Raw genomic sequence first — 461373 nt, forward strand, 5'->3', positions numbered from 1 at the left:
TCTGTCCCGTTGCGAAGAGTGAGGGCAGATTGTCCGGCTATTCCAGGCATTGCAGCGGGCATCTGCGGGTACGATAACGTATTTCCAGCCACTCAGAGCGAACCATGAAAAGAGTCATTGTAGCCGGCACAATCCTGCTGCTCGCGGGGTGTAGTATTAACCGCCAGGCTGAAGTCAGTAGCCTCGACGCGCCGAACGGCATCGTCCGCCTCGACTACGGCCAGGCAGTGCTGCAAAATGCGTATTCCGATGAGTATGTGAATAACAGCACGGCGGCAAAAGCGTGTCAGAGCATGGGGTATGCCACCGCCTCAGCCTATGGTCAGCCCATTAAAACCTGCACTCTGACGAGCGGCTCTTTGTGCCTGAACGAGAGCGTGACTATCCAGTATAAATGTATGGGATACGCCGTTAATCCTAAGTCAAATAATCCGTGGTATTAATCGAAACTGCCAGCAGGTGCTGGCAGTTTATTTCATTACGAACAAAAACAATTCTCATTAATAAATTATAAAAACCGCCAATGCGTTTTATTCCCATTCGTATTTTAAATAAAAAATAAAAATTTTACGTTTTGCAAATAATTAAATAACAAATTATAGTGTCGCTCATTGTGAACCAGAAATAATAATCCGGAGCGTCACCATGCTGAAAACTGAAATGATCGACAAGCTCAACGCGCAAATGAACCTTGAGCTTTTTTCATCCCTGCTCTACCAGCAGATGAGCGCCTGGTGCAGCTACCACAGTTTCGAGGGCGCTGCCGCGTTTCTGCGTCGTCACGCTCAGGAAGAGATGACCCACATGCAGCGTCTGTTTGATTATCTGACAGATACGGGCAGCCTGCCGCGCATTGAAACCGTGACATCACCCTTTGCTGAGTATAATTCTCTCGATGAACTGTTCCGCGCCACCTACGAGCACGAGCAGCTGATCACGCAGAAAATTAACGAACTGGTTCATGCGGCGATGACCAGCCAGGATTATCCAACCTTTAATTTCCTGCAGTGGTACGTCGCTGAGCAACACGAAGAAGAGAAGCTGTTTAAATCCGTGCTGGATAAATTATCTCTGGTAGGGAAATCCGGCGAAGGTCTTTACTTTATTGATAAAGAACTTTCCACTCTTGATACGCAGAATTAATATCAATGCGGTGCTGGTTTCCGGCACCGCGTTAATTTACCTTCCCTCCCCCGCCTGAAACACGCCTTTTATTCCCTGTTCGCTTTGTTTACGTCACGCCTGAGCGTCGCCACGCGTCACAGGAGTAGCAGCAGCGCAATACGTAAACCTTTCATTACACACCTTGTAACGGTGGTTTGACGAATTACCCCTTTTGCCTTACTCTGCGCCGCAGATTTATTCGCGATTAAGCATCGTTGTAGAGGAAAGCGTGAAAAACAGAACTCTGGGAAGTATTTTTATTGTCGCCGGAACGACAATTGGCGCAGGAATGCTGGCAATGCCCCTGGCAGCCGCGGGCGTGGGATTTGGCATGACCCTGCTGCTGCTGGGCACGCTCTGGGCGCTGATGTGTTATACCGCCCTGCTGCTGCTTGAGGTTTACCAGCACGTCCCCGCCGACACCGGTCTGGGTTCGCTTGCGGCGCGCTATCTCGGACGCTACGGCCAGTGGATAACCGGCTTTAGCATGATGTTCCTGATGTATGCCCTGACCGCCGCCTATATCAGCGGCGCCGGGGAGCTCATCGCCTCCAGCGTCAACGACTGGTCTGGCTCTGACATTACCCCAGCGACGGGGGCTATCTTCTTTGCGCTCATCGGCGGCGGCGTGGTCTGCGTGGGGACATCGCTGGTCGATCTGTTTAACCGTTTTCTGTTCAGCGCCAAAATTCTCTTCCTGATTGTCATGCTGGTGCTGCTGGCGCCGCACGTGCACAAGGTCAACCTGCTGACGCTGCCGCTGGAAAAAGGGCTGGCGCTTTCCGCGATCCCGGTCATTTTCACCTCGTTTGGCTTCCACGGCAGCGTGCCGAGCATCGTCAGCTATATGAACGGCGATATCCGCAAGCTGCGCCGCGTCTTTGTTATCGGCAGCGCAATCCCGCTGATCGCCTATATTTTCTGGCAGCTGGTGACGCTGGGCAGCATTGACTCTTCAACCTTTATTGGGCTGATGGCGCAACACGCTGGCCTGAACGGTTTTCTGCTGGCGCTGCGCGAGGTCGTCACCTCCCCGCACGTGGAGCTGGCGGTGCACCTGTTTGCTGACCTGGCGCTGGCAACCTCGTTCCTGGGGGTCGCGCTCGGCCTGTTTGATTATCTGGCTGACCTGTTCCAGCGTCGCAATACCGCGGCCGGACGGTTGCAGACGGGCGCAATCACCTTCCTGCCGCCGCTGGCGTTCGCGCTGTTTTACCCACGCGGGTTTGTGATGGCGCTGGGGTACGCTGGGGTGGCGCTCTCTATTCTGGCCCTGCTGCTCCCTTCCCTGCTGGCGTGGAAAAGCCGCCAGCAGCATCCTCAGCAGGGATATCGCGTGGCGGGCGGAAAACCGCTGCTGTGCATTGTATTTGGCTGCGGGGTGGTGATTATTCTGGTGCAGATGTTGATTGCGGCCGGAATGCTGCCGGAAGTGGGTTAAATAAAAAAGGGGCTATCATCAGCCCCTTTTTTTTCAGTGCAAATAGCAGCTCTTAAACTTCTTCCCGCTGCCGCAAGGACACGGATCGTTACGCCCGACCTTCGTGCCGTTCACCGTCGGCTTCTTCACTTCCGGCTGCTGCGGGTTGTTAACCCAGTATTGATATAAACGCAGTGCCGCAGGCTGGATGCTCTCGATGCTGGCGATATACTCCTCTTCGGACAGTTCATCCAGCTTTTCGCTGTTCTCTTCCGTCCCGTGCAGGGCAATCACGTCAAGATCGGCCTTCAGGGCTTCCGGCAAGGCTGACCAGTCCGTCAGCGCCACACCGCGCATGTAGCCATAACACCACTCTTCCACCACGGTATAGCTCTCACCGTCAACGTCGTTATAACCGAACATCGGTTCAAACTGATCCGGGTACTCGCTCAGGCGCTCGGCAATATCGTTCATATGCTTAAAGCAGAGATCGATAAAACGGTTCATCTCGCGATCGTTTTTCCAGCGCGGAATGTACTTCTCGCCGCCCCACACCGCCACCAGCCAGGCATCTGGCTCAACGACAACAGGACCGGAAAGCACTGCGGTAAGCATGCCGTCCAGTTCGGACACGTCAATCACGGACGCGTCATCATGACCGTAAGACATTAACGTCTCTTCAAGCCACGCCATTTCGCTTTCATTCAATGGGCCTTCAGTCATCGCTGATACTCCTGCAAAAAAGGAAACGATCCTAACACATATCTCACGCCTCTCCGGGCTGAAGTTTAGGTCTTTATTGCTGCAAAAACGTGCAAATCGTGACCTTTGCACAACTTATGGGCTTTATTGTTAACGATATGTGATCTCCGCTGTAATTTCTTCTCCTCCCGTAAGGCGGCATAACGCGGCGCTCTATACTCAAACATGTCGCATGCTCGTCAATGGGTTAACCATTCTGGCAACGTTTTTGCTTAACGTTCTTCGCGCGCCCCTGCGCAGGGAAATCTCGCCGTAATATGCAGGATGCCGTCTGTATCTTGTTCGTTTAGTGCATTTTGTTCTTGCTCGTGTTTCGGATTGGCTGCGCCGTCGGGCGTTCGGGTTTACGCCGTGGTGCAAAAACCTCTTTGCTAAGGAACATAATAATGTCGCTGAAATTTATCAGAACTCCTCTTTCTCTTGTGTTGGCCAGTTGCCTGGTGACGGCGTTTTCCGCCCGGGCAGATATTGTGATTGGCGTGGCCGGGCCGTTCACGGGTCCGAATGCCACCTATGGCGATCAGTACTGGCACGGCGCAACGCAGGCCGCTGAAGACATTAATGCCGCAGGCGGCATTAACGGCGAGAAGATCAAACTGGTTCAGGGGGATGATGCCTGTGAGCCCAAGCAGGCCGTGGCCGTCGCCAACCGTTTAGTTGACCAGGATAAAGTCAACGCCGTGGTCGGCCATTTCTGCTCCTCTTCCACAATGCCCGCCTCCGAGGTGTATAGCGACGCAGGCATTATTGCGATTACACCCGGCTCAACTAACCCGCTGATCACCGAACGCGGCATGAGCGATATTTTCCGCATGTGCGGACGCGACGATCAGCAGGGTCAGGTTGCCAGCGACTTCATCATCGACAAGCTGAAAGCCAGGCGCGTGGTGATTATTCACGATAAAGACACCTACGGTCAGGGTCTGGCTGACGCCACCAAAGCGGCGCTGGCGAAACGCGGGGTTCAGGATGTGATGTATGAGGGGTTATCTCGCGGTGAAAAAGACTTTAACGCGCTGGTGACGAAGATCGGCGCGCAAAAACCGGACGTCGTGTTCTTCGGTGGCTGTCACCCGGAAGCCGGTCCGCTGGTTCGCCAGATGCGCGAACAGGGCGTGCAGGCGAAATTCTTCTCCGGCGACTGTATTGTCAACGAAGAGATGGTGACCGCCGCGGGGGGCCCGCAATACACGAACGGCATTTACATGACCTTCGGTAAAGATCCGCGCCTTATCCCGGACGGTAAAGCGGTTATCGAGAAATTCCGCGCCGGTAAATTCGAACCGGAAGGTTACACCCTTTACTCCTATGCCTCAGTACAGGCCATTGCCGCGGCCTTCAAGGCCACCGGTGGCAAGGACTCCGCCAAAGCCAGCGAATGGCTGAAAGCCAATTCCGTCGACACGGTAATGGGCAAAAAAGCCTGGGACAGCAAAGGCGATCTGAAAGTGTCTGACTACGTGGTTTACCAGTGGGACGACAAAGGCAAATATAAGGAAGTGCAGTAACGGGACGGAGTCACGCTCAACGTCGACGGGCCTGCCCGTCGGCGCGTAATAAACATCAGGCTGCGCGGCTCGCGCAGCCTATAAAACGAGCGCGCTAAGATGAGTACATTCTTCCTGCAACAGTTAATTAATGGCTTAACGCTGGGCTCCGTCTACGGCCTGATCGCCATCGGCTACACCATGGTGTACGGCATTATCGGCATGATCAATTTCGCCCACGGCGAAGTGTATATGATTTCCGCCTATCTCTGCGCCATCGGCCTGGCGCTGCTCTCTTTCTTCGGTCTGCAGTCTTTTCCGCTGCTGATCCTCGGCACGCTGGCGTTCACCATCGTGGTAACCGGGGTGTACGGCTGGACCATCGAGCGTATCGCCTACAAACCGCTGCGCAACTCCACGCGCCTGGCACCGCTGATCTCCGCCATCGGCATGTCGCTTATCCTGCAAAACTACGCGCAGCTGAGCCAGGGCCCGCGCCAGCAAGGGGTTCCGACCATGCTGGACGGCGTGATTCGCCTGCATCTGGGCGACGGGTTCGTGCAGATAACCTACACCAAAGTGTTTATCCTGGTTGCCTCGTTTGCCGGCATGCTGGTACTCACCTGGATAATCAACCGTACCCGGCTGGGGCGGATGTGCCGCGCGGTTCAGCAGGATCGTAAGATGGCCGCCATTCTGGGGATTAACACCGACCGGATTATTTCTCTGGTCTTTGTCATCGGTGCGGCGATGGCGGGCCTGGCGGGGGTGCTGATCACCATGAACTACGGCACCTTTGATTTCTACGTCGGGTTCGTGATCGGCATTAAAGCCTTTACTGCAGCGGTACTCGGCGGCATCGGCTCCCTCCCCGGCGCCATGCTCGGTGGCCTCATCCTTGGCGTGGCGGAAGCACAGTTCTCGGGCATGGTGAACTCGGACTATAAGGATGTCTTTTCGTTCGGCCTGCTGGTCATGATCCTTATTTTCCGTCCCCAGGGCCTGCTTGGGCGCCCGATTGTAGCCAAAGTGTGAGGGAGAGAATGATGACATCACACGGTTTTTCACTTAAACGCTGCATGCTGGACGCGATTTTTTCCGGGCTGATTGCGCTGATAATCTTCGGCCCAATAGCGGGCGTGGTGCTGGACGGGTACAGCTTTAACTTTGCCGGACAGCGGCTGGCCTGGATGGTTGGCATCGTCATGCTCGGGCGTTTTCTGTTGAGCGTCTTTTTAGGTACCGCCGCGGGCGCGCGTTTCCAGGCACGCTTCGAGGCCGATAGCGCGGGCGTATATGTCCGGCCATCGGAATACAAAAGCCGCATGCGCTGGATTATTCCGCTGGTGATTGCTCTTGCGGTTTGCTTTCCGTTTGTCGCCACTAAATATGTGCTGACCGTCGCCATTCTCGGGCTGATCTACGTGCTTCTCGGCCTGGGGCTGAATATCGTCGTGGGTCTTGCCGGTCTGCTGGACCTGGGATATGTCGCATTCTACGCGATCGGGGCGTACGGCCTGGCGCTGGGATACCAGTATCTCGGCTTAGGCTTCTGGAGCATGCTGCCGCTGGCGGCAATTATGGCCGCCGCCGCAGGCGCCCTGCTCGGTTTCCCGGTACTGCGCATGCACGGTGACTATCTGGCCATCGTCACCCTCGGGTTCGGGGAGATCATTCGCCTGATACTGAACAACTGGCTGACCTTCACCGGCGGACCCAACGGCGTGTCGGCCCCTCCCCCCACCCTCTTCGGTCTGGAATTTGGTCGGCGCGCGAAAGAAGGAGGGGTGCCCTTCCACGAATTTTTCCACCTGACCTACAACCCGAACATGAAGTTTATTTTTATCTACACGGTGCTGTTCCTGGTGGTGATGCTGGTGCTCTATATCAAGCACCGCCTGACGCGAATGCCGATTGGACGGGCGTGGGAAGCACTGCGTGAAGACGAAATTGCCTGCCGCTCATTGGGGCTGAATCATGTTCTGGTTAAGCTTTCGGCCTTTACGCTGGGCGCATCGACCGCGGGGATTGCCGGCGTATTCTTCGCCACCTATCAGGGGTTCGTGAACCCGACCTCCTTCACCTTCTTTGAGTCGGCACTGATCCTCGCTATTGTGGTGCTGGGCGGTATGGGCTCTACGCCTGGCGTGGTGCTGGCCGCCTTTGTGCTCACGGTAACGCCGGAACTGCTGCGCAGTTTTGCCGAGTACCGCGTCCTGCTGTTTGGCATGCTGATGGTGGTGATGATGATCTGGCGTCCACGCGGTTTGATCCGCATTAACCGCAGCGGGTTCGCCGTGCGTAAGGGCGTCGCGCCATGAACGAAACGATATTACGCGTTGAACATCTGATGATGCACTTCGGCGGAATTAAGGCGCTAAACGACGTCAACCTGGACGTGCAGCGTGGATCAATTACCGCCCTGATTGGGCCAAACGGGGCGGGAAAAACAACCGTGTTTAACTGCCTGACGGGCTTCTACAGGGCTTCCGGCGGCAACATTTTATTTAATACCCGCACTAAAACGACCAACGTTATTCAGGTCCTCGGACAAAAATTCCAGCCGGGCGACTGGATTAACCCCGCGCAGTTCGGGCAGCGTCTGTTCTACAAAATGTTTGGCGGAACGCATCTGGTCAACCGCGCCGGGCTGGCGCGCACGTTTCAGAATATCCGTCTTTTTCGCGAGATGTCGGTCGTGGAAAACCTGCTGGTTGCGCAGCATATGCGGGTGAACCGCAATTTGCTCGCCGGGATCTTAAATACGCCGTCCTACCGGCGGGCGGAAAGCGACGCCCTGGACAGAGCCTTCTACTGGCTGGAAGTGGTGGATCTGGTGGAGTGCGCCAATCGCCTGGCGGGAGAGATGTCGTACGGCCAGCAGCGGCGTCTGGAAATTGCACGGGCAATGTGCACAGGGCCGGAAATGATCTGTCTGGATGAACCCGCCGCAGGGCTGAACCCGGTTGAAACGCATAAGCTGAGCGGCATTATTCGCTTTCTGCGGGATCATCATGACATCACGGTATTGCTGATTGAGCATGATATGGGGATGGTGATGGAAATTTCGGACGACGTTATCGTGCTCGACCACGGCGATGTGATTGCCAGAGGAAAACCCGAGCAGATCCAGCATGATGAAAAGGTCATTGCCGCCTACCTGGGTACGGACGAAAGCGAGGTCACCCTATGAGCGAACCGCTGCTGGCATTTCGCGAGGTGGATGTGTTTTACGGCGTCATTCAGGCGCTGAAGCAGGTTTCCCTCGAGGTCAATAAAGGGGAAACCGTGGCGCTGATTGGCGCAAACGGCGCGGGTAAATCGACACTGCTGATGTCCATCTTTGGCCAGCCCCGTATCCGCAACGGGCAGATCCTTTTCGGTGGTGAAGATATCAGCCATCAATCCACCCACTACGTCGCGTCCGGCGGCATTGCGCAGGCGCCGGAAGGCAGACGAATCTTCCCGGATATGACCGTTGAAGAGAACCTGCTGATGGGGACCATCCCCATCGGCAGCCAGTTTGCCGCTGAGGATATGCAAACCATGTTCGACCTTTTCCCCCGCCTCAAGGAGCGACGCAAGCAGCGCGCGATGACCATGTCAGGCGGGGAACAGCAGATGCTGGCGATCGCCCGGGCGCTGATGAGCCGTCCGAAGCTGCTGCTGCTGGATGAACCAAGCCTGGGCTTAGCACCGATAGTGGTGAAGCAGATCTTCCAGACCCTTCGCGAGCTTGCCCGTAACGGCATGACCATCTTTCTGGTAGAGCAGAATGCGCATCACGCGTTGAAACTTTCCGACCGCGGGTATGTGATGGTTAACGGGCAGATCCGGTTGAGCGGCAGCGGCGAGGAGCTGCTGGGAAATCAGGAGGTCAGGAAGGCTTATCTGGGCGGGGTGTGAGGCGGATATTCAGGTACAAAAAAACCACCTTTCGGTGGTTTCACGACACTGCTTATTGCTTTGATTATTCTTTGTTTTCCCATGGTAGCCGGAGTGGGACTTGAACCCACACAGCGCGAACGCCGAGGGATTTTAAATCCCTTGTGTCTACCGATTCCACCATCCGGCCAGGGAAGAAAGTGGAGGCGCGTTCCGGAGTCGAACCGGACTAGACGGATTTGCAATCCGCTACATAACCGCTTTGCTAACGCGCCGTAAAACTTTTCTAACTGACACCCGCAACTGCGCATGTCTTTAATCTGGAGCGGGAAACGAGACTCGAACTCGCGACCCCGACCTTGGCAAGGTCGTGCTCTACCAACTGAGCTATTCCCGCATGCTATCAAGTAACTCTCTAACCACTTGATTTCATTATCGTCCGACTTGCTGTGCCGCCGTTCGATGCGTTGCATTCTACTGATATGACGTTATGAGTCAACGTTATTTTTTGCATCCCCGGATCGTTTGCTGAAATTTACGGCGAAACGATCACTGATCAAGCAAATCCCCGCGTGCAGCGTTCAAATATTGCAGCATGGACCACAGAGTCAGTACTGCCGCTACCCACAGGAGACCAATCCCCGCCCACTCGACCCAGGCGTTCGGACGCCAGAGCATCCAGACCAGCGCCGCCATCTGCGCCGTCGTTTTCACTTTACCAATCCAGGAAACCGCTACGCTGCTGCGTTTGCCCAGTTCAGCCATCCACTCGCGCAGTGCAGAGATAATGATCTCACGGCCGATCATGGTAGCCGCAGGCAGCGTTACCCACCAGGTGTGATAGTGCTCGGCCACCAGAACCATGGCGATAGCGACCATCACTTTATCCGCCACCGGATCGAGGAAGGCGCCAAAACGGGTGCTTTGATTCCAGCGGCGCGCCAGATATCCATCAAACCAGTCGGTGACTGCCGCGATCAGAAAGAGCAATGCGCAGGCGAAAGGTGCCCAAACGACCGGCAGATAAAACGCCAGTACAAAGAACGGGATGAGTACAACACGAAAGAGAGTGAGCAACGTAGGGATATTATATTGCATAGTGACGGTAACTATTTGTTGTCAGTAAAATTTAGCTCTATGTTGCTACAGAGCCCTCAATGTTTCAACGAGTAGTAGATCTTTTCTGCCAGCCCTTGCGAAATACCCGGCACTTTTGCAATTTCCTCCATGCTGGCGTTGAGTAACCCTTGCAATCCGCCCATATATTTCAGCAGCATCTGGCGACGCTTTGGCCCCACGCCTTCAATGGTCTCCAGCGAACTGGTGTTTTTCACCTTCGCCCGTTTTTTGCGGTGACCGCTGATGGCATGGTCGTGTGATTCATCGCGAATATGCTGAATGACGTGCAGCGCCGGAGAATCCGGCGGCAGGCTGAATCCCTCACCTTCCGGCTCGAAGAACAATGTCTCCAGGCCGGCCTTACGATCGGCCCCTTTTGCGACACCCAGCAGCAGCGGATGGTTTTTATCCCAGCTGACATCAAGCGATTCAAATACCGCTTTCGCCTGGCCTAGCTGCCCTTTCCCACCGTCAATCAGGATCACATCCGGGATTTTGCTCTCTTCTATGGCTTTACCATAGCGACGACGAAGCACCTGATTCATGGCCGCATAGTCATCACCCGGCGTGATCCCGGTGATGTTATAGCGGCGATACTCGGCGCGTAGCGGGCCGTTAGCATCAAACACCACGCAGGACGCTACCGTCTGTTCCCCCATCGTATGACTGATGTCGAAACATTCCATTCGCTTCACTTCCGGCAACTTTAACAGCGTCGCCAGCGCCGTTAAACGCTGGTTAACCGTCGACTGCTGCGACAGCTTAGTGGTGAGTGCCGTCGCCGCGTTGGTTCGCGCCAGCTTCAGATAACGCGCGCGATCGCCGCGTGGTTTGGTTTGAACATTGACCCGACGCCCCGCCAGTTCAGAGAGCGAATCGGCAAGCAGGGTTTTATCGTCAAGATTAAAATCGAGCAGGATCTCAGAAGGGAGCGTACGCATCTGGCTCCCCTGTAGATAGAACTGGCCGACAAAGGTTTCCACCACTTCACCCAGTTCGGTACCGCCGGGCACTTTCGGGAAATAGCTGCGGCTGCCGAGCACTTTGCCCTGGCGAATAAACAGCACGTGCACGCAGGCCATTCCGGCGTCAAAGGCTACGCCGATGACGTCGAGATCGTCACCGGTGTTCGAGACAAACTGTTTCTCAGTGACTCTGCGCACCGCCTGGATTTGGTCGCGGATACGCGCGGCCTCTTCGAACTCGAGTGCGGCGCTAGCTTTTTCCATCCGCGCGATCAGCTGCGTTAAGACCTGATCGTCTTTTCCGGCCAGGAACAGGCGCACATAGTCCACCTGCTGAGCATACTCTTCTTCACTTACCAGCCCCGCCACGCAGGGCCCCAGGCAGCGCCCAATCTGGTACTGCAGGCACGGGCGCGAGCGGTTACGGTAAACGCTGTTTTCACACTGGCGGATCGGGAAGATTTTTTGCAGCAGCGCCAGCGTTTCACGCACGGCATAACCATTAGGGAATGGCCCGAAGTATTCGCCCTTAGCGTGTTTTGCACCGCGGTGCATGGCCAGGCGCGGATGGGTGTCGCCGCTCAGAAAAATAAACGGGTAGGATTTATCATCACGCAGCAGGACGTTATAGCGTGGCTGGTAGAGCTTAATATAGTTGTGCTCAAGCAGCAGCGCTTCTGTCTCGGTGTGCGTGACGGTGACATCAATATTCTGAATGAGTGAGACCAGCGCTTCGGTCTTCCGTGAGGCCAGGTTGCTGCGAAAATAGCTGGAGAGACGTTTTTTAAGATCTTTTGCCTTCCCCACATAGATAACCGTACCGCCAGCGTCATACATGCGATAGACGCCAGGCTGGCTGGTTACGGTTTTCAGAAATGCTTTTGAATCGAACACATCACTCACTGACTTAACAACGTCTCCGCATTACACAAACCATGCCGGATGGCCAGATGTGTCAGTTCAACGTCACCATGAATGTTCAGTTTACTGAACATCCGGTAACGGTAGCTGTTCACCGTTTTCGGGCTGAGATTCAACTGTTCCGAGATCTCATTCACCTTCTGACCTTTGGTGATCATCAGCATAATCTGCAATTCACGCTCGGACAAACTGGCAAAGGGTGATTCGGTTTTCTCGGGCTCGATCTGACTCAGCGCCATCTGCTGAGCGATATCGGAAGCAATGTAGCGCTGTCCGGCAAACACAGAACGGATTGCATTGACGACTTCCTGCGGCGCGGCCCCTTTACTCAGGTACCCCGCTGCGCCCGCCTGCATCACTTTCGCGGGCAGTGGGTTTTCGGTATGCACGGTCAGCATGATGACTTTTGTATCGACAAAGGTACGCGCAATTTTGCGTGTTGCTTCAAGACCGCCGATACCGGGCATATTCATATCCATCAGTACCACATCGGCCGAGTTTGTGCGGCACCATTTTACCGCATCTTCGCCACAGCAGGCCTCACCGGCAACTTTAATACCTTTAATATCTTCAAGAATGCGTCGTATCCCTGCGCGCACCAGTTCGTGGTCATCAACAAGAAGGACGTTGATCAAAGGAAATGTCTCCAGAATAGGGATAACGCTACTGAGTGATAATTTGGTTTATATTAACGGTTTTTATCACAAGATTAAAACGTTAAAAAATCGGCTATTCGATTTCCCTCTCGTTTTTGGAAATTAGGCTGTACAGTCCATGGAAAGAGAGACCGTGCATTTAGGGCTTTTGCAGCTTTTTTTAAGCATCTGTATTCAAAAAGTTACAAAAAACTTGCAGGCTTTCCCTGCAAAAAAACAGTTCTCAAATTTTTGTAACAATAATTAACGGCAAGCGAACCAGGGGTAAACAATTAATTGCCATAAACAGCGGCTCAGTTTACCGGCTCGCTTTGTTTACGCAATTAAACACCCGCGTAAAAGTACAAAAAACAACCACTGCATTTTTTGCGTCAGCTTGTGGTATACTCCGCCGCCTTGACTTTCGTCGTCGCGTTTTAGCGCCGTTAAATAATGAGGAAAATAAATGAGCACATCTGAATTTGCCACTGCGGAGAATAACCAGGAACTGGCACAGGAAGTCAACTGCCTGAAAGCGCTGCTGACGCTGATGCTGCAGGCGATGGGCCAGGCTGATGCCGGTCGTGTGATCATTAAAATGGAAAAACAAATCGCGGAGATGGAAGACCAGGCTGAATCAGCAGTATTTGCGAACACTGTTAAGCAAATCAAACAAGCCTACCGCCAGTAACAAAAAACGGCTGAATGCAGGGCATTCAGCCGTTATCTCGTCTGTCACGCAGAACGTCTTATCTACTCAAATCAGCCCCGTAGCCGCCGCGTAGCATGCGATCTGCGTTTTATTTGGCGCATTGAATTTTTTCTGCATATTTTTTTGATGGAAGTTAACGGTATTCTCGGAGATAGAGAGAATGATCGCTATTTCCGCTGAGGTCTTCCCTTCCGCAGTCCATTTCAGAATTTCACGCTCGCGCTTGCTAAATTTCATTTCGGGCGGCATGACCATCTCATCGTCAAAACGCATCAGAGAGGTTAAGGCCATTTGCACCAGCATTTGCAATCGCAGCTCTATTTCCTCATGGGCTAATGCCCCCTCCCGTACACTAGTGCGAGAAACTGACAGGAAGCCGAGCGCATGATTAGGCAGCATCAGGCACTGCGTTATTCCCGCGCGTAAACCGTGGTCCTGCGCGCTGTGCCATAATTCCTGCGCCTCAGCGAATAATGCGTCTGTCCAGGGGAGATGCCCCTGAATGAAATTCTCCGGTTTTAAAACCGGATCGATCGCGAAATAGTTCGCGGATTGATATTGCGCCATCCACAGCTTTGGGTAAGTGGTATGCAGTGAGATTTTAGGGCGCGTAAATGGCACGGGATGGCGCACGCAGAGCGCGTAATAATCGAATTCCAGCGCCTGAGTTTGTTGCTCCAGCTCATGATATACCTCTGCAGCACAGGTCAATTCCTGAAAGCGGAGGGAGCAATCCCGTCGCCAGGTGAAAAAGTCTAAATCCTTCATACTTACTAAATGAAGCCTCTGAACAGATAATCATTATTATGGTGAATATAAGCTAACACATAAAACTTTTTTCTAACCGCAAAATATCTGTAATAGCACAATTAACTTTACTATCGATAAGGTTTGTCCGAGCCGGATGGAATAAAAAAAAGCCCCCCGCACAAAGGGTGAATAATTTGCTCCAGGATTTATTCCTGGAGCAAAAGAGTGCAAAAATGTTACTGCATAAGGAATTTTTCAAGGAACTGACGGGTTCGCGGCTGTTGAGGGTTGGCGAATAGGCTTTTCGCTGGCCCCTGCTCCACAATCCGTCCCTGATCCATGAAGATAGCTCTGTCAGCAACATCGCGCGCAAAGCTCATTTCATGAGTCACGATCACCATCGTACGTTTCTCTTGTGCCAGCTGGCGAATGGTGCTCAGCACCTCGCCCACCAGTTCCGGATCGAGCGCAGAGGTCGGTTCATCAAAAAGGATCACGTCCGGGCGCATCGCCAGCGCACGTGCTATCGCCACGCGCTGCTGTTGCCCGCCAGACAGGCGACGCGGATAGCTGGTCTCTTTTCCCGCCAGACCGACTTTAGCAAGCAGTTCGCGAGCCCGCGCCGTCGCTTCCTCTTTCGGCTCACCTTTAACGATAACCGGCCCTTCGATAATGTTCTCCAGCACCGTACGGTGCGGGAAAAGATTGAAGTTCTGGAAAACAAAGCCGACATGCTGGCGCAGGCGGCGAATTAACCCTTTCTGCTGGCTTATGGATTTACCGGTATCAATCGTGATCTCCCCTACCCGAATGGTGCCGCCTTCCGGCTGTTCAAGCAGGTTAATGCTGCGCAGCAGCGTCGTCTTTCCCGAACCGCTCGGTCCGATAATCGCCACCACTTCGCCTTGCTCGACTTCCAGATCGATCCCGTGGAGCACCGTTTGACCGTGGAATTTTTTCACCAGGTTTTTGACGTCGATTGCACTCATTTTGGATCACGCTCCTGGCGGTTAAGCTGGTTTTCGAAATAGTTTTGCAGAGCAGACAGCACCGTCGCCATCACCCAGTAAATCAGCGATGCGGCGAGATACATGGTAAAGACTTCGAGCGTGCGGGAGGTGATAAGCTGTGCCTGGCGGAAAAGCTCCGGAACCTGAATCGTTGCCGCCAGAGAGGTATCTTTCACCAGGCTGATGAAGCTGTTGCTAAGCGGTGGTAGCGCAACGCGTGCCGCCTGCGGCAGAATGGCCCGGCGCAATGTTTGCCATGGCGTCATCCCGATGCTGGCCGCCGCCTCCCACTGGCCTTTATCAATGGAGGAGATGGCCGCACGCAGGGTTTCTGAAGTGTACGCCGCGGTATTGAGCGACAGGCCAATCATCGCGGCCGGGATCGGATCCAGCTCGATACCAAACTGCGGTAAGCCGTAGTAGATCATAAAGAGCTGAGCGATAAGCGGCGTACCGCGAAACACGGAGATATAAAAGCGCGCCAGCCAACGCACCGGTAAAACCGGTGACATGCGCATTAAGGCCAGCACAAAGCCCAGCACCAGCCCAAAGAACATCCCGCCAATACTGAGCTGTAACGTAAATACCGCACCTTTCAGCAGATACGGCAGAGAATCAATAACCAGTTGAATACTTTCTTGCATTATTATTTTTCGACCTGATTTTTAGACATGAGGATGGTAGGCAAACAGCGCAGGCGCTCCGCCGGTATGGACAAATAAAATCGGCCCTTCATCCTTAAAGCGTTTTTGCGCAATGCCGTCGATCAGTCCGGCCATCGCTTTGCCGGTATAGACCGGATCGAGCAGTATGCCCTCGAGGCGCGCCAGTAGTTTCACCGCTTCCATTCCCTCTTCGTTCGGCGTGCCGTAACCCGGCGCAAAATAGTCATCCCAGAGCAGAATATCGGCCTTTGCCTTTAGCTCAAGCTGCGCGGCTACCGCCTGCTGTAAAGTGACCACTTTCGGCTTCTGATCCGCGACGCTGCGGGAGACCGTCACGCCAATCAGCTCGACGTCCGGCAGCAGTTGCTCCAGCCCCACCGCCAGCCCTGCATGCGTGCCCGCACTGCCGGACGCGACAACCACGGAAGAGAGACTCACCGCGCCCTCGCACTGCTGTGCGATTTCCAGCGCACTTTCCACATACCCCAGCGCGCCAAGCGCACTCGAACCACCAACGGGGATAACGTAGGGGCGGAACCCCTGCGCTTCCAGACGCGTCGCCAGCTCATCAAGCTGGGCGGTCGGGTCGGTCAGCGCGTCAACCATCTCAACCTGCACGTTGAACAGATCCAGCAGCAGGCGGTTACCGTTGGTCAGATAATTTTCAGCCCGCGTGCCAATCGGGTTTTCCAGCAATGCCACGCAGTGGAGCCCGAGTTTCGCCGCCACTGCCGCCGTCTGACGAACGTGGTTGGACTGGATAGCCCCGGCAGTAATGAGCGTATCCGCGCCTTCGCGCAGTGCGTCAGCCGCCAGAAACTCCAGCTTGCGCAGCTTGTTGCCCCCCATCGCCATCGGCGTCACGTCATCACGCTTAATAAAAATATCGCGCCCTAAATAATCAGAAAATCGCGGCAGGTACTCCAGCGGCGTCGGCGCGCCGATAAACTCCAGGCGGGGAAAGCGCGTTAAATTCTGTAGTGACATGGGTTCTCCGGTAACTCTGACAAAATGTGATATTTTTCATTATGCACGCAGACGCGAAAGAAATAAAAAAGGCGCTTTTAAAAGCGCCTTTTTTTACGGCAGAAACTTATTTTGTGACGTCTGCTCCGAACCACTTCTCGGAGAGCGCTTTCAGGCTGCCGTCTTTTTGCATGTCAGCAATCGCGGAATCAATCGCTTTTACCAGGTCTTCGTTGCCCTTACGAACGGCCACGCCGGATTCCTGACGAGAGAACGCATCACCCGCTACGGCCAGGGTATTGTTGGTTTTCTTAACCAGATCCAGCGCTGCCAGGCGGTCGACCAGAATGGCGTCGATACGGCCCACGCGCAGATCCTGGTATTTCGTCGGGTCATCATCATAGGTGCGGATATCAACGCCCTGCACGTTCTGGCGCAGCCACTCTTCGTAGTTGGTACCCAGACCGACACCGACTTTTTTACCTTTCAGATCCGCGGCAGTTTTAATTCCGTCTTCATTGCCTTTCTTCACCAGCGCCTGAATACCGGACACGGTGTACGGCGTAGAGAAGTCATATTTCTTCTTACGCTCGTCAGAAATGGTCACCTGATTGATCACCACATCAATACGTTTGGAATCCAGCGACGCCAGCATACCGTCCCATTTGGTCGGTTTCAGTGACGCTTTCACGCCGAGGTGCTTCGCCAGCTCTTCAGCAAACTCCACTTCAAAACCGGTCAGCTTACCGTCATCGCCCTGGAAGCTGAACGGAGGATAGGTTCCTTCCAGCCCGACCAGCAGCGTACCGCGCTCTTTTACTTTATTCAGCAGGTTTTCTGCGGCGAACGTTTTCACGCTCATGCCCGCAACCAGCGCAACGGCCATAACACCCATCAGCGCCTGACGACCCAGAAGTGCAAATTTCATAAATACCCCGATATAGTGGAATTTTTACGTAGTGTAGAGAAATCGCCTGCAACGTCAAAGGCGACTGCGCTACATCTTATTCTTTTTTAATATATATCAGAAGTTGTTCCGGCGTGGGCTTTCTGCTTTATGGCACCCGGCATTTGTACCTTGTATTGCGCATACTTGCGCAGCGCAATTCGGTAGTTGTTGGTGCTGGTCGCAGGCAGCCACGGCTCCAGATTTTCATCCAGATAACCGGTTTTCAGCAGATCGCGAGAAATATTGTTTACGGTCAGATGCTGCCCAAGTCGACGCAGGCGAACGACATATTCGCGAACGGTGCCGTGGCTCATCTCCGTTTGTTCAAACAGGAACTGCTTGAAGCCGATAATATCGAAGAAGTCGCTTTGCTCTTTGCAGTGGAGATCGCCACAGAAACGGCAAAGCGCTACCCACTCTTTTTGCTCTTCGAGCCATGCTGCTTCGTCCATCAATGTGTCGAGGCGCGAAATCGCAATTTTATTGACGATTTCGCCGCGACGAACCAGCGTGATACGATCGAGTAACTTGTTACAGTGGGCGCAATGCGTCTGACTGTGTTTAAAGTCTTTCAGGTAGCGGCTTAAAGGCCGTCTTTTAGATTGCTGCACCGTCATGATAACTCCTGGTTGTCAATACGTTGTGCGGCATTTCCCAGGTGAATCAATCACCTATAACTTACCCAGCTTGGTTCGTAAGCGTTTAATGGCCTGGCTGTGCAGCTGGCTCACCCGCGACTCTCCCACCTCCAGAACAGCGCCAATCTCTTTAAGGTTTAGCTCTTCCTGGTAATAAAGGGTCAACACCAGCTGTTCGCGTTCTGGTAAAGCTTCAATCGCTTCCATTACGCGCTGGCGTAAATTCCCTTCCATTAAATGGTGTAACGGGTTTTCCTGCTGGTGCTCATCCGTCACCAGCTCGATGCTATCGCCATGCTCTTCGCGCCACTCGTCGTAAGAGAAGAGTTGGCTATTATTGGTATCGAGCAACATCTGACGATACTCTTCAACAGCAATGCCAAGACGTTCCGCCACTTCGGTTTCCGTTGCGTTACGTCCCAGTTCCTGTTCCAGCTGCCCCATCGCATGCGCCACTTCGCGCGCGTTGCGGCGAACACTGCGCGGCACCCAGTCACGGCTGCGCAGCTCGTCCAGCATCGCACCACGAATACGCTGAACTGCGTAAGTCGTAAATGCCGTTCCTTGCAGAGCGTCGTATCGGTCAACTGCATTCAATAACCCGATACCGCCCGCCTGTAGCAGATCGTCGAGTTCCACGCTCGCCGGCAAGCGCACCTGGAGGCGCAATGCTTCGTGACGCACCAGCGGGACATAACGCTGCCACAGCGAGTGTTTATCCATTACACCTTCAGCGGTATAGAGTGAATTCACGATAAACAGCCCTGCGTTAGTTGAGTTATCGGCATGATTATCCGATTCTGCAGGGCGTTCAATTGGATGAATAGTGGGTAAAATGAGGGGTTATTTGGGGGTTACGGATGCATTTCGACATAACATGCATCCTTCAGTAAGAATAAAGTCAGCCTTTTTTGCACAGCAAAAATATGCTTGAACATAAATCCGGGTATTGATGGCCTAACTCGTAGCATCCCTCAAGATATTGCTTAGAGATGATATCGGTCTGTAAAAGTTTGTCCCACTGGAAATTAGCGAGCGCCTTGAAGAAAATACCCGTTCGATAAACAACATTTAGGCCGGCAAGACGGGCCTCACTCTCAAGCGTATCCAGGGAATAAGTGCAGCGATGACCGTGGAGATATTCAGCCTCCGTCACCGCACTATTATGCGAGATTAACCCCATTTTAACGGCAATCTGCCGGGAGGCCGCATGTGCATTAGGACAGACCAGAAAGAGATATCCGTCATCCGTTAGCCATTCATCATTAATGCGTTTTAAGAGTTTAACGGGATCGTCGATATGTTCCAGCACGTGCGTAAGGACAATATTGTCATAGCGTTCCGGCAGTACAACATCCTCAAAGCGGGAATGAACAAACGATATATGTTTACCCAGACGCTCGCTAGCGATAGCCATCGCCTCTGCCGAGGCTTCCACGCAGGTGATGGCATCGAATTTTTCAGCAAGGCGTGCCGTAAAATCACCTTTAAAACTCCCAAGCTCAAGTAAATTACCCGGTTTAAAGAAAGGAGTGAACGCACGAATCATAAAAGGATGCATCACATCAAAATCGAAATTATAGGCATACTGATGATCGGATGTATCTTTGATTTCCTGATTATAATCACGAAGAGTCATGTTGTTTTCTCACTATGCAAGGTCATGGTTTTCTTTGAACCGTTTGAAACGCCGAAGGTAAACCCATGCTTTAGATATAAACGTTGCGCCGACGCATTATTCTCATCGACTTCAAGATTAATTTCAGCCACACCCAGGCGCTGTAAATGTTCAATGCATTGAATCAATAGCTGGCTGCCAAGGCCGCATTGCTGCGCGTCAGGCAAAACGGAAACATTGGTAATAAATCCCAGTTGACGCTGCGCGTTATAATAAGCTGCAACCAGCCCTGTGAGCGTGTTGTTATGCCAGGCTTCTACTCGCCATGCGCGATCCACTATTTTTTGGGCATAGTCCTCTAACGCAATGACGGCGGTAATTGAGGCAATAAAAAACGGGTCACATTGTTTAAAATGGACGACGATCTCCTCCGGAGTAGCGCGATTACGACAAAACGCCCAGCGATTCATATCACCAGTTCCGCAAGGCCAAAGCCGGCTTTGCCAAATGCATTACCGTTATAGAGCAAATAGACTTTATCATCGCAGCGGAAAAGATGTGGATAGCACTGCATTTCGCTGTCCCAGTCATCCCCGGACACCAGCGAGGCCATCTGGCTGTCGTCACGATGCCAGTGCTGTAAATCATCAGACCAGGCATAGCCCAGACGATAACCGCGCCCCTGCCCGGTGCGGAAATCGAAACACTCCCGGAAGCAAAAGACCATATGATACCGACCATTTATTTCAATCACCGTCGGCAGCGCCTGGCATTCGTCATCTCCCAGAACAGAAGGGATAATTTGCCTGCTGTCACGCTGCCAGTTTATGCCATCGTTTGATACCGCATGGGCAATTTTATAGATGCGATCCGGTACCGAATCGGGCGTGCGCTTTTTCCAGCCCGTGCCAAAGATGTACCACATATGGAAACTTTCACGGGTATAGATAACAAACGCGTCCCCCACCAGATGCGGCTCGTGCAGCGAGGGCCCCATTACAGGGCCAGTGCCGACGCGAGTGAAGTGTTCGCCATTGTCCGTGCTGACCGCAAGACCTATTGCCGTATCAACCGAGACCGAAACGCGACGATTCCAGCCCGTTGTCCAGGCCAGGATTTTACCTTCGTGACGCAGGACGTTGCAGGGGAAAATACCGTGTTCATCGAATGTGCCCAGCTCAGCAGGCGCGATCACCGGCTCGGGGCTGACCCGAAGCACTGCCTGCAGAGATTTATCCATATCCACATAGCAGACCCGGCTTATAAACTTTGCTGAATTTTCCTCCCGCTCGCGCGTGGAAAAATAAATGCGAACAAAATCATCAAAAACCAGCGCCTGCGGAGACTGGGCAAAACCGACCCCTTTAACCAGAGGAGGAAACTGTGACGGCGAATAGATAAGCCCATGCTTATGCCAGTTCAGGGTTAACATAATTTGCCCTCAAGTTCTGCCAGTCCAAAGCCGTAGCGCCCTACCTGATCCCCCAGATAAGCCATATAAATCTTGCCATCCAGTTCGAAGACGTGCGGGTAGCTGATCATTTCTGCATCCCATCCGGAAGCAGAAACATCAATACCTGCTTTGCTATCATCCCGATGCCACGCGATCATATCCAGGCTCCATGCGTAGCCAATGCGGTAACCGTTCTGTTTTCCGCGGTAATGGGTGCTGTAGCGGTAGCAAAAAAACATGTGGTATTTGCCGTTGGCGTAAAAGACATCCGGACTGGCCTGCGCCTCGTCCTCTTCTATACGGCTGGGGATCAGATCTTTATTCAGCTTCGTCCAGTTGATGCCATCCTCAGATGTCGCCATGCGAATCTTGTAGACCGGTTCAGCGCGGCCATCCACCCACTTCCATTTGCGCCCGGCAATATAAAAAAGCTGCCATTGGTTATTGAATCTGCGAATTTTAGGCCCACTCATCACGAACGGTTCATCCGGAGAATAACCAATTGCCGGCCCAGGCCCCGCTTTAACGAAGGTCTCCCCCTGGTCATGGCTTACCGCCATGCCTATTGCCACGTTGAAGGGCACGGACTCACATCGCGTCCAGCCTGCATACCAGGCCTTTACCACATCGTTATCGCGCATCACGGAGACGGGATAGGTACCAAACTCGTCAAATTCTCCGTATCCGCCCAGCGGGAGAATAGGTTCGCGGGCAAAGCCTAATACGTTGAAGAGGTCATCACGGGCCAAATCTACCCAGGCGGAGTAGCTGACATATTTCCCCTGTTCATCGGCAGGCGGGCGGCAGGAGAAATAGACGCGCACGAAATCATCAAAGATCAGCGTCGCGGGGGCCTGCGCAAACTCTTTAAGCCATGGGAGATGGGTCACCTCCTGCGGGGTAAAGACCTTCCCCAATTTTTTCCATGTAAACATATTAAATTAACTCATAACCACGTTGCAGGCGACGAACTACCTCATCGCGAGGGTTAAACATCATGACGTCAATAATCGACAGCCAGGGGATAAACTCTGCGTCAGAATGCGGGTAGTGCCACGGCTGCGGCTGTATAAATTGCAGTTCAAGCCCGCGTTCGTCGAAGTCCTGCCGGGAATAGAGCGCCATACCTCCCGGGGGATTAATATACGTACGGGCGTTCATCGCCTGACAAATATCAATGACGCGATCCTGGGACTTTAAGGCGTGATTCGCCGGTAACGAAGACGAAACAATCAGCTCGCAGGATAAGCCGAAATAATCCCTCAGCCCGGTCAGCCCATGCCACAGATAATTAAAAAGGTTATCGTCCGGATTCTGAATAATGTCCTCAACTACCGGCATTACCGCGGAAAACCAGGGCGCGTGGCGGTACGCACCAACAATCTGATTGCACAGCTTATTGCGGTCAAACGCAGCCGAGAGCTGCCGCTCTCTGATATCCAGAAAGTCTGAGTCTTTTTTTAACGGCAGCGAAATTAACAACTCCGCGCCGCGAGCCTGGATACGGTTACGGTTAATCCACCCTTTTTTCGTGTACTTAATGTTGTCATACACCACGAAAGCATCCACTGCCGCCATCAGCTGGAAATAGCCACAATACGGGAAAAAATAGGGCTGCATGATCGCGAGCTTCATCGGTTTCCCTTCCTATCCATTGACGACCAGCGCAGGCTCTGCTGCACGGGAGGCATCTATAAACAAGTCCTGGATAATCTCAATGATGCGACGCTGATCGGCCACCAGCAGGCCTGGATAGATTGGCAGGCAGAGCACCGCATGAGAAATTTCGTCCGCAACCGGGAGATTCTGCACATTAGCCGTCGGGAAGTGGCGATACATCGGGAATGCGCTGATCAGCGGATAGAAATAGCGCCGGGCATAGATATTATGCTTGCGCAGCTCCGTATAGATGGCATCCCGGCTTACCGCGGAATCTGCGCGAATAAGCACCGGGAAATAGGAGTAATTCCATTCAATATTACCGGCAGGCTTAATGTACTCCAGCGCAGGGAGCGTGGAATCGAGCAGCTCAACGTAACGTTGATAGATAATTGCGCGTTCCTGCAGCGCGCTATCAATATACTTCAACTGCAAAAGCCCCATCGCCGCCTGCACTTCATTCATTTTGGCGTTAATACCCGGCGCCATCACAATGGTTTCATCGGCAAAACCAAAGTTTTTAAGGTAATCGATACGCTGTTTGGTTTTGGCGTCATGGCAAATAATGGCTCCCCCTTCGAAGGTATTAAACACCTTCGTTGCGTGGAAGCTCAGCACGGATAAATCGCCATAATTAAGGATGCTGGCGTTATCTTGCTTGACCCCGAAACAGTGGGCCGCATCGTAGATCACCTTCAGGCCATAGGTATCGGCAATTTTCTGGATGCGCTCCATGTCGCAAGGAATGCCATAGCAGTGGACCGGCATGATGGCTGTCGTTTTTGGGGTAATCAGCTCTTCAATGCGGTCCGGATCGATATTAAAGGTAACGGGGTCAATATCGGCAAAGACCGGCGTTAAATCATTCCACAGCAGGCTGTGAGAGGTGGCGACAAAGGAGTACGGCGTGGTGATCACTTCGCCGGTAATACGCAATGTCTGAAGCGCCGTCAGCAGTGCAAGCGTGCCGTTGGAGAACAGGCAGACATACTTCACGCCCAGATACGCCGCCAGCGCCTCTTCCAGCTGCTGGTGGAATTGCCCGCTGTTAGTCAAAATTTTACTTTCCCACAAGGTCTCCAGATAAGGGATAAACTCCTCAAGTGGCGGAAGAAGTGGACTGGTAACGTAGACATTTTTCATAAGTTAATCCTCAGTACCTGATACCCGGAAACTGCGAGGTGCCTCATCAGAACACCATTTTCGCCAGGCCTCACGAAGGGCCTGCTGGAAAGGAATCGCCACGTTGCTCTGGCCCTGCGGTGGGATTGTGCTCCGCATCTTCTGGCGCAGGGCGTTGAGGGTTTCCAGGCGGGTTTGCCAGCTAACGGCTTTGTCGAAATAGTCCTGCTGACTTTCCGCCACAAATTCATCCAGCCCGTAGATATGCATGATCTCCAGCCCCTGCCGCGCGGGATAGGTTGCCCCTGCCAGGGTAAGCGTCGGGACACCCATCCATATGCCATGGCTGGTGGTGGTTCCCCCGTTGTACGGGAAGGAATCAAGCAATATGTCTACCTCATGATGCATATGAAGATAGGACTCCAGCCCCGTCGTTTTACGGAAGATAAGCTGCTCATCCGATACGCCCAGCGCATTTAGCTTTTTGCGGTAGCGGGCGATCATCGCATCGTCATCCATAAAGCCAATCAGCAAACGTGACGTGGCGTTATGCAGCAGAATGCGCGCCCACAGCGCAAAGACCTGGTCATTCAATTTCTTAGGGCGGTTGAAGCTACCGTAGGTAAACCAGCCGTTCGTCAGGGCTGGCAAGGCATTGACGTCAGGGCTGCAGGCATCCGGCTCGAAGAAGTTATCGAGTGGAATCGCGATCAGCTTTTCAGTGAACTGAGCGTCTATCGCTGCATTCCTGACAAACCCGGTACTGATAATGCGGTAATCCATCTGCCGCATCCCGGTCGTGCCCGGATAGCCGAGCCAGGTGATTTGCACCGGCGCAGGCTTAAAGGCAAACGCGGGTAAACGCGTCCCGGTGGTGTGGCCTGAGAGGTCAAAAAGAATATCGATACCGTCGCTGTGGATCTGTTTTGCCAGCTCAACGTTATTGAGATGGGTAACGGATAACCACTTCGTGGAGGTGCTACGGAAGTGCTCCGTAACGGCATCATCTTTGTCCAGCGTGCTATATCCGTAGAGGGAAAACTGCTTCCGATCCATGCCGTCCCAGAACGGGCGCAGGAAGCGGCTTACGGGATGGTTACGGAAATCTCCGGAGACAAAGCCTACGCGCAGCGGCCGCTCGGGATCCTTGCTACCCTGCCACGTCAGCGACAGGTCGAATTTTTTCGCCCACGCGGCCACCAGTTCGCCATAGGCAAGATGGCGTTCGAAGAGCACGTCCGGGGAGATAGAAAAGTCGTGGGTAAGAACAAACAGCAGGCTGGTGAAGCAGTCAAAATCACCCGGCGCAAACTCGAGCGATTTCTCGAGGAAATAGCGTGCTTCCGTCAGTTTCTGATTATCACTGAGAATAATGCCCATCATCGCAAGATGAAGCGGATTCGTGGCGTTATAGCGCAAAGACTCCCTTGCGCAGCGTTCAGCCATGGCCATATTGCGACGCGTGTGATAAACCACCGCCAGCGTATTCCAGAATGACGCATTATGTTTATTTAGCCGCAGCAGCGCCTGCAGGATCCGGGCGGCATAATGCAGCTCGCCTTTTTTCTGCAACACGGTTGCCAGATCAAACCAGATATCCTGTCCGGCAGAGTAGCGGCTCATGAGCTGACAGAGTGACGATAGCGCCTCATCCCAGTCGCCCATCAGCAGGCTGGCGCGGGAAGCGCAGCGAAGCATGTGCAGATTATGGGGATCGTTCTCAATCTGTCCCGTTATGTAATCGCGCGCGTCTTTCGCCAGACCAGCGGCAATCAGGGCGTTTACGTTTTGGTAGATGAGATCGATGGCAGGATCCTGTTCAGCCCTCTCCTCTACCATTATCTGCCCGTCCGCCAGTAAACCGCCCTGTTGCGACCCGACGTTAAGCAGTAATAGCGTCTCAATGCTGCGTTTGAGGTAGTCGACATCCCCCAGACGCAGAAAACGCTGCTGTGCTTTGCGCCACGCTTGAGGGGCACCCTTCAACAGCCCTTTCGCTTTCAGTGCAGAAAAACGCTCGCTGCATCTGGCCTGATTCACATCCATGCCCGCAACCGCGAACTCTCGCTCGTCATCACTGAGGGTCACACGCTCCCCCCAGAGATTAAGCGTGACGTCTGCGCCTTGCCCCGCCGGAAGGGGTGCAATTAACGTGAGTTCACCCTCAGGCTGAACATTGTACGGCCCAGGTGAACCCGCCCAGTGCAGCCCCGGAATTTGGTTGAGAAACAGATCTTTCAGAGACTCAAGCACCTGCTGGGCGACATTTTCCTCTTTTTCGGGAAGGCGAGCGTTGAACACCAGCTGATCAAACGACAGGCTCAGCGGCCATGCGCCGCCAAGGAGATCGAGAATGTGCAGCGTCGTGTTATTTTGCGTCGAGAAAAACTTCCCTTCCGCATTGGTGTGAGCATTGACGACCTCGCCGCGATCGTTACGGCAGCGCCTGAAATCCCCAGCCCAGTGCAGCGTGTTTAACCGGGTAAAATCTAGCGCCGCCGCGTTAGCGACATCATCACGGGAAAGGAGGCTGACGCGTTCGCGACGGTTGACGGCAAAATCAAGGTATTGCTGAGCGGCTGTCGACGCCTGCCCCGATGACACCAGCGTATGCAGCTGATGAATGTGCTCGCTAACGCTCTCCCCGCTTTCGTACTGAGGAACTGCGTCCCCCACGTAGCGCAACCCGTATGAGGTGAGACTCTCGTTAAATTGATTGAACTGAGCGTAGGTCAGCGTGGCGCGTGCCATAGCGTCGAGAAGGACGGCGTCTTCAGCGCGTTCCATCGTGAGCACATGTTGTTTGATTTCGCCTTCCGGCTGGGTCAATGCCAGATAGCTGAGCATGCCCCGAGCGAACGCAACCTTCTCTTCAGGCCGATCCGCCAGACGCGCATGGAAAGCCAACGCATCCTGAACATATTCTGCCGCAGATTCTGGGGGGGTAAAGACCTGATGGAAGGCAATGATCCCCTGTGCTGAAAGGTGCCGACGACACCACTTCAGCAACGCGTCTCGCTCTGCCATGCCAGCAGGAATAAAGCTCCCGCGAATCAGAATGTAATCGAACTCTCCCGGTGACACGTTCAGCACGTCGTTAAGCCCTGCCGCAACCAGTTCGATCTGGGTGATACCCAGACGCTGCGCCTGTCGTTGCCCCTCGGCAATAGCGTTTTCGCTGAGTTCGATACCAATCCCGACACAGCCTGGCCATGCCAGAGCGGTGGATAATAACGCATCACCATGCCCACAGCCTAAATCAAGGACGCGCGCACTCGCGGGCGCCCCGGCATGGAACTGATACAGGGCAGCTGCAGCCTGTAAACCCGATAGCGTAAATCGATTATCTGGATACAACATTCAGGGAGAGTTCCGTGAGTTCAGGGGTTAACAAAAATAGGTTTGTTGCATAGCGGCTTTATAGTTCTGATACGCTTCGCCACCTGATTTTTGCGTGGTCACTGTCCAGCTGAACGTGTCGTCGGTGTAGCGAATGTCGATCAGTTTTTCCAGCGGTTCGCGATGAACCGCCATCTGCTCAACCGCAGGCAGCGCATCCAGAGAGACCGACAGTGCGACCTGGTCGAGGAACCATTCCGCGTTGCCGCGGCGTAAATTCCAGTCAATGAAGGTCGCAACAAGCGAAAGATATTTACGTGAAAGCGCGCCCGGGGACGTGTAGACAAAGCCTGCGGGAACCTGCTCCCACGGCGGTGCGCCGTTGCTGTACGAGAGGACAATCTCACTCTGCGGGAAATGTTGCTTCATATCGGCCCAGTTCTTACGAACCAGACAATCCGCATCAAGTACCATAATCGGCGCGGTGAATACGCTCAGCGCATAGCTGAGGAAAACAAAACGCCTTGAGGCGTACCAGACGTTGATACCAAAAACGGGTGCAATCTTTTCGGCCGTCGCGGAAATCACCATGCCCGGAAAACGCTGGTGCAGCGCATGAACGTGCGCCGCTGTCTCATCATCAGGGTTATAAAGATGCAGGTGGACGTTAAGCTGGCTGCCGTTGGTGTGGTAGATCGATCCTAACAGCGTCAGGGCGTGATCGAAATAATAGCGCTTGTCACAGGCGACAAGAACCGTGGTTTTTCCATTTTCTTCGGCAGGAAGAAGCCACTCGTAGTGCGAAAAATCAGGCTCGTAATCAGCCATTTTCAATGCGGAAAAATCGATGAACGATTCAGGGCAGCCACCCAGCTTATGAATTCCCATGACGATCATCATCATAGTGAAAGTATCTTCACCAATATGTTCAGGATTGGCTGTCAGCTGCTGAATAAGGGTCTGTATCTGATTAAAGTCATCTTCCATCAGACACACTAGCAGCAATATTTTCATCACGGCCGGGGATGGGTTGACCACCGCGTAGTAATTTGAAATCAGGAATAGCGCGGCTTCGATTTCGTTGATACGAAAGAAGACCTGAATACCCGCCACCAGAAGATTAATACTGTCGTCGTGCTGGATTGCCTCGACGATCCAGCCGGTAATGGTTTCGCTCAGCTCTTTCGAAAATGGCGTTGGCTTACCTTGATTTTTAAAATCAAACGCGGCGTTTGCGGCAGCAATCGCGCACAGCATGCGCTTAACGGCGAGTTCTTTATGCGCATCCAGATCGGTCGTTGCATCCATGATCTGGGGTTCGAGCGTGGAAATATCAGAATTTTTATAGTGCAGGATTTCGGTCACAATATGCGCAGGCAATGCATCCGTTTCTGGCAAAAAAATTAGCCGCGAAAATTCGTCACGGTAAAACTGATGCAGCGATCGTGTACGCTCGAACTTGTTCATCCCGATACTCTTAGTCAGATTGCGATTCTCACCCATCGTACAAGGGAATATCCGGGATAATGGAAGGAACACCCCCGGAAATAAGGGCTTATTTCGGAGATTGTCTGGCGGGCAAAAAAAAAGGTTGCTGTTTCCAGCAACCTTTTTTGAAACAGGCGCGGCGATTAACGCAGCAGGGACAGCATAGCCTGTGGAACCTGGTTTGCCTGAGACAGTACAGAAGTACCAGCCTGCTGCAGGATCTGCGCGCGAGACATGTTGGAAACTTCGGTAGCGTAGTCAGCGTCCTGGATACGGGACTGAGCAGCAGACAGGTTGTTGATAGAGTTGTTCAGGTTGTTGATGGTAGATTCGAAACGGTTCTGAATCGCACCCATGTTAGAACGCGCGGTATCAATTTTCGCGATTGCAGCATCAGCAGCAGAGATAACAGCCTGTGCAGAGGCGTTATCGGAGATTGCAGTGCTCAGGCCAGCGCTCAGAGTACCAGAGGTCGCGTTGATCAGCGCGTTGCTGTCGATGGAGATGGTGTCGTTTGCAGAAGTACCTGCACCAACCTGAATTTTCAGCGCGGTAGATACGGAACCGTCCAGCAGTTTCTTACCGTTGAAGTTAGCTGAGCCCGCGATACGGTCGATTTCAGCCAGACGCTGTTTGATTTCAGTGTTTACTGAAGTCAGGTCAGAAGAGCCGTTGGTGTCGGTAGCAGCCTGAACAGACAGCTCACGAATACGCTGTAAGTTGGTGTTGATTTCGTTCAGGTTACCTTCAGCAGTCTGAACCAGGGAGATACCGTCGTTAGCGTTACGTGCCGCCTGGGTCATACCTTTAACCTGGGAGGTCATGCGGTTAGCAATCGCCTGGCCAGCAGCGTCATCTTTCGCGCTGTTGATACGCAGACCAGAGGACAGACGCTCGATAGCAGTGCCCAGAGAAGACTGAGATTTGTTCAGGTTGTTCTGAGTGGTCAGGGACAACAGGTTAGTATTGATAACTGCCATAATTTAATTCCTTCAAAAATGGTTTCTAGGGTCGGTGCCTTAACACTCGCGGCGTCTCTCACCGTCATGAAAGTTATCGACGGGTCTGAATAAGACTTTAGAATTTTCGTCAAAAAAATATTAACCGCATGATTTTAATAAATTTATAGTTATTAACGTGTACTCAGGTCGGCATCAAAAAACCAGTTTTTGAGGAAATGTTTTCGCATTTTATTCTTCACTCGTTTTTCTTTTATATATGCCTCTCACGCGCCAATAGTGCTATATGACCGTAAGGTTGAGCGCTATTCAGTCGATAATTTTTTTACCTGAAACGTAAACTATCCGCATAAGTCGCCGATAACTACCTGAAACTACCATTGGCTAAAGGAAATAAAAAAATGGCGAGTAGCTCAATCACTCTCTCTTCAGGCGCGACTATTACGAGTCTGGGCGTCGGTTCAGGTCTGGATCTGGCAACACTGTATAACAACCTCGAAACGGCTGAAAAAACCAAGCTAAACACCATTACCAAACAGCAGACCTCTTATAATGCCCAGCTGAGCGCGTTCAGCAAGCTGCAAAGCGCCATGACGTCGCTGAATACCGCCACTGCGGCCCTGGGGAAAACGGATACCTGGAACGCGGCCTCTATTGGCTCGACCAACACCACCTTCAGCGCCACGACCACGGCCGGTGCAGCGGTAGGTTCCTATAGCGTACAGGTTAAATCACTGGCGAAAGCCCAGGTATTAACCTCTGCCGTTCAGACCAGCGCCACCGCGCAGCTGGGGGCGACCACCGGCACAACGCGCAACATTACTATTACTCAGCCAGGCACCACCAAGCCGCTGAGTGTCGATCTTGCCGACGGTGACACCAGCCTGAACGGGATTGCTAACGCGATTAACAAGGCTAACGGCAACGTCACGGCAACGGTAGTGAAGTCGAAGGACAACCAGTACACCTTAATGCTGTCCTCCAAAACTACCGGCACGGCAAACGACATGACGGTAACGGTGACCGGTGACGACACGTTAAAAGGCATTATTAGCTACGATTCCTCGACGAATACCGGCGCGATGAATCAGCAAACCGCATCAAAAAATGCCGTGGTAACCATCAACGATATCGACATTGAACGTTCTACAAACACGATTAATGATGCGCTGCCGGGCGTTACGCTGACGCTGAAGTCAGAAAGCACCAAGAGCGAGAATTTGGACGTTACCCGTTCAACCGATGCCACTAAAAAAGCCGTTACGGACTGGGTCACCGCCTATAACTCCCTTCAGTCGACCATTGCCAGTATCACTAAATATGTGAAGGTGGAAGCCGGGGCCGATCAGTCTGGCAGCAACGGTGCGCTGCTGGGTGATAACACTGTGCGTTCCGTTCAGTCGCAGCTGCGCGATATGTTAACCGTCGTTCAGTCTGGCTCTTACTCGATCATGGCTCAGCTCGGTATCACGCAGGATCCAACCGTAGGTGCCGACGGCTCAATGGGTAACCTGAAAATCGACGATGCCAAGCTGACGAAAGCGTTGACCGACAGCCCGGAAGCCGTCCAGGCCTACTTTGTAGGTGATGGTAAAACAACCGGTCTGGCCACGCAGATGGGCGCAACGCTGACCACCATGCTCAGTACGACCACCGGTAAAGAAGGGATTATCAAAAGCGCCACTGACGGCATCAACTCCACGTTGAAAACGTTAGATAAGCGCTACGACGCAATGGAAGCGAGCATCGAAGCCACGATGGCCCGTTATAAATCCCAGTTCAACAGTCTTGATACCATGATGAGTAAACTGAACAACACGGCCACCTACCTGAAACAGCAATTCAGTTCTTAGTCGTAAGGAACGTATATGTATGCACAAAATGGCGCCCGAGCTTATCAGCAGGTCGGGCTGGAAAGCGCGGTGCTAAGTGCCAGTCCGCATCAACTTGTCGTTATGCTGTTCGACGGGGCACTTAGTGCCCTTGTCCGCGCGCGTCTTTTCCTGGACGAAGGTAAAATCACCGAGAAGGGTGAAGCCTTATCGAAGGCAATTAATATCATCGATAATGGTTTAAAAGCCGGTCTGAATATGGAAATCGACAGTGAACTGCCGGGCAATCTTGCCGCGCTGTACGACTACATGGTCAGACGCTTGTTGCATGCGAATCTGCGTAATGACGTGGAGGCGATTGTCGAAGTGGAAGCGCTGCTCAATAACATTGCGGACGCGTGGAAACACATTGGTCCCAATGGTTCTTCTTCTCAGGAAATCTTTTGATGAATAATCCAGCGACCGCACTCGATAACTGGCAGGCCCTCTATAACCTCAGCCTCACCATGCTAAAACATGCTCGTTCCGGTCTCTGGGACGAGCTGATTACGCTTGAGATTACCTATGTCCAGCTGGTAGAGAACATTTCCAAAAACCCGATTTCAGAGGCTCATCCCGCGCAGATTGAGCAAGCACGCTTTTTACTCGAAAAGGCTCTGCAAAATGAGACCGAGCTAAAAACGCTGCTTGCCGCGCGCATGGAAGAACTGCGCAGCCTGATCGACCAAACCGGTAAACAGCAATCCATCACGTCTACTTATGGAAAGCTGTCAGGGAATATTCTTTATCCAGAAAGTATTACCCGCGACACACAACTATGATTTCTTCATCCATACTCCAGAAGTCTGCCAACTGGCTTCTGGAGCAAGGATGATGAAAAACCCCACCCTGTTACAATGTTTTCACTGGTATTACCCTGCTGGCGGTGAATTGTGGCGAGAGGTCACGGCGTTAGCTCCCAATCTTAACGAAATCGGCATCAACATGATCTGGCTGCCGCCCGCCTGTAAAGGGGCGTCCGGCGGGTATTCTGTCGGCTATGACACTTATGATCTGTTCGATCTTGGCGAGTTTGACCAGAAAGGCAGTATCGCCACGAAATACGGCGACAAAGCGCAGCTGCTGGAGGCCATTGATGCCCTCAAAAGCAACGACATTGCCGTGCTGCTGGACGTGGTGGTCAACCACAAAATGGGCGCCGATGAGAAGGAGGCCGTGCGCGTTCAGCGCGTGAACGAACAGGACCGCACGCAAATCGATGACGAGGTCATTGAGTGCGAAGCCTGGACTCGCTATACCTTCCCCGCCCGGGCCGGGCAGTATTCGCAGTTCGTCTGGGATTACAAATGCTTCAGCGGCGTCGACCATATTGAAAACCCCGATGAAGACGGCATCTTTAAAATCGTCAACGACTACACCGGCGAAGGCTGGAACGATCAGGTTGATGATGAGATGGGCAACTTCGATTACCTGATGGGCGAAAATATCGACTTTCGCAATCACGCCGTGACCGAGGAGATCAAATACTGGGCCCGCTGGGTCATGGACCAAACGGGCTGCGACGGTTTTCGTCTGGACGCCGTCAAGCATATTCCCGCCTGGTTTTACAAAGAGTGGATTGAGCTCGTCCAGGAGGTCGCCGACCAGCCGCTGTTTATCGTGGCGGAGTACTGGTCTCACGAGGTGGATAAACTTCAGGCCTATATTGACCAGGTCGAAGGCAAAACGATGCTGTTTGATGCCCCCCTGCAGATGAAATTCCACGAGGCGTCGCGTCAGGGCCGGGATTACGACATGAGCCAAATCTTCACCGGTACCCTGGTGGAAGCCGATCCGTTTCATGCGGTCACCCTCGTCGCGAATCATGACACCCAACCTCTGCAGGCGCTCGAAGCGCCGGTCGAGCCCTGGTTCAAACCGCTGGCCTACGCGCTGATCCTGCTGCGGGAAAATGGCGTACCGAGCGTCTTTTACCCGGATCTCTTCGGCGCCAGCTATGACGACACGGGAGGAGACGGTGAAACATACCATATTGATATGCCGGTCATTGAGCAGCTTCACGAGCTGATCCTCGCGCGCCAGCGTTTTGCCCACGGTGTGCAGACGCTCTTTTTCGACCATCCTAACTGCATCGCCTTTAGCCGCAGCGGCACGGATGACGATCCCGGCTGCGTGGTGGTGCTGTCGAACGGGGACGACGGGGAAAAAGTGATTTGTCTTGGGGAAAACTACGGCAACAAAACGTGGCGGGATTTTCTCGGCAATCGCGAAGAAACCATCACCACGGCGGCGGATGGCGAAGGGACGTTTACCTGTAATGGGGGGAGCGTGAGCGTTTGGGTAATAGAGGATGCGTTGTAGTATTTGAAGAGTGCGGCCTGATGCCCTCACCCCAGCCCTCTCCCACTGGGAGAGGGTGCAAACACCAAAAACGGCAACGAGGTTGCCGTTTTGCGTTTACCCTCAGGGTAGCTTACTCTCCAGCGGATTCTTACTCAGGTAATCCGCACACTCAACCGTTGGGCGGTCAACCTTCTGCAGCTCCAGCCCGTCATACTCCAGCGTCGAGCCATCGCGCTCCAGCGGATAGATATCGAGCTTACGCGTCACGTTGTAATAACTGTCTGAACGCAGCATGATTTTCCCCGGCACGGCAATCACGCGCAGCCACTGACGGCAGTCCAGCGTGTCGCCCTCCTCCGTCACCACCAGCGTGGCAATCGCCTTCGGGCTGACCATTTTGCTCTGCGGCCCTTTCGACTGCCAGTATCCCGCCAGATGCGCCGGGACAGGATGCTTAATCACGTCGTTGTAGTTATCGACCTGAACGCACCCGGTCAGTGCCAGCAGCGCGCCAGCAATTGCTATTTTTTTCATCATCTTTCCTGCATTCGAAGAAAAAAATATTGTGGCATTAAAGCGCTGCGGCTGCCAGCGAAGATCGCCAGGTCTTAAACCTGCATCCCCATCACCTCTTGATACGCCGACACCAGCTTGTTACGCACCTGGATCCCCATCTGCAGGGAAACCGAGGCTTTTTGCAAATCGGTCATCACATCATTCAGCGCCACGCCCGGCTCACCGAGGGTGAACTTTTCGGCCTGAGTGCGCGCTGCGGTCTGGGTATCACTGATACGGTCAAGAGCGGCATGCAGTTGCCCCGCGAAGCTGATGCTCGGCTGCTGATCTGCCACATTCTGATTACGGGCCGTCATCGCCGTTGCCTGCAGCTGACTGATTACCCCTTCAATGCCCTGTATAGCCATGACTCTCCCCTGGATGGTTTTTTACGCGGTCAAGACTAACAGCTTGTCAATAAGATAATGGCGGTAAATAGCATGAAAAAACCAGGTTATTTGACGCATAGAAAATCACGAATCATCAAATAATGGCAGGGCCATCAATATGGAACTTTTGTCGTGTTTGCCGACCCGGGAGTCAGTTTTGTTTCTCTACACGAATAACGTAAACCACCAGGATTTAAGAGGTGCGCAATGAGTGCAACAGCATCGACAGCGCCGCAGAATAAATCACTCGAGTGGATGAACCGCCTTCGCGCGAATCCTAAAATCCCGTTGATCGTGGCAGGCGCTGCCGCAATTGCGATCCTTGTAGCGATGGTCCTGTGGGCGAAAAGCCCTGATTACCGGACGCTCTACAGCAATCTTTCCGATCAGGATGGCGGCGCCATCGTCACCCAGCTTACCCAGATGAACATCCCTTATCGCTTTGCCGATAATGGCGGTGCGCTTGAGGTACCGGCAGATAAAGTGCACGAACTGCGTCTGCGTCTGGCTCAGCAGGGGCTGCCGAAGGGTGGTGCGGTTGGCTTTGAGCTGCTGGATCAGGAAAAATTCGGTATCAGCCAGTTCAGCGAGCAGGTGAACTACCAGCGTGCGCTGGAAGGTGAACTGGCCCGCACCATTGAAACATTAGGCCCGGTGAAGAGTGCCCGCGTGCATCTGGCGATGCCTAAACCTTCTTTATTTGTCCGTGAACAGAAATCACCTTCGGCTTCCGTTACCGTAAACCTCGAACCTGGCCGCGCGCTCGACGAAGGGCAAATCAGCGCGGTGACGCATCTCGTCTCCAGCGCCGTCGCCGGCCTGCCGCCGGGTAACGTGACGCTGGTCGACCAAAGCGGTCACCTGCTGACGCAATCCAATTCCGCCGGTCGCGATCTGAATGATGCGCAGCTGAAATATGCCGCCGATGTCGAAAACCGTCTCCAGCGCCGTATTGAAGCCATCCTCGGCCCGGTCGTGGGTAACAGCAACGTGCACGCGCAGGTCACCGCGCAGATCGACTTCGCGAATAAAGAACAAACTGAAGAACAATACAGCCCGAACGGCGATGCGGCTCAGGCGGTCATGCGTTCACGCCAGATCAATTCGAACGAACAGGTCGGCGGTGCATACCCAGGCGGCGTGCCGGGCGCGCTGTCTAACCAACCTGCCCCGGCCAACGCGGCACCGATTTCAACGCCGCCGGCCAATCAGCAGAACGGTCAGCAAAATAATCAGCAGACCACCTCAACGGCCAACAGCGCCGGTCCGCGTACCAGCAGCCGTAACGAAACCACGAACTACGAAGTGGATCGGACGATTCGCCACACTAAGCTGAACGTGGGCGATATTCAGCGTCTTTCCGTTGCGGTAGTGGTGAACTACAAAACGCTGGCGGACGGCAAACCGCTGCCGTTGACCGCCGAGCAGATGAAGCAGATTGAAAACCTGACCCGTGAAGCGATGGGTTACTCCGAGAAGCGCGGCGATACCCTCAACGTGGTGAACTCACCGTTCAACTCGGTTGAAGAGACCGGCGGTGAACTGCCGTTCTGGCAACAGCAGGCGTTTATCGACCAGCTGATGTCCGCAGGACGCTGGCTGCTGGTGCTGATTGTCGCGTGGCTGCTGTGGCGTAAGGGCGTTCGTCCGCAGCTCCAGCGTCGTGCTGAAGCCGAAAAAGCGGCTCGCGAACAGATGAACACGCGTCAGGAAACGGAAGAAGCTGTTGAAGTTCGCCTCAGCAAAGATGAACAGATGCAGCAGCGTCGTGCTAACCAGCGCATGGGCGCTGAGGTCATGAGCCAGCGCATTCGCGAAATGTCAGATAACGATCCGCGCGTCGTGGCGCTGGTCATCCGCCAGTGGATGGGTAACGAACATGAGTAATACGCTTACGGGCACCGATAAAAGCGTCATCCTGCTGATGACCATTGGCGAAGATCGCGCGGCAGAGGTGTTTAAGCACCTCTCCCAGCGAGAAGTGCAAATTCTCAGTGCGGCTATGGCCAACGTGCGTCAGATCTCCAACAAGCAGCTGACCGAAGTGCTGTCGGAATTTGAGCAGGAAGCCGAACAGTTTGCCGCGCTGAACGTCAACGCCAACGACTACCTGCGTTCCGTGCTGGTCAAGGCGCTGGGCGAAGAGCGTGCTGCCAGCCTGCTGGAAGACATTCTGGAAACGCGCGATACCGCCAGCGGTATCGAAACGCTCAACTTCATGGAGCCACAGAGTGCCGCCGACCTTATTCGCGACGAGCACCCGCAGATTATCGCCACCATCCTTGTCCACCTCAAACGTGGCCAGGCGGCCGATATTCTGGCGCTGTTCGAAGAACGCCTGCGCCACGATGTGATGCTGCGTATCGCCACCTTCGGCGGCGTCCAGCCGGCCGCGCTGGCGGAGCTGACCGAGGTGCTGAACAACCTGCTCGACGGTCAGAACCTCAAGCGCAGCAAAATGGGCGGCGTGAGAACGGCGGCGGAAATCATCAACCTGATGAAAACGCAGCAGGAAGAAGCCGTCATTACGGCGGTTCGCGAGTTCGACGGCGAGCTGGCACAGAAAATCATCGACGAGATGTTCCTGTTCGAAAACCTCGTGGAAGTGGACGACCGCAGCATCCAGCGCCTGCTCCAGGAAGTGGACTCCGAGTCGCTGCTTATCGCCCTCAAGGGCGCCGAGCAGCCGCTGCGCGAGAAGTTCCTGCGCAACATGTCCCAGCGTGCGGCCGATATCCTGCGCGACGACCTTGCAAACCGCGGCCCGGTTCGTCTGTCTCAGGTGGAAAACGAACAGAAAGCCATTCTGCTTATTGTTCGTCGTCTGGCGGAAACCGGCGAGATGGTGATTGGCAGCGGAGACGACACCTATGTCTAATGAGCTGCCGTGGAAGCGCTGGACCCCGGACGATCTGGCGCCTCCCCTCTCCGAGTTCACGCCGGCCGTCATCGCAACCGAAGAGCTTGACCCGGACGTCGAGCAGCCCGAGCTGACCGAAGAGGAGCAGCAGGCACAGAGGCTGGCTCAGCTACAAATGCAGGCGCACGAGCAGGGCTATAATGCCGGTCTGAACGAAGGCCGGCAGAAAGGCCACGAGCAGGGGTATCAGGAAGGTCTGACGAAAGGGTTAGAGCACGGTATCGATCAGGCGCGCCAGCAGCAGGCGCCGATCCATGCCCGCATGCAGCAGCTGGTCAGCGAGTTTCAGCACACCCTGGACGCGCTGGACAGCGTGATTGCCTCGCGACTGATGCAGATGGCGCTGGAAGCCGCGCGTCAGGTTATCGGCCAGACGCCCGTGGTGGATAACGCTGCGCTGATCAAACAAATTCAGGGTCTGCTTCAGCAGGAGCCGCTGTTCAGCGGGAAGCCTCAGCTGCGCGTCCATCCGGACGACCTTCAGCGCGTTGAAGAAAGTCTGGGTGCTACGCTTAACCTGCACGGCTGGCGTCTGCGCGGCGACCCGACGTTACATCACGGCGGCTGCAAAGTCTCTGCCGATGAAGGCGATCTGGATGCCAGCGTCGCCACCCGCTGGCAGGAACTGTGCCGCCTGGCGGCACCGGGAGTCGTCTGATGACCGCACGCCTCACCCGCTGGCTCACCACGCTCGACAACTTTGAAACCAGGATGGCGCAACTGCCATCCGTTCGTCGGTATGGACGGCTGACGCGCGCCACCGGTCTGGTTCTCGAAGCCACCGGCCTGCAGCTTCCGCTGGGCGCGACCTGCGTGATTGAGCGTCAGGATGGTCTGGAAACGCGTGAAGTTGAAAGCGAAGTGGTCGGGTTTAACGGCCAGCGTCTGTTCCTGATGCCGCTTGAAGAGGTGGAAGGCATTCTGCCCGGCGCGCGCGTGTATGCCAAAAACATTTCTGGCGACGGGCTGCAAAGCGGGAAACAGCTGCCGCTTGGCCCTGCCCTGCTGGGCCGCGTGCTTGACGGCAGCGGTAAACCGCTCGACGGGCTTCCCTCCCCGGACACCACCGAAACCGGCGCGCTGATCACCCAACCGTTCAACCCCCTGCAGCGAACCCCTATCGAGCATGTGCTGGACACCGGCGTGCGTCCGATTAACGCCCTGCTCACCGTGGGACGTGGGCAACGTATGGGCCTGTTCGCCGGGTCAGGCGTGGGTAAATCCGTCCTGCTCGGCATGATGGCGCGCTACACGCAGGCCGACGTGATCGTCGTGGGTCTGATCGGCGAGCGTGGTCGTGAAGTAAAAGACTTTATTGAAAACATTCTGGGCGCGGAAGGCCGCGCCCGCTCGGTGGTCATTGCCGCGCCGGCGGATGTGTCGCCGCTGCTGCGTATGCAGGGTGCAGCTTATGCCACCCGTATTGCCGAAGATTTCCGGGACCGCGGCAAGCACGTGCTGCTGATCATGGACTCCCTGACCCGCTACGCGATGGCGCAGCGTGAAATCGCGCTGGCCATCGGTGAGCCACCGGCGACCAAAGGTTATCCGCCTTCGGTATTCGCCAAACTCCCTGCGCTGGTGGAACGCGCGGGGAACGGCATCAGCGGCGGCGGCTCCATCACCGCATTCTATACGGTACTGACGGAAGGCGATGACCAGCAGGACCCGATTGCCGACTCCGCGCGCGCGATCCTTGACGGTCATATTGTGCTGTCGCGTCGTCTGGCCGAAGCCGGGCACTACCCGGCCATTGATATCGAAGCCTCTATCAGCCGCGCAATGACGGCGCTGATTACCGAGAAGCACTACGCCCGCGTGCGTAGCTTCAAACAACTGCTTTCCAGCTTCCAGCGCAACCGCGATCTGGTCAGCGTGGGGGCGTATGCCAAAGGCAGCGACCCGATGCTCGACAAGGCGATTAGCCTGTGGCCGCAGCTGGAGGCATTTTTGCAACAAGGCATTTTTGAACGCGCCGACTGGGAAGATTCAATTCAGGCACTGGAGCTGATTTTCCCGCAGGTGTAACACAGGTGGAGGGCGAAGGTCATGGCGCAAAACAGCGCGTTATCAACGCTGAAAGATCTGGCTGAAAAAGAAGTTGATGATGCCGCATTGCAGCTAGGCGCAATGCGACGCGGGTGCCAGCAGGCTGAAGAACAGTTGAAGATGTTGATCGACTATCAGCATGAATATCGCACCAACCTCAATACCGATATGACACAGGGCATTGGAAGCCAGCGCTGGATTAACTATCAGCAGTTTATCCAGACGCTGGAGAAGGCGATAGATCAGCATCGCCAGCAGCTTAACCAGTGGACCCAGAAAGTCGATACCGCGCTGAATTTCTGGCGCGAGAAGAAGCAGCGACTGCAGGCCTGGCAAACCTTACAGGACCGACAGATCGCGGCAACGACCCTGGCGGAAAACCGTCTGGATCAGAAGAAAATGGATGAGTTTGCCCAGCGCGCATCAATGAGGAAACCGGAATGATCACACTGCAACAACTGCTGATGAGAGACAGCGACCTGTCAGGCGGCACGCAAACAGGGAAAGGCTCCGACGGTGCACAGGACTTTCTCTCTCTGCTGGCGGGCGCCCTGTCGGACGCAACGGGCAAGGGCAAAGATGCGCCGCTGACCCTGGCTGACCTGAAAGCCGCCGGCAGTAAACTGTCAAAAGTAGCGCAGGACGCCAAAGGTGATACCACCCTGCAGGCCAAAATTGCCGACCTGCTCTCGCGCCAGACCGCGCTGAATGGCGATGAAACGTCGCCCGTTACGTCGCTTGATGCGCTGGTTTCCGGGCTGGTGCCGCTGTCTAAGGGCGACGCACTGAAGACCCTCAATGCGGCGAACAGCAAAGATGATGGTAAAAGCGAGCTGAGCGAAGAAGAACTGGCCGGATTAAGCGCGCTGATGGCGATGCTGCCGCACCAGCAAACTACCGCCTCTCGCCAGGCAGGCAGTGACGGCGTTACCGCCACCTCAACGCTGAATTCCTCGACGCTTTCGCAAAACGGCGTGGGCCAACCGTCCCTGAACGCGTCTGCGGGAAGCCACGATAAAGCGCAGCTCTCTGCGCCTTACCAGAGCCAGGTGAAAAACAACGAACCCGCCCTGTCGGGCAACGCGTCTGCTACACCGGCCGTGACCCCGGCCGGTGAGAAGCAGGAACTTGCCAGTTCGTTCTCCTCATCATCCCCAACCGCCACCCTGGCACCGATTATGTCCAGCCATGCGACCAGTCAGACGGCCGCCACCGTCGCCACCGCGCCGGTGTTAAGCCAGCCTCTGGGGACCCACGAATGGCAGCAATCCCTGAGCCAGCACATCACCCTGTTTACTAAGCAGGGCCAGCAGACGGCAGAGCTGCGTCTGCACCCGGAAGATCTGGGTCAGGTGCAAATTTCGCTTAAGCTGGATGATAACCAGGCGCAGCTGCAGATGGTCTCTGCGCACAGCCATGTTCGTGCGGCACTGGAAGCCGCGCTGCCGGTGCTGCGGACCTCACTGGCGGAAAACGGCATTCAGCTTGCCCAGAGCAGCGTCAGCAGCGAGAGCTTCACCGGGCAGCAGCAGTCCTCATCCCAGCAGCACCAGGCCTCGCGTTCCGACAACTCCGGCGGTTTTAATGAAGAGAGCGATGAGTTACTGCCAACCCCTGCCGCCCTGCAGTCCGCAGCGCGCGGTAACAGTGCCGTAGACATCTTCGCCTAAACGCCAGAGGTAGCGTGATTATCCCCGTCTTTTCCACGCTTTGACGACAGCAGGACACGGGATAATCACCTTATTAAGCTGTACCGAAACAGGAAGCTCGTATCAGATGACTGACTCCGCTATCACCAAAAAAAGTAAGCGTTCCATCTGGATCCCGCTGCTGGTGTTGATCACGCTCGCCGCCTGCGCCACAGCGGGCTATAGTTACTGGCGTATGCAGCAGGAACCTACCACCGCTGCGGCCAAAGCTGAAGCGCCACCTCCGCCGGCTCCAGTGTTCTTCCCGCTGGATACCTTCACCGTTAATCTGGGTGATGCGGATCGTGTGCTTTACGTTGGCATTACGCTGCGCCTGAAAGATGAAGCCACCCGTTCACGTCTGAACGATTACCTTCCAGAAGTGCGTAGCCGTCTGCTGCTGCTGTTCTCTCGTCAGGACGCTTCGGCGCTGGCAACCGATGTGGGTAAGCAAAAGCTGGTCGACGCCATTAAACAAACGCTGGCGACCCCGCTGGTAAACGGCCAACCTAAGCAGGAAGTCACTGACGTTCTGTATACAGCATTCATTCTGCGGTAACGACATGGGCGACAGTATTCTTTCTCAGGCAGAAATCGATGCGCTGCTCAATGGCGACAGCGATAAAAGTGATGATCCGCAACCGGGTATTGGCGGCGATAGCGATATTCGTCCCTATGACCCGAATACCCAGCGTCGCGTGGTACGTGAGCGTCTGCAGGCGCTGGAGATCATTAACGAACGTTTTGCACGTCAGTTCCGTATGGGGCTGTTTAACCTGCTGCGTCGTAGCCCGGATATTACGGTCGGTGCGATCCGCATTCAGCCGTATCATGAGTTTGCCCGCAACCTGCCGGTGCCAACCAACCTTAACCTGATTCATCTGAAGCCGCTGCGCGGCACCGGTCTGGTGGTGTTTTCCCCAAGCCTGGTGTTCATTGCGGTGGATAACCTGTTTGGCGGAGACGGGCGTTTCCCGACCAAAGTAGAAGGTCGTGAATTCACCCACACCGAACAGCGCGTCATTAACCGCATGCTGAAGCTGGCGCTGGAGTCATACAGCGACGCGTGGAAAGCGATTAACCCGCTGGAAGTGGAGTACGTGCGTTCTGAGATGCAGGTGAAATTTACCAATATCACCACCTCCCCGAACGATATCGTCGTTAACACGCCGTTCCACGTGGAGATCGGTAACCTGACCGGCGAGTTCAACATCTGCCTGCCGTTCAGCATGATCGAACCGCTGCGCGAGCTGCTGGTGAACCCGCCGCTGGAGAACTCCCGCAACGAAGATCAGAACTGGCGTGAAAACCTGGTCCGTCAGGTCCAGCATTCGCAGCTTGAGCTGGTGGCGAGCTTCGCCGATATCCCGCTGCGGTTATCTCAGATCCTGAAATTACAACCCGGCGATGTTTTGCCGATAGAAAAACCCGACCGCATTATTGCCCATGTGGATGGTGTCCCCGTGCTGACAAGCCAGTACGGCACGATTAACGGTCAGTATGCGTTACGCGTTGAGCACTTGATCAACCCGATTTTGAATTCGCTGAATGAGGAACAGCCCAAATGAGTGACATGAACAATCCGTCCGATGAAAACAGCGGAGCACTGGACGATCTGTGGGCTGAAGCGTTAAACGAGCAACAGGCGACCCCGGCCAAAAGTGCAGCCGATGCCGTATTCCAGCAGCTTGGTGGCGGCGACGTCAGCGGCACGCTGCAGGACATCGACCTGATTATGGATATCCCGGTTAAGCTGACCGTTGAGCTGGGACGCACCCGTATGACCATTAAAGAGCTGCTGCGCCTGACGCAGGGTTCCGTGGTGGCCCTTGACGGTCTGGCCGGCGAGCCGCTGGATATTCTGATCAACGGTTATCTGATTGCCCAGGGTGAAGTGGTGGTGGTTGCCGATAAATACGGCGTGCGTATCACCGACATCATTACCCCGTCTGAACGTATGCGTCGTCTGAGCCGTTAACATGAAAACCCAGGCAACAATATCACAGCCTGCTGCCGTTCCCGGCTCGCCTCTGCTCCAGGTGAGCGGGGCATTGTTCGGTATTATTGCCTTTATTCTTATCGCCGCCTGGCTGGTGAAGCGCTTTGGCCTGGCGGGGAAAACCGCCGGCGCCCACGGGCTGAAGGTCAGCGCCAGCACCACGCTGGGACCTCGTGAACGCGTGGTCATCGTCGAGGTGGACGATGCGCGCCTGGTCCTGGGAGTAACGGCTTCAAACATCAGCGTATTACATAAGCTGCCGCCCGCCCCTGCTGCGGTGGACGAGCGTGCAGAGACCCCTGCGGATTTCCAGTCCGTGATGAAGAGTTTGCTTAAGCGTTCCGGGAGATCCTGATGCGCCGTTTGTTATCCCTGACGCTTGCGGGCGTTGGCCTGTTTGCTCCCGCGGTCTATGCGCAGCTGCCCGGTCTGGTTTCAACCCCTCTCGCGGGCGGTGGCCAAAGCTGGTCGCTTCCGGTTCAGACGCTGGTATTCATCACCTCGCTGACGTTTATTCCGGCCATCCTGCTGATGATGACCAGCTTCACCCGCATCATCATCGTTTTTGGTCTGCTGCGAAACGCGCTGGGAACGCCTTCCGCACCGCCAAACCAGGTTATGCTGGGGCTGGCGCTGTTTTTGACCTTTTTCATTATGTCGCCGGTGATCGATAAGATTTATACCGACGCCTATCAGCCGTTCAGCGAAGACAAAATCTCCATGCAGGAGGCGCTGGATAAGGGCGCACAGCCGCTGCGGGAATTTATGCTGCGCCAGACGCGCGAAGCCGATCTGGCCCTCTTTGCCCGCCTTTCCAACACCGGCGAGCTGCAGGGACCGGAAGCAGTGCCAATGCGTATTCTTCTGCCTGCCTATGTCACCAGCGAGCTGAAAACCGCGTTCCAGATTGGCTTTACCATCTTTATTCCGTTCCTGATTATCGACCTGGTGATCGCCAGCGTTCTGATGGCGCTCGGGATGATGATGGTGCCGCCCGCGACCATTGCCCTGCCCTTTAAGATCATGCTCTTTGTACTGGTTGACGGCTGGCAGCTGCTGGTCAGTTCTTTGGCGCAGAGTTTCTACAGTTAAGGAACGGCAATGACACCCGAATCGGTCATGATGATGGGCACGGAAGCGATGAAAATCGCGATTGCCGTTGCCGCACCGCTGCTGCTTGTCGCGCTGGTTACCGGTCTGATTATCAGTATTCTGCAGGCCGCCACGCAGATTAACGAAATGACGCTGTCCTTCATCCCGAAAATCATCGCCGTATTCGTGGCGATTATCATAGCCGGGCCGTGGATGCTGAACCTGTTGCTGGACTATATGCGCAACCTGTTTACCAATCTGCCGTACATCATCGGCTGACCTGACGATGCTGCACTTCACCAGCGACCAGTGGGTTCAGTGGCTCGGCGTCTATTTCTGGCCGATGCTGCGCATCATGGCGCTGATATCCACCGCCCCCATTCTCAGCGAGAAATCGATACCCAAGCGTGTCAAAGTGGGGCTGGGGATTATCATCTCCATTATCGTTGCGCCCTCTCTGCCCCCCGTGGATATTCCGATCTTCTCGGCAAATGCGGTGTGGGTGGCCTTGCAGCAGGTGATGATTGGCGTCGCCGTTGGCTTTACCATGCAGCTCGCCTTTGCCGCGGTGCGTACCGCAGGGGAACTGATCGGTCTGCAGATGGGGCTTTCGTTCGCCACGTTTGTTGATCCTGGTAGTCATCTCAACATGCCCGTGCTGGCGCGAATTATCGATCTGCTCGCCATGCTGCTGTTCCTGTCGTTCAACGGCCATCTGTGGCTAATCTCCATGCTGGTGGATACGTTCCATACGCTACCGATTGGCGAAAATCCGGTGAACAGCAACGCTTTCCTCGCGCTTACTCGCGCTGCGGGGCTGATTTTCCTCAACGGGCTGATGCTGGCGCTGCCGATCATCACCCTGCTGCTGACCGTCAACCTGGCGTTAGGTCTACTCAACCGAATGGCGCCGCAGCTTTCAGTGTTTGTCATCGGTTTTCCGCTGACGCTGACGGTTGGAATTTTATTGATGTCATTACTGATGCCACTTATCGCTCCCTTCTGTGAACATTTATTCGGCGAGATATTCAACCTGTTAGCGGATATTGTCAGCGAGCTGCCACGTAAATAATAGCCCTCACTGTTATTATTGTCTTTCTGAGGATATTCCTAAAATAAAACGTGTAAAACATCTTCCAGGATATATCTGACGCGGTTTAATTGTTTCTAACCACCTCACAATACTTAATATTTACTTTACTTTAAGAAGATTCCTGGCAAATTATACGTAACTTTACGGGATAGTGAGTCCGCCTGAAAGTCTTTGTCATGCTCACAGGTTTATTATTTTTTTTCCATCCCGTATGGCTGTTTTGAGCTCTCAGGCAGATGGTGAATTATCGTTACGCATTGAGTGAGGGTATGCCATGTCAACGATCATTATGGATTTATGCAGCTACACCCGGCTAGGGTTAACCGGGTACCTGGCAAGCAGAGGGGTAAGAAAGAGAGACATCAACGATGCACACACCGTTGACGAACTCGCAGCCGCTTGTGACGAACTAAAACCAGGCGTGGTGTTTATTAATGAGGACTGTTTCATTCACGATCCAGCCAACAGTCAGCACATTAAGCAAATCATTAATCAGCATCCAAAAACCCTGTTTATTGTTTTTATGGCGATCGCGAATATCCATTTCGATGAGTATTTGTTGGTCCGTAAAAATTTATTGATCAGTTCTAAATCGATTAAACCCGAGTCGCTGGATGACATTTTGGGTGATTATTTGAATAAAGAAGTTAAAAATGTAGGAGCGGTTAACTTGCCCACCCTATCATTAAGCAGGACTGAATCAAGTATGCTGCGAATGTGGATGGCGGGACAAGGAACTATTCAAATCTCTGACCAGATGAATATTAAAGCGAAAACCGTTTCGTCACACAAAGGAAATATTAAACGGAAAATTAAAACGCATAATAAGCAAGTGATCTACCATGTGGTACGCCTGACCGATAATGTGACGAACGGGATTTTCGTCAACATGCGTTAGTCGCTTAAGACCCTGTGCACCCTACCTTTGATCTCTGGCCTGGCCAGAGATTTTTGCTTCCAGAGAGGTTGTCGGGCATGCGATGTGCTACCCGACCCCGTGCTACTCCGCCTTCTCGACAAAAATGCCGTCCGGATGCCCCAGTTCGTTAAAAAACCAGATGCCGAGCGGGTAGTCTTCAAGTGATACCAGGTACATTGTGCCTTCGCTAAACTCTTCAATTGCCAGCACCACGCCCGGGCGGCGCGGCCCACCGTCCGTTTTAACGGTTACCCGATCGTTGACCTTCATACATTCCTCCTCTGGTTTTGAGCCAGTGTAGAACAAAACGCAAAAACGCACATCGCCGCCCGACGTGATTGGCGTTTTTATGCACAGTCTATACTTACCGTTGGACACGGTTGAATGAGGAACCTCGTAATGAAGACCGATAAAGAGTACAGCGACACCATCAAGCGTGAAGTCGAGGTGGATGTCGATGCCCTGCTGGCTGCCATCAATGAGCTCAGTGAGTCAGAAGTCCGCCGGTCGGACGACAATTCAGACCACGTCATTGTCAACGGAAGGGATTATCACACCTATCGTGAGCTGGCCGAGGCTTTCGAGCTTGATATTCACGACTTTAGCGTGTCTGAAGCCAATAGGTAGGGCGAAAAAAATCCCGGTCATGGGGATGACCGGGATCAAAACTTGCTTATGCAAGAAGCACTTGAAAATTCGTTACACCAGGAAATCTGATGTACAAGCCACACTATCTCCAACGAATTTGGCTGACAAGCATATATTCTTATGATGAATATAATATTTTTAACATTATGCTTTTTGTTATGAGTAATAACATACGCCGAATGCGGGTTTGCCAGGGGCATCCCTCATTTCTCCGGTTTTCGCCTCAATCATTTTTTAGGAATTTTCTTAGGGCGAAATGCATCTGCTACCAGGAGTCGCTATGCCTTCACTGCGGGATACCTTGCTGATTTTTTCCGACCTGGATGGCTCGTTGCTGGATATTCATACCTATGACTGGCAGCCCGCCATGCCCTGGCTGGACAGGCTGCAGGATAACCAGATTCCGATCATTCTCTGCAGCAGCAAGACCGCGGCAGAGATGCTGGATCTCCAGCTGGATCTGGGGCTTGAAGGCTTGCCTTTTATTGCCGAGAACGGCGCGGTGATACAGCCTGACGTGCGCTGGGATAAGGTTCAGCGCCAGATCGGAGGGATGACGCACCGGGATATTTGCCCGCGAATCGAGCAAATTCGCCTGCAGACGGGCTTTAAATTCACCACTTTTGACGACGTGGATGAGCACGTTATCAGCGAGTGGACCGGACTGACGCGCTACCGTTCGACGCTTGCCCGCAAGCATGAAGCGTCCGTCACGCTCATCTGGCGCGATACCGACGAGAAACTGGTTCAGTTTGAAGAGGCGCTGGCGAATGTTGGCCTGAAATGCCTGCAGGGGGCGCGCTTCTGGCATGTTCTGGACGCCCGCTGCGGCAAAGACGTTGCGGTTAACTGGCTGATTGAGCAATACCGCGATCGGGAAGAGATTGAACCTACCACGCTGGGACTCGGCGACGGTCCCAATGATGCGCCGCTGCTCGACAGCGTTGATTTCGCGGTGGTAATTAAGGGCATTAACCGCCAGGGCATCCGGCTGCGGGACGATAACCCTGCCCGGGTTTATCACACCCGGCAGCCCGGTCCGGCGGGCTGGCAGGAGGGGCTGGATCACTTCCTGTCCTGATCCCGTCATACGACCCTGTTACGCCCGCTCTGTTTGGCCTGATACAGCCGGGCGTCCGCCACCGACTGCAGCTGTTCAAACTCGTAGTTACCCGCTTCATCCGCGCTGCTGACCCCCAGCGACGCGCTGACGCGCTGAGTCGTGCTCTTCTTCACCAGGATCTCCTTACTGTTGATCCGGCAGCGTATACGGTCGGCGACGCTTCTCGCCTCCTCCAGTCCGATCCCCGGCAGGACGACGCAAAACTCTTCCCCGCCTACGCGCCCTGCCACATCATTCTTGCGTAACGAGCTGGCAATCAGTCCTGCCGTATGTGAGAGCACTTTATCCCCGGCCTGATGGCCGAAGCGGTCGTTGGTATTTTTAAAATGGTCGAGATCGATCTGAATCACCGAGAACGGCAGCGACTGCTGGCGACAGGTTTCCGCCAGCATTTTTGCGCGGTCGAACAGCGCACCGCGGTTATTCAACCGGGTAAGCGGGTCATGCCAGGCCTGCCACTGGAGCGAGTGCTGAAGCGTGTACATGTTACTCACCATGCGGCGGATCACCAGCCACGAGATCAATAGCATGGCGGTAAACAGCGCCCACAGCAGTGCCAGCACAATGCTGATGCTGCCGAAGTCGTCCTGTACCCCTTCGTGCAGGGTGTGGATCCGCAGAACAACGCCGTCGAAGTGATCGAGCCGCTCCCAGCTGACAAAACGGCTTCCGAGGCGGATCCCGCCGCCGTTCGCGTGCTCAATCGCCTGCGCAATCTGCGCCGTTTCGCGTTCGTCAAAATGGTTCACCGCGTTTCCCGTATGGGCAGAGGTGGCAATCATATTGAGCCGGGTATCGTACAGCTGATACTCCCCTTCCGTTCGGTCTTCCGTCGCATCAGCCAGCAGACGCTGCATCGTGCTCAACGTAAAATCCATCGCCACGACGCCATACCAGTAATGATCGAAATAGATGGGAACGCTGGCGGTGATCGTACGTTCACCGTTGGTCCAGGATGAAGGCGTGGAGATGAACCAGCGCACCGCGCGTGCGCGATTGTTCCGTTCTGACTGCTGGGTAAACCAGGACTGCGTGACAAGATGGTAATAGCGGGAGGTAATGTCGCCTGCCCGATCCGGCGTATCCGTGGAAATGAAAAATCCGGCGCGGGACACGTAGATCACGCGCGCTTCCGTTTGCGCTCTCGATGACGCCAGCCTGAGCAGATACCCCACTTCCAACGCGGCAGAAATTTCATGACTGATGCGCTCGGCGTCACGATTCAGAAGCGTGGTTTTTTCGACGAATGCATCCGAAACGCCGTTAATGGGAAGGGTGCGTTTTTTATCGACGGCAAGCTGCCAGGTGGGGAGCTGGCGAACGGTGTTAAAGCGTGAAACCGCATTCTGAAGTACGTCAAATGCCAGCGGCGTCTGAATCGCATCATGCATACCCTGACGGAACAACAGCATCCGGTCCACGCTGTTCTGCAACTGCCTGTCCAGCGAACTGGCCACCGTGTCCAGATGGTTTCGCTGGCTTGAGATGTACGCCTCTTCCAGGACCACCACTTCACGCCAGGTCAGTAGAGTGGAAAATACCAGAACAACCAGAAAACAGAGATTAACAATCAACCCCGGATTGATACGCTTATGCAGCCACTGCAAAAAAGATTGTCTTACAACAAAGGTATCGCGCTGCACACACACTCCCTGATCGCTGCCTTACACCCGGTACGTGAGATAAAAACGCCCGGCAAAGCCGGGCGTTATGTGATTAAGCCTTGTCCCGCTTGTGCTGCCCGTCTCCCGGCTGAAGCTCCTCTTCACGGAATGCTTCCCGCTTGATGCTGTAGCCATCGTGCCACCGACACTCCACCATTCCGCTGGAATACCCGGTGACGATCATACGTGGGCCGCCCTTTTTAGGCTTAACTTCATCACTGACCAAAAAGACCATACCTGCCTCCTGTATCAGGGTGAAACTTTTTCAATTTAGACGAGGAATGGTCTTTTTGCATCCTGCCGCGGGTAACAATTAGTGCGACGTGCCGCGTATTTTCTCAACCAGCTTCACCGCCGCGACAACGATAGCGCCAATGATAAAGCCCAGTACAAGATTCAGCAGCGTGGGCAGAATCGCGGCGACCAGGGCCCCCTGCGCCGCGGAGAAATGCTCGATAGCATGGTGCAGCGGCGCGATACCGTGAACCAGGATCCCACCGCCCACGAGGAACATCGCCAGCGTGCCTACCACCGACAAACTCTTCATCAGCCACGGGGCCAGCACCAGCAGGCTTTTGCCGATGCCTCTTGCCACCGCGCTCGATTTTTCTTCCAGCCAGTAGCCGATATCATCCAGCTTGACGATCAGTCCCACTAGGCCGTAGACGCCGACGGTGACCAGAATGGCGATGCCGGAGAGGATCAGAACCTGATTCAGGAGCGGCGAGTCAGACACGATGCCCAGCGTAATGGCGACAATCTCCGCGGACAGGATAAAGTCGGTCCGAATGGCGCCTTTGACCTTGTCGCGCTCGAAGGTTTTCGGATCCTGAGCGGCAAGCGCTTCAAGACGCTGCTGGCGCATCTCCGGGGTATCGCTCTGCTTGCGGGCGCTAAAGGAGTGCAGCACCTTCTCCACGCCCTCGAAGCAGAGAAATGCGCCGCCAATCATCAGCAACGGGGTGATGGCCCACGGAATAAACGCGCTGATCAGCAGCGCCAGCGGCACCAGAATCACCTTGTTCAGGAAGGAGCCTTTCGCCACGCCCCACACCACCGGCAGTTCACGGTTTGCCCTCACCCCGCTTACCTGTTGGGCGTTAAGCGATAAATCATCTCCCAGCACGCCTGCGGTTTTCTTCGCCGCCAGTTTCCCCATCACTGAAATATCATCCAGTAAGGTCGCAATATCATCCAGCAATGTTAACAAGCTACTTCCTGCCAAAATCCTAATCCTTCATTTTTTGGTAATTAAGTGAATAGTATGGAGCAAAAGCGCAAACCCGGAAACACCCACCTCGCGTCAACAAAAAATTCACCTCAGCCACACAATTAAAGGGCTCGCCAGCGAGATAGTTTTCGCGTTTACTATCAGCGACCTTTTTATTTCGTCGTGAGGGATTATGCGTTTCCGGCAATTGCTACCGCTCATCGGGGCACTCTTTTCGCTGTACATCATCTGGGGTTCAACCTACTTTGTCATTCGCATCGGCGTGGAAAGCTGGCCACCACTGATGATGGCGGGCATTCGCTTTCTCTCGGCTGGCGTGTTGCTGCTGGCCTTCCTGCTGCTGCGCGGGCATAAACTTCCCTCTCTGCGCCCGATGCTGAATGCCGCCCTGATTGGCCTGCTGCTTCTGGCGGTGGGAAATGGGTTTGTAACGATTGCCGAGCACAGGAACGTACCGTCCGGGATCGCCGCCGTGGTCGTTGCCACCGTACCGCTGTTTACCCTCTGCTTTAGCCGCCTTTTCGGTATCCGAACCCGCAAGCTGGAATGGCTGGGGATTGGTATTGGCCTTGCCGGCATCATTCTGCTGAATAGCGGCGGTAACTTGAGCGGGAATCCGTGGGGCGCAGTCATCATCCTGATTGGCTCGATGAGCTGGGCGTTTGGTTCCGTCTACGGTTCGCGTATCGAACTGCCGGCCGGCATGATGGCGGGCGCGATTGAGATGCTCGCCGCCGGGATTGTACTGCTGCTTGCCTCCACGCTGACGGGAGAAAAGCTGACGACCCTGCCGCCGCTGTCGGGCTTTCTGGCGGTAGGCTACCTGGCGCTGTTTGGTTCTATCATCGCAATTAACGCCTATATGTTCCTTATCCGTAATGTCTCTCCGGCTGTCGCCACCAGCTATGCCTACGTCAACCCGGTCGTGGCCGTGCTGCTCGGGACTGGATTGGGGGGAGAAACGCTCTCTTCCGTTGAATGGCTGGCATTAGGGGTGATTGTTTTTGCCGTCGTGCTGGTCACCCTGGGCAAATATTTACTGCCCGCAAAACCGGTAGTCACGCCTTGCGAGGTGGAGAAACCTTAAGCAGGTGAATACCCTTCGTGTCGATCTGCGCGGTCTGGCCGCCGCCGCAGATCCACTCTTCCAGCCGTTCGGTCAGATCGGTATCGTTCAGTTTTAATCTGCCTCTCAGCGCACACTCCCAGACGATCAGCACCCGCCAGCCCTGCGCAATCAGCGCGCTGAGGTCCCGGCTGTCACGCTCGACGTTCTTGCCAATTTTATTCAGCCAGAAATCGGTACGCGTCGCGGGGACTTTAAACAGGTAACAGTCGTGGTGGTGCCAGAAACAGCCGTGGGTAAAGATGATGCACTGCCAGGCGTCGATGACGAAATCGGGGCGTCCCGCAAGCGCGGGATCCTGCACGCGGAAGTCAAACCCCGCCTGCGTCAGCAACGCGGCCAGGCGCTTTTCAATGGCGGTGTCACGCGTGCCGATGGCACGCATGTTTTTGCTGCGCGTCGTCTTATCGTGAACGTCCGTCATTGACGGCCTCACTCTGGCGGAGCGCCACCGCCTGTCTGATGCGCGAGGAAAGCAGTTTTGCTACGGCCGCGAACGCAGGAACCACAACAGAATTACCGAACTGTCGATACGCCTGAGTATCCGAAACCGGAATCCGGAAGCGGTAGCCCTGCGGGGTCTCAAATCCCATCAACCGGGCGCACTCCCGCGGGGTTAAGCGCCGCGGGCGATGGCGCTGGTTGTGCGGATCGTCGAAATCTCTTTCACCCAGCGCTTTGTCCCAGCCTCTGTCGATCAGGATTTCCGCGCCGTCTTTATAGTAGCGAGCAGACAGCGTGCGGGTGACGCAGTGCGGATCGTTCGGGTTTACCATTCCAAAACCGAAGCCGTTGCCTTTCGCCTGATGCTTCTTGGCATAGTGGTAGAGGTATTTCCACAGCACTGGGGTAAGGATAAATTTCGCGTCGACGACCGGTTCCAGCAGGTCAGCCACGGTGGGACGGCGCTCGGGATACAAAGACGGGATATCCCGCAGGGTGAAATCACCCTTGAGATTGAGATCGCGGCGGAACCCCACCAGCACGATACGTTCGCGATGCTGGGGCAGGAAATGTTTGCCATCAATAATTTTAGGATCGTCCGCACCCATGTCCTGTGAATCGGCCACGTCATAACCCAGCTCATCCAGCGTCTGCATGATAATGCGGAAGGTTTTTCCGCCGTCGTGGCTCTTTAGATTTTTGACGTTTTCCAGCACAAAGATGGGCGGGCGACGGGCGTCAATAATGCGCGCCACATCAAAAAACAGCGTTCCCTGCGTATCGCAGGCGAAACCGTGGGCCCGTCCAAGGGCATTCTTTTTAGAGACACCGGCCAGCGAGAAGGGCTGACAAGGGAAGCCTGCCAGCAGCACGTCATGCGCCGGGATTGTCTGACGAATGTGCTCGGCGGCCTGTTCATCGCTGACGCCGCTTTTATGGCTCAGGGTCACATCGCGGATATCCGCGTTGAAATGATGCTCGTTCGGATCGCAGTACCAGTTAGCCTTGTAGGTTCGTACGGCATGTTTGTTCCACTCGCTGGTAAACACGCACTGTCCGCCGATAGCTTCAAAACCGTGTCGAATACCACCGATACCGGCAAATAGATCGATAAAGCGGAAGGCATAGTTTGGGTGCGCAGCAGAAGGACGCGGAAGCAGGTTTTGCAGATAACGAAACTCGCCTTCACTCAGGCGACGCCCCGCGCGTTCGCTGGTCAGCAGACGTTTAAGGATCGCCGGGCTCCAGTGGCTCTCGCCGTGCGCTACCAGCAAATTGGCCAGCGTTTTAGCATCATAGATATCCAACAGCTGGCGCAGTAACGCTTGCACCGTTGCCGTTGATTTCTCAGCCTGCTCAGGCGCGGGCTCAGTCACTGATCGATTTTCCTGCATTCTTTTAACCGGAGAATAAAGACTGGGGACAGATTACCACAGTTCAATTGCGCAAACTGCGACGGAAGTGGCTCAACACCTGGCTATCCAGCCCGATGCAGTCGCCGTGTAATTCGGCACTGAGTTTCGCCATAAACTGGATCAGGAAATCGGCATTGTGACGTGCCAGCTCGCGGCCCATTTCCGTTTGCATTGTATCAGGCAATCGCAGCAGCTTGGTCTGAAAATGGTCGAGGGCAAACGCACGGTCGTCAAGTGTACGCGCGTCGGCAAAGGGATCGTCAGCATCAAAAAGCGGCACGCCCAGTGCGCCCGAGACGGCAAAGACGCGCGCCAGGCCGATAGCGCCTAAGGCTTCCAGCCGGTCTGCGTCCTGCACGATTTTGGCCTCCATACTCTGCGGCGCAATCCCGGCGCTGAAGCTGTGCGCCTCAATCGCGTGAGTAACGGCGGCAGCGTGCTCTGGCGGGAAGTCAGGGAAGTCGCAGCGCAGAATGTCACGCGTCCTGCGCGCTGCCAGCTGTGATGACCGGCTGCGTTCGGGATGGTTTTTCGGCAGGCTGACAATATCGTGGAAATAGCATGCGGTCAGGATCACCAGCGGCTCTACCCTCTGGCGATCCATGATTTTTTGCGCCGTCATCCAGACCCGACGAAAATGCGAAATATCATGTGCGGTATCGTCGGTACTGTGGTTTTCCTCGAGCCAGCGCTCAAATCTTTGCTGCCACCGGGCAAGTTCCATCGTCATATCCTGTTGTTTAAAAGAGCAGGAATTATAACACAGCGAATTAAACCAATTAAAAAACAGAACACCGAAATACTTAATAATAATTATACCATGTAAATTCAATAGATTAATTCATTTGAAAAATGAAGAGATTAATAGAGATATTTGGCAATATTTCATCGAATTTAATTACATTTATTTTTGAAACTAAATAACATCTTCTGGAATAGTATCGCCCCCGTAATTACGGAGAGTAATTACATATATTTATATAAATTATCCTTTAAGGGAATATATAATAAAAAGAAAAGCTCTGGCAATTGTGGTACCCGCTTTATTAATGGCAGGCGCAGCAAATGCGGCTGAAATGTACAACAAAAACGGCAACAAAGTTGACCTGTACGGTAAAGTCGATGCGCGTCACACCTTCTCTGACAACGCTGGCGACGACGGCGACGAAACCTATGTGCAGATTGGTTTCAAAGGCGAAACCCAGATCGCTAACGACCGGATCGGTTACGGCCAGTGGGAATACAAAACCTACGCTAACGATACCGAAGGCGCGGGTGACAAATCGTTTAACCGTCTGGCATACGCTGGTCTGAAATATGGCGAATACGGTTCATTTGATTATGGCCGTAATTACGGCGTCCTGTACGACGTAGAAGCCTGGACCGATATGCTGCCAGTATTTGGCGGTGACTCTTACACCTGGACCGATAACTTTATGAACGGTCGTGCTAACGGTCTGGCCACCTACCGTAACCAGGATTTCTTCGGTCTGGTTGAGGGTCTGAATTTTGCGCTGCAGTATCAGGGTACAAACGAAGGTCAGGCGCCGGTTTTGCCGGTGGCGATAAAGCTGAAGCCTGGACCGTTGGCGCAAAATACGATGCAAACAACGTTTACCTGGCGATGATGTATGCGGAAACCCGCAACATGACGCCAATCGGTAGCGTGGGTATCGCTAACCAGACTCAGAACTTTGAAGCGGTTGCACAGTACCAGTTCGACTTCGGTCTGCGTCCTTCCCTGGCATGGGTTTATTCAAAAGGTAAAGACCTGGACGGTCAGGGATTCAATCAGGATCTGGTTAACTACATCGACCTGGGCATGACCTTCACCTTCAACAAAAACTTCTCCACCTATGTTGATTACAAGATCAACATGCTGGATGACGATGAAGCGCTGTATGACGCACACGGTATTTCCACCGATGACATCGTCGGCGTCGGCATGACCTACCAGTTCTAATATCTAAAAATACCAAAGGCCGCATCTGCGGCCTTTTTTATGTCATTTGTCATGCTCTATGGCGCTTCCTGCAGCGCCACGCGAATAAACCCGTTATTCTTCGCCAGCAATTCATGGGCTTTCCACGCATCCAGCCCTGTCAGCACCATTAATACTGCCGTTTTACAGTGTTGGTTACAGCTCTCCAGCGCGGCTTTTGCCTCCGCCCGGGAGCATCCCCCCGCTTCCATCACAATGGCGATTTGGCGTTCAGCCCATTTGGTCGTGCTCGCCTCAAGATCCACGCGCAGATTGCTGTAAACACGTCCGCTTCGAACGGCCAGCCCGGTGGCGATCATCGAGAGGATCATCTTCTGCGCAATCCCCGCTTTGGTATTGATATACCCTGCGACGGCATCGGCACCCAGCTCCGGAGCGATAACCATGCTTGCCAGCTGCGCGGCTTCGCTTTGCGCATTACCGGTAATAATGGCAACTGGTGAACCCAGCGACCACGCATGGCGCATAGCCCCCCAGACCCAAGGCGTTTTTCCGCTGACGGTCACGCCCAGCATCATATCGTGTTCATCAAACTTGATGGCCTGCAGATCGGCGACGCCGCGCTCGTAGCTCCCTTCCCCTTCTTGTGCCGTAACGGCCATCACAGGGGTTTTGCCTGGCGCATATTCTTCGGCAACCTGTTGCCAACGCGCCCCGACGATCCCGCGCCAACGATGACCAGGCGACCGCCGTGACTGAGCGTCGCGGCGGCGTTGTCCACCACGCGGGCGAGGGTATGTAAACAGGGGGCGATCGCAGCAGAAATGAGTGCATCATCCTGGTGAATGACTTTCAGCATGTCCAGCGTGGACAATCTATCAATATTCATCGTGCTGGCGTGCCGTCGTTCCTTGACCGAACCGGTAAGCATAACGCTCATAAACAGCCTCCTTATTATGATTACCCACACACTATAAAGTGTTTTATATGGATGACCTGCGAGGAGGGTCACGAAAAGAGGACCAAATCCATGCCTTTACATGGCTTTAAGAAAAGTGCGTCATCAGCGATAATTACCCCCTTTCTTAATCATCGCGGAGTGTTGATGAGCGATTTGCAGCCTTTCCTTCCGACGCGCAAGCGCCCCATGAAGCTGAACACCCTGGTCACGCTGATGGTGTGCGCGATTATTGCCTCTGTGCTGCTGGTGGTCTTTGCGCTCTACTCCGTGCAAATCACCCGGGCGACGCGCGATGATGTAAAAGATACTGCTCTGGGTATCGCCAGAACGCTGGCCAACAGCCCGGAGATCCAGCGCGGCCTGATGCAGCCACCACAGGCGGATATCATTCAGCCCATCGCCCAGGCGGTGACGAAACGAAACGATCTGCTGTTCACCGTTGTCACCGATATGCGCGGGATCCGCTACTCTCACCCGAACGAGGCGCTGCTGGGGCTGCATTTTATCGGCGACGATTTAACTCCCGCGCTGGAAGGTAAAGAAAATGTCTCCGTAAACCGGGGTGCCCTCGCCGAAGCGCTTCGTGTCTTTACGCCCGTTTACGACAGCCAGCATGACCAGATCGGCGTGGTGGTGGTCGGTATCTCCCTCAAAAAAGTGGAAGATCAGATTGCACGCGGGCGGCTAAACGCCGTCTGGACCATTTTATTCAGTATTTTTATGAGTTCCATGGCGATTTGGGGTCTGGTGCGGGTACTGAAACGCATCCTGTTCGGGCTCGAACCCTACGAAATTTCCGCCCTGTTCGAACAGCGTCAGGCGATGCTGCAGTCGCTTCGCGAGGGGGTGCTGGCCGTCGATATTCACGGGCGCGTGACGATGATCAACCAGACCGCCAGAGAAATATTGCTTCTCCCCGCCGGCAAGCAGACCGAAAACGCCAGCGCCCCCCTGCTGGCCAGCCTGCGCGACGTCTCGAAGACGGGGGTCGCGCGCCAGGATCAGGAGATCAGCTGCAACGGGCGGCTATTGCTGTGCAACATGGTCCCCGTTAAAAGTCAGAATCGGGTGATCGGCGCCATCACCACCTTCCGCGATAAAACAGAAATCAGCCAGCTGATGCAGCGTATTGATGGCATGGTTAACTACGTCGACGCCCTGCGGACCCATACGCATGAGTTTATGAATAAACTGCATGTGATCCTGGGCCTGCTGCACATGAAGCGCTACGACAAGCTGGAGGAGTACATCATCCAGACGGCACATAATTACCAGACGGATATCGGTACGATACAGAGCAAGGTAAAATCCCCGGTGATTGCCGGGTTCCTGCTGGGTAAAATCAATCGGGCGAAAGAAGCGGGCGTCACCCTGACGCTGGCGGATGAATGCCAGATACCGGATACCGCGAGCGAAGAGCAGGTCGCGGTGCTGATCACCGTGCTAGGTAACCTCATCGAAAACGCGCTCGACGCGATGGAAGGACAGCACGAAGGTGAGATCGGCCTGCTGCTGCATTATCAGAATGGCTGGCTCAGCTGTGAAGTCAGCGACGATGGCCCCGGCATTGACCCCACTCAGCTGGAGGCTATTTTTACAAAGGGCTTCTCAACAAAAGGTGAAAACCGCGGCGTTGGGCTGTTCCTTGCTCGCCAGCAAATCCAGAACCTCGGCGGTGATATCACCGTTGAGTCTGAGCCAGGCGTATTTACCCAATTTTTTGTTCACATCCCCTGGGATAGCGAGAGGAATATCGCGTGATAAATGTATTAATTGTCGATGATGACGCCATGGTAGCCGACCTCAACCGTCTCTATGTCAACCGTGTTGAAGGTTTTAGCTGCTGCGGCGTCGCCTCCACGCTAAACCAGGCCGAGGCCATCATTAATAACCCCAGCCAGCCTGTCGATCTGGTACTGCTGGATGTCTACATGCAGCAGGATAACGGGCTGGATCTGCTGCCCGTTATTCGCGCATCTGGTCGCCCAATCGATGTGATTATGATCTCCTCGGCTGCTGACGCCACGACGATCCAGACCTCTATCCATTACGGCGTGGTGGATTATCTGATAAAGCCGTTCCAGTTCCCGCGCTTTGAAGAGGCGCTTAACGGCTGGAAGGCAAAGCGCAACCTGATGGGTTCGCACCAGTATTATGAGCAGGCCGACGTCGACCGGCTGATCCACGGCGGGGCGCCGGAACTGGCGGACAGTAAAAAGCTGCCGAAGGGGTTAACGCCGCAAACGCTGCGCACGATTTGCCAGTGGATTGACGCTCATCCGGAGACAGAATTTTCTACCGACGATCTGGCAAACGCGGTCAATATTTCCCGCGTGTCCTGCCGCAAATATCTGATCTGGCTGGCGCAAATCAATATTCTGTTCACCAGCATTCACTACGGTGCCACCGGGCGTCCGGTGTATCGCTACCGTCTCCAGCCGGAGCAGACCGGCCTGCTCAAGCAATACTGCCAGTAACGCGGTAGGTATCATCCAGCAGGGTAAAGCGGAAGTGGTGTGCTGAAGAGAACACCACTTCTTTTGTCCTGGTCACAAAGATTGCTTCTATATCGGGACGCGCGCGCAGCGCGGCGCAGCCCTTCTTCACGCCCATGCCGTACATCAGCGTGGTCCAGATATCTCCGTCAATGGAGTCTTTTGAAATGATGGTCACGCTATCCAGTTCGTTATCCAGCGGATACCCGGTGCGCGGGTCGAGAATATGATGATAGCGTTTGCCGTTTTGTTCAAAATAGCGCTCGTACGTTCCCGACGTCACGACGGAGAGGTTCTCAACGGTCATTGTGCCGATCAGCGCATCTCCGGCGAACGGTTTTTTCAGCCCGACGCTCCAGCCCCCTTCCGGCGAGCCTAACGTCTGAATGTTTCCGCCGAGGTTAATCAGCCCCAGCTCAGCCCCCTCTTTATGCAGGTAATCCCGCACCCTGTCGGCAATATAGCCTTTGGCAATCGCACCCAGATCGATTTCCATCCCCGCCCGGGCCAGAAACACGCTGCTGCTGGCCTCATCAAGGAGAACATCCTCAGGACGGGTAATCGACAGCAGCGACGCAATGTCATCAGCGGGCGGAACGCTGTCTCCCTGAAAACCAATCTTCCAGCGCTTCACCAGCGGACCGATCGCCAGATTAAAGGCGCTGTCCTTGAGCAGGCTTGCCGCTTTTGCACAGCGGACCAGATCAAACACCGGCCGACTGACGGTGACCGGATGCTGGCCAGCCGCATGGTTGATGTCCATCACCTGCGAGTGCGCGCGGTTGACGGTAAGCAGATCTTCGTACTGTTTGATCAGACGAAACACGCGGGACGCGAGGGCTTCGTCATGGGAGAAGAGTTTCAGGAGAATGGGTGAGCCCATCAGGACGGCGGAGTAGCTGTAAACGCGATGGCTATCAGACATGGCATGAGTCCTCAGATGTAGCCCCGGCAGGCACCGTGCCGCCGGGGAAAATGCCGGATAGCGCTGCGCGTATCCGGCCTACAACACAGGTGTCTTACTGCTTTTTCGAACGCATAGCCGCCTGGTGTCCTGCAAGCGTACCAAAAATAATGATATCTGCCACCGCGTTACCGCCGATACGGTTACCGCCGTGGATCCCGCCGACCACTTCACCGGCCGCGAACGCGCCTGGCAGCACGTTGTGGTTGCTGTCCAGCACGCAGGTTTCGGTGTTGATAGTTACGCCGCCCATGGTGTGGTGCACGCCTGGCGCAATCTGAATGGCGTAGAATGGCCCTTCGTTGATTGGCGCACGCAGCGCGGTGGTACGACCAAAATCGTCATCGTGCTGTTTTTCGACGAAGCCGTTGTAGCGTTCCAGGGTCGCCAGGAAAGCGTGGTGATCCATACCGAGCGCTTCAGCCAGAGCTTTTGGCGAGCTGGCACTGGTCACGAAACCTTTCGCGATGTACTCATCCGCGGCTTTGTTTTTAGCGCGGACATGCTCATCAAAGACGATGTAAGCATATTTCTCCGGCAGAGCGATGATCTGCGCCGATACTTTATCGCGAGTCGACATTTCGTTATAGAAGCGGTTCCCCTGCTGATTCACCAGAATCGCCCCGCCGCCGCGGATAGATTCGGAAATCAGATACGAGGTTTTCTGCTCAACGGTTGGGTGAATTTGAATTTCGCCCATATCCACGGTGCCCGCCCCGATGCGCTCCAGCAGCGCGATGCCACCGCCGGTTGCCCCTTTGTGGTTGGTGGTGACGAAACCTTCCAGATCCGGACGGTATTTCACCACCATCTGGCTATTGGCGCTGAAGCCGCCGGTGGCGACAATCACGCTTTTGGTTGCTACGGTGACGGTTTCGTTCTCTTCGGTGGTCAGACGTACGCCGGTGACTTCACCGTTCTCGAAGATGATGTCGCTGACGGAGGTATCCAGCATCACCTCGATGTTGCGTTTGTTGACGTTGCGCACCAGGCCGCTGATCAGGTAACCGCCCACCGCAGAACCGTCTTTTGGACGGTGGGTACGGTCAATGCTCATCCCGCCGGTGGTGGTGATGTCGTTCAGCATGATGCCGCGGGTGGCCAGCCACTCAATTGCCTGCGGCGCGTTCTCGACGAAGCGACGCAGCAGTTCAGGGTTGTTCTTGTTGCCGCCGCCTTTCAGGCTTTCCTGGTAGAACAGCTCTTTGCTGTCCTGAATGCCCTTCACGCGCTGGAAGCGAGTTTCGGCGGCGTTCATACCGGCAGAGGCTTTAATGGTGTTCCCACCGATGGTCGGCATTTTCTCGACAATCAGCACGCTCGCGCCTTCGTCGTGAGCCTGAATCGCCGCCGCCAGACCGGCGCCGCCGCTGCCGACAACCACCACGTCCACGCTGCGGGTTTCGTTCGGGTCAACGCCCTCTTCCGCGGCCAGCGCTTTGCTGGATTTCAGCATCGCTTTAGAAACCGCTTTCTTCACCGCTTCACTCTGGCTGGTTGCGCCGGTGATGGCATCCACGTGCGGAGTATTGGCGTCCAGAATGCGGGTACGGATCTCGTCAAAGCTGGTCACAAACTCAACGTCTTCGCTCGGGCCGCAGACCAGCTCGATGTCCGCAATGCGGTCAGTTTCCAGGCTGACGTTAATCACCAGTTCGTTAGCGTCATCCTGCACTTTCTCAGCAAAGGTACCCGGTTTGAATTTGGATTCGCCCATGCTCATGTCGCGGATCATCGCTTCTACCAGCGAGAAGCGCCACAGCGGTTCAGGAATGCTCAACGCCTCGCGCTTGGTGCTGTCCATAAACAGCTCAAGGCTTTCGCCAGCCGCGATGCGGTCTGTCCAGTCCGGATAAGCGATGGTGGCGCGGCCAACGGCGATCAGGTCGTAACCGTGGTCCAGCGCTTCATTCACATCTGAAGCATTCACCACGCCGCCCACGCCCATGACCGGAACCTGCGCCAGCGTTTCAGAACGCATCGCGCAGTATTTTTCGATAAGCGGGGTTGGATCCTGGGTGTCGACAATGGAAGGACGCAGAGTCGCGCCGACGGAGAAGTGCAGATAGTCCACGCCGCGCGCCGCCAGTTTTTCCAGCAGGTACATGGCGTCGTCAAAGCGAATGCCCGGGACTTCCATTTCTTCAGGGGAGAAACGATAGCCAATAATAAACGCGTCGTCCGCGTACTGGCGCACCATTTTGTGGGTAATGTCCAGCACAGCCAGCGGGAACTTCGCGCGGTTATCGCGGCTACCGCCCCACTCGTCATCGCGCTGGTTTGAATTCGGTGAGTAGAACTGCTGAATCAGATAGGTGTTCGCCCCGTGGATTTCCACGCCGTCAAAACCGGCCTGGATGGCGCGGCGCACGGCCTCACCAAACTTGCCGATCATGCCTTCCACTTCTTCAGACGTCAGAGCAACCGGCGTTGCTGCACCTTCACGCGGCGCGGCTACGGCGCTCGGGCCAACCGGGGTACGGCCACCGATCAGTTTTGGGTCGACCATGCGGCCACCGTGGTAGATCTGCAGCAGCGCTTTAGACCCTTTGGATTTAATGGCCTCTGCGATTTTCGCCAGCCCGGCGATTTTCTCGTCATTATCAATACCGATCGCGCCCGGGAAGGCGAGACCGAGATCGTCGACGAAGCAACACTCCACAATAATGGTGCCGATACTGCCGGAACGGGCACGATAGTACTCCACCAGTTCGCTGGTGACGGTGCCGTCATAATAGCCGGTACAGGTGGTCATAGGGGCCATTAACAAACGGTTTTTCAGTTCAGTGCCATTCGGTAATGTGAAGGGGCTAAGAATGCGTTCGTTAGTGCTCATAATAGAAACTCCAAACTTTTAAAAAATTAAGAATTCGTTATCGGATTGTGTTTTTAGTTCGCTGTTATTTGCCGACGTTATGATATTAATATAATGATTAATTTAGTTTATAAAGTTATTACATTAGTTAAAAAACTATTTAATCCCATCAGTAACACAAATAACACATTGGTGTTAGCGATTGTAATTCAACCATTCACAATAATTTAAAATTCGTTAAATGATTAATGGTAAAACCATTTTCCCAGAACACATACAAATCCATATAAATCAATAAGATAAAAAATAACAAAAAGTAAAAATGTTACAATAATGATAAAGCCAACTCGTAAGATACGTAATACCCACATACGTCAGAGTGGTTATTAATAAAAGCATAAAAATAACACTGCAATTCTGTTTTTTTGATCGCGATCAATAGTTATTGCATCCAAAGGCGCAATATAAAAACATCATCAATTTTTAATTTAACGCAACCCAAAAAGCGTTAAATCGCTATTACTGAAAATACAAAGCAGCACCTTAAATAACTAAAGAAAGCAAAAAAACTTAAGAAAGCGATTTTGTTTTTCAGGGCAACCGAATTTTTGACAACTTAAGACGTGAAACTATGAATACAAAAACTGCTGTAACGCCCCCTGTGGCGAACCAGGCATCAAAAGGAAACGCAAAACGTCTGCTGATGATGGCGTTGCCCGTCATCGTCGCCGTACTGCTGCTGTTTGTTCCAGTTCCGGAAGGCCTGCCTCCTTACGCGTGGCACTACTTCGCCATCTTTGTCGGCGTGATCGTCGGTCTGATCTTCGAACCCCTGCCGGGTGCGGTGATCGGTCTGACCGGCGTCGTCGCCATTGCCCTGTGCAGCCAGTGGGTGCTGTTCAGCCCTGAACAGCTGGCTGACCCGAAATTCAAGCTGGCAGGCGCCTCCTTTAAATGGGCGGTGAGCGGGTTTGGTAACTCTACCGTCTGGCTGATTTTCGGCGCCTTTATGTTCGCCGCAGGCTATGACAAAACCCGCTTCGGCCGCCGTCTGGCGCTGATTCTGGTGAAGTACCTGGGCCGTCGCAGCCTGACGCTCGGTTACGCCATTACGTTTGCTGACCTGCTGCTGGCACCGTTCACCCCGTCCAACACCGCGCGCAGCGGCGGGACCATCTACCCGATTATCGCTAACCTGCCGCCACTGTACGGTTCAAAACCAAACGACCCAAGCGCGCGCAAAATCGGTTCGTACCTGATGTGGGTGGCGATCACCGCGGCCTGTATTACCAGTTCAATGTTCCTCTCAGCCCTGGCGCCAAACCTGCTGGCCCTGGCGCTAGTGAAAAGTACGGTTGGGATTGATATCTCCTGGGGCACCTGGTTCCTCGCCTTCCTGCCGCTGGGTATCCTGCTGATTCTTGCCATGCCGCTGCTGGCCTACTGGTTCTACCCACCTGAAGTCAAAGTGAATAACGAAGTGCCGCTGTGGGCGACCCGTGAGCTGGAAAAACTCGGCAAGCTGTCCCGCAATGAAATTCTGCTGCTGGTATTCGTATGCTGCGCGCTGCTGATGTGGATCTTCGCCACCGCGTGGATTGAGCCTGCCATGGCAGCCCTGCTCATCGTCGGCCTGATGCTGTGGACCGGCGTGCTGGAGTGGAACGATATCACCGGTAATAAAGCAGCGTGGAATACCTTCGTCTGGTTCGCCACCCTGGTGGCGCTGGCGGACGGCCTCTCCTCCACCGGCTTTATCGGCTGGCTGGGTAAAGAAGGCGGTCTGTTAATGAGCGGCATTTCACCGGGCGTGGCGACTATCGTTCTGCTGCTGGCGTTCTACCTGCTGCACTACCTGTTTGCCAGCACCACCGCGCACACCACCGCGCTGCTGCCAGCGATGCTGACCATCGCCTCCACCATTCCGGGCATGAATATGGAAGTGTTTGTCCTGCTGATGGTGACCTCGCTGGGCGTGATGGGGATCATCACCCCGTACGGTACTGGCCCAAGCCCGATTTACTACGGTAGCGGCTACCTGCCAACCAAAGACTACTGGCGCCTTGGCACCATCTTCGGTGCCATCTTCCTGGCGGCCCTGCTGCTGATTGGCTATCCGTGGATGTCCATGATGTTCTGATTCCTGACCGCCGGACTTCTCCTCCGGCGGTTTTATTTTTGTGGAGCAATACGCTATGTCAAACAAACCGTTTATCTACCAGAACCCCTTCCCGCTTTCCCATGACGACACCGAATACTACCTGCTGACCAAAGAGCACGTTTCAGTTGCCGAATTCGACGGTCAGGAAGTACTGAAAGTGGAGCCGGAAGCCCTGACTCTGCTGGCACAGCAGGCCTTCCACGACGCCGCGTTTATGCTGCGTCCTTCCCATCAGAAGCAGGTTGCCGCCATTCTCAATGACCCGGAAGCCAGCCAGAATGACAAATACGTTGCCCTGCAATTCCTGCGTAACTCTGAAATTGCCGCAAAAGGCGTGCTGCCAACCTGTCAGGATACCGGCACCGCTATCATCATGGGAAAAAAAGGCCAGCGCGTCTGGACCGGCGGCGGTGACGAAGCAGCCCTGAGCCAGGGGGTGTATAACACCTACATCGAAGACAACCTGCGCTACTCCCAGAATGCGGCGCTGGACATGTATAAAGAGGTGAATACTGGCACCAACCTGCCTGCGCAGATTGACCTCTACAGCGTGGACGGCGACGAATACAAATTCCTGTGCATGGCAAAAGGCGGCGGTTCTGCCAACAAAACCTATCTGTATCAGGAAACCAAAGCGCTGATCACCCCGGCAAAGCTGAAAAACTATCTGGTTGAGAAGATGCGCACCCTGGGAACTGCCGCCTGCCCGCCTTACCATATCGCGTTTGTGATTGGTGGTACCTCTGCCGAAAGCACCCTGAAAACCGTGAAGCTGGCCTCCACGCGCTACTACGACGCGCTGCCAACGGAAGGCAACGAACACGGCCAGGCGTTCCGCGACGTTCAGCTCGAACAGGAACTGCTCCAGGAAGCACAGAACCTCGGCCTCGGCGCGCAGTTCGGCGGTAAATACTTCGCCCACGACATCCGCGTGATTCGTCTGCCGCGCCACGGCGCTTCCTGCCCAATCGGCATGGGCGTCTCCTGCTCCGCAGACCGCAACATCAAAGCGAAAATCAACCGCGACGGGATCTGGATTGAGAAGCTGGAGCACAATCCGGGCCAGTATATTCCTGAATCACTGCGTCAGCAGGGCGAAGGCGACGTGGTGAGCATCAACCTGGACAAACCGATGAATGAGATCCTGGCGCAGCTCTCCGCGCACCCGGTCTCTACCCGCCTGTCGCTGAACGGTACCATCATCGTGGCGCGCGATATCGCCCACGCGAAGCTGAAAGAGCTGCTCGACAACGGTGAAGAACTGCCGCAGTACGTTAAAGATCACCCGATTTACTACGCAGGCCCGGCCAAAACGCCGGAAGGCTACGCGTCTGGGTCACTCGGCCCGACCACGGCGGGACGTATGGACTCGTATGTGGATTTACTGCAATCCCACGGCGCGAGCATGATCATGCTGGCGAAAGGCAACCGCAGCCAGCAGGTAACCGACGCCTGCCATAAACACGGCGGCTTCTACCTGGGCAGCATTGGCGGCCCGGCGGCGGTGCTGGCGCAAAACAGCATTAAGAGCCTGGAATGCGTCGCGTATCCGGAGCTGGGAATGGAAGCTATCTGGAAAATTGAGGTCGAGAACTTCCCGGCGTTTATCCTGGTGGATGACAAAGGCAACGATTTCTTCCAGCAGATCCAGAACCAACAGTGCAAAGGCTGTTCACAGCGCTGAGTGCTTCCACACCTCCGGTAATAGCGCCAGCGCGTCAGCAATGATGGCGCGCTTGTCACTCCCCGGCTTCCAGATGATGACCATCGTCTGACTAATTCCCTGGCTGCCCACTTCTGTGCGCAGCCTTTTTACATTTTGCCACCGCACGGCATGAAAATGGGTCGGTAAAAATCCCCAGCCGCATCCGCGCTCCAGCAGACCGCGCAGCATCTCCGGTTCGTTAGTAAAAAGGGTATGCCCGGAGATCTGCAGGCGACGCGCGACCGGCTCGTCAGAGGCTGGGTGCATAACTATCTGTGGAACCAGGGAGAGATCGAGCAGCGACAGGGGGGATGAAATATCCGTAAACAGCTTGCCGGAGGCGTAAAAATCCATATCAATTGCGCCTAAGGCCCGCCACTCCATGTCATTGCCCACGCTGCGGTTGCGCGCCTGGCAGATGGCCAGATCGGCACGACCGCTCGTCAGCATGTGTTCCGACTCATCGCGCGAGGCGCAGATCAGGCTCAGCCGGATTTTTCGCGACGCCATCTCTGCGATAACCCCGTGCAGAAAGGCTCTGGGCGTAAAAGGATCGTAAACCAGCGTCAGATCCTGCGTGGCGCCGTGAGGCACTTCTCTGGCAAAGGCTTCGAAGGCTTTTACCTGCCGCATCAGCAGATGTGCCTGGCGCTGGAGCTGCTCCCCTTCCGCCGTGAGCCTAAGGGTGCGCCCGTCGCGAATAAACAGCGCGTAGCCCAACCCGTCCTCAAGAAAATCAATCAGATCGCGAAGCGTCGTTCGGTCTTTTTTCAGCGCCACTGCCGCTTTACTCAGGCTCCCGTTCTCGGCCACGGCGGTAAATGCCTCGAGCTGTGCAAAAGAATAGATCAGTCCCGCCACGCTACGCTCCCTCCGTTTTTTAGGGGGATTTTCCCCCACCACGCGTTTTTTATTATAGCCCCGGGGTTTTTAAACTGAAGCCGTTCTTAACCCATACGAGACGGATATGAAAAACAGAAAAGTAAACCGGACCCTGCTGGCAGGCCTTGTCTTCAGCAGCCTGCTCTCCCCTGCGGCAATGGCCGCCTGTGATGGCACCGGCCTTAGCGCCTGCCCTGCCCCCTTTGACGCCGCGCTGCCGGACACCCATAAGATGCTCACCTGGAGTCAGGCCGACCGCGTGGTGGGCTTTCGCAATGATTACCGTAACTACGCCGGGGATATTTTCCGTCACGGCAAAGCCGTGCCGCTGCTTGTGTCGGACAAGCCGCTTGCGGACGCCCACTATCAGGTCAACGGCAGGCGCTACGGCCTACAGGAGTACCTTAAGCGCCAGAACGTCAGCGGCATGCTGGTGCTGAAGGACGGCAAAATCGCCTGGAAATATCTCGCAAAGGGCAATACCGACTCCACGCTCTGGACCTCGCGCTCGGTAGGCAAATCGGTGGTATCGGCGCTGGTGGGCGTTGCCCTTAAAGAGGGAAAAATTCATTCACTCGACGACCTGATTACGCAGTACGAACCCGACCTGAAAGGCACCGCCTGGGACGGCGTGACGCTCAAACAGCTTATCACCCACACCTCCGGCGTGGCGTGGAACGAGGATTACACCAACCCTAACTCCGACTTCGCGCAGCTCACCGAGTGCGAGGCGAAACCGGGCACCTACGACTGCGTGCGCAGGCTGGTGAAGGGATTGCGCAGGGTTCACCCGGCCGGAGAGAACTGGTCTTACTCTTCGGGCGGCGCCTGGCTGCTGGGTGACGTGCTGGAGCGCGCTACCGGCATGACGATCGCAGCGTATCTGGAGAAAAGTATCTGGCAGCCGTACGGCATGGCGAGCGACGGCGTATGGCATGCCTACAGCAAAGGCCAGCACGACGTCGGCGCGCACGGCTTTAACGCCACGCTGGAGGACTGGGGTCGCTTCGGGGAGTTTATCCGTAAAAACGGTACGCTGCCGAACGGCAAGACGATCCTTCCGGATAACTGGATCCAGCAATCGTCAGACTGGACGAAGGCCAAAGGCTCGGTATCAGACGCCCATCCAGACGGACTGTACGGCTTTCAATGGTGGAATAACGCAGTTCCCGCCAACGCCACGGGCGTTGAGCCGACGGTGCGAGATTCGCTGAAAGATTCGCTCTGGGCGCTGGGGATTTTTGGTCAGATGATTGTGGTAAACCAGAAGGAAAAACTGGTTATCGTTCAGTGGTCTACCTGGCCGCAGGCGGAACCATCCTTTAGCGCTCAACCGCTGGAGGCCTCTCTGATGTTTAGCGCCATTGCCAGGGCGCTGCGCTAAATTGCCCCCGCCGGGTAACGAAGCGCTTGCCCGGCTCTTTCAGATGCAACGCAGCCTGCGCCACGTCACAAAACCGTGATATCAGCCACTTAGCAAAAAGTGGTGAATAAAAAATCAATTAATTGTTAAGTTATTGTTGTCATTAATTGTATTTATCCCCCTGAGGATATTCATGCAAAAAGTGCATCAGTCGATGTCGCATTTGCGCTTATCTATTTCCTCATCCTGATCCAGTTTTCAAAAACAGACGCGTAAAACGTCAATAATAAACTGGAGATAACCATGTTTTCCTCAACCTCACCTGCAACCGTACGGTCTAAGGCGGGCGCGATACTTCGCGTGACGTCCGGCAACTTTCTCGAACAGTTCGATTTCTTTCTTTTCGGCTTCTATGCCACCTACATCGCCCACACGTTCTTCCCGGCGAGCAGTGAATTTGCGTCGCTGATGATGACCTTCGCCGTCTTCGGCGCAGGATTTTTGATGCGGCCCATCGGGGCCATTGTGCTTGGCGCGTATATCGACAAGGTGGGGCGCAGAAAAGGACTGATCGTTACGCTTTCCATCATGGCGGCGGGGACGTTCCTGATCGTGCTTATCCCCTCTTATCAAAGCATTGGTCTGTGGGCACCGCTGCTGGTGCTGACGGGCCGTCTGCTGCAGGGCTTTTCCGCCGGTGCAGAGCTTGGAGGCGTCTCGGTCTATCTGGCTGAAATCGCCACGCCGGGCCGCAAAGGGTTTTACACCAGCTGGCAGTCCGGCAGCCAGCAGGTCGCCATTATGGTCGCCGCGGCGATGGGCTTTGCCCTGAATGCCCAGATGGAGGAGAGCGCCATTCGCGAATGGGGCTGGCGCATCCCGTTCCTGTTCGGCTGTTTAATCGTGCCGTTTATCTTCTTCCTGCGCCGCAAGCTGGAGGAGACGGAAGAGTTCAGCGCGCGCCGCCAGCATCTGGAGATGCGTCAGGTCTTTAAAACGCTGCTTGGCAACTGGCAGGTGGTGGTCGCGGGCATGCTGATGGTGGCGATGACCACCACCGCGTTCTACCTGATCACCGTCTACGCTCCCACCTTTGGCAAAAAGGTGCTGATGCTCAGCGCCTCGGACAGCCTGCTGGTCACGCTACTGGTGGCTATCTCTAACTTCATCTGGCTGCCGGTGGGCGGCGCGCTGTCGGATCGCTTCGGGCGCAAGCCGGTGCTGATTGCCATGGCCCTGCTGGCGCTGGCGACCAGCTACCCCGCCCTGACGCTGCTGGCGAGTGCCCCAAGCTTCTCCATGATGCTGAGCGTGCTGCTGTGGCTCTCCTTCCTCTACGGCCTTTACAACGGCGCGATGATCCCAGCCCTGACGGAGATTATGCCTGCTGAAGTGCGCGTGGCGGGGTTCTCTCTGGCTTACAGCCTGGCAACGGCGGTCTTTGGCGGCTTTACCCCGGTAATGTCCACTGCGCTGATTGAATATACCGGCGACAAAGCCTCGCCAGGCTACTGGATGAGTTTCGCTGCCGTGTGTGCCCTGCTGGCCACGCTCTACCTCTATCGTCGCCGCGCGGTATCGCTGCGAAACACCGTCAAATCACAGGGGGCAGTATGAAACGCACTTATCGCTATACCGCCAGCGCGCTGGTGCTGACGCTCCTGAGCGCCAATGCCTGTGCCCAGGAGGTGAAGGTCATGATCTCAGGCGGCTTCAAAGCCGCCCTTGAAAAGCTGGCCCCGGAATATGAACACCGGACCGGGGATAAAATTGTGATCATCCCCGGCCCCTCAATGGGCGCTACGCCGCAGGCGATCCCAAACCGACTGGCACGCGGCGAGAAAGCCGATGTGGTGATTATGGTGGGCGATGCGCTGGAGAAGCTCGAAAAAGCCGGCCAGACCCAGCCGGGTTCGCGCACTGAACTCGCGGACTCCCCCGTTGGCATGGTGGTGAAAAAAGGTGCGAATGTCCCTGATATCAGCAGCGAGGCGGCTCTGCGTAACACGCTGCTGCAGGCCAGCTCCATCGCCTACTCTGACAGCGCCAGCGGCAGGTACGTCAGCCAGACGTTGTTCAAAAAGATGGGGATTGAAAAAGAAGTGACGGGTAAAGCGACAATGGTCGAGCGTATCCCGGTCGCCTCAGAAGTGGCGAAAGGAAAATACGCCGTCGGTTTCCAGCAGGTCAGCGAGCTGCTGCCGGTTCAGGGCGTCACCTTTATCGGGAAACTCCCTGATAATCTTCAGTACATCACGCGCTTCGCGGGTGCGGTCACCCGTCATGCAGAACATCCCGCGGAGGGGAAAGCGCTGCTGACCTATCTCGCCTCACCGCCCTCAAGGGCCGTCATCGAGAAGACGGGGATGATCCCCGTTACGTCCGGTGATACTGCTCGGTGATCTGTTTTTCCAGTTCAGCCGCAATGTAGGACTGGATGCGCCCCCGGCGCCGGATAAGCCCCACGGTGCGTTTCACTTCCGGTGCCACCAGCGGCAGATGCGTCAGCAGCGTGTGCTCTGACGTCGGCATCGACATGGCGGGGACGGCAGCAATGCCGATCCCCGCCGCTACCATACCGAGCATCGTGGTAACGTGGCGCGTTTCGCAGACGCTGGGGCGTTCAGGAATGATATTCCCCAGCATCCGATCGAGCAGGTTACGGTTACCTGACGTTTTATCGAGGGAGATATAATCCTGCTGATAAAATGCCTTCCACGTCAGGTGACTCTTCTGCGCCAGCGGGTGATCCTTTCGGCACACCGCAACATAGACATCCTCCACCAGCGGGAAAAATTCAATTTCAGCCGGTAAGTTTCCTGCAAAGCAGATACCAAAATCCGCCTGGCTTCGGGCCACGGCGTCAATCACATTCCCCGCGCTGCTGTCGATAAGCTTAGTGCGAACGCGTGGATAGCGAGACTGAAAACGACGGATCACATCAGGCATAAAGTAACAGGCGGCGGAAGGTACCGCGGCAACCGTGATCAGCCCCGTTCGCTCTTCACTGATTTTATCGACATCCGCCAGCATTGACTCAACGTTGTCGAGCAGCTGCGCGGAGCGTTCAGCAAAGTTTTGCCCGTATAACGTTAAGGCCACGCGGCGAGTGGTACGGTCAAACAGTCGGTTTCCCAGCGCGGCTTCCAGCTTTTCAATCCTGCGGCTCAGCGCCGACTGGGATAAGCAGATAGATTCAGCAGCGACACGGAAGTTACCGTATTCAACTAACGCTCTGAAAGCATAAAGATCGTTAAGGTCAAAATTCACGGGCATAGCGTCTGGATGTCCTGTCAGGGAATACGCAACAAAGTCAAAAATAATAGCCTCTTATTGACCTGCCGCAACCGCCGGGCGTTGAAATACCGATCAGAGGTCGTTGAGATGCAGGCGGATGTACCCGGCGCGCTCGGCAATAGCCTGCCGCTCCTCTTCCTTCATGTCCGCAAGCTGTTTAAAAACAATGCCCAGGCGGGGATTGTTACCCAGACGCGCCTGATTGCGCGCAAAGAAATCCCAGTAAAGGGCATTGAAGGGGCACGCCAGCTCTCCGGTACGCTGGTTGTACTGATACCGGCACCCCTGACAGTAATTACTCATCTTATGAATATAAGACGCGCTCGAGACGTAGGGCTTGCTGGCCAGTAACCCGCCATCGCCAAACTGGCTCATGCCGAGGGTATTGGGCAGCTCCACCCATTCAAAGGCATCAATATAGACCCCCAGATACCATTCATGAACCGCCTGCGGCGACAGGCCGCTGAGCAGGCTAAAGTTCCCGATGACCATCAGGCGCTGGATATGGTGGGCGTAAGCCTCGGTGAGTGACTGCTCAACGGCATGCGCCAGGCAGCGCATCTGCGTCTTGCCAGTCCAGAACCAGTCCGGCAGAGGGGCGTGGTGGTCTAAGGCATTCAGCTCCCGATACCCCGGCATCTGCGACCAATAGATACCACGCACGTACTCCCGCCAGCCGAGAATTTGTCGGATAAACCCTTCGACGGCGGGCAGCGGCGCATGGCCCGTACGCCAGGCCTGCTCAGCAGCGGCTACCACTTCTCGCGGATTTAGCATTTTGGTGTTTAGCGCGAATGAAATTAACGAGTGGAAAAGGAAGGGTTCCTCCGCGTGCATCGCATCCTGCCAGGCACCGAACTGCGGCAGCACGTGCGTGATAAAATCATCCAGCCGTGCTTTGGCTTCAGCGCGGTCGACTGGCCAGCGAAAATTGTCGGCCTGCGGTTCGCCGAAGGTGCTTACGCCACAGCGTTGGATCTCTTCCCATAGTGCGGTGCGATCGTGGCGGAGGCGAGTGTCCTCCGGTGCAGGCGGTTCACCGGACCAGCGCTTGCGGTTTTCTGCATCGAAATTCCATTTTCCCCCTTCGGGCTCGCCTTCCGGGGTCAACAGTATGCCGTGCTGACGGCGCATTTCCCGGTAAAAGTACTCCATGCGCCAGCTTTTGCGCGACGCAAAGAACGCACTCACCTGTTCACGGGTGGTGAAGAAATGCTCGCTGCTGACGCAGGCGGTTTCAACGGATACGTTTCTCGCCCACGCCTGCAGCTGCATATCAAGACGCCATTCATCGGGCTCCTGCCACACTACCCTGTCGGCGCCGTAATGTGCGACAAGCGCGTTGAGATTGTCCTCCAGCGCGCCGCGGTTTGAGCCGTCAGAGAGCCGGACATACCTCACCCGATGCCCCTTTTCCTTTAACGCAGAGGAAAACGCGCGCATGGCCGCGAAGATGGCGATAACTTTCTGGGCGTGATGAAGCACGTACGCGGTTTCGGCCCGTAGCTCCAGCATCACGTAAATGACATTCGGATTGCAGGCATCAAACCAGCTGTGGTGCGGATTAAGCTGATCGCCCAGGATCAGGCGCAGCTCGGTCAACGGTGGCTCCTGCGACAGCGCTCAGAACAGTATTTGACCTCATCCCAGCATTTCGCCCACTTCTTGCGCCACGTCATGGGCCGCTGGCAGTGCATACATACCCGACTGGGCAGGCTCTGTTTGTTACCTTTAAAATCGCTCATCTTTTCAATACCGTACTGATGACTTCACTGAACCTGTGGCTTAAGGCAACGACCGACTTCACAAAATGAAGGTGATGCCCGCAAAGCGCTACCCACCGCTACGTACGAATGATAGTTTATTCAGGCTGGAATTGTCGCCGTGAGCGATTTTCTGGCATCTTAACCAAACCTGACTTTCCCATTTTTGTTCAAGTGACGAGTTTGCGAGCAAAGCGATGATAAAGTGGCCCTGGAAAACGAATGAAGCTGGCCGGGATATGGCGCTGCCATGGGATGACGCGCTGACGATCCCTGTTCTGGCTAATCTTAACCCGGATGAACAAGCGAAACTGGTTCAGATGGCGGATCGTTTTTTACAGCATAAACGCCTGGTTCCACTGCAGGGTTTCGAACTCGATCCCCTGAAAAACGCGCGCATCGCCCTGCTATTCTGTCTGCCGGTTCTTGAGCTCGGCATTGAGTGGCTGGACGGTTTCCACGAGGTGCTTATCTATCCCGCACCGTTCGTGGTGGATGACGAATGGCAGGACGATATCGGGCTGGTGCACAACCAGCGCGTGGTGCAGTCCGGGCAAAGCTGGCAACAAGGGCCGATTATCCTCAACTGGCTCGACATTCAGGACTCGTTCGATGCGTCCGGTTTTAATCTGGTTATCCATGAGGTGGCGCACAAGCTGGATACCCGCAACGGCGATCGCGCCAGCGGCGTTCCATTGATTCCGCTTCGTGAAGTCGCAGGATGGGAGCACGACCTGCACGCGGCGATGGATAACATCCAGGATGAAATAGACCTGGTGGGCGAAAGCGCGGCCAGCATTGACGCCTATGCGGCAACCGACCCGGCCGAGTGCTTTGCGGTTCTCTCGGAGTATTTCTTCAGCGCGCCCGAACTCTTCGCGCCCCGTTTCCCGGCGCTATGGCAGCGTTTCTGCCAGTTTTATCAGCAGGATCCCCTACAGCGTCTGCGGCAAAATGAGGAGTCTGGCGGTCATTCCTCCCACCAGATCCATTAAGGCTTTTCAGCAGGGGGACGTTCGGTTGACCGTACCCCTATGCTCAACGCTAAAAACAGCAATGCCATTCCCCATGCGGCCACCGTTAAAGACTGCTCGCCGTAAAAGCGCGTCACCACAGGTACCAGCAGCGCGCTGACGCCGTAGCCTAACGTGTGGCTGGTGGCGATGACGCCCGCCCCTTTCCCGGTGGTAAGCCTGTCGTTCAGCAGCAGCTGGTAGCCCGGCGTAGCCATCGCCGCCCCGAGTGAAGTGATAACAATCCCCACGTAGAACAGCGTTAAACCCGCGACGGTCATCACCCCAAGCCCGACCACCATCAACACCGCCGCGATACAGAGCAACGTCATCGGGGTGAAATGCTGCGGGCGAACCACCAGAAACTGCGCCGCGAGCGTAGCCAGCGCGGCCAGGCTCAGCAGAAGCGCAACATGATGGCTGATCTCCCGGGCGTTGCCGTCCAGCAACGGGCCAAGATGTGGAGACAGGCCAAGCTGCATCAGGCTTACCAGCGCTGCCAGCAGGAGCGCCAGCAGCAGGAACGGCAGCATCGAGGCCTGCAGGCGGGTCGCCTGGTGCGCCACCGGCGGCAGCGGCGGGTCTGCGGCTTCGCGAAGCACCAGCAGCAGGGCGATTAACGGCGCGATCGCCATCAGCCAGAGCGGCGCCACCGGGCTGACGCTAAGCATCAGCGCCGCCAGCGGCGGGCCGAGCAAACGTCCGCAGCTGAGGCCGGAGCTTATCGTCGCCAGCGCCGCCATTCTTTTCTCCAGCCCCGCACGCTGAATAGCCCACGTCTGGGCCGCAGGCACCAGCCCCGAGACCGTCAGTCCGTAGAGCAGACGTGAAAGAATCAGTCCCGCCAGTCCCCAGACGGTATCCAGCCTTCCGGCCGCCATCGCCCAGACCACCAGCGCCATGACCACGAAACTGGCCAGATAGCCGCTCAGCGAGGCCACCATCACGGCCTTACATCCCCGCCGCTCGCTCTGGCGTCCCCACCAGGGCGAGGCCGGTAAAAAGAGCATGGACCCGAACATGAGCAGTCCAGCCCAGACCGAAAGCGACAGTCCGGTCAGGGTTACGAGCTGCGGGAGCATCACCAGCAGGCCGTTTTGCCCGATACCTAATAACCCCGCACATAATGCCAGGGGCCAGTTGGCTTTTGAGGTGACGTTTTCGGTCAATATTTCAGAGTCAGTGCGCATGAGAATGTGAACATAGTGTCAATAAATGTGTGGAAATCATGAATTTTATGAAAACAAATATTGCAAAAATGGTTGCGACTGTAAACAGAATGAATATCATAACGAGAATTATTATCAATCATGGAATGAGGTACATCTATGCGTGCTCTGCCCCGCTCTGCCGGTACAGACGTTGCAGCCCAGTGTTTTTTGAACGCCCTGTTGCGCGAAACGAAGGACTGGCGCTATCTCCCCGCTACCGCTGCGGATGCGCTACCGAACATTCATATCCCGCTGTCCCAAACTCAGGCGCTTCGGGTTCCGGTACGCTATTTCTCTCCTACCCAGCATCATCAGTACCGCTTCCCGGCAACGCTTATTCAGAGCAACAGCGATGACGGTGACACCGTCACATTTTATCAACTGGTTGATTTAATTATTGAAAACCCGTCAGTAAAAGGCTCACTGGATGCCGATACGCTGGCGCGTTTTAAGCAGCGCGTTCTCGAAAGCCATGCGCACACCTGGCAGGCGATCGATCTGCGTCACGGCTGGGCCACCCTGCGCGATAAGCCGCTGACGTTTGCCGACGCGGAACAGGCGCTGCTGGTCGGCCACGCGTTTCACCCGGCACCGAAGTCGCACGAGCCGTTCAACGAAACCGAAGCGCGTCGCTATCTGCCCGATTTCGCCTCCCGCTTCCCGCTGCGCTGGTTTGCCGTTGAGAGCACGCTCGTTGCCGGCGACAGCCTGAACGTCTCCCTGCGCGAGCGTCTGCTGCGCTTCGCGGCCCAGAGCGCGCCCGAGCTGCTCGGCCACTTCACCGATACCCGCTGGCTGCTGCCGATGCATCCGTGGCAGGCCGACTATCTGCTGGAGCAGGACTGGTGCCAGCGTCTGGCGGAAAACGGCTCATTGCAGGACCTGGGCGAAGCGGGCGCGCAGTGGTTACCTACCAGCTCGTCGCGTTCGCTGTACAGCGAAACCAACAGCGACATGATTAAGTTCTCCCTCAGCGTGCGTCTGACCAACTCCGTGCGCACGCTGTCGGTCAAAGAAGTTAAGCGCGGAATGCGCCTGGCGCGCCTGGCGAAAACGGAACGCTGGCAAGATTTACAGGCGCGCTACCCGACCATGCGCGTGATGCAGGAGGACGGCTGGGCGGGGCTGCGTGATGACCGCGGCGTCATTCAGGAAGAGAGCCTGATGGCCCTGCGCGTCAACCTGCTGTTCGATACGCCTGACACCCAGACCAACGTGCTGGTGAGCCTGACCCAGGCCGCGCCGGACGGCGGCGACAGCCTGCTGGCCGCGGCGGTCCGCCGTCTGAGCCAGCGTCTCGATTTACCGCTCGCCCAGGCCGCCCGCTGCTGGCTGGACGCCTACTGCGACCGCGTATTGCTTCCGCTGTTCAGCGCCGAGGCGGACTACGGTCTGGTCCTGCTGGCGCACCAGCAGAATATCCTCGTTGAAATGCAGCAGGATTTCCCCGTCGGGCTTATCTACCGCGACTGCCAGGGCAGCGCGTGGACCGAAAGCGCCGACGCGTGGCTTAAAGAGGCGGGGGAAACGGAGGTGGAAAACCGCTTCGGTGAGAGCCAGCTGCTGCGCTACTTCCCTTACTACCTGCTGCTGAACTCTACCCTTGCCGTCACCGCCGCCCTCGCCGCCGCCGGTTTTGACAGCGAGGAGAGCCTGATGTCCCGGGTTCGCGACGCGCTGGCGGAACTGCGCCGCACGGCGAAGCAGACCCGCTGCCTCGACTACGTGCTCGACAGCCCGACCTGGAACTGCAAAGGCAACTTCTTCTGCTACCTGCACGATCGTAATGAAAACACCATCGCCGATCCGGCGGTGATCTATTTCGACTTTAGCAACCCGTTTTACAAGGAGAAGGCGTAATGGCCATCGCGAATATCGTCCATTCCGGCTACGGCTTTCGCTGCACCGCAACGGATCGCGCGCTGCCGCTGACGTTGGGTCTCGACGGCAGCGTGGTGCTGGAGCGTCTGAATGAGATCCCGAACGGCTGGCTGGTGGAAGCCCTGGATCAGCTGTTTGTTGCCGCGCCCGCGCTGAACGGCGTTACCCTGCCCTGGGCGACCTGGCAGGATGAACCCCAGGCGCAGGCGCTGTTTAGCCTGGCCCACGGGGACTATCTGGCACGCGAAACCTTCTGGCAGCTGCCGCTGTGGCTGAAAGGCGAACGGCCGCAGGCCAGCGGCGGGATGCAGTTTGATGAGAGCCGTCAGCTGTACTTCCCGCTGCGTCCTCACCGTCCGCAGGGCGAAGTGTACCGCCGTTACGATCCGCAAATTAAGCGCACCCTCAGCTTCCGCGTGGCCGACGTGGCGCTGGACGGCGAGCGCTTTACCCAATGGATGAATAACCCGCGCGTCAACGCCTTCTGGGAGATGGCAGGTCCGCAGGCCGAGCAGGAAAGCTACCTGCGCCGACAGCTTGACTCGACCTACTGCTACCCGGTTATCGGCTGCTTCGACGACCAGCCGTTCGGCTATTTTGAGCTCTACTGGGCGGCGGAAGACCGCATTGGCCGCCACTACCGCTGGCAGCCGTTTGACCGCGGCCTGCACATGCTGGTGGGCGAAGAGAACTGGCGCGGCGCGCAGTTCATCCGCAGCTGGCTGCGCGGCCTGAGCCACTATCTGTATCTCGATGAACCGCGCACCGCGCGCATTGTCGCCGAGCCGCGCTTCGACAACCAGCGCCTGTTCCGCCACCTGGCCTCCGCCGGTTTTGACACGGTGAAAGAGTTCGACTTCCCGCACAAGCGCTCGCGCCTCATCATGAGCCAGCGTCACCGCTTCTTCAGCGAGGTGGAACTGTGAACGCGCTCTGGCAGAAAGTGAACCGCGAGATGGTGGCGAAGATCCTCGCCGAGCTGGAATATGAACGCACCCTGCGCGCCGAGCCGGTTTCGTCGGACGGCTGGCGCATCACCATGGGCGACGAGTCCTGGCTGTTTCGCGCCGCGCGCGGGATCTGGGGCTGGCTGCATATCGACCCGAATAGCCTGATCGCCGCCAGCGGCGACGCCGTCGAAGCGGAAAGCGCGGTGCTGCAGCTGGCGGCGGTGCTGGAGATGAGCGACGCGCAAACGGCAGAGCACATGGAAGATCTCTACGCCACGCTGCGCGGCGACATGCAGCTGCTGCAGGCGCGTGAAGCGCTGGACGCGGACGCGCTGATCCACCTCGACCCGGACGAATTACAGTGTCTGATGAGCGGTCACCCGAAGTTTATTTTCAACAAAGGCCGCCGCGGCTGGGGGCTGGACGCGCTGCGTCAGTACGCGCCTGAGTATCGCGGACGTTTTCGCCTGCACTGGGTTGCCGTTCAGCGGGAGCATCTGGTCTGGAGCAGCGACGCCGAGTGCGACATTCATACTCTGCTGGCCAGCGCCATGGACAACACCGAGCGCGCCCGCTTTGACGCCCGCTGGCAGGGGCTGGGCCTCGACGACGGCTGGCTGCCGGTGCCTCTGCACCCGTGGCAGTGGCAGCAGAAGATCGCCATTCATTTCCTGGCGCAGCTGGCGCGCGGAGAGATGGTTGAGCTGGGCGAATTTGGCGACGAGTATCTGGCGCAGCAGTCCCTGCGCACGCTCACCAACGTCAGCCGTCGCGCTCCGTACGACATCAAGCTTCCGCTGACCATCTACAACACCTCCTGCTATCGCGGCATTCCGGGCAAGTACATTGCCGCCGGGCCGCTGGCCTCGCGCTGGCTGCAGCAGCAGTTTGCCACCGACGCCACGCTGATCCGCTCCGGTGCGCAGGTATTGGGCGAACCCGCCGCCGGCTATCTGTCGCATCCGGGCTACGCCGCGTTGCCGAAAGCACCCTATCGCTATCAGGAGATGCTGGGGGTGATCTGGCGCGAGAACCCGTCCTGTTATTTAGAAAACGGTGAACAGGCGGTGCTGATGGCGGCGCTGATGGAAACCGACAACGCCGGGCGTCCGCTTATCGACGCGTGGATTAAACGCTCGGGGTTAAGCGCCGACGCGTGGCTGGAAAAGCTGTTTGAAGCAACGGTGATCCCGTTCTATCACCTGCTCTGCCGCTACGGCGTGGCGCTGATCGCCCACGGCCAGAACGTGACGCTGGTGATGAAGGATTACGTCCCGCAGCGCATCCTGCTGAAGGATTTCCAGGGCGATATGCGCCTGGTGGATGAGGATTTCCCGCAGGCGCAAAGCCTGCCGGAGCAGGTGAAGGCCGTCACTGCGCGCCTGAGCGCGGATTACATTATTCACGACCTGCAAACCGGCAACTTTGTGACGGTGCTGCGCTTTATCTCGCGCCTCACTCTGCAATGCGGCGTGAGCGAAACCCGTTTCTATCAGATCCTGGCGCAGGTTTTACACCGCTATATGGTCGCGCACCCGGATCTTGCGGAGCGCTTCGCGACGTTCGACCTGTTCAAGCCGCAGATTATTCGCGTGATCCTCAACCCGGTCAAACTGACCTTCTCCGAACACGACGGCGGCAGCCGCATGCTGCCGAACTACGTCACCGACCTTGATAACCCTCTTTTTCTCGCCTCCCGGGAGTCAGCGCAATGAAAACCTATGATTTCATCGGCATTGGTATTGGCCCGTTTAACCTCAGCATCGCCGCTTTGGCCGAAGGGCTGGACGGCTTTAGCTCGCTGTTCCTTGAGCGTAAACCGCACTTCTCCTGGCACCCGGGGATGATGGTGCCGGACTGCCACATGCAGACCAGCTTCCTGAAGGATCTGGTCAGCGCCGTGGAGCCAACCAACCGCCACAGCTTCCTGAACTACCTGGTGCAGCGCAAAAAGTTCTACCGCTTCCTGACCACCGAGCAGCGCACCGTCTCCCGCGAGGAGTTTGCGGACTACCTGTGCTGGGCGGCGGAAAACCTCACCAACCTCGCCTTCAGCCAGCAGGTGCAGCAGGCGAGCTTTGATGAGAAAAGCGGCCTGTTTGAGGTGGTGACCCAGCGCGATCGCTTCCTGGCGCGCCACGTCTGCGTGGGGATTGGCAAACAGATCAACCTGCCTGACTGCGTCACGACGCAGGACGATACCTGCTTCCACGCCAGCGAGATGATGCTGCGCACGCCGGATCTCACCGGCAAGCGCGTCACCGTCGTCGGCGGCGGCCAGAGCGGGGCCGACCTGTTTTTGAATATCTTCCGCGGCGAATGGGGCCAGCCGCTGAGCCTGAACTGGATCTCGCGCCGCAATAACTATAACGCGCTGGATGAAGCCGCCTTTGCCAACGAGTATTTCACGCCGGAGTACGTGGACAGCTTCTCCACCCTCGGTGAAGAGGCCCGTCGTCAGATGCTGCACGAGCAGAAGATGACCTCCGACGGGATTACTACCGATTCCCTGCTGGCGATTTACCGCGCCATGTACCACCGCTTCGAAGTGCTGCGTGAAAAACCCTGGGCGCACCTCCTGCCGTCCCGCTCGTTGACGGCCCTGACGCGCCAGGAAAACGGACATCGTCTGAGCATTCAGCATCACCTCGACGGCGGCCGCGAGCAGCTGGAGAGCGACGTGGTGATTTTCGCCACCGGCTACCGCGCCGTTCAGCCCGCGTTCCTCGCGCCGCTGTCTCATCGCCTGCATCTGGATACGGACGAAGCCTTCTGCATCAACAACGATTTCACCCTCGAATGGGACGGCCCGCAAAGCAACCGCCTGTTCGCCGTGAATGCCGGGATGCACCGTCTCGGCATTGCCGAACCCCAGCTCAGCCTGATGGCCTGGCGCGCGGCGCGGATCTTGAATCGCGCGCACGCTGACGAGCCGTTTGAGCTGGCCACCACACCCGGCGTTATCCACTGGCGCACCACCGCCAGCCCGGACAGCAGCCCGGTTTTTAAATCGTTAGCAAAAACCACCGAGTACTGACACACACAATCAGGATCAACATAACAATGAAACGTTCTCATCTTTGGGTTTTAAATCCTTGCTTGCTTGCAATGCTTTCTACCTCTGCGTGGGCGGAAGAACAAAAGGAAGAAAATATCGTTGTCTCCGCCAGCCGCGCGCACCGCAGCGTGGCGGAGATGGCGCAGACCACCTGGGTTATTGAGCGGGCTGAAATTGAGCAGCAGGTTCAGGGCGGGAAAGAGATTAAAGAAGTGCTGGCGCAGCTGATCCCGGGCATGGACGTCAGCAGCCAGGGGCGTACCAACTACGGCATGAACCTGCGCGGCCGCTCCATGATGGTGATGGTGGACGGCGTTCGCCTGAACTCGTCCCGCAGCGACAGCCGCCAGCTGGACTCTATCGATCCGTTCAACATTGACCGTATCGAAGTGATCTCCGGCGCCACGTCACTCTACGGCGGCGGCAGCACCGGCGGCCTGGTGAACATCGTCACCAAAAAAGGCCAGCCGGAGACCGAAGTGGAGTTTCAGACTGGGACAAAAAGCGGATTTAACAGCCACAACGACCACGATGAGAACGTGTCGGCAGCCGTAAGCGGCGGCAACGACAACGCCTCCGGTCGTCTGTCGGTGTCGTATCAGCGCTACGGCGGCTGGTATGACGGCAAAGGCAACGAGGTGATTATTGATAACACCCAGACCGGCCTCCAGTATTCCGACCGTATTGATGTGATGGGCACAGGCACCATTAACATCGACGATCGTCAGCAGCTGCAGCTGACTACCCAGTACTACAAGAGCGAGTCCGACGGCAAGCATGGTCTGTATCTCGGGAAGAACTTCTCGGCGGTAACGGGCGATGCGACCGCGTACAACAAAGGTAACCTCGACTCTGACCGCGTACCGGGTACCGAGCGCCATCTGATTAACCTGCAGTACTCCAATACCGACTTCTGGGGCCAGGATCTGGTCGCGCAGATTTACTATCGCGACGAGAGCCTGACCTACTATCCGTTCCCGACCCTGACCAAAGGCGTGGTGAGCAGCATCGGTGCGTCCCAGCAGAAAACCGATTTCTACGGCGGAAAGCTGACGCTGAACAGCAAGCCGATGGACGATTTAACGCTGACCTGGGGTGTGGATGCCGACCACGAAACCTTCGACGCCAACCAGCAGTTCTTTAACCTGAGCAAAGCGGCCGCGAGCGGCGGCATGGAGCTGGACAACGCCTACAACGTGGGCCGTTACCCAGGCTACAGCATTACTAACCTCGCCCCGTTCCTGCAGGCCAGCTATGACGTTGACGCCATCACCCTGAGCGGCGGCGTGCGTTATCAGTACACCGAGAACAAGGTGGATGACTTTGTCGGTTACACCCAGCAGCAGGCCATCGCCACCGGGAAAGCCACCTCGGCAGACGCTGTGCCGGGCGGGAAAACCGATTACAACAACTTCCTGTTTAACGCCGGGATCCTCGGTCGCCTGACCGAACAGCAGCAGGTGTGGTTTAACTTCTCCCAGGGCTTCGAAATTCCGGACCTGGCGAAGTACTACGGCTCCGGCACCTATCAGCTCAGCAACGGTCACTATCGCCTGCTGAACAGCGTCAACGTGAACGACTCGACGCTGGACGGTATCAAAGTCAACGCTTATGAGCTTGGCTGGCGCTACACCGGGGATAACCTGCGCACGCAGGTAGCGGCGTATTACTCGCTCTCGGATAAAACCATCACCATTAACAAGACGGATATGACCATCAACCTGGAAGACGACAAGCGTCGTATCTACGGGGTGGAAGGTCAGGTGGACTATTTCTTCACCGACAGCGACTGGAGCACCGGCGCGAACTTTAACGCCATCAAGTCTGAAACCCGCGAAAACGGCAAATGGGAGAAGCTGACGGTTGACAGCGCCAGCCCGTCGAAAGCCAGCGCATGGGTCAACTGGGCGCCGGGCGACTGGACCCTGCGCGTGCAGAGCACGCAGACCTTTGACGTGTCAGACTCCGACGGCAAGAAGATCGATGGCTATAACACGGTCGACTTCCTGGGCAGCTACGCCCTGCCGGTGGGTAAGGTCAGCTTCAGCGTGGAAAACCTGCTGGACAAAGACTACACCACCGCCTGGGGCCAGCGCGCGCCGGGGCTGTATAGCCCAACCTACGGTGCACCGGGCCTGTATACCTATAAAGGCCGCGGACGTACCTTTGGTCTGAACTACTCCGTACTGTTCTGATCCTGCGCGCCGCCTGCGGGCGGCGCTTTTTGCTGTGTAATTTCAATGCAAATTTGCCATAAAATCAGCGATTTGCTGAAATTGTCGGCAAACGAACGAAAAGCGCGTTTTCACCCTTTGACAAGGCGCACTGAGGTCGTTACTATGCGCCTCGTTCACACGATTCCTCTGTAGTTCAGTCGGTAGAACGGCGGACTGTTAATCCGTATGTCACTGGTTCGAGTCCAGTCAGAGGAGCCAAATTCTAGTCTCAGGACATCTCAATGAGTCCGGAGGCGTTTCAAAAACAAGCAGTTAGATTGACCCGGCTATCCTGATTAGGAAACCGGGTCTTTTTATACCTGTAGTATTATAGTTTGGTCTTGGTTAATAAACAGGGCATTAAAATCACTGAGTATTCATAAGTTTCTGCTTCCTGCTATATTGCTATAAATAATAAGAAACATTACCCTGAATATCCGCTGGGATTTGTGACATATCCCCCCCTTCGACGATATTACCCCAGACCACGATTGTTTTATCGTCCTTTAGGGCAATAAAGCTCGTACAACCAGCATAAACAGCACGAACTCCATGCAAAAGATCTTCTACTGGTGTCTGATCAATATTAAGCCCCCATGAGATTACCGACCCATCCTTTTTCAGACCACAGCATGTACCGTAACCACAGCTTACTGAAATAACATCAGTAGTAGCCGGAACATTCACAATTTGTTCAAGTCCTCCCCATGCGCACAATGAGCCATCAGCACAAATTGCAACGTATGCAGAAACCATTGGCTGTGGTGCCGGGTCATAGCCATAGCAAAAAGAAACATCAACAATGTCACTTCGTTCAAGAATATTTGCTGGAATAGAACCTCCATCGCTGGCCGCACCCCAGGCTACAACGGAACCATTTTTACGTAATGCTACAAAAGAGCTTCTGCCGTTAATCACTCTATCAATGTCTGTTAAAGACTGAATATCGAGTGGAATTATACCACCCCATTCTGGAAGGCCCCAGCCTACAATTTGGCCATTGCCGCGAAGCGCAACACACGCGCCATCATTTACATAGATTTGTGTAATATCACTCAGCTCAGAGATATACGCAGGAACGTTGTTTTCTCCAGCGAGATCTGACCAGGAATACACTTTCCCGGCAGTAGAAAGGATATAACCACCATTACCATTAATGAATGCATTTTTGATATCAGACATGCTGACAATTGCTTCTGGAGGAGGGTTCTGGCGCGCCCAGGTTTCTATATAGGGGTAATTATCGCCAAGAACCATTGCCCCCCCATAAGTATGAGCAGCATTAATATCACTGCGCTGGGAAATATCCGGTGGAATAACCCCTCCAGATTCGGACCAACCCCAGCCAAATATTGAACCATCTTCGCGTAGTGCTAAAAACGATTCGGTTCCACTAATGATTTGTTTTACTCCATGATTATCGACAGCAGGAATTTCTGGATACATACCAGATGTGTATTTATTTCCCCATGGTGATAAAGTCATGTCATCTTTAAGTGCTACTAGTATGCTATAATCTAAAATTCCGCCCTCTCCCGGTGAATTAAAGTTTGCTCTATTGATTCTTTGTACGTTACCCTGCTGGTCGGTTACAAGAAGATATTTAGATGGCTCAGTGTCAATGAAATAATCAGCGTCAAAAAATACCGTATCGCCTTCATAGCTCCATCGTACCGTTGCAGGCTCAAACGTTGTGCTATCAAAAGCGACAATTCTTTTGTAGCCACCATTCGGCATTGCATTGTCAACACATTGGGTTCGGCTACCCATTACAATTACATTCGAGAACATAAATCCACCTTTTCTTTTGGAAATTAATAAGTATGTTGCGCATTATTTATAGCATTGATAATTTATTCCAGACGACTGATTTTTGCTCTTCGTTAAGCAAAAATTGCTTTATTTATAGAGGGATATACTCGGGTGTCTGTACAGTCCTCATTTTTCAGTGGTGAAGTGCTGTCGCGGTTATTTGCATTATGCAAAAATTGACACGGATTTTTCTATTAATAATAGCTGGAATAGTTCATTCTGAGCTAAACATGATGGGTTTGGGATGACTACAAAATATAAGTGACAACCGCAGAGACATGGTTTAAATCACATTTAAAGACAATAATATCACCTGGGGCTTTTTTGAGGGCCTCATTTTTTAATGCCGATAAAAAATGTTATAATGCAAAACAATAAAGTAATAATCGCATCCAGCCAGAGGATCCAAATTCTTGTCTCTATGCGTCTCAGTAAGTCTCAAGAATTTTTTGATTCAGTGAGGCCGTGGAGAAACTTGTCTCAGCGGATATTGATTTATCTCTCCGCATCAGGGCAAATTAGTGGTCTGATTTGGATTCATTTCACTTCGATAATACCGTTACGGAAGGATTTTTCTCTTAGTTTATCAGCAACCTGTGCTGGTACAGGTGCCCCCAGACCCGAGCTTGCTGCTTCAAGCCATTTCTCAGAATCTGATAGCGTCTCGCACCTCCCTTTGCCACACATGGCTCATCCCTCGCGGTTTTGATACAGGCATAAATCGGCTTAATCCCGGAGTCCGCAGGGAACACCAGTCTGTAATGCGTTCTTCCAGTACCGGGAATGGCGGTGTCGTGTATTCATTTTTGCCGTCAGGAATGGGCGTGGCGAGTATTGTAGCCTGGTCTATTGGCCTGATGTCGCTGAATTATTCGGGAGTGGGCTGAATGCCGTTATCCATCGAAGGGCAGCGCAGGTGGGAGCGAAGCTGTCCCCGCGGCCACTTAGCCAACGATCCATTAAGGAAAGGGTGGCGGAGTTGAGCGGCGGTTGATCAAATTCCCCCATGCCGGGAGCACCTTCCGCGTCATAAACCACGGCTTTCATCCATTTTCCCCTACCTCATCAAGACCCGTGGGCAGCCTGGCAATCACCTTAATCTCAAACTGGAATCCGTACAGCCACGTCACGCCGATCCCGGTCAACGTAGGGTAAGGCGCTTCCCCCCAATATTCTGGCAGGATACTCCAGATAGCATCGAGGTTTGTCTCGGGATCGACGACAAAGAGGGTAACGTCAACCACGTCATCGAACGTGCAGCCCGCCGCCGCGAGAACAGCAATCAGGTTATCGAATGCCAGCCGGATCTGCGCGTTGAGATCCTCTTCAGGCGAACCATCCTCCCGGCTACCAACCTGCCCCGAAACAAACAGGAAGCCGTTAGATTTGATGGCCGGTGAATACCGATTGCGCTCATACAGCGCCTGTCGACCAAAGGGAAAAACTGCTTCGCGTGCTGTCATGTTTGTACCTCTGTAATGGGGCGAAATGAGCCAGGTGAATATAAAGACACTTTACAGGTGCCAGTTCGGGCGGATAAACAAGCGACTTTGTCCATCATTGTTTGTAATATCCAAACAATCGGTGAAAAGAGAGGACAAGGGATGGATCGTTTCGATGCGATGCGCGCCTTTGCTCGCGTGGTGGAGGCAGGCAGTTTCACAAAGGCTGCCCAAACGCTCCATATGAGCAAAACCACGGTGACGCAGCTTATTCAGCAGCTGGAAGCACGCCTGCGCGTCAGGCTGCTCCATCGCACCACCCGCAGGCTCGGCGTCAGTCCCGATGGCGCGGTCTACTACGAGCGCGTCATTCGCCTGCTGGCGGACATGGAAGATGCTGAAAACAGCCTGTCCAGTGCGGCGATAACCCCCAGGGGACGGCTACGGGTAGATGTGCCCACTCCTCTCGCCCGCTTTGTGCTGGTGCCCGCGCTACCGGCTTTTCACGCGCGCTTCCCTGAGATCCAGTTCGACATGGGCGTGAGTGACCGGGTGGTGGATCTGATCGGCGATAACGTGGATTGCGTCCTGCGGGGCGGCGAAATTAATGACCAGTCCCAGATCGCACGCCATGTCGGCGATTTGCAAATCGGTGTTTACGTCGCACCGAGTTATGTGCAACGCCTCGGCGCCCCTGCGCATCCGCGAGAGCTGGAAAACACGGACCATCGCATAGTGGGATTCTTGTCCTCACGCACCGGTAAGGTTGATCCTCTGGTACTGCGCGGTGAGAGTGAACATATTGAAATCACGGGAAACTATGTGCTTGCAGTGGATGATGGTAATGCTTACCTCGAAGCAGGGCTCGCGGGATTAGGCGTGATTGCGCTGCCGGTCTATATGGCGGCAGCGCATCAGACTGCTGGCTCTTTAATTCCGCTATTTGAACAATGGCGTATTAAGCCAATGCCCCTGTACCTGGCATTTCCGCCGAACCGCCACGTCAACGCCAAACTGCGCGTTTTTATTGATTGGATCGTTGAACTGATGCAGCAGCATGTCCCCACTGCCATCGATAAGTTGCCGTAACGAGCACGGCTGTCTGGACGTTTATTCAGTCGAGGAGCCCGGTAAGCGCCGCGCTACCGGGCAAATCAGCACCTAAATCTGATAATCAATCGCCACTTCTTCCGGCTCCATCACCTGGCGTTTAATCTCGTCCACCGACAGCCCTGCGTTGCAGAGCTCGATAAAGCGCCACACATAGTTGCGCTGCAGCTGCCCGCGCTTCAGGCCAAGCCATACGGTGTTTGCGTCAAACAGGTGACGCGTATCAAGACGCACCAGGTTTCCGTCCTCGCGTTCTCCGCTGGACTGTTCCGCCACCAGACCAATGCCCAGACCCAGCTCGACGTAGGTTTTGATCACATCAGAATCCTGCGCGCTCAGCACCACGTCAGGCGTTAGCCCTTTGCGGTTGAAGGCTTCATCAATGCGCGAGCGTCCGGTTATGCCCTGGCGGTATGTGATCAGCGGCCATTTCGCAATGTCTTCCAGCGTCAGGGGAGAGACCTGATTCAGCGGATGATCGACCGGGAGTAGTAAACTGTGGTACCAGCGGAACCAGGGGAAAGCCACCAGCAGCGGGTCGTTGCTCAGACGTTCGCTGGCAATACCGATATCTGCCCCACCGTTTTGCAGCAGCACTTCAATTTCCTGCGGCGTGCCCTGGATAAGCTCCAGACGGACGTCAGGGAAAAGTTCGCGGAAAGCTTTAATCACCGGCGGAAGGCTGTAGCGCGCCTGGGTGTGGGTGGTGGCGATGGTGAGTACGCCGGAGGCATCATTGGTGAAGAGATCCGCCAGACGACGCACGTTGCTTGCCTCGTTGAGGATCCGCTCAGCGATGGTGAGCAGAGCCTTACCCGGCTCCGTCATGCCGAGCAGCCGCTTGCCGCGACGGATAAAGATTTCGATGCCCAGCTCCTCTTCCAGCTCGCGGATATGGCGGCTGACGCCGGACTGAGAGGTATAAAGCATATTGGCGACCTCGGTCAGGTTATAGTCCCGCCTGGCCGCCTCACGGATAATTTTAAGTTGCTGGAAATTCACGATTCACTCCGGCGCATCTGACATAGCTCTATTGTTAGAGTCAGCCGCGCTGCAGAACAAATAATAAAAACCAGCATCTTATGCTTTTATGGAATATCAGCTCACAAGCTGGAGTTCACGGTTCTCAAGCGATGGCTTGCTGACCAGCGACATCAAAATCTCTTTTACCGCCTGCGCCTGCGGCGACAGCGAACCGCGTGCGGACATGTTCAGCGACAGCGGCAGGCTCATGGAAGGCGTGGTGATGCGCGCCATCCAGCCGTTCGCCGCGCTGCACAGCGAGCGGGCTGCGGATTCTGGCAGAACGGTCACACCCATGCCGCTGGCAATGGCTGCGGTGAGCGTGGAGATTGAGTCAATTTCGCCGATGATTTTGGCCGTCAGGCGGCGCAGGGAGAACGCTTCGTCCACGCGCACGCGCACGGCGCTGTAGTCGCGCGGCAGATAGAGATTCATTTCTGCCACGGCGGCAAGGTCGACGCTCTGGCCCGGACAGTCGCGGGTGCCCACGAGATAGAGATCTTCTTTCAGCAGCGGCTGGCTGGTAATCCCGGCAACCGGAGAACGATCGTAAAGGACCGCCATGTCCAGCTGACCACTGAGCAGTTTATCATTCAGGACAGAACCGCTGTTTTCGTGCAGATAGACCAGCACTTCAGGCAGCTCAGCGCGGACGGCCTGCAGCAGCGGCATGGTAATTGAGGACGCGGCCGTTCCCGGCGCCAGGCCGATAGAAACGTGCCCGCTCAGGGTCTGGCCCACGTTATTCACCGCAAGCTGCGCCTGTTCACACTGGCGAAGAATAGTGCGCGCGTGGGTATACAGAATCTTACCGGCTTCCGTTGGCGTGACGCCGCGCTTGGTGCGAATCAACAGCTGCTGATCCATCTCGCCTTCCAGAGTAGCCACCTGCTGGCTCAGCGCAGGCTGCGCGATATGCAGCACTTCTGCCGCTTGAGTCAGGCTGCCGATATCGACGATTTTTACGAAGTATTTCAGTCGTCTTAAGTTCATTTTGCCCCCTGTTCGAAATGCTGTGCCGTAACCGGCTGTCGTTGTTGAACAGGTTTTGCAAGATGAATGCCACTTTTACCAGGCGGTCCAAATTGTTCGCTAAGCGCCTGAAAATAAGGAAACCTAATCATGGAGGGGGGTTTTATTACCGAAACAGCAGTTTATGATCTGCCCCATTAGAGGTATACGTGCACCAAAGCGGTGCACTCCGCTGTCAAAAACAGCAGTTTGCCGATTTTGTCAGCAAACGATCAAAAGGCGTTGATCCACCCTTTGACAAGGCGAACGCAGGTCGATAATATGCGCCCCGTTCACACGATTCCTCTGTAGTTCAGTCGGTAGAACGGCGGACTGTTAATCCGTATGTCACTGGTTCGAGTCCAGTCAGAGGAGCCAAATTTGAAAGCCTGCTTTTAAAGCAGGCTTTTTGCTTTTCTGCATCTGGTAAATTGTCGGGCGGCGAAAATCAACTCACATGCCAATTTTAACCGGCATCCCTGACCGCCGTTCCAGTTCAGCTCCCGCCCCCGCATTTATCAACTGCGTTCGCTGCGCGGCTGAAATGGGCAGAGGCACTTTCCGGGTTGATTCAAACTCCGCGCGGTTACGTGATAATGGCTCGTGAACCTCCATCCAGCGGCTGCCATCAGGCTCGATGGTAACCTTAACGGGCCTGTCGATAAGCTGCACGCGGGTTCCTACGGGAACGTTATCGAAAAGGTATTTGATGTCGTTATTGCGCAGACGAATACAGCCCTGACTCACCCGCAGCCCGATGCCGAAATTCGAGTTTGTGCCGTGAATGGCATACAGCCTGCCAATATAAATCGCATACAGCCCCATCGGGTTATCCGGCCCGGCGGGCACGAATGCCGGAAGCGTTTTCCCTTCAGCCGCATAGGCACGCCGCGTATTGGGCGTCGGAGACCAGGTTGGTCCCTCCTGCTTACGCTCAACGGCCGTCACCCAGTTACGCGGGGTTTCGCGCCCGGCCTGACCGATGCCGATGGGCAATACTTCAACGGTGTTTCCGCCTGGCGGGTAGTAGTAAAGGCGCATTTCTGCCGCGTTAACGATAATGCCCTCGCGGACGGTGTCAGGCAGAATCAGCTGCTGAGGTATTACCAGCCGGGTGCCGGATTTGGGCAAAAAAGGATCCACGCCCGGGTTTGCTTCCAGCATATTGCTTAGCCCCTGCCCATACCGCGCGGCAAAGGCCTCAAGCGGTAACGTATTGCGCTCGGGAACGGTGATGTTAATCGGGGTTCCCACCAGACGACTGCCTTCCGGCGGTAGGGTATAGGTTACGGCAAACGCGCCGGGAACAGCGGCACACAGCGTAAGGACGAACCAGGTAAATCGCATCATAATTTCCTGTGCTCAAAAAAGAGAAAGCCTGGGCTCAGGCAGGCTTTCTCAGTTTACGCTTTACGCCTCGGTTTTGCGCCATCTGCGCGTCAGCACTTTCTCCGCCTCGACAATAAGGAACATCACAAACCCAATCAGGAAGGTGATGACCCAGTAGCGGAACGGCAGCGCTTCGGTGCCAAACAGCATCTGCATGAAGGGTGCGTAAATGATAAGAAGTTGCAACGCCAGCAGTACGCCGCTCACGATCCAAATCCCTTTATTCGCCAGCAGGCCTTTGCTCAGCGAGAAGCCGTCATTAACGCGGCAGTTGAGCATGTAGAACCACTGCGCCGTGACCAGGGTTTGCAGCAGCACGGTGCGGATAAATTCCGCCGAGTAGCCGCGCGGCTGTAGCCAGGCTTCCAGCACGAAGGCGCTGATGGCAATCATCAGACCGACGAACACCACGCGCCAGATGGCGTAGCCGTCCATCACGTGGAGATTCGCCTTGCGCGGTGGCCGGTTCATGATGTCCTTCTCACCCGCCTCAAACGCCAGGCCAAACGACAGGGTTGCCGACGTGGCCATGTTCATCCACAGGATCAGGACCGGCGTCAGCGGGATCAGGTTCCCCGCCAGCAGCGCGATGATAATCAGCAGAGCCTGGGCAATGTTGCTGGGAATTACGAACAGAATGGTCTTTTTCAGGTTATCGTAAACCCGACGCCCTTCGTGCACCGCACTGGCAATGGTGGCAAAGTTGTCATCCGTTAACACCATATCGGCGGCTTCCTTGGTAACTTCCGTCCCCTTAATCCCCATGGCGATACCCACATCCGCCCGCTTGAGCGCCGGGGCATCATTTACGCCATCCCCGGTCATGCCCACGACTTCCTGTTTACTTTGCAGGGCCTGCACGAGGCGGAATTTATCCTCCGGGCTGGTTCGGGCGAAAATATCGTACTGCTGCGCGGCGTCGCTCAGCTGACGATCGTCCATCGCCTCCAGCTCACGCCCGGTAATAGCGCTTGCAGCGTTACCAATCCCCAGCATTTGCCCAATGCTCATCGCCGTTTGCGGGTGGTCGCCGGTGATCATTTTCACGCGAATCCCGGCCTGCAGACAGTCGGCAATCGCGGTAATAGCCTCAGGACGCGGCGGATCCATCATTCCTGCAATACCCAGCAGGATCACCCCATCCTGCAGGTCCGGATGATCGAGCTCGCGTTGTCCCTCGCGGGCAGGTTTCCAGGCCGCAGCCACCATGCGCAACCCTTCCCGGGCATACTCTTCAATTTTACCTTCCCAGTAAGGCTGATCGAACGGCTGCAGTCCGTTATTCGTCTGCTGGTACTGGCAGAGGCGGAACAGGACGTCCGGCGCGCCGGTGATTAAAATCACCTCTTCATCGCCCAGCCGATAAAGCGTGGACATGTATTTATACTGCGAATCAAACGGGATTTTGCTTCGCATTTCCGTATCGAGCGGCGGGAGCGGGATTTTCGCCGCCAGCACCTTCAGCGCGCCCTCGGTCGGGCCCCCGGTGATTTTCCACAGCCCCAGCTCGTCTTTGATCAGCTGGCTGTCATTGCAGAGGTCGATGGTGCGCAGATAACGTTCCAGCAGGGAACCCTGCGTCACGCTGACGGGCGTCGGGTCATCTACGGGGTGAATATTCCCCACCGGTTCGTAGCTGTCGCCCTCCACGCGATAGGTCGTGTCAGCGGTAATCACCGCTTTGACCGTCATTTCATTCATCGTCAGGGTGCCGGTTTTATCCGAGCAGATGACCGTCATTGCGCCCAGGGTTTCCACCGTAGGCAGCTTGCGAATGATGGCCTTGCGGCGCGCCATGGCCTGTACGCCAAGCGAAAGGATGATGGAAATGATGGCCGGCAGGCCTTCCGGCACCGCGGCAACGGCGAGGCTGATAAGCGACAGCACCAGCTCGGAAACCGGCATATCGCGGAACAGGAGGCTAAAGACAAACAGCGCCACCATCATCACCAGGATAGTGATGAAGATGGTCTTACCGAGCTTATCCATCTGCACCATCAGCGGCGTGCGGTGCTTTTCAATGTCGGACATCATCTGATTGATGTGGCCCAGCTCGGTCTCGCCCCCGGTTGCCACCACCACGCCTTTACCGCCGCCGGAGCTGACGGTGGTGCCTGAGTAGAGCAGATTATACCGGTCACCTAACGGCAGTTCCCCGCTTAACGCATCGCTGTTTTTCTCAACAACGGTGGATTCGCCGGTCAGGATGGCCTCCTCCACGCGAAGGTTATGCGCTTCAATCACGCGCAGATCGGCAGGGATACGATCCCCGGCACGGATCACCACGATATCTCCCGGGACCAGCGCCGTGGTGGGGATCGTTTCATGATTCCCCTGTCGTAACACCACGGCTTCGCTGGAGAGCATATTGCGAATACTCTGCAACGATTTTTCAGCATTGCTCTCCTGGATATGGCCAATCAGCGCGTTAATGATGGCCACCCCAAGGATCACAAACATGTCTACCCAGTGGCCCATAAAGAGCTTAAGCAACGCGGCCACCAGCAGAACGTAAATCAATACGTCGTTAAAATGCGCCAGGAAGCGCAGCCAGGCGGGTTTACCCTTTTTTTGCGGTAACGCATTCTCACCATGCTGCTGCAGTCGGGCTGATGCCTCAGTGCCGCTAAGGCCTTCCAGGGTGGATTGGATATTCGACAGGGTTTCGTCAACGGTTTGTTGATAATACGGACGTTCAGGTTTTCCTGTTTTCATCGTTCCTTCCTCAGGTTCTATTCAGAAATCACCTTGCTTTCATGTAATTAACGAATAACGAAAACAGGAACATGGGCGTAACGAACAATACTTGCCGCCTCCGACCCTAATAAATGGGTTTGAATATTTGGATTTCGAGAGCCGACAATAATCGCGCCGACAGCAAGTTCATCCGCCAGCTTAATAACCTCATCACGAACATTCCCGCTACGGACATGGAGATGAACACGCTCATCTGACAGATTCAATTTTTTGACCAGGTCAGACAGCTTTTCCTTCGAATTATTAATCATATATTCATCCATCTTGCGCGCATCTGAAATAAAACCACGCGTCAGCTCGGCTGAAAACTTGGGCATGACGTGCAGCAAATGAATGTCACCCGATGCGCTTTGCGCCAGAAACTGTGCATGCTGCAACGCTTTATCGGCCAGGCTTGTCTCGTAGACATCCACCGGAACGAGAATGTTTTTATACATATCGAGCATCCTTTTTATAACCAACACGAGAGTGAATGAAGCAAAAAAACGCATTAAATGCAGGGGGTTGCCCTTAATGGCAGTTACGGTACAAAAAGATGGATAATATTAAACGTAGCACAGGAATATCAGGTTTAGCGCTTCCCCACTGATAATGGTTATTTAACATTTATCTTTTCCCCGACTATGCTCATAGTCAGTAGTCAGCTACAGCTTCCGGCTCATGGAGGAATGTATGTATGGTTTAAGCCTGATCCGACTGGGTATGTTTATTGCGCTTGCCATTATTGCCAGCACGGCGATTGGTTTATTTACCTATATGGTCGTCACTGTTCTGGCAGAATAGTGTCACCCCTGTCCAGGTTATGGAATAAATAAAACAGTTATTTATTAGGGGAATACAGTGAACCGCTACCTCTCTCTTCTACCGTTCGTTTTGTTAACGCTCACGGCGTGCGACCCGAAACCCAAGCAAGCCTCCCCCCTGCCCAGGATGGTAAAAGTGGCGGAGGTGACGGTTCCCGGTCACGCCCAGCAGCGCGTTTTTCCCGCCCGCATAGAATCGGGCGATGCCACTGACCTTTCCTTCAAGCGCGCAGGCCAAATTGAAGCGCTCGATGTACGCCAGGGCGCAGCCATCAAACAGGGGCAACAGCTTGCCAGACTGAACGCCCGTGAAGCCCAGCAGCGGGTTAACGACAGACAAACGGCGGCGACGCTGGCCCAGAGGCAATTCGATCGCTTCCAGACGCTGGCGGGCCGCCAGGCGATTTCGAAAGCAGAAATGGACGTGCAGCGCGCGAACCGCGATTCGGCGAATGCGGCGCTGCAGATTGCCCGAGAAGAGTTGAATCAGATGACGCTCGTTGCCCCCTTCAGCGGAACGGCGGCCAGCGTACATGTACGAAACCATCAGGTGGTATCTGCCGGTCAGCCCATTGCAACGTTAACCCGCACCGATCTGCTTGACGTTGTGTTCAGCATCCCTGAAAACCTGTTTAAGACCTTTGATATCCGCAACGCGCAGTATCGCCCGGTGGTGAGAATTAACGCCATTCCGGATCGGGAATTTACCGCCGTCTACAAAGAGCACTCGGGCAGCAGCGACAGCAATACCCTGACCTGGCAGGTGATACTGACCATGCCGCGGCCAGATGATTTTCCCGCCGTCGGTGGCGTAAGCGGTACGGTGACCATCAATTTAAGCAACCTTCCGGCGGGCGCGGACGCTCAGGCGCTGGTCGTACCGGTTGAGGCAGTCTTTAACCCGAACAACAGCCCGCGCAACGAGCCGCACGTCTGGGTCGTAACGGGCGAAGGTGACGCGCTCCATCTCGAAGACCGCAAGGTCAGCGTGGGGCAAGTGAGTACCGAAGGCGTGGTTATTACCAGCGGGCTTAAGGCGGGCGAGCGCGTGGTGGCCGCAGGCGTTGGGGAACTCCATGCTAACCAGCCGGTGCGTATCTGGACGCGTGAACGGGGACTGTAATGGATATCTCTCGTCAATTTATTAATAACCCTGTTCGCGTCTGGCTAACGATCCTGCTGCTGGGCATCGGGGGTATTTTCGCCCTGTTAAATATCGGCAGGCTGGAAGATCCCGCCTTTACCATCAAAACCGCAGTGGTGGTCACCCACTACCCCGGCGCATCCGCTCAGCAGGTGGAAGAAGAGGTGACGCTTCCGCTGGAGAATGCCCTTCAGCAGTTGCCTTATCTGGACAACGTCAGCTCCATCTCTTCAAACGGCCTGTCGCAAATCACCGTTAACATCGCTTCACGCTATCACTCTAACGAACTGCCGCAGATTTGGGATGAACTGCGCCGTCGCGTGGGCGATGCCTCGCGCCAGTTCCCGCCCGGCGTCGTCACGCCCTTTGTGAATGACGATTTCGGCGACGTGTTCGGCTTCTTCTTCGCCATTTCCGGGGATGAATTCAGTAATCCTGAACTGGTGAGATATGCGGAGCAGCTGCGCCGCGAGTTAATTCTGGTCCCCGGGGTCGCGAAGGTCGCCATCGGCGGGGCCATTAGCCAGCAGGTCAACATCGATATCTCCCTGACAAAAATGGCCGCGCGCGGCATTACGCTTAACCAGCTTTCCGCCCTGCTCAGCAGACTTAACGTCGTTTCCAGCGCCGGAGAAATCACCTCGGGCACCGAATCCATTCGCCTGCACCCGACCGGTGAGTTCGAGAATCTTGATGAACTGGCCGATCTCATCATCACGCCTTCCGGCACCGGGGCGGCGACGCGTCTGCGGGATATCGCCACGCTGTCGCGCGGGCTGAACGAATCGCCAGCCAGTATCTACCACGCCAACGGCAAAAAAGCCGTCACCATGGGCGTCTCGTTTATTCCCGGCGTGAACGTGATTGACGTGGGCCACGCGCTGGAGGCAAAGCTAAACCAGATGTCGGCGGAAAAACCGGCAGGCATACAGATAGACCTGTTTTACGATCAGGCAGCCGAAGTGGGCCACTCCGTAAACGGTTTTATTATTAACTTCCTGATGGCGCTGGCGATTGTCATCGGCGTGCTGCTGATCTTTATGGGGGTACGCAGCGGGATCATCATCGCGGTTTCTCTCGCCCTTAACGTGCTGGGCACGCTGCTGATTATGTATCTGTGTGGCATTGAGCTGCAGCGGATCTCGCTCGGGGCGCTGATTATCGCCCTCAGCATGCTGGTGGATAACGCTATCGTGATTGTCGAAGGGGTGCTGATTGCCCGACAGCAGGGCTCCCCGCTGTTAACCGCCGTTAACAATATTATCCGCCGCTCCGCCCTGCCGCTGCTGGGGGCGACGGTGATCGCCATCCTTGCGTTTGCGCCAATCGGGCTGTCGCAGGATTCCACCGGGGAATACTGTAAATCCCTGTTCCAGGTGCTGCTGATTTCCCTGATGCTGAGCTGGTTCTCGGCGCTCACCCTCACCCCGGTGCTGATTAAGTGGTGGTTGTTTAAAAACGACAGCGCGCCGGACACAACTGACGACGAGTCAGATCCTTACGACAAACGTCTCTACCGCCTCTACCAGCGCCTGCTTAACACGCTGTTGCACCATAAGGCACCGACGCTGGTAGTGATGGCCGCCCTGCTGGCCGCGTCTGTCTGGGGGTTTGGCGCGGTGCGGCAAAACTTTTTCCCGTCGTCCAATACGCCGATTTTCTTTGTCGATCTCTGGTTACCCTACGGGACCGATATCAAATGGACCGAGAAAATGACCGGTGATATTGAGAAAACCATCAAGGGCCAGCCCGGCGTGGAAACCACCGTCTCAACCATCGGTCAGGGAAGTATGCGGTTTATTCTGACCTACAGCGGACAGCGCCAGTACAGCAACTATGCCCAGATCATGGTGCGCATGGATGACCAGCGCAACATCTCCGCATTGACGCGCCACGTCGATGAGTACATCGCGCGAAACTACCCGCAGGTCAACGCCAGCACGAAACGGGTGATGTTTGGTCCCTCCGGCGACAGCGCCATTGAGGTGCGTATTAAAGGCCCTGACCCTGACAGGCTGCGTCTGATTGCCAGCCAGGTGGACGATATTCTGGCGCGCGACCCGGCCACAGGGAGCGTCCGAAACGACTGGCAAAACCGCAGCAAGGTGATCCGCCCGCAGTACGTCGCCGCCCTGGGACGCGAGCTTGGCGTAGATAAGCAGGACGTAGACAACGCGCTGGAGATGAATTTCTCCGGCAGCCGGGCGGGGTTGTATCGGGAAGGCAGTGACCTGCTGCCCGTGGTGGTGAGGCCCCCGGAAAGCGAAAGGCTGGATGCCAGTCACCTGAACAACGTGCTGGTGTGGAGCCAGACGCGGCGGCAGTATATCCCGCTGAGTAACGTCGTCAGCCGCTTCTCGCTGGAGTGGGAAGATCCGCTAATTCTACGCCGCGACCGCTCGCGGGTGCTGACGGTGCAGACCGATCCCGATCCGCTGAGCCAGCAAACCTCCGGCGATATTCTCGCCCGCGTGAAGCCGCAAGTGGATGCCCTTCCCCTGCCACACGGCTATAGCATCGAGTGGGGAGGCGACGCGGAAAACTCCAGTGAAGCGCAGCAGGGGCTATTCACTACGCTACCCCTCGGGTATCTGGTGATGTTTGTTATTACGGTGCTGATGTTCAGCTCGGTAAAAAATGCGGTCGCCATCTGGCTGACCGTACCGCTGGCGCTGATTGGCGTGACGCCGGGATTTTTACTTACGGGCATTCCCTTTGGCTTTATGGCGCTGATTGGTCTGCTGAGCCTGAGCGGAATGCTCATCCGCAACGGCATCGTGCTGGTGGAAGAGATCGAACAGCAGAAATCGCAAAAGGATCGGCACAGCGCGATCGTTTATGCCGCCACCTCGCGCCTGCGCCCCATCCTGCTCACCGCGTTCACTACCGTACTTGGCCTGGCTCCTCTACTGCTGGATGTTTTCTTCCAGAGCATGGCCGTTGTGATTATGTTTGGACTGGGGTTTGCTACAATCCTGACGCTGCTGGTACTCCCCGTGATCTATGCGTGTTTCCATCGTAAGGACGAAGCCAAACAACAATGAACGCGACAGGGCTGAACATTATCAAGACGCTGGGCTGTATGACGGCGGTCACCTTCTTCACCATCTACAATACCTGGGATCATTATGATTATGACTATCACTGGATCCTGGGGTTTTTAACCTTTATCTCGACGATTGCCACACCGCTGTTTTTTGTCGTTGCGGGCTATCTCGACGGCCAGTCCCGGCACGGCACCCGCTGGCAGCTGGGTAAAATTAAAAGCCTGGTGATTGTTTTTCTGTTCTGGATAACGATCTACTACCTGTGGGAGCCTTATCAGCGTGGGTATTTAATCCAGCCATGGTTCGTGTTCGCCTTTGTCGTGATTTACACCTTCCACCCGGCGGTGGAGTGGCTTAGCCAGCGGCGAACGCTGTTTTGCGGCACGATTGCTGTCCTGCTGCTCTTTTCCTACGGATACGACCTGTTATCGGCGCTTTATCCTGAAACGCACGTCCTTTCTCTTTCACCGCAGTATCGGCTGTGGACATGGCTGCTGTTTTACCTGACGGGGCAACTCTTTTGCGACCCGAAAATTGCCGAGTGGATCAGCCGCAAAAATGTGGTCAGGGCGGCGGTTGTCGCCATCCCGTTTATTTACCTCTTCACCTGGTTTTACGAGCGCCACTTCTTCTTCGCGCTGTTCAAGGCGGACAGAAACGCCTTTATTCTCACCGGCTCTCAAATTTACGTTTTGATCATCGCGCTGGTGATTGCGGCGAACGGCGTGCGCTTTCGCCGCAATGCTGAATTTAAGGAGTCCATTCTGGCCGCCATCAGCAAAACGATGACCGGCGTGTACATTGTGCACTACTCGGTGTTTCATCTGCTGACGGCGCTGATACCGGTGACCTCTCTCGGTATGAAGCTGGCGCTGATTGTGCTCACGTTCGTCACCTCTGTTCTCTTCTCCATGCTGGTATTGTCTAACGCCGTGGCAAAAAAGGTGATAACCCTTTAAAAGCCCAAGCGCAGCCAGGCAAAGAGCACGTTGCCGTTATTATACGTCCCGGGAATATAGGTGAACTGGACGGTAACGCGCTTATACCCGGCCGAAAACAGCGGGAAAATGAACGGTAGCGGGACATAGTTTGCAAAATCATCTCGCGCCGTGATGCCCGCTGCGGCACCGAGCCCAAGGCGGAAATCTTTGGCATTATCCAGATACCAGCCCTTCTCCCAGCCATAGCCCATCGCGGGCTGCCATTCGTTGTGCGAGTCCTTGAACATCATCGCGAACAGCGCGCTCCAGTTGCCCTCTTCGTTATAGCGGGAAACGCCCAGCCCGCCCCCCCAGGGCATTTCATTGTAATTGTCCGTTTTTTCTTTGTCGTACATAAAGCGAGCGTGCCAGCTCAGAAACGGCAGGTACAGATCGTAACGTTGCGGCTCCTCCCATGTCCGGGAGATATCATCCGTCAGCGCATTCCACCAGCCGCTGATGCGCTGTTCACCATAGACGTTGGGCTCCGCGTGAAGCGGTGCGACGAATAAAAACAGAACCATCCAGAATGCCGAAAAGGTGCGTTGCATCGTTATTCCCTCAGCTTAACTCACGCAGCGGTCACTATTACTGTAAACCATTAAGCACTTACCGGAGACGAGCAGACATAATTATATCGGCGCAGGTGTAGATGAAATTTATTTATTCAGCGCCTTCCGGAAAGATAAAAACGTTTTCTCAGGCGTTTTGTCGCGGTAGTCTCATAGGTTCCGTTTATATGACGGACGCAATGTGAGTGACCTTTTCTTATACCAATAATTAAAAATCAGTACGGACAGGACTACTATGGACTCCACCCTCATCTCCGATCGTCCCAACGAGGAGACACCTTCGCTCAATCGTGCCCGCCGCGCAGCACTCGGCAGCTTCGCGGGTGCCGTCGTCGACTGGTATGATTTTCTGCTTTACGGCATCACTGCCGCCCTGGTGTTTAACCGCGAGTTTTTCCCCCAGGTCAGCCCCGCGATGGGCACGCTCGCCGCGTTTGCCACCTTCGGCGTCGGCTTTCTGTTTCGCCCGCTGGGCGGTGTGATCTTCGGCCACTTCGGCGACCGCCTCGGCCGCAAGCGCATGCTGATGCTCACCGTCTGGATGATGGGGATCGCCACTGCGCTTATCGGTATTCTCCCCTCGTTTGCCTCTATCGGCTGGTGGGCACCGGTACTGCTGGTCACCCTGCGCGCCATCCAGGGCTTCGCCGTAGGCGGCGAATGGGGCGGTGCGGCACTGCTGTCCGTTGAGAGCGCGCCAAAAAATAAGAAAGCGTTTTACAGCAGCGGCGTGCAGGTGGGGTACGGCGTCGGCCTGCTGCTATCCACCGGGCTGGTATCGCTAATCAGCCAGCTCACCACCGACGAGCAGTTCCTGAGCTGGGGCTGGCGTATTCCGTTCATCTTCAGCATCGTGCTGGTCATTGCCGCGCTGTGGATCCGTAACGGAATGGAGGAGTCGGCAGAGTTCGAAAAGCAGCAGGAAAAACCGGCCGCTAACAAAAGACTTCCGGTCATGGAAGCCCTCGTCCGGCACCCTGGCGCTTTTCTGAAAATTATTGCCCTGCGCCTGTGCGAACTGCTGACGATGTATATCGTCACCGCGTTTGCCCTGAACTACTCGACGCAGAATCTCGGCCTGCCGCGCGAACTGTTCCTGAATATCGGCCTGCTGGTCGGCGGGATCAGCTGCCTGACAATCCCCTGCTTCGCCTGGCTGGCGGACCGGTTTGGCCGCCGTCGCGTTTACATCACCGGGGCGCTGATTGGTACCCTCAGCGCCTGGCCATTCTTTATGGCGCTGGAGGCGCAGTCGATCTTCTGGATTGTCTTCTTCGCCATCATGCTCGCGAATATCGCTCACGATATGGTGGTCTGTGTGCAACAGCCGATGTTTACCGAGCTGTTCGGCGCCAGCTACCGCTACAGCGGCGCGGGCGTGGGCTACCAGGTCGCAAGCGTGGTCGGCGGCGGGTTTACGCCGTTTATTGCCGCCGCGCTGGTGACCTTCTCCGGCGGCAACTGGCACAGCGTGGCGATTTATCTGCTGGCCGGTTGCCTGCTGTCGGCGGCGACGGCGCTGCTGATGAAAGAGACGAGCCACGGCTGATCTCCCTTTTGTTTCACAGGCGTGTGACATACTATCGGGTAGAGTCGCACACCTGTGGAACAAGGAGACAGAGATGAATAATAAGGGCTCCAGCCTGACCCCGGCTCAGGCGCTGGAAAAACTCGACGCGCTGTATGAACAGTCCGTCAACGCGCTGCGCGGCGCCATCAGCGAATATATCGAAACAGGGAAACTTCCCGACCAAAAGGCCAGAACCGAGGGCCTTTTTGTTTATCCATCGCTCTCTGTAACCTGGGACGGCAGCGCCAGCACGACGCCGAAAACCCGCGCCTACGCCCGTTTTACCCACTCCGGCTGCTACAGCACCACCGTCACCCGCCCTGCGCTGTTCCGACCGTATCTTGAAGAACAACTCACGCTGTTGTACCAGGATTACGGCGCGCACATTGCCGTTGAGCCCTCGCAGCATGAGATCCCGTATCCGTACGTGATTGACGGTTCGGCGCTAACCCTTGACCGCTCCATGAGCGCGGGGCTGACCCGCCACTTCCCGACGACGGAGCTTTCACAGATTGGCGATGAGACGGCCGACGGGATTTATCACCCGGCAGAATTTTCTCCCCTGTCGCATTTTGATGCCCGCCGGGTCGATTTCTCCCTGGCGCGCCTGCGCCACTACACCGGTACGCCAGTCGAACATTTCCAGCCGTTCGTGCTTTTTACCAACTATACCCGCTACGTTGACGAGTTTGTCCGCTGGGGCTGCAGCCAGATCCTCGATCCGGAAAGCCCGTACATCGCGCTGTCCTGCGCGGGCGGGATCTGGATCACCGCGGAGACCGAAGCGCCCGAGCAGGCCATTTCCGACCTGGCGTGGAAAAAGCACCAGATGCCCGCCTGGCACCTGATCACCGCCGACGGTCAGGGCATCACCCTGATCAACATCGGCGTTGGCCCGTCAAATGCCAAGACCATCTGCGACCATCTGGCGGTACTGCGCCCGGACGTGTGGCTGATGATTGGCCACTGCGGTGGCCTGCGTGAAAGCCAGCTGATTGGCGACTACGTGCTGGCCCACGCCTATCTGCGCGATGACCACGTGCTTGATGCGGTCCTGCCGCCGGACATCCCAATCCCGAGCATCGCCGAAGTACAGCGCGCGCTGTATGACGCCACTAAAGAGGTGAGCGGCATGCCGGGTGAAGAGGTTAAACAGCGCCTGCGCACCGGTACGGTCGTCACAACGGATGACCGCAACTGGGAGCTGCGCTACTCCGCCTCCGCGCTGCGGTTCAACCTGAGCCGCGCGGTGGCAATCGATATGGAAAGCGCCACCATTGCCGCGCAGGGGTATCGCTTCCGCGTTCCCTACGGCACGCTGCTTTGCGTCTCCGATAAGCCGCTGCACGGTGAAATTAAGCTGCCGGGCCAGGCCAACCGTTTCTACGAAGGGGCTATCTCTGAGCATCTGCAGATTGGTATACGCGCCATTGATTTGCTGCGGGCAGAAGGTGACAGGCTCCATTCCCGCAAGCTGCGCACCTTCAACGAGCCGCCGTTCCGCTAATAACGATAAGGAAAAACAATGTCCAGCACATCTCCGCTCTCTGCACTGCGCCACTGGCTTGAGGCCAGCCATCTCGACGGGATGATCGTCCCGCGCGCGGATGCCTGGCAGAGCGAATACTGCGCGCCTTACGACGAAAAGCTGGCCTGGCTGACGGGCTTTGACGGTTCGGCCGGCGTGGCGCTGGTGTTGAAAAACAAAGCGCTGCTGTTCGTCGACGGGCGCTATCAGGTTCAGGCGCGCGTTCAGGTCAATACGGATGAGGTTGAGATCCACCACCTGCACAACGAGCCGCTGGCAGAATGGCTTGCAGAAAACGTTGAGGCCGGAACGCGCATCGGTTTTGACGCGCTGCTGATGACCAATTCGGAGTTTGAGCAACTGTCTGCCACGCCGTGCGAGCTGGTACCTCTGAAGGCCTCGCCGTTTGACACCCTGTGGACTGACCGTCCTGCCGCACCGGCGGGTCTTATCCGTGAAATGCCGGTTGAACACAGCGGCGAACGCAGCGCGGACAAACGTCAGCGCGTCGCCGCCGTGCTGGCTGCAAACAATGCCGATTATCTCGCCGTCACCCTGCCGGATAACATCGCCTGGCTGTTAAACGTGCGTGGCTCCGATATTCCCTACAGCCCAGTACCGCTCTCCTTTGCCCTTCTTGGTCGTGACGGTCACGTTGAGTGGTTTGTTAACGACAATAAGCTCAGCGCCCTGCCTGACGATGTGCGCAATGCGTTCACCATTGCGCCGCAGGATACCTTTATTGAACGCTGCCAGCAGATTGCTGAAGGCAAACGGGTGATGGTTGATGCCGATTCCGCGCCGGTTGCCCTGCGCTTCGCCATTGAGCCACGGGGAGAAATTGTCTGGCGGACTGACCCCATCACCCTGATGAAATCGACTAAAAACCCGGTCGAGCTGGCAGGTTATCGCGAGTGCCATCACCAGGACGGGGCCGCGTGGGTCAACTTCCTCGCCTGGCTCAGCCGTGAAGTGCCGCTGCGCGAGGCGGCAGGGCAACCGCTCACCGAGCTGGACGCGCAGGCGCAGCAGCTTGCGTTCCGTCAACAGCAGCCCGGGTTCATCGAGCAGAGTTTTGCCACCATCTCCGCCTCTTCGAGCAATGCGGCGATGTGCCACTATCATTCGAGCGAGGCCAGCAATAAGCCTATCGGCCATGACCATTTTTACCTGAACGATTCCGGCGGCCAGTACGTAAACGGCACCACCGACGCCACGCGCACGCTGGCGTGGGGTAAAGTCGATCCGCAGCAGCGCCTGCACTACACTGCCGTGCTGAGAGGCTTTCTGTCGCTCATTACCCTGCAGTTCCCTTCCGGGACTCAGGGGCATCAGCTGGATGCGTTTGCGCGTCGCCCGCTGTGGGAGATGGGTCTGGATTACGATCACGGCACGGGACACGGGGTGGGACACCAGCTGCTGATCCATGAGAACCCGCATCGCATCGCCAAAAAGGTCAACCCGTGGCCGCTGGTGGCGGGCAATATCATGACTATCGAGCCGGGCTACTATCTGGGCGACAGCCACGGTATTCGTATTGAAAACCAGGTGGAGATTGTGGAGAGTCGTCCGGGGTTCTGCAGATTTGCCTCGCTGACGCTGATCCCGATTGATTTAAGCCAGGTGGAATTGCATCTGTTGAGCGAGCAGGAAAAGCAGTGGCTGGATGCGTATCACCGGCAGGTACGCGAGGCGCTCTCACCTCTGGTGAATAGCGATGCGCGTCCGTGGCTGTTTGAGGCGACGGCACCGATTGGCGTGTAATTTCGTGCGGTCTGGTGCCCTCACCCCATCCCTCTCCCGTGGGAGAGGGAGCAAATACTAAAAACGGCAACCTGGTTGCCGTTTTGCGTTTACCTTGCGCAGAAAAGCAAAAAGCCTGCTTTAAAAGCAGGCTTTTTAAATTTGGCTCCTCTGACTGGATGCGCTTTCTAATTTATCAGATTGAATTATATAGCATTTTTAAGGTTAACATGAGGCTCTTATTAAGGTCCCAAATGGTGCAACCGTCCATAAATGTTATTTATATCACTATTTTAAAGCGATCTTTTTACTTACTGATAGCGAAGCATACTTTCCTGTATTCATGTTTAGTAAGGCTACCACTAAATTAAGTGATGCAGAGCAATGAATGCATCGGGAGTATGCTGTTTATGCACAATGGAGCTTTATTGTATATTTCTTGATGGAAAACGGAGCTGCCAGCAGCCCCGCCTATTTATCTGAATGAAAATTCATACCTCCTGAAAATAGAAATTAAACTTACCGGTAACTTCTACCAGAGGGGAGGTGTTGTTAACTAATGTATATGTACTTTGCTGTCCAAACTCTGTCAGTAAAAAATTGTCAGGGTACCACCGCTCACCAGAAACTGTGAAGGTATGCTGAATACTCTGATTCCCATTATTAATTTCGAGAGTTACAGGCACTGCAGTGCTCTCTTCGATAGAAGCGACACTCATATATTCACGGGTTGGCGAAGTTCGGGTGTATATAACATGTGATGATGCATCGGCGGGAAGAACAAATCCGATAGTATCGCTCTGGATTTCCCATAGCTGGAGATAAAAACTCACCTGAACAGGGTTTCCGGAAATGGTGCTGTTGATTGCATAAAAATTATAGGACTCTCCGGGCTCCATTGTAAGATCAAGACTACGACCTTCCCACTTACAATTCTCAGCTAAATATTGATAGTTCGCCGATTCAAATTTGAATTGCCCGATGATGTTACCCTTGGTATTTTCAAGTTCCACAGTTACAGGGTATTCTGATGACTTCAGCATGGATAATGTAAAAGATTCGTACGTTTCAGCGGTTAATGTAGTCAGTAAGCTACGCTCTCCCGAACCGGCCGGGAGGGAGATATCCGTAGATTTTTCCGTTGCCGGATAAAAGTTGAGAGAAAAGTCTCCACTGGTGGAGGTATCGGTCATAACGTAAAAATTCAGCGTCTGACCTGCGGGGATCAGAAAATCTGAATCATAGGCGGTATAGTCAAATCCGAGAAAGGTACTCTTAAGAATTTCTGATTCACTCCAGCCAACACCAAGACTGAAATAATTAACCTCCACTGAAGAGGAGAGTCGTTCTACTGAAAACATTTCATCTTCCGCAGGCGTGCGCTGGTAAAATTGGGAGTATTGAAACACCCCACTGGAATCTGGACCTTCTGAAAAATATGGCACAATTTCACTTTCGCTAATTTTATCGTTCATATAAGACATGACCTTCTTAGTGGCAATTATAATGAAAGGGCTGAGTAAACACTACATGAACATAAAAGCATATTATTCGATGAGTCACGGAGCTATATTTGAATCCGAACAGAGCAAAAAAGAGAGATTTGCCCACTGGCAGCAGCATGACTGACTGGTATTATTCCGTGAGTACGGAATCCTCTTGCGAGTAGGAGTAAAGCGTCGGGGACAACGAAACTGCAGGTATTTGCAGGTACGATCCGCAAAACTACTAACCGCAGGCGCTGAAGGCGCCAGGGATGAGAGTCAGGACATCAAATGTGTATTTCAGCAAGCATCGTAACAATTGAGGAGCTAAAGCGGCTATCAGGCTCCAGGCAAAATGGGAAGCGAGAAGTTTTACCTTCTCACAATTAAAGGTTTGATCTGCAGATACAGCCCTGAGCTGTCGCCGAGTTTGAAGGGTTTGTTTGCGGGCTTGAGCTTGCGGATAGCGGTATCTGTTAATGCCATAACAGGGGGCTTCATTTGCTCACTGAACCGTGAGGTCCCCGATCAATCCCCAAAAACCACAGATGTCAAAAAACCCGGCAATCCTTTCCAGGACAGCCGGGTCAATATAACTGCTTTTTTTAAAAACGTCTTAAGACTCTCTGAGATGTCTTGAGACTAAAATTTGGCTCCTCTGACTGGACTCGAACCAGTGACATACGGATTAACAGTCCGCCGTTCTACCGACTGAACTACAGAGGAATCGTGTGAACGGGGCGAATATTATCGATGCTCCCCCGGGATGTCAAAGGCAGAATGCACATTTTCGATCGTTTGCCGAATTATTCTCCACTTCGCGCAATTGTCAGGCATTTTTCCGCGGATATTTCCACAGCCAGCGCCCGCTGACCATCCGCCAGTAGAACAGCGCACCCCGTACGGCCCAGTCGAGGAACATCCCCAGCCAGACGCCGACCACGCCCCATCCGAGCATCACCCCGAGCGTATACCCCGCGACAACACGACATCCCCACATGCCGAGCATCGATACCCACATCGCAAAGCGGGCATCGCGCGCCCCTTTCAGCCCGGCGGGCAATACCCATGAGGCCGCCCAGATGGGCATAAAGGCCGCGTTGAGCCAGATGAGGATCTTAACGACCTCTTTAACGTCGTCTTCGTGGGTATAGAACGAGGCCATCAGCCCGGCAAACGGCGCGGTTCCCCAGGCGATCAGGGTCAGCCCAATGGTCGACAGCCAGAACACGTGACGCAGCTGCCGCTCCGCCTGGCCTATCTGCCCTTTCCCGAGCCGCTTACCCGTAATAATGGTCGATGCCGAACCCAGCGCGTTACCCGGCAGGTTAATCAGCGAGGCAATCGAAAAGGCGATAAAGTTACCGGCGATAACGTCGGTTCCCATCCCGGCGACAAACATTTGCGTGAGTAGCTTCCCGCCGTTGAACAATACCGATTCAATGCTCGCGGGAATGCCGATACCCATCACTTCCCAGATAATGGCGAAATTAAAGGGGCGAAAATAGCTTTTTAGCGTCAGACGCAGCGAGGGGGTGATCCCCGCCATCAGCACCCCGATGATGGCTGCCGCACCGATATAGCGTGAAATGGTTAACCCCAGTCCGGCACCGACGAACCCCAGTCCATCCCACGAGAACACGCCGTAGATCAGCACGCTGCTGATAATGATATTCAGGATATTCATCCCGCCGTTGATCAGCAGCGGAATTTTTGTGTTGCCCGCCCCGCGCAGCGCACCGCTGCCAATCAGCGCAATGGCCGCCGCCGGATAGCTTAAGACGGTCATTTCCAGGTAGGTCAGCGCCAGGTCTTTAACCTCGTTCGTGGCCTCGCCGGCGACAAAGTCGATAATCTCTTTACCGAAATAGTGGATCACCGCCGCCATAACGATCGAAAAAATGGTCATGATCATTAGCGACTGGCGGGCCGCCTCGCGCGCGCGTTTGGGGTCAAGCTTGCCGAGGCTAAAAGCCACCACCACCGTCGTCCCGAGATCTATGGCGGCAAAAAACGAGATCACCACCATGTTAAAGCTGTCCGCCAGCCCAACCCCAGCCATCGCCTCTTTGCCGAGCCAGCTCACCAGGAAGGTGCTAAGAACCCCCATCAGCAGAACGCAGGTATTTTCCAGGAAGATAGGCACGGCAAGAGGGGTGATTTCACGCCAGAACAGAACACGATAGCTTTTACGTTTTGCATACCATGGCGTGCGCGTTATCGCCTGGCGTAAGGAGGCAGTGACGTTCAAAATGGACCTTAGAGAGAAAAGTTGAAACTCCATTTCAAATGATGGGGGACAAATGCTAATCCTGCAAAGTATTTCCCAGAAAAAGATGTGTGGATTTACAACAAACTGACGACAGAATCGGCAATCGGTCGATTTTTCCTAAGATCAGGTTTGACAAAACTTTTTTCGCCGCTAAGATAAGCCTCCACAACGATTCCTCTGTAGTTCAGTCGGTAGAACGGCGGACTGTTAATCCGTATGTCACTGGTTCGAGTCCAGTCAGAGGAGCCAAATTTAAAAAGCCTGCTTTTAAAGCAGGCTTTTTGCTTTGCGGATGAGGGAAAATGAACGCTCTGTTTGTCTACGGCACGCTGCGCCCGGGCCACTCTAATGCGCATATTCTTGAAAACATCGGCGGCGAATGGCTGGCGGGTTCCGTATCAGGTACGTTTTACGAACGCGGATGGGGAGCTGCGGCGGAATTCCCGGGGATTGTGCTCCACCCCGATGCCCCCCGCGTCGAAGGCTATCTGTTTATCTCTGATAACCTTGCCGCACACTGGCCAATGCTGGATGAGTTTGAAGACGGCTACGATCGGGTTGAGGTCACGGTGACCACCCTTGAAGGCAAGCTGGTTAAGGCCTGGATTTATCAGCTACAGCCGCGTTCTGCGTCATAAAAAAAGGCTCTCTGTCACCAGAGAGCCTTTTTCACTATTCGCTGCGATTACTCGCTTTTTGCTTCGCCGTTTTTAATTTCGCCCATCACTTTCAGCTTCTTGGAGATGTCGCGACGCTCTTTGGACAGCTCAGCGTTTTTGATGATGTAGTCATCAACACGGTCTTCATAGTCGCTCTTCATGCTGGCGATGATGCCCTGAATAGCCTCAACGCTCATACCTGGCTTGATGTAGTCGCTCAGGTTGTCGAGCAGCAGAACACGTTTCTGGTTGTCACGGATCTTCTTCTCAACGTCCTGGATTTCACGCTGCAGTTTGTTTTTGCGGCGGAACAGGCGGACGAATTCCAGAACATCCTGGAACGAAGGCTTGGTAGTTTCCATTTTTACACCCCTGATAATGTGAGATTCGGATTCGTAAGGCAACCGTTGTAACAGACACCGGCTGCGAATGACAATGAGTATATCGTTTAAAGCTATCATAACCCCAATTGCTGCTGAATCGAAGCAGCAGCCGTCACATACGCCTTTTATTTGCGCAGCGCCCGGCAAATAAGGTGCGATAGCAGCTCAAGCTGCCGCGCCAGTTCCATACTCAGCCAGACGTAGCCATGAATAGGCGTTTCCGCCACGTTATCGCTCTGGCGTTCATTGATTAACTGCTTCAGCTCCGCAACGATCTCATTCAGTCGCTCGCTGTTGGCCAGTATCGGCTGCGGGTTGCCTTCATAGAGCGCATGGGCGATGGTCAGCAACGTTTGCTGCGTCATCTGCTGGGTTTCTTTCAAAGTCTGCGCGTTAAGCATCAAGAGATGGCTGGGACGCGAGGCCCAGTGGGCGTTGATTTGCAGTTCAAGCATGCAGACCAGATTGCGGCTTACCGTCTGGATGGCTTCGAAAATCGATTTCTGTATATGGGTTTCTTTGCTGGCGGGCGTGATCAGGCCGCGCATTTTGACCACGTCGTTGAGGATCGTTTGCAGATGCTTTTCCAGCCGGGGACGCTCGACCAGATTCGGGGAAAAACCGGCCTGATAGACGCGGTTAAAGGTGGTAACGTAGTTCGCCATCTGAATACGCCAGTGCAGAAAAGCCCGCTGCGGCCAGATACCGGTGAAGAGCATGGCCAGCAGTGACCCCAGGATAACATCCCCGCTTCGCCACAGCGCCGTGGTCATATCCCCGGCGGGCGCACCGACCACCACCGCGAGAGTAATCCCAATCAGCAAGGCCTGATACGGTCTTTTGCCCAACGCCAGCCAGCCGCACAGGAACATGGCACCACCGCACCATGCCAGCATCACGGGAAACGAGATAAGCTCCAGCTTCAGGGCGATAAGCCCAAGGGCCGAGCCTAAAACCGTCCCGCCAATTCGCTCGAAGGCGCGCGGAACAACGTTCCCCCAAAACGAGATGGGCCCCATCACCACCACCAGCGTGATCAGCGGCCATGTTCCTTCCGGAACATCCAGCAAACGAACCAGTACAAACGTCAATACGAACGCCAGCGCGATGCGGCACCCGTGCACCACGCGGTAATGTTTGTACAACCGAATTTCAAAAGGGGTTAATGATTTGTCGGGACGCACACCCGCTCTCCAGCTACACGGCAAATCACAATTGTACTGTGTTTTCAGCCGGGCGGATCGCTCCCGGCTGAAAAACCCTTCATTTAGCAGGATTAAGCCGTTTTATGCTCTACCGCGATATACATTTCGATATCCCAGTAGCCGTCTGCATTGCCGTCATTGAGATAGCGCTCGAAGCAGGGTTTAAGCGCCATCTGGTATTTATTATCCTGCAGCAGGGAGTTGAAGAACTGATACCACGGCGTGGCGAAGTCGTAGTTTTCCACGCGCGCCGTGGCCACGGCATAATCCCCGGCCGCGATTTCGGTCATCATGACGCCTTCGCTGTTTTCCGGGATAACGAAATCGTCCGGTACCGTAACGGCTGTATCACAACGCAGTTTTTCTGCCGGGACCTCGTCGGGGTTATCGTAGTAGACCGCAACCCACTCAAGTGGCTCAATGTGGCGCCCGTCCACCCACATGACCAGCTGTTCAAAGCCCTGTTTTACCGTTTGTTCCCACGGTCCGACCAAATGAAAACCGGCAATCTTACGTTTCTGTTGCTGCTTGATGCTGTAGTCCATGCTGCCTCCATTTATTACTGTATATATATACACTATAAAGCGGATTCTGAGGGTTCAGCAAACGTGAAGTGTTTATTATGTGAGCAGACTCGCAACCCTGCCAGTCTGCTCGTCAACCGCTAGAGCGTGTGATGCAGATAATCGCTCATGCGTGAGAACAGTCCACCTTTATCAACGGCTTCCAGCGTCACCAGCGGCCAGTGCGCTACCACCTTGTCGCGGTCATAGAGCTGGATTTCTCCGACCCGCTGATGCGCGGCAATCGGTGCTTCCAGCTCTTTTTTATCCAGCACGTATTTGGCTTTGATGTTCGGCACTTCCGCTTTCGGTAAGGCCAGCCAGAAGTCCTGGTCAGTGCCCAGTTTCACCTGCTCCTTATCGCCGTACCAGATACGCTCTGTCCCTACTTTTTTACCGTTATGCAGGATCTGCACCGTATCGAAATTCTGCTGCCCCCAGTGCAGCAGTTTTCGGGCCTGGTCCTCACGCCCTTTCGGGCTGTCCGCCCCCATGACTACTGCGATTAAACGGCGCTGGCCGTCAACGGCAGAAGCAATCAGGTTAAAGCCCGCGCCAGACGTGTGACCGGTTTTAAGCCCGTCAACGTTCATGGTCTTATCCCACAACAGGCCGTTACGGTTCTGCTGGGTGATCCCGTTCCAGGTCAGGCTCTTTTCGCTGTACATATGATAAAACTCAGGCTCGCCGTGGATGATGGCCCGGGAGAGTACGGCCAGATCATAGGCAGAGCTGTGTTGGCCCGGCGCGTCCAGCCCGTGGACGGTTTCAAAATGCGTATCGCGCAGGTTCAGCTTTTGCACATAGTCGTTCATCATCTTCACAAACTGCGGCTGCCCGCCCGCCACGTGATCGGCCAGCGCCACGCAGGCATCGTTGCCAGAATCAACGATCAGGCCGCGGCTTAAGTCACGCACGCTGACGCGTTCGCCCTCTTTCAGGAACATCAGCGACGAGCCGTCAAACACCGGGTTACCTTTTGCCCAGGCATCGCGTCCTACGGTGACAATGTCGTCCGGCGTAATACGATGGCTATCAATGGCCCGATCAACCACATACCCCGTCATCAGCTTGGTCAGGCTCGCCGGATTACGTTGCTGATGTTCGTTGCCCGCCGTTAAGATCTGACCAGTCGTGTAGTCCATCAGCACCCATGAGCCAGCCTGAATGGCCGGCGGCTGCGGCGAAAAATCCAGTGGTTCGGCCGCAAAAGCAGATGAGACACTCGAAGCGAGTAAAGAAACAGCAATAAACAGACGGCGTTTCAACGGTATATCCTCAGGTCATTAAAAATCGATGATCTTTTTACGGGAGTTCTGATGTCGTTACCTGGCTTAATTGCAAAAAAATGTGACAGAACGCAGATTTTTCTCGGAAGCTGGCGCGCAAATTTGCGCCACGACGGTGCTTTTTATTCGGCCTGACCCGCACGATCGTTTACCATAGTGACGTCATTTTTTAACAGGATGGTATTACTGGTGTCTGACTCTGCCGCTCGCCCGACTTTTTTGTTCCACGACTACGAAACCTTTGGCACTCACCCGGCGCTGGACCGACCGGCGCAGTTTGCCGCCATCCGTACCGACGACGAATTCAACATCATTGGCGAGCCTGAGGTCTTTTACTGCAAACCGGCTGATGACTACCTGCCGCAGCCCGGGGCGGTCATGGTTACCGGCATTACGCCTCAGGAAGCGCGGGAAAAAGGCGTTAACGAGGCTGAATTCGCCCGACGCATCCACGATCTGTTTACCGTTCCCAATACCTGCGTGGTTGGTTACAACAACATTCGCTTCGATGACGAAGTAACGCGCAACATCTTCTATCGCAACTTCTACGATCCCTATGCCTGGAGCTGGCAAAACCGTAATTCGCGCTGGGACTTGCTCGACATCATGCGCGCCTGTTATGCCCTGCGTCCTGAGGGCATTAACTGGCCGGAAAATGAGGAAGGACTGACGAGCTTCCGGCTGGAACACCTGACGCGCGCCAACGGCATCGAGCACAGCAATGCTCACGACGCGATGGCGGACGTCTATGCCACCATTGCCATGGCGAAGCTGGTGAAAACCGCCCAGCCCCGACTGTTTGAGTATCTGCTGAGCCACCGCAGTAAACAAAAATTGACCACGCTGATTGACGTTCCACAAATGAAGCCGCTGGTGCATATTTCCGGCATGTTTGGCGCCTGGCGCGGCAATACCAGCTGGGTCGCTCCGCTGGCGTGGCATCCGGACAACCGTAATGCGGTCATCATGGTGGATTTAGCCGGCGATATTTCGCCGCTGCTTGAGCTCGACAGCGATACCCTGCGTGAACGGCTTTATACCCCGAAAAATGAACTCGGCGATCTGCCTGCGGTACCGATCAAACTGGTGCATATCAATAAATGTCCGGTACTGGCGCAGGCGAATACGCTGCGTCCGGAAGATGCGGACAGGCTGGGCATCAACCGTCAGCACTGCCTCGATAATCTGAAAGTGCTGCGCGATAATCCGCAGGTGCGCGAAAAAGTGGTTGCTATCTTTGCCGAGGCGGAGCCGTTCGTGCCGTCCGAAAACGTGGATGCCCAGCTCTACAACGGCTTCTTCAGCGATGCCGATCGCGCGGCGATGAATATCGTTCTGCAAACCGAGCCGCGCAACTTACCGGCGCTGGATATCACCTTCGCCGATAAACGCATCGAAAAGCTGATGTTTAATTACCGCGCGCGTAACTACCCCGGCACGCTGGACGAGGCAGAGCAGGATCGCTGGCTGCAGCATCGTCGCAATGTCTTTACCCAGGAGTTTCTTAACAGCTATGCCCAGGAGCTGGAAATGCTTTATGGCCAGTATGAAGGGAATGCTGAGAAACAGGCACTGTTGAAATCCCTGTTCCAGTACGCTCAAGAGATTGTCTGAGTGAGGGGTATAAAAAAAGCCGGAGGCGATGTCTCCGGCTTTTTTTTGCCCGATGGCGCTGCGCTTACGCGACGTCTTCGTACTGAGGAACCGGGTTACGGAAGCTCTTCGTGACGCAGGCCAGGTAAATCAGGCCGATACCCGCCCAAATCAGGCCTAGCACCATAGAGCTCTCTTCCAGGTTAACCCACAGCGCACCCACGGTCAGGGCACCGCACATCGGCAGGAACAGATACTGGAAGTGATCTTTCAGCGTCTTGTTACGCTTTTCACGGATCCAGAACTGCGAGATAACCGACAGGTTAACAAAGGTGAACGCCACCAGCGCACCGAAGTTGATCAGCGCCGTTGCCATTACCAGGTCAAAGTTAATCGCCAGAAGCGCGATCGCACCGACCAGGATGATGTTCATCGCCGGGGTACGCCAGGTTGGATGAACGTAGCCGAAGAAGCTTTTCGGGAATACGCCATCGCGGCCCATAACGTACATCAGACGCGCAACGCCTGCATGCGCGGCCATACCGGACGCCAGTACGGTGATGGTGGAGAAGATCAGCGCGCCGACCTGGAACGCTTTACCCGCCACATAGAGCATAATTTCCGGCTGAGACGCATCCGGATCCTTAAAGCGAGAGATATCCGGGAAGTACAGCTGCAGGAAATAGGTCGAGAAAATAAAGATCAGACCGCCAATCAGCGCCGTCAGGAAAATTGCGCGAGGAATTACGCGCTCTGCATCTTTCGTTTCTTCGGACAGGTTGCTGATGCCGTCAAATCCGGTAAAGGAGAAGCACAGAATTGTTGCCCCGGTAATCATCGGGATCACATGTGCATCACCAGACCAGAATGGCTTGCTGCTCGCCAACGTGCCAGCACCTTCACCGTGGAACACGCCATAGATCACCATGCCAAGAATAACGGCAATCAGGACGACCTGAAGGACGACGATAACGGAGTTAAAGTTGGCAACGGACTTGATGCTGCGCAGGTTAAAGGCCGTCATAAAGGCCACCAGCGCCACGACAAACATCCAGGATGGAATCGACGGCACCAGGGCTTCAAAATAAATTTTTGCCAGCAGAATATTGATCATCGGCGCGAACAGATAGTCGAGCAGCGAAGACCAGCCCACCATAAAGCCAACTGTCGGGCTGATGGATTTCTGGGCATAGGTGTAGGCAGAACCGGCAGACGGATAGCGACGCACCAGCTTACCGTAGCTGAGCGCGGTAAAGAGGATCGCAATCAGCGCGAAGCCGTAAGCCGTCGGCACATGACCGTCTGTGAGGCCTGATACGATACCGAATGTATCGAACAGCGTCATCGGTTGCATATAGGCAAGGCCCATCATAACAACCGGAATCAACGTAAGCGTTTTACGTAATTCCACGCGAGAGGTGTTTGGAGTTGCGTTATGCGACATAGTTATTCTCCTTTACGGTGATAACCGCCACGTAAGCGAAAAATTGCCCCATTTCTTTATTCCTCAGCGACAACAACTGTCGGATTTTAGTAAATATCTATCCGGTACGAAGCCCGGCCTCTTGGTTTTTAGTTTCGTTTCGTACATGCAAAAAAAAATAACCGACGCCTTTTATATCGTCGATTATTCATTTGGTTGCAGCGGCGGCATTTTGCCCCACATCGGATACAAAAGGCAATACTTTACAAAGCACGGGACAATTTTCTTTTTGCTAACTGGCTGATTTCTGGACGCCGGGCTGAGAGTAAACGGCGGCGATAGCACTATTTGCTAAAATCTCGTCTCGCCACCAGGCGCAGGCTAGCCCTGCTGTTTGTTCATTCCAGCCTACCCACACCGATTCATTACTGTTTTGAGCAAGTACCTGTTTTTCAACAAGCGCACCGCTATCAATAAAGCGCTGCGCCAGATAACGCGGCAAATAGCCGCAGCCCAGACCGCTAATTTGCAGTTCCAGCTTGGTTTTATAGTCGAAAACGGTAATGGCCTCCTGCTCATCAAGCAGCTGCGAGGAGACCGAAGATTCCGGACGAGAGCTGTCCCCGACCACGATGGCGCGGTAGCCTTTAATCACGCGACGGTTGATAGGCTCGGGTTCCTGAGCCAGGGGATGATGGGGCGCCACGGCAAATACTTGCTCCAGCACGCCCAGCCGGGCGAAACCAAAATCACTCAGTTGGGGAGGCTCATGCAGCGCACCAACGAAAATATCCGCCCTGCCCTGCGTTAAGGCATCCCAGGAGCCCCCCAGCACGCCGTTGATAAAAATAAGCCGGGTCACGCTGTGGTGTTGATAGAAGGCTTCAATCAGCGGCGTCAGCAGAGAAAACGGAAAGGTATCATCCACGCCAATAACCAGCTCGTTTTCCCATCCCTGATGGAGTTTTACGGCCTGTTTTTCCAGTTCACGAACGGTATGGAGGACTTCGCGGCCTTTTTCCAGCAGCATCTGTCCGGTACGGGTGAAACGGGCACGATGCCCGGAGCGATCGAGGATCTGGATATTGAGATCGCTTTCCAGTTTTTGAACGGTATAGCTCAACGCAGATGGGGTTTTGTAGAGCTTTGCTGACGCAGCGGCAAAGCTCCCCTCTTTTTCCAGAGCATCCAGAATAATAAGAACATCCAGCAGCGGTTTCATGCTCGCCCCCCTTCTGGTGCGCGATTGTCTCCGCTGCGGGACTTATTCCATGGGCATCACCAGCGGATCGGGATACTGATACTCAAACCCCAGTTCATGACAAATGCGATTGCCATCAACAATTTTGCCTTTACCGTCATCCTTTGCCTCACCAAAAACCGGCGGCGCCAGGCCCAGCTGACGTGCCATCAGCGGGTAAAATGTGCTGCGTGCCGGATGAGAAGGTGCACATATATTATAGATGTGTCCACCTTTGGGAGCCTGCAAGAGTAGCTCAATCGCGCCTACAACATCGTCAAGATGCACAAGATTGACGACATGCTGGCCGTCTGGCGCAGACTTTCCGGCAAAAAAGCGTCCCGGATGGCGGCCAGGGCCCACCAGCCCCGCCAGACGTACGATATCGACCTGCGTGCCGGGAAGATTATGCAGCCAGTCTTCCAGCTCTTTCAGAACCTGACCGCTCGCCGTAACGGGACGGCGCTCGGAACTCTCTTTTACCACGCCCTCAACCTCGCCATAGACCGACGTCGAGCTGGTAAAAATAATGCGCGGAACATGGTGCGCCAGCGCGCTGTCGACGATCTCCTGCATCGCCTGCAGATAAAACGACTCGCCCGGGCCACTGCGCCGCGCGGGGAGCGTGATAACCAGCGCATCGACGTTCATCAGCGTGTCCAGATCGTCAGCATCACACACCAGCTCCGGTTCAAGGCGCAGCTCAACGCCATCAATACCGCACATGCGCGCCGCCTCTACCCCATCCGCCGTGGTTTTGCTCCCGGTCACCTGCCAGCCTTTCGCGGCTAATGACATCGCCAGCGGCATTCCCAGCCATCCTAAACCGACAATCGCGACCTTTTTCATGCGAATTCTCCTGACTCTCACTCGTCTTTTATAAGGCTACGCCAGCCCGGCAGAACACACAATTCATTGCATCAATATGAAATGAATTAATGATCAAAAAAAGCCCTTGCAATATGTTGTACAACTGGTTTAGGTTAAAAGACATCAAATGAATAAGCATTCATCGAGAATTTATATGACACGCGTTCAATTTAAACACCACCATCATCACCATCATCCTGACTAGTCTTTCAGGCGATGTGTGCTGGAAGACGTTTGGATCTTCCAGTGGTGCATGAACGCATGAGAAAGCCCCCGGAAGATCTTCTTCCGGGGGCTTTTTTTTGGACCGAATTCAGACAGGTTAAAACAGGTTAACGAGGAATAAAGAATGTTAGATAACTCACGCTTACGCATAGCTATTCAAAAATCAGGCCGCTTGAGTGACGATTCACGCGAACTGCTGGCCCGCTGCGGGATTAAAATTAACCTGCACACCCAGCGCCTGATTGCTCTGGCTGAAAACATGCCCATCGACATTCTGCGCGTGCGTGATGACGATATTCCCGGCCTGGTCATGGATGGCGTCGTTGACCTCGGCATCATCGGGGAAAACGTGCTGGAAGAAGAGCTGCTGACCCGCCGCGCGCAGGGCGAAGATCCGCGTTACTTCACCCTGCGTCGTCTGGACTTCGGCGGCTGCCGCCTGTCGCTGGCAACGCCGGTTGACGAAGCGTGGGACGGCCCGGCCGCGCTGAACGGCAAACGTATCGCCACCTCTTACCCTCACCTGTTAAAGCGTTATCTCGACCAGAAAGGCGTGCAGTTTAAGTCCTGCCTGCTGAACGGCTCTGTTGAAGTGGCGCCGCGTGCGGGTCTGGCGGACGCCATCTGTGACCTCGTCTCTACCGGCGCGACGCTGGAAGCCAACGGTCTGCGCGAAGTAGAAGTGATTTACCGCTCTAAAGCGTGCCTGATTCAGCGCGACGGCGAGATGGCAGACGCCAAGCAGCAGCTGATTGACAAGCTGCTGACCCGCATTCAGGGCGTGATTCAGGCGCGTGAGTCCAAATACATCATGATGCACGCCCCAACCGAGCGTCTGGATGAAGTGATTGCCCTGCTGCCGGGCGCTGAGCGCCCAACCATCCTGCCGCTGGCGGGCGATCAGCAGCGCGTGGCGATGCACATGGTGAGCAGCGAAACCCTGTTCTGGGAAACCATGGAAAAACTGAAGGCGCTGGGCGCAAGCTCCATCCTGGTGCTGCCTATTGAGAAGATGATGGAGTAATGGCCATGAGCTTTAACACAATCATCGACTGGAATACCTGTAGCGACGCACGGCAGCGCGAGCTGCTGATGCGCCCGGCAATTTCCGCCTCTGAAAGCATCTCACGCACCGTGGCGGAGATCCTGGACAACGTCAAAGCCCGTGGCGATGACGCGCTGCGGGAATACAGCGCGAAGTTTGATAAGACGGAAGTCGGCGCATTACAGGTTACCGGGCAGGAAATTATTGATGCCAGCAATCGTCTGGGCGACGACATCAAGCAGGCGATGGCCGTTGCGGTGAAAAACATTGATACCTTCCACACCGCGCAAAAGCTGCAGACCGTAGATGTCGAAACCCTGCCCGGCGTGCGTTGCCAGCAGGTCACGCGCCCGGTTGCGTCCGTCGGCCTCTATATTCCTGGCGGCTCGGCCCCGCTTTTCTCCACCGTACTGATGCTGGCGACCCCCGCGCGTATTGCCGGGTGTCAGAAAGTAGTGCTGTGTTCTCCGCCACCGATCGCAGACGAGATCCTTTATGCGGCAAAGCTGTGCGGCGTGCAGGCGGTCTATAAGGTGGGCGGCGCGCAGGCGATTTCAGCCCTGGCGTTCGGGACGGAATCCATTCCGAAGGTCGACAAAATTTTTGGGCCGGGCAATGCGTATGTGACCGAAGCCAAGCGTCAGGTCAGCCAACGTCTGGACGGCGCGGCCATCGATATGCCTGCCGGCCCGTCTGAGGTACTGGTGATTGCCGACAGCGGCGCAACGCCGGACTTTGTGGCGTCCGACCTGCTTTCTCAGGCGGAACACGGCCCGGACTCGCAGGTCATTCTGCTGACACCGGATGCCGATATAGCGAAACGCGTGGGCGAAGCCGTGGAGCGTCAGCTTGCCGACCTGCCCCGCGCCGACACGGCACGCCAGGCGTTAGCGGCCAGCCGCCTGATTGTGGCGCGCGATCTGGACCAGTGCATTGCTATCTCCAACCAGTACGGTCCGGAGCACCTGATCATTCAGACCCGTAACGCGCGCGATCTGGTCGACAGCATTACCAGCGCGGGCTCGGTGTTCCTCGGCGACTGGTCACCGGAGTCCGCGGGGGATTACGCCTCCGGCACCAACCACGTGCTGCCCACGTATGGCTACACCTCAACCTGTTCCAGCCTGGGTCTGGCGGATTTCCAGAAGCGCATGACCGTGCAGGAGCTTTCCCGCGAAGGGTTTGCCTCACTGGCTTCTACTATTGAAACTCTGGCCGCCGCCGAGCGACTGACCGCCCACAAAAATGCCGTTACGCTGCGCGTTGCAGCCCTGAAGGAGCAAGCATGAACATTGAAGAATTAGCCCGCGAAAATGTCCGTCGCCTGACGCCTTACCAGTCTGCACGTCGTCTGGGCGGCAAAGGGGATGTCTGGCTGAACGCTAACGAATTCCCGACGGCGGTGCAGTTTGAGCTATCGCAGCAAACGCTGAACCGGTATCCGGAGTGTCAGCCAAAAGCGGTGATTGAAAACTACGCGCAGTACGCGGGCGTGAAGCCAGAGCAGGTGCTGGTCAGCCGCGGTGCGGATGAGGGTATTGAACTGCTGATCCGCGCCTTCTGCGAGCCGGGCAAAGACGCCGTCATGTACTGCCAGCCTACCTACGGCATGTACAGCGTCAGCGCGGAAACCTTCGGCGTGGCGTGCCGCAACGTGCAGGCGCTGGATAACTGGCAGCTGGATCTGCAGGGCATCGCCGACAATCTCGATGGTGTAAAAGTCGTGTTTGTTTGCAGCCCAAACAACCCAACCGGACAGATTATCAATCCGCAGGATATCCGCACCCTGCTGGAGATGACGCGCGGTAAAGCGCTTGTGGTTGCCGACGAAGCCTACATCGAGTTCTGCCCACAGGCGACGCTGGCAGGCTGGCTGGAAGAGTATCCGCACCTGGTGGTACTGCGTACGCTGTCGAAAGCCTTTGCCCTTGCGGGTCTGCGCTGCGGATTCACCCTGGCGAATAAAGAGGTCATCGACCTGCTGCTGAAAGTGATCGCCCCGTACCCGCTCTCGACGCCGGTTGCCGATATTGCGGCACAGGCGCTGACGCCACAGGGGATCAACGCGATGCGCGAGCGCGTGGCGCAAATCCTGGAGGAACGACAGTATCTGGTGACCGCCCTCAAGGGTATCCCTTGCGTGGAGCAGGTGTTCGACTCGGAAACCAACTACATCCTGGTGCGTTTCACCGCCTCCAGTGCCGTATTTAAATCTTTATGGGATCAGGGCATTATCTTACGAGACCAGAATAAACAACCTTCTCTGAGCGGTTGCCTGCGCATTACCGTCGGCACACGCGCAGAGAGCCAGCGCGTGATTGACGCCCTGAAAGCGGAGAAAGTATGACCCAGAAGATCCTTTTCATCGATCGTGACGGCACCCTTATTTCGGAGCCACCAGCCGATTTTCAGGTCGATCGATTCGACAAGCTGGCTTTTGAACCGGACGTAATCCCGGTGCTGCTTAAGCTGCAAAAAGCCGGGTATAGGCTGGTGATGATCACCAATCAGGACGGTCTGGGTACCGACAGCTTCCCGCAGGCAGACTTTGACGGCCCGCATAATCTGATGATGCAGGTGCTGACCTCGCAGGGCGTGGTATTTGATGAAGTCCTGATTTGTCCGCACATGCCGGCCGACGAGTGCGACTGCCGTAAGCCAAAGGTGAAGCTGGTAGAGCGCTATCTGGCTGAAGATGCGCTGGATAAAAGCAACAGCTACGTCATCGGCGATCGCATCACCGATATTACGCTGGCGGAAAACATGGGCATCGCGGGGCTGCGCTACGACCGCAACAACCTGAACTGGGCGAAGATTGGCGAGCAGCTGACAAAGCGCGACCGCTATTCCCACGTTGAGCGCAACACCAAAGAGACGCAGATTGATGTGAAGGTCTGGCTGGATCGTGAAGGCGGCAGCAAGATCCACACCGGCGTCGGTTTCTTCGACCACATGCTGGACCAGATTGCCACCCACGGCGGTTTCCGCATGGAGATCGCGGTAAAAGGCGACCTTTATATCGACGATCACCACACCGTGGAAGATACCGGCCTGGCGCTGGGTGAAGCTCTGAAGCTGGCGCTCGGCGACAAGCGTGGCATTAACCGTTTCGGCTTTGTCCTGCCGATGGACGAGTGTCTGGCGCGCTGCGCGATGGACATCTCCGGTCGTCCGCACCTGGAGTATAAAGCCGATTTCACCTACCAGCGCGTGGGCGATCTGAGCACCGAAATGGTTGAGCACTTCTTCCGCTCATTGTCCTACACCATGGGCCTGACGCTGTACCTGAAGACCAAGGGCAAGAATGACCACCACCGCGTGGAGAGTCTCTTCAAAGCCTTTGGCCGTACCCTGCGCCAGGCAATTCGCGTGGAAGGTGACGCCCTGCCTTCATCGAAAGGAGTGCTGTAATGAACGTGGTCATTCTGGATACCGGATGCGCCAACCTGAACTCCGTAAAATCGGCGATTGCGCGCCACGGCTATGAGCCGGTGGTAAGCCGTGACCCGGACGTGGTGCTGCGCGCCGACAAACTCTTTTTACCGGGCGTGGGAACCGCGCAGGCCGCGATGGATCAGATTCGCGAACGCGAGCTGGTCGACCTGATCAAAGCCTGTACCCAGCCGGTGCTGGGCATTTGCCTGGGCATGCAGATCCTGGGCCGCCGCAGCGAAGAGAGCAACGGCGTCGACCTACTGGGCATTATTGATGAAGACGTGCCGAAAATGACCGACCACGGCCTGCCTCTGCCGCATATGGGCTGGAACCGCGTTTACGCCAAAGCGGGCGACAGGCTTTTTCGCGGCATTGAAGACGGCGCGTATTTTTACTTCGTACACAGCTACGCCATGCCGGTGAACGTGAATACGATCGCCCAGTGCACCTACGGCGAGGCGTTTACGGCAGCCGTACAGAAAGACAATTTCTTCGGCGTGCAGTTTCACCCGGAGCGCTCTGGCGCCGCGGGCGCGCAGCTGCTGAAAAACTTCCTGGAGATGTGATGATTATTCCCGCGTTAGATTTAATTGACGGCACGGTTGTCCGTCTTCATCAGGGTGATTACGGCAAGCAGCGCGACTACGGAAACGACCCGCTGCCGCGTCTGAAGGATTATGCCGCCCAGGGTGCGCAGGTACTGCATCTGGTGGATTTGACGGGCGCGAAAGATCCGGCGAAGCGCCAGATCCCGCTGCTTAAACAACTTGTTGCGGGTGTTGATGTGCCCGTCCAGGTCGGCGGCGGCGTGCGTACGGAAGATGACGTCGCGGCGCTGCTGGATGCTGGCGTGGCCCGCGTGGTGGTAGGTTCAACCGCCGTGAAAGATCCTGAGACGGTGAAAGGCTGGTTCCGCCGCTTTGGCGCCGACGCCCTTGTACTGGCGCTGGACGTTCGTATTGACGAACAGGGCAATAAGCAGGTGGCGGTAAGCGGCTGGCAGGAAAACTCCGGCGTGACGCTGGAGGAACTGGTCGACATGTATCTCCCGGTTGGCCTGAAGCACGTGCTGTGTACGGATATCTCCCGCGACGGTACGCTGGCGGGCTCTAACGTCTCGCTGTATGAAGAGGTCTGTGCGCGTTATCCGCAGGTAGCGTTTCAGTCTTCTGGCGGTATAGGTGATATAAGCGACGTAGCCGCGCTGCGCGGTACCGGTGTGCAGGGTGTGATTGTGGGCCGGGCCCTGCTGGAGGGTAAATTTACTGTGACGGAGGCGATTCAATGCTGGCAAAACGGATAATCCCATGCCTGGACGTACGCGATGGTCAGGTCGTGAAAGGCGTGCAGTTCCGCAACCACGAGATCATTGGCGACATCGTCCCGCTGGCAAAACGCTATGCCGATGAAGGCGCAGACGAGCTGGTCTTTTATGATATCACCGCTTCCAGCGATGGCCGAGTGGTCGACAAAAGCTGGGTGGCTCGCGTGGCGGAGGTGATCGACATTCCGTTCTGCGTGGCGGGCGGAATTAAGTCCGCTGACGACGCGGCCAAAATTCTCTCGTTTGGTGCCGACAAGATTTCGATTAACTCCCCTGCCCTGGCCGACCCTGAGCTGATCACCCGCCTCGCCGATCGTTTTGGCGTGCAGTGTATTGTGGTTGGGATCGACACCTGGTATGACGCCGCAACGGGCAAGTACCACGTGAACCAGTACACCGGGGATGAAAACCGCACGCGCGTGACGCAGTGGGAAACGCTCGACTGGGTGCAGGAAGTGCAGAAGCGTGGCGCTGGCGAGATTGTCCTCAACATGATGAACCAGGACGGCGTGCGTAACGGGTATGACCTCGAGCAGCTGAAAAAAGTCCGTGCGGTCTGCCACGTTCCGCTGATCGCCTCCGGCGGCGCGGGCACCATGGAACACTTTCTTGAAGCCTTCCGCGATGCGAACGTGGACGGCGCGCTGGCCGCATCCGTGTTCCACAAACAGATTATTAATATTGGTGAGTTAAAAACGTACCTGGCCGGCCAGGGCGTGGAGATCAGGGTATGTTAACAGAGCAACAACAGGCGCAGCTGGACTGGGAAAAAACTGACGGATTACTGCCGGTAGTTGTCCAGCATGCCGTCTCAGGCGAAGTGCTGATGCTGGGATATATGAACCAGGACGCGCTGGCGACAACGATCGACAGTGGCAAAGTGACCTTCTACTCCCGCACGAAACAGCGCCTGTGGACCAAAGGGGAGACCTCGGGTCATTTCCTCAATGTGGTCAGCATGACGCCCGACTGCGATAACGACACCCTGCTGGTACTGGCAAACCCGATCGGCCCAACCTGCCATAAAGGTACCAGCAGCTGCTTCGGCGAGACGAGCCACCAGTGGTTGTTCCTGTATCAACTGGAACAGCTGCTGGCAGAGCGTAAAACGGCGGATCCCGAGAGTTCTTATACTGCGAAACTGTACGCCAGCGGCACCAAGCGCATCGCACAGAAGGTGGGGGAAGAAGGCGTTGAGACCGCGCTGGCCGCGACCGTGCATGACCGCGAGGAGCTGACGAATGAAGCGTCTGATTTGATGTATCACCTGCTGGTGCTGCTGCAGGATCAGGAGCTGGATTTGACGGCGGTGATTGAAACTCTTCGCAAACGTCACAAATAAAAAAACCGGGGAAAATCCCCGGTTTTTTTAGCTGCAAATCAGGCTTTTGGTTTATAGCTGCGCAATGCGTTGCGCATCAGAACCACACCGGAACCAAGCACCCCGCCCAGCAGTACGGCAAGAATCAGAACAAGCGCTTTTTTCGGACTGTCACGACGCACAGGGAGTTCCGGCTTCATGACATAACGGTATACGTGGATCGTTTCCGGGTTTACGTTCAGATTCTGGATGTCCAGCAGATTTCGCTTGGTCTGGTAATAAGCCGTTGAGAAGACCAGCGGACGAGAAGCCTCATTGTCAATCATCGATTTCAGCCCCTCGCTTCCCAGCAGGAACAACGTTTCCTGCGTGACATCCTGGGTTTGCTGGAGCTGTGGCGAGGTTATTTTCGCTGCCTCAGCGTTCTTCAGTGCCTCAGCAATCTGTTTGATTCGCAGATCTTTCTGCTCCTGAGCGACCTTCTCCTGACTTACCAAAGAATCGTTCAGGGTTTTAATCTGCTCCTTGATATTGTCCTTAAGGTCAACGGCAAGTTCTTTTGCCGTTTGCTCGTCAACCTGCTGAATATACTGCGCCAGCTGTTTCTGAGCAGCTTCTGCTGATGTACTGGTATAGGAAACGCTCAGCGGGAGTGGTTGTCCTGCCACAGTCGGCGCTATAGTCAGTTTTTCAGGTTCCTTCTGGTTCTCAAGCGCCTGAGATAATGCCGAGAACGAGGAGTTAAAACGGCCAATCACGCGAGTTTGAATGTCAAGCATTGAAGGTGCTGCATTACCATAAAGGATATTCAATGCATTCGAATAGGTTGCTATCTGAGCAGCATCAGGTTGCGCAATAATCGCACTTGAGGTCCATTTTTCCTTTGCGACGGAGAGATATCCAATTGCCAGGACGATAAAAGCAACAACAAAAGTTGCTATCATCCACTTCCCACGCCACAGCTGCAGCACTAAATCAAGTAAATCGATTTGCTCAGGGTCATTGCTTCGGCTGACCTGACTATTGTTGTTTTGCGTCATACAATCCCTAACAGATGAAAAAGGGCAAACATAATTTTGTTCGTATAGTTTATCTATTACTGGCGATTTTTCTATAAGAATCCGATGAGTAATATCGGAAAGATGGGTTATGTAACTTACCCCCTTCGCGCTATCATAGACGTCATCTGATGCGCTATGGCATCTGTAAGAATAAGGTTTATGAGGGAAGCTATGAAATTTTTGGTCACGGGTGCTGCAGGTTTTATCGGTGCGAATGTCAGTAAACGCCTCCTTGAGGCCGGCCATCAGGTTGTTGGTATCGATAACCTCAATGGATACTATGATGTCAACCTGAAGCTGGCACGCCTGGAACTGTTAAAATCTGAGCGTTTCACCTTCCACAAACTGGAATTAGCCGACCGGGAGGGTATGGCCGCGCTTTTCGCTGGTGAGAAGTTTGATCGGGTGATTCATCTGGCCGCGCAGGCGGGCGTACGCTACTCCCTGGAAAACCCACACGCGTATGCTGATGCCAACCTTATCGGCCATCTCAACGTGCTGGAAGGCTGCCGCCATAATAACGTTCAGCATCTTCTGTACGCTTCGTCGAGCTCCGTATACGGTCTCAACCGCAAGAAGCCCTTCTCCACTGACGATTCAGTGGATCACCCGGTCTCACTCTATGCTGCGACCAAAAAAGCAAATGAGCTCATGGCGCACACCTATTCGCATCTTTACAACTTGCCGACCACCGGACTGCGCTTCTTTACCGTGTATGGTCCATGGGGCCGTCCGGATATGGCCCTGTTTAAATTCACCAAAGCGATGATTGAAGGCAAAAGCATCGACGTTTACAACTACGGCAAGATGAAGCGCGACTTCACATACATCGACGACATCGCCGAGGCCATTATTCGTCTGCAGGATGTCATTCCTCAGGCCGATGCAGACTGGACGGTTGAGACCGGCTCCCCGGCGACCAGCTCAGCACCTTACCGGGTTTACAACATCGGTAACAGTTCGCCAGTAGAACTGATGGATTACATCACCGCGCTGGAAGAGGCCCTGGGTAAAAAAGCAGAGAAAAACATGCTGCCTCTCCAGCCCGGGGATGTTCTGGAAACCAGCGCCGATACCCAGCCACTTTATGACGCGATCGGATTTAAACCGCAAACCTCGGTTAAAGATGGGGTGAAGAACTTTGTAGACTGGTACAAACGTTTCTACAAAATTTGAATGCATTAATTATGTCTACGCCAAAAGGAACTGCTATGTCTATTCCAGTAATTCACCAGACAGATCTTATCGTGGGTCGCTCTGTTAAACTTCGAAATGTAAAAACCGATGATGCAGCTTTCATTGTTGCGCTGAGAACGAATGAGAAAAAGGGGCGATTTATAAGCACCACCTCTGATGATATTAAAGCTCAAGAAAGATGGATCGAAGGTTATCTTAAAAGCGAGGGCCAAGCCTACTTCATCATTACCGACCTTGAAGATATACCTTTTGGAACGGTAAGAATTTATGATCAGCAGCAGGATTCTTTCTGCTGGGGATCATGGGTCATTCATGAGGATGCACCTTCACACTTTGCAATTGAGTCGGCACTTCTAGTTTATTACTACGCTTTGAAATTAGGGTTTACCAGTGCCCACTTCGACGTACGTAAAGGTAATCTTTCTGTCATCAGATTCCATGAGCGTTTCGGTGCTGTTCGTCAAAAAGAAACTGAGGATGATGTTCTTTTCACCATTTCGAAAGATAGCATTCAGCACTCAATGAATAAATTCAAAAAATATCTTCCTGAGCGCATTTTAATCAAATAAGAAACGTTTAACTGCTCTAAGATTATAGATTAAAAAGGACAGCCCATAACAGGCTGTCCTTTTAAGCTAAATTTTTATCTTAATCACTACCAAACAGATCGCGGGTATAAACCTTATCCGCTACATCAGCCAGCTCTTCCGCCATGCGATTCGAGATGATCACGTCCGCTTCTTGCTTGAACGCATCCAGATCGCGAATCACTCGGGAGTGGAAGAACTCATCTTCCTTCATTGCAGGTTCATAAATGATGACCTGCACGCCTTTCGCCTTGATGCGCTTCATGATCCCCTGAATGGAAGAGGCGCGGAAGTTATCGGAGCCACTCTTCATGATCAGACGGTACACACCAACAACTTTCGGTTGACGCGCAAGGATGGAGTCGGAGATGAAATCTTTACGAGTACGGTTAGCGTCAACAATCGCCGAAATGAGGTTATTCGGTACAGCCTGATAGTTTGCCAGCAGTTGCTTAGTGTCTTTTGGCAGGCAATAGCCGCCGTAGCCGAATGACGGGTTGTTGTAGTGGTTGCCAATGCGCGGGTCGAGACACACCCCTTCAATAATCTGGCGGGTATTCAGCCCAAGACTCTCTGCATAGCTGTCGAGCTCATTGAAATAAGCCACTCGCATTGCCAGATAGGTATTAGCGAAGAGCTTAATCGCCTCAGCTTCGGTGGAGTCGGTGAACAGCACCTGAATATCTTTCTTCACTGCGCCTTCCTGAAGCAGCGCAGCAAAGCGTTCAGCGCGCTCTGAACGTTCGCCAATGACGATACGCGAAGGATGCAAGTTATCGTAAAGCGCTCTCCCCTCACGCAGGAATTCAGGCGAGAAGAAGATATTATCAATACCGAACTTTTCTTTAATAGATTTGGTAAACCCAACAGGAATGGTCGATTTAATAACCATCACCGCATCAGGGTTGATCGCGATAACGTCTTTGATCACAGCTTCTACAGTTGAGGTGTTGAAGTAGTTAGTTTTAGGATCGTAGTCAGTAGGCGTCGCAATGATGACGTAATCCGCATTGCGGTATGCATCTTCTTTATCTGTCGTGGCGCGGAAATTCAGCGGTTTATTGCTGAGGTAGTCCTGGATTTCTTTATCCACAATCGGCGATTTTTTCTGATTGAGCATATCCACTTTGGCCTGCACGATATCCAGCGCAACCACTTCATGATTCTGAGCAATCAGAATGCCGTTAGAAAGACCGACATACCCTGTTCCGGAGATTGTTATTTTCATTCGCTAATGACTTCTGTGAGTTAACTGTACTGATGGCCGCCTGACCATCGCGATAAACATAACTGTTGGGCTTTGTACCTCCTGGCAAACTGAACTGTCAAGGCAAACCAGGAGTAATCACTACGAGCGGGGCGAGATTCAGACTACTTCGAATAACAGGCGACATTTTTTGCATAAAAAAACCCGGAGCCAGGCTCCGGGTTTTGATTACAGCGAGTAAGTTAACTCATTCCATCCATTCGGTATGGAATACGCCTTCTTTATCGGTGCGCTTGTAGGTATGCGCGCCGAAGTAGTCACGCTGGGCCTGAATCAGGTTAGCAGGCAGAACGGCCGCACGGTAGCTGTCGTAGTAGGCTACTGCAGCAGAGAAGGTTGGAACCGGAATACCGTTCTGAACAGCGTAGGCAACCACGTCACGCAGCGCCTGCTGGTATTCGTCCGCAATCTTCTTGAAGTACGGTGCCAGCAGCAGGTTAGCGATACCGGCGTTTTCAGCATAGGCATCAGTGATTTTCTGCAGGAACTGCGCACGAATGATGCAACCCGCGCGGAAGATCTTCGCGATTTCACCGTAGTTAAGATCCCAGTTGTTCTCTTCTGACGCAGCACGCAGCTGAGAGAAGCCCTGCGCGTAAGAAACGATTTTGCCCAGGTACAGTGCACGACGAACTTTTTCAATGAATTCGGCTTTGTCACCAGCTGGTTTAGCCTGTGGGCCAGAAAGCACTTTAGACGCCGCGACGCGCTGCTCTTTAAGGGAAGAGATGTAACGCGCAAAGACGGATTCGGTGATCAGAGACAGCGGTTCGCCCAGATCCAGAGAGCTCTGGCTGGTCCATTTACCGGTACCTTTGTTCGCTGCTTCATCCAGAATCACATCAACCAGGTATTTACCCTCTTCATCTTTTTTCGTGAAGATATCTTTGGTGATGTCAATCAGGTAACTGTTCAGCTCGCCTTTGTTCCACTCGGTAAAGGTTTCAGCCAGCTCTTCATTGGAGAGGTTCAGACCGCCTTTCAGCAGGGAATAAGCTTCAGCAATCAGCTGCATGTCGCCGTATTCGATACCGTTGTGAACCATTTTCACATAGTGACCTGCACCGTCGGCACCAATATAGGTTACACAAGGCTCACCATCTTCAGCCACGGCTGCGATTTTGGTCAGGATAGGCGCAACCAGTTCGTATGCGTCTTTCTGGCCGCCAGGCATGATAGATGGGCCTTTCAGGGCGCCCTCTTCACCACCTGAAACACCGGTACCGATGAAGTTGAAACCTTCAGCAGACAGCTCACGGTTACGACGAATGGTGTCCTGGAAGAAGGTGTTACCGCCATCAATAATGATGTCACCTTTTTCGAGGTAAGGCTTCAGTGAGTCGATAGCTGCATCGGTACCTGCGCCTGCTTTCACCATTAACAGGATACGACGAGGCGTTTCCAGAGACTCAACGAACTCTTTAACCGTATAGAAAGGAACCAGTTTCTTACCTGGGTTATCGGCAATCACTTCTTCGGTCTTATCACGGGAGCGGTTGAAAACGGAGACGGTATAACCACGGCTTTCGATGTTGAGCGCCAGGTTGCGCCCCATCACTGCCATACCGACAACGCCGATCTGTTGCTTGGACATTACATACTCCTGTCAGATAACATTATTTTTGAGCAAGCATAATGTGTAAATTCTATCTTAGATCGATTATAATAGAAAGCATTCAGCAGTATTATTTTAATAATTACACGTCAACTTTAAGGTTAATAAATGAAAATATATAATCTAAGTGATGTTAAATCAACACAAATCGGTCAAAACACTACCATATGGCAGTTTGCGGTAATTTTCTAAAATGCAAAAATTGGTAAAAACTGTAATATATGTGCTCATACTTTAATCGAGAATGATGTTATCATTGGTGACAATGTAACTGTTAAATTAGGAGTTTATATTTGGGATGGCACAAGGATCGAAGATAATGTATTTATTGGACCCTGTGTGGCTTTTACAAATGATAAACTTCCAAGATTAAAGAAATATTGTATAGAGTACCCTCAAATCTGGATTAAAAAAGGGGCATCAATTGGTGCTAACTCAACCATATTACCAGGAGTAACTATAGGTGCTAGCAGCATGATAGGTGCAGGTACAGTAGTAACGAAAGATGATCCTGACAATGCAGTTGTAGTTGGTAATCCAGGAAAAATCGTGCGTTATCCTTAAAAGTAAATGGTTCAAAAATTTACAACTCTGAACCATTTACTCACAATACTGCTCTCTGAATATTTATTTCAGAAAAACTTATAATTGCATTTTATTATTTTAATTTTCTTGAAAAATTTTTCCTGACACCGTCATAAACCCCCAGAGTTACATATTTAGTTAATCTTAATTTATCTTTCTTAAGCATTAACATAATAAAATAGAAAGATATTAGTCTAAATATATTATATGAACTCCAACTAAATGGGAACTTTCTGTAGAAACTACAATAAACACCATTACGGAATACATAAAAATATCGGTATGTTGAATGTATTGGCACCTCCATAACATTCAATATTTTTTTACGATCATCACCGAGTTTGTGGATTAAATGAGCTTTAGTTACGCCAAATAATTTATATCCCTTTTGTGATAACCGTAAACACCAATCAGTATCAACATATTCAAGGAAAAATCCCTCATGGTTTTCAGACTCAGAAGACCATATATCAACGCAAAAAAAAGTTCCCGATGAGATTAATTGTTGAGTTTCAATGTATTTCTCATTTTCGTCTGCGCTAACCACTATACGTTTAAACGTTGTGTAACGATAAAAGGGAAATTTTTTCCCTGATCTTTCATCAATAATTAGAGGCCCCAGTGCTCCAACTTTAATACCTTGCTGGGTAAGCTCTGAATAGGCATCTTTCAGACTTGAAATGAATTTAGGCTCTAAACGGCTATCTTGGTCAAAAAAACAAACAAATTTGCAATCATTTTTAATTGCTAATCGAGCACCTATATTTTGTGCTCTTCCGATACCAGCATTTTCATTTAAGAATTCAAAATGCAACTTATCGGGTATATGCAGGCCGCTGAAATCAGTACTGGAGCCATTATCAACAATAATTATCTCATCAACTTCTGAGGTCATCGAGTTAATTAAAATTTGGAGATCATTAATATTTGGGTTGTATGTAACCACCACTCCGCAGACTTTATTATCCATGAGAGAAATATACCTTCAATATAAATATAACTCGTAAAATCTTACGAACGATGCTCCCAAGCATCGAATAAAAAATAGATAGCTTTGATTCTGAAATAAGACTTAACCCATAGCTTTTAAGATATAGTTTGTATATGCCTTGCCATTCAGAAGCATAGCTGTAATTTATTTTGCGAATTTCTAAATTCATATTCTCCCTAAAAGCTGTACTTTTAGAAATATTTGAGGAATGCACTCTATACGCAGCTATTCTCTCTGAATCGAAGAGAACTTTAGCATGTCTAAATAATCTTAAATAAAAATCTCGGTCTTCAGCGATCAGTGATTCATTATAAAAGCCAATCTGATTATATACGTCTTTTTTTATTAGCAGACATGGACCAGGGATGCACCAATTAGTAATAACTTCTCCAGCCAAGAATTTAGAGCTACCAAGGGCTTTTGGACAGGCATGAAAATAATCTTCAAACCCGCTTTTTAGAACAATTTTGGATTTTTCATCAATGATCATGACATCACTTATTATTGCATCATAATCAGACTCATTAAGTAAACGCACTTTATTGTTAATCACATCTGACAATGGAAAATCATCAGCGGCACAAAGGTAAATAATGGTATGAGTCGATAACTTAACTCCTTTATTTAAAGTTCGACATATACCAAGATTAGATTCATTTTTATAAAAACGAACATTTAGTTTTGTATCAATGTTTTTCTCAATCCAGGTCGATACCCGTTCTATAGATGTATCGCGTGAATAGTCATCAATAATAATCACTTCAACATCAAGATTATCAATTTTGTTTAATGCATTGAGGCACTCTTCAACATATAGTGCTTGATTATATAGTGGAACTATAACAGATAGAGAATTCATAGTTTTCTTATTCATCACCAAATTTTATATACCTTTCAATCGCCTATTATATATAGATTGATTAAGTAACGACACAATAAGCGGAAAAATAAACACGAACGTTGTTTTTAAATACAAACCCCATGTCAAAGTTGGATCGATAAATAAAAAACAAGAATAGGTACAAAAGATAATATAGAATACAACTCTTAATGAATAAGCTCTTGTTCGATTATTTACTAAAAATACACCACGTCTTATTGCCAAATATATTAGCCCTAAAACAAACGAAAAAACACCACAAAAATATGGCCCAAACAAATACAACCCAAGAATGTTCTGTCTTGCATTGGGACCAATTCCACTATCAATATTATAATAGTATTTTGAAATCTCGTATCCAAAAATGACTTTGTCTTTGACCGGATAACCAAGAATCATAGACAATTTATTTATTGTACCGCCAAAAAAGTAATCCCAGACATATATATCCTTTGGTAACGAATCCATAAATGGTTTGCTATAACCCTGGTAAAAAACATCACCAAATAAAACAAAACGCTCAAAAAAGGCCGAAACCACACTGCCGCTGGCTCCCCAAACACTGAAAATAACAACCATCAATCCCAGAATTATTAAAGGAGATATATATGATAGCATCTTTACAACTTTTGCTAATTCTCGTATTTGATATACTTCCTTAACTAAAAATAAGGATACAATCATAAAGAAGAAATCAGATTTCCCCCCTTTAACCAGCAAACATACAAAACAAAGTAATAATAGCACGTAGTCGACAAAACTTTTCCTACGATAAACATATCTCTTAATAGCTACCATAGCTGGGAAACAAACCCAGTAGACATCGGTAAACCATGAAATAATTCCAGCTGATTCATTTGTATCCAATCTCGATAATTGATTTAAGATTGGAATACCTACAATAGCAAAATAATATATACTCGTTATGATGAGTAAAATAGTAGTTGTATAGTAAAAACTGGAGTAACCATAATTCCAACGTTTGTAGGCCAGAAAGCGTTCATGGGAATCATCGTTTATCTTTACATAATTTTTCCGCATAAACAATAATGGTATTAAAAACATAACCTCAGTATATAAAAAAGAATAGAAATAAAACTCATCCAGCTCTGAGGTAAACTCTAACAATAAAACAACTGAACAGGAAAAAACCTGTGCAACAAAACCAATCATTAGAGGGTCTGCAACATGCCTAATTTTATTACCAAACCATGCATAATAAATTATGAAAATCAGACCCAACAAAGACAAATATAATGTGAGGTTCGAGTATAATAGATCTAAAAACTGGCCATTGTCCATAAGTAGATTTACTCAGCTAGAAATTCTTTTTAAATTTGTCACAACAAAAATAAAATAGAGAGTATAGTTCAATAAGTAAGCAATATTGGCGCCCTGGATTCCAAAATGCAGGATAAAATAATAACTCATCACAACCAACGTTGCAGAAAAAAACACCTCACTTGCAACAAACCATTTTGTTGCATTTCGAGCTATCATAGGAAATGCATAAAGCCAGCTTGCTATTTTAACAACATCCCCCATAAGTTGAATGCCAAATAAATCTCTTGCGTTCCTGAATTGCTCAGTGAATAAAACAGTTATGACAACATCACGTAACAAATAAATTGTAATGGCCATAATTATTACAATCGGTATTATTATTTTGGCTGTGTTCCAAATCTCATGTTTAATCGAATAATAATCACTTATTTTAGATAATCTTGGGAGATAATAAGCACTAAGCGCCATGGTACATACCCCCAAGTACACTTCTGATATTTTCCACACGGATTGCCACATCCCAGCAGCGGCCCATCCTTCATTAGCTACCAGCAAGTTTCTAATAAGCATCAATGCCACTGGCATGGCGATAGCAGTGATGATTGCCATCACAATATATCCCCATGTGTCAGCCAATGCTTTTTTATCAATATTACCAAACCATAGGCTGAATTTAAACCATGGCTGCTTAATGCTCATAACAATCAGAGAAATGCCTATCAACGCCGATTGCAAAGCTGCGGCTATAAGAGCACCATCAATATTCCATCTAATGATTAGCGCTGTCATAACTGCACCAGAAACAGAAACAGAGACTATTCCAAAAAAGACATAGAGTTTATAATTCTGCAGTCCATTTATGACAGAATTGACTAAGGTCCCAGTAGCAGTGAAGGGCAAAACGAATACTGCCAAATAAATAACCCATTGATATTCAGCCCCACCAAATAACCATTGTGATAGATAGTGGTCTAAAAACAATCCAATTGGCAGTAAAATGATATATAATGCTAACATCCAAAATAAAGCAGCTCGCCACCATGGGCTACATGCTTCGTAGCCATCTTCATGGTGCTCAGCGGTATAACGTATCACGCTATTTGAAACAGGTGCGTTAATAACACCATTAAATGCATTTACCAGACTTTGTATTTGGCCTAAAAGGGCCATACCTGATGGCCCAGTGTAGATCGCGACTATTTTAGCAATTATAAAACCAATTAACATTTTTAATAATGTCAATGATCCTGTCATTGCCGTAACCTTTAACAACTTTTTCATACAGTAAATTCATTTAAAGCATCGATAACTTTTTCCACCTCAAGGTTTGACATTGTGGGATCAAGAGGTATAGATAATACAGTATTATGAATTTTTTCCGTCACAGGCAAACTCATACCATTTAGTTCCTCATATGCTTTTTGCTTATGAGGTGGTATTGGATAGTGAATTAAGGATTGAATATTATTTTTTGTCAGCCATGCCTGTAACTGTTCCCTGTATTCGCACTTCACAACAAATAGATGCCAAACATGTGCAGAGTCAAAGGTTACTGTCGGCACTGTGATCAAACTATTAGAAATCCCTTCGATATAAATTTTTGCAATCTCTTGCCTGCGAATAGTTTCTTGAGGAAGATATTTTAGTTTAACAGATAGCATTGCAGCCTGAATCTCGTCAAGGCGACTATTAACTCCAGGATAAATGTTCTCGTATTTTTTCTGAGAACCATAATTTCTTAAAGCATGGAGTATATCTGCTAATTCATCATCATCGGTAGTGATTGCACCCGCATCGCCCAGAGCACCCAGATTTTTTCCTGGATAGAAACTAAACCCTGACGCTATACCCCAACTCCCAGATTTTTTACCATTAATATTTGCCCCATGAGATTGCGCACTATCTTCGATGACGAGTAGATCAAATTCTTTTGCAATCTCCATGATTTCAGGCATTGGAGACAATTGTCCATACAAATGCACTGGCAATATCGCTTTTGTCTTCTCCGTGATGGCGGAGCGAACATTCTGAGGTGAGAGATTGAATGTATCCGCATTGGGCTCGACAAGTACAGGTTTAAGATTGTTCGCAGTGATCGCCAGAACCGATGCTATATAGGTGTTAGCCTGAACGATAACTTCATCACCATCTTTTAGCTTTCCTAATTCTTTTAGGGCTCTAAAAATGAGAATGAGTGCATCTAAACCATTAGCTACACCAATTGTATGTTTAACATTGCAGAAGCATGAGAAATCCTTCTCAAATTTTTGTAATTCCTCACCCATAATATACCAGCCAGAATCAATCACCTTAGCGCAGGCATTTTTAAGTTCTTCATTGTATCTGGCATTTACTTCTTTTAAATTCAGAAAATTAATCATAATAAACCTGTAATATTTATCTTGCTTGCTTTAAAAAATCGTCATAATCACGAATATAGTCATTTTCGTCATAATGACAGTCAGCTAATACCATCAGAACGCAATCGCTCGAAAAATCATACATCTCACGCCAAATACATGACTCAATGAGAAGCCCCTGCGCTGGATTGTCCAAAACAACCTCTATCCTCTCAGTCCCATCATCCAACAGAAAACGACAAGAACCTTTTACGGCGATTGCAACCTGTTTTAATTTTTTATGCGCATGGAAACCTCTACGAACACCTTCTTTAGTATCAAAGATATAGTAAACTCTTTTAATACTAAAAGGGATATTATTCTCTTCTTCTAAGGCGACCAATGAACCACGATCATCACCATGCTTTTGAAGTGGGATAAAATTGATTTTCATTATTTACCTTGAACATTTAATGAAGCAAAGGTTGAACCGTTCTCATCTTTCTCAGAAATGATGTATTCCAATTTTGGCCATTTTATATTCAAGTCCTTATCATCCCATTTTATACAACGTTCATGTGCCGGAGAATAATAATTAGTTGTTTTATAAAGAAATTCTGCATGCTCACTTAAAGTTAAAAAACCGTGTGCAAATCCAGCCGGGATCCAAAGCTGCTTTTTATTCTCTTCTGATAAAATAACACCCACCCATTGTCCATAGGTTGGAGATTCTTTTCGTATATCAACCGCTACATCAAAAACCTGCCCTGTAACGCATCTAACCAGTTTTCCCTGGGCAAAAGGTGCTTCCTGGTAGTGCAGTCCACGTAAAACCCCTTTAGTAGACTTAGACTGATTATCCTGTTTGAAAATAACATCTGATGCTATATGTTCTTTGAATTTTTTTTCATTAAAACTCTCATAAAAATACCCCCTTTCATCATTAAATACTCGAGGTTCGATAATCAAGACGCCACTAAGCGAAGTATTCGTAATTTTCATTAAACCCTCTATTTAAAATTTATCATTCGCGGAGTGAATATTATTTTCTCGTGATATTATAAATTCGCTTAAGAACCCAGAGTGGCAATAACCGTGGAATACTTCGCAAAATAAAATAGTAGTGAGCAGTAAATATGTTTTGAAAACCAGTGGCTCTTTTAATCTGAGCAAGTTTATACTCGCTTGAGACATACTTCACTCCTCGCCGTCGAACCAACATATCCACTCCAACTCTCACCAGCACCAGAGATTCGTCGAGGTTACCCGCTTTAAAACCATTGCCGAGTAACCTTAGCCATAAATTATAGTCTTCCATAAGATAATGATGCTGGTATCCGCCAACAGACTGGACACTGGATTTTTTGAAAATCACAGTCATGTGGTTAAATGGATTTTTATGTTTGGCAAATTGTTTAATATCTTGATCCGAAAGTGGTACCTTTCTTTCTGATACGATATTATTTTTATCGTTTATGAACTCACGAATAAAACTACCAGCTATATCAATATCAGGATTCAATTCCATAAATCTTGATTGTGACTCGAAACGAGTCGGTTGACATATATCATCCGTATCCATCCGCATGACATACTCATAAGTACAATGCTTCATTCCTTCATTTAATGCTTGTCCTAAACCAACGTTCTTTTTCAAAACAATAGTTTTTATAGGCAAAGACAATGACCATTTATCCACAACTGCACTTAAAGCTGCATTGACGGGACCATCATAGACAAGTACGATTTCATCCGCCTGAAGCGTTTGATTTGCCAGACTTTCCAGACACTCCTCAAGATAGGAGGGTTTTTCCTTGTCATAAAGTGACATTAATACACTAAAATGCATATAATCCCCACATTTCCACACAGCTGTTCTATTCTATTATAGCCATGTCACCTGATTGAAAAATACCATAATTTAATTCGAAATAAATTATGCAGCAACACGAATAATTAAAAGTGTTAATTAAATGGAGTGATTATATTTTTTCGATCATTTTTAAAAGATATTTTCCATAGTTATTTTTTGCTAACGGCTTCGCGAGTCGAACTATTTGCTCGGAATTAATGAAGCCCTTACGATAGGCTATTTCTTCAGGACAAGCCACTTTCAGCCCCTGGCGTTCTTCAATGGTTGCAATGAAGTTACTCGCTTCAATCAGGCTCTGGTGAGTCCCTGTGTCAAGCCAGGCAAAGCCACGGCCCATCATAGCTACGGAAAGCTTTCCTTGCTCCATGTAAATACGGTTAATATCCGTGATTTCTAGTTCACCACGTGCTGACGGTTTTAAATTTTTCGCCATCTCAACGACACTATTATCGTAGAAATAAAGTCCCGTCACCGCATAATTACTCTTCGGTTCCAGCGGTTTTTCTTCGAGGCTGATGGCGGTACCATTTTTATCAAACTCGACAACACCGTAACGCTCAGGATCGTTCACGTGATAGGCAAAGACCGTTGCACCATTTTCTTTATTAACCGCGGCATCCATTAATTTAGGAAGGTCGTGACCATAGAAAATGTTATCCCCCAACACCAGGGCACAATCATCGTTACCAATGAATTCTTCGCCAATAACGAAAGCCTGCGCCAGGCCATCAGGGCTTGGCTGGACTTTGTATTGCAGATTCAGACCCCACTGGCTTCCATCACCCAGAAGTTGTTCAAAACGCGGTGTATCCTGCGGAGTACTAATAATTAAAATATCTCGAATACCTGCCAGCATCAGCGTTGAAAGCGGATAGTAAATCATCGGCTTATCATAAATAGGCAATAATTGTTTACTAACAGCCATTGTCACTGGATACAGACGTGTACCAGAGCCACCCGCCAGAATAATACCTTTACGCGTTTTCATTTCATCATCTCTATAGTCATAAGATGCTCATCCCAGGCATCCCGATCATTATTAAATCGCTGTCGCTGTGAACCACTCAGTCAGCATACGCTTAATCCCCGCGTCCCACTGAGGCAGTACGAGGTTGAAATTCTGCTGGAACTTTAACGTATTGAGGCGGGAGTTTGCCGGACGTTTTGCAGGCGTAGGGTACGCACTGGTCGGCACACCATGAAGCTGCTTTAATGCCAGTTCAATTCCTGCTTTGCGCGCTTCATCAAATACCAGAGAGGCATAGTCGTACCAGGTTGTTATACCACTGGCAACCAGATGATAAGTCCCTGCCACTTCAGGTTTATTCAGGGCAACCCGAATAGCATGAGCCGTACAGTCTGCTAATAATTCAGCACCCGTAGGAGCCCCAAATTGGTCGTTAATAACAGACAACTCAGAACGCTCTTTTGCCAGTCGCAGCATGGTACGCGCAAAATTATTCCCTTTACCAGCATAAACCCAGCTAGTCCGGAAGATCAAATGGCGTGAGCATTTTTCACTTAACGCTTTTTCACCAGCCAATTTGGTCTCACCATACACATTAAGCGGTGCAGTGGCGTCCGTTTCGAGCCACGGCGTATCGCCATTACCCGGGAATACGTAATCAGTAGAGTAGTGAACAACCCAGGCCCCCAATTTTTGGGCCTCTTTAGCAATCACCTCGACACTCGTGGCATTTAGCAGCTGAGCAAATTCTGGTTCTGACTCGGCCTTATCGACGGCAGTATGCGCAGCCGCGTTGACGATGACATCAGGCTTAATACGGCGCACCGTTTCTGCAATGCCTTCAGGTTTGCTGAAATCACCGCAATACTCCTGAGAATGGACGTCAACCGCAATCAAATTGCCCAGCGGTGCCAGAGCACGCTGTAGCTCCCAGCCCACCTGCCCTGTTTTGCCAAACAACAGGATGTTCATTACGCACGATCCCCGTAGTTTTCTTCAATCCAGGATTTATAGCTGCCGCTTTTCACGTTTTCTACCCATTGTGTGTTCTCCAGGTACCATTCTACGGTTTTGCGAATGCCACTTTCGAAGGTTTCCTGAGGCTTCCAGCCAAGTTCCTTGCCAATTTTCTCTGCATCAATCGCGTAGCGGCGGTCGTGACCCGGGCGGTCAGCCACATAAGTTATCTGGTCGCGATAGGAGCCTTCCTTCGGCACAATTTCATCCAGCAGGGAGCAGATGGTATTTACCACATCAAGATTTTGCTTTTCATTGTGGCCGCCGATGTTATAGGTTTCGCCAATCTTGCCCTTCGTCACCACGGTATACAACGCGCGGGCGTGATCCTCCACGTACAGCCAGTCGCGTATTTGGTCTCCTTTACCGTAAACTGGCAGAGCTTTACCATCCAATGCATTGAGAATGACCAGCGGGATAAGTTTTTCCGGGAAGTGGTAAGGACCGTAGTTGTTAGAACAGTTAGTCACAATAGTAGGGAAACCGTAGGTGCGCAACCAGGCACGGACCAAATGGTCGCTGGACGCTTTAGAAGCAGAATAGGGACTGCTTGGCGCATAGGCGGTTTTTTCAGTAAATAGAGGCAGTTCAGAACCCACTTCAACCTCATCCGGATGAGGGAGATCGCCATATACTTCATCTGTTGATATATGGTGGAAACGGAATGATGCTTTTTTATCAGCACTTAACTCAGACCAGTACTTGCGGCTGGCTTCCAGCAACACATAAGTGCCAACAATGTTAGTCTCGATGAAAGCTGCCGGGCCGGTTATCGAGCGATCAACGTGGCTCTCTGCGGCCAAGTGCATCACAGCATCCGGCTGATGCTTTGCAAAAATACGTGCCATAGCGTCGTTGTCGCAGATATCGGCATGTTCAAAATGATAGCGATCGCTGTTCGAGACATCAGCCAGCGATTCAAGATTTCCTGCGTAAGTCAGTTTATCGACGTTAATAACAGAGTCTTGCGTATCATTTATAATGTGTCGTACCACTGCAGACCCAATAAAGCCTGCTCCACCGGTGACCAGAATTTTCACGTTTATTTCGCTCTTAATTTTTAAAAAACAATCTATTACATGCCGCTGTCTGATATCTTTCGACAATAATCCAGGGCGGAGAAAATGATATTCTGCAATTTTAACTTAACTTTTCATTCCAGAGTAAATCGCAAATACCATCAGTTGGATTGAATGCTGCTGGTGCCTGCAAGAGTATCTCACGCACACGCTCGTAGTCGAACTCACGGCAGGCGTTGTCGAGTTCGTGGAGAATAATGCTCATCTCACTCCACGGCAACATCACCTCGTTAGCAGTCCTGATACGCGGGTGTTGCGTAACGGATACATTGTCGCCGATAAGCAACTCTTCATACAGTTTCTCACCAGGCCGCAGACCCGTCGTTTTTATCGCAATATCACCATAAGGGTTTTTATCATCGCGAACGGTGAGCCCTTGCAACGTAATCATGCGGTGAGCAAGGTCGATAATCTTGACGGGTTCCCCCATATCCAGAACGAAAACATCGCCGCCCGTGCCCATGGCTCCCGCCTGGATGACCAATTGAGCCGCTTCAGGAATGGTCATAAAGTAACGCGTGATATCTTCGTGAGTCAGCGTCACCGGTCCACCTGCAGCAATCTGTTTTTCAAATAACGGTACAACTGAGCCTGATGAGCCTAACACGTTGCCGAAACGAACCATACTGAAGCAGGTTTTACTGGATTCCTTCGCCAGCGCTTGCAACACCAACTCCGCCATGCGTTTGGTCGCTCCCATTGTGTTGGTGGGCCGTACGGCTTTATCGGTCGAAATTAAAACAAAGTTTTCAACACCGCAAATTGCCGCTGCCTGAGCGCAGCTCAACGTACCAAAGATATTATTGCGCACGCCATCCAGAACGTTGAACTCGACAAGCGGTACATGCTTGTACGCCGCAGCATGATAAATTGTGTGGACGTTGAATGCTCTGATTAACCTTTCGAGATGCTCTTTATCCTGAACGCTACCGAGGATTGGATAAATTTTAACCTTAAAATCCTGACCAAGATTCAGGTTACGCAGTTCGGAATCGATAGAATAGAGGGAGAACTCGGACAATTCGAAAAGAATAAGCTGGTTTGGCTTATTTTTAATTATCTGTCGGCATAGTTCAGACCCTATAGATCCCCCTGCCCCTGTAACCATCACTGTTTTCCCGTTGATATTACGAGATATCAGTTCCGGAATGGGTGAGACAGGATCGCGTCCCAGCAGATCTGTAATAACGACTTTCCGCAAGGAATCAATACTTGCCTTCCCCTCGACCAGATCGACCATTCCCGGGATGGAGAGCACTTCGCACGGCAGACCTTCGAGGGTTTTAATGACTTCGTTCTTTCTTGCCCGGCTTGCGCTTGGCATGGCCAGCAGAATTTTCTTCGCTTCGTATTTATCAACCAGCCAGGGTAGTTTTTCTGGCGCGAAGACGCTTACCCCATGAATCACCTGACCTTGCAGGGCGCGGTTATCATCGACAAAAGCAACGGGGTAATATTCGTCCATCTGGCTCAGTGCAGGCAGTAATTGACGACCCGATGCACCTGCACCATAAATAACTACCCGAGTGCCCAGATTCAACCCACGATTCACCAACATCCTCATTCCGAGCCGTGATCCGGCAATAAACAGTAGACCGAAGGAGAAATAGATAAAAGGAATCGTTCTCGGTAAATAGAGGTTGGTATAGAACGCTGCGATAATAAGCAAAATGGACGATATTACCATCCCCATCGTTACTACTAATAATATTTTGGCAGTAATATAACGAATCACGGCCCGATACAACCCTAATTTAACAAATATTGCTAGAGTAACTAAAATTATTGATAAAATAAAAAGCCAATGCTCTGTGCTATACACTGGAGTCATTGAGTCAATGCGCACCCAAAATGCAAACCAAAATGCGCACAACAGAAGCACAACATCTATAGAGAGTGTTATAATACGTTTTATTGGTCGTGGTAAAGATATTAAATAATTTAGCATACTAAAAACTGGTCGCCTCACTAAAGCTTGCATTCAGTTTATAAAATAGTACCAGCAGGACACACTGAGTAATCGTCTACTTTAGTATTATAACCGCCCACTGTCCCCGCCTGGAGAAATGCTGATTTTCCAATCAAAGCGCTGCCCGCAAGATGGACACCAACACCTAAGTGAGCGAAATCACCAAGAAGAGAATCGTGATCTATTGTCGAGTGGCTATTCACAATCGTCGCCAAACCTAATTTTGCGTTGGCGCCCACTACAGCTCCCGCTAACACAACAGAACCCTCAGCAATGGTCGCCGATGGACTGACAAATGCAAAGGGATGTATAAGCGTTACAGGATGAATACCTAAGCCGAGCAGTTGCTGGTAGAATTGCTCTCTGACTTTATTGTTTCCGATGCCAATAGCGACATGACTGACCTTACCGATATGGAACCTTAGTTCTGAAATTTTTCCAATAATTAGTTGGTTAATTCCCTGGCAGGCAGAGGTATCATCGTCGAGAAAAACGATATCCCTATATCCCAGCAGTCTCGCTGTTTCGTACAGCGTACGGCCATGACCACCCGCTCCCAAAATTAATAAGTCATGCATTGACGTTGCTCTCTTTGTCTTTAACGCCTGCACCACTTTTCAGTGCAACAACGAGAAGCGGGAACCAAGCGATGAGCAGCCCCACAACGCCATCAATTTTGCCTGAGGTAATAAAAAAGGCGATGGGGAAGAGCCACAGCAGATTGACGGCAATCGCCAATGATGTCACCGGAACGTGGCTGCCATATTTTCTTGCGAGGATTTGGTAGCCATGGCTGGCATGTGCTTCATAGACCTTTTTACCTGCTACGAGCCTCCTCAATAAAGTTGTCGTGGCATCGACAATAAATACACCCAGCAAGCATAATTCTGCAATAAAGAAGTGCGAGTCAAATTTCGCAATATGCAGGATCATCAGTCCGATTGTTATCCCAAGAAAACCACTTCCGGCATCGCCCATGAAGATTTTTGCTTTCGGGAAGTTCCAGACAATAAAGCCAGCCGCGGCACCGATAAGAGCAAGCGTTATCGGAAAAATACTTCCAGGCGCGTCCGTGTACTGATTTACAACAATCAATATTGCACTACACGCAGCAAATGTTATTGCTTCAGAGCTGGCTAAGCCATTAATCCCATCCATGAAATTATATAAGTTCAGCATCCAGACCAAATAAACACAGCCCAAAATCATACCAATCCAGGATAGGGAAAGATCGTAACCAAATAGCGTAATTACAGGGAACGAACCCAGGAAATAGATGCCAATTGCCGCGGCCAGGAAATGCATTAGCAGACGCCAGCGAGCCGCAATATGACCATGATCGTCAAGGAAACCAATAATGGCAACAATGATACCCGGGATAAATAAACCCAAGAAGTTGTCCAACGTAAGCGTATGATTAAGATAAAATCCTACTAAAGCAATCAGGAGCGTCAGGACGATCGCTACCCCACCACCTCGCGGGGTAGGGACAGAATGCGAACTTCGCTGGTTAGGGCGGTCAATAACATTATGCTTTATGGCATATCCACGCAATCCCCAAGTCAGTGCGCATGAGACTAAAAAAGCGAATATCACAATCCCAAAATTCATCATTATTTATTACCTTCGATATAATATTTCGCCGTTTTTTTCATCGTTTCATAAAGCGTTATCGGGGGCGTCCAGTTTAAATGTTCCCGGGCTTTAGAGGCATCGACTTCCAGATCGCCAAACAGCTGATCGTAAATACCTCGTTTACCAACACTAGAAAGTAATAACCTGAAGATCCCCGTTGGAAAAGAGATCAGTTTCGCTTTAATGCCCATTCCTGAAGCAAAGGCATTAATCATATCTTTGGTTGAAGGACGTTCTGCATCTGCAAGTAGATAGAGTTGATTTTTAGATTTCTCATTCACCACGCATTCACTGATGAAACTGACGACATTATCCAGAGACGCCAGCGCTCGCTTGTTCCTGACATTATTAAATGGCAACGGTAGGTTTTTAGAAACCAGTTTTAAAAGACGCTGTATATTACCCGGTGCATTTTCACCACATATCAATGCAGGGCGGACAATGGTGATCGCCATATCGCTTTCTGCAAATTGATTAAGTAGACTCTGCTCAGCTTCTCGCTTGGAAATGGCGTAATCGGAAGTGGGTTGTGGCTCCGAGGCCTCAGTAAATGGGATCCCTGAGGTGGCATTACCGTTAACGCCAATTGAGCTTACAAATATAAAATGTTTAACCCCGCTGGTCGCAGCATCTCTCGCTAATTTCATCGTCGCGTCGTGATTGACACGGTGAAATTCCGCTAAAGCGTCCTGAGCATCATCATTAAGGATATGTGCCCTTCCCGCGGTATGAATGACAGTGTCGCATCCTTGCAGGAGATTTAACCAGTTGGTATTGGCTGAGATATCACCAAGGTTGTAAATTCCCTGTTCAGGGTTCTCCTGCTTGCGCGTTGTTAATATCACCTCGTGTCCTGATGACTTCAACGCTCGGACTAAAGCAGTCCCAAGAAACCCGGTTCCCCCCGTCACCATTACTTTCATTGACATCCCCTATCGGCTCAATCTGATATTTACGCCCGCACGCAGTGCAGATTTGCGAGAAACTGTATCGTTCACAACTGTTCGTTAAAAATTCAATTGTAAATGCCAGGCACGCTACCGCCCCTGGCTTAACAGCTACCAGTGCACTGAGCGATGTCTGATTAGATGATTTTTATTGTCTGGATACAGACAAAAACTGGCGTTAATTGTCGTCCTAAACGACCTCAGAAACAAGCACAAATCGCTACAAAGCTGCCGCAAATAAAATCAGATAACTCTATGTAATTATTAAATTAATAACAAAAAAACGGCAGTCATCATTTTGGTTAGATATCAACACACCAAAATAATGACTGCCGCTTGTTCAAGCCTGGGTAGAAATATCAGTCGTTAGCCAGCAGCTTCTCAATCCGGCTTCTGAACTTCGCGCCTTCCTTCAGGTTACGCAGACCATAGTTTACGAAGGCCTGCATATACCCCATTTTCTTACCGCAGTCATAGCTCTCGCCGGTCATCAGCATAGCATCCACGGACTGCTTCTTCGCCAGCTCGGCAATAGCGTCAGTCAGCTGAATACGGTCCCAGGCGCCTGGCTCGGTTTTTTCCAGTTCCGCCCAGATATCGGCATTCAGAACGTAACGACCTACAGCCATCAGGTCTGAATCCAGCGTCTGTGGCTGATCCGGTTTTTCGATGAACTCAACGATGCGGCTCACCTGCCCTTCCGTCTCCAGCGGTTCTTTAGTCTGGATCACAGAGTACTCGGAGAGATCGCCCTTCATGCGTTTCGCCAGCACCTGGCTCCGGCCGGTTTCATTGAAACGTGCCACCATTGCCGCCAGGTTATAACGCAGCGGATCGGCAGAAGCAGTATCAATGATGATATCCGGCAGCACGACTATGAATGGGTTATCGCCCACAACCGGACGGGCACACAGAATAGAATGGCCCAGACCCAGCGGCTGCGCCTGGCGCACGTTCATGATGGTCACGCCCGGCGGACAAATAGACTGCACTTCCGCCAGCAGCTGGCGTTTGACGCGCTGCTCAAGCAACGCTTCGAGTTCGTAAGAGGTGTCGAAGTGGTTTTCTACCGCATTCTTGGAGGAGTGCGTAACCAGGACGATTTCTTTGATCCCTGCAGCAACAATCTCGTCGACAATGTACTGAATCATTGGCTTGTCGACGATCGGCAGCATCTCTTTAGGAATGGCTTTTGTGGCTGGCAGCATATGCATGCCCAGGCCTGCTACCGGAATGACTGCTTTCAAATTAATCATTATCTCTTCCACCTTAAAATGGTTGACGAATTATAGCTCTTAAACCTATTTTCGCCAGCATGATTTGCCGTAATCCTCAGGTAATGTTACGCCTTAGCCCTACAAATTTCTGTAGTTGTAATCTGAATAGATTACGCTTCTTTCCCAGGAATAGTCTCAAAACAGCTAATTGTCGATTATCTGTGCGGAAGCGCAAAGTTAAGCTTTTCCACATTCACCACCTGCTGGTCGACCCGGTCAATATCCACCGAGCTTTGCCCCTTCTCATTAACGGCTTTAATGTTCGCCAGCGACAGCAACGTCTCGTCTTTCGCCATGAATTTACCCCGCACATCCTTGCGCAGGTCGAAGTTGATCTTCAGGGCGGGCCCTACAGCGGCTTCCTGCATCACATTGATATTGCGTAAAAAAAGATGCTGAGGCTTGTTGTGCAGTTCAAGCGTAGCGCGCTGCATTTCCACGTTGGTGATCGCCACAAACGAGGTCGCGTTACCGGATGAAATCTGTATTCCGCGCAATTTATACGCAAGCTTGCGGTTATCAAGATGAATATTGTTGAGCTTGAAGTTCTGCGGGATGGACAAATAATCGCCTTTTATCACCCCATAGCCAATTAACATTCCGGCACTGTTGACCATGTCGACATTATCAATAATGAAATTATCACAGCCATAAATGGCTACCGTGGCGTTGTCTATTCCCGCCTTTTTACTGAAGTCGGGAGTAATATTTTTGGCCTTAATATTGCGGATAACAAAGTGTTTCCCGTTTTCAACATGCACCAGCTGGCGACAGTTGCTGCCGGTGATGTTTGCCACCACGAAGTTCTTGACGGTTTGCTTCTCCGGATAGTCATTATCGTAGGTGCTGCCGGCAAGGCCAATGCCGATGCCCCAGTTGATCTTGCCGTTGGTGCAGTTGATGTTGTCGATAACATGGTCGGAGATCAGGATATTGCGATCGTTGATGGCGACGTTCCACTCGATCGCATCACCCTGCAGATGGCTAAATTTGCTGTTGGTGATGCGGGCACCGTCCACCTGGTTGTGGAAACCCTGGCGCAGGATGGCGTAGTTGGCCTGGCTCACGCTGATGTTATCAATCAGCAGGTTGCGCATCACGCTCGGTTTCTTGCCGCCGATGTAGATCTGCGTCACCGGGCCAAAACCGCTCATGGCCAGCCCTTTAATGACGCAGTCAGAGCCGCGAACGTCGAGCGTAATGTTCTCCGTGCGACCGGCACCTTCGCCTATCACTTTGCTGCCTTCCTGCAGAACAAAGCGGCCGCGCCCGTTGCCGGTCAACGCCCCGCGGATCAGCAGCGTTTTACCGTCGGGAATGAAAATGCCCGTATTGATGTTTTCGCAGGTGAGTCCGGCAGGGACCACGACGGTGTCGCCGTCATTGAACGCCTGCTTAAAGGCGGCGATCCAGTCGTTGTTATTGTACTGATTAACAGAGACCGTTCTGCCGCTTGTCGCCCGCGCGATGCGCGACGACAGCAGCGGCGTGGCCGCCAGAACGGAAAGAGAAGAGACAAAGGTGCGTCGGGTAATCTTTTTCAGCATACATCCTCGGCGTTACAACGTTTGCAGCAGGCTCGCTAGCTGGCGGTTAATCACCTGCTGGTTAAAATCGGTTTCCACTTTTTGTCGGGCGTTATGGAGCACGGGCTCCAGCGCCTGCTGGTCAATATCGCTGAAGGCTGCTAATCGGTCCGCAAGGGCCATCGCGTTATTCTCCGGCACCAGCCAGCCGGAGTGGTCAGTCTTAATCAGCTCCGGGATCCCGCTGTGCAGGGTCGATACCACAGGAATACCTACGGCCATCGCCTCCATCAGCGCCACCGGAATACCTTCCATATCGCCATCAGCGCCCGTCACCGAGGGCAGCAGAAAGACATCCGCCTCGTCGAGCATGGCCTTGACCTCGTGGCTGGGCTTGAAGCCCGGCATCTCTACGACATCTTCCAGCTGATACTGTTCGATAAGCGTGCGCAGACGACGCTCCCACGGCCCAATGCCGAGAATGCGATAGTGGAAATCCACCCCGCGCGCCTTCAGCTGGCGGCAGGCTTCAATGGCCACATGGAGACCTTTCTTCTCGGTCAGACGAGCCACGGAGATGATCTGCAGCGGTTTTCCCGGCACCTTTACAGGACGACGCGTAAAGCGCGTTAAATCCACGCCCATACGCGAAACGGCAATTTTTTCTCCCGGGCAGCCCATGTTTTTCAGCCGTCCGGCCCACAGGTCGCTGATAGGCAGCATCATGTCGCCGCGGCGGAAAAGCTGCTGATACTCCGGCGTGTAGTGGTTCAGGACTTCGCGGCTGGAGATGTCGATACCGTGGAAGATGGTCGCAATTTTACCGTCAATCACGCCCAGCTCGCGCAGCTTCGCGGCGGTGACGCCCGCCGGGCCAAAGTGGGCGATAAACACGTCGGCACGATACGGCTGCGCCGTTTGCCCGCAGATGGCCGACAGGATCAGATTGCGGGATTCAGACCCATAGCGGGAAACATTCAGCGCCCGCCACGTCGACGCGCGGTGGATCCCGCGCAGCGTCTGGCTGGCCCGGTGGCGCAGCTTGCTCAGCTTCCCGGACGGCTCATCCTGCAGCCAGCGGGTTTTAGCCTCCAGCCCATACTGGGTATACGCCGCATGGGTATTTTGCGTATCGCCCTTTTGCAGGGCGATAATCTCCACGTCATATCCCATATCGATAAACGCGGTGATTTGGTTCAGGACAAAGGTTTCAGACGACAGCGGAAATTTCAGTAAGAAGAAACCAACCTTCATTTCCCCTCCCGCACGCGGTCAAGTACCGATTTCACCATCCCAATGCCCTTCTCGCGCTCGGCTTTCACCGCCACGGCCAGGCGTTCATTGATCGCAGGCAGTTGGCCCAGGGTGTCGCCCACCATCGCACCGAGCGAACCATCCAGCAGATGACGGATATCCACGGCCATTTCCGGCATACCAAGCTGCTGCATGATGCCTGCTGATTTGTGCTCATAGTTGATGGCAATGGCCGGCGTGCCAAAGTTCATGGAGATAATGGCGGAGTGCAGGCGCGTGCCGACGGTCAGGTCGCAAGCGGAGAGCAGCTTGCCCATCTCCAGGTCGTTCAGTTCGTCCATCACCACGTGATAGCGGGACGGATCGTTAACCAGGCTGCGCAGGTTCAGCGCCACCATGCGGTCGTCTTTGTTGTAGCTGTCGATGCCGGTGCAGGTTGAGAGCGCCAGCACCTGGTACCCGCTGTCCAGCACGCGGTTCACCACGTCGGCGAAGGCTTTCTCGTACGCCGCCTGGGTTGTGCCTAAACGTTTATCAAACGGCGCCAGCTCGCGCAGGGTTATCGCGACGGTTTTCTGTTTCGCCGCCACGTCGAGCCAGTGCTGCACCGCGTAGCTCGGCTGGAAGCTGTCGTTCTGGTGATCTACCAGCCAGGCGGTGTCCACGCCGTGCTCAACTTTTGAGGTGTCAATTTCGCTGCGCTTCATCATGTCGAGGCTGACAGATTCGCGCAGGATCAGCGCGTCGCAGTGGCCGAAGACGTAGTTTGCGAGCTGGTTAAACTGCTGATCCTGGAATGGCCCGACGCTGTGGCCAATCATAAACAGCGGCTTTTTCGCCATAAAGGTGCAGAGCGCATGCTCAAACTGCGGCACGCCGTAGAGATCGACGAAGAACGAACCGCCAACCTGAATAATGGCGTCATAGCCGGACAGCAGACGAACAAAGTCGGTAAAGCCCTGCGCGATAGCGATGTTGCGCAGCTTGCCGGTGTCGGTCACGCGGGAAAGCAGCACCTGGTGCTGGTAGCGACGGCGCAGCACTTTTTTCACGCGTCCCATCACGCCCGCGGCGTTGTTATGCTGTTTCATCTGGCTGTAGAGCGGGTCGCCCATCACCGGGCGGTTCAGTAACCAGGATGAGCTGACCGGATAACGGCTCATCACGTCCACTTCGGTCTCAGGCTTAAGGGTGTTAATTGCATCCAGTAAACCGCGCAGGATGGCGCTGTCGCCACGGTTGCCGCAGGTATGGTTGCCAAGAATTAATAATTTCATAATGGCCTCTTAAATAACTAGCCTGCGCGAAGCAGCGTTTTCATTTTTTCGTTACGGCAAAACTGGCGCTTCATCTCAACCACCAGCGCATTGCGTGAGAGCACAATCATCACGACGAATGCCAGCGCCCCCGCTGCAACCTGCACCGCCAGCAGCGCGGCCAGCGGCATGTGACCTCTGAGGATGATGCCCAGGCCGTAGCTCACCGCCAGGGTCGGCAATGAGAGATAGAAAGGTAGCCACAGGCTCAGGATGTACTGACGGTAGCTGGAGCCCAGCACCGGCTTGATCATGATGAAGTAGCTCAGAACGGTATTGACTACCTGCACCAGCAGGAAGCCCAGCGTGACGCCGATGGCGCCCGCCATGTGCCCGCCGACGATAATCGCCGGAATAAACAGGAAGGTTTTAAACACGTTGAACTTAAAGCTGATATCCACGCGCGCTTTTGCCATCAGCAGGGAACCAATCGGATTCCCCACGGAGCGCAGCAGCCCAACCACGCACAGCAGCTGCAGGATCGGGATGATGCCGTTCCACTTCTCGCCAAACACCAGCGGCACGAAGTTGCTGGACACCACCATCAGCCCCAGCAGCACCGGGAAATTGATAATCCCCACCACGGAAAGCAGCTTGTAGAAGTTCACGCGCAGCTTCTCGGTGTCGTCCTGAATCCTGGCGAACGCCGGGAACAGGACGCGGGTGATGATCGGGTTCAGCTTCATCGGCGGCACCACCGCGACGTTGTAGGCCAGGTTGTAGCCCCCCGCCACGCTCGCGCCCAGAATACGCGCCAGCACCAGCGTCGACAGGTTGGTATTCACATAGTTGATGATGCTGTCCGCCGTCAGCCACGCGCCAAAGCGCAGGTTGGACGAGACGGACGCGAGAGAGAAATGCAGCCCGGGACGGTAAATCTTGCGGCCAAAATAGCCGAACAGCAGCGTACGCACGGCAGAGTTAACCAGGTATCCAAGGATAGCGGTCATCGCCAGCGGCCAGAAATGGGCGCTCACCACGGTGAAGGTAAAGCCCGCCAGCACGGCACTGGTTTCAATCATGCCGATCTTGTTGAACTCCAGCTCTTTCTGCATCAGCGCGCGGAACTGCTGCCCGTGGGGGATCACCACGAAGGCAAACGACAGCGTGCGCATCAGCGGAGCGAGATCGGGGTTGTGCAGCACGCTGGCGATGGTGTCGCTCAGCAGGAACACCAGCACGAACACGAAAATCCCCAGCCCGACGTTCAGCCAGTAGAGGGTAGTCAGCTCCAGGTGGCCGATCTCTTTGCGCTGGATAATCGAGTTGGCAATACCAAAATCAGACAGCGTATCGGCCAGGGCGATAATCACCAGCGAGACGGTCAGCAGGCCGAACTGGTGATTATCAATAATGCGCGCCAGCACGGTCATCTGCACCAGGCCGAGGCCAATGATGACGATGGTCGCCATCGCTGACCATTTGGCCCCGCTGATGGTTTTTTCACGTAAGCTCATCTTAGTACGCCGCTTTGTTCACGAAACCTTTAAAGATGGTCAGAAAAACAATCTTGATATCGAACCAGATACTCCATTCACGGATGTACTCCAGATCGAATTCGATACGTTTTTCCATTTTTTCCAGCGTGTCGGTTTCGCCGCGCCAGCCGTTGATCTGCGCCCAACCGGTGATGCCCGGCTTCACCTTATGGCGCAGCATGTAGCCCTCAATCAGCGAGCGGTACTGCTCGTTGTGCGCCACCGCGTGCGGACGCGGGCCAACAATCGACATGCCGCCGGTAAAGACGTTGATAAACTGCGGGAGCTCGTCCAGCGAGGTGCGGCGCAGGAAGTTCCCCACGCGGGTAACGCGCGGATCGTTCTGCGTCGCCTGGGTCACCACCTTGTCGTTCTCCATCACCTTCATGGAGCGGAATTTCCACACCATAATCGGCTTACCGTCCATACCGTAGCGGGTCTGGCGGAAGATAACCGGGCCGGGAGAGCTCAGCTTCACCGCCAGGGCAATGCAGCACAGTACCGGGGAGATGAGCAGTAAAATCAGTGAAGAGAGCACGATATCCTCCACGCGCTTCAGCACGCGGTTAATGCCCGACAGCGGGGTGTCGTACAGCGGTACGACCGGCACGCCGTTCACTTCTTCAATGCGTGAATGGAGGATGTTAAAGGTAAAGACGTCCGGGATCAGGATCACCGAACAGGTGGTGTCCGCCAGCTCGCGCATCAGCTGCTTAATGCGGGATTCGTCCTTCATCTGCATGGCGATGTAGACGTTGTGAATTTTACCGGCTTTCGCGTCTTCAATAAGCTGTTCGTAATTGCCCGCCCAGTCCGACGGCACGCCGCCCGGCTTCGCGTCGTGATAAATCCCGACCACTTCAAACCCTAACCACGGCTCTTTGCGGAAGCTGTCGAGCAGAACCTTACCAACCGGCAGATCGCCCGCTACCGCAACGAAGCGACGGTTATAGCCCCGGTTACGCAGCCAGCCCGCGCCGAAGCGGATAAGGGAACGGCATACCACCATGCCGACGCTGGTCAGCAGATACCAGCAGAGATAGGTGACGAGGCGATTATCAAAATCGTGGCTGAACGCCACCAGGCCTGCGCTGAAGATCAGGCTAAGGGTCCAGTTCTGCAGCAACAGCATCAGTTCGGTGGTCATTTTGACGCCGCGCCACGAGCGGTAGAAATCGGTCATCCCGCCGATCATTTGAAACACGACCAGCGCAATGAGTGCCATCAGCAGATGCATGTATAAGAACGGCAGCCCGCCGATCCGACACACCGCCCACAATCCACCGACCATGATGGTGATATCAGAAAAACGCTGCACCATAGAGATTAACGATGCATTCGTTCTCGCTCGTTCGCGTTTTTTTAGATTCGTCATCGTTGTTCCTGTATTCGGTTCCCCCTCCCGTCGGGAGGGGCAATTGTTACTGATTCAACAGCGCCAGAATGTCCTTCGTTCGGGCTTCCATCAGCGCGGTGTCAGCACGGGATTCCACGTTCAGGCGCACCACCGGCTCGGTGTTGGACGAGCGCAGGTTAAAGCGCCACTGCGGGAACGCCATGCTGATGCCGTCCGTACGGTCAATTTCCAGCGCATGAATTGCAAAGTGCTGCTCCACGCGGGCAATGGCCTCGGCCGGCTGCGCCAGCTTGCTGTTGATCTCCCCGCTCGCCGGGAACGCCGCCATGCGGTCGCGCACCAGCTCGCCCAGCGTCTGCCCCTTCAGGCACAGCAGCTCGGTCACCAGCAGCCACGGGATCATCCCGCTGTCGCAGTAGGCAAAATCACGGAAGTAGTGGTGGGCGCTCATCTCGCCGCCGTAGATGGCGTCTTCTTCGCGCATGCGCTCTTTGATGAAGGCGTGGCCGGTTTTGGACATCACCGGCGTGCCGCCTGCGGCGGATACCACGTCGACGGTGTTCCAGGAAAGGCGCGGGTCATGGATGATTTTCGCGCCCGGTTTTTTCTCGAGGAACGCTTCCGCCAGCAGGCCGACAATGTAGTAGCCCTCGATGAACTGCCCTTTCTCGTCGAACAGGAAGCAGCGGTCGAAATCGCCGTCAAAGGCAATGCCCATGTCCGCACCGTGCTCAATCACCGCGTTACGAGTGTCGTCGCGGCACTCCGGCAGCAGCGGGTTAGGAATACCGTTCGGGAAGTTGCCGTCCGGGGTGTTGTGCACCTTGACGAAGGTCACCGGCACGTTCAGCGCCTTAAAGCGGGCTTCCAGCGCGTCCACCACCGGGCCGGCCGCGCCGTTACCGGAGTTAATCACCAGCTTCAGCGGCTTGAGGTTCGACACGTTGATGTAGCCCAGCAGGTGGTCGATGTACTCTTTCTGCAGGTTGATTTTTTTGTAGCTGCCGCGCTTCGCGTCGTTCACCGGCGGGAAGTCGTTGGCTTCCGCCAGGCGCTGCACGTCACGCAGGCCGGTGTCGCCGCTGATAGGGCGTGCGCCCTTGCGCACCAGCTTCATCCCGTTGTAGTCCATCGGGTTGTGGCTGGCCGTCACTTCGATACCGCCGTCCACGCCCAGGTGGAAGGTGGCAAAGTAAATCTCCTCGGTCCCGGAAAGGCCGATATCCAGCACGTCCACGCCCGCGTCCTGCAGCCCTTTCGCCAGGGCCAGCTTGAGGGATTCACTGGTCAGACGCACGTCGCCGCCCAGCACGATGGTCTGTGGTTTTAAATATTCGCCGTACGCGCGGCCAATGCGCCACGCAATGTCTTCGTTCAGCTCTTCGCCCAGCCTGCCGCGAATATCGTAGGCTTTAAAACAGGTTAATTTTTCCATGATGACCCCTTTTTCAGGCAACAGTCGGCCCGCCCGTTAACAGGCAAAATTGTTTTTAATTCATTCGTAGGCCGGATACGCGAAGCGCCATCCGGCGTTAAGACGGCGCTACACCCGCCCGTAGCGGTCCTGGAAGCGGACGATATCGTCCTCTTCCAGATACGAGCCGGAGCGCACCTCAATTAAGTCGAGAGGAATTTTCCCCGGGTTCTCCAGACAGTGCGTGGCCCCCAGCGGAATATAAATGGACTCGTTTTCACCCAGCAGTTTGACTTCACCGTCGATAGTCACTTTAGCGGTACCCGCGACCACCACCCAGTGCTCGGCGCGGTGATGGTGCATCTGCACCGACAGCCCCTCGCCCGGCTTCACGGTGATGCGTTTCACCTGATAGCGGTCACCGGAGTCGATGGAGTCATATTTCCCCCACGGACGGTACACTTCGCGGTGAATATGGTGCTCGTGACGGCCATCGGCCTTAATTTGTTCAACCACTTTTTTAACGTCCTGCACGGCATTACGGTCGGCAATCAGCACGGCGTCCTTGGTCTGGACAACCACCAGATCCTTCACCCCGACCGTGGTCACCAGGCCGGATTCAGCGTAAACGTAGCTATTTTCGGTTTTGTGGCTAATGACATCGCCGTGGTGGACGTTACCCTCCGGGGTATGGGCGCTGATCTCCCACAGGGAGGACCAGGAGCCGACGTCGCTCCAGCCCGCATCCATCGGTACCACGACGGCGTCCGCCGTACGTTCCATCACCGCGTAGTCAATGGACTCTTCCGGACAGGCGAGGAACGCCTCTTCATCCACGCGGATGAAGTCGAGATCCGGGTCCACCACCGCCATCGCTTTCTCGCAGGCGCTCAGAATATCCGGGCGGTACTTGCGCAGCTCTTCCAGGTAGCGTCCGGCACGGAACAGGAACATCCCGCTGTTCCAGTAGTATTCTCCGCTGGCGACGTACGCCTGCGCGGTTTCCAGATTCGGTTTTTCAACAAACTGCGCCACGTCAAACGCCACGCTGTCGCCTTTACCCGGCGTCACGCTGCCGCGACGGATATAGCCATAGCCGGTTTCCGGCAGATCCGGCACGATGCCGAAGGTCACCAGCTTGCCGCTCTCGGCGTAAGGGATCGCCGCACGCACCGCGTCGCGGAACGCGTCTTCCTGCTGGATAACGTGGTCTGCCGCGAGGACCAGCATCAGCGGGTCACAGTCCGGGCTGCTGCGTTTTGCCGCCAGCGCCGCCAGGGCGATAGCTGGCGCGGTATTGCGTCCGGCAGGCTCCAGGATGATGTTTTCGGTCAGCTTATTCAGCTGGCGCAGCTGCTCGGCAACAATAAAGCGGTGCTGTTCGTTACAAATCACCACCGGGCTTTCACACTCCACGCCGTGCAGACGGTTTACAGTCGTCTGCAGCATGGTGAGATCCCCTTTCAGGCAGAGGAACTGTTTTGGATAGAGCACGCGGGACAGCGGCCACAACCGGCTACCAGAGCCACCAGCCATCACAACCGGATACAAAGTGGTTTGACTCATGATTTATCCCCGTATATCTGCAATAAATTGGCTCAGCACGTTCTCTTTCTCGAGCGTGCGTTCGGCATATTCACGTGCCACCGTGTTCACTTTTGGCATGGCAAGTGCCTGCTCAATTCCGGTCACCAGCGCCGGGACCGATTCCGGCTCCACGCACACGGCAATTCCCGGATAGCTGTCGCACAGCTGGCCTAATTCTGTTTCGGCTTCTGCCGTGATCACCGCGTTACCGCCCACTGCCAGAATGTTGGTCAGCTTGGACGGCAGCACCGCATCTGCGGCGCCGCGTTTTTGCACCACCAGATGGCAGTCGCCCATCTTCAGCAGCGCAGGCAATGCCTCGTAAGACTGAAGCGGGAAAAATTTCACGTTGGTCAGGCCGCGTTCGCTGGCCATCTTCTCCAGCCGCGCTTTTCCACCGCCCTGCCCGACAATCACAAACGTCCACGGATGTTCGCTAAGCTGCTGGGCCGCTTCAATCACGCTCTCCAGCCCCTGCTTTTCGCCGATGTTGCCCGAGTAAAGAATGATTTTTTGATCTTCAGGCAAACCGAGCTGCGCGCGCAGCGCCTGAGCGTCCTGTTCTGTCACATCGCGAAAACGCGCCACTTCGGACCAGTTCGGGAAAAAGATCACTTTTTCCGCCGGGACGCCCTTCTCCTGCGCCTTGTTCATCATCGAGCGCGAGATAGTCGAGACGTAATCCACGTTGTGCAGGCCGCTGCGCTCAAACGCGCTGGCGAGCTTCGCCACCTTGCCGCCCTTGCTTTTGCCTGCCATCCCCAGGCCCAGCATGGCGTCAACTTCGTAATCCTGAATGTGCAGCAGGGTGCGCGCGCCGGAGAGTTTGCCCAGCAGGCGCATGCCCGGCGTGCAAAACAGCGTTGGCACCACGCCGATGATGCGATCCGGCTTCCAGCGACGCTGCGCCATCAGCGGGAAGAAACTGCTCAGGGCAAAGCTGCCGAGATGAATCAGCCGCTTCAGCGTCGAGGGCTGCTTAGGCACATACAGCGGGCAGCGCCAGACTGTCGCAGCACCCTCTTCGCGACGGTAGCGCCAGCTTGAGTAGCGCTCCCCGACTTTCCACTCCGGGTAGTACGGCGGCGCGGTAATGACCCGCACGTCATGTCCCTGGCTCGCCATCCACTCGACCATCTCGCCGGTGTATTTCCCGATGCCGGTTAATTCCGGCGAGTAGTTGATTCCGTATACGAGGATCTTCATATGCCCGGCACCTCGGCCTGACGTTCAGCCAGGAAATAGGCACGACTGTTGTCATGCACATTGTCGCTGGCAAGCAGCGCCTCTGGCGTCTGCCAGCGGTAGTCGTCATGCTGAGAATCAGGCAGACGCAGGTCTGCCTCACTCACCTTCAGGCGGAACCCCAGCACGATGTAGTGCGTGGTGAACCCGGTGCCTGAAAAGTTATCGTCATAGAAGTGCTGCCAGACCCCGTAAAACTGGCCCGCTGCCATCGGCAGCTGCAGGCCCAGTTCCGCCAGAGTGAGACGCTCAAACGCATCGCTGAGCCGCTCATCCTTCTGCACGCGCCCGCCGGGCACGAACCAGAAGCCCTGTGCAGGACGGTTGGTTCGTTTCCCCAGCAAGAACTCGCCGCGCTCGTTCTCCACAATCAAATCGATTGAAATGAGCGGAGTGGAACGAACGATCGTGGCAAAATCTTCCTGACTTAAAAACATCGTTACCCCCGGAAGCGGTGCTGGTTTTCCAGGAACCACTGGTAGGTGCTGGCCAGCCCCTGCTCCAGTGACACCTCGTGATACCAGCCCAGCTGATGCAGACGTGTCACGTCCAGCAGCTTGCGCGGCGTGCCGTCCGGTTTGGTGGCGTCAAACACCACGCGGCCTTTGTAGCCCACCACCTGCGCGATGGTTTGCGCCAGCTCGCGAATGGTGCAGTCCACGCCGGTACCCACGTTGATGTGCGACAGCATCGGCTCGGTGTTCTCCTGCCACACCTCGCGATCCAGCTCCATCACGTGAATGCTGGCGGCAGCCATGTCGTCCACGTGCAGGAATTCGCGCATCGGCGTACCGCTGCCCCACACCACCACGTCCGGCGCGTTCTCGGCGGTCGCCTCGTGGAAGCGGCGCAGCAGCGCCGGGATCACGTGCGAGTTGCTCGGGTGGAAGTTGTCGTGCGGCCCGTACAGGTTGGTCGGCATCACCGAGCGATAGTCGCGGTTGTACTGACGGTTGTAGGACTCGCACAGCTTGATCCCGGCAATCTTGGCAATCGCGTACGGCTCGTTGGTCGCTTCAAGCCGGCCCTGCAGCAGCTCGCTTTCGGCGATCGGCTGTTTCGCCATTTTCGGGTAAATACAGGACGATCCGAGGAACAGCAGCTTATTCACGTTGTGCAGATGCGCAGCGTGAATGATGTTGCTCTCGATCATCATGTTTTCGTAGATGAAATCCGCCGGGTAGGTGTTGTTGGCAACAATGCCGCCCACCTTCGCCGCCGCCAGATACACCTGGTCAATGCGTTCGTTAGCAAAGAAGTCCTGTACCGCACGGCTGTCGAGCAGGTTCAGCTCGTCGCGCGTGCGAACAACCACTTCGACGTCACCGCGCTGCTCGAGCTGGCGAACAATCGCGGAACCCACCATTCCGCGATGACCGGCGACAAAAATACGTTGTTTTGTCATTCTCAGGACTCCAGCGCGATGGCAACCTCGTAGCCATGAGACTTGAGCAGGGAGTGTTTTTTCGCTGCTTCAAGATCTTTGGCTACCATCTCGGAAACCATCTCCTGCAGAGTGATTTCTGGTTTCCAGCCCAGCTTCTCGTGAGCCTTGGTTGGGTCGCCCAGCAGGGTTTCCACTTCAGCAGGACGGAAGTAGCGCGGGTCAACCTGAACGATAACGTCGCCCGGCTTCACGCCCGGCGCGTCGTGGCCGGTCACGGAAACCACGATACCTTTCTCTTCCACGCCGGTACCTTCGAAGCGCAGTTTGATGCCCAGCTGTGCCGCGGCCATTTCAACGAACTGACGTACGGAGTACTGCACGCCGGTCGCGATAACGAAGTCTTCTGGCTGTTCCTGCTGCAGCATCATCCACTGCATTTTCACGTAGTCTTTGGCATGGCCCCAGTCACGCAGGGAATCCATGTTGCCGAGGTGCAGGCAAGACTCCAGACCCTGTGCGATGTTGGCGATAGCGCGGGTGATTTTGCGGGTCACGAAAGTTTCGCCGCGACGCGGAGATTCGTGGTTGAACAGGATGCCGTTACAGGCGTACATGCCGTAGGATTCACGGTAGTTCACGGTGATCCAGTAGGCGTACAGTTTTGCTACCGCATAAGGAGAGCGCGGGTAGAACGGCGTGGTCTCTTTCTGTGGGATTTCCTGCACCAGACCGTACAGCTCGGAGGTGGATGCCTGGTAGAAGCGAGTTTTCTTCTCAAGGCCGAGGAAGCGGATTGCTTCCAGCAGACGCAGCGTACCCATGGCATCAACGTCGGCGGTGTATTCCGGGGATTCGAAGGAGACCGCTACGTGGCTCATCGCGCCCAGGTTGTAGACTTCATCCGGCTGAACTTCCTGCAGGATACGGGTCAGGTTGGAGGTATCGGTCAGGTCGCCGTAGTGCAGGTGGAATTTCGGGTTCGCCGCGTGAGGATCCTGATAGATATGATCCACACGTTCGGTGTTGAAAGAAGATGCACGACGTTTAATACCGTGTACTTCATACCCTTTTTCCAGCAGGAACTCTGCCAGGTAAGAACCATCCTGCCCGGTAACGCCGGTGATGAGAGCGACTTTAGACATGTTTATATTCCTCTACTTATGAATTTAATCAGTTTCAACGCGTTCGCGTATCACCACTGCGGGGTTGCCACGGCAAACTTTATTTGCCGGTAGCGATTTAAAAACGCTGCTGCGGGCACCGACTACCGTGCCATCGCCAACAGAAACACCCGGTGCAACAAAAACATCCGTTGCTAGCCAGCATTTTTCACCGATCACAACAGGCGAAGCGGTAATATCAAAATGCTGACTCATAAAATCGTGGCTGCCGGTGCACAAATAACATTTCTGTGAAACCACCGAATTTGCGCCAATCGTTATTTCGCCAAGGGTATATAACACCGCGTCATCCCCGACCCATGCGTAATCCCCCAGCGTTAATTTCCACGGATAGGTAATTTTCACAGAAGGTCGGATGACTACGTTTTTTCCGATTTTTGCGCCAAACAGGCGCAATAAAAAAGCACGCCAGCGGTACAGTATTTGCGGCGACCAGGCAAATAAGGTTGCCTGAACGGCCCACCACAGCTGTACCTTAATACCGTTCCCGCCCCGAAAACCTTTCGGCACGGAGAAACCTTTTAAATCCTGCATTGCGTTTCCTTATATTCAGGCTTTGTTATATAAGGTTTTCGTTTTGCCTGTGGTACGCAGGCGTAATAAATAAGACAATTCCGCCCAGAACCCCGGCACGCGTAATATTTTACGCTGTACGTTTTTGGCATCCTGGCACAATTCCAGATTATTCGAGGTTGACACGCCACCCATTGAAAATTCAGATACCAGCCCTTTAATTCGACGGAACGGGTAACCTGATTTATACAGACTGGCGGCCAGCGCATAATCGGAAGACACTTTATACTGCAAATCGTAAGGCTGTTTTTTTAGACCCTTTACCGGGAAGAAAATGGCCTGATGGCTGGCCGGCAAGCTGTGGTAGATATACCAGCCTGGCTTCGCGCTGCGGCACACTTTATGCCCGTCGCCAAAATCGAGCAGCGCATCGCCAATATACATGGCGTCCTCTTTCTGACGCGCCAGCTGACGGGCAAACGGCGCCACGTCATCATGGAAAATGTCGCCCGAATTCAGGAAAATGGCATAACGGCCTTGCGCCATGCTGATGCCTTTGTTCATCGCATCGTAGATGCCTTTATCTTTCTCGCTGATGTAGCGTAAGTTGAACTCACCGTTGAGTTTTTCCAGAAACTCCGCCGTGCCATCGTTCGAGCCGCCGTCGACCACAATCCACTCAAAGGTGAGGCTTGGATCGCGCGCCAGGTTGCGCAGCGAGCGCCAGGTTTTTACCACCCCTTCGTAATTACGAAAAGCGACAGTAATGACGCTAAGAAACATAAATCACCTCATTTCGTCATACGTTCGTAATATTAAGCGCTTTGCGCAGAATAAACGGACAGACAATCAAGAAAGCATATTCCGGGCTAAATATTGACCCGGTAAAAAACAGCGACACCGGAGTAAACAGATAAAGCTGAACGCGAAAATTCTGGTTATCACCAAACGCGTTAATCATCATTTTGAAAACTTTAAACAGATACCACAGGGTCAACAGTACAGCGAACCACGAAAAATAAATAATTAACAGATACAGACCATTGTCTATGGTTTTACCAACATCCGCACCGTTAAAGATTCCGAATGATGCAACATATTCGTAAAGTGAGCCGAATCTTACTACTCCATCAATATGGGTTAAGGAATAACCCACCATCACCAGTGGCCCAATGATGCGATAATAGGACGAAGACCCTTCCGTTCCCAAATCACCCAGGCGTTCTGAGATGTACGGGAAGGCAAATATCACGCCTGCCATAAATACCGTCAGGGAGATAATCGCCAGCGGCAGTTTTTTCTTAATCGCATCTTTGTTCAGGTACTGGAACGCCCACTCCAGCAGGTAAAACAGGATAAATGTCATTACCCCTGAGAACGAGCCAGACAGAACAATTCCTGCCAGAATCATAGCATCTGTCTTAGGCGTTTTGATACCAAACTGTTTGATGCTGAGCCAAATTGAGATTAACGCCAGAGCGAAAAACGCCGGTTCAAAATAGAGGGCCGTGGTACGTTTCCCGCCAAACTTGATGAAGTTCAATACATAGCTGTTACTGTAAATGAGATATTTAGAAATTATCTCCATCAGGCTACTGCCGCCGGTGAGAATAATTTGCGCCATCTCCATGGCAGCAAGCATAACAATTAACGCAACGGCAATATAAAAGAACCTAAGGATTTTCCGATAATTGTGCGGAGAAATAGTTTTAAACCGAATACTCCAGACCATACCGATAATAATAACAATATAAACAAACAGCATGGTCGACGTGACGTATTTGCTGGCATCCAGGGACTGCCCAAAGATGTAGTTAAACAGCGTCAGGCCCGTACCCAGCCCTAAGGCAATCATCAGCTTCTTGAGGTTGATTTTATCGACATACAGCAGAAGCAGAACGGGCAGGAAGGTTACAATGGTTATCGGGAAGCTTTCGCCGAGCTGGGCAATTTTCACGTTGACCAGCAGGTAGATTAGCGGCAGCAGCAGATAACTACAGATTCTGATAGAACGAGACATATTCCTCCAGCATCTGTTGTCCACTGTAGGCCTTGCGGCTGCGGTTGCGGAACGATTCCAGGTCAGTACCAAAAACGATCTCAGCAATCTGCGCCTTCGGCAGCTGTACCAGGGGCAGTACCTCCTGTTCCGTGAAGGTTTTCCCGCCGGACTTTTCCAGCACTTCGCGCGCCGCATCGCTGTGGGTGGCAATCACCGGCACGCCGATTGAGAGCGCTTCGCAGAGGATAAGCGGGTAGTTATCCACGCGTGAGCTGAACACCAGCGCGTCCATTTCATTCAGCGCGCTCATCAGCTTGCGCTTGTCGGTCTCAAATCCGTGGTTCACCACGTTGGCCCCTTCGAACGGTGAAAACTTGCCGAAGGTGTGAAGCTCTATCTTGTCACCCAGCGCCATCATGTCGCGCACCAGCTGCTGGTTGGTTTTACCGTCGTAACGCAGGTCATGCGCAACGATAGCGATTTTCGGTTTGCCCGCGGTTTCCGCCACCGGGGTCAGCTCGGCAAGAATGGCTTCCGTCGCCACGTCGATGCCGTTGTTGATAATCTGACAGCGCCCTGCCCCGTACAGGCTATTGAAGGCATCGGCCACGTGCTGGCTTGGCGAGATAAACGTGCAGCCGAGTGAGAGCATGTCGCGGAACAGCTGACGCTTTCCGGCGACCAGCTGATGCGCGCGATCCACCTTCACCGGCGGGTAGTTGCTTAGCGTCGGGCATTTCTGGCAGTTATCTTTCCAGCCTTCGCAGCCGTCGGTAAACGCGCAGCGTCCGGTCACGCTCCAGTGATCGTGCAGCGTCCAGACGAAGCGGGTGTCGGACTTGTGGGCCTGCACCTTCTGACAAAACGCCACCACCTCTTCCAGATTCAGCCAGTAGCTGTGCAGCACGTGAAAATGCAGCACAACCGGGCCCGCGGTGCGGGTAACCGTGCGGTACAGCGTGTTCAGGTTGCCAAACAGATCGCGGTTAAACAGACGGAACAGCGCAATGTTGGCAATCGAGGTCAGACGCGGCGTGTGCTTGTGCACCTGCGGGAAATTATCGTGGCTGACGCTTTTCTTGCCGCCCTTGCCATAGCCGTAAATAAAACGAGACTGAAGTCCTTTTTGCAGCGCGCGCTGGTGCAGATCCAGAGCCACGCCTGCCGCTCCGCCTTCTGCGAGGCGTACGTTAAATTGCAGAATGTTCATTTAATCACCTTCACGCGGGCTTTTTCTCCCACCACCAGCGCGTTATCCGGAATGCTGTCCAGCACCACGCTGCCAGCACCAATCGTGACGTTATTACCAATCGTAATGTCACCGATGATTACCACGTTCGCGCCCAGTTCGACGTTATTGCCGATGACCGGGCAGGCCAGGCTGTCAGGCCCGCGGTTGCCAATGGTGACCGCATGACGAATGGTGAAATCATCCCCGGCGACCACGAACTTGTTGATCACCACCGCATAGCCGTGATGGATGGTAAAGCGGCGGCCAATGGTGGCAGCGGCCTGAATTTCATAACCAAAAAAGCATTCGGTGATGATGCGATACAGCACCAGCACGGGTGCCGCCCAGATATTGTTCAGCACGTTTTTCTTACGCCACACCGAGCAAAAGTGCGCGATGCGGTACGCCAGAACCATGCAGCACGGACGCAGGCTCCAGCTGTTAGCGCGGCAATCTTCCAGAAACATTATTTCCCCCGAAGTCCATCAGCCAGGCGCTTGCCGTTACGCACGGAAAGCAGCGTCAGCAGCGTGCGCCAGTTCATGCGCTTATTGCGGATCTGATAGAGGGTAAAGAGCTGATATTTACGGCTGGCACGGTCAAACTTGTCCTTGTGCTTGCGGTAAAAATGGAAGTAGCCGGAGAACTTCTTCGGCGAGGAGGTGATTTGCATCTCCCCGTGATTGATATGCAGGATCTGTGTGGCCTCTTCCACTTTCCACGGTTCGCCGTATTCCACCACCATGCGCAGGAAGATATCGTAATCCTGCGCGGCCTTGAGTTCGGTATCGAACAGGCACTCCTTGAAACGCCACGCCCAGGTGAAGACCTGGTTACCAATAATGTTGCGCTTGTAGAACAGGCGGCGAGAGTACGGCGATTTCGGGTACAGCGGCAGACTCGCGGGCTGCGAGTAAACCTCGCCCTGGCAGACATAGTCGTTGGCATACAGGAAAGCGTGCGTGACCAGCTGTTCTTTATGCGACAGGAAGATAGACAGGCGGTTCGGCGTCCATTCGTCATCGTCGTCGATCCCGGTCAGATACTGCCCTTTGGCCTGCATAATCGCCTGGTTACGCACCGCACAAGCGCCGGAGTTAATGGCGTTATGCGTATAGACCACCCGCGGGTCGTTGAGGTCAGCCACAAACTTTTGCAGCTGTTCATACGAGGAAGAGCAGTCATCAACAATAATCAGCTCCCAGTTATCGTAATCCTGTCGCAGGACGGATTTGATTGCGCGGATCGCCAGCTGCTGACGATTCCATGTCGGCATATAGATTGAAACCAAAGGGCGTTGTGTGGTCATGGTCTTCCCCTTATCCCTCACCCCGCCCCTCTCCCGGCTGGGGAGAGGGTTAGGGTGAGGGGGATTTTTATTTACTGTCAGATTTATATTCGTACTCGTAATAGCCGTAATCCTGGTACCCGGTCGCGCGGCGGAAGATGGAGTTCAGGATCACCCCTTTCACCTCAATGCCGTTCTGCTCGAAGCGGCTCAGGCTGGTTTCCACCTCTTTCAGGGTGTTCACCGCGTAACGCGCCACCATCAGCGTGGTGCCAGCGTGGCGGCCAACAACGGCAGCGTCGGTCACGGCCAGAATTGGCGGCGTATCGATCAGCACCAGGTCGTAGTTTTTGCTCGCCCACTCCACCAGCTCGGTAAAGCGTTCGCTCATCAGCAGCTCGGACGGGTTAGGCGGCACCTGACCGCGTGGGATCAGGTCAAATTTCGGCACCGTTGTAGGTTTCGCGCTCTGGCTGATGTCACCTTTGCCGAGCAGGATTTCCGACAGACCGTTCACGTTGTTGGTGCCCAGCAGTTCGTGGGTATAGCCCTTACGCATATCGCAGTCGATCAGCAGCACGCGCTTGTTGGTCTGGCTGACCACCGCCGCCAGGTTGGCGCAGACGAAGGTTTTACCGATTGACGGACTCACGCCGGTTAACATCAGGACGTTGTTTTTAGCCTGCATCATGGCGAAGTGCAGACTGGTGCGCAGGCTGCGGATCGCTTCGATGGCGAGGTCGGTCGGGTTACCCACCGCCAGAAGCTGGCTCTGTTTGTAACGCTTAACGCCCTTGATGGTTTTGACGCTGTCGCGGGATTTTTGCCACTCGGACAGCGGAATGCTGGCGTACACGTTGATACCGCTCTCTTCCAGCGCCTGCGGGCTTTCGATTCCGCGGTTGAACAGCGAACGCAGCAGCACGCCCACGATGGAGAGCATCAGGCCGAGAATGATGCTGCCGAGAATAATCAGCGCTTTCTTCGGCTTCAGTACGCCAGGCTGGGTAATGGCCGGGTCGACGATGCGCACGTCACCGACGGTACTGGCTTCGGTGATTTTCAGCTCCTGCTGCTTGTTCAGCAGCTGCATGTAAACCTGCTGTCCGGACTCCACGTCGCGGGTCAGACGCACGATCTCCTGCTGCGTTTTCGGCATCGCGGTCACGCGGTCATTGAGCTTCGCCTTCTCCTCTTCCAGGGTACGGCGTTTCTCCAGAAGCGTGCGGTAGGCCGGGTGGCGTTTGGTATAAAGCTTGGAAATCTCCGCCTCTTTGAAGGTCAGCTCGTTGAGCTGCGCATCAATGTTGACCATCGAATCGAGAACCGATTTAGCCTCCAGCGGCAGGTCAACGGAGTCTTTATCCTGCCGATAGGCGTTCAGCTTGTTCTCGGCGTCATCCAGACGGCCGCGTACTTCCGGGAGCTGTTTCGCGAGGAAGGCCAGGCTTTTCGCCGCTTCCGCCGACTTACGCTCGACGTTCTGCTCAAGATAGTTGCGGGTAATGCTGTTCAGGATGTCGCGGATTTGATCCTTATCTTCACCGGTAAAGGTCATGCTCAGCACGCCGGTGTCCTTACCGTTTTCGGTGACGGTCAGGTTGTTTTGCAGATTGTTGATCATCCCCAGCGTAGAGAATTTGGTGACGGTGAATTCACCGCCCTCCTGGGCGTTAATGGCGCTGACCATCATGCTGACGCCGTCTTTGGTCAGCATCTGCCCCACTTCGCCGCGGGCGCTAAAGCCTGCGTCGCTGGTTAGCTGGTACTGTTTCGGACCAAGTACCGTCAGGGTAAGTGTTTGATCCCCCGCCCCTTTCGGCAGCACGAAGTCAGTGACTTTCACCGTGTCGTTGTTTCGCCCCATCAGACGATCCCAGCCGGCACCAAAGACTGGGAAGGTATTCTTGGTGACGGAGATATCGAGGCCGAGGTCGTGAACCGTTTTACCCAGCACCAGACGCGACTGGATGAGCTGTATTTCGGCGTCGGATGCCGGCGGCTTGTTCGCCAGCGCGGAACCAATGTCCTGCACCAGCGAGTTGCCGGTATTCTGCTCGATCTGCACCAGCGCGTCGGCGCTGTAGATAGGGGTGGCGAACAGCGTGTAGACGACGGCCGCCGCGGCAAATACGGCGGTAATGCCAAGCACCCACCACTTAGCCTCTACAACAGTGCCGACCAGGCGCCCAATATCAATTTCATCACTGCCCGAAGTCGGGGCGGCAGAAGGTCTTGTTTTTTCTGTCATTGTTATCCCTGCTGAACTTTCAGTGCCTGCGCCCACTGCTGGGCAGACTGGTCAAGTAAGGTGTAAACCGCCTCAAAGGCCTCATGGCTTTTGCGATACGGATCGGGGATTTCACGTTCATTGTCCCAGTGACCAAACAGCATCACCTTGCCGCGCATCTCCGGCGCGATATCGCACAGCGCGTGAATATGGCGTTTTTCCATCGTCAGGATCAGGTCATACTCCCGGCACATGCGGCCAGTAACCTGGCGAGCCACGTGGCCGTCGAGAGAGAGGTGATGATCCCGCGCCACGCTCGTTGCGCGCTCATCGGCACCTTTACCGACCAGTGCACCCAGCCCTGCTGAATCAACGGTCAGTGCGGGCTGGTAGTGTTTTAACAACCGTTCAGCCGTGGGGGAACGGCAGATGTTCCCCACGCATACCACCAGAATTTTGTTAAACATCGCGGATTACCAGGTATGAATGTCGCGCGCCGTATCCGTCATGTAGCGAACGCCACTGATGGTTGGCAGCAACTGGTTGATCAGACGGTTCCAGCGGGCAACCGGTGCGGTGGTGACATACACCACATCGTATGGCTGGAGACGGAACTCCGTCGCCATCACCAGAGAGGTCGCATCGGACATATCCAGCTGGTAGATGTTGGCGATCTTGCCTTTCGCACTGCCCTCACCTTTCAGCGGACGGATGACGAAGATGCCGGTCGCGTTAGAGGTCGTCAGATCGATACCCTCAGCATTGCCCAGCGCTTCGGTCAGCGTCATGCCGCTGAAGTCCATCTTGAGGGTGCTCTGTTTCTTCACTTCACCCATCACGAAGACTTTCAGATCGTCATTGCGCGGCACGTAGAGAATGTCGCCCGGATAGAGCAGGCGGTTCTGGGTCAGATCGCCGTTTTGCATCAGCGCCTGCAGCGAGATGCGCTGCTCTTTGCCGTTGTGGGTCAACACGACGTTGCGCCAGTCGGCGCCGTCGGTTAACCCGCCCGCGGCGTTAATGGCGTCCAGTACGGTCAGAGGAACGTTGGTGATGGCCTGCTGGCCGGATTTGTTCACCTGGCCGGAGATATAGGCTTTTTGCGAGCGGAATGCGGCGATATTAACGTCCACCTGCGGGTCGGCGATGTACTGCGCTAAGCGGCCGGTAATATCACTACGGATCTCGGCAAGCGTTTTCCCTGCAACATGAACTTTACCAATGTAGGGATAGAACATAGTGCCATCTGACTGCACCCAGTTACCGGTGTCGCTTGAGCTGCGGTACTGGCCCGCTGGCGTGGTCAGCTCAGGGTGGTCCCAGACGGTCACGTTGATTACGTCACCCGGCCCCACGCGGTACTGGTAGGACGCAATTTCCTGGTCCAGCGACATATTCGGTTGGGCAACGTTCGGACGTGGACGTAATTGTTCGACCAGACGAGGCGTAAGTGGATAAACATTCACCATTTTGTCGAGATCAAAATCGGCATCCTGTTGCTTGATCACATCCTTACCCATTGTTGACATATTGCTGCCGGGAAAGACCGTGCAACCACTCATCAAGGTCACAGACACCAATAATGGCATCAATTTCATTTTGGATTTCATCATTGATTATTTATCACTTTGGCAGAGTAATTATCCTGTGCAATTTAAATAAGCTCGAGTCGTATTGGGTTTCAGCATGCAGTTAATCAAATAGAAATATAACTGGCATCAGTCCTAAAAAAAGCTTATTCATCCATTGGCTATTGACAGAATAATAGAGGCTGATTCACACGCTTTCAGGCACGCTACCGCCCTTGGCTTTCAGTTACCAATCCACTGACTAAACAATGTTTTATGGATAGACACCCTCTTGAGCAAGGTCTTCTGGAAATATATCAGTCGCTTGATAAAGCCGACGGATAATGAATAACCATCCCTGAAGACCGAACATTAATAGCAACACCGAGATTTAACATTTGATGCTGGGGGAATTGTTGCAGCTAACCTAATAGCAGGCAAGGAGACAACTGTCCTAATATCGGTTTTTAAGATTAATATTAAGAGCAAATTTTTGATCTTTTAGGATTTTCTTTATATTGACAAAAAGAGACCAAAAACCATCGACTGCGATATCTCCTAAAATGTTTTCTTTGTAATTAAATATACGTATTTCGCTTATTTACACCCTGTTGAGAATGCTCTCTTTCTTACCCGTCGTATTAAGAGAAATCTCAGCCCGGCATTGCAATTTCCCCCAGCTTTATCCATGATCGAAGTGTGACATTCGTCATATAACAGAAGGTATTGCTATTACTATGGAATGGATTGCCGATCCCTCAATCTGGGCCGGGCTGGTTACGCTGGTCGTCATCGAGTTAGTGCTCGGGATTGATAATCTGGTCTTTATCGCCATCCTCGCTGAAAAACTGCCCCCTTCCCAGCGCGACCGCGCGCGCGTGACGGGTCTGCTGCTGGCGATGGTGATGCGTTTACTGCTGCTGGCCTCTATCTCCTGGCTGGTGACGCTCACTCAGCCTCTGTTCTCCGTCCACGGTCTGAGTTTTAGCGGCCGCGATCTGATCATGCTCTTCGGCGGGTTGTTCCTGCTGTTCAAAGCCACTGTGGAACTCAACGAGCGCCTGGAGGGCAAAGACAGCGAGAACCCTACCCAGCGACGCGGGGCGAAATTCTGGCCGGTAGTGGCGCAAATCGTGGTGCTGGATGCGGTCTTCTCTCTGGACTCGGTAATCACCGCCGTCGGGATGGTGGACCACCTTGCGGTGATGATGGCGGCGGTGATTATTGCCATCACGCTGATGGTCATGGCCAGCAAGGCGCTGACCCGCTTTGTGAACAGTCACCCGACCATCGTTATCCTCTGTCTGAGCTTCCTGCTGATGATTGGCTTTAGCCTGGTGGCCGACGGTTTTGGCTTCCATATTCCGAAAGGCTACCTGTACGCCGCCATCGGCTTCTCCGTCATGATTGAAGCGCTCAACCAGCTGGCGATATTTAACCGCCGCCGCTTCCTTTCCGCGAATCAAACCCTGCGTCAGCGCACGGCCGACACGGTTATGCGCCTGCTAAGCGGTAAGAAAGAGGATGCGGAGCTGGACGCCGAATCCTCCGCCATGCTGGCCGATCGCAGCGACGGGCTGATCTTCGACCCGCAGGAACGACGGATGATTGAGCGGGTGCTCAATCTGAATCAACGGACGGTGAGCAGCATCATGACATCGCGGCATGACATTGAGCATATCGACCTGACGGCACCGGAAGAGCACATCCGCGCCCTGCTGGATAAAAACCAGCACACCCGCGTGGTGGTGACCGGCGGTGAAGAGGAAGAGGAGCTGCTGGGCGTGGTGCACGTTATTGACCTGCTCCAGCAGCAGCTTCACGGCGAGGCGCTCAATCTGCGCGCCCTGGTGCGCCAGCCGCTGGTTTTCCCGGAGGGGCTACCGCTGCTTTCCGCTCTGGAGCAGTTCAGAAACGCGCGTACGCACTTTGCCTTTGTGGTGGATGAGTTTGGTTCTGTGGAAGGACTGGTCACGCTCAGCGACGTAATGGAAACCATCGCCGGTAATTTGCCTAACGAGGTGGATGAGATTGATGCCCGCCATGACATTCAGAAAAACGCCGACGGTTCGTGGACGGCTAACGGCCACATGCCGCTGGAAGACCTGGTGCAATATGTGCCGCTGCCGCTGGATGAAAAACGGGAATATCACACTATTGCCGGCCTGATAATGGAGTACTTGCAGCGTATCCCGCAGCCGGGGGAAGAGGTTCAGGTGGGCGACTATCTGCTCAAAACGCTGCAGATTGAAAACCATCGCGTGCAGAAGGTTCAGCTCATTCCGCTGCAGGATGAGGAAGAACTGGATTTTGAGGTTTAGGTAAAACAAAACGGCAACCCGGTTGCCGTTTTTAGTGTTTGCTCCCTCTCCCGTGGGAGAGGGCCGGGGTGAGGGCATCAGGCCGCAACGCCACCCGGCACAACAGACATCAAAGCTTATCCAGCAGCTTCTTCACATCCTTACCGTCCTGTGAATCTTTATTACGATCCGCCCATCCGCTAAGCCGACGTTTCGCTTCATCCTGCAGATGCTTGCGCAGGATCTGATCCACCTGCAGGCTGTAGTTCAGGGCCTGCCATTTGCCATATACGGTCAACGGGACCGGCGTCACTTTCAGGAAGTCGATGAGCTTGCTTTCACCCTGCCAGCCGGAAAGTACCCGCACGTTAAAGCGCGTGTCCGCGGTCTCTTTCACCAGATCCAGCTTACCTTCACCGGTCATTGACAGCAGTGAAGAGGTGCCCTGCATACCGTCGAGAGAGAGTTGTCCATTGTCCAGCGTCAGGTCCGCGGTGAAGCTGTCGAGGCGCGTGGCGCTGTCGTAATTATCCTGAGCTTTCACATCGCTGCTGCGCTCGACCGCCTGCTGCACCAGCTGCTGGAAGTTAAGCCCTTCCATACGGGAATTTTTCAGATCAAGATGCGCCTGCCCCTGCCACTCGCGGCGGAAAGCATCGGCATCGATTTTCGTGCCTGAGAAGTCACCCGCAAGCGTCAGCTGACCCGTCAGGGATATCGGGTAATTAAACGCCTTCAGGATGGTACCTATCTCAACGTTGTCGAGACGCGGCTGGAATTCGGCGCTGGCAGCGTCTTTACGGACATCCAGCGTGCCGGGCAGCGAGAGGTTCCCTGCGCCCATCTTACCGCTCAGTTCGGATATCACCAGCAAACCGTTATGGTTAAACATCTGGCTGCTCACGTCGGTAAAATCAATGCCGCGCCAGCGCAGGCTATTGGCTTTCAGCAGAATATCCGCCGTGAATCCGCGCAGGGCGTTATAGTCAGGTTGATCGAGATTAGACGAAATAACCGGACGTGATACCGGTGCCTGGCTTTGCCCCACCTGCGTGGCATCGCTGTCCGTGGCGCTGGCTGGCAACGGTGGCAGCAGGTTTTCCAGGTTGAGCTTGTCAAACTGCAGGTTCAGCACCCACTTCGGCTTCTCTTCAAGCGTGACGCTCGCCTGCCCCTTCAGGCTACTGTCATTTGCCTGCAGGTTGAGATTATCCAGCTCCAGCTGCTTCTGTTCTTCGCGCCACACGGCCTGCAGCGTTCCCTGCCCGGTGATCCCCTGGGCGGGAAGATCGGCACCCGTCAGCTGCCAGTTCAGCTGCTGGATGTCGGCCGTAAGCTGATGCGGATAGTCTGAGGCGTTGACGCTGGCATTCAGCGACAGGGTCAAATCACGCTGATCGCGATTCACGCGCCCGCTAAATTCCAGCGACGCAAGATGGTGGGCATCCTGTTCCATCTGCAGGTTAATGTTGCGAATGGTTACCTGCTCCTGGTGCTCACGCTGGAAAACCAACACGCTATCGGCAACTTTCAGCTTGCCGATATCAAAGGACCAGCCGGTATCGGACGGCTCATCAGGCAGAGTATTTTCGCGCGGCGCAACCGGCGCATTTGCATCACGCACGGCTTCGGATTGCGGGGTGAGCTGGATCACCGCGCCTTTCAGCATCACCTGTTTAACCTGCAGCTGATGGGAAATGAGCGGGATCAGCGCCACATCAAGGCGCATGTTATCTGCGGACACCAGCGGCTGGGATGCCCCCGGCGCCGTGAGCGACATGCGGCCAGAGAGAATGCTGAGCTGCGGCCAGACGTGCCAGCGCAGCGGCCCGTCAAGATTCAGTTGATAACCACTGCGTGCCTCGACCTGCCGCACCATGTAAGCGCGGAAATCGTTGGGGTTAACCAGCAGAACCAACGCTGAAAGGCCAGCCACCAGCACCACCAGCAAAATCATCAGCGTTGTCAGAACTCTTCTCATGGCATCCTCAATGGACTAACGATCAGTCTTTATCAATACGGCTGGCAACCGCGCCCTGCTGGTCGCGATATTTTGCGTCCTGCCGACGGTTATAAGGACGATCTGCCGGGCCTGACAGCGGTTCAAAGCTCAACGCGCCGATCATCATGCCCGGGCGCAGCGCCAGCGGCAATTTACCGGCGTTGAAGAACTCCAGCACGATACGCCCCGACCAGCCTGGATCGATACGGTGCGCGGTCACGTGAACCATCAGCCCCAGTCGCGCCAGCGAAGAACGGCCATCAAGCCAGCCGACCAGGTCCGCAGGCAGGGTGACGGATTCAAACGTCACTGCCAGGGCCAGTTCACCCGGATGCAGATAAAAAGCTTCGCCTTCATCGATAACGATTTCGTCACTCATCACGCGATCGAGCGCGGCGCTGACTTCGTCCTTCGGCCCGCTAAGGTCAATGAACGGTGCGGTATGGCCGCTAAAGGTGCGGAATTTATTCCCTAACCGTACATCAACTGTCACGCCATTGATACGCTCAACGGGCGGACGTGGGGTAATAGACAAACGGCCTTCATCAAGCCAGGCTTCTATATCGCGATCACAAAGACGCATGGCACTTTCTCCTTTCATGCATCGAACCCTGAGGCGGTAAGCGCTCAGGGTAAAACCAGGTTATCTCTGAACGGTACACAATTCACGCGGCTTATTCAAAAAACTGGCTGATTTTCGCTTTTAAGATATCTATAGCAATGCGGTTTTTACCCCCGCGCGGCACGATGATATCGGCGTATTGTTTGGATGGCTCAATAAACTGCAGGAACATCGGGCGAACCGTTTTCTGATATTGCGCCATGACGGAGTCCATCGAACGGCCGCGTTCATTCACGTCACGCTTGATGCGGCGCATCAGGCAGATATCCAGCGGGGTATCAACGAAAATCGAGAAGTTCATGGATTCACGCAGGCGGGCGTCGGTCAGTAGCAGGATGCCTTCAAGGATAATAACCTTTTTCGGCTCGATGCGGATGGTTTCCTGGGTGCGGGTGTGCTCTACGTAACTGTAAACGGGCAGCTCAATCGCCTGGCCGCTCTTGAGCGCTTCTAAATGCTGGAACAGCAAGCTGTGATCCATCGCATTAGGGTGGTCATAGTTGGTTTTTACGCGCTCTTCCATCGACAGATGGGATTGATCTTTGTAATAGCTGTCTTCGGGAATGACGCCGATATGCTCATCACCTACTTGTTCACGCAGTTCGCGATAAAGCGTACTGGCAATTAGACTTTTACCTGAAGCCGATGCGCCGGCGATGCCTATAATGACGCACTGATGAGACTTATCAGTCATAAATTTAGCGACCTGATTAACCTGGATGTTAAGGAAGGGCGACGCCGGAGCGTCAAACGCGGCAATTATAGGGATTTCGCGGGCGTGATACCAGTCGAATGCACAGGTTCTGCGAGACTGGCCGAAAAGTGGCGTTTTATTCCCTGAGTGAAATTTAAATGAACGTTTTTTCAGCGTTTAACCGTTTTTTTTCACGGAGCCTCTATTTAATAAGTCTGCGGTGTCAAATTCTGAGCGGTCACCATATGAATTGTAAATTGTTTGTACTAGCATAAACCAAATTATCAAATTCACGCGTTCGGACATCTTCCCTGACGGCATGGCGTCTCTGGATAAAGCGGTAATGAATAAACAATACCAGCGGGTTTTGGTTACCACCCCACATCCTTTAATACGACTTGTCTGTCTGGGCCTGGTCACCTTTATCTTTACCTTATTTTCCCTGGAGCTTACCCGGTTCGGCACCCTGCTGGCGCCGCTCTGGTTCCCCACCGCCATTATGATGGTAGCGTTTTACCGCCATGCGGGAAAAATGTGGCCGGGAATCGCCCTGGCCTGCTCGTTCGGCAATATTCTGGCCTCGTGGATGTTGTTCTCCTGGGCTGAGATAAACCCCACCTACACTGCCATTAACGTTATTGAGGCCATCATTGGTGCAGTGTTACTGCGAAAACTGCTCCCGTGGTATAACCCGCTGCAAAATTTGAACGACTGGATCCGCCTGGCGATTGGCAGCGCGCTGGTACCGCCACTGGTGGGTGGTATTCTGGTCTCTTTCCTGGTCCCCGACTCCGAGCCACTGCGTAATTTCATCGTCTGGGTGTTGTCAGAATCCATTGGCGCGCTGGCGCTGGTGCCGTTGGGACTGCTGTTTAAACCGCATTATTTGCTGCGCCATCGGGATCCGCGATTGTTGCTGGAAACGCTGCTCACCATGGCGGTGACGTTGGCCCTGAGTTGGGCCGCCATCACCTGGCTGCCGTGGCCCTTTACCTGCGTGATCGTCCTGCTGATGTGGAGCGCCGTGCGCCTGCCGCGAATGGAAGCGTTCCTGGTATTTCTGGTCACCGTGATGGTTGTTTCGCTGATGATTGCCCACAACCCTGAGGCGCTGACTACCCAACATGCGGGGCCGATGATGAACGCGCCGTGGCTGCCGTTCCTGATGCTGCTCCTGCCTGCTAACGTGATGACCATGGTGATGTATGCCTTCCGCGCCGAACGCAAACACATCACCGAAAGCGAGGAGCGTTTCCGCAATGCGATGGAGTATTCCGCCATCGGTATGGCGTTAGTCAGCATTGAGGGACAGTGGCTTCAGGCTAACAAGGCGCTGTGCAACTTCCTCGGTTACAGCCAGACGGAGCTCCAGTCTCTGACCTTCCAGCAGCTCACCTGGCCGGAAGATCTGCACACTGACCTCGAACAGCTCGAACAGCTGGTCAACGGCGATATCAATACCTATAGCCTCGAGAAACGCTATTACACCCGCGACGGAGAAGTGGTCTGGGCGCTCCTTGCCGTCTCCGTCGTACGCCATGCCGACGGCTCGCCGCTCTATTTTATCGCCCAGATTGAAGACATTAACGACCTGAAGCAGACCGAGTGGGTCAATAAGCGTCTGATGGAGCGGATTACGCTCGCCAACGAAGCGGGCGGTATCGGCATCTGGGAGTGGGATCTGGAGCCCGACATTATCAGCTGGGACAAGCGGATGTTTGAGCTGTATGAGATCCCGCCGCACATCAAGCCCACCTGGCAGCTCTGGCACGATACAATGCTGCCGGAAGATCGTGCCCACGCTGAGCAGGTGCTGCGGGACTCGCTGATATCCCGTCTGCCCTTTAAGCTGGAATTCCGCATCCGCGTGAAGGAAGGCGTGCGCCATATTCGCTCCCTGGCGAACCGGGTGATTAACAAGCAAGGTGAAGTGGAACGGCTGCTCGGTATCAACATGGACATGACCGAGGTTAAGCAGCTCAACGATGCCCTCTTCCAGGAAAAAGAGCGTCTGCACATCACCCTCGACTCCATCGGTGAAGCGGTGCTGTGCACCGATATCAACATGAACGTCACCTTTATGAACCCGGTGGCTGAGAAAATGAGCGGCTGGCTGCAGACCGAGGCTATCGGCCAGCCGATCCTGAAGGTGTTGCACATCACCTTTGGTGAAAAAGGGCCGCTGATGGAAAATATTCACAGTGGAGATATGTCCCGTTCCGATATCGATCAGGACGTGGTGCTGAACTGCCGTACCGGCGGTAATTTTGATATTCACTACAGCATTACGCCGCTCAGCACGCTGGATGGGCAGAATATTGGCTCGGTTATCGTTATTCAGGACGTGACCGAGTCGCGCAAAATGCTGCGTCAGCTGAGCTATAGCGCCTCCCACGATGCACTGACCCATCTGGCAAACCGGGTCAGCTTCGAAAATCATCTTAAACGGCTCCTGCAGACCGTTCGCGAAACGCGACAGCGTCATGCCCTGGTCTTTATCGATCTCGACCGCTTCAAAGCCGTCAACGATACGGCAGGCCATACGGCGGGCGATGCCCTGCTGCGGGAACTCTCTTCCCTGATGTTGACCATGCTCCGCTCCAGCGACGTGCTGGCGCGTCTGGGCGGAGATGAGTTCGGGTTACTGCTACCGGACTGCAATATTGAAAGCGCACGCTATATTGCCGGTCGCCTGATCCACACGATCAATGACTATCACTTTATGTGGGAAGGCCGCCTGCACCGGATCGGTGCCAGCGCAGGCATCACGCTGATTGATGAAAATAACCATCAGGCGTCGGAGGTGATGTCGCAGGCGGATATAGCATGCTATGCCTCGAAAAACAGCGGGCGCGGCACTGTGACGGTTTACGAGCCCCAGCAGGAGCGGGATCACAACACGCGCAGCATGATGTCGCTTGATGAACAGTGGCACATGATCAAAGACAATCACCTGATGATGATTGCCCGCAGCGTCGCCTCCCCGCGTATCCCGGAAAGCAGCAATTTCTGGCTGCTCTCGTTACGCCTGTGGACCAGCCTGGGCGAAGTCCAGGAAGAGCATGCCTTCCGCTCGGGCCTGGCGGAGCCTGAGCTTCTGCACGCCCTCGACAGACGTATCTTTAATGAGTTTTTCCGCGCCTCTGCCGCACAGGTCGCCAGTAAAGGCATGGGAGTGGCGCTGCCGCTTTCCGAGGCAGGTTTAGCCAGCGCAACGCTGGTTGATGAGCTTCTCGACCTGCTGGATAAAAGCCCGATGCCGGGCCGTCTCCTGCATCTGATTATCTCTGCCGACGTGGTGTGCAGCCCGGATAAAAACCTGCAACGGAGTCTGCAAAAGCTTCGCCAGGCGGGCTGCCGCGTGATCTTCAGCCAGGTGGGCCGCGACATGAACGTCTTCACCCACCTGACCGCCAATATGGCCGACTATCTGATGCTGGACGCAGAGGTGGTAAGCAACGTCTATGGCAATCTGATGGATGAGATGATGGTGACCATTGTTCAGGGCCACGCCCAGCGTCTGGGAATGAAAACCATCGCGGGCCCCTGTAACCAGCCCATCATGATGGATACGCTCTCCGGCATCGGCGTTGATTTTATCTATGGTGACACCATCGCCGAGCCGCAGCCGCTGGATCTACTGCTCAACACCAGCTATTTCGCCATCAACTGACGGCGCCCAGCCGTCGGTATACCAGATGTGCAGCAGCGCGTAAGAGCGCCACGGCTGCCAGCGTTCGGCATAACGACGAATTTGCGCGGGCGTCATCCCGGCAAAGCGCTGCTTAATCAGATAATCATCCGGCAGAAATACATCTTTCGCCTGCCAGCCGCGCAGGGCCAGATAATTTGCCGTCCAGCGCCCTATCCCCGGCCGCTGCTGTAGCGCTTTCATACCGGCCTCAATATTCGCAGGCGGGAAAAGCGGAAACGTCCCGTCAATGACCGACTGCGCCAGATGAATTAACGACTCCGCGCGTTTCACCGGCATACCCAATCCTTTCAACGCCAGCGGGTCCGCTTCCGCCAGCACTTGCGGAGTGGGGAAACAGAGATACCCCGGACAATCCGCGATCGGTTCGCCGCACAGCGCCACCACGCGCGACGTCAGTTTCGCCGCCATCGCCACGCTCACCAGCTGTCCGAGAATCGCCCGGACGCCCTGCTCGTACGCGTCCATCGCCCCCGGCAAACGCAAGCCTGGCCGGGCAGCACCGAGATCGCCCAGCGTATCCGCGATGTGCTGCGGGTTGCAGGCGAGATCGAACAGACGTTCGATGCGTTCAAGGCACGTCCGCGCAACCGGGATTAACCCCGGACTGAGCGTCACGGTCAGCGTATGGGTGGCGATATCCGGCGTCACGCGAAATATCCCCTGATGCCCTTCGCAGGTAAAACTGCGCTCGTAGTAGTCGTGCGTGACGGTTTCAATGCCCGTCACCGCACGCGCGCCAAGAAAGCCAAACATCCACTGCCAGTCGTAAGGGGGAAGCCAGGTGAGGGTATACATCGTTGCTCCTTTTTTTGTGTTATTAGAATAAACGTAAAGACCTTGTATTGCCTTGCTTTCATATTCCTGTTGTCGCCATGCAGACATTTCGTTAAAGTCTCGCCCCTTCTCACCGGCATGGGGATTCATCGTGTTTATTGGATTTGACTACGGTACGGCAAACTGCTCGGTTGCGATTATGCAAAACGGGCAGCCACGGCTCCTGAAAATGGAAAAAGAGAGCACGCTGCTGCCGTCAATGCTCTGCGCGCCAACGCGTGAAGCGGTGAGCGAATGGCTGTTCCGCCACCATCAGGTTCCGGCCACGGCGGCGGAGACCCAGGCGCTGCTGCGCCGGGCGGTCAGCTTCAACCGTGAGGAAGACATCGACGTTACGCCTTCCAGCGTGCAGTTCGGCCTCTCTTCGCTCGGGCACTACATTGAAGACCCGGAAGAGGTTTACTTCGTTAAGTCGCCAAAATCCTTCCTCGGCGCCAGCGGCCTGAAGCCGCAGCAGGTGGCGATGTTTGAAGATCTGGTCTGCGCGATGATGCTGCATATTCGCAATCAGGCGCAGACGCAGGTCTCCGAGGCGATTACCCAGGCGGTCATTGGCCGCCCGATCAACTTCCAGGGTCTGGGCGGCGACGAGGCCAACCAGCAGGCGCAGGGGATCCTTGAACGCGCGGCGAACCGGGCAGGCTTCCGCGACGTGGTGTTCCAGTACGAGCCGGTTGCCGCGGGGCTGGACTTTGAAGCCACGCTGACGGAAGAGAAGCGCGTATTAGTCGTGGACATCGGCGGGGGCACAACGGACTGCTCGCTGCTGCTGATGGGACCACAGTGGCATAACCGTCGCGATCGTGAAAATAGCCTGCTCGGACACAGCGGCTGCCGCGTAGGCGGTAACGATCTCGATATCGCGCTGGCATTCAAAAGCCTTATGCCGCTGCTCGGCATGGGCGGACAAACGGAAAAAGGCATCGCCCTGCCGATCCTGCCGTGGTGGAACGCGATTGCCATCAACGACGTGCCTGCGCAAAGTGATTTTTACAGCACCGCGAACGGCCGCTTCCTTAACGATCTGGTGCGCGACGCGCAGGACGCCGAAAAAGTCGCTCTGCTGTATAAAGTGTGGCGTCAGCGCCTGAGCTACCGCGTGGTGCGTACTGCTGAAGAGAGCAAAATTGCCCTTTCCGATCGCGCTGAGCATGCGGTCTCCCTGCCGTTTATCAGCGACGATCTGGCCACCGCGATTTCGCAGGACGGGCTGGAGACGGCGCTCGCCCAGCCGCTGCAGCGTATTCTGGAGCAGGTGCAGCTGGCGCTGGAGAACGGCAAAGAGAAGCCGGACGTTATCTACCTGACCGGGGGGAGCGCCCGTTCGCCGCTGATCAAGAAAGCGCTGGCGGAACAGCTGCCGGGCATTCCCATTGCCGGTGGGGATGACTTTGGCTCCGTCACCGCAGGGCTGGCGCGCTGGGCGCAGGTGATGTTTAGCTAAAACTACGCTCGCCCCTTACTGTGATACGGGGCGAGCGAATTCAGGGTGTGGTAAGGCGCGGATTATTCTGCTTTTCCTGCCCTGGAGACTTCTTTTCCCGGACGGGCCTCGCGATATTTTCACACCGCTTCATGAATCCTTTAAACTCCGCCAGCGCCACCGGGGGCATAAAAAAGTACCCCTGCTGGTAGTCGACCTGATTATCCACAAGCCACTCGCGCTGGTAGTCATATTCCACCCCCTCAGCCACGGTTTGCAGCCCCAGAATGGCGGCCAGGTTTATTATCGACTCCAGCATTGGCAGCGACTGCTCATGCGCGTGGATGCCGTTGATAAAGGTCTTGTCGATTTTAATCACATCGAGTTCAAGCTCGTTCAGATAGCAAAGATTCGCATACCCCGTGCCAAAATCATCCAGCGCAAACAGTACCCCGCGATTGCGCAGAGAGCGGATCAGCTCTTTTATTGCGGGAGTCACCACCAGCGTCTGGTTTTCGGTTATTTCGATCATCAGCTTTATTGGCACCGATTCCGTTAACTCTAAAAAGTTAAGGCACTCCCAGTAAAAGACGGGATTGCTCAGGCTTGAAGGGCTTACGTTAAAGGCGACAAAAAAGGACTGTTCGTGCCGGTGAATGCTGTGATTTAAATCGCTGGCCACCTTATTCATTAAATAGCTGGTCAGCTCATTAATAAGCCCACTTTTTTCCGCCAGCGGAATAAACTCACGCTGGGAGATGGCGTAATTATGACCCAACGGCCAGCGCGCTAGCACCTCGACCCCGCTCAGCTCTCCATTGCTGCCGACGATAGGCTGGTAATATGGAATAATCTCCTCATTTTTCAGCGCCAGGCTCAATCGTTCCGCCTCGTTATTATCACAGACATAGCGCGGCGGCTTTTCATTTCCACTTATTCTTTCTGCCAGCAGGCCGTTACGGGAAAGAAAAATAATGGACTCGTTGAAATTATCAAATCCAAGACGATGGGTTATTTTATCCCGATAGCGATAAAGCGATTTCACTGCCAGCGAATTCGCCCGGCAAAATTCATCCTGGCCGGTTCGGGTGAATGAGGCATTGAGCATCTCCTGTTCAAAATCGCTCAGGCGAAATTCATCCACAAAGCCTATTCTAGCGGGCGCATCGCTTTCAGTATTCGCCATCAAAATCTTCTTCAGCGAATCAATGATGTCATCAGCGTCCAGTCTGGCATCGATACACTCCGCGTATTCAAAACCTCGGTTAATACATTTATTTTCACTCAGCTTAATAACCACACTCTTGATATTAATAAACTGACTGCTGTTTCTTTGCAGCCACCGTTTGACCAGGCCAAATGGCATTCGGCTATCAATAATTAACAGGCAGGTTTTGTACTGGGGCGTGGAGATATCAGAATCATTGATGTAGGTTCCGGTATCCACCAGTATCAGATTAGGTAAAAATGACCTAATCCCTGAGAAAAGATAAATGTCATAACTAAGCAGGAAGACCTTTTTCGTGTTCATAATCATCACCATCATGGTTTTAATTGCAAAGGCTACCCCTCCCTCAAATAGAGAGAACATTCACAATTGATTCTGTTTCCAACGATATACATGTCAGATAATTAACATTCTCATTGCAAAGCTAAGCAAAAGCTTTTTATATCCCCGGGTTGCGGTCAGAGTTAAAATGATAAGAATATTCCCATCAGCAGAACAGGAAATTTTCTTAGCTGCGGCAAGTACAAACAAATGCCCTTACATTCACAATCAGACAAACTAAAATCTCATAAACAAATAAAAAAACAGAACATAACACCTGTAAATCATTGTAAAGCAGAGAATCACTTCGCACGGCAGACCATCAGCGTGCGGCGCAAATCCCTGATACCATACACATTGTCGTCGATATGGATAACCTTGTAATAAAACAGCTTCTGTTTTGACATCAGCAAATCTGTTATCGCGTCGGGCAGATCGTCATTATCGTTCTTGACTATTGCCAGGCGCTCTGTACGCAGATATCCGTCGCTATCCTTCCCTAAAAAACGCAGCGACGTAGTGCGATTTACGGCGTACTGTTTATCATTTACGCTCAACATACCCACCTGCGACAGCATCCCGTCTTTTTCCGAAGAGATCCTGAATACCTGGAGAACCTCTCCCTTTATTTTTATCCCGTTTTTTTGCGCGTCCAGATCGAGATGATATTTAGAGGTACAGACCAGCGCCGCCGGGATTGTCCCGCGGTAAAGTACAATTAAGAGAAGCGCGACCAGCGCTGTCATGATGCTAATAAAAATAATTTTGGCACTCATACGCCACCTTTTTTTCATCCATCATACAAATACTGAAAAAATGTTCTTTCAGTTTATTTCCCTTAGACAGGCTGTTATCGTCATAAAATATGATAGCTCTCTTCGTGCCGTTACAAATGGCATTAAAATCTTTCCATCTTTTAGAATGCAAAAACTTAAAAATTTTCTCCGACGAATTATCATCCATCGTATACACTTCGCAGACCCCAGTATTTGAAACATGCACCACGCCGTCGTTACTGCGAAACATTACGGTAAGAAAAACACCCATACCTCCCACTACAAACAGGAAAAAAACAAACCAGACTAAAAATTTTTTGTTCCAGAGAATCGTCCCTACATGATTAATATTTGTTACGTCTTTATCGGTAGCATCCAATATATCTTCGCGGTTATCGTTGACCTGCGCCTGAAAAATAAAGCCTTCTCGTGGGATGGTAATGATAACACCATCAATACCCAACGCAGAAAATCCCTTGCGTAACAAACTAATGCTTTTATTGAGACTATGTCCGGAGGGATTCATGCCATACTTAGCCCAGACTTCTTCAATGATCAGTTCGCGGCTTAATTGGCGTTCATTATTTATAATAAAAAAATCCAGTAACCTTGCCACCGAAGCGGAAAGAACAACTTGTTGATCTTGTACGCTCAATTCTCGTTTCTTAGAGTCGTACAAAACCCGACCATTAATTATCTTTCTCATCCAGACAAACTCTTATATTTTTCTTTCATTATGCAAGCAACCTATACAGAGTATATTTACCTTATACAGGTTGGCAATATAAGAATATTTTTATTTGGATTTTATGAATCGGATTTAAAACACGCGTTGCCAATAGGGATATACTTGTGCAAAGCGACAATGAATTTTTTATTTTGTTTTTTTAACCCGCTGCTGCGATACGTTTCTCCGGGGAGAACGTAACGGATAGTGGCCTCATCATCCGTTGAATTGCACCCCTGCTGCACAATGATTTTAAAAAAAGTGTTCCCGGTATTTTTAAGCACCCCGGCCTGCTCATCCAGGGTATAGCGCAGGTCGATTTTTCTCGGGCGCACCACCAGTATCGTATCCAGGGCGATAGCCGGTATCGCTTCGCTTCTTTTCCCCCCGTTGCGCTCCGGGAACATCGTGACGGGCAACTCCGTGAACTGCACCCGGTAATAGCGCTCCCTCTCATCCTGCGGGCCGCGATAGAAAATCTTAAAAAACTCCCCGGCATCCGGGGCCAGCGAGAACGTCAGCGGCGCAAAAATCAGCTCCCCTTCTTCTATATCCTGCCGCTTCTCGCCGCCCGGCCCGGGCTTATCAATTTTCACCGCAGAAATGCGATACACATTCTGCTTTTTGCTGTCGTTAAAAATGCGTTTGCTGATGAATGACTTGTCCGCAGGCATCTCGTAAATCGTGGAGTCGAGATACAGGGCGTGCGCCGAAAAGCTCAGCAGCGCCGCACTGATGATTGCCGCATACCCGCGCTTCATTTGGTGACACCCAGCCAGTTCGCGGTGACTTTGATTTCGCCGCTGGCGCTAACCACGCCTTCCCAGTCGGAGCCTCCAACCGTCAGCGCCGAGCGGGAGTCATTCATCGGGAACAGCAGCGATAAGCCGGTGCTGAAGTAGCTTCCGTCGTCGGTGTTATTCGCATCCCACGGCGTTTGTTGCCACAGCGCATCGTTTAGGCTGATGGGCGCCTCGCCACAGCTATTGCGCACCTGCGTCACGCTGCCCGACTGGTTGCTGTACTGCAGATACGCCGGGATCGGCACGCTGATCCCGCCCTGCGCGGAGGTAAACAGGCAGTACGGCGTATTGTTAATGGTCGTGGTGTCCCCCGTTACCTGAGCGGTAATACTGTCCGCCTGACGCGGGCCGGAAACGGTGACGACATAGTCCATGCCAATCGGGGAATCATCGCCGATGGTGCCGCTGCCACTTGCCGACGTGGTGTTATTCGACGAGACAATGCTGATTCCATACTCCTTCGGAATAATGTTCAGCTGCAGCGATGGCGTGAACTCGTAATGTCCCGACTCCGGCGTTAAGCTATTGCGGAAGGCAAAGGTAAAAGGCTGGCTGTTGGTGATGCTGTAGCCCGAGTCGACAAGGTTTTTAAGAAACGTCTTCGACAAAAAGAGATAGACGTAGTGGCCGTCCGTTGAGAAGACATTGTAATAAGCCGTTGTCGCGCTGAAGTTATACCAGTTCGAGCCGTTGCCGGAATAACGCACCGTTGACGCCGCCGGGGTAAAGCCCAGCGCGGCGGAATCGATATAGGCCCTGAAGGTGAGCGATGCGGTGAGGTTCGCGGTCTGCTGAAGGGTGTAGCTGACCATTTTGCAGATCACGCCGCTTACGTTTCCGACAATCCCCAACTCGCAGGCGCCGGAGTCATTGGTAATGCTCGGCGTCCCGTCGCTGGCGATCCACAGCTCCTGGAAAGCGCTGGTAGATTCCAGCGCCAGATGGCCGCGCTTGGTTAAGGTGTAGTTCACGTAGTTCCAGCGCCCGGTGCTTTGATCCTTACAGCGCTCGCCCCCCGCGTAATCATAGTTAACCGAGGTATAGCAGCGGTTAAAGACATACGTTTCGCTGCTGCCGGTCGGCATCGCGCGGAAATATTCGTAGGCCGAATCGCTCAGCGACGCAAAGCCGTACGCCCCGCCCACCACACCCGCGACCGAGCCGACCTGAGCGTGGTAGAAACCGTTGCTGTCTCGGCCCTGTCCGGAGATATAGCCGGACGTTGGGCATTGCGTACCGCTGTAACAACGGATGCCACTAAACGGTCCGTCAATCGGCGAATTATCGATCCACATATCCTGATAGTTATTCGCCGGAGCCGTCCAGCCCACGTAGCCGAGATAGCCGAGGCTTACCTGCGAGGTGCCGTATTTCACCCAGGTGTTGGATCCGCTAAAGCGAGGATCGAGCGCGGAGGGGGTAATGAAATACTCACCGTCCACGGCGTTTTCAATAAACAGAAAGTTATTGCTGACCGAGCCGGACGAGGACGCGGTCAACGCTTTCGCTGCCAGCGGCGTTAATGCACCCGCAACGAGTAATGGAAGAATAAGATTAATATTTTTCATAGCATTATCTCTGCGCCATAGTCGATTGCAGTGCGCATTGCACGTCCCCGACCCACGCTGCGCCGCGGGCTTTTTCCAGATCTAAATCGGCTTCGCAGATGTTGCCATTCGCCGAAACAAGGGTAATGACGGGGAATGTCTTATCGATATCAATTGCGAACTCACCTTTCGCATCGGTGCGCGTTTTACCGATGTGGTTATGAATATCGGTATTGGCCGCGAGCTGTCCGTTCGGATAGCGCACGCGCCCGAAGACGGTCACCATGCTTTTCACTTCCGGCGCCACCACACCAACGTTGCCCGGATAAAGGTTCAGCGACTGCTTACGCCCGGAGACGATATCGAAGCTGTCCTCGGAGTTGCGGTCGTTCATGATCTCCAGCTTGTACTGGGCGTATGGCGGCAGCGCGATAAAGCTCGATTTGCCGCTCAGAACGTAGTGACGGCTATTGATTTTTGCCGCCAGCTTGCCGTCACCTGCCAGCCCGGTTTTCACGATGATGCCGGAACGCTGGCGCTCTTTACTGAGGCCGAAATCGCCCCCCGCCCAGGCAACCGAACCCTGGGATGAGAAGTTCAGGTTGGTAGCGTTATCCGCAGATCGGGTAACGGAGACCGTCCCGGCGTTGTATTTGGTGGCGTAACTCATGTTGCCGTTCACGGAATAATCGTTGCCGTAGTTTTGCTCGCCGCTCAGGCGGGTGGAGGCCGCGATCCCCGCCGAGGTAATTGGCCCGTCTTCAAACTGCTTGCGGGCGCTGATGTTGCCCTGCGTTGCACCGTAACGATCCCGCGATGCCCCGACGCTCAGCCAGGAGGCCAGCGGCAGCGAGAAGTCGAGGCTGACATAACGCTCCTGACGACCATCGTCATTCCGGTTGTTGTAGTAATAGCGCTGCACCCCGGCGCGCAGGCCGACGGTGGCGTAACGCCCGGCGTACAGCGTGGTGCTGTAATCCAGGTTGCGATATTTGTTGCCCGAGTAGCGGTTTTCCGTCTGGCTCACCGTCAGCGATCCCCCGTGCGGAATAAAGCGTCCGAGGTTAATCGTGCCGCCAATGGAGTAGTTATCGCGCTCCTGCACCGGCAAACGGTCGCCAATTTTGCTGTCCTCGCGTGACGCCCACACCGAGCCAAACCCGCCAGGAGCGTTGAGGCTCACGCTGCTAACGTTGCGCCAGGTACCGTCGTTTGCCACCAGCGTTTGGGTGCCCACGCTCACGTATTCATTGACGTTTAAGGTCAGGTCGGTTTCGTTCACGGCGTTGGAATCAAAGCCGTACAGCGTGGACTTCACGTTCAGGCCGGAGAGGATCGCCAGCGTCAGTGAGGCCGCACCGCCGGCTATCCAGGTCTGCTCGCTGCCGGCATTGTGGTAGTGATTGCGCTTGTAGCTTACGCGATCGTAATCCAGCGATCCGCCGAACACCTGCCATGAGAGCTGGTCCAGCCCGGCGGCCTGCTGGCGCGCGAAGATTTTATTCACGCGGCTGACGCGGGTGTTCACCGTGCGACCATTCACCACGATATCCACCGTCACGTCGTAAACCCCGTAGGGAAAACGGCTGGTGTCTATTTCGTAGCTGCCCATGTTGAAGTTCTGCACGCTCAGCAAGCGCCCGTCGCGGAAGACGTGGACTTCCCCGGCGGCAGGAAGAAAGACCGTAATGGGGGTCAGCGACAGCGCGGTATTTTCCACCACTGTGCTGCCTTTATTGCCGTAGCTGGCGCCGTAGATTTTTCCGCCGTTCAGCGCGTTCAGGCTGGCAATGGACTGTACGTTCCACGTATCCAGCATTCCCAGCGCCAGGCGATAGCCCTCGTAGTCGCGCTCGTACATCGCGCGATACACCTTGCTCGAACTGTTGCTCTCGCCAATACCGTATACCGAACCGTTAATATTGAAGTGATGCTCCCGAAGCGACAGGGTGTTATCCAGCGTTAAATAGCTGCGCGAGCTGCTGCCATTCTGATAGTCGTTGTAATAGGTGCCGAAATTGTAATTAAGCACGTTAGAGAGCCTGTCCACGCTGGACGGGCCTAATAAGGTGCTGCGCGCCACTACAGCCTCGGTTAGCGCGTCCCGACTGACGATCATCTCCAGGTGAAACGACGAAACGTTAAGCTGCAGGCGGGCTTCCGGCGTCAGGGCAATCGCGGTGTTATCAACAAACTTAGCGTCAGCGATTTTTTCTACCATGCCGCGGGTTTTATCCGACAGCACGGCGTTATTTGGCAGGTCGGAAACCATAATCGACTTCACGGTAATGTTCCCGTCGACCAGAGAGATAACCGCATCCGCAATTTTCTGCTGACTCTTTTCGTCCGTTTCCTGATAGCGAATAAATACCGGAACTGTCATTCCCTGCTCCAGCGAACGGGCAAACGCGCCAGGAATAACGTATTTCCCTATTTTCACGGGCGCAGAATGGGCAAAGCCTGGTGTTAACGCTAACGAGAGAAATACACTTCCCCCAACGAGATATTTAAATGACATACGCATCCTTACACATCGGCATTTTAATTTTTGGTACCGGTAATGGCGTTATGTTTTTACTTCACTGTAATAAATTGCTTGCCGTGCCAGATGCCAATACGAGTACGGCTATTCGACACATCGCTTTTTTGCAGCCTTATTTTTGTGCCCGGCATGACGTAATAACGCTCGCGGCAGCCCCTGCCCTGATCCTGCGCCTTGTCCTTGCAGGCGCCGTAGGCGATCACGCGAAATGAGACATTGCCGGTATTGGTAATCAGATCGTCCTGACGGCTGTAGTCGAAGCGCTCCTTACGCGGGGCAACAACCAGAATGGTGCCAATTTCCGCCGAGGCCGTGGCCGTCGCGGCTTTACCGGCTTTGGTGGTTGCGCTTTCACTGATCGGCTCGTCTATCCACTGCAGGCGGTAATAACGCTCTTTATCATCCTCCGGACCTTTATAGAAAAAACGAAACACATCTTTCGCTTCGCCAGGAAGAATAAGGCTGGCGGGTGTCGATAATAATTCACCGGGATTAGCGTTCAGCTCGACGCCGCCGGGCAGCGGAGAGGAGAGTTGTTTTACCGTCACACTCACATAGCGCGCAGAGTCCGTCGTGTTGATGATTTCTTTCGATAATGAACTCTCTTCGGAAATCATTATCGATGTAATATCACCCACATTAATTGCCCAGCTGGAAAAGGATGTTGCAATCCCTACCAACATGGCTATTGGCACATATTTAGTCATTACTTATTTCCTGAGAAAATTCGGGAGAGTAACTCTCCCGAATTTTATTCATTACGCTGGCGTGGTCCAGGTCGCGTTGAACTGTACTTTCACATCGCCAGTCCAGTAGCCGTCAGGCAGCGCTGAGTAATCTGTTACCGGAGTCGTACCGTCAGAGGTAGCAGAGGAAATGGAGAACTTGAAGCTGGACTGATCGCTCACGCGCTCAGCACCGTTATAAGCACCATCCGCCATCAGGCTCTCGAGGCCAGAGGTTGAAGAGGAGTTAACCAGTACGGTTTCAGACGCGCTGGAAAGCGCGTTGCCGTTCCATGCCACACCCACGTCCAACGTAGACGCATCGCCGCTTGCGTTGGTCAGAGTATTGCTGATGACCTGTGCAGTCAGCTCGAAATCTGTCGCACTTTCTTGTCCCTGAATGGTTACGTCAAAAGCGCCGTCCTGAGTGTTAAACCCGTTCAGGCCTTCCGCATACTGGAAAGTCAGAGAGTTCAGCGGAGTAACAACCAGCATGCTGGTTGTATCTTTTGTAGCCGTTGCATCCCATGACGCTGTAGCAGAGGCAGTCACATCAGCCATTGCATTTGCGGCTGCGAACACAGAAACCAGAGAGGCCACCAGTAATAACTTTTTCATTTTTTTCTCCTGAGAACAAACGCGCAACCAGGCACTCTTTATAAGAACCAGGATGCTCCATTTAATTGCGAGCGAAATTTGCCGCGCCAAAAAAGTATTATTCGAAATAATCTTCCTCACAACACCATAAAATACGAAAAACCTTAACATCTCTAAGAATTTTCTTATCAAAAATAGGTTAGCAACACCCGACAGCAACATTAAACCCTGATAAATAATTAATTAATAGCTTTTAATTCTTAATTAATCGCAAATTAAGGATTTTAAATCCATTCTTATTTTTTGATACAAATCAAAATAGGAAAAGAATACGAAAAAGCCAAAAAACATTATGAATCAATTAACTATTGAACTCGATCTAAAATAAAAATGTTTGTTAAATTTTTGCTAAAAACATGCATCAATTTAGTAATGAGTGGAAAATTCCTATACTATATTAATAATGACAGGAATATTCTTAGACTTTTAATTAATAATAAATACCGAGCAGCGGGTTATATTTTTTATCGAAGAAGAGTAACTTCGGAATATTCCACGAATAAAGAAATATTCCTGGATTAAACCGAATCCGCGAAGCGCTACGCAACGAAGCCGCACCGGCACCATTCAGACCATTCCTGACAGTCTTCCATATTTCCTCCATTTTTCCACCGTGTTGCCTGACTAAACTAGTATCATTCCCCGAAGTATTCATGATGAGAACGTATAACGATGAAAGGCAGTAACAAATCCCGCTGGGCAATCGCCGCTGGCATCATTGTGGTGGTCCTTGCCACCGCCTGGTACTGGCACAGTCAATCCACGAACTCCGCAGCCCCCACCGGTGCCAGCAGTCAGGCACAGCGCCCGGCAGGCGGAGGGCGTCACGGCATGCGCGGCGGCGCGCTGGCACCGGTCCAGGCGGCGACGGCGGTGAATAAAGCCGTTCCTCGCTATCTCACAGGTCTCGGAACCATTACCGCCGCCAATACCGCCACGGTGCGCAGCCGCGTCGACGGCCAGCTCATCGCGATCCACTTCCAGGAAGGTCAGCAGGTTAAGGCGGGCGATCTGCTGGCAGAAATCGACCCGAGCCAGTTTAAGGTCGCCCTCGCCCAGGCGCAGGGACAGCTTGCGAAAGACAAAGCCACGCTCGCCAACGCCCGGCGCGATCTGGCCCGCTACCAGCAGCTGGTGAAAACGAATCTGGTGTCTCGCCAGGAGCTGGACACCCAGCAGTCGCTGGTCAGCGAAACGCAGGGCACCATCAAAGCCGACGAGGCCGCGGTCGCCAGCGCGCAGCTGCAGCTGGACTGGAGTCGTATCACCGCGCCGATTGACGGGCGCGTTGGCCTGAAGCAGGTCGATATCGGCAACCAGATCTCCAGCGGCGACACCACGGGCATCGTGGTGATCACCCAGACCCACCCGATTGATTTAGTCTTTACCCTGCCGGAAAGCGATATCGCGACCGTCATGCAGGCGCAAAAATCCGGAAAGGGCCTGGTGGTGGAAGCCTGGGACCGCACCAACAAGCAAAAACTGAGTGAAGGTTCCCTGCTGAGTCTGGATAACCAGATAGATACCACCACCGGTACCATCAAGCTGAAGGCGCGCTTTAATAACCAGGACGATTCCCTCTTCCCGAACCAGTTCGTCAACGCGCGAATGCTGGTTGCTACCGAAGAGAACGCGGTGGTGATCCCCACCGCTGCGCTGCAGATGGGTAACGAAGGTAACTTCGTCTGGGTACTTAACAGCGACAATAAGGTCAGCAAGCACCTGGTGAAAACCGGTATCCAGGACAGCCAGACGGTGGTCATCGCCGCCGGCCTTTCCGCAGGCGACCGCGTGGTCACAGACGGCATTGACCGTCTGACCGAAGGTGCCAAAGTGGAAGTGGTTGAACCTGCGAAACAGGGAGAGAAATCCTGATGCAGGTTATGCCCCCAGGCTCTACAGGTGGGCCGTCACGCCTGTTTATCCTCCGTCCTGTCGCCACCACGCTGCTGATGGTGGCGATCCTGCTCGCCGGGATTATTGGCTATCGCTTCCTGCCCGTCTCCGCGCTGCCGGAAGTGGATTACCCAACGATTCAGGTTGTCACTCTCTATCCGGGGGCCAGCCCGGACGTGGTGACGTCCGCCATCACCGCCCCGCTGGAGCGACAGTTTGGGCAGATGTCCGGGCTAAAACAGATGTCCTCCCAGAGTTCCGGCGGCGCATCCGTCGTGACGCTGCAGTTCCAGCTGACGCTGTCGCTGGACGTCGCCGAGCAGGAGGTACAGGCCGCCATCAACGCCGCCACCAACCTGCTGCCTTCGGACCTGCCTAACCCGCCGGTCTACAGCAAGGTGAACCCGGCGGATCCGCCGATCATGACGCTTGCCGTCACCTCCTCCGCCATGCCGATGACCCAGGTCGAAGACATGGTCGAAACGCGCGTGGCGCAGAAAATTTCTCAGGTCTCCGGCGTCGGCCTCGTCACCCTGGCGGGCGGCCAGCGCCCCGCCGTGCGCGTGAAGCTCAACGCGCAGGCGATTGCCGCGCTGGGGCTGACCAGCGAAACCATCCGCACCGCCATCAGCAGTGCCAACGTTAACTCGGCAAAAGGCTCGCTGGACGGCCCTACCCGCGCCGTGACGCTCTCTGCCAACGATCAGATGCAGTCCGCCGATGAATACCGACAGCTAATTATTGCTTACCAGAACGGCGCCCCGGTGCGTCTGGGCGACGTGGCGACCGTGGAGCAAGGTGCTGAGAACAGCTGGCTCGGCGCCTGGGCCAACAGGCAGCAGGCGATCGTGATGAACGTACAGCGCCAGCCGGGTGCTAACATCATCGAAACCGCCGACAGCATCCGCACCATGCTGCCGCAGCTGATCGAAAGCCTGCCGAAATCGGTCAGCGTGAAGGTGCTTTCCGACCGCACCACCAACATTCGCGCATCGGTCACCGACACCCAGTTTGAGCTGATGCTGGCGATTGCGCTGGTGGTCATGATCATCTATCTGTTCCTGCGTAACGTTCCGGCAACCATCATTCCCGCCGTCGCCGTGCCGCTCTCGCTGGTCGGGACCTTTGCGGTGATGGTGTTCCTCGATTTTTCGATTAACAACCTTACGCTGATGGCGCTCACCATCGCCACCGGGTTCGTGGTGGATGACGCCATCGTCGTTATCGAGAACATTTCGCGCTATATCGAGAAAGGTGAAAAACCGCTGGCGGCCGCGCTGAAAGGCGCGGGCGAAATCGGCTTTACCATTATCTCGCTGACCTTCTCGCTGATTGCGGTGCTGATCCCGCTGCTGTTTATGGGCGATATCGTCGGGCGGCTGTTCCGCGAATTTGCCGTGACGCTGGCGGTCGCCATTTTGATCTCCGCCGTGGTGTCGCTGACCCTGACGCCGATGATGTGCGCCCGCATGCTGAGCCACGAGTCCCTGCGCAAGCAAAACCGCTTCTCGCGCGCCTCCGAGCGCATGTTCGAGCGGATTATTGCCGCCTACGGTCGCGTGCTGGCGAAAGTCCTCAATCATCCGTGGGCCACGCTCGGCGTGGCGCTGGGAACCCTGGCGCTCAGCGTGATGCTGTGGATTTTCATTCCGAAAGGCTTCTTCCCCATCCAGGACAACGGCATTATTCAGGGCACGCTTCAGGCGCCGCAGTCGGTCTCCTTCGCCAATATGGCGCAGCGCCAGCAGCAGGTGTCTGAAATCATCATGAAGGATCCGGCGGTCGAGAGCCTGACGGCCTACGTGGGCGTCGACGGCACCAACCCGTCGCTCAACAGCGCGCGTCTGCAGATCAACCTCAAGCCGCTGGATGAACGCGACGATCGCGTCAACGCCGTCATTGAGCGTCTGCAAAGCGCCGTCGCACGCGTGCCGGGCGTGGAGCTTTACCTGCAGCCCATTCAGGATTTGACCATTGATACCCAGGTCAGCCGCACGCAGTACCAGTTCACGCTGCAGGCCACCACGCTGGATGCCCTCAGCACCTGGGTGCCGCAGCTGGTGAATAAGCTTAACACCCTGCCGCAGCTCTCCGACGTCAGCAGCGACTGGCAGGACAAAGGGCTGGCGGCATACGTGAACGTCAACCGCGATACCGCCAGCCGTCTGGGCATTACCATGTCGGATGTGGATAACGCCCTGTACAACGCCTTCGGTCAGCGCCTGATCTCCACCATCTACACCCAGGCCAACCAGTATCGCGTAGTGCTGGAGCACAACACGGAGAACACGCCCGGCCTGGCGGGGCTGGACTCGGTGCGCCTGACCAGCAAAGACGGCGGTATTGTACCGCTGAGCGCTATCGCCACGGTGGAAGAACGCTATACCCCGCTGTCAATCAACCATCTGGATCAGTTCCCGTCCACCACCATCTCCTTCAACGTGCCGGACAATTATTCTCTCGGCGAAGCGGTGGAGGCCGTTCAGGCTGCTGAAAAAGAGCTCAGCTTCCCGTCCGATATTCAGACCCAATTCCAGGGCAGCACCCTGGCGTTTCAGGCCGCGCTGGGTAACACCATCTGGCTGATCGTCGCGGCGGTCGTGGCGATGTACATCGTGCTCGGGGTGCTGTACGAAAGCTTTATCCACCCGATCACCATCCTCTCTACCCTGCCGACGGCGGGCGTGGGGGCGCTGCTGGCGCTGATGCTGGCGGGCAGCGAGCTGGACGTCATTGCCATCATCGGCATTATCCTGCTTATCGGGATCGTGAAGAAAAACGCCATCATGATGATCGACTTCGCCCTGGCCGCCGAGCGCGAGCAGGGCATGTCGCCGCGCGACGCCATCTTCCAGGCCTGTCTGCTGCGTTTTCGTCCGATCCTGATGACGACGCTGGCCGCCCTGCTGGGCGCGCTGCCGCTGATGCTCAGCACCGGCGTCGGCGCGGAGCTGCGCCGTCCGCTGGGTATCGGTATGGTCGGCGGCCTGCTGGTGAGCCAGGTGCTAACGCTCTTTACCACGCCGGTGATCTACCTGCTGTTTGACCGCCTGGCGCTGTGGGCCAAAAGCCGCCTCCCGAAACGTGAAGAGGAGGCATAAGTGAAGTTTTTCGCCCTCTTCATTTATCGCCCGGTGGCGACAATTTTAATCTCGCTCGCCATTACCCTCTGCGGCGTGCTGGGCTTCCGGCTGCTGCCGGTGGCGCCCCTGCCGCAGGTGGATTTCCCGGTGATCATGGTCAGCGCCTCGCTGCCGGGTGCGTCACCGGAGACCATGGCCTCGTCGGTTGCCACGCCGCTGGAGCGTTCCCTTGGGCGGATTGCGGGGGTCAACGAGATGACCTCCAGCAGCTCGCTGGGCAGCACGCGCATCATTCTGGAGTTCAGCTTCGACCGGGATATTAACGGCGCGGCGCGCGACGTGCAGGCCGCCATCAACGCCGCACAGAGCCTGCTGCCGAGCGGGATGCCGAGCCGACCAACCTACCGCAAGGCCAACCCGTCCGATGCGCCGATCATGATCCTGACGCTGACCTCGGACACGTATTCTCAGGGGCAGCTTTACGACTTTGCCTCCACCCAGCTGGCGCAGACCATCTCACAAATTAACGGCGTCGGTGACGTGAGCGTCGGGGGAAGTTCCCTGCCCGCCGTGCGCGTGGGCTTAAACCCGCAGGCGCTGTTCAACCAGGGCGTGTCGCTGGATGACGTGCGCTCCGCCATCAGCAACGCCAACGTGCGCAAACCGCAGGGAGCGATTGAGGACGGTAGCCACCGATGGCAGATCCACACCAACGACGAGCTGAAAACCGCCGCGGAATATCAGCCGCTCATTATTCACTACAACAACGGCGCGGCGGTGCGCTTAAGCGACGTAGCCAGCGTCACCGACTCGGTGCAGGACGTGCGTAACGCCGGGATGACCAACGCTAAGCCGGCCATTCTGCTGATGATCCGCAAGCTGCCGGAAGCGAACATTATTGAGACGGTGAACAGCATTCGCGCCCGCCTTCCGGACCTGCAGGAGACCATCCCGGCGGCAATCGATCTGCAAATTGCCCAGGATCGCTCCCCGACCATTCGCGCCTCGCTTGAAGAGGTGGAGCAAACGCTGATTATCTCCGTCGCGCTGGTGATCCTGGTGGTCTTCCTGTTCCTGCGATCCGGCCGTGCGACGCTTATTCCGGCGGTGGCCGTGCCGGTCTCGCTGATCGGTACCTTTGCCGCCATGTACCTGTGCGGGTTTAGCCTCAACAACCTGTCGCTGATGGCCCTGACGATAGCGACGGGCTTCGTGGTGGATGACGCCATCGTGGTGCTGGAAAACATTTCCCGCCACCTGGAAGCAGGCGTGAAGCCGCTGCAGGCTGCGCTCCAGGGCACGCGCGAGGTGGGCTTTACGGTGCTCTCCATGAGCCTGTCGCTGGTAGCGGTATTCCTGCCGCTGCTTTTGATGGGCGGGCTGCCGGGCCGGCTGCTGCGCGAGTTTGCCGTCACCCTCTCCGTCGCTATCGGCATTTCGCTGGTTATCTCCCTAACGCTGACGCCAATGATGTGCGGCTGGATGCTCAAGCGCAGCAAACCGCATTCGCAGCCGCGCCGCAAAGGCTTTGGTCGCCTCCTGATGGCCATGCAGGAAGGCTACGGCAAATCGCTGAAGTGGGTGCTGAACCATACCCGTCTGGTCGGCCTGGTGCTTGTTGCTACCATTGGGCTGAACGTCTGGATGTACATCACCATCCCGAAAACCTTCTTCCCGGAGCAGGACACCGGCGTGCTGATGGGGGGTATTCAGGCGGACCAGAGCATTTCGTTCCAGGCGATGCGCGGCAAGCTGCAGGACTTTATGAAGATCATCCGGGAAGACAAAGCCGTGGACAACGTCACCGGCTTTACCGGCGGGTCACGCGTTAACAGCGGGATGATGTTTATTACCCTGAAACCGCGCGGCGAGCGCAACGAAACCGCCCAGCAGGTGATTGACCGTCTGCGGGTGAAGCTCGCCAAAGAGCCGGGCGCCAATCTGTTTTTGATGGCCGTTCAGGATATCCGCGTCGGCGGCCGTCAGGCGAACGCCAGCTATCAGTACACGTTGCTCTCGGACGATTTAGCCGCCCTGCGGGAATGGGAGCCGAAGATCCGCAAGGCGCTGGCCGCCCTGCCGCAGCTGGCGGACGTCAACTCCGATCAGCAGGACAACGGCGCCGAGATGGCCCTGACCTACGACCGCGAAACCATGTCGCGGATGGGCATTAACGTCGAAGCCGCCAACAGCCTGCTGAACAACGCCTTCGGCCAGCGCGAGATCTCCACCATCTACCAGCCGATGAACCAGTACAAGGTGGTGATGGAGGTTGACCCGCGCTACACCCAGGACATCAGCGCCCTGGACAAAATGTTTGTGATTAACAACGACGGCAAGGCGATTCCGCTCTCCTACTTTGCCAGCTGGCAGCCTGCCAACGCGCCGCTGTCGGTGAACCATCAGGGGCTGTCGGCGGCGTCGACCATCTCCTTTAACCTGCCCGCCGGTTCGTCGCTTTCTGAGGCAAGCGACGCGATCAACCGCGCGATGACCCAGCTTGGCGTGCCGTCCACCGTGCGCGGCAGCTTTGCCGGGACCGCGCAGGTGTTCCAGGAGACGATGAACTCGCAGGTGATTTTGATTCTGGCCGCCATCGCAACGGTTTATATTGTGCTGGGCGTGCTGTACGAGAGCTACGTCCACCCGCTGACCATCCTCTCGACGCTGCCGTCGGCGGGCGTGGGGGCGCTGCTGGCGCTGGAGCTGTTCGGCGCGCCGTTTAGCCTGATCGCGCTCATCGGGATCATGCTGTTGATCGGCATCGTGAAGAAAAACGCCATCATGATGGTGGACTTCGCGCTGGACGCCCAGCGCAACGGCAATCTGTCGCCGGAAGAGGCCATCTTCCAGGCCTGCCTGCTGCGTTTTCGTCCGATCATGATGACCACCCTGGCGGCGCTGTTTGGCGCATTGCCGCTGGTTGTCTCGGGCGGCGACGGCTCAGAGCTGCGCCAGCCGCTGGGGATCACCATTGTCGGCGGCCTGGTGATGAGCCAGCTGCTGACGCTGTACACTACGCCGGTGGTCTATCTGTTCTTCGACCGCCTGCGGCTGCGCTTTTCGCGTAAAAACAGAACCACGGTGACCGAGTAGATGACCGATCTCCCCGCTAACGTTCGCTGGCAGTTATGGATAGTCGCTTTCGGCTTCTTTATGCAGTCGCTGGATACGACCATCGTCAATACCGCCCTCCCCTCCATGGCGAAAAGCCTGGGGGAAAGCCCGCTGCATATGCACATGGTGATTGTCTCCTACGTGCTGACGGTTGCCGTGATGCTGCCCGCCAGCGGCTGGCTGGCGGACAAAGTGGGCGTGCGGAATATCTTCTTTACCGCCATCGTGCTGTTTACCACCGGCTCGCTGTTTTGCGCGAAGGCCAACACCCTCGACCAGCTGGTGATGGCGCGCGTGCTGCAGGGCGTCGGCGGGGCGATGATGGTGCCCGTCGGGCGGCTAACGGTGATGAAGATTGTGCCGCGCGAGCAGTACATGGCGGCGATGACCTTTGTCACCCTGCCCGGTCAGGTGGGGCCGCTGCTGGGCCCGGCGCTCGGCGGCATTCTGGTGGAGTACGCCTCCTGGCACTGGATCTTCTTAATCAATCTTCCGGTGGGCATCATCGGCGCCATCGCCACCCTGACGCTGATGCCGAACTACAAAATGCAGACGCGGCGCTTTGATTTCTTTGGCTTTATCCTGCTGGCGGCGGGCATGGCCACGCTTACCATGGCACTCGACGGGCAAAAAGGTCTGGGCATTTCGCCCCTGACGCTCGGGCTCCTGATAGCGCTCGGCGTTACCGCCATACTGTGGTACCTGCGGCATGCCAGAGGTAACGATAAGGCGCTGTTCAGCCTGAACTTGTTTAAAAACCCCACCTACCGTCTTGGCCTGTTCGGCAGCTTCGCCGGGCGCGTCGGCAGCGGCATGCTGCCGTTTATGACGCCCGTTTTCCTGCAAATCGGAATGGGATTTTCGCCGTTCCACGCGGGCCTGATGATGATCCCGATGGTGCTCGGCAGCATGGGAATGAAGCGTATCGTGGTGCAGGTGGTGAACCGCTTTGGCTACCGTCGCGTGCTGGTGACCGCCACGCTGGGGCTGGCGCTGGTGAGTCTTCTGTTTATGGCCGTGGCGCTGATGGGCTGGTACTACGTTCTGCCGCTGGTGCTCTTCTGCCAGGGGATCGTCAACTCCATGCGCTTCTCGTCGATGAATACCCTGACGCTGAAGGACCTGTCGGACGATCTGGCGAGCAGCGGCAACAGCCTGCTGTCGATGATCATGCAGCTCGCAATGAGCGTCGGGGTGACCATCGCGGGTTTACTGCTCGGCATGTACGGCCAGCACCATCTCAGCGTCGACACGCCGGTGGCGCATCAGGTCTTTTTGTATACCTATTTAAGCATGGCGATCATTATCGCCCTGCCCGCTTTCATCTTCGCCAGAGTGCCGGATGATACCAGCAAGAACGTCGTGATTAGGCGCGGCAAAAGGAGTGGTTCATGAAATTCTGGCGTCCGGGAATTACCGGCAAGCTCTTCGTGGCGATATTTGCCACCTGTATCGTCCTGCTGATCACCATGCACTGGGCGGTGCGGATCAGCTTCGAGCGCGGTTTTATTGATTACATCAAGCATGGCAATGAACAGCGTTTACAGGGCTTAAGCGATGCGCTGAGCGAACAGTACGCCCAGCACGGCAACTGGCATTTTCTGCGCAATAACGACCGCTTTATTTTCCAGATCCTGCGCTCGCTGGAGCACGACACCGGTGACGATCGCCCGGGGCCGGGCATGCCGCCGCACGGCTGGCGCACCCAGTTCTGGGTGATTGACCAGGACATGCGCACGCTGGTGGGTCCGCGCGCGCCGATACCGCCGGACGGCACCCGTCGTGCGATCAAAGTGAATAACGCGACAGTCGGCTGGGTTATCGCCTCTCCGGTGGAGCGCCTGACGCGCAACACCGACATCAACTTTGACCGCCAGCAGCGTCGGACCAGCTGGCTGATTGTCGCCCTCTCCACCCTGCTCGCAGCGCTCGCCACCTTCCCGCTGGCGCGCGGTCTGCTCGCCCCGGTGAAACGGCTGGTGGAAGGCACGCACAGGCTGGCCGCCGGGGATTTCACCACCCGCGTCGATACCCGCAGCCAGGACGAACTGGGCAAGCTGGCGCAGGACTTTAACCAGCTCGCCAGCACGCTGGAGAAGAACCAGCAGATGCGCCGCGACTTTATGGCCGATATTTCACACGAGCTGCGCACCCCGCTGGCGGTGCTGCGCGGCGAGCTGGAGGCCATTCAGGACGGCGTGCGCCAGTTTACGCCTGAATCGGTGGCCTCTCTGCAGGCGGAGGTGGGCACGCTCACCAAGCTGGTGGATGACCTCCACCAGCTCTCCATGTCTGACGAAGGCGCGCTGGCCTACCAGAAAGCGCCGGTGGACGTGATTAATATTCTGGAAGTGATCAGCGGCGCGTTCCGCGAGCGGTTTGCCAGCCGCGACCTGAAAATCGACCTCTCCCTGCCGGACAGCGCGGTGGTGTTTGGCGACAAAGACCGGCTGATGCAGCTGTTCAATAACCTGCTGGAAAACAGCCTGCGCTACACCGACAGCGGCGGCGGGCTGCACATCTCCGGCAGGCAGGAAAACGGGCGCTTTGCCCTTACCTTCGCGGATTCTGCCCCCGGCGTGCAGGACGCGCAGCTGGAAAAACTGTTTGAACGTTTCTACCGCACCGAAGGCTCCCGCAACCGCGCCAGCGGCGGTTCCGGCCTGGGGCTGGCGATTTGCGTTAACATCGTCGAGGCGCATAATGGCACGATCCGCGCCGCCCATTCGCCTTTTGGCGGGGTTAGCATTACAGTAGAGTTACCTCTGGAACGGGATTTATCGAGAGAAGCATGACCGAGTTACCGATTGACGAAAACACGCCGCGCATTTTGATCGTGGAAGACGAACCCAAGCTTGGGCAGCTGCTGATCGACTATTTACGCGCGGCCAGCTATGCCCCGTCGCTGATAAGCCACGGCGACCAGGTGCTGCCCTACGTGCGCCAGACCCCGCCGGACCTGATCCTGCTGGATTTAATGCTGCCGGGCGTTGACGGACTGACCCTGTGCCGGGAAATTCGTCGCTTCTCCGACGTACCGATCGTCATGGTCACCGCCAAAATTGAAGAGATTGACCGCCTGCTGGGGCTCGAAATTGGCGCAGACGATTACATCTGCAAGCCCTACAGCCCGCGCGAGGTGGTCGCCCGCGTGAAAACCATTCTGCGCCGCTGCAGGCCGCAGCGCGAGCTTCAGGTGCTTGACGCCGAAAGCCCGCTGATTGTCGACGAAAGCCGCTTCCAGGCGAGCTGGCGCAGCAAGCTGCTGGACCTGACGCCTGCGGAGTTCCGCCTGCTGAAAACCCTCTCCCACGAGCCGGGAAAAGTCTTCTCCCGCGAACAGCTGCTGAATCACCTGTATGACGATTACCGCGTCGTAACCGACCGCACCATCGACAGCCATATCAAAAACCTGCGCCGCAAGCTGGAGGCGCTGGACGCCGAGCAGTCGTTTATCCGCGCGGTGTACGGCGTGGGGTATCGCTGGGAAGCGGATGCGTGCAGGATTGCGTGACCTTTCGACGCTGAAACCCGCCCCAGGGCGGGTTTTTCTTTTCTGGAACCAATTCAGGAATCAGCCATACTCCTTTTACCGGTTCGCTTGCTTATAACTGGTGCCTCTCATTTTACTTTCGATCAAGGAGTTCCTATGTCTGGTTGGTTCGAATTAAGTAAAAGCAGTGATGGTCAGTACAGGTTTGTGCTGAAAGCGGGTAACGGAGAGATCATTCTTACCAGCGAGCTTTACACCAGTAAAAGTGCCGCCGAAAACGGCATTGCCTCCGTACGAACGAACAGCCCCCTCGACGAGCGCTATGAGAAGAAAACAGCTTCTAACGGTAAGTACCATTTCAATCTCAAGGCAGGCAATCATCAGGTGATTGGCAGCAGCCAGCTTTATGCAACGGAACAATCGCGTGATAAGGGCATAGCCTCGGTCAAAACTAACGGGTCTACTCAGACGGTAAAAGACAACACCTGACAACACGAAGCACGCCGGGATAGCGGTGACGCGACCCGGCGCTTTACCTCCCCGCCCCGCAGCGCTACAATGCCCGCCCTTAATGTGGGGGATCTCCCCTTACCGCTGCACCTGGTGCACGCGGATCTGACCTGTCATCAGAACGAGAACAAACATGTTTAAACCGGAACTCCTTTCCCCGGCGGGAACGCTGCAAAATATGCGTTACGCTTTCGCCTATGGCGCCGACGCCGTGTATGCGGGCCAGCCGCGCTACTCGCTGCGCGTGCGTAACAACGAATTCAACCACGAGAACCTGCAGCTCGGCATCAACGAAGCGCATGCTCTGGGCAAGAAATTCTACGTGGTCGTGAACATCGCGCCGCACAACGCCAAGCTGAAAACGTTCATCCGCGACCTGAAGCCCGTGGTGGATATGGGGCCGGACGCGCTGATCATGTCGGATCCAGGTTTAATCATGCTGGTTCGGGAGAACTTCCCGGAGATGGATATTCACCTCTCCGTGCAGGCAAACGCCGTCAACTGGGCAACAGTGAAGTTCTGGAAGCAAATGGGGCTGACCCGCGTCATCCTGTCCCGCGAGCTTTCTCTGGAAGAGATCGAAGAGATCCGCACCCAGGTGCCGGATATGGAAATCGAAATCTTCGTCCACGGCGCGCTGTGCATGGCCTACTCCGGCCGCTGCCTGCTCTCCGGCTATATCAACAAGCGCGATCCGAACCAGGGCACCTGCACCAACGCCTGCCGCTGGGAATATAACGTCCAGGAAGGCAAAGAGGATGACATCGGTAATATCGTGCACAAGCACGAGCCTATTCCGGTGACCAACGTTGAGCCAACGCTGGGCATCGGCGCGCCAACCGACAGCGTGTTTATGATTGAAGAAGCCAAACGTCCGGGCGAGTACATGACCGCCTTTGAAGACGAGCACGGCACCTACATCATGAACTCGAAAGACCTGCGCGCCATCGCCCACGTCGAGCGTCTGACCCAGATGGGCGTTCACTCCCTGAAGATCGAAGGCCGCACCAAATCCTATTACTACTGCGCGCGTACCGCTCAGGTATATCGCAAAGCTATCGACGATGCGGCGGCCGGTAAACCGTTCGATACCAGCCTGCTGGAGACCCTGGAAGGCCTGGCACACCGCGGCTATACCGAAGGCTTCCTGCGCCGTCATACCCATGACGACTACCAGAACTACGAGCACGGCTACTCCGTTTCCGAACGTCAGCAGTTTGTCGGTGACTTCACCGGCGAGCGCAAAGGCGCGCTGGCCGCCGTGGCGGTGAAAAACAAATTCACCAAAGGCGACAGCCTGGAGCTGATGACCCCGCAGGGCAACATGAACTTTACGCTGGAGCATCTGGAAAACGGCAAAGGCGAAGCGATTGACGTGGCACCGGGTGACGGCCATACCGTCTGGCTGCCGGTTCCGGAAGAGGTGGAGCTGAAGTTCGCGCTGCTGATGCGTAACTTCAACGGTGAAAGCACCCGAAACCCACACGGCAAATAGTTAATCAGGGAAATTTTTTCGCGCTGGGATAATTCTTAGAATCGGATCACATACCGCTTCGTTCAATACGGGTATTATCCCACCCGCTGAAAAACATAACCCATAAATGCTAGCTGTACCAGGAACCACCTCCTTAGCCTGCGTAATCTCCCTTACGCGGGCTTATTTTTTGCCTTTCATCCTGTTCTTACCCGCTTTTTCCCTCTCTGCTATACACTCTTACTAACGCTAAAAAAGGGAGCAGCGCGGATGGCAACCTATCCAGACAGTTTATTGATTCTCAATGGCAAAAGCGCAGGCAACGATCTGTTGCGTCAGGCAATTCAGGGCTTGCGTGACGACGGCGCGCGCATTCACGTCAGGGTGACGTGGGAAAAAGGCGACGCGGTACGCTATATCAATGAAGCACTCGGGCTTGGCGTCAGTACCATTATTTCCGGCGGCGGCGATGGCACCATCAATGAGATTGCGTCAGCGCTTATCGACCTGCCCCCGACAAACCGGCCGGCGATGGGCATTTTACCGCTCGGCACCGCCAATGATTTTGCCACCAGCGCCGGTATCCCGGAAGAGTTAGAGAAAGCGCTCCAGCTGGCGATCCTCGGCAAGGCCGCCGCTGTGGATATTGCGCAGGTGAATGATAAAACCTGCTTTATCAATATGGCGACAGGCGGGTTCGGCACGCGCATCACCAGCGAAACGCCGGAAAAGCTGAAGGCGGCGCTGGGCGGCGTGTCGTACCTGATCCACGGCCTGATGCGCATGGACACCCTCAAGCCTGACCGCTGCGAAATTCGCGGCGAGGATTTTCAGTGGCAGGGTGACGCGCTGGTGATTGGGATTGGCAATGGCCGCCAGGCTGGCGGTGGGCAACAGCTCTGCCCGGAGGCGCTGATCAATGACGGTCAGCTCCAGCTGCGTATTTTCACGGGCGACGGCCTGCTGCCCGCGCTGTTTACCACGCTGACGCAGCCGGAAGAGAGTCCAAATATCATTGCCGGGAAATCGGCGTGGTTTGAAGTGAATGCCCCACACGGGATGACCTTTAACCTCGACGGAGAGCCGCTGAGCGGAACACAGTTCCGCATTGAGGTGTTGCCCGGCGCGCTGCAGTGTCGGCTGCCGCCGGACTGTGTGCTTTTGCGCTGATGTATCACACGGTGAGCAATGATGCCCTCACCCAACCCTCTCCCACAGGGAGAGGGCGATGGAGGCGTCAGGCGATGGTGACTTTGCTATCCAGATAGACGTCCTGAACCGCATTGATCAGCTTCACGCCGTCGGCCATCGATTTCTTAAACGCCTTACGGCCAAGGATCAGCCCCATACCGCCCGCGCGTTTGTTAATAACCGCCGTACGCACCGCGTCTGACAGGTCGGTATCACCGCCCGCCGCGCCGCCGGAGTTAATCAGCCCCGCACGGCCCATGTAGCAGTTCGCCAGCTGGTAGCGCACCAGGTCAATCGGGTTTTCGCTGGTCAGCTTGCTGTAAACGCGGTCGTCGGTGTAGCCAAAGTTCACCGCCTTATACCCGCCGTTATTCTCGGCCATTTTCTGCTTCACGATGTCTGCGCCGATGGTTGCCGCCAGGTGGTTCGCCTGCCCGGTCAGGTCGGCCGACACGTGGTAATCCACGCCGTCTTTCTTGAACGCGTTGTTGCGCAGATACGCCCACAGTACGGTGACCATGCCCAGCTCGTGCGCGCGCTCAAACGCCGCGGAGATCTCTTCAATCTGACGACGGGACTGTTCGGAACCGAAGTAAATCGTCGCACCTACCGCCACCGCGCCCATATTGAACGCCTGCTCAACGCTGGCGTAGAGGGTCTGGTCATATTCGGTTGGGTAGCTGAGGGTTTCGTTGTGGTTCAGCTTCACGAGGAACGGAATCCGGTGGGCATAGCGACGCGAAACCGAAGCCAGCACGCCGTAGGTAGAGGCTACGCAGTTACAGCCCGCTTCAATCGCCAGCTCAACAATGTTCTTCGGATCGAAGTAGAGCGGATTCGCCGCAAAAGAGGCGCCCGCCGAGTGTTCAACGCCCTGGTCCACCGGCAAAATAGAGAGATACCCGGTGCCGCCGAGCCGCCCGGTGTTGTAGAGCGTCTGCATATTTCGCAGGACCGCAGGCGGACGGTTGTTATCGATCATCACGCGGTCAACGTAGTCATGACCAGGCAGATACAGCTGGTCGGCTGGAATGGTCATACAACGATGCTGTAAAAGGCTGTCGGCGTCTTTGCCAAGCAACTGCGCAATATCAGTCATGTGATACTCCCGTAAGTCCGACGTCGTGTCGGTGTGTGTTTATCCAGTCCCATCTTTTATGGGCAGACTAAGCCTGGTACCTACTTAACAGATTTTCCACCTTTTGCAATTTTTTTCAGCACAATCTGCTGGCTCGATTCGTGTACAACAAAACTGTTACATTGATCAAACAATCGCCACAAAGGTATTTAAAAGGTATTATTGAGTGGTATGTTAAAGGCGTACCCTCTCTGACATGCAGGATTAAAAAATGAAAACGAAAGTCCAACTGTCATTCATGATGTTTGTTGAATGGTTTATCTGGGGCGCGTGGTTTGTGCCGCTGTGGCTGTGGCTGAGCAAAAGCGGTTTTACCGCCGGGGAAATCGGCTGGTCTTACGCCTGTACCGCCATTGCCGCGATCCTCTCCCCGATTCTGGTCGGCTCGCTGACGGACCGCTTCTTCGCCGCGCAGAAAGTGCTGTCAGTGCTGATGTTCGCCGGAGCCATTCTGATGTACTTCGCCGCACAGCAAACCCAGTTCAGCACCTTCTTCCCGCTGCTTTTGGTTTACTCCCTGACCTATATGCCGACCATCGCGCTGACCAACAGTATCGCCTTTTCCAACGTGGACGACGTTGAGGCCGATTTCCCGCGCATCCGCGTGATGGGCACCATCGGCTGGATCGCCTCCGGGCTGGCGTGCGGGTTCCTGCCGCAGATGCTGGGCTACAGCGATATTTCCGATACCAATATCCCGCTGCTGATGACCGCAGCCAGCTCCGCCCTGCTCGGCGTCTTTGCCCTGTTCCTGCCGAATACGCCGCCGAAAAGTACCGGCAAGCTGGACTTCAAAGTGATGCTCGGGCTGGACGCGCTGATCCTGCTGCGCGACAGAAACTTCCTGGTGTTTTTCTTCTGCTCGTTCCTGTTCGCTATGCCGCTGGCCTTCTATTACATCTTCGCCAACGGCTATCTCACCGAAGTGGGGATGAAAAACGCCACCGGCTGGATGACGCTCGGCCAGTTCTCCGAAATCTTCTTTATGCTCGCCCTGCCGTTCTTTACCAAACGCTTTGGTATTAAGAAGGTCTTACTGCTGGGCCTGATTACCGCCGCCATCCGCTATGGCTTCTTCGTATACGGCGGAGCGGAACAGTACTTTACCTACGCCCTGCTGTTCCTTGGCATTCTGCTGCACGGCGTGAGCTACGACTTCTATTACGTCACCGCGTACATCTACGTGGATAAAAAAGCGCCGGTGCACATGCGCACCGCCGCGCAGGGCCTGATTACGCTGTGCTGCCAGGGCTTTGGTAGCCTGCTGGGCTACCGTCTGGGCGGCGTGATGATGGAAAAAATGTTCGCATACAAAGAGCCGGTGAATGGGCTGACCTTCAACTGGGCCGGCATGTGGACGTTTGGTGCAATCATGATTGCCGTGATTGCCGTGCTGTTTATGCTGTTTTTCCGCGAATCGGATAAAGAGATCGCCGCAATTGAGGTGGTTGATGGCGATACCGCGCTGACACAAGGGGAAGTTAAATGAAACAAGAACGTGTTCTCGGTGCCCTTTACGGGCAGGCGTTAGGGGATGCGATGGGCATGCCGTCGGAGCTGTGGCCGAGAAAGCGCGTCAAGGCGCACTTCGGCTGGATTAACCGCTTCTTACCCGGTCCGGCAGAGAATAATGCGGCCTGCTATTTCAAACAGGCAGAGTTCACCGACGATACCTCAATGGCGCTGTGCCTGGCGGATGCGATTATTGAGTGTGAGGGAGACATCAACGCGGACGTTATCGGCAAGCATATTCTGCGCTGGGCGCTCGATTTCGACGCGTTTAATAAGAACGTGCTCGGCCCGACCTCCAAAATCGCGCTTAACGCGATTCGCGACGGCAAGCCGGTTAGCGAGCTGGAAAACAACGGCGTGACCAACGGGGCGGCGATGCGCGCCTCTCCGCTGGGCTGCCTGCTTCCGGCCACGCGTCTGGAACACTTTGTTGAGCAGGTAGCGCTGGCCTCCAGCCCGACCCATAAATCGGACCTCGCCATTGCCGGCGCGGTGGTTATTGCCTGGGCGGTTTCCCGCGCTATCGACGGCGAAAGCTGGCAGAACATCGTCGATGCGCTGCCGGGTATCGCCCGCTATGCGCAGGAGGCGAAAACCACCACCTTCAGCGCATCGCTGGCGGCACGTATTGAGCTGGCGCTTAAGACCGTGCGGGAAGCCAACGGGGTTGAGTCCGCCAGCGAGCAGGTGTACCAGCTCGTGGGGGCCGGAACCAGCACCATTGAGTCCGTTCCGGCGGCCATTGCGATGGTAGAACTGGCGGGAACCGACCCGAACCGCTGCGCGGTTTTATGCGCCAATCTGGGGGGTGACACAGACACCATTGGCGCAATGGCGACGGCCATCTGCGGGGCGCTCCACGGCGTGCAGGCCATTGAGCCGGCGCTCAAAGCCGAGCTCGACGCCGTCAACCGGCTCGATTTCGGCCACTACTGCGAGAAACTGCTGCACTACCGGGAGCAAAGGGAGGGCGTATGAATTCGTTTGCCCAACGTCTCGACACCCTGCGCGCCGCGCGGCCGGTAACGGTGCTGGGCGCGGCGGTGATTGACGTCATCGCCGACGCCTACGCCCTGCCCTGGCGCGGGTGCGATATCGAGCTCAAACAGCAGGGCGTGAATATCGGCGGCTGCGCGCTGAACATTGCCATCGCCCTGAAGCGGCTCGGCATTGCCTCGCAAAACGCCCTGCCCGTCGGCCACGGCGTCTGGGCGGATATCATCCGCAACGCCATGGCAAAGCAGGATCTGCATAGCGCCATCGAGGCCGAAACCGGCGACAACGGCTGGTGCCTGGCGCTGGTGGAGCCAGACGGCGAGCGCACCTTTATGTCCTTTAGCGGCGTGGAGAACCAGTGGCAGCAGCGCTGGCTTGATGTCCTTAACATCCCGTCGAACAGCCTGGTCTATTTATCCGGCTATCAGCTGGCCTCGCCGTGCGGCGAGCTGCTGACACGCTGGCTGGAGGGGTTGCGGGACGTGACGGCGTTTATCGATTTCGGCCCCCGCATTGCGGATATCCCCGACGCGCTGATGGCGCGGATTATGGCCTGCAGGCCGATCGTGTCGCTAAATCGTCAGGAAGCGGAGCTTGCCGCAGAGAGGCTGAAAGTTGAAGTAGAAACCCTGGGCGCTCAGTGGCAGCGGCGTTTCGGCGCCGCGCTGATTGTGCGCCATGATAAAGACGGCGCCGCGTGGTATAACGGCGATGACGCGGGCGTTGTTCCGGCTTTCCCGGCGACGGTTGTGGACACCATAGGCGCTGGCGACAGCCACGCGGGCGGCACGCTTGCCGGGCTGGCAACGGGATGGTCACTGGCAGACGCCGTTCTGCTGGGGAATGCCGTGGCGTCCTGGGTGGTCAGCCACCGCGGCGGGGACTGCGCCCCGACTCGCGACGAATTATTCCTCGCACACAAAGACGTATAGATCGCTGCGACAGTAGCTGATGCTGTACTCAATCGGCCGGTGCTGTTGGTCAAGCGCGACCTGCTTGATCACCAGCACCGGTATTTTTTCATCCATCTTAATGTGCGCCTGAAACTCGCTGTCCGGCATGCGGGCGCTTACCCGTGAACGGGTACGCTGTGGGAAAATATTCTGACTGCGGAAGTAATCGTACAGTGAAATCCCTATAGCATCCGGATCGGGAATGAGCCCAACCGGTACCCAGGACTCTTCAATCGACACCGCATCTTCATCCACATAGCGAATGCGCTTGAGCAAAAAGACTTCGCTGTCCGGAGGGATCGACAGGTGGCTTGCGACCTCTTCCGGGCATTTCACCACCCGCTTGTTGACCCACAGCGTATTAGGCTTTTGGCCGCGCAGTACCACCTGCCGGGAAAAGCCGCGCGCCTCTTTTAGCGAATATTCAAAGATGTTGTTGATTTGCGTGCCATAGCCACGGGAACGCGTCACCACCCCCTCTTCCTCCAGCGCCTGCATCGCTTTTCGCACGGTGATGCGCGACACCCCGGTTAACTGGCTCAGATCGCGCTCGCCGGGCAAAATGTTCCCGTGCTCCAGCATGCCGCTTCGCACCGCATTTTTTACCGTTTCGGCAAACTTCAGGTACAGCGGCGTGTTGTCGGGCGCGGCGATCCGTTCATTCAGTTGAGCGATTAACCGGGTATGCGCTTGTTCCATCTCTGTTTTTCTCAGGCGTGATGTATCCTGCCAGTATACGGCTTACCACCATGCATGAAAATGGTGTACCGGCCCAATACCGTGACCGACTTCCAGAGTATCGGCTTTTGCCAGCGCCGCCGAGAGCCAGATTTTCGCTTCGCGCACCGTATCGGCCCAGCTTTCATGCCGCGGGCGCAGCGCCGCCAGCGCGGCCGAAAGCGTACAGCCCGTGCCGTGGGTGTTTTTGGTCTGCACGCGCGGAGCGGTAAAACGCACTTCGCCGTCGCGGGTAAAGAGCCAGTCCGGGCTTTCAGCGTCATCCAGATGGCCGCCCTTCATCAGCACCGCCCCGCAGCCCATCGACAGCAGCGCGTTCCCCTGCTCTTTCATCTCGCGTTCCGTTTGCGCATGCGATGCGCCCAACAGCGCGGCGGCTTCCGGCAGATTGGGCGTGATAAGCGCCACCTGCGGCAGCAGCTTTTTGCGCAGCGTCTCGACGGCAGAGGCGGAGAGCAGCGGGTCACCGCTTTTTGCCAGCATGACGGTATCCAGCACCACGTTTCGCACCTGATAGCGTTTAAGCCGCTCGGCCACCGCTTCCACAATGTCGGTCTCGGCCAACATGCCGATCTTGGTGGTATCGATGCGCACGTCGCTGAACACTGAATCCAGCTGCGCGGCAACAAAATCCGGCTCGATACGGTAAACCGACTGCACGCCGCGCGTGTTTTGCGCCACCAGCGCGGTAATGACGGAACAGCCGTATGCGCCAAGGGCGGAGAAGGTTTTCAGGTCAGCCTGGATACCCGCGCCGCCGCTGGGATCGGTGCCGGCTATGGTCAGGGCGTTAATCCGTTTCATGCCAGTTCCTCCAGCGTGTAGAGCGCATCCAGGAACGCGCTGGCAAAACTGCCTGGGCCACGAGAATGCGCAATGGCTGTCGTTCCGGCTCGCTTCATAAATCCGCACGCGGCGGAGACGTTATCCAGCCTGTCGCCCGGCAGTGAGCAACTCGCCGCCACAACGGCAGAGAGTGCGCACCCGGTTCCCACCACGCGCGTCATCAGCGGATCGCCGCCCGTTACCGTGCGGGTGCGTTGCCCATCAGTGATGTAATCCACCTCACCGGTGACTACCACAACGGCATTGGTCTGGCGAGCCAGCGCCTGTGCGGCGGGCACCGCGCTGGCTGCGGTGTCGGTTGTATCGACGCCGCGTCCGCCCGCGCTCATTCCGGCAAGAGCCAGAATTTCGGAGGCATTGCCGCGAATGGCGGCCGGTTTCAGGGCCAGGATTTGATGGCAAAAGCGGGTGCGGAACGTCAGGGCGCCCGCGGCAACCGGGTCCAGCGTCCAGGGCTTGCCTGCAGCGACCGCGCTCTCAATCGCCCGACGCATCGCCTGGGCACGCGGTGAGGTCAGCGTACCAACGTTGATCAGCAATGCATCGGCGATGCCGGCAAACTGTTCAGCCTCTTCCGCCTCAATCACCATCGCCGGCGAGGCGCCAAGCGCCAGCAGAACGTTGGCAGTAAAGGTCTGTACGACGTCGTTAGTCATACAATGCGTAAGCGGAGAACGGGTTCGGAAGTGGTGTAAAACGTGTAAATCGAGCAGGTCAGGCTGCATGGGTTCGCTCCTGCCTTGCGTGAAGAAGCGATGACCGGGAAGGCATCTGACTTCCCTACGCTGGCATTATCCAGATCAGGTAATACGGGTATTTCTCAGCCTTCACAAAGAAGGGCACCCCGAGTCAAAATACTTTTAAAACAGTGAGTTATCAAACTCATTAACGTTAGGTAGTGTAACCGCGGCCGTAGGCCAGGCGCAAGGAGTTTCGATTTATCACCCCGTTTGTTACAGCGGAAATCTCCAGTCGTTCTTTCCCTTCATTTACCTACATTTATTACGCTTTAGTTAATTCTGGTTCGATAATTGTTAATACGTTATTGAAAAACTTTATTACGCACTTTTATTGTGTCTATTATTTTTGTTCTTTATTACGTGCTTCTTCTGCTTTTATAAGATATGAAAACTTCTTTCGCATGAAAGAATAAGAAGGTATTAATTTATTTAACTCTATTAAACATTTGTACTTTCATCAATAGCTTAACGCTCACATTGATTTATCGAACAATCCATAAGTTAATGTATACATTAAATAAATCTCCTCGATACCGCATCCTGACCTTTCATTTATTCATATCATTTATGATTTAGATCAAAATCATTAATTTGAGTTTAATTGATAGTTTATTCACGCAATTAAAAAAGCTCCGGGCAATAAATATCCTGTATTGACATACGGAAATACAGATAACCACATGCTCACTATGGCAAAAACTGTTCTGCTTAAATTTGTTTTTCAAAACGTTAATGATGTGAGTCCTTCGAATGAAAGTTTTAAATAAATCTGTTGTTTCTGTTTTTGTATTGGGGGTGGTAGCAGGTAGCGCCATGAATATTACTGACGCTGCTGCTGCCGTTTGGGATGACGCATCAATCACAAATATTGTGAATGACCATCAAGACCAAATTACGCAAAACAAGGATGATAGTATTGCTCGCGATCTCTCAACTGAAAATCGCTTAACGCAGGTGGATAGTGACCTTCAATCCACTAAATTAGGTGTTTTGGTTATTGAGAAAGCCACAAATGAGGCTAACCAAAAAGCCTTACTTGCTGGTGCGCTTGCAGATACCGCCAATCAAAAAAGCGATGCTGCTTTACAGGGTGTCACGACGAACGGCACAGAAATTAGCAATATGGAGAACGTTAATAAAGTGCAAGATAACCGTCTTAATAGCCTGGAAAATGCCCCTAAACCCACTAACGGCGTAGATGGCAAAGATGGCGTGACGACCACCGTGACGCGCATGCAGGTAGACGCAGCAACACAAACTAAAGTGGCTGATAATACCCAGGCGGTTACCGCCACCGCTCAGGATCTGCTGGCAACGAAACAGACGTTACAGGCAATGAATAATAATACCAACCAGCAATTTAAATCACTGCACGATGAAGTGGATAATAATAAGAAGCAAGCCAATGCGGGTATTTCAGGAGCCATGGCGATGGCAGGTTTACCGCAAGTACAAACGAATCAGCATGTTATGTTTTCTGCTGGCGGAGCTACATACAATAGTGAAAGCGCCATTGCCGTCGGGGCATCCGTTAACTTTAGTTCACATGTCATCGCGAAAGTGAGCTTCTCTGATGATACCGCCAATAATATGGGAGCATCAGTTGGCGTCGGAATGGGCTTTTAACTAAATACAACTGAAGCATTATTAACTGACGCCATTAAGTTAATAACCCGCTTGCCTCTGGCAAGAATCGCGATGACAGAAAAAACATGCTCAGATATATCATTCTTTCAGCGACCCTGCATCTGATGCTCATTGGTGTCGGCATTTGGGTCGGCATGATGTACGTCTCCTATTATCTGTGCGTTTTATAAGGTGGAGAAAAATTTAGCTATGAAAACTCAATTAATATTGATTGCACTGATGTTGACGGTAGCGACAACACCGGCTCATGCCATTAATGCGCACTATCGTGCTCAATTAGAACGTTCAGGATGTACTGAGATGAACGCGAATGACGGCTCTTGTGATATCCACAAAACAAAAGCCCAAAATGCGGCGCAGCACGCACCAGCTAAGGTCCACGACCCTTTGCGTGAAGCCACTTTCACATCGGATGCGGTTAACGCCACGATTTCAAACGGCTTTTTTAACGCCACCATTAACGGTAAAAAGGCCACCGTGAAACGTCTGAATGCTCATTTCTATGAAATTCACGGTAATGGTTTTGTTATATCGCTAAGCCTTGATGAGAACGGCATTACCACGGCGTCCTGGAATAAGACGGCAGGACGTAACCACGGCATTTTGCAGGTGTCGCAGAAATAAAGATAACAAGGAGGCAGTCTGCCTCCTTTTCGGTCAGCGAATGGCACGATTTGTCACACTCTTTTTTATGAATTTACAGTCAGGGTAGAACACACGTAACAGGCTGTTTTTCTTTACCATAAAGTGCAATTTTCTTCCTAAAAAAGGGGATATCTTCTCCCCTGAGCGCCATGTCACAAAACAGTAAACAAATTAACCATTGAGCCCCGTGGCAAAAGGCTCTATATTGGCGGCGTTTTTTTCAGGCCCCATCTGTTTTTTAACTTTTTATTCAATCGTGGCTCATAACGAAGCGGCGGTTGTAGGAGTGATATGATGACGGATAAAGTCCGTATTGACACCGTAGATGCCCACAAAAGCAACGAAACCTATCTGGCCCGTCAGGCCGAGTTTGAATCTAACGTCAGGAGTTATCCGCGCAAACTGCCTTTAGCCATCGCTAAAGCAGAAGGCGTGTGGATCACCGATGCAGATAATAAAGAATACCTTGACTGTTTAGCAGGCGCAGGAACCCTTGCGCTTGGCCATAACCATCCTGATGTGCTGAAAAGCATCCAAAATGTCATTACCAGCGGCTTGCCGTTACACACTCTGGATCTGACTACGCCTCTGAAAGACGCGTTTTCCGAATACCTGCTCTCTCTGCTGCCTGGTCAGGGCAAAGAGTACTGCCTGCAGTTCACCGGTCCATCCGGTGCTGACGCCGTTGAAGCGGCGCTGAAGCTGGCGAAAAAAGTGACCGGCCGTAGCGGTATCATCAGCTTCTCTGGTGGTTACCACGGTATGACCCACGGCGCACTGTCCGTGACCGGCAACCTGTCTCCGAAAGAAGCGGTTGACGGTATGATGCCAGAAGTACAGTTCATGCCTTACCCGCACGAGTACCGTTGCCCGCTGGGTATCGGTGGTGAAGCGGGCGTGAAAGCGCTGACTTACTACTTCGATAACCTGATTAACGACGTTGAAAGCGGCGTGCGTAAACCTGCTGCGGTGATTCTGGAAGCCGTTCAGGGCGAAGGCGGCGTGAACCCGGCTCCGGCTGAGTGGCTGCAGCGCATCCGTAAAGTGACTCAGGAACACGGCATTCTGCTGATCCTCGACGAAGTTCAGGCTGGCTTTGCCCGTACCGGTAAATTCTTCGCCTTCGAACACGCTGGCATTGAGCCAGACATCATCGTGATGTCTAAAGCAGTGGGTGGCGGTCTGCCGCTGGCCGTGCTCGGTATCAAAAAGCAGTTCGATGCATGGGCGCCAGGTCACCACACCGGTACCTTCCGCGGCAACCAGCTAGCGATGGCAACCGGTCTGACGACGCTGAAAATCCTGAAAGACCAGAACATCGCAGGCAAAGTGGCGGCACAAGGCGAATGGCTGAAAGGCCAGCTGAAAGAGATGGCGAAACGCTATCCGGTCATCGGCCACGTGCGCGGTCTGGGCATGATGATCGGTATTGAGATCGTTAAGCCACACGAAGCCGCTGACCACATGGGCTGCTTCCCGGGCGACGGCGAGCTGTCTGCACTGATTCAGAAGAAGTGCTTCGAAGCCGGTCTGATTCTGGAGCGCGGTGGCCGTAACGGTATCGTTCTGCGTCTGCTGCCGTCTCTGCTGATCAGCGACGAAGAGCTGAAAATCTTCCTGGATAAATTTGAGCAGGCACTGCTTGCTGCGGGCGTTCGCCCGGCGTAACCGGAGTTATTGATTACGATGTCTGATTCAAACCCAATTTTGTTCTCCTCTGCGCAGAGCATTGAAGCTTACCAGCAGGCGATCGAACAAAGCTCTCAGGCTGTGATGCAGTGGCTGAAACAGCCTGAGATGTACCAGGGCAAAACGGTCGCAGAGCTGCGCGACCGTATTAAGCTGGATTTCAATCCGAAAGGGCTGGGCAACGAAGCGGCGATTGAACGCGCCGTGGAGTTCTTCCTGAAAGACAGCTTGTCCGTTCATCATCCGCAGTGTGTGGCGCACCTTCACTGCCCAAGCCTGGTGGTAAGCCAGGCGGCGGAAGTGCTGATCAACGCCACTAACCAGAGTATGGACTCCTGGGATCAAAGCCCGTCCGCAACCATTATCGAGATCAAACTGATCGAGTGGCTGCGTACCCGCGTGGGTTATCAGGCCGGCGACGCCGGTGTCTTCACCAGCGGTGGCACCCAGAGCAACCTGATGGGCCTGATGCTGGCTCGCGATGCGTTCTTCGCGCGTCAGGGCCACTCCGTTCAGCAGGACGGCCTGGTGGGCGATCTGCGTAAGATCCGCGTGCTGTGCTCCGAAAACGCGCACTTCTCCGTGCAGAAAAACATGGCGCTGATGGGTCTGGGCTACCAGTCCGTGGTGCAGGTGAAAACGGACGAATTCTCCCGTATGGATCTGACCGATCTGGCGGCGAAAATTGAGCAGTGCAATGCAAACGGTGAGCAGATTCTGGCGATCGTCGCGACGGCAGGTACCACCGATGCCGGTGCTATCGACCCGCTGCGTGCGATTGCAGAGCTGGCCGCGAAGCAGAACATCTGGGTACACGTTGATGCGGCCTGGGGCGGCGCGCTGCTGATGTCTGAGCAGTATCGTCACTACCTGGACGGCATTGAGCTGGTGGATTCCGTCACCCTGGACTTCCACAAGCAGTTCTTCCAGACCATCAGCTGCGGCGCGTTCCTGCTGAAAGAAGCGCGTCACTATGAGCTGATGCGCTATCAGGCGGCCTACCTGAACTCTGAGTTCGACGAAGAGGCAGGCGTGCCTAACCTGGTGTCCAAATCTCTGCAGACCACCCGTCGTTTCGACGCGCTGAAGCTGTGGATGAGCCTGGAAGCGCTGGGTCAGGAGCAATACGCGGCGATCATCGATCACGGCGTGACGCTGGCGCAGCAGGTTGCGGCCTACGTGAAAGAGCAGCCTGCTCTGGAACTGGTTATGCAGCCACAGCTGGCGAGCGTTCTGTTCCGCTTCCGCGGACAGGTACAGACGGATGACGCGGGCATCGCCCTGCTGAACCAGAAAATTGGTGATGCGTTGCTGGAATCCGGCCGTGCGAACGTCGGTGTGACCGAGCATAACGGCGTCACCTGCCTGAAGCTGACGCTGCTGAACCCAACCGTGACGCTGGAAGATATTAAAATCCTGCTGTCCCTGGTTGAGCGCACCGCGCAGGAAGTTCTGGCTAAGTAATACAACACCCCTCTTCCGCCGGGAGAGGGGTTATTTTTACATCCCTGCCCACCACATCCTGGTTTTTAATCCCCAGTAACTCGTCCAGCCCGTCGTGGTACTGACCACATTACCCTTCGACACAATCACCAGCGTCGGCGTTACGCTCACCTGCCACTGCTGCGACAACGCACCGTTTTCATCGTTTATCACCGGCATTTTCAGCTGTTTCTTTTCAACCCAGCGCGCAAGCTTTGCGTTATCGCCGGAACGCATGGCAATACTCACCACGTTCCCGCCCTCTTCTGCCAGCTGATTAACGGAAGGCGTCGTATAACGGCATATGCTGCACCAGGTCGCCCAGACGTAAATCAGCAGCGGACGCTCCTGGCTAAGCGCCGCGATATCGTGAATGTTGCCGTGGATGCTCTGCATCGGTGTTGCACTAAAACTGGCTGGAAGGGCCGGTTTACGATAATGATCCACACCCCACATGATGGCCAGCGTCAGTAAAAAGCGTATGACGCCTTCCCGCGCCCAGCGGCGCAGGCGACTGACTTTGCGGTTATCCATTGTGACCTCTCAATTCAACCGGAGGTCATCATAGCGGGCGAGTCTGCGTCATGCTGTAAAGAAGTGTCGTGCTCGTGGCGGAAAACGATCCCTGGTTTATGTTCAGTTTTGTTACATTTTTCCTGGAACAAGCCATAGTCTGATACATAAAATAGTCAGGTTGCCGTATTGTTGACGTGCAAAAGCAAAAAGTAAAAACAGTATAACTGGAGAAAAAATGGCTAAGTGTAAATGGCTGCTTCTGGGTGTCGTGATGTCCCTGGCAAGCGTGGCTAACGCAGCACCAGCAGCATCAGGCATCAGCGCTTACGAAGAACAAGAATTCATCGCTGATTTCACAAAGTTCAAAATCGGCGACACAGCACCCGCGCTGTATCAAACGCCAGAGTACACCATTAAACAGTACCAGTTGCGCAACCTTCCGGCGCCGGATGCCGGGACCCACTGGACCTACATGGGTGAAAACTACGTTCTGATTGGCGATGCAGATGGCAAAATCTACAAAGCCTACAATGGGGATATTTTCTATCACCGCTGATACCATCGTCATCCGTCCGTGGCAGGAGAGCGATCGCCCTTTCCTGCGCACGCTCTACCTCCACGCCCGGCGTGAAGCCTGGCCGTGGCTGGACAGCTCAGCATGGCAGCTTGAAGATTTTGACGCGGCAATTCAGGACGAAGAGATTTGGGTAGCGGTGCAGGACGGCCATAGGCTTGGCTTCGCCTCAGTCTGGACAAACGATAATTTTCTGCACAATCTGTTTGTCGATCCGCAGTACCAGAGCCTGGGCGCAGGGCATGAGTTACTTGAACACGTTCAGAAAACGTTTACCAGTACGGGCTCGCTTAAGTGTCTGGTGAAGAATGCGCGGGCTATCGCGTTTTACCAGCGACACGGCTGGCACATTGAGGCGACGGGTAATTCTCCGGACGGAGAGTACTATCTGATGCATTATCGGCTTGGGTAAAGTCAGGTAGCGCTTCGCTTACCTGACCTACAAAACCGTACTTGGCCGGGTAAGGCGAAGCCGCCACCCGGCAATCTAGCGCTGAGAAATTAAACCGCGCGGAAGGCAATTTCACCCGGGATGATTTCGCCCTGCCAGTAGAGCTGCGCCGCAACGCGTCCTGCCAGCTGGCGATACATTTCTGCAAATTCGCTATCCGGACGGCTGACCACCGTCGGCTTTCCGCTGTCCAGATCTTCACGCAGGGTAATGTGCAGCGGCATCTGTCCCAGCAGTTGAGAATGATACTTCGCGGCCAGTTTTTCTGCGCCACCCGTACCGAAGATAGGTTCGTGGTGACCGCAGTTGCTGCAGATGTGCATGCTCATGTTCTCGACGATACCGAGCACCGGCACTTCCACCTTCTCGAACATCACAATGCCTTTTTTGGCGTCGATCAGCGCAATATCCTGCGGCGTGGTCACGACGACCGCCCCCGTGACCGGAATGTTTTGCGCCAGGGTCAGCTGAATATCACCGGTACCCGGCGGCATATCCAGCACCAGATAATCCAGATCCGGCCACATCGTCTCCTGCAGCATCTGCAGGAGCGCCTTGCTGGCCATCGGACCGCGCCAGACCATGGCGTTATCGTCGGTCACCAGATAACCGATGGAGTTGGTCGCCAGACCGTGCGCCATGATTGGCGCCATGTGGGTGCCGTCCGGCGAGGTTGGGCGCTGGTTTTCCGCGCCCAGCATGTTCGGAATAGACGGGCCGTAGATATCCGCATCCAGAATACCGACCTTTGCCCCTTCCGCTGCCAGCGCCAGCGCGAGGTTAACGGCGGTAGAGGATTTCCCCACCCCGCCCTTGCCCGAACTGACGGCAATAATATTTTTCACACCGTTCACGCCCGGCTGGTTTTTCACGCGCTTCAGCGTGGCGATGCTGTGGCTCAGCTTCCAGTCAATCGCCTTCGCACCGGTGATACGCAGCAGCTCAGAGCTGGTCTGCTCTTTCAGCGCGTCAAAGGCGCTGGTCCAGACGAACGGCATCTGCAGCTCAATGTGCAGCGTATCGTCGAGCCAGGCAACGTGATGTAACGCTTTCAGCGTAGTGAGATTGTGCTTCAGGGTTGGATGCTGAAAGTTAGCCAGCGTCCCGGCGACCATTGCTCGTAAGGCTTCCGGTGATTTGGCCTGGGATTGAGAACTCATCCCGACTCCTTTGTAGTTGTTCTGAAAAAAGACGTGTAATTACCAAGTTTACCCCAGAGGTAACAATTATTCATTTATGGATTAATGCCCTTATCACTTGGCGTAGTTATTACCTTTCGGGTAACATCAAAAACCCTTTTCACAGTTAAAAGAAGTAATGCCTACTATGACTCAAGTCGCGAAGAAAATTCTGGTAACGTGCGCACTGCCGTACGCCAACGGCTCAATCCACCTCGGCCACATGCTGGAGCATATCCAGGCTGATGTCTGGGTCCGTTACCAGCGAATGCGCGGCCACGAGGTTAACTTCATCTGTGCGGACGATGCTCACGGCACTCCGATCATGCTGAAAGCACAGCAGCTGGGGATTTCCCCGGAGCAGATGATTGCCGAAATGAGTCAGGAGCATCAGACTGATTTTGCTGGCTTTGACATTAGCTATGACAACTATCACTCCACGCACAGCGACGAAAACCGCGAGCTGTCGGAGCTGATCTACACCCGTCTGAAAGAGAACGGTTTTATCAAAAACCGCACCATCTCTCAGCTGTACGATCCGGAAAAAGGCATGTTCCTACCGGACCGTTTCGTCAAAGGCACCTGTCCGAAATGTAAATCCCCGGATCAGTACGGCGATAACTGCGAAGTATGCGGCGCGACCTACAGCCCGACCGAGCTCATCGAGCCGAAATCCGTGGTTTCTGGCGCCACGCCTGTGATGCGTGACTCAGAGCACTTCTTCTTCGACCTGCCGTCCTTCAGCGAAATGCTGCAGGCGTGGACCCGCAGCGGCGCGCTGCAGGAGCAGGTGGCGAACAAAATGCAGGAGTGGTTCGAATCTGGCCTGCAGCAGTGGGATATCTCCCGCGATGCGCCGTACTTCGGCTTCGAAATCCCGAACGCGCCGGGCAAATATTTCTACGTCTGGCTGGACGCGCCAATCGGCTACATGGGCTCCTTCAAGAACCTGTGCGACAAGCGTGGCGATACCGTCAGCTTCGACGAATACTGGAAGAAAGATTCTACTGCCGAGCTGTATCACTTCATCGGTAAAGACATCGTTTACTTCCACAGCCTGTTCTGGCCGGCGATGCTGGAAGGCAGCAACTTCCGCAAGCCAACCAACCTGTTCGTACACGGCTACGTGACGGTGAACGGCGCGAAGATGTCCAAATCCCGTGGGACGTTCATCAAAGCCAGCACCTGGCTGAACCACTTCGATGCGGACAGCCTGCGCTACTACTACACCGCGAAGCTCTCTTCCCGCATCGACGATATCGACCTGAACCTGGAAGATTTCGTGCAGCGCGTGAACGCGGACATCGTCAACAAGGTGGTTAACCTGGCGTCACGTAACGCAGGGTTTATCGCCAAACGCTTTGACGGCGTGCTGTCTGCCGAACTGGCCGATCCTGAGCTGTATAAAACCTTCACCGATGCTGCCTCTGCGGTTGGTGAAGCCTGGGAGAGTCGTGAATTCGGCAAAGCGATTCGTGAAATCATGGCGCTGGCCGATGTTGCCAACCGCTATGTGGACGAGCAGGCCCCGTGGGTTGTCGCGAAACAGGAAGGCCATGACGCCGACCTGCAGGCGATTTGCACCATGGGTCTGAACATGTTCCGCGTGCTGATGACCTGGCTGAAGCCGGTTCTGCCGCAGCTGGCAGCCCGTGCTGAAGCGTTCCTGAACACTGAACTGACCTGGGATGCTATCCAGCAGCCGCTGCTCGGCCACAAGGTGAACACCTTCAAGGCGCTGTACAACCGCATCGAGATGAAGCAGGTTGAAGCCCTGGTTGAAGCGTCTAAAGAAGAGGTGAAGGCGGCTGCGACACCGGTAACCGGCCCGCTGGCTGACGATCCGATTCAGGAAACCATCACCTTCGATGATTTCGCTAAGGTCGACCTGCGCGTGGCGCTGATTGAAAACGCAGAATTTGTGGATGGCTCCGATAAACTGCTGCGCCTGACGCTGGATCTGGGCGGCGAGAAGCGTAACGTCTTCTCCGGCATCCGCTCAGCGTATCCGGACCCGCAGGTGCTGATCGGTCGTCAGACCGTGATGGTGGCGAACCTGGCGCCGCGCAAAATGCGCTTCGGCATCTCCGAGGGGATGGTGATGGCCGCTGGTCCTGGTGGGAAAGATATCTTCCTGTTAAGCCCAGACGAAGGCGCGAAGCCGGGCCAGCAGGTGAAATAACAAAAAAGCCGGAGATAATCTCCGGCTTTTTTTATGGCATTTGGTTTTCTCCCTCTCCCCGTGGGTGAGGGCATCAGGCCGCAATCACGGCTTCGGGTGATGCACCCGGTGGGTCAGCCCGCGCAGGAAATTACGCAGAAACTGGTCACCGCACTCGCGGTAGTTTTTATGATCCGGCGCGCGCATCATGGCGGTCACTTCCGGCACGGATACGCGATATTTTTGCTCCGTCATGATCGCCACAATATCGTCCGTTTTGAGCGAGAACGCGATGCGCAGCTTTTTCAGTACCGTGTTGTTGTTCACGCGACGCTCCAGCGCCAGCTCTGGCGCGGCCGGATCTTTGCCACGCTTATCGTAAATCAGACCATTCAGGAAACCCGACAGAATAATGTCCGGGCAGCGAACGAAGCCCTCTTCATCTTCTTTGGTCATCCAGGTATCGAAACCTGCAGACGTGGATTCCATGTCGGACAGCGCAAGAATGCGCACCATGTCGTTATTGTTTGCTTTCAGGGTGTAGCGCAGGCTACGAAGAATGTCGTTACTTAGCATAGAGCCTTCGAATGTCGATGATGCAATGGCGCGCAGTGTACCAGTTTTACAGGCCAATCGCCTCTTTCAAACTCTTGAGATAGCGACGGCTGACGGGTACCGTTTGCCCGGCACGCAGCACTAGCTCGGCCTGGCCGTTATCTTCCAGGCGGATCTCCTTCAGGTGCGCCATGTTAACCAGATACTGGCGGTGGCAGCGAATCAGCGGCGTGCGGCTCTCCAGCGTGCGCAGGGTCAGCTCGGTAAAGCCTTCGTTACCTTCCGCACTGGTGACAAACACCCCGCTCAGGCGGCTGCTGACAAACGCCACATCATCCATCTGCAGAAGGTAAATCCGGCTGTGTCCGGTGCACGGGATAAACTTCAGCGGCTGCTGGTTTTCCGGCAGCAGCGTGACGTCCTGTACGGTTCGCTCCTGGCGTAAACGGGTGAGCGTTTTTTCCAGGCGCTTCTCTTCAATCGGCTTGAGTAAATAGTCAAACGCGTGCTCCTCAAAGGCCTTAACGGCATATTCATCGAACGCCGTCAGAAACACGATGTAGGGGCGATGCGCCGGGTCGAGCATGCCGACCATCTCCAGCCCGCTGATGCGGGGCATCTGAATATCCAGGAACAGCACGTCCGGGCGCAGTTTGTGCACCGCGCCGATGGCCTCAATGGCGTTCGCGCACTCCCCTACAATCTCTATATCAGGCTGCTCCTGCAGCAGAACGCGCAGGTTTTCCCGTGCCAGCGGCTCGTCATCCACAATCAGCACTCTTAACATGCGTTTTCCTCCAGCGGCAGTCGTACGGTAATACGGGTAAATCGGTCTGGCTCACAGGCGACGGTAATGCCGCAGTCGTCGCCAAAGTGGGCACGCAGACGTTTATCCACCAGGCTCATCCCTAGACCACCCGACGTGGAAGGCTGATAAAGCCCGGCATTATCTTCAATATCCAGCACCAGATGGTGGTTAAAACGGCTGGCGGCAATGGTTATCTCCCCTGTCCCCAGAAGCTGTGACGTGCCGTGTTTAATGGCGTTTTCGACAATAGGCTGCAGGGTAAAGGCCGGGAGATGCTGATACGCCAGCTCGGCCGGAACGGAAAGCGTCACCTGCAGGCGCGACTGGAAACGCGCCTGCTCAATCTGCAGATAGGCATTCACGTGCTCAATCTCGTCGGCCAGGGTCACGATCTCAGACGGCCGCTTCAGGTTCTTGCGGAAAAAGGTCGACAGATACTGCACCAGCTGTGCGGCCTGATCGCTGTCGCGGCGGATCACCGCTTTGAGCGTGTTGAGGGCATTAAACAGAAAATGCGGGTTGACCTGGGCATGCAGCAGCTTAATTTCGGACTGCGTCAGCAGCGCTTTCTGCCGTTCATATTGTCCGGCCAGAATTTGCGCGGACAGCAGCTGGGCTATCCCCTCTCCCAGCGTGCGGTTGATCGAGCTGAAAAGACGGTTCTTTGCCTCATACAGCTTGATAGTCCCCATCACCCGCTGATTTTCCCCGCGCAGGGGAATCACCAGCGTGGATCCCAGCTTGCACTGCGGATGCAGCGAACAGCGGTAAGGCACTTCGTTACCGTCGGCATACACCACCTCACCGGTTTCAATGGCGCGCAGCGTATAGGCTGAGGAGATCGGTTTACCCGGCAGGTGGTGATCGTCCCCGGTGCCGGTAAAGGCCAGCAGCCGCTCGCGGTCGGTTATGGCCACCGCGCCGATATCCAGCTCCTTGTAGAGCACCTGCGCGACCTTCATGCTGTTCTCCTCGTTAAACCCCTGGCGCAGGATCCCTTCGGTCGAGGCGGCGACCTTCAGCGCCGTGGCGGAAAATGCCGAGGTGTACTTCTCAAACATGGCGCGCTTGTCGAGCAGAATGCGCATAAACAGCGCCGCCCCCACGGTGTTAGTCACCATCATCGGGGCGGCAATACTGTTGACCAGGTGCAGCGCATCTTCAAACGGACGGGCAATGAGCAGAATGATCGCCATCTGCGCCATTTCGGCTACAAACGTAATGGCACCGGCGGTGAATGGGCTAAAGACTTTATCCGGGCGGCCGCGTTTGATCATGTAGCTGTGCACCAGGCCGCCGAGCAGCCCTTCCACGATCGTCGAGATCATGCAGCTGAGCGCCGTCATCCCGCCCATGGAGTAGCGATGCAGCCCTCCGGTTAAACCGACAAGGCCTCCGACAACGGGACCGCCCAGCAGCCCGCCCATCACCGCGCCGATAGCGCGCGTATTGGCAATCGAGTCTTCGATATGAAGACCAAACCAGGTTCCCATAATGCAGAATATAGAAAATACGACGTAGCAGAGGAATTTGTGCGGCAGGCGGACGGTGACCTGCATCAGCGGGATAAACAGGCGCGTTTTGCTCATCAGCCAGGCAATCACCAGAAACACGCACATCTGCTGAAGCAACAGCAGCACCAGATTAAACTCGTACATACTCAAAACCGCACACGCTAAAAACGTGTAACATACACTGATGCGGGTTTACTTTCTTTGAAGCATTCCAAAAAAGCGCAAAATCGTGTTCGTTATCACACCTTTTTCTGAATATCGCGTATGCTTCGCATTGCTTGTTCAAAAATCAATCAATTCTTCCTGGTTCGCCAAAGTGGGTCTACAGTTAAGCTGGGAACGCGTAAGCCAGGGGGCGAATATGGCGCTTTACACAATAGGTGAAGTGGCACTCCTTTGTGATATCAATCCCGTAACCCTACGGGCGTGGCAGCGACGGTATGGATTACTCAAACCGCAGAGAACGGATGGCGGCCATCGTCTTTTCAATGAGGCCGATATCGACCGCATCCGCGAAATCAAAAGCTGGATCGACAACGGCGTGCAGGTCGGCAAGGTGAAGTCCCTGCTGAGCCACGACGACCCGGATACGCAGCACGTCTGGCGCGAACAACAGGAAACCCTGCTGCGTCTCCTGCAGGCGGGCAACCTGCAGCGCCTGCGCGCATGGATAAAAGAGCAGGGCCGCGATTACCCGGCGCAGACGCTGATCTCCCATCTTTTCATCCCGCTCCGTCGACGCCTGCAGTGCCAGCAGTCCACCCTGCAGGCGCTACTCAGCATGCTCGACGGGGTGCTGATCAACTACATTGCCGTCTGCCTTGCCTCGGCGAAGAACAAAGCCGGAAAAGATGCGCTGGTGGTCGGCTGGAACGTACACGATACCACCCGCCTGTGGCTGGAAGCGTGGATTGCCACCCAGAAGGGCTGGCGCGTGGATGTCCTGGCGCACTCGCTGGCGCAGCTTAAGCCCGAGTTTTTCGACGGCCAGACCCTGCTGGTCTGGTGTGGCGAAGTGCCGTCCGCCACGCAGCAACAGCTGCTGACGGAATGGCGAGAGAATGGTTACCCGGTTTATTCCCTTGGCCCGGATGAGCCATAACGGCATTTAATGGTTCATTAACAGCTGCGCTTCACCGTATAATTGTTCCGTTAACAACAGGAGCACATGATGAAGGCAACCAAACTGGCCATTATTACCCTTTTTGTCCTGATGGCCGTGAGCGGTATCGGCGGCGTGATGCTGGCAGGATACTCGTTTATTGTTCGCGGCGGTGTCGGCTGAGGTACAGCGCCAGCCGCTCAAAAAGGCGATCGACGACGATTGCCGCCAGCGCGACCAGCACCGCCCCCTGCACAATATAAGCCGTATTAAACCCGCTCAGGCCGATAATGATCGGCGTTCCCAGCGTATTGGCACCGACCGTCGACGCAATGGTCGCCGTCCCGATGTTAATAATTACCGACGTGCGGATCCCGGCAATGATAACCGGCGCCGCAAGCGGCAGTTCAACCTTGCGCAGCCGCTGGCCGCGACTCATCCCCATCCCTTCCGCCACGCTTAGCACCGACGCCGGTACCGCCGCGAGGCCCGCCAGCGTGCCCTGTAGAACCGGCAATACGCCGTATAAAATCAGCGCAATGATGGCAGGCTGTTGGCCAAAGCCCATCACCGGAACCGCTATCGCCAGCACCGCCACTGGCGGAAAGGTCTGTCCGATGGCCGCTATCGTCTCCACCAGCGGGCGAAACTCCCGACCCGCAGGCCGCGTCACCGCGATGCCAGCCCCAACGCCCAGCACAACCGCGATGGCGCTTGAGAGCGCCACCAGCCAGAGATGCGCCAGGGCGAGATTAATGAAGCTCTCCTGCTGATACACCGGCCGCGGCAGCCCGGGAAAGAGGCTATTAAATAGCGCCGCGCTATGGGGCATCAGAAACAGTAAGGCGACAAAAAGCGCTACCAGCCAGAGGAGCGGATCACGCAGAGCCTTCACGCGTCACCTCCCCGGCCAGCAGATCGCGAAAATGCAAGGTTCCGCACGGCATGCCACGGGAGTCCGAGACGGGCAATATCTCGCACTGGCGCGCAACAAACGCCGAGAGGGCATCCCGCAGGCTCATCTGCGCCTGCAGCGGTTCCCCGCTCAGCGGTGTCTCCTCCCTACGCATATAGTCGCTGACCGTCCGCAGGGAGAGCAGCCTCACGCCCAGCTCGCTGCGACCAAAAAACTCGCGTACAAAGTCGTTCTTCGGCCACGTTAACAGCTCAAGCGGCGAGCCCTGCTGCACCACTTCGCCATGATCCATCAGCACCAGATGGTCGGCCAGGCGCAGGGCTTCATCAATATCGTGCGTCACGAGAACGATCGTGCGTCCAAGAATGCGGTGAATGCGGGTCATCTCCGCCTGCAGCGCCCCGCGCGTGACCGGATCCAGCGCGCCGAAAGGTTCATCCATCAGCAGCACCTGCGGGTTAGCCGCCAGCGCGCGCGCTACGCCCACGCGCTGCTGCTGCCCGCCGGAAAGCTGGTGCGGATAGCGGTCGCGCAGCGCAGGCTCTAACCCCAGCAGAGACATCAGCTCATCCACCCGGTCAGCAATCTTCGCCCGCGACCATTTCTCCAGCTGCAGCACGGTGGCGATGTTTTGCGCCACCGTCCAGTGGGGAAACAGGCCGATAGACTGAATGGCATAGCCCATCCGGCGGCGCAGCTCCAGCACCGGCAGGCTGCGGATCTCCTCTCCGGCAAAGCGGATCACCCCGCTGTCATGCTCAACCAGACGGTTGATCATCTTCAGCGTGGTGGATTTTCCCGATCCCGAGGTGCCAATCAGCACGGAAAACGCGCCCTCGACAAAGTTCAGGTTCAGGTGGCTTGCCGCCGGGCGACCGGCAAAGGTTTTACTGACATCATGAAATTCAATCATTGGCTCTTCTCCTGAGCAGCGCGAGCCATAAGGCAAACAGCGCGTCGACGACAACCGCCAGCGCAATCGTGGGCACCACGCCCAGTAACACCAGATCGAGAGCACTGCTCAGCAGCCCCTGGAAGACCAGCGCGCCAAAGCCGCCCGCCCCAATCAGCGCCGCAATCACCGCCATGCCGACGGTTTGTACCGCCACTACCCGCAGGCTACGCAGCAGCAGGGGCAGTGCCAGCGGGAGCTGAATTTTCCAGAAACACTGCCGTGCGCTCATCCCCATCGCGTGGGCGCTTTCCAGCACGTCCGGCGCGACCTGGCCCAGGCCCGCGACCATGCCGCGCACCAGCGGCAACAGCGCATAGAGCACCAGCGCGATAAGCGCGGGCGTTAACCCCGTTCCGGCTATGCCGAGCGTTCCCAGCACCGGAAACGACTTCACCAGCCCGGCCAGCGGCGCAATCAGCAGGCCAAACAGCGCAACGGAAGGTATGGTCTGGATCACGTTGAGTACGGCAAAGACCCCGCCCTGGCGTGAAGGATGGCGATAGCACCACATGCCCAGAGGTATCCCGAGCAGGAGCGCCGGAAAGAGCGTGCCGAAGAGGATCGTCAGGTGTTGCGCCAGGGCATCATCAAACACCTCCTGACGGTTGGCGTACTCTTTTAACAGCGAGAGATTGTTCAGTTCCCCGCTGAACAGCAGGAACAATGGAATACACCATATCTGCGCATTGAGCACCCATCGCCAGACGGCGCTGGAGATGAGTCGACGAATGGCATCGCTGCTGGCCAGCAGACACAGCGCCAGCCACAGCCAGAGTCCGCTGCCCACCGTGGTTCTCGCCAGCGGACTTTCCGCCGACGCCATATGCGTCGCCGCAAGCCCTGCCCCCCAGAACAGGATAATAAACAGCCCTTCAGCGAGGAGCAGCGTCAGCCACTGGGCAGTGCGCCCTTGCCAGAGCGATAGCGAAACCCACGCGCCCAGCGCCGCCGCCAGCCACCACGGCGTGAACGCCCACACTTCCCAGAGATAGCGCCCTTCCCCTGTCATCAGGCGGTTAGGGGCGACATTCACAAACGGCAGCGCGACTGCCGCTATGGCCACGCAGGCCAGCAGCAGCAGTACGCGGTTATGACATTTTATTGGCACAGCCCTTTCCCGTTACTTCACAAGCCCTTGTTGTTTCAGGAAGTCGGCAGCCACTTTCTTAGCATCCAGCCCCTCGACGGCAATGCTGGCATTCAGCTGCTGCAGCGTTTTTTCATCCAGTTTTTCGAAGACCGGTTTGAGCCAGTCGGCAATCTCCGGATAGGCTTTCAGCACCGCCTCACGCACGACCGGGGTCGGGGCGTAAATCGGCTGTACGCCTTTTGGATCGGTCAGGGTTTGCAGGCCGAGCGCCGCCACCGGGCCGTCGGTGCCGTAGGCCATTGCCGCGTTAACGCCAGAGGTTTGCTGTGCCGCCGCTTTGATGGTCACCGCGGTATCTCCACCCGCCAGGGAGAGCAGCTGCGCCTGGTCGAGCTTGAAGTCGTACGCTTTTTCGAACGCCGGGAGCGCGTCAGGACGCTCGATAAACTCCGCGGACGCTGCAAGCTTAAAGTCGCCCTTCTCTTTCAGATAGCGGCTGAGATCCGCAAGCGTAGTCAGCTTCCCTTTCTCCGCCACGTCCTTGCGCACGGCGATAGTCCAGGTGTTGTTGGCCGGGGCCGGGGTCAGCCAGACCAGTTTGTTCTGTTCCGCGTCGAGTTTTTTGACTTTCTCATATCCGGCTTTGGCGTTTTTCCAGGCCGGATCGTTTTCATCTTTGAAGAAGAATGCCCCGTTGCCGGTGTATTCCGGATAGATATCCAGCTCGCCGGAGGTGATCGCCCCGCGCACGACGGGCGTGGTGCCGAGCTGAACTTTATTGACGGTTTTCACGCCGTGGCTTTCCAGCACCTGCAAAATAATATTGCCGAGCAGCGCGCCTTCGGTATCGATCTTTGAGCCCACTTTTACCGGCTCCGCCGCCTGTAGCGGCAGACTCAGCGCCGCCAGCAGCACCGCAGATCCCAACATCCCCTTTGCAATCGTCATTCCGCTATCCTCATTTTTTATCGCCTTTTTCAGAGGCTTGAGAGAAAAGCGTAGCTTAAAACAGCGGATTTACCCGGCAAAATGCCTTTTTAGCATAAGGTAAGACGCATCCCCCGGAAGCCGGGGGATGCCAAGGAAGGAAGGTTACGAAGGTTACAGCAGCTCGAACTCGCCTTTATTCACGCGGGCGGAATCCACCCCGATAAAGACGTTAAACTTGCCTGGCTCCGCATCGTATTTCATCTGCTGGTTCCAGAACTTCAGCGCCTCCACGTCAATCGGGAAGCTGATGGTTTGGGTTTCGCCAGGCTTCAGGTTGACCTTCTCGAAGCCACGCAGCTGCTTGACGGGACGGCTCATCGAGGCGGTGACATCCTGAACGTACATCTGAATCACCGTTGCCCCTTCGCGCTTGCCGGTGTTGGTCACCTCGACGCTGGCGGTAACTTTGCCGTCACGCTTCAGGCTCGGCGACGACATTTTTACGTCAGAAACCTTGAAGGTGGTGTAGCTCAGGCCGTAACCAAACGGATACAGCGGGCCGTTAGCTTCGTCGAAGTAACGGGACGTGTACTTGTTCGGCTTGTCGGCGTTGTACGGGCGACCGGTGTTGAGGTGGCTGTAGTAGACCGGGATCTGCCCGACGGAGCGCGGGAAGGACATCGGCAGCTTGCCCGACGGGTTGTAATCGCCAAACAGCACGTCGGCGATGGCGTTACCGCCTTCGGTACCGGCGAACCAGGTTTCCAGAATGGCGTCAGCCTGCTGGTCCTCTTTCACCAGCGCCAGCGGACGCCCGTTCATCAGCACCAGCACCAGCGGCTTGCCGGTGGCTTTCAGGGCGGCGATCAGGTCGCGCTGGCTCTGCGGGATGGTGATGTCGGTACGGCTGGAGGCTTCGTGCGCCATACCCTGCGCTTCGCCCACGACCGCGACAACCACGTCAGACTGTTTCGCGGTATTCACCGCCTCGTCAATCATCTCCTTCGGCGTGCGCGGATCGACCTTCACCGCTTCCTCGTACTGGTTGAGGAAGGTGACGATGTCTTTGTCGTTGGTGACGTTCGCCCCTTTGGCGTACACCACTTTCGCGTTATCACCCACGGCACTCTTAATCCCGGTCAGCACGGTCACGGACTGGTCGGCTACGCCTGCGGCAGACCAGCTGCCCATCACGTCGCGCTTGCTGTCGGCCAGCGGGCCCACCACGGCAATGGTGCCGGATTTTTTCAGCGGCAGCGTGTCGAGGCGGTTTTTCAGCAGCACCAGGCTTTCGCGCGCCACGTCACGCGCTTCTTTGCGGTGCAGGCGGCTTTCGGCGTTGGTATCTGCCGGGTCAGAATCCTTAGGCCCCAAATGGCTGTACGGATCGTTAAACAGCCCCATGTCGTATTTCACGTTCAGCACGTGGCGCGCGGCATCGTCCAGCTCCGCCATCGTTACCTTGCCGCTCTTCACCAGCCCCGGCAGGTATTTGCTGTAGTACTCGTCGCTCATGCTCATGTTGATGCCGGACTTGAGCGCCACGCGCACGGCGTCTTCCGGATCGGAGGCGGTACCGTGTTTGATCAGCTCTTTAATCGCGCCGTGGTCAGAAACGGTGATACCTTTAAAGCCCCACTGGTCGCGCAGCACGTCTTTCAGCAGCCAGGAGTCAGAGGTCGCAGGCGTGCCGTTCAGCGAGTTCAGCGCTACCATCACCGCGCCGCTGCCCGCATCCAGCCCTGCCTTGTACGGCGGCATATAGTCGTTGAACAGGCGCTGCGGGCTCATGTCCACGGTGTTGTACTCTTTCCCGCCTTCAACCGCGCCATAGGCCGCGAAGTGTTTGACGCTGGTCATCACCGAATAGCGATCCGCCGGGCTTTTGCCCTGCATCGCTTCCACCATGGTTTTCCCCATCGTGGAGGTTAAATAGGTGTCTTCACCAAAGCCTTCCGAGCCGCGGCCCCAGCGCGGATCGCGCGAGACGTCCACCATTGGCGCCCAGGTCATGTTCAGGCCGTCGTCAGCCGCTTCATAAGCCGACACGCGCCCGACGGTTTTCACCGCGTCGAGGTTAAAGGAGGAGGCTAAGCCAAGGCTTATGGGGAAGACGGTGCGCTGGCCGTGCACCACGTCATAGGCGAAGAACAGCGGAATTTTCAGGCGGCTGAGATCCATCACCTGATCCTGCATCTTGCGGATATCCTTGCGGGTGACGGTATTAAAGATGGCCCCTACCTGCCCGTCTTTGATCATCTCGCGGATGGCCTCTTTCGGGTTATCCGGACCGACGCTGATAAGGCGCAGCTGGCCGATTTTTTCATCGACCGTCATTTTTTTGAGCAATTCCGTGACAAACGCGTCCCGTGCTTCAGGCGTGAGCGGGTGATTACCAAACAAATCCTCTGCCAGCGCAGGTTGCAGCGCCAGGCTGACGGCGACACCTACAGAACATAGCCATTTCATGTCGTTTTACTCTCTCATCAATAACCGCCGGACGATCTCGGCCATACCGTGCGAAAAGCGCAGTGTGCCATAAACCCTCGAAACGTTGCAGGGTTATTCTCTGATTTTTCTCGTGAATACTCGACCGCTTAACAGTTAATCGCGCTATGCTTTACAGCGAGAAATTTGCCCCACCACAAGGAGTGGAAGATGTCTTCTGTTCGAACTGACGATAACAAAACATTTATTAACGAACTGTCGCGCCTGGTTGGCTCCTCTCACCTGCTTACCGACCCGGCCAAAACCGCCCGCTACCGTAAGGGCTTCCGCTCCGGTCAGGGCGAGGCGCTGGCGGTGGTCTTCCCCGGCACGCTGCTGGAGCTGTGGCGCGTGCTGAGCGCCTGCGTCGCCGCCGACAAGATTATTTTAATGCAGGCCGCCAATACTGGCCTGACCGAAGGCTCCACGCCGAACGGCAACGATTACGATCGCGACATCGTGATTATCAGCACCCTGCGCCTCGACAAGCTTCACCTGCTCGATAAAGGCGAGCAGGTGCTCGCGTTCCCCGGCACCACGCTCTACTCCCTGGAAAAGGCGCTTAAGCCGCTGGGTCGTGAGCCGCACTCGGTGATTGGCTCCTCATGTATTGGCGCCTCGGTGGTCGGTGGGATCTGCAACAACTCCGGCGGCTCGCTGGTGCAGCGCGGCCCGGCTTATACGGAGATGTCGCTGTTTGCGCGTATTGATGAAAACGGCAAGCTGACGCTGGTGAACCACCTGGGTATCGATCTCGGCGTAACGCCAGAACAGATCCTCAGCAAGCTCGACGACGACCGCGTGAAGGACGAAGACGTGCAGCACGATGGCCGTCATGCGCACGATCATGACTACGTGACCCGCGTACGGGATATCGACGCCGATACCCCAGCGCGCTACAACGCCGACCCGGACCGCCTGTTTGAGTCCTCCGGCTGCGCCGGGAAGCTGGCCGTGTTTGCCGTGCGCCTGGATACCTTCCCGGCAGAGAAAAAACAGCAGGTGTTTTACATCGGTACCAATCAGCCTGAGGTTCTGACGGAGATCCGCCGTCATATTCTTGGCGAATTTACCCATCTGCCGGTGGCGGGCGAGTACATGCACCGGGACATTTACGACATCGCAGAGCGTTACGGCAAAGATACCTTCCTGATGATCGACAAGCTCGGCACCGACAAAATGCCGTTCTTCTTCACCATGAAGGGACGCACCGACGCGATGCTGGAGAAAGTGTCGTTGTTCAAACCCCACTTCACCGACCGCTTTATGCAGAAGCTGGGTAACGTTTTCCCGGCGCATTTACCGGAGAGGATGAAAACCTGGCGCGATAAGTACGAACATCACCTGCTGCTGAAAATGGCCGGGGACGGAATTGCCGAAGCGCAGTCCTGGCTGACCGAATTCTTCAAAACTGCCGAAGGGGATTTCTTTGCGTGTACGCCTGAAGAGGGCAGCAAAGCGTTCCTGCACCGCTTTGCCGCCGCAGGGGCCGCCATCAGATATCAGGCGGTACATTCCGAAGAGGTGGAAGATATTCTGGCGCTGGATATCGCCCTGCGGCGTAACGACACCGAGTGGTTTGAGCACCTCCCGCCGGAAATCGACAGCAAGCTGGTGCATAAGCTCTATTACGGCCACTTTATGTGTTACGTCTTCCATCAGGATTACATCGTCAAAAAAGGGGTCGACGCACACGAACTGAAGGAGCAGATGCTCGCCCTGCTGCGCGAACGCGGCGCACAATATCCTGCAGAACATAACGTCGGGCATCTTTATAAAGCCCCTGACGCACTTAAGCAGTTTTATCGCGAGAATGACCCTACAAACAGCATGAATCCCGGCATTGGTAAAACAACGCGGAAGAAATACTGGAAAGAGAGCGCGGACGCGGAGCAGCGCGTAACGCAAGCGTCTGATTAATTCCTACAGCCAAATTTGAGAGATTGTTAAGCGCGCCTTAATCGTAATAGAGTAACTGCATGACGCCGGAGAAACGTTTCTCCGGCATTCTATAACGAGGAGCAGGCACATCATGTCGGCTGTTGATGTTTTATCCGAAACCGAGCTGGAAGTGCGCGACGCGCTTCCCGATGATGTGCATGCCATCGCCGCCATTTATGCCTGGCATGTGCTTCACGGGCGCGCGTCATTTGAAGAAGTCCCCCCAACTATCGACGAAATGCGCCATCGAATGAAAAGCGTGGCTGAGAAAGGTTTACCGTGGCTTATCGCGCTGTATCGCGGCATCGTGGTGGGTTACTGCTACGCCACGCCTTATCGTCCGCGACACGCCTATCGCTATACCCTGGAAGAGTCAATTTACGTGGATGCCAGCATCACCGGGCGCGGTTTTGGCTCGGCGTTAATGTCTGCACTGATTGCACGCTGCGAACAAGGTCCATGGCGGCAGATGATTGCCGTGGTGGGAGATGGCAATAATAATGCCGGCTCGTTACGGCTGCATAAAAAGCACGGCTTCGAGATTGTCGGCCAGCTGCGCAGCGTGGGGTATAAGAAAGGCGACTGGCGGGATACGGTGATTATGCAGCGCCCGCTCAACGATGGTGACTGGACGCTGCCGGAATAAAACCTGTGCGGTCTGGTACCCTCACCCGGCCCTCTCCCACAGGGAGAGACAGAAACAAAAAACGGTAACATGCGTTACCGTTTTGCTTTTACCTAGTCGTTCTGCGCCGTCGCCATCTGTTCCGCTTTCTGCTTTTTATACGTCAATGCTGCGGCCGGAACGGGCTGCACTTTCCCGGTTTCAATCCAGGTACGCAGGCGGCTCGCGTCCGCGAAGTGGGTATATTTGCCGAAGGCATCCATCACCACCAGCGCCACCGGCTTACCGTTAAACACGGTGCGCATCACCAGACAGTGCCCTGCCGCGTTGGTAAAGCCGGTTTTCGTTAACTGAATATTCCAGTTATCGCGGTAGACAAGATGGTTTGTGTTGCGGAACGGCAGCGTATAGGCCGGGTTCGCAAAGGTCGCCATCTCTTCACGGGTAGTGCTGAGCTGACCAATCAGCGGATACTGTTTACTGGCAATCAGCAATTTCGTCAGATCGCGGGCCGTGGAGACGTTGTTAATCGACAGACCCGTCGGTTCAACATAATGCGTATTGGTCATTCCCAGCGCTTTGGCTTTCGCGTTCATCGCGCGGATAAAGGCGTCGTAGCCGCCCGGATAGTGGTGCGCCAGGCTCGCCGCCGCACGGTTTTCAGACGACATTAGCGCCAGCAGCAGCATATTTTTACGGCTGATTTCACTGTTCAGCCGCACGCGAGAGTAGATCCCTTTCATCTCCGGCGTGTGGCTGATATCCACTTTCAATTTTTCGTCCAGCGGCAGATGTGCATCAAGCACCACCATCGCGGTCATTAATTTGGTAATCGAGGCGATCGGGCGCACCAGGTCCGGATGGCTGGCGTAGATCACCTTATTCGTGTTGAGATCGACAATCATCGCGCTGCCGGAAGCAATTTGCGGTTGGGCGGCGGCGGCGTTCACCGCGGGCGTTTTAGCGACGGCCGGCACGGCAGCGGACGCACCCAGCAACAGTGCCAGGCTAAGTAAAGAGACTCGGAATTTCAGCATGGTGAGACTTCTGATAATTATTCACGCACGTCATGACGTACACCGCCTGTATCAACGGATAAACACAGGCTGGCTTCGGCATCATAGCGGTCACCGGGCGTTGTCGCCAGCGGATAATCGTGAACTGATGCTGCATTGCTGGCATTTACGCCAGCAATGCAGTGAACTCAGAAGAGCCGGTATCCATAACCCCAAAGAATCACCGTCAGCGCCAGGAGTGCCTCCAGCACCAGCACCCCAATAGCGAGTGTTGAACTGGAAAAACTCAGGCCCTCTTCTTTATTGATATTCAGGAAGGTTGGAACCCCCAGATACAGCAGATACCCGGTGTAAAAGAGGGCAATAGTACCGATCAGCGCGCACAGCCAGACCAGTGGATAGAGCGCAACAATACCGCTTAAGAACAGCGGGGTCGCGATATATCCGGCAAAGACCATACAGTGCGCCAGCGATGGACGTTGCGGGTAGTTACGCGCCATCCAGTGAATGACGCGCCCCATTATCGCCACACCCGCCAGCATCAGGCCATAAAAAACAATGGCCAGATAGAGCCCGGTAAACCAGGAAAGCTGAACCACTGTGCCGTCACCGAAGTTCCAGCCAATTTGTGTTGTTCCGATAAAAGCGCATATTACCGGCACCGCAGCCATCAGCAGCACATGATGCGTGTAATGATGCGAGACCGTTTCGTTCTCACTTTTAATGACATGTAATTCACGATCGGGATGGGAGAAAAGTCCCCAGACATGGTTCATAGCGCCCCCTTGTTGTCGGCCCGTCAGCGATACCTTAAGTATAATGCAGGCTTTAGATTATTTTATGTACAGCCGGAAATTTCCGTTGATTGCCCCGCTGTTGATTCATGGGGTATATGATTAAACGAGGTACGCAGAGGGAGATAACATTTACGTAATGGATATTAACGCACTCATTGAACAATATGGCTATGCCGCGCTGGTCATCGGTAGCGTGGCAGAAGGTGAAACCATCACGCTGTTAGGCGGCGTCGCCGCGCATCAGGGCTTACTGAAATTCCCGCTGGTCGTCGCCGCGGTCGCGCTGGGCGGGATGATTGGCGATCAGCTGCTTTACTTTCTCGGGCTGCGCTTCGGGCCAACGCTGCTTAAGCGTTTTGCAAAGCATCAGAAGAAAATCCGCCGCGCACAACGGCTCATTCAGCGTCATCCCTATCTGTTCGTCATCGGCACGCGCTTTATGTATGGCTTTCGCATCATCGGGCCGATACTGATTGGCGCCAGCCATCTGCCGCCAAAAATTTTCCTGCCGCTCAATGTTATTGGTGCGATTGCCTGGGCGCTGATCTTTACGACGCTCGGCTATGTAGGGGGCGAGGTGATTGCGCCATGGCTGCATAATCTTGACCAGCATATTAAACACTGGGCTTGGCTGATTCTGGTGGTTGTGGCGGTGATTGGGGTCAGGCTGTGGCTGAAGCATCGGGAAAAGACGCGGGATGAGGAGTAGCCGGGTGCGGCCTGATGCCCTCACTTTAACCCTCTCCCACAGGGAGAGGGTGAAAAGCACCTACCCCTCCGGCTTAAACTGCGGGTTCGCCAGCATAAAGCCCCCGTCGACGATAAACGATTGCCCCGTCGTGTAGCTGGCGTCGCTGTCGCACAGCCAGGCCACCAGGCTGGCAATCTCTTTGGTGTGCCCCGGCCTTGCCAGCGGGATTTCCGGCATTGAGCCTTCCTTCACTTCGCTGTCGTCCATGTCATTCATCGGTGTGGCAATGGCACCCGGCGCGACGGCGTTCACCAGAATATTGTGCTTAACCAGTTCCATCGCCATGGATTTGGTTAACCCACCGAGCGCGTGTTTTGCCGCCGTGTAGGCGCTGGCCTCCGGCAGCGGCGTGTGCTCATGCACCGAGGTAATGTTCACAATTCGCCCCCCTTCCCTCTGCTTCACCATCTGCCGGGCGGCAATCTGTGAACAGAGAAACGCGCCGTCCACGTCGACGGTGAAAATGTTCCGCCAGTCGTCAAACGGCATATCAAGGAACGGCGCTTTGGTCATCGCCCCCGCATTGTTGACCAGCACGTCCAGCCGACCAAACCGCGCAATCAGCCTTTCAATAGCCCCTGCGCCTTCCGGCAGCGTGCTTAAATCAAGATGGATAGCTTCTGCGCGCTGCCCCTGCGCTTCGACTTCCCGGCAGGTTTCCAGCGCTCCTTTTTCATCCGAATTCCAGGTGACGCCAATATCAAACCCGCGCTCTGCGAGCATCAGCGCCGTGGTTTTACCAATCCCGGAATCCGATGCGGTCACTATCGCTACTCTGGTCATACTCACCTCCTGAAAAACTGCAAAGAGGTAAGTATAGATAATGACCTTTTCTAGCCGTGGTGATAGCCACCGCCCAGCGCCGAGGTGAGCTGCAGCGTGGCGTCGACATACTGGCCTTTCAGCAACAATCCGGCGAGGTCTTCCCTGAGGGCCGGTATTCTGGCTTCGCTGACACGGGAGCCCGCAACGATCCCCGTGCTGAAACGCGCCTGCGCCAGCGCCACAACCCGCGCCGCATCTTTTTCGACCTGCTGCTGATGGCGGTTCTTAGCCGTCAGCGTTTCGACTTCACTTGCCGTGCGTGCCACCTGATTGACCGCTTCGACCACCGCTTTGTTGTAGTTCGCGACCGAGAGGTTGTTCTGCGCCTGGGCGATATCCAGACTGGCGTTCAGCCTGCCGCTGTCGAAGATTGGCAGCGTCATTCCGGCGGTCACGCCCATCTGCTGCGCTGAAGAGCGAAACAGATCGCTCAGATGGAGGGCATCCTGCTGTAAGAACGCCATCAGGTTCACGTCAGGATAGAAAGCCGCTCTGGCGGCCTCCACCTCGCTCATAGAGGCTTCGACATACCAGTGCGCTTCCTGGAGATCCGGACGGCGTGCCAGCAGTTTATAACCGAGCGTCGGCGGTAACGAGGCGTCTACCGTCGGCAGCGCATGGCGCGTAAGCGTCACGGAGGAAGAATTTGTCAGCGCGACCAGTCGCGCCTCTACGGCTTTCATCCTCCCGTTGACTTCTGCCAGCTGCTCTTCGGTTTTATTGGCGTTGATATCGGTTTTCACTCCTTCCACGGAGGAGGTGATTCCTTGCTGATACAGCTCGCGATCGGCGCCAATAATATTGTCCTGCTCATGTTTGATCTGCGCGAGAACCTCCCGCGCGGCGGCCTGAGTTTGCCACTCCCAGTAGAGTCGCGCCACGCTGCTGGCCAGCAGCTGGCGGGTCTGCTCCAGCTCCGCTTTTTGCGCATTCACTTTGCCAATTCGGGCCTCGACCCGGGCGCGATTTTTACCCCACAGATCGAGATCCCAGCCCGCGGTCAGGCCAAATGTGCCGTTGGTGTACCACGGGCCGGTGGTGCCTGCCGCCGGGTCGGTAAGGGCAAAAGGCCCCATCACCCCTTCGGCGGACATTTTCTGGCGTTCCGCATCGGCGGAAAAATCAATCTGCGGGCCATCGGTGGCCATAACGGCTTTGGCCTGGGCTTCGGCAAGCGTAATGCGCTGACGGGCAATCTGCATATCCGGCGAATCGCTCAACGCTTTCGCAATCAGCGAATTAAGTTCCGGATCGTTATACTCTCTCCACCACTCATTTTTCGGCCAGTCCTGATGATTCAGCACCGTATTCACCGACGCCGCAGTAGTTTGCGTTTTAATGGGGGACACCGTGGCATGTTCAGGCGCACAGGCAGACAGAATAAAAACGAAGGGAACACTCAGAGATAGAATAAGAGAACGTTTCATGACGCCATAAGCTCAAAAAATAAAGGCGCACGTTACGCTCGATGTTGTTCGTTTTTTTAGTAATGCGTGGCAATCCGCAAATTGTCATACATTTTAATACCTGGAGATTTATTCCTAAAAATAATAATTAAACTCAATGCATTCATGCCGACCATGAATACGCTGCTACACTTATTCAGGACATACATGAGCGGGAGAAGGGAATGAAAATATTACTGTGGATTATTTTGATTATATTTCTGATAGGGCTCTTAGTGGTCACCGGCGTATTCAAAATGATTTTCTGATCTATTTGCCCGGCTCAGCGCCGGGCAACGTCATTGATATCAGGCTTTCAGCGAAGCCCCTTTCGTGGCAATAACCTCTTTATACCAGTAGAAACTCTTTTTGCGGCTGCGCGCTAAGGTGCCTTTTCCGCCGTCATCGCGATCGACGTAAATAAAGCCGTAGCGCTTAGAGAGTTCAGCTTTAGACGCGCTCACCAGGTCGATTGGCCCCCAGCTGGTATACCCCATCACCTCAACGCCGTCGTCAATGGCTTCACGCACCTGCACCAGGTGATCGTTAAGGTAGCTGATGCGATAGTCATCCTGTACCACGCCGTCAGCGTCCGGTTTATCCTTCGCACCCAGACCATTTTCTACAATAAACAACGGCTTCTGATAGCGATCCCAGAGCACGTTTAACAGGGTACGCAAACCGATGGGGTCAATCTGCCAGCCCCATTCGGAACTTGCCAGATGCGGGTTTGGCACCATGCTCAGGATGTTGCCGCGCGCCTGCTGATTGAGCGCGTCATCCGCGGTGACGCAGCCCGTCATGTAGTAGCTGAACGAGATAAAATCGACGGTTGATTTCAGCGCCTCGCGGTCGGCATCCGTTACATCAAGCTGAATACCGTTGTCGCGGAAGAAGCGCTGCATATACCCCGGGTAGGCGCCGCGGCACTGCACGTCGCCAAAGAATTGCCACGCGCGGTTTTCCTGCAGCGTCTCCAGAACATCTTCCGGCTTGCAGGTCAGCGGATACATCAGGCCGCCCAGCAGCATGTTGCCGATTCTGGCATCCGGGATAATCTCGTGGCAGGCCTTAACCGCCAGCGCGCTGGCCACCAGCTGGTGGTGGATTGCCTGGTACACCTCCCCTTTGCTGCTGGTTTCCGGCAGGCCCACGCCGGTCATCGGCGCGTGCAGAGACATATTGATCTCGTTGAAGGTCAGCCAGAGCTTCACCTTCTCTTTATAGCGCGCAAACACGGTGCGGGCGTAGCGTTCAAAGAATTCGATAGTCTGACGACTGCCCCAGCCGCCGTACTGCTTCACCAGCCCCCACGGCATTTCGTAATGCGAGAGCGTCACCAGCGGGGTAATGTTGTGCGCGGCCAGTTCGTCAAACAGCCGGTCGTAAAACGCCAGCCCCGCTTCGTTAGGCTGCTGCTCGTCGCCGTTCGGAAAAATGCGGGTCCAGGCAATGGAGACGCGCAGGCAGCTAAAGCCCATCTCAGCGAACAGTTTGATGTCTTCCGGGTAGCGATGATAGAAGTCGATGGCGACATCCTTGATGCCGCTGTCGCCCTCCACGCGCTCAACCACCGGGCCGAAGACACCCTGCGGCTGAACGTCAGAGGTGGACAGCCCTTTGCCCTCCTCCAGATACGCGCCTTCTACCTGATTCGCGGCAACCGCGCCGCCCCATAAAAAATTGTCCGGGAAAGTTTTCATCACGTTCTCCTGTTATTGATGGCTTACGCTGAGCAGCGGCGCACCGGCGCTGACGGACGTTGCCGCCACGGTCACCACGTCACGATACTCATCGCTGTTACTGATAATAATCGGGGTCGCCAGGTCGTATCCGGCATCGATAATCGCCTGTCGGTCAAACTCCAGCAGCAGATCGCCGGGCTGTACCCTGTCGCCCACCTTCACATGGGCGGTAAACGGCCTGCCGTCGAGCTTAACGGTGTCGATACCCACGTGGATCAACACTTCAATCCCGCTGTCGCTGAGCAGGCCGATGGCGTGTTTGGTCTGAAACAGCGAGGCCACCACGCCGGCAAACGGGGCCACCACTTTGTTATCGGAGGGAATAATCGCGGCACCGCTGCCCAGCAGGCCGCTGGCAAAGGTGGTATCCGGCACCTGGTCGAGCGCCAGAACGGTTCCGGTCATCGGGGATAAGACATCGTTTTCCCCTGCCGTAACCGCAGCTTCCGGCGCTGTGCGTCCCGGCATACCTGCCACCAGCGTCAGGCCGCAGCTCAGCACCAGCGCTACCGCGGTGCCGATCACGCCGCCCCATAGCGTGGCGTTTATCCCACCCGGCGGAATCATCTGGGCGATGGTAAAGATATTGGCGAAGCCGAAGGAGTAAACGTGGGTATCGCTGAAGCCGACAATCGCCCCGCCGATTGCCCCCGCCACGCAGCCAAAAATAAACGGGCGGCGCAGCGGCAGGTTCACACCATAAACGGCCGGTTCGGTGATACCAAATATCCCGGCCGTCACCGATGAACCAGCCAGCATCTTCTGGCGGGCATCGCGGGTTCGCAGGAAGATCCCCAGCGCCGCCCCGACTTGCCCGAATACGGCTGGCAGCAGCATAGGCAGCATGGAATCATGCCCCAGCACCGCCAGGTTGTTAATCATCAGCGGCACCAGCCCCCAGTGCAGACCAAAAATAACGCAGACCTGCCACAGCGCGCCCATCGCCGCGCCCGCCAGCCACGGTGCCAGAACGTAAATACTCTGATAGCCGTTCGCCAGCATCTGGCTCAGCCAGGTCGCCAGCGGCCCGATAACGAGGAAAGTCAGCGGTACGGTCACGCCCAGACAGATCAGCGGCGCGAAGAAGTTTTTCATCGATGAAGGCAGCAGCCTGGTGCTCTGTTTTTCCAGCCAGCAGCTCACCCACGCGGCGAGGATAATCGGGATCACCGACGAGCTGTAGTTAAACCATGTGACAGGAATGCCCAAAAAGGCTTCCGATACCGCGCCCGGCTGCTGGCTGGCGTTAAACGCCGCAATCATCATCGGATGGGTGAGCGCCCCGCCGATCACCATAGTAATAAACGGGTTGCCGCCGAATTTTTTCCCGGCGGTATAGCCCAGCACCAGCGGAAAGAAGAAGAACAGCGCGTCGCTGGCGGCAAACCAGATTTTATAGGTACCGCTCTCGGTGCTGAGCCAGCCGCACACCACGGCCAGCGCCAGCAGCCCTTTCAGAATACCGGACGCGGCCAGAATGCCGATAAACGGGGTAAAGATCCCGGAGACGATGTCAATCAGGCGGCCCAGCAGATTACTCTTTTCGCCTCTCTCTTCCACGACGGGCGCGTCATCGGTCAGGCCCGCTTCATTGCGGACAGCCTGCCAGACGTCGTGAACGTGGTTGCCAATCACTACCTGAAACTGGCCGCCGCTTTCGACCACCATGATGACACCCGGGTTTTTCTTGAGCCCTTCCGCATCCGCCCGTTGATTCTCTTTTAGTTTGAAGCGAAGCCGGGTCGCGCAGTGTACAAGACTGACGATGTTCTCTTTTCCGCCAACGTGGCCGAGAATATCCTTCGCTAAAGCCTGGTATTCCATCTCGATTTCCTTACATCCGATGCCCGCAGGCACCTGTTGACTGAGTACAAAAAATAAAAAAACCCGAGAACGACCTTCTGACGAAGGCCGCGCTCAGGTTTTGCCTGCGTGATGCAGTAACAATCCTGTTTTGAGGCTTAACGCCCCTCTTTTCTCACCCGCTCGATATGAATGGCGAGGAACATAATCTCTTCCGTTGTCAGCTCTCGCTGATAGCTTTTGTTCAGGTGCTGCGCGATTTTCTCGGCGCATTTCCACGCTTTCGCGTAGTTGTCTTTTACTGCCGTATGCAGCGAGGCATCGTCATCTTCCACCACGGTGCGGGTCAGCATCCGCTGGGCAAAAAACTTCAGGTGGGTGACAAAACGCTGATAGCTGAGCGAGTCTTCATCATACTCAAGCTGCAGCTGATACTTAACCAGCTGCAGGATCTCCTGCATCACCCGCGTCACGTGCATCACCTCCGGCATTTCGCTGTTCAGCTGCGCGGTGACCAGATGCAGCGCGATAAATCCGGCCTCATCCTCCTCCAGTTCGACGTTCAGGCGTCTGGCGATAATGGCCCGCGCCTCCTGCCCTAATTCGAACTCCTTCGGATACAGCCGTTTAATATCCCACAGCAGCACGTTTTTGATGGCCAGCCCTTTCTTCTGCCGCTCAATCGCAAAGTAGCAGTGGTCGGTTAGGGTGATATACAAACTCTCCTGCAGCTTGCCCAGCCGCTGCGCCGCCAGCCCGATGATGCGGTCGCAGGTGGTCATTACCTCCAGCGGAATTTGACTCAGCAGCTCCCCGAGTCGACGCACCAGTTCATCGCTTTGTAACGCAAACACCTTTTCAACCAACGCGGTATCCAGCGCTTCACCGACGCGCTTCTGAAAGGCCAGCCCACGGCCCATCACCACCTGTTCGCGCCCGCGCTCATCCTGAACAACCACCACGTTATTATTGAGTATCTTGGCGATTTTCATCTGAACCCCAGAAACAAAAAAACCTGACCTCCGGCAGATGCCAGAAAATCAGGTTTTGCCTGCCTACGCAGTAACAATCCAGTTCTGGCACTCTATCAGTTTCATTCATAGCCTCAATACGTCACGCGTCAGAAACGTGACGTGGATCGAACTTGCTACGGTGATATCAGAAGCTCACCACCGTTTTCAGCTCGGTAACCCAGGCATCCTGGGTGCGGCTGACGCCGCCGGGATGGTGCCAGTACTGAATGCCCGGCTGCAGCTCAAGCCACGGCACTGGACGAAAACGGTAGTAAAACTCGCCGTTCAGGGAATGGCCCGGCACCGGGTGATATGCCGGATTGTTGTAATCACTAACGCCGCTCTGGCTGTTCAGGTAACGCTGATTGCGGGCGTACTGGCTGCTCATATCAATCCAGGTTAAGCCAAAGCCAATCCAGTCTTCCGGTCGCGCGTCAAACAGCCCGCGGTAGCGCAGCGAGGCGGCGTAAACCTGATGCATGTAGTTGGAGCGCTGATCGGCAAGGCTCATGCTGAAAGAGGTGCTCAACCCGCGATTCGGGTCATCCTGATGCTGCGTAAGCTGCTGGTTCAGCCCGGCGTACATGAACCAGGTCCGGCTGTGGGTATCAAATCCGTTTGGATCCGTCGCACCCGCACCGCCGGATTTGCCGCGATAGAGATCGGTTTGCGGCGCATTGGTAAACACCACGCCCAGGTTGTACGCGCCCGGCAGGCCGTAAATCAGCGGACGCGCTTCGATTTCAACCGGCAGTAAGACCCCTTTGCTGCCCTTCGTCGACCAGCTCCACGCGTGGCTGCGGCTGGAGGCCTGCGGATTTTGCTCCATCACGCCACCTTTTAAGGTCAGCGTCGGCGTTAATTTATACGCAAGCGTGGTGCCCCAGGTGTGAACGTTCCAGTTGTTCCACGTCAGCGAGTTGGCTGACTTCCCGCCGCACTGCGACAGCAGCTGGAAATCGCAGGGGATGATTTGATCGAAGGTCTGCACCTTGTTCATCATCCCGATGCGCCAGGTCAGACGCCGGTCGTCAAAGCTGCGGGCAAAGGTCAGCCAGCCGAGACGAGTAATCGACTGCCCGCCCCAGCTCTCCTGGGTCAGATCGTTAAAGTTGACGCGAGGGTCCTGCACGCGTTTGGTGGTGAGGTCGTCATTGTGGTTACGGTTGACGATGTTCCCTTCGATACGCGCATCCGGGATACCGGTCCAGCGCTCAAGATCCTGGTTGAAGGTCAGCGCAAACTGGTCGATATACGCCACGTGGGAGTCGTGGTTATATCCGCCACCGCCGTTCCAGCCAATTTCATTCAGGTATCCGAGGTTATAGGTAAAACCATTATCGTTGAGGATTTTACGTATGCCGAGCATTTCGCCCAGAACAGGCTCCGGCGGAGCTTCAAACCCTAATACCGTTCCATTCCAGTCCTGCGCCATTGACAGCGGGGATATCGCTAATAAGGCGAACGCATAGAGTTTATTTTTATATGCCATGATAACAACCTGTGATTGAGTATTTTGTGCGTAACCGGCCGCAGGAAATTTTTCTATTTCCTGTCGACATTTCATTTTTTTTAAAATCAGTAAAAAGCGCTAAGCCAAATTTCTCTCCTGCATAAACGAGAGGCAAAAAAAAACCTAAGCGCTCCACAGCGAAAATGCTGTGAAACGCTTAGGTTTTGCCTGTTAACCAGTAACAATCCTGTGTTGAAAACAGTGGCACCTTAACACCGTCGCGCCACGTTGAAAACCAGAACTGTTTTCTGGTTTAAAAAAGTGTGAGCAATTTAACGCTTATTATTTTGACTGAATCACCCGGGCAATATCAGACGAAGTCTGTAATGTACGAATCTCCTGAAATAATCCCAGCGCTTCATCGTACTCTTTGCGTAAATAGCTCAGCCACTGTTTAATTCGCGCGACGTGATACAAACCGGTATCACCCTGCTTTTCCAGTCGGCTGTATTTTTGCAGCAGCGTGACGACCTCTGCCCACGGCATCCGCGGCTCGTTATATTTTACCACCCGGCTGAGGTTCGGCACATTCAGCGCGCCGCGACCGATCATCACCGCATCGCAGCCGGTGGCTTTCAGACAGGCCTGCGCGCTCTCGTAGTCCCAGATTTCGCCGTTGGCGATCACCGGAATGGTGAGGCGTTTGCGGATCTCACCGATCGCCTGCCAGTTAATGCGCTCGGCCTTGTAGCCATCGTCTTTGGTGCGCCCATGCACCACCAGCTCGGTGGCCCCGGCCTGCTGCACCGCATCGGCAATTTCAAACTGCCGCGCGTCGCTGTCCCACCCCAGGCGCACCTTAACCGTCACCGGCAAATGCGAAGGCACGGCCTCACGCATGGCTTTCGCACCGCGATAAATCAGCTCAGGATCTTTCAGCAGCGTCGCCCCGCCGCCGCTGCCGTTAACCAGCTTTGACGGGCAGCCGCAGTTGAGATCTACCCCATAAGAGCCCAGCTCAACCGCGCGGGCGGCGTTTTCCGCCAGCCATTCAGGATACTGGCCGAGCAGCTGAATACGCACCAGCGTGCCGGAAGAGGTCCGGCTCTGGTTGTGCAGCTCCGGGCACAGGCGGAAGAAGGATTTTACCGGCAACAGCATATCGACCACGCGCAGAAACTCCGTCACGCAGAGATCGTAATCGTTCACCTCGGTCAGAAGCTCGCGCACGAGGGAGTCGAGCACGCCTTCCATTGGGGCCAGTAAAACACGCATAGCAGTACCTGTGAAAAAAGACGCGCTATAGTAGCCGCTCTCTATATCGCTGGGAAGCGCTTCTGTTCAGGGAAAAAGTCACCCGGAGTTGCCCCGACAATAGCGCGAAACGCCGCCGCAAATGCCGCCTGACCGGAAAACCCCAGCATCCAGGCCACCTGTTTAACCGAGTATCCGTTGGCGAGCAGGTCCAGCGAGGCACAAATCCTGGCACGCTGTCGCCAGGCCCGGAAGCTAAAGCCGGTATCTTTGATAAACGCACGTGAAAATGTGCGTTCAGACATGGCGGCCTGTTCCGCCAGCCTTTCCATAGGAACATCCCAGTGATTGTTGGCAATGATGTCACAGGCAACGCGATATAAGCGCTCATCCACGGGCATCGGCAGTTCGGCCGAAATCTGTTGCGCCTCGCTGAGGATATCGAGCAGCAAAACGGCCATGCTGCGCTGACTGGCTGGCCGGTATTCCGCGCTGAACAGCCCGGCGATCAGCTCTTTGAACAATGCTGTCGCCATAATCACGTGAACCTCTTCTTTCCGCTTAAAAGGCTCGCATTGCGATATCAGCGTGGGGCTAAACCACACCGCACGGAGCTCAGTTGCGGATAACACGCTGTAGGTGTGTTCCTGAAAGGGAGGGATCCACAGCGCGCGCTGCGGCGGTATGACCCAGCGCTTACTGCCGGTTTCGACCAGCATCACCCCTTTGATGGCAAACAAAAGCTGCCCCTGTGAATGCCGATGAGGTGGATCCACTTCGCCGCGCGTATAGCTAATTGCCCCTCTGGACCATCCGATGTCATCGTCGTGAATTGGCGTTTTATCGATAACGGTTGGCATTTCACATTCCTCCCTTCCTCTTATGATGCTGCTTGTACACGTAACCGGAGAGAGACGCAATGCACATTCATTTTATCATTCATGAACATTTCGAAGCGCCAGGCGCCTATGAAATCTGGGGGAAAAATCGCGGCTGTAATTTGAGCTACACCAGAGTTTATCAGGGCGATCCGTTACCCGAGGATCTGGAGAGCATGGACCTGCTTATCATCATGGGAGGCCCGCAGTCACCCGCCACCACGCTTGAGGAGTGCCCCTGGTTTGATGCGCAGGCGGAAATGCGACTAATCGGCCGCGCAATAGAGGCGGGTAAAACGGTGATAGGCGTTTGTCTGGGCTCGCAGCTTATCGGTGAAGCGCTGGGCGCAGCGTTTTGCCATAGCCCGGAAAAAGAGATCGGCAAATTTACCGTCAGGCTCACGGATGCAGGCAAGGCGAACCCGCTATTTAAGGATTTTGGCCACGAGCTGAACGTCGGTCACTGGCATAACGACATGCCAGGGCTGACGCCACAGGCTAAGGTTCTCGCTTACAGCGAGGGCTGTCCCCGACAGATCGTGCAATACGGCGAACGGGTTTACGGTTTTCAGTGCCATATGGAACTGACGCCGGAGGTCGTAGAGCTGCTGATTGAGCATTCGCACAACGACCTCCGCCGCGCGGCTGAATTCCGTTTTGTCGAAACGGCGGAAAAACTTCGCTCGCATGATTATCGCGAAATGAATCAGGCGTTGTTTTCTTTTCTCGATAAACTGACCGCCTGACGCTGATGCAATCTCTGGCGCGTCACTTCGCCACCTCACTCCCTTTCCTCTAAACTGTAGCCTGCCCCTGTAAGGCGATGCCGGACGTTCCATTCTGGAATGTCTGGTATGCTCAAATTTCATGATGTGATCCGTGGCACATTTTTAGGTTTAATTGTATGATGAATGCGTTTCAGCAAGGACTAACTCCATGAGCAAATCATTGAACATTATCTGGCAATATCTGCGCGCATTCGTCCTGATTTACGCCTGCCTGTATGCCGGGATTTTCATCGCGTCGCTGCTGCCCATCACCATTCCCGGCAGCATTATCGGCATGCTGATCCTCTTCGTTTTGCTGGCGCTGCAAATCCTGCCTGCAAAATGGGTCAATCCCGGCTGCTTCGTCCTCATTCGCTATATGGCGCTGCTTTTCGTGCCTATCGGCGTCGGCGTCATGCAGTATTTTGATTTGCTCAAGGCCCAGTTCGGCCCGATTGTGGTCTCCTGCGCGGTCAGCACGCTGGTGGTTTTCCTGGTGGTGAGCTGGAGTTCGCATCTGGTGCATGGCGAACGTAACGTGATTGGGGAGAAAACAAAGAAATGATAGCCAATATCTGGTGGTCGCTGCCGTTAACCCTGGTGGTGTTCTTCGCCGCACGTAAACTTGCCGCACGCTTCAAAATGCCGTTGCTGAACCCGCTGCTGGTGGCAATGGTGGTGATCATTCCATTCCTGCTGCTCACCGGCATTCCTTATGAACGCTACTTTGCGGGCAGCAAAATTTTAAACGACCTGCTGCAGCCCGCCGTTGTCGCGCTTGCCTTTCCTTTATATGAGCAGCTTCACCAGATCCGCGCCCGCTGGAAATCCATCATTACCATCTGTTTTGTGGGCAGCCTGGTGGCGATGATCACCGGCACGTCGGTGGCTCTGCTGATGGGGGCCTCCCCGCAGATTGCCGCCTCTATCCTGCCTAAATCGGTGACCACGCCTATCGCGATGGCGGTCGGTGGCAGCCTCGGCGGTATTCCGGCCATCAGCGCGATGTGCGTTATTTTCGTCGGTATTCTCGGCGCGGTGTTTGGTCACACCCTGCTGAACGCGATGCGTATTCATACTAAGGCGGCACGGGGACTGTCGATGGGCACCGCCTCCCACGCGCTGGGCACTGCCCGCTGTGCGGAGCTGGATTATCAGGAAGGGGCATTTAGCTCGCTGGCGCTGGTGATCTGCGGGATTATCACCTCCCTGCTGGCCCCGTTCATTTTCCCGCTGATTCTGGCGGTGATGGGCTAAAATTTGCGATGCGTCGCGCAAATTTCATTTTGATTTCATAAGTTGCATACATAATGAGAAGTGGATCACATATAAAGCCCTGACGGCTCCGTAAACTACCGATCCATTAACCTTTATGAGGCAAACGCCATGCACCCACGTTTTCAAGCTGCTTTCGCCCAGCTTGCAGAGAATTTGCAGTCAGCCCTTGCTCCCGTTCTGGCAGATGCACACTTCCCCGCCCTGCTGACCGCGGAGCAGGTCACGATGCTGAAACAAGCAGCGGGACTGGACGAAGATGCGCTGGCTTTCGCACTGCTTCCTCTGGCTGCCGCCTGCGCGCGGGCCGATCTCTCCCACTTTAACGTCGGGGCGATTGCCCGCGGCGTCAGCGGCACCTGGTACTTCGGCGGCAATATGGAGTTTCTGGGCGCGACCATGCAGCAAACCGTTCACGCCGAGCAGAGCGCCATCAGCCACGCCTGGCTGCGCGGTGAAAAAGCCCTGAGCGCCATTACCGTTAACTACACCCCCTGCGGCCACTGCCGTCAGTTTATGAACGAGCTGAACAGCGGACTGCAGCTGCGCATCAACCTGCCGGGCCGCGCGCCGCACACGCTGGGGGATTATCTGCCTGACGCGTTTGGGCCGAAAGATCTGGAGATCAAAACGCTGCTGATGGACGATCAGGACCACGGTTACGCCCTGTCCGGCGATGACCTGAGCCAGGCGGCCATTCGCGCGGCCAACAAGAGCCACACGCCGTACAGCAAGTCCCCGAGCGGCGTGGCGCTGCAGTGCCGTGATGGCCGGATCTTTAGCGGCAGCTATGCGGAAAACGCCGCGTTTAACCCAACCCTGCCTCCGCTACAGGGCGCGCTTAACCTGCTGAGCCTGAACGGCTATGACTATCCGGACATTCAGCGCGCCATTCTGGCTGAGATTGCCGATGCGCCGCTGATCCAGTGGGATGCCACCGCCGCAACGCTCAAAGCGTTAGGCTGTACGACAATTGACCGCGTACTGCTTGCCTGATCCTTCCGGCGGGCAGAAATGCCCGCCAGTTTGCTGAAAAACCCCTCAGTTGAGTCTCTGTTTCTTGCGCTAACCAGGCGGGTAAAGTAGCCTGAGTTAAATTTCATCCACGAACGAGCCATCTCCATGTTAAAGCGCGTTTTTTACAGCCTGTCTGTCCTGGTCGGCATACTGCTGTTGATCGTGCTGGGTCTCGACCGCTGGATGAGCTGGAAAACCGCCCCCTACATCTTTGATGACCTGCAGGACCTGCCCTATCGTCAGGTTGGCGTGGTGCTCGGCACCGCCAAGTATTACCGCACCGGCGTGATTAACCAGTATTACCGTTACCGCATTCAGGGCGCGCTGAACGCCTACAACAGCGGCAAGGTGAACTACCTGCTGCTGAGCGGCGATAACGCGCTACAAAGCTACAATGAACCTGTAACGATGCGAAAGGACCTGATTGCGGCGGGCGTGGATCCTGCCGATATCGTGCTCGACTACGCCGGATTCCGCACCCTGGACTCCATTGTGCGCACGCGTAAAGTCTTCGACACCAACGACTTCATCATCATCACCCAGCGCTTCCACTGCGAGCGCGCGCTGTTTATCGCGCTGCATATGGGCATTCAGGCGCAGTGTTACGCGGTGCCGTCGCCAAAAGATATGCTGAGCGTGCGCGTACGCGAGTTCGGCGCCCGTTTTGGCGCCCTGGCAGACTTGTATATCTTCAAACGCGAACCGCGCTTTTTAGGCCCGCTGGTGCCCATTCCGGCGATGCACGAAGTACCGGAAGATGCCCAGGGTTACCCGGCCGTCACGCCTGAGCAGCTGCTTGATATGCAGAAAAAAGAGAAATAGCGGGACCTTCTTTATACTTTCTTTACGCCGGGCCTGACGCTTTTTATCCCCCCTTTACGTCGGCTCTTTTAAGCTGAGTTCACTGCCGCTACGGCTTCATTGAAGAATGACTATGAACTCGATAATGAATGCGTTTTTCCTCAAAAGTCTCCGTCCGTATTTTAACTTTCCCGGTTTATCACTTCCTGGCGCACTCAATTCCGGTCTCTGGCTTGATGAAAAAATTGACGCCCTGCAGCACAACTTTTCAGTGGAAGTGGCAGATTATCTGGAACGTTACCCGCAGACGAAACATGTAGACGTTTACCTGAACGATATCAACGGCACGATGCGCGGCAAGCGTCTGTCGGTGGAGAGCATGCTGACCCTGGAAAAAGGCTGTTATTTTCCCCTTTCGGTCTACTCTATGGATCAGAAAGGAAAAATCGCCGCCCCGCTTCATGATGAACCGGACCGACTCTGCGTTCCTGTCGCCAGCTCCCTGCGCCCCTGCCCGCAGGATCCGCAGCACAACGCGCAGATCCTGCTGACGATGAAAGACAGCGACGATAACTCCTGCCCGCTTGAGCCGCGCGTGATACTGCAAAACGTGCTGGCACGCTTCCACCAGCACGGGCTCTTTCCGGTGATTGCCCCGGAAATCGAGTTCTATCTGACGGGACATGACGATCGGGATCCGCAAAACCAGGGATGTTTTCACATGGATGCCCCGACGGCCCATGCGGCACTGTTTGACGAGCTGGAACAGCTGGCGCACCTTCAGCGCATCCCCCTGTCCGGGATCGTGGCAGAAGCCGAGTCCGGTCAGTACGAATTAAACCTGAAGCATAGCCATCGCGTCGTTGAGGTCTGCGATAACGTGCTGGCGCTGCGTCGCCTGACCCGATACGTTGCCGAAAAGCACGGCCTGCAGGCCAACTTTATGGCTAAGCCTTTCAGCCAGCTGTCCGGCAGCGGTTTGCACTTCCATTTCAGCCTGAACAATCGTCATGGCGAGAACGTCTTTGCTTCTCCGGCGAACGCGCTTAACAGCATGATGCGTTTATGCATCGCGGGACAGCTGGCGCTGATGCCCGCCTCTGTCGCCATTCTTGCGCCGGGCGTCAACGCGTTTCGTCGCCTGCGTAAAAACCTGAAGGAACCCGTATTTAATTCCTGGGGCTATAACACCCGCTCCGCCGCTTTGCGTATTCCCTGCTCGGATGACAACAACCGTCGTATTGAGTACCGGCTGGCCGGGGCTGATGCCAATCCGTATCTGGTGGCAGCCACTATCCTGACCGGTATGCTGTACGGGCTGGAAAACATCGACGACGAGGATTTGCCCGAACCGCTGCACGATCGGCCCGAACTGCCGCTGTTTCAGCAGGAGGCGATTGAGACCTTTGCCCGCTGTCAGTACCTCACCGACAGCCTGGGCGACGCCTTTTCCGAACAGTGGATCGCCTGCAAGCTTTCTGAACTCGACTGGTTTGAGCGCATTGTGACCCGAGAGGAGTCGCAGCTGGCATAAGGCAAAAAAAAGCCCGCTCGTTGAGCGGGCCGTATAGCGCGAGGAGCAATTACTTCTTACGCGCGTACTTCAGTGAATCCAGCGCAACCGCGAAGATAATGATGGCACCCTTGATGATGTACTGCCAGTACGGGTTCACGCCGATGTAGGTCAGGCCATAGTTGATGACGGTGAAGATGATCACACCGGTCACCACGCCGAGCACGGTACCCACGCCGCCGCTGAAGGAGACGCCGCCAACCACGCAGGCTGCGATCGCATCCAGCTCGTACATGAAGCCAAGGTTGTTGGTTGCAGAGCCGATACGGCCCGCTTCCAGCATCCCGCCAAAGGCGTAGAATACGCCGGACAGCGCATAGATGATGAGCAGGTTCAGGGCAACGTTCACGCCGGAGACTTTCGCCGCTTCCGGGTTGCCGCCGATGGCAAAGATGTTTTTACCGAAGCGCGTTTTGTTCCACAGGATCCAGACGAAGGCCACCGCGATCAGCGCATAGAAGGTAATATACGACAGGCGGAAGCTGCCCAGCGCGATAAACCCTTGCGTAAAGGTCGAGAAGCCGCTGTCAAAGCCCGAGATCGGCGACGCACCCACGAAGTCGTAGTACAGGGAGTTGATACCGTAAACGATGATCATCGTACCCAGGGTGGTGATAAACGGCGTCACGTTCAGGTAAGCGATGATAATACCGTTGATCAGACCAATCACCGCGCCGATGGCGCAGACAATCAGGATCACCACGAAAATCGGCATGGTGGCCATTTCCGGGAAGACCTTGTTGGCGTTTTCCATCGACTGCAGCAGGGTTGCCGCGATAACCGCCGCCAGCCCCACCTGACGACCGGCAGAAAGGTCGGTCCCCTGAGTCACGATCAGGCCCGCCACGCCCAGCGCAATGATAATACGCACGGAGGACTGGGTCAGAATGTTACTCAGGTTCAGCAGGCTTAAGAACGTAGGGTCCTGGAAAATGATGATTGCCAGCAAGACTAAAAGAACAACGTAAATACCGCCTTCTTTCAGGTAAGTGAGAAAACTTTTTTTATTTAACGCACTCATGAGGAGCCCCTGATCTTAAAGGTGCAAAGACGCAAGACGCAAAATTTCGTTTTGCGTTGTCGTTTTGGTGTCAACAATACCGGCAACGAGACCATTGCTCATAACCAGAATACGATCCGTGATCCCTAACAATTCCGGCATTTCGGAAGAAATAATAATGATCCCTTTATTCTTTTTCGCCAGCTCGGCAATCAGCTGATAAATTTCAAACTTCGCGCCGACGTCAATACCGCGGGTCGGTTCATCCAGCATCAGAATTTCTGGCTGGGTTAATAACCAACGACCGATAATGACTTTCTGCTGGTTACCACCGGAAAGCGAACCAATTTGGGTGCGGTGTCCCGGCGTTTTAACGCGCATGGAGTCAATTACCCATTGGGTATCGCTCTTCATGCGGGAGTTATCCAGCAGCCCGACTTTGTTTTTGTAATTGCGAATATTAGAAATTAACGAGTTAAAGTTAATATCCAGATAAGCATAAATACCGGTAGAACGACGCTCTTCCGTCACCAGCGCAAAACCATTATTAATGGCTTCGTTGGCGTTGTGGTTGTTAATTTTCTTACCGTGCAGCGTAATCGTGCCTTGAGCTTTCTCACGGATGCCAAACAGGGTTTCCACGATATCGGTACGCTTTGCCCCGACCAGACCGGCAATCCCCAGGATTTCACCCTTGTGCAGGTCGAAGGAGACATCGCGAATAGACGGCTGGCGTAACGAGGTCAGGTTGCGCACTTCCAGGATCACTTCACCCGGCTTGTTTTCTTTGTCCGGGAAGCGCTGGTTCAGGGAACGTCCAACCATCATGGCGATGATCTTGTCCATGTCCAGCCCTTCCAGCGGCTGCGTGGCAATCCACTGACCGTCGCGCAGGATGGTGATCTCATCGCACAGCTGGAAGATCTCTTCCATTTTGTGGGAGATATACACAATGCCGCAGCCGCGATCTTTAAGCTTACGAATAATGGTAAAAAGGTGATTAACCTCTTTTTCCGTTAATGACGATGTCGGTTCGTCCATAATGACGATTTTCGCATCATAGGAGAACGCTTTGGCGATTTCGATCATCTGCATCTGGGAGACGGATAATGTTCCCACGCGGGCGCGAGGGTCGATATCAATATCCAGCTCATCGAAAATCGCTTTGGTGTCGCGATACATTTTGTCCTGATCGACAAAGACACCTTTGGTTGGATAACGCCCCAACCACATATTGTCCATAACCGAACGTTGCAGCACCAGGTTTAATTCCTGGTGAACCATCGAGATACCGTTTTCCAGTGCTTCTTTGGCTGAATGGAAATCGATCTCTTTCCCCTGAAAAAGAATGCTGCCAGAATCTTTTTGATAGATCCCAAAAAGACATTTTAATAATGTTGATTTACCCGCACCGTTCTCACCCATCAAAGCATGAATAGAGTGAGGACGCACTTTTAAATTAACATTATCGAGTGCCTTAACGCCGGGAAAAGACTTGTTGATACCGCTCATTTCCAACAGGTATTCACCGGATGACTGAGTAGTTGTGCTGACCATAATTATACCTTGTTGGCCTCGCATATCGCGTTATAAAAGGGCGCAACGAATTGCGCCCAGTGGAGACAGTACCGCTAACTTATTTACCGATAAACTCAGCCAGGTTGGACTGGTCTACGCCCACGTAAGGTACGCGAACGATTTTGTTTTCAATTTTCCAGCTGGTGCCATCTGCCGCGCCTTTGCCATCGGCCAGGTTTTTCGCCAGATCGAAGGTGGCTTTCGCCTGGTTGTTGGCATCGTTCAGAACGGTACCGGCCATCGCACCGGATTTAACCAGCGCCAGCGCTTCTGGCAGTGCGTCTACGCCGAATACCGGGATGGAGGATTTGTTGTGTGCTTTCAGCGCTTCTACCGCACCCATTGCCATTGCATCGTTGTTGGCGATAACCACTTCGATTTTGTTGGCGTTAGGGCCGGACAGCCACGCGTCCATCTTATCTTTCGCCTGAGCGGTATCCCACATCGCGGTATCTAAGGCCAGCTGCTGGGTTTTCAGACCCTTGTCGTTCAGCTCTTTGATAACGTAAGTGGTGCGGGCTTCAGCATCCGGATGGCCTGGTTCGCCTTTCAGCAGCACGAACTGAATCTGACCGTCTTTGTTCAGGTCCCAGTTCGGGTTCGCCGCCCAGTGTTTCGCGATCAGATCGCCCTGAATAATACCGGACTCTTTGGAGTCGGTACCGACGTAATACGCTTTGTCGTAGCTATCCAGCGCCTTACGGGAAGGTTCTTTGTTGAAGAAGACGATCGGCACGTTCTGGCCGCGCGCTTTTTCAATAACCGTGCCTGCTGCAGCCGGGTCAACCAGGTTGATGGCCAGGGCTTTCACGCCTTTCGCCAGCAGAACGTCGATCTGGTCGTTCTGTTTGGACTGGTCGTTCTGGGAGTCGTTCATCAGCAGCTGAACGTCTGGCGCTGCTTTCGCATCTTTCTCAATCGCTTTACGCACAACAGACATGAAGTTGTCGTCGTATTTATAGATGGTCACACCAATACGGGTATCCGCAGCGTGCGCTGCTGCACCAAAAAGCATGCTTGCCATTACAGCAGACAGGGTCAACACCTTCTTATTCATGGTATCTCCGGTTTTTTTATGCAGGGTAGTTCTTGTGAATAACGATCGGCGGGCAGGTGTTAATAAAACGTTACTGACAGCCGAAGTTCACTTATAAAATTTCTATCTTCCGTGTTCGGTAACGCTCCAGAAATGCGTTTTATTCGTTGTTTGCGGCACATTGGCTATAGTGAAAGTGAATAATCACCGTTACATAGCGTTTCAGCCCCTAAAACGCTGACATCATAGTCAGCGCCTTGTTAAGATACTGTGAATTTACTCACAGATTGAAAACGGTTACATCACCTCAAGTAATCAGTTAGTGATCGGAACCACAATTTGCCGGGCCGCGACAGAGTGCCGACGCACTAAAGTCGGCATGAAACAGTGTGTTGCCCCCGGATCCAGCAGCCCTGCCGCCCCCTGTAACGCCAGCTCAGTCGCCATTTTCGCCATAGAGGCAATGGGGTAGCGCACCGTTGTCAGCTGCGGGTCGGTGTAACGGGCAATCGGAATATCATCAAAACCAATGAGTGATAAATGCTGTGGCACCGCAATGCCGTTATCTTTCAGTGCCGTCAGGGCTCCTGCCGCCATGCTGTCGTTATAGGCAAACACCGCAGTAAGCTGCAGGTTGCGCCCCAGCAGCTCCACCATTGCCGCCTCACCGCCCTGCATGTCCGGCGTGCCGGTTCCCACCCAGCTTTCGGATGACGTAATGCCGTGCTCTTTCAGAGCGTTTTGCCACCCCTCGCGCCGCAGGTCGTTATCTTCAATCTGATGGCTGGAGGCCAGATAACCGATCCGCTGATGCCCGTTGTTGATGAGCATTTTCGTGGCCATCATGGCGCCGCTGACGTTATCCAGCCCGACGCAGCGATGGGCATAGCCGGGAACGATGCGGTTGATCAGCACCATGCCAGGGATCTGATCCATAAAGCCGGTTAGCTCTTCATCGCTCAAGGCTTTTGAGTGGACAATCAAGGCGTTACAGCGCTGGCGGATCAGCACCTCAATGGCATGACGCTCTTTTTCCGCCTCATGATAGCTATTGCCGATCAGGACATATTTCTGATGCTGCTGGGCGACCACGTCGACCGCTTTCACCAGCGCGCCGAAAAAGGCATCCGAGACATCCATCACCACCACGCCGATGGTGTCGCTGACCTGCGTCGCAAGCGCCTGCGCATTGGCATTTGGCCGGTACCCGAGCTGGGTCACGGCTTTCATTACGGTTTCACGGGTTTCAGGGCTGACCAGCGCACTGTTGTTGAGCACGCGGGAGACGGTAGCCACAGAAACGCCCGCCAGGCGGGCGACGTCACGAATGGTGATCATATTCACCATCCTTCAAAGGATTGCAGCAACTCACAGACACCCCCTGTGTTTAGCAAGGTGGCTATTTTGGCAGTGAGAGAAAGGGGACTACGTGAAGAAGCTCACACTCATGAAAACGCTTACATCCGTTTTGTTAATGATTGTGATCCAGATCGTTATCTGGATGTATTTTTCAATGATACCCCTGAAGCATGTGCGGTTAACTGACGCCATACCCACTCCAGCGGTCCCTGGCGGAAATAGCGTAGCCAGAGAACAGAAAACGCCAGGTTTACTACCCAGACCGGGATAACGAACGCCAGCAGCGTGAGGCGGTCGAATTTCATAAACAGGCCAAAGCGATAGAAAAGCGCGGTGCAGATTAGCGTTTGCAGGAGGTAATTGCTCAACGCCATGCGGCCCACGCAGGCGATAGCGCTGACGATCCACAGGCGGGAAAGCGAGGGCCAGAAGCCATAGATCAGCGCCGCGTAGCCGATGGTCTGGAACGGCGCGCTCAGTTCGCGCGGCACCTGGAGCAGGAATGCGCACCAGCGGTAATCCCAGTGGATGTGCCACTGCATAATTACCGCCGGGAGGTTAATCAGCACGCCGAGCAGCACCAGTCCGGCACCCGTTCGGCGATAGTGACGCAGGCTAAATTCGCCTTTCAGCCAGCCGGTTCGCATCAGTGACGCGCCCATCAGCATCATGCCCGCCAGCTGCCAGCCGTATTGCGCGCCCAGCGCAAGGAGGTTATCCCCCAGCATGTCCGCACGGTTGCTTATCGCTTCCGTACCGCCCTTCAGCTTCCAGAACTGTTCGTACTGCAGGTTAGCGGCATCCGGGATCCAGGAACGGTTTGTCGCCTCTCCGGAGATCATCCCCAGCAGCAGCAATACAGCAAGCCCCATGACATAAAGCATCACGCCGGTGTTAAACAGGCTTTTTACGCTGTGCGCATCGCGAATCAAACGCCAGCAGATGAGCCCGACTAACCCATACGCGAGAAGAATATCGCCATCCCAGAAGAACAGGCCGTGGATAAAGCCGAGGAGAACCAGCAGCGTCAGGCGCGACTGGATCCAGCGCGTACCGCGTTTAAGGAGCAGTTGCAGACCAGCGCCAAACAGCAGGGCAAACAGCGTGAGGAATTTAACCTGCGCGAAGAGATCGAGGATTGCCCAGGTCCAGGCATCACTGCGGGTGATGTCGCCATACCACGCGGGATTGAGATAAGCCGCCTTCGGCAAACCGAAGGCGGTGATATTAAGCAGCAGGATACCGAGAATGGCGACGCCGCGAACAAAATCGAGCGTGACGTTTCGCTCCATGGTCCCTGCCCTGTAAGACTTAGTTGTGGTGACGTACGGCGCGCAGGAACTCCTGGCGGGTATTCTGGCTCGATTTAAACAGACCGCCCAGCGAGGTTGTGGTGGTCGCACTGGTGGCATCGCGCACGCCGCGCGCTTTCACGCAGTAGTGAACCGCGTCGATAGAAACGGCCACGTTATTGGTGCCCAGCAGCGTTTGCAGCGCGGTAAGGATCTGCTGGGTCAGGCGCTCCTGCACCTGCGGACGCTGAGCAAAGAACTGCACGATGCGGTTGATCTTCGACAGGCCAATCACCGTATCTTTAGGGATATACGCCACGGTCGCTTTACCGTCGATGGTCACGAAATGGTGTTCGCAGGTGCTGGTCAGCGTGATATCGCGTACCGTCACCATCTCGTCCACTTTCATCTTGTTTTCAATGACGGTGATTTTCGGGAAGTTGGCGTAATCCAGCCCGGAGAAAATTTCGTCGACGTACATTTTCGCGATGCGGTGCGGCGTCTCCATCAGACTGTCGTCACTCAGATCGAGATTCAGCAGCTCCATGATATCGGTCATATGACCGGCAATCAGACGCTTGCGGGTTTCATTGTCCAAATCCTGTACGGGCGGACGCAGTGGCGTTTCAAGACCGCGCGCAACCAGGGCTTCGTGGACCAGGGCAGCTTCTTTACTGAGTGATGACATTTTGTTCTCCTGCAGGTGTGGCGTCTTTTGCCCTCGTTGTGGCAAAAGTATGCGTTCATTGTGCGTGAGGCGGCGCACATAATCCAGTATTCACGACGATAATTATTGCAATTGCTGTTGCCTTTCAGCATGACGATTCCAGACCAGGGCTCCTCCGACGAACAGCGCAACGCCCGCCAGCCCCAGCGCGGGCTCCAGCCGGTGGGTAAGCCAGGTTGATAACGCCGAGGTGACCGGACCAATCAACTGCCCAATCGCATACCCGGTGGTGAGCAGGCCCGCCATATAGCGCGTGTGGTTTGGCGCCAGCTCGCGCCCGTATAAAAGAGAGAGCTGCACGGCACACAAAAAGCCGCCGCCCACCAGCAGCCCGCCCGTCAGCAACCCGCCAATCCCCGACAGCAGCCAGGCCGCCAGCACGCCCGCCCCCTGTAACCACAGTACGATAGCCAGCCTGCGGTTAGCCGTTGAGATATGGCGTAAAAGAATACTGAGCGCAATCCCCAGCACGGCGGCGAGACCAAAAATCGGCCAGACAAACTGGGCAAACAGGCTGCCGGGAAAACGTACGGCCGCCATTTGCGACAGGAAGGTCGCCGGGAGGATATAGCCAAACCCGGCCAGGCTGTAGCTCCAGACCAGACGCGTTAAATCCGCCGTCAGCACCAGCGGCTCCGGCGCGGAACCGGGTCGATGGAGCTGCCCGGATCGCGGCAGGTAGCGCGCCACCAGGGCAATCAGCACCAGCGCCAGCACGCCGTAGATTTGCCATGCCGCCCCGGCCGAAAGGGACTTCGCCTGAATATAGACGGCGAGCAGCCCGCTCAGGGCAATGCCCGCCCCCGGTCCGGCAAATACGGCAGCGCTCAGGCCCGGTTTACCCAATTGTCCCAGCCGTTCGTTAGTCCAGGCGGCAATGAGTACCATCGACCAGCCGCTCATGCAGCCGATCGCAAAGCGCAGCAGGCCGTGCAAGACGGCATTATCCGCCGCCGCGGAGAGCAGCGTCAGCGCAACCGCACCGGTGATGCCAAGCCAGAGGCGCGTTTCCACAAAGCGGTGCGCACGCATCGCATCCCACGCGCCCACCAGATAACCCAGATAATTCATCGCCGCCACCAGACCCGCGCTGGTCAGCGTAAGCTGTCCGGCAGCAATCATGAGCGGCACCTGGGGCGTAAAGGCAAAGCGTCCTATCCCCATCGCCACCACCAGAACGACAAACCCACTGAGCGCAATACGCAGCGCCATGACCGCTCCAATTGTTAAAAAAAAGTAAATTTATGATGCAGCATCTCGACGTCTTGCGAAAGTGAAAGTTACTCACAGGTCAATGAAAAGGCTGTATTATGGTTTTTATGAATACGCATTCTCATTAAGGAGCACTGCATGGAACTGCTCGAAGAGCACCGTTGTTTTGAAGGTCGACAGCAGCGCTGGCGGCACGACTCCACCGTCCTGAACTGTGCGATGACGTTCAGCATTTTCCTGCCGCCGACGGAAAATCCACCGGTTCTGTTCTGGCTTTCAGGCCTGACCTGCAGCGACGAAAACTTCACCACCAAAGCAGGCGCTCAGCGTATTGCCGCCGAGCTGGGGATTGCGCTGGTGATGCCTGACACCAGCCCGCGTGGCGATGATGTGGCAGACGATGCCGGATACGACCTGGGCAAAGGTGCCGGGTTTTATCTCAATGCGACCGAGCAGCCCTGGGCGCGGCACTACCGCATGTATGATTACCTTCGCGATGAACTTCCTGCGCTGGTGCAGTCGCAGTTTGCGGTCGGCGAGCGCTGCGCCATCAGCGGACACTCTATGGGCGGACACGGGGCGCTCATCATGGCGTTAAAAAATCCGGGAAAATACGTCAGCGTGTCGGCATTTTCGCCAATTGTGAACCCAACGCAGGTGCCCTGGGGGCAGAAAGCCTTCACGAACTATCTGGGTGAAGATGAAGCAACATGGCAGGAATGGGACAGCTGCGCGCTGATGCTGGGCAGCAGCTCAGCAAATGCGATCCCGATGCTTATCGATCAGGGCGATGCGGATCAGTTCCTCGCCGGACAGCTACAGCCAGCGGTGCTGGCAGAAGCGGCACGCCAGAAGGACTGGCCGCTGACGCTGCGCATTCAGCCGGGATACGACCACAGCTATTACTTCATCGGGTCCTTTATTGAGGATCATCTCCGCTTCCATGCGGAGCATTTGTTCGAGTAAGTGCGGGTGCGTGCGCTCTGATGCTCTCACCCTGGCCCTCTCCCACAGGGAGAGGGAACAAACACTAAAAACGGCAACTTACGTTGCCGTTTTGCTTTTACCCTGGCCGCATCAGAACTTATAATCCACGCCGACAAAGTAGCGACGGCCATCTTCCGTGTAGCTGTAATCGTCGCGGCTCAGATCTTTGTCCAGCAGGTTCTGCACGCCCGCTCGCAGCTTCACGCTTTTCGTCGCCTGCCACGCGGCGCTGGTATTCCAGATAACATAGCCACCCGGCGTTGGGTCGCTGCTGGTCAGCGCGCGTTTCTCACCGGTGTAATTGCCCTGAACATAGAACGACCAGTCCTGCGTCGCCTGCCAGTCAACGGTCCCGTTGGCCGTGTGGAACGGCAGATCGGACAGCGGTTTGTTGCCGCCGTTGCTGATATCACGACCGTCGTTGTAGGTGTAGTTCAGCGTCACTTTCCAGTCGTCCGCCAGCGGGAATTTCAACTCGGTCTCCACCCCGCGGATGCGCGCCTTGTTGACGTTGTAGTAGCGGAAAATCGGTTCACCGTCCGCATTCAGGCCAACGTAGTTAGGGTAACTCTGCGCCTGCTTCGCATTGGCCGTACGGTTGATGGTGATGCGGTCATCGACGTTATTCTGGAAGGTGGTGATGCTGGCCTGCACGCCCTCTAACCAGCCCTCTTCCCCGCTGTAGTACAGGCCGAACTCGAAGCTCTCGCTGGTTTCCGGTTTCAGATCCGGGTTACCGACAACATCACAGGCACCGCGGCACGAGCTGGTGACCCAGTCCGGGCTCAGCTGCAGCAGTGACGGCGCTTTAAACGCGGTCGCCCAGCCCCCTTTCACCGTTACGGTATCGGTCGCGTTGTAAACCAGATAGGCTCGCGGGCTCCAGTGGTCGCCGTAGGTATCATGGTCGTCCATACGGATACCGGTGGTCAGCGCCAGAGGTTCAAAGATACGCCACTCATCCTCCAGGAACAGGGCATACTGGCTTGTCGACGTACTGCTGCCGGAACCGCCCGTCAGGTTGACAGGATCCTTCAGCTTATCGTGACGCCATTCGCCGCCGAAGGTCATCAGCTGGTTGATTTCGCCCAGCGGCAGCACGTATTTTCCGTCCACCGCGTTGCTCTCGGAGGTGATCGGATTGCTGTTGCCCGGGTTTTTGTTATCCACCTTTTCGCCGTAAACCTTCAGCTCGCTGTTGCCGACGCCCCAACGGCCGTTGTGGCTGAGAGAGTAGTTCTGACGCTCAAGGCGGTTTTTGTCGAGGGAATCCGAGTCACGATCCTGACGATCGAAACCGTAGCCCGCCGTAAAGTCGTGATTTTCAGACGGTGTCCAGGCGAATTCCACATTCGCATCGCGGCTGGTGAAGCCCTCAATGCGCGGCGTTTCACCGCTCGCCGTGGTAGAGGATTTCTGCTGACCGTCCTTCTCACGCTTCGCGAGGCTACCGTAGGCTTTCAGCCCCAGCAGACCGTCCACCAGCGGGCCGCTGGTGTAGAACTGACCGTTGTACGTGTCTCCACGATCGCGATGTTCCTGAATCGTGGAATCGGCGCTCAGGGTGCCCGTCCATTTCTGGCCGATTTTTTTGGTGATAATGTTCACTACCCCGCCCAGCGCATCGGAACCGTAAAGAGAGGACATCGGTCCGCGTACCACTTCGATCCGTTCGATGGCGTCAACCGGCACCCAGTTGAGGTCGAAATCATTATGGCGGAACACCGCGTTACGCGAGTTGACGCGCTTGCCGTCGATCAGGATCAGCGTGTAGCTGCTGTCCAGTCCACGAATACTTACCCCTTTACGGTTGTCCCCTTCGCTCGTGAGCTGAACGCCCGGCACCTCCCGTAACACATCTTTCAGATTCTGAACGGGTTTGCGCTGCAAATCTTCCTGGGTAATAACGCTGATGCTTGCCGGGGCGTCTTTCAGGTTTTGCTCGGTCGCGGAGGCCGTTACAACCATTGTGTCGCCGGATTCCGCTGCGATAACAGGCAGGGCCAGGGACATTGCGGACGCACAAAGTCCTCCCCTGACGAAGGGATTCAACCTAAACATTCCATATCTCCATGAGGTAAATACAACTAAATCAACTCATCATTGCTCACAGCGTCTTCCTTGCCGCCCACATCTACGGTGGGTCGGTGATACGCTTATTTTTGATAACGATAAAGCAAACGATAATTATTATCAATTAAATTATTGGAAAATATATCTTTGTTTCAGGATGCGGGTATAAAAAAACCCGCTCGAATGAGCGGGTTAAAAGAGAGGAAGTGCGGTTATTGTTTAAATCGTTCCGGGAATTCCATTTCACTGTAGCGAACGAATTTTGTTCCTTTCGTCAGTTTGTAACCAAACCAGATGATGAGGAACAGCGGAATACCAATGTAGGTCGCCGTGACGGCACCCCAGTCAATGGTGTCCGCCAGGAACGCTTCATAGTTCTGCCCAAGCGTAATGATCAGGCACAGAATGAAGGCGAAAATGGGACCCAGCGGGAAGAAGCCGGAGCGATACGGCAGCGAGTTAATATCGTGACCCTGTTTGACAAAGCCACGGCGGAAACGGTAGTGGCTAATGGCAATCCCCAGCCAGGCAATAAAGCCCGTCATCCCGGACGTGTTAAGCAGCCACAGGTACACCGTCTGGTTGCCAAACATGGAGGTCAGGAAGCACAGACCGGCAATCACCGTTGTGGCATAGAGCGCGTTACGCGGTACGCCGCCACGGGACAGCTTCGCGAAGATACGCGGTGCCTTTCCGTCGCATGCCAGCGTGTAGAGCATACGGGTGGACGCGTACATCCCGGAGTTACCGGCTGAAAGCACTGCGGTCAGGATAACGGCGTTCATCACCGCCGCGGCTGAAAGCAGACCAGCGTGCTGGAAGACCAGCGTGAACGGGCTGACGCTAATATCTTTTACGTCATTACGCAGCAGGCTTGGATCGGTGTACGGGATGATCAGACTGATAATCAGGATCGCAAACACATAGAACAGCAGGATACGCCAGAATACCTGACGGACCGCACGCGGAATATTTTTCTCCGGGTTCTCTGACTCACCGGCGGCGATACCAATCAGCTCGGTACCCTGGAAGGAGAAGCCGACAATCATCGCCACGCCAATCATTGCCGACAGTCCACCGGCAAACGGCGCATCGCCTATCGCCCAGTTACTCCAGCCCGCGGGTTCTGTACCTTTGAAAATACCAACGATCATCGCCACACCGACGACGATAAAGATGATGACGGTTGCCACTTTGATCAAAGAGAACCAATATTCCGCTTCGCCGAAACCGCGCACGGAGATGTAGTTCAGCAGGAAGATGACGGCGAGGAACAGGGCGCTCCAGATCCAGCCCGGCGTATCCGGGAACCACCAGTTCATCACCAGCTGTGCGGCGACAAGGTCAACGGCGATAGTGACCGCCCAGTTGTACCAGTAGTTCCAGCCCAGCGCGAAGCCGAAGCCTTCTTCAACGTATTTTTGACCGTAGGTCGAGAACGAACCGGATACCGGCATGTATGCGGCCAGTTCGCCGAGACTGGTCATCAGGAAGTACACCATCAGGCCAATCAGGATATAAGAGAATAATGCCCCACCCGGGCCGGCTGCCGAAATCGTTGCGCCAGAGGCAACGAAAAGACCTGTACCGATTGAGCCGCCAATGGCGATCATCGTCAGGTGACGCGCCTTGAGTTCACGACGTAGCGTGGGCGCTTCTGTGGTTTTAATTTCTGAAACCATATGAAAATGCTGTCCATATAATAAATGAGGCGCGATTGTAGCAGACGATCCGCGTTCCTTCCGGCAGAAATACTCAGTTATAAGAGAGCTTCATGACTCGGCCAGGATTATAAGTAAAGCATAATTTTTCCCTCTCCCTTTTGGGGAGAGGGCCAGGATGAGGGGCAATTTCACATCTCGCAGTAGCGCAAAAAACGCTGCAGAGAGCTGGAAAGGTGTTTCTGGCGGTGATGAATGCACCACAGGGTGCGCACCAGTTTCGGGAGCGGAACGGAAATTTCAACCAGCGACCCCGTCTCAAGCTGTTCGGCAATGACGCGCCGGGAAAGACAGCTGATCCCTAGGCCATGACGCACCGCGTGCTTAATCGCCTCTGAGTTCCCCAGCTCCATCCCTAACTGGAAATGCGGCAGATGGGAAAGCAGCAGATAATCGACAATTTCACGCGTGCCGGAGCCCTGCTCGCGCAGGATCCACTGCGCCTGCGCCAGGCGCTCCAGCGTCACCTCGCCCTGCAATAACGACGAGGCCGGGGACGCAAACACCACCAGCTCATCTTCCAGCCAGGGCTCGGCAATGATATCCACGTTGTGGCACGGCCCTTCGATGAGGCCGATATCCACGCGGAAATCGATCACCGCGTTGATAACGTCCTGGCTATTGCCCACGCTCATCTCCAGCGGCAGGGTCGGAAAATCCCGGCGGTAGCGGGCAATCACTTCCGGCAGGATGTAGTTTCCGATGGTGCTGCTGGCGTAGACGCGGATCGCACCGTTGTCTTCGCGGAACAGCTGTTCGATTTCGATAGCCTGCTCCAGCAGCGCCAGCGCGCGTGGATAAAGAAGACGACCGTGCTCGTTGACCACCAGGCGCTTCCCTACCCTGTCGAAAAGCTGAACGCCCAGCTGTCCTTCAAGATCGGTCAACGCTGCACTGACCGCAGACTGCGAGAGCGCCAGCATTTGTGACGCCTGGGTCGTCGAGCCGCTTTTCAGCACCTCGGCAAACACTTCCAGCTGACGCAATGTGATGTGCATGATTACTTACCACTTATATAGATTGATTATAAGTATATAATCAATTTTATTTTTAAACCACAGCGCCGTAACCTTTAGCCAGACAAAGGAGAAGGTTATGTCAGAAATCACCTTACAACATCATCGTACAGTGTGGCACTTCGTGCCGGGCCTTGCGCTCAGCGCAGCAGTAACCGCCGTAGCGCTATGGGGCGGCAGCATCCCGGCTATCGCAGGCGCAGGTTTTAGCGCACTGACGCTGGCCATTTTGCTGGGCATAGTCGTGGGAAATACCGTTTACCCACATATCTGGAAATCCTGCGACGGCGGCGTGATCTTTGCCAAACAGCACCTGCTGCGCCTCGGGATCATTCTTTACGGCTTCCGTCTCACCTTTTCGCAGATTGCGGATGTGGGCGTGAGCGGGATCGCCATTGACGTCCTGACCCTTACCAGCACCTTTTTGATGGCCTGCTTTATCGGTCAGAAAGTCTTTGGCCTGGATAAGCAAACCAGCTGGCTGATCGGTGCCGGGAGCAGTATCTGTGGCGCAGCGGCGGTGCTGGCAACGGAGCCGGTCGTTAAAGCCGAAGCCAGCAAGGTGACCGTGGCGGTCGCGACGGTAGTTATCTTCGGTACGCTGGCGATCTTCCTCTACCCGGCGATGTATCCGCTGGTTGCCCACTGGTTTAGCCCGGAAACCTACGGCATCTATATCGGCTCGACCATGCACGAAGTGGCCCAGGTGGTCGCGGCAGGACACGCCATTAACCCGGACGCCGAAAACGCAGCGGTGATTGCCAAAATGCTGCGCGTGATGATGCTGGCCCCGTTCCTGATTTTCCTGGCCGCGCGGGTTAAGCAGCTGGCACCGGCAGACAGTAATCAGAAGAGTAAAATTACCATTCCATGGTTTGCGATCCTGTTTATCGTGGTGGCGATTTTCAACTCCTTCCACCTGCTGCCGAAAGCCGTAGTCGATATGCTGGTGACGCTGGATACCGTGCTGCTGGCGATGGCCATGGCGGCGCTGGGAGTGACCACACACGTCAGCGCGCTGAAAAAAGCCGGCGCGAAACCGCTGCTGATGGCGCTGGTGCTTTTCATCTGGCTGATTGTCGGGGGCGGCGCGATTAACCTCGCGGTCCATAGCCTGATGGCATAAACCACTACGTCCTTCTCCTGTTAACCCGCTATCATACGCATTTCGGGTTAACAGGAGTCCCTTTATGAAATATGTTGGAGCGCACGTCAGCGCTGCTGGTGGCCTTGCGAATGCCGCCATTCGTGCCGCCGAAATTGAGGCGACCGCTTTCGCCCTGTTCACCAAAAACCAGCGCCAGTGGCGCGCCGCGCCGCTCACCGCTGACGTGATTGATGATTTCAAAGCCGCCTGTGAGAAGTACCACTACGGGCCCGGCCAGATCCTCCCCCACGACAGCTACCTGATCAACCTCGGTCACCCGGTTGAAGAGGCGCTGGAAAAATCCCGCGAGGCGTTTCTTGATGAAGTACAGCGCTGCGAACAGCTGGGGCTGACGCTGCTGAACTTCCATCCGGGTAGCCATCTGATGCAAATCGATGAAGATGCCTGCCTGGCGCGCATTGCCGAGTCCATCAACATCACGCTGGACAAGACCAAAGGCGTCACCGCGGTGATTGAGAATACCGCCGGTCAGGGCAGCAATCTCGGCTTCAGGTTCGAACATCTGGCGGCGATCATCGACGGCGTGGAGGATAAATCCCGCGTTGGCGTGTGCATTGATACCTGCCACGCGTTTGCCGCCGGCTATGACCTGCGTACAACCGAGGCAACCAAAAACACGTTCGATGAGTTCGAGCGCATTGTTGGCTTTAAGTACCTGCGCGGAATGCACTTAAACGATGCGAAAAGCGCCTTTGGCAGCCGCGTTGACCGCCACCACAGCCTGGGCGAAGGCAACATTGGCCACGATGCGTTTCGGTTTATTATGCAGGACGCCCGCTTCGACGGTATTCCGATGGTGCTGGAAACCATTAATCCGGATATCTGGGCAGAAGAGATTGCATGGCTGAAGGCGCAGCAAACCGCTGAACAGGCGGCATAAAAAAAGCCGGGTGCGTAATGCGACCCGGCTTTTTTGTTGTTTATCGCTTACGCTGCTTTCGCCACAGTTTCCGCTTCAGGACGTTTCAGCACCGCGTAAGACAGACCCGCCACCAGCGTACCGGCAACGATTGCCAGCAGGTAGCCCAGCACCGGCGTGATGGCGCCAGGGATCAGCAGGACAAACAGACCGCCGTGTGGTGCCATCAGCTTCGCGCCAATCGCCATGGAGATTGCACCCGTTACCGCGCCACCCGCGATACAGCACGGCAGTACACGCATTGGGTCACGAGCCGCGAACGGAATCGCACCTTCGGTGATGAAGCACAGACCCAGCACCAGCGCAGCTTTACCGCCTTCCTGCTGCGCTTTATCGAACTTACGACGGGCAATAATCGTCGCCAGGCCGAGCGCCAGAGGAGGCACCATACCCGCCGCCATGATGGCCGCCATTGGCGCGAAGGTCTGGGTACTCAGCAGGCCAACACCAAAGGCGTACGCCGCTTTGTTCACCGGACCACCCATGTCGGTACACATCATGCCACCGAGGATTGCACCCAGCAGAACCGCGTTCGCGGTACCCATGGTTTGCAGCCAGTGGGTCAGACCCGCCAGGATGCCCGCAACCGGCTTACCAATCAGGTAAATCATCGCCAGACCGACCACCAGGCTGGAAATCAGCGGGATGATCAGAATCGGTTTCAGCGCTTCCATACTCTGCGGCAGCTTGAGCTTCGAGCTGATGAGTTTCGCGACGTAACCGGCCAGGAAGCCCGCAATGATACCGCCGATAAAGCCGGAGCCTGTGCTCACGGCCAGCATACCGCCAATAAGACCCGGCGTCAGGCCAGGACGGTCAGCGATGGAGAAGGCAATAAAGCCTGCCAGAACGGGCACCATCAGTGCGAACGCGGATCCGCCGCCAATCTGCATTAACGCAGCGGCCAGCGTGCCTTGCTCTTTAAACGCGGTAATACCGAATGCGAACGAGAGAGCGATACACAGACCACCCGCAACCACCATTGGCAGCATGTAAGACACACCGGTCAACAGATGGCGATATGCGCCTGCAGACTCTTTCTTACCTTCCGTCGCGGTTTGACGCGCGCCGGTTGCCTGATACGGCTTCGCTTCCACCAGCGCTTTATCAAACTCCTGCGACGTCTTTTTCAGCGCCAGGCCGGTAGACGTACGGTACATTGGCTTACCGGCAAATTTCGCCAGGTCCACTTCGATATCCGCCGCCACGATCACCAGATCGGCCTCAGCCACTTCTTCTGGGGTGATAGCGTTGCCGGCACCGACGGAGCCACGCGTTTCAACTTTAACCCACCAGCCGCGTTTTTTCGCTTCGGTTTCAATGGCTTCAGCCGCCATAAAGGTGTGAGCCACGCCCGTCGGGCAGGCCGTCACCGCAACAATGCGTTTCGGACCCGTGGCCGCAGCCGGTGCCGTCGCGACTGGCGCGCTGTAGACAGACGCGTGCCCTTTCGCTTCGCTCAGGAACAGTTCCGGATGTGCAACCGCGCGATTAATATCGCCCAGCCACACTTTTTTGCCGTTCAGCGCACTGTCAGCCGGGATGTTGTCGCCCAGAACAATAACCAGTTCGGCATCGCCCGGGTTATCAATCATCTCGATATGTGCTTTGTTCGCCGCCGCTCCCAGCAAGGTCTTCGCCATATAGGCGCGAGCCTGTCCGAGACCGGAGTCAATGATCAGCAGCGTTTTCATTATTCCTCTCCTGCTGTTAGTTAAAAGGTTTTAAGTCAACGCGCGCCATCATCGCGGCTAACTGGGTACGATCGGTAATACCGACATTGCTCTGGCTGACGGCCAGGGCAGCAACGGCAGTGGCAAGACGTAAGGTATGTTCACTGGATTCCCGCATCAGCAGACCATAAATCAGGCCGCCAACCATGGAATCCCCTGCGCCAACGGTACTCACAACTTCCATTGACGGCGGTTTGGCGATCCATTCGCCAGACGCGTTAACCCACAGCGCGCCTTCTGCACCAAGAGAGATAACCACGTGAGCGATACCCTGCTCGCGTAGCGCATGGGCAGCGTCAATCACATCTTTTAATTCTGGCAGCTTACGACCCGCCCAGATCTCCAGCTCGCGACGATTCGGCTTCACCAGCCACGGCGAGGCTTTCAGGCCCGCAACCAGCGCGTCGCGGCTGCTGTCAAAAATGATGCACGGGCACTGGCTACGCAGGCGCGTCATCCAGTCGGTAAAGGCTTCCGGGCTCACGCCAGACGGCAGGCTGCCGCTGACGCAGACCATGTCAAACTGACCCAGCCAGGTCAGCGAGTCGTTAACAAAACGCTCCCAGTCAGACGGCGTCACTTCGAAGCCAGAGAAGTTTAGATCGGTCACTTCACCGTCTTTCTCCGTCAGCTTGACGTTGATGCGGGTTCGGCCCTGAACAACCTGAAAACGGTTAGCAATGCCCAGCTCGCTGAACAGCTGCTGGAAACCATCCTGGTTATCTTTACCGAGGAATCCGCCCACGGTGACATCGATACCGAGATCCTTGAGCACTTTCGCGACGTTAATCCCTTTACCCGCGGCATGCAGGCCGGTGGTACGCACGAGGTTGACTTCGCCGCGCTCAATTTCCGGGCAAAATCCTACCAGGTCATAAGCCGGGTTCAGCGTAATAGTCGCAACACGTCTGCTCATTATGCGCCCTCCCCCAGACCTGCCGCGATGGCATCGCCAATCGCTTTCAGCGCCTGTTCAGCATCAGCACCCTGTGCGGTGAAACGCAGACGGTGGCCTTTCTTCACGCCCAGCGCGACAACTTTCATCAGACTACGGCCATTGGCCGGTTTGCCCGTGCCGTCAAGATTCGCCACGGTAATCTCACTCTCGAATTGTTTAATGGTATTCACCAGCATGGTGCCCGGACGGGCATGCAGGCCGTGCTCATTGCGTACCACGAACTCAGCGGTCTGCACGTCTTCAGTCGGCGCATCATCACTGGTCAGCAGTGCCAGCAAGGTGGAGGCATCAGCATTCAGCAGTTTTTCAGCTTTATTGTTCAGCAGCAGATCGCCCAGACGCTTCAGCACGGAAATCGGCTGCTCATCGTTCATCGCCACGGTCACCAGCATGGCCGCGCGCTCGCCTTCCACGTCAAACGCATTGGCCGCGCGGCTCACGGCGATAGCGCTGCGCAGGTTGCCTTCAGCACTGTCGTTCAGCCAGATACCCTGACCCAGATTCAATGGCTTATCGTTAATCACGCGCGTCACAAACGTGGCATCCGCCGCGCCGGCTTCTTTCAGACGACCCGCGTTCAGCGCCTGCAGCGTCACCAGATCGGAGGCAACCACGTCCAGCGTCAGCGTTTCATTATCCAGTTTCAGCGCTTCGCTCTGGTTTTCGCCCATCAGCAAGGCGCGCAGCTCTTCAGCTGTGGTTGCGGACTTAAGCTGTTCAGCCACATCGTCATCGCTCAGGACATGCGTCAGCTGACGCAGAAGACCTAAGTGTTCGTCGCTGCTGGCCGCGATGCCGATAGCCACGTAGGCCACCTGACCGTCGCCCCAGAGCACGCCCTGCGGGAACTGATAAACCTTAACGCCGGTTTTCAGCACCTGATCGCGGGTGTCGGTTGTGCCGTGCGGAATGGCAATGCCATTGCCGAGGAAGGTTGAGGTCTGCTGCTCGCGGGCCAGCATGCCGTTTACATAGCCTTCCGCGACGTTACCCGCCTGCACAAGCGCAGCGGCAACCTGGCGAATAGCCTCTTCTTTATCCCCGGCCTGAGCGCCCGGGTGGATATCCTGAACAGATAACTGGAACATGGTTCTCCACTCCTGCTGAACTTGAATCGTTTCAGCTTTAATGAGAAAAAATGCGCTAGCCTGCTCCGTTTGTTAAAACAAGATAGCGCTGAAACGTTTCAAAAAGTCTTGCGCTTTCTGCAATCTCTTGCAAGAAAACTCGTATTTTCGATCTCAGAATTTAGAGATACAGCACATTTCTTCTTCGTTCAGCTGAATTTTGCTGAAGTTCAGCAAGACAGTTTCAGCTAAGGTCAGCCGGGTAAGATGTAAGTTGAAATGCCATTTTGATTTTTCGTGGCATCATTGACCGCACCCACTGTTTATTTTTTAGTTGACGGCGTACACTCCGCCCCTTCCTGCTACTGCTAATTATAAAACATGCATAACACCCCTGCGGCCGTCTCGCCGAAGCCTTTTGATTTGACCTCAGCGGCCTTCCTGATTGTTGCCTTCTTCACTGGCATAGCCGGTGCGTTACAGACGCCGACGCTGAGCCTATTTCTGACTAATGAGGTTCACGTCCGTCCGGCAATGGTGGGCTTCTTCTTTACCGGAAGCGCCATCATCGGCATCCTGGTTAGCCAGTTTCTGGCAGGGCGATCCGACAGAAAAGGCGATCGTAAAAGCCTGATCGTTTTCTGCTGTCTGCTTGGCGTCATGGCCTGCATTCTGTTTGCCTGGAACCGAAACTATTTCATTCTGCTCTTCGTCGGGGTATTCCTGAGCAGCTTTGGCTCAACGGCGAACCCCCAGCTGTTCGCGCTTGCCCGAGAACACGCCGACCATACCGGACGTGAAGCGGTGATGTTCAGCTCTGTCCTGCGTGCTCAGGTGTCGCTGGCATGGGTGATTGGTCCGCCGCTGGCTTATGCGCTGGCGATGGGTTTTGGCTTTACGGTGATGTACCTGAGTGCGGCTGTCGCATTTGTCGTGTGCGGCGCGCTGGTGTGGTTCTTCCTGCCATCCATGCGCAAAAAGCCCAAAGTGGCAACGGGCGTGCTGGAAGCGCCGCGACGCAACCGACGCGATGCCCTGCTCCTGTTTGTTATCTGCACGCTGATGTGGGGCACCAACAGCCTGTATATCATTACTATGCCGCTGTTTATTATCAATGAGCTGCACCTGTCGGAGAAGCTGGCTGGCATTATGATGGGCACCGCGGCCGGGCTTGAGATCCCGACGATGCTCATCGCAGGCTATTACGCAAAGCGCTTCGGCAAGCGTTTTCTGATGCGCATCGCCGCTGTCGCCGGTCTGCTTTTCTATATCGGTATGCTGACGGTACATACGCCGGGGCTGTTGCTGGCCTTACAGCTGCTGAACGCCATCTATATTGGCATTCTCGCCGGGATAGGCATGCTCTATTTCCAGGATCTGATGCCGGGCCAGGCAGGCTCCGCCACCACCCTTTATACTAATACCACCCGCGTGGGCTGGATTATCGCAGGCTCAATGGCCGGGATCGTTGCCGAAATCTGGAACTATCACACGGTGTTCTGGATTGCGCTGGTGATGTGCACGCTGACGATCGGCTGTCTGGCGAGGATTAAAGACGTTTAAGGCGCGCTCAAGAAGGTACGTCATCGCCTGCACTCGCGTGCTGCCACACTGTTCGACAGTGGGCTGGAGCCCCTAGCAGACCTTCGGGCGCAACGGTGAGCCAAAGATCATGCACAGGTTAGCATGCAAATTCTCGTACAAGGACTGATCTCATTTGGAATTGAAGAGAAGTGGCGATCGTATTTCATCGCCACCCGCTATTGATTCAAACCCATCATATTGCTTATGACGTGGCTTCTACTGCTTCTACGATCAATTTAGTAACGGCCTCTGCTTGTGAAGCAAGCGAAGCGTGGCCAGAATCAAGAGTGATAACCTTACGAGGCAGAATACGTGCCGACATGACTTTCTGATTATCTGGATGGATCATGCGATCTTTGCTTGAGATCTGATACCAGGAGGGTTTGTTTCGCCAGGCCGGGGTGGTAATAGTGCCAGCAAATGTTGCACCAAGCGGTGCTTTTTGCGTCACGGACATAACCCAGGCATCCTCCTCGCTTAAATCCTGGCAAAAACTTTCGTGATATTTGTCATAATTAATCCACAAATAGCCATCGTTATCGGGTGCGATACTCGAAAAAGCCTCAGGCGGTATCTGCTCGGTGAGTGCCCCCGGGCTTTCCCCTTTATCCGGGGCAAAGGCTGCAATATAAACGAGCCCTGCCACGTTAGGGAGATTGCCAGCCTCGGTGATAACAGCGCCACCGTATGAATGCCCAACAAGAAGTACCTCCCCCTCCTGCTGGCTTACCATTTTCTGTAGGCGATTTACATCCTCTGAAAAAGACATTAAGGACAGTTCAATAGCACGGACATTCCGATAGCCTTGCTGATAAAGCGCCTGGATAACCTTACTCCAGTGTGCTGCGCCCCCCCAAAAACCATGAACGAGAATAATAGTATTATCTTTTGACATGACACATCTCCTTCGATTGCGTAAATTGCCATTAAAAAATAGTTAAAATAAAAAAGAGAATCTATGACAAATTCAATTAAAAACATTGCACAGACTCTTAACTTGACCGATGCCTTGTCGGATGTGCTTGCATCTGTCCGATTAACAGGTGGATTCGTTGAAGCGTATGAATCGGATCCCTTGCCCGAGCTGGCTTTCGGACGGCATGAGCGATCGATGCTAATAGTCAGAAGTGGAATGCTACTCTTTCGGTGCGGTGACGTCGGGGGAGGCTTAATTGAGTTACATGAAGGAGATGTTGTTCTGCTTGCCTACGGCTCAGATTTTACTGTGTCGCACTCCCCCCTCTTCACAGAAAGATGTGAGTGGTTAAGAGGGACTTTTTACCTTGATGAACGGCTGTGTGAGCCTCTGCTATCCTGCCTGCCGAAGGTTATGGTTTTGCGCCAGATTACACATGGTGCGATGGACTGGCTGGAGACAGCATCACGCTTCATTCTAAATGAAATTAAAATGCCTGAGCCTGGAGGTGCGGTGATGATTTCACGCATCATGGAATTATTGCTAATACGGGTATTAAGGCTTTGGGCACAAGATCCATCAGCACAGGCAAGCTGGCTTCTTGGAGCAACAGACCCCATCATTGGTCGTGTGTTAAGCGCCATGCATATCGCACCAGAGAAAGCCTGGTCCGTGCCCGAACTCGCGAAAATAGCTTGCCTTTCCCGCGCAGCTTTCGCAGCCCGTTTTGCAACGTTGGTCGGCCAGCCCCCGTTACGATATCTGATTAGTTTGCGCCTCGATAAATCCGCAGAGATACTAAAACGGACGAAGCATACCATTGCGGCAGTGGCTGAAGAGTCGGGATATACCTCGGAAGCAGCGTTTAGCCGGGCATTCAAGTTAAGATTTGGCTCCAGCCCCTCACGTTGGCGTCAACAAAATATCCTTAACGCCATATAAGGAATGTAGAGAAGCAGTTTGAAGAGAAATGTGACCTTCTGCTCTATGATCGAAACGACTAACCTGCATGGCTTAAAAATCTGGGTTTGTCGTTTATGCATTATGCAATTTGTCAGATGGACACAGTGCAAACCACTCAATCAGGAGCGGTCTGCTCTTCAAGATTAAGCAAGTATGTCATCGCTTCCTCTCTGTTCACAGAACACATTTCAAACGATGGCTGCAAGGTACTACACACTTTTGGCCGCATCGGTGAGTCAAAGATCATGCACAGATTGGTTTCCGAGAGCTGGACACAGCGGGTATTGGCAGGTTTGCCTAACATATAATTATTCACTGTTTAAAAATCACATTCCTGCTGTTAGCATCTGATCAATCAATACCATCTGAAGGGAATCACACTTAATGAAACCTAAGCTGTATTCGTACGTGCGTTTTTCATCTGTGAAACAACGGGAAGGTAACTCCCTGGAACGTCAGCAAGATACCGCTCTAAAAATTGCGGCCCGTTATAATCTCGAACTTGATACAACGGCTTTCCATGATCTCGGCATGTCCGCGTTCAAAGGAAGAAATGCTCATGAAGGGAAGCTTTCGGAGTTCATCAAGCAGATTGGGGTTAAAGTTCCTGTTGGTTCGTGGCTAGTAGTCGAAAACCTTGACCGCATTAGCCGTGATGATGCCTGGACAGCTTTGGATATATTCAAGAGCATACTTAGCAAGGGGATAGTTGTTGTTACTGGCATGGATGAAAAGGTCTATAAGTACGCGGACGTAAAGAATAATCCAACCGATTTAATCATTTCATTGTTGATGTTCACACGCGCCCACGACGAATCGTTGACAAAAAAGAATCGGGTTGAAGCCCAAGCCCGTTCGCTGATACGGTACAACCTGACAAGAAAAGCGGGAACGCCAGCAAAAGCAATAGAATCAGTGGGTCAGAATGTCTGGTGGGTAGATACAAAATCAGGATACGTTACCCCACACCCAATGTATTTTCCAGCAGCGCAGAAGATTATAGAACTGAAACAAAACGGTGAAACTCTTCTTGGAATCCAACGATATCTTAACGAACACTACCCAGCCCCTAAAAAGAGGATTTATAAAGACCAGACAGGTCAAGCATTGAAGCCCAAAACGGAACAATGGGGCAAGCATTTAATTCGAACCTTCTTGAATCCTACTGTTTATGGGCAAAAGGTCTTTACGCTGGATAAGCGAGATGAATCAGGTGTCGTTATATACGATCCGGATTCAGAACACCCATTGAAAGAAACATTCGTTATTCCTGATTACTACCCGGCACTGATTTCAGAAATAGACTATCTCACTCTATCAAAACTGGATCGACACCGAGCAGTTACTAGAAGCTCCTCAAAATACCCAGAGGGCAACCCTGAACCCGAAATCCCATTACTATCAGGAATTGGAATTCTTTTCTGCGGGAAGTGTGGATCTTTTATGTTCAAATCAGGTTCAAACGAAAATAAATACCGTTATATCTGTGGTTCAAAGATTGTTCAGGGTAAACCTTGCGGTAAAAAAGGGTTTACATCTTACCAGCTTGAGCACACTATTTTGCAACTAATCGCTGATCACGTCTGGAACAACCATCAAGAAGATAAAACAGCGTGGTATGAATCTGAGATTGAAAAGGCCTCAGAATCTATTGATAAGCTTCTGAAACTGGCAACTTTAACTGACAGTCTCGAAGAACTGGCAGAACAGATTCGTTCGTACAAACATAAAAAAGCGACACTTGAACGAGAATTTCAACAGTACAAAATCAGCCGCTCAGAAATTCAAACTACGGGCTGGGATCAATTTCGAAATTTCGATATTCATGACACAAAGAACCCTGACCGTAAGCGAATTAGGCTAAAGATTAAGCAAGCTATCAAACGTATTAATTGCTATGACATTGATGGGCGGCATGGTCATTTTGAAGTAACCTTCGCCGACGAGGCAAAACAAAGGATAGTGATTAAGTTCAATCGAAACCGATCACCTGGTGTTTCGTATGTAGAAGCACAGACAGTAAACGATCATGACTTATTAAAAATGCAAGGATTTGTAATGCATTCCTTCATTGATGAACTGATTTCGCCTGACAAATTTGCGCAGCAGATTAAGGACAAGCATGAAGTCAGCATTCTAAACCCGACGTTTATAACCAAGCTGGAGGATGGTGTAAACCGAGACGAAGGCAATGGATTGGCTATCAAGGTAGATAGCACTACAAGTAAATCGTATGCAACTGTCAACGGTATTAAATACGAGATTAACTCGCTGGAAGACTTAGAAAAACTTTCACAGTAAATCACACTCCCCTTGCATACCTGTAAGGGGGACGCCTACCAACCCCCCCAGTTGCTCTATCTCAGTTTCTGTTACATCAAGGCATTCTCGGAATTCTTCACATCACAATTGATCGTTTTTATAGATCAATTTCACTATATTGATAGATTTTATAGATCAATGTAAGATCATGATTCTTTGAGTAGCGTTTCTCGCAAGCAAGATTCACGGGATGGCGATCTGCCCCCGATGGAGTGCAATAGAAAGAAGGTATCCAGAATGACTATCCTTATAAAAACCTTAAAAATCATGGCATCAGGTGTTGTTCTCATTTCAGGTATAACCGCAGCCTCCAGTACCGTCTATTTCTTACCTGAGGCGAAATCAATGGGTGTCGCCAGCAGCGACAAAAACGCACTGATGTTTCTCGGGATGGACAGGGATGTAAATCTGAAGGGAATATGCTTCGCGATGACAAAGCAATCATCATCAATCGTTCCGCTGGTAGATATCACTGCTACAACTGATAACGGCAGATTCACGATGCACGGGTTACGCCCTAATGTCAGTGATTCTAAAGAAGTCGCTTGTTCCTTCGGGTCCGAAGCTGGTGATTTCTTGACTGGCATTTCGAAGTCAACAGCCGTTAACGTGAAGCTGGATTTCAATGGCGAGATCCGCAATTACAGTTTCGACACCACAGAGTTCGGAAAATGTTGACTGCCAATGGGAAAGGTGTGTGGGAAAAAGCAGCTAAAGACTACGCTCAGGGAGTACTTGCACCCGTTTTCTATAACAGCGATAGCGAAGCCCCCAAAAACAATGCAGTAACCTCAAACGTCGATACACACAGTTATAAAGCAAGCGATGATAAACTTAATTCAGTCTGGAAAAATCTTAGCTCTGATACACGTAAACGCTTGCTCCCTGCGCAAAGAGAATGGATAAAGCAAAAGTCTGACTGCAATAATGAACAGAAATGTCTTACCGACATGACGAACAATCGCATTCGTGAACTGGAGTCTGAAAATGGAAAATAATACGCTGGCTTTGGTTTTAAAAAACGATTGGGTAACTTCGTCTTCTGGTAATACCTATGCCGGACAATACACGGTCGGACGATTTCACCTGACAGATGAGTTAATCATTGAGTATATGAAGCTGATACATGGAATCGAAATACCTGATTCATGGGTCAGTAGTTGTTTCACTAACATATCAGATATCGATACTCGCAAGGTTATGTATATGGAAGGCTGCGATATGTTAACGATAGACATAATGAATGAGATCCGTAACGCAGTGAAGTACCCGTCTGAAGATGTGAAAATATACCGCAATGGCAATAATGTGACAAAAATAGAACTCATGGAAGAATGAAATCAAATCACCTTATGAAGGTTATATTAAAATTTCAGTCATCAATTGTGCTATAACCTCTTGCGTCCATCTCCTGTAGGCCGTTCAGAATCATTCTGACGGTTCAAACCAATATGAACATTTTAACTTCCTAGTAGTAGTATGGATAATTCAAATAAGGATAATATAATGAAGAAACTATTAGTAACTACCATTCTTTCAGTAGCATCATTATCAGCTAGTTCTTGGGCAATGTCACCAGGTCTCATGCTAACTGCAACAGACCTGTCCAAAGTACCCGATGGCTCTCTTTGCCAAAACGGTGGACCAAGCAGAGACCTGCTACTATCTGTTGCATCAGCAGACGCCCGTCGATACGATGGTACATATGACCAGTTATTCAAATTAGAACAAAATATTCTGGAAAAAATGGAGCATGTTATTGAGCGACGCTGCAAGAAATATACCAACGGTCGTTGGGAACGTGGCTACAAGCCTTACAATCAATTCAAATTGAGGGAAGAAATAAACAAACCAGGCAAGAAACTTCCAATTGGCTATTAATTCTTTCTTCGACTAATTGCGCGCCAGAATAGTATTATTGCGGATGCTCTTGACACGCCATTTCCGGACAACTTTTGTATTTTAAGTTAACAACGCCCGCTGCCACCGGAGTTCCCTCGGAGAGTGATATCCCAGCGCGCTGTGCGGGTGGTTTACCGCATCAATGCTAATGGGGGTATCCCCTTCCTTTCAAAAATCGCAGATATTTTACCTCCATCTTTTAGGTCTATTTAGGGTATACCTGATAAAGACCATGATACAAAGTATCAATAGGGTTAAATTTGACTCTATTGACAATAAAAACATGCACTGTATCATATGGGTATCAATTTAATACTCAAAAGAGAATGCATAATGAATGTCCGTATCTATTGCCGTGCATCTACCGAAGGCCAACATGCTGATCGTGCATTAGTTAGCCTGCGCGAATTTGCGCAAAGCAAAAACTGGCAAGTAGCCGGAGAATACATTGAGAATGCAAGTGGTGCGAAGCTGGAGCGCGTGGAACTTATGCGCCTACTTGCGGAAGCACAGCCTGGCGATTTGCTTCTAATTGAAGCGATTGATCGTCTCAGTCGTCTTCAACATGAAGAATGGGCTGAACTTAAAGCTACGCTGAACGGTAAAGGTCTGGTTATTGTGTCATTGGACTTGCCAACAAGCTGGCAGATGGTTGAAATGTCCGGTAACGACCTTACCAGCGGCATTCTTCGCGCAGTCAACGCCATGCTCATCGATATCCTTGCGACAATGGCACGACAGGATTATGAGACCCGGCGTAATCGTCAGGCGCAGGGGATCGAGAGAGCAAAACAGGCAGGTCTGTATACGGGGAAAGCAAAAGATATGCAGGCCCGTGAAATCGTTCGCGAAATGCTGGCACAAAACGTTAAACCAGCACACATTATGAAGGCAGCAGATATCAGTCGTGCCACGTTTTACCGCATCAGGAAGGAGTCACTAAATTAATTATATTTGTATAGGCCCGCCAGAGCACCCACTCAAATATGGCTTTCCTCCTGAACGAAAAAAGAAGCCTACAGATTAAACCACGCCATTTTTGACTCCCCCTGATTATTACTGATATGCAAATCTGCCAGAATAATATCAATAAATACCTCACTGACCATTGAATCTCCTGTATCGGGGAAGCTGTATTCAGATACCCGGTAGAAAAACACCGGGAACCATTATTTTACGGTCCCTGTTTGATTCATCTGTACTCAATAGCCGGCCAGTAATAACCCTGCCCGAAACAAACCCCATTATCTTTGAGATAATTGATATGTTCGGCTGTTTCAACCCCCTCAACGATAACCCTCTCATCAGAACAGTGAGTTAATACTGAGAGTTGCGCCTGCGATCGGTACATCGACCAGAATGCCTCTTTATCTATCTTTATACCCGGACCGGAAGGATCATTAAGGATGCTCCCGCCACAGGCATCCACACCATCGATCCAGAGCCTGACACCTTCCGGAAGCAGAGTCTTCACATAATCAATCACCTCCGGCGTAAGGGTGACAGGATCATACTGTATCTCCAGATTTAAATCTGTAACAGTCAGGTATTCAGGCAATGTCCGCAGAAACCCCTCACGCAAAAGCAGACAGAGCGGCAGATTGATAAACAGATTTCTTACCCGTTCTGGATCAAGCGTACATTGTGCAGTAAAAAATCTCAGCTGCTCATAAAAAACACCTCCGAGAATTTCAACCGGGAGTGATAAAAAGAAAGCTTCAGTATTAACAGTGTTATCCTCCGGTTTTGATAAAATCTCATAACCGATGACTTTCTGTGAAAACATGTCAATTATTGGCTCAAGCTTAAACGTTAAAGGCACGCCATTTAATGTTATCAATTTAAGTTTCCCTGTGTCATGTTCTATGAACAGTGTTTTAAATAATGAAGGAGAGAGTTATCATGCCTGCGCATTAATACTCTCCAGAGTGATAATACAAAAGTCAGTCAGAAAAGCATTTTCTCCGTAAAATATCTTCCCGCCATGCCTGTATCTTCGGGGGTATAAAAGGTGATCCCCCTGTTATTTTAAAACCATAAAACCCAGACGCGCCCCAAACTGGTATGACCAAAAAAGATGACAATGATCGCTGCCGGCATTTTGCTGGCTGAACACACCATACCGGGACGTGTCTTCCCGCCCGGTGACGTTGCATCAGATATCCGGACGACCAGTCACCTGTAGCATCTGCCTTATGCTGCCTCCTCGGAAGAGTGGTAATCCAAGCAAACCACACCGGACACCACACCTGACTGAATCGCAACGGGTTTAACGTAAGCGTCCAGCGAAAGCCGTCTGGTCATAATCTGAAGCATCCGACAAAGTGGTGTCCACCAAATAAGTAGTGGGAACCAAAGTGTCAGATATGCAGAAAAATATGACTCCCGGCAGGCGTAAAGGCTGCCCTAATTATTCTCCTGAGTTTAAGCAGCAGCTCGTTACTGCCTCCTGCGAACCCGGGATATCCATCTCAAAACTGGCGCTCGAAAATGGCATCAACGCCAATCTGTTGTTCAAATGGCGCCAACAATGGCGCGAGGGAAAGCTGCTGTTACCTTCTTCAGAGAGCCCTCAGCTACTTCCTGTGACTCTGGATGCAGCTGTCGTACAGTCAGAGCAGCCCGCAGAGGACCCGGAAACCCTCAGTATCAGCTGTGAGGTAACGTTCCGGCACGGGACGCTTCGCCTCAATGGCTCTGTCAGCGAAAAGCTCCTGACCCTGCTGATACAGGAGCTCAAACGGTGATCCCGTTACCAACAGGCACCAAAATCTGGCTGGTTGCCGGTATCACTGACATGCGCAACGGCTTCAATGGTCTCGCCGCAAAGGTGCAGACGATGCTGAAAGACGATCCGATGTCCGGCCACGTCTTCATCTTCCGGGGCCGCAGCGGCACTCAGGTCAAACTACTGTGGTCTACCGGTGACGGACTGTGCCTGCTGACCAAACGGCTGGAGCGAGGCCGCTTCGCCTGGCCGTCAGCCCGTGATGGCAAAGTGTTCCTGACCCCGGCGCAGCTGGCAATGTTGCTCGAGGGCATCGACTGGCGACAGCCGAAGCGGTTGCTGACCTCCCTGACCATGCTGTAGGTCTCTTTATCCTGGTTGTCGCAGAATAAGCCTGGTAAAATGATGGCTTATGAACGACACCTCTTCTGACGATATCCTACTGCTGAAACAGCGCCTGGCTGAGCAGGAAGCGTTGATCCACGCCCTGCAGGAAAAGCTGAGCAACCGGGAGCGTGAAATAGACCACCTGCAGGCACAACTGGATAAACTCCGCCGGATGAATTTCGGCAGCCGTTCCGAAAAGGTCTCCCGCCGTATCGCACAGATGGAAGCTGACCTGAACCGGCTGCAGAAAGAAAGCGATACCCTTACCGGTCGGGTGGATGACCCGGCCGTGCAGCGCCCGTTGCGTCAGACCCGTACCCGCAAACCTTTCCCTGAATCACTTCCCCGTGACGAAAAACGGCTGCTGCCGGCAGAGCCATGCTGCCCGGACTGCGGTGGTGTGCTGAGCTACCTGGGTGAAGATACCGCCGAACAGCTGGAGCTGATGCGCAGCGCCTTCCGGGTTATCCGGACCGTGCGGGAAAAACACGCCTGCACAAAATGTGATGCCATCGTGCAGGCCCCCGCGCCTTCACGCCCCATCGAGCGGGGCATCGCTGGACCGGGACTGCTGGCCCGCGTGCTGAGCTCAAAGTATGCAGAGCATACCCCGCTGTACCGCCAGTCAGAAATATACAGCCGCCAGGGTGTGGAACTGAGCCGTTCACTGTTGTCGGGCTGGGTGGATGCATGCTGCCGGCTGCTGTCCCCGCTGGAGGAGGCGCTTCAGGACTATGTCCTGACTGATGGCAAACTCCATGCCGATGATACCCCCGTCCAGGTGCTGCTGCCGGGTAATAAGAAGACGAAGACCGGGCGGTTGTGGACGTATGTTCGTGATGACCGCAACGCTGGATCAGCAGTCGCACCGGCGGTGTGGTTCGCTTACAGCCCGGACAGAAAAGGCATCCATCCGCAGACCCATCTTGCTGGCTTCAGCGGTGTGCTGCAGGCGGATGCGTACGCCGGGTTCAACGAGCTGTACAGGGATGGCCGGATAACGGAAGCCGCCTGCTGGGCTCATGCCCGCCGAAAGATCCACGATGTGCACGTCCGCACATCGTCAGCGCTGACGGAAGAGGCCCTGAAACGGATCGGCGAGCTATACGCCATCGAGGGGAATATAAGAGGAATGCCGGCGGAGCAGCGTCTTGCAGTACGTCAGCAAAAAGCTAAACCGCTGCTGAAATCCCTGGAAAGCTGGCTGCGTGAAAAGATGAAAACGCTCTCAAGGCACTCAGAGCTGGCGAAGGCGTTCACGTATGCGCTGAACCAGTGGCCGGCGCTGGCGTACTATGCGGAGGACGGCTGGGCCGAAGCCGATAATAACATCGCTGAAAATGCGCTGCGGACGGTCAGTCTGGGTCGTAAAAACTTCCTGTTCTTCGGCTCTGACCATGGTGGTGAGCGGGGAGCACTGCTGTACAGCCTGATCGGAACGTGCAAACTGAACAGCGTGGATCCAGAGAGCTACCTTCGCCACGTGCTTGACGTGATAGCCGACTGGCCGGTCAACCAGGTCAACGAACTACTTCCCTGGCGCATCATACTGCCAACTGAATAGCACATCCCCGTCAATACGGCTCTCGCTGGACGCTTACGGTTTAACAGACACCGCAGAGTCATTTAAGATGACTTAAAGATAGGTGCCCATGAGTGGTAACATAAGCACGATCTAGTGCTTGCATTCGCGGTTGCATATACGGTGGTGACATCTTGAAGCGGTCTGAGCAAGAACCGCACAATGAAAGGGTACTTTTGTATTGTGATCGTTGTATCAGGTGCGTTGTTGTAATCCGGGAACGGTGGCTGGAGTATCTCCAATAACTCAATCTCGGTGGCAATAAACGCAGCAGGCAAGTAAGCCTGATAGCCTTTCTTCGGGACGGCTTTCCTTCATGTTAAAACGGTGATTACCAGTCAATACCAATCTCAGTGTATCAGATACGTCTGAACCATGGGTGGCATTTCGCGAACAACCAGGGCGTTTTCCGTATTGTGCTGCTTCGGTGACCAAAGCAGCACAATCATTTTACACGAAAGAGCGTGAACTTAGTGCCCGCCATTTTTTTAGCCGATGCAGCGCCTCATCAAGCACATCATCTGACTGTACCAGTGCAATCCTTACCCGGCCGGTCCCCCCGGGACCAAAACCACTGCCAGGGGCAACTAAGATACCTGTGGAATCAAGCAGATGTTCAACAAATCTCAGGTCATCGCCCTCTGCAAAATCCGGAGGAAGCGGTGCCCACAGGAAAAAGGTGCCCTGTGATAAAGGTATATTCCAGCCCAGAGATGCCGCACCATTAACAAAACGACGCATGCGGGCTGCATAGATTGTGCTGTTGCACGCAGCGATAGTTTCCAGTTCATCAAGTATTTCTGCTGCAACACATTTTAACGGGAGAAACGCGCCAAAATCGGTATTGAATTTTATATTCCGTATCTTGTCTATCAGCTCTGCAGAACCGACTGCAAAACCGATACGCCAGCCTGCAAGATTACATGATTTGCTCAAACTGTGAAGTTCCACTACTCGTGAGAGTGCTCCCGGTAATGGCAGGGCCGCGCCACTGAGTACGCCATTAGATGGCGATTTAAACGAAATCTCGGCATACGCCCTGTCAATAACAACCCAAAGATCATGCTGTTCAGCAAATTCCAGAACCTCCTTAAGTTTTTCAGGAGATAATTCCACGCCTGTAGGATTACCTGGTGAACAAATAACCAGCAGACGTGCCCCCTGTAATTGATCGGGCAGAATTGAGGTTAACTCAGGCTGGCCTGACGGGTCGCAGGAGAAAAGCTCGACACGAGCGCCAATCAGCCGGGCACTGCTTTGATAAACTGTATACGATGGGTCCGGCATAAGTACAGCCTCTCCTGGATTCAGGCAGGACAGCAGGCTATAGAAAATGCCTTCCTTGGAACCTAGCAAATCGACCACATGTCGTTCAGGATCGAGTAAAAAAGGTGCATCATGGGACAAGAAACGGCGTTGATAGTAGGCAATAAAACGTTCATATAAATGGCGGGTAATGTCTGAACGGAAATCGCCGTAGCCGTGAAGATCATCCCTTCCGATAAAGTACTGCAGGCGGCTGCGCCAGTGTGAACTTGGTGCGAGATCGGGATTACCGATTGACAAATCCAGTAGCGGTCTCCCCATAAAATCAGGCATCTCCTGACGTGTTCGGTAACGTTCAACCAGTATTTTTAGCAAAGAAAAAGAATCTCGGGGCGTAGTATTAGTCATCTGGATCATGCTGTAAGCCTGCTGATTAGCGGATCGGTTGTGCAAACTGGGTTCGACTAAGGGTCTTTTGCCCCGTCCGCAAACGAGTCTGAAAATCGTGGAACTGCCTGGCGATAAGTGACACAGTCTCATCCCACTCGTCATCATGGTGTTGTTGCATTGGGTAAAGAAGGAAGGCTGTGGTAACTTTATTCCGATCATTCTCAATACGATATCCCGGCACAATGCTAAATAGTGGCAGGTCGTAACCTGCATTCACTCGTTCCCAACATTCCTGCATAAAACTCATAGCAAGCTCTTCCCGGGAGGATGCCAGTGCGACCACATCAGGATCGAATGGAATATCAAATACAACCTCCCATCCAAGGCTGGAATAGTTAAGCACCCGGAACAGACCATGGCGTTCGAGGGCGCTGGTCAGGGAATCACGTGCTTCATGAAGGCGGACAAGATAAGCAGCATATCCGTTACGACCAAGTTTACGAAGGTTTATCCAGGCAGCAAGAATCCCCTGTGCCGGGCGAGAATTCTCAAAGGTGTAACGGTAGGCCCGGAACTGACCATACTGAAAATCTTTCTCTGCGTAATGGTAATTTCCGTCACCAAGCTCATCCATAAAACGTCGATCACGCGATACAAAAAAGCTGCTGGCATATGGACACAGTCCATTCTTATGAAAATCAACACCCAGCGAATCAAAAGCCCCTATATCACGCAGGCGATAATGAACTTCAGCAACACGAGCTCTGATGCGTGGGCTGGAAATCTGATAAATTGGCTCACCTTTATTAACATCTGGCTGACTCAGGTACAGCCAGCCGATAACGCTGTCCAGATGTAAATAAGGGCGTTCTTTTAAATTGTTTTCCCGTGCGAATGCTTCGGTGATATCAATAATCTCTCGAGTATCCTCACAGTTGAAATTGATCGTTGTTCCCCCGCAGCATATGATTGCGGCAACCCTGCGTCTGCGGAGATGCTGTTCGTATAAAGTGGTGCGTAAAGCCTCTGCACACATTCGTCCTTCATTGTTGGCAGATACTCGCAGGCAGTTATCGGCTCCCAGTCCAAGCATGCTGGCAGCATGTTCCACACAGTAATGTGCTCCCTCACTGCATAAAATAACGATATCATTAGGCAGGCCAGTACGCTGTGAATTAGGTGCAATACGACTCAGCGCTGATTTTATTGCGTACATGATGGTTAATTTCCCACCATTACAGGCAATACCCATTGCATGCTTCCAGCCAGCCCACCTGCCTATACGGCGGGCAACCAGTTGTTCTGTCAGCAATGCTTCCCCACCGAAAGCATCCATCAGACTATTAGTATTATATGCAGTGGCCAGCCATGCGCCTGCTGTTGCAGCAATACTTGGATCGGGCACCATATTGAACAATGAATTGCGAGACTGTGGGCGAATTGCTCCACGGAAATATCGGGCTACTTCGTTGTGTAGTTCAGCCTCACTGGCTGGAGTTTCATCCTGAGCACGTTCAAGCTCATCAAGATATGAGAACGGTTGTATTGGATACTTTGGGCCAAGAGTCAGCAGGGCATCAGGAGCGAATGTTAATTCTGGCAGTATGGATTGACTTGCCCGAGCATTAAGTTGAATATGACGATTCAGAACCTGAACATAATTAATCAGATTCTGCAGGTTTTCTGATTCTGAAGAACTGGATGATTGCTCAATAAACTGTAACTCATTCATGATGCTTTTCCTTTTGCGTAATGCTAATTATGCTTTGCTTCGTGAAAGGCGAAGAATTTTGGTTGTGACGTAATGCCAGCCCGGTTAAACCAGTACAGAAAAAAAATATGCCAGCCCATTGCATGGCAGTAACTGGTACTGCAAGCCACCATCGGGAGAACAGGACTGAAGCAGGTATTTCAATAAGAGCAAACACCGTTGCCAACACAGGACCGCCAGCTGCAATAGCCCGAACATAGAGCACGTCAGCCATCACTGTTGGTACCAGAATTAACGCCACAACGAGTATCCATACAGAAATGTTGCTATGTAATGACAGGTCCACTGATGCACTGCCTTGTAACGGAGCCAGGAATGCAGCACCAAGACCAAGACTGAAACTCACAATAACCCATGAATCAAGCTTGCCCAACGAACGCGTAAACAAGGGAAATAACCCATAACAACCCCCGGAAAGTAAACCCCATCCCAGTCCGTATAACCACTGTCTGCTAAACGTTACAACATTGGTTTGTTCTCCCTGGCTGTGTAAAACAGTCAGGGTTAGCCCTGCCAGACCAAGCAGAACCATCAAAAGTGATATAGTATCAAGACGTTCACTATAAAATATTCGATTTATCGCAACAGTGAACAGCGGGCCTGTGCATAACATAATGATAGCCAGGCTGCTCCCTATCCCTGCCACTGCAGAAGAAAATGATATGCTACTCAGTGCCTGACAAACCAGGCCGATAGCTGCCAGCCCCCCCCATTGTCTAAGGCTAAGTATATGAATCCGACCCAGCATAATTGCGATAAGTAAAGTCAGCACAAATGCACCACCCAGGCGCAATATACCAAGTTGTATGATACTCACTCCGTAATTAAGTAAGTAATGAGTAATTAAGCCCAGTGTTCCCCACATAACTCCTGCTGCAAGGGCCAGAGTAATCGCTGTAAGTGAGGACCTCATTTTTCCATGTTCCTGCTATATAGAAAGAACAGTCCGACTGGCGAAGAAAATTGTGAGGTTAATTTTTTACATATCGCATAAAATGCAGATAGTGGTGTCAGATTCTGTTTTCTTTTCATTTGATGCCAGCAACAAGATAAATCGCCATAATATATTACCCTGCCTGGGTTAAATATCATGTTTATTGTAATAAAACTCTATCCAATACTAGACATCAAATAGTTTTTCCGAGCTGTTACCTCAGCAATTAATGTTACTTTCTTGTTTAAGTTAAAATGTAACCGCACAACCGTTCTGAAGCTTCCCGGAGAACGCTCAGAGCAGCACAGCACTGTAAACCGAACCAGCCCGGCGGAAGGACGCTGTTAGTTACAGCTGGTGACGGCACCATCCATTAACCAGATTGCTGGTTTACCGGTCCAGGACATAGCGTAAGCGTGCAGCGAGAACCGTATTGACGGGGATGTGTTATTCAGTTGGCAGTGCTACACGCCAGGGGAGCAGTTCGCTGACCCGGTTTCCAACGTAGAGTTTTCTGCCATCCAGCTCGGTTAATACATAGATATGTCAAACGCGGAAATGGGCGTGCTGTTCGAGCTGATAGCCCATCGCTATGAGCGCGAACGTCTGGTTATCACCAGCAAGCATCCGTTCAGCGCCTGGAGCATCATCTTCGTGGATGAAACGATGGCGGTGGCAGCAGCCGACCGACTGATCCATTACGGATATATGTTCGAACTCAAAGGAGAAAGTTATCGGAAAAAGACAGCGAAGGAAGTAACCAGCGTGGCTTAAAACCCCGCTCAATGGATGCGGCCAGAGTAGTTGGCGCCGGTCGGCAAAACTAGTTGACGTCTAATACTTATGCTCTGAACCAGTGGGATGCCCTGTGTTACTACTGTGATGATGGTCTGGCAGAGCCAGATAACAACGCAGCCGAACGAGCCCTTCGTGCTGTCTGTCTTGGGAAAAAGAATTTTATCTTCTTCGGCAGCGACCACGGCGGTGAGCGCGGAGCCCTGTTGTATGGTCTTATCGGAACATGCAGGCTCAATGGCATCGTTCCGGAAGCCTACCTTCGTCATATCCTGAGCGTACTGCCGGAATGGCCCAGCAACAAAGTGGCCGAACTCCTGCCCTGGAATGTAGATCTCACCAATAAATAGCCGTCAATACGGCACTCGCTGATCGCTTACGGTAAGTGTACATTGCTTCAACCGTCAAAGTTATGTCCTGAATTACGAGCGAAGCGAGTTCCGTCAAGCGAAGCGAAGACGGACAGTGAATACGGGTTAAAAAGCAATCGAAAAACTACATTTTTCTCTATATATAAAATATAAAAATTTAAAAGTGTAGTTATGTAGTTAGACACTCACTTCGTTCGTGTCCCTCGCTCCGCTCGGAATTTTGAAGTAATGTATGAAACTATCAGCAAAGCAACTATAGTTGAACTATCATGCATCTGACCGAAGCATAAAGTTAACCAGCTACAAATCATGCCTTAAAACGCTCTGAGCGAGGTTTTAAGCAATTTTAATGATATGGGTAATGCGATTGCATACCCTGGAAATAAAAACGCCCTACGGGCTTCCTGTGCGATATTTACGAATTTAGTGCTTTACGACTCAATTTCGATGTTGAGTACATGCGTGTTCCCTTCCCTGTTTGCGCTTTACCGCGTTCTTTTGCCAGGTAAGAAAGCCAGAATACCGGACCTTCGAGTGATGAAGGATCGTCACGATGAATGACGTAGTGATCTGGATAGTCTTTAGTGGCTTTAGACAAGTTTACCAGCGTTGCTTTACCACCTGTCAGTTTCATCCAGATTTCCGTAATAATACCAGCGATCCCTCTTTCTGGCGTTCCAAACCATCTTACCGAACGATGTGGAAGTGCAATCCAGCAATGGTAATGGGGTTGTGAAGCCTTTTCCTGTTCGCAAACCCAACCGTAAGCAAAATCGATGATAGGTTCTGATAAACCGTTGTTTCCAGACTCCAGGCGGTCACGTAATCGTTTGAACAGGTTGCGTATGTATTTGTTACCTGCTTCAACAGAAGTGAACTCAGGGAGGTGGAGATCAAAACGGGTCAGGAACACTCGACTGTAGAGCTTCAGGATTGCATTTAGTTCGTTGATTGTTGACATAAGTATGTCATGACGAACACCAGAGCCGATTCTTGTGTTAATCCGGTATTCATGACCATCATGAACAAAGGAGTCGCCATTAATGGTTTTGTAGCGACCGTGTTCATGGTAGACGGTACGAAAACTTGCTGTCGATAAAATCGACGATTCGAACAGGGTTTGTGATTGTTGCATCATTGTTAAATTAACCTTTTTTGTACTCAGAAAGAGATCACACCTCCCACATAGTTACTACCTAAAACCACGGTAAAACGAGGGCATTTGCGATAGCGCAAAGCCGCCTTGTAGCTGACGTTGGGGATGTTTTCGAGGAGAGGAATACTACGGAACAAAGTCTACGAATATATTTATCAAATATTTAATCATATCAGCACATACGCAACATAACAACAATTATCGCCTGTCAATGAAAGGGGAATGATGATTGTGTGGATTGGTCGTAGCATTGGGGGGTAATTTAAAAGGATTATCTGATGCCTTTATATTTGGTTGAAAGCATAAGTATTAGAGGTCAACTAGTTTTGCACTGTTGGTAACAACCAGCATCTTCAGTTTTGATCAATCTACAGACATTTACTCTAGTCGCAACTGGTACAAAGCAAACCTCCATGCATTTACCTGTAAGCAGTGCCTGTTTGCCTTGTGGGGCCATAATGGATTCACCCTCATAAGAAGTGACCAACTTGAAAGACCTCAGATACAACTCAACACGTCGATGTCTGGATTCGTCTCTCTCACTGATGGCCTAAGTTCGAAAGTTTAGTTGGAACAAAATGGATAGGTTCTTTGACGAGTGGCGGAGAAAAATCGCTTTCAATTCAGGAAGATTTTTCTGACAAACATACTCTTTGAAGAATGTCAAGGTCTCCTATGTAATGATTCCACTCAATTTTCATCCGGTCTAGTGTCCTCAAAACTCGTTTTTAATCGGCACGAAAAAAATTTATTTTGCATTGACAACAAGCTCAGGTCTTACCAGATAGGCTCCGGCGCATAATGAAAAAAATGCACTAATGGGTAAGCTAAATTTCAAGCCTTGATCTGTTTTTTTTCCTTACTATGATAGTCGCTATACCGACACAAAACACAACATGTGCGCATTGGCGAGAAATTTAAACACACTATCTTGGACACAAGGTAAGGAGACCCCACGTGAGTAATGGTAATTTGGCTTTAAATATCAGTAAAGAAAAAAGGCAATATGTTGGCGATTTTCTGGATTGCATTGTTGATTGTTTAGATCTGACCGAAACACAACACAAGCATATTAAAAGTGCCTACCACTCCGTGGGCAAATTCCTTTCTGAAGGTGACAACCCTATTCTTAAAGGAGCCATGATTTATTCACAGGGAAGCGTCCGTCTTAACACAACGGTTAAGCCCAAAGGTAGTGAACAGTATGATGTGGATCTGCTTTGCTATTTGCCAAATGCCAGCCATATTACCGGTTGGGCGCAGGTGCTGGACGCTGTCCGTGATCGCCTGAGCAGTCATGAGACGTACCGCAAAATGCTCCACCCGCTCCCAAGAGGCTATCGCATCATGTATGCAGGGGACTATCATCTGGACATTACTCCCGGGATTGATTGGAGTACTAATCCAACGGAGGAAAACCACCCTCTTCTTGTGCCAGACACGCGCCTAAGGGGCTGGAAAGAGTCTAACCCAGCAGGTTACGCGACGTGGTTTGACAATATCACTGAAAAACTTCCTACGTTTTTAACGCGTATGGTCGCCTGCGAAAACTTGGCTAAATCTGCGTCAGTAAGACCATTGCCAAATCACACCCATAAGAAGCTTCTGAACCGCATTGTACAGATTTTTAAGCGTCATCGCGATGTCTGGGCTGCAAGCCAAGGGAAAGATTATATTGAATTCAAACCAATCTCAGCAATTATTACAACTCTTTCTGCACACGCATATAACCATATCTGCGATCAGAAAACGACTTACGATACAGACTTCGACGTAATACTCGATGTACTTTACTTGATGCCGAAGTTTATTGTAGGCAGCTTCGGTAACTACCACGTCTCCAACCCGAGTATGCCAGCAGAGAATTTTGCTGAAAAATGGAACAACCCGGAAAGTGGAAAAGGCGAAAGGCTCAAAAAACACTTTGACTTGTGGCATAAGGCTGCGATTGAAAGCATCAATGAGATTGCAGCCTCGGAGGGCGAAGATGAATTACTCGAAAACTTAAGTAAGTATTTTGGGGAACGACCAGTTAAAGCTGTGCGTGAAGCAATGCTTGAGAATATCAATGCCGCACGAAGCCAAAATAATTTGAACGTCCTTCCCTTCACCGGAGCGCTATCAGCAGGAGCTGTAACTGGAACTGCCTCAGCCCGATCGGTACCATCTAATACCTTTTATGGTGGAGAAGCAACATCATCCGTTGTGGTGCAAAAGAATACTTTCTTTGGGGATTGATATTAGATGAACGTATTCAGACCTCATCGGCGACTAACTCTAGCTGAACAATACCATGGGCTTCGTGCCCACTTCCCTGATGGTAAATGCACAATCACGGGAAAAAACAAGAAGCTAGTCTGGGAGGGCATGCTTAAGCCAGTCCCATTTAGTCGTGGGTATAAAATTCGGCTGGAATATGCCCCTCCTTCCGCTCCACGTTGCTTTGTGGTTTCTCCAGATTTGAAAAAATTATCTGATGGTAAGAAGATCCCTCACACTTATGCTTCGTTAGCATCGTCGAAAATAACACAGCTATGTCTGTATTTACCAAGAGAAAGACACCCAGATAAACATGCCGAATGGGTGCCACAGTACCAATTGAGTGAAACAATACTTCCCTGGGCTTCACTTTGGCTGTTTTACTTTGAACAGTGGTTGCATTCTGGCATATGGGAGGGGGGAGGCGCACATCCAAATGACGATGACGATGGCATTTATTATGAAAAAATCCCGCGCCAGGGGACTTACTCGCAAGACAGAAGAAAGCCGTAATTTAGATTAACGCACTATCACATGATCATAGGAACTAACATGAGTGAATACTGGAAACATCAGTTTTCCAAAATTATCGACTATATGACCCGTCAAAAGCGCCCGGGTGTATTGATGATGGTAACAGGGGCGACTCTTGCGGCAGGCCCGAAGTTGTTGAGCTTTGTGTTTAAGGGCACTTTTCACGGAGAGTCACTTTCTATCAGCACCGCTGAAGGCAATGTGGTAAGTGACTATATAGTACCAATCATAGGTGGGATACTCGTTCTTGCTGGTCTAGTTTTTTTATCTATCGGTGAATATCAGTCTATCAAGCAAAACTCTCGCAAACGTATCTTACTAATTACTGGTAATGGTCTAAGGACAACGACAGGTACTGGTCTGGATAAAGTTGTCCGAACAGTATTGAAAGGTTTGATTCAGCCACGGGACATTGACATTACCCAACGCATCCGAGACGGGGTTGTTATCGAGCCTGAATCAACTTTCAATCGACAGATATTGCCCGAAAAGGACATCATTACTCAAATTTTATGTAAAGGTGAACCAGATCTTACGCAGGTTGCTTATGGTGGTTTTCTCCCCGTGCCATTTACCTTCTTCCTCGGAAATGTTCTGGATGATAAAGGGGATGTCACCGTATTCGACTGGGACCGCAAAGATGAGAAATGGAAGCATATCTCTTCAAATAATATTGATGATGGTGAAAGCTTTGTACATGAAACCATCATCGAATCGACTTCGGACCAGATAGTGCTGGTTGTTTCTTGCTCCTACAGGGTGAACATCGAGCAAGTAACCAGAAGTTTTGCCGGTCAGGGCATTGAGCACATTTATCTTGAAACTAACAGGTTCGATAATCACTGGTCGCTGGCAAAGCAACGACGTCTCTCACTGGAGTTTGCAGAAAAAATTAAAACTCTGTCCATGCAGGGTATCCGTACTGTACATCTGATCCTATCGGCGCAAAGTAGCATCGTCCTCAATTTTGGCCGACGTTATGACAATAGAAATATGGCCGATGTGATTGTTTATCAATATGAACAGTCAAATATTAACCCATATCCTTGGGGTGTATATGGTTTGTCACACCGATATGAAAATAGTGGGATTGTTATGCGGCCTGATTGAAAAGCCAAGTTGCTGATTATTATCTCGCTAAGGTTTGTTTACTGATTATTGTCAGTATGCGGTCAACCCGACCCATCATCATGACGCGTGGCATGCCACGCATCCATCTTTCAGCCGACGATCTGCCCTTCAGTCATCAACGCAAACAATTCAGCCTGAAATTTCGCGTCATCCAGAGCATTGTGGCTAGGTTGGCTGACGGGATGAAATCTCTCGGCCATGCGTGAAGATTTGGTTTCAGCCCAAGAACATCCCGTTAGCCCCATATAATATGCTTTGATATCAATCGCAGTAAATCCGAATGGATTGTAGCCAATATACTTATGGAAATAATAATTGATAAAGGACCAGTCAAAAGGAGCATTAAGTCCAACGAAAATTACCTTCATCCCCGGTTGTTTTATCGTATTGAGCCATTCAGAAAGGTGTTCCATTGCTTGGATGGGAGGAAGTCCATTCTGCTGAAGTGCTTCCAAGCTCAACCCTGTTACTGCAAGTGCTTCAGCATCGTGATGGAGACTGTCAGGTTGCAATTCCACATAAACAGATTCTGTCGGGTTATGTACGAGACAAGCACCAACGGAAAGGAGACTAAACTCACCAGGGATCGGACCTGAAGTTTCTACATCAACTGAAATATAAATCTCATCATTTATCATACAATTATCATCATCTCATCAGAACAGTAAGCAGTTCGGGAGTATAACCATGTATTATTGATTAAAAAGTGACATACCACTTTACAGTTTCAAACTAATACAATGAGTGATTATTCAGTTCAAAACCTCTTACTTGACAAAATCTTGGAATCTTTATTAAACCCGACGAGTCGCGAAGCGACGAAGTTTCGCGAGGCGAAGCCGAAGTGATACATAACATCGATTGAAATTAATCGCAAGATTATCACTTGTTCGTTTCACCCACTGCACCATACTTTGTCGCTTCGCGACTTAAAGTGGTTGTTTGGTGTTGTTAACAAATTTGATCAGATTGATACCTATCATCCGTTCGCTACGCTCACGTCTGAACTCGCTTCGCTCGAAACCTTTCAGAATTATTGCTTAGGTATGATTTCAACGAGGCGCAGCCGAAGTTGCTATATATTATAGACAAAAATAAAAACCTTTAAAATCAATGGATTAGTTAATTACATGTCTTTTTCACGTCTCTTTTATGGCGTTTCGGCGAAAATAAAAATCAATATATATCAACAAGTTAAAATAACATGTTTTTGCATGTCGCGTTTTTTGGGACATACAAAATTTGATTGTCTACGGAAGATGATAAATAATGGCATCAACAACGATTCCAAGTAGACGAAACCATGAATTTACACTTTACAATCTTTCCTAAAAGAATACAAAAAGAACCGTATTTCCTTCGCGAATCCACGGTAAAACTTAACCGGGTGGATAATAACCGCGTAAAATCGCAATTCATTTTTAAACCTTCTTTCAACCATATAGCCCTCATTCTGGGCCTCGATAAAAGTGAAGTAGACCGGGTCAGAAAAATAAAACAACGGCTTCCTGATCATAAATTGATAGGTATTGCTCGCTGGATCATTGCACCTGTTGAAAGCAACCAATCTGCTTTATGTTATCTTTTCATCTGTGAAGACAATGTAGCGTACCTATCTGCACCTGAGATGGTTTTTACTACTGACACCATATCCATAGACTCAACGACCAGACGTTCCGTCTATAAAACAACTTACAATTTGACTAGCCCCGATACGAAATATGGGTATATAAACCTTCGATTTCATTCTGAATACAAATTGGTTACAAAAAGACGTGGTCCGTCAAAAATTAAAAAATTATCCGAAGGTGAACCGTCTTCTGACTATGCATCTTTGTTGGCTGAGAATGAAGCTTTACGCAAGGAAGTAGAGCGGTTAAAAAAACAAAATAATGCCGAATAAAATTCTAAATGGAAACTATTCTCAATCGAAAGGTGCTGTTTCTTCCTCTAATTGGATAAGATAAATAATTGCCTCTTCACGGTTCGTAGCACACATATCTATCGACGGTTGTAGACTGCCGCATACTTTAGGGCGCAGGGGTGAGCCAAAGATGCCACATAAGTTATCTTCTGATAACTGAACGCATCTTACATTAGCAGGTTTACCCTGCGGCATTCCCGGAATTGGACTTGAAATTGAAGGTGCAATACAACAAGCACCGCAATCGATACGACAATTCACTATAGAATCCTTGCTAATCCACCTTCAATCATTGACAGTAACAGAATGTCCTACTGACTGGTAGCATACCATTTATATCGAAGCTTTCTAACTGAAGCAATTAACTTATAACGGATTGAAAAATAATGAAAATCATCCCGATTTTTTAACCTATTCTTTTTCAGTGTAAAATCGCTCTTAGATGTTGCTCAGAAGCATTGCTACTTATTACATGGAGTTACTATGGGAATTTATGTTAGGAAAAGCATTCGCGTTGGACTAATGAGATTTAACCTATCCAAATCAGGAGTCGGTGCATCCATTGGTATGAAAGGACTGAGGTTTGGTACTGGCCCAAGAGGAAATTACATCCACATAGGTGCTGGCGGAGTCTATTATCGTGCTTCGCTTTCACCAAACCTGGTCCCACAGAACCGAAAGAAGGTTCTGAATGTATCAGACGAATCCCGAATAGAACATGACACTACACATGCACCTCTTGAGGAAATCGAGTCATCCCATATCTCGGAAATCGTTGATTCAAGTTCCCGAGAACTGCTTGAAGAGTTGAACAATAAACGTAAGAAGTCACAAATATGGCCCTTGGTAATGTGCCTTTCGATTGCGCTGTTACTTTACGGTTTTTCACAGGCATGGCCTGAGTGGTGCCTCGCTATAGGATTTATTGTAGGGGTAGCAATATCTGTTTTAGCTTACATGTACGATCAGCTAAGAAAGACTACTGTTCTTTTTTATGATTTTGATGATCAAATGATGGCATGTTACCAGCAACTTCATGATAGTGGAGCCAAGCTCGCAAGCTGCTCAAAAGTTTGGCATATAGAAGCTTCTGGAGCCGTTTATGATCCCAAATATCATGCCGGGGCTGGTAACTTACTACGCAGAAAAGTAACCTCTATCAGCAAATCAAAGCCTCCCTTTGTTAAAACAAATATTGAGACGATTGCTATCAATGTCGGTCGCCAAACATTACATTTTTTTCCAGATAGAGTACTTGTTTATGACCGTGAAGGTGTAGGCGCTGTTGGTTATAACCAGCTATTCGTTAATGTTGGTGATAGTCGATTCATTGAAAGCGAAGGTGTACCTGGAGATGCCATAGTCGTAGGCAGGACATGGAAGTATGTGAACAAGTCTGGAGGCCCAGACAGAAGATTTAAAGACAATTCAGAGCTTCCTATATGTCTGTACGAGAACCTTTCATTTACAAGTCATTCTGGACTAAATGAGTTATTACAATTGTCTAAAACTGGCTATGGAGAGAGCTTTTCACATTCAATTGAAACACTTAGCAAAAAAGTCATTTCTGCTTAGCTCTATCATTTTTATACTGCGAATGATTGACTATTAGGCTTGCCCTCCGGCATTCCTGGAATGGGGCTTGAAATGGACGGTGCAGTACAGCACGCGCCACAATCGGGACGGCAATCCATAAATGCTCTCTTTCGCTGACGATCGCCCGCGCAGTCGGGCATCGCGCGCACAGTAACACCTTTTGCGTATTGATAGCAAAAGCCACGAATTCCTCTTGCCTGAAAGGCCGCGCGCGAGTAATTTGGCGCGATATTTTTTACCTCCCGTAAACAGGATTACTGCAATGCCAAGAGCGAACGAAATAAAGAAAGGTATGGTGCTGAATTACAACGGCAAACTGCTGATTGTGAAAGATATCGACATTCAGGCACCCAGCGCCCGTGGAGCAGCAACGCTGTATAAAATGCGTTTCGCCGATGTGCGTACCGGCCTGAAGGTGGAAGAGCGCTTTAAAGGTGACGATATCGTCGATACCGTGACCCTGACCCGTTGCTACGTTGATTTCTCCTATATCGACGGCAACGAATACGTTTTCATGGATAAAGAAGATTACACCCCGTACATCTTCACCAAAGATCAGATTGAAGAAGAGCTGCTGTTCATCCCGGAAGGCGGTATGCCCGACATGCAGGTCCTGACCTGGGACGGCGTGCTGCTGGCGCTGGAGCTGCCTCAAACCGTCGATCTGGAAATCGTTGAAACCGCACCAGGCATCAAAGGCGCTTCAGCAAGTGCCCGCAACAAACCGGCTACTCTGACGACGGGTCTGGTTGTGCAGGTGCCGGAATACCTCTCCGCTGGCGAGAAGATCCGCATCCATATCGAAGAAAAACGCTATATGGGTCGCGCTGACTAACACAAAAAACCCGGCTTTGCGCCGGGTTTTTCTTTTACAGCAATTCAGGATACTTCGTCATCTTCAGCGCAAGCTCAACGCCGCGCACTTCCGCCATCCCTTTAAGACGGCCGATCGCCGAATAGCCCGGGTTGGTTTTCTTACGCAGATCGTCCAGCATCTGGTGACCGTGATCCGGACGGAACGGAATAGGACGCACATCGCCCGCCTGCTTGCGTCGCGCCTCTTCCGCCAGAATGGCGTCTACCACCGCCACCATATTCACATCGCCGCCCAGGTGCGCCGCCTCGTGGAAGGTTTTTGGATTCTCCTCACGGCAGGTCGCGCGCAAGTGCGTAAAGTGGATACGATCGCCGAAGGTTTCGATCATCCGCACCAGGTCGTTATCCGCACGCACGCCGTAGGAGCCGGTACACATGGTAAAGCCGTTATAGATGCTGTTTACCGTCTCTTTCAGCCACTGCATATCTTCAATAGTGGAAACAATGCGCGGCAGGCCGAGGATAGGCCGCGGTGGATCGTCCGGGTGCACGGCGAGGCGTACCCCGACCTCTTCAGCAACCGGCACGATAGCGCGCAGGAAGTACGCCATGTTTTCACGCAGCTGCTGCTTATCAATATCGCCGTATTCCGCCAGGCGCGCGCGGAACTGGTCCAGGGTATAACCCTCTTCAGCTCCCGGCAGGCCCGCAATAATATTGCGCGTCAGCTTTTCGATGTCTGCATCACTGGCAGCGTTAAACCACGCGAGCGCCTGCTGCTGCTCTTCCGCGGTGTAATCCGCTTCGGCGCCAGGACGTTTCAGAATGTGCAGCTCAAACGCCGCAAAGGCGATCTGGTCGAAACGAAGCGCTTTCGAGCCGTCCGGCATCTGATATTCAAGGTCGGTACGCGTCCAGTCCAGAATAGGCATGAAGTTATAGCAAACCGTATCAATGCCGCAGGCCGCCAGGTTGCGGATGCTCTGCTGGTAGTTAGTAATCCACGTCTGGTACTCCCCGGAATGGGTTTTGATGTCTTCGTGAACCGGGATGCTCTCCACTACAGACCAGGTTAACCCCTTCTCCGCCAGCAGCGCCTGACGCTGTTGAATTTCTTCAACCGGCCATACCTGACCGTTAGGAATATGATGCAGCGCCGTGACGACACCCGTTGCGCCAGCCTGGCGCACATCATCAAGAGAAACCGGATCGTTCGGCCCGTACCAACGCCAGGTTTGTTCCATTGCCTCACCCTCTTAAGTTGTTATACCAATATGCGTTACTGCAATGACGACTACCATACATGTTTGCCGCTAAGGGTCAACATAGCGCCACACATTGATTGATCAAACTCACAGAACGGGGATATTTACGGCTCACCAATTTTATTTGCTGTCATATAACTTTACACTGGCATTGTTAATTAATGGTTAATCAGGTGTGTATCTCATGAAGACAATTGCCTCCACCGCCCTTCCTGCCCAGGTTCAGCAACCTCGCTACGATCGCCAGCAGCTGCGCTCCCGCATCGTCCATTTTGGCTTTGGCGCGTTTCACCGTGCGCACCAGGCATTGTTAACAAATCGGGTGCTGAATGAAAAAGGCGGCGACTGGGGTATTTGTGAGATTAGCCTCTTCAGCGGCGATGTGCTGATGAGCCAGCTTCGCGCGCAGGATCACCTGTTCACCGTGCTGGAGAAAGGGGCAGAAGGCAATGAGGCGATTATCGTCGGTGCCGTCCATGAATGCCTGAACGCAAAGCTGGATTCTCTGCCCGCCATTATTGAGAAATTTTGTGAGCCTCAGGTCGCGATTGTGTCGCTCACCATCACGGAGAAAGGCTATTGTATCGACCCCGCCACCGGGAAACTCGATTTGCACAACGCCCGGATAATCCATGACCTTGAAAACCCCTCAGAGCCGCATTCCGCTCCCGGGATCCTGGTCGAAGCGCTCCACCGCCGCCGCGAGCGCGGCTTGCCTGCGTTTACCGTGCTTTCCTGCGACAATATTCCTGATAACGGGCACGTGGTGAAAAACGCAGTGCTGGGCATGGCGCAAAAGCGTTCCGCGGCGCTGTGCGAATGGATAGATAGCCACGTGAGCTTCCCGGGGACGATGGTCGACAGAATTGTTCCCGCCGCGACGGAAGCCTCGCTGGCAGAAATAACCGACGCGCTCGGCGTTGAAGACCCGTGCGCCATCAGCTGCGAACCGTTTATTCAGTGGGTGGTGGAAGATAATTTTGTCGCTGGCCGTCCAGACTGGGAAGTCGCGGGCGTTCAGATGGTGCAGGATGTTCTGCCGTGGGAGCAGATGAAATTGCGCATGCTCAACGGCAGCCACTCTTTCCTGGCGTATCTGGGGTATCTCTCGGGCTACGCCCATATTAATGAATGCATGCAGGACGCTGCGTTCCGTGCAGCCGCCCGTCGGCTCATGCTGGACGAGCAGGCGCCTACATTACGCATTAAGGATGTCGACCTCACCGCCTACGCCGATAGCCTGCTGGAGCGCTTTGCCAACCCGGCACTCCAGCATCGGACCTGGCAAATCGCGATGGACGGTAGCCAGAAGCTGCCCCAGAGAATGCTGGATGGGATCCGCGTTCATCTTGAGCGAAAAACACCGTGGTCGCTGCTGGCCCTGGGCGTGGCCGGCTGGATACGCTACGTCAGCGGTACCGACGAGCGCGGAAACGCGATTGACGTTCGCGACCCCCTCAGCGATAAAATCCGCGCCATCGTCAACGCCAGCAGCGAGGCCGACCGCGTTAACGCGCTGCTGGGGCTGAACGAGGTATTTGGTCACGACCTCGCGCAAAACAGCGTTTTTGTGGAGGCGGTCAGCCAGGCATACCAGCGCATCACCCGCCATGGCGCACGCCAGGCTGTTATCGAAACGTTAAATATTTAACGATTGTTGCGCTTAACGCGAACGGATGAAGCCTCCGTTCGCCCTCCCCCTTCTCACCGGTCGCGTTTTTCGCCAGGATAGAGAGAAAAGTGTTATAGCATCACCATTCTCATCTGGAGCGCACGTGACCAAAACCAACCTCATCACCGGTTTTCTCGGCAGCGGTAAAACCACCTCAATTCTCCACCTGCTGGCGAATAAAGATCCTGCCGAGAAATGGGCCGTGCTGGTCAATGAATTTGGCGAGGTGGGCATTGACGGTGCGTTACTGTCATCCAGCGGCGCGATGATTAAAGAGATCCCCGGCGGATGCATGTGCTGCGTAAATGGCCTGCCGATGCAGGTCGGGCTCAATACTCTGCTGCGTCAGGGCAAACCTGACCGCCTGCTGATTGAGCCCACCGGGCTGGGCCATCCGAAGCAGATCCTCGATTTACTCACCGCCCCGGTTTACGAGCCGTGGATAGATCTGCGCGCCACCCTGTGCCTGCTCGATCCGCGTCAGCTTCTGGATGACAAGGCGCTGGCCAATGAGAACTTCCGCGATCAGCTCGCCTCGGCTGACGTTATTGTCGCGAATAAGGCAGATCGCGCCACGGCAGAAAGCCAGGCCGCGCTGGACGCGTGGTGGCAACATTTCGGCGGCAATCGCACGCGAGTGGAGACTACCCAGGGGAATATTGATAGCGCCCTGCTTGACCTTCCTCGTTTGAATCTGGCTGAACTACCGGCCAGTGCGGAACATGAACATCGTCATCCAGTGAAACAGGGTTTAGCCGCCCTCAGCCTGCCAGAACACCAGCGCTGGCGTCGTAACCTGAACAGCGGTCAGGGGTATCAGGCCTGCGGATGGATTTTTGATGCTGAAACCGTTTTCGACACCATCGGGATCCTGGAGTGGGCCCGACTTGCTCCCGTCGATCGCGTGAAAGGGATCATGCGCACGCCGGACGGGCTGGTGAGGATCAACCGTCAGGGCGAGGATTTCTTTATTGAAACGCAAAACGTGGCGCCGCCTGACAGCCGAATAGAGTTAATTAGTGCGGTTAACGCCGACTGGAATGCCCTCCAGTCCAGCCTGTTGAGGATTCGTTTAAGTTCGGGCGGCTAACGTTGCCCCAGTTTTCACTCTATGCAGAACGTTATGACAACTCGATTTCCCCTGATATTACTGCTTAATGTCGCCGGTCTGGCGCTTTTCTTCTCCTGGTATATCCCGGCGGATCATGGATTCTGGTTCCCGCTGGATTCTGCCATTTTTCACTTCTTCAACCAGGAGCTGGTGAAGAGCAAAGCGTTTCTGTGGCTGGTGGCAATTACCAACAACCGCGCCTTCGACGGCTTCTCGCTGCTGGCCATGGGCTGCCTGATGCTCTCTTTCTGGCTGAAAGAGGACAAAGCCGGGCGTAGGCGTATTCTCATTATCGGTCTGGTTATGCTGCTGTTTGCCGTCATCATTAACCAGCTGGCAACGGCGATTATTCCGGTTAAGCGTTCAAGCCCAACGCTATTCTTCACCGATATTTATCGCGTCAGCGAACTGCTGCATATTCCAACAAAAGATGCGTCGAAGGACAGTTTCCCCGGCGATCACGGCATGATGCTGCTTATTTTTTCCGCAATTATGCTTCGCTATTTCGGCAGAAAAGCCTTTGCCATAGCCCTGATTATTTTTGTGGTTTTTGCCTTCCCGCGCGTAATGATTGGCGCTCACTGGTTCAGCGATATTGCCGTCGGTTCGCTCTCCGTGGCACTGATTGCGCTGCCGTGGTGTTTGATGACCCCACTGAGCGACAGGATAATAGCGCTGTTCGATCGCTATCTTCCCGGCAGAGCGCAACAACAATTAAACAAATAACTAACCTAAATTAACGTGAGCTATCAGGGATCGACATGATCCCTGATAGCGTTCTCGGCGCGATCTTTCCCCACTGTCATATTTTCGTAATCATATTCATGATAAAAATGAAGCAATTGCACACTGGCGCAGCGGATCCGTCGCTATTTTGAGCAATTCTATGTTTTTACTTTCTGTATCACATTTTCTTATAAAAAAAAGGCTTTTTTTACTCGCAATACCCCAGGCAATCGGTTAATCTCGAACTCGTTTTGCCCCATAGAGATAATTATTTCACTGGCGAATAATTTTGTGCGCTGTGCCACAAATGTGACCAGAAAGAATTGTCTCAATGTGAACAGATAATTAGTCTCGTCACGTTTGGCATTTTTATAACGATATTTGTCGTTAAGGACTTCAAGGGAAAATAAACAAAATGGTCAAATCTCAACCGTTTCTGAGATATATCTTACGGGGAATCCCGGCGATAGCAGTCGCGGTACTGTTGTCTGCATGTAGTACATCGAACACCGCAAAGAATATGCATCCTGAGACGCGTGTTGTGGGAATGGAAGATTCCTCGTCACTGCAAGCCTCTCAGGATGAATTTGAAAATATGGTACGTAATCTGGACGTGAAGTCCCGCATTATGGACCAGTATGCTGACTGGAAAGGCGTGCGCTATCGTCTTGGCGGCAGCACAAAAACAGGTATTGATTGTTCCGGTTTTGTACAGCGTACGTTCCGTGAGCAATTTGGGTTAGATCTTCCGCGTTCAACCTATGAACAGCAGGAGATGGGTAAGTCGATATCACGTACCAAACTGCGCACCGGTGATTTAGTCCTGTTCCGTGCCGGTTCTACAGGTCGACATGTTGGCATCTACATTGGTAATGACCAGTTCGTGCATGCCTCCACCAGCAGCGGTGTGACCATTTCCAGCATGAATGAACCGTACTGGAAGAAGCGCTACAACGAAGCACGCCGCGTACTGACCCGCAGTTAATATGACTATCGTATCGTTGGTTATCCCTTGGCTGACGGTATGATGAAAAAAAGCACTGCTTCGGCAGTGTTTTTTTTTGCCCGTTACACTGAATACATCCAGCGGCATTTCAGGAATCACGACGTCTATGTTCACCCGCTATTTCTCCAGCAATCGCAAGATACTGATCCTCAGCATCATCACAGGCCTGATCGCCGCCCTGCTCCTGGGTTCGTTGCAATTTTTCTGGAGCTACCACAAGCGGGAAGTCAAATTCGACACCCTGATCCACGATGTGAGCAGCTATATGGAGAGCTATTTCGATGATTTAAAAAATTCTATCGATGTGCTGCAGCCGCTCACGTTAAACAATTGCCACGACGTCAATCAGGAACTTACCTCGCGCGCTGCCTTTAGCGTTAACGTTCGCGCATTCCTGCTGGTCAGAGACAAAATGGCGTTCTGCTCTTCTGCCACGGGTCCGATGAATTCCCCGATGGAGGAGCTAATACCTGAGCTGCACATCGACAAACAGATTGATATGGCGTTGCTTCCTGGCACCCCGATGTTGCCCAACAAACCCGCGATTGCCATCTGGTACCGTAACCCGCTAGTGAAGGACGGCGGCGTCTTCACCTCGGTGAATCTCAATCTGACGCCTTATCTGCTCTACACTGCACGCCAGGACGAATTTGCCGGCATCGCCATCATTATTGGCAATCATGCGCTGTCAACGCGGTCCAGCACGCTGGTCAACGCGCATGACCTTCATGAAACGCCGGCCCGTACCGCGACGCTGAAAGACGTTCCCCTGACCATAAACCTGTATGCGGATGCATGGACCAGCGATGAAATTCTCTACGCCCTGTTCTTCGGGCTGGTATGCGGCATTTGTGCCGGATCGCTCAATTACTATATCCTGAGCATTCGCCTCAATCCGGGTAAAGAGATTTTAAGCGCGATTAAGCGCGGTCAGTTTTATGTGGTTTATCAGCCCGTCGTCGATGCTAAATCGCTCAAGATGACCGGGCTTGAAGTGCTGATGCGCTGGAAACACCCGACAATGGGGGAAATTCCGCCGGATGCGTTTATCAATTTTGCCGAAGCGCAGAAGCTGATTGTTCCGCTAACGCTGCATCTCTTTGACCTTATCATTCATGATGCTCCCGTATTACAAACCCTGTTACCTCCGGGAGCAAAGGTGGGCATCAACATTGCGCCGGGGCATCTGCATGCGGAAAGCTTCAAAGACGATATGCGCACCTTCAAAGCGCTACTGCCCCAGGATTACTTCCAGATCGTGCTGGAAATTACCGAGCGCGACATGCTCAATCACCGGGAAGCCAACAGCCTCTTCGAATGGCTGCATCACGAAGGGTTTGAGATAGCCATTGATGATTTTGGCACCGGCCACAGCGCGCTGATTTATCTTGAGCATTTCACCATGGACTACCTCAAGATCGACCGCGGCTTTGTTAATGCAATTGGCACTGAGACCGTGACGTCACCGGTGCTGGATGCCGTCCTGACGCTGGCAAGACGGCTGAATATGTCGACCGTCGCCGAAGGGGTGGAAACGCCGGAACAGGCCGCCTGGCTGCGCGAACACGGCGTTAATTTCCTGCAGGGGTACTTGATTAGCCGCCCGATGCCGCTGGCGCAGTTCCGCGAATGGCGGCCTGATATTTCGCCCGAGGGTGATTAATTTCACATTGCCCGTGACGTCACTTATTATTCAGCTTAACCGAGCCGGTCTGTAAAAGAGGGAGCCTCCGCGAGATGCTTATGCGCTTCATGTTGCTGATGTTGGCACTAACGAGCCTGTCCAGCCAGGCGCAGGCCGTCAAAGAAAATATCGCCTTCGCGGTGATCGGCGAGCCGAAATATGCGGTCAATTTTACGCACTTCGATTACGTTAACCCTGCCGCCCCGAAGGGCGGAAAGGTCACGCTTTCCGCCACGGGAACATTCGACAACTTCAACCGCTTCGCCATGCGCGGCGTAGCGGCCGCGCGCACGGAATCGCTTTACGATACGCTCTTCGTCACGTCCGATGATGAACCCGGCAGCTACTATCCGCTGATTGCCGAGAACGTGCGTTACGCCGATAACTTCGCCTGGGCGGAAATCTCGCTGAATCCGCGAGCACGCTTTCACGACGGTACGCCGGTGAAGGCCAGCGACGTCGCATTCACCTTCCATAAATTCATGACCGAAGGCGTCCCCCAGTTCCGCATCGTATATAAAGGCGCTTCCGTCAGAGCCATTGCGCCGCTCACCGTGCGCATTGAGCTGAGCGAACCGAACAAAGAGAATATGCTCAGCCTGTTCTCGCTGCCGGTGATGCCTGAATCGTTCTGGAAAAATCATAAGCTAAGCGACCCGCTTTCCACGCCGCCGCTGGCAGGCGGCCCATACCGCATCACCGACTGGCGCATGGGGCAATATGTCGTTTACTCTCGCGTGAAAGACTACTGGGCGGCAGACCTGCCGGTAAACCGCGGGCGCTGGAATTTCGACACTCTTCGCTATGATTACTACCTCGACGATAACGTGGCGTTTGAAGCGTTCAAAGCCGGCGCCTTCGATTTACGCGTAGAGAGCAGCGCTAAAAACTGGGCGACCCGCTATATCGGCAAAAATTTCGCCAAAGGCTATATCGTCAAAGACGAGCACAAAAATGAGTCTGCCCAGGACACCCGCTGGCTGGCGTTTAATATTCAGCGTCCGGTATTCAATGACCGCCGGGTGCGCGAAGCCATTTCCCTGGCCTTTGATTTTGAATGGATGAACAAAGCGCTGTTTTACGGGGCTTACAGCCGCGCCAACAGCTATTTTCAAAATACCGAGTACGCCGCGCGCGATTACCCGAAAGCCGACGAGCTGGTCCTGCTGGCGCCGCTGAAAGCAGAGCTGCCTCCGCAGGTTTTCACCACCGTGTTTCAGCCGCCCGCGTCGAACGGTGACGGCTACGACCGCGACAACCTGCTCAAAGCCAGCAAGCTGCTGGATGACGCGGGCTGGCATCTGAAAAATCAAAAGCGTGTTGATGCTAAAACGGGCAAGCCTCTCAGCTTTGAGCTGCTGCTCTCGTCCGGGGGTAACGATCAGTGGGTACTGCCGTTTAAGCACAACCTTGAGCGGCTAGGCGTGACCATGAACATTCGCCAGGTCGATAACGCGCAGATCACCAGCCGCATGCGCAGCCGTGATTACGACATGATGCAGCGGCTGTGGCCCGCGCAGCCATGGCCCAGCTCGGACCTGCAAATCTCCTGGGCCTCCAGCTACATTGACTCCTCATACAATGCGCCGGGGGTAAAAAGCCCGGCGATTGACGCACTGATTGCGAAAATAGTGGCGGCGCAGGGGGATAAAGAAAAGCTCCTGCCGCTCGGGCGCGCCCTCGACAGGGTCTTGACCTGGAACTACTACATGCTGCCGATGTGGTATATGGGCGAGGATCGCCTTGCGCGCTGGGACAAGTTCTCCGTGCCTGCTGTGCGCCCTGTCTATTCCCTGGGCTTTGATACCTGGTGGTATGACGTTAACAAAGCCGCCAGACTTCCCGCTGAGCGGCGATAAGGAATCATCATGGGTGCCTATCTTATCCGTCGTCTCCTGCTGGTCATCCCCACCCTGTGGGCCATCATCACGATTAACTTTTTTATCGTGCAAATCGCCCCCGGCGGCCCGGTCGATCAGGCGATTGCCGCCATTGAATTTGGCAACAGCGGCAGCATGCCCGGCGGTGGCGGCGAAGGGATGGGCGCGAGCCATGCGCGAACCGGCGTAGGCAATATCAGCGAAAGTCATTATCGCGGCGGGCGCGGCCTGGATCCGGAGGTGATCGCCGAGATCACCCACCGTTACGGCTTTGACAAACCGATTCACGAGCGCTATTTCAAAATGCTCTGGGATTACATCCGCTTTGATTTTGGCGATAGCCTTTTTCGCAGTGCGTCAGTGTTAACGTTGATCAAGCAAAGCCTGCCGGTTTCGATAACGCTGGGGCTGTGGGGAACGCTGATTATCTACCTGGTCTCGATTCCGCTCGGGATCCGTAAAGCCGTTTACAACGGCAGCCGGTTTGATATCTGGAGCAGCACGTTCATCATCATCGGCTACGCCATACCGGCGTTTCTGTTTGCCGTCCTGCTGATTGTCTTTTTTGCCGGGGGAAGCTATTTCGACCTCTTCCCGCTGCGGGGGCTGGTCTCCGCCGATTTTAGCTCCCTGCCGTGGTATCAGAAAATCACCGACTATCTCTGGCATATCACGCTGCCGGTGCTGGCCACGGTCATTGGCGGGTTTGCGGCCCTGACCATGTTGACCAAAAACGCCTTTCTCGATGAAATTCGTAAGCAGTACGTCGTCACGGCCCGCGCCAAGGGCGTGAACGAGAAGCAGATCATGTGGAAACACGTGTTCCGCAACGCCATGCTGCTGGTGATCGCCGGATTTCCGGCCACGTTCATCGGCATGTTTTTTACCGGCTCGCTGCTGATAGAGGTGATGTTCTCGCTCAACGGCCTGGGGCTGCTGGGCTATGAGGCTACCGTGTCGCGCGACTATCCGGTGATGTTTGGCACGCTCTATATTTTCACCCTGATTGGCCTGCTGCTGAATATCATCAGTGATATCAGCTATACGCTGGTCGATCCCCGAATCGATTTTGAGGGCCGCTGATGCCGCGTTTAAGCCCCGTCAACCAGGCCCGCTGGGCCCGTTTTCGCCACAACCGCCGAGGCTACTGGTCGCTGTGGATTTTTGCCGTGCTGTTTGCACTAAGCATGTGTTCGGAGCTGATCGCCAACGACAAACCGTTGCTGGTGCATTTTAACGACCGCTGGTACGTGCCGGTTATCGCCAACTATAGCGAAAGCGACTTTGGCGGCCCGTTTGCGACACCGGCGGAGTATCAGGATCCGTGGCTTCGTCAGCAGATTGAGCAGCACGGCTGGGCGCTCTGGGCGCCGATACGCTTTGGCGCAAACAGCATTAACTTCGCCACCACGACTCCCTTTCCTTCCCCACCCTCCGCGCAAAACTGGCTGGGAACGGATGCTAACGGCGGGGACGTGCTGGCGCGCATCCTGTATGGCACGCGAATTTCTCTTCTCTTTGGGCTGATGCTGACGATCTTCTCAAGCGTGATGGGCGTCGTGGCGGGTGCCGTTCAGGGCTACTACGGCGGGAAAATTGACCTGTGGGGTCAGCGGGTTATTGAAGTGTGGTCAGGCATGCCAACGCTGTTTCTGATCATCCTGCTTTCCAGCGTGGTGCAGCCCGGCTTCTGGTGGCTGTTAGGGATTACCGTCCTGTTCGGCTGGATGGCGCTGGTGGGCGTGGTGCGCGCGGAGTTCCTGCGTACCCGCAATTTCGACTATATTCGCGCCGCGCAGGCGCTTGGCGTGAGCGACCGGGGGATCATCTTCCGCCACATGCTTCCCAACGCGGTCGTGGCAACACTCACCTTCCTGCCGTTTATTCTGTGCAGCTCCATCACCACCCTCACCTCGCTGGATTTTCTGGGTTTCGGGCTACCGCTGGGTTCCCCATCGCTCGGCGAACTGCTGCTGCAGGGTAAGAATAACCTGCAGGCGCCGTGGTTAGGCATCGCCGCCTTTCTTTCCGTGGCCGTGCTGCTTTCGCTGCTGATTTTTATTGGCGAAGCCGTGCGCGATGCCTTTGATCCGAACAAGGCGGTATAAAATGACCCAGCCTCTTCTCAGTATTGATAACCTGTCGATTGCTTTTTCAACGCAGGGCGAGACGCGCACCGTGGTCGCCGACCTGTCGCTGCAGATCCAACCCGGTGAAACGCTGGCCCTGGTGGGCGAGTCGGGTTCAGGCAAGAGCGTTTCGGCACTCTCCATCCTGCGGCTGCTGCCGTCTCCGCCGGTGAGCTACCCACAAGGGGATATTCTGTTTCACGGCACTTCGCTGCTGCACGCCGACGAACATACCCTGCGCGGCATTCGCGGCAACAAAATCGCGATGATCTTCCAGGAGCCGATGGTTTCCCTCAATCCGCTGCACAGCCTGGAAAAACAGCTCTATGAAGTGCTATCCCTGCACAGGGGGATGCGCAAAGAGGCCGCGCGGGGAGAAATTCTGGACTGTCTTGAACGAACAGGCATACGCAATGCGGCCAAACGGCTGAATGATTTTCCGCACCAGCTCTCCGGCGGCGAACGCCAGCGCGTGATGATTGCCATGGCCCTGCTCACGCGCCCCGAACTGTTGATTGCCGACGAGCCCACAACGGCGCTGGACGTGACGGTACAGGCGCAAATATTGACGCTGCTGCGGGAACTGCGTGACGAGCTGAACATGAGCCTGCTGTTTATCACGCATAACCTGAGCATTGTGAGAAAGCTGGCCGACAGCGTCGCGGTGATGCAAAACGGACGATGCGTTGAACAGAATACCGCGTCCACGCTGCTGAGCGCGCCGCAGCACCCCTATACGCAGCGTTTACTCGACAGCGAACCCTCCGGCGACCCGGTTCCCCTCAGGGCGGACAGCACACCGCTGCTGCGCGTTGAGGATCTGTCCGTGTCGTTCCCGATCCGCAAAGGTATTCTGCGACGCATCGTCGACCAGAATCCGGTGCTGAAAAACATCCGCTTCTCGCTGCGCCCGGGAGAATCCCTGGGGCTGGTGGGCGAATCCGGTTCGGGTAAAAGCACCACCGGCCTGGCGCTGCTGCGCTTAATTGCCTCCCAGGGCGAGATCCTCTTTGACGATATGCCGCTGCACCGCTGGAACCGCCGTCAGATGCTGCCCGTGCGGCCCCGCATGCAGGTGGTGTTTCAGGATCCCAACTCCTCGCTTAACCCGCGGCTCAGCGTGTTACAGATTATCGAAGAGGGTCTGCGCGTGCATCAGCCCAGCCTGAGCGCCCAGCAGCGAGAGCAGGAAGTTATGCGGGTGATGGCCGAAGTGGGCCTGGATGCCGGGACGCGCCACCGCTATCCGGCTGAATTCTCAGGCGGGCAGCGCCAGCGTATCGCCATTGCCCGCGCGCTGATCCTGAAACCGGAGCTGATTATTCTGGATGAACCGACGTCGTCGCTGGACAGAACCGTTCAGGCTCAGATCCTGGCGCTGCTGAAAGGGCTTCAGGAAAAGCACCGGCTGGCCTATATCTTTATCAGCCACGATCTACAGGTGGTGCGGGCGCTATGCCATCAGGTGATTGTGTTGCGACAGGGAGAAGTGGTCGAGCAAGGTGAGTGCCAGCGCGTATTTAGCGCGCCAACGCAGCGCTACACGCGCCAGCTGTTGTCGGCAGACTAGCGGTCAGAACGGGTACTGGCCGGAGAAAGGCTCAGCGATGGCAACACCAAAATTTTTCAGACGGCAGGTGGCGGCAAACTCGTCCTGGCTTTTCACAAACAGGCACGGCTCACCTTCGCACTCCAGCACGGAGCTGTCGACTTCGATATCCGTCAGGGCCTGACTGAGACGCTCCATCACCCGCCATGCATTTTCGTCGCTCGGGCTCAAGAGCTTGAGCGCCACCAGGCAGTTTTCACAGCCCGCGACGTTTTGCGGAATCGGTTCAACTTTCGAACCTGCAAAACCCGCCGACCAGCGATAGCTCTGGGGCAAGCGATGGACAATGGAGAGTTGTAATGTATTCACGTTCGTTCCCCGGAAGCAAAATTTACTTCACAATTTATTTACATTTATAGTAACACATCATCGCCAGCCTGCACTATTCAGCGCTTTTTTATCCGTATCCAGGCTCGCGTCGGCGCTATATGTACCCGTTTCTGCGATCTAACTCAACCTTTTTGAATACAATGATGTGACTTTTTACACAAATAGATTTTACATAAAATAAACAAACACGGAATAAACGAATGGGGGTTTGGTTGATATGCATCAACAAAAAAGGCCCTGCCGGGCCTTGTCTGTGTTTTAGTGGGCCGCTTTTCGCGGTCGACTGGCGTAAAGATAGAAGAGTATCGAGCTGGTTGCGCAAAAAGCAATCGCCCACAGCATGGGCCATGCCGTCGTAAAGGTGGCCAACGAAAGCAACGCCCCGACGATAGCACCTATACCGAAGCGGAACGTCCCCGCCAGGGAAGATGCGGTGCCCGCCATATGCGGGAACTCATCCAGGATCACTGCCATCGCATTAGATGACACCATCGACACACAGCCGACAAAGGCCGCCACGCCGACCACCAGCGCCCAGAAGCCCACGCCCAGAAACGCGCTCACCACCAGCCAGATAGCCATCACAAACTGGATCCACAGCCCGGCGCGGAACATGTTCAGCGCCCCCACCCGCCGGACAAAACGGCTATTGATGATGGTCATGATGAACAGGAAGACGATGTTAAGCGCAAAGTAATAGCCGAAGTGCTGCGGCGAAACGTGGTTAAGCTCGATGTAGACAAACGGCCCGGCGCTCAGGAATGAGAACATCCCGGCGAAGCTAAACCCGCTTGCCAGCATATAGCTGAGCACGCGCTTGTGGCGAAACAGCGAGGCAAAGTTGCCAATTGTAGTTCGGATGTGGAATTTCTGACGGCGTTCGACGGGAAGCGTTTCATCAATAAAGAAGAAAATCATCGCCGAGGCCAGCAGCGCGGCCAGGGCCAGGATCCAGAAAATCGCATGCCAGCTAAACCACACCAGCACTGCACCACCGGCCATGGGGGCCACCAGCGGCGCAATCGTCGTCACCAGCATCACGAACGACATCATGCGGGAGAACTCTTCTTTCGGGTAGATATCGCGCATCAGGGCGTTAATCACCACGCTTGCCGCTGCCGCCGCCAGACCGTGGAAGAAGCGCATGATAATCAGATGATCGATGGTCTGCGCCAGCGCACAGGCAACCGCTGCGCCCGCAAAGACCAGCGTCCCGCCCAGGATGACGGGCTTGCGCCCAATGCTGTCCGCCATCGGGCCATAGAATAGCTGGCCGAGGGCAAAGCCGAGAATATAGGTGCTGAGCGTCATCTGCGCGCTGCCCGCCGGGACGCCAAACTGCGCAGAGATCACCGGCAGCGCAGGCAGGTACATATCAATAGAAAGCGGCATCAGCATGGCCAGCAGGCCAAGAATGAAGACGATTTTGAATGACGAGTGTGGCCTGGTGGTCACAGAGCTCTCCTGAAATTAGTGCGAAGGCAGGCCGACACTGGCGATCTCTTCTTCCGTTAACGGGCGATATTCGCCAGGCGCCAGGTCGGGATCGAGTTCAATCGCACCAATCCGCTCACGGTGCAGGCCAACAACGTGGTTCCCCACCGCGGCAAACATACGTTTCACCTGATGGTAACGCCCTTCGCTGATGGTCAGACGGACTTCCGTCGGCGTGATCACCTCAAGCACGGCGGGTTTGGTCAGATCTTTTTCATTATGCAGCTGAACGCCTTTCGCGAATTGCTCTTCCGTGTCATCCGACACCGGCGACTCCAGCGTGACCAGATAGGTTTTCTCGCAGTGGTGACGCGGGGAAGTAATGCGATGCGACCACTGCCCGTCGTCGGTCATCAGCACCAGCCCCGTGGTGTCGATGTCGAGACGGCCTGCGGCGTGCAGCTTGTGCGCCACCGGTTCGTCGAGGAAATAGAGCACCGTCGGGTGATCGGGATCGTCCGTTGAGCAGACGTAGCCTTCCGGCTTATTGAGCATAAAGTAGCGCGGACCGTGCTGCTGGGTCAGCGGATTGCCGTCATACTCCACCTGATGGTCAGGTTGCAGTTTGAACGCGCTGTCTCTCACAATGTCGCCATCCACGGTAACGCGGCTGGCGCGAATTTCGCGCCCGGCAATAGCGCGGCTTACGCCGAGTTGCTGAGCGATAAACTTATCAAGTCGCATGAAATCTTTTTAGCCTTAATGGTGCTGGAAGTCGGACAACAGGTCCGAAAAAAGAAGCAGTCTGGAACGGTTCAGTATAATGGTCTGGTTGCGCCACTCAAGGGAAAAAGTTTCGTGGCATACTATGTGCGGAATAACGAAACCGAGACCCCATGACTTTTACACTTCGTCCCTATCAGCAGGAAGCCGTTGACGCCACCCTCGCCTGGTTCCGTAAACATCGCGAGCCGGCGGCGATTGTGCTCCCGACCGGCGCAGGCAAAAGCCTGGTCATCGCCGAACTGGCGCGTCTGGCGCGCGGTCGCGTGCTGGTGCTCGCGCACGTCAAAGAGCTCGTCGCGCAAAACCACGCCAAGTATTGTGCACTTGGGCTGGAAGCCGATATTTTCGCCGCCGGGCTAAAGCGCAAAGAGAGCCACGGCAAAGTGGTCTTTGGCAGCGTGCAGTCGGTGGCGCGCAATCTGGACCTGTTTCGCAGCGAATTTTCGCTGCTGATTGTCGACGAATGTCACCGCATCAGCGATGACGACGACAGCCAGTATCAACAAATCCTGGTTCACCTGAAAGCGGTGAACCCTCACCTGCGCCTGCTGGGCCTGACGGCGACCCCTTTTCGTCTGGGGAAAGGCTGGATCTATCGCTACCATTATCACGGCATGGTGCGCGGCGATGACAAGGCCCTGTTTAGCGACTGCATTTACGAACTTCCGCTGCGCTACATGATCAAACATGGCTACCTTACGCCCCCTGAACGGCTGGATATGCCGGTGGTGCAGTACGATTTCAGCCGTCTGCAGGCGCAGAGCAACGGCTTATTCAGCGAAGCAGATCTCAACCAGGAGCTGAAAAAGCAAAAGCGTATTACGCCGCATATCATCAGCCAAATAGAAGAGTTCGCCGCGACGCGCAAAGGGGTGATGATCTTTGCCGCTACCGTTGAGCACGCGCGCGAAATCACCGGGTTATTGCCCGCCGGTGACGTGGCGCTAATCACCGGCGAGACCCCCGGCCCGGAGCGTGACGGCCTGATTGACGCCTTTAAAGCCCAGCAGTTCCGCTATCTGGTAAACGTGTCGGTATTGACCACCGGATTTGACGCCCCGCACGTCGACCTGATCGCCATTTTGCGCCCGACCGAATCGGTCAGTCTGTATCAGCAAATTGTTGGCCGCGGCCTGCGTCTGGCCCCGGGAAAAACCGACTGCCTGATTCTGGATTATGCCGGTAACCCGCACGATCTCTATACGCCTGAGGTTGGCGCGCCAAAAGGGAAAAGCGACAACGTGCCCGTGCAGGTCTTTTGCCCTGCCTGCGGGTTTGCCAACACCTTCTGGGGAAAAACCACCGCCGACGGTACGCTGATCGAACACTTTGGCCGCCGCTGCCAGGGCTGGTTTGAAGATGATGACGGGCATCGCGAGCAGTGCGATTTTCGTTTCCGCTTTAAAAACTGCCCGCAGTGCAACGCCGAAAATGACATTGCCGCTCGCCGCTGTCGGGAGTGCGACACGGTGCTGGTTGACCCGGACGACATGCTGAAAGCGGCATTAAAGCTGAAAGATGCCCTGGTGCTTCGCTGTTCCGGCATGGCGTTGCAGTCCGGCGCCGATGAAAAAGGCGAATGGCTGAAAATCACCTATTACGATGAAGACGGGGCGGACGTCAGCGAGCGCTTCCGGCTTCAGACGCCAGCTCAGCGAACGGCCTTCGAACAGCTCTTTATCCGCCCGCATACCCGCACGCCGGGCGTGCCCCTGCGCTGGATCACCGTGGCCGATATCGTGCGCCAGCAGGCGTTATTGCGCCATCCGGATTTTGTCGTCGCCCGTAAGAAAGGTCAGTTCTGGCAGGTGCGCGAAAAACTCTTCGACTACGAAGGTCGCTTCCGTCGCGCCAATGAATTGCGCGGGTAGCGGGACTTTTCATTGATGTGAGGGGCATTTGAGTATAAAATGCCGCCCGCTTCACATCCGTGAGGCAGAACACTCACCTGCTGCTGGGTCGCCTGTAGTAGGGTTTTAAATACAGAGAGAAATCAATGTTTACTATCGAAGCAGAAGTACGTAACGTGCAGGGTAAGGGTGCGAGCCGCCGCCTGCGTACCGCTAACAAGTTCCCGGCTATCGTTTACGGTGGCGAAGCTGCTCCAGTTGCAATCGAACTGGATCACGACAAACTGTGGAACCTGCAGACCAAAGCTGAATTCTACAGCGAAGTTCTGACCATCGTTGTTGGCGGTAAAGAAGAAAAAGTGAAAGTTCAGGCTGTTCAGCGTCACGCGTTCAAGCCAAAACTGACTCACATCGACTTCGTTCGCGCGTAATCGCAAACCTGTCGAAAAAAACCCCGCTTCTGCGGGGTTTTTTGTGCCTGCTATTTACCGCCCGAGGCGCGGCGCTGAAGCTGATCGCGCAGATTCGGCGGCGTCCCCTTAATGGTCAGCGTATCGGTGGCCGGGTCCCAGAAGATACGTTCCCCCAGCAGCATCGCATCAAAGTTGATGGTTAACCCGCCGCCGCTGCCGGCAAACTTGGTTAACTGACGCAGCGTACTGCGATCGGCCGGGAAGCTCTCTTCAAGCTCATAGCCTTTCTCCGCGGTGAATTCCTGGAAGCTGACTTCGCTGACGCCCGCCAGCTCTTTTGACAGGGACTCCAGCTCGATCTCTTCCCCTGCCTGCAGCTGTTCGTTGCAGTAGCTGTAGACCTGCTGACGCACAGTCTGGCGCTCAGATTTATCGAGCTGTGCTTCGGCGGTGAAGTCGTCAACCGCCTGGAGCAGCCCTTTGTTCTGCGCTTTGGCGTTGAGACCTTCGCTGGCACCGAGGAAATCCATAAAGAAATCCGCCACTTTGCGGCCCACGCGCCCCTTCAGGAATGTCAGGTAGCGGGTCGACTCCGGGTTGGTTTCCCACTCGGTCAAATCAATACGCGCCACAATATCCGCATGGTTAATGTCCAGATAATGCGTCGAGCTGATATCCAGCTGCTCGTTCACGCGCATGCTGCTTAAGTTATTCAGCACGGTAACCAGCAGATACTCGACCGCCAGGTAGCGATAGTGGCAGAACAGCACGATCCCGCCGTCGGCGAACGGATATTTCGCCAGTTCGTCGCGCAGACGCCCGGTTGCCGCACGGCTAAACGCCAGGAAATCCTCTTCGCCCTGACGCTGCAGGCGCAGGCTATCAGCCAGTTCACTCTCTTCGCTGAACAGGCCATAGGCTTTATTTTTGGCGCTGTAGACGCGATGCAGCTCTGCCATCATCTCCACAACGGTCGCCGTGGGTTCCAGTAACGAATCGCGCAGCACCACTTCAAGGGTTTGCTCATCACGCTTGATAAGCTGGTGCAAGGCAATCTGGTTGATTTCCAGACTCATGATAAACTCTCCTTTTAGACCGGGCGGTATTCAACCACCACCAGGACATGTGTGCAACAACAGATAAAAAAGGGGAAAAAAAGCTGTTGCTACGGTAATATGTTGCCCTTTCATCAACAAACTGATTTTGATTTATGCCACAACATTCCCGCTACAGTGATGAACACGTTGAACAACTGCTCAGTGAGCTGGTCAACGTACTGGAAAAACATAAAACGCCGACCGATCTCTCCCTGATGGTTTTGGGAAATATGGTCACCAACCTGATTAACACCAGCGTTGCTCCGGCTCAGCGTCAGGCGATCGCAAAATCTTTCGCCCAGGCTTTACAGTCGTCCGTCAGCAACGACCAGGCCCATTAAGGGATACGAACAACAGTTTATGGTGACGAATCGTCAGCGCTACCGTGAAAAAGTCTCCCAGATGGTCAGCTGGGGGCACTGGTTTGCCCTGTTCAACATTTTGTTGGCGACGGTCATTGGCTGTCGTTATCTGTTTGTCGCAGACTGGCCCACAACGCTAACCGGGCGTATCTATTCCTGGATAAGCGTTGTGGGTCACTTTAGCTTTTTGGTTTTCGCCACCTATCTGCTGATCCTGTTCCCCTTGACGTTTATCGTCATGTCGCAGCGTCTGATGCGATTCTTGTCCGCCATCCTTGCGACGGTGGGGATGACGCTGCTGCTTATCGACAGTGAAGTCTTCACCCGCTTTCACCTGCACCTCAACCCCATCGTCTGGGAACTGGTGATTAATCCCGACCAGAACGAAACGGCCCGTGACTGGCAGCTGATGTTTATCAGCGTCCCGGTGATCCTGTTGATTGAGATGCTGTTTGCCACCTGGAGCTGGCAAAAACTGCGTAGCCTGACCCGGCGACGCCACTACGCGAAGCCCGTCGCCGCGCTCTTCTTCGTTTCCTTTATCAGTTCGCACATCATGTATATCTGGGCGGATGCGAATTTCTATCGCCCTATTACCATGCAGCGCGCAAACCTGCCGCTCTCGTACCCGATGACGGCCCGTCGCTTCCTCGAGAAACACGGCCTGCTTGATGCGCAGGAGTACCAGCGCCGTCTTATCGAGCAGGGTAACCCGGAAGCCGTCAGCGTTCAGTATCCTCTGAGCGACCTGAACTACCGCGATATGGGTCGCGGGCAAAACGTCCTGCTGATCACCGTTGATGGTCTGAACTATTCCCGTTACGAGAAACAGATGCCTGCGCTGGCCAATTTCGCGAGTCAAAACGTCACGTTTACTCAGCATATGAGCTCAGGTAACACAACCGACGCGGGCATCTTTGGCCTCTTCTATGGCATTTCAGCAGGATACATGGACGGCGTACTGTCTACCCGCACACCTGCGGCGCTGATCACCGGGTTGAATCAACAAGGCTATCAGTTAGGGTTGTTCTCATCCGATGGCTTTAACAGCCCGCTCTACCGTCAGGCGCTGCTGTCCGATTTCTCACTGCCGACGGCACAAAATCAGTCCGACGCGCAGACCGCCAGCCAATGGATAAACTGGCTGCAGCGCTACGCCCAGGAAGATAACCGTTGGTTCTCATGGGTTGCCTTTAACGGCACAACGCTGGCTAACAGCAATAAGAGCGACTTTGCGCGCCGCTACGGTCGCGCGGCTGGCGATGTTGATGCGCAGATAGGTCGCGTGCTTGACGCGCTTCGCGAGTCGGGCAAGCTGGACAACACCGTGGTGATCGTGACCGCGGGCCATGGCATTCCCCTAGGTGACGAGACGAAGAGTATGAGCTGGTCTCGTCCGAATCTGCAGGTTCCGCTGGTGATCCACTGGCCAGGAACTCCGGCGCAGCGCATCAATATGCTCACCGAGCATAAAGATGTGATGACCACCCTGATGCAACGCCTGCTGCACGTCAGCACGCCTGCAAACGAGTATTCGCAGGGGCAGGATCTTTTCAGCGCCGCGCGCCGCCACAGCTGGGTGACGGCGGCGGGGAATAATACGCTGGTAGTAACCACGCCGAAGCTGACGCTGGTGCTGAACAGCAACGGGAATTATCAGACGTATAATCTGCTGGGTGAACGGTTGAAAGACCAGAAACCGCAGCTGAGCCTGCTGCTGCAGGTCCTGACGGATGAGAAGCGCTTTATCGCTAACTGATTAATAATAAACCAGTTAGCAGCGGATTCCCTTGCATTCAAAACGGAATCGAGTAGTATTCTTTTTATGCGTCGGCACGTAGCGCAGCCTGGTAGCGCACCGTCATGGGGTGTCGGGGGTCGGAGGTTCAAATCCTCTCGTGCCGACCAAAAATACATTGAAAACCAGCCTCTTATGGCTGGTTTTTTTATTGGTATATTTTTACAGTGAAATATAGCCTCCTCTCTAACAAATTAAGGAGGCCGTTATGATTGTTGGGTTGGTTTACGATAAACGCAATGTCCAGGGTTTGGATGGAGCCAGAGAAATTATAATGTATTTTCAATTTCTGTTCCGTCATCAAGGATAGTCGTACCTCCTGTAAAAACAGCCCCAGGCATCACTTCCATCAGTTCCTGCGCGATAACCCGCTGTCCCGGCGGTGCGTTATCGAGTCGTTTCCACGTACAGCCACATAACATTTCATTTTTTCAAGCGGTGGCTCAACCGGCCTGGTATTTGTTTTTATACATTGGTCGGAATTATTGACCCATGACCCGTTGGTAGCCGTGGCATTACCACCAGCACGCTTTACCCAGCCGCCTTAAATTCTCTCGTTTAATGGGATTGGTACGTTTATGTTCGAGGGGAGTTTTCGGCTCCTGAAGGCCAAAATAGAGCAAGGCAGCTGAAAACAGACCGGGGAAAAGGGCTATCCAGAAAAGGGTACGAAAATCATTGTCCAGCAACAGCATTAAGCTTACGGCCACTAATTGGCCAAGAAATGCCCCTGTTGTATCCATTCCCGCACTCCGTATTTCCGGAGGCGTGACGTCTGCCACCATCGCATCCCAACAGTGCCAGCCCCTTACCCTGCCCCAGGTAGTCGCCTATCATTCCCGAAAAGACCTTAATAAAAAATGGCAGCAGGCTGTGAATACTCTCTGACGAGATATTCAGCAACATACTGACGCCCCCACAACCCAGACGCCTTTGGGGATCTGGCTGTGCATGGAAATCTGGAACGCATCTACCGCTCCTGCTTTAAAAACAGTTGCCAGAATGCTTGCAGGGTAGGATATCGCGGATTAAAAAAAACTGAGGAGAGTGAGATGAGCCATAAAAAAGCCATCCGGAAGGATGGCTTAGGTATCGCAAGTCGGCGCTTAATGCTTCTCACGTCCACCCAGGAAGAAAATGCCCAGCGGGATGGCCAGCAGAACGGTGAACACCAGGCTGTAGACAAAGATCATCGCCGATTGCAGGACGTACATGCTGGTTGTCCAGGCAGAGAGGGGGATATTGTACTGTTCGATAACGCCAACAATGGTTGCTCGCCCCACGCACGCGGCAGCAATCAGAAACACGACCAGCAGCGCCAGGAGGAACTTGCGGCCTTCAGGCGTTTTCAGTTTTGCACGAACCATCTCTCTACCCTTTTACAGATGAATAACAATATATAGGGTCTAAAATAACACGAACTGGCACCCGACTCCATACCAGCACAAACAACCAATAAAAAGACCAATTAAAAGTACATAGCGCTACACAAAGTGAAAATATAAGTAAATAACACCAGTTATTCATAGTTGATATGTTAACCTGTTCGGGATCGTTTTGACCTAAAGGAATGACAATGAAAAACGCACCTAAATTTGCCATCGCCCTTATCGCCGCCGCGTATGTCAGCACCAGCGCTTTTGCCAGCGAAACATCTAAAGAGCAGGCGCTGGAAAAAGTCGCCCCGTATCCAAAAGCGGATAAAGGGATGAAGCGTCAGGTGATCCAGCTGCCGGCACAGCAGGATGAAGCGAATTTCAAAGTGGAACTGCTGATTGGCAAGACGCTGGAAGTGGATTGCAACCAGCATCGCCTGGGCGGTCAGCTGGAAAGCAAAACGCTGGAAGGCTGGGGTTACGACTACTACGTCTTTGATAAAGTCACCTCTCCGGTCTCCACCATGATGGCCTGCCCGGACGGCAAGAAAGAGAAGAAATTTGTGACGGCATATCTGGGCGACAACAGTCTGCTGCGCTACAACAGCAAGTTGCCAATCGTGGTCTATACGCCTGAAAACGTGGAAGTGAAGTATCGCGTGTGGAAGGCAGATGAGAACATCGGACAAGCGGTAGTACGTTGAAATTAAGTCGGGTGGCGGCTTCGCCTTACCCGACTCGGAAAGGGGGCGCTTTGGTGCCCTCATCCCAACCCTCTCCCAACGGGAGAGGGAGAAAACGCTAAAAACGGTAACGAATGTTACCGTTTTTGCTTTTACCTTACAGCGCGATATCCGCAACCGGTTTGTTTTCCGGCTGAGGCTTCAGCTCCGCTTTTGGCGCAGCATCCGCAGCCTGCGGTTTAATGTATTGCAGCTGCAGTACGCGGCTGGTGTATTCCAGCTCCTGCTCCGTCGCGCTCACGTTGCCGTTCAGCTTCGTGCCGTAGGATGGAATAATGGTTTTCAGCTTCGCCTGCCATTCCGGGCTGGCGACTTTATCTTTAAACACTTTTTCCATCAGGTGCAGCATGATTGGCGCAGCGGTAGACGCGCCCGGTGAGGCACCCAGCAGCGCGGCGATGGTGCCATCCTTATCGCTCACCACTTCGGTACCCAGACGCAGCACGCCCCCCTCTTTCGGATCGCGCTTGATGATCTGTACGCGCTGGCCCGCCTGCCACAGGCGCCAGTCTTCTTTCTTCGCCTGCGGATAATACTCTTTCAGCGCCTCGAAACGGTCATCGTCAGAGAGCATCACCTGGCTAATCAGGTATTTCACCAGATCGAAGTTATCCAGACCCACGTCCATCATCGGCTTGACGTTAGAGGTGGTCGTGGCGCTGAGCAGATCCCACAGGGAGCCATTTTTCAGGAACTTCGTGGAGAAGGTCGCGAACGGCCCAAACAGCACCACGCGTTTGCCGTCAAGCATACGGGTGTCGATGTGCGGAACAGACATCGGCGGTGCGCCAACGGAAGCCTGGCCGTACACTTTTGCCAGATGACGGTTCACCACTTCCGGGTTATCGGACACCAGGAACTGGCCGCCCACCGGGAAGCCCGCGTAGTCGTCAGCTTCCGGAATACCGGACTCCTGCAGCAGCTTCAGCGCCGCGCCGCCCGCACCGATAAAGACAAACTTCGCCTTGATGACGTGCTCGGCTTCGTTGTTTTTCAGATCGGCAACGGTCACGCTCCAGCTGTTATCCGCGTTGCGCTTGAAACCGCGCACTTCGGTGCTGAGCTGCAGGTTGAAGTTCTCTTTTTTCTTCAGAGACGTCACCAGCTGACGGGTAATTTCGCCGTAGTTAACGTCGGTACCAATTTCGGTACGGGTCGCCGCCACTTTCTGGTTCGGGTCACGACCTTCCATGACCAGCGGCGCCCACTCTTTAATCTGCGCGTGGTCTTCAGAGTATTTCATCCCGCGGAACAGCGTGCTCTGCTGCAGAGCGGCGTAGCGCGCGCGCAGGAAGTTGACGTTCTGCTCGCCCCACACAAAGCTCATGTGCGGTACGGTATTGATGAAGGAGTGCGGGTCGTGCAGCACGCCGCTGTTGACCTGGTGAGACCAGAACTGGCGAGAAATCTGGAACGCCTCGTTGATCTCTACCGCCTTCTCGATACTAATGGAACCGTCCTTTTTCTGCGGCGTATAGTTCAGTTCCATGAGTGCCGAATGGCCGGTACCGGCGTTGTTCCAGCCGTTAGAACTCTCCTGCGCCACGCCATCAAGGCGCTCGACCATGGTCATTGACCAGTCCGGCTGCAGTTCTTGTAGATAGGTTCCCAGCGTGGCGCTCATGATACCGCCACCAATTAAAAGGACGTCCGTTTCCTGCTCTTTTGGTGCGTCAGCTTTCGCCGCCATGGAGACGGTGTTAAGCCCCACGGCCAGAGAAAAGAGCATGGCAGTCATTTTTTTCATAATTTATGCCTTAGTGTAAAAGTGCTTGATGCGTGGAAATTGCAGGTGAAAAAAGCTGCGGGGGCACGGTAACAACTTTTAAATATTGTTTAAAGGTTACGAAATTATTGTAATTGTGAAATTTAATGATGGATTGTTTGTGAGGAATTATCGATGCATCTGGTAAAGGGCGATTTTACTGGCTAGTATGTTGCGTTTTGTGATCGCGCGCACGGAAGCCTGCCCTAACCAGCGAACCATTATGTCCTTACCCCATTCTGCCGTATCCCCCGAAAACCGCGTAGCCAACGTGCTGCGTTCCCCTAAGCAGCTGACGCGTGAAACGCTGGCGGGCGTGATTACCGCCCTGGCACTGATCCCCGAAGTCATCTCATTTTCGGTGGTGGCGGGCGTTGACCCGAAGGTCAGCCTGATCGCCTCCGTGGTGCTGTGTCTTGCCCTGTCTGTACTGGGTGGTCGCCCGGCGATGGTCACGGCAGCGGCCGGTTCCGTGGCGCTGGTCATTGGTCCGATGGTGCATCAGCACGGCGTACAGTACATTCTTCCCGCCGTACTGATGGCTGGCGTGATTCAGATTCTGTTTGGCGTGCTGGGCATGGCAAGGCTGATGCGCTTTATTTCCCAGTCGGTCATGACCGGGTTTGTTAACGCCCTGGGCATATTGATTTTCTTCGCTCAGGTGCCGCATTTCTGGAGCCGAAGCCCGCTGATTGTAGGCCTGTTCGTGCTGACGCTGCTGATCGTGCTGTGGGTGCCGCGCTATATCAAAAGCATCCCTTCCCCGCTGATTGCGATTGTTGTGCTTACCTTGTTCACCGTTTCAACCGACCAAATCCTGCCGACAGTGGGCGATGAAGGCTCCATGAGCGGCGGTTTGCCGGGTCTTACCGAGCTGCTGGTCCCCATCAATGTACAGACGCTGAGCATTATCTGGCCGTGCGCGTTGAGCATCGCCTTTGTCGGCCTGCTTGAATCCCTGCTGACGGCAAAGCTGGTGGATGAGCTGACCGCGACACCGTCAGGTAAACGCCGCGAAAGCATTGGATTAGGCGTCGGCAATATTCTGGCCGGATTTTATGGCGGTATTGCAGGCTGCGCGATGATCGGACAAACCATCGTCAACGTGGAGATGGGGAAAGGTCGAAGCCGCATTTCAACCTTTGCAGCGGGCATCGTGCTGCTTATCCTGGTGACGGCGCTCAGCGACGTGATGGCCAAAATCCCGATGGCGGTGCTGGCGGGGATTATGGCGATTGTCGCCGTCAAAACCTTCAGCTGGCACAGCCTTCACCCAGCCACGGTGAAAACTGCCCCGATTGCAGAAACGGCAGTCATGCTTGTCACCGTAGCCGCCACGGTATCAACCGGCAATCTGGCGATTGGCGTGCTGGGCGGGATTATCGTCATGGCACTCCTCCCCGCCCGCATTAAGCGTCGGCTCAAAGCAGAAAAATCGTCGCCAGCCCAAGAAAAATAAAGAAACCGCCGGTATCGGTGATGGCGGTGATCATCACGCTCGACCCCACCGCGGGGTCGCGCCCCAGTTTGGTCATGGTCAGCGGGATAATGACCCCCATCATCGATGCTACGAGCAGATTCAGCACCATCGCCAGCATCATCACGCCGCCTAACGCCATATCGTCGTACAGCCACCAGGTGATGCCGCCCATAATGCCGCCCCACACCAGGCCGTTAATCAGCGCAACACCCATTTCTCTTAAGATCAGGAAAGTAAAGTTACCGGGCTGAATGTTCTCCAGCGCCAGCGCGCGGACGATCATGGTAATGGTCTGGTTTCCGGTGTTGCCGCCAATTCCGGCCACAATCGGCATCAGCGAGGCCAGCGCCACCAGCTGAGAAATGGTGTGTTCAAAACCGTCAATCACGCGAGAGGCGATAAACGCGGTGCACAGGTTAATCGCCAGCCACGCCCAGCGCGTTTTCACCGCCTTGCCGACGGAGGCATGGACGTCATCTTCGGCGCTGATCCCCCCGAGCGCACGCAGGTCGTTGTCGGTTTCTTCGTAGACCACATCAACGATTTCATCGATGGTCAGACGCCCCATCAGTTTGCCGACGGAATCCACGACGGCGGCACTGACGAGGTCGTCACGCTCGAAGGTACGCGCCGCTTTCTCCGCATCGTCTTCCGGAGAGAAGACCATCGGCTCGTTTTCCATCACCTCGCTCACCTTCCGCTGGGTGCTGTTGAGCAGGATGGTTTTCAGCTCCAGCTCGCCGAGCAGGGTTTTATCCCGGGAGGTGACAAACAGTTTATCGGTGTTGTCCGGCATTTTGCCCAGGCGACGCAGGTAGCGCTGCACGGTACCGAGCGTCACGTCAGGTCGCACGGTGATAACGCCGAACTCCATGATCGCGCCGACGCTGTTTTTCTCGTAGTGCATCACCTGGCGCACGCGCGCGCGTTCATCGGCAGGCAGTGACGCCAGCAGGCGGCCGGTCAGGTTTCGCGGCAGGTGCTGAACGAGGTAAATCTGCTCGTCGATATCCAGGGTTTGCACAGCGTCGAGAATATCCCGATCGCTCATCTCGTCGATCAGGTCGTCCCAGACGTTTTCGGAGGCCTCGAGCAGCACCTGCCCGCGCTCGTGATCCTGCACCAGACGCCACAGGGCGTGACGTTCTTCCGAGGGAAGCGCTTCAAGGGTATCCGCCAGATCCGGCGGGGGTAAATGAGCAACCAGCGCACCTACCTCAGCAATATCGTCGGCCAGGGTGCCAACATCATATTGCTCAGCCAGGGTCAGTTTGCCTAATAGCGTAGAAGTGACCGCTTTATCGGTCGTGAGAAGCCAGATGAGTCGCGCACGTTCCTGGTCACGCTGTCTGGCGCTGTTTTTCTTTAATACCGACATCAATCATAAATCCATTAAATGAGTTGAGGTTAAGCATAGCGCGGGGATATGTAAATAAGAATAAACAACGGGACGGGATGGAGAAAAAAGCGTCATTACGGCCACGATCTATCCCCTCTCCCTGTGGGAGAGGGTTAGGGTGAGGGCATCAGGCCGTGCGCGCTACCGCGTCACGCGAGGCCGCATCGCGCTCTTCACCGGTCAGCTCGCTCAGCCTGCCGTCACGCATCTCCAGCAGGCGATCAGCATGAATGAAGTAGTGATCGTCATGGCTGATGGCGAAAATGGTTTTGCCCATCTCCTGCATCAGCGGCAGCAGCACCTGGTAAAACTCGCGGCGGAAATGCGGGTCCTGATCCGCCGCCCACTCATCCAGCAGGATGATGTCACGCTCTTCCGCCAGCGCCAGCAGCAGCGCCACGCGCTTTTTCTGCCCTTTGGAAAGCTTCAGGTTGAGGATCTTCCCGTCCTGTAACTCCAGCTTGTGCGACATCTGCAGCTGCGAAAGCCATTTTTCCACCAGCGCAGGATTGGCCGGTTGCCCTTCCGGCCCCAGCAGCCGATCGAACAGCCAGACGTCGGTGAACACCGCCGAGAAAAGCTTGCGGTAATCCTCGGGCTTCTCCGCGCTCAGCGCCGTGCCATCCAGCAAAATCTCGCCCGACTGCGGCTGATAGAGCCCGGTAAGCAGCATCGCCAGCGTCGATTTACCGCTGCCGTTGCCGCCGATGAGGAACAGCAGTTCACCACGGTGGATCGTGAGGTTGACAGGCCCCACGGAGAAGGCGCTGTCCTGATAGCGGAACGTGACGTTACGCATCTCCAGCGTCTGCCAGTTCGGGAAGGCCTGCGGGCGCGGAAATTCCGCTTTAAACGGCGCGAGATCGAATTTTTTGAGCTTGTTAAATGCCACCTGCGCACTCAGCAAGGTGGGCAACGCGCCGACCGCCGAGAGCAGCGGCGTGCGTAAAAACAGCAGCGTCAGCGAGTAGGTTGCCGCTACGTTGGTGTCCGCCCAGCCCAGGCTGTTCGCCATCCAGAATACCAGGCCAATGGCACCCAGCATCATGATGTTTGACCAGTTCACCGCGCTCAGGTGGAAGGTATCGGCGCGAATAATATGATGGCGATATTCGCGCGCGTCCGGGATATAGAGATGATTAAAGATATGCTCGGCGCGCTCGCGATTAAGAGTGAGCTCTTTGCGCCCTTCCAGCACCGTCTGGTAATCGTTATAGAGCTTATCTTCGGTTTCGCGCAGCACCGCCATGTGTTTATAGACGCGCGACACCAGCACAAAGCCGCCCCAGATCGTAATGGCAATCCACAGCGCGGTCACCGCCAGCATTTTGGTCGAAAGCCAGGCGAGATAAGCGGCCGAGCCAAAGGTCAGAATGATCCCCTGCACCAGCTCCGGCAGACGAACGAACGCGATGGTAATGGCGCGCACGTCGCTGGTCAGCCCCGCCAGCAGGGAAGCGCTGCCGAGCTGCTCAACGCGCTCTATCTGGGTGTCCAGGATCCGCTTGATAAACTCACTGCGCAAACGGAAAACGAAATGGTGCCCGAGCGCGGTCAGCGCAAGCTGGGAGCCGAGCGTAACCGCCATCAACAGGAGCAGCAGGCCGAGAAACTCCGGCAATACGGAGATCGAGGTGTCGACCATTTCAATCAACCGCAAGTTAATAAACGCGATCAGGCCAATACCAAGGGCGGCGCTGGCAAGACTTAAGGCCATTACGGCGATGAAGGGCCAGCGATACTGACGCCAGACAAGGAGAAGTAGTTGCATGCAGGCAATCCGGACAATAAAAATCAGCCAGCAGTGTAAACTGCCCTGCGCGGACATCAAGAATAATTCTTATTTTAGTTTACTGTGCCCCGCCTGACGGAAGGTCAGGTTGAAACGGTACTCGCCCGTGAGCGGGTGGACCCCGGGCTTCAGCGGCTGAATGCCGTGATAATAAAGCCGCGACTCCCTGCCCCACACCACCACATCGCCATGTTCCAGCATGATGCGCTTGAGCGGGTCGTTGCGGCGCAATCCCCCAAACTGGAAGACGGCAGGCAAACCTAACGATACCGAGACGATAGGCGCGCGCAGATCGGGTTCATCCTTGTCCTGATGCAGCGAGAGCTTCGCACCGACGGCGTAGCGGTTGATCAGGCAGGCATCAGGACGAAAGTCAGGATAATCTGCCGCCACGGCGGCCTCGTAACAAAGTGCCTGAAAAACCGCAGGCATGGGAGGCCACGGCTGGCCGGTCGTGGGATCGTTCGGAGCATACACATACCCACGCTCGTTCGTCGCCCAGCCCAGTTCGCCGCAGTTGGCCATGGCCACCGACATGGTGTAACCGCCCGGCGTCACCATATGGCGAAACGGTGAAACCGCCGTCACCTCGTCGATACCGGCAAGCAGCGCTGCCGCACGGGAGAGTGCAAAGCGGCGCAGGATCGTTGCCCCCGGGGCAAGCGGCTCCTGCCAGGGTTCAGCATCCGCAAAAAGATCGAGCATTATTCCTCCCGGCGTTTCGCCTCACGTTTCAGTAATAGCGCTTTTCGCGCCGCCCCCCAGCGATAGCCCGACAGCGCACCGTCGTTGCGAACCACGCGATGACAGGGGATCACGATCGCCAGCCTGTTTGCCGCACAGGCTCCGGCAACGGCGCGCACCGCACTGGGCTGGCCAATCGCCTGCGCCACCTGCCGGTAACTTGCCGTTTCGCCGCAGGGAATGTTGCGAAGGGCCTGCCAGACGCGCTGCTGGAACGCGGTTCCTCGAATATCCAGCGGCAGCGCAAACGGTACGTCGCGGTGATCGATACTGGCAATCACCTGCTGGATCCGTCGCGCGAAATCCTCTTCCAGCGGCGCATGCGCTGCTTTTGGAAAATGCGCGGCAAGCTCTTCGGCTAATTCTGCATCGCTGTCACCCAGCAGGATCGCGCAGACCCCCCGCTCGCTTTCTGCAACCAGACAGCGTCCTAACGAACAGTCGCTAATGGCATAACGCACCGCCACATCCCCTTTGCGGTACTGCTTCGCCGTCATGCCCAGCGCATCGTTGGCTTTACGATAATAGCTGCTGCTGTCGGGAAAGCCCGCTGCCAGCACGGCGTCGGTAATTTTGTCACCCTGTGCAAGCGCGGTGCGCAGGCGCTGGCCTCGCGCCGCCTGCTGCCAGGCTTTTGGCGTCATGCCGGTCACGGACCTAAACAGACGGTGGAAATGGAAAGGGCTCATGGCGACCTGCTGCGCCAGCCCCTCAAGGGTTAGCGTGGGATCCTGTTCCAGAAGACGGCAGGCGTGTTCCACTTTCGCCAGCTTCTGCGCCCGCGGATTGCGTTTGTCCGGCATGCAGCGCTTGCACGGGCGAAACCCTGCCTGAACGGCGTGGTGGGCATTGGGATAAAAGCGGACGTTTTTACGCAGCGCGTGGCGGGCGCGGCATGACGGGCGACAGAAAATACCCGTGGTCTGCACGGCGAAGACAAACTGTTCGTCAGCGAGCGGATCGCGGGCCAGTACGGCCTGCCAGCGATCCTCATCGGTAATAAAGGTCGAGTTTCTCATTATCGGCTCCTCTTGTAAGCATACATAGAGCCTGCCTGAGTGCCACTGATAAAAAACCCGCAACCTTGCTTTTTAATTTTTGTCGCGCACCAGGAAGCTGTCGAACTGCGGTGAATGCCAGGTTTTGAACCCGTCGCCTTCTTTGGTGATCATATAAACCGCCAGCCCTTCCTGACGAACCACCTCTTTGGCTTTTTCCGGGCCGAGAACCATTAATCCGGTATCCCAGGCATCCGCTTCCAGCGCGGTGGGGGCAATGACCGTCACCGAGACCAGGTTATGCGTGATGGGGCGTCCGGTCTGCGGATCGATAACGTGCGAAATACGCTTCCCGTCAAGCTCGTAATAGTTGCGATAGCTTCCGGAGGTGCTGATGCCATGTCCGTTGATATCCACTATCGCCTGAACGGCATTTTGCCGATCGGTCGGTTTTTGAATCGCAACGCGCCACGGCTTATCGCTGGCGTTCATTCCCCGGCTGACTAACGCGCCGCCCACGGAGACCAGATAGCGGGAAATGCCTTCCTGGGCCATCAGCGCTGCAAGATGATCCGCCGCATAGCCTTCCCCGACCGTCGACAGATCGACAAACAGATCGGGGATATCTTTTTGCAGGTACTGCTGCCCGTACTGATTGATCACCGTCAGATGCTGTAGCCCTGTCCGGGCGCGGGCGTCATCAATGGCTGCCTGTTCGGGCGTCTTCACCGGCTGTTTGTTAGGGCCAAATCCCCAGAGGTTCACCAGGGGTCCGACGGTCACATCCATCGCCCCGTTGGTTTTGTAACCCACGCGCATGGATTCGGTCACGATATCAGCCATCGCCTCGCTCACCGGCCACAGGGAGGTACTGGTGGAGAGATTAAAGCGCATCAGCGCCGAGTCATTTTTATAGGTTGAGAGCAACTGATCGTCGGCATCCAGCTGAGACTGGATTTTGCCGCGAAGTTCATCTGTGCGTGTTTTATCAAGGTTCATCACGCTGACGCGCCAGAAGGTGCCCATCGTTTTGCCTTCTAGCACCGTCGCGGCGGGTGCGTCGGTTTTCGCCACGGGTGCGGGATCGTTACACGCGGTCAGGAAAAAAAGCATAGCCAGAAAGCTGGCGCGTAAAAAAGTCATGTCCATTCATTATTATCCTCATGCCAGGGCGGCAAGAGTACACCAAAAAGGGTGAGTTGTGAGAATCTGCGAGGCACAAAAAAAGGGGCCATCAGGCCCCTTACGTCACACGATGAAGCGATTAGAACTGGTAAACCAGGCCCAGCGCTACGATATCGTCAGTACCGATACCCGCCTGACGGGTGAATTCATTTTCATCAACCAGGTTGATTTTGTAATCCACGTAGGTGGACATGTTTTTGTTGAAGTAGTAAGTCGCACCCACATCAACATATTTCAGCAGATCCTGATCGCCGTAACCTTCGATGTCTTTCCCTTTAGACTGCAGGTAAGCCACGGATGGACGCAGGCCGAAGTCGAACTGGTACTGAGCAACTACTTCGAAGTTCTGCGCTTTGTTAGCGAAACCGTAAGCGGTAGTCGGGCTGTCGCCATTAGAGGTACCGAAACGGGTTGCGTTGTAGGTCTGGGAGTACTGCGCTGCCAGATAGATGTTGTTGGCATCGTATTTCAGGCCGCCAGAATAGACTTCTGCGTTATCGCCATGACCGTAAACGCTTGCGCCGTTCTGATCGGCGGTACGTTTGGAGGAGGACATTGCGCCACCTACGCTGAAGCCTTCGCCCAGGTTATAGGTCACGGATGCACCGTAGCCGTCACCGTTCTGTTTCAGCAGGCTGCGTCCGCCCACGTTTTCACCGCTTACGCTGCCGTTTTTACCCTGATACTGCAGAGCAAAGTTCAGACCATCCACCAGACCAAAGAAGTCCTGGTTACGGTAGGTCGCAACGCCGTTAGCACGGGACTGCAGGAAGTTGTCTGCGCCGTAGGTATCGCCGCCAAATTCTGGCAGAACGTCGGTCCAGGAGGTTACATCGTAGATTACGCCGTAGTTACGACCGTAATCGAAAGAACCCGCGTCACCGAATTTCAGACCCGCGAACGCCACACGCGTCCAGGCATCATTTTCGCTTTCGGAGGTGTTGCCCTGGATCTGGTATTCCCACTGGCCGTAACCGGTCAGCTGATCGTTAACCTGAGTTTCGCCTTTGAAGCCAAGACGCATGTAGGTCTGGTCGCCGTCGGCACTCTTGTCGTCAGAGAAATAGTGCAGACCATCAACTTTGCCGTACAGATCTAATTTGTTGCCATCTTTGTTATAAATTTCGGCCGCATTTGCTGCGCCTGCCACCAGGAGTGCTGGTACCAGGAGGGACAGTACTTTAACTTTCATTTTATTAACCCTCTGTTATATGCCTTATAATTGCCACTGCTTACTGGTTAACCCTCATTAACCAGTCGGCAATTTCATTCTCCGCAAAATTACAGAATAATCCAATGCGAATATGATACGAAAACTTTGAAGATGTTTCATTTATCTATCAACGTGTTTCAAAATGTAAATATCAAGGAACTTTTACAAAGCACAAATAGCTTAGAAAATTAGCACTTATAATCAAACTAGAAAATCACCCCAAAAACTTCAATGAGTTACAATAAAATCTATTACAGCACTGAATGACAAAACAAGATCTCACCTAATCTCTAAAATACCTCTTGCTATCATCATTAACTTTATTTATTACCGTCATTCAGTTTTGAATGTCTGTTTATCCCTAATTGAGCCGAATGCTTCGCATTCGGTTTTTTTTACCTTTCTTTACGTAAATCCTCATTTTTTATGCTACCCCACCGAAATTGTAACGACTATTAACTAAATTCTCACCGGCTATCCTTCGCCAGAAGGCAATTGATATAAAACTTAATTTCTTGTTAATTCGTGCTATTTGCTGACTAAGTGTACTTATTATTTGTACGCGCACGGCGAGTTTGTACACATTTATTGCACCATCCACCGCCGATATTATCCGGTGAAAAAGTCGCCTCTTCCCGGACAGTGGCGCTGGAAATTCAGTTATTACCCTTTATACTGCCCTATCGCCACAGAGCACGACCATAACGGGTTAAAGATATCAATGAGTCAGACTGAAACCACCGCCCCGAGCAAATTCTCCCTCCTTCCCGGGAGCATCACCCGTTTCTTTCTTCTTTTGATCGTTGTGCTATTAGTGACCATGGGGGTGATGGTACAAAGCGCGGTTAATGCCTGGCTGAAGGATAAGAGCTATCAGGTCGTTGATATCACTCATGCCGTGCACAAGCGCATAGATACCTGGCGCTACGCCACCTGGCAGATTTACGACAATATCGCGGCTGCCCCGACCTCCTCATCCGGGGATGGACTTCAGGAGACGCGGCTTAAGCAGGATGTCTATTATCTCGAAAAACCGCAGCGTAAAACCGAGGCCCTTATCTTTGGCTCTCACGACAGCGCGACGCTTGAGATGACGCAGCGTATTTCGACCTATCTGGATACCCTCTGGGGAGCCGAAACGGTACCGTGGTCGATGTACTATCTGAACGGTCAGGACAACAGCATGATCCTGATTTCAACGCTGCCGTTAAAAGATCTCTCCTCTGGCTTTAAAGAGACAACCGTAGGCAGCATCGTTGATTCTCGCCGGGCAGAGATGCTGCAGCAGGCGAACGCCCTTGATGAACGTGAGAGCTTCTCTTCCCTGCGTCGTCTGGCCTGGCAAAACGGTCATTATTTTACCCTGCGCACCACGTTCAACCAGCCAGGGCATCTGGCGACGGTGGTGGCCTTCGATTTACCGATTAATGATTTAATCCCGCCGGATATGCCGCTCGACAGCTTCCGCCTGGAGCCAGACAGCAGTACCCAGAATATGCGTGCGGCGTCTGACAAAGAGGCCGCGGAAAGCGTATCGATCTCCTTTAACGGCTCGAAAATTGAAATTGCCTCATCGCTGAACTCGACCGGTATGCGTCTGGTCTGGCAGGTGCCGTTTGGCACGCTGTTGCTCGACACCCTGCAAAATATCCTGCTGCCTCTGCTGCTGAATATCGGACTGCTGGCACTGGCTCTGTTTGGCTACAGCACCTTCCGTTTCCAGCCGGGGCGTCAGAGCGACGCCTCTACCGTTCCGGCCGGTACCAGGAATGAGCTGCGCGTATTACGTGCGCTGAATGAAGAGATTGTTTCCGTGCTGCCGCTTGGGGTCTTAGTTCACGATCAGGAAGCGAATCGTACGGTGATGAGCAACAAAATTGCCGACCATCTGCTGCCGCATCTTAACCTGCAGAACATCACCACCATGGCGGATCAACACCAGGGGGTGATTCAGGCCACCATCAACAATGAACTGTACGAGATCCGCCAGTTCCGCAGCCAGGTGGCTCCCCGCACGCAAATCTTCATTATTCGCGACCAGGATCGCGAAGTGCTGGTCAATAAAAAGCTCAAGCAGGCGCAAAGGCTGTATGAGAAAAACCAGCAGGGGCGCGCCGCATTCATGCAGAACATTGGCGATGCCTTCAAGCAGCCGTTACAAACGCTGGCGACCCAGGCGGCGGCGTTAAACACCTCAGAAAGCCACCAGCTTGCCAGCCAGGCCGATTCTCTGGTCAGACTGGTTGATGAGATTCAGCTGGCAAACATGCTGGAGAATGATTTCTGGAAGGGAACGCCTGCCCTCTTCTCCATCCAGGCTCTGATCGATGAAGTGGTGCCGGAAGTGCTCCCCGTCATTAAGCGCAAAGGGCTGCAGCTGCTAATCAATAACAATCTCCCTGCGAATGACGAACGCCACGGCGATCGTGAAGCGCTGCGCCGCATTCTGCTGATGATTATTCAGTACGCAGTAACCACCACGCAGATCGGCAAAATTACCCTTGAAGTCAGCACTGAGGAGTCGGCAGAGGACCGTCTGACGTTCCGCATCCTGGACACCGGGGAAGGCGTCACAACGAGCGAAATTGATAATCTGCACTTCCCGTTCCTGAATGACACGCAAAGCGATCGCTACGGCAAGGCCAATGCTCTGACCTTCTGGCTGTGCGATCAGCTGGCACGAAAGCTCGGCGGCCATCTGAATATCAAAGCCCGTGAATCCCTCGGCACCCGTTATTCTCTGCACGTAAAAATGGCGGCCAATCCGCAGGAAGTAGATGAAGAACGTCTGCTGGATGATGTCGTGGTGATGGTCGATGTGACCTCGAACGAGATCCGCAATATTGTCGTTCGTCAGTTAGAAAACTGGGGTGCGGCCTGCATAACGCCGGATGAAAGACTTGCAAGTCAAGAATTTGATCTGTTTTTAACTGATAATCCGTCTAATCTTACTGCCTCCGGCTTGCTTTTAAGCGATGATGAGTCAGGCGTGCGGAAAATCGGCCCTGGCCAGCTGCGCGTCAACTTTAATATAAGCAATGCGATGCAGGAAGCTGTACTACAACTAATAGAAGAGCAGCTGGCGCAGGAAGATATGACGGAATCACCGTTAGGCGGCAATGAAAATGCCGAGCTTCACGCCAGCGGATACTATTCACTCTTTGTTGATACAGTACCAGATGATGTTAAGCGGTTGTATACTGAGTCCGCTGCGAATGATTTTGCAGCGCTGGCACAGACAGCACACCGGCTTAAAGGGGTGTTTGCCATGCTTAATCTGGTTCCCGGCAAGCAGTTATGTGAAACGCTGGAACATCTAATTCGTGAGAAAGATGCCTCTGGCATTGAAAAATACATCAGCGACATTGACGCCTACGTCAAAAGCTTGCTGTAGCAAGGTAGCCTTATACATGAACAATATGAACGTAATTATTGCCGATGACCATCCGATTGTACTGTTCGGTATTCGCAAATCACTTGAACAGATCGAGTGGGTGAATGTAGTCGGTGAATTTGAAGACTCTACAGCACTGATCAATAACCTCCCAAAGCTTGATGCACACGTGCTCATTACCGATCTCTCCATGCCTGGAGACAAGTACGGTGATGGGATCACGCTCATCAAATACATTAAACGTCACTTCCCGGATATCTCGATCATTGTTCTGACCATGAACAACAACCCTGCGATCCTGAGCGCGGTGCTGGATCTGGACATCGAAGGGATTGTGCTGAAACAGGGCGCCCCGACCGATCTGCCAAAAGCGCTCGCTGCGCTGCAGAAAGGCAAGAAGTTCACGCCTGAAAGCGTCTCTCGTCTGCTGGAAAAAATCAGTGCGGGTGGTTACGGTGACAAACGCCTGTCCCCGAAAGAGAGCGAAGTTCTGCGTCTGTTCGCCGAAGGTTTCCTGGTGACCGAGATTGCCAAGAAGCTGAACCGCAGCATTAAAACCATCAGCAGCCAGAAGAAATCAGCGATGATGAAGCTGGGCGTGGACAACGATATTGCCCTGCTGAACTATCTCTCCTCCGTTACGCTAAGCGCAACGGACAAGGATTGATGCCGGACGGGTGTGCGGCCTGATGCCCTCACCCCGCCCCTCTCCCACAGGCAGAGGGGGAAAAACGTAAAAGGCCCTTGCGGGCCTTTTTTATATTCTGGTTTTTCTCACGCGATCCGCGTAAATCGACAATGTCTGTTTCAGCACGTCCAGCGTCACCGGTTTGGACAGACAGCTGTCCATGCCTGACTCCAGACAACGCTGTTTCTCTTCCGCCAGCGCGTTCGCCGTTACGCCCACCACCGGCAGCGTCAGGCCAAGCTGTCGGATGCGCTGCGTGAGACGGTAGCCGTCCATGTTTGGCATGTTGACGTCGCTAAGCACGATATCAATATGATTCTTACTCAGCACATTCAGCGCATCCACGCCGTCATTGGCGGTTTTGCACTGGTAGCCCAGCGATCCAAGCTGATCAGCGAGCAGGCGACGGTTAATCGGATGGTCATCCACCACCAGAATCATCATATCGTCATTCACCGACGCCAGAGACTCCGGTGAAGGCAATCCACCCGCGCCGTCACTCTCTTCCAGTTCCACTTTGTAGATGCGCGCCAGCAGGCTCAACAGCTCGTGCGGTGTTGCAACACTGTGTACCCATTCCCCTGGTGCACGCTCAACCGGGATACCGATGTGGCGACGACAGAAGAGCACAGACCCTCTCCCCTGCCACGCCTGTTCCAGCATCTCGTCGGCGATCAGCACATCGTCCACATCCGGTGTTTGGCCTTCATAACGGCACACTCTCACGCCGCAGTGGGCAAGCAGCGCCGTCAGGTAGTCATTCAGCGAGGCGTTATGCACCGCCAGCCAGCAGCGCTTGTCGCTCAGCCCGTCTACCGTCGCTTTTGCCGGATACTGCGCCGAATAGAGCGGAATACGGATGGTGAACTGGCTGCCCATGCCGGGCTCGGTATCCACCGATATATCACCATCCATCATGCTGACGAGCTTCTCACAAATCGCCAGCCCCAGTCCGGTGCCCTGGAAGTTACGCTGCACGCCGGTACCAACCTGGAAGAACGGGTCGAACAGACGAACCACCTCCTTCGCAGGGATGCCGACGCCCGTGTCGCGAACGCGAATGCTCAGGTAATCCCCAGCCCGGCAGACGTGCAACACAATACAGCCAACATCGGTGAATTTGATGGCATTGCTGAGCAGGTTAGAGATGACCTGCTGCAGGCGCATCGGATCGCCGTGCAGCGTCAGCGGCACGTCCGGTTCGATAAAGCAGTAGAGCCCCAGCTGTTTACGCACCACCAGCGGCAGATAGTTGGCGCTGATATGGTTCATGACCTCGCGCGGCGAGAACTCACGCGGCTCGATTTTCAGCTGCTCAGACTCAATTTTAGAGAAGTCGAGAATATCGCTGATGATCTTCAGCAGCAGGCTGGAGGAGTTGTTCATCGCCGTCACCAGCCTGTCGACCCCTTTCGGCAACTCTTTCGTCTGCAGCAGATCGAGGTTACCGATAATCCCGTACAGCGGCGTTCGCAGCTCGTGACTAACGGTGGCAAGGAACATGGATTTCGACTGGCTGGCCTGCTCCGCGGCCTGCGCCATCTCCTGCAACGACTCTTCCATCTTCACGCGCGCGGAGACATCCACCAGTACGCAAATCGCCACGTTTTCATTACGATAGCGGGAATGTACAAAGCTAATCTGCAGGTTGGTGTGCGTACTGGTGAGCACGTCGACAAAGTTAACCTGCTGACCGCAGATAATTTGCGTCAGCCTCTGTCGATCTTCATGCGTCAGCATGTTCAGGTAGTTATGCGCCAGTTCGTTACTCAGGATATTGGTCCCGTCCTGGGTACGCAGAATACAGATCCCCACCGGCGCCGAGGCAACAATCTTGCGGTTAAACTGCTCGTGTTCCTCCAGACGCTGGGCGTCGCTTTCGGCGGGAATAAAGATTTTCCGCTCGTACATGCGCGCCAGGGTGAACAGCGCCCCACCCGCGATCAGGTTCAGCAGAATGGCATTCATGATGAGAATGCGTATCCGCTCAAGCACCATATCCACCGGCAGCGAATAGACAATACTCAGCGACGAAGGCGGCAGGCTCTTCTTCAGCACCAGTTCGCGGAAGCCCGAGGTATAGCCAAACCACGACCGCTCCTGCATCCAGTGCGGTTCTACGTTTAAACGGTTATCGGGCCCGGCGAGTGAGATCAGCTGATGGCCGTTTTCATCCAGAATGGTCACCCCCATGGGCAGGCTGCCCGGGGTGAAGAAGTTTTCCATGCGAATGGTCTGCTCAATCCCCAGCAGCGCCTGCAGGCGATTGCCCAGATACACCGGCGTCAGGGCGTAGAAATAGCCTACGCCCTGGCGAGGGCCCTGGCTAACCCAGAAGATGTTATTCCCGCGCTCGTCCTGCGGCGCATTGCGGTATTTCACAATACGTTCATGCAGGCTTTTCAGCGCATCGTCACGCTCAACGGGCACGTCGCGCAGGCCAAAGTCAGCCATGCAGAGATTTTCACTGCCAATCAGGAATACGCGGTTAAGATCATAGGCGGCGGAGAAATTGTCGCGCCAGTAGCGCATAAACCAGGCAAGGGATTCCAGCGACCCGCGCCAGGTATTGCTCATGGTGGAGCAATCGGAATCAGGGAACAGCGGCTGGAAGTCCGGGACTTCGGTTTTATCGTTACGCCCGCGAAGCGCAAGGATGCCGTTTTCCGCCGTCAGACGATTTTCGGCAATATACTTCAGCTCCTTCATCACGTCAGACGTTCGCTGAATGTAGCGCTGGGCCTGGTCGGAGCTTAAGTTAAACTCCTGGCGGATCTCCGCCTCTTTCTGGTGCAGCGCGTTAACGATGTAAAACACCGAGAACAAGGCCACCAGCAGCCAGAGCAAGAGCGCCAGCGCCCGAAACAGATAGCGAGAAACTTTCAGCGTAGTACGAAAGGAGACGAGGTATTTCAAGGGGGCGAGGCTCCGCCGTCGGGGTCAAAAGAATGTGGTTAAGGTAGCGGTAAACGCGCCAGGTCGCAACGTTGACTTATCTGCTTGTGCAAAAGAAAAGGGCCGGAAACCGGCCCTTTTATGCATCAGGAGACATTACTCGTCAGCGTCATCCGCTACGTCATCGTCGGTATCGGCTTCCGGCGCGATATCATCATCGCCTTCCGCAACGCTACCGTCGATGGAATCGAGCTCTTCGTCATCCACCGGCTCAGCAACGCGCTGCAGACCCACCACGTTTTCATCTTCCGCTGTACGGATGAGGATCACGCCCTGGGTGTTACGCCCCACCACGCTGATCTCAGACACGCGGGTACGCACCAGCGTACCGGCATCGGTGATCATCATGATCTGGTCGGCATCGTCCACCTGCACCGCGCCCACAACGGAACCGTTGCGCTCGGTAACTTTGATAGAGATAACGCCCTGCGTGCCGCGAGACTTGGTTGGGTATTCCCCTTCCGCCGTACGTTTACCGTAACCATTCTGCGTCACGGTCAGGATAGCCCCTTCACCGCGCGGAATAATCAGAGAAACAACGCTGTCTTCGCCAGCCAGTTTGATACCACGAACGCCCGTAGCGGTACGACCCATTGCGCGGACGGCGTTCTCTTTAAAGCGCACCACTTTACCGGCCGCAGAGAACAGCATTACTTCATCAGAACCGGAGGTCAGATCCACACCGATCAGCTCGTCGCCTTCGTTCAGGTTCACCGCGATGATCCCGGCGGAACGCGGACGGCTGAACTCGGTCAGCGCGGTTTTCTTCACGGTACCGCTGGCGGTCGCCATAAAGACGTTCACGCCCTCTTCGTACTCGCGTACCGGCAGGATGGCGGTGATACGTTCGTTCGCTTCCAGCGGCAGCAGGTTAACGATTGGACGACCACGCGCGCCACGGCTCGCTTCCGGCAGCTGATAGACTTTCATCCAGTACAGACGACCGCGGCTGGAGAAGCAGAGGATCGTGTCATGGGTGTTCGCCACCAGCAGGCGGTCAATAAAGTCTTCTTCTTTAATACGCGCTGCAGATTTGCCTTTACCGCCACGACGCTGTGCTTCGTAGTCGGTCAGCGGCTGATACTTCACATAGCCCTGGTGAGACAGGGTGACGACCACGTCTTCGCGGTTGATCAGATCTTCAATGTTGATATCAGAGCTGTTCGCGGTGATTTCGGTGCGGCGCTCGTCGCCGAACTGATCGCGGACCAGCTCCAGCTCTTCACGGATCACTTCCATCAGGCGCTCTGCGCTGCCCAGGATGTGCAGCAGTTCAGCAATCTGTTCCAGCAGCTCTTTGTATTCGTCGAGCAGTTTTTCATGCTCAAGGCCGGTCAGTTTCTGCAGACGCAGATCCAGAATCGCCTGGGCCTGCTGTTCAGTCAGGTAATACTGACCGTCACGCACGCCGTATTCAGGTTCCAGCCACTCAGGACGCGCTGCGTCATCGCCCGCACGTTCCAGCATCGCGGCGACGTTACCCAGATCCCACGGACGGGAAATCAGGGCGGCTTTCGCTTCCGCCGGGGTTGGCGCACGGCGGATCAGTTCGATGATCGGGTCGATGTTGGCCAGCGCAACCGCCAGCGCTTCAAGGATGTGCGCACGGTCGCGCGCTTTGCGCAGTTCGAAGATGGTACGACGGGTCACCACTTCGCGGCGGTGACGCACGAACGCGCTCAGGATCTCTTTCAGGTTCATGATCTTCGGCTGGCCATGGTGCAGCGCAACCATGTTGATACCGAAGGAGACCTGAAGCTGAGTCTGGGAGTACAGGTTGTTCAGCACAACCTCACCCACCGCGTCGCGTTTAATCTCAATCACGATGCGCATACCGTCTTTGTCAGACTCGTCACGCAGCGCGCTGATGCCTTCAACACGTTTTTCTTTTACCAGCTCGGCGATTTTTTCAATCAGACGCGCTTTGTTCACCTGATACGGGATCTCGTGAACAATGATGGTCTCACGGCCGGTTTTAGCGTCCGCTTCCACTTCTGCGCGAGCACGGATGTAAATCTTGCCGCGGCCGGTGCGGTACGCTTCTTCAATACCGCGACGACCGTTGATGATCGCTGCAGTCGGGAAGTCCGGACCCGGGATGTGTTCCATCAGCCCTTCAATGCTGATGTCTTCATCGTCGATATAGGCCAGGCAGCCGTTGATCACCTCGGTGATATTGTGCGGCGGAATGTTGGTTGCCATACCGACTGCGATACCGGACGAACCGTTAACCAACAGGTTCGGGATCTTGGTTGGCATCACATCTGGGATGCGCTCGGTGCCGTCGTAGTTGTCGACGAAATCAACGGTCTCTTTTTCCAGGTCGGCCATCAGCTCATGAGCGATTTTCGACATACGGATTTCCGTATAACGCATCGCCGCAGCGGAGTCGCCGTCGACTGAACCAAAGTTACCCTGACCATCTACCAGCATGTAGCGCAAGGAGAATGGCTGCGCCATACGAACGATGGTGTCATAAACGGCGGTATCACCATGCGGGTGATATTTACCGATGACGTCACCGACGACGCGGGCAGATTTTTTATAGGCTTTATTCCAGTCATTGCCCAATACGTTCATGGCGTATAGTACGCGACGGTGTACCGGCTTAAGGCCATCGCGGACGTCCGGCAGCGCACGGCCAACAATGACCGACATCGCATAGTCCAGATAGGAGCTCTTCAGCTCTTCCTCGATGTTAACCGGTGTAATTTCTCTCGCAAGGTCGCTCATCTAACCGCTATCCCTCTACTGTATCCCGGATTCAAAGGTCGCAAATTATAACACAGCCGAGGTGATTGAGGTAAACCTATACGCTTTATTCACGGGGATTGCCTGATATACTCCTTTGTCTTGCTAAATAAGGAGTAAAAGCGCCCATGAATGCCGAAAAATCCCCGGTGGCTCACAACGTTGACCACGAAGAGATTGCCAAATTTGAAGCGGTGGCGTCCCGCTGGTGGGATCTCGAAGGTGAGTTCAAACCGCTGCATCGCATTAACCCGCTGCGTCTGGGCTATATCGCGGAGCGTTCCGGCGGTCTGTTCGGTAAGAAAGTGCTCGACGTCGGCTGCGGCGGCGGCATCCTGGCTGAAAGCATGGCGCGCGAAGGGGCGAACGTCACTGGCCTGGATATGGGCTTTGAACCGCTCCAGGTTGCCCGCCTTCACGCGCTGGAGTCCGGCATACAGGTGGAATACGTGCAGGAAACCGTGGAAGCGCACGCAGCAAAACACGCCCATCAGTACGATGTAGTGACCTGCATGGAGATGCTGGAGCACGTTCCCGATCCGCAGTCGGTGGTGCACGCCTGTGCAAAACTGGTGAAGCCGGGCGGCCAGGTCTTCTTCTCAACCATCAACCGTAACGGTAAAGCCTGGCTGATGGCCGTTGTCGGTGCGGAGTATGTGCTACGCATGGTGCCGAAAGGGACCCACGACGTGAAGAAATTCATTAAGCCTGCGGAGTTGTTAAGCTGGGTTGACCAGACGTGGCTCAAAGAGCAGCACATCACCGGCCTGCACTACAACCCGCTGACCAATAAGTTCAAACTCGCACCGGGCGTTGATGTTAACTATATGTTGCACACAACCGCCAAAAACGACTAACGTCATTCGTTATTCTTATAAAGATTGCGCGACATCATGTTGCGCAATTCTGACCTCCCGTTGAAGAAATCAGCACTCGATCAAATTTTGAATTTTTTTTCTTAATTATTGACATGTCTTCCAGGCCTTACGGTACGAGGACTTAGCCTTTTTTACCCTTTCACAACCTCAATTTAACGTCAAAATCAACCCTTGTGCTGAAAAGATTCGATACTAGAATACTCACCATATAGCGTTTTTCTTATCGCAAACCCCCTATATGTAGTATTTATCCACAGAGTTAGTCACAAGGCGGATCTGTGGATAAACGGGGGATATTTTTTATTTCACGGACAGGTAAAACCCACATGAATCAGAGTCTGCTGGTGACAAAGCGCGACGGTACTACCGAGCGTATCAATCTGGACAAAATCCATCGAGTTCTCGACTGGGCAGCAGAAGGACTGAACAACGTATCTATCTCCCAGGTTGAACTGAAATCTCACATCCAGTTCTATGACGGCATTAAAACGTCTGATATCCACGAAACCATCATCAAGGCTGCGGCGGACCTCATCTCCCGCGAAGCACCGGATTATCAGTACCTCGCTGCACGTCTGGCGATTTTCCACCTGCGTAAAAAAGCCTACGGCCAGTTTGAGCCACCTGCGCTTTACGATCACGTGGTGAAAATGGTTGAGCTGGGCAAATACGACACGCATCTGCTGGAAGACTATACGGAAGAAGAGTTCGAGCAGATGAACGGGTTTATCGATCACTGGCGCGACATGAACTTCTCCTACGCGGCGGTGAAGCAGCTCGAAGGCAAATACCTGGTTCAGAACCGCGTCACCGGTGAGATCTACGAAAGCGCCCAGTTCCTCTATATTCTGGTGGCTGCCTGCCTGTTCTCTAACTATCCGCGTGACACCCGTCTGGAATACGTGAAGCGTTTCTACGATGCGGTATCCACGTTCAAGATTTCTCTGCCGACCCCAATCATGTCTGGCGTGCGTACCCCAACCCGTCAGTTCAGCTCCTGCGTGCTGATCGAGTGTGGTGACAGCCTGGATTCCATCAACGCCACCTCCAGCGCCATCGTGAAATACGTTTCCCAGCGCGCCGGTATCGGCATCAATGCCGGTCGCATCCGTGCGCTGGGCAGCCCGATTCGCGGCGGTGAAGCATTCCACACCGGCTGTATCCCGTTCTATAAACACTTCCAGACGGCAGTAAAATCCTGCTCTCAGGGCGGCGTGCGCGGCGGTGCTGCGACTCTGTTCTACCCGATGTGGCACCTGGAAGTGGAAAGCCTGCTGGTCCTGAAAAACAACCGCGGCGTCGAGGGCAACCGCGTCCGTCACATGGACTACGGCGTACAGATCAACAAGCTGATGTACACCCGTCTGCTGAAAGGCGAAGACATCACGCTGTTCAGCCCATCCGACGTCCCGGGCCTGTATGACGCGTTCTTTGCCGATCAGGACGAGTTCGAGCGTCTGTACACCAAATACGAAAAAGACGACAGCATTCGTAAGCAGCGCGTGAAGGCGGTAGACCTGTTCTCCCTGATGATGCAGGAACGTGCCTCTACCGGTCGTATCTACATCCAGAACGTGGACCACTGCAACACCCACAGCCCGTTTGACCCGGTCGTCGCGCCAGTGCGCCAGTCTAACCTGTGCCTGGAGATCGCCCTGCCGACCAAACCGCTGGAAGACGTGAACGACGAAAACGGCGAAATCGCGCTGTGTACGCTGTCCGCGTTCAACCTGGGCGCAATTAAGAGCCTGGACGAGCTGGAAGAGCTGGCCGTGCTGGCGGTTCGTGCGCTCGACGCCCTGCTGGACTACCAGGATTACCCAATCCCGGCCGCGAAACGCGGTGCAATGGGCCGCCGTACCCTGGGTATCGGCGTGATCAACTTCGCCTACTGGCTGGCGAAAAACGGCAAGCGTTACTCCGACGGCAGCGCTAATAACCTGACGCACCAGACGTTCGAAGCGATTCAGTACTACCTGATGAAAGCCTCTAACGAGCTGGCGAAAGAGCAAGGCGCGTGCCCGTGGTTTAACGAAACCACCTACGCGAAAGGCATTCTGCCAATCGACACCTACAAGAAAGACCTGGATGCGATCGTCAGCGAGCCGCTGCATCTCGACTGGGAAGGTCTGCGCGAGTCCATTAAGACGCACGGCCTGCGTAACTCCACGCTCTCTGCCCTGATGCCGTCCGAGACTTCTTCGCAGATCTCTAACGCCACCAACGGTATTGAGCCACCGCGCGGCCACGTCAGCATCAAAGCGTCGAAAGACGGCGTTCTGCGTCAGGTGGTACCGGATTACGAGACGCTGGGTAATAACTACGAACTGCTGTGGGAAATGCCAAACAACGACGGCTACCTGCAGCTGGTGGGTATCATGCAGAAGTTTATCGACCAGTCGATCTCTGCCAATACCAACTATGACCCGACGCGCTTCCCGTCAGGCAAGGTACCGATGCAGCAGCTGCTGAAAGACCTGCTTACCGCCTACAAATTTGGTGTGAAAACGCTGTACTATCACAACACCCGTGACGGTGCGGAAGACGCGCAGGACGACCTGGTACCGTCAATTCAGGACGATGGCTGCGAAAGCGGCGCATGTAAGATCTAATGAAGGGCGGGGATATCCCCGCCTTTATTTCGTAAGACAGGACACACTCATGGCATATACCACCTTTTCACAGACGAAAAACGACCAGCTCAAAGAGCCGATGTTCTTCGGCCAGCCGGTCAACGTGGCACGCTACGATCAGCAAAAATATGACATCTTCGAAAAGCTGATTGAAAAGCAACTCTCCTTCTTCTGGCGTCCGGAAGAAGTGGATGTCTCCCGCGACCGTATTGATTACCAGTCGCTGCCGGATCACGAAAAACATATCTTCATCAGCAACCTTAAGTACCAGACGCTGCTGGACTCCATTCAGGGCCGTAGCCCGAACGTGGCGCTGCTGCCGCTGATCTCGATTCCTGAGCTGGAAACCTGGGTTGAAACCTGGGCGTTCTCCGAGACGATCCACTCCCGCTCTTACACCCACATCATCCGCAACATCGTGAACGATCCGGCGGTAGTGTTTGACGATATCGTCACCAACGAGCAGATCCAGAAGCGCGCGGAAGGCATTGCCCATTACTACGACGCGCTGATCGAGATGACCAGCTACTGGCATCTGCTGGGCGAAGGCACCCACAACGTGAACGGTAAGACCATTACCGTGAACCTGCGCGCGCTGAAAAAGCAGCTCTATCTATGCCTGATGAGCGTCAACGCGCTGGAAGCGATCCGCTTCTACGTGAGCTTCGCCTGCTCCTTCGCCTTTGCCGAGCGCAAGCTGATGGAAGGCAACGCCAAAATCATCCGTCTGATCGCCCGTGATGAAGCCCTGCATCTGACCGGCACCCAGCACATGCTGAACCTGCTGCGCAGCGGCACGGACGATCCGGAGATGGCGGAAATCGCCGAAGAGTGCAAGCAGGAGTGCTACGACCTGTTCGTGCTGGCAGCTCAGCAGGAGAAAGAGTGGGCAGATTACCTGTTCCGCGACGGCTCCATGATTGGCCTGAACAAAGACATCCTTTGCCAGTACGTTGAGTACATCACCAACATCCGCATGCAGGCTGTCGGTCTTGACCTGCCGTTCCAGACACGCTCTAACCCTATCCCGTGGATCAACACCTGGCTGGTGTCCGATAACGTGCAGGTGGCGCCGCAGGAAGTGGAAGTGAGTTCTTATCTGGTCGGTCAGATTGATTCTGAAGTGAATACCGACGACCTGAGCGACTTCCAGCTCTGATGTCACGCGTTACGCTAAGTCTTTCCGGCACTGAGGTGCTGTGTCGGGAGGAGCACCCTTCTCTGCTGGTGGCGCTTGAGGCGCATCAGGTAGAAGTAGAGTACCAGTGTCGTTCCGGCTACTGCGGCTCCTGCCGCTGCCGTCTGGTCGCCGGCCAGGTGGACTGGCTAACCGAGCCGCTGGCCTTTATCAACGAAGGGGAAATTTTGCCCTGCTGCTGCCGGGCAAAAGGCGATATCGAGATCGAGATGTAAAAAAGGGCCTTCCGGCCCTTTTTCTATTTTAAGAACGTCACCGCTTTATCCGGGAAATCGGTAAACAGCCCGTCCACGCCCGCCTGGTTATACAGCACGTCGTAAAGCTGATTTACGTCCGTGGCATACGGCGGCAGCTGGTCTGCACGCACGGTATACGGATGCACCTGCATCCTGCTGGCGTGCGCCTCTTTCACCATCTCCGTCAGCTTCACGTGGCCCGGCGCTGAGCCCTCCGCCACCAGCATGTGGTAATCCGGCCCGATGCCGTCGGCGTACTGCGCAATCTGCTTCATCGCACCCGGCTTAAACATCCAGTCGTAGTTGTAGTTAACCCACTTCCCGTCCGGCTGCTTCTCCTGGGTTTCATTCCAGTCGGTATAGGCAATCAGCTGCACCAGATTGAGGTCCATCCCCATTTTCGGCTCCAGATCTGTTTTGATGCGCTTCAGCTCGGCGGCGTCAAAACACTGCAGATAAACCTTGTCCTTCTTGCTGGTGTAGCCGTACTGTTTCAGCACCTCCAGCGTCTTCGCGGCAATGTCTTTCCCTTCCTGATGGTGGAACCACGGCGCTTTGATCTCCGGGTAGATGCCGATATTTTTACCGGTTGAGTGGTTCAGCCCCTGAACAAACTCAATCTCTTCCTGGAAGGTATGGATCCGGAAGTCAGATTTGCCCATTGGGAAACGTCCCGGATAGACCTGCACCTTCTTGCCGTTTTCAATCTCGAAGCCTTCGGTAAACTTCAGGGAACGGATCTCAGCCAGCGTGAAGTCGATGGCGTAGAAACGACCGTCTTTGCGCGCGCGGTCCGGGAAACGTTCCGCCACGTCCGTCACGCGGTCCAGATAGTGGTCATGCAGGACGACCAGCTGGTCGTCCTTTGTCATCACCAGATCCTGCTCCAGGTAATCCGCGCCCTGCGCATAGGCCATCGCTTTCGCCGGGAGCGTATGCTCCGGCAGATAGCCGCTGGCGCCGCGGTGGGCAATAACGATTTTATCCGCCGCCAGCGCGGAGCCTGTCATCAGGCCCGCCAGCAGCAGGCCGGTTGTTACGTAAGATAATTTCATCGCAATGCTCCTTATTGACGACGCGCCAGCACTTCCGCGTGGTGACGTTTCTCACCGATCATCACAACAATCAGCAGCAGTACCGCCAGCACGCTGCCGCCGATCATCACCATAAAGCCGCCGTCCCAGCCGAAGAAGTCAACTGTGTAGCCCACAATGGCGCTCGCCGCGACCGAACCGCCAAGGTAGCCGAACAGGCCGGTAAAGCCTGCCGCCGTGCCTGCCGCTTTTTTCGGTGCCAGCTCCAGCGCGTGCAGACCGATCAGCATTACCGGACCATAAATCAGGAAGCCGATGACGATCATGCAGGCCATGTCTACTGATGGGTTGCCCGGCGGGTTGAGCCAGTAAACGACGGTCGCGATGGTCACCAGGGTCATAAAGAAGACGCCCGTCGCGCCTCGGTTACCCTTAAACACCTTGTCCGACATCCAGCCGCAAAGCAGCGTGCCAGGGATCCCGGCATATTCATACAGGAAATAGGCCCAGGAGGACTTATCCAGCGCGAAGTGCTTCACCTCCTTCAGGTAGGTCGGGGACCAGTCCAGAATGCCGTAGCGCAGCAGATAAACGAACACGTTCGCGACCGCGATGTACCACAGCAGCTTGTTCGGCAGGACGTACTTCATGAAGATCTGTTTCGCGGTCAGCTCTTCTTCGTGCTCCTTGCTGTAATCATCCGGATAGTCGTTTTTGTACTCTTCAATCGGCGGCAGGCCGCAGGACTGAGGCGTATCGCGCATCAGGGCGAAGGCAATAATCGCCACCAGAATGGCGCCAAAGGCAGGCATATAGAGCGCAGCGTGCCAGTCGTTGAACCAGGCCATCCCAAGCAGGAACAGCAGCGGTGGAATACCGCCCCCGACGTTATGCGCGCAGTTCCACACCGACACGATGCCGCCGCGTTCCTTCTGCGACCACCAGTGCACCATTGTGCGTCCGCACGGCGGCCACCCCATCCCCTGGAACCAGCCGCAGAGGAACAGCAGGACGAACATGACGGCAATGCTGGAGGTTGCCCACGGCACAAAGCCCATGAACAGCATGACCGCAGCCGCGAGGATCAGACCGGCGGGCAGGAATACCCGCGGATTAGAGCGATCCGATACCGAACCCATGATGAATTTGGAAAAACCGTAGGCGATGGAGATCCCCGACAGCGCGAACCCCAGATCGCCGCGGGAGAAGCCCTGCTCCACCAGATACGGCATGGCGAGCGCAAAGTTTTTACGTACAAGGTAGTACGCCGCGTACCCGAAGAAGATCCCCAGGAAAATTTGCCAGCGCAGACGGCGGTATAGCGGATCAATTTCTGCCTCTGGCAGACGCGCCCTGTGCGGCGCAGGTTTGAAGATACTGAGCATAACAGCCTCCGTGGCCTTGAATTGAATGGGCAGGTGGCTCGCACCTGAATTCCAGAGGCGGGGATGTTAAGAAATCACGGTGATTGTTACTGTGAATCAACGCACAGATTGTTACAGAAATATGACAGAATGCGCAAAAAAGCGCATGAAATCACGTTTCACTTTCGAATTTCGCGCGTTTATGTTCGAAATCAAACAAACCACACTATTGATATGGCTAAATGATAAAAAAACGAACATAGAGGGTAAACAATGACCAGTCACGATCCTCGTTATAGTGATGTGATAATCATTGGCGGTGGCGCAACCGGCGCCGGGATCGCGCGCGACTGCGCTCTTCGCGGCTTAAGCGTCACGCTTCTGGAACGCCATGATATCGCCACGGGCGCAACCGGTCGTAACCACGGCCTGCTGCACAGCGGCGCGCGGTATGCGGTTACCGACGGTGAATCCGCGCGCGAATGTATTGCCGAAAACCAGATCCTCAAGCGTATCGCCCGCCACTGCATTGAGCCGACCGACGGCCTCTTTATTACTCTTCCCGAAGATGACCTCGCCTTTCAGAAGACCTTTATTACCGCCTGCACTGTAGCAGGCATTCAGGCTGAGGCCATGGACCCGGCGCTGGCGCGGCGGCTGGAACCGTCGGTTAACCGGGCGCTTATCGGCGCGGTGAAAGTGCCTGACGGCACCGTTGACCCCTTCCGCCTGACGGCCGCCAATATGCTGGACGCCCGCGAGCATGGCGCGCACATTCTGACCGGGCACGAAGTGACCGGGCTTATCCGCGAAGGTCATCGCATCTGCGGCGTGCGGATCGTTGATACGCAATATAACGAACACAGCGAGCTGTATGCCGCCGTGGTGGTCAACGCGGCGGGGATCTGGGGGCAGCGCATCGCTGAATACGCGGACCTGTCGGTGCGCATGTTCCCGGCGAAAGGCTCGCTGCTGATCCTCGACCACCGCATCAATAATCACGTGATTAACCGCTGCCGCAAACCGTCTGATGCCGATATCCTGGTGCCGGGCGACACCATTTCGTTAATCGGTACCACCTCAACCCACGTGGACTACAGCGAGATTGACTACAATCGCGTGACCGCCGAAGAGGTCGACGTCCTGCTGCGCGAAGGTGAAAAACTGGCCCCGGTGATGGCGCAGACGCGTATTCTGCGCGCCTACGCGGGCGTGCGTCCGCTGGTTGCCAGCGACAACGACCCGAGCGGACGTAACGTCAGCCGGGGCATCGTGCTGCTCGATCACGCCGAGCGCGACGGCATGGACGGGTTTATCACCATCACCGGCGGCAAGCTGATGACCTACCGCCTCATGGCCGAGTGGGCGACCGATGCCGTCTGCCGCAAGCTGGGCAATACCGAACGGTGCGTGACGGCAGAACAAGCCCTGCCCGGCTCGCGTCAGTCCACCGAAAAAACGCTGCAAAAAATTATCTCCCTCCCCTCGCCGCTGCGCGGGTCCGCTATTTACCGCCACGGCGACAGAACGCCACAGTGGCTCGGTGAAGGACGACTGAGCCGCAGCCTGGTATGCGAGTGCGAAGCCGTCACCGCCGGTGAGGTGCAGTACGCGGTGGAGAGCCTGACGGTTAACAGCCTGCTCGATCTTCGCCGCCGCACCCGCGTGGGAATGGGTACCTGTCAGGGCGAGCTGTGCGCCTGTCGTGCTGCCGGGCTGCTGCAGCGCTTTCATACCACCACCGCCACCCAGTCGCTCGATCAGCTCAGCGCGTTTTTAAACGAGCGCTGGAAAGGTATTCAGCCTGTCGCCTGGGGCGATGCCCTGCGCGAAAGCGAATTTACCCGCTGGGTCTACCAGGGGCTTTGCGGTCTTGAGAAGGAGCAACGCGATGAAATTTGATACCGTAATCGTCGGCGGCGGGCTGGCGGGCCTGCTCTGCGGCATCAAGCTCACGAAGCAGGGGCTGCGCTGCGCCATTATCACCCGGGGCCAGAGCGCCCTGCACTTCTCGTCGGGCTCGCTGGATCTGGTGGACGAAGCGTACCGCGATAAGCTGCCGCCGGAGCACCCGTATCACCTGATTGGCGCCCAGCATATTGATCGCTTTGCGCTGGAAACCGAAGCGCTGATGGCGGACTGCGGCGCACGTCTGAAGGGAAGCGCCCGGCTCAATCATCAGCGCGTCACGCCGCTCGGCACCCTGCGCTCCGCCTGGCTCAGCCCGGAAGAGGTGCCCGTTGCACCCTTAAATGCCGCGCGCGTGCGGGTCGTGGGCATTAGCGGCTTTCTGGATTTTCAGCCCCATCTCGCGGCGGCGTCGCTCTGTCGCCAGGGCGTTAACGCCGAAACGGCAGAGATAGAGCTGCCTGAGCTTGACGTCCTGCGCGATAACCCGAGCGAGTTTCGCGCGGTGAATATCGCCCGTTTTCTGGATAGCGAGGACAAATGGCCGCTCCTGTATGACGCGCTCAGACCGCTCAGCGACAGCTGTGATGCCCTGCTGATGCCCGCCTGCTTTGGTTTACGCGACAACCGGCTCTGGCGCTGGCTCTCGGATCGTCTGCCCTGCACGCTCGGCCTGCTGCCAACCCTGCCCCCTTCCGTCCCCGGCATTCGCCTGCATACCCAGCTCCAGCGCCAGTTTGTCGCGCAGGGCGGCGTGTGGATGGCGGGTGATGAGGTGAAAGAAATCACCCTGACCGACGGCGCGGTGAGCGAAATCTGGACGCGCAACCACGATGATATTCCGCTTCGCGCCCGCTATACGGTGCTGGCAAGCGGCAGCTTCTTCAGCAACGGGCTGCTGAGCAGCCGGGAGGGCATCCGGGAAGCCATTATGGGGCTGGATGTTCGCCAGCGAGCCTCCCGCGCGGACTGGTATCAGAGTGATTTCTTCTCGCCGCAGCCCTGGCAGCAGTTCGGCGTGATTGTCGATAACCAGCTGCATCCGCAACTTTCCGGTAAGCCCGTCAAAAATCTCTTTGCCATCGGCTCGCTGCTGGGCGGGTACGATCCCATTACCCAGGGATGCGGTGGCGGGGTCTGCGCCGTCACGGCGCTGTATGTGGCAGAGCAGATTAGCCAGCGCACGGAGGCTGAACAATGAACGACACCCGTTTTGAAAGCTGCATTAAATGCACGGTCTGTACCACCGTCTGCCCGGTCAGCGGCGTGAATCCGCGCTATCCAGGGCCAAAGCAGGCCGGGCCGGACGGCGAGCGCCTGCGCCTGAAGGACGGCAAGCTGTACGACGAGGCGCTGAAATACTGCATCAACTGCAAACGCTGCGAAGTCGCCTGCCCGTCGGATGTGAAAATCGGCGATATTATCCAGCGCGCCCGGGCGCGCTACAGCACGCAAAAGCCGACGCTGCGGGACGCGATCCTCAGCCATACCGATCTGATGGGCAGCGTCTCAACGCCGTTTGCCCCGCTGGTAAATGCCGCGACCTCCCTCAAACCGGTGCGCCAGCTGCTGGATGCCACGCTGAAGATAGATCATCACCGCAGCCTGCCAAAATATTCTCACGGCACCTTCCGCCGCTGGTATAAATCCGTCGCGGCGCAACAGGCGCAGTACGCCGATCAGGTGGCCTTTTTCCACGGCTGCTACGTGAATTACAACCATCCTCAGCTGGGTAAAGATCTGCTGAAGGTGCTGAACGCCATGGGAACGGGCGTTCAGCTACTGAATAAAGAGAAGTGCTGCGGCGTACCGCTGATTGCCAACGGGTTTACCAATAAAGCGCGCAGGCAGGCTCAGAGCAATGTCACCTCCCTGCGCGAAGCGATTGTCGATAAAGGTATTCCGGTACTGGCGACCTCATCCACCTGTACCTTCACCCTGCGCGATGAGTATCCGCACCTGCTGGACGTTGATAATACCGGCCTGCGCGAGCACATCGAGCTGGCGACACGCTTCCTGTGGCGCAAGCTCGATAGCGGGCAGACGTTGCCGCTGGGGACATTACCGCTGAAAGTGGTCTATCACACGCCGTGTCATATGGAGAAAATGGGCTGGTCGCTCTATACGCTTGAGCTGCTGCGGTTAATTCCAGGCCTGGAGCTGACGGTGCTGGATTCGCGCTGCTGCGGGATTGCGGGGACCTACGGCTTTAAGCGTGAAAACTACGAAACGTCACAGGCGATTGGCGCCCCGCTGTTCCGCCAGATTGAAGAGAGCGGCGCGGATATCGTGGTAACGGACTGCGAAACCTGCAAGTGGCAGATTGAGATGTCCACCAGCAAGCGCTGCGAACATCCGATTACGCTGTTGGCAAAGGCGCTCGCCTGAACAGTGCCGGGGCGAAAGGCCCCGGCACAGGTTTTACTCGATGAACAGCGACTCGACCACATGGATCCAGCCGTGCTCGCTGGCAACCTCTTTGCCATTCAACCAGCGGCGCAGCATGTTCAACGCCATCATGGCGCAGACCTCCTGACGCACCGCCAGGCTGTGGCGGGTGATGCTCATTTTTAGCCGCAGGGCCCATGTGCCTTCCGGCGTCGCCAGCGCGAAGTTAAGGTATTCCTCGTCCAGCCCCCCGACGAACAGCGCCAGACCGGCAAAATGCTTCACCCTTCTCTCGGAAGCCCAGCGGGCGGTCTGCGCCAGAGTCTCCTGCTGGAACGGCACCACTTCGCTGGCCAGCAGCGGCGCGTTGACGCGTGAAAGCTGCAGCGCCAGCAGGCCACCGGTGAACTGCTCGCTTAAGGTCACGCTCAGCTGACGCGACTGCAGCTGCGCCGCAATCTGCGCGGGCAACCCTTCCGTCCCTTCAAAGATCAGGCTTTCGCCCGCCACGCGCTGCACCTCGGGCCACAGGGCCAGCATCGCCTCTTTCTGCTCCGCCGGGCCTGTCAGCTTGAGTTCAATGATCGGCATGGAGGAGCGGTAGCCCATGGAGACGCCCGGCGGCAGCGGGAGAGGGTCAAGGCTCTGGGCCAGATCGCTTTCCGAGCGGCCAAAGGTGGTCAGGCGCAGGCAAAGCGGCGGTTCAGGCAGGGTAAAACGGTCGCGAAGGCGCGGCAGGATCTGCTGCTCGACCATCACTTTAAATTCTGAGGGCACGCCCGGCGTGAAGAACATCAGGCAGCGGTTCAGTTGCATGGCAAACCCACACGCGGTACCCACCGGGTTATCGACCAGCTCGGCGCTGGCGGGAATTTCAGCCTGTTTGCGGTTGCTGGGAGCCATGATGCGACCACGTTCGGAGAAAAAGCGCTCCATCTGCGAAAGCCACGCCTCGTGCAGCACCAGCCCTTCGCCTTTTGCGGTCGCGGCGGCCAGCGCGCTGAGATCGTCACCGGTGGGGCCGAGTCCGCCATTCACAATCAGCACGTCGCAGTGTTCGCTGCGCTCGCGCAGAATAGCGACCAGCGACTCAAGATTGTCGCCCACCGTATTGCGGCGCGTTAACGGTAATCCTTGCTCAAAGAAAAGATCGGCAAGCCAGGCAGCATTGGTATCAATAATTTGTCCATGCAGCACTTCGTCGCCGGTGGATAACATCTCCACGTTAATCATTATGTTCTCCCGCTTATTTGGTCAAAACACTATAGCGCAAACGCGGGGTGGAGAAGAGAGAAACTGGCGCGACAGAACGCCGCGCCGGAGTGATTAGAAGCCTGCGCTGACGCCCACGTACGGGCCGTCGGCCAGCGCGTTGTCGCGGTTGCCGTCTTTGCCGGCCAGGTTCAGATAGCGATAGCCCGCTTCGATGGTAATCGGACGCATGATGGTCCAGCGCGCGCCGGCGTTGGCCTCTTCATAGCTTTCGATACCGCTTGAGAGGGAGTCCGGCGAATAGTAGTACTCACCAAACAGGCCGAAGCTGTCGCCAATTTTCCACTGCAGGCCGCCGCCCACTGCCGCCGCGTACCCTTCGTCACCGTCATTAGGGTTGGTATAGATACCTTTACCCCCGACAGTGGCCAGGAACGGGCCAAGAGGAACGTTCAGACCCAGGCCGAGGCTGGCCGCGTCGCCGTCGTCATCGTTATGCGTCCAGCCGCCGGTCATCGCCAGACCGGAAGTCTCGGTACCCATGCCAAAGCCCAGGTGGGTATAATCCTGACCCGCCGAGCCGTTAATGCTGATGGCGTTAGCCGCCGCAGATACAACCATCAGGCCGAAGCCCACTAATGCCACTTTTTTCATTGTCGTGATCCCACACAATTATTATAAAGAAGTCCCAAAACCGCGAGATTTTAACCGGAGTCTTCCGGGGATCAAGCACTCTGCGTGCGGCAGGTCAGTAGATTGTAACTATTTGAAACGGCTATTATCCTTTCAGCGATGCGTTCACCCACTGCTGCAACGCGCGGCGTGAGACTTTAATACCGCCATTTTTGAGCTCGATCGGCAACAGCAGCCAGCGGACGGGTTGTTCAAAACGCGCCACTTTATCTCTGACCCAGTCAGGTAAACAGGTGATATCCGTTCCCGGCTCGCACTCCACCACCGCCACCGGACGCTGTCCAAACTCGGCGTCGTCCAGCGGGACGATAAACACCTGGTTAATCTGCGGATGGCGGGCGATAACACGCTCAAGGCTCTCCGGCTGGATCCCTTCTCCGCCGCTAAAAAAGAGGTTGTCCATGCGGCCCAGGATCGTAAGGCGGCCGTCATGCCATTCGCCGCGATCGCGGGTAGCGAACCATCCCTGCGCATTGTTCAGCGGAACCAATTCGCCGTCCCGCCAGTAGCCTGAGGCCATGCTCTGCGCCCGGATCCAGACCTCACCATTAACTACCTGCACCTCTCTGCCCGGCAGCGCATAGCCTACGTCCGGCTCACCGTCCGCCGCTTTCGCGCAGACGGTAGAGGCAAATTCGGTCAGGCCGTAGCCGCAGAAGGTGCGAATACCCTGCTCTCGCGCCTGCTGCGTCAATTCCACAGGAATGGCGGCCCCGCCCAGCAGCACCGCTTTCAGTGCGACAGGCTGGTGGGTATTAAGCAGACGCCAGAGCTGGGTCGGCACCAGCGAGGCGTGGGTGCAGCCGCGCAAAGCCTGCTCCAGCGGCTGTTTCTCGCGCACGGTTAACCGCGCGCCGGCCTGCAGCCAGCGCCATAAAATCCCCTGGCCGGAAACGTGAAACAGCGGCAGCGAAAGCAGCCAGTCGTCGTCTTCGCCGTAGGGCATCAGCGCCAGCACGCCGCGCGCGCTGGCGAGATGGGCGTCGCAGGTATGCACCGCCGCCTTCGGCAGCCCGGTGGAGCCGGAGGTCAGCGTCATGGACGCCAGCCGCGACGGTTGCCACGCAACGCGATATTCACCCGTGTGCTCGCGCATGCGCAGGGCAGGAAGAGCGTCACAGGTGCCGTCCAGCACCAGCGCAAAGCGCAGCGTCATCTGCGGGAGCAACACGTCCAGCAGCGGACGCGGCAGCTGCGGATTAACGGGAAGAATACGCGCCCCGCACTGGAGCAGCGCCAGCCACGCCAGCAGAGTTTGCGGGTGGTTATGGGCCAGCAGCAGCACGCCGTTGCCCTCCTCCACGCCCTGCAGGTGAAACTCTGCCGCAAGGCGGTCGACGCGGGCGCACAGCTGTTGCCAGCTGAGCACCTCGTCGTTCAGCCTCAGGGCCGGTTTATCAGCAAACTGCGCGCGCCAGTGCCGCCACGGCCAGTCGGTAAAACTCATAACAACGGCTCCAGCGCCCCAACGTCGAGGCGCGGCAGCACGCTGTCCGGCCACGTGCGGATAAGCTGGGCCTGCATCAGGTTCAGCGTGTCGAGGCCAGGGATGGTATCCGGGGTTAACCAGGCGGCAATGCGCGCCAGCTGGGTCAGCCCAAGGCTGGACTCAATCGACGAGCTGATGACCGCCGTCAGCCCTGAGGCGTGCGCTGCCGCGACCTGCTCGCGCACCTTCGCCAGGCTGCCGGTCAGCGTTGGTTTAATCACCACCGCGCTGACGCCGGGCTCGGCGAAAAATTCAAAATCGTCCTCACGCAGGCTTTCATCCCAGGCGATGGCAATCCCCGTTTCGCGGGCAAACGCGCGCGAATCCTCGCGGTTTTTGCACGGCTCTTCGAGGAAGGCAATGCGGCTGCGGTACGCCGGATTGACGTATTTTGCAAACTGCTGCGCCTTGAGCGGCGTCCAGGCGCGATTAGCGTCCAGACGCAGATGAAGGTCGGGGATCGCTTCAAGCAGCAGGTTGGCGACCATGCCGTCGCGCACCGCTTCGTAGAGACCGACTTTAATTTTCGCCACTTTCTCGCCCGACATGGCGGAGAGCAGCGCGAACAGCTCGTCAGGATCGCCCGTACAGAGCGGCGCGGCGCGGTAGTTAGCCTCTTCAGGCAGGCTACCGTCCAGCTCCGCCAGCGCGCAGCTGATACCAAAAGCCGCGGAAGGCACGTCCGGCAACGCCGGATTCGCGCCCTCACGCCACGCGTCTGCCCACGCCAGCAATGCAGACTGCGCGTCATCCAGCGACTCCAGGCTAAAGCCCGGCAGAGGCGAAATCTCGCCCCAGCCTTCCCGCTCGTCCTGCTGAAGATGCACGAAGAAGCCGTCACGGGTTTTTAACCGCCGTTCACGCAGCACCACGCCCGCGTCCATCGGTATCTGCCAGCGGTAAACCTGCGCGCGGCGCATTACGGGTTCCGTTTGTATTTGCTGAAGTCCGGCTGGCGTTTTTCGTTAAACGCGTTGCGCCCTTCCTGGCCCTCTTCGGTCATGTAGAACAGCATGGTGGCGTTGCCCGCCAGCTCCTGCAGACCCGCCTGACCGTCGCAGTCGGCGTTGAGCGCGGCCTTCAGGCAGCGCAGCGCCATCGGGCTGTTTTGCAGCATTTCACGGCACCAGCGCACGGTCTCTTTTTCGAGATCGTCAATCGGCACCACGGTATTCACCAGGCCCATATCCAGCGCTTCCTGAGCGTTGTACTGACGGCACAGGAACCAGATTTCACGGGCTTTTTTCTGCCCGACGATGCGCGCCATGTAGGAAGCGCCCCAGCCGCCGTCGAAGGAGCCTACTTTCGGGCCCGTCTGGCCGAAGATGGCGTTCTCGGCCGCAATGGTCAGGTCGCACATCATGTGCAGCACGTGACCACCGCCGATGGAGTATCCCGCTACCATTGCAACCACCGGTTTAGGACAGGTGCGGATCTGGCGCTGGAAATCGAGGACGTTCAGGTGGTGCGTACCCGCATCGTCCTGGTATCCGCCGTAGTCGCCGCGCACTTTCTGATCGCCACCGGAGCAGAACGCCTTATCGCCTTCGCCGGTCAGGACAATCACGCCGATGTTGTCGTCGTAGCGCGCATCCGCCAGGGCCTGAATCATCTCTTTCACGGTCAGCGGACGGAAGGCGTTACGCACCTGCGGGCGGTTGATGGTGATTTTGGCAATGCCGTCGGTGGACTTGTGGTAACGAATGTCGGTATAGCCTTCGGAGCAGTCCTGCCATTCAACCGGGGCGTAAAGCATGTTTTCATCAGGATAGATCATAGAGTGTCCTTTATTCGATAACGCAGTATCTGAGCCAGACTCGCGATAACCGCATCGGGATTTTCCCGGTGGGCGTTGTGTCCAGCGTCTGGAATGGCATGGCGAACGGCGTTCACTTCCGCGGCAAGGGCCGCGAACTTCTCATCCCGTTCGCCATAGAGATAGTCAAAAGAGAAATCGCGTGCGCTAAGCGCGGCACGCAAATCCGGCTGCACGGCCAGCGAGGTCGCCTCAAGCATCATCGCCAGCGTCGCGCCGTTGTTCTGGCTGCGCAGGGTAATGAGCGCATCGCGCTGGGCGTCCGTGAGGGAGGTGAACACGGGCTGTTGGTACCAGTCAGCGAAGACCTTTTCCAGCGGTTCGGAGCGAAAACGCGTTGCCCAACGGCGGTCGGATGCCAGCCGCGCATTTCGCGCATCGGCATCCAACAGGCCCGGATGCCCACCTTCAACAATCACCCCGAGCAGCCCCTTCGGCTGCTGGCAGGCATGGAACATCGCAATGCGGCCGCCGAGAGAGTACCCTATGAGCCAGAACTTGAGTATGTTGTAACTAAGAAGGGTTCGGGTGAGCAACGCGCTCATCTCGTCAAACCCCTTCACGCCCAGATCCAGGGATCCACCGTGACCCGGCAGGTCCAGGTACAGCCGGGGGTAATAGCTGAGTCCTTCACCGACCCTCTGCCACTCGCGGCAATCTCCCGAAAAACCGTGCAAAAAGACCAGCCACGGATAGCCCGGTTTTCCGGCCTGCTGCACGCCAGAGAGGATCACAGCTGGCTCACCTGCGCCAGCAGGCTTTGCAGGGCCTGCGCACCGTCAGCATCGTTCACCACCAGCTCAATCAGCGTCGCACCTGGCTGTTTCCAGGCGGTACCTAGCGCGGCATCCAGCTGTTCCCAACTTTCCGGGCGATGGTATTTCAGGCTGAACATCGCCGCGGCGTGTTCGAACTGCACGTTCTGCGGCATCAGATAGAAGCGCTCGCGCTCGCTCTGCGGCGTAGGCAGCAGGGAGAAAATCTGCCCGCCGTTGTTGTTGACCACAATCAGCACGAACGGGGCTGACGCCTGACGCAGCAGCGCCAGCGCGTTGAGATCGTAGAGCGCGGAGAGATCGCCCACGATCGCCAGGGTCGATTTCGCGCTGGCGCGCTGCACGCCCGCCGCCGTGGATATCAGCCCGTCGATGCCGCTCGCACCACGGTTGCTGTACACCGGGTAGCCCGCGGGCAGCTTTGAGAAAGCGTCAATCAGCCGCACGACCAGGCTGTTGCCGACAAACAGCTGCCCCTGTTCAGGCAGATACTGGCGAATACGGTGCGCCAGCCCGGCCTCGCTAAACGCTTCACAGTGCGCTTTGGTCAGTTCCCACGCCTGGCGCGAAAGATCCGGGATAGCAACCGCCCAGGGCTTGCGTTTCTCAGCCGGATGAAGCGTCAGCCAGGCATCGATACTGCTGACCAGACGACGGCCGCGGTGGTGCGCCGGGTCGAGCCGCCCTTCCAGCGCGTCCACCAGCCAGTACTCTTCCGGCGTGCAGGTGGCCTGCCACTGCAGTAGCCGTTTTCCGGTAAGGCTTGCGCCGATCTGGACCACAATCTGCGCCTGCGCAAGCTCGGTGACCGCTTTTGCGTTACCCAGCCAGAGGTCGGCGCACGGCAGCGGCTGCCCGGTCTGGGAAAGCACGTCGCCAATCAGCGGCCAGCCAAGGGTTTGCGCCCATTCGGCGACCAGCCTGCCTTCGGCGGCGCTCATGCGCCCGGCGATAACCACGCCGCGCTTCTGCCGCCAGAAGAACCAGTCGCGCTGTTTTGCGCTCTCAAGATGCGTCTGCTCGCGCAGCCATGGTTTTTCACTCTGCCACCAGTCGCCGAGGGACTGCTGCCAGTCAAGACCCGTGTCGTCCAGCTCGCCGTACAGCGGCTCGGCAAACGGGCAGTTGATATGCAGCGCCCCGCTGCGCAACGTCTCCATAGCGTGATCGACGGTGGAGACCAGCCAGCTTGCCGGAATATCCTGGGTGGGACGCGGTAACGAAATCGTCTGCGAAGGATGAGAAGAAAAGAGCCCCGGCTGGCGAATTGCCTGATTGGCACCGCAGTCGATAAGCTCAGGGGGACGATCGGCCGTCAGTAAGATCAGTTTTTCACCCGTTAACCCGGCTTCAATCAGGGCCGGATAGAGGTTCGCCACTGCGGTACCGGAGGTGACGATCACCGCCACTGGTTCTTTGCTGACCTTCGCCAGACCGAGCGCAAGATGTCCGAGGCCACGCTCATCAAAGTGAGTGTGGTGAATCAACGCCCGGTTTTCTGCGGCCGCCAGCGTCAGCGGCGTTGAGCGAGAACCCGGTGCAATACACACGTGCCTGACGCCATGGCGAGTCAGGGCTTCAAGGATCACCGCCGCCCAGCGTCGGTTAAAAGAACTTACTGACATGAGATTGTCCGGTATCAAGAATGCGACACAGTATAAATAATAGAAAAAAATGGAATTTTGATATGAATCGGGATTGCGCGAATCTGTATTAATCCCTTAGGAGCAGAGAGCGCAATCCGGCCGCTTTGTTTTCAATCTCCTGCCACTCCTGCTCCGGGTCAGATCCGCTGACAATACCGGCACCGGCGTAGAGCCGCAGGCAGTCCTCCTGAACGCGCGCGGAGCGCAACGCCACGCAGAACTCACTCCGTTCGGGGGATAAATACCCGGCCGAACCGGCGTACCACTCGCGGTTAAAAGGTTCAACCTTCTGAATAAACTCACGCGCTGGCTGTCGGGGTAATCCAGCAACGGCCGCGGTGGGCTGTAACATGAGCAGACACTGCTCATCATCGGCCTGCTTGAGCTCAGTCCAGATACAGCGGCGCAAATGCTGTACTTTACGCAGGCGTACCACCTGGGCGGGCAGTACCTCAAGCGTCTGCGTATAGTGTTGAAGACGCTGGCAGATATCTTCCACGACAAGCATATTTTCGCGCTGGTTTTTATCATCGTTAAGCAACCACTCGCCGAGACGCTGTGCCTGGCTATCATCGCTATGGCTGGCAACGGTGCCCGCCAGCGCTTCCGTGCGCAGCAGCTTGCCGCGCCGCCGCCAGAGACGCTCGGGCGTGGAGCCGAGAAACGCGTTGCTGGCGTCGAATATCATGCAGAAATGGTAGCAATGTAAATTCAGGGCGCGACTGGCCGCCATCAGCGCGACAGGGTTAACGCGCTGTGTGAACTGCAGATCGGTTGCCCGGGCGAGAACCACTTTTTCAAAATCACCGCGCGCGATGGTCTCCGTCGCCCTGCGGATAAGCTTCAGCCATTCGGCCTGCTGCGGCTGATGGGTTTCGTGCTCAACCTGAACGGACAGCGGACGAATAGATCTAGCAGGACGGAGCTGCTGTAAAAAATCCAGCGCGGCGCGGGCATCCTCCTGAAGCGAGCGGTCGCTCCATAGCTGCAGGCGCAGCGTGGCGTTGCCAGCGGTGCGTCGCCAGAGCAGTCGCGGTAAAAAGAGGCTGCCCTGCTCCGGATTAAAGGCGTTCAGGCCGCAGATGCGGGTATCACTTGCTGCGTTTTGCTCGCGTAAAAACTGCGAGGCTATTGCCAGAGAGGAAAAGGGGATAACCGCCCCCAGCGCGGCCAGCTCTTCATCGCCGTTACGCTGCTGCCAGTAAAACTGCGGATAACACTGCTGCTCGCCCAGCCAGGCAAGAGGATCGAAAGCGTCGTTTAACGGGAAAGAGACGTCGAAATGACGTATGCCGGGTGTTGCGGGTAACGCTTGCGATAGCTGGGTACGCAGTTGCTCCAGCGCGAGGAAAATCGAATTCACGCGAACCTCTCCCTGTTAAAACCTCGTATTATACGGGGTACTGGCCATAAATAGCAGTACCCACGTATAGGGAGTGGTTAAGCGGCTTAACGACGGGCCAGCAGCAGACCCAGCACCAGCCCTACGGCAGCCCCTACCCCAATACCCTGCCACGGTTTTTCATGCACGTAATCATCGGCACGATACACCGCTTTTTTGGCGCGGTAGTAGTAGGTATCAGACGCATGGCTGACGCGGTTTTTCACTTCATGCAGCGCCTGCTCGGCGCGGGCTTTTAGCTCAATATATTTCTGATCGGCAGGGTCGCCCGAGGAACGTAACACCTCTTCCAGCGTTTCGCTCAGCAAGGCCAGGTCGTCGTCGATACGGGTATCCCAGGATTGAAATGACATATTTTTCTCCATGTTAGTACACCAGTCCGCTAACTATAGCCAACGACTCGCCATTACGCCTGCTTCGCTTCCCGCGCCATGCCGATGTGCGGAATGCCATCTTCATCGTATACCTCCGTCACTGGCGTAAAACCAAAATGGCCGTAGAAGGACTGCAGGTGTGCCTGCGCGCCCAGGTATAACGCCTTGTCCGGCCACTGTTTCCGGCACGCCTCCAGCGTTTTTTCCATCAGCTGATAGCCCAGTTTTTCTCCACGTGCGTTACTGCTGATGATGACGCGACCGATCGCCACGGGCTCAAAATCGTCTTCGCTTTTCAGAATCCTCGCATACGCCACCAGCTCGTTACCCCGCCAGCCGAGGATATGGCGGTTCTCGCCGACAAGGTCATCCCCATCGATGTCCTGATATGGGCAGGTCTGTTCCACAACAAACACTTCGCAGCGCAGTTTCAGCAGGGCGTAAAGTGAATGAACGGTAAGGTCACTATGGTGTAAATCTTGCCACTGGATCATGTCAGTCTCCTTCCTGGGGTTCATCACGTTATACTAAACCTCTCCCCGTTCGGCAAAGGGCTGATTGCGTTATGGAACTGATTTTTCTGGGTACGTCCGCTGGCGTGCCAACCCGCTCACGGAACGTGACGGCGATCCTGCTGGATCTCAAGCACCCCACCCGCGGCGGGCTGTGGCTGTTTGACTGTGGTGAAGGGACGCAGCATCAGCTGCTACGCACCGCTTATCATCCCGGCAAGCTGGATAAAATTTTTATCACCCATCTGCATGGCGACCATCTGTTCGGCCTTCCCGGCCTGCTATGCAGCCGCTCGATGGCCGGTAATGCTAACCCGTTGACGATTTACGGGCCTGCGGGTGTGCGTGAATTTGTTGAAACCACGCTGCGCCTGAGCGGGTCGTGGACGGATTATCCGCTGGAGATCGTTGAGATTACCAAAGGCCTGGTTTTCGATGACGGCGATTATAAGGTGAGCGCTCAGCCGCTCAATCATCCTGTGGAGTGCTATGGTTACCGCATTGAAGCGCATGACAAACCCGGCGCGCTAGACGCCGCCGCGCTGATGGCCGATGGCGTAAAATCCGGACCACTGTTCCAGCGCCTGAAGCATGGAGAGACCGTCACGCTGGAGGACGGGCGCGTCATCAACGGGCAGGATTATCTCGCCGCCCCACGGCCAGGCAAAAAACTGGCTATTTTTGGCGACACGGCCCCGTGCCAGGCGGCGCTTCAGCTTGCCCTGGGGGTGGACGTGATGGTGCATGAAGCAACGCTTGAAACAGCGATGGAAGAGAAAGCCAACAGCCGGGGCCATAGCTCCACGCGTCAGGCGGCGCAGCTTGCCCTTGACGCGGGCGTCGGGAGACTCATCGTCACTCATGTCAGCTCGCGCTACGACGCGCGGGGATGCGCAAGCCTGTTAGCGGAGTGCCGAGCGCTGTTCCCGGAATGTGAGCTGGCCGAAGATTTTGCTCAGGTCAGCGTTTAGTCCTTCATTTTTCTCTCAGGATGCCGATAACGATTAAAAGGTCAGCATTTCTCTCGAGGGTAGAATGGATAATTTCCAGAAAGATATTGATGACAGGGCGAATCTGACCCTGTCGAACCGTTTTGAACTGTTGCTGTTCCGTCTTGGCACCTCTCTGAACGAAAATAAATCTGAGCTGTTTGGCATCAACGTTTTTAAGCTGCGTGAAATTGTGCCGATGCCGGAGTTCACGAAACCCGCCGGGATGAAGTCACCGCTGATGGGGATGGTGAATATCCGCGATCAGGTGATCCCGGTGATCGACCTGGCCGCCGTGGCGGGCTGTAAGCCCACCACCGGGCTGAACATCCTGCTGATCACCGAATATGCGCGCAGCGTGCAGGCGTTTGCCGTGGAGTCGGTTGAGAACATCATGCGTCTGGACTGGAAGCAGGTGCATGCGGCGGAAACCGCCGTCAGCGGGCGCTACATCACCAGCATTGCGTGTCTTGACGAAAAGACCGATACCAACGATCTGGCGATGGTGCTGGACGTTGAGCAGATCCTGTATGACATCACCCCGGCCAATCACGATCTGCACGCCACGAATCTGAAGACCACCAAATTCCATATCAAGCCAGGCGCTGTCGCCATCGTCGCGGAAGATTCCAAAGTGGCGCGCTCGATGCTGGAGAAAGGTCTGCAGGCGATGGAGATCCCCGCGCAGCTGCACATCACCGGCAAAGACGCGTGGGAGAAAATTGGCATGCTGGCCGCGCAGGCGCAGGCTGAGGGGGTTCCCATCACCGATAAGATCGCGCTGGTGCTGACCGACCTCGAAATGCCGGAGATGGACGGTTTTACGCTGACGCGCAAAATCAAAACCGACCCGGTATTGAAGGATATTCCGGTGGTGATCCACTCTTCCCTTTCCGGCAACGCCAACGAAGACCATATCCGTAAGGTGAAAGCGGATGGCTACGTCGCGAAGTTTGAGCTGAACGAGTTGTCGTCAGTGATTGAGGAGGTGCTGGACCGCTCGATGAAGAAGATTGACGGGCCGTTGATCAGTCGAAAACAGTTGGCTTAGGTCTGGTGCGGGCTGGTGCCCTCACCCGGTCCCTCTCCCACAGGGAGAGGACGCAAACCATAAAAAAACCCGCCGAGGCGGGTTTTTTGTTTTTACATTAATGGCATCGCGTGCTGCACGATATCAATCAGCGGCTGCGGATAGATACCGAAGATCAGCACCAGAAGCGCGGAGATAAGCACCACGATACCACCGGCGCTGTACTGCCAGTTGGTTGGGGCATCACGGTTGAGCTGCTGAGGCGCGCTCAGGTACAGGCTCACGGCCACGCGCAGGTAGTAGTAGAGACCAATCGCGGAGCCGATAACCACGCCCGCAGTCAGCCACCACAGATGTGCCTGCACACCGACGGCCAGCACGTAGAACTTCCCGATAAAGCCAAGCGTCATCGGGATACCTGCCAGAGAGAGCATCATCACGGTCATTACCGCGGACAGGATCGGACGGTGCCAGAACAGACCACGATAAGAGAACAGTGAATCGGCATCCGGGCCACGGTACGGGCTGGACATCAGGCTCACCACGCCGAAGGCGCCGAGGCTGCTGAACAGGTAGCCGGCCAGATACACGCCCACGGCTTCCATCGACATCTCACCGCTCTGCAGCGCAATCAGCGCTACCATCAGGTAGCCCAGATGAGAGATAGACGAGTAGCCCAGCAGACGCTTGATGTTGGTCTGGCTCAGCGCCATCAGGTTACCGAAGATGATGGAGACGAACGCGATAACGCCGAGCACCACGCGAACCGCTTCGCTGTCACCAACCGGCGCGTACAGGAACAGACGCATGACCACACCGAAGATAGCGATTTTGCTCGCCGTCGCCAGGAAGGTCGACACCGGAGCCGGAGCGCCCTGGTATACGTCTGGCGTCCACAGGTGGAACGGCACCAGAGAAAGTTTGAAGCCGAGGCCAACGATCATCATGCCCAGACCCGCGAGCAGCAGCGGCTCATGCAGCATGCCGTCACCGAGGCTCTTGCCGAGCGCCATGAAGGAGAGGTTACCGGACTGTGCGTACACCAGCGCAATGCCAAACAGCAGGAACGAGGACGCAGCAGCAGACAGGATAGTGTACTTGATGCTTGCTTCCAGGGAGCGCTTCTGGCGGAAGGCGTAACCAATCAGACCGAACAGCGGCAGAGAGATCAGCTCAATGCCGAGGAACAGCGCGGCCAGGTGATTCGCGTTCGCCAGCAGAATGCCGCCCAGCGCGGCAATCAGAACCAGCAGGTAAAACTCTTCTTTGTTGTCGTTGTAGCCTTCGAGCCACGGATACGCAAAGGTACAGGTTGCCAGGCTCGCCAGCAGCACCAGACCGGTATACAGCATGGCGTAACCGTCAACGCGCATCAGCGGGGTGACGTCCATCGCCCCACCCTGTCCAACAAACCAGAGAGAGACTAACGCGGCGTTCAGGCCGATGACCGACAGCGTGGCATTCAGGAAGTGATTGCGTCGCCACGCAATGGAGAGCATCACAACCACCACCGTCAATCCGACGATCAGCAGCGGTAGCAGCGCGATCAGTTGTTGTGGAGTTATTGTCATGGCGAATTACGGCCTTGTAGTAGAAGCAGAATTAACAAACCACTGCTGGATGTTACCCATCGCGCTATGCGAGGTATCCAGAATCGGCTGCGGGAAGAAGCCCAGCAGCACCAGCAGTACGACCAGCAGCAGGATGATGAACAGCTCACGCAGCGACATCCCCGGCAGTTCTTGTGCAGCAATTTCGCTCTTCGCTTTACCGAAGTAGGCGCGGTGCAGCATCGCCAGCGAGTAGACGGAAGCGAACACCAAACCAAATGTGGAGATCACGGTAATCACCGGTACCACTTTGAAGCTGCCGAACAGAATCATAAATTCGCCGACGAAGTTACCGGTACCCGGCATCCCCAGGGTGGCAACCGCGAAGAACATGGACAGCGCTGGCAGCCACTTAATTTTGCTCCACAGACCGCCCATCATGCGCATGTCGCGGGTATGCAGACGTTCGTACAGCTGGCCGCACAGGATGAAGAGACCGGCTGCGGACAGACCGTGCGCAATCATCTGGATCACCGCCCCCTGGTACGCCAGCTGGCTGCCGGTGTAGATAGCAATCAGCACGAAGCCCATGTGGGAAACGGAGGTGTAGGCAATCAGACGCTTGATGTCGTACTGCGTGAAGGCCATCCAGGCACCGTAGAAGATACCGATCACACCCAGCCACATGGCAATCGGTGCGAACTCTGCGGAGGCATTCGGGAACAGCGGCAGTGCGAAACGCAGCAGGCCGTAGGCCGCCGTTTTCAGCAAGATGCCCGCCAGGTCAACGGAACCCGCCGTTGGTGCCTGAGAGTGCGCGTCTGGCAGCCAGCCGTGCAGCGGAACTACCGGCATTTTCACCGCGAAGGCGATAAAGAAGCCCAGCATCAGCAGGTATTCAACGCCGTGCGACATTGGGGTCTTCAGCAAATCTTCGTAGTTGAAGGTCCAGGTGCCGGTCGCATTGTGATGAACAAACACCAGCGCCAGAATGGCAATCAACATCACCAGACCACTCGCCTGGGTATAGATGAAGAACTTGGTTGCCGCCGTGATACGCGTTTTACCGTCGGACGCCTTGTGGCCCCACAGCGCGATCAGGAAGTACATCGGCACCAGCATCATCTCCCAGAAGAAGAAGAACAGGAACATGTCGATGGCAAGGAACACGCCGATCACGCCGCCCAGGATCCACATCAGGTTCAGGTGGAAGAAGCCCTGGTATTTTTCGATTTCTCGCCAGGAGCAGAGTACCGCCAGAACGCCGAGCAGACCGGTCAGCACCACCATCAGCAGTGAGAGACCGTCAATCGCCAAGTGGATCGTAATGCCAAAACGCGGGATCCACGGCAGGATGAACTCAGACTGCCACTGCGGAATGCCCGCAGACTGGGTCAGTGAGTAACCGCCCTGCAACCACAGTTGCAGGCCAAGCGCGAGCGTCAATCCCATGGTGATCAGCGCGATCCAGCGCGGCATCTTCACGCCAAAGCGTTCAGTCTGCCAGCACAGGAAGCCGCCAATGAAGGGAATTAATATTAGCCAGGGTAGTAACATGGCGATTTACATTCCTTTTTAAGGCCCCCAGCAGGGGCCTGATTTTCAACGAATTCGAATAAAATTCACTTAACGATCAACGCAACACCATCAGCAGCGCCAGCACGACAACCGCACCGATGCTCATGGACGCCACATACCAGCGCAGGTAACCGTTCTCGCTGTACAGCAGACCTTTACCTGCAAAGCGGGAGAGGATCGCCGGGATATTCATCAGGCTGTTCAGCGGGTCGCGCTTCAGCAGCCACGCAATGCCCAGGAACGGCTTAACGAAGATCATGTCGTACAGCCAGTCGAAGCCCCACGCGTTATACCACCAGGTGCCCAGCAGACGGCCCGGCGCACTGTTGGCAACGGCAGTCACCAGCGTACGTTTACCCAGCCACAGCCATGCTGCAATCAGGATGCCCGCAATAGCGACCACACCGGAGGTGATTTCAAGCGTCAGAACGCGACCGTGCTCAAGCTCGGTGGTGTCTGGCAGTACGCCCTGCAGCGGCGGCACAATCATCGCGCCAACGAAGGTGGACAGTACCAGCAGCACAATCAGCGGCAGGTGATGGGTGATCCCCTTCCCTGCGTGAGCGTGAATTTGTTCTTTACCGTGGAATACGATGAAAATCATACGGAAGGTATACAGGGAGGTCATAAACGCACCGACCAGACCCGCAACCATCAGATTGATATGACCATTCGCCATGGCACCCGCAAGGATTTCGTCCTTACTGAAGAAGCCCGCGGTGATCAGCGGCAGTGCCGCCAGCGCCGCGCCGCCCACCAGGAAGCAGACATACACCAGCGGGATGGACTTACGCAGTCCGCCCATTTTGAAGATGTTCTGCTCGTGATGGCAGGCCAGAATAACGGAACCGGATGAGAGGAATAGCAGCGCTTTAAAGAACGCGTGCGTCATCAGGTGGAAAATGGCCGCGTCCCACGCCTGAACGCCAAGCGCCAGGAACATGTAACCAATCTGGCTCATGGTGGAGTATGCAAGCACGCGCTTGATGTCGGTCTGTACCAGCGCGGCAAAGCCTGCCAGCACCAGCGTGACCGCACCGACGATACCCACCAGATGCAGAATTTCCGGAGTCATCAGGAACAGGCCATGGGTACGCGCAATCAGGTAAACACCGGCGGTGACCATTGTCGCAGCGTGGATCAGCGCGGAGACAGGGGTTGGACCCGCCATCGCGTCGGCAAGCCAGGTCTGCAACGGCAGCTGCGCGGATTTACCCACGGCACCACCCAGCAGCATCAGCGTTGCCCACCACAGCATGTTGTTGCCTGCAGCGAAGTGCGCTGGCGCCAGTTCCACCATTTCGCGGAAGTTCAGCGTGCCCAGTTCGTTGTAAAGAATGAACAGCGCGAAAGCGAGGAACACGTCACCCACGCGGGTCACGACGAACGCTTTCATGGCCGCTGCGCCATTCTTCGGATCGGTGTAGTAGAAACCGATCAGCAGGTAAGAACACAGCCCCACGCCTTCCCAGCCCAGATACATCAGCAGCAGGTTATCGGCCAGGACCAGAACCACCATGCTGGCGATAAACAGGTTGGTGTAGGCGAAGAAGCGGGAGTAACCCTCTTCACCGCGCATGTACCAGGAAGCGAACATGTGGATCAGGAAGCCGACGCCGGTGACCACGGAGAGCATGGTCAGCGAGAGGCCGTCCAGCACCAGGTTAAAGCCGATGTTGAAATCGCCGACCGACATCCAGGTCCACAGCGGCACGCTGAATGGCTGACGCCCGTTGTTAAAGAAGTCGATACCCGCATACGCTGTCACCAGCGCAGCCAGACCGATGGAGCCAATGCCCACGGTCGCAGACAGATTCTCAGACCAGCGGCCGCGAGAAAACGCCAGCAGCACGAAGCCAATCAGCGGAAAAATAATGGTTAAGGCAAGCATGTTCATCCACGCAACTCACTTACTGAATCGATGTTCAGATTCTGGCGGCGACGATGGAGCTGCAGCAACAGCGCCAGGCCAATACTCGCTTCGGCAGCCGCGAGGCTGATGGCGAGAATGTACATCACCTGACCATCGGTCTGGCCCCAGTAGCTTCCGGCGACCACGAAGGCCAGCGCGGAGGCGTTAATCATGATTTCCAGACCGATCAGCATAAACAGCAGATTGCGGCGGATAACCAGACCGGTCAAACCCAGAATGAATAAAATCGCAGCGAGGATCAGTCCATGTGTTAAGGGGATCATGCGCGCTCCTCCGTTTTTCTTTTCGCGCGGTCGTCAGTGCGGTTGCTCAGCACCTCGCCAGCGCGTTCTTCGCGGCCAACGTGGAAAGCAACAACCAGACCTGCTAGCAGCAGCATTGAGGCCAGTTCAACCGCCAGAACGTATGGGCCAAAGAGCGTAATACCGACCTCTTTAGCGCTAATTGGCGTTCCGTCGATGCCCTGATCGTTGACGCCCAGAATGGCGTAAACAATCACCGCCAGCATGATGGCCGACAAAATTGCCGGACCAATCCACACCTGCGGTTTTAACCACTGACGTTCCTGCTCAATCTCAGAGCCGCCCAGGTTCAGCATCATCACCACGAACACGAACAGCACCATGATGGCCCCGGCGTAGACGATGATTTCCAGCGCACCGGCAAAGTGCGCGCCCAGCGCAAAGAACACCCCTGAAATGGCCAGCAGGGAGATGATTAAGTACAGCAGCGCATGCACCGGATTGGTGTGCGTAATCACTCGCAGCGTAGCCAGGATGGCGATAAGGCCACAGATATAAAAAGCGAATTCCATTGCCCTCTCCTTACGGTAACAGGCTCTTGACGTCGATAGGCTTAGCTTCGTTCTCTGCTTCGCCCTTATCTTTGCCGTCGATTGCCATACCCGCCATCCGGTAGAAGTTATATTCCGGGTATTTGCCCGGACCGGAAATCAGCAGATCCTCTTTCTCGTACACCAGGTCCTGACGCTTGTACTCACCCAGCTCGAAGTCTGGAGTCAGCTGAATCGCCGTTGTTGGGCACGCTTCTTCACACAGACCGCAGAAAATGCAGCGTGAGAAGTTGATGCGGAAGAACTCAGGGTACCAGCGGCCGTCTACCGTCTCTGCTTTCTGCAGAGAGATACAGCCTACCGGACACGCTACCGCACACAGGTTACAGGCAACGCAGCGCTCGGAGCCGTCCGGGTCGCGCGTCAGCACGATACGGCCACGGTAGCGCGGCGGCAGATATACCGGCTCTTCCGGGTACATCCGGGTTTCGCGTTTGGCAAACGCGTGCAGGCCGATCATCCAGATACTACGAACCTGGGTACCGAAGCCTACCAGTAATTCTTTTAAGGTCATGGTCTATAGCCCCTTATGGCTGCTGCCAGAGAATGACAGCTGCCGTTACCAACAAGTTGACGAGCGTCAGCGGCAGGCACACTTTCCAGCCGAAGGACATTACCTGGTCATAACGTGGACGCGGTAACGCTGCGCGAATCAAAATGAACATCATCATGAAGAACGCGGTTTTCAGCGCGAACCAGATGAACGGCGGTAAGAACGGGCCATGCCAGCCACCGAAGAACAGCGTTACCATCAACGCGGAAATGGTGACGATACCGATGTACTCGCCCACGAAGAACAGACCGAATTTCATACCGGAATATTCAATGTGGTAACCGTCGGCCAGTTCCTGTTCGGCTTCTGGCTGGTCAAACGGGTGACGGTGACACACGGCCACGCCCGCGATAGCAAAGGTAATAAACCCAAAGAACTGCGGAATAACGTTCCAGATATCGGCCTGGTTGTTGACGATGTCGGTCATATTGAATGAACCGGCCTGCGCCACCACGCCCATCAGGGAAAGACCCAGGAACACTTCATAACTCAGCGTCTGCGCGGAAGCACGCATCGCACCCAGCAGCGAGTATTTGTTGTTACTGGACCAGCCTGCGAACAGGACCGCGTAAACCGCGAGGCCCGCCATCATCAGGAAGAACAGAATGCCGATGTTCAGGTCAGCGACAACCCAGGTCGGGCTGACCGGAACGATAGCAAACGCCAGCAGCAGCGAGGTGAAGGCGATCATCGGAGCCAGAGTAAAGATCACGCGATCCGAGAAGCGCGGGATCCAGTCCTCTTTAAAGAACATCTTGATCATGTCCGCGACCAGCTGGAGTGAACCACCCCAGCCCACGCGGTTCGGTCCATAACGGTTCTGGAACAGACCGAGCAGACGACGTTCACCAAAGCTCATGAACGCGCCGCAGGTGACCACCACCAGCAGGATAACAATCGCTTTCAGAATGCTCAGCAGGATGTCGATAAGATCCGGCGTTAACCAACTCATGCTTTTGCCTCCTGCAGATTATCAAGACGCGCACCCGCCAGAACCGGCGCGATGCCAGGCATACCCATCGGCAGACCCACCTGCCCTGCTGTCAGACCTTCGGAGATAATCAGCGGCAGGCTGATTGTCTGGCCGTCATAGCTAAAGGCGATGTTCGCGCCCGCGTTAACGCCAAGCTTCGCGGCATCCGCTGGGTTAAGCTTGATGTAAGGCTGCGTCATACGGGTCTGGAAGACCGGTGAACGCTGGGACAGCTCGTCACTACCGAACAGATGGTAGTACGGCGCGATACGCCAGTTGCCATCCTGCGCCTGGAAACTCGCCGGTACGGTGGTGAAGAAGTCCAGACCGGTTTCGGAGGCTTCAATCAGACGCACGCCCGGATCGCCGTGACGCAGGGAGCCCCCCACTTCAGCCTGGAACTTGTTCCATGCCTGCGGGGAGTTCCAGCCTGGCGCCCATGCGAATGGGATTTGCGAACGCGGCGCAGACGGCTGGTTGTTCCCTTCCATAGAGAAGGCGAACATGGTGTCTTTATCCTGCGGCTGGCGCGGTTCGTGTACGCTGATGTTGGCACGCATTGCGGTACGGCCGCTGTAACGGTGCGGTTCACGCGCCAGTTTCTGGCCGCGAATGCGGAAGCTTGCTTCAGGTGCGGCATCTTTAATGCCTGCCAGCTGAGGCAGTTTTTCCACCACCGCGTCGATAACGTGGTCGAGCTGCGTCCAGTCCACTTCACGGCTCTGCACGGTGCTGTGCAGGGAGTGGAGCCAGCGCCAGCTTTCCAGCATCACGGTGTTGCTGTCGTAGTACGCCGGATCATAAACCTGGAAGAAACGCTGGGCGCGACCTTCATTGTTGATAACGGTACCGTCGCTTTCTGCGAAGCTTGCCGCAGAGAGCACCAGGTGCGCTTTTTCCATGATCGCGGTACGCTGATGATCAATGACCATCACCAGCGGCGCTTTGGAGAGCGCGGCGTCAACGCGAGCGGCAGAGGCGTGACGGTGCAGGTCGTTTTCCAGCACCACAACGGCGTCAGCGGCACCGGATTCCAGTTCGCTTAATGCTTCTTCCAGCGAACCGCCGCCGATCATGCCCAGACCGATGCTGTTCACCGCACGGGCAATCATGGTCACACCGACATCAGCACCGCGGCCTTTCAGGGCTTTGGCAACGTTGGCTGCCGCCTGAATGATCTCGGCGCTACCGGCGTTGGTACCGGAAATAATCAGCGGTTTTTTCGCACCTGCCAGAGCCTGAACAATCACGTCAACCTTGTTTTGCAGGTCGCGATCCAGTTCAACGGCCGGCGAGTTGTTGTCCAGCGCGTGGGCAATAGCAAAGCCGAGGCGAGCCTGATCTTCAACCGGAGCGCAGTAGGTCCACGCTGCGATATCGTCCAGACGGGTGTTGTCGACGTTGGTCACAAACAGAGGATGCTTCGCGCGCTGGCCGATGTTCAGGATCGCCGCAATCTGCCAGTCGGCCACTTTCTGCGCCGCTGCCATTTCACGAGCTTTACCCTTCACCGCCTGACGAACCGCCAGAGCCGCGCGAGCGCCCGTCTGCGTCAGGTCTTCACCCAGCACCAGAACTGCATCATAAGATTCGATTTCGCGCAGCGCAGGGGTATGGATACCGCCTTCACGCAGCACTTTCAGTACCAGCTGCAGACGTTCCTGCTCGCCCTGGGCGATGCCGGTATAGAAGTTTTCCGCGCCAACCAGCTCGCGCAGCGCGAAGTTGCTTTCGATGCTGGCACGCGGGGAGCCGATACCGATCACTTTCTTCGACTGGCGCAGAATATCTGCCGCGCCCTGCATCGCCTGTTCGGCGTTCAGGGTAATGAAGTCGTCGCCACGGCGCTGAACCGGCTGACGCGGACGGTCTTTCAGGTTCACATAGCCATAGCCGAAACGACCACGATCGCACAGGAAGTAGTGGTTAACGGTACCGTTGTAACGGTTTTCGATGCGACGCAGTTCGCCGTATCGCTCACCCGGGCTGGTGTTACAGCCGAGGGAACACTGCTGGCAGATGCTTGGCGCAAACTGCATGTCCCATTTACGGTTGTAACGCTCGGAGTGGGTTTTATCCGTGAATACGCCAGTTGGGCAGATTTCTACCAGGTTACCGGAGAATTCGCTTTCCAGCACGCCGTCTTCCGGACGACCGAAGTAGACGTTATCGTGCGCGCCATATACGCCCAGATCCTGACCGTCTGCATAGTCTTTGTAGTAACGCACGCAGCGATAGCAGGCGATGCAGCGGTTCATTTCGTGAGAGATGAACGGCCCCAGGTCCTGGTTGCGGTGGGTACGCTTGGTAAAGCGATAGCGACGGAAGCTGTGGCCGGTCATCACGGTCATATCCTGAAGGTGGCAGTTACCGCCCTCTTCACAGACCGGACAGTCGTGCGGGTGGTTGGTCATCAACCATTCCACAACGCTTTCGCGAAACTGTTTCGCTTCTTCGTCATCAATCGAAATAAAGGTGCCTTCGGTGGCTGGCGTCATACAGGACATCACCAGGCGACCACGCGTGTCTTCCGCGTTTTGATATTGCTTCACCGCACACTGGCGGCAAGCACCGACGCTGCCCAGCGCCGGATGCCAGCAAAAGTACGGAATATCGAGGCCAAGAGACAGACAAGCTTCCAGCAGGTTGTCCGCCCCGTTGACTTCGTATTCTTTGCCGTCTACATGAATCGTAGCCATTAGCATGCTTCCAGTTGGCTCGGTCGAAACCGAGCGTTAATCAAAATTCTTGTCGTTACCAGCGCGCTTTAAGCAGGTTCGGCTGAATCCCATTGATGGCATGGGTATTGCTGAACGGCTGCTTGATGCCTGCTTCGAACTCGTCGCGGAAATATTTGATCGCGCTCTGCAGAGGTTCGACGGCACCCGGTGCGTGGGCACAGAAGGTTTTACCCGGGCCTAAGAATCGACACAGTTGCTCAAGCGTCTCGATATCTCCAGGCTGGCCTTCGCCACGTTCGATTGCACGCAGGATCTTCACGCTCCACGGCAGACCATCACGGCACGGTGTACACCAGCCGCAGGACTCGCGGGCGAAGAACTCTTCCAGGTTACGCACCAGCGAGACCATGCCGATCTCGTGGTCGACGGCCATCGCCAGCGCCGTACCCAGACGGCTGCCTGCTTTACCAATGCTTTCGAATTCCATTGGCAGGTCGAGGTGGGCTTCGGTCAGGAAGTCAGTCCCTGCCCCACCCGGCTGCCAGGCTTTGAATTTCAGGCCATCGCGCATACCGCCAGCGTAGTCTTCAAGAATTTCACGCGCAGTCGTACCGAACGGCAGTTCCCAGACGCCTGGATTTTTAACGCGACCAGAGAAGCCCATCAGCTTGGTACCGGCATCTTTGCTTGAGGAGATGCCCTGATACCACTCCACGCCGTTCGCGAGGATAGCCGGAACGTTACACAGGGTTTCAACGTTGTTTACGCAGGTCGGTTTCCCCCACACACCGGAGCTGGCCGGGAACGGTGGCTTGGAACGCGGGTTCGCGCGGCGGCCTTCCAGGGAGTTAATCAGCGCGGTTTCTTCACCACAGATATAACGCCCTGCACCGGTGTGCACGAACAGTTCGAAGTCAAACCCGGTGCCCAGGATGTTTTTGCCCAGCAGGCCCGCTTCGGTGGCTTCGGCAATCGCGCGACGCAGGTTTTCCGCCGCTTCGATGTACTCACCGCGCAGGAAGATGTAGCCACGGTAGGCTTTCAGCGCAAACGCGGAGATCAGCATGCCTTCCACCAGCAGGTGCGGCAGCTGTTCCATTAGCAGGCGGTCTTTATAGGTGCCCGGCTCCATTTCATCGGCGTTACACAGCAGGTAACGAATGTTCATGGATTCGTCTTTCGGCATCAGGCTCCACTTAAGACCGGTGGAGAAGCCCGCACCGCCGCGCCCTTTCAGGCCGGAATCTTTAACGGCATTTACGATATCGTCCGGCGCCATGCCGCCAAGAGCTTTACGCGCACCGGCATAGCCGTTTTTGCTCTGGTATTCGTCGAGCCATACCGGCTGTTTATCATCGCGCAGACGCCAGGTCAGCGGATGCGTCTCAGCAGTACGAATTACAGTTTTCATTTGTACTGCTCCAGCAGGTCAGGAATCGCTTCCGGCGTCAGATGGCTGTGAGTGTCCTCATCAATCATCATGGTCGGCCCCTTGTCGCAGTTACCCAGGCAGCAGGTTGGCAGCAGAGTAAAGCGTCCATCGAACGTGGTCTGGCCAGGCTTGATATTGAGCTTTTTCTCAATCGCAGCCTGAATGCCCTGATAACCGGTGATGTGGCAGACAACGCTGTCACAGTAGCGGATCACATGGCGGCCTACCGGCTGACGGAAAATCTGGCTGTAGAACGTGGCTACGCCTTCTACGTCACTTGCCGGAATACCCAGCACTTTCGCGATCTCATAGATCGCCCCATCCGGCACCCAACCACGCTGTTTCTGTACGATTTTCAGCGCTTCAATGGACGCCGCACGCGGGTCTTCGTAGTGGTGCATCTCGTGCTCAATAGCGGCACGTTCTGCTTCACTCAGCTCAAAAGCCTCGGTTTGTGGTTGTTGATTCTCGTGCATAATTAGCGGTCCACATCTGACATAACAAAATCGATACTACCCAGATACACAATCAGGTCGGAGACCAGACTGCCGCGAATGGCGGACGGGATCTGCTGCAGGTGCGCAAAACTCGGCGTACGCACGCGGGTACGGTAGCTCATGGTGCTGCCGTCACTGGTCAGGTAGTAACTGTTAATACCCTTGGTCGCTTCAATCATCTGGAAGGATTCTTGCGCCGGCATGACCGGACCCCAGGAAACCTGCAGGAAGTGGGTGATCAGGGTTTCGATATGTTGCAGCGTGCGCTCTTTCGGTGGCGGCGTCGTCAGCGGGTGATCCGCCTTGAACGGGCCTTCCGGCATGTTGTTGAGGCACTGCTCAAGGATGCGCAGACTCTGGCGGAGCTCTTCCACTTTCAGCATCACGCGGGTGTAGCAGTCGGAAACACCGCCGCCAACCGGGACTTCAAAGTCGAAGTTCTCGTAGCCAGAGTAAGGACGGGCTTTACGCACGTCGAAATCAATACCGGTCGCGCGCAGACCTGCACCTGTCGTCCCCCACTCCAGCGCTTCTTTCGCGCCGTAGGCAGCAACGCCCTGGGAACGGCCTTTCAGGATGGTATTACGCAGCGCGGCTTTCTCGTAAGACGCCAGACGTTTTGGCATCCAGTCGAGGAATTCACGCAGCAGACGGTCCCAGCCGCGCGGCAGATCGTGTGCTACGCCGCCGATACGGAACCAGGCCGGGTGCATACGGAAACCGGTAATCGCTTCCACCAAATCGTAGATTTTTTGACGGTCGGTAAAGGCGAAGAAGACCGGGGTCATCGCGCCGACGTCCTGAATGAACGTGGAAATGTACAGCAGGTGGCTGTTGATACGGAACAGTTCTGACAGCATAACGCGAATCACGTTAACGCGATCCGGCGTAACGATACCCGCCAGTTTCTCAACGGCCAGCACGTATGGCATTTCGTTGACGCAACCGCCGAGGTACTCGATACGGTCGGTATACGGAATGTAGCTGTGCCAGGACTGACGCTCGCCCATCTTCTCAGCACCACGGTGGTGGTAGCCGATGTCCGGTACGCAGTCGACAATCTCTTCGCCATCAAGCTGAAGAATAATACGGAATGCACCGTGCGCTGACGGATGGTTTGGACCGAGGTTAAGGAACATGAAGTCCTCGTTTTCGGTACCGCGCTTCATGCCCCAGTCTTCCGGCTTGAAGGTCAGCGCTTCCATCTCCAGATCCTGCTTGGCTTTGGTCAGCTCAAACGGATCGAATTCAGTCGCACGCGCCGGGTAGTCTTTACGCAGCGGGTGGCCGGTCCAGGTCTGCGGCATCATGATGCGCGTCAGGTGTGGGTGGCCGTCGAAGGTCATGCCGAACATTTCCCATGTCTCACGCTCGTACCAGTTGGCGTTCGGGAAAAGTTTGGTGATCGTCGGCAGATGCATGTCGTTTTCAGACAATGCCACCTTGAGCATGATATCCGTATTACGGTCTATTGAGATCAGGTGGTAGAAAACGGAAAAATCCGCAGCAGGGAGACCCTGGCGGTGTGTTCTGAGACGTTCGTCCATGCCGTGTAAGTCAAACAGCATGACGTAAGGTTTTGGCAATTTCTTGAGGAAATCGACAACTTCCAGCAATTGTTCACGCTTCACCCAAACAACGGGTACCCCGGTGCGGGTCGCCTGAACGGTAAAGGCATCCGGCCCAAAACGGTTGCGCAGTTCGCCAATGACTGGGTCATCCAGATGATCCCGGGTGTGCCAGGCGGCTTCTTGCGCGGTTAAGTCGGTCATATTGTTCACCATTGCAAATGGTCCGTGGTGACTGTTGAGCCTGGCTTCGCGCTATTTGAGTAGTGATATGCGAAGGTGTTCTCCAGGCCTACAGGCGCAAATTAAATTTCGTCAGGCGTACGCAAGTTGGTGACGGCAATACGTTCACCACGTTTACGCTCGCGCTCAGACTGCATGTTCGCGCGATACACACCCTGATCGCCAACAACCCACGACAGTGGGCGACGTTCTTTACCAATAGATTCCTGCAGCAGCATCAGCGCCTGCATGTAGGCTTCCGGACGTGGCGGACAACCCGGGATGTACACATCCACTGGGATAAATTTATCTACGCCCTGCACGACGGAATAAATGTCGTACATACCGCCAGAGTTCGCACATGCGCCCATGGAGATAACCCATTTTGGCTCCAGCATCTGGTCATACAGACGCTGAATAACAGGTGCCATTTTGGTAAAGCATGTACCGGCTACCACCATCAGGTCAGCCTGACGAGGTGATGCGCGCAGTACCTCGGCCCCAAAACGCGCAACGTCATGCACCGCAGTGAATGACGTCACCATTTCAACGTAGCAGCAAGAAAGGCCAAAGTTGTAAGGCCAGATGGAGTTCTTACGACCCCAGTTGACCATATCGTGCATGGCATGCTCGAGTTTGCCCATGTACACGCTTTTATTGACTTCTTGCTCCAGGGGGTCGGTTACGATCTCCTGTTTTTGCAGGGGGTAACGGTCATTCTCACCGTTAGGATCTATGCGGGTGAGCGTATAATCCATCTTATTGCCTCGCTGTTACTGCTGACGATTAGAGATACTGTTTTCCGGGTTGATGTGTTCACGGCGTGAACGCACAGGTGTCCAGTCCAGCGCGCCAATACGCACCAGATAAACCAGACCGGCCAGTAACACTAAAATGAAAATTGCGGCCTCGACAAAGCCCACCCAACCACTTTCGCGAATGGAGGTAGACCACGCGAAGAGGTAAAGCGCTTCCACGTCGAAGATGACGAAGAACATGGCTACCAGATAGAACTTGGCAGACAGGCGTAAGCGAGCGGTACCTACAGAATCAATACCTGATTCAAAAGGTGTGTTTTTGTGCCTTGCACGGGCGCGACCGCCCAGGAACCAGCCGCCGACTAACATCAGGCAGCACAGGCCAATGGCTACAATAAGAAAGATTGCGAATGCCCAGTGATGAGCGATGACTTCTGTGGATGTTGACATACTCATTGCTTACTCATCAAAAGTGATACCAACGACACTGCTCTTGCTGGCAGATGGGCATCACATCGATTCATGGGGAGGAACAAATAACCTTACACTAACTGTCAGAAATGAGACGTAGACAGCAAAATGATGGGGTTTTTTACTCCTTTCTATAACCTATTGTCAACTTTAACAAAGGTTTCTTCACATTAAATTACATCGAGCGATTCTCATTAACATTTGGTGCCCTTTAACCCTGGTGGGTGCATGACTTTCCGTCAAATGTATGTTGTTGAATCGTGTCCGTTTCGGAAGTAAAAAAAATAACCCTCCTATTTTGACAGGATTTGCCAACGATTCCTCCCCCCAAATAGGAGTATTTTCTTGATCTGCGACACGCTTTTGTTAATTCAACATGGAAAACGGCAACATATTTCCTGTTTTTTTAACAAGAGAGGGATATGGTTGAAGTTAGAACGGAAAGTGGGCAAGATTTGAGCAAAAGCATTCAGCCTATTGATAATTAAGAGGGTATCCTGAAAATCCATGCGCCATAGGTGGGTATTATTGCTTAAAAAAAGCCACTGCATGTGAAAATCACATGAGTGGCTTTTTTCTACACTTACATTTTGTTACCAGAATATTGAGCTATCGATCACTCAAAATCCCCTTCGACGATCAGGGAATCATCCCCCCCTTCGGAGGTAACGCGCTCGAACTGCCAGGGGTTATGGTAGTTTTCCATCGCCTCGAACACGACTTTTGCCAACTCGTTATGGCTGGACGAATTGCGGCAGAGCAGATACTCCGTATCCGGTAGCGCAGGAAGACCATCGGATTTCCCCAGGACACGCAGATCGGGACTCATCATCTCTACCGGACGGGCCGTTACCCCCAGACCAGCCTTCACGGCGGCACGAACCGCTGGCAGCGTGGAAGCCACATACGCCAGACGCCATGGAATGTTGGCCTCATTCAGCGCCGTGAGCACCATATCGCGGAACGGGCTCGGGTCATCCAGTAAGACCAGCGGAACCGGCTCTCCTTTTTGCATCACGTACTCGGCCGCGCAATACCAGTGCGTAGGCGATGTACGCAGCGTCAGGCAATCAAACTGCCCAGGACGATGGGTAGTCACCACCAGGTCGACTTTATGCTCATTTAACATCTCAACCATAAAGGCATTACGTTTTACGCTAACGTCCAGCGCAAGCTTCGGATAAACCGAACTAATTCGATTGAGAAGAAACGGCAATATAGTATCCGCTGACTCATCAGATGCGCCTAACGTTAGCACCCCTTGAAGGTTGCTAAACATTAAGGACATACATGCTTCATCATTAAAGCGAAGAATTTTCCTGGCATAACCCAGTAGCTGAATACCGTGTTCCGTTAAGAGCTTATTACGTCCGTGACGTGCAAAAAGCTCTTTACCAACCAGTTGCTCCAGCCGCTGCATTTGTTGGCTAACGGCGGACTGAGTTCGGCAAACGGCGGCAGCAGCTGCTGCAAAAGTGTTGAGATCGGCGACCGCAACAAACGTTCTCAGCAGATCGAGGTCGAGATTCATTATCGGACGATTTGCATTTATCATATCTATTCACTTTCAGGTTGCTCGTGCGGAGCTGCCCGGGTTGAAGCTGTGTGTAACAGTTAAGCAATTCCCTCTGAAGGTTTTCCCTCGCATCCCGGCCCGGCAGACTGCCTGACAGATAGTTATTGTGCTGCTTTATATCAACAGTCAGAAAGCACGTTTCATGACGTTATTTTTATTCTCTTAAACGTTCAGGATATTTAGATGTTCGCAGGTTTATGTAAATTACATTAAAGGTATAACACCTTTTCTGCCATCTTTATCGCAGCGCTGTCAACGTAGCAGGAGATGTTCGACACATCCCAGCCAGAGATAACTCCAACAATAACAATCAATTAATTCGGAAAATCAGTTCCAGATATACAAAATTCTTGCATCTGTCCTCTGCTTTCCTGAAAGACATCTTAACCCAAATCCACTTTATTTATAAGTCTTATTGCAATATTGAGGTTTAAAGAAGAATGTTAAGCTTCTAAACTAATTTTATTAAAATTAACTAAAGTTGCATTTTATAGGTTAATAATAAATAAATTTTAATTTAGATTAAGACCATTCATTAATGGCACTTAACATTAATTTCACATGAGTAACTTTTAGCCACATAATGCTTTTACAGGAACATGTATCAAGCATTCAGCATTTACGAAAAGTCACTCAGGGTGATTGCTACCGTTGTCAGGTTCACCACTTATTTTCACCAGCACAATATACAGAATTTTGACACATTAATAGCACATTTAACCTGTCATCTTGCCGTGTGCGCAACTTTAAGACAGTAAAAAAGCCAACGCACAGCAAAAAAGATTTATCAAAATTTTGCTCCCGGCACAAAATCTTCTACTGCACACCCTTCAAAACGAAGCGAGGGGGGAGTACATTATTCCGTGCTGACTTCCACGGCAGGGAGTGGCAATAATAGCGAAAAGGTTAAAGGTTCATGTCCCCTATCGAAAAATCCAGCAAGCTAGATAACGTCTGTTATGACATCCGCGGCCCGGTTCTGAAAGAGGCGAAACGCCTTGAAGAAGAAGGCAATAAGGTTCTGAAACTCAACATTGGTAACCCTGCGCCATTTGGTTTTGAAGCGCCGGATGAAATTCTGGTTGATGTGATCCGTAACCTTCCTACTGCACAAGGATATTGTGATTCAAAAGGGCTTTACTCCGCACGCAAAGCCATCATGCAGCACTACCAGGCACGCGGTATGCGTGATGTTACCGTTGAAGATATCTATATCGGCAACGGCGTCTCCGAACTGATCGTGCAGGCGATGCAGGCGCTGCTGAACAGCGGGGACGAAATGCTGGTTCCCGCGCCGGATTATCCGCTGTGGACGGCTGCCGTATCACTGTCGAGCGGTAAAGCCGTGCACTATCTGTGCGATGAGTCCTCTGACTGGTTCCCGGACCTCGATGATATTCGCGCAAAAATCACGCCCCGCACGCGCGGCATCGTGATCATTAACCCGAACAACCCAACGGGCGCGGTGTACTCAAAAGAGCTGCTGATGGAGATCGTCGAGCTCGCCCGCCAGCACAACCTGATCATCTTTGCCGACGAAATTTACGACAAGATCCTGTATGACGCGGCACAGCACCACTCAATCGCTGCGCTGGCCCCGGATCTGCTGACCGTCACCTTTAACGGCCTGTCTAAAACCTACCGCGTAGCCGGTTTCCGCCAGGGCTGGATGGTATTAAACGGTCCGAAAAAGCACGCTAAAGGCTATATTGAAGGGCTGGAGATGCTGGCCTCCATGCGTTTATGCGCCAACGTTCCGGCGCAGCATGCGATCCAGACTGCGCTCGGCGGTTATCAGAGCATTAGCGAATTTATCGTTCCCGGAGGTCGCCTGTACGAACAGCGCAACCGCGCCTGGGAGCTGATCAACGATATCCCGGGCGTCTCCTGCGTGAAGCCGAATGGCGCGCTCTATATGTTCCCGAAAATTGACGCGAAGCGCTTTAATATTCACGACGATCAGAAAATGGTGCTTGATTTCCTGCTGCAGGAAAAAGTGCTGCTGGTTCAGGGGACGGCATTTAACTGGCCGTGGCCTGATCACGTGCGTATCGTGACGCTGCCGCGTGAAGATGACCTCGAAATGGCCATCAGCCGCTTCGGGCGCTTCCTCTCTGGATACCATCAGTAATCTTAAAATCAGGCTACTTCCGGTAGCCTGATTTGCATCTTCCCTCCCCTCCCCGCACAATGAACGCCTGTCGCAGTGAAGACAAAAGGTAACCTATGAGTCAAAGTCATTTCTTTGCCCACCTCTCCCGCCTGAAACTCATCAACCGCTGGCCGCTGATGCGCAACGTGCGCACAGAGAACGTGTCAGAGCACAGTCTGCAGGTTGCGATGGTTGCTCATGCGCTGGCCGCCATTAAAAACCGCAAATTCAACGGCCAGGTCAATCCAGAGCGCATTGCCCTGCTGGCGATGTACCACGATGCGTCAGAAGTGCTGACCGGCGACCTGCCCACGCCGGTGAAATATTTCAACTCGCAAATTGCGCAGGAATATAAGGCGATCGAGAAAATTGCCCAGCAGAAGCTGATTGACATGGTGCCGGACGAGTTGCGCGATATCTTTGAGCCGCTCATCGATGAGCATCAGTACACGGAGGATGAAAAGTCTCTGGTCAAGCAGGCCGACGCGCTCTGCGCCTACCTGAAGTGTCTGGAGGAGCTTTCTGCGGGAAATAACGAATTTTTACTGGCGAAAACGCGTCTGGAAAAAACGCTGGAATCCCGCCGCAGCGAAGAGATGGACTATTTTATGCAGGTGTTTGTGCCGAGCTTCCATTTGTCGCTGGATGAGATTAGCCAGGATTCACCGCTGTAACCTGCGTGTTGTATGCCGGGTAAGGCGTAGCCGCCATCCGGCAAAATTATCAGAATGGGAACAGGACCGGTATCAATACCACGCACACCACCATCACCAGCACGGTGAACGGCACGCCCAGCTTCACGAAATCACTGAATTTATAATTCCCGGGCCCCAGCACCAGCGTATTCACCGGTGAAGAGACTGGCGTCATAAATGCCGCGGAGGCCGCCATTGCGACCATCATCGCAAAGGGATACGGCGACACGCCCATGGATTTGGCCATCGCCAGCGCAATAGGCGCCATCAGTACCGCCGTCGCGGTATTGGAGATAAACAGACCGATGGTGGCGCACATGATAAACAGACAGACCATCATCATGTATGGTCCATACCCGCCGCCAGCGTCCATTAAGCCTTTAACGATCAGATCCACTCCGCCAGTTTTTTGCAACGCAAGGGCGAAGGGCATCATCCCGACGATGAGAATAATGCTCGGCCAGTGAATGGCTTTATACGCGCTTTCGGCGTCAATGCAGCGGAATTTGCCCATCAACAGGCAGGCGATAATGGCCGCGACCGGATTGGGGATCTCGTCGGTCAGCATCAGCGCCACCATCAGCACCAGACAAAAAATCGCGTGGGGTGCCTGGCTGTGCGCCGGGGAGGCATCGCTCTCCTCGACAGGCATGTCGAGCACCACAAAATCGCGCCCTTTTTGCCCGAGCTGGCTAATCAGCTTCCAGTTACCAACAACGAGGAAGATATCGCCCAGCAGGATCGGCTCATCCACCACCGCCCCTTCCATCGCCACGCCATCGCGCTTCAGCCCCACGACATTCAGGCCATAGCGGGTTCGGAACCCCATTTCCCGCACGGTTTTACCCAACAGTTCCGATTCCGGGATCAGCGATACTTCGGCCATGCCGACATCCAGCGCCTGATCGGAAAAGTACTCGCCGCGCAGCACCATCGGTTCCAGTAGCTGCTCGCTGCAAAACTCACGCAGATCCACGTCCGCGGTGGACATATCAATCAGCAGGACGTCCCGCGCGCGGAATTCCGACACCCCGTTAACGTTGACGATCACCCGACGAAAACGACGCCAGCGCTCTACGCCGATCACGTTCGCGCCATAGCGCTCACGCAGTTTCAGGTCGTCAAGGCGCTGTCCCACCATCGGCGAGCCGGGGCGAATAGCCAGACGGCGCGCGCGCCCGGTAAGACGGTACTCTTTAATCAGATCGCGGAAGGTGCGTCGCTTCCACCCTTCTTTATTTTTATCTTGTCTTTCATCTTTCAGGGCAAAACGGGTCAGCAGCATGTAGACCACGCCTATGACCAGAATGACCAGCCCAAGCGGGGTGACGCTGAAAAAACTAAAGCCCTCAAATCCTTCCCGGATCAGTTCGCTGTTGACGACCAGGTTCGGCGGCGTCGCTACCAGCGTCATCATGCCGCTGATCAAACCGGCAAAACTCAGGGGCATCATCAGGCGTGACGGCGAGCTCTGCATCCGCATGGAAACGCTCAACACCACCGGGATGAAGATGGCAACCACGCCTGTTGAGCTCATAAACGCTCCCAGCCCGGCGACGGTCACCATCAGGTAGATCAGCATTTTGGTTTCGCTGCTGCCCGCCACCTTCACCAGCCACGACCCCACGATGGTCGCTACACCGGTGCGCACGAGGCCATCGCCGATGATAAAAAGGGCAGCAATCAGGATAACGTTGGGATCGCTAAACCCGGAAAATGCTTCCGATAGCGTGAGCGTTCCGCTCAGCACAAACGCGACGATGACAAACAAGGCGACGGCGTCCATGCGTACCTTGCCCGTTGCAAAAAGAAGGATGGCGATTAAAAGCAGGCTCAGGACCCAAATCAGTTCACCGTTCACAACATGTCCTTGTCAGTGGAAGATGAGAAATTGTGCCATAAAAAATGCCCCAGCAATTTGGGGCTATATCATGGGATTACATTTTTAGCGAGACGGTTACAACACCATCAGGTGTTTTTGACACAGCCAGTGCCGTCAGTGAATCCAGTACAAAGTCTGCCTCCTCCAGGCGGGGAGATCCCGCCGGAACATTCACCGCGATAACGTGGCTTCCGGCGTTCAGCCCGGCCAGTACGCCAGCGGCCGCATCTTCTACTACCGCACACTCTGCGGGCGCGAGGCCCAGCAGTTCAGCGCCCAGTAAAAACGCGTCGGGCTCCGGCTTACCGCGCTTTACGCGCTCCGCAGTGATAAACACTTCCGGCTTCGGTAAACCTGCCGCCTTATGACGGGCATGGGCAACCGGCACGGAACCGGAAGTGACGATAGCCCACGGGATCTGCGCCTCGTTCAGATGCTCAAGCAGTTCGCGCGCGCCCGGTAACGCAGTAATGCCGTCCGTATCCGTAGCTTCAATGTGTTCCAGGTATTTGAACTCCGCCTGAATTTCGTCCTCTGAGCGTCCGGCCAGGAAGTGCCGTAGCGAGGTGATGGCCTGTTTGCCATGGATAAAATTCAGTACGTCCTGATGGTTGATGCCATGTCTGTCAGCCCAATGGCACCAGGAACGCTCCACAACCGGCAGCGAATCCACCAGCGTACCGTCCAGATCAAACAGAAAACCTCTACACTGCACACGCACCTCCGTCAGGCATTAATGATTTGTTGAATTTCGTTGCTGCTTAAATGGTACTGACGCGGGCAGGCGTGCCACGCGCTTAGCATACGTTGATATTTTTCCCACATTGGGGTCTGCGCGTTGAAGCCGTGGGTGCCCGCGTCAAAGTGGGTATAGCGCCCTTCTGTATTCACCATAAAGCGAACATAGCTCAGATAACGCGCTTCCGTTGCGGCATCAAAGCCTAAGAAGGTCACGCGGCGCTCGTCAATAGACTGCTGATCTTTGAGATTCGTCCAGGAGACGTGCAGGGCGTGGTACATCTCCATAATGTCGATCACGATGCGACAGGTTTCTTCTTTCAGCTCGCCAAACTCACGGTCCAGTTCGCGCATTTGCAAGCCAAAACCGCGTTCGACGATGGTTTGCAGGCGGCTGTAGCGCGCAGCGTTATCGGGATCAAGCATAGTCATCATCTTGTACTGATTGGACAAAATCAGACGTTGAGCATGGGTCATTTCCATCTTTCGACTCCTGTAGCGCATTGCACTTAAAAAAAAGACACGGTAACTGATTGTTACTGTGCCTTCTTTTCGTCGTCGTTTCGATGATCAATCACAAATCATCGAGGAATGTTTTATCCAGTTGCTTAAAAGCACGCTTTAACGTGTCCGCCAGCGCCTGGTAATCCGGCTTGCCTTCAACCGGGGCGAGCGCCTGCCCGGCCTCCTCCAGTTTTCCGCGCACTTCATAAAACCAGTGTAAAATAGATGGGGGAAGTGGGGTGATGGACCGTTTACCTAACCACCACAGGCCCTGCATCGGCAGGCTTAACGCGAAGAGCGCCGTTGCGACGGCAGGGCCAAGCTGCCCACCCAACGCAATTTGCCAGCACAGCGTAAAGACAGCGACTGGCGGCATAAAGCGAATCGCATAGCGCGTGGCGCGGATGGTGCGATTCTCAATGAACATCGGCGCAAGGCGCTTTTCCATTGGCCACGTCTTCGCGTAATGCTGTCCCCGACGAAACAGACTAAAGAAATTTACGGACGGGTTCTCTGGTGTCGACATGGCTGTACCTCAACTTCACATATAAAAATTAAAATTTTCGTGCAAAACCACAACAAGCTATGACAACGTTCAAAATATTTTGTCATCACTACCCCGTATCGGGTATCCTGTGCCAGCCTGATAGGGCCATAGACGAGAATCATTAACTCGTCAAATTATTGCATATTATGCCATTGGCTGAAAATTGTGCAAAATGGCATAAAATCATAGTTATTTCTTCCATCATGCCACAATGTTCGTTTGGCATGATGTTAATCATAAATGTCTGAGTCATCATGCGTTACGCTGATAGACTCACTGACGTTTTTTTAGCCACGTATCAATAATAGGTACTTCCATGTCGAGTAAGTTAGTACTGGTTCTGAACTGCGGTAGCTCCTCACTGAAATTCGCCATCATCGATGCGCTCAACGGTGACGAATACCTCTCTGGTTTGGCCGAATGTTTCCATCTGCCTGAAGCACGTATCAAGTGGAAGATGGACGGCAGCAAACAAGAAGCGGCTTTAGGTGCAGGCGCCGCTCACAGTGAAGCGCTGAACTTTATCGTTAACACTATTCTGGCACAAAAACCAGAACTGTCTGCTCAGCTGACTGCGATTGGTCACCGTATCGTCCACGGCGGCGAAAAATACACCAGCTCCGTCGTCATCGACGAATCTGTGATCCAGGGTATCAAGGACTCTGCGTCCTTCGCACCGCTGCACAACCCGGCTCACCTGATCGGTATCGCTGAAGCGCTGAAATCCTTCCCGAATCTGAAAGACAAAAACGTGGCCGTATTCGACACCGCGTTCCATCAGACCATGCCGGAAGAGTCTTACCTCTATGCCCTGCCATACAGCCTGTACAAAGAACACGGCGTACGTCGCTACGGCGCGCACGGCACCAGCCACTTCTATGTGACTCAGGAAGCCGCAAAAGTTCTGAACAAGCCGGTTGAAGAACTGAACATCATCACCTGCCACCTGGGCAACGGTGGTTCTGTTTCCGCTATCCGCAACGGTAAATGTGTTGATACTTCCATGGGTCTGACCCCGCTGGAAGGTCTGGTGATGGGTACCCGTTCCGGTGACATCGACCCTGCTATCATCTTCCACCTGCACGACACCCTGGGCATGAGCGTTGACCAGATCAACAAAATGCTGACCAAAGAGTCTGGCCTGCTGGGTCTGACCGAAGTCACCAGCGACTGCCGTTACGTTGAAGATAACTACGCAGAGAAAGAAGACGCTAAACGTGCAATGGACGTTTACTGCCACCGTCTGGCGAAGTACATCGGCTCTTACACTGCGCTGATGGAAGGCCGTCTGGACGCGGTTATCTTCACCGGTGGTATTGGTGAGAACGCGGCAATGGTTCGTGAACTGTCCCTGGGCAAACTGGGCGTTCTGGGCTTCGAGGTTGATCATGAGCGTAACCTGGCTGCCCGTTTCGGCAAGTCTGGCTTCATCAACAAAGAAGGCACTCGCCCTGCTCTCGTTATCCCAACTAACGAAGAACTGGTCATTGCGCAAGACGCGCACCGCCTGACTGCCTGATTCCACACCGCCAGCAATGCTGGCGGTGCTGTTTTGTAACCCGCCCAATTGCGGCGGTAACGAAAAGAGGATAAACCGTGTCCCGTACTATTATGCTGATCCCTACCGGAACCAGCGTCGGCCTGACCAGCGTCAGCCTTGGCGTTATCCGTGCTATGGAACGCAAAGGCGTTCGTCTGAGCGTCTTTAAGCCAATCGCCCAGCCACGTGCCGGTGGCGATGCGCCAGACCAGACCACCACCATCGTTCGCAAGAACTCTAATCTGCCAGCGGCTGAACCGCTGAAGATGAGCCACGTTGAATCTCTGCTGTCCAGCAACCAGAAAGACGTGCTGATGGAAGAGATCATCGCCAACTACCATGCTAACGCGCAAGACGCGGAAGTGGTGCTGGTTGAAGGCCTGGTCCCGACGCGCAAACACCAGTTTGCCCAGTCTCTGAACTTTGAAATCGCGAAAACCCTGAACGCAGAGATCGTTTTCGTGATGTCTCAGGGCACCGACACCCCAGAGCAGCTGAACGAGCGTATCGAACTGACGCGCAGCAGCTTCGGCGGCGCAAAAAACACTAACATCACCGGCGTGATCGTAAACAAACTGAACGCACCGGTGGATGAGCAGGGCCGTACTCGCCCTGACCTGTCCGAGATCTTCGACGACTCTTCCAAAGCGAAAGTTGTCAAAGTTGATCCGGCTAAGCTGCAGGAATCCAGCCCGCTGCCAGTACTGGGCGCTGTGCCATGGAGCTTCGATCTGATTGCCACCCGTGCAATCGATATGGCGCGCCATCTGAACGCTACCGTGGTTAACGAAGGCGACATTAACACCCGCCGCGTGAAGTCCGTGACCTTCTGTGCGCGCAGCATTCCGCACATGCTGGAACACTTCCGCGCTGGTTCCCTGCTGGTGACCTCCGCAGACCGTCCTGACGTTCTGGTTGCAGCCTGCCTGGCCGCGATGAACGGCGTGGAAATCGGTGCGATCCTGCTGACCGGTGCCTACGAGATGGACCCACGCGTCAGCAAGCTGTGCGAACGCGCGTTCGCTACCGGCCTGCCGGTCTTCATGGTGAACACCAACACCTGGCAGACTTCCCTGAGCCTGCAGAGCTTCAACCTGGAAGTGCCAGTTGATGACCACGAGCGTATCGAGAAAGTTCAGGAATACGTTGCGGGCTACATCAACGCAGACTGGATCGAATCCCTGACGGCAACCTCCGAGCGCAGCCGCCGTCTGTCTCCTCCAGCATTCCGTTACCAGCTGACCGAGCTGGCGCGTAAAGCGGGCAAACGCGTTGTTCTGCCAGAAGGCGACGAACCACGTACCGTAAAAGCGGCTGCTATCTGTGCAGAGCGCGGCATCGCGACCTGCGTGCTGCTGGGTAACCCGGATGAGATCACACGTGTTGCTGCCTCTCAGGGCGTTGAGCTGGGCGCTGGCATCGAAATCGTTGACCCTGAAGTGGTTCGCGAAAGCTACGTTGCCCGTCTTGTTGAGCTGCGTAAGAGCAAAGGCATGACCGAAGCCGTTGCGCGCGAACAGCTGGAAGACAACGTGGTGCTGGGTACGCTGATGCTGGAGCAGGACGAAGTTGATGGGCTGGTTTCCGGTGCGGTTCACACCACGGCGAACACCATCCGTCCACCGCTGCAGCTGATCAAAACGGCACCGGGCAGCTCTCTGGTTTCTTCCGTGTTCTTCATGCTGCTGCCTGAACAGGTTTACGTTTACGGCGACTGCGCGATCAACCCGGATCCAACCGCAGAGCAGCTGGCAGAAATCGCTATTCAGTCCGCGGACTCTGCGATTGCCTTCGGTATCGAACCGCGCGTAGCGATGCTCTCCTACTCCACCGGTACCTCTGGTGCTGGTAGCGACGTAGAGAAAGTGCGTGAAGCGACCCGTCTGGCGCAGGAAAAACGTCCTGACCTGATGATCGACGGTCCGCTGCAGTATGACGCCGCCGTGATGGCCGACGTTGCGAAATCCAAAGCGCCGAACTCGCCGGTTGCAGGTCGCGCTACCGTGTTCATCTTCCCGGATCTGAACACCGGTAACACCACCTACAAAGCGGTGCAGCGTTCAGCAGACCTGATCTCCATCGGGCCAATGCTGCAGGGCATGCGCAAACCTGTGAACGACCTGTCTCGTGGCGCGCTGGTTGACGATATCGTCTATACCATCGCTCTGACCGCGATCCAGTCTTCGCAGCAGCAGTAATGTTAAAAAGCCCGGTAGCGCTAGCGCTACCGGGCAACAAAAAGGCGACCACTTAACGGGTCGCCTTTTTTATTTACAGCAGCTCTCTCGCCGCCGATACAATGTCATGTGCCGTCAGGCCATACTCCTTCTGCAGGAAATCCTGCGTCCCCACCTGGCCGTAACGCTCCTTGACGCCCACCCGCCGCATCGGTACCGGGCAGGTTTCCACCAGCACTTCCGCCACCGCCGATCCCAGCCCGTTGTGAATGCTGTGGTTTTCACAGGTGACGATGCGCCCGGTTTTCTCGGCGTAGTTTTTCACCAACATCCTGTCGATGGGCTTCAGGGTAAACATGTCGATGACCGCCGCGCTTACGCCCTCCTGTTCCAGCTGGCGCGCCGCTTCCAGCGCTTCCGCCACCATAATGCCGTTGGCAATCAGGGTTATATCGGTTCCTTCGCGCAGCACGTTGCCTTTGCCAATGGTGAAGGTTGAGCCAGGGGCATACACGCTCGGCGCCTGCTTACGGATGGTACGTACCCAGTAGAAGCCTTCGAGGTCGATAAGCTGGCGCAGTATGTCCTCGAACATCACCGCGTCGGTCACCTCCAGCACCACCGAATGCGCCAGACCGCGTACGATGCCCATATCCTCAAACGACATATGCGTCCCGCCGTTGTGGCAGGCCGTCACGCCCGCATCCGAGGCAATCACCTTCACGTTGTTGCGCTGGTAGTCCAGGGACATAAACAGCTGGTCGAAGCAGCGACGGCTGGCAAACGCGGTGAAGGTGTGCACGAACGGCTTACGCCCGGTAAGCGACAGCCCCGCCGCGGTGCCGATGACGTTGGCCTCCATAATCCCGCAGTTAATCACGTGCTGCGGATAATCGCGCGCCACGCCGTCCATCGCCATCGAGCTCATCAGATCCGCTTCAAGGGCGATAATCTCGCTTCCCGCCTCAATCTGCTTTGCCACAAAGCCCGCGTAGACTTTACGCATCTCAACGGCGTCTTTCTCTCCTGCCGGTGCAACCTTAATCATGTGAAGCCTCCAGTTGGCGAATCGTCTCGTTGAGGGCCGCTTTGCTCTCCGCGGTCAACCGCAGGTGGTGCGAGTTGCTGAGCTGTTCCAGGTACGGCACCCCCTGCCCTTTGATGCTGTCAAGGATGACGACTAACGGACGCGCGTCCGCAGCCGGGACCCGCGACGTCACCGCCAGCAGGCCCGGAACGTCATCGCCCTTCACCGTCGCCACGTCGAAGCCAAAGGCGCGGAATTTCCCTTCCAGATCGAACGCGCTGATAATTTCGTCCAGCTCGCCGTCGAGCTGCTGTTTGTTCCAGTCCACGAACACCGTCAGGTTGTTCAGCCGATGGTGGGCAATAAACTGGAACGCCTCCCAGCACTGCCCCTCGTTCAGCTCGCCGTCACCGACGATGCAGAAGACCCGATTCGGTCGCCCTGCCAGCCTGTGCGAGAGCGCCATACCGCCAGCAATGGAGATCCCCTGCCCCAGCGAACCGGTGGTGGCGTCCACGCCGCGCGTTTTCAGGCGGTCCGGGTGGCTTGGCAGGCGCGTGCCGTTCTGGTTCAGGGTGCTCAGCTCTTCTACCGGGAAGTAGCCCTTGATCGCCAGCGTGCTGTAGAGCGCCGGGCCCGCATGACCTTTCGACAGGACAAAATAGTCTCGCTCCGGCCAGTCCGGGTCCGCCGGGTCGATTTTCATCACTGCGCCGTACAGCACGGCCAGGGTTTCAACCACCGACATACTGCCGCCATAGTGCCCAAAGCCCAGCTGCGTCAGGGATTTCAGCGTCTCCAGGCGGATCTGACGCGCGAGTTCGGTTATCTCTTTCTCATTCATGATTTGGCTCCGGTGTTTTCCTGCGCGTTACCGCCGACAGGTTTGTTTTTCGCGAAGACGTTGTACGCCACCAGCAGAGCGAACAACGCCACAACCAGTCCGGTGATGGCAAGCGGCGACAGGAAGCGCGCCAGGTTGCCGAGGACAATCCCGACCGCGCCAAAGTCGGCGTCCGAGAAGGTGGTGTTGGCAAAGCCAATGGCGCCCAGCACCGGCAGCAGCAGGACCGGCAGGAAGGTGATCAGCAGACCGTTAGCAAAGGCGCCAATCATTGCCCCGCGACGTCCACCGGTAGCGTTACCGAACACGCCCGCCGTTGCGCCGGTGAAGAAGTGTGGTACGACGCCCGGGAGGATCAGCACCCAGCTAAACCGACCGCAGATGAACAACCCCACAATCCCGCCGAGGAAGCTGAACAGGAAGCCAATCAGCACCGCGTTTGGCGCATAGGGATACACCACCGGGCAATCCAGCGCAGGACGCGCGTTCGGTACCAGTTTCTCCGAGAAGCCGGTAAAGGCCGGAACGATTTCCGCCAGAATCAGGCGCACGCCCTGCAGGATGATGAACACGCCCGCCGCGAAGGTGATCGCCATGATGATGGCGTAGACAAGGTAGTTCTGGCCGCCGCTGAAGGTGGCCTCCACGTACTCACGTCCGGCGCTCACCGCCAGGATGAGGTAGATAATCATCATGGTCAGGGAGATCGAGATCGAGCTGTCGCGCAGGAAGCTCAGGTTCTTCGGCAGGTTCATCTCTTCTGTTGAGCGGGAGCCTTTGCCGACCTTGCTGCCAATCCAGCCGGACAGCACGTAGCCAAGCGTGCCGAAATGCCCGAAGGCAATTTCATCGTTGCCGGTAATGCGCTTCATGTAGCGCTGCGCAATCGCCGGGAAGAAGGCCATGATCAGGCCGAGGATCAGCGAGCCGGTAAAGACTAGCCCCACCCCCTCAAAGCCCGCAACCGTCAGGATCACGCCAATCATGCACGCCATATAAAACGTGTGGTGTCCGGTCAGGAAGATGTACTTCAGGCGGGTAAAGCGTGCGACGATAATATTCGCCACCATGCCGAAAGCCATAATAAGCGCGGTCGCTGCACCGTATTTTTCCAGCGCAATAGACACAATCGCTTCATTGTTTGGAATAATGCCCTGAATCGTAAAGGCGTGCTCAAACATACCGCCCAAAGGATTTAATGAACCCACAAGCACCGTGGCGCCGCCGCCCAGTACAATAAAGCCAAGAATGGTTTTAATCGTCCCTTTAACCACGTCCGAAAAGGCTTTCTTCTGCGCAACCAGACCAATAAGCGCAATTAAACCGACCAGCACCGAAGGGACTTTTAAAATATCAACAACGAAATTCAGCGTTTCAAGGATAAACATATCCACCTCGCCTTATCAGGGTTATTGTCTTTCGAACCAGGCGCGCAGCTGCGCTTCAAGTTCGTTGATGTCGATGATGTTGTTAATCACCACCAGCTGGGTTTCCGGCACGCTGGCGCTGGCCGCAATGTCTTTTGCCATCACGAAAAGATCGGCCGCGCCCGGCGTGGCCGAGGAGAGATCGGAATGTTCAACCTCAGCCTCAATCTCCAGTTTTTTAAGCACCTTTTTAATATTCATTTCGACCATAAAACTGCTGCCCAGGCCGGAGCCGCAAATAGCCATGATTTTCATTGTTGTCCCCTTATTTTGAGTAGAGCACGCCCCATCACGCTGTCGCGTAATGTTGTGAATAATCGGATTAAAGAATTAAATCAGAAGCGGTCAATAATCGTTTTAATTTCCTCCAGGGTATTCGCCTGATGCAGTTTCTCCATATCCTCGTCGCTGGAAAATAATTCTGCGAGTGCGGATATCATTTCGATATGGCTATGTTTATCCGGTGCCGCAAGCATAATAATGACATCGACAGGGTCAAACTCACCGGCACCAAACGAGACGCCCTGTTTTAGTTTTAATAAAGACAACCCCAGTCCTTTGGCGCCTTCCTCCGGCCGCGCATGCGGCATCGCCAGCCCTGGTGCCAGCACATAATAGGGTCCTAACGCGTGGTGCTGCTGGATGATGGCCGTGACGTATTCAGGCTCAATCACCTGCAAGTCCAGAAGCGGCTTCGCGCACAGCTCAAGCGCCTGCGGCCAGTTTTCCACGCTATCCTGCAGCGTGATGGTTGTATCATATATCCTTTTTTTGAGCACTTTTCACTCCCGCTACACGCTAAAGATGAGCAAACTTTATTCAACACATCGCAGAATGACTGCGATCGGGATCACAAAGATAGCGCTACCAATAGTTAACATGCAGAAATGTGATAGCGCTATCAAATTACAATCACGGCGCTAAATCACAGCAAAAAAAGGGATTTAAGGCGTATACTGCCTGTCACGTGAAGCGAAGGAAATGAAGAACGCGTCTGGTCAGCAGGAAGGTGTATGTCTCTAACCCGAAAACGGCGCAGTACTGGTAAAGTGACACTCGCCGATGTCGCACAGCTTGCCGGTGTGGGCACGATGACCGTGTCCCGTGCACTCCGCACGCCCGAACAGGTTTCCGATAAACTACGAGAAAAAATTGAAGCTGCCGTGCAGGAGTTGGGTTATATGCCTAATCTTGCCGCCAGCGCGCTGGCCTCGGCGTCGTCGTGGACGATAGCCATGGTGGTGCCTAATCTCTCCGAAGCCGGATGCTCGGAGATGTTCGCCGGGCTACAGCAGGTGCTACAGCCTGCCGGGTATCAGATCATGCTGGCTGAATCCCAGCATCGTCTTGAGCAGGAGGAGAAATTGCTGGAGACGCTGCTGGCGTCGAATATTGCCGCCGCTATCCTGCTCAGCGTTGAACATACCGACACCGTTCGTCACTGGCTGAAAAATGCCTCTATTCCGGTGATGGAGATGGGCGCCATGCGCGCCGATCCGATTGATATGAATATCGGGATTGATAACGTTGCAGCCATGTATGAGCTAACGGAAATGGTGATTAAGCGCGGCTACCAAAATATAGGCCTGCTGTGCGCCAACCAGGAGCAGTGGATTTTCCAGCAGCATCTGCAGGGCTGGTACAAAGCAATGCTTCGCCACCATATGTCGCCGAACCGGGTCATTAACGCGGCGATGCCGCCGAGCTTCTCGACCGGCGCGGCACAGCTGCCAGAATTTCTGCTGGCGTGGCCGGAGCTGGATGCGCTGGTGTGCGTCTCTGACGAGCTGGCCTGCGGCGCGCTGTACGAGTGTCAGCGCAGGCGAATCAAAGTGCCGGACGATCTGGCGGTGGTAGGCTTTGGCGATAGCGACGTGAGCCGCGTCTGCCAGCCGCCGCTGACGACGATGGCGGTGCCGCATCGTAAGATTGGAATTGAAGCCGGGAAAGCGTTGCTGGAGCGTCTGAATGACGGTGACTGGCGCGATCAAAAACCCATCGCGTCCAGTCTGTGTCTGAGAGAGAGTTGCTGACGCTTACTCAGCCTCTTCCTCTTTCTCTGTTTTGGTCGATTCGTTTTTGGCGTTGCGGGTCATCCACAGCGCCAGCGCTTTTAACGAATCAGGCGTAAACTCGTCGCAGCGCGCGGTGATCTCTTCCGGCGTCATCCAGCTGACTTCACTCACCTCTTCTTCCTGCAGCGCGAATGGCCCGTGGGAAACACAGCTAAACAGCCCGCCCCAGACGCGGCAGTTTTCGTCTTCGAAATAGAACTGACCGTGCTCGGCAAACGGCACACCTGCGATGCCTAACTCTTCTTCCGCTTCACGACGTGCGGAATCCAGCAGCACTTCATCTGCCTGCACAACCCCACCTGCGGTGGCATCCAGCATACCCGGAAGAAAATCTTTGGTATCCGTACGGCGCTGGACCAGAATTTTGCCCATACCGTCATGCACAACGATGTATGTTGCGCGGTGGCGCAGACGCTCCGCACGCATTTGTTCGCGGCTGGCCTGTGCGATCACTTCATTCTCTTCGCTGACAATGTCAACCCACTCTGTACTTGCCAAATGACTCTGCTCCACCATCGGGAAACCTTCTCTTCTAAGCGCTCTTTCGGCGCGTTTGCAGTTGAGGTGTAACTTACGGATTAATCGCTATCTGCGCAATAACTTGCTGATCATTAAGTGCGATAACGCTCAGGGTATTTCCATCCAGAATGCCATAGCTCGCAGGATAACCGCCTTTCGGTATGCTGACCGAACCCGGGTTAAAGTGATAAATCTCACCGCGCTTTTCAGCAACCGGAATATGAGTATGACCGTAAACCAGGACATCGCCAGCCGCGAGCGCCGGGAGATTATCCGGGCTAAAAAGATGCCCGTGCGTCAGGAACAGGCGGCTTTTTTCCAGCAGCACCTGTTGCCATGGCGCGGTAAGGGGAAAATGCAGCAGCATCTGATCCACTTCGCTGTCGCAGTTGCCGCGAACGGCAATGATGTGCGAGGCATACGGGTTGAGCTTTTCCGCAACCTGCGCAGGCGCGTAGCCCTCCGGCAGCGCGTTGCGCGGGCCGTGATTGAGCACATCTCCCAGAATAATCAGCCACTGCGCGCCGCTTTGTGCAAACAGGGAGATAACACGCTCGGTAGCGGGCAGCGCTCCATGGATATCCGACGCAAACATCAGTTTCATCAGTCACTCCTCGGGAAAACAGACTGCCCCCATCATACCTGAAGCGTCCGGGCTTATCAGCCCGCGCGCTTAGCGGAGAGTGCCACATAGCGCTGCACGGAGGCGCGCTGCCACTGAAACGCGGCATAATCCACCAGCAGCTGCGGCACCTCATCGCCGTTGATGATCAGACGGTTAAGCATCAACGCCAGATCGGTGTCGGCAATGCACCATTCGCCGAAGAGGTTCGGGTTGCCGTGAGCGAGGAGCGAGGTGGCGGCTTCAATCAGTTTTTGCGCGCTTTCACGGCCATCTGCGCTGAGCGCTGGCTTTTTCACCCCGGCAAACACGACGTCCGTCGAGCGTTCCACGCGAATCGGCACCAGATCGCTACGCAGCCACGCCTGGATCTGCCGCGCCCGCGCGCGTTTTTGCAGGTCGTGAGGATAGATGCGCTCCCACTCAGGCGGCGCGAACCGATCTTCCAGATATTCATCAATTGCCGACGATTCGCTCAGGGCAAAACCATCAATCTCCAGCACCGGCACGCGTCGGGTCAGATCGTAACCCTGCCACTGCGGCTTGAGATGTTCACCGCCGTCGAGATCAACGGTCTTCAGCGTAAAAGTGAGCCCTTTTTCAGCCAGCGCAACGTATACGCTCATGACATAGGGAGAAAAGAAATTCGCATCGGACCACAACGTGATTACGGGCTGGTTCATAACATCCTCATCGGCTGATCGGTTTTTACTCAACATATAATCTCTTTGCCTCGCTGTCACTTGATGAAAACTCACGATTTACAACAACCACCTATACTCATTTGTCATGGCACCACTATTCGCATGGACAGGAGTTGAGAATGATCGACCTTTATTACGCCCCTACCCCAAACGGCCATAAGATCACCCTCTTTCTTGAAGAAGCCGAGCTGGATTACAGGATCATTCGCGTGGATATCAGCAAAGGCGATCAGTTCAGCCCTCTCTTTCTGGCTATCTCGCCGAATAATAAAATCCCGGCGATTATTGATAACCAGCCGGCGGACGGGGGCAGGCCGCTGAGCCTGTTTGAATCCGGTGAAATTTTGCTCTACCTGGCGGAGAAAACCGGCAAACTGCTGAGCGGCGAACTGCGCGAGCGTCACCATACCCTGCAATGGCTCTTCTGGCAGGCGAGCGGGCTGGGGCCCATGCTGGGTCAAAATCATCACTTTACCGCTTACGCCCCGCAGCCCATTCCTTATGCTATAGAACGTTATCAGGTTGAGACTCAACGGTTGTATGACGTTCTGAACCGTCGGCTGGAGAAAACGCCGTGGCTCGGGGCGATCATTACAGTATTGCCGATATCGCCTGCTGGCCGTGGGTGAATACGCATGAAAAACACCGCATTGACCTGGCCTCTTACCCGGCGGTGAACAACTGGTTTGAGCGCATTCGAACCCGCCCGGCCACCGAGCGGGCGATGCAAAAAATCCAGCAGATTTAACCCTCTATGAGGCTGGGTGCCCGCGAGCCTCTCATGTATGATGAGCGGGAAATACTGACACGGAGAAGACCTGCAATGTCACAGCCAGATGCTGTTATTCGTATAAAAAATTTACGCTTGCGTACCTTCATCGGTATCAAAGAGGAAGAGATCGCCAACCGTCAGGATATTGTCATTAACGTGGTGATTCACTACCCCGCAGACAAAGCGCGGGCCAGCGAAGACATCAACGACGCGCTGAACTACCGCACGATCACCAAAAACATCATTCAGTACGTGGAGAATAACCGCTTCTCTCTGCTGGAAAAATTAACTCAGGATGTGCTCGATATCGCACGCGAACATCACTGGGTCACTTATGCTGAAGTTGAGATCGATAAACTTCACGCCCTGCGCTACGCCGATTCCGTCTCCATGACGTTAAGCTGGCGACGCCAGGCGTAAACCTGGAGGTTGTATGAAGATTTTGCTGACCGGCGGTACAGGCCTTATTGGTCGTCACCTCATTGCGCGTCTGCAGGCCTTGCATCACGACATTACCGTGGTCACGCGCAGCCCGGAGAAGGCGCGCCAGGTACTGGGGGCGGGTATTGATATCTGGAAAAATCTGGCCGAGCAGCAAAATCTGGACGGCTTCGACGCCGTCATTAACCTCGCGGGTGAACCCATCGCCGATAAGCGCTGGACGGAAGAGCAAAAACAGCTGTTATGCAGCAGCCGGTGGAACATTACCGAAAAGCTGGTCGAGCTTATCCGCAATAGCCACACCCCGCCTTCGGTGCTGATTTCGGGTTCCGCAGTGGGCTATTACGGCGATCTCGGCGAGGTGGTGGTGACCGAGGAAGAGCCACCCCATAACGAATTTACCCATAAGCTCTGCGCCCAGTGGGAGCGTATCGCCAGTGCGGCGCAGAGCGATCGTACCCGCGTTTGCCTGCTACGGACCGGCGTCGTGCTTGCGCCTAAGGGCGGTATTCTGGCGAAGATGCTTCCCCCTTTCCGGCTCGGACTCGGCGGCCCCATCGGCAACGGTCGTCAGTACCTGGCGTGGATCCATATCGACGATATGGTCAACGGTATTCTCTGGCTGCTGGATAACGATCTGCGCGGGCCGTTTAACATGGTTGCGCCGTATCCGGTGCGTAACGAACAGTTTGCCCACGCGCTGGGGCATGCCCTGCACCGCCCGGCGATATTACGCGTGCCTGCCACGGTCATTCGCCTGATGATGGGTGAAGCGTCCGTGCTGGTATTAGGCGGACAGCGGGCGCTGCCAAAACGGCTGGAAGCGGCGGGCTTTGCGTTCCGCTGGTATGAATTAGAAGAGGCCCTGGGGGATGTGGTGCGGTGAATATGTTACAGTGACAGGCCATGTTCCGAAGAAATGGCGTAACAATGGCAACAATCACCACACCCCGGCTTCACCTCACTCCTTTCGAACCCACCGACTGGGCCTTCTTCCGCTCGCTGCGTGAAGATCGCAGCATCATGCGCTACATGGCCGCCATCGCGCCGGAAAAAGAGACCCGACGCGTGTTTGCCGCACGCCTGATGGCGGAGCATGTTTTCGTGATCCGCTCTCTGGAGGACGATACGCCGCTGGGTGATATTGGCCTGCAAATCAGCCCTGAGAATCGTGAAGAGGCCGATATCGGCTATACGGTTGTGCCTGCCGCGCAGGGAAAAGGCATTGCCAGCGAGGCGCTGCGCGCGGTGTGTGACTATGGCTTTAATCAAACGGGCGTGAGAGCGATTAACGCGTACGTGCTGGCGGATAACGGCGGTTCGGTGCGGGTGCTGGAGAAAGCGGGGTTTGTGCGCACTCAGGTGCTGGAAAAGGCGTATGAGATTGACGGCGTGCGCTATGACGACTGGGTGTACCGGCTGGAGTGCGGTGCGGCCTGAATGCCCTCACTCCGCCCCTCTCCCACAGGGAGAGGGGGAAAGGCAAAACCTACTTCAGTGACCCTTTCAGGAACTGCTGCAGGCGCGGACTTTGCGGGTTCGCCAGCACCTCGTCCGGGTGGCCCTGCTCTTCAATTTTCCCCTGATGCAGGAAGATAACGTGGTTCGAGACGTTACGGGCGAAGCCCATCTCGTGCGTCACCACCACCATCGTTTTGCCCTCTTCGGCCAGCTTCTGCATGATGCGCAGCACTTCGCCAACGAGTTCAGGGTCCAGCGCGGAAGTCGGTTCGTCGAACAGCAGCACCTCGGGTTCCATCGCCAGGGCGCGCGCAATGGAGACACGCTGCTGCTGACCGCCGGAGAGATGCACCGGGTATTTCATCTGCTGGCGCTCGTCGATACCCACTTTCGCCAGGTATTTCACCGCGCGCTCGCGGGCTTCCTGCTTGCTCAGACCCAGCACCTGAATCGGCGCTTCCATCACGTTCTCCAGCACCGTCATGTGACTCCAGAGGTTGAAGTGCTGGAACACCATCGTCAGACGCGTGCGCAGCAAACGCAGCTGATTCTTATCCGCCACCTTCAGCTGACCGTCTTTGTCTCGGACCAGGTTTATATTCTGCCCGCTCACCACAATCGAGCCTTCGCTCGGCTTTTCGAGGAAGTTAATGCAGCGCAGGAAGGTACTTTTACCCGAGCCGGATGAGCCGATGATACTGATTACATCGCCCGCATTCGCCTGCAGCGACACCCCTTTCAGCACTTCATGTTCGCCGTAGCGTTTGTGCAAATCAATAACGTTTAATTTGTTCTCAGCCATCATCTTTCTCAGTGCGTCGAAGAAGGTTTTATATGCTGCAACCAGCGTTTTTCAGCCTTACGGAACAGGCTAATCAAAACATAAGAGATAATTAAATAGAGCACCGCCGCAATGCCAAACGCGGTAAACGGCTGATAGGTCGCGGAGTTAATATCGCGCGCGATTTTGAGCAGATCCGGCACCGTCGCGGTAAAGGCGAGCGCGGTGGAGTGCAGCATCAAAATCACTTCGTTACTGTACGCCGGTAACGCGATACGCAGTGCCGACGGCAGAATAATGCAGCGATAAAGTTTCACCGAGGAAAAACCGTACGCGCGCGCCGCTTCAATTTCACCGTAAGGGACAGAGCGAATTGCCCCGGCGAAAATCTCGGTGGTATAGGCGCAGGTGTTGAGCGTCAACGCCAGCACCGTACAGTTCAGACCGCTGCGGAAGAACGCATTCAGCATCTCAGTGCCTTTTACGATCTCAAGCGTGTACATCCCCGAATAGAACACCAGCAGCTGCACGTACAGCGGCGTACCGCGAAAGACATAGGTAAACAGCCAGATCGGGAACTGGATAAATTTATTGTTCGACACGCGGCCAATGGCGAGAAACACCGCCAGAATGCCGCCCATCACCACGGACGAAATCAGCAGCCAGAGCGTAATCGCCACGCCGGTAAAGCGATAGCCATCCGTCCACAGCAGGGATTTCCAGTATTCCTGAATAATCTCAATCACAGGTCAGCCCTCTTCACACCCACGGAGTAGCGACGTTCGAGCAGAAGCAGCACACCATTGGAGACGGTCGTAAAGACCAGATAAATCACGCCACAGACCACCGCAAAGTAGAACGGCTCCCAGGTGCTCTTGCCCGCCAACTGAGTCGCTTTCACAACGTCTTCCAGACCGAGCAGAGAGACCAGCGCTGTCGCTTTGAGGATAACCTGCCAGTTGTTGCCGATACCCGGCAGCGCGTAGCGCATCATGGCCGGGAACATAATCCGGCGAAACGTTTGTGAAGAGGTAAAACCAAATGCGGTTGCCGCCTCAATGTGGCCTTTCGGCACGGCCATGTAAGCGCCGCGGAAGGTTTCGGTGAAGTAGGCACCGTAGATAAAACCGAGGGTAATAATACCGGCCACCATCGGGTCGATATCAATTTGTCCCAAGCCCATCGCGTCCGTTACGCTGTTCAGCGCAATCTGCAGACCGTAAAAGATAAGCAGCATCAGCACCAGATCGGGAACGCCGCGAATAAGCGTGGTGTAGCCTTCAAAAATCAGCGCCAGCGGTTTGTTAGCCGAAAGCTTCGCCCCTGCGCCTGCCAGACCTATCAGCACCGCCAGCACCACGGAGCTGATAGCCAGCTCAAGGGTGACAAGCGCGCCCTGTAAAATAACGCCAGAAAATCCGTACAGCATACCGCGAGCCCTGTCGTATCGTGAGTGGTGGAACCGTGTCTTTTCCCCTCCCGCCGCGGGAGGGGCCGCACGTTATATGACGGGGCGATTAGCCGCCGTAAACATTAAAATCAAAATACTTTTTCGCCAGCTTGTCGTACGTGCCGTCAGCGCGCATTTCAGCAAACGCTTTGTTCAGCGCCTCGCGCAGCTCGTTGTCTTCTTTGCGCAGGCCCATACCGGTGCCCACGCCAAACAGCTTCACGTCCTTAATGGACGGGCCGCCAAACTTATAATCTTTACCTACCGGCGTTTTCAGGAAGCCTTCGCTTGCCGCGACTTCATCCTGGAATGCCGCATCAATTCGGCCTGCCGTCAGGTCAGCGTAGATATTTTCCTGGCCCTGATAGGAGACGATCTCAATCCCCTTCGGCGCCCAGTGTTCGTTGCCGTAGGTTTCCTGCGTGGTGCCCTGCAGCACGCCGACGCGTTTACCTTTCAGCGACTCCAGCGTTGGCTGAATGTCAGAAGCTTTAGCCACCACCAGACGAGAATCGGCCGCATAGAGTTTGTCGGTGAAGGCAATCTCCTGCTGGCGTTTTTCGGTGATGGAGAGCGAGGACATAATCACGTCGATTTTTTTCGCTTTCAGGGACGGGATCAGCGCATCCAGCGGGTTCTCAACGTAGGTACACTGTGCTTTGATACGTTTGCACAGCTCGTTAGCCAGATCGATGTCAAAACCGACCAGTTCACCCTTTGAATTCTTCGATTCGAACGGCGCATAGGTTGGATCGGTACCAATGCGAATTTTCTGCGGTATGGCTGCGAATGCCGTGGTGGCGCTGGAAAACGCCAGTACCAGAGATAGTGACAACACGAGTTTTTTCATATTTGTCCTCAACAAACTGTCTTCATACGGGATTTTTACGACGACGGGGTGGTGCTAATGTGCCATTAATCCCCTCTGTCAGGCAAAGATTAATGCCCTTCAGGCGGGAATTTTTGCATTATAAATGCGTAAGTATGCACAAAGCGATCCAATACAGTGCAATTAATGCACTGCATTGGGTCAAGCGCTCCCGTAACGCACCTTTGCGGTGCGTTACCGCCGGGTATTATTCACCGTATACGTTGAAGTCGAAGTATTTCTTCGCCAGTTTGTCGTAAGTACCGTCTTTACGCAGCTCTGCAAAGGCTTTGTCAAAGGCGGCTTTCAGCTCGGTATCATCCTTACGCAGGCCAATACCGGTGCCGTCACCAAAGTATTTTTTGTCTTTCACCGACGGGCCAGCAAACGCGTAGTCTTTACCCGCAGGCTGTTTCAGGAAGCCTTCGCTCGCGGCGACTTCATCCTGGAATGCCGCATCCAGACGGCCTGCCGACAGGTCAGAGTAAATCAGATCCTGGTTCTGGTAAGCCACCACGTCTACGCCCTTCTCGCGCCAGTTAGCATTGGCATAACCTTCCTGCGTCGATCCCTGAAGCACGCCGACGTGCTTGCCTTTCAGCGAGTCGATGGTGGGCTTAATCGGGGAGCCTTTCGGCGCAATCAGGCGAGAATCCGCGGCGTAAAGCTTGTCAGAGAAGGCAATTTCCTGCTGACGTTTCTCAGTGATGGAGAGAGAAGAGATAATGGCGTCGATTTTCTTGGCTTTCAGCGACGGGATTAACGCGTCAAAGTCGCTGCCCACCCATGTGCATTTCACCGCAATGCGTTTGCACATTTCATTTCCCAGATCGATATCAAACCCCACGAAATCGCCTTTCGCATCCTTGGAAGAGAATGGCGCGTAGGTTGCGTCTGTACCGATACGAACCGTCTGTGGAAGCGCTGCGTAGCTACCTGCTGCCGCACTTAACCCCACGAGCAAAGACAGAGCCAGAACCGTCTTCTTCATACATTTACCCTCAAGTACCGTGATTTTATTATGTATTGTGTTGTGTGTTGTGTGTTGTGTTGCAGGCTTCATCTTGCAGGTCTTATGCCACATTGCCGTCTGGTCAAAACTTCGACGTTAAATATGTTAATAAAACGTTGCGATATTGCCTTAATGGTGAAAGATAGCAGGTCTGCCGAACGAACCGGAAAGAGAAAAAGGGAAAAAACGAATTAAATGTCGAGGATATGATCGCCGTTGCATAATTGCCCTGAAACAGGGCAACGTCTCTTTTCATGCACTCTGTTTGTGCACAGAATCAGGCCCCTTGCCAGCGGGCGAAGAGATCTTCAGGCAGGTCGATGTCAAACTGATCCAGCACGCGGTTAACGGTCTGATTAATCACGTCATCCAGCGAGGTCGGGCGATGATAAAACGCCGGTACCGGCGGCATGATGACGGCTCCAAGCTCGGCGGCCTGCGTCATTAAACGCAGGTGGCCGAGATGCAGCGGCGTTTCCCGCACGCACAGCACCAGAGGACGACGCTCCTTCAGCACCACATCCGCCGCGCGCGTCACCAGGGTGTCGGTATAGCTGTTCACAATGCCGGAGAGCGTTTTAATTGAACAGGGCAGGATCACCATGCCGGCTGTTTTAAACGAGCCTGAGGAGATGCTGGCGGCGATATCACGGGCATCGTGAACCACATCCGCCAGTGCCTGAACATCGCGCAGGGAGAGATCGGTTTCCAGAGAGAGGGTCTGCCGCGCCGCCTGGCTCATCACCAGATGAGTCTCGACTTCCGCCACATTACGCAGAACCTGTAGCAGACGTACGCCGTAAATCGCGCCGCTGGCGCCGCTGAGCCCAACAATGAGTCGTTTCATGATTTTCGCCCTTACTGATTTCAGGGCAGACTGTGCAGGATTTTGTGGGGAGTTGCAAGTGAGGGCATAAGCCCTCACCTGCCTGTGAATCAACCTTCGTTGTGCATCTCTAAGCTTTCGAGATCGTTCTGCAGCTGAACGGCTTTCGCATCGTCGTTGCGCAGCGAATCAAGATAGTCGAGGTACTGCTGGTCAACGTCTTTGGTCACGTAAATACCGTTGAACACGGAGCATTCAAACTGCTGAATTTCCGGGTTCTCGGCACGCACCGCGTCGATGAGATCGTTCAGATCCTGGAAAATCAGGCCGTCGGCACCGATGATCTGGCGAATTTCATCCACTTCACGGCCGTGAGCGATCAGCTCGTTGGCGGTTGGCATATCGATGCCGTACACGTTCGGGAAGCGAATCTCCGGCGCAGCAGAGGCCAGGTAAACTTTCTTCGCACCCGCTTCGCGCGCCATCTCGATAATCTGCTCAGAGGTGGTGCCGCGAACGATGGAGTCATCCACCAGCAGAACGTTCTTGTCGCGGAATTCCGCGCGGTTGGCATTCAGCTTGCGGCGCACGGACTTACGGCGCAGATGCTGGCCCGGCATGATAAAGGTACGGCCAACGTAGCGGTTCTTCACGAAGCCCTGACGGTATGGCTTGTCCAGAATGCGGGCGATCTCCAGCGCGATATCGCAGGAGGTTTCCGGGATAGGAATAACCACGTCGATATCGAGATCGTCCCACTCGCGGGCAATCTTCTCGCCGAGCTTCGTGCCCATGTTTACGCGCGCGCTGTAGACGGAAATCTTGTCGATGAAGGAATCCGGGCGGGCGAAGTAAACGTATTCAAACAGGCACGGGTTACTGACCGGGTTATCGGCACACTGGCGGGTAAACAGCTGGCCCTTCTCGGTGATATAGACCGCTTCGCCCGGCGCAACGTCACGCAGGAACTCGAAGCCCAGGGTATCCAGCGCCACGCTCTCAGAGGCAACCATGTATTCGGTACGGCCATCGCCAAGATCGCGTTTGCCGAGCACCAGTGGACGAATGCCGTTTGGATCGCGGAAGGCAACCATACCGTGACCGATGATCATCGCCACGCAGGCATACGCGCCGCGGATCTGGCGGTTTGTCGCGGCAATGGCAGCAAAGATGTTGTCTGCTTCCAGCGGATAGTGACGGAAGTTATCCAGCTCGCTGGCGAACACATTGAGCAGGATTTCAGAATCAGAGGTGGTGTTAATGTGGCGACGTTTCTCTTCGAACAGCTTTTTACGCAGCTCATGCGCGTTGGTCAGGTTGCCGTTGTGAGCAAGGGTGATGCCATACGGTGAGTTGACGTAGAAAGGCTGTGCCTCAGAGGCGCTGGAACTGCCAGCAGTAGGATAACGAACGTGACCGATCCCCATATTACCTTGCAGACGCTGCATATGGCGGGCTTCAAACACATCGTTTACCAGGCCGTTCGCCTTGCGTAAACGGAAGCAGTTGTTTGCATCAATGGTGATGATACCCGCAGCATCCTGCCCACGGTGCTGAAGCACCGTTAACGCGTCATAAATCGACTGGTTTACCGGCATGAAACCGGCGATACCGACAATACCGCACATTCGTCTTTTCCTCGTTAAGCCACATCTCAGGGTTTATGCCCTGGGCAAAAAACTCGACGAGCTTTGCAGATAGTCAAAGAACCATCTGATGATGAAGCTGAACTCTGGAATGAGCTGCGATTTTTGCCAGTCTTCGCTTTTGGAGAACCCGGTAAAGGTATCCAGGAAGAACAGGATCGCGGCCACAATCAGCACGCCTCGTAATGCCCCGAAACAGATCCCGAGCACCCTGTCCGTTCCTGACAGACCGGTTTTCTCGACCAGCTGACCTATCACATAATTCACGATAGCGCCGACAATCAGCGTTGCGATAAACAGCACCGCAATGGCAATTCCGTTTCGGACCAGTTCATCTTCAAAGCCCGTGAACCAGACAGACAGGTAAGTGTAGTAATGACTGGCAACAAAGAAAGCACAACCCCAGGTTACCAGCGATAACGCTTCACGAACAAAGCCACGGATCAGGCTAACCAGACAGGAAAAACCAATCACCGCAATGATGGCGTAATCAATCCAGACCATATGTGTCCCACGATTTAACGCCCTGTCATCCAGTTCGGGGCGAATTCTAACAGAAAAAGAAAACGTTTGCGTAGGGATTTCCTTCCCGCGCGTAAATAAAAAAGGCGCTGAAAAAATGTTCAACGCCGTGGCTTATCGCCTCTCTCTTTAAGGAGCAGGTCGTACTTAGTTCGCGCTGTAGCCCATCACCACACCGCTCAGGCCGGAGATCTGCTTCAGCTCACCGAGTGAACCTTTAAGCTTATCTTTGGACGCTTCTGGCCCCACGAGGATACGGGTAATTTTACCCTGTACCGGCGTGGAAGGTGAAGTGTAAACACGATATCCCGCACTGCGCAGTTTGCTCACAACCTCGTTGACCTTATCGGCGTTTTTCAGCGCGCCCAGCTGTACAACGTAGGCTTTACCGGTCGGTGCCGCGTCTTGTTTCGCCGGCGGTGGCGTTTCTGAGGCTGCAGCCAGTTGCTCAGCCGCTTTATCCCGCTGCGGTTTCGGCTGCGGCTTCTCAACCGGCTTCGGTTTTTCAACCGGTTTAGGCTGCTCTACCGGCACCGGATCGATGTCGCTGCTGCTCGCTGCCGCCAGGCGAGACGGATCGAGCGACGGTGCGGCGGCATCGCCTGCACGCACCTCTTCCGCCGCCCCTTCCGGAGGCTGGGCAGGAAGCGCCTGCGTCGCCGCTGGCAGCATATCCGGCTCGTCGCGGTCACCCGGTTTCGGCACCAGCGGAATAGCGGCAAACTCATCCTGATAATGCTTTTTCTGCCCGTCGAGCAGACCCGGGAGAATAATCACCCCGAGCGCGACCAGCACAATGGTTCCTGTTAAACGGTTCTGAAACTTACTCGCCACCGGTTCTCCCCGCGTCCATCACTTCCATGACATGTGCCACCGTGTGGAATGAACCACACACCAGCACGGTATCTTCTGGTTTAGCATCCGCCATCGCGGCATGCCAGGCCTGAGCCACGCTGCTATAGATTGCGCCTTTGCCGAGATGTTCCATCAGCTGCTCGGCCGTCGCGCCGCGCGGCCCTTCCAGAGGAGCACAATACCAGCTATCGACCACACTCTCCATGCAGGCCAGCGTCCCCCCGATATCTTTATCATGAAGCATACCGATTACCGCCAGCACGCGCCCGGTTTTTGGTAACGATTTGAGACGTCCCGCGAGATACGCCGCCGCATGCGGGTTGTGTGCCACGTCCAGAATCAGGCGCGGCGACTCGCTGACAATCTGGAAACGCCCGGGCAGAATTGCGCTCTGAATGCCGTCGCGGATTGCCCGCTCGCTCACCGCTAATCCGCTGGCGCGCAGTGCCGCCAGCGCGGTGGCTGCGTTCGGCTGCGGCACCTGCGGCAGCGGCAGGTTGTCCAGCGCGCCCTGCGCATCGCTAAAGCGCCAGACGTTATCCTGAACCTCATACAGCCAGTCAACGCCACGGCGCAGCAGACGCGCGCCCTTCTCGTTTGCCACGTCAGCAATGGTGTACGGCATATCCGGTTCGCCGACCACGGCGGGTTTATTTGCGCGGAAAATACCGGCCTTCTCGCGGCCAATGCTTTCACGATCCGGTCCCAGCCAGTCTATATGGTCCAGCGCGATGCTGGTGACCACCGCCACGTCCGCATCCACCATATTGGTCGCATCAAGACGTCCGCCGAGGCCGACCTCAAGGATCACCACATCCAGCTGCGCCTGTTTGAACAGCCACAGCGCCGACAGGGTGCCGTATTCAAAATAGGTTAATGAGATCTCACCGCGCGCGGCTTCAATTTCCGCAAACGACGCCGTATGTGCCGATTCCGGCAGCTCGCTGTTCTGCACGCGAACCCGCTCGGTGTAGCGAACCAGGTGTGGAGAGCTGTAAACGCCTACCCTGTACCCCGCCGCCATCAGGACGGATTCCAGCGTGCGGCAGGTGGTGCCTTTACCGTTGGTGCCCGCGACCGTAAACACGAAAGGCGCCGGTTTGAGCACATCAAGACGCGCGGCGACCTGGCTTACGCGCTCAAGCCCCATATCGATGGTTTTACTGTGCAGGTTTTCCAGATAAGAAAGCCACGCGGCCAGGGGCGACGTGGCTAGGGGAATGCTTTTATTTTCCATAATGCCCGGTTGTCATTAACAGATTAGAAAGCAAAAGGGCAGCGCCAACCGGCCCTGCCCTTTTCAGTTATCAGGCCTCGGGTTCCTGATCCGGTACCACCACGCCTTCGCGCGGCTCATCCGGGTTCGGCGCTGGCAGATTCATCAGCTTCGCCAGGATGCTCGCCAGCTTCAGGCGCATTTCCGGACGGCGGACGATCATGTCGATGGCGCCTTTCTCAATGAGGAACTCACTGCGCTGGAAGCCCGGCGGCAGTTTTTCACGAACGGTCTGCTCGATAACGCGAGGACCCGCGAAGCCGATCAGCGCTTTTGGCTCAGCGATGTTCAGATCGCCCAGCATCGCGAAGCTCGCGGAGACGCCGCCCATGGTTGGGTCGGTCAGCACGGAGATATACGGCAGACCGCGCTCCTGCATTTTCGCCAGCGCAGCAGAGGTTTTTGCCATCTGCATCAGCGACATCAGCGCTTCCTGCATACGCGCACCGCCGGAGGCAGAGAAGCAGATCAGCGGACAGTTGTCTTCCAACGCCTGCTCAACGGCACGCACGAAGCGCGCACCGACCACGGAGCCCATTGAGCCCCCCATAAAGGAGAACTCAAACGCAGCGGCAACAACCGGCATCTCATGCAGGGTGCCCTTCATAACGATCAGCGCGTCTTTCTCGCCGGTCTCTTTCTGCGCAGAGGCCAGACGATCTTTGTATTTTTTGGAATCGCGGAACTTCAGCACGTCTTTTGGCTCGAGTTCGCTACCCAGCTCTACCAGAGAGCCTTCGTCCAGCAGGCTATGCAGGCGGTTGCGCGCCGACATACGCATATGGTGGTCACACTTCGGACACACCTCAAGGTTGCGTTCCAGCTCTGCGCGATACAGAACCTGACCGCAGCTATCACACTTCGTCCATACCCCTTCAGGAATGCTCGCTTTGCGAGTCGGGGTAATGTTGCTTTTAATTCGTTCAATCCAGCTCATTGATAACCTTTCTGCCTGAACCTGGTCGTATGCCAGTTTTGCTATAAGAGGCGAATAATGCCATTTTTGCCTCCAACAGACCATGAATGTTGCACATTAAAACATAACAGCCCGAAACTTTGGATAAAAAAGTGGTCGAACCGCCAGCGTGCATTTACTTCGCTTGCTTTGCCGCCGCGCGTTTGTGACGAATAATCTCGATAACGCCAGGCAGTACGGAAAGCACAATAATCGCTACAATCAGTAACTTAAGGTTTTCCTGAACCACCGGCAAGTCGCCAAACAGGTAGCCTGCATAGGTAAACAACAGCACCCACAGCAGCGCACCCACGACGTTATACATCGCAAAATGACGATAGGACATATGCCCCATTCCCGCCACAAACGGTGCAAATGTGCGCACAATAGGCACAAAACGCGCAAGGATAATGGTTTTTCCGCCATGGCGTTCATAGAACGCATGGGTTTTATCTAAATAGCTGCGACGGAAAATTTTCGAATCAGGATTGCTGAACAAGCGCTCACCGAACACTCGTCCAATCGTATAGTTGACCGCGTCACCGACAATAGCGGCAATCACCATCAGCACAACCATTAGATGCACGTTCAGATCGTTAGTGGGTAACGCCGATAACGCCCCGGCAACGAACAGCAGTGAATCCCCTGGCAGGAATGGGGTAACGACCAGACCGGTTTCACAGAACAAAATGAGGAACAGAATGGCATACACCCAGACGCCATACTGCGCGACCAGCTCCGCCAGGTGAACATCAATATGCAGAATGAAATCAATCAGAAAACGTATTACGTCCATATTGTCTAAGCCCTAATTGCACCTTTGTTTAGTCCGCTAAAAACAGCGGGCCCATTGGCGGTTTCGGCAGGTCAAATCGATCCGGATAGTCTACTGAGACCAGATACAATCCTTCCGCTTTCGCCGTGGCTGCCGCAAGCGTTCTGTCCTTCGCTGCAAGCAGGTCTGCAATCCAGCTCTCCGGCTGGTGTCCGGCACCCACTTCCATCAGGCTGCCCACAATATTCCGAACCATATGATGTACAAAGGCATTGGCTTTGATATCCACCACCACATACGCGCCAAAACGGCTGACGTTTATGTGCATGACGTTGCGCCACGGCGTACGGGACTGACACTGCACCGCACGAAACGACGTAAAGTCATTCTCACCAATCAGACACTGCGCCGCGCGATGCATACGTTCTGCATCAAGAGGCTCATAAAAATGCGTCACGCCCTGGCTTAACACCGCAGGACGCAGGCGCTGGTTGTAGATGACATAACGGTAGCGACGCGCCGTGGCGCTAAAGCGCGCGTGAAAATCGTCCGGCACAGCTTTTACCCAACGCACCGCAATGTCACCAGGCAAATTCGCATTTACACCCAGGGTCCAGGCGGCATCCTTACGCACGGCGGTGGTTTCAAAGTGCACCACCTGCCCCGTGCCGTGAACACCTGCGTCCGTACGTCCCGCGCACAGGACGTTAATCGGCTCGTTTGCCACCTGAGAGAGCGCTTTCTCCAGCTTCTCCTGGACGCTGCGCACCTCATTCTGACGCTGCCAGCCATAATATTTACTGCCATCGTACTCAATTCCGAGGGCAATTCTATGGACCGGCTTTTGTTCCACGTCTGACATCAGTACAGGTACTCCTGCACCAGTTTCTCAGCGATTTTGACCGCCATCAGCGCGCCGCCAAAGCGAACGTTGTCGGCAACGGACCAGAACTGAACCTGTTCCGGCATACCGTAGTCGTTACGCACGCAGCCAACGGAAAGATGCGCGTTACCAGTGGCATCGCCAACCTGCGTCGGGAACTCGCTCTCTTCAGAGAGCACGATGTCTTCACCGCGGCCAAACGCATCGCGCGCCTCTTCTGCCGCCAGCGGGCGGAGGGCTTCAAAGCCAACCATCTGCGCGTGGCCGTAGAAGACCGGGGACTGTACGACGTTCGCGGAGATCATCAGGCCATCATCCTGCAGAATTTTACGCACTTCATCGACGATACGACGCTCTTCGCGTACAGAACCTTCGCGATCCGGAAGCAGCGGCAGCATGTTGAACGCCAGCTGGCGGCCAAAGTAATCATCTTCGTCAATCGGGATACCGTTCAGCAACTTCGCGCTCTGCCCGGCCAGCGCGTCAACGGCTTTTTTGCCGTTCGCGGACGCGGACAGCAGGCTGGTGACGATAATGCGCGACAGGCCGCCGTCGTCGATCAGCGGTTTAAGGGCGGTCAGCAGCTGGCTGGTCAGGCTGTTCGGTACCGCAATGACGTTACGGTTACGGTAGTCAGCCAGCACAAACGGGTTCACGTCCGGCACTACCAGCGGCACATCCGGCTCCATCGAGAACAGACCGCTCAGGTCGATCACCAGGCAGCCTGCGTTTGTCGCCTCTTCAACGTACGCAGCAGTCGCTTCAGCGCCCGCGGCGAAAAACGCCAGCTGCGCCTGCGTCCAGTCGAACGCTGCCGCATCCTGGACCATGACGGATTTACCGTTAAAACGCAGATGCTCACCTGCGCTGTCGGTACGCGCCAGCGCATAGATGTCGCCCACCGGGAACTGACGCTCAGCAAGGGTTTCGAGCAGGGCTTCACCCACGGCACCCGTGGCACCTAAAATGGCAATGTTCCAGCCTTCAGACATGGTGGTTTACTCCAGAAATAAAAAAGCGTCCCTGTCGGAGTATCCGACAGGGAGCATTAAGAAGACATTAACGTGCCGGGTGATGAACGGCGTTAAACCCCAGCTTATGCAGCAGCGTCGTCGCCGACGCGTCGTCGCACATCACATACAGGGAAGACCACTCGCGGCGCTCAACATAGTCCTTGCGCAGCTTATCAAACTCACCCGGGATCCCCGCCACTTTACGCAGCAGCGCATCATCGCGGCGCACATCATACACCAAATGCACCAGCCTTTTCAGCGTTGCCTGATCGAGCGGGCCATGCAGAGTAATACGGCCAAATTCAGGCGCGGGGAGCAAGGTATCCAGCGCCACCTGCTGCGGATGGCCGATAAAAGTGCTGTAGGCTTCGAAGACCTGCGTGGTGCCGCGGGCTTTGCCCTCCAGGGTATAACCGGCGATATGCGCCGTGCCTACGTCCACCTTGTTAAGCAGCTCAACGTTGAGATCCGGCTCCGGCTCCCAGACGTCCAGCACCACGCTGAGGTCTTGTCCTTCATTCAGACATGTCAGCAGCGCAGCGTTATCGACTACCGGACCACGGCAGGCATTTATCAGAATAGTGCCAGCCTTCAGACGACGGATCAGCGCCTCATCAGCAAGATGCAGCGACTTATACGGCCCCTCTTTAAACAGCGGTGTGTGGAAAGTGAGCACGTCACACTGTTCAACCAGTTCGTCCAGCGAGCGGAAATCCCCGTCATCGCCATTGTCTTTGCGCGGCGGATCGCACAGCAGCGTGCGGATCCCAAACGCTTCCAGGCGTTTTTGCAGGCGCCCGCCGACGTTACCCACGCCGACAATCCCCACGGTGCGGTCTTTCAGCGCAAAACCGTCGCGCTCGGCCAGCATCAGCAGGGAGGAGAAGACGTATTCCACGACGGCAATCGCGTTACAGCCCGGCGCGGCGGAAAAACCGATTCCGGCCTGCGTAAGCCATTTATCATCCACATGATCGGTCCCTGCCGTTGCGGTCCCGACAAACTTAATCGTTTTACCGGCGAGCAACGCCTCATTTACTTTGGTCACCGAGCGCACCATCAGCGCGTCTGCGTCATCCAGTTCGTTGACCGGGATCGGGCGACCAGGAACAGCCTTAACGTTACCCAGGCGGCTAAAAAGCTCACGGGCATAAGGCATATTTTCATCAACGAGGATTTTCACGTCTGAGTACCTGTTTGAGAGGAAGAAAACCTGCCAAGTGTGCCATAATCTGGCCGCCAGGCATATACGTCTGCCAGGTTTACGCTGAGTTTTGACTTTAAGGATTTTTGACGATGCAGCCCATTTCAGGTACGCCGCCACGCCCTCCGGGTGAAGGCCCTGTCACGCCAAACGTTGCCGGTGAACAACCGCTATCCACGCAACAGCGCACCGTGCTGGAACGACTGATCACGCGCCTGATTGCGCTGACTTCGCAGCAAAACGCGGAGGTCTGGGCTGGGGTAAAGCATGATTTAGGCGTGAGGAACGACGCACCGCTGCAGTCGCGCCATTTCCCTGCTGCCGAGCAAAACCTGAACCAGCGTATCAGCACCGCGCAGCAGAACCACACCACGCGCCAGATTGTTGCTCAGTTGACGGAGCTGCTGGGCCAGGGCAATAACCGCCAGGCGGTGAGTGATTTTATTCGCCAGCAGTATGGTCAGACCGCGCTGGGCCAGCTGACGCCAGATCAGCTCAAGACCGTGCTGACCCTGCTGCAGAACAACGAGCTGTCTATTCCGCAGCCTCAGGTGCGCCCGGCGACCGAACGTTCGCTGCTGCCTGCCGAGCACAATACGCTCAAGCAGATGGTGACGAAGCTGGCTGCCGCTACCGGCGAACCGACGAAGCTTATCTGGCAATCCATGCTGGAGCTGTCCGGCGTGAAGGCGGGTGAGCTGATCCCGGCCAAACAGTTTACTCATCTGGTCACCTGGCTCCAGGCGCGACAGACGCTCAGCACCCAGAATGCCCCTACCCTGCATACCGTCCAGGCCGCGCTGAAACAGCCGCTTGAGCCGCACGAGTTTGAAGTCATTCGGGATTACGCCCAGCAAAACTGGCAGGCCACGCCGCAAACGGTACTGACCACCGCGCAGGTGCAGGATCTGCTCAATCAAATCTTCGTTCGCCGCGCCGAGCGTGAGGGCGGCGTGCCGGAGGTGAGAAACATTCAACCGATCTACAGCCCGCTGTTTGCGCCGGTCGTCGAGACGTTCAGAACGCTCTCGGCGCGTCCGGGATTGATGTTTATCGCGCTACTGATTGCACTGGCGATTTTCTGGCTGGTTGCTTAAAACTGCCGGGTGGCGGCTACGCCTTACCCGGCCTACGGTTCGTTCGTTTGTAGGCCCGGTAAGCGAAGCGCCACTGGGCATAAATCTACGATCTGCGAAACGCCACCAGCGTCACCACGATCCCAACCACCGCGGAAACCGCACCGGCCAGAAAGACGGACGGATAACCAAACGAGGTGGCTAACACCCCGGCCAGCGGCCCGGTTACTCCGTATGAGATATCCTGAAACGCCGCATAGCCGCCCAGCGCCGTACCGCGCACCTGCGGAGCCACGCGCTTCACCACCTCAACGCCGAGCGCAGGGAAGATCAGTGAACAGCCGCAGCCGGTTAGCGCCGCGCCAAGCAGCGCAACGGATGCCACGGGAGCATTCCACAGCAGCAGCAGACCCACTGTCTCTATCATCAGCGACGCTACCGCGACCTTCACGCCGCCAAAGCGATCCGGCATCCAGCCAAAAAGCACGCGCATCAGCACAAACGCGCCGCCAAATGCAGTAAGCGTAAAACCGGCCATCGCCCAGCCGCGGCTCATAAAATAGAGCGAGACGAAGGTACCGATCACCGCAAAACCCACGCCCTGCAGCGCCAGGCCAAGACCCGGCTGCCAGATTTGGCCGACCACGCTCCACAGGGAAGGACGCTCGCCTTTGTGCGCGGGCACTTTACGCACCGAGCCGTTAAACGCCCACGCCAGCAGGGGTAAAGCCATCGTGGTGGCGGCCAGCGCAGCAAAACCAAACTGGCTATTAATCAGCAGCCCAAGCGGTGCGCCTGCGGCCAGCGCGCCATAGATGGCCATACCGTTCCAGGACATCACCTTGCCGGAGCGTGCGGGCCCCACCAGCCCCATTCCCCAGGTCAGGGTGCCGGTCAGCAGCTGGCTTTCACCGAAGCCAAGGATTAAACGGCCCAGCACCAGCAGCGCAAACTTATACGCGGCGTCTACCGGCAGGAGAGCAGCCAGCAGCCATGCGCCTCCCGCAAGCCCACAGGCAAACATCCCCTGTAGCGCCGAGCGTTTTGCACCGTGCTGATCCGCCAGCCGTCCGGCGTAACCGCGGGTTAATACCGTGGCTAAAAACTGAATGCCCACGGCAATGCCGACCATGGTGTTGCCATAGCCCAGTTCCTGATGGACGAACAGCGGGATCACCGGCAGCGGCAGGCCAACGGTCATGTAGGTCAGAAATACCGCAAAAGCGATACGGAACAGCGAGGCGTTCGCTGAAGAGGTTGTTTCTGTTTGAATTACTGCAGTCATGCTTTACTCCGAAATGAAGAGTAAGGCGGGGAAATGCCACGCCCCCTCTACCTGATTATCAGGATTAAGGTGCGTTGGTTGACGTTAAACGCTTACGCATTATCGTGAGGATAATGTTGAGGGGTGAAGTTTGCCTGTGAGATCAGCCGCTTGTCAATGCATAAAAAAAGGGAGCCTTATGGCTCCCTTCCGGAATCAAACTTAAAACTTATGCTTTCAGCTTACGCATAACCAGCGTGGCGTTGGTGCCACCGAAGCCGAAGCTGTTTGACATGACGGTAGTCAGCGTCGCGTCCATTGGTTTGGTCACGATGTTCAGGCCAGCAGCCTGCTCGTCCATCTCATCAATGTTGATGCTTGGAGCGATAAAGCCGTTTTCCAGCATCAGCAGAGAGTAGATCGCTTCCTGCACGCCAGCCGCACCCAGAGAGTGACCGGTCATGGCTTTGGTCGCGGAGATTGCCGGGCTGTTGTCGCCGAAAACTTCACGGATCGCACCCAGCTCTTTCACGTCGCCTACCGGAGTAGAGGTACCGTGGGAGTTCAGGTAGTCGATTGGGGTGTCAACGCCGTGCATCGCCATCTTCATGCAACGCACCGCGCCTTCGCCGGATGGCGCAACCATGTCGGCGCCATCAGACGTTGCACCGTAGCCCACGATTTCAGCGTAGATGTGCGCGCCACGTGCCAGAGCATGCTCCAGTTCTTCAACCACAACCATACCGCCGCCGCCAGCGATAACGAAACCGTCACGGTGCGCATCATAGGTACGGGAGGCTTTATCCGGGGTTTCATTGTACTTGGTGGACAATGCACCCATCGCGTCGAATTCACAGGCCATTTCCCAGCCCAGCTCTTCGCCGCCGCCAGCAAATACGATGTCCTGTTTACCCAGCTGGATCTGCTCAACAGCATTACCGATGCAGTGCGCGGAAGTCGCACACGCGGAGCTGATGGAATAGTTCACGCCGTGGATTTTGAATGGGGTCGCCAGGCACGCGGAAACCGCAGAACCCATGGCTTTGGTTACCACGTACGGACCTACCGCTTTCAGACCACGCGGGCTACGCATTGCGTCAGCACCAAATACCTGCGCTTTTGATGAGCCACCGGAACCGGCAATCAGACCCACGCGCGGGTTGTTCTGATAAACCTCTTCGCTCAGGCCGGAATCTTTAATCGCTTCCTGCATGGAGAGATAAGCATAAATAGAGGCATCGTTCATGAAACGAACCACTTTGCGGTCAATCAAACCGGTGGTGTCCAGTTTGACGTTACCCCATACGTGGCTACGCATACCTGAATCTTTAAACTCTTCAGAGAAAGTGATCCCGGAGCGTCCTTCACGCAGAGATGCCAGGACTTCCTGCTGGTTATTACCGATGCTGGAAACAATGCCCAGGCCAGTAATCACTGCACGTTTCATTCAATACCTCTGTAAGTCGCACTATAGTAAGTTTCGAGTCGCACAATAGCGTACACTTGTACGCCGAACAAGTCCGATCAGACATTTTCTGCGGAAATTTGCACCGACGGACTCACATCGTTAAGATCGTGCCACTGCCTGTCAGACGAGTAACTTACGTGAAACAACACGCTATACAACCCGCCAACCTCGAATTCAACGCTGAGGGTACACCTGTTTCCCGAGATTTTGATGACGTCTATTTTTCTAATGATAACGGACTCGAAGAGACCCGCTATGTTTTCCTTGACGGAAACCAGCTCGGCACCCGCTTCCCTTCGCACCCGCGCAGCCTGTTCGTTGTAGCAGAAAGCGGATTCGGCACCGGGCTCAATTTTCTGACCCTCTGGCAGGCGTTTGACCAGTTTCACGCTGCCCACCCTGAGGCTACGCTCCAAAGATTACACTTCATCAGTTTTGAAAAATTTCCGCTCACCGCGCACGACCTGCGGCTCGCCCATCAGCGCTGGCCGGAACTTGCAGCCTGGGCGGATCGGCTTCAGGCGCAGTGGCCGCCCCACATCGGCGGCTGCCACCGTCTGATTCTGGACGGCGGACGCGTGACGCTGGATTTATGGCTTGGCGACATCAATGACCTGACCGATACGCTCGACGACTCGATGAATCAGACGGTGGACGCGTGGTTTCTTGACGGCTTTGCCCCCGCCAAAAATCCGGACATGTGGAGCCAGCGTCTGTTTAGCGCGATGGCCAGGCTGGCGCGCCCTGGCGCGACGCTTGCCACCTTCACCTCGGCAGGCTTTGTCCGCCGCGGACTGCAGGAGGCGGGCTTTACCATGCAGAAGACCAAAGGCTTTGGCCGCAAGCGCGACATGCTGGTCGGCAGAATGGAGCAGACGCTGGACATTCCCGCTCAGGCGCCCTGGTTTGCACGCCACGCCAGCGCGTCACGTGAGGTGGCAATAGTCGGCGGGGGGATAGCCAGCGCCCTGCTGTCTCTCGCACTTCTCCACCGCGGCTGGCAGGTCACGCTCTACTGTGCTGACGACGCGCCAGCAAACGGCGCATCCGGCAACCGCCAGGGGGCGCTCTACCCGCTTTTAAGCGCGCACGACCCGGCCCTGTTCCGGTTTTTCCCGGCGGCATTTACCTTCGCTCGTCGTCTGTACGATGCCCTGCCGGTAGCGTTCGACCATGACTGGTGCGGCGTGACGCAGCTCGGCTGGGATGAAAAGAGCCAGCAAAAAATCACGCAGATGCTGTCGCTGGGTCTGCCTGACGAGATTGCCCGCGCGGTAAGTGCGCAAGCGGTGGCAGACTCCGCTGGCGTGGAAACCGGCTGTGGGGGCATTCAGTATCCGCTCGGCGGCTGGCTGTGCCCGGCTGAACTGACCGCGGCGGTCATTGCGCTGGCACAGTCGCGCGGGCTGACGGCGCATTATGCTCACACCGTTGAATCGCTGAGCCGAAGCGATCGCTGGAATCTGCGTTTTGCTGATGGCAAAGAGGCGAGCCATGCCAGCGTTGTGCTGGCAAACGGACATAACATCAGCCAGTTTATCCAGACAGAGTCATTGCCGGTTTACCCGGTCGGCGGCCAGGTAAGCCATATTCCTTCCGCGCCCGAACTGAGCAAACTGCGTCAGGTGCTGTGCTATGACGGCTATCTGACGCCGCAAAATCCGTCTAACGGCCATCACTGCATCGGGGCCAGCTATCATCGTGGCGAAACGGATATGCGCTACAGCGAAGCGGATCAGGCGCAGAACCGCCAGCGCCTGATTGACTGTTTCCCGGATGCGGCGTGGGCGAAAGAGGTTGACGTCAGCAAGGGGGAAGCGCGCTGCGGCGTGCGCTGCGCCACCCGCGATCATCTGCCGATGGCGGGAAATGTGCCGGACTACGAGGCAACGCTTGAGGCGTATCAGGACCTTGCTGATAACCGGGATAAAGCGGTAAGCGCGCCGGTTTATCCGGAGCTGTATATGCTGGGTGGATTGGGGTCTCGCGGGCTGTGCTCAGCCCCGCTGCTGGCTGAAGTGTTAGCCGCGCAAATGAGCGACGAGCCGATCCCGCTGGACAGGGTTACGCTTGCGGGGCTGAATCCGAATCGCTTGTGGGTACGGAAACTGCTGAAGGGGAAGAAGGTTAAGTAGGGTGCGGTCTGGGGCCCTCTCCCACTGGGAGAGGGTGCTGAAACACTTACTTCGCTTTCGCCTGCCGGAACAAAGTGTCCCACATGCCTAACACCAGAGACTGATCGCGCGGAGAGAGTTCCCCGGCCAGAATGGCTTTTTCCAGGCTGCGAGTGACTTCAGCGTGAACGGCGTCAGCAGAGTGATCGTCCCCCGCTTCCAGCTCGGCTACCGCGAGCGTCAGGTGACCACGCAGATAACCGCTGGCGAACAGCTCATCATCACTGGCGTGTTCCACCATGTCATCAATTAACGCCAGAATGCGTGATTCAAATTCTGCGATCATCTTCTTTCCTCTGTTAAAGATCTTCCGGCCAAGGGAAGCATTCCGCCGCGATCGCCGGCGTGTGGTAATAATTCTGTAAGGCCTCAATCAGGCGTGCCGGACGTTCCGGGATGCCTTTCTCAAGATATTCCATCACCTGCGCATGCACGCGGCGCTGGAAGACGATACGGTCTGGCTCGAAGTCGCCTTCGAGGTTGTCACAGCTGACGTTGAACGGGAAACCCGCCGCGACGCAGAATAGCCATTCCAGTGCCTGCGGCTTCACTTCCACATCTTCAAACTGGCCCTGCGTAGCGGCATCACGTCCGTCCGGGCAGTACCAGTAACCGAAGTCCACCAGTTCGCGCCGCGCTTTCCCCGCAATGCACCAGTGCGAAATCTCGTGCAAGCCGCTGGCGTAAAAGCCGTGGGCAAAGACGATGCGGTTATACGGAACCTCTGCATCAGCAGGAAGATAGATCGGTTCGTCGTCGCCTTTAATCAGACGGGTATTAAAATCGTCAGCAAAACAGCCGTCGAAAATCTCAATCAGCTGTTCGTATTTATGCGTACTGTTCATTAGTGCATCCCCAACCAGGTGAGGATCTCCTGTCCATGGCTGTCATAAAGAAGTTTGGCGCTCATTACGGCCGAGACGATAACGATCATCGGGCGAATAAGTTTTTGTCCTTTGCTTAACACCAGACGCGAGCCCGCGCGCGCGCCCAGGAACTGCCCTGCCATCATCACAAATCCGGTTGCCCAGATGACCTTACCGCCGATGATAAACAGCAGCAGGCCGCCGACGTTTGAGGTCGCGTTGAGCACTTTGGCATGGGCGGTGGATTTGGCGAGGTTAAACCCGGCCAGCGTCACGAAGGCCAGCGCATAAAATGAACCGGCCCCCGGGCCGAAGAAACCGTCGTAAAAACCCACACAGCCCCCGGCAATCAGTGCAAACGGCAGGCCGTGCAGACGACGCTGGCGGTCTTCTTCACCGAGCTTTGGCATCAGCAGGAAGTAAAGCCCGATGCAGATGACCAGAATCGGCAGGATCTGGCGCAAAATATCGGACTGTACGTGCTGAACCAGCAGCGCACCCGACGTAGAGCCGATAAAGGTCATCAGAATATTGAGCTTCTGGTCGGCAAGGCTCACCACCTTGCGGCGAATAAAATAGAGCGACGCCGAGAGCGAACCGCCGCAGGCCTGAAGCTTATTGGTGGCAAGCGCCTGCGCCGGGCTCATGCCCGCCGCCAGCAGCGCGGGCACGGTTAACAACCCGCCGCCGCCCGCGAGCGCGTCGATAAAACCGGCCAGCATGGCCACAAAGAACAGCACCACCAGCAGCAGCGGTGACACCATAAACAGATCGACGAAATTATCCATTAAAGTACATGCTCATCCAGTAGCGCCTGGCAGGAAGGCGGCAACGGAGGCGGTGTCTTCTTCTCAGGCTTAGAGGTTCCAGGTTTTGCCGGCTCAAACCAGCTTTGCAGTTCCGCACCGCAGCCATCGCCTGGCGGTGGTAGCGGCTGATCTTCACATTCCAGGCTATTCGCCGGGCAGCGCAGACGAACGTGCATGTGCGCACGATGCTGGAACCACGGGCGCACTTTGCGCAGCCAGTCGCGATCGGTTCCGGCATCCATGCAGAGCTGCTGCTTGATAGCCGGGTTAACGAAAATCCGCGTAACGTCGTTATCTTCCGCTGCCAGCTTGATCATGCTGGAAACGTCACGCGTCCACAGGGACGGTACAACGCGCTTACCGTCACTCGCCACCAGATCCAGCGCCTGCGGTTTCAGCAGTTGGGCGGAGGTCCAGCGCGTTTTCGGCAGCTGCAGGAAGATATCGACATCCAGTCCGGTCTGGTGACTGGCGTGCCCACCGTTAAAGCGACCGCCAGCAGGCATCCCCATATCGCCAATCAGCATCGTGCCCAGCCCCAGGTTATGCACCTGATTTCCCAGACGCTGGATGAACAGCACCAGATCCGGATGGCCGAAATAACGTCTCTGATCGGTGCGCATCACCTGATAGGTATCAGACTGGAGAGGAAGCTCCCGGGCACCGACGATACAGCCGTTTGAAAAGGCGCCAATGGACTGCGCGCTCCCCGCCACCGGATGGGTGATTTTTTGCCATGGCGTCGCGGCCAGACTGGCTCCACTGGCAAGCAGCGCCAGCAGAGCAATTGCGGTTTTTTTCATGTTTACCAGCGTGGAATGGTGGTCGTCACATCCGCATTCTGCGCGCGCTGGCGCAGGAAGTGATCCATCAGCACGATCGCCAGCATCGCTTCTGCGATCGGCACCGCGCGGATCCCCACGCACGGATCGTGACGTCCTTTGGTGATCATCTCAACTTCTTCGCCATCGCGGTTAATCGTGTGGCCCGGAACGGTGATGCTGGAGGTCGGCTTCAGCGCGATGTTGGCAACAATCTGCTGCCCGCTGCTGATACCGCCCAGGATGCCGCCCGCATGGTTGCTCTGGAAGCCCGCCTTCGTGATTTCGTCGCGGTTCTGACTGCCGCGAAGCTGAACCACGTCAAAGCCGTCGCCAATCTCTACGCCCTTCACCGCGTTGATGCTCATCAGCGCGTGGGCAATGTCGGCGTCGAGACGGTCAAATACCGGCTCGCCCCAGCCGGCCGGGACGCCGTCGGCCACCACGGTGACTTTCGCCCCAATGGAGTCGCCCTCTTTTTTCAGGCCGCGCATCAGTTCGTCCAGCGCCTCCAACTTGTCAGCGTCGGCGCAGAAGAACGGGTTTTGCTCGACCTGATCCCAGTCTTTGATCGCCAGCGGAATGTCGCCCATCTGGGTCAGACAGCCGCGGATAACGATGCCAAATTTCTGCTGCAGGTATTTTTTTGCGATCGCCCCTGCCGCCACGCGCATCGCGGTTTCACGCGCGGAAGAACGCCCGCCGCCGCGATAGTCGCGGAAGCCGTATTTTTGTTCGTAGGTGTAGTCGGCGTGACCCGGACGGAAGACGTCTTTGATGGCGCCGTAGTCCTGGGAGCGCTGATCGGTGTTTTCGATCAGCAGACCAATGCTGGTCCCGGTGGTGCGGCCTTCAAAGACGCCGGAGAGAATTTTTACCTGGTCCGGCTCGCGACGCTGCGTGGTGTAGCGAGAGGTGCCCGGGCGACGACGGTCGAGGTCGTGCTGTAAATCGGCTTCGGTCAGTTCGATGCCTGGCGGTACGCCATCAACGATACAGCCCAGCGCCAGCCCGTGCGACTCGCCAAAGGTGGTCACGCGGAATAACTGTCCAATACTGTTTCCTGCCATCACGGCTCCGATGTTGTTGTTTGTGTTTGAGCGTTGTGAAACGGGCCGAAGCCCGCTGGATTAATCTTTATAGATGCTGAAGTGTTCGCGCGCGTCGAGCAGCTGCGCTTTGGTCAGCATAAAGACGCCGTCACCGCCGTTGTCGAACTCAAGCCAGGTGAACGGCACATCCGGGTACTGCTCTATCAGATGTACCATGCTGTTGCCCACTTCACAAATCAGAACGCCGTCGTCGGTCAGATAATCCGGCGCGCAGGCCAGAATACGGCGGGTCAGCTTCAGGCCGTCAGAGCCTGATGCCAGACCCAGCTCCGGCTCATGACGATATTCGTTCGGCAGATCGGACATGTCTTCCGCATCGACGTACGGCGGGTTGGTGACGATCAGATCGTACTGCAGCGTCGGCAGATCGCGGAACAGGTCAGAGCGAATTGGCGTGACGTGATGGATCAGGCCGTGCTCTTCAATGTTGTGCTCGGTCACGGCCAGCGCGTCGGTGGAGATATCGACGGCGTCCACTTCCGCTTCCGGGAAGGCATACGCGCAGGCGATGGCGATACAGCCGCTGCCGGTACACATATCCAGAATGTGCTGCGGCTGATGTTTAATCAGGCCTTCGAAATGGTTGTTGATCAGCTCGCCAATCGGCGAGCGCGGCACCAGCACGCGTTCATCGACATAGAACTCGTGGCCGCAGAACCAGGCTTTGTTGGTCAGGTAGGCGACCGGAATGCGTTCGTTTACGCGGCGGATCACGCGCTCAACGATGCGGTGTTTTTCGCTGGAGGTCAGGCGCGCGGTGCGCATGTCTTCAGGAATATCCAGCGGCAGGTAGAGAGACGGGAGCACCAGCTGCACCGCTTCATCCCACGGGTTATCGGTACCGTGACCGTACCAGATATTGGCGGCGCTGAAGCGGCTAACCGACCAGCGCAACATGTCCTGTATGGTATGCAGCTCGTTTACTGCTTCATCGACAAATATTTTATCCACTCTTTCCTCCAGGGCATGCTCGCATAATTTTCGGCGGCTAGTTTGCCATGAAGACGGCGATAAATCAGCAATGACGCGTCGCGCTTGAGGTTAAAAAATGCGTTTAGTCGGGTACACTATCGGAAATACGAGATGAGAATGACGAATGAAAAAGAAAACATCGCTCAGCGAGGAGGATCAGGCGCTCTTCCGTCAGCTAATGACCGGGACGCGTAAAATCACGCAGGACACCATCGTCCATCGCCCTCAGCGTAAAAAAATCAGCGAAGTACCGGTCAAGCGTCTTCTGCAAGAGCAGGCCGATAACAGCCACTATTTTTCAGATGAATTTCAGCCGCTGCTCAATACGCAGGGGGCTGTGAAGTACGTACGCGAAGACGTCAGCCATTTCGAGCTGAAAAAATTACGCCGCGGAGATTATTCGCCCGAGCTGTTTCTCGATCTGCACGGTTTAACGCAAATGCAGGCCAAACAGGAGCTGGGGGCGTTGATCGCCGCCTGTCGCCGTGAACATGTTTTCTGCGCCTGCGTGATGCACGGCCACGGTAAACATATCCTTAAGCAACAAACGCCGCTGTGGCTGGCTCAGCATCCACACGTGATGGCTTTTCATCAGGCACCGAAAGAATATGGCGGAGATGCCGCATTGCTGGTGTTAATTGAAGTGGAAGAGTGGCAGCCGCCAGAGTTGCCCTGACAGAATGGCGGGTAGCACATTGCACCCCGCCATATCACACGTCACGTCAGATCGCTTTTGCCATCTTCAGGTTGCACGGACTCATTTGCCAGTTGAAGACACCTTTGCCCGTTTCATCGAGAGAAACATTAGCAATGGCGGATGTCGTGAACATCGGAGGGGTCTCGCCTGGGCACAGCTCAGATACCAGATAGCCGACCAGTGGCAGGTGGGAAATGACCAGCGCGGAAGCGACACCTTCATTGCATAGCGCCTGTAGATAAGCGCTGACAAGACCTACATCGCCACACGGGGTAAGTTCAGGGAGAACATCCACATTGGTCGGCAGGTTCATACACTCCCCTACCACCTCCAGCGTCTGTTCTGCACGCAGGAACGGACTCACCAGAACGCGTTCGATGTCCACTTTTTGACCGTTAAGCCAGGTCGCCATCAGACGAGATTCGTCGCAGCCACAGACGGTCAAAGGACGTACCGAGTCACTGGCGGCATCGAGTGCCGCGTCGCCGTGACGCATGATAAAAACTTGCATATTGCACCGCTTTTGTTAACCAGAATCACCGGCGTTAACTACCCGCGATAAATGCTGAGAGGTAGAAAACCCGATGGCCGGGCATTGTGCCTGATCCATTCGGTGAATGAAACGCTGTTTTTTACCTCAATGGCGTAAGTATAGTCAATCTCTGTTTACAAAATCGCCAAAACAGGTTCATTCACTTCAGGATTTACCCTTCTTTGACCTCAGCTTACAAGTACAGTTTCCCTTGCAGGCCAAAATGTCTGGCCGCGTTCCGCCATCTGCAATAATTCGTCACACGGTGTAAACCGTGGACCATACTGCGAAGCCAGACGTTGCAGGATAGCAACCACTTCACCCGTGCCGAGCGTATCCATGTAACGGAACGGGCCGCCAAGGAACGGCGGGAAACCAATGCCAAATACCGCGCCGATGTCACCATCACGTGCGCTCTTGATCACCTGTTCACCAAAGCAGCGCGCCGCTTCATTGAGCATCATCATCACGCAGCGCTCAGCACACTGAACGGCGGACAGTTTTCCCTGACCGGTGGTCGAAATAAGCCTATAAACCGAAGGGTCGACCTGTTTCTTGCTTTTACGCCCTTTCGCGCCGTAAAGATAGAAACCGCGTTCATTTTTTCTGCCTTTGCGATCGTCCTTCAAAATCGCAGAAACAATGTTTGCAGGTGGGCTAAAACGATCGCCATAGGTAGCTTCCAGCACTGGTATAATTTTAGTGCCGGTATCTATTCCCACCTCATCCAAAAGTTGGATTGGCCCAACGGGGAAACCAAACTTTACCAATGCCTCGTCGACGTGCTCGATTTTCTCACCTTCCGTCAGCAACCGCATTGCTTCATTAATGTAGGGAGCCAGAATGCGGTTAACGTAGAAACCTGCTTTGTCCGCTACCACAATAGGGGTTTTGCGCTGCTTTTTCGCCAGCTTCACCACGGTAGCGATAGTTTGCGGGCTGGTCGTGGCGTGAGGGATCACCTCTACCAGCGGCATTTTTTCGACCGGGCTAAAGAAGTGCAGTCCTATCACCTGCTCCGGGCGCGCGGCTTTCGCCGCAATATCGCCAATCGGTAATGACGACGTATTGGAGGCAAAAATGGTATGCGGGGCACAATGTTGCTCAACTTCTGCCACCATCTGCTGCTTAAGCGCCAGATCTTCAAACACGGCTTCAATCACCAGATCGCGGTGCGCAAAACCGCTGTAATCCGTCGTACCGGAGATCATCGCCAGGGTTTTATCACGCTCGCTTGCCTTGATATGGCGGCGTTTGACCTTTTGATCAAGGTTCTGCCAGCTGTACTGCAGCGCGTGGTTGATCCCCTTAGGGTTAATGTCTTTGATTCGCACAGGCAATTTGCCTTTGCTGGCGGTAACAAAAGCGATACCGCCGCCCATGAGTCCCCCACCCAGTACGCCAACGGCACGCAGCGGCGCAGGCTCAGCCTCGCTGCCGGGATCTTTTTTCACGTCCGTGCTGGCGAAGAAGATGCTGCGCAGCGCCTGCGACTGCGGCGTCATCGCCAGTTCGCCAAAGGCTTTTGCCTCCGCGGCATAGCCGCTGCTGCTTCCCTGCGACAGCCCGGTCTCGATCACTTCCAGGATCCGCTTTGCCGCCGGGTAATTGCCTTTGGTTTTTTGTTCGGTCTTTTTGCCCACCATGCTGAACAGGAGCGTTCTCCCCAGCGGGCCGGCCAGCACGCGCTCACGTACCGGCAGAGGACGTTTTGCCTGACGACCTTTCAGCGCAAGCTCAACGGCGGCCTCCAGCAAAATGGACTGCGGCACGACGTCATCGACCAGACCGGCTTTCAGCGCCTGACGGGCACGCAGCTGTTTACCGGTTAAGATCATCTCCAGCGCCGTGCTGACGCCCACCAGGCGCGGCAGTCGTTGCGTTCCACCGGAGCCAGGCAGCAGGCCAAGCTGCACTTCCGGCAGACCCAGAATGGTTTTCGCATCGTCAGTACAAATCCGGCTGTGACAGGCCAGCGCCAGCTCAAGCCCACCGCCCAGACAGGCACCGTGAATCGCAGCGATGACCGGGATCGGCAGGCCGTTGATTTCCGCCATTACCTGCTGGCCCTGACGCGCCAGCTCTTCGGCTTCCTGAGCACTTTGCGCCCGGGCAATCATGTTGATATCGGCCCCGGCGATAAAGTTATCCGGCTTGGCTGAGATAAAGACCAGACCACGAATCGCTTTGTTGTCGCGGATCTGCTTTAGCATCGCGCGCACCTGAACACCAAATTCGGCCTTCAGGGTATTCATCTTTTCATCAGGCACATCAATAGTGATAACGGCCACGTTATCGAGGCGAACCGTCAGATTAAATGCAGATGGCATATCCATTATTCAGCCTCCAGAACCATTGCTGCGCCAAGGCCACCCGCCGCACAGGCGGTTACAAGGCCAAACCCGCCGCCACGGCGACGGAGTTCATGTAATGTTTGCGTGATCATCCTCGCCCCTGTGGCGGCAAACGGATGACCGTAGGCGATAGAGCCGCCCAGCACGTTGAATTTACTCTGATCCACTTCGCCTGTGGCGTGGGCGCGGCCCAGAACATCCCGCGCGAAACGCTCGCTTGCCAGCAGCTGAACGTTTGCCAGGGTTTGCGCGGCAAACGCTTCGTGCATATCAATGAGGGTTAAATCAGCCAACGTCAGCCCCGCGCGCTCCAGCGCCAGCGGCGTGGACCACGCGGGACCTAACAGCATGTCCTGCCAGACATCAATGGCGGTGAAGGCATAGCTGCGTAAATAGCCCAGGGGAGTGATGCCCAGCTCCTTCGCGCGAGATTCGGTCATCAGGATCACGGCGGCGGCGCCATCGGTCAGCGGCGTACTGTTCGCCGCCGTCACCGTGCCATGCTTGCGGTCAAACGCAGGGCGCAGCTTTGCGTAATCCGCCAGCGTCGAGGTGCCGCGAATATTGTTATCTTCCGCGAGCGGTTCACGGTAAGGCGGGATATAAGCCGTCATGACCTCGTCGGCCAGCTTGCCTTCCGACCAGGCTTTTGCCGCAAGCTGATGTGAACGATGCGCCAGGGCATCCTGCTGTTCGCGGGTGATGCCGTAGGTTTTTGCCATCTGCTCGGCGGTATCGCCCATGCGCAGGCCGGTGGAGTACTCCGCGACGGCAGGTGGCACGGGCATGAGGTCGCGCAGGCGTAAACGCGAGAAGAGCTTGAGTTTCTGACCCATCGTTCGGGCTTTATTGGCATCCACCAGGATGCGCGCCAGCTTTTTACTGACCCCAATCGGCAGCACTGAAGAGGAGTCCGCCCCACCCGCAATCCCGGCGCGAATCGTGCCCGCCATCAGGCTTTCGGCGACGTTAGCCACGGCCTGGAAACTGGTTGCGCAGGCGCGGCTGACGCTGTAGGCATCGGTATGTACGTTCATCCCGGTACCGAGTACGATTTCACGCGCAATATTGGGGGCTTCAGGCATCTGCACAACCTGGCCGAATACCAGCTGCTCGATGACCTCAGGCGGAATTTCGCTGCGAGCCAGCATCTCCCCCACTACCATTTTCCCCAGGTCGACGGCCGGTATGCCATGAAACGCCGTTGCCTGACGCGCAAATGGCGTGCGCAATCCACTGACTATGGCAATGCGATCGCCCTGACGGGTAATAAGCGGTAATGCCTGACTCATAACACTCCCCTGTAAAAAATTTTCGCAAACATAAAGTGGTCTGACCTGATAATAGTCTTAACCATTTTTTTACATTCAGCCAATCGGGGAAACGAAAAAATGCGAGCTAAAACACAGAGAAGAAAAAGAAAATGCCGGCGTGATAAAAGCAAAACGGTAACCCTGAGGTTACCGTTTTTGATGTTTGCACCTTCTCCCGTGGGAGAAGGTTGGGATGAGGGCACCAGGCCGCAGGAATTAACGCAGGCCCAGCTGGAAAATCAGCGTTTCTGCTTCGCAGGCGAAGACAAAGTCGATGTCCAGCTTCACGCCGCCTTCCACTTCGGTAAAGGTAGACTTGATTTCACACGGATCGGATTCAACGTCACGCGCACGCTTGCTCAGCGCGGTCAGGGTCTCTTCCGCTTCGGCACGGTTGGTGAATACACGGCTGTAAGAGGCGGTGCAATCGGTGTTGTCCATGATGGTCCCAACATCCATACAGCAGCAAACCGGGGTTTCATCAGCACTGCATTTACTCATAGCTCAATTTCCTCTGTATTCGCGCAGCGCGCGAGATAGACACGATGCTGATATTTTACGCCCCGACGCGGGCTCCCTCCAGCCGTTAATGGCGCAAAAGGGGATAAGTGACCAATATCACACTAAAAAATGATCTAAAACAAAAATCCCCCTTTTGGGTGAATCGTGATGGTCACAATTTTGCCAACCAGATCTCGTTTCAAGAAACATGTTTGAAAATATTAATAAACAAACTTGCAACATTCAGGCTGGTCAGACCTATACTCTGGCCACTGGTCTGATTTGTCTGTCATACCTCAGACCCTACACTTCGCGCTCCTGTTACGGTATGTAACAATTATTGAATAAAAATAACTCAATGAGGTTATGGTCATGAGCCAGAAAACCCTGTTCAACAAGACTGCGCTGGCAGTCGCAGTGGCACTCGTCTCCACTTCCGCCTGGTCAGCGGGCTTTCAGTTAAACGAATTTTCTTCCTCTGGCCTTGGCCGTGCGTATTCCGGGGAAGGCGCTATTGCTGATGATGCGGGTAACGCGAGTCGTAACCCCGCGTTGATCATGATGTTTGATCGTCCGACATTCTCTGCCGGTGCAATTTTTGTCGATCCAGGTGTCGATATCTCGGGCCGTTCTCCGACAGGTGCCGATCTGAAATCGGATAACATTGCCCCAACGGCATGGGTTCCAAACATGCACTTCGTGGCGCCGATTAACGACCAGTTCGGCTGGGGCGCATCCGTGACCTCTAATTACGGTTTAGCAACCGAGTTCAATAACGACTATGCAGCTGGAGCGTTTGGCGGTAAAACCGACCTGGAAACCCTGAATCTGAACCTGAGCGGTGCTTACCGTCTGGATAATCACTGGAGTTTCGGCGTTGGCTTTGACGCTGTGTATGCAAAAGCCAAGATCGAACGTTACGCGGGCGACCTGGGCAAAGTCGTCGCTGGCTCAGGCGCACTTCCACCAGCCCTGGCACAGCGTGTGGCTGGTATCCCAGCAGATACTCAGATCGCTTATCTGAAGGGCGATGAGTGGGGCTTTGGCTGGAACGCCGGTATCCTTTATGAACTCGATAAAAACAACCGTTACGGCTTAACCTACCGTTCAGAAGTAAAAATCGATTTTGATGGAGATTACAAAAGCAGCCTCCCTTCTGCTTATAACCAGATCCTCGGCAACTTCGGTCTGCCAATGGGAACCAATGGCCAAACCACTGGCGGCTCTCTGAGCCTGCACTTACCAGAAATGTGGGAATTGTCAGGTTATAACAAAGTGGCGCCACAGTGGGCAGTTCACTATAGCCTGACCTACACCAGCTGGAGTCAGTTCCAGGAGCTGAAGGCGACCAATAGCAACGGCGACACGCTCTTCTATAAAGATGAGAGCTTCCGCGATGCTTACCGCATCGCGCTGGGGACAACCTACTATATGGATGACAACTGGACATTCCGCACCGGTATTGCCTTCGATGATAGTCCGGTACCAGCAGACAAACGCTCTATCTCGATTCCGGATCAGGACCGCTTCTGGCTGAGCGCAGGTGCGACCTATGCATTCAACAAAGATGCCTCTATTGATGCGGGCATCTCTTATATGCACGGTCAAAAAGTTAACTTCAAGGAAGGTCCGTATGAGTTCTCTTCCGAAGGTAAAGCCTGGCTGTACGGCATGAACTTCAACTACGCGTTCTAATCGCGCAGGAATCAAAAAAGGTGAGCATTGCTCACCTTTTTTATTTACTCCGAATCGATATCTTTTAGTTCGTTTTCGATCGCCTTCGCGTTTGGATTCTCTTCCGGCTTCAGCTTGCCGCCGTTGGCAATAAAGTCATGATTCTGGAAGTACGCTTCACGCACCATAATATATGGATCAGAAGACTGGCGCAGCAGACCATCAGAGTCGAGCAGTTGCGCGCGGGTTTCAATCCCTTCCACCGTCCATTTACCCACCGACAGCGGCCAGGTCAACCACGACAGAACCGGATACAGCGTATCCACCATATCGCCGCCATCATCACGCACGGTGAAGCTGCCATAGAACGGCAGATGAACGTAAGGGCCGTAACCGACACCATAATGCCCCAGCGTACTACCAAAACGGTGCGGCTGTTCACGCTGCAGTTTCGGGTTCGCCATGCCTGCGACATCAATAAAGCCCCCCATCCCCAGAATGGAGTTCAGGAAGAAGCGGGTAAAGTGGACCATCCCCTGATACGGGTCGCCCTGCAGGAAGTAGTTCACCATTACCGCAGGTTCTTCAAGGTTGCTGGTAAAGTTACTTAACCCGTTACGCGCTGGTTGTGGAACATAATCGCGCCATGCTACTGCCACCGGACGAACCACATACGGGTCCAGTACGTTGTAGTTGAAGCTATACATTGAGCGGTTAAATCCTTCGAGAGGATCGGAGCGTCCCGTTTGCTCACCGGAGCTGGCGCAGCCCACAAGCATCGTCGCGCCAAGCGCAAGCGCCGACAGCCGAAGTTTCATAAATATCTCCCTGTTCAGTATGGCTATCGTTGATTGCCATCCGTAACGGAGCCGTTGACGCTCCGTCTGTAAACGTGCAAGCGATTGTAACAGCACGTTTACCGATGTCTATGAGCACAATTACGGGCAGTAACCACCGTGACTCTGATCTCAGCATAGCCTGGCTTTTGGAATTCGTTTCGCTGCCAATTTTATAATGACTTTGAAAGAGATGTATCACCTTTGTTGTCATTGCCGCCAATTTAAGAGCATCCCCACAGGCATCCCGATAAAAGCCGCTACGCTTAACAGAAAGATCAACCTCCGGGAGCAAATATGAAAGACGTGGGCGAAGAAAAAATTGGCGAGAACAATGATGATCTTGAGATTGAAAGCGAGGAAAAAGCGCGCGGAGAGAAGATAGAAATTGATGAAGATCGCCTCCCATCCCGCGCGATGGCCATCCACGAGCATATACGCCAGGATGGCGAAAAAGAGATGGAGCGCGACGCGATGGCCCTCTTCTGGTCAGCCATCGCTGCGGGACTCTCAATGGGCGCGTCACTGCTCGCCAAAGGGATATTTCATGTGCAGCTGGAAGGCGTACCCGGTGGATTTTTACTGGAGAACCTCGGTTATACCTTCGGCTTTATTATCGTCATCATGGCCCGCCAGCAGCTGTTTACCGAAAACACGGTGACCGCCGTTCTGCCGGTGATGCAAAACCCCACCCTCGGTAATTTCGGTTTATTGATGCGGCTCTGGAGCGTGGTCCTGCTGGGTAATATCATCGGCACGGGCATCGCGGCCTGGGCGTTTGAATATATGCCGATCTTTGATGAACCCACCCGGGATGCGTTTGTGAAAATCGGCATGGATGTAATGAAAAACACGCCGGTTGAGATGTTCTCAAACGCCATCATCTCTGGCTGGATTATCGCCACGATGGTGTGGATGTTCCCTTCAGCGGGCAGCGCCAAAATTGTGGTGATCATATTGATGACCTGGCTGATTGCGCTGGCGGACACCACGCATATTGTGGTCGGTACCGTTGAAATCCTCTATCTGGTCTTTAACGGTACGCTTCACTGGAGCGATTTTTTCTGGCCGTTCGCTCTACCGACGCTGGCAGGAAACATTTGCGGCGGAACGTTTATCTTCGCGCTGTTAAGCCATGCCCAAATTCGTAACGACATGTCGAACAAACGCAAAGCTGAGCTTAAGGCACGGGAAAATAATGATAAATCGACAAAAAAATCGTCCTGAATGGTGACTCTTTGAGCAGTCAGGCGGCTATGCGCTTAACGCAAAGTGTAAATAAGGCTATACTCGTGCCGCCTCGTCCCCTTAGTTAAATGGATATAACGAGCCCCTCCTAAGGGCTAGTTGCAGGTTCGATTCCTGCAGGGGACACCATTTCCAACAGAACCCGCCTCTCCGCTTCAGAACCAAACACCGATCACACCTTTATAATTAGACATTTATACTCAACCGAAGCGAACCAAAGGGAATGACTACAGCAAACTTTTACGGGCATATTGTGGGCACACCGATCAGCCAGCCGGAGTAGAAGATACGTTCTAACTGGGTTAGTTCGGATTTGTTCATGTGCGCAGCACCGCAAAGAGTTCAAGGTTCAAATATCCCAGTGAGCCCGGGGTGTAGAAGGTGCAGCTTCTCGCTTCCAGCATCGCCCGCGCTGCATCTGTACTCAGATCCAGAGAGAAATACTGGTTCTCAAGACGTAACGGGATAGCCGATGGAACGTAGTTCAGAGGCTTGATAACCATCCCGCTCAGGGCCACATTCACCACATCAGACACATTATCAAAGCTGCCTGCTTTACACAGCTGCGGGAATTTCGTCTGAAGTTCATGATTCGGCATGGAGGAGCAAGTGATAAATAAACGTGTAAATTTTTAATTTGGTGCAAATCAACAACACCGCTCTTTTTCTTTACGCTTTCCCTTTGAGCGATAACGCTTCTGCTTTCCGAGCAGGCAAGGAAAGACGCTCTCCATGCGACTGTCTATAAAATCTGTGAAATCAAGCACCTCCTGAACTGCCGCTTTTTTAATCAAAAACGAGTAATAGCACATATCGTATAACGGTGCTACATTACGCCGCCCACCTAACGTCAGCAGTGGCCAGGCAACGCCGTAAAGATCGGTAAAGCCTGCAACCATGACCTTGTCCAACGGTCTAATTGGCACATGGTATCGCTTTATGCGTTACTTTCACCGGCTTTACATAGGTTCACTATTTTGTCTCAATCCCAATTCAAACGTGCGTTTTTACACCCGCGTTACTGGTTTACATGGTTTGGTCTTGGCGTACTCTGGCTGCTGGTTCAACTTCCGTACCCTGTCCTGCGCTTGCTGGGGTCAAAACTGGGCAGTGCTTCCCGCGTTTTCCTGAAACGTCGCGAATCCATCGCGCGTAAAAATATTGAGCTTTGTTTTCCGCAGTACAATGCCGTAGAGCGCGAGAAACTTATTGCTGAAAACTTCAAGTCTATCGGCATGGCGCTGCTTGAAACCGGAATGGCCTGGTTCTGGCCAGATGAGCGTGTCCGAAAATGGTTTGACGTTGAAGGACTGGATAACCTTAAACGCGCTCAGGTGCAAAAACGCGGCGTGATGGTCGTCGGCGTTCACTTTATGTCGCTGGAGCTGGGCGGTCGCGTGATGGGGCTTTGTCAGCCAATGATGGCGACCTACAGACCGCACAACAGTGCATTGATGGAGTGGGTGCAGACACGAGGCCGTATGCGTTCCAATAAGGCGATGATTAGCCGTAACAACCTGCGCGGTATGGTCGGTGCCCTGAAGAAAGGAGAAGCCGTCTGGTTTGCACCCGATCAGGATTATGGACGTAAAGGCAGCAGCTTTGCGCCCTTCTTTGCGGTGAAAGACGTTGCGACGACTAACGGTACCTTTGTCATTTCACGTCTGTCTGGTGCCTCCATGCTGACCGTGACGATGGTGAGAAAAGCAGATAAGTCAGGCTACCGTTTGCACATCTCCCCTGAAATGGCTAACTATCCGGAAAACGAGTGCGAAGCCGCCGCGTTTATCAATAAAGTCATCGAAACTGAAATCATGCGCGCGCCAGAGCAGTATCTGTGGATGCATCGTCGTTTTAAAACCCGCCCTCTTGGCGAAGCCTCGCTCTATATTTAGCCCTTCATGAAGGTTAGTTTCGCCAGGAAACTAACCTTTTCAATCACATGTCATCCCGCTGAATTATCGTCTTTCATTGCGTCGCCCAAAGTGAATTTATTACGAAGCGAAATCAAACTGTCGCCGTTCCACGACACTCGTAAGTAACGGAAATTATTTAAAAAAATGCCTCTTGTCACCCCTCATTTTTAGGCGTACATTAGCGCCGTCTGGCAACAGGAAAGCACAGAATTCTGAGCTGGAGTTAACGGTTTAACGGGAAAATTCTCATTTCCGTTTTGACCGGATTTCAGTTCTCTATAATCAGGTGGACTCTGTTTTTAAATGCGTACCACAAGATACGCGGAGCGATGAAACGTGAAATATTTCTTTATGGGCATTTCGGTGATTGTTTTAGTCTGGGCCGGAACCTTTGCCCTGATGATCTAGTGAAGAACATGCAGTCAAAAAAACAGGAGCCATTGGCTCCTGTTTTTTTTATGTCATGACGATGCGGGATGTTCTGCGACGCTCTTTGAGGCGAGAAGACCATCGGCCCGGAACATACTCTTGATGCCCCTCACCGCCTGACGAATACGGTCGCTGTTTTCAATCAGGGCAAATCGCACATGGGTGTCGCCATAATCACCGAATCCAATGCCCGGTGACACACACACCTTCGCATCCTGAAGCAGTTTTTTGGCAAACTCCAGCGAACCCATCGCCGCGTACGGCTCCGGAATTTTCGCCCAGACATACATGGATGCCTTCGGCATTTCGACCATCCAGCCTGCTTCATGCAAGCCTTTTACCAGCACGTCGCGACGGCGCTTATACTGAGCGGCAATCTCGTGAACGCACTGCTGATCGCCCTCCAGGGCAGCGATAGCCGCGACCTGCAGCGGCGTGAAGGTGCCGTAATCGTGATAACTCTTAATGCGCGCCAGGGCACTCACCAGCGTCTTGTTACCCACCATAAAGCCAATACGCCAGCCCGCCATGTTGTAGCTTTTCGACAGCGTAAAGAACTCTACCGCCACGTCACGCGCGCCAGGGACCTGCATAATCGACGGAGCCTTCCAGCCGTCATAGACGATGTCCGCATAGGCTAAATCGTGAACCACCAGCACGTCATAACGCTTGGCCAGCGCGACAACTTTCTCGAAGAAATCAAGCTCCACGCACTGGGCCGTTGGGTTCGACGGGAAGCCGAGGATCATCATCTTGGGTTTCGGATAGCTTTCGCGAATCGCACGTTCCAGTTCGTTAAAGAAATCGACACCTTCCACCAGCGGCACAGAGCGGACCTGCGCCCCGGCAATCACCGCGCCGTAGATATGGATCGGGTAGCTTGGATTAGGCACCAGCACCGTATCACCATGATCCAGCGTGGCCAGCATCAGGTGTGCCAGCCCCTCTTTCGAACCGATGGTGACAATCGCTTCACTTTCCGGATCGATATCAACCTGATAGCGATCCTGATACCAGCGCGAGATCGCGCGACGTAACCTGGGAATACCGCGAGAGGTTGAGTAGCCGTGCGTATCCGGGCGCTGGGCAACCGTGCAGAGCTTCTCAACGATATGCAGCGGCGTTGGGCCGTCAGGGTTACCCATGCTGAAATCAATGATATCTTCGCCGCGACGACGCGCAGCCATCTTCAGTTCAGCGGTGATGTTGAAAACATAAGGGGGGAGACGATCGATACGCGTGAAACGGCGTTCAGGACTGAATTCAGCCATAGATTCCTCAGATTAACGTTAGCGCCCGGACCGTCCGAGCGACGCTGCCACCGATGTGGCATGTTTAGAAAATAACCTGAAAAAAATCATGCTGTCGAGAGGGAAATGAAAAAAAAGCGATCGTCTGAAAACCGGATCCCGGCAGCGCCTAAAAGCGGAAGCTTCTGTTTCGGAATCGGCTTTCTGGTAGCTGTTATTTAACAGGATGATATCAAACCAGTTACCTGATGACGCACCGTTAAGAAAAAAACAGGTCGCATCGGTCACCGCCAGATAATCCCCTTTACAAATTATGGCTTTTCCTCATTTGATAAACCCGACGGATAGCTGGTCAATACGCGTCAGGTTTTTTATCATGGTTCTTTCCCGTTTTCCCAGGTCTACTCGTGCACGAAATATTCACTATGCTGCTGGCGGTTTTTGACCGTGCGGCATTAATGCTGATTTGCCTGTTCTTCCTCATTCGCATTCGCCTGTTTCGCGAGCTGTTGCACAAATCAGCCCACTCGCCAAAAGAGCTGCTGGCCGTTACCGCCATCTTTTCGCTGTTTGCCCTGTTCAGCACCTGGTCAGGCGTGCCGGTAGAGGGGTCGCTGGTTAACGTTCGCATAATCGCTGTTATGTCCGGCGGGATTTTATTTGGCCCGTGGGTGGGGGTTATCACCGGTCTGATTGCCGGAACCCATCGCTACCTGATTGATATCGGTGGCGTAACGGCGGTACCGTGCTTTATCACCAGCATTATTGCCGGAGTGCTTTCCGGCTGGATCAGCCGCAAAATCCCGAAAAAACAGCGCTGGCGCGCCGGTATCGTCGCAGGCATGGTGTGCGAAACGCTGACCATGATCCTGGTCGTCGTCTGGGCCCCCACCACTGCGCTGGGGCTGGATATCGTCTCGAAAATCGGTATTCCGATGATAGTGGGCAGCGTCTGTATCGGTTTTATCGTGCTGCTGGTGCAAAGCGTTGAAGGAGAAAAAGAGGCCAGCGCCGCCCGTCAGGCCAAGCTGGCGCTGGATATCGCCAACAAAACGCTGCCGCTCTTCCGCCATGTGAACGCGGAGTCGTTGCGTCAGGTCTGTGAGATCATTCGTCACGACATTCACGCTGACGCCGTCGCGATCACCAATATTGACCACGTGCTCGCCTACGTTGGCGTCGGGGAGCACAACTATCGCGACAACGATGACACCATAAGCCCGACCACCAGACAGGCGATTAACTACGGTAAAATCATTATTAAAAACAATGATGAAGCCCACCGAACGCCGGAAATCCACTCAATGCTGGTGATCCCGCTGTGGGAGAAAGGTGTCGTAACGGGCACGCTGAAAATTTATTACTGTCACGCGCATCAGATCACCTCCACGCTACAGGAGATGGCCATCGGCCTGTCGCAGATTATCTCCACCCAGCTTGAGGTTTCGCGGGCGGAACAGCTGCGCGAGATGGCAAATAAGGCAGAACTGCGCGCGCTGCAGAGTAAAATCAATCCCCATTTCCTGTTTAACGCCCTGAACGCTATCTCCTCGTCCATTCGTCTTAATCCGGATACCGCGCGCCAGCTGATTTTTAACCTGTCGCGCTATCTGCGCTACAACATCGAGCTGAAAGATGACGAGCAGATCGACATCAAAAAAGAGCTGTATCAGATTAAAGACTACATCGCGATTGAGCAGGCGCGCTTTGGTGACAAGCTCACGGTCATTTACGATATTGATGAAGAGGTCAACTGCGTGATCCCGAGCCTGCTTATACAGCCGCTGGTCGAAAACGCGATTGTTCACGGCATTCAACCCTGTAAAGGCAAAGGGGTGGTCACCATCAGCATCACCGAAAGCGGCAACCGCGTGCGTATTGCCGTGCGCGATACCGGCCACGGAATTGATCCTAAAGTCATTGAGCGCGTGGAGTCTAACGAGATGCCCGGAAATAAAATCGGCCTGCTGAACGTTCACCACCGGGTCAAGCTGCTTTACGGCGATGGACTGCACATTCAGCGTCTTGAGCCGGGCACCGAAATTGCTTTTTACGTCCCGAATGAACGCTCTCTCGTTCATACGACGACAACACTGTTACCTCAGGGTGAGTAATATGAAAGTCATCATCGTAGAAGATGAATTCCTCGCTCAACAGGAGCTCACCTGGCTTATCAAAACCCACAGCCAGATGGAGATTGTGGGTACGTTTGATGATGGTCTGGACGTGCTGAAATTTTTGCAGCATAACCGGGTCGACGCCATTTTCCTGGATATCAATATTCCGTCGCTGGATGGCGTGTTGCTGGCGCAAAACATCAATCAGTTTGCCCATAAGCCGTTTATTGTTTTCGTTACCGCCTGGAAAGAGCACGCCGTAGAGGCCTTCGAGCTGGAGGCGTTTGACTACATTCTTAAGCCTTATCAGGAGTCGCGAATTGTCAGCATGCTGCAAAAGCTGGAGGCCGCCTGGCAGCAGCAGACCGCTCCCGCTAGCGCCACCCCAACGGTACGGGAAAACGACACCATTAATCTGGTCAAAGACGAGCGCATTATCGTGACGCCGGTCAACGATATCTACTACGCCGAAGCGCATGAAAAGATGACGTTTGTCTATACGCGGCGGGAATCGTACGTGATGGCGATGAACATTACCGAATTCTGCAGCAAGCTGCCGGCTGCCCACTTTTTCCGCTGCCATCGTTCGTTCTGCGTAAATTTAAATAAGATCCGCGAGATCGAACCCTGGTTTAACAACACCTATATCTTGCGTCTGAAGGATCTGGATTTTCAGGTGCCGGTGAGCCGCAGCAAGGTGAAAGAGTTTCGTCAGCTGATGCACCTGTAAAGAAAAGGCCCTCTCCTGCGGGAGAGGGCTCTGTGTCAGAGGATTTGACCGAGAACCTGACGCAAATGGGCCCCCGAACCCAGTAGTCCAGGGTTATCATGCACGATCAGATAAACCGGAATGTCCTGCACGTAGCTTCTGAAGCGCCCTTTATCCTCAAACCCGCCGCGGAAGCCAGAGGCTTTGAAGAACTCCAGGAAGCGCGGCACAATTCCGCCCGCGATATAAACGCCCCCGAAGGTGCCAAGCGTCAACGCCAGGTTGCCGCCGAAGCGCCCCATGATTACGCAGAACAGCGACAGGGCACGACGGCAGTCAATACAGCTGTCCGCCAGCGCGCGCTCGGTGACGTCTTTCGGCTGCAGATTTTCCGGCAGACGGCCGTCAGATTTTACAATCGCCCGGTACAGGTTCACCAGCCCCGGACCTGAAAGGACGCGCTCGGCGGAGACATGGCCGATCTCAGCGCGTAATTCTTCGAGGATAATGCCCTCTTCTTCGCTGTTTGGCGCAAAGTCCACGTGACCACCTTCACCCGGCAGGCTCACCCAGCGTTGAGCAACATGCACCAGATGTGAAACGCCCAGACCGGTACCGGCTCCGTAAACCGCAATCGGCTTACCCTCGACTGGCTCAGCGCCGCCAAACTGGATCAGATGCTCAGGTTTCAGCATCGGGATCGCCATGGACACCGCGGTGAAGTCATTGATGATTTCAAGATGCGCAAAGCCGAGGTTTTTTTTCATCTCGGCGATGGAGAATGCCCAGGTATGGTTGGTCATGGCGACCCAGTCGCCGGTTATCGGGCAGGCAATTGCGATGCAACCATCTTCAACGCTCACCTGATGTTCTTCCAGATAGACGCGGACAACGGCCTCAAGGCTTGGATAATCCAGCCCGGAATAGGTTTTCGCCCGGGAAATTTCACCGCTACTTACATCGCATAAAGCGAGGCGCGCGTTCGTGCCGCCCACATCCCCTACCAACGCATACTTTGTCATTCTTCTACTGCTCCGCTAAAGTCAAAATAAATCTTTGGGACACTGTAAATTCAAGGCGTGATAACAACAACGACCGGAAGGTGAATGCCCATGGATTATCGATCTTCGTCACAGAATAACTTTACCGTTTCAGCACCTTTTGCACTATTGCCATAAGGCCTAATGTGCAAAGTAACGTTATACCGTTTTGTACAAGGAAATCATCATGCTCCACCCGCGAGCCAGAACCATGCTGCTGCTGGCCATTCCGGCGTTAATCATTGGCGTGGCCTCAAGCCTGGTGCTCATTGTCGTGATGAAAGTCGCGTCGGTGCTGCAAACAATGTTATGGACAGCGCTTCCGGCAAAACTGGGGGCCTCCGCTGATTCTCCTGCCTGGATCATCATGATGCTGACGTTGACCGGTATTGCGGTGGGCCTGGTGATCCGTTTCAGTCCCGGACATGCCGGTCCCGATCCGGCACAGGAACCATTGATTGGTGCCCCGGTTGCCCCCTCGGCGTTGCCGGGGCTAATCATTGCGTTGATTCTGGGCCTGGCCGGCGGCGTCAGTCTGGGTCCTGAGCACCCAATTATGGCCGTGAATATTGGCCTGGCGGTTTTTCTCGGTTCGCGCATTTTGCCTCGCGTCGGCGCGCTGGATTGGACCATCCTCGCCTCTGCAGGCACCATAGGAGCGCTTTTCGGCACGCCGGTTGCGGCGGCACTGATCTTTTCGCAGACGCTCAGCAGCAATAACGACGTCCCGCTGTGGGATAAGCTGTTTGCGCCGCTGATGGCCGCAGCCGCCGGGGCGTTGACGACCAGCCTGTTTTTCCATCCCCATTTTTCACTCACCCTTCCCCACTACGGCCAGATGCAAATCGCCGATATTTTCAGCGGCGCCATCGTCGTCGCCATCGCCATTGCGCTGGGCATGGTGGCAGTATGGTGCCTTCCGCGTCTGCACCGGCTGATGCATAGACTCAAACACCCGGTTTTAATTTTGGGAGCCGGCGGTTTGATCCTCGGTATTTTAGGGGCAATCGGCGGGACGGTAACATTGTTCAAAGGTCTGGACGAGATGCAGCAGCTGGCCTTCAGCCAGGTGTTTAGTGTCTCCGACTATCTGCTGTTTGCCGTGATCAAGCTGGCAGCGCTGGTAGTGGCCGCCGCCTGTGGTTTCCGCGGTGGACGCATCTTCCCGGCGGTCTTTGTCGGCGTTGCGCTGGGGCTGATGCTGCACGAGCATGTCGATGCGGTCCCTGCGGCCATTACCGTCTCTTGTTCTATTCTGGGGCTGGTTCTGGTGGTCACGCGCGACGCCTGGCTCAGCCTGTTTATGGCGGCGGTAGTCGTACCGGATTCAACGCTTTTCCCCCTGCTCTGTATCGTGATGTTGCCCGCCTGGCTCCTGCTGGCGGGCAAACCGATGATGATGGCGTGGCGAAACGACAAATAATCAGGCGCTATTGCGCGCCTCCAGCGCTTTGGTAATCGCCCCCAGCAGCGGCGGGATATCGGCTTTCGGCAGCATCACCTCAATCAGCGAGAGCCGCTCGTGGTGCGCCACTTTCTCAAGAACGTCCGCCAGCTGCTCCGCTTCACTGACCCGCCAGCACTGGGCCTGAGGATCAAGGCTCAGAGCCTGCGGGATTTGCGTCCAGTTCCATAGCGCAATGTCGTTATACCGCTGCTCAGGCCCGTGGATCGCTCTTTCCACCGTGTACCCTTCGTTATTAAGGACCAGAATGATGGGGTGTTGTTTATCCCGCAGCATCGAGCCAAGCTCCTGTATGGTGAGCTGCGCTGCGCCATCCCCCGTCAGCACAATCACGCGCCGGTTCGGGCAGGCGGTTTGCGCGCCAAACGCTGCGGCCAGGGTGTAGCCGATCGATCCCCACAGCGGCTGCACGATAAAATTCACATCAGCCGGCAGACGAAGGTCGATCGCGCCGAAGGCCGAGGTGCCCTGATCTGCAAGAATGATGTCTCCCGGACGAATAAACGTCTGCAACGTTTGCCAGAAATTCGCCTGCGTCAGCGAGCCATCCGGCTGCGGATAGGCCATCGAGTTTTGAGAGGACGGTACCAGCGTACCGTGCACGTGCTGTTTGCACAGCTCCACCAGCGTTTCGATTGCCTGAAGCATGGGGATGCCGGTAAACCAGACGTCACCGACGCGTGAGGCATGAGGCTGAACTTCAATTGTTTGTGACGAGGTTAGCTGATGCGTGAAGCCGGCGGTAAGGGTATCGGTAAATCGCGTCCCGATGCACAGCACCGTGTCTGCCCCTTCAATCGCCTCTTTTACCGCACCGGCGCTCGCGGAACCGCTATACGTGCCGTAAAAACCGGCGTGACGCTCGTCAAATATGCCTTTACCCATCAGCATGGTGGCGTGTGCCATCGGCACGTCCTTGACCCATTTCTGTAGTGCATGCTTCAGGCCGTGGCGCAGGACGAGGAAATCGGCCAGCAGCGCAGTACGCTTGCTTCTGGCAAGCGTGTTCTCTGCGGCATCCCGGAACGCTTTCAGGCAGGCGCTATCGGCATGCGCATGGCGGAGCGTGAGAGCGTTTACAGGAGGCGTGGCGGCCTTTTTTGCCACGTCAGCAGGCAACATCAGATAGCCGGGGCGACGCTCCCGGAGCATGGTCGTTAACACCCGGTCTATTTCATAACAGGCGTTTTGTTCGGTCAGGATCGCCTGTGCAGCGGTGATCGGCTCGCTCATATGATAAAAATGACGAAACTCACCGTCGCCCAGCGTGTGGTGCAGTAGCTCCCCTCTTTGCTGTGACGCCGTACCCGGCGCGCCCACAATATGCAGTACCGGAACATGCTCGGCATAGCTGCCCGCAATGCCATTCATGGCGCTTAACTCTCCTACACCAAACGTCGTCAGCAGCGCGGCAAACCCCTTACATCGGGCATATCCGTCAGCGGCGTAAGAGGCGTTTAACTCGTTGGCACAGCCCACCCAGCAGATATCGGGGCTGTCTATCACGTGGTCGAGAAACTGCAGGTTATAGTCGCCCGGCACGCCAAACAGATGATCGGCTCCACAATCTGTAAGACGGTCCAGCAGGTAATCGGCGACGCAGTATGGGGTACGCATGAACAGGTATCCTTCTAATGTTGACCTCACCTTGAGTATTAAATAAGCGTGATGGCTGTCCAGAATTGGCGACAAGAAGGGTATGGAAAGAATGCTTTACAAAAAAGTCTGCGCTATGCTGCTTTTTTTCACAAAAATGTAAACGCATACACTGATTTTTCACTTCAGCGCCAGAGGTCACGAAAATGGGTTATCAGCCGGACAAAAATCGTTACAGGACAATGGAGTATCGCCGCTGTGGGCGAAGCGGGCTCAGGTTGCCCGCCATCTCGCTTGGGCTATGGCATAACTTTGGTGACACCACCCTTATCGAAAACAGCCGTCAACTTTTACAGCGTGCGTTCGATCTGGGCATTACGCATTTCGACCTTGCCAACAACTATGGCCCGCCACCGGGATCGGCCGAACGTAATTTCGGCCGTATTTTGCAGGAGGATTTCCTGCCCTGGCGCGACGAGCTAATCATCTCTACCAAAGCGGGCTATACCATGTGGGAGGGCCCTTACGGCGACTGGGGGTCACGCAAATATCTGCTGGCAAGCCTCGATCAAAGCCTCAAGCGGATGGGGCTGGAGTATGTGGATATCTTCTATCATCACCGGCCAGATCCGGAAACGCCGCTGCTGGAAACCATGAAAGCGCTTGACCATGTGGTGCGTCAGGGAAAGGCTATGTATGTCGGATTATCCAACTACCCCGCTGAACTCGCTCGCCAGGCGATTGATATCCTTAATGACCTCGGTACGCCCTGCCTTATCCACCAGCCGAAATACTCCCTCTTTGAACGTGCGCCGGAAGAGGGACTGCTGAACGTGCTGCAGGAAAAAGGGGTGGGCTGTATTCCCTTCTCGCCGCTGGCCGGCGGGCAACTGACCAACCGCTATCTGAACGGCATTCCCGCAGACTCACGCGCGGCAAGCGGCAGTCAGTTCCTCAACCCTGACCAGATCACCGAAGAGAAACTGGAGAAGGTAAGAAAGCTGAACGCCATGGCGGAAGATCGCGGCCAGAAGCTGTCCCAGATGGCGCTGGCCTGGGTATTACGCCATGAGAATGTGACGTCAGTGCTGATTGGGGCAAGTAAAGCGGTGCAGATTGATGACGCCGTGGGCATGCTGGAAAACCGCCATTTCTCTGCGGAAGAACTGGCCCATATAGAAGAGATTCTGAACAGCTCAAAATAGATCCATTTTTAGCAAAAAGTGCTCTCACCCTGGAATTCGGAGTTGAGGCGATGAAACGAGGCTTTACCAACTCGTAATATTGCGTTAACAGGCCCAACAAAGGCCCCGATCGTGAAGGAGAAAGAGTATGTTCAGGTCACTGATTCTTGCAGCGGTATTACTGGCTTCAGCCCCGCTGATCGCCACTGCGGGCGAAATCACCCTGTTGCCATCAGTAAAATTACAAATTGGCGATCGTGACGACTACGGCAGATACTGGGACGGCGGCTACTGGCGCGACCGTGACTACTGGAACCGTCATTATGAATGGCGCGGTGATCGCTGGTGGAAACATGATAACGGCAGACACCGCGGCTGGTATAAAGACAACGCGTATGAGCGCGGCTACCGTGAAGGCTGGAACGATCGTGACGACCGTCGCGGCGGCTGGGGTCGCGGCAAAGGTCATGGTCACGGCCATCATCACTAATAAAAAAGGAGCCGTGAAGGCTCCTTTTTTTGTTAAAGACCCAGCGCGGTTCCCACCAATAACCACAGGTTCAGCGCAACGACCACCACCACGATGGCCCACCCGGCTCGTTTTACCAGCGTTGAGTTGACCAGCTCGCCCATCAGGGTTTTGTTGCTGGTAAAGATCAGCAGCGGCACCAGCGCCAGCGCAATACCAAAACTCAGCAGAACCTGGCTCATGACCAGAATTCGCGTTGGGTCGAGCCCCATCAGAATCACCACAAATGACGGCAACATGGTGACGGAGCGGCGAACCCACAGCGGAATATGGAACCGGACAAATCCCTGCATCACCACCTGGCCTGCCAGCGTGCCCACCACCGTAGAAGAAAGGCCGGCAGCGACCAGGCTAAGACCAAATATCGTAGCGGCAGCATGGCTCAGTAGCGGCTCAAGCGTGAGATAGGCCTGATCGAGATCGGCAATACCGGTATGACCGTTAAAGTGGAAAGCAGCGGCTGCTGTTGCCATCATCGCCAGATTTACAAAGCCCGCGATGGTCATGGCGATCGCCACGTCCCATTTGGTGGCTGAGTAACGCTCTTTGCGCGTCCCTCCGTGGAGATGCTGAGTCAGCGAGGAGTGGAGATAAATCACATGCGGCATGATGGTCGCCCCCAATACCCCGGCGGCCAGGAACACCGCTTCCGAAGTTGGCAGGCTTGGGATCACCATACCTTTCCCGAGCTGCGCAAGATTTGGCTGTGAGAAAATCAGCTCGACGATATAGGCCGCAGCGACAAACAGCAGCAGACCGCCGATAACCTTCTCCAGCGGCTTTTGACCCCGACGCTGCAGCATCAGGATCAGGAAAGTAGCAATCCCGGTCAGCACCGCCCCCTGCAACAGCGACACGCCCAGAATCAGCTTAAAGCCGATCGCTGCACCGATAAATTCAGCGAGGTCAGTGGCCATAGCGATGATTTCAGCCTGAACCCAGTAGAGCCAGACGGCCGGGCGCGGATAATGGTCGCGAATTTGCTCCGCCAGGTTTTTACCCGTGGCAATCCCCAGCTTAGCGGAGAGCATCTGAATCAGCATCGCCATCAGGTTAGCCCAGACGACCACCCACAGCAGCTTATAACCGAAGCTGGCCCCGGCCTGAATATTGGTCGCAAAGTTACCTGGATCGATATAGCCAATGGCAGCGATGAACGCAGGTCCCATTAATGCAAACCGCAACTTGCGCGCGGCTCTGCCACTGCTACCCTCTACGCGACTGTTTGTCATGTCTGCCTCTGAAATATAGCCTTTGCTATGTTTAATGCTATCAAAATGAGAATGATTATCAAGATCATTTATAAAGTTTGCAGTGATTTCTCTGATAGCTTTGAACGATAGACGGGCGGGTAAGCTGGGCGATCTAACAGAAATTCAAATCGCGGACACTTTTGTGAAGACTAGCACACAAACTTAACTTTTCACTCATTTACCTAACATAACAAAAATGTATTGTGGATCACTATTTTTGAGACTCGTCACAGGATGTAACTATAGTGTGTCCTCGATCTCGTTTTCTTTTCACTTGTTACATAGAATGTGCAAGAAAATTAAACCTGCCTCATATTTGGAGCAAATATGGACCGCGTCCTTCATTTTGTCCTGGCACTTGTTGTCGTTACTGCACTCGCATTGCTGGTCAGCACAGACCGCAAAAAAATTCGTATTCGTTATGTTGTCCAACTGCTGGTCATTGAAGTTTTACTTGCGTGGTTCTTCCTGAACTCCAACGTAGGCCTCGGCTTCGTGAAAGGCTTCTCCGAAATGTTCGAAAAACTGCTCGGATTCGCCAACGAAGGGACGAACTTTGTCTTCGGTAAAATGAACGACGAAGGTCTGGCGTTCTTCTTCCTGAAGGTTCTGTGCCCTATCGTCTTCATCTCCGCGCTGATCGGTATTCTGCAGCACATTCGTGTTCTGCCGTTCGTTATTCGTGGAATTGGCTTCCTGTTATCCAAAGTGAACGGCATGGGCAAGCTGGAATCCTTCAACGCCGTCAGTTCCCTGATCCTCGGTCAGTCTGAGAACTTCATCGCGTATAAAGATATTCTTGGCAAAATGTCCCGTAACCGCATGTACACCATGGCGGCAACCGCAATGTCTACCGTTTCCATGTCTATCGTGGGCGCGTATATGACCATGCTGGAGCCAAAGTATGTTGTTGCGGCGCTGGTTCTGAACATGTTCAGCACCTTTATCGTTCTGTCGCTGATCAACCCGTACCGCGTTGACGCCAGCGAAGAGAACATTCAGATGTCAAACCTGCACGAAGGCCAGAGCTTCTTCGAAATGCTGGGTGAGTACATTCTGGCCGGCTTCAAAGTGGCGATTATCGTTGCCGCCATGCTGATCGGCTTCATTGCGCTGATTTCTGCACTGAATGCCCTGTTCGCAGCGGTGCTGGGTATCTCCTTCCAGGGGATTCTGGGCTACATCTTCTACCCGGTTGCATGGGTGATGGGCGTTCCGGCTCACGAAGCGCTGCAGGTGGGCAGTATCATGGCGACCAAACTGGTTTCTAACGAGTTCGTTGCGATGATGGATCTGCAGAAAATCGCCAGCACGCTTTCTCCGCGCGCGGAAGGTATTCTGTCCGTGTTCCTGGTCTCCTTCGCGAACTTCTCGTCCATCGGTATTATCGCCGGTGCGATTAAGGGTCTAAACGAAGAACAGGGTAACGTGGTTTCTCGCTTTGGCCTGAAGCTGGTTTACGGCTCTACCCTGGTGAGCGTCCTGTCTGCTTCTATCGCGGCACTGGTTCTGTAACGTTTACCGTTAAACAAAAAACCGGGAGCATGGCTTCCGGTTTTTTTATGCCCGTAACTCTTCCAGCGGTTCGGGTTTGCCTATCAGATATCCCTGCAGGTAGTCCACACCAAAGCGGAGCAGCATCTCGCGCTGCGCCGGTGTTTCTACATATTCAGCAACCACGCACAGCGATTTTGTCTTCGCCAGATTACATATCGACTGCACGATCATTGCATCCATGTCGTCTGTACAAATGTCTTTCACAAAGCAACCGTCAATTTTAATGATGTCCGCCTGCAGACGTCTCAGACGCTCATAGTTAGCGTATCCCGTACCAAAATCATCGATGGCAATACGGAAACCATAATCCCGCAGTTGCTGAATATTGTTGATACTCGAGCCTGAATTGGAGAAAGCCTGCTCTTCGGTAATCTCAATCACGACTGCCTGAGGTGCAACGCCGTACCGTTCAAACAGCGCGCAAATCTCGGTTGCCACCTCTTTTTGCATCAGCGTCAGCGGCATCAGATTGACTGAAAAGCGGGCGCCAGCGTGCGTTGCAGGGTTATCGCGCAGCCACACTAGTAATTTTTCCATGACGCACATATCAAACCGGTGGCTGAGGTTAAACTGCGCGATCAGTGGAATAAAGCGGTCAGGGGTAATAATCTCCCCCTCACTTTCCATTCGCGTCAGGATTTCATAGTATCCACTCCCGTCCGCCTTCCGGATCGGCTGCGCATATAAATGGAATTGCCCCGCCTCCAGGGCATGCTTAATCCGCGCCAGCATCAGGACACGCTCTGTCGTTTGTCCTGATGCCACCTCAAGGCTATTCGTGAGCGCGAGAACGTTTTGCGGTCCGCAGGCCTGCTCTGCCAGCCAGCTTAGCTGCCCCAGCGTGTGATGCAGTTTCTCGCCATCTTCGACCATTCCCCATGACGCGCCAAACTCTATGTCCAGCCCGGTGTTGTTCCAGAAAATCTTACTGCTGTTGAGCCGGTCGACCATATGCTGGAGACGTTCAGCAATTTCCGGCCCAAGCAATACCAACACCAGCTCGCTTCCGGGCAACTGGAAGAGCATCTCATCTTTTTGCAGGAGCGGCTGAAGCGACGTGGCGATCGTTCGTTTGCAGTGGACCCGCATGATAATCCCGTAGTGGCGGCTCAAAAATTCCAGGTTATCCATACGCAGAATGCTCACTTTTGCATCCGGATGAATCTCAAGGTGATCCTCCAGCGCACGAATATTGGGCAAACCGGTAAGTGGATCGGTAAGCGCCCTGTCCTGCCAGCCCCGCTTCAGCCACTCGCTGCGCTGGTAAATGCGCGACATGTAAAGCAAACAGATGGCGAAAGAGATCAGCACGGAGAGGATAAAAGAGAGCGAATGGCCCGATTCTACCCCGTTGAGGAAATTATAGTTATAGGTCAACAGCAGGAGCGCGGAGGTAGCCCACAGCACAGAAATCAACGCATAGGTCAGGCGGCTTATCGCTAAGGTAAAAAGAATAAAAATAAGCGGCATCAAATAGCCCGCAATGACCGGTGATTCAAAAGGACCACATAAAATGACGAGAATGAAGCCTAAAAGCATCAACCAGACAAAAATATATAATGGATTCTTGTGATAAAACACCGGCTTCACGCTTCGCCGCCAGAAGGTGACGGCATAACGAGGATTAATTATCATTCTTAGCGGGTAATAGAACATCATGGTAAAAATCAGCCCCGCGCATATCAGGCTTTGAATATCCACAACGTTATAAATTACCGTTCCTTCGCCGAAATAGATCGAAATAGTTACCGGAAAATCAAACAAATAGCCTGCCATATACATCGACAGCTTAATACCTAATGGCACGACAAAACCGAGCCAGAATATACGAAGCCCGATGTGCTTGTTAGGGATACTGTGGCGCCAGCGCTTGCCTAGCATAAGGCGTAGCAAGCCGCATGCCGCAAACAACGCAAAGGTCTGACAGAACAGTAAAACTGAATATTGTAGTGGTGCTAAATCAAAATAAAATAAATTAGTGATAGTAAAACCTAACAGAATGGGAAGAATTGCTCTGCGCCCAAATATCAGAATTACCGCCAGCATCACGCTGAGTGGCAACCATGCTAAATAAACGTCATGACCATTAACAATTGCGCGTGGAGAGAGATAACGGGAGACAGGTACCGCAATCAGGCAAAGTGCCAGGGCAATCATAAATATCTTTACATTATTATGCGTTTTTTTATTCATTAATCAGAGCGGTATTTTCCAGGAGAATCATTGACCGGATGGATAATATGTTTATTAATTGCGCGAATCAAGTTCAAGTCTATTTATAGACTGGTTTATTGATTTCGATTGAGGAGAGGTACAGGAATACCTTCTTTTTGATAACAAAATGCGGTAACTGGCGTTACAAACAGATAAAAAAAACCCCCGTCATTCGACGAGGGTTTACAATTTTGGTGGAGCTAAGCGGGATCGAACCGCTGACCTCTTGCATGCCATGCAAGCGCTCTCCCAGCTGAGCTATAGCCCCACATGTGACTTTACTGACCGCACTCTGTTGGGTTCAGAGTTTGGTGGAGCTAAGCGGGATCGAACCGCTGACCTCTTGCATGCCATGCAAGCGCTCTCCCAGCTGAGCTATAGCCCCATCGTAAAGCTGTCATGTTGACGGGCGGCATAATATGAATTCCGCTGCGGAGTGTCAACGGCAAAATCAATTCCAGCTATTCAATCGCTGAAAAATCATGCAAATGAATCACTTTGCGAGCCTGCTCGCAGTCAGGAGTTAAGCCTGTCACGCTTTCACGTAAAACGGTGCTATAAAATGAGCCGTTAATTAACCCCATAGATATTCAGGAAATTGCATGATCAAGGAACGAATGACGCCAGAAGAGTTAGCCCTACTCACTGGCTATAGCCGCCAGACCATCAATAAATGGGTACGCAAAGAGGGTTGGATTACGTCACCAAAACCAGGCGTCCAGGGCGGGAAAGCGCGCCTGGTGCATGTGAACGAAAAAGTCCGTGACTTTATCCGCAGCGCACGTCGGGCAAGTGAAACGTCCGAACTGCCAGACGGTACGAGCCATGACGGTTCGCTTCACACCCTGCTCCTCACGCTGGCCAATGAAATGACGCCGGAAGAGCAGAAGCAGATGACATCGCTGTTAATGCGGGAAGGGATTACCGGATTGTTGCAACGTTTAGGGATTCGCGATCAGAACTGATATGAAAAAATTACGTAGCAAAATGACCACGGAAGAGCTGGCGGAGAGTTTGGGCGTTGCCAGACAAACGGTTAATCGCTGGATACGCCAGCAGGGATGGAAAACCGAAGGACTCAACGGCGTGAAGGGCGGTCGGGCACGGCTCATTCATGTTGATGCGCGCGTGAAGGAACATATTATGAGCCTTCCGGCGATCCGTAACCGTCAGGCGGTTTACCATCTCGCGGAGGCCACCGCTTCCTACAGTGAACCCTCTTCGAACCTGTCTCCGGGTATTATTGAGACGCTGGAGAGTATGACTGAGCCAGAGCAGAAGCGTCTGGACGCGTTATTGAAACGCGAAGGCATACTCGGTTTTCTTACGCGTCTGGGTATCGCTGAAGAAAAAGAATAAAAAAACGGCAGGTTATCCTGCCGTTTGTTTTATCTGAGGCGTCATTACTGCTGATTTTCACGTTCCGTGATGAAGTCCAGCGCCTTGTTAATGCGCGCCACGCAGCGTGATTTGCCGATGGCATGAACCGTTACGTCCAGCGCCGGAGACTGACCCGCTCCGGTCACCGCAACGCGCAGTGGCATACCGACTTTACCCATACCGACTTCCAGCTCGTCCGCCGTCGCCTGAATGGCGTGATGCACATTCTCAGCGGTCCATTCGGTGAGCGCAGCCAGCTTGTCACGCACCACTTCCAGCGGCTGACGCGCAACCGAACGAAGGTGTTTCTTCGCGGCGTCCGCGTCGAACTCAGCAAACTCTTCATAGAAGTAGCGGCAGCTTTCGGCAATCTCTTTCAGCGTTTTGCAGCGTTCACCGAGGAGTTTCACCAGGTCAGCAAGCTCAGGGCCAGTGCGGGTATCAATATTTGCCTGCTCAATGTGCCACTGCAGGTACGTCGCCACATATTCTGGCTGCATGGTATTGATGTAGTGATGGTTCAGCCACAGGAGCTTGTCGGTATTAAAAGCGCTCGCTGATTTGCTCACAGAGCTCAGAGAGAACAGCTCGATCATCTCTTCGCGACTGAAGATCTCCTGGTCACCGTGGGCCCAGCCCAGACGTACCAGATAGTTCAGCAGCGCTTCTGGCAGATAACCGTCGTCGCGATATTGCATGACGCTCACCGCACCGTGACGTTTAGACAGTTTTTTCCCGTCATCACCGTTGATCATGGAGACGTGCGCATAAACTGGCACAGGGGCGTTCAGCGCCTTCAGGATGTTAATCTGACGTGGTGTATTGTTGATATGGTCTTCACCACGGACAACGTGAGTAATTTCCATATCCCAGTCGTCAACCACAACGCAGAAGTTGTAGGTTGGAGAACCGTCGGTGCGACGGATGATAAGATCGTCCAGCTCCTGGTTGCTGAATTCAATTGGGCCACGGATCTGGTCGTCAAAGATCACCGAGCCCTCTTGCGGGTTAGCAAAACGCACCACGCAAGGCTCATCAGCAGCATGCTCGCTATGGTCGTGGCGGCAGCGGCCGTCATAACGCGGCTTTTCACCGTTCGCCATCTGCGCTTCACGCAGCGCATCCAGACGCTCTTTAGAGCAGTAGCATTTATATGCCGTGCCCGCGACCAGCATTTCATCAATGACAGCGTTATAGCGGTCAAAGCGT

403 protein-coding genes, 11 tRNA genes, 11 pseudogenes, 1 riboswitch and 1 other annotated feature (1 of these 427 running past the window's edge) are annotated in these 461373 nt (G+C 54.5%); of the genes and pseudogenes, 175 read left to right on the forward strand and 250 right to left on the reverse strand.

Annotated elements, in window-relative coordinates; all coding sequences use genetic code 11:
* Positions 1 to 104: 104 nt before the first annotated feature.
* The 3 genes from yecR to tyrP all read left to right on the forward strand — a co-directional run bounded on the left by yecR (position 105) and on the right by tyrP (position 2605).
* A complete protein-coding gene (gene yecR, locus KGP24_RS14330; protein ID WP_223560880.1) occupies positions 105 to 443 on the forward strand; it encodes a YecR family lipoprotein in 339 nt (112 codons plus the stop codon).
* Positions 444 to 645: 202 nt separating this feature from the next.
* Complete coding sequence (gene ftnA, locus KGP24_RS14335; RefSeq protein WP_023336146.1) at positions 646 to 1143, forward strand: non-heme ferritin; 498 nt, start codon at positions 646 to 648, stop codon at positions 1141 to 1143.
* A 310-nt stretch (positions 1144 to 1453) separates the two neighbouring features.
* Positions 1454 to 2605 (forward strand): tyrosine transporter TyrP, encoded by a 1152-nt coding sequence (gene tyrP / locus KGP24_RS14340; protein ID WP_245403330.1) that lies wholly within the window; start codon positions 1454 to 1456, stop codon positions 2603 to 2605.
* A 33-nt stretch (positions 2606 to 2638) separates the two neighbouring features.
* On the opposite strand, the gene KGP24_RS14345 is transcribed toward tyrP, so the two are convergent.
* Positions 2639 to 3307, reverse strand: a complete 669-nt coding sequence (locus tag KGP24_RS14345) for a YecA family protein (protein WP_223560881.1) — start codon at positions 3305 to 3307, stop codon at positions 2639 to 2641.
* Positions 3308 to 3732: 425 nt separating this feature from the next.
* On the opposite strand from KGP24_RS14345, the gene KGP24_RS14350 reads away from it, so the two are divergent.
* The 5 genes from KGP24_RS14350 (at position 3733) to KGP24_RS14370 (ending at position 8739) form a co-directional block, all read left to right on the forward strand.
* Complete coding sequence (locus KGP24_RS14350; RefSeq protein WP_223560882.1) at positions 3733 to 4854, forward strand: branched-chain amino acid ABC transporter substrate-binding protein; 1122 nt, start codon at positions 3733 to 3735, stop codon at positions 4852 to 4854.
* A 99-nt stretch (positions 4855 to 4953) separates the two neighbouring features.
* Complete coding sequence (locus tag KGP24_RS14355; protein WP_223560883.1) at positions 4954 to 5868, forward strand: branched-chain amino acid ABC transporter permease LivH; 915 nt, start codon at positions 4954 to 4956, stop codon at positions 5866 to 5868.
* A gap of 11 nt (positions 5869 to 5879) precedes the next feature.
* Positions 5880 to 7154, forward strand: a complete 1275-nt coding sequence (gene livM, locus KGP24_RS14360; RefSeq protein WP_223563509.1) for a high-affinity branched-chain amino acid ABC transporter permease LivM — start codon at positions 5880 to 5882, stop codon at positions 7152 to 7154.
* Positions 7151 to 8026, forward strand: coding sequence for an ATP-binding cassette domain-containing protein (locus KGP24_RS14365; RefSeq protein ID WP_223560884.1), 876 nt, complete (start codon positions 7151 to 7153; stop codon positions 8024 to 8026). Before livM ends, KGP24_RS14365 begins: the two co-directional genes overlap by 4 nt.
* The gene (locus tag KGP24_RS14370) at positions 8023 to 8739 is read left to right on the forward strand and encodes an ABC transporter ATP-binding protein (protein ID WP_223560885.1); all 717 of its coding nucleotides are present in this window, start codon (positions 8023 to 8025) and stop codon (positions 8737 to 8739) included. Before KGP24_RS14365 ends, KGP24_RS14370 begins: the two co-directional genes overlap by 4 nt.
* A gap of 82 nt (positions 8740 to 8821) precedes the next feature.
* Here KGP24_RS14370 and KGP24_RS14375 read toward each other — a convergent pair.
* The 6 genes from KGP24_RS14375 to uvrY form a co-directional block, all read right to left on the reverse strand.
* Positions 8822 to 8908, reverse strand: a tRNA-Leu gene (locus KGP24_RS14375).
* Positions 8909 to 8919: 11 nt separating this feature from the next.
* Positions 8920 to 8993: transfer RNA gene (locus tag KGP24_RS14380), tRNA-Cys, on the reverse strand.
* A gap of 46 nt (positions 8994 to 9039) precedes the next feature.
* Positions 9040 to 9115 (reverse strand) — tRNA-Gly (locus tag KGP24_RS14385).
* 152 nt (positions 9116 to 9267) lie between these two features.
* Positions 9268 to 9816, reverse strand: a complete 549-nt coding sequence (gene pgsA, locus KGP24_RS14390) for a CDP-diacylglycerol--glycerol-3-phosphate 3-phosphatidyltransferase (protein WP_023336158.1) — start codon at positions 9814 to 9816, stop codon at positions 9268 to 9270.
* 56 nt (positions 9817 to 9872) lie between these two features.
* Positions 9873 to 11705, reverse strand: coding sequence for an excinuclease ABC subunit UvrC (gene uvrC, locus KGP24_RS14395; protein ID WP_223560886.1), 1833 nt, complete (start codon positions 11703 to 11705; stop codon positions 9873 to 9875).
* Positions 11702 to 12358: a UvrY/SirA/GacA family response regulator transcription factor gene (gene uvrY / locus KGP24_RS14400; protein WP_013096026.1), complete on the reverse strand. Its 657-nt coding sequence runs from the start codon at positions 12356 to 12358 to the stop codon at positions 11702 to 11704. Before uvrY ends, uvrC begins: the two co-directional genes overlap by 4 nt.
* A 466-nt stretch (positions 12359 to 12824) precedes the next feature.
* Between uvrY and KGP24_RS14405 the strand changes: the two genes are divergently transcribed.
* Positions 12825 to 13049 carry a DUF2594 family protein gene (locus KGP24_RS14405; RefSeq protein WP_223560887.1) on the forward strand — a complete coding sequence of 75 codons (225 nt, stop codon included), beginning with the start codon at positions 12825 to 12827 and terminating at the stop codon, positions 13047 to 13049.
* A 66-nt stretch (positions 13050 to 13115) separates the two neighbouring features.
* Here the strand turns inward: KGP24_RS14405 and sdiA are convergent, their stop codons facing one another.
* The 16 genes from sdiA to KGP24_RS14485 form a co-directional block, all read right to left on the reverse strand.
* Positions 13116 to 13838: a transcriptional regulator SdiA gene (sdiA, locus tag KGP24_RS14410; protein ID WP_223560888.1), complete on the reverse strand. Its 723-nt coding sequence runs from the start codon at positions 13836 to 13838 to the stop codon at positions 13116 to 13118.
* A gap of 218 nt (positions 13839 to 14056) precedes the next feature.
* Positions 14057 to 14809: an L-cystine ABC transporter ATP-binding protein TcyN gene (tcyN, locus tag KGP24_RS14415; protein WP_223560889.1), complete on the reverse strand. Its 753-nt coding sequence runs from the start codon at positions 14807 to 14809 to the stop codon at positions 14057 to 14059.
* Positions 14806 to 15474 (reverse strand): cystine ABC transporter permease, encoded by a 669-nt coding sequence (gene tcyL, locus KGP24_RS14420; RefSeq protein WP_028019576.1) that lies wholly within the window; start codon positions 15472 to 15474, stop codon positions 14806 to 14808. The genes tcyN and tcyL overlap by 4 nt, the downstream gene beginning before the upstream one ends.
* Before the next feature lie 21 nt (positions 15475 to 15495).
* Positions 15496 to 16482, reverse strand: a complete 987-nt coding sequence (dcyD, locus tag KGP24_RS14425; protein WP_223560890.1) for a D-cysteine desulfhydrase — start codon at positions 16480 to 16482, stop codon at positions 15496 to 15498.
* 106 nt (positions 16483 to 16588) lie between these two features.
* Complete coding sequence (gene tcyJ / locus KGP24_RS14430) at positions 16589 to 17389, reverse strand: cystine ABC transporter substrate-binding protein (RefSeq protein WP_182383773.1); 801 nt, start codon at positions 17387 to 17389, stop codon at positions 16589 to 16591.
* An 86-nt stretch (positions 17390 to 17475) separates the two neighbouring features.
* Positions 17476 to 18027, reverse strand: coding sequence for a flagella biosynthesis regulatory protein FliZ (fliZ, locus tag KGP24_RS14435; protein ID WP_008500339.1), 552 nt, complete (start codon positions 18025 to 18027; stop codon positions 17476 to 17478).
* A gap of 54 nt (positions 18028 to 18081) precedes the next feature.
* On the reverse strand, positions 18082 to 18801 hold the full coding sequence (locus KGP24_RS14440) for an RNA polymerase sigma factor FliA (protein WP_014170714.1): 720 nt from the start codon (positions 18799 to 18801) through the stop codon (positions 18082 to 18084).
* Positions 18802 to 18949: 148 nt separating this feature from the next.
* Positions 18950 to 19687, reverse strand: coding sequence for a class I SAM-dependent methyltransferase (locus KGP24_RS14445; RefSeq protein ID WP_223560891.1), 738 nt, complete (start codon positions 19685 to 19687; stop codon positions 18950 to 18952).
* Complete coding sequence (locus tag KGP24_RS14450; protein ID WP_223560892.1) at positions 19684 to 20136, reverse strand: GNAT family N-acetyltransferase; 453 nt, start codon at positions 20134 to 20136, stop codon at positions 19684 to 19686. The genes KGP24_RS14445 and KGP24_RS14450 overlap by 4 nt, the downstream gene beginning before the upstream one ends.
* Positions 20133 to 21098, reverse strand: a complete 966-nt coding sequence (locus tag KGP24_RS14455; protein WP_223560893.1) for a hypothetical protein — start codon at positions 21096 to 21098, stop codon at positions 20133 to 20135. The genes KGP24_RS14450 and KGP24_RS14455 overlap by 4 nt, the downstream gene beginning before the upstream one ends.
* Positions 21092 to 22054 carry a glycosylase gene (locus KGP24_RS14460; protein WP_223560894.1) on the reverse strand — a complete coding sequence of 321 codons (963 nt, stop codon included), beginning with the start codon at positions 22052 to 22054 and terminating at the stop codon, positions 21092 to 21094. The genes KGP24_RS14455 and KGP24_RS14460 overlap by 7 nt, the downstream gene beginning before the upstream one ends.
* A 1-nt stretch (position 22055) precedes the next feature.
* Positions 22056 to 22754, reverse strand: coding sequence for a WbqC family protein (locus tag KGP24_RS14465; protein WP_223560895.1), 699 nt, complete (start codon positions 22752 to 22754; stop codon positions 22056 to 22058).
* Between the two features lie 12 nt (positions 22755 to 22766).
* Positions 22767 to 23921 (reverse strand): DegT/DnrJ/EryC1/StrS family aminotransferase, encoded by a 1155-nt coding sequence (locus KGP24_RS14470; RefSeq protein WP_223560896.1) that lies wholly within the window; start codon positions 23919 to 23921, stop codon positions 22767 to 22769.
* Between the two features lie 3 nt (positions 23922 to 23924).
* Positions 23925 to 27260 (reverse strand): methyltransferase domain-containing protein, encoded by a 3336-nt coding sequence (locus KGP24_RS14475; protein WP_223560897.1) that lies wholly within the window; start codon positions 27258 to 27260, stop codon positions 23925 to 23927.
* A gap of 27 nt (positions 27261 to 27287) precedes the next feature.
* Positions 27288 to 28706 (reverse strand): hypothetical protein, encoded by a 1419-nt coding sequence (locus KGP24_RS14480; protein WP_223560898.1) that lies wholly within the window; start codon positions 28704 to 28706, stop codon positions 27288 to 27290.
* A gap of 164 nt (positions 28707 to 28870) precedes the next feature.
* Positions 28871 to 29707 (reverse strand): flagellin, encoded by an 837-nt coding sequence (locus tag KGP24_RS14485; RefSeq protein WP_282454298.1) that lies wholly within the window; start codon positions 29705 to 29707, stop codon positions 28871 to 28873.
* 380 nt (positions 29708 to 30087) lie between these two features.
* Between KGP24_RS14485 and fliD the strand changes: the two genes are divergently transcribed.
* Genes fliD through amyA form a run of 4 tightly spaced genes read left to right on the forward strand, consistent with a single transcriptional unit; the run spans position 30088 to position 33879 of the window.
* Positions 30088 to 31539: a flagellar filament capping protein FliD gene (gene fliD / locus KGP24_RS14490; RefSeq protein WP_223560899.1), complete on the forward strand. Its 1452-nt coding sequence runs from the start codon at positions 30088 to 30090 to the stop codon at positions 31537 to 31539.
* A 15-nt stretch (positions 31540 to 31554) separates the two neighbouring features.
* On the forward strand, positions 31555 to 31965 hold the full coding sequence (gene fliS, locus KGP24_RS14495) for a flagellar export chaperone FliS (protein ID WP_223560900.1): 411 nt from the start codon (positions 31555 to 31557) through the stop codon (positions 31963 to 31965).
* Positions 31965 to 32339 carry a flagella biosynthesis regulatory protein FliT gene (fliT, locus tag KGP24_RS14500; protein ID WP_223560901.1) on the forward strand — a complete coding sequence of 125 codons (375 nt, stop codon included), beginning with the start codon at positions 31965 to 31967 and terminating at the stop codon, positions 32337 to 32339. The genes fliS and fliT overlap by 1 nt, the downstream gene beginning before the upstream one ends.
* A 52-nt stretch (positions 32340 to 32391) precedes the next feature.
* On the forward strand, positions 32392 to 33879 hold the full coding sequence (amyA, locus tag KGP24_RS14505; RefSeq protein ID WP_223563511.1) for an alpha-amylase: 1488 nt from the start codon (positions 32392 to 32394) through the stop codon (positions 33877 to 33879).
* A 102-nt stretch (positions 33880 to 33981) separates the two neighbouring features.
* Here the strand turns inward: amyA and yedD are convergent, their stop codons facing one another.
* Both yedD and fliE read right to left on the reverse strand, forming a co-directional pair.
* Positions 33982 to 34395, reverse strand: a complete 414-nt coding sequence (gene yedD / locus KGP24_RS14510; protein WP_223563512.1) for a lipoprotein YedD — start codon at positions 34393 to 34395, stop codon at positions 33982 to 33984.
* A gap of 74 nt (positions 34396 to 34469) precedes the next feature.
* Complete coding sequence (fliE, locus tag KGP24_RS14515; RefSeq protein ID WP_008500329.1) at positions 34470 to 34784, reverse strand: flagellar hook-basal body complex protein FliE; 315 nt, start codon at positions 34782 to 34784, stop codon at positions 34470 to 34472.
* 228 nt (positions 34785 to 35012) lie between these two features.
* On the opposite strand from fliE, the gene fliF reads away from it, so the two are divergent.
* The 14 genes from fliF (at position 35013) to rcsA (ending at position 46544) form a co-directional block, all read left to right on the forward strand.
* Complete coding sequence (gene fliF, locus KGP24_RS14520; RefSeq protein ID WP_223560902.1) at positions 35013 to 36692, forward strand: flagellar basal-body MS-ring/collar protein FliF; 1680 nt, start codon at positions 35013 to 35015, stop codon at positions 36690 to 36692.
* Positions 36685 to 37683 carry a flagellar motor switch protein FliG gene (fliG, locus tag KGP24_RS14525; RefSeq protein WP_008500327.1) on the forward strand — a complete coding sequence of 333 codons (999 nt, stop codon included), beginning with the start codon at positions 36685 to 36687 and terminating at the stop codon, positions 37681 to 37683. The genes fliF and fliG overlap by 8 nt, the downstream gene beginning before the upstream one ends.
* A complete protein-coding gene (fliH, locus tag KGP24_RS14530) occupies positions 37676 to 38383 on the forward strand; it encodes a flagellar assembly protein FliH (RefSeq protein WP_223560903.1) in 708 nt (235 codons plus the stop codon). The genes fliG and fliH overlap by 8 nt, the downstream gene beginning before the upstream one ends.
* The gene (gene fliI / locus KGP24_RS14535; RefSeq protein ID WP_223560904.1) at positions 38383 to 39753 is read left to right on the forward strand and encodes a flagellar protein export ATPase FliI; all 1371 of its coding nucleotides are present in this window, start codon (positions 38383 to 38385) and stop codon (positions 39751 to 39753) included. The genes fliH and fliI overlap by 1 nt, the downstream gene beginning before the upstream one ends.
* Positions 39754 to 39774: 21 nt before the next feature.
* The gene (fliJ, locus tag KGP24_RS14540) at positions 39775 to 40218 is read left to right on the forward strand and encodes a flagellar export protein FliJ (RefSeq protein WP_023312304.1); all 444 of its coding nucleotides are present in this window, start codon (positions 39775 to 39777) and stop codon (positions 40216 to 40218) included.
* A complete protein-coding gene (gene fliK / locus KGP24_RS14545; RefSeq protein WP_223560905.1) occupies positions 40215 to 41444 on the forward strand; it encodes a flagellar hook length control protein FliK in 1230 nt (409 codons plus the stop codon). The genes fliJ and fliK overlap by 4 nt, the downstream gene beginning before the upstream one ends.
* 106 nt (positions 41445 to 41550) lie before the next feature.
* Positions 41551 to 42021: a flagellar basal body-associated protein FliL gene (fliL, locus tag KGP24_RS14550; RefSeq protein WP_023312306.1), complete on the forward strand. Its 471-nt coding sequence runs from the start codon at positions 41551 to 41553 to the stop codon at positions 42019 to 42021.
* A 4-nt stretch (positions 42022 to 42025) separates the two neighbouring features.
* Positions 42026 to 43030 (forward strand): flagellar motor switch protein FliM, encoded by a 1005-nt coding sequence (gene fliM / locus KGP24_RS14555; protein WP_008500320.1) that lies wholly within the window; start codon positions 42026 to 42028, stop codon positions 43028 to 43030.
* The gene (gene fliN, locus KGP24_RS14560; protein ID WP_223560906.1) at positions 43027 to 43440 is read left to right on the forward strand and encodes a flagellar motor switch protein FliN; all 414 of its coding nucleotides are present in this window, start codon (positions 43027 to 43029) and stop codon (positions 43438 to 43440) included. The genes fliM and fliN overlap by 4 nt, the downstream gene beginning before the upstream one ends.
* A 1-nt stretch (position 43441) precedes the next feature.
* On the forward strand, positions 43442 to 43816 hold the full coding sequence (fliO, locus tag KGP24_RS14565) for a flagellar biosynthetic protein FliO (RefSeq protein WP_223560907.1): 375 nt from the start codon (positions 43442 to 43444) through the stop codon (positions 43814 to 43816).
* Complete coding sequence (gene fliP, locus KGP24_RS14570) at positions 43816 to 44553, forward strand: flagellar type III secretion system pore protein FliP (protein WP_047345993.1); 738 nt, start codon at positions 43816 to 43818, stop codon at positions 44551 to 44553. The genes fliO and fliP overlap by 1 nt, the downstream gene beginning before the upstream one ends.
* A 9-nt stretch (positions 44554 to 44562) precedes the next feature.
* On the forward strand, positions 44563 to 44832 hold the full coding sequence (gene fliQ, locus KGP24_RS14575) for a flagellar biosynthesis protein FliQ (RefSeq protein WP_058841433.1): 270 nt from the start codon (positions 44563 to 44565) through the stop codon (positions 44830 to 44832).
* A gap of 7 nt (positions 44833 to 44839) precedes the next feature.
* On the forward strand, positions 44840 to 45625 hold the full coding sequence (gene fliR / locus KGP24_RS14580) for a flagellar biosynthetic protein FliR (protein ID WP_008500314.1): 786 nt from the start codon (positions 44840 to 44842) through the stop codon (positions 45623 to 45625).
* A gap of 295 nt (positions 45626 to 45920) precedes the next feature.
* Positions 45921 to 46544, forward strand: coding sequence for a transcriptional regulator RcsA (rcsA, locus tag KGP24_RS14585; RefSeq protein WP_008500313.1), 624 nt, complete (start codon positions 45921 to 45923; stop codon positions 46542 to 46544).
* Positions 46545 to 46646: 102 nt separating this feature from the next.
* Here rcsA and dsrB read toward each other — a convergent pair whose 3' ends face one another.
* On the reverse strand, positions 46647 to 46835 hold the full coding sequence (dsrB, locus tag KGP24_RS14590) for a protein DsrB (RefSeq protein ID WP_013097741.1): 189 nt from the start codon (positions 46833 to 46835) through the stop codon (positions 46647 to 46649).
* A gap of 129 nt (positions 46836 to 46964) precedes the next feature.
* Between dsrB and yodD the strand changes: the two genes are divergently transcribed.
* Both yodD and KGP24_RS14600 read left to right on the forward strand, forming a co-directional pair.
* Positions 46965 to 47192 carry a YodD family peroxide/acid resistance protein gene (gene yodD, locus KGP24_RS14595; RefSeq protein ID WP_223560908.1) on the forward strand — a complete coding sequence of 76 codons (228 nt, stop codon included), beginning with the start codon at positions 46965 to 46967 and terminating at the stop codon, positions 47190 to 47192.
* Between the two features lie 301 nt (positions 47193 to 47493).
* Entirely contained in the window at positions 47494 to 48294 is an 801-nt protein-coding gene (locus KGP24_RS14600) for a mannosyl-3-phosphoglycerate phosphatase-related protein (RefSeq protein WP_223560909.1), read from the forward strand.
* A gap of 5 nt (positions 48295 to 48299) precedes the next feature.
* Here KGP24_RS14600 and dgcQ read toward each other — a convergent pair whose 3' ends face one another.
* From dgcQ to KGP24_RS14615, 3 genes are all read right to left on the reverse strand, one after another.
* Positions 48300 to 49979 (reverse strand): cellulose biosynthesis regulator diguanylate cyclase DgcQ, encoded by a 1680-nt coding sequence (gene dgcQ, locus KGP24_RS14605; RefSeq protein WP_223560910.1) that lies wholly within the window; start codon positions 49977 to 49979, stop codon positions 48300 to 48302.
* Positions 49980 to 50052: 73 nt separating this feature from the next.
* Positions 50053 to 50235 carry a DUF2158 domain-containing protein gene (locus KGP24_RS14610; protein WP_223560911.1) on the reverse strand — a complete coding sequence of 61 codons (183 nt, stop codon included), beginning with the start codon at positions 50233 to 50235 and terminating at the stop codon, positions 50053 to 50055.
* 78 nt (positions 50236 to 50313) lie between these two features.
* Positions 50314 to 51225 (reverse strand): DUF808 domain-containing protein, encoded by a 912-nt coding sequence (locus KGP24_RS14615; protein WP_223560912.1) that lies wholly within the window; start codon positions 51223 to 51225, stop codon positions 50314 to 50316.
* Between the two features lie 178 nt (positions 51226 to 51403).
* On the opposite strand from KGP24_RS14615, the gene yedA reads away from it, so the two are divergent.
* On the forward strand, positions 51404 to 52318 hold the full coding sequence (gene yedA / locus KGP24_RS14620) for a drug/metabolite exporter YedA (protein ID WP_223560913.1): 915 nt from the start codon (positions 51404 to 51406) through the stop codon (positions 52316 to 52318).
* Here yedA and KGP24_RS14625 read toward each other — a convergent pair.
* The 3 genes from KGP24_RS14625 to KGP24_RS14635 all read right to left on the reverse strand — a co-directional run bounded on the left by KGP24_RS14625 (position 52290) and on the right by KGP24_RS14635 (position 54940).
* A complete protein-coding gene (locus tag KGP24_RS14625; protein WP_223560914.1) occupies positions 52290 to 52781 on the reverse strand; it encodes a very short patch repair endonuclease in 492 nt (163 codons plus the stop codon). The two genes, yedA and KGP24_RS14625, sit on opposite strands and share 29 nt — an antisense overlap.
* Complete coding sequence (locus KGP24_RS14630) at positions 52762 to 54177, reverse strand: DNA cytosine methyltransferase (RefSeq protein ID WP_282454299.1); 1416 nt, start codon at positions 54175 to 54177, stop codon at positions 52762 to 52764. Before KGP24_RS14630 ends, KGP24_RS14625 begins: the two co-directional genes overlap by 20 nt.
* A gap of 61 nt (positions 54178 to 54238) precedes the next feature.
* The gene (locus tag KGP24_RS14635) at positions 54239 to 54940 is read right to left on the reverse strand and encodes a phosphohydrolase (RefSeq protein WP_223560916.1); all 702 of its coding nucleotides are present in this window, start codon (positions 54938 to 54940) and stop codon (positions 54239 to 54241) included.
* Positions 54941 to 55223: 283 nt separating this feature from the next.
* On the opposite strand from KGP24_RS14635, the pseudogene KGP24_RS14640 reads away from it, so the two are divergent.
* Positions 55224 to 56179: pseudogene (locus KGP24_RS14640) on the forward strand (porin).
* A gap of 56 nt (positions 56180 to 56235) precedes the next feature.
* On the opposite strand, the pseudogene KGP24_RS14645 reads toward KGP24_RS14640, so the two are convergent.
* A pseudogene (locus KGP24_RS14645) lies at positions 56236 to 57098 on the reverse strand (N-acetylmuramic acid 6-phosphate etherase).
* 165 nt (positions 57099 to 57263) lie between these two features.
* Here KGP24_RS14645 and KGP24_RS14650 point away from each other — a divergent pair.
* Both KGP24_RS14650 and dcuR read left to right on the forward strand, forming a co-directional pair.
* Positions 57264 to 58880: a sensor histidine kinase gene (locus KGP24_RS14650; RefSeq protein ID WP_223560917.1), complete on the forward strand. Its 1617-nt coding sequence runs from the start codon at positions 57264 to 57266 to the stop codon at positions 58878 to 58880.
* Positions 58877 to 59596: a two-component system response regulator DcuR gene (gene dcuR / locus KGP24_RS14655; protein ID WP_223560918.1), complete on the forward strand. Its 720-nt coding sequence runs from the start codon at positions 58877 to 58879 to the stop codon at positions 59594 to 59596. Before KGP24_RS14650 ends, dcuR begins: the two co-directional genes overlap by 4 nt.
* On the opposite strand, the gene KGP24_RS14660 is transcribed toward dcuR, so the two are convergent.
* Entirely contained in the window at positions 59577 to 60539 is a 963-nt protein-coding gene (locus KGP24_RS14660) for an FAD:protein FMN transferase (protein WP_223560919.1), read from the reverse strand. The genes dcuR and KGP24_RS14660 overlap by 20 nt on opposite strands.
* Before the next feature lie 94 nt (positions 60540 to 60633).
* Positions 60634 to 63414 (reverse strand): flavocytochrome c, encoded by a 2781-nt coding sequence (locus tag KGP24_RS14665; protein WP_223560920.1) that lies wholly within the window; start codon positions 63412 to 63414, stop codon positions 60634 to 60636.
* Positions 63415 to 64024: 610 nt separating this feature from the next.
* Here KGP24_RS14665 and KGP24_RS14670 point away from each other — a divergent pair.
* Both KGP24_RS14670 and fumA read left to right on the forward strand, forming a co-directional pair.
* On the forward strand, positions 64025 to 65533 hold the full coding sequence (locus KGP24_RS14670; protein ID WP_223560921.1) for an anion permease: 1509 nt from the start codon (positions 64025 to 64027) through the stop codon (positions 65531 to 65533).
* A 55-nt stretch (positions 65534 to 65588) separates the two neighbouring features.
* Positions 65589 to 67238, forward strand: coding sequence for a class I fumarate hydratase FumA (gene fumA / locus KGP24_RS14675; protein ID WP_223560922.1), 1650 nt, complete (start codon positions 65589 to 65591; stop codon positions 67236 to 67238).
* Here the strand turns inward: fumA and KGP24_RS14680 are convergent.
* A complete protein-coding gene (locus tag KGP24_RS14680; protein ID WP_223560923.1) occupies positions 67227 to 68120 on the reverse strand; it encodes a LysR family transcriptional regulator in 894 nt (297 codons plus the stop codon). The two genes, fumA and KGP24_RS14680, sit on opposite strands and share 12 nt — an antisense overlap.
* Before the next feature lie 106 nt (positions 68121 to 68226).
* Between KGP24_RS14680 and KGP24_RS14685 the strand changes: the two genes are divergently transcribed.
* From KGP24_RS14685 to KGP24_RS14695, 3 genes are all read left to right on the forward strand, one after another.
* A complete protein-coding gene (locus KGP24_RS14685) occupies positions 68227 to 69525 on the forward strand; it encodes a serine hydrolase (protein WP_223560924.1) in 1299 nt (432 codons plus the stop codon).
* A 282-nt stretch (positions 69526 to 69807) separates the two neighbouring features.
* Positions 69808 to 71121 carry an MFS transporter gene (locus KGP24_RS14690; protein ID WP_223560925.1) on the forward strand — a complete coding sequence of 438 codons (1314 nt, stop codon included), beginning with the start codon at positions 69808 to 69810 and terminating at the stop codon, positions 71119 to 71121.
* Positions 71118 to 71906: a substrate-binding domain-containing protein gene (locus KGP24_RS14695; RefSeq protein WP_223560926.1), complete on the forward strand. Its 789-nt coding sequence runs from the start codon at positions 71118 to 71120 to the stop codon at positions 71904 to 71906. The genes KGP24_RS14690 and KGP24_RS14695 overlap by 4 nt, the downstream gene beginning before the upstream one ends.
* On the opposite strand, the gene KGP24_RS14700 is transcribed toward KGP24_RS14695, so the two are convergent.
* The 3 genes from KGP24_RS14700 to KGP24_RS14710 all read right to left on the reverse strand — a co-directional run bounded on the left by KGP24_RS14700 (position 71881) and on the right by KGP24_RS14710 (position 74546).
* Complete coding sequence (locus KGP24_RS14700; protein ID WP_223560927.1) at positions 71881 to 72780, reverse strand: LysR family transcriptional regulator; 900 nt, start codon at positions 72778 to 72780, stop codon at positions 71881 to 71883. The two genes, KGP24_RS14695 and KGP24_RS14700, sit on opposite strands and share 26 nt — an antisense overlap.
* Positions 72781 to 72873: 93 nt before the next feature.
* Entirely contained in the window at positions 72874 to 74403 is a 1530-nt protein-coding gene (locus KGP24_RS14705) for a cryptochrome/photolyase family protein (protein ID WP_223560928.1), read from the reverse strand.
* A complete protein-coding gene (locus tag KGP24_RS14710) occupies positions 74400 to 74546 on the reverse strand; it encodes a DUF2256 domain-containing protein (RefSeq protein ID WP_223560929.1) in 147 nt (48 codons plus the stop codon). Before KGP24_RS14710 ends, KGP24_RS14705 begins: the two co-directional genes overlap by 4 nt.
* 215 nt (positions 74547 to 74761) lie before the next feature.
* Between KGP24_RS14710 and mtfA the strand changes: the two genes are divergently transcribed.
* Positions 74762 to 75559, forward strand: a complete 798-nt coding sequence (gene mtfA / locus KGP24_RS14715) for a DgsA anti-repressor MtfA (protein WP_223560930.1) — start codon at positions 74762 to 74764, stop codon at positions 75557 to 75559.
* Here the strand turns inward: mtfA and KGP24_RS14720 are convergent.
* A complete protein-coding gene (locus tag KGP24_RS14720; protein ID WP_223560931.1) occupies positions 75556 to 76767 on the reverse strand; it encodes an MFS transporter in 1212 nt (403 codons plus the stop codon). The genes mtfA and KGP24_RS14720 overlap by 4 nt on opposite strands.
* A 138-nt stretch (positions 76768 to 76905) precedes the next feature.
* On the opposite strand from KGP24_RS14720, the gene KGP24_RS14725 reads away from it, so the two are divergent.
* The 6 genes from KGP24_RS14725 to KGP24_RS14750 all read left to right on the forward strand — a co-directional run bounded on the left by KGP24_RS14725 (position 76906) and on the right by KGP24_RS14750 (position 85112).
* Complete coding sequence (locus KGP24_RS14725) at positions 76906 to 78648, forward strand: IucA/IucC family protein (protein ID WP_223560932.1); 1743 nt, start codon at positions 76906 to 76908, stop codon at positions 78646 to 78648.
* Positions 78648 to 79595, forward strand: coding sequence for a GNAT family N-acetyltransferase (locus KGP24_RS14730; protein WP_223560933.1), 948 nt, complete (start codon positions 78648 to 78650; stop codon positions 79593 to 79595). Before KGP24_RS14725 ends, KGP24_RS14730 begins: the two co-directional genes overlap by 1 nt.
* Positions 79592 to 81334, forward strand: a complete 1743-nt coding sequence (gene iucC / locus KGP24_RS14735; RefSeq protein WP_282454300.1) for an aerobactin synthase IucC — start codon at positions 79592 to 79594, stop codon at positions 81332 to 81334. The genes KGP24_RS14730 and iucC overlap by 4 nt, the downstream gene beginning before the upstream one ends.
* Positions 81331 to 82656 (forward strand): SidA/IucD/PvdA family monooxygenase, encoded by a 1326-nt coding sequence (locus KGP24_RS14740; RefSeq protein WP_223560934.1) that lies wholly within the window; start codon positions 81331 to 81333, stop codon positions 82654 to 82656. The genes iucC and KGP24_RS14740 overlap by 4 nt, the downstream gene beginning before the upstream one ends.
* A gap of 26 nt (positions 82657 to 82682) precedes the next feature.
* Complete coding sequence (locus KGP24_RS14745; protein WP_223560935.1) at positions 82683 to 84872, forward strand: TonB-dependent siderophore receptor; 2190 nt, start codon at positions 82683 to 82685, stop codon at positions 84870 to 84872.
* Positions 84873 to 85036: 164 nt separating this feature from the next.
* Positions 85037 to 85112: transfer RNA gene (locus tag KGP24_RS14750), tRNA-Asn, on the forward strand.
* 186 nt (positions 85113 to 85298) lie between these two features.
* Here KGP24_RS14750 and KGP24_RS14755 read toward each other — a convergent pair.
* The 3 genes from KGP24_RS14755 to KGP24_RS14760 all read right to left on the reverse strand — a co-directional run bounded on the left by KGP24_RS14755 (position 85299) and on the right by KGP24_RS14760 (position 88168).
* Positions 85299 to 86684, reverse strand: coding sequence for a hypothetical protein (locus KGP24_RS14755; protein ID WP_223560936.1), 1386 nt, complete (start codon positions 86682 to 86684; stop codon positions 85299 to 85301).
* A 558-nt stretch (positions 86685 to 87242) separates the two neighbouring features.
* Complete coding sequence (locus KGP24_RS24785; protein ID WP_348984482.1) at positions 87243 to 87392, reverse strand: hypothetical protein; 150 nt, start codon at positions 87390 to 87392, stop codon at positions 87243 to 87245.
* A 356-nt stretch (positions 87393 to 87748) separates the two neighbouring features.
* A complete protein-coding gene (locus tag KGP24_RS14760) occupies positions 87749 to 88168 on the reverse strand; it encodes a RidA family protein (protein WP_223560937.1) in 420 nt (139 codons plus the stop codon).
* A gap of 141 nt (positions 88169 to 88309) precedes the next feature.
* On the opposite strand from KGP24_RS14760, the gene KGP24_RS14765 reads away from it, so the two are divergent.
* The gene (locus KGP24_RS14765) at positions 88310 to 89236 is read left to right on the forward strand and encodes a LysR family transcriptional regulator (RefSeq protein WP_223560938.1); all 927 of its coding nucleotides are present in this window, start codon (positions 88310 to 88312) and stop codon (positions 89234 to 89236) included.
* 72 nt (positions 89237 to 89308) lie between these two features.
* On the opposite strand, the gene cbl is transcribed toward KGP24_RS14765, so the two are convergent.
* Entirely contained in the window at positions 89309 to 90259 is a 951-nt protein-coding gene (gene cbl / locus KGP24_RS14770) for an HTH-type transcriptional regulator Cbl (protein WP_010432106.1), read from the reverse strand.
* A gap of 96 nt (positions 90260 to 90355) precedes the next feature.
* Positions 90356 to 91273, reverse strand: a complete 918-nt coding sequence (gene nac / locus KGP24_RS14775; RefSeq protein WP_024908060.1) for a nitrogen assimilation transcriptional regulator NAC — start codon at positions 91271 to 91273, stop codon at positions 90356 to 90358.
* Between the two features lie 320 nt (positions 91274 to 91593).
* Here nac and KGP24_RS14780 point away from each other — a divergent pair.
* Positions 91594 to 91669 (forward strand) — tRNA-Asn (locus KGP24_RS14780).
* A 75-nt stretch (positions 91670 to 91744) separates the two neighbouring features.
* Here the strand turns inward: KGP24_RS14780 and ldtA are convergent.
* Genes ldtA through KGP24_RS14795 form a run of 3 tightly spaced genes read right to left on the reverse strand, consistent with a single transcriptional unit; the run spans position 91745 to position 95874 of the window.
* Positions 91745 to 92641 (reverse strand): L,D-transpeptidase, encoded by an 897-nt coding sequence (ldtA, locus tag KGP24_RS14785; RefSeq protein ID WP_223560939.1) that lies wholly within the window; start codon positions 92639 to 92641, stop codon positions 91745 to 91747.
* A gap of 60 nt (positions 92642 to 92701) precedes the next feature.
* Complete coding sequence (locus KGP24_RS14790) at positions 92702 to 95395, reverse strand: cation-transporting P-type ATPase (RefSeq protein ID WP_223560940.1); 2694 nt, start codon at positions 95393 to 95395, stop codon at positions 92702 to 92704.
* 47 nt (positions 95396 to 95442) lie between these two features.
* Positions 95443 to 95874: a universal stress protein gene (locus KGP24_RS14795; protein WP_223560941.1), complete on the reverse strand. Its 432-nt coding sequence runs from the start codon at positions 95872 to 95874 to the stop codon at positions 95443 to 95445.
* Positions 95875 to 96277: 403 nt separating this feature from the next.
* Here KGP24_RS14795 and KGP24_RS14800 point away from each other — a divergent pair, with 403 nt between their 5' ends.
* The 3 genes from KGP24_RS14800 to KGP24_RS14810 are packed head-to-tail and all read left to right on the forward strand — an operon-like array spanning position 96278 to position 101390.
* Complete coding sequence (locus KGP24_RS14800) at positions 96278 to 97363, forward strand: efflux RND transporter periplasmic adaptor subunit (protein WP_223560942.1); 1086 nt, start codon at positions 96278 to 96280, stop codon at positions 97361 to 97363.
* Positions 97363 to 100428 (forward strand): efflux RND transporter permease subunit, encoded by a 3066-nt coding sequence (locus tag KGP24_RS14805; protein WP_223560943.1) that lies wholly within the window; start codon positions 97363 to 97365, stop codon positions 100426 to 100428. The genes KGP24_RS14800 and KGP24_RS14805 overlap by 1 nt, the downstream gene beginning before the upstream one ends.
* Positions 100425 to 101390, forward strand: a complete 966-nt coding sequence (locus tag KGP24_RS14810) for an acyltransferase family protein (RefSeq protein ID WP_223560944.1) — start codon at positions 100425 to 100427, stop codon at positions 101388 to 101390. Before KGP24_RS14805 ends, KGP24_RS14810 begins: the two co-directional genes overlap by 4 nt.
* On the opposite strand, the gene pagP is transcribed toward KGP24_RS14810, so the two are convergent.
* Complete coding sequence (gene pagP, locus KGP24_RS14815) at positions 101387 to 101962, reverse strand: lipid IV(A) palmitoyltransferase PagP (protein WP_063441220.1); 576 nt, start codon at positions 101960 to 101962, stop codon at positions 101387 to 101389. The two genes, KGP24_RS14810 and pagP, sit on opposite strands and share 4 nt — an antisense overlap.
* A gap of 256 nt (positions 101963 to 102218) precedes the next feature.
* Here pagP and shiA point away from each other — a divergent pair, with 256 nt between their 5' ends.
* The 3 genes from shiA to KGP24_RS14830 all read left to right on the forward strand — a co-directional run bounded on the left by shiA (position 102219) and on the right by KGP24_RS14830 (position 106845).
* A complete protein-coding gene (gene shiA, locus KGP24_RS14820; protein WP_223560945.1) occupies positions 102219 to 103532 on the forward strand; it encodes a shikimate transporter in 1314 nt (437 codons plus the stop codon).
* 73 nt (positions 103533 to 103605) lie between these two features.
* Positions 103606 to 105060 (forward strand): AMP nucleosidase, encoded by a 1455-nt coding sequence (locus tag KGP24_RS14825; RefSeq protein ID WP_223560946.1) that lies wholly within the window; start codon positions 103606 to 103608, stop codon positions 105058 to 105060.
* Positions 105061 to 105078: 18 nt separating this feature from the next.
* Positions 105079 to 106845 (forward strand): aminopeptidase P family protein, encoded by a 1767-nt coding sequence (locus KGP24_RS14830; protein WP_223560947.1) that lies wholly within the window; start codon positions 105079 to 105081, stop codon positions 106843 to 106845.
* A gap of 470 nt (positions 106846 to 107315) precedes the next feature.
* On the opposite strand, the gene KGP24_RS14835 is transcribed toward KGP24_RS14830, so the two are convergent.
* The 4 genes and pseudogenes from KGP24_RS14835 to emmdR all read right to left on the reverse strand — a co-directional run bounded on the left by KGP24_RS14835 (position 107316) and on the right by emmdR (position 110592).
* Positions 107316 to 108299 carry a hypothetical protein gene (locus KGP24_RS14835; RefSeq protein ID WP_223560948.1) on the reverse strand — a complete coding sequence of 328 codons (984 nt, stop codon included), beginning with the start codon at positions 108297 to 108299 and terminating at the stop codon, positions 107316 to 107318.
* 399 nt (positions 108300 to 108698) lie between these two features.
* Positions 108699 to 108794: pseudogene (locus tag KGP24_RS14840) on the reverse strand (DUF4102 domain-containing protein); the annotation flags it as partial.
* Positions 108795 to 108958: 164 nt separating this feature from the next.
* Positions 108959 to 109034 (reverse strand) — tRNA-Asn (locus KGP24_RS14845).
* Between the two features lie 103 nt (positions 109035 to 109137).
* Positions 109138 to 110592, reverse strand: coding sequence for a multidrug efflux MATE transporter EmmdR (emmdR, locus tag KGP24_RS14850; RefSeq protein WP_282454301.1), 1455 nt, complete (start codon positions 110590 to 110592; stop codon positions 109138 to 109140).
* 161 nt (positions 110593 to 110753) lie between these two features.
* Here emmdR and KGP24_RS14855 point away from each other — a divergent pair.
* Positions 110754 to 110829: transfer RNA gene (locus tag KGP24_RS14855), tRNA-Asn, on the forward strand.
* 53 nt (positions 110830 to 110882) lie between these two features.
* Entirely contained in the window at positions 110883 to 111218 is a 336-nt protein-coding gene (locus tag KGP24_RS14860) for a gamma-glutamylcyclotransferase family protein (RefSeq protein ID WP_223560949.1), read from the forward strand.
* Positions 111219 to 111265: 47 nt separating this feature from the next.
* Here KGP24_RS14860 and KGP24_RS14865 read toward each other — a convergent pair whose 3' ends face one another.
* From KGP24_RS14865 to dacD, 4 genes are all read right to left on the reverse strand, one after another.
* Positions 111266 to 111601 (reverse strand): DUF496 family protein, encoded by a 336-nt coding sequence (locus KGP24_RS14865; protein WP_008499467.1) that lies wholly within the window; start codon positions 111599 to 111601, stop codon positions 111266 to 111268.
* Positions 111602 to 111747: 146 nt separating this feature from the next.
* Positions 111748 to 112806 (reverse strand): FUSC family protein, encoded by a 1059-nt coding sequence (locus tag KGP24_RS14870; protein WP_223560950.1) that lies wholly within the window; start codon positions 112804 to 112806, stop codon positions 111748 to 111750.
* 92 nt (positions 112807 to 112898) lie between these two features.
* On the reverse strand, positions 112899 to 113372 hold the full coding sequence (gene sbmC, locus KGP24_RS14875) for a DNA gyrase inhibitor SbmC (protein ID WP_033145946.1): 474 nt from the start codon (positions 113370 to 113372) through the stop codon (positions 112899 to 112901).
* Between the two features lie 119 nt (positions 113373 to 113491).
* Positions 113492 to 114658: a serine-type D-Ala-D-Ala carboxypeptidase DacD gene (dacD, locus tag KGP24_RS14880; protein ID WP_223560951.1), complete on the reverse strand. Its 1167-nt coding sequence runs from the start codon at positions 114656 to 114658 to the stop codon at positions 113492 to 113494.
* A gap of 207 nt (positions 114659 to 114865) precedes the next feature.
* Between dacD and sbcB the strand changes: the two genes are divergently transcribed.
* Positions 114866 to 116293 carry an exodeoxyribonuclease I gene (gene sbcB, locus KGP24_RS14885; RefSeq protein WP_223563514.1) on the forward strand — a complete coding sequence of 476 codons (1428 nt, stop codon included), beginning with the start codon at positions 114866 to 114868 and terminating at the stop codon, positions 116291 to 116293.
* Between the two features lie 64 nt (positions 116294 to 116357).
* Here the strand turns inward: sbcB and plaP are convergent, their stop codons facing one another.
* The 4 genes from plaP to KGP24_RS14905 form a co-directional block, all read right to left on the reverse strand.
* Entirely contained in the window at positions 116358 to 117716 is a 1359-nt protein-coding gene (gene plaP / locus KGP24_RS14890; protein ID WP_023312362.1) for a putrescine/proton symporter PlaP, read from the reverse strand.
* Complete coding sequence (yoeI, locus tag KGP24_RS14895) at positions 117706 to 117768, reverse strand: membrane protein YoeI (RefSeq protein WP_099458931.1); 63 nt, start codon at positions 117766 to 117768, stop codon at positions 117706 to 117708. Before yoeI ends, plaP begins: the two co-directional genes overlap by 11 nt.
* Positions 117769 to 117987: 219 nt before the next feature.
* On the reverse strand, positions 117988 to 118917 hold the full coding sequence (locus tag KGP24_RS14900) for a LysR substrate-binding domain-containing protein (RefSeq protein WP_223560952.1): 930 nt from the start codon (positions 118915 to 118917) through the stop codon (positions 117988 to 117990).
* 42 nt (positions 118918 to 118959) lie between these two features.
* Entirely contained in the window at positions 118960 to 119784 is an 825-nt protein-coding gene (locus KGP24_RS14905) for an SDR family oxidoreductase (protein WP_223560953.1), read from the reverse strand.
* 175 nt (positions 119785 to 119959) lie between these two features.
* Between KGP24_RS14905 and hisL the strand changes: the two genes are divergently transcribed.
* The 9 genes from hisL (at position 119960) to hisIE (ending at position 127176) form a co-directional block, all read left to right on the forward strand.
* Entirely contained in the window at positions 119960 to 120010 is a 51-nt protein-coding gene (gene hisL / locus KGP24_RS14910) for a his operon leader peptide (protein WP_001364200.1), read from the forward strand.
* Positions 119986 to 120109: a sequence feature (His leader region), on the forward strand. Its footprint overlaps the gene before it by 25 nt.
* Positions 120110 to 120154: 45 nt before the next feature.
* Positions 120155 to 121054: an ATP phosphoribosyltransferase gene (hisG, locus tag KGP24_RS14915; protein ID WP_000886595.1), complete on the forward strand. Its 900-nt coding sequence runs from the start codon at positions 120155 to 120157 to the stop codon at positions 121052 to 121054.
* Between the two features lie 5 nt (positions 121055 to 121059).
* Positions 121060 to 122364, forward strand: coding sequence for a histidinol dehydrogenase (gene hisD, locus KGP24_RS14920; RefSeq protein ID WP_223560954.1), 1305 nt, complete (start codon positions 121060 to 121062; stop codon positions 122362 to 122364).
* Positions 122361 to 123422, forward strand: a complete 1062-nt coding sequence (gene hisC / locus KGP24_RS14925; protein ID WP_223560955.1) for a histidinol-phosphate transaminase — start codon at positions 122361 to 122363, stop codon at positions 123420 to 123422. Before hisD ends, hisC begins: the two co-directional genes overlap by 4 nt.
* Positions 123419 to 124486, forward strand: a complete 1068-nt coding sequence (gene hisB / locus KGP24_RS14930) for a bifunctional histidinol-phosphatase/imidazoleglycerol-phosphate dehydratase HisB (protein ID WP_223560956.1) — start codon at positions 123419 to 123421, stop codon at positions 124484 to 124486. The genes hisC and hisB overlap by 4 nt, the downstream gene beginning before the upstream one ends.
* Positions 124486 to 125076: an imidazole glycerol phosphate synthase subunit HisH gene (gene hisH, locus KGP24_RS14935; protein ID WP_032646447.1), complete on the forward strand. Its 591-nt coding sequence runs from the start codon at positions 124486 to 124488 to the stop codon at positions 125074 to 125076. Before hisB ends, hisH begins: the two co-directional genes overlap by 1 nt.
* On the forward strand, positions 125076 to 125813 hold the full coding sequence (gene hisA / locus KGP24_RS14940) for a 1-(5-phosphoribosyl)-5-[(5-phosphoribosylamino)methylideneamino]imidazole-4-carboxamide isomerase (protein ID WP_223560957.1): 738 nt from the start codon (positions 125076 to 125078) through the stop codon (positions 125811 to 125813). Before hisH ends, hisA begins: the two co-directional genes overlap by 1 nt.
* A complete protein-coding gene (hisF, locus tag KGP24_RS14945; RefSeq protein ID WP_223560958.1) occupies positions 125795 to 126571 on the forward strand; it encodes an imidazole glycerol phosphate synthase subunit HisF in 777 nt (258 codons plus the stop codon). The genes hisA and hisF overlap by 19 nt, the downstream gene beginning before the upstream one ends.
* Positions 126565 to 127176 (forward strand): bifunctional phosphoribosyl-AMP cyclohydrolase/phosphoribosyl-ATP diphosphatase HisIE, encoded by a 612-nt coding sequence (hisIE, locus tag KGP24_RS14950; protein ID WP_223560959.1) that lies wholly within the window; start codon positions 126565 to 126567, stop codon positions 127174 to 127176. Before hisF ends, hisIE begins: the two co-directional genes overlap by 7 nt.
* Before the next feature lie 38 nt (positions 127177 to 127214).
* On the opposite strand, the gene wzzB is transcribed toward hisIE, so the two are convergent.
* Positions 127215 to 128195, reverse strand: coding sequence for an LPS O-antigen chain length determinant protein WzzB (wzzB, locus tag KGP24_RS14955; RefSeq protein WP_223560960.1), 981 nt, complete (start codon positions 128193 to 128195; stop codon positions 127215 to 127217).
* A gap of 192 nt (positions 128196 to 128387) precedes the next feature.
* On the opposite strand from wzzB, the gene KGP24_RS14960 reads away from it, so the two are divergent.
* Together KGP24_RS14960 and KGP24_RS14965 are read left to right on the forward strand one after the other, a co-directional pair.
* A complete protein-coding gene (locus KGP24_RS14960) occupies positions 128388 to 129392 on the forward strand; it encodes an NAD-dependent epimerase (RefSeq protein WP_223560961.1) in 1005 nt (334 codons plus the stop codon).
* Positions 129393 to 129427: 35 nt separating this feature from the next.
* Positions 129428 to 129982 carry a GNAT family N-acetyltransferase gene (locus tag KGP24_RS14965; protein WP_223560962.1) on the forward strand — a complete coding sequence of 185 codons (555 nt, stop codon included), beginning with the start codon at positions 129428 to 129430 and terminating at the stop codon, positions 129980 to 129982.
* A gap of 79 nt (positions 129983 to 130061) precedes the next feature.
* Here KGP24_RS14965 and ugd read toward each other — a convergent pair whose 3' ends face one another.
* Positions 130062 to 131228: a UDP-glucose 6-dehydrogenase gene (gene ugd / locus KGP24_RS14970; RefSeq protein ID WP_223560963.1), complete on the reverse strand. Its 1167-nt coding sequence runs from the start codon at positions 131226 to 131228 to the stop codon at positions 130062 to 130064.
* A 226-nt stretch (positions 131229 to 131454) separates the two neighbouring features.
* Positions 131455 to 132861, reverse strand: a complete 1407-nt coding sequence (gene gndA / locus KGP24_RS14975; RefSeq protein WP_223560964.1) for an NADP-dependent phosphogluconate dehydrogenase — start codon at positions 132859 to 132861, stop codon at positions 131455 to 131457.
* A gap of 129 nt (positions 132862 to 132990) precedes the next feature.
* Here gndA and KGP24_RS14980 point away from each other — a divergent pair.
* A pseudogene (locus KGP24_RS14980) lies at positions 132991 to 133446 on the forward strand (acyltransferase).
* A gap of 94 nt (positions 133447 to 133540) precedes the next feature.
* On the opposite strand, the gene KGP24_RS14985 reads toward KGP24_RS14980, so the two are convergent.
* From KGP24_RS14985 to KGP24_RS15160, 36 genes are all read right to left on the reverse strand, one after another.
* On the reverse strand, positions 133541 to 134437 hold the full coding sequence (locus KGP24_RS14985) for a glycosyltransferase family 2 protein (protein ID WP_223560965.1): 897 nt from the start codon (positions 134435 to 134437) through the stop codon (positions 133541 to 133543).
* Complete coding sequence (locus KGP24_RS14990) at positions 134430 to 135332, reverse strand: glycosyltransferase (protein WP_223560966.1); 903 nt, start codon at positions 135330 to 135332, stop codon at positions 134430 to 134432. The genes KGP24_RS14985 and KGP24_RS14990 overlap by 8 nt, the downstream gene beginning before the upstream one ends.
* A gap of 9 nt (positions 135333 to 135341) precedes the next feature.
* Positions 135342 to 136511, reverse strand: coding sequence for a hypothetical protein (locus KGP24_RS14995; protein ID WP_223560967.1), 1170 nt, complete (start codon positions 136509 to 136511; stop codon positions 135342 to 135344).
* 141 nt (positions 136512 to 136652) lie between these two features.
* A complete protein-coding gene (locus KGP24_RS15000) occupies positions 136653 to 137903 on the reverse strand; it encodes an O-antigen translocase (protein WP_223560968.1) in 1251 nt (416 codons plus the stop codon).
* Complete coding sequence (locus KGP24_RS15005) at positions 137900 to 139003, reverse strand: DegT/DnrJ/EryC1/StrS family aminotransferase (RefSeq protein ID WP_223560969.1); 1104 nt, start codon at positions 139001 to 139003, stop codon at positions 137900 to 137902. Before KGP24_RS15005 ends, KGP24_RS15000 begins: the two co-directional genes overlap by 4 nt.
* Before the next feature lie 16 nt (positions 139004 to 139019).
* Positions 139020 to 139415, reverse strand: coding sequence for an FdtA/QdtA family cupin domain-containing protein (locus KGP24_RS15010; RefSeq protein ID WP_032623965.1), 396 nt, complete (start codon positions 139413 to 139415; stop codon positions 139020 to 139022).
* Positions 139415 to 139963, reverse strand: a complete 549-nt coding sequence (rfbC, locus tag KGP24_RS15015; protein WP_223560970.1) for a dTDP-4-dehydrorhamnose 3,5-epimerase — start codon at positions 139961 to 139963, stop codon at positions 139415 to 139417. The genes KGP24_RS15010 and rfbC overlap by 1 nt, the downstream gene beginning before the upstream one ends.
* Before the next feature lie 40 nt (positions 139964 to 140003).
* Positions 140004 to 140810, reverse strand: a complete 807-nt coding sequence (locus tag KGP24_RS15020) for a glycosyltransferase (RefSeq protein ID WP_223560971.1) — start codon at positions 140808 to 140810, stop codon at positions 140004 to 140006.
* Positions 140811 to 140943: 133 nt separating this feature from the next.
* The gene (gene rfbA / locus KGP24_RS15025; RefSeq protein WP_223560972.1) at positions 140944 to 141822 is read right to left on the reverse strand and encodes a glucose-1-phosphate thymidylyltransferase RfbA; all 879 of its coding nucleotides are present in this window, start codon (positions 141820 to 141822) and stop codon (positions 140944 to 140946) included.
* Positions 141823 to 141873: 51 nt separating this feature from the next.
* Positions 141874 to 142773: a dTDP-4-dehydrorhamnose reductase gene (rfbD, locus tag KGP24_RS15030; RefSeq protein WP_223560973.1), complete on the reverse strand. Its 900-nt coding sequence runs from the start codon at positions 142771 to 142773 to the stop codon at positions 141874 to 141876.
* On the reverse strand, positions 142773 to 143858 hold the full coding sequence (rfbB, locus tag KGP24_RS15035) for a dTDP-glucose 4,6-dehydratase (RefSeq protein WP_223560974.1): 1086 nt from the start codon (positions 143856 to 143858) through the stop codon (positions 142773 to 142775). Before rfbB ends, rfbD begins: the two co-directional genes overlap by 1 nt.
* Positions 143859 to 143958: 100 nt before the next feature.
* Positions 143959 to 145845 (reverse strand): nucleoside-diphosphate sugar epimerase/dehydratase, encoded by a 1887-nt coding sequence (locus KGP24_RS15040; protein WP_223560975.1) that lies wholly within the window; start codon positions 145843 to 145845, stop codon positions 143959 to 143961.
* A gap of 38 nt (positions 145846 to 145883) precedes the next feature.
* Positions 145884 to 146444, reverse strand: coding sequence for a sugar O-acyltransferase (locus KGP24_RS15045; protein ID WP_223560976.1), 561 nt, complete (start codon positions 146442 to 146444; stop codon positions 145884 to 145886).
* A complete protein-coding gene (locus KGP24_RS15050) occupies positions 146437 to 147480 on the reverse strand; it encodes a glycosyltransferase family 4 protein (RefSeq protein ID WP_223560977.1) in 1044 nt (347 codons plus the stop codon). The genes KGP24_RS15045 and KGP24_RS15050 overlap by 8 nt, the downstream gene beginning before the upstream one ends.
* Positions 147480 to 148424, reverse strand: a complete 945-nt coding sequence (locus KGP24_RS15055; RefSeq protein ID WP_223560978.1) for an NAD-dependent epimerase/dehydratase family protein — start codon at positions 148422 to 148424, stop codon at positions 147480 to 147482. The genes KGP24_RS15050 and KGP24_RS15055 overlap by 1 nt, the downstream gene beginning before the upstream one ends.
* A 383-nt stretch (positions 148425 to 148807) precedes the next feature.
* Positions 148808 to 149704, reverse strand: coding sequence for a GalU regulator GalF (gene galF / locus KGP24_RS15060; protein WP_223560979.1), 897 nt, complete (start codon positions 149702 to 149704; stop codon positions 148808 to 148810).
* Positions 149705 to 149880: 176 nt separating this feature from the next.
* Positions 149881 to 151272, reverse strand: coding sequence for a colanic acid biosynthesis protein WcaM (wcaM, locus tag KGP24_RS15065; protein ID WP_223560980.1), 1392 nt, complete (start codon positions 151270 to 151272; stop codon positions 149881 to 149883).
* Positions 151273 to 151284: 12 nt separating this feature from the next.
* Complete coding sequence (wcaL, locus tag KGP24_RS15070; RefSeq protein ID WP_223560981.1) at positions 151285 to 152505, reverse strand: colanic acid biosynthesis glycosyltransferase WcaL; 1221 nt, start codon at positions 152503 to 152505, stop codon at positions 151285 to 151287.
* On the reverse strand, positions 152502 to 153782 hold the full coding sequence (gene wcaK, locus KGP24_RS15075) for a colanic acid biosynthesis pyruvyl transferase WcaK (RefSeq protein ID WP_223560982.1): 1281 nt from the start codon (positions 153780 to 153782) through the stop codon (positions 152502 to 152504). Before wcaK ends, wcaL begins: the two co-directional genes overlap by 4 nt.
* Positions 153783 to 153799: 17 nt before the next feature.
* Complete coding sequence (wzxC, locus tag KGP24_RS15080) at positions 153800 to 155278, reverse strand: colanic acid undecaprenyl disphosphate flippase WzxC (protein WP_223560983.1); 1479 nt, start codon at positions 155276 to 155278, stop codon at positions 153800 to 153802.
* 1 nt (position 155279) lies between these two features.
* Positions 155280 to 156674 (reverse strand): undecaprenyl-phosphate glucose phosphotransferase, encoded by a 1395-nt coding sequence (gene wcaJ, locus KGP24_RS15085; protein ID WP_223560984.1) that lies wholly within the window; start codon positions 156672 to 156674, stop codon positions 155280 to 155282.
* Positions 156675 to 156720: 46 nt separating this feature from the next.
* Positions 156721 to 158091: a colanic acid biosynthesis phosphomannomutase CpsG gene (gene cpsG, locus KGP24_RS15090; RefSeq protein WP_223560985.1), complete on the reverse strand. Its 1371-nt coding sequence runs from the start codon at positions 158089 to 158091 to the stop codon at positions 156721 to 156723.
* A gap of 108 nt (positions 158092 to 158199) precedes the next feature.
* Positions 158200 to 159636 (reverse strand): mannose-1-phosphate guanyltransferase, encoded by a 1437-nt coding sequence (gene cpsB / locus KGP24_RS15095; protein ID WP_223560986.1) that lies wholly within the window; start codon positions 159634 to 159636, stop codon positions 158200 to 158202.
* A 3-nt stretch (positions 159637 to 159639) separates the two neighbouring features.
* On the reverse strand, positions 159640 to 160863 hold the full coding sequence (gene wcaI, locus KGP24_RS15100) for a colanic acid biosynthesis fucosyltransferase WcaI (protein ID WP_223560987.1): 1224 nt from the start codon (positions 160861 to 160863) through the stop codon (positions 159640 to 159642).
* Entirely contained in the window at positions 160860 to 161339 is a 480-nt protein-coding gene (locus tag KGP24_RS15105; protein ID WP_223560988.1) for a GDP-mannose mannosyl hydrolase, read from the reverse strand. Before KGP24_RS15105 ends, wcaI begins: the two co-directional genes overlap by 4 nt.
* Positions 161340 to 161341: 2 nt before the next feature.
* Positions 161342 to 162307 (reverse strand): GDP-L-fucose synthase, encoded by a 966-nt coding sequence (locus KGP24_RS15110; RefSeq protein WP_045355496.1) that lies wholly within the window; start codon positions 162305 to 162307, stop codon positions 161342 to 161344.
* A 2-nt stretch (positions 162308 to 162309) separates the two neighbouring features.
* Positions 162310 to 163431, reverse strand: coding sequence for a GDP-mannose 4,6-dehydratase (gene gmd, locus KGP24_RS15115; RefSeq protein WP_014884502.1), 1122 nt, complete (start codon positions 163429 to 163431; stop codon positions 162310 to 162312).
* Positions 163432 to 163455: 24 nt separating this feature from the next.
* The gene (gene wcaF / locus KGP24_RS15120; RefSeq protein WP_223560989.1) at positions 163456 to 164004 is read right to left on the reverse strand and encodes a colanic acid biosynthesis acetyltransferase WcaF; all 549 of its coding nucleotides are present in this window, start codon (positions 164002 to 164004) and stop codon (positions 163456 to 163458) included.
* A gap of 15 nt (positions 164005 to 164019) precedes the next feature.
* The gene (wcaE, locus tag KGP24_RS15125) at positions 164020 to 164766 is read right to left on the reverse strand and encodes a colanic acid biosynthesis glycosyltransferase WcaE (RefSeq protein WP_223560990.1); all 747 of its coding nucleotides are present in this window, start codon (positions 164764 to 164766) and stop codon (positions 164020 to 164022) included.
* 16 nt (positions 164767 to 164782) lie between these two features.
* A complete protein-coding gene (wcaD, locus tag KGP24_RS15130) occupies positions 164783 to 166003 on the reverse strand; it encodes a colanic acid polymerase WcaD (protein ID WP_223560991.1) in 1221 nt (406 codons plus the stop codon).
* Entirely contained in the window at positions 165978 to 167195 is a 1218-nt protein-coding gene (gene wcaC / locus KGP24_RS15135) for a colanic acid biosynthesis glycosyltransferase WcaC (RefSeq protein WP_223560992.1), read from the reverse strand. Before wcaC ends, wcaD begins: the two co-directional genes overlap by 26 nt.
* Positions 167192 to 167683: a colanic acid biosynthesis acetyltransferase WcaB gene (gene wcaB, locus KGP24_RS15140; protein ID WP_023312402.1), complete on the reverse strand. Its 492-nt coding sequence runs from the start codon at positions 167681 to 167683 to the stop codon at positions 167192 to 167194. Before wcaB ends, wcaC begins: the two co-directional genes overlap by 4 nt.
* On the reverse strand, positions 167683 to 168525 hold the full coding sequence (gene wcaA, locus KGP24_RS15145; protein ID WP_182930945.1) for a colanic acid biosynthesis glycosyltransferase WcaA: 843 nt from the start codon (positions 168523 to 168525) through the stop codon (positions 167683 to 167685). Before wcaA ends, wcaB begins: the two co-directional genes overlap by 1 nt.
* Before the next feature lie 67 nt (positions 168526 to 168592).
* A complete protein-coding gene (gene wzc / locus KGP24_RS15150; RefSeq protein WP_223560993.1) occupies positions 168593 to 170755 on the reverse strand; it encodes a tyrosine-protein kinase Wzc in 2163 nt (720 codons plus the stop codon).
* Between the two features lie 2 nt (positions 170756 to 170757).
* On the reverse strand, positions 170758 to 171201 hold the full coding sequence (gene wzb, locus KGP24_RS15155; protein WP_223560994.1) for a low molecular weight protein-tyrosine-phosphatase Wzb: 444 nt from the start codon (positions 171199 to 171201) through the stop codon (positions 170758 to 170760).
* Between the two features lie 6 nt (positions 171202 to 171207).
* Positions 171208 to 172347: a polysaccharide export protein gene (locus KGP24_RS15160; RefSeq protein WP_014170829.1), complete on the reverse strand. Its 1140-nt coding sequence runs from the start codon at positions 172345 to 172347 to the stop codon at positions 171208 to 171210.
* Between the two features lie 692 nt (positions 172348 to 173039).
* On the opposite strand from KGP24_RS15160, the gene KGP24_RS15165 reads away from it, so the two are divergent.
* Positions 173040 to 174623, forward strand: coding sequence for a TerC family protein (locus KGP24_RS15165; protein ID WP_223560995.1), 1584 nt, complete (start codon positions 173040 to 173042; stop codon positions 174621 to 174623).
* Between the two features lie 109 nt (positions 174624 to 174732).
* On the opposite strand, the gene asmA is transcribed toward KGP24_RS15165, so the two are convergent.
* The 3 genes from asmA to udk all read right to left on the reverse strand — a co-directional run bounded on the left by asmA (position 174733) and on the right by udk (position 177920).
* Complete coding sequence (gene asmA / locus KGP24_RS15170; protein ID WP_223560996.1) at positions 174733 to 176583, reverse strand: outer membrane assembly protein AsmA; 1851 nt, start codon at positions 176581 to 176583, stop codon at positions 174733 to 174735.
* A gap of 22 nt (positions 176584 to 176605) precedes the next feature.
* On the reverse strand, positions 176606 to 177187 hold the full coding sequence (gene dcd, locus KGP24_RS15175) for a dCTP deaminase (protein ID WP_194400668.1): 582 nt from the start codon (positions 177185 to 177187) through the stop codon (positions 176606 to 176608).
* Between the two features lie 91 nt (positions 177188 to 177278).
* On the reverse strand, positions 177279 to 177920 hold the full coding sequence (gene udk / locus KGP24_RS15180) for a uridine kinase (protein WP_008500855.1): 642 nt from the start codon (positions 177918 to 177920) through the stop codon (positions 177279 to 177281).
* Between the two features lie 343 nt (positions 177921 to 178263).
* Between udk and KGP24_RS15185 the strand changes: the two genes are divergently transcribed.
* Complete coding sequence (locus tag KGP24_RS15185) at positions 178264 to 181593, forward strand: diguanylate cyclase (protein WP_223560997.1); 3330 nt, start codon at positions 178264 to 178266, stop codon at positions 181591 to 181593.
* Here KGP24_RS15185 and alkA read toward each other — a convergent pair.
* Positions 181558 to 182430 (reverse strand): DNA-3-methyladenine glycosylase 2, encoded by an 873-nt coding sequence (gene alkA, locus KGP24_RS15190; RefSeq protein WP_223560998.1) that lies wholly within the window; start codon positions 182428 to 182430, stop codon positions 181558 to 181560. The two genes, KGP24_RS15185 and alkA, sit on opposite strands and share 36 nt — an antisense overlap.
* Before the next feature lie 130 nt (positions 182431 to 182560).
* On the opposite strand from alkA, the gene yegD reads away from it, so the two are divergent.
* Positions 182561 to 183913 carry a molecular chaperone gene (gene yegD / locus KGP24_RS15195; RefSeq protein WP_223560999.1) on the forward strand — a complete coding sequence of 451 codons (1353 nt, stop codon included), beginning with the start codon at positions 182561 to 182563 and terminating at the stop codon, positions 183911 to 183913.
* A gap of 40 nt (positions 183914 to 183953) precedes the next feature.
* Here yegD and KGP24_RS15200 read toward each other — a convergent pair whose 3' ends face one another.
* The 8 genes from KGP24_RS15200 to KGP24_RS15235 form a co-directional block, all read right to left on the reverse strand.
* A complete protein-coding gene (locus tag KGP24_RS15200) occupies positions 183954 to 185423 on the reverse strand; it encodes an EAL domain-containing protein (RefSeq protein WP_223561000.1) in 1470 nt (489 codons plus the stop codon).
* 320 nt (positions 185424 to 185743) lie between these two features.
* A complete protein-coding gene (locus KGP24_RS15205; RefSeq protein ID WP_223561001.1) occupies positions 185744 to 186217 on the reverse strand; it encodes a hypothetical protein in 474 nt (157 codons plus the stop codon).
* Positions 186192 to 186872: a winged helix-turn-helix domain-containing protein gene (locus tag KGP24_RS15210; RefSeq protein ID WP_223561002.1), complete on the reverse strand. Its 681-nt coding sequence runs from the start codon at positions 186870 to 186872 to the stop codon at positions 186192 to 186194. Before KGP24_RS15210 ends, KGP24_RS15205 begins: the two co-directional genes overlap by 26 nt.
* A gap of 152 nt (positions 186873 to 187024) precedes the next feature.
* Positions 187025 to 187705, reverse strand: a complete 681-nt coding sequence (locus KGP24_RS15215; protein WP_223561003.1) for a fimbria/pilus periplasmic chaperone — start codon at positions 187703 to 187705, stop codon at positions 187025 to 187027.
* The gene (locus tag KGP24_RS15220) at positions 187702 to 189315 is read right to left on the reverse strand and encodes a fimbrial protein (RefSeq protein ID WP_223561004.1); all 1614 of its coding nucleotides are present in this window, start codon (positions 189313 to 189315) and stop codon (positions 187702 to 187704) included. Before KGP24_RS15220 ends, KGP24_RS15215 begins: the two co-directional genes overlap by 4 nt.
* Before the next feature lie 4 nt (positions 189316 to 189319).
* Positions 189320 to 191812, reverse strand: coding sequence for a TcfC E-set like domain-containing protein (locus KGP24_RS15225; protein WP_223561005.1), 2493 nt, complete (start codon positions 191810 to 191812; stop codon positions 189320 to 189322).
* A 56-nt stretch (positions 191813 to 191868) separates the two neighbouring features.
* Positions 191869 to 192543 (reverse strand): hypothetical protein, encoded by a 675-nt coding sequence (locus KGP24_RS15230; protein WP_223561006.1) that lies wholly within the window; start codon positions 192541 to 192543, stop codon positions 191869 to 191871.
* Between the two features lie 51 nt (positions 192544 to 192594).
* Positions 192595 to 193179, reverse strand: coding sequence for a common pilus major fimbrillin subunit EcpA (locus tag KGP24_RS15235; protein ID WP_023336292.1), 585 nt, complete (start codon positions 193177 to 193179; stop codon positions 192595 to 192597).
* 711 nt (positions 193180 to 193890) lie between these two features.
* On the opposite strand from KGP24_RS15235, the gene KGP24_RS15240 reads away from it, so the two are divergent.
* From KGP24_RS15240 to yegS, 9 genes are all read left to right on the forward strand, one after another.
* A complete protein-coding gene (locus tag KGP24_RS15240; protein WP_223561007.1) occupies positions 193891 to 195093 on the forward strand; it encodes an MdtA/MuxA family multidrug efflux RND transporter periplasmic adaptor subunit in 1203 nt (400 codons plus the stop codon).
* A complete protein-coding gene (locus KGP24_RS15245; RefSeq protein WP_223561008.1) occupies positions 195093 to 198215 on the forward strand; it encodes an MdtB/MuxB family multidrug efflux RND transporter permease subunit in 3123 nt (1040 codons plus the stop codon). Before KGP24_RS15240 ends, KGP24_RS15245 begins: the two co-directional genes overlap by 1 nt.
* Positions 198216 to 201293 carry a multidrug efflux RND transporter permease subunit MdtC gene (gene mdtC / locus KGP24_RS15250; protein WP_223561009.1) on the forward strand — a complete coding sequence of 1026 codons (3078 nt, stop codon included), beginning with the start codon at positions 198216 to 198218 and terminating at the stop codon, positions 201291 to 201293.
* On the forward strand, positions 201294 to 202709 hold the full coding sequence (locus KGP24_RS15255; protein ID WP_223561010.1) for an MFS transporter: 1416 nt from the start codon (positions 201294 to 201296) through the stop codon (positions 202707 to 202709).
* The gene (gene baeS, locus KGP24_RS15260; protein ID WP_223561011.1) at positions 202706 to 204109 is read left to right on the forward strand and encodes a two-component system sensor histidine kinase BaeS; all 1404 of its coding nucleotides are present in this window, start codon (positions 202706 to 202708) and stop codon (positions 204107 to 204109) included. Before KGP24_RS15255 ends, baeS begins: the two co-directional genes overlap by 4 nt.
* Entirely contained in the window at positions 204106 to 204828 is a 723-nt protein-coding gene (gene baeR, locus KGP24_RS15265) for a two-component system response regulator BaeR (RefSeq protein WP_032642850.1), read from the forward strand. Before baeS ends, baeR begins: the two co-directional genes overlap by 4 nt.
* A gap of 135 nt (positions 204829 to 204963) precedes the next feature.
* On the forward strand, positions 204964 to 205296 hold the full coding sequence (locus KGP24_RS15270; RefSeq protein WP_223561012.1) for a YegP family protein: 333 nt from the start codon (positions 204964 to 204966) through the stop codon (positions 205294 to 205296).
* A gap of 154 nt (positions 205297 to 205450) precedes the next feature.
* Positions 205451 to 206812, forward strand: a complete 1362-nt coding sequence (yegQ, locus tag KGP24_RS15275) for a tRNA 5-hydroxyuridine modification protein YegQ (protein ID WP_032652696.1) — start codon at positions 205451 to 205453, stop codon at positions 206810 to 206812.
* Between the two features lie 249 nt (positions 206813 to 207061).
* Positions 207062 to 207961 (forward strand): lipid kinase YegS, encoded by a 900-nt coding sequence (gene yegS, locus KGP24_RS15280; protein ID WP_223561013.1) that lies wholly within the window; start codon positions 207062 to 207064, stop codon positions 207959 to 207961.
* 67 nt (positions 207962 to 208028) lie between these two features.
* Here yegS and fbaB read toward each other — a convergent pair whose 3' ends face one another.
* Positions 208029 to 209081, reverse strand: a complete 1053-nt coding sequence (gene fbaB, locus KGP24_RS15285) for a class I fructose-bisphosphate aldolase (protein WP_223561014.1) — start codon at positions 209079 to 209081, stop codon at positions 208029 to 208031.
* 250 nt (positions 209082 to 209331) lie between these two features.
* Here fbaB and KGP24_RS15290 point away from each other — a divergent pair, with 250 nt between their 5' ends.
* The 3 genes from KGP24_RS15290 to KGP24_RS15300 are packed head-to-tail and all read left to right on the forward strand — an operon-like array spanning position 209332 to position 212560.
* Positions 209332 to 210609, forward strand: coding sequence for a nucleoside permease (locus tag KGP24_RS15290; protein WP_223561015.1), 1278 nt, complete (start codon positions 209332 to 209334; stop codon positions 210607 to 210609).
* Complete coding sequence (locus KGP24_RS15295) at positions 210606 to 211610, forward strand: ADP-ribosylglycohydrolase family protein (protein WP_223561016.1); 1005 nt, start codon at positions 210606 to 210608, stop codon at positions 211608 to 211610. The genes KGP24_RS15290 and KGP24_RS15295 overlap by 4 nt, the downstream gene beginning before the upstream one ends.
* Positions 211607 to 212560 carry a PfkB family carbohydrate kinase gene (locus KGP24_RS15300; RefSeq protein WP_223561017.1) on the forward strand — a complete coding sequence of 318 codons (954 nt, stop codon included), beginning with the start codon at positions 211607 to 211609 and terminating at the stop codon, positions 212558 to 212560. Before KGP24_RS15295 ends, KGP24_RS15300 begins: the two co-directional genes overlap by 4 nt.
* On the opposite strand, the gene KGP24_RS15305 is transcribed toward KGP24_RS15300, so the two are convergent.
* The 3 genes from KGP24_RS15305 to thiM are packed head-to-tail and all read right to left on the reverse strand — an operon-like array spanning position 212534 to position 214890.
* Positions 212534 to 213280: a GntR family transcriptional regulator gene (locus tag KGP24_RS15305; protein ID WP_223561018.1), complete on the reverse strand. Its 747-nt coding sequence runs from the start codon at positions 213278 to 213280 to the stop codon at positions 212534 to 212536. The genes KGP24_RS15300 and KGP24_RS15305 overlap by 27 nt on opposite strands.
* 42 nt (positions 213281 to 213322) lie before the next feature.
* Complete coding sequence (thiD, locus tag KGP24_RS15310; RefSeq protein ID WP_223561019.1) at positions 213323 to 214123, reverse strand: bifunctional hydroxymethylpyrimidine kinase/phosphomethylpyrimidine kinase; 801 nt, start codon at positions 214121 to 214123, stop codon at positions 213323 to 213325.
* Positions 214120 to 214890 carry a hydroxyethylthiazole kinase gene (thiM, locus tag KGP24_RS15315; protein WP_223561020.1) on the reverse strand — a complete coding sequence of 257 codons (771 nt, stop codon included), beginning with the start codon at positions 214888 to 214890 and terminating at the stop codon, positions 214120 to 214122. The genes thiD and thiM overlap by 4 nt, the downstream gene beginning before the upstream one ends.
* A gap of 35 nt (positions 214891 to 214925) precedes the next feature.
* Positions 214926 to 215022, reverse strand: a riboswitch (TPP riboswitch).
* Positions 215023 to 215655: 633 nt separating this feature from the next.
* Between thiM and KGP24_RS15320 the strand changes: the two genes are divergently transcribed.
* From KGP24_RS15320 to KGP24_RS15335, 4 genes are all read left to right on the forward strand, one after another.
* The gene (locus KGP24_RS15320; RefSeq protein WP_223561021.1) at positions 215656 to 216531 is read left to right on the forward strand and encodes a YadA C-terminal domain-containing protein; all 876 of its coding nucleotides are present in this window, start codon (positions 215656 to 215658) and stop codon (positions 216529 to 216531) included.
* Positions 216532 to 216741: 210 nt separating this feature from the next.
* Positions 216742 to 217176, forward strand: a complete 435-nt coding sequence (locus KGP24_RS15325; RefSeq protein ID WP_223561022.1) for a hypothetical protein — start codon at positions 216742 to 216744, stop codon at positions 217174 to 217176.
* Positions 217177 to 217488: 312 nt separating this feature from the next.
* Positions 217489 to 218865 (forward strand): diaminobutyrate--2-oxoglutarate transaminase, encoded by a 1377-nt coding sequence (locus tag KGP24_RS15330; RefSeq protein ID WP_223561023.1) that lies wholly within the window; start codon positions 217489 to 217491, stop codon positions 218863 to 218865.
* Positions 218866 to 218883: 18 nt separating this feature from the next.
* On the forward strand, positions 218884 to 220350 hold the full coding sequence (locus KGP24_RS15335) for an aspartate aminotransferase family protein (protein WP_223561024.1): 1467 nt from the start codon (positions 218884 to 218886) through the stop codon (positions 220348 to 220350).
* 36 nt (positions 220351 to 220386) lie between these two features.
* Here KGP24_RS15335 and KGP24_RS15340 read toward each other — a convergent pair whose 3' ends face one another.
* On the reverse strand, positions 220387 to 220902 hold the full coding sequence (locus tag KGP24_RS15340) for a protein disulfide oxidoreductase (RefSeq protein WP_223561025.1): 516 nt from the start codon (positions 220900 to 220902) through the stop codon (positions 220387 to 220389).
* A 217-nt stretch (positions 220903 to 221119) separates the two neighbouring features.
* Here KGP24_RS15340 and KGP24_RS15345 point away from each other — a divergent pair, with 217 nt between their 5' ends.
* Both KGP24_RS15345 and KGP24_RS15350 read left to right on the forward strand, forming a co-directional pair.
* Positions 221120 to 221440 carry an RcnB family protein gene (locus KGP24_RS15345; protein ID WP_223561026.1) on the forward strand — a complete coding sequence of 107 codons (321 nt, stop codon included), beginning with the start codon at positions 221120 to 221122 and terminating at the stop codon, positions 221438 to 221440.
* On the forward strand, positions 221391 to 221870 hold the full coding sequence (locus KGP24_RS15350) for a GNAT family N-acetyltransferase (protein ID WP_223561027.1): 480 nt from the start codon (positions 221391 to 221393) through the stop codon (positions 221868 to 221870). The genes KGP24_RS15345 and KGP24_RS15350 overlap by 50 nt, the downstream gene beginning before the upstream one ends.
* An 89-nt stretch (positions 221871 to 221959) precedes the next feature.
* Here the strand turns inward: KGP24_RS15350 and apbC are convergent, their stop codons facing one another.
* Positions 221960 to 223069 carry an iron-sulfur cluster carrier protein ApbC gene (apbC, locus tag KGP24_RS15355; protein WP_223561028.1) on the reverse strand — a complete coding sequence of 370 codons (1110 nt, stop codon included), beginning with the start codon at positions 223067 to 223069 and terminating at the stop codon, positions 221960 to 221962.
* 166 nt (positions 223070 to 223235) lie between these two features.
* On the opposite strand from apbC, the gene metG reads away from it, so the two are divergent.
* Positions 223236 to 225269, forward strand: coding sequence for a methionine--tRNA ligase (gene metG / locus KGP24_RS15360; protein ID WP_223561029.1), 2034 nt, complete (start codon positions 223236 to 223238; stop codon positions 225267 to 225269).
* 84 nt (positions 225270 to 225353) lie between these two features.
* Here the strand turns inward: metG and KGP24_RS15365 are convergent, their stop codons facing one another.
* The 3 genes from KGP24_RS15365 to KGP24_RS15375 are packed head-to-tail and all read right to left on the reverse strand — an operon-like array spanning position 225354 to position 228269.
* Positions 225354 to 225824 (reverse strand): DUF1456 family protein, encoded by a 471-nt coding sequence (locus KGP24_RS15365; protein ID WP_045888720.1) that lies wholly within the window; start codon positions 225822 to 225824, stop codon positions 225354 to 225356.
* A gap of 46 nt (positions 225825 to 225870) precedes the next feature.
* Positions 225871 to 226590, reverse strand: a complete 720-nt coding sequence (gene btsR / locus KGP24_RS15370; RefSeq protein WP_023312443.1) for a two-component system response regulator BtsR — start codon at positions 226588 to 226590, stop codon at positions 225871 to 225873.
* Complete coding sequence (locus tag KGP24_RS15375; protein ID WP_223561030.1) at positions 226584 to 228269, reverse strand: sensor histidine kinase; 1686 nt, start codon at positions 228267 to 228269, stop codon at positions 226584 to 226586. The genes btsR and KGP24_RS15375 overlap by 7 nt, the downstream gene beginning before the upstream one ends.
* Before the next feature lie 217 nt (positions 228270 to 228486).
* Between KGP24_RS15375 and mlrA the strand changes: the two genes are divergently transcribed.
* The gene (mlrA, locus tag KGP24_RS15380) at positions 228487 to 229227 is read left to right on the forward strand and encodes an HTH-type transcriptional regulator MlrA (protein ID WP_223561031.1); all 741 of its coding nucleotides are present in this window, start codon (positions 228487 to 228489) and stop codon (positions 229225 to 229227) included.
* 69 nt (positions 229228 to 229296) lie between these two features.
* Positions 229297 to 229410, forward strand: coding sequence for a protein YohO (locus tag KGP24_RS15385; protein WP_008500895.1), 114 nt, complete (start codon positions 229297 to 229299; stop codon positions 229408 to 229410).
* Here the strand turns inward: KGP24_RS15385 and KGP24_RS15390 are convergent.
* The 5 genes from KGP24_RS15390 to bglX form a co-directional block, all read right to left on the reverse strand.
* The gene (locus KGP24_RS15390; protein WP_223561032.1) at positions 229385 to 230122 is read right to left on the reverse strand and encodes an ABC transporter permease; all 738 of its coding nucleotides are present in this window, start codon (positions 230120 to 230122) and stop codon (positions 229385 to 229387) included. The two genes, KGP24_RS15385 and KGP24_RS15390, sit on opposite strands and share 26 nt — an antisense overlap.
* Positions 230106 to 231056, reverse strand: a complete 951-nt coding sequence (locus KGP24_RS15395; RefSeq protein WP_223561033.1) for an ABC transporter ATP-binding protein — start codon at positions 231054 to 231056, stop codon at positions 230106 to 230108. Before KGP24_RS15395 ends, KGP24_RS15390 begins: the two co-directional genes overlap by 17 nt.
* Positions 231049 to 232206, reverse strand: coding sequence for an ABC transporter permease (locus KGP24_RS15400; RefSeq protein ID WP_223561034.1), 1158 nt, complete (start codon positions 232204 to 232206; stop codon positions 231049 to 231051). Before KGP24_RS15400 ends, KGP24_RS15395 begins: the two co-directional genes overlap by 8 nt.
* A 12-nt stretch (positions 232207 to 232218) precedes the next feature.
* Entirely contained in the window at positions 232219 to 233136 is a 918-nt protein-coding gene (locus tag KGP24_RS15405) for an ABC transporter substrate-binding protein (protein ID WP_194304614.1), read from the reverse strand.
* Between the two features lie 153 nt (positions 233137 to 233289).
* On the reverse strand, positions 233290 to 235587 hold the full coding sequence (gene bglX, locus KGP24_RS15410; RefSeq protein ID WP_223561035.1) for a beta-glucosidase BglX: 2298 nt from the start codon (positions 235585 to 235587) through the stop codon (positions 233290 to 233292).
* A 189-nt stretch (positions 235588 to 235776) separates the two neighbouring features.
* Between bglX and dld the strand changes: the two genes are divergently transcribed.
* Both dld and KGP24_RS15420 read left to right on the forward strand, forming a co-directional pair.
* Positions 235777 to 237525, forward strand: coding sequence for a D-lactate dehydrogenase (gene dld, locus KGP24_RS15415; RefSeq protein WP_223561036.1), 1749 nt, complete (start codon positions 235777 to 235779; stop codon positions 237523 to 237525).
* 112 nt (positions 237526 to 237637) lie between these two features.
* Positions 237638 to 238192, forward strand: a complete 555-nt coding sequence (locus tag KGP24_RS15420; RefSeq protein WP_223561037.1) for a GNAT family N-acetyltransferase — start codon at positions 237638 to 237640, stop codon at positions 238190 to 238192.
* A gap of 92 nt (positions 238193 to 238284) precedes the next feature.
* Here the strand turns inward: KGP24_RS15420 and pbpG are convergent, their stop codons facing one another.
* Positions 238285 to 239208 carry a D-alanyl-D-alanine endopeptidase gene (gene pbpG, locus KGP24_RS15425; RefSeq protein ID WP_223561038.1) on the reverse strand — a complete coding sequence of 308 codons (924 nt, stop codon included), beginning with the start codon at positions 239206 to 239208 and terminating at the stop codon, positions 238285 to 238287.
* Between the two features lie 167 nt (positions 239209 to 239375).
* Positions 239376 to 239963 carry a Yip1 family protein gene (locus tag KGP24_RS15430; RefSeq protein WP_223561039.1) on the reverse strand — a complete coding sequence of 196 codons (588 nt, stop codon included), beginning with the start codon at positions 239961 to 239963 and terminating at the stop codon, positions 239376 to 239378.
* A 157-nt stretch (positions 239964 to 240120) separates the two neighbouring features.
* On the opposite strand from KGP24_RS15430, the gene KGP24_RS15435 reads away from it, so the two are divergent.
* Complete coding sequence (locus tag KGP24_RS15435) at positions 240121 to 240693, forward strand: DedA family protein (RefSeq protein WP_223561040.1); 573 nt, start codon at positions 240121 to 240123, stop codon at positions 240691 to 240693.
* Between the two features lie 60 nt (positions 240694 to 240753).
* On the opposite strand, the gene KGP24_RS15440 is transcribed toward KGP24_RS15435, so the two are convergent.
* The 8 genes and pseudogenes from KGP24_RS15440 to KGP24_RS15475 all read right to left on the reverse strand — a co-directional run bounded on the left by KGP24_RS15440 (position 240754) and on the right by KGP24_RS15475 (position 251133).
* Positions 240754 to 241518: an SDR family oxidoreductase gene (locus KGP24_RS15440; protein WP_223561041.1), complete on the reverse strand. Its 765-nt coding sequence runs from the start codon at positions 241516 to 241518 to the stop codon at positions 240754 to 240756.
* A 50-nt stretch (positions 241519 to 241568) separates the two neighbouring features.
* Positions 241569 to 242987 (reverse strand): multidrug resistance outer membrane protein MdtQ, encoded by a 1419-nt coding sequence (gene mdtQ / locus KGP24_RS15445; RefSeq protein WP_223561042.1) that lies wholly within the window; start codon positions 242985 to 242987, stop codon positions 241569 to 241571.
* A gap of 326 nt (positions 242988 to 243313) precedes the next feature.
* Positions 243314 to 244708 carry a 6-phospho-beta-glucosidase gene (gene ascB / locus KGP24_RS15450; RefSeq protein WP_223561043.1) on the reverse strand — a complete coding sequence of 465 codons (1395 nt, stop codon included), beginning with the start codon at positions 244706 to 244708 and terminating at the stop codon, positions 243314 to 243316.
* Between the two features lie 12 nt (positions 244709 to 244720).
* Positions 244721 to 246687 (reverse strand): annotated as a pseudogene (bglF, locus tag KGP24_RS15455) (PTS beta-glucoside transporter subunit IIABC).
* 24 nt (positions 246688 to 246711) lie between these two features.
* A complete protein-coding gene (bglG, locus tag KGP24_RS15460) occupies positions 246712 to 247545 on the reverse strand; it encodes a transcriptional antiterminator BglG (RefSeq protein ID WP_223561044.1) in 834 nt (277 codons plus the stop codon).
* A gap of 166 nt (positions 247546 to 247711) precedes the next feature.
* The gene (locus KGP24_RS15465; protein ID WP_223561045.1) at positions 247712 to 249058 is read right to left on the reverse strand and encodes a carbohydrate porin; all 1347 of its coding nucleotides are present in this window, start codon (positions 249056 to 249058) and stop codon (positions 247712 to 247714) included.
* Between the two features lie 303 nt (positions 249059 to 249361).
* Entirely contained in the window at positions 249362 to 250294 is a 933-nt protein-coding gene (gene dusC / locus KGP24_RS15470) for a tRNA dihydrouridine(16) synthase DusC (protein WP_223561046.1), read from the reverse strand.
* A 41-nt stretch (positions 250295 to 250335) separates the two neighbouring features.
* Positions 250336 to 251133: a helix-turn-helix transcriptional regulator gene (locus KGP24_RS15475; RefSeq protein WP_223561047.1), complete on the reverse strand. Its 798-nt coding sequence runs from the start codon at positions 251131 to 251133 to the stop codon at positions 250336 to 250338.
* Between the two features lie 59 nt (positions 251134 to 251192).
* Between KGP24_RS15475 and KGP24_RS15480 the strand changes: the two genes are divergently transcribed.
* From KGP24_RS15480 to KGP24_RS15505, 6 genes are all read left to right on the forward strand, one after another.
* The gene (locus KGP24_RS15480; RefSeq protein ID WP_223561048.1) at positions 251193 to 251897 is read left to right on the forward strand and encodes a type 1 glutamine amidotransferase; all 705 of its coding nucleotides are present in this window, start codon (positions 251193 to 251195) and stop codon (positions 251895 to 251897) included.
* A 190-nt stretch (positions 251898 to 252087) separates the two neighbouring features.
* On the forward strand, positions 252088 to 252483 hold the full coding sequence (locus tag KGP24_RS15485) for a CidA/LrgA family protein (RefSeq protein WP_014884558.1): 396 nt from the start codon (positions 252088 to 252090) through the stop codon (positions 252481 to 252483).
* On the forward strand, positions 252480 to 253175 hold the full coding sequence (locus KGP24_RS15490) for a CidB/LrgB family autolysis modulator (protein ID WP_025756257.1): 696 nt from the start codon (positions 252480 to 252482) through the stop codon (positions 253173 to 253175). The genes KGP24_RS15485 and KGP24_RS15490 overlap by 4 nt, the downstream gene beginning before the upstream one ends.
* Positions 253176 to 253304: 129 nt before the next feature.
* On the forward strand, positions 253305 to 254189 hold the full coding sequence (gene cdd, locus KGP24_RS15495) for a cytidine deaminase (RefSeq protein WP_223561049.1): 885 nt from the start codon (positions 253305 to 253307) through the stop codon (positions 254187 to 254189).
* 126 nt (positions 254190 to 254315) lie between these two features.
* The gene (sanA, locus tag KGP24_RS15500) at positions 254316 to 255032 is read left to right on the forward strand and encodes an outer membrane permeability protein SanA (protein ID WP_008500918.1); all 717 of its coding nucleotides are present in this window, start codon (positions 254316 to 254318) and stop codon (positions 255030 to 255032) included.
* Positions 255033 to 255156: 124 nt separating this feature from the next.
* Positions 255157 to 256545 carry a glutamine synthetase family protein gene (locus tag KGP24_RS15505; protein WP_223563515.1) on the forward strand — a complete coding sequence of 463 codons (1389 nt, stop codon included), beginning with the start codon at positions 255157 to 255159 and terminating at the stop codon, positions 256543 to 256545.
* 49 nt (positions 256546 to 256594) lie between these two features.
* On the opposite strand, the gene mglC is transcribed toward KGP24_RS15505, so the two are convergent.
* The 7 genes from mglC to KGP24_RS15540 form a co-directional block, all read right to left on the reverse strand.
* Positions 256595 to 257605, reverse strand: coding sequence for a galactose/methyl galactoside ABC transporter permease MglC (gene mglC, locus KGP24_RS15510; RefSeq protein WP_008500921.1), 1011 nt, complete (start codon positions 257603 to 257605; stop codon positions 256595 to 256597).
* 15 nt (positions 257606 to 257620) lie between these two features.
* The gene (gene mglA / locus KGP24_RS15515; protein ID WP_047174129.1) at positions 257621 to 259141 is read right to left on the reverse strand and encodes a galactose/methyl galactoside ABC transporter ATP-binding protein MglA; all 1521 of its coding nucleotides are present in this window, start codon (positions 259139 to 259141) and stop codon (positions 257621 to 257623) included.
* Positions 259142 to 259220: 79 nt separating this feature from the next.
* Positions 259221 to 260219, reverse strand: coding sequence for a galactose/glucose ABC transporter substrate-binding protein MglB (mglB, locus tag KGP24_RS15520; RefSeq protein ID WP_023312468.1), 999 nt, complete (start codon positions 260217 to 260219; stop codon positions 259221 to 259223).
* Positions 260220 to 260513: 294 nt separating this feature from the next.
* Positions 260514 to 261536, reverse strand: coding sequence for an HTH-type transcriptional regulator GalS (gene galS, locus KGP24_RS15525; RefSeq protein ID WP_223561050.1), 1023 nt, complete (start codon positions 261534 to 261536; stop codon positions 260514 to 260516).
* 155 nt (positions 261537 to 261691) lie between these two features.
* Positions 261692 to 262849 carry a DUF418 domain-containing protein YeiB gene (gene yeiB / locus KGP24_RS15530; protein ID WP_223561051.1) on the reverse strand — a complete coding sequence of 386 codons (1158 nt, stop codon included), beginning with the start codon at positions 262847 to 262849 and terminating at the stop codon, positions 261692 to 261694.
* Positions 262850 to 262868: 19 nt separating this feature from the next.
* Positions 262869 to 263537 carry a GTP cyclohydrolase I FolE gene (folE, locus tag KGP24_RS15535; RefSeq protein WP_008500927.1) on the reverse strand — a complete coding sequence of 223 codons (669 nt, stop codon included), beginning with the start codon at positions 263535 to 263537 and terminating at the stop codon, positions 262869 to 262871.
* A gap of 102 nt (positions 263538 to 263639) precedes the next feature.
* Positions 263640 to 264788 carry a YbfB/YjiJ family MFS transporter gene (locus tag KGP24_RS15540; RefSeq protein WP_223561052.1) on the reverse strand — a complete coding sequence of 383 codons (1149 nt, stop codon included), beginning with the start codon at positions 264786 to 264788 and terminating at the stop codon, positions 263640 to 263642.
* Positions 264789 to 264926: 138 nt separating this feature from the next.
* On the opposite strand from KGP24_RS15540, the gene fghA reads away from it, so the two are divergent.
* A complete protein-coding gene (gene fghA / locus KGP24_RS15545; protein WP_223561053.1) occupies positions 264927 to 265754 on the forward strand; it encodes an S-formylglutathione hydrolase in 828 nt (275 codons plus the stop codon).
* A gap of 111 nt (positions 265755 to 265865) precedes the next feature.
* Here fghA and cirA read toward each other — a convergent pair whose 3' ends face one another.
* From cirA to yieE, 3 genes are all read right to left on the reverse strand, one after another.
* Positions 265866 to 267836, reverse strand: coding sequence for a catecholate siderophore receptor CirA (gene cirA, locus KGP24_RS15550; RefSeq protein ID WP_223561054.1), 1971 nt, complete (start codon positions 267834 to 267836; stop codon positions 265866 to 265868).
* A 224-nt stretch (positions 267837 to 268060) separates the two neighbouring features.
* Positions 268061 to 269530 carry an amino acid permease gene (locus KGP24_RS15555; RefSeq protein WP_223561055.1) on the reverse strand — a complete coding sequence of 490 codons (1470 nt, stop codon included), beginning with the start codon at positions 269528 to 269530 and terminating at the stop codon, positions 268061 to 268063.
* Positions 269531 to 269700: 170 nt separating this feature from the next.
* On the reverse strand, positions 269701 to 270567 hold the full coding sequence (gene yieE, locus KGP24_RS15560) for a DNA-binding transcriptional regulator YeiE (RefSeq protein ID WP_223561056.1): 867 nt from the start codon (positions 270565 to 270567) through the stop codon (positions 269701 to 269703).
* A 97-nt stretch (positions 270568 to 270664) separates the two neighbouring features.
* On the opposite strand from yieE, the gene KGP24_RS15565 reads away from it, so the two are divergent.
* Together KGP24_RS15565 and nfo are read left to right on the forward strand one after the other, a co-directional pair.
* On the forward strand, positions 270665 to 271711 hold the full coding sequence (locus KGP24_RS15565; RefSeq protein WP_223561057.1) for a YeiH family protein: 1047 nt from the start codon (positions 270665 to 270667) through the stop codon (positions 271709 to 271711).
* Positions 271712 to 271775: 64 nt separating this feature from the next.
* Positions 271776 to 272633: a deoxyribonuclease IV gene (nfo, locus tag KGP24_RS15570; protein ID WP_045354228.1), complete on the forward strand. Its 858-nt coding sequence runs from the start codon at positions 271776 to 271778 to the stop codon at positions 272631 to 272633.
* Between the two features lie 47 nt (positions 272634 to 272680).
* Here the strand turns inward: nfo and fruA are convergent, their stop codons facing one another.
* From fruA to fruB, 3 genes are read right to left on the reverse strand one after another with little or no spacing between them, the layout of a single operon-like run.
* The gene (gene fruA, locus KGP24_RS15575; RefSeq protein ID WP_223561058.1) at positions 272681 to 274366 is read right to left on the reverse strand and encodes a PTS fructose transporter subunit IIBC; all 1686 of its coding nucleotides are present in this window, start codon (positions 274364 to 274366) and stop codon (positions 272681 to 272683) included.
* Positions 274367 to 274382: 16 nt separating this feature from the next.
* Positions 274383 to 275321 (reverse strand): 1-phosphofructokinase, encoded by a 939-nt coding sequence (gene fruK, locus KGP24_RS15580; RefSeq protein ID WP_008500936.1) that lies wholly within the window; start codon positions 275319 to 275321, stop codon positions 274383 to 274385.
* Positions 275321 to 276451, reverse strand: coding sequence for a fused PTS fructose transporter subunit IIA/HPr protein (gene fruB / locus KGP24_RS15585; RefSeq protein ID WP_223561059.1), 1131 nt, complete (start codon positions 276449 to 276451; stop codon positions 275321 to 275323). Before fruB ends, fruK begins: the two co-directional genes overlap by 1 nt.
* A gap of 360 nt (positions 276452 to 276811) precedes the next feature.
* Between fruB and setB the strand changes: the two genes are divergently transcribed.
* Positions 276812 to 277993, forward strand: a complete 1182-nt coding sequence (setB, locus tag KGP24_RS15590; RefSeq protein ID WP_223561060.1) for a sugar efflux transporter SetB — start codon at positions 276812 to 276814, stop codon at positions 277991 to 277993.
* A gap of 223 nt (positions 277994 to 278216) precedes the next feature.
* On the opposite strand, the gene KGP24_RS15595 is transcribed toward setB, so the two are convergent.
* Positions 278217 to 278909 (reverse strand): alpha/beta hydrolase, encoded by a 693-nt coding sequence (locus KGP24_RS15595; RefSeq protein ID WP_223561061.1) that lies wholly within the window; start codon positions 278907 to 278909, stop codon positions 278217 to 278219.
* A 63-nt stretch (positions 278910 to 278972) separates the two neighbouring features.
* On the opposite strand from KGP24_RS15595, the gene KGP24_RS15600 reads away from it, so the two are divergent.
* From KGP24_RS15600 to KGP24_RS15630, 7 genes are all read left to right on the forward strand, one after another.
* Positions 278973 to 279872: a cupin domain-containing protein gene (locus KGP24_RS15600; RefSeq protein ID WP_223561062.1), complete on the forward strand. Its 900-nt coding sequence runs from the start codon at positions 278973 to 278975 to the stop codon at positions 279870 to 279872.
* A 405-nt stretch (positions 279873 to 280277) separates the two neighbouring features.
* Positions 280278 to 282194, forward strand: a complete 1917-nt coding sequence (locus KGP24_RS15605; RefSeq protein WP_143346111.1) for a recombinase family protein — start codon at positions 280278 to 280280, stop codon at positions 282192 to 282194.
* Positions 282195 to 282452: 258 nt separating this feature from the next.
* The gene (locus KGP24_RS15610) at positions 282453 to 282893 is read left to right on the forward strand and encodes a hypothetical protein (protein WP_223561063.1); all 441 of its coding nucleotides are present in this window, start codon (positions 282453 to 282455) and stop codon (positions 282891 to 282893) included.
* Positions 282887 to 283213, forward strand: coding sequence for a lysozyme inhibitor LprI family protein (locus KGP24_RS15615; RefSeq protein ID WP_223561064.1), 327 nt, complete (start codon positions 282887 to 282889; stop codon positions 283211 to 283213). Before KGP24_RS15610 ends, KGP24_RS15615 begins: the two co-directional genes overlap by 7 nt.
* On the forward strand, positions 283203 to 283553 hold the full coding sequence (locus KGP24_RS15620) for a hypothetical protein (RefSeq protein ID WP_143346112.1): 351 nt from the start codon (positions 283203 to 283205) through the stop codon (positions 283551 to 283553). Before KGP24_RS15615 ends, KGP24_RS15620 begins: the two co-directional genes overlap by 11 nt.
* Positions 283554 to 283721: 168 nt before the next feature.
* The gene (locus KGP24_RS15625; protein WP_143346113.1) at positions 283722 to 284096 is read left to right on the forward strand and encodes a hypothetical protein; all 375 of its coding nucleotides are present in this window, start codon (positions 283722 to 283724) and stop codon (positions 284094 to 284096) included.
* A 354-nt stretch (positions 284097 to 284450) separates the two neighbouring features.
* A complete protein-coding gene (locus KGP24_RS15630; RefSeq protein WP_143346114.1) occupies positions 284451 to 285065 on the forward strand; it encodes a recombinase family protein in 615 nt (204 codons plus the stop codon).
* Positions 285066 to 285309: 244 nt separating this feature from the next.
* On the opposite strand, the gene KGP24_RS15635 is transcribed toward KGP24_RS15630, so the two are convergent.
* Complete coding sequence (locus KGP24_RS15635) at positions 285310 to 285957, reverse strand: EAL domain-containing protein (protein ID WP_143346115.1); 648 nt, start codon at positions 285955 to 285957, stop codon at positions 285310 to 285312.
* A gap of 526 nt (positions 285958 to 286483) precedes the next feature.
* Between KGP24_RS15635 and KGP24_RS15640 the strand changes: the two genes are divergently transcribed.
* Genes KGP24_RS15640 through KGP24_RS15650 form a run of 3 tightly spaced genes read left to right on the forward strand, consistent with a single transcriptional unit; the run spans position 286484 to position 288796 of the window.
* Positions 286484 to 286864: a transposase gene (locus KGP24_RS15640; RefSeq protein ID WP_112920520.1), complete on the forward strand. Its 381-nt coding sequence runs from the start codon at positions 286484 to 286486 to the stop codon at positions 286862 to 286864.
* Positions 286861 to 287208 (forward strand): IS66 family insertion sequence element accessory protein TnpB, encoded by a 348-nt coding sequence (gene tnpB, locus KGP24_RS15645; protein ID WP_112920513.1) that lies wholly within the window; start codon positions 286861 to 286863, stop codon positions 287206 to 287208. Before KGP24_RS15640 ends, tnpB begins: the two co-directional genes overlap by 4 nt.
* 49 nt (positions 287209 to 287257) lie before the next feature.
* Entirely contained in the window at positions 287258 to 288796 is a 1539-nt protein-coding gene (locus KGP24_RS15650; protein WP_112920514.1) for an IS66 family transposase, read from the forward strand.
* A 468-nt stretch (positions 288797 to 289264) separates the two neighbouring features.
* On the opposite strand, the gene KGP24_RS15655 is transcribed toward KGP24_RS15650, so the two are convergent.
* Genes KGP24_RS15655 through KGP24_RS15665 form a run of 3 tightly spaced genes read right to left on the reverse strand, consistent with a single transcriptional unit; the run spans position 289265 to position 293154 of the window.
* The gene (locus KGP24_RS15655; RefSeq protein ID WP_143346116.1) at positions 289265 to 290497 is read right to left on the reverse strand and encodes a pyridoxal phosphate-dependent aminotransferase; all 1233 of its coding nucleotides are present in this window, start codon (positions 290495 to 290497) and stop codon (positions 289265 to 289267) included.
* 16 nt (positions 290498 to 290513) lie between these two features.
* Complete coding sequence (locus KGP24_RS15660) at positions 290514 to 292202, reverse strand: pyridoxal-dependent decarboxylase (RefSeq protein ID WP_143346117.1); 1689 nt, start codon at positions 292200 to 292202, stop codon at positions 290514 to 290516.
* Positions 292195 to 293154 carry a DMT family transporter gene (locus KGP24_RS15665; protein WP_143346118.1) on the reverse strand — a complete coding sequence of 320 codons (960 nt, stop codon included), beginning with the start codon at positions 293152 to 293154 and terminating at the stop codon, positions 292195 to 292197. The genes KGP24_RS15660 and KGP24_RS15665 overlap by 8 nt, the downstream gene beginning before the upstream one ends.
* Before the next feature lie 546 nt (positions 293155 to 293700).
* On the opposite strand from KGP24_RS15665, the pseudogene KGP24_RS15670 reads away from it, so the two are divergent.
* Both KGP24_RS15670 and KGP24_RS15675 read left to right on the forward strand, forming a co-directional pair.
* A pseudogene (locus tag KGP24_RS15670) lies at positions 293701 to 293949 on the forward strand (ATP-binding protein); the annotation flags it as partial.
* Positions 293950 to 294017: 68 nt separating this feature from the next.
* A pseudogene (locus KGP24_RS15675) lies at positions 294018 to 294320 on the forward strand (transposase); the annotation flags it as partial.
* Positions 294321 to 294756: 436 nt separating this feature from the next.
* On the opposite strand, the gene KGP24_RS15680 reads toward KGP24_RS15675, so the two are convergent.
* A complete protein-coding gene (locus KGP24_RS15680; RefSeq protein ID WP_223561065.1) occupies positions 294757 to 295479 on the reverse strand; it encodes an inovirus-type Gp2 protein in 723 nt (240 codons plus the stop codon).
* Between the two features lie 975 nt (positions 295480 to 296454).
* Here KGP24_RS15680 and KGP24_RS15685 point away from each other — a divergent pair.
* The 3 genes from KGP24_RS15685 to KGP24_RS15695 all read left to right on the forward strand — a co-directional run bounded on the left by KGP24_RS15685 (position 296455) and on the right by KGP24_RS15695 (position 299400).
* The gene (locus tag KGP24_RS15685; RefSeq protein WP_143346121.1) at positions 296455 to 297735 is read left to right on the forward strand and encodes a nucleotidyltransferase; all 1281 of its coding nucleotides are present in this window, start codon (positions 296455 to 296457) and stop codon (positions 297733 to 297735) included.
* Between the two features lie 129 nt (positions 297736 to 297864).
* A complete protein-coding gene (locus KGP24_RS15690) occupies positions 297865 to 298269 on the forward strand; it encodes a hypothetical protein (RefSeq protein ID WP_223561066.1) in 405 nt (134 codons plus the stop codon).
* A gap of 39 nt (positions 298270 to 298308) precedes the next feature.
* A complete protein-coding gene (locus KGP24_RS15695; RefSeq protein ID WP_223561067.1) occupies positions 298309 to 299400 on the forward strand; it encodes an SAVED domain-containing protein in 1092 nt (363 codons plus the stop codon).
* Between the two features lie 110 nt (positions 299401 to 299510).
* Here the strand turns inward: KGP24_RS15695 and KGP24_RS15700 are convergent, their stop codons facing one another.
* Positions 299511 to 300059: a 3'-5' exonuclease gene (locus KGP24_RS15700; protein ID WP_143346124.1), complete on the reverse strand. Its 549-nt coding sequence runs from the start codon at positions 300057 to 300059 to the stop codon at positions 299511 to 299513.
* A 665-nt stretch (positions 300060 to 300724) separates the two neighbouring features.
* On the opposite strand from KGP24_RS15700, the gene KGP24_RS15705 reads away from it, so the two are divergent.
* Positions 300725 to 301324 (forward strand): hypothetical protein, encoded by a 600-nt coding sequence (locus tag KGP24_RS15705; RefSeq protein ID WP_143346125.1) that lies wholly within the window; start codon positions 300725 to 300727, stop codon positions 301322 to 301324.
* 21 nt (positions 301325 to 301345) lie between these two features.
* Here KGP24_RS15705 and KGP24_RS15710 read toward each other — a convergent pair whose 3' ends face one another.
* Positions 301346 to 301606 (reverse strand): YkgJ family cysteine cluster protein, encoded by a 261-nt coding sequence (locus KGP24_RS15710; protein ID WP_071785214.1) that lies wholly within the window; start codon positions 301604 to 301606, stop codon positions 301346 to 301348.
* 222 nt (positions 301607 to 301828) lie between these two features.
* Here KGP24_RS15710 and KGP24_RS15715 point away from each other — a divergent pair, with 222 nt between their 5' ends.
* The gene (locus KGP24_RS15715; protein WP_143346126.1) at positions 301829 to 302920 is read left to right on the forward strand and encodes a DUF4236 domain-containing protein; all 1092 of its coding nucleotides are present in this window, start codon (positions 301829 to 301831) and stop codon (positions 302918 to 302920) included.
* Between the two features lie 35 nt (positions 302921 to 302955).
* Here KGP24_RS15715 and KGP24_RS15720 read toward each other — a convergent pair.
* Positions 302956 to 303039, reverse strand: a pseudogene (locus KGP24_RS15720) (YkgJ family cysteine cluster protein); the annotation flags it as partial.
* Between the two features lie 164 nt (positions 303040 to 303203).
* On the opposite strand from KGP24_RS15720, the gene yeiP reads away from it, so the two are divergent.
* Complete coding sequence (yeiP, locus tag KGP24_RS15725; RefSeq protein ID WP_223561068.1) at positions 303204 to 303776, forward strand: elongation factor P-like protein YeiP; 573 nt, start codon at positions 303204 to 303206, stop codon at positions 303774 to 303776.
* A 34-nt stretch (positions 303777 to 303810) separates the two neighbouring features.
* Here the strand turns inward: yeiP and uxuA are convergent, their stop codons facing one another.
* Positions 303811 to 305001, reverse strand: a complete 1191-nt coding sequence (uxuA, locus tag KGP24_RS15730; RefSeq protein ID WP_223561069.1) for a mannonate dehydratase — start codon at positions 304999 to 305001, stop codon at positions 303811 to 303813.
* Positions 305002 to 305206: 205 nt separating this feature from the next.
* Between uxuA and KGP24_RS15735 the strand changes: the two genes are divergently transcribed.
* The 9 genes from KGP24_RS15735 (at position 305207) to yejF (ending at position 316800) form a co-directional block, all read left to right on the forward strand.
* Complete coding sequence (locus KGP24_RS15735; RefSeq protein ID WP_223561070.1) at positions 305207 to 306673, forward strand: fructuronate reductase; 1467 nt, start codon at positions 305207 to 305209, stop codon at positions 306671 to 306673.
* Between the two features lie 124 nt (positions 306674 to 306797).
* Entirely contained in the window at positions 306798 to 307784 is a 987-nt protein-coding gene (locus tag KGP24_RS15740) for a GTP-binding protein (RefSeq protein ID WP_223561071.1), read from the forward strand.
* Positions 307785 to 307817: 33 nt separating this feature from the next.
* Positions 307818 to 308531 (forward strand): phosphatase PAP2 family protein, encoded by a 714-nt coding sequence (locus KGP24_RS15745; RefSeq protein ID WP_223561072.1) that lies wholly within the window; start codon positions 307818 to 307820, stop codon positions 308529 to 308531.
* Between the two features lie 415 nt (positions 308532 to 308946).
* Complete coding sequence (mepS, locus tag KGP24_RS15750) at positions 308947 to 309516, forward strand: bifunctional murein DD-endopeptidase/murein LD-carboxypeptidase (RefSeq protein WP_008500946.1); 570 nt, start codon at positions 308947 to 308949, stop codon at positions 309514 to 309516.
* Positions 309517 to 309643: 127 nt separating this feature from the next.
* Positions 309644 to 311200: a cyclic di-GMP phosphodiesterase gene (locus KGP24_RS15755; protein ID WP_223561073.1), complete on the forward strand. Its 1557-nt coding sequence runs from the start codon at positions 309644 to 309646 to the stop codon at positions 311198 to 311200.
* Positions 311201 to 311274: 74 nt separating this feature from the next.
* A complete protein-coding gene (locus KGP24_RS15760; protein ID WP_223561074.1) occupies positions 311275 to 313080 on the forward strand; it encodes an extracellular solute-binding protein in 1806 nt (601 codons plus the stop codon).
* A 9-nt stretch (positions 313081 to 313089) separates the two neighbouring features.
* The gene (locus KGP24_RS15765; RefSeq protein ID WP_223561075.1) at positions 313090 to 314184 is read left to right on the forward strand and encodes a microcin C ABC transporter permease YejB; all 1095 of its coding nucleotides are present in this window, start codon (positions 313090 to 313092) and stop codon (positions 314182 to 314184) included.
* On the forward strand, positions 314184 to 315209 hold the full coding sequence (locus KGP24_RS15770; RefSeq protein WP_223561076.1) for an ABC transporter permease: 1026 nt from the start codon (positions 314184 to 314186) through the stop codon (positions 315207 to 315209). Before KGP24_RS15765 ends, KGP24_RS15770 begins: the two co-directional genes overlap by 1 nt.
* Position 315210: 1 nt before the next feature.
* Positions 315211 to 316800, forward strand: a complete 1590-nt coding sequence (gene yejF, locus KGP24_RS15775; RefSeq protein WP_223561077.1) for a microcin C ABC transporter ATP-binding protein YejF — start codon at positions 315211 to 315213, stop codon at positions 316798 to 316800.
* Between the two features lie 3 nt (positions 316801 to 316803).
* Here yejF and KGP24_RS15780 read toward each other — a convergent pair whose 3' ends face one another.
* The 3 genes from KGP24_RS15780 to rsuA form a co-directional block, all read right to left on the reverse strand.
* Positions 316804 to 317148: a YejG family protein gene (locus tag KGP24_RS15780; protein WP_008500952.1), complete on the reverse strand. Its 345-nt coding sequence runs from the start codon at positions 317146 to 317148 to the stop codon at positions 316804 to 316806.
* Positions 317149 to 317427: 279 nt separating this feature from the next.
* On the reverse strand, positions 317428 to 318624 hold the full coding sequence (locus KGP24_RS15785; RefSeq protein ID WP_223561078.1) for a Bcr/CflA family multidrug efflux MFS transporter: 1197 nt from the start codon (positions 318622 to 318624) through the stop codon (positions 317428 to 317430).
* 15 nt (positions 318625 to 318639) lie between these two features.
* The gene (gene rsuA / locus KGP24_RS15790) at positions 318640 to 319347 is read right to left on the reverse strand and encodes a 16S rRNA pseudouridine(516) synthase RsuA (RefSeq protein ID WP_223561079.1); all 708 of its coding nucleotides are present in this window, start codon (positions 319345 to 319347) and stop codon (positions 318640 to 318642) included.
* A gap of 152 nt (positions 319348 to 319499) precedes the next feature.
* Between rsuA and KGP24_RS15795 the strand changes: the two genes are divergently transcribed.
* Together KGP24_RS15795 and rplY are read left to right on the forward strand one after the other, a co-directional pair.
* On the forward strand, positions 319500 to 321260 hold the full coding sequence (locus tag KGP24_RS15795; RefSeq protein ID WP_223561080.1) for a DEAD/DEAH box helicase: 1761 nt from the start codon (positions 319500 to 319502) through the stop codon (positions 321258 to 321260).
* A gap of 125 nt (positions 321261 to 321385) precedes the next feature.
* Positions 321386 to 321670 carry a 50S ribosomal protein L25 gene (gene rplY / locus KGP24_RS15800; protein WP_008500956.1) on the forward strand — a complete coding sequence of 95 codons (285 nt, stop codon included), beginning with the start codon at positions 321386 to 321388 and terminating at the stop codon, positions 321668 to 321670.
* A 50-nt stretch (positions 321671 to 321720) separates the two neighbouring features.
* On the opposite strand, the gene yejK is transcribed toward rplY, so the two are convergent.
* The gene (gene yejK, locus KGP24_RS15805; RefSeq protein ID WP_223561081.1) at positions 321721 to 322728 is read right to left on the reverse strand and encodes a nucleoid-associated protein YejK; all 1008 of its coding nucleotides are present in this window, start codon (positions 322726 to 322728) and stop codon (positions 321721 to 321723) included.
* Positions 322729 to 322862: 134 nt separating this feature from the next.
* On the opposite strand from yejK, the gene KGP24_RS15810 reads away from it, so the two are divergent.
* From KGP24_RS15810 to KGP24_RS15820, 3 genes are all read left to right on the forward strand, one after another.
* Positions 322863 to 323090, forward strand: a complete 228-nt coding sequence (locus tag KGP24_RS15810; RefSeq protein WP_014884596.1) for a YejL family protein — start codon at positions 322863 to 322865, stop codon at positions 323088 to 323090.
* Positions 323091 to 323109: 19 nt separating this feature from the next.
* Positions 323110 to 324870 (forward strand): LPS biosynthesis-modulating metalloenzyme YejM, encoded by a 1761-nt coding sequence (gene yejM / locus KGP24_RS15815; RefSeq protein ID WP_223561082.1) that lies wholly within the window; start codon positions 323110 to 323112, stop codon positions 324868 to 324870.
* A 72-nt stretch (positions 324871 to 324942) separates the two neighbouring features.
* Positions 324943 to 325019: transfer RNA gene (locus KGP24_RS15820), tRNA-Pro, on the forward strand.
* A 408-nt stretch (positions 325020 to 325427) separates the two neighbouring features.
* On the opposite strand, the pseudogene KGP24_RS15825 reads toward KGP24_RS15820, so the two are convergent.
* Together KGP24_RS15825 and KGP24_RS15830 are read right to left on the reverse strand one after the other, a co-directional pair.
* A pseudogene (locus KGP24_RS15825) lies at positions 325428 to 325862 on the reverse strand (MFS transporter); the annotation flags it as partial.
* A gap of 153 nt (positions 325863 to 326015) precedes the next feature.
* The gene (locus KGP24_RS15830) at positions 326016 to 326276 is read right to left on the reverse strand and encodes a DUF2534 family protein (RefSeq protein WP_223561083.1); all 261 of its coding nucleotides are present in this window, start codon (positions 326274 to 326276) and stop codon (positions 326016 to 326018) included.
* Between the two features lie 209 nt (positions 326277 to 326485).
* Between KGP24_RS15830 and eco the strand changes: the two genes are divergently transcribed.
* The gene (gene eco, locus KGP24_RS15835; RefSeq protein WP_223561084.1) at positions 326486 to 326989 is read left to right on the forward strand and encodes a serine protease inhibitor ecotin; all 504 of its coding nucleotides are present in this window, start codon (positions 326486 to 326488) and stop codon (positions 326987 to 326989) included.
* Positions 326990 to 327125: 136 nt separating this feature from the next.
* On the opposite strand, the gene mqo is transcribed toward eco, so the two are convergent.
* Positions 327126 to 328775 carry a malate dehydrogenase (quinone) gene (gene mqo, locus KGP24_RS15840; protein ID WP_023294095.1) on the reverse strand — a complete coding sequence of 550 codons (1650 nt, stop codon included), beginning with the start codon at positions 328773 to 328775 and terminating at the stop codon, positions 327126 to 327128.
* 187 nt (positions 328776 to 328962) lie between these two features.
* Between mqo and KGP24_RS15845 the strand changes: the two genes are divergently transcribed.
* The gene (locus KGP24_RS15845) at positions 328963 to 330252 is read left to right on the forward strand and encodes a SulP family inorganic anion transporter (RefSeq protein WP_223561085.1); all 1290 of its coding nucleotides are present in this window, start codon (positions 328963 to 328965) and stop codon (positions 330250 to 330252) included.
* Here KGP24_RS15845 and mgtE read toward each other — a convergent pair.
* The 6 genes from mgtE to KGP24_RS15875 all read right to left on the reverse strand — a co-directional run bounded on the left by mgtE (position 330215) and on the right by KGP24_RS15875 (position 337583).
* Positions 330215 to 331651: a magnesium transporter gene (gene mgtE / locus KGP24_RS15850; RefSeq protein WP_223561086.1), complete on the reverse strand. Its 1437-nt coding sequence runs from the start codon at positions 331649 to 331651 to the stop codon at positions 330215 to 330217. The two genes, KGP24_RS15845 and mgtE, sit on opposite strands and share 38 nt — an antisense overlap.
* Before the next feature lie 148 nt (positions 331652 to 331799).
* Positions 331800 to 333443, reverse strand: a complete 1644-nt coding sequence (locus tag KGP24_RS15855) for a multidrug ABC transporter permease/ATP-binding protein (RefSeq protein WP_223561087.1) — start codon at positions 333441 to 333443, stop codon at positions 331800 to 331802.
* 69 nt (positions 333444 to 333512) lie between these two features.
* The gene (gene alkB, locus KGP24_RS15860; protein ID WP_223561088.1) at positions 333513 to 334169 is read right to left on the reverse strand and encodes a DNA oxidative demethylase AlkB; all 657 of its coding nucleotides are present in this window, start codon (positions 334167 to 334169) and stop codon (positions 333513 to 333515) included.
* Positions 334169 to 335227 (reverse strand): bifunctional DNA-binding transcriptional regulator/O6-methylguanine-DNA methyltransferase Ada, encoded by a 1059-nt coding sequence (ada, locus tag KGP24_RS15865; RefSeq protein ID WP_223561089.1) that lies wholly within the window; start codon positions 335225 to 335227, stop codon positions 334169 to 334171. The genes alkB and ada overlap by 1 nt, the downstream gene beginning before the upstream one ends.
* Positions 335228 to 335299: 72 nt before the next feature.
* Entirely contained in the window at positions 335300 to 336355 is a 1056-nt protein-coding gene (apbE, locus tag KGP24_RS15870) for an FAD:protein FMN transferase ApbE (RefSeq protein WP_223561090.1), read from the reverse strand.
* 115 nt (positions 336356 to 336470) lie between these two features.
* Positions 336471 to 337583, reverse strand: a complete 1113-nt coding sequence (locus KGP24_RS15875) for a porin OmpC (RefSeq protein ID WP_223561091.1) — start codon at positions 337581 to 337583, stop codon at positions 336471 to 336473.
* A gap of 742 nt (positions 337584 to 338325) precedes the next feature.
* On the opposite strand from KGP24_RS15875, the gene rcsD reads away from it, so the two are divergent.
* Together rcsD and rcsB are read left to right on the forward strand one after the other, a co-directional pair.
* On the forward strand, positions 338326 to 340998 hold the full coding sequence (gene rcsD / locus KGP24_RS15880) for a phosphotransferase RcsD (RefSeq protein ID WP_223561092.1): 2673 nt from the start codon (positions 338326 to 338328) through the stop codon (positions 340996 to 340998).
* 16 nt (positions 340999 to 341014) lie between these two features.
* The gene (gene rcsB, locus KGP24_RS15885; RefSeq protein ID WP_003859405.1) at positions 341015 to 341665 is read left to right on the forward strand and encodes a response regulator transcription factor RcsB; all 651 of its coding nucleotides are present in this window, start codon (positions 341015 to 341017) and stop codon (positions 341663 to 341665) included.
* Positions 341666 to 341755: 90 nt separating this feature from the next.
* Here the strand turns inward: rcsB and rcsC are convergent, their stop codons facing one another.
* Both rcsC and gyrA read right to left on the reverse strand, forming a co-directional pair.
* Complete coding sequence (rcsC, locus tag KGP24_RS15890; RefSeq protein ID WP_223561093.1) at positions 341756 to 344602, reverse strand: two-component system sensor histidine kinase RcsC; 2847 nt, start codon at positions 344600 to 344602, stop codon at positions 341756 to 341758.
* 135 nt (positions 344603 to 344737) lie between these two features.
* A complete protein-coding gene (gyrA, locus tag KGP24_RS15895; RefSeq protein ID WP_223561094.1) occupies positions 344738 to 347374 on the reverse strand; it encodes a DNA topoisomerase (ATP-hydrolyzing) subunit A in 2637 nt (878 codons plus the stop codon).
* A gap of 146 nt (positions 347375 to 347520) precedes the next feature.
* Here gyrA and ubiG point away from each other — a divergent pair, with 146 nt between their 5' ends.
* The 4 genes from ubiG to yfaE all read left to right on the forward strand — a co-directional run bounded on the left by ubiG (position 347521) and on the right by yfaE (position 352316).
* Positions 347521 to 348249 (forward strand): bifunctional 2-polyprenyl-6-hydroxyphenol methylase/3-demethylubiquinol 3-O-methyltransferase UbiG, encoded by a 729-nt coding sequence (gene ubiG, locus KGP24_RS15900; protein WP_194400403.1) that lies wholly within the window; start codon positions 347521 to 347523, stop codon positions 348247 to 348249.
* Positions 348250 to 348596: 347 nt separating this feature from the next.
* Complete coding sequence (gene nrdA, locus KGP24_RS15905) at positions 348597 to 350882, forward strand: class 1a ribonucleoside-diphosphate reductase subunit alpha (RefSeq protein WP_223561095.1); 2286 nt, start codon at positions 348597 to 348599, stop codon at positions 350880 to 350882.
* A gap of 49 nt (positions 350883 to 350931) precedes the next feature.
* Entirely contained in the window at positions 350932 to 352062 is a 1131-nt protein-coding gene (gene nrdB, locus KGP24_RS15910) for a class Ia ribonucleoside-diphosphate reductase subunit beta (protein ID WP_223561096.1), read from the forward strand.
* Complete coding sequence (yfaE, locus tag KGP24_RS15915; RefSeq protein WP_008500234.1) at positions 352062 to 352316, forward strand: class I ribonucleotide reductase maintenance protein YfaE; 255 nt, start codon at positions 352062 to 352064, stop codon at positions 352314 to 352316. The genes nrdB and yfaE overlap by 1 nt, the downstream gene beginning before the upstream one ends.
* A 23-nt stretch (positions 352317 to 352339) precedes the next feature.
* Here the strand turns inward: yfaE and glpQ are convergent, their stop codons facing one another.
* Together glpQ and glpT are read right to left on the reverse strand one after the other, a co-directional pair.
* Positions 352340 to 353392: a glycerophosphodiester phosphodiesterase gene (gene glpQ, locus KGP24_RS15920; RefSeq protein WP_223561097.1), complete on the reverse strand. Its 1053-nt coding sequence runs from the start codon at positions 353390 to 353392 to the stop codon at positions 352340 to 352342.
* 11 nt (positions 353393 to 353403) lie between these two features.
* A complete protein-coding gene (gene glpT / locus KGP24_RS15925; RefSeq protein ID WP_047652552.1) occupies positions 353404 to 354756 on the reverse strand; it encodes a glycerol-3-phosphate transporter in 1353 nt (450 codons plus the stop codon).
* A gap of 252 nt (positions 354757 to 355008) precedes the next feature.
* Here glpT and glpA point away from each other — a divergent pair, with 252 nt between their 5' ends.
* From glpA to glpC, 3 genes are read left to right on the forward strand one after another with little or no spacing between them, the layout of a single operon-like run.
* A complete protein-coding gene (gene glpA, locus KGP24_RS15930; protein ID WP_223561098.1) occupies positions 355009 to 356637 on the forward strand; it encodes an anaerobic glycerol-3-phosphate dehydrogenase subunit A in 1629 nt (542 codons plus the stop codon).
* Positions 356627 to 357844: a glycerol-3-phosphate dehydrogenase subunit GlpB gene (gene glpB, locus KGP24_RS15935; protein ID WP_223561099.1), complete on the forward strand. Its 1218-nt coding sequence runs from the start codon at positions 356627 to 356629 to the stop codon at positions 357842 to 357844. Before glpA ends, glpB begins: the two co-directional genes overlap by 11 nt.
* Positions 357841 to 359031 (forward strand): anaerobic glycerol-3-phosphate dehydrogenase subunit GlpC, encoded by a 1191-nt coding sequence (glpC, locus tag KGP24_RS15940; protein WP_223561100.1) that lies wholly within the window; start codon positions 357841 to 357843, stop codon positions 359029 to 359031. Before glpB ends, glpC begins: the two co-directional genes overlap by 4 nt.
* Before the next feature lie 33 nt (positions 359032 to 359064).
* On the opposite strand, the gene KGP24_RS15945 is transcribed toward glpC, so the two are convergent.
* The 10 genes from KGP24_RS15945 to KGP24_RS15990 all read right to left on the reverse strand — a co-directional run bounded on the left by KGP24_RS15945 (position 359065) and on the right by KGP24_RS15990 (position 368933).
* A complete protein-coding gene (locus tag KGP24_RS15945; protein ID WP_223561101.1) occupies positions 359065 to 360264 on the reverse strand; it encodes a nicotinamide mononucleotide deamidase-related protein YfaY in 1200 nt (399 codons plus the stop codon).
* A 93-nt stretch (positions 360265 to 360357) separates the two neighbouring features.
* The gene (locus KGP24_RS15950; RefSeq protein ID WP_029740927.1) at positions 360358 to 360897 is read right to left on the reverse strand and encodes a YfaZ family outer membrane protein; all 540 of its coding nucleotides are present in this window, start codon (positions 360895 to 360897) and stop codon (positions 360358 to 360360) included.
* Between the two features lie 124 nt (positions 360898 to 361021).
* Complete coding sequence (menE, locus tag KGP24_RS15955; protein WP_223561102.1) at positions 361022 to 362383, reverse strand: o-succinylbenzoate--CoA ligase; 1362 nt, start codon at positions 362381 to 362383, stop codon at positions 361022 to 361024.
* Complete coding sequence (gene menC / locus KGP24_RS15960) at positions 362380 to 363345, reverse strand: o-succinylbenzoate synthase (protein ID WP_223561103.1); 966 nt, start codon at positions 363343 to 363345, stop codon at positions 362380 to 362382. The genes menE and menC overlap by 4 nt, the downstream gene beginning before the upstream one ends.
* A complete protein-coding gene (menB, locus tag KGP24_RS15965; protein WP_223561104.1) occupies positions 363345 to 364202 on the reverse strand; it encodes a 1,4-dihydroxy-2-naphthoyl-CoA synthase in 858 nt (285 codons plus the stop codon). Before menB ends, menC begins: the two co-directional genes overlap by 1 nt.
* The gene (gene menH / locus KGP24_RS15970; protein ID WP_223561105.1) at positions 364199 to 364975 is read right to left on the reverse strand and encodes a 2-succinyl-6-hydroxy-2,4-cyclohexadiene-1-carboxylate synthase; all 777 of its coding nucleotides are present in this window, start codon (positions 364973 to 364975) and stop codon (positions 364199 to 364201) included. The genes menB and menH overlap by 4 nt, the downstream gene beginning before the upstream one ends.
* Entirely contained in the window at positions 364972 to 366642 is a 1671-nt protein-coding gene (gene menD / locus KGP24_RS15975; RefSeq protein WP_223561106.1) for a 2-succinyl-5-enolpyruvyl-6-hydroxy-3-cyclohexene-1-carboxylic-acid synthase, read from the reverse strand. The genes menH and menD overlap by 4 nt, the downstream gene beginning before the upstream one ends.
* 88 nt (positions 366643 to 366730) lie before the next feature.
* Positions 366731 to 368026, reverse strand: coding sequence for an isochorismate synthase MenF (menF, locus tag KGP24_RS15980; protein ID WP_223561107.1), 1296 nt, complete (start codon positions 368024 to 368026; stop codon positions 366731 to 366733).
* An 86-nt stretch (positions 368027 to 368112) separates the two neighbouring features.
* On the reverse strand, positions 368113 to 368418 hold the full coding sequence (elaB, locus tag KGP24_RS15985) for a stress response protein ElaB (protein ID WP_008500219.1): 306 nt from the start codon (positions 368416 to 368418) through the stop codon (positions 368113 to 368115).
* 53 nt (positions 368419 to 368471) lie between these two features.
* Entirely contained in the window at positions 368472 to 368933 is a 462-nt protein-coding gene (locus tag KGP24_RS15990) for a GNAT family N-acetyltransferase (protein WP_223561108.1), read from the reverse strand.
* Between the two features lie 71 nt (positions 368934 to 369004).
* On the opposite strand from KGP24_RS15990, the gene rnz reads away from it, so the two are divergent.
* Both rnz and KGP24_RS16000 read left to right on the forward strand, forming a co-directional pair.
* Positions 369005 to 369922 (forward strand): ribonuclease Z, encoded by a 918-nt coding sequence (rnz, locus tag KGP24_RS15995; RefSeq protein WP_223561109.1) that lies wholly within the window; start codon positions 369005 to 369007, stop codon positions 369920 to 369922.
* A gap of 64 nt (positions 369923 to 369986) precedes the next feature.
* Positions 369987 to 370991: a chemotaxis protein gene (locus KGP24_RS16000; RefSeq protein WP_223561110.1), complete on the forward strand. Its 1005-nt coding sequence runs from the start codon at positions 369987 to 369989 to the stop codon at positions 370989 to 370991.
* A 92-nt stretch (positions 370992 to 371083) separates the two neighbouring features.
* Here the strand turns inward: KGP24_RS16000 and nuoN are convergent, their stop codons facing one another.
* The 14 genes from nuoN to lrhA form a co-directional block, all read right to left on the reverse strand.
* Entirely contained in the window at positions 371084 to 372541 is a 1458-nt protein-coding gene (gene nuoN / locus KGP24_RS16005) for an NADH-quinone oxidoreductase subunit NuoN (RefSeq protein ID WP_223561111.1), read from the reverse strand.
* A 6-nt stretch (positions 372542 to 372547) separates the two neighbouring features.
* Positions 372548 to 374077, reverse strand: a complete 1530-nt coding sequence (nuoM, locus tag KGP24_RS16010; protein WP_023312532.1) for an NADH-quinone oxidoreductase subunit M — start codon at positions 374075 to 374077, stop codon at positions 372548 to 372550.
* A gap of 76 nt (positions 374078 to 374153) precedes the next feature.
* Positions 374154 to 375995 (reverse strand): NADH-quinone oxidoreductase subunit L, encoded by a 1842-nt coding sequence (gene nuoL / locus KGP24_RS16015; RefSeq protein ID WP_014884634.1) that lies wholly within the window; start codon positions 375993 to 375995, stop codon positions 374154 to 374156.
* Entirely contained in the window at positions 375992 to 376294 is a 303-nt protein-coding gene (gene nuoK, locus KGP24_RS16020; protein WP_090278933.1) for an NADH-quinone oxidoreductase subunit NuoK, read from the reverse strand. The genes nuoL and nuoK overlap by 4 nt, the downstream gene beginning before the upstream one ends.
* Positions 376291 to 376845, reverse strand: a complete 555-nt coding sequence (gene nuoJ, locus KGP24_RS16025) for an NADH-quinone oxidoreductase subunit J (protein ID WP_223561112.1) — start codon at positions 376843 to 376845, stop codon at positions 376291 to 376293. Before nuoJ ends, nuoK begins: the two co-directional genes overlap by 4 nt.
* Before the next feature lie 10 nt (positions 376846 to 376855).
* The gene (gene nuoI, locus KGP24_RS16030; protein WP_003861491.1) at positions 376856 to 377398 is read right to left on the reverse strand and encodes an NADH-quinone oxidoreductase subunit NuoI; all 543 of its coding nucleotides are present in this window, start codon (positions 377396 to 377398) and stop codon (positions 376856 to 376858) included.
* Between the two features lie 13 nt (positions 377399 to 377411).
* A complete protein-coding gene (gene nuoH, locus KGP24_RS16035; RefSeq protein WP_008500211.1) occupies positions 377412 to 378389 on the reverse strand; it encodes an NADH-quinone oxidoreductase subunit NuoH in 978 nt (325 codons plus the stop codon).
* The gene (gene nuoG / locus KGP24_RS16040) at positions 378386 to 381109 is read right to left on the reverse strand and encodes an NADH-quinone oxidoreductase subunit NuoG (protein WP_223561113.1); all 2724 of its coding nucleotides are present in this window, start codon (positions 381107 to 381109) and stop codon (positions 378386 to 378388) included. Before nuoG ends, nuoH begins: the two co-directional genes overlap by 4 nt.
* Before the next feature lie 55 nt (positions 381110 to 381164).
* Positions 381165 to 382502 (reverse strand): NADH-quinone oxidoreductase subunit NuoF, encoded by a 1338-nt coding sequence (gene nuoF, locus KGP24_RS16045; RefSeq protein ID WP_023312536.1) that lies wholly within the window; start codon positions 382500 to 382502, stop codon positions 381165 to 381167.
* On the reverse strand, positions 382499 to 382999 hold the full coding sequence (gene nuoE, locus KGP24_RS16050) for an NADH-quinone oxidoreductase subunit NuoE (RefSeq protein ID WP_006176513.1): 501 nt from the start codon (positions 382997 to 382999) through the stop codon (positions 382499 to 382501). Before nuoE ends, nuoF begins: the two co-directional genes overlap by 4 nt.
* A 2-nt stretch (positions 383000 to 383001) precedes the next feature.
* Entirely contained in the window at positions 383002 to 384804 is a 1803-nt protein-coding gene (gene nuoC, locus KGP24_RS16055; protein WP_223561114.1) for an NADH-quinone oxidoreductase subunit C/D, read from the reverse strand.
* Between the two features lie 89 nt (positions 384805 to 384893).
* Positions 384894 to 385568 carry an NADH-quinone oxidoreductase subunit NuoB gene (gene nuoB / locus KGP24_RS16060; RefSeq protein ID WP_003861482.1) on the reverse strand — a complete coding sequence of 225 codons (675 nt, stop codon included), beginning with the start codon at positions 385566 to 385568 and terminating at the stop codon, positions 384894 to 384896.
* Between the two features lie 15 nt (positions 385569 to 385583).
* A complete protein-coding gene (nuoA, locus tag KGP24_RS16065) occupies positions 385584 to 386024 on the reverse strand; it encodes an NADH-quinone oxidoreductase subunit NuoA (protein WP_003861475.1) in 441 nt (146 codons plus the stop codon).
* Between the two features lie 631 nt (positions 386025 to 386655).
* On the reverse strand, positions 386656 to 387594 hold the full coding sequence (gene lrhA, locus KGP24_RS16070) for a transcriptional regulator LrhA (protein ID WP_223561115.1): 939 nt from the start codon (positions 387592 to 387594) through the stop codon (positions 386656 to 386658).
* A gap of 937 nt (positions 387595 to 388531) precedes the next feature.
* Here lrhA and alaA point away from each other — a divergent pair.
* Together alaA and yfbR are read left to right on the forward strand one after the other, a co-directional pair.
* Positions 388532 to 389746 carry an alanine transaminase AlaA gene (alaA, locus tag KGP24_RS16075; protein ID WP_008500204.1) on the forward strand — a complete coding sequence of 405 codons (1215 nt, stop codon included), beginning with the start codon at positions 388532 to 388534 and terminating at the stop codon, positions 389744 to 389746.
* A gap of 95 nt (positions 389747 to 389841) precedes the next feature.
* Entirely contained in the window at positions 389842 to 390441 is a 600-nt protein-coding gene (gene yfbR, locus KGP24_RS16080; protein WP_023312539.1) for a 5'-deoxynucleotidase, read from the forward strand.
* A 49-nt stretch (positions 390442 to 390490) separates the two neighbouring features.
* On the opposite strand, the gene KGP24_RS16085 is transcribed toward yfbR, so the two are convergent.
* The 4 genes from KGP24_RS16085 to yfbV form a co-directional block, all read right to left on the reverse strand.
* Complete coding sequence (locus tag KGP24_RS16085) at positions 390491 to 392323, reverse strand: SLC13 family permease (RefSeq protein WP_223561116.1); 1833 nt, start codon at positions 392321 to 392323, stop codon at positions 390491 to 390493.
* 76 nt (positions 392324 to 392399) lie between these two features.
* A complete protein-coding gene (locus KGP24_RS16090; protein ID WP_223561117.1) occupies positions 392400 to 393059 on the reverse strand; it encodes a sugar phosphatase in 660 nt (219 codons plus the stop codon).
* Between the two features lie 11 nt (positions 393060 to 393070).
* A complete protein-coding gene (locus tag KGP24_RS16095) occupies positions 393071 to 393565 on the reverse strand; it encodes a YfbU family protein (RefSeq protein ID WP_023312542.1) in 495 nt (164 codons plus the stop codon).
* 91 nt (positions 393566 to 393656) lie between these two features.
* A complete protein-coding gene (gene yfbV, locus KGP24_RS16100; protein WP_023312543.1) occupies positions 393657 to 394112 on the reverse strand; it encodes a terminus macrodomain insulation protein YfbV in 456 nt (151 codons plus the stop codon).
* A 337-nt stretch (positions 394113 to 394449) separates the two neighbouring features.
* Between yfbV and ackA the strand changes: the two genes are divergently transcribed.
* Both ackA and pta read left to right on the forward strand, forming a co-directional pair.
* A complete protein-coding gene (gene ackA / locus KGP24_RS16105; protein WP_063145415.1) occupies positions 394450 to 395652 on the forward strand; it encodes an acetate kinase in 1203 nt (400 codons plus the stop codon).
* Between the two features lie 77 nt (positions 395653 to 395729).
* Positions 395730 to 397871, forward strand: coding sequence for a phosphate acetyltransferase (gene pta / locus KGP24_RS16110; protein WP_223561118.1), 2142 nt, complete (start codon positions 395730 to 395732; stop codon positions 397869 to 397871).
* A 73-nt stretch (positions 397872 to 397944) separates the two neighbouring features.
* On the opposite strand, the gene KGP24_RS16115 is transcribed toward pta, so the two are convergent.
* From KGP24_RS16115 to KGP24_RS16135, 5 genes are all read right to left on the reverse strand, one after another.
* Positions 397945 to 398898, reverse strand: a complete 954-nt coding sequence (locus KGP24_RS16115; RefSeq protein WP_223561119.1) for a transketolase family protein — start codon at positions 398896 to 398898, stop codon at positions 397945 to 397947.
* Positions 398891 to 399721 (reverse strand): transketolase, encoded by an 831-nt coding sequence (locus KGP24_RS16120; RefSeq protein ID WP_029741928.1) that lies wholly within the window; start codon positions 399719 to 399721, stop codon positions 398891 to 398893. Before KGP24_RS16120 ends, KGP24_RS16115 begins: the two co-directional genes overlap by 8 nt.
* Entirely contained in the window at positions 399718 to 401109 is a 1392-nt protein-coding gene (locus KGP24_RS16125) for a PTS ascorbate transporter subunit IIC (protein WP_223561120.1), read from the reverse strand. Before KGP24_RS16125 ends, KGP24_RS16120 begins: the two co-directional genes overlap by 4 nt.
* Before the next feature lie 21 nt (positions 401110 to 401130).
* Positions 401131 to 401403, reverse strand: a complete 273-nt coding sequence (locus KGP24_RS16130) for a PTS sugar transporter subunit IIB (RefSeq protein ID WP_223561121.1) — start codon at positions 401401 to 401403, stop codon at positions 401131 to 401133.
* 80 nt (positions 401404 to 401483) lie between these two features.
* A complete protein-coding gene (locus KGP24_RS16135) occupies positions 401484 to 401927 on the reverse strand; it encodes a PTS sugar transporter subunit IIA (protein WP_223561122.1) in 444 nt (147 codons plus the stop codon).
* Between the two features lie 234 nt (positions 401928 to 402161).
* Between KGP24_RS16135 and KGP24_RS16140 the strand changes: the two genes are divergently transcribed.
* The gene (locus KGP24_RS16140) at positions 402162 to 403181 is read left to right on the forward strand and encodes a LacI family DNA-binding transcriptional regulator (protein ID WP_029741925.1); all 1020 of its coding nucleotides are present in this window, start codon (positions 402162 to 402164) and stop codon (positions 403179 to 403181) included.
* A 3-nt stretch (positions 403182 to 403184) separates the two neighbouring features.
* Here the strand turns inward: KGP24_RS16140 and yfcD are convergent, their stop codons facing one another.
* Genes yfcD through yfcF form a run of 3 tightly spaced genes read right to left on the reverse strand, consistent with a single transcriptional unit; the run spans position 403185 to position 405047 of the window.
* Entirely contained in the window at positions 403185 to 403739 is a 555-nt protein-coding gene (gene yfcD / locus KGP24_RS16145) for an NUDIX hydrolase YfcD (protein ID WP_223561123.1), read from the reverse strand.
* Positions 403740 to 403794: 55 nt separating this feature from the next.
* The gene (gene yfcE / locus KGP24_RS16150; protein WP_223561124.1) at positions 403795 to 404346 is read right to left on the reverse strand and encodes a phosphodiesterase; all 552 of its coding nucleotides are present in this window, start codon (positions 404344 to 404346) and stop codon (positions 403795 to 403797) included.
* 56 nt (positions 404347 to 404402) lie between these two features.
* Positions 404403 to 405047 (reverse strand): glutathione transferase, encoded by a 645-nt coding sequence (yfcF, locus tag KGP24_RS16155; RefSeq protein ID WP_223561125.1) that lies wholly within the window; start codon positions 405045 to 405047, stop codon positions 404403 to 404405.
* A gap of 140 nt (positions 405048 to 405187) precedes the next feature.
* Between yfcF and yfcG the strand changes: the two are divergent.
* The 4 genes and pseudogenes from yfcG (at position 405188) to KGP24_RS16175 (ending at position 407721) form a co-directional block, all read left to right on the forward strand.
* A pseudogene (yfcG, locus tag KGP24_RS16160) lies at positions 405188 to 405816 on the forward strand (GSH-dependent disulfide bond oxidoreductase).
* A gap of 75 nt (positions 405817 to 405891) precedes the next feature.
* Positions 405892 to 406260 carry a dihydroneopterin triphosphate 2'-epimerase gene (folX, locus tag KGP24_RS16165; protein ID WP_023336419.1) on the forward strand — a complete coding sequence of 123 codons (369 nt, stop codon included), beginning with the start codon at positions 405892 to 405894 and terminating at the stop codon, positions 406258 to 406260.
* Between the two features lie 13 nt (positions 406261 to 406273).
* Entirely contained in the window at positions 406274 to 407167 is an 894-nt protein-coding gene (locus KGP24_RS16170; RefSeq protein ID WP_032659190.1) for a TIGR01777 family oxidoreductase, read from the forward strand.
* A gap of 44 nt (positions 407168 to 407211) precedes the next feature.
* On the forward strand, positions 407212 to 407721 hold the full coding sequence (locus KGP24_RS16175; RefSeq protein ID WP_223561126.1) for a GNAT family N-acetyltransferase: 510 nt from the start codon (positions 407212 to 407214) through the stop codon (positions 407719 to 407721).
* A 49-nt stretch (positions 407722 to 407770) separates the two neighbouring features.
* Here the strand turns inward: KGP24_RS16175 and hisP are convergent, their stop codons facing one another.
* The 15 genes from hisP to pdxB form a co-directional block, all read right to left on the reverse strand.
* On the reverse strand, positions 407771 to 408544 hold the full coding sequence (gene hisP, locus KGP24_RS16180) for a histidine ABC transporter ATP-binding protein HisP (protein WP_045354320.1): 774 nt from the start codon (positions 408542 to 408544) through the stop codon (positions 407771 to 407773).
* A gap of 8 nt (positions 408545 to 408552) precedes the next feature.
* Positions 408553 to 409269 (reverse strand): ABC transporter permease, encoded by a 717-nt coding sequence (locus tag KGP24_RS16185; RefSeq protein ID WP_008502590.1) that lies wholly within the window; start codon positions 409267 to 409269, stop codon positions 408553 to 408555.
* Complete coding sequence (locus KGP24_RS16190) at positions 409266 to 409952, reverse strand: histidine ABC transporter permease HisQ (protein WP_014884661.1); 687 nt, start codon at positions 409950 to 409952, stop codon at positions 409266 to 409268. Before KGP24_RS16190 ends, KGP24_RS16185 begins: the two co-directional genes overlap by 4 nt.
* An 88-nt stretch (positions 409953 to 410040) precedes the next feature.
* Complete coding sequence (gene hisJ / locus KGP24_RS16195) at positions 410041 to 410823, reverse strand: histidine ABC transporter substrate-binding protein HisJ (RefSeq protein ID WP_223561127.1); 783 nt, start codon at positions 410821 to 410823, stop codon at positions 410041 to 410043.
* Between the two features lie 226 nt (positions 410824 to 411049).
* Entirely contained in the window at positions 411050 to 411832 is a 783-nt protein-coding gene (gene argT, locus KGP24_RS16200; RefSeq protein ID WP_148242344.1) for a lysine/arginine/ornithine ABC transporter substrate-binding protein ArgT, read from the reverse strand.
* 298 nt (positions 411833 to 412130) lie between these two features.
* Entirely contained in the window at positions 412131 to 412700 is a 570-nt protein-coding gene (locus tag KGP24_RS16205) for a UbiX family flavin prenyltransferase (protein WP_223561128.1), read from the reverse strand.
* A gap of 89 nt (positions 412701 to 412789) precedes the next feature.
* On the reverse strand, positions 412790 to 414307 hold the full coding sequence (gene purF, locus KGP24_RS16210; RefSeq protein WP_021241570.1) for an amidophosphoribosyltransferase: 1518 nt from the start codon (positions 414305 to 414307) through the stop codon (positions 412790 to 412792).
* Between the two features lie 33 nt (positions 414308 to 414340).
* Entirely contained in the window at positions 414341 to 414829 is a 489-nt protein-coding gene (gene cvpA, locus KGP24_RS16215; RefSeq protein WP_000262116.1) for a colicin V production protein, read from the reverse strand.
* 165 nt (positions 414830 to 414994) lie between these two features.
* Positions 414995 to 415681, reverse strand: coding sequence for a cell division protein DedD (gene dedD / locus KGP24_RS16220; protein WP_039263233.1), 687 nt, complete (start codon positions 415679 to 415681; stop codon positions 414995 to 414997).
* Positions 415671 to 416939 (reverse strand): bifunctional tetrahydrofolate synthase/dihydrofolate synthase, encoded by a 1269-nt coding sequence (gene folC / locus KGP24_RS16225; protein ID WP_223561129.1) that lies wholly within the window; start codon positions 416937 to 416939, stop codon positions 415671 to 415673. Before folC ends, dedD begins: the two co-directional genes overlap by 11 nt.
* Before the next feature lie 70 nt (positions 416940 to 417009).
* On the reverse strand, positions 417010 to 417915 hold the full coding sequence (gene accD / locus KGP24_RS16230) for an acetyl-CoA carboxylase, carboxyltransferase subunit beta (protein WP_003861408.1): 906 nt from the start codon (positions 417913 to 417915) through the stop codon (positions 417010 to 417012).
* A 154-nt stretch (positions 417916 to 418069) separates the two neighbouring features.
* Positions 418070 to 418729, reverse strand: a complete 660-nt coding sequence (locus tag KGP24_RS16235) for a DedA family protein (RefSeq protein ID WP_008502599.1) — start codon at positions 418727 to 418729, stop codon at positions 418070 to 418072.
* A gap of 28 nt (positions 418730 to 418757) precedes the next feature.
* Entirely contained in the window at positions 418758 to 419570 is an 813-nt protein-coding gene (gene truA / locus KGP24_RS16240; protein WP_023312566.1) for a tRNA pseudouridine(38-40) synthase TruA, read from the reverse strand.
* Positions 419570 to 420583, reverse strand: a complete 1014-nt coding sequence (locus KGP24_RS16245; RefSeq protein WP_223561130.1) for an aspartate-semialdehyde dehydrogenase — start codon at positions 420581 to 420583, stop codon at positions 419570 to 419572. The genes truA and KGP24_RS16245 overlap by 1 nt, the downstream gene beginning before the upstream one ends.
* 67 nt (positions 420584 to 420650) lie before the next feature.
* Positions 420651 to 421787, reverse strand: a complete 1137-nt coding sequence (gene pdxB, locus KGP24_RS16250) for a 4-phosphoerythronate dehydrogenase PdxB (protein WP_223561131.1) — start codon at positions 421785 to 421787, stop codon at positions 420651 to 420653.
* A gap of 113 nt (positions 421788 to 421900) precedes the next feature.
* Here pdxB and flk point away from each other — a divergent pair, with 113 nt between their 5' ends.
* Positions 421901 to 422905 (forward strand): flagella biosynthesis regulator Flk, encoded by a 1005-nt coding sequence (flk, locus tag KGP24_RS16255; RefSeq protein ID WP_223561132.1) that lies wholly within the window; start codon positions 421901 to 421903, stop codon positions 422903 to 422905.
* A gap of 85 nt (positions 422906 to 422990) precedes the next feature.
* Here flk and KGP24_RS16260 read toward each other — a convergent pair whose 3' ends face one another.
* Positions 422991 to 424169: an MFS transporter gene (locus KGP24_RS16260; RefSeq protein WP_223561133.1), complete on the reverse strand. Its 1179-nt coding sequence runs from the start codon at positions 424167 to 424169 to the stop codon at positions 422991 to 422993.
* A 208-nt stretch (positions 424170 to 424377) separates the two neighbouring features.
* Positions 424378 to 425595 carry a beta-ketoacyl-ACP synthase I gene (gene fabB, locus KGP24_RS16265; protein ID WP_023312571.1) on the reverse strand — a complete coding sequence of 406 codons (1218 nt, stop codon included), beginning with the start codon at positions 425593 to 425595 and terminating at the stop codon, positions 424378 to 424380.
* 158 nt (positions 425596 to 425753) lie between these two features.
* Here fabB and mnmC point away from each other — a divergent pair, with 158 nt between their 5' ends.
* Complete coding sequence (gene mnmC, locus KGP24_RS16270) at positions 425754 to 427751, forward strand: bifunctional tRNA (5-methylaminomethyl-2-thiouridine)(34)-methyltransferase MnmD/FAD-dependent 5-carboxymethylaminomethyl-2-thiouridine(34) oxidoreductase MnmC (RefSeq protein ID WP_223561134.1); 1998 nt, start codon at positions 425754 to 425756, stop codon at positions 427749 to 427751.
* Positions 427752 to 427797: 46 nt separating this feature from the next.
* On the opposite strand, the gene KGP24_RS16275 is transcribed toward mnmC, so the two are convergent.
* The 6 genes from KGP24_RS16275 to prmB are packed head-to-tail and all read right to left on the reverse strand — an operon-like array spanning position 427798 to position 432349.
* A complete protein-coding gene (locus KGP24_RS16275; RefSeq protein ID WP_223561135.1) occupies positions 427798 to 428076 on the reverse strand; it encodes a YfcL family protein in 279 nt (92 codons plus the stop codon).
* Positions 428077 to 428089: 13 nt separating this feature from the next.
* Positions 428090 to 428635: an elongation factor P hydroxylase gene (locus tag KGP24_RS16280; RefSeq protein ID WP_047346650.1), complete on the reverse strand. Its 546-nt coding sequence runs from the start codon at positions 428633 to 428635 to the stop codon at positions 428090 to 428092.
* Positions 428635 to 429444 (reverse strand): sulfite exporter TauE/SafE family protein, encoded by an 810-nt coding sequence (locus tag KGP24_RS16285; RefSeq protein ID WP_032642026.1) that lies wholly within the window; start codon positions 429442 to 429444, stop codon positions 428635 to 428637. Before KGP24_RS16285 ends, KGP24_RS16280 begins: the two co-directional genes overlap by 1 nt.
* Positions 429444 to 430268: a penicillin-insensitive murein endopeptidase gene (gene mepA, locus KGP24_RS16290; RefSeq protein WP_223561136.1), complete on the reverse strand. Its 825-nt coding sequence runs from the start codon at positions 430266 to 430268 to the stop codon at positions 429444 to 429446. Before mepA ends, KGP24_RS16285 begins: the two co-directional genes overlap by 1 nt.
* A 2-nt stretch (positions 430269 to 430270) precedes the next feature.
* Complete coding sequence (aroC, locus tag KGP24_RS16295) at positions 430271 to 431356, reverse strand: chorismate synthase (RefSeq protein WP_029742149.1); 1086 nt, start codon at positions 431354 to 431356, stop codon at positions 430271 to 430273.
* A gap of 60 nt (positions 431357 to 431416) precedes the next feature.
* The gene (prmB, locus tag KGP24_RS16300; protein ID WP_223561137.1) at positions 431417 to 432349 is read right to left on the reverse strand and encodes a 50S ribosomal protein L3 N(5)-glutamine methyltransferase; all 933 of its coding nucleotides are present in this window, start codon (positions 432347 to 432349) and stop codon (positions 431417 to 431419) included.
* 145 nt (positions 432350 to 432494) lie between these two features.
* Here prmB and smrB point away from each other — a divergent pair, with 145 nt between their 5' ends.
* Positions 432495 to 433046 carry an endonuclease SmrB gene (gene smrB, locus KGP24_RS16305; protein ID WP_032646638.1) on the forward strand — a complete coding sequence of 184 codons (552 nt, stop codon included), beginning with the start codon at positions 432495 to 432497 and terminating at the stop codon, positions 433044 to 433046.
* 46 nt (positions 433047 to 433092) lie between these two features.
* Here the strand turns inward: smrB and sixA are convergent, their stop codons facing one another.
* The 4 genes from sixA to KGP24_RS16325 form a co-directional block, all read right to left on the reverse strand.
* On the reverse strand, positions 433093 to 433578 hold the full coding sequence (gene sixA, locus KGP24_RS16310) for a phosphohistidine phosphatase SixA (protein ID WP_223561138.1): 486 nt from the start codon (positions 433576 to 433578) through the stop codon (positions 433093 to 433095).
* Between the two features lie 209 nt (positions 433579 to 433787).
* Complete coding sequence (gene fadJ / locus KGP24_RS16315; protein WP_223561139.1) at positions 433788 to 435935, reverse strand: fatty acid oxidation complex subunit alpha FadJ; 2148 nt, start codon at positions 435933 to 435935, stop codon at positions 433788 to 433790.
* Positions 435935 to 437245 carry an acetyl-CoA C-acyltransferase FadI gene (gene fadI, locus KGP24_RS16320; protein WP_063145391.1) on the reverse strand — a complete coding sequence of 437 codons (1311 nt, stop codon included), beginning with the start codon at positions 437243 to 437245 and terminating at the stop codon, positions 435935 to 435937. Before fadI ends, fadJ begins: the two co-directional genes overlap by 1 nt.
* 237 nt (positions 437246 to 437482) lie before the next feature.
* Positions 437483 to 437767 (reverse strand): YfcZ/YiiS family protein, encoded by a 285-nt coding sequence (locus KGP24_RS16325; protein WP_024907659.1) that lies wholly within the window; start codon positions 437765 to 437767, stop codon positions 437483 to 437485.
* 372 nt (positions 437768 to 438139) lie between these two features.
* Here KGP24_RS16325 and fadL point away from each other — a divergent pair, with 372 nt between their 5' ends.
* Positions 438140 to 439462 carry a long-chain fatty acid transporter FadL gene (gene fadL, locus KGP24_RS16330; RefSeq protein ID WP_023312584.1) on the forward strand — a complete coding sequence of 441 codons (1323 nt, stop codon included), beginning with the start codon at positions 438140 to 438142 and terminating at the stop codon, positions 439460 to 439462.
* Positions 439463 to 439506: 44 nt separating this feature from the next.
* Here fadL and mlaA read toward each other — a convergent pair whose 3' ends face one another.
* Positions 439507 to 440259, reverse strand: coding sequence for a phospholipid-binding lipoprotein MlaA (gene mlaA / locus KGP24_RS16335; protein WP_023336447.1), 753 nt, complete (start codon positions 440257 to 440259; stop codon positions 439507 to 439509).
* A gap of 315 nt (positions 440260 to 440574) precedes the next feature.
* Here mlaA and KGP24_RS16340 point away from each other — a divergent pair, with 315 nt between their 5' ends.
* Both KGP24_RS16340 and KGP24_RS16345 read left to right on the forward strand, forming a co-directional pair.
* Complete coding sequence (locus KGP24_RS16340) at positions 440575 to 441504, forward strand: formate/nitrite transporter family protein (protein ID WP_223561140.1); 930 nt, start codon at positions 440575 to 440577, stop codon at positions 441502 to 441504.
* Positions 441505 to 441579: 75 nt separating this feature from the next.
* Positions 441580 to 441654: transfer RNA gene (locus KGP24_RS16345), tRNA-Arg, on the forward strand.
* A 188-nt stretch (positions 441655 to 441842) separates the two neighbouring features.
* Here KGP24_RS16345 and tssK read toward each other — a convergent pair.
* Positions 441843 to 442144 (reverse strand): annotated as a pseudogene (gene tssK, locus KGP24_RS16350) (type VI secretion system baseplate subunit TssK); the annotation flags it as partial.
* A 28-nt stretch (positions 442145 to 442172) separates the two neighbouring features.
* Complete coding sequence (locus KGP24_RS16355) at positions 442173 to 442424, reverse strand: hypothetical protein (protein ID WP_223561141.1); 252 nt, start codon at positions 442422 to 442424, stop codon at positions 442173 to 442175.
* 75 nt (positions 442425 to 442499) lie between these two features.
* Here KGP24_RS16355 and lpxP point away from each other — a divergent pair, with 75 nt between their 5' ends.
* Together lpxP and ypdK are read left to right on the forward strand one after the other, a co-directional pair.
* The gene (gene lpxP / locus KGP24_RS16360; RefSeq protein ID WP_223563516.1) at positions 442500 to 443420 is read left to right on the forward strand and encodes a kdo(2)-lipid IV(A) palmitoleoyltransferase; all 921 of its coding nucleotides are present in this window, start codon (positions 442500 to 442502) and stop codon (positions 443418 to 443420) included.
* Between the two features lie 357 nt (positions 443421 to 443777).
* Positions 443778 to 443849, forward strand: a complete 72-nt coding sequence (gene ypdK, locus KGP24_RS16365; protein WP_099458937.1) for a membrane protein YpdK — start codon at positions 443778 to 443780, stop codon at positions 443847 to 443849.
* Positions 443850 to 443902: 53 nt separating this feature from the next.
* Here ypdK and alaC read toward each other — a convergent pair whose 3' ends face one another.
* On the reverse strand, positions 443903 to 445141 hold the full coding sequence (gene alaC / locus KGP24_RS16370; RefSeq protein WP_223561142.1) for an alanine transaminase: 1239 nt from the start codon (positions 445139 to 445141) through the stop codon (positions 443903 to 443905).
* Positions 445142 to 445527: 386 nt separating this feature from the next.
* Here alaC and KGP24_RS16375 point away from each other — a divergent pair, with 386 nt between their 5' ends.
* Both KGP24_RS16375 and KGP24_RS16380 read left to right on the forward strand, forming a co-directional pair.
* The gene (locus tag KGP24_RS16375) at positions 445528 to 447234 is read left to right on the forward strand and encodes a sensor histidine kinase (RefSeq protein ID WP_223561143.1); all 1707 of its coding nucleotides are present in this window, start codon (positions 445528 to 445530) and stop codon (positions 447232 to 447234) included.
* Between the two features lies 1 nt (position 447235).
* On the forward strand, positions 447236 to 447967 hold the full coding sequence (locus KGP24_RS16380; RefSeq protein WP_033146137.1) for a LytTR family DNA-binding domain-containing protein: 732 nt from the start codon (positions 447236 to 447238) through the stop codon (positions 447965 to 447967).
* Positions 447968 to 448002: 35 nt separating this feature from the next.
* On the opposite strand, the gene glk is transcribed toward KGP24_RS16380, so the two are convergent.
* Entirely contained in the window at positions 448003 to 448968 is a 966-nt protein-coding gene (glk, locus tag KGP24_RS16385) for a glucokinase (RefSeq protein WP_045285807.1), read from the reverse strand.
* Positions 448969 to 449173: 205 nt separating this feature from the next.
* Here glk and KGP24_RS16390 point away from each other — a divergent pair, with 205 nt between their 5' ends.
* Positions 449174 to 450409 (forward strand): ion channel protein, encoded by a 1236-nt coding sequence (locus KGP24_RS16390; protein ID WP_223561144.1) that lies wholly within the window; start codon positions 449174 to 449176, stop codon positions 450407 to 450409.
* Here KGP24_RS16390 and ipdC read toward each other — a convergent pair whose 3' ends face one another.
* Entirely contained in the window at positions 450410 to 452068 is a 1659-nt protein-coding gene (gene ipdC, locus KGP24_RS16395; protein WP_223561145.1) for an indolepyruvate decarboxylase, read from the reverse strand.
* A 185-nt stretch (positions 452069 to 452253) separates the two neighbouring features.
* Here ipdC and mgrA point away from each other — a divergent pair, with 185 nt between their 5' ends.
* Positions 452254 to 453252, forward strand: coding sequence for an L-glyceraldehyde 3-phosphate reductase (gene mgrA, locus KGP24_RS16400; protein ID WP_223561146.1), 999 nt, complete (start codon positions 452254 to 452256; stop codon positions 453250 to 453252).
* Between the two features lie 127 nt (positions 453253 to 453379).
* Entirely contained in the window at positions 453380 to 453721 is a 342-nt protein-coding gene (locus KGP24_RS16405; protein ID WP_121425226.1) for a DUF2502 domain-containing protein, read from the forward strand.
* A 32-nt stretch (positions 453722 to 453753) separates the two neighbouring features.
* Here the strand turns inward: KGP24_RS16405 and KGP24_RS16410 are convergent, their stop codons facing one another.
* Positions 453754 to 454992 (reverse strand): Nramp family divalent metal transporter, encoded by a 1239-nt coding sequence (locus tag KGP24_RS16410; RefSeq protein ID WP_223561147.1) that lies wholly within the window; start codon positions 454990 to 454992, stop codon positions 453754 to 453756.
* 348 nt (positions 454993 to 455340) lie between these two features.
* On the opposite strand from KGP24_RS16410, the gene KGP24_RS16415 reads away from it, so the two are divergent.
* On the forward strand, positions 455341 to 456528 hold the full coding sequence (locus KGP24_RS16415; protein ID WP_008501591.1) for a NupC/NupG family nucleoside CNT transporter: 1188 nt from the start codon (positions 455341 to 455343) through the stop codon (positions 456526 to 456528).
* Positions 456529 to 456573: 45 nt separating this feature from the next.
* Here KGP24_RS16415 and KGP24_RS16420 read toward each other — a convergent pair whose 3' ends face one another.
* The 3 genes from KGP24_RS16420 to KGP24_RS16430 form a co-directional block, all read right to left on the reverse strand.
* Positions 456574 to 458763, reverse strand: a complete 2190-nt coding sequence (locus KGP24_RS16420; RefSeq protein WP_223561148.1) for an EAL domain-containing protein — start codon at positions 458761 to 458763, stop codon at positions 456574 to 456576.
* Positions 458764 to 458976: 213 nt separating this feature from the next.
* Positions 458977 to 459052, reverse strand: a tRNA-Ala gene (locus tag KGP24_RS16425).
* 41 nt (positions 459053 to 459093) lie between these two features.
* Positions 459094 to 459169, reverse strand: a tRNA-Ala gene (locus KGP24_RS16430).
* Between the two features lie 217 nt (positions 459170 to 459386).
* Here KGP24_RS16430 and KGP24_RS16435 point away from each other — a divergent pair.
* Both KGP24_RS16435 and KGP24_RS16440 read left to right on the forward strand, forming a co-directional pair.
* Complete coding sequence (locus tag KGP24_RS16435; protein ID WP_223561149.1) at positions 459387 to 459749, forward strand: YfeC-like transcriptional regulator; 363 nt, start codon at positions 459387 to 459389, stop codon at positions 459747 to 459749.
* Between the two features lies 1 nt (position 459750).
* On the forward strand, positions 459751 to 460143 hold the full coding sequence (locus KGP24_RS16440; protein WP_223561150.1) for a YfeC-like transcriptional regulator: 393 nt from the start codon (positions 459751 to 459753) through the stop codon (positions 460141 to 460143).
* 44 nt (positions 460144 to 460187) lie between these two features.
* On the opposite strand, the gene gltX is transcribed toward KGP24_RS16440, so the two are convergent.
* Positions 460188 to 461373, reverse strand: partial view of a glutamate--tRNA ligase gene (gene gltX / locus KGP24_RS16445; protein WP_223561151.1) — the 3' portion only. 230 nt of this gene lie beyond the right edge of the window; 1186 of the gene's 1416 nt are visible here — the last part of the coding sequence; the start codon falls outside the window, past its right edge; it ends in the stop codon at positions 460188 to 460190.

It is taken from the genome of Enterobacter sp. JBIWA008 (assembly GCF_019968765.1).
Taxonomy (GTDB): domain Bacteria; phylum Pseudomonadota; class Gammaproteobacteria; order Enterobacterales; family Enterobacteriaceae; genus Enterobacter.

Excerpts from the sequence above, each read along its gene's own strand:
- yecR (WP_223560880.1), top strand. The coding sequence starts at position 105 with ATGAAAAGAGTCATTGTAGCCGGCACAATCCTGCTGCTCGCGGGGTGT.
- ftnA (WP_023336146.1), top strand. The coding sequence starts at position 646 with ATGCTGAAAACTGAAATGATCGACAAGCTCAACGCGCAAATGAACCTT.
- tyrP (WP_245403330.1), top strand. The coding sequence starts at position 1,454 with ATGCTGGCAATGCCCCTGGCAGCCGCGGGCGTGGGATTTGGCATGACC.
- KGP24_RS14345 (WP_223560881.1), bottom strand. The coding sequence starts at position 3,307 with ATGACTGAAGGCCCATTGAATGAAAGCGAAATGGCGTGGCTTGAAGAG.
- KGP24_RS14350 (WP_223560882.1), top strand. The coding sequence starts at position 3,733 with ATGTCGCTGAAATTTATCAGAACTCCTCTTTCTCTTGTGTTGGCCAGT.
- KGP24_RS14355 (WP_223560883.1), top strand. The coding sequence starts at position 4,954 with ATGAGTACATTCTTCCTGCAACAGTTAATTAATGGCTTAACGCTGGGC.
- livM (WP_223563509.1), top strand. The coding sequence starts at position 5,880 with ATGACATCACACGGTTTTTCACTTAAACGCTGCATGCTGGACGCGATT.
- KGP24_RS14365 (WP_223560884.1), top strand. The coding sequence starts at position 7,151 with ATGAACGAAACGATATTACGCGTTGAACATCTGATGATGCACTTCGGC.
- KGP24_RS14370 (WP_223560885.1), top strand. The coding sequence starts at position 8,023 with ATGAGCGAACCGCTGCTGGCATTTCGCGAGGTGGATGTGTTTTACGGC.
- pgsA (WP_023336158.1), bottom strand. The coding sequence starts at position 9,816 with ATGCAATATAATATCCCTACGTTGCTCACTCTCTTTCGTGTTGTACTC.
- KGP24_RS14405 (WP_223560887.1), top strand. The coding sequence starts at position 12,825 with ATGAGCACATCTGAATTTGCCACTGCGGAGAATAACCAGGAACTGGCA.
- sdiA (WP_223560888.1), bottom strand. The coding sequence starts at position 13,838 with ATGAAGGATTTAGACTTTTTCACCTGGCGACGGGATTGCTCCCTCCGC.
- tcyN (WP_223560889.1), bottom strand. The coding sequence starts at position 14,809 with ATGAGTGCAATCGACGTCAAAAACCTGGTGAAAAAATTCCACGGTCAA.
- tcyL (WP_028019576.1), bottom strand. The coding sequence starts at position 15,474 with ATGCAAGAAAGTATTCAACTGGTTATTGATTCTCTGCCGTATCTGCTG.
- dcyD (WP_223560890.1), bottom strand. The coding sequence starts at position 16,482 with ATGTCACTACAGAATTTAACGCGCTTTCCCCGCCTGGAGTTTATCGGC.
- tcyJ (WP_182383773.1), bottom strand. The coding sequence starts at position 17,389 with ATGAAATTTGCACTTCTGGGTCGTCAGGCGCTGATGGGTGTTATGGCC.
- fliZ (WP_008500339.1), bottom strand. The coding sequence starts at position 18,027 with ATGACGGTGCAGCAATCTAAAAGACGGCCTTTAAGCCGCTACCTGAAA.
- KGP24_RS14445 (WP_223560891.1), bottom strand. The coding sequence starts at position 19,687 with ATGACTCTTCGTGATTATAATCAGGAAATCAAAGATACATCCGATCAT.
- KGP24_RS14450 (WP_223560892.1), bottom strand. The coding sequence starts at position 20,136 with ATGAATCGCTGGGCGTTTTGTCGTAATCGCGCTACTCCGGAGGAGATC.
- KGP24_RS14455 (WP_223560893.1), bottom strand. The coding sequence starts at position 21,098 with ATGTTAACCCTGAACTGGCATAAGCATGGGCTTATCTATTCGCCGTCA.
- KGP24_RS14460 (WP_223560894.1), bottom strand. The coding sequence starts at position 22,054 with ATGTTTACATGGAAAAAATTGGGGAAGGTCTTTACCCCGCAGGAGGTG.
- KGP24_RS14465 (WP_223560895.1), bottom strand. The coding sequence starts at position 22,754 with ATGAAGCTCGCGATCATGCAGCCCTATTTTTTCCCGTATTGTGGCTAT.
- KGP24_RS14470 (WP_223560896.1), bottom strand. The coding sequence starts at position 23,921 with ATGAAAAATGTCTACGTTACCAGTCCACTTCTTCCGCCACTTGAGGAG.
- KGP24_RS14475 (WP_223560897.1), bottom strand. The coding sequence starts at position 27,260 with ATGTTGTATCCAGATAATCGATTTACGCTATCGGGTTTACAGGCTGCA.
- KGP24_RS14480 (WP_223560898.1), bottom strand. The coding sequence starts at position 28,706 with ATGAACAAGTTCGAGCGTACACGATCGCTGCATCAGTTTTACCGTGAC.
- KGP24_RS14485 (WP_282454298.1), bottom strand. The coding sequence starts at position 29,707 with ATGGCAGTTATCAATACTAACCTGTTGTCCCTGACCACTCAGAACAAC.
- fliD (WP_223560899.1), top strand. The coding sequence starts at position 30,088 with ATGGCGAGTAGCTCAATCACTCTCTCTTCAGGCGCGACTATTACGAGT.
- fliS (WP_223560900.1), top strand. The coding sequence starts at position 31,555 with ATGTATGCACAAAATGGCGCCCGAGCTTATCAGCAGGTCGGGCTGGAA.
- fliT (WP_223560901.1), top strand. The coding sequence starts at position 31,965 with ATGAATAATCCAGCGACCGCACTCGATAACTGGCAGGCCCTCTATAAC.
- amyA (WP_223563511.1), top strand. The coding sequence starts at position 32,392 with ATGAAAAACCCCACCCTGTTACAATGTTTTCACTGGTATTACCCTGCT.
- yedD (WP_223563512.1), bottom strand. The coding sequence starts at position 34,395 with ATGAAAAAAATAGCAATTGCTGGCGCGCTGCTGGCACTGACCGGGTGC.
- fliE (WP_008500329.1), bottom strand. The coding sequence starts at position 34,784 with ATGGCTATACAGGGCATTGAAGGGGTAATCAGTCAGCTGCAGGCAACG.
- fliF (WP_223560902.1), top strand. The coding sequence starts at position 35,013 with ATGAGTGCAACAGCATCGACAGCGCCGCAGAATAAATCACTCGAGTGG.
- fliG (WP_008500327.1), top strand. The coding sequence starts at position 36,685 with ATGAGTAATACGCTTACGGGCACCGATAAAAGCGTCATCCTGCTGATG.
- fliH (WP_223560903.1), top strand. The coding sequence starts at position 37,676 with ATGTCTAATGAGCTGCCGTGGAAGCGCTGGACCCCGGACGATCTGGCG.
- fliI (WP_223560904.1), top strand. The coding sequence starts at position 38,383 with ATGACCGCACGCCTCACCCGCTGGCTCACCACGCTCGACAACTTTGAA.
- fliJ (WP_023312304.1), top strand. The coding sequence starts at position 39,775 with ATGGCGCAAAACAGCGCGTTATCAACGCTGAAAGATCTGGCTGAAAAA.
- fliK (WP_223560905.1), top strand. The coding sequence starts at position 40,215 with ATGATCACACTGCAACAACTGCTGATGAGAGACAGCGACCTGTCAGGC.
- fliL (WP_023312306.1), top strand. The coding sequence starts at position 41,551 with ATGACTGACTCCGCTATCACCAAAAAAAGTAAGCGTTCCATCTGGATC.
- fliM (WP_008500320.1), top strand. The coding sequence starts at position 42,026 with ATGGGCGACAGTATTCTTTCTCAGGCAGAAATCGATGCGCTGCTCAAT.
- fliN (WP_223560906.1), top strand. The coding sequence starts at position 43,027 with ATGAGTGACATGAACAATCCGTCCGATGAAAACAGCGGAGCACTGGAC.
- fliO (WP_223560907.1), top strand. The coding sequence starts at position 43,442 with ATGAAAACCCAGGCAACAATATCACAGCCTGCTGCCGTTCCCGGCTCG.
- fliP (WP_047345993.1), top strand. The coding sequence starts at position 43,816 with ATGCGCCGTTTGTTATCCCTGACGCTTGCGGGCGTTGGCCTGTTTGCT.
- fliQ (WP_058841433.1), top strand. The coding sequence starts at position 44,563 with ATGACACCCGAATCGGTCATGATGATGGGCACGGAAGCGATGAAAATC.
- fliR (WP_008500314.1), top strand. The coding sequence starts at position 44,840 with ATGCTGCACTTCACCAGCGACCAGTGGGTTCAGTGGCTCGGCGTCTAT.
- rcsA (WP_008500313.1), top strand. The coding sequence starts at position 45,921 with ATGTCAACGATCATTATGGATTTATGCAGCTACACCCGGCTAGGGTTA.
- dsrB (WP_013097741.1), bottom strand. The coding sequence starts at position 46,835 with ATGAAGGTCAACGATCGGGTAACCGTTAAAACGGACGGTGGGCCGCGC.
- yodD (WP_223560908.1), top strand. The coding sequence starts at position 46,965 with ATGAAGACCGATAAAGAGTACAGCGACACCATCAAGCGTGAAGTCGAG.
- KGP24_RS14600 (WP_223560909.1), top strand. The coding sequence starts at position 47,494 with ATGCCTTCACTGCGGGATACCTTGCTGATTTTTTCCGACCTGGATGGC.
- KGP24_RS14610 (WP_223560911.1), bottom strand. The coding sequence starts at position 50,235 with ATGGTCTTTTTGGTCAGTGATGAAGTTAAGCCTAAAAAGGGCGGCCCA.
- yedA (WP_223560913.1), top strand. The coding sequence starts at position 51,404 with ATGCGTTTCCGGCAATTGCTACCGCTCATCGGGGCACTCTTTTCGCTG.
- KGP24_RS14625 (WP_223560914.1), bottom strand. The coding sequence starts at position 52,781 with ATGACGGACGTTCACGATAAGACGACGCGCAGCAAAAACATGCGTGCC.
- KGP24_RS14635 (WP_223560916.1), bottom strand. The coding sequence starts at position 54,940 with ATGGAACTTGCCCGGTGGCAGCAAAGATTTGAGCGCTGGCTCGAGGAA.
- KGP24_RS14650 (WP_223560917.1), top strand. The coding sequence starts at position 57,264 with ATGAGCGATTTGCAGCCTTTCCTTCCGACGCGCAAGCGCCCCATGAAG.
- KGP24_RS14660 (WP_223560919.1), bottom strand. The coding sequence starts at position 60,539 with ATGTCTGATAGCCATCGCGTTTACAGCTACTCCGCCGTCCTGATGGGC.
- KGP24_RS14665 (WP_223560920.1), bottom strand. The coding sequence starts at position 63,414 with ATGAGCACTAACGAACGCATTCTTAGCCCCTTCACATTACCGAATGGC.
- KGP24_RS14670 (WP_223560921.1), top strand. The coding sequence starts at position 64,025 with ATGAATACAAAAACTGCTGTAACGCCCCCTGTGGCGAACCAGGCATCA.
- fumA (WP_223560922.1), top strand. The coding sequence starts at position 65,589 with ATGTCAAACAAACCGTTTATCTACCAGAACCCCTTCCCGCTTTCCCAT.
- KGP24_RS14685 (WP_223560924.1), top strand. The coding sequence starts at position 68,227 with ATGAAAAACAGAAAAGTAAACCGGACCCTGCTGGCAGGCCTTGTCTTC.
- KGP24_RS14690 (WP_223560925.1), top strand. The coding sequence starts at position 69,808 with ATGTTTTCCTCAACCTCACCTGCAACCGTACGGTCTAAGGCGGGCGCG.
- KGP24_RS14695 (WP_223560926.1), top strand. The coding sequence starts at position 71,118 with ATGAAACGCACTTATCGCTATACCGCCAGCGCGCTGGTGCTGACGCTC.
- KGP24_RS14700 (WP_223560927.1), bottom strand. The coding sequence starts at position 72,780 with ATGCCCGTGAATTTTGACCTTAACGATCTTTATGCTTTCAGAGCGTTA.
- KGP24_RS14710 (WP_223560929.1), bottom strand. The coding sequence starts at position 74,546 with ATGAGCGATTTTAAAGGTAACAAACAGAGCCTGCCCAGTCGGGTATGT.
- mtfA (WP_223560930.1), top strand. The coding sequence starts at position 74,762 with ATGATAAAGTGGCCCTGGAAAACGAATGAAGCTGGCCGGGATATGGCG.
- KGP24_RS14720 (WP_223560931.1), bottom strand. The coding sequence starts at position 76,767 with ATGCGCACTGACTCTGAAATATTGACCGAAAACGTCACCTCAAAAGCC.
- KGP24_RS14725 (WP_223560932.1), top strand. The coding sequence starts at position 76,906 with ATGCGTGCTCTGCCCCGCTCTGCCGGTACAGACGTTGCAGCCCAGTGT.
- KGP24_RS14730 (WP_223560933.1), top strand. The coding sequence starts at position 78,648 with ATGGCCATCGCGAATATCGTCCATTCCGGCTACGGCTTTCGCTGCACC.
- KGP24_RS14740 (WP_223560934.1), top strand. The coding sequence starts at position 81,331 with ATGAAAACCTATGATTTCATCGGCATTGGTATTGGCCCGTTTAACCTC.
- KGP24_RS14745 (WP_223560935.1), top strand. The coding sequence starts at position 82,683 with ATGAAACGTTCTCATCTTTGGGTTTTAAATCCTTGCTTGCTTGCAATG.
- KGP24_RS14755 (WP_223560936.1), bottom strand. The coding sequence starts at position 86,684 with ATGTTCTCGAATGTAATTGTAATGGGTAGCCGAACCCAATGTGTTGAC.
- KGP24_RS24785 (WP_348984482.1), bottom strand. The coding sequence starts at position 87,392 with ATGTGTGGCAAAGGGAGGTGCGAGACGCTATCAGATTCTGAGAAATGG.
- KGP24_RS14760 (WP_223560937.1), bottom strand. The coding sequence starts at position 88,168 with ATGACAGCACGCGAAGCAGTTTTTCCCTTTGGTCGACAGGCGCTGTAT.
- KGP24_RS14765 (WP_223560938.1), top strand. The coding sequence starts at position 88,310 with ATGGATCGTTTCGATGCGATGCGCGCCTTTGCTCGCGTGGTGGAGGCA.
- nac (WP_024908060.1), bottom strand. The coding sequence starts at position 91,273 with ATGAACTTAAGACGACTGAAATACTTCGTAAAAATCGTCGATATCGGC.
- ldtA (WP_223560939.1), bottom strand. The coding sequence starts at position 92,641 with ATGATGCGATTTACCTGGTTCGTCCTTACGCTGTGTGCCGCTGTTCCC.
- KGP24_RS14790 (WP_223560940.1), bottom strand. The coding sequence starts at position 95,395 with ATGAAAACAGGAAAACCTGAACGTCCGTATTATCAACAAACCGTTGAC.
- KGP24_RS14795 (WP_223560941.1), bottom strand. The coding sequence starts at position 95,874 with ATGTATAAAAACATTCTCGTTCCGGTGGATGTCTACGAGACAAGCCTG.
- KGP24_RS14805 (WP_223560943.1), top strand. The coding sequence starts at position 97,363 with ATGGATATCTCTCGTCAATTTATTAATAACCCTGTTCGCGTCTGGCTA.
- KGP24_RS14810 (WP_223560944.1), top strand. The coding sequence starts at position 100,425 with ATGAACGCGACAGGGCTGAACATTATCAAGACGCTGGGCTGTATGACG.
- pagP (WP_063441220.1), bottom strand. The coding sequence starts at position 101,962 with ATGCAACGCACCTTTTCGGCATTCTGGATGGTTCTGTTTTTATTCGTC.
- shiA (WP_223560945.1), top strand. The coding sequence starts at position 102,219 with ATGGACTCCACCCTCATCTCCGATCGTCCCAACGAGGAGACACCTTCG.
- KGP24_RS14825 (WP_223560946.1), top strand. The coding sequence starts at position 103,606 with ATGAATAATAAGGGCTCCAGCCTGACCCCGGCTCAGGCGCTGGAAAAA.
- KGP24_RS14830 (WP_223560947.1), top strand. The coding sequence starts at position 105,079 with ATGTCCAGCACATCTCCGCTCTCTGCACTGCGCCACTGGCTTGAGGCC.
- KGP24_RS14835 (WP_223560948.1), bottom strand. The coding sequence starts at position 108,299 with ATGAACGATAAAATTAGCGAAAGTGAAATTGTGCCATATTTTTCAGAA.
- emmdR (WP_282454301.1), bottom strand. The coding sequence starts at position 110,592 with ATGGAGTTTCAACTTTTCTCTCTAAGGTCCATTTTGAACGTCACTGCC.
- KGP24_RS14860 (WP_223560949.1), top strand. The coding sequence starts at position 110,883 with ATGAACGCTCTGTTTGTCTACGGCACGCTGCGCCCGGGCCACTCTAAT.
- KGP24_RS14865 (WP_008499467.1), bottom strand. The coding sequence starts at position 111,601 with ATGGAAACTACCAAGCCTTCGTTCCAGGATGTTCTGGAATTCGTCCGC.
- sbmC (WP_033145946.1), bottom strand. The coding sequence starts at position 113,372 with ATGGACTACAGCATCAAGCAGCAACAGAAACGTAAGATTGCCGGTTTT.
- plaP (WP_023312362.1), bottom strand. The coding sequence starts at position 117,716 with ATGTCGCATAACGCAACTCCAAACACCTCTCGCGTGGAATTACGTAAA.
- KGP24_RS14900 (WP_223560952.1), bottom strand. The coding sequence starts at position 118,917 with ATGAAACCGCTGCTGGATGTTCTTATTATTCTGGATGCTCTGGAAAAA.
- KGP24_RS14905 (WP_223560953.1), bottom strand. The coding sequence starts at position 119,784 with ATGAAAAAGGTCGCGATTGTCGGTTTAGGATGGCTGGGAATGCCGCTG.
- hisG (WP_000886595.1), top strand. The coding sequence starts at position 120,155 with ATGTTAGATAACTCACGCTTACGCATAGCTATTCAAAAATCAGGCCGC.
- hisD (WP_223560954.1), top strand. The coding sequence starts at position 121,060 with ATGAGCTTTAACACAATCATCGACTGGAATACCTGTAGCGACGCACGG.
- hisC (WP_223560955.1), top strand. The coding sequence starts at position 122,361 with ATGAACATTGAAGAATTAGCCCGCGAAAATGTCCGTCGCCTGACGCCT.
- hisB (WP_223560956.1), top strand. The coding sequence starts at position 123,419 with ATGACCCAGAAGATCCTTTTCATCGATCGTGACGGCACCCTTATTTCG.
- hisH (WP_032646447.1), top strand. The coding sequence starts at position 124,486 with ATGAACGTGGTCATTCTGGATACCGGATGCGCCAACCTGAACTCCGTA.
- hisA (WP_223560957.1), top strand. The coding sequence starts at position 125,076 with ATGATTATTCCCGCGTTAGATTTAATTGACGGCACGGTTGTCCGTCTT.
- hisF (WP_223560958.1), top strand. The coding sequence starts at position 125,795 with ATGCTGGCAAAACGGATAATCCCATGCCTGGACGTACGCGATGGTCAG.
- hisIE (WP_223560959.1), top strand. The coding sequence starts at position 126,565 with ATGTTAACAGAGCAACAACAGGCGCAGCTGGACTGGGAAAAAACTGAC.
- wzzB (WP_223560960.1), bottom strand. The coding sequence starts at position 128,195 with ATGACGCAAAACAACAATAGTCAGGTCAGCCGAAGCAATGACCCTGAG.
- KGP24_RS14960 (WP_223560961.1), top strand. The coding sequence starts at position 128,388 with ATGAAATTTTTGGTCACGGGTGCTGCAGGTTTTATCGGTGCGAATGTC.
- KGP24_RS14965 (WP_223560962.1), top strand. The coding sequence starts at position 129,428 with ATGTCTATTCCAGTAATTCACCAGACAGATCTTATCGTGGGTCGCTCT.
- ugd (WP_223560963.1), bottom strand. The coding sequence starts at position 131,228 with ATGAAAATAACAATCTCCGGAACAGGGTATGTCGGTCTTTCTAACGGC.
- gndA (WP_223560964.1), bottom strand. The coding sequence starts at position 132,861 with ATGTCCAAGCAACAGATCGGCGTTGTCGGTATGGCAGTGATGGGGCGC.
- KGP24_RS14985 (WP_223560965.1), bottom strand. The coding sequence starts at position 134,437 with ATGGATAATAAAGTCTGCGGAGTGGTGGTTACATACAACCCAAATATT.
- KGP24_RS14990 (WP_223560966.1), bottom strand. The coding sequence starts at position 135,332 with ATGAATAAGAAAACTATGAATTCTCTATCTGTTATAGTTCCACTATAT.
- KGP24_RS14995 (WP_223560967.1), bottom strand. The coding sequence starts at position 136,511 with ATGATTGGTTTTGTTGCACAGGTTTTTTCCTGTTCAGTTGTTTTATTG.
- KGP24_RS15000 (WP_223560968.1), bottom strand. The coding sequence starts at position 137,903 with ATGAAAAAGTTGTTAAAGGTTACGGCAATGACAGGATCATTGACATTA.
- KGP24_RS15005 (WP_223560969.1), bottom strand. The coding sequence starts at position 139,003 with ATGATTAATTTTCTGAATTTAAAAGAAGTAAATGCCAGATACAATGAA.
- KGP24_RS15010 (WP_032623965.1), bottom strand. The coding sequence starts at position 139,415 with ATGAAAATCAATTTTATCCCACTTCAAAAGCATGGTGATGATCGTGGT.
- rfbC (WP_223560970.1), bottom strand. The coding sequence starts at position 139,963 with ATGAAAATTACGAATACTTCGCTTAGTGGCGTCTTGATTATCGAACCT.
- KGP24_RS15020 (WP_223560971.1), bottom strand. The coding sequence starts at position 140,810 with ATGCATTTTAGTGTATTAATGTCACTTTATGACAAGGAAAAACCCTCC.
- rfbA (WP_223560972.1), bottom strand. The coding sequence starts at position 141,822 with ATGAAAACGCGTAAAGGTATTATTCTGGCGGGTGGCTCTGGTACACGT.
- rfbD (WP_223560973.1), bottom strand. The coding sequence starts at position 142,773 with ATGAACATCCTGTTGTTTGGCAAAACAGGGCAGGTGGGCTGGGAGCTA.
- KGP24_RS15040 (WP_223560975.1), bottom strand. The coding sequence starts at position 145,845 with ATGCTAAATTATTTAATATCTTTACCACGACCAATAAAACGTATTATA.
- KGP24_RS15045 (WP_223560976.1), bottom strand. The coding sequence starts at position 146,444 with ATGCATGACTTATTAATTTTGGGAGCGGGTGGTCATGGCCGTACGCTG.
- KGP24_RS15050 (WP_223560977.1), bottom strand. The coding sequence starts at position 147,480 with ATGATGAATTTTGGGATTGTGATATTCGCTTTTTTAGTCTCATGCGCA.
- KGP24_RS15055 (WP_223560978.1), bottom strand. The coding sequence starts at position 148,424 with ATGAAAGTAATGGTGACGGGGGGAACCGGGTTTCTTGGGACTGCTTTA.
- galF (WP_223560979.1), bottom strand. The coding sequence starts at position 149,704 with ATGATTAATTTGAAAGCAGTCATTCCGGTAGCAGGCCTGGGCATGCAT.
- wcaM (WP_223560980.1), bottom strand. The coding sequence starts at position 151,272 with ATGCTGAAAAAGATTACCCGACGCACCTTTGTCTCTTCTCTTTCCGTT.
- wcaL (WP_223560981.1), bottom strand. The coding sequence starts at position 152,505 with ATGAAGGTTGGTTTCTTCTTACTGAAATTTCCGCTGTCGTCTGAAACC.
- wcaK (WP_223560982.1), bottom strand. The coding sequence starts at position 153,782 with ATGAAATTATTAATTCTTGGCAACCATACCTGCGGCAACCGTGGCGAC.
- wzxC (WP_223560983.1), bottom strand. The coding sequence starts at position 155,278 with ATGAGCTTACGTGAAAAAACCATCAGCGGGGCCAAATGGTCAGCGATG.
- wcaJ (WP_223560984.1), bottom strand. The coding sequence starts at position 156,674 with ATGACGAATCTAAAAAAACGCGAACGAGCGAGAACGAATGCATCGTTA.
- cpsG (WP_223560985.1), bottom strand. The coding sequence starts at position 158,091 with ATGGAAAAATTAACCTGTTTTAAAGCCTACGATATTCGCGGCAGGCTG.
- cpsB (WP_223560986.1), bottom strand. The coding sequence starts at position 159,636 with ATGAGTCAAACCACTTTGTATCCGGTTGTGATGGCTGGTGGCTCTGGT.
- wcaI (WP_223560987.1), bottom strand. The coding sequence starts at position 160,863 with ATGAAGATCCTCGTATACGGAATCAACTACTCGCCGGAATTAACCGGC.
- KGP24_RS15105 (WP_223560988.1), bottom strand. The coding sequence starts at position 161,339 with ATGTTTTTAAGTCAGGAAGATTTTGCCACGATCGTTCGTTCCACTCCG.
- KGP24_RS15110 (WP_045355496.1), bottom strand. The coding sequence starts at position 162,307 with ATGACAAAACAACGTATTTTTGTCGCCGGTCATCGCGGAATGGTGGGT.
- gmd (WP_014884502.1), bottom strand. The coding sequence starts at position 163,431 with ATGTCTAAAGTCGCTCTCATCACCGGCGTTACCGGGCAGGATGGTTCT.
- wcaF (WP_223560989.1), bottom strand. The coding sequence starts at position 164,004 with ATGCAGGATTTAAAAGGTTTCTCCGTGCCGAAAGGTTTTCGGGGCGGG.
- wcaE (WP_223560990.1), bottom strand. The coding sequence starts at position 164,766 with ATGTTTCTTAGCGTCATTACTGTCGCTTTTCGTAATTACGAAGGGGTG.
- wcaD (WP_223560991.1), bottom strand. The coding sequence starts at position 166,003 with ATGTCTCGTTCTATCAGAATCTGTAGTTATCTGCTGCTGCCGCTAATC.
- wcaC (WP_223560992.1), bottom strand. The coding sequence starts at position 167,195 with ATGAACATTCTGCAATTTAACGTACGCCTCGCAGAAGGCGGAGCGGCA.
- wcaB (WP_023312402.1), bottom strand. The coding sequence starts at position 167,683 with ATGTTTCTGGAAGATTGCCGCGCTAACAGCTGGAGCCTGCGTCCGTGC.
- wcaA (WP_182930945.1), bottom strand. The coding sequence starts at position 168,525 with ATGACCACACAACGCCCTTTGGTTTCAATCTATATGCCGACATGGAAT.
- wzc (WP_223560993.1), bottom strand. The coding sequence starts at position 170,755 with ATGACAGAAAAAACAAGACCTTCTGCCGCCCCGACTTCGGGCAGTGAT.
- wzb (WP_223560994.1), bottom strand. The coding sequence starts at position 171,201 with ATGTTTAACAAAATTCTGGTGGTATGCGTGGGGAACATCTGCCGTTCC.
- KGP24_RS15160 (WP_014170829.1), bottom strand. The coding sequence starts at position 172,347 with ATGATGAAATCCAAAATGAAATTGATGCCATTATTGGTGTCTGTGACC.
- KGP24_RS15165 (WP_223560995.1), top strand. The coding sequence starts at position 173,040 with ATGGAATGGATTGCCGATCCCTCAATCTGGGCCGGGCTGGTTACGCTG.
- asmA (WP_223560996.1), bottom strand. The coding sequence starts at position 176,583 with ATGAGAAGAGTTCTGACAACGCTGATGATTTTGCTGGTGGTGCTGGTG.
- dcd (WP_194400668.1), bottom strand. The coding sequence starts at position 177,187 with ATGCGTCTTTGTGATCGCGATATAGAAGCCTGGCTTGATGAAGGCCGT.
- udk (WP_008500855.1), bottom strand. The coding sequence starts at position 177,920 with ATGACTGATAAGTCTCATCAGTGCGTCATTATAGGCATCGCCGGCGCA.
- KGP24_RS15185 (WP_223560997.1), top strand. The coding sequence starts at position 178,264 with ATGAATAAACAATACCAGCGGGTTTTGGTTACCACCCCACATCCTTTA.
- alkA (WP_223560998.1), bottom strand. The coding sequence starts at position 182,430 with ATGTATACCCTCACCTGGCTTCCCCCTTACGACTGGCAGTGGATGTTT.
- KGP24_RS15200 (WP_223561000.1), bottom strand. The coding sequence starts at position 185,423 with ATGAACACGAAAAAGGTCTTCCTGCTTAGTTATGACATTTATCTTTTC.
- KGP24_RS15205 (WP_223561001.1), bottom strand. The coding sequence starts at position 186,217 with ATGAGTGCCAAAATTATTTTTATTAGCATCATGACAGCGCTGGTCGCG.
- KGP24_RS15215 (WP_223561003.1), bottom strand. The coding sequence starts at position 187,705 with ATGAAGCGCGGGTATGCGGCAATCATCAGTGCGGCGCTGCTGAGCTTT.
- KGP24_RS15220 (WP_223561004.1), bottom strand. The coding sequence starts at position 189,315 with ATGAAAAATATTAATCTTATTCTTCCATTACTCGTTGCGGGTGCATTA.
- KGP24_RS15225 (WP_223561005.1), bottom strand. The coding sequence starts at position 191,812 with ATGTCATTTAAATATCTCGTTGGGGGAAGTGTATTTCTCTCGTTAGCG.
- KGP24_RS15230 (WP_223561006.1), bottom strand. The coding sequence starts at position 192,543 with ATGACTAAATATGTGCCAATAGCCATGTTGGTAGGGATTGCAACATCC.
- KGP24_RS15235 (WP_023336292.1), bottom strand. The coding sequence starts at position 193,179 with ATGAAAAAGTTATTACTGGTGGCCTCTCTGGTTTCTGTGTTCGCAGCC.
- KGP24_RS15240 (WP_223561007.1), top strand. The coding sequence starts at position 193,891 with ATGAAAGGCAGTAACAAATCCCGCTGGGCAATCGCCGCTGGCATCATT.
- KGP24_RS15245 (WP_223561008.1), top strand. The coding sequence starts at position 195,093 with ATGCAGGTTATGCCCCCAGGCTCTACAGGTGGGCCGTCACGCCTGTTT.
- KGP24_RS15255 (WP_223561010.1), top strand. The coding sequence starts at position 201,294 with ATGACCGATCTCCCCGCTAACGTTCGCTGGCAGTTATGGATAGTCGCT.
- baeS (WP_223561011.1), top strand. The coding sequence starts at position 202,706 with ATGAAATTCTGGCGTCCGGGAATTACCGGCAAGCTCTTCGTGGCGATA.
- baeR (WP_032642850.1), top strand. The coding sequence starts at position 204,106 with ATGACCGAGTTACCGATTGACGAAAACACGCCGCGCATTTTGATCGTG.
- KGP24_RS15270 (WP_223561012.1), top strand. The coding sequence starts at position 204,964 with ATGTCTGGTTGGTTCGAATTAAGTAAAAGCAGTGATGGTCAGTACAGG.
- yegQ (WP_032652696.1), top strand. The coding sequence starts at position 205,451 with ATGTTTAAACCGGAACTCCTTTCCCCGGCGGGAACGCTGCAAAATATG.
- yegS (WP_223561013.1), top strand. The coding sequence starts at position 207,062 with ATGGCAACCTATCCAGACAGTTTATTGATTCTCAATGGCAAAAGCGCA.
- fbaB (WP_223561014.1), bottom strand. The coding sequence starts at position 209,081 with ATGACTGATATTGCGCAGTTGCTTGGCAAAGACGCCGACAGCCTTTTA.
- KGP24_RS15290 (WP_223561015.1), top strand. The coding sequence starts at position 209,332 with ATGAAAACGAAAGTCCAACTGTCATTCATGATGTTTGTTGAATGGTTT.
- KGP24_RS15295 (WP_223561016.1), top strand. The coding sequence starts at position 210,606 with ATGAAACAAGAACGTGTTCTCGGTGCCCTTTACGGGCAGGCGTTAGGG.
- KGP24_RS15300 (WP_223561017.1), top strand. The coding sequence starts at position 211,607 with ATGAATTCGTTTGCCCAACGTCTCGACACCCTGCGCGCCGCGCGGCCG.
- KGP24_RS15305 (WP_223561018.1), bottom strand. The coding sequence starts at position 213,280 with ATGGAACAAGCGCATACCCGGTTAATCGCTCAACTGAATGAACGGATC.
- thiD (WP_223561019.1), bottom strand. The coding sequence starts at position 214,123 with ATGAAACGGATTAACGCCCTGACCATAGCCGGCACCGATCCCAGCGGC.
- thiM (WP_223561020.1), bottom strand. The coding sequence starts at position 214,890 with ATGCAGCCTGACCTGCTCGATTTACACGTTTTACACCACTTCCGAACC.
- KGP24_RS15320 (WP_223561021.1), top strand. The coding sequence starts at position 215,656 with ATGAAAGTTTTAAATAAATCTGTTGTTTCTGTTTTTGTATTGGGGGTG.
- KGP24_RS15325 (WP_223561022.1), top strand. The coding sequence starts at position 216,742 with ATGAAAACTCAATTAATATTGATTGCACTGATGTTGACGGTAGCGACA.
- KGP24_RS15330 (WP_223561023.1), top strand. The coding sequence starts at position 217,489 with ATGATGACGGATAAAGTCCGTATTGACACCGTAGATGCCCACAAAAGC.
- KGP24_RS15335 (WP_223561024.1), top strand. The coding sequence starts at position 218,884 with ATGTCTGATTCAAACCCAATTTTGTTCTCCTCTGCGCAGAGCATTGAA.
- KGP24_RS15340 (WP_223561025.1), bottom strand. The coding sequence starts at position 220,902 with ATGGATAACCGCAAAGTCAGTCGCCTGCGCCGCTGGGCGCGGGAAGGC.
- KGP24_RS15345 (WP_223561026.1), top strand. The coding sequence starts at position 221,120 with ATGGCTAAGTGTAAATGGCTGCTTCTGGGTGTCGTGATGTCCCTGGCA.
- KGP24_RS15350 (WP_223561027.1), top strand. The coding sequence starts at position 221,391 with ATGGCAAAATCTACAAAGCCTACAATGGGGATATTTTCTATCACCGCT.
- apbC (WP_223561028.1), bottom strand. The coding sequence starts at position 223,069 with ATGAGTTCTCAATCCCAGGCCAAATCACCGGAAGCCTTACGAGCAATG.
- metG (WP_223561029.1), top strand. The coding sequence starts at position 223,236 with ATGACTCAAGTCGCGAAGAAAATTCTGGTAACGTGCGCACTGCCGTAC.
- KGP24_RS15365 (WP_045888720.1), bottom strand. The coding sequence starts at position 225,824 with ATGCTAAGTAACGACATTCTTCGTAGCCTGCGCTACACCCTGAAAGCA.
- btsR (WP_023312443.1), bottom strand. The coding sequence starts at position 226,590 with ATGTTAAGAGTGCTGATTGTGGATGACGAGCCGCTGGCACGGGAAAAC.
- KGP24_RS15375 (WP_223561030.1), bottom strand. The coding sequence starts at position 228,269 with ATGTACGAGTTTAATCTGGTGCTGCTGTTGCTTCAGCAGATGTGCGTG.
- mlrA (WP_223561031.1), top strand. The coding sequence starts at position 228,487 with ATGGCGCTTTACACAATAGGTGAAGTGGCACTCCTTTGTGATATCAAT.
- KGP24_RS15385 (WP_008500895.1), top strand. The coding sequence starts at position 229,297 with ATGAAGGCAACCAAACTGGCCATTATTACCCTTTTTGTCCTGATGGCC.
- KGP24_RS15395 (WP_223561033.1), bottom strand. The coding sequence starts at position 231,056 with ATGATTGAATTTCATGATGTCAGTAAAACCTTTGCCGGTCGCCCGGCG.
- KGP24_RS15405 (WP_194304614.1), bottom strand. The coding sequence starts at position 233,136 with ATGACGATTGCAAAGGGGATGTTGGGATCTGCGGTGCTGCTGGCGGCG.
- bglX (WP_223561035.1), bottom strand. The coding sequence starts at position 235,587 with ATGAAATGGCTATGTTCTGTAGGTGTCGCCGTCAGCCTGGCGCTGCAA.
- dld (WP_223561036.1), top strand. The coding sequence starts at position 235,777 with ATGTCTTCTGTTCGAACTGACGATAACAAAACATTTATTAACGAACTG.
- KGP24_RS15420 (WP_223561037.1), top strand. The coding sequence starts at position 237,638 with ATGTCGGCTGTTGATGTTTTATCCGAAACCGAGCTGGAAGTGCGCGAC.
- pbpG (WP_223561038.1), bottom strand. The coding sequence starts at position 239,208 with ATGCTGAAATTCCGAGTCTCTTTACTTAGCCTGGCACTGTTGCTGGGT.
- KGP24_RS15430 (WP_223561039.1), bottom strand. The coding sequence starts at position 239,963 with ATGAACCATGTCTGGGGACTTTTCTCCCATCCCGATCGTGAATTACAT.
- KGP24_RS15435 (WP_223561040.1), top strand. The coding sequence starts at position 240,121 with ATGGATATTAACGCACTCATTGAACAATATGGCTATGCCGCGCTGGTC.
- KGP24_RS15440 (WP_223561041.1), bottom strand. The coding sequence starts at position 241,518 with ATGACCAGAGTAGCGATAGTGACCGCATCGGATTCCGGGATTGGTAAA.
- mdtQ (WP_223561042.1), bottom strand. The coding sequence starts at position 242,987 with ATGAAACGTTCTCTTATTCTATCTCTGAGTGTTCCCTTCGTTTTTATT.
- ascB (WP_223561043.1), bottom strand. The coding sequence starts at position 244,708 with ATGAAAACTTTCCCGGACAATTTTTTATGGGGCGGCGCGGTTGCCGCG.
- bglG (WP_223561044.1), bottom strand. The coding sequence starts at position 247,545 with ATGAAAATCGCCAAGATACTCAATAATAACGTGGTGGTTGTTCAGGAT.
- KGP24_RS15465 (WP_223561045.1), bottom strand. The coding sequence starts at position 249,058 with ATGGCATATAAAAATAAACTCTATGCGTTCGCCTTATTAGCGATATCC.
- dusC (WP_223561046.1), bottom strand. The coding sequence starts at position 250,294 with ATGCGTGTTTTACTGGCCCCAATGGAAGGCGTGCTCGACTCCCTCGTG.
- KGP24_RS15475 (WP_223561047.1), bottom strand. The coding sequence starts at position 251,133 with ATGCCAACCGTTATCGATAAAACGCCAATTCACGACGATGACATCGGA.
- KGP24_RS15480 (WP_223561048.1), top strand. The coding sequence starts at position 251,193 with ATGCACATTCATTTTATCATTCATGAACATTTCGAAGCGCCAGGCGCC.
- KGP24_RS15485 (WP_014884558.1), top strand. The coding sequence starts at position 252,088 with ATGAGCAAATCATTGAACATTATCTGGCAATATCTGCGCGCATTCGTC.
- KGP24_RS15490 (WP_025756257.1), top strand. The coding sequence starts at position 252,480 with ATGATAGCCAATATCTGGTGGTCGCTGCCGTTAACCCTGGTGGTGTTC.
- cdd (WP_223561049.1), top strand. The coding sequence starts at position 253,305 with ATGCACCCACGTTTTCAAGCTGCTTTCGCCCAGCTTGCAGAGAATTTG.
- sanA (WP_008500918.1), top strand. The coding sequence starts at position 254,316 with ATGTTAAAGCGCGTTTTTTACAGCCTGTCTGTCCTGGTCGGCATACTG.
- KGP24_RS15505 (WP_223563515.1), top strand. The coding sequence starts at position 255,157 with ATGAATGCGTTTTTCCTCAAAAGTCTCCGTCCGTATTTTAACTTTCCC.
- mglC (WP_008500921.1), bottom strand. The coding sequence starts at position 257,605 with ATGAGTGCGTTAAATAAAAAAAGTTTTCTCACTTACCTGAAAGAAGGC.
- mglA (WP_047174129.1), bottom strand. The coding sequence starts at position 259,141 with ATGGTCAGCACAACTACTCAGTCATCCGGTGAATACCTGTTGGAAATG.
- mglB (WP_023312468.1), bottom strand. The coding sequence starts at position 260,219 with ATGAATAAGAAGGTGTTGACCCTGTCTGCTGTAATGGCAAGCATGCTT.
- galS (WP_223561050.1), bottom strand. The coding sequence starts at position 261,536 with ATGATCACCATTCGTGACGTCGCCCGCCTGGCGGGCGTTTCTGTGGCT.
- yeiB (WP_223561051.1), bottom strand. The coding sequence starts at position 262,849 with ATGGAGCGAAACGTCACGCTCGATTTTGTTCGCGGCGTCGCCATTCTC.
- folE (WP_008500927.1), bottom strand. The coding sequence starts at position 263,537 with ATGTCATCACTCAGTAAAGAAGCTGCCCTGGTCCACGAAGCCCTGGTT.
- KGP24_RS15540 (WP_223561052.1), bottom strand. The coding sequence starts at position 264,788 with ATGGCGCTGCGTATTGCGCTCAGTGGGTTTGTCGTTCTGGTGGTGGCG.
- fghA (WP_223561053.1), top strand. The coding sequence starts at position 264,927 with ATGGAACTGCTCGAAGAGCACCGTTGTTTTGAAGGTCGACAGCAGCGC.
- cirA (WP_223561054.1), bottom strand. The coding sequence starts at position 267,836 with ATGTTTAGGTTGAATCCCTTCGTCAGGGGAGGACTTTGTGCGTCCGCA.
- KGP24_RS15555 (WP_223561055.1), bottom strand. The coding sequence starts at position 269,530 with ATGGTTTCAGAAATTAAAACCACAGAAGCGCCCACGCTACGTCGTGAA.
- yieE (WP_223561056.1), bottom strand. The coding sequence starts at position 270,567 with ATGCACATCACATTGCGTCAGCTGGAAGTGTTTGCCGAGGTGCTGAAA.
- KGP24_RS15565 (WP_223561057.1), top strand. The coding sequence starts at position 270,665 with ATGTCAGAAATCACCTTACAACATCATCGTACAGTGTGGCACTTCGTG.
- nfo (WP_045354228.1), top strand. The coding sequence starts at position 271,776 with ATGAAATATGTTGGAGCGCACGTCAGCGCTGCTGGTGGCCTTGCGAAT.
- fruA (WP_223561058.1), bottom strand. The coding sequence starts at position 274,366 with ATGAAAACGCTGCTGATCATTGACTCCGGTCTCGGACAGGCTCGCGCC.
- fruK (WP_008500936.1), bottom strand. The coding sequence starts at position 275,321 with ATGAGCAGACGTGTTGCGACTATTACGCTGAACCCGGCTTATGACCTG.
- fruB (WP_223561059.1), bottom strand. The coding sequence starts at position 276,451 with ATGTTCCAGTTATCTGTTCAGGATATCCACCCGGGCGCTCAGGCCGGG.
- setB (WP_223561060.1), top strand. The coding sequence starts at position 276,812 with ATGCATAACACCCCTGCGGCCGTCTCGCCGAAGCCTTTTGATTTGACC.
- KGP24_RS15595 (WP_223561061.1), bottom strand. The coding sequence starts at position 278,909 with ATGTCAAAAGATAATACTATTATTCTCGTTCATGGTTTTTGGGGGGGC.
- KGP24_RS15600 (WP_223561062.1), top strand. The coding sequence starts at position 278,973 with ATGACAAATTCAATTAAAAACATTGCACAGACTCTTAACTTGACCGAT.
- KGP24_RS15605 (WP_143346111.1), top strand. The coding sequence starts at position 280,278 with ATGAAACCTAAGCTGTATTCGTACGTGCGTTTTTCATCTGTGAAACAA.
- KGP24_RS15610 (WP_223561063.1), top strand. The coding sequence starts at position 282,453 with ATGACTATCCTTATAAAAACCTTAAAAATCATGGCATCAGGTGTTGTT.
- KGP24_RS15615 (WP_223561064.1), top strand. The coding sequence starts at position 282,887 with ATGTTGACTGCCAATGGGAAAGGTGTGTGGGAAAAAGCAGCTAAAGAC.
- KGP24_RS15620 (WP_143346112.1), top strand. The coding sequence starts at position 283,203 with ATGGAAAATAATACGCTGGCTTTGGTTTTAAAAAACGATTGGGTAACT.
- KGP24_RS15625 (WP_143346113.1), top strand. The coding sequence starts at position 283,722 with ATGAAGAAACTATTAGTAACTACCATTCTTTCAGTAGCATCATTATCA.
- KGP24_RS15630 (WP_143346114.1), top strand. The coding sequence starts at position 284,451 with ATGAATGTCCGTATCTATTGCCGTGCATCTACCGAAGGCCAACATGCT.
- KGP24_RS15640 (WP_112920520.1), top strand. The coding sequence starts at position 286,484 with ATGCAGAAAAATATGACTCCCGGCAGGCGTAAAGGCTGCCCTAATTAT.
- KGP24_RS15650 (WP_112920514.1), top strand. The coding sequence starts at position 287,258 with ATGAACGACACCTCTTCTGACGATATCCTACTGCTGAAACAGCGCCTG.
- KGP24_RS15655 (WP_143346116.1), bottom strand. The coding sequence starts at position 290,497 with ATGATCCAGATGACTAATACTACGCCCCGAGATTCTTTTTCTTTGCTA.
- KGP24_RS15660 (WP_143346117.1), bottom strand. The coding sequence starts at position 292,202 with ATGAATGAGTTACAGTTTATTGAGCAATCATCCAGTTCTTCAGAATCA.
- KGP24_RS15665 (WP_143346118.1), bottom strand. The coding sequence starts at position 293,154 with ATGAGGTCCTCACTTACAGCGATTACTCTGGCCCTTGCAGCAGGAGTT.
- KGP24_RS15680 (WP_223561065.1), bottom strand. The coding sequence starts at position 295,479 with ATGATGCAACAATCACAAACCCTGTTCGAATCGTCGATTTTATCGACA.
- KGP24_RS15690 (WP_223561066.1), top strand. The coding sequence starts at position 297,865 with ATGCTTAAGCCAGTCCCATTTAGTCGTGGGTATAAAATTCGGCTGGAA.
- KGP24_RS15695 (WP_223561067.1), top strand. The coding sequence starts at position 298,309 with ATGAGTGAATACTGGAAACATCAGTTTTCCAAAATTATCGACTATATG.
- KGP24_RS15700 (WP_143346124.1), bottom strand. The coding sequence starts at position 300,059 with ATGATAAATGATGAGATTTATATTTCAGTTGATGTAGAAACTTCAGGT.
- KGP24_RS15705 (WP_143346125.1), top strand. The coding sequence starts at position 300,725 with ATGAATTTACACTTTACAATCTTTCCTAAAAGAATACAAAAAGAACCG.
- KGP24_RS15715 (WP_143346126.1), top strand. The coding sequence starts at position 301,829 with ATGGGAATTTATGTTAGGAAAAGCATTCGCGTTGGACTAATGAGATTT.
- yeiP (WP_223561068.1), top strand. The coding sequence starts at position 303,204 with ATGCCAAGAGCGAACGAAATAAAGAAAGGTATGGTGCTGAATTACAAC.
- uxuA (WP_223561069.1), bottom strand. The coding sequence starts at position 305,001 with ATGGAACAAACCTGGCGTTGGTACGGGCCGAACGATCCGGTTTCTCTT.
- KGP24_RS15735 (WP_223561070.1), top strand. The coding sequence starts at position 305,207 with ATGAAGACAATTGCCTCCACCGCCCTTCCTGCCCAGGTTCAGCAACCT.
- KGP24_RS15745 (WP_223561072.1), top strand. The coding sequence starts at position 307,818 with ATGACAACTCGATTTCCCCTGATATTACTGCTTAATGTCGCCGGTCTG.
- mepS (WP_008500946.1), top strand. The coding sequence starts at position 308,947 with ATGGTCAAATCTCAACCGTTTCTGAGATATATCTTACGGGGAATCCCG.
- KGP24_RS15755 (WP_223561073.1), top strand. The coding sequence starts at position 309,644 with ATGTTCACCCGCTATTTCTCCAGCAATCGCAAGATACTGATCCTCAGC.
- KGP24_RS15760 (WP_223561074.1), top strand. The coding sequence starts at position 311,275 with ATGCTTATGCGCTTCATGTTGCTGATGTTGGCACTAACGAGCCTGTCC.
- KGP24_RS15765 (WP_223561075.1), top strand. The coding sequence starts at position 313,090 with ATGGGTGCCTATCTTATCCGTCGTCTCCTGCTGGTCATCCCCACCCTG.
- KGP24_RS15770 (WP_223561076.1), top strand. The coding sequence starts at position 314,184 with ATGCCGCGTTTAAGCCCCGTCAACCAGGCCCGCTGGGCCCGTTTTCGC.
- yejF (WP_223561077.1), top strand. The coding sequence starts at position 315,211 with ATGACCCAGCCTCTTCTCAGTATTGATAACCTGTCGATTGCTTTTTCA.
- rsuA (WP_223561079.1), bottom strand. The coding sequence starts at position 319,347 with ATGCGACTTGATAAGTTTATCGCTCAGCAACTCGGCGTAAGCCGCGCT.
- KGP24_RS15795 (WP_223561080.1), top strand. The coding sequence starts at position 319,500 with ATGACTTTTACACTTCGTCCCTATCAGCAGGAAGCCGTTGACGCCACC.
- rplY (WP_008500956.1), top strand. The coding sequence starts at position 321,386 with ATGTTTACTATCGAAGCAGAAGTACGTAACGTGCAGGGTAAGGGTGCG.
- yejK (WP_223561081.1), bottom strand. The coding sequence starts at position 322,728 with ATGAGTCTGGAAATCAACCAGATTGCCTTGCACCAGCTTATCAAGCGT.
- KGP24_RS15810 (WP_014884596.1), top strand. The coding sequence starts at position 322,863 with ATGCCACAACATTCCCGCTACAGTGATGAACACGTTGAACAACTGCTC.
- yejM (WP_223561082.1), top strand. The coding sequence starts at position 323,110 with ATGGTGACGAATCGTCAGCGCTACCGTGAAAAAGTCTCCCAGATGGTC.
- KGP24_RS15830 (WP_223561083.1), bottom strand. The coding sequence starts at position 326,276 with ATGGTTCGTGCAAAACTGAAAACGCCTGAAGGCCGCAAGTTCCTCCTG.
- eco (WP_223561084.1), top strand. The coding sequence starts at position 326,486 with ATGAAAAACGCACCTAAATTTGCCATCGCCCTTATCGCCGCCGCGTAT.
- mqo (WP_023294095.1), bottom strand. The coding sequence starts at position 328,775 with ATGAAAAAAATGACTGCCATGCTCTTTTCTCTGGCCGTGGGGCTTAAC.
- KGP24_RS15845 (WP_223561085.1), top strand. The coding sequence starts at position 328,963 with ATGTTGCGTTTTGTGATCGCGCGCACGGAAGCCTGCCCTAACCAGCGA.
- mgtE (WP_223561086.1), bottom strand. The coding sequence starts at position 331,651 with ATGTCGGTATTAAAGAAAAACAGCGCCAGACAGCGTGACCAGGAACGT.
- KGP24_RS15855 (WP_223561087.1), bottom strand. The coding sequence starts at position 333,443 with ATGCAACTACTTCTCCTTGTCTGGCGTCAGTATCGCTGGCCCTTCATC.
- alkB (WP_223561088.1), bottom strand. The coding sequence starts at position 334,169 with ATGCTCGATCTTTTTGCGGATGCTGAACCCTGGCAGGAGCCGCTTGCC.
- ada (WP_223561089.1), bottom strand. The coding sequence starts at position 335,227 with ATGAGAAACTCGACCTTTATTACCGATGAGGATCGCTGGCAGGCCGTA.
- apbE (WP_223561090.1), bottom strand. The coding sequence starts at position 336,355 with ATGGACATGACTTTTTTACGCGCCAGCTTTCTGGCTATGCTTTTTTTC.
- KGP24_RS15875 (WP_223561091.1), bottom strand. The coding sequence starts at position 337,583 with ATGAAAGTTAAAGTACTGTCCCTCCTGGTACCAGCACTCCTGGTGGCA.
- rcsD (WP_223561092.1), top strand. The coding sequence starts at position 338,326 with ATGAGTCAGACTGAAACCACCGCCCCGAGCAAATTCTCCCTCCTTCCC.
- rcsB (WP_003859405.1), top strand. The coding sequence starts at position 341,015 with ATGAACAATATGAACGTAATTATTGCCGATGACCATCCGATTGTACTG.
- gyrA (WP_223561094.1), bottom strand. The coding sequence starts at position 347,374 with ATGAGCGACCTTGCGAGAGAAATTACACCGGTTAACATCGAGGAAGAG.
- ubiG (WP_194400403.1), top strand. The coding sequence starts at position 347,521 with ATGAATGCCGAAAAATCCCCGGTGGCTCACAACGTTGACCACGAAGAG.
- nrdA (WP_223561095.1), top strand. The coding sequence starts at position 348,597 with ATGAATCAGAGTCTGCTGGTGACAAAGCGCGACGGTACTACCGAGCGT.
- nrdB (WP_223561096.1), top strand. The coding sequence starts at position 350,932 with ATGGCATATACCACCTTTTCACAGACGAAAAACGACCAGCTCAAAGAG.
- yfaE (WP_008500234.1), top strand. The coding sequence starts at position 352,062 with ATGTCACGCGTTACGCTAAGTCTTTCCGGCACTGAGGTGCTGTGTCGG.
- glpQ (WP_223561097.1), bottom strand. The coding sequence starts at position 353,392 with ATGAAATTATCTTACGTAACAACCGGCCTGCTGCTGGCGGGCCTGATG.
- glpT (WP_047652552.1), bottom strand. The coding sequence starts at position 354,756 with ATGCTCAGTATCTTCAAACCTGCGCCGCACAGGGCGCGTCTGCCAGAG.
- glpA (WP_223561098.1), top strand. The coding sequence starts at position 355,009 with ATGACCAGTCACGATCCTCGTTATAGTGATGTGATAATCATTGGCGGT.
- glpB (WP_223561099.1), top strand. The coding sequence starts at position 356,627 with ATGAAATTTGATACCGTAATCGTCGGCGGCGGGCTGGCGGGCCTGCTC.
- glpC (WP_223561100.1), top strand. The coding sequence starts at position 357,841 with ATGAACGACACCCGTTTTGAAAGCTGCATTAAATGCACGGTCTGTACC.
- KGP24_RS15945 (WP_223561101.1), bottom strand. The coding sequence starts at position 360,264 with ATGATTAACGTGGAGATGTTATCCACCGGCGACGAAGTGCTGCATGGA.
- KGP24_RS15950 (WP_029740927.1), bottom strand. The coding sequence starts at position 360,897 with ATGAAAAAAGTGGCATTAGTGGGCTTCGGCCTGATGGTTGTATCTGCG.
- menE (WP_223561102.1), bottom strand. The coding sequence starts at position 362,383 with ATGAGTTTTACCGACTGGCCGTGGCGGCACTGGCGCGCGCAGTTTGCT.
- menC (WP_223561103.1), bottom strand. The coding sequence starts at position 363,345 with ATGCGCCGCGCGCAGGTTTACCGCTGGCAGATACCGATGGACGCGGGC.
- menB (WP_223561104.1), bottom strand. The coding sequence starts at position 364,202 with ATGATCTATCCTGATGAAAACATGCTTTACGCCCCGGTTGAATGGCAG.
- menD (WP_223561106.1), bottom strand. The coding sequence starts at position 366,642 with ATGTCAGTAAGTTCTTTTAACCGACGCTGGGCGGCGGTGATCCTTGAA.
- elaB (WP_008500219.1), bottom strand. The coding sequence starts at position 368,418 with ATGTCATTTCAATCCTGGGATACCCGTATCGACGACGACCTGGCCTTG.
- KGP24_RS15990 (WP_223561108.1), bottom strand. The coding sequence starts at position 368,933 with ATGATCCAGTGGCAAGATTTACACCATAGTGACCTTACCGTTCATTCA.
- rnz (WP_223561109.1), top strand. The coding sequence starts at position 369,005 with ATGGAACTGATTTTTCTGGGTACGTCCGCTGGCGTGCCAACCCGCTCA.
- KGP24_RS16000 (WP_223561110.1), top strand. The coding sequence starts at position 369,987 with ATGGATAATTTCCAGAAAGATATTGATGACAGGGCGAATCTGACCCTG.
- nuoN (WP_223561111.1), bottom strand. The coding sequence starts at position 372,541 with ATGACAATAACTCCACAACAACTGATCGCGCTGCTACCGCTGCTGATC.
- nuoM (WP_023312532.1), bottom strand. The coding sequence starts at position 374,077 with ATGTTACTACCCTGGCTAATATTAATTCCCTTCATTGGCGGCTTCCTG.
- nuoL (WP_014884634.1), bottom strand. The coding sequence starts at position 375,995 with ATGAACATGCTTGCCTTAACCATTATTTTTCCGCTGATTGGCTTCGTG.
- nuoK (WP_090278933.1), bottom strand. The coding sequence starts at position 376,294 with ATGATCCCCTTAACACATGGACTGATCCTCGCTGCGATTTTATTCATT.
- nuoJ (WP_223561112.1), bottom strand. The coding sequence starts at position 376,845 with ATGGAATTCGCTTTTTATATCTGTGGCCTTATCGCCATCCTGGCTACG.
- nuoI (WP_003861491.1), bottom strand. The coding sequence starts at position 377,398 with ATGACCTTAAAAGAATTACTGGTAGGCTTCGGTACCCAGGTTCGTAGT.
- nuoH (WP_008500211.1), bottom strand. The coding sequence starts at position 378,389 with ATGAGTTGGTTAACGCCGGATCTTATCGACATCCTGCTGAGCATTCTG.
- nuoG (WP_223561113.1), bottom strand. The coding sequence starts at position 381,109 with ATGGCTACGATTCATGTAGACGGCAAAGAATACGAAGTCAACGGGGCG.
- nuoF (WP_023312536.1), bottom strand. The coding sequence starts at position 382,502 with ATGAAAACTGTAATTCGTACTGCTGAGACGCATCCGCTGACCTGGCGT.
- nuoE (WP_006176513.1), bottom strand. The coding sequence starts at position 382,999 with ATGCACGAGAATCAACAACCACAAACCGAGGCTTTTGAGCTGAGTGAA.
- nuoC (WP_223561114.1), bottom strand. The coding sequence starts at position 384,804 with ATGGTGAACAATATGACCGACTTAACCGCGCAAGAAGCCGCCTGGCAC.
- nuoB (WP_003861482.1), bottom strand. The coding sequence starts at position 385,568 with ATGGATTATACGCTCACCCGCATAGATCCTAACGGTGAGAATGACCGT.
- nuoA (WP_003861475.1), bottom strand. The coding sequence starts at position 386,024 with ATGAGTATGTCAACATCCACAGAAGTCATCGCTCATCACTGGGCATTC.
- lrhA (WP_223561115.1), bottom strand. The coding sequence starts at position 387,594 with ATGATAAATGCAAATCGTCCGATAATGAATCTCGACCTCGATCTGCTG.
- alaA (WP_008500204.1), top strand. The coding sequence starts at position 388,532 with ATGTCCCCTATCGAAAAATCCAGCAAGCTAGATAACGTCTGTTATGAC.
- yfbR (WP_023312539.1), top strand. The coding sequence starts at position 389,842 with ATGAGTCAAAGTCATTTCTTTGCCCACCTCTCCCGCCTGAAACTCATC.
- KGP24_RS16095 (WP_023312542.1), bottom strand. The coding sequence starts at position 393,565 with ATGGAAATGACCCATGCTCAACGTCTGATTTTGTCCAATCAGTACAAG.
- yfbV (WP_023312543.1), bottom strand. The coding sequence starts at position 394,112 with ATGTCGACACCAGAGAACCCGTCCGTAAATTTCTTTAGTCTGTTTCGT.
- ackA (WP_063145415.1), top strand. The coding sequence starts at position 394,450 with ATGTCGAGTAAGTTAGTACTGGTTCTGAACTGCGGTAGCTCCTCACTG.
- KGP24_RS16115 (WP_223561119.1), bottom strand. The coding sequence starts at position 398,898 with ATGATTAAGGTTGCACCGGCAGGAGAGAAAGACGCCGTTGAGATGCGT.
- KGP24_RS16120 (WP_029741928.1), bottom strand. The coding sequence starts at position 399,721 with ATGAATGAGAAAGAGATAACCGAACTCGCGCGTCAGATCCGCCTGGAG.
- KGP24_RS16125 (WP_223561120.1), bottom strand. The coding sequence starts at position 401,109 with ATGTTTATCCTTGAAACGCTGAATTTCGTTGTTGATATTTTAAAAGTC.
- KGP24_RS16130 (WP_223561121.1), bottom strand. The coding sequence starts at position 401,403 with ATGAAAATCATGGCTATTTGCGGCTCCGGCCTGGGCAGCAGTTTTATG.
- KGP24_RS16140 (WP_029741925.1), top strand. The coding sequence starts at position 402,162 with ATGTCTCTAACCCGAAAACGGCGCAGTACTGGTAAAGTGACACTCGCC.
- yfcD (WP_223561123.1), bottom strand. The coding sequence starts at position 403,739 with ATGGTGGAGCAGAGTCATTTGGCAAGTACAGAGTGGGTTGACATTGTC.
- yfcE (WP_223561124.1), bottom strand. The coding sequence starts at position 404,346 with ATGAAACTGATGTTTGCGTCGGATATCCATGGAGCGCTGCCCGCTACC.
- yfcF (WP_223561125.1), bottom strand. The coding sequence starts at position 405,047 with ATGAACCAGCCCGTAATCACGTTGTGGTCCGATGCGAATTTCTTTTCT.
- folX (WP_023336419.1), top strand. The coding sequence starts at position 405,892 with ATGTCACAGCCAGATGCTGTTATTCGTATAAAAAATTTACGCTTGCGT.
- KGP24_RS16170 (WP_032659190.1), top strand. The coding sequence starts at position 406,274 with ATGAAGATTTTGCTGACCGGCGGTACAGGCCTTATTGGTCGTCACCTC.
- KGP24_RS16175 (WP_223561126.1), top strand. The coding sequence starts at position 407,212 with ATGGCAACAATCACCACACCCCGGCTTCACCTCACTCCTTTCGAACCC.
- hisP (WP_045354320.1), bottom strand. The coding sequence starts at position 408,544 with ATGGCTGAGAACAAATTAAACGTTATTGATTTGCACAAACGCTACGGC.
- KGP24_RS16190 (WP_014884661.1), bottom strand. The coding sequence starts at position 409,952 with ATGCTGTACGGATTTTCTGGCGTTATTTTACAGGGCGCGCTTGTCACC.
- hisJ (WP_223561127.1), bottom strand. The coding sequence starts at position 410,823 with ATGAAAAAACTCGTGTTGTCACTATCTCTGGTACTGGCGTTTTCCAGC.
- argT (WP_148242344.1), bottom strand. The coding sequence starts at position 411,832 with ATGAAGAAGACGGTTCTGGCTCTGTCTTTGCTCGTGGGGTTAAGTGCG.
- KGP24_RS16205 (WP_223561128.1), bottom strand. The coding sequence starts at position 412,700 with ATGAAACGACTCATTGTTGGGCTCAGCGGCGCCAGCGGCGCGATTTAC.
- purF (WP_021241570.1), bottom strand. The coding sequence starts at position 414,307 with ATGTGCGGTATTGTCGGTATCGCCGGTTTCATGCCGGTAAACCAGTCG.
- cvpA (WP_000262116.1), bottom strand. The coding sequence starts at position 414,829 with ATGGTCTGGATTGATTACGCCATCATTGCGGTGATTGGTTTTTCCTGT.
- folC (WP_223561129.1), bottom strand. The coding sequence starts at position 416,939 with ATGGAAAATAAAAGCATTCCCCTAGCCACGTCGCCCCTGGCCGCGTGG.
- accD (WP_003861408.1), bottom strand. The coding sequence starts at position 417,915 with ATGAGCTGGATTGAACGAATTAAAAGCAACATTACCCCGACTCGCAAA.
- KGP24_RS16235 (WP_008502599.1), bottom strand. The coding sequence starts at position 418,729 with ATGGACGTAATACGTTTTCTGATTGATTTCATTCTGCATATTGATGTT.
- truA (WP_023312566.1), bottom strand. The coding sequence starts at position 419,570 with ATGTCAGACGTGGAACAAAAGCCGGTCCATAGAATTGCCCTCGGAATT.
- KGP24_RS16245 (WP_223561130.1), bottom strand. The coding sequence starts at position 420,583 with ATGTCTGAAGGCTGGAACATTGCCATTTTAGGTGCCACGGGTGCCGTG.
- flk (WP_223561132.1), top strand. The coding sequence starts at position 421,901 with ATGCAGCCCATTTCAGGTACGCCGCCACGCCCTCCGGGTGAAGGCCCT.
- KGP24_RS16260 (WP_223561133.1), bottom strand. The coding sequence starts at position 424,169 with ATGACTGCAGTAATTCAAACAGAAACAACCTCTTCAGCGAACGCCTCG.
- fabB (WP_023312571.1), bottom strand. The coding sequence starts at position 425,595 with ATGAAACGTGCAGTGATTACTGGCCTGGGCATTGTTTCCAGCATCGGT.
- KGP24_RS16275 (WP_223561135.1), bottom strand. The coding sequence starts at position 428,076 with ATGATCGCAGAATTTGAATCACGCATTCTGGCGTTAATTGATGACATG.
- KGP24_RS16280 (WP_047346650.1), bottom strand. The coding sequence starts at position 428,635 with ATGAACAGTACGCATAAATACGAACAGCTGATTGAGATTTTCGACGGC.
- KGP24_RS16285 (WP_032642026.1), bottom strand. The coding sequence starts at position 429,444 with ATGGATAATTTCGTCGATCTGTTTATGGTGTCACCGCTGCTGCTGGTG.
- mepA (WP_223561136.1), bottom strand. The coding sequence starts at position 430,268 with ATGAAAAAAACCGCAATTGCTCTGCTGGCGCTGCTTGCCAGTGGAGCC.
- aroC (WP_029742149.1), bottom strand. The coding sequence starts at position 431,356 with ATGGCAGGAAACAGTATTGGACAGTTATTCCGCGTGACCACCTTTGGC.
- smrB (WP_032646638.1), top strand. The coding sequence starts at position 432,495 with ATGAAAAAGAAAACATCGCTCAGCGAGGAGGATCAGGCGCTCTTCCGT.
- sixA (WP_223561138.1), bottom strand. The coding sequence starts at position 433,578 with ATGCAAGTTTTTATCATGCGTCACGGCGACGCGGCACTCGATGCCGCC.
- fadJ (WP_223561139.1), bottom strand. The coding sequence starts at position 435,935 with ATGGATATGCCATCTGCATTTAATCTGACGGTTCGCCTCGATAACGTG.
- fadI (WP_063145391.1), bottom strand. The coding sequence starts at position 437,245 with ATGAGTCAGGCATTACCGCTTATTACCCGTCAGGGCGATCGCATTGCC.
- KGP24_RS16325 (WP_024907659.1), bottom strand. The coding sequence starts at position 437,767 with ATGAGTAAATGCAGTGCTGATGAAACCCCGGTTTGCTGCTGTATGGAT.
- fadL (WP_023312584.1), top strand. The coding sequence starts at position 438,140 with ATGAGCCAGAAAACCCTGTTCAACAAGACTGCGCTGGCAGTCGCAGTG.
- mlaA (WP_023336447.1), bottom strand. The coding sequence starts at position 440,259 with ATGAAACTTCGGCTGTCGGCGCTTGCGCTTGGCGCGACGATGCTTGTG.
- KGP24_RS16340 (WP_223561140.1), top strand. The coding sequence starts at position 440,575 with ATGAAAGACGTGGGCGAAGAAAAAATTGGCGAGAACAATGATGATCTT.
- KGP24_RS16355 (WP_223561141.1), bottom strand. The coding sequence starts at position 442,424 with ATGGTTGCAGGCTTTACCGATCTTTACGGCGTTGCCTGGCCACTGCTG.
- alaC (WP_223561142.1), bottom strand. The coding sequence starts at position 445,141 with ATGGCTGAATTCAGTCCTGAACGCCGTTTCACGCGTATCGATCGTCTC.
- KGP24_RS16380 (WP_033146137.1), top strand. The coding sequence starts at position 447,236 with ATGAAAGTCATCATCGTAGAAGATGAATTCCTCGCTCAACAGGAGCTC.
- glk (WP_045285807.1), bottom strand. The coding sequence starts at position 448,968 with ATGACAAAGTATGCGTTGGTAGGGGATGTGGGCGGCACGAACGCGCGC.
- KGP24_RS16390 (WP_223561144.1), top strand. The coding sequence starts at position 449,174 with ATGCTCCACCCGCGAGCCAGAACCATGCTGCTGCTGGCCATTCCGGCG.
- ipdC (WP_223561145.1), bottom strand. The coding sequence starts at position 452,068 with ATGCGTACCCCATACTGCGTCGCCGATTACCTGCTGGACCGTCTTACA.
- mgrA (WP_223561146.1), top strand. The coding sequence starts at position 452,254 with ATGGGTTATCAGCCGGACAAAAATCGTTACAGGACAATGGAGTATCGC.
- KGP24_RS16405 (WP_121425226.1), top strand. The coding sequence starts at position 453,380 with ATGTTCAGGTCACTGATTCTTGCAGCGGTATTACTGGCTTCAGCCCCG.
- KGP24_RS16410 (WP_223561147.1), bottom strand. The coding sequence starts at position 454,992 with ATGACAAACAGTCGCGTAGAGGGTAGCAGTGGCAGAGCCGCGCGCAAG.
- KGP24_RS16415 (WP_008501591.1), top strand. The coding sequence starts at position 455,341 with ATGGACCGCGTCCTTCATTTTGTCCTGGCACTTGTTGTCGTTACTGCA.
- KGP24_RS16420 (WP_223561148.1), bottom strand. The coding sequence starts at position 458,763 with ATGAATAAAAAAACGCATAATAATGTAAAGATATTTATGATTGCCCTG.
- KGP24_RS16435 (WP_223561149.1), top strand. The coding sequence starts at position 459,387 with ATGATCAAGGAACGAATGACGCCAGAAGAGTTAGCCCTACTCACTGGC.
- KGP24_RS16440 (WP_223561150.1), top strand. The coding sequence starts at position 459,751 with ATGAAAAAATTACGTAGCAAAATGACCACGGAAGAGCTGGCGGAGAGT.